This window comes from Parachryseolinea silvisoli, from assembly GCF_021190955.1.
Classification (GTDB): Bacteria; Bacteroidota; Bacteroidia; order Cytophagales; family Cyclobacteriaceae; genus Ohtaekwangia; species Ohtaekwangia silvisoli.
In genome coordinates this window covers 115,344-576,716 of sequence record NZ_JAIOAO010000001.1, presented here as the reverse complement: position 1 = coordinate 576,716, position 461,373 = coordinate 115,344, and the positions used below count along the sequence as shown (strand labels likewise).

General features: G+C 52.1%; 380 protein-coding genes, 2 tRNA genes, 1 other RNA gene, 1 pseudogene and 1 riboswitch (1 of these 385 cut by a window edge). Of the genes and pseudogenes, 188 read left to right on the top strand and 196 right to left on the bottom strand.

What is annotated here, in order from left to right:
• Window positions 1–213 precede the first annotated feature (213 nt).
• The 12 genes from K7P01_RS02425 to K7P01_RS02370 all read right to left on the bottom strand — a co-directional run bounded on the left by K7P01_RS02425 (window position 214) and on the right by K7P01_RS02370 (window position 11,197).
• Window positions 214–2,157, bottom strand: a complete 1,944-nt coding sequence (locus K7P01_RS02425; protein ID WP_267289454.1) for an acetoacetate--CoA ligase — start codon at window positions 2,155–2,157, stop codon at window positions 214–216.
• Between the two features lie 18 nt (window positions 2,158–2,175).
• Complete coding sequence (locus K7P01_RS02420; RefSeq protein ID WP_267289452.1) at window positions 2,176–3,108, bottom strand: bifunctional riboflavin kinase/FAD synthetase; 933 nt, start codon at window positions 3,106–3,108, stop codon at window positions 2,176–2,178.
• 21 nt (window positions 3,109–3,129) lie between these two features.
• Window positions 3,130–3,786 carry a tRNA pseudouridine(55) synthase TruB gene (truB, locus tag K7P01_RS02415; RefSeq protein WP_267289450.1) on the bottom strand — a complete coding sequence of 219 codons (657 nt, stop codon included), beginning with the start codon at window positions 3,784–3,786 and terminating at the stop codon, window positions 3,130–3,132.
• Window positions 3,787–4,578, bottom strand: a complete 792-nt coding sequence (locus K7P01_RS02410) for an undecaprenyl-diphosphate phosphatase (RefSeq protein WP_267289448.1) — start codon at window positions 4,576–4,578, stop codon at window positions 3,787–3,789.
• 18 nt (window positions 4,579–4,596) lie between these two features.
• Window positions 4,597–4,800, bottom strand: a complete 204-nt coding sequence (locus K7P01_RS02405) for a DUF3098 domain-containing protein (RefSeq protein ID WP_267289446.1) — start codon at window positions 4,798–4,800, stop codon at window positions 4,597–4,599.
• Window positions 4,801–4,813: 13 nt separating this feature from the next.
• Window positions 4,814–5,692 (bottom strand): cell division protein FtsX, encoded by an 879-nt coding sequence (locus K7P01_RS02400; protein ID WP_267289444.1) that lies wholly within the window; start codon window positions 5,690–5,692, stop codon window positions 4,814–4,816.
• A 129-nt stretch (window positions 5,693–5,821) separates the two neighbouring features.
• Window positions 5,822–6,724 carry a hypothetical protein gene (locus K7P01_RS02395; protein ID WP_267289442.1) on the bottom strand — a complete coding sequence of 301 codons (903 nt, stop codon included), beginning with the start codon at window positions 6,722–6,724 and terminating at the stop codon, window positions 5,822–5,824.
• Window positions 6,725–6,728: 4 nt separating this feature from the next.
• Window positions 6,729–7,268, bottom strand: coding sequence for an RNA polymerase sigma factor (locus tag K7P01_RS02390; protein ID WP_267289440.1), 540 nt, complete (start codon window positions 7,266–7,268; stop codon window positions 6,729–6,731).
• A 95-nt stretch (window positions 7,269–7,363) separates the two neighbouring features.
• On the bottom strand, window positions 7,364–7,798 hold the full coding sequence (locus tag K7P01_RS02385; protein WP_267289438.1) for a DUF2147 domain-containing protein: 435 nt from the start codon (window positions 7,796–7,798) through the stop codon (window positions 7,364–7,366).
• 83 nt (window positions 7,799–7,881) lie between these two features.
• Window positions 7,882–10,074, bottom strand: a complete 2,193-nt coding sequence (locus tag K7P01_RS02380; protein ID WP_267289436.1) for a sodium-translocating pyrophosphatase — start codon at window positions 10,072–10,074, stop codon at window positions 7,882–7,884.
• 196 nt (window positions 10,075–10,270) lie between these two features.
• Entirely contained in the window at window positions 10,271–10,657 is a 387-nt protein-coding gene (locus K7P01_RS02375; protein WP_267289434.1) for a hypothetical protein, read from the bottom strand.
• 6 nt (window positions 10,658–10,663) lie between these two features.
• Window positions 10,664–11,197, bottom strand: a complete 534-nt coding sequence (locus tag K7P01_RS02370) for an acyl-CoA thioesterase (protein WP_267289432.1) — start codon at window positions 11,195–11,197, stop codon at window positions 10,664–10,666.
• 445 nt (window positions 11,198–11,642) lie between these two features.
• Here K7P01_RS02370 and thrA point away from each other — a divergent pair, with 445 nt between their 5' ends.
• From thrA to thrC, 3 genes are read left to right on the top strand one after another with little or no spacing between them, the layout of a single operon-like run.
• Window positions 11,643–14,090 carry a bifunctional aspartate kinase/homoserine dehydrogenase I gene (thrA, locus tag K7P01_RS02365; protein ID WP_267289430.1) on the top strand — a complete coding sequence of 816 codons (2,448 nt, stop codon included), beginning with the start codon at window positions 11,643–11,645 and terminating at the stop codon, window positions 14,088–14,090.
• A gap of 43 nt (window positions 14,091–14,133) precedes the next feature.
• On the top strand, window positions 14,134–15,060 hold the full coding sequence (locus tag K7P01_RS02360) for a homoserine kinase (RefSeq protein WP_267289428.1): 927 nt from the start codon (window positions 14,134–14,136) through the stop codon (window positions 15,058–15,060).
• A 13-nt stretch (window positions 15,061–15,073) separates the two neighbouring features.
• A complete protein-coding gene (gene thrC, locus K7P01_RS02355) occupies window positions 15,074–16,378 on the top strand; it encodes a threonine synthase (RefSeq protein WP_267289426.1) in 1,305 nt (434 codons plus the stop codon).
• Here the strand turns inward: thrC and K7P01_RS02350 are convergent.
• From K7P01_RS02350 to rnc, 10 genes are all read right to left on the bottom strand, one after another.
• Window positions 16,375–16,794 carry a GtrA family protein gene (locus K7P01_RS02350; RefSeq protein ID WP_267289424.1) on the bottom strand — a complete coding sequence of 140 codons (420 nt, stop codon included), beginning with the start codon at window positions 16,792–16,794 and terminating at the stop codon, window positions 16,375–16,377. The genes thrC and K7P01_RS02350 overlap by 4 nt on opposite strands.
• A gap of 119 nt (window positions 16,795–16,913) precedes the next feature.
• Window positions 16,914–19,151: a CRTAC1 family protein gene (locus tag K7P01_RS02345; protein WP_267289422.1), complete on the bottom strand. Its 2,238-nt coding sequence runs from the start codon at window positions 19,149–19,151 to the stop codon at window positions 16,914–16,916.
• Window positions 19,152–19,244: 93 nt separating this feature from the next.
• A complete protein-coding gene (locus tag K7P01_RS02340; RefSeq protein WP_267289420.1) occupies window positions 19,245–19,787 on the bottom strand; it encodes a hypothetical protein in 543 nt (180 codons plus the stop codon).
• A 140-nt stretch (window positions 19,788–19,927) separates the two neighbouring features.
• A complete protein-coding gene (locus tag K7P01_RS02335; RefSeq protein WP_254084919.1) occupies window positions 19,928–20,101 on the bottom strand; it encodes a hypothetical protein in 174 nt (57 codons plus the stop codon).
• Window positions 20,102–20,217: 116 nt separating this feature from the next.
• Entirely contained in the window at window positions 20,218–20,868 is a 651-nt protein-coding gene (locus tag K7P01_RS02330) for a protein-L-isoaspartate(D-aspartate) O-methyltransferase (protein ID WP_267289417.1), read from the bottom strand.
• A 330-nt stretch (window positions 20,869–21,198) separates the two neighbouring features.
• The gene (locus tag K7P01_RS02325; RefSeq protein ID WP_267289415.1) at window positions 21,199–22,092 is read right to left on the bottom strand and encodes a 3-hydroxybutyryl-CoA dehydrogenase; all 894 of its coding nucleotides are present in this window, start codon (window positions 22,090–22,092) and stop codon (window positions 21,199–21,201) included.
• A gap of 73 nt (window positions 22,093–22,165) precedes the next feature.
• Window positions 22,166–23,620: a POTRA domain-containing protein gene (locus K7P01_RS02320; protein WP_267289413.1), complete on the bottom strand. Its 1,455-nt coding sequence runs from the start codon at window positions 23,618–23,620 to the stop codon at window positions 22,166–22,168.
• A gap of 56 nt (window positions 23,621–23,676) precedes the next feature.
• On the bottom strand, window positions 23,677–24,804 hold the full coding sequence (locus K7P01_RS02315) for a prolipoprotein diacylglyceryl transferase (protein ID WP_267289411.1): 1,128 nt from the start codon (window positions 24,802–24,804) through the stop codon (window positions 23,677–23,679).
• Between the two features lie 61 nt (window positions 24,805–24,865).
• A complete protein-coding gene (nadE, locus tag K7P01_RS02310) occupies window positions 24,866–26,701 on the bottom strand; it encodes an NAD(+) synthase (RefSeq protein WP_267289409.1) in 1,836 nt (611 codons plus the stop codon).
• A gap of 102 nt (window positions 26,702–26,803) precedes the next feature.
• A complete protein-coding gene (rnc, locus tag K7P01_RS02305; RefSeq protein ID WP_267289407.1) occupies window positions 26,804–27,538 on the bottom strand; it encodes a ribonuclease III in 735 nt (244 codons plus the stop codon).
• Window positions 27,539–27,641: 103 nt separating this feature from the next.
• Between rnc and K7P01_RS02300 the strand changes: the two genes are divergently transcribed.
• Window positions 27,642–27,767 (top strand): hypothetical protein, encoded by a 126-nt coding sequence (locus tag K7P01_RS02300; protein WP_267289405.1) that lies wholly within the window; start codon window positions 27,642–27,644, stop codon window positions 27,765–27,767.
• On the opposite strand, the gene fabF (K7P01_RS02295) is transcribed toward K7P01_RS02300, so the two are convergent.
• Both fabF (K7P01_RS02295) and K7P01_RS02290 read right to left on the bottom strand, forming a co-directional pair.
• The gene (fabF, locus tag K7P01_RS02295) at window positions 27,768–29,015 is read right to left on the bottom strand and encodes a beta-ketoacyl-ACP synthase II (protein ID WP_267289403.1); all 1,248 of its coding nucleotides are present in this window, start codon (window positions 29,013–29,015) and stop codon (window positions 27,768–27,770) included.
• Between the two features lie 37 nt (window positions 29,016–29,052).
• Complete coding sequence (locus tag K7P01_RS02290; protein ID WP_025537672.1) at window positions 29,053–29,292, bottom strand: acyl carrier protein; 240 nt, start codon at window positions 29,290–29,292, stop codon at window positions 29,053–29,055.
• A gap of 115 nt (window positions 29,293–29,407) precedes the next feature.
• On the opposite strand from K7P01_RS02290, the gene K7P01_RS02285 reads away from it, so the two are divergent.
• Together K7P01_RS02285 and pyk are read left to right on the top strand one after the other, a co-directional pair.
• On the top strand, window positions 29,408–29,830 hold the full coding sequence (locus tag K7P01_RS02285) for an IPExxxVDY family protein (protein ID WP_267289397.1): 423 nt from the start codon (window positions 29,408–29,410) through the stop codon (window positions 29,828–29,830).
• Between the two features lie 64 nt (window positions 29,831–29,894).
• Window positions 29,895–31,325 (top strand): pyruvate kinase, encoded by a 1,431-nt coding sequence (gene pyk, locus K7P01_RS02280; protein WP_267289395.1) that lies wholly within the window; start codon window positions 29,895–29,897, stop codon window positions 31,323–31,325.
• Between the two features lie 67 nt (window positions 31,326–31,392).
• On the opposite strand, the gene K7P01_RS02275 is transcribed toward pyk, so the two are convergent.
• From K7P01_RS02275 to K7P01_RS02265, 3 genes are read right to left on the bottom strand one after another with little or no spacing between them, the layout of a single operon-like run.
• Window positions 31,393–32,955 carry an NFACT RNA binding domain-containing protein gene (locus K7P01_RS02275; RefSeq protein WP_267289393.1) on the bottom strand — a complete coding sequence of 521 codons (1,563 nt, stop codon included), beginning with the start codon at window positions 32,953–32,955 and terminating at the stop codon, window positions 31,393–31,395.
• Between the two features lie 30 nt (window positions 32,956–32,985).
• Window positions 32,986–33,753, bottom strand: a complete 768-nt coding sequence (locus K7P01_RS02270; protein WP_267289391.1) for an MBL fold metallo-hydrolase — start codon at window positions 33,751–33,753, stop codon at window positions 32,986–32,988.
• Window positions 33,750–34,100: a hypothetical protein gene (locus K7P01_RS02265; RefSeq protein WP_317987601.1), complete on the bottom strand. Its 351-nt coding sequence runs from the start codon at window positions 34,098–34,100 to the stop codon at window positions 33,750–33,752. The genes K7P01_RS02270 and K7P01_RS02265 overlap by 4 nt, the downstream gene beginning before the upstream one ends.
• A gap of 142 nt (window positions 34,101–34,242) precedes the next feature.
• On the opposite strand from K7P01_RS02265, the gene miaA reads away from it, so the two are divergent.
• Both miaA and K7P01_RS02255 read left to right on the top strand, forming a co-directional pair.
• The gene (gene miaA, locus K7P01_RS02260) at window positions 34,243–35,139 is read left to right on the top strand and encodes a tRNA (adenosine(37)-N6)-dimethylallyltransferase MiaA (protein WP_317987610.1); all 897 of its coding nucleotides are present in this window, start codon (window positions 34,243–34,245) and stop codon (window positions 35,137–35,139) included.
• Between the two features lie 26 nt (window positions 35,140–35,165).
• Window positions 35,166–36,494 carry a glycosyltransferase family 4 protein gene (locus tag K7P01_RS02255; RefSeq protein WP_267289387.1) on the top strand — a complete coding sequence of 443 codons (1,329 nt, stop codon included), beginning with the start codon at window positions 35,166–35,168 and terminating at the stop codon, window positions 36,492–36,494.
• Window positions 36,495–36,614: 120 nt separating this feature from the next.
• Here K7P01_RS02255 and K7P01_RS02250 read toward each other — a convergent pair whose 3' ends face one another.
• Entirely contained in the window at window positions 36,615–37,856 is a 1,242-nt protein-coding gene (locus K7P01_RS02250) for an S-adenosylmethionine:tRNA ribosyltransferase-isomerase (protein ID WP_267292358.1), read from the bottom strand.
• Between the two features lie 30 nt (window positions 37,857–37,886).
• Here K7P01_RS02250 and K7P01_RS02245 point away from each other — a divergent pair, with 30 nt between their 5' ends.
• A complete protein-coding gene (locus K7P01_RS02245) occupies window positions 37,887–38,960 on the top strand; it encodes an o-succinylbenzoate synthase (RefSeq protein ID WP_267289385.1) in 1,074 nt (357 codons plus the stop codon).
• Between the two features lie 196 nt (window positions 38,961–39,156).
• On the opposite strand, the gene K7P01_RS02240 is transcribed toward K7P01_RS02245, so the two are convergent.
• The 5 genes from K7P01_RS02240 to K7P01_RS02220 all read right to left on the bottom strand — a co-directional run bounded on the left by K7P01_RS02240 (window position 39,157) and on the right by K7P01_RS02220 (window position 46,862).
• Window positions 39,157–40,308: a sigma-54-dependent transcriptional regulator gene (locus K7P01_RS02240; protein WP_267289383.1), complete on the bottom strand. Its 1,152-nt coding sequence runs from the start codon at window positions 40,306–40,308 to the stop codon at window positions 39,157–39,159.
• A 60-nt stretch (window positions 40,309–40,368) separates the two neighbouring features.
• Window positions 40,369–40,771: RNase P RNA component class A (gene rnpB, locus K7P01_RS02235), an RNA gene on the bottom strand.
• Window positions 40,772–40,860: 89 nt separating this feature from the next.
• Window positions 40,861–41,274: a YbjN domain-containing protein gene (locus tag K7P01_RS02230; protein ID WP_267289381.1), complete on the bottom strand. Its 414-nt coding sequence runs from the start codon at window positions 41,272–41,274 to the stop codon at window positions 40,861–40,863.
• Window positions 41,275–41,374: 100 nt separating this feature from the next.
• Window positions 41,375–42,277, bottom strand: a complete 903-nt coding sequence (locus tag K7P01_RS02225) for a YfiM family protein (RefSeq protein WP_267289379.1) — start codon at window positions 42,275–42,277, stop codon at window positions 41,375–41,377.
• A complete protein-coding gene (locus K7P01_RS02220) occupies window positions 42,246–46,862 on the bottom strand; it encodes a translocation/assembly module TamB domain-containing protein (RefSeq protein WP_267289376.1) in 4,617 nt (1,538 codons plus the stop codon). The genes K7P01_RS02225 and K7P01_RS02220 overlap by 32 nt, the downstream gene beginning before the upstream one ends.
• A 10-nt stretch (window positions 46,863–46,872) precedes the next feature.
• Between K7P01_RS02220 and tsaD the strand changes: the two genes are divergently transcribed.
• From tsaD to fabF (K7P01_RS02160), 12 genes are all read left to right on the top strand, one after another.
• Window positions 46,873–47,883: a tRNA (adenosine(37)-N6)-threonylcarbamoyltransferase complex transferase subunit TsaD gene (tsaD, locus tag K7P01_RS02215; RefSeq protein WP_267292356.1), complete on the top strand. Its 1,011-nt coding sequence runs from the start codon at window positions 46,873–46,875 to the stop codon at window positions 47,881–47,883.
• Between the two features lie 12 nt (window positions 47,884–47,895).
• Entirely contained in the window at window positions 47,896–48,285 is a 390-nt protein-coding gene (locus tag K7P01_RS02210) for a thioesterase family protein (protein WP_267289374.1), read from the top strand.
• Window positions 48,282–48,746 carry an SsrA-binding protein SmpB gene (gene smpB, locus K7P01_RS02205; protein ID WP_267289372.1) on the top strand — a complete coding sequence of 155 codons (465 nt, stop codon included), beginning with the start codon at window positions 48,282–48,284 and terminating at the stop codon, window positions 48,744–48,746. The genes K7P01_RS02210 and smpB overlap by 4 nt, the downstream gene beginning before the upstream one ends.
• A gap of 43 nt (window positions 48,747–48,789) precedes the next feature.
• Window positions 48,790–49,581: a C40 family peptidase gene (locus tag K7P01_RS02200; RefSeq protein ID WP_267289370.1), complete on the top strand. Its 792-nt coding sequence runs from the start codon at window positions 48,790–48,792 to the stop codon at window positions 49,579–49,581.
• 59 nt (window positions 49,582–49,640) lie between these two features.
• Window positions 49,641–50,177, top strand: a complete 537-nt coding sequence (locus K7P01_RS02195; RefSeq protein ID WP_397310567.1) for an HNH endonuclease — start codon at window positions 49,641–49,643, stop codon at window positions 50,175–50,177.
• 97 nt (window positions 50,178–50,274) lie between these two features.
• Entirely contained in the window at window positions 50,275–51,051 is a 777-nt protein-coding gene (locus K7P01_RS02190) for an SDR family NAD(P)-dependent oxidoreductase (RefSeq protein ID WP_267289368.1), read from the top strand.
• Window positions 51,052–51,115: 64 nt separating this feature from the next.
• On the top strand, window positions 51,116–51,961 hold the full coding sequence (locus K7P01_RS02185) for a fumarylacetoacetate hydrolase family protein (protein ID WP_267289366.1): 846 nt from the start codon (window positions 51,116–51,118) through the stop codon (window positions 51,959–51,961).
• Window positions 51,962–51,972: 11 nt separating this feature from the next.
• The gene (locus K7P01_RS02180; protein ID WP_267289364.1) at window positions 51,973–52,797 is read left to right on the top strand and encodes an amidohydrolase family protein; all 825 of its coding nucleotides are present in this window, start codon (window positions 51,973–51,975) and stop codon (window positions 52,795–52,797) included.
• 2 nt (window positions 52,798–52,799) lie between these two features.
• A complete protein-coding gene (locus tag K7P01_RS02175) occupies window positions 52,800–53,573 on the top strand; it encodes an L-fucose dehydrogenase (RefSeq protein WP_267289362.1) in 774 nt (257 codons plus the stop codon).
• Between the two features lie 5 nt (window positions 53,574–53,578).
• Window positions 53,579–53,911, top strand: coding sequence for an L-rhamnose mutarotase (locus tag K7P01_RS02170; protein ID WP_267289360.1), 333 nt, complete (start codon window positions 53,579–53,581; stop codon window positions 53,909–53,911).
• Between the two features lie 94 nt (window positions 53,912–54,005).
• A complete protein-coding gene (locus K7P01_RS02165) occupies window positions 54,006–54,596 on the top strand; it encodes a TetR/AcrR family transcriptional regulator (RefSeq protein WP_267289358.1) in 591 nt (196 codons plus the stop codon).
• Between the two features lie 4 nt (window positions 54,597–54,600).
• Window positions 54,601–55,851, top strand: a complete 1,251-nt coding sequence (gene fabF, locus K7P01_RS02160) for a beta-ketoacyl-ACP synthase II (RefSeq protein WP_267289356.1) — start codon at window positions 54,601–54,603, stop codon at window positions 55,849–55,851.
• Window positions 55,852–55,877: 26 nt separating this feature from the next.
• Here the strand turns inward: fabF (K7P01_RS02160) and K7P01_RS02155 are convergent, their stop codons facing one another.
• Window positions 55,878–58,061, bottom strand: coding sequence for a glycoside hydrolase family 3 protein (locus tag K7P01_RS02155; protein WP_267289353.1), 2,184 nt, complete (start codon window positions 58,059–58,061; stop codon window positions 55,878–55,880).
• Between the two features lie 210 nt (window positions 58,062–58,271).
• Here K7P01_RS02155 and K7P01_RS02150 point away from each other — a divergent pair, with 210 nt between their 5' ends.
• The 4 genes from K7P01_RS02150 to K7P01_RS02135 all read left to right on the top strand — a co-directional run bounded on the left by K7P01_RS02150 (window position 58,272) and on the right by K7P01_RS02135 (window position 65,734).
• A complete protein-coding gene (locus K7P01_RS02150) occupies window positions 58,272–60,746 on the top strand; it encodes a carboxylesterase family protein (RefSeq protein WP_267289351.1) in 2,475 nt (824 codons plus the stop codon).
• 4 nt (window positions 60,747–60,750) lie between these two features.
• Window positions 60,751–62,184, top strand: a complete 1,434-nt coding sequence (locus K7P01_RS02145; RefSeq protein WP_317987600.1) for an alpha-L-fucosidase — start codon at window positions 60,751–60,753, stop codon at window positions 62,182–62,184.
• 172 nt (window positions 62,185–62,356) lie between these two features.
• Window positions 62,357–62,947, top strand: a complete 591-nt coding sequence (locus K7P01_RS02140) for an RNA polymerase sigma factor (protein WP_267292350.1) — start codon at window positions 62,357–62,359, stop codon at window positions 62,945–62,947.
• A gap of 162 nt (window positions 62,948–63,109) precedes the next feature.
• Complete coding sequence (locus K7P01_RS02135) at window positions 63,110–65,734, top strand: glycoside hydrolase family 2 protein (protein WP_267289349.1); 2,625 nt, start codon at window positions 63,110–63,112, stop codon at window positions 65,732–65,734.
• A 273-nt stretch (window positions 65,735–66,007) separates the two neighbouring features.
• On the opposite strand, the gene K7P01_RS02130 is transcribed toward K7P01_RS02135, so the two are convergent.
• The gene (locus K7P01_RS02130) at window positions 66,008–67,360 is read right to left on the bottom strand and encodes a sensor histidine kinase (RefSeq protein ID WP_267289347.1); all 1,353 of its coding nucleotides are present in this window, start codon (window positions 67,358–67,360) and stop codon (window positions 66,008–66,010) included.
• A gap of 52 nt (window positions 67,361–67,412) precedes the next feature.
• The gene (locus tag K7P01_RS02125) at window positions 67,413–68,804 is read right to left on the bottom strand and encodes a sigma-54-dependent transcriptional regulator (RefSeq protein ID WP_267289345.1); all 1,392 of its coding nucleotides are present in this window, start codon (window positions 68,802–68,804) and stop codon (window positions 67,413–67,415) included.
• A 309-nt stretch (window positions 68,805–69,113) separates the two neighbouring features.
• Here K7P01_RS02125 and K7P01_RS02120 point away from each other — a divergent pair, with 309 nt between their 5' ends.
• The 7 genes from K7P01_RS02120 to K7P01_RS02090 all read left to right on the top strand — a co-directional run bounded on the left by K7P01_RS02120 (window position 69,114) and on the right by K7P01_RS02090 (window position 78,437).
• The gene (locus K7P01_RS02120; RefSeq protein ID WP_267289343.1) at window positions 69,114–70,361 is read left to right on the top strand and encodes an efflux RND transporter periplasmic adaptor subunit; all 1,248 of its coding nucleotides are present in this window, start codon (window positions 69,114–69,116) and stop codon (window positions 70,359–70,361) included.
• 105 nt (window positions 70,362–70,466) lie between these two features.
• The gene (locus K7P01_RS02115; RefSeq protein WP_254084882.1) at window positions 70,467–71,156 is read left to right on the top strand and encodes an ABC transporter ATP-binding protein; all 690 of its coding nucleotides are present in this window, start codon (window positions 70,467–70,469) and stop codon (window positions 71,154–71,156) included.
• 200 nt (window positions 71,157–71,356) lie between these two features.
• On the top strand, window positions 71,357–73,732 hold the full coding sequence (locus tag K7P01_RS02110; RefSeq protein ID WP_267289339.1) for an ABC transporter permease: 2,376 nt from the start codon (window positions 71,357–71,359) through the stop codon (window positions 73,730–73,732).
• An 82-nt stretch (window positions 73,733–73,814) separates the two neighbouring features.
• Window positions 73,815–76,220 carry an ABC transporter permease gene (locus K7P01_RS02105; protein ID WP_267289337.1) on the top strand — a complete coding sequence of 802 codons (2,406 nt, stop codon included), beginning with the start codon at window positions 73,815–73,817 and terminating at the stop codon, window positions 76,218–76,220.
• 122 nt (window positions 76,221–76,342) lie between these two features.
• Entirely contained in the window at window positions 76,343–76,621 is a 279-nt protein-coding gene (locus K7P01_RS02100) for a hypothetical protein (protein WP_267289335.1), read from the top strand.
• 87 nt (window positions 76,622–76,708) lie between these two features.
• Window positions 76,709–77,620, top strand: coding sequence for a YitT family protein (locus K7P01_RS02095; RefSeq protein WP_267289333.1), 912 nt, complete (start codon window positions 76,709–76,711; stop codon window positions 77,618–77,620).
• A 4-nt stretch (window positions 77,621–77,624) separates the two neighbouring features.
• A complete protein-coding gene (locus K7P01_RS02090) occupies window positions 77,625–78,437 on the top strand; it encodes an SDR family oxidoreductase (RefSeq protein WP_267289331.1) in 813 nt (270 codons plus the stop codon).
• Between the two features lie 613 nt (window positions 78,438–79,050).
• On the opposite strand, the gene K7P01_RS02085 is transcribed toward K7P01_RS02090, so the two are convergent.
• Complete coding sequence (locus K7P01_RS02085) at window positions 79,051–79,890, bottom strand: alpha/beta fold hydrolase (RefSeq protein ID WP_267289329.1); 840 nt, start codon at window positions 79,888–79,890, stop codon at window positions 79,051–79,053.
• 245 nt (window positions 79,891–80,135) lie between these two features.
• Between K7P01_RS02085 and K7P01_RS02080 the strand changes: the two genes are divergently transcribed.
• Genes K7P01_RS02080 through K7P01_RS02070 form a run of 3 tightly spaced genes read left to right on the top strand, consistent with a single transcriptional unit; the run spans window position 80,136 to window position 84,135 of the window.
• A complete protein-coding gene (locus K7P01_RS02080) occupies window positions 80,136–81,110 on the top strand; it encodes a hypothetical protein (protein WP_267289327.1) in 975 nt (324 codons plus the stop codon).
• Between the two features lie 2 nt (window positions 81,111–81,112).
• The gene (locus K7P01_RS02075; RefSeq protein WP_267289325.1) at window positions 81,113–82,237 is read left to right on the top strand and encodes a S8 family serine peptidase; all 1,125 of its coding nucleotides are present in this window, start codon (window positions 81,113–81,115) and stop codon (window positions 82,235–82,237) included.
• The gene (locus K7P01_RS02070) at window positions 82,234–84,135 is read left to right on the top strand and encodes a hypothetical protein (RefSeq protein ID WP_267289323.1); all 1,902 of its coding nucleotides are present in this window, start codon (window positions 82,234–82,236) and stop codon (window positions 84,133–84,135) included. The genes K7P01_RS02075 and K7P01_RS02070 overlap by 4 nt, the downstream gene beginning before the upstream one ends.
• Window positions 84,136–84,182: 47 nt before the next feature.
• Here the strand turns inward: K7P01_RS02070 and K7P01_RS02065 are convergent, their stop codons facing one another.
• Window positions 84,183–85,628 carry a S1C family serine protease gene (locus tag K7P01_RS02065; protein WP_267289322.1) on the bottom strand — a complete coding sequence of 482 codons (1,446 nt, stop codon included), beginning with the start codon at window positions 85,626–85,628 and terminating at the stop codon, window positions 84,183–84,185.
• Window positions 85,629–85,751: 123 nt separating this feature from the next.
• Between K7P01_RS02065 and K7P01_RS02060 the strand changes: the two genes are divergently transcribed.
• The 3 genes from K7P01_RS02060 to rseP all read left to right on the top strand — a co-directional run bounded on the left by K7P01_RS02060 (window position 85,752) and on the right by rseP (window position 89,895).
• Entirely contained in the window at window positions 85,752–87,257 is a 1,506-nt protein-coding gene (locus K7P01_RS02060; protein WP_267289321.1) for a GH3 auxin-responsive promoter family protein, read from the top strand.
• A gap of 71 nt (window positions 87,258–87,328) precedes the next feature.
• On the top strand, window positions 87,329–88,486 hold the full coding sequence (locus K7P01_RS02055) for a 1-deoxy-D-xylulose-5-phosphate reductoisomerase (RefSeq protein WP_267289320.1): 1,158 nt from the start codon (window positions 87,329–87,331) through the stop codon (window positions 88,484–88,486).
• 74 nt (window positions 88,487–88,560) lie between these two features.
• Complete coding sequence (gene rseP / locus K7P01_RS02050; protein WP_317987599.1) at window positions 88,561–89,895, top strand: RIP metalloprotease RseP; 1,335 nt, start codon at window positions 88,561–88,563, stop codon at window positions 89,893–89,895.
• A 61-nt stretch (window positions 89,896–89,956) separates the two neighbouring features.
• On the opposite strand, the gene K7P01_RS02045 is transcribed toward rseP, so the two are convergent.
• On the bottom strand, window positions 89,957–91,927 hold the full coding sequence (locus tag K7P01_RS02045; RefSeq protein ID WP_267289318.1) for an OmpA family protein: 1,971 nt from the start codon (window positions 91,925–91,927) through the stop codon (window positions 89,957–89,959).
• Window positions 91,928–92,089: 162 nt separating this feature from the next.
• Here K7P01_RS02045 and lon point away from each other — a divergent pair, with 162 nt between their 5' ends.
• The 4 genes from lon to K7P01_RS02025 all read left to right on the top strand — a co-directional run bounded on the left by lon (window position 92,090) and on the right by K7P01_RS02025 (window position 98,095).
• Window positions 92,090–94,549 carry an endopeptidase La gene (lon, locus tag K7P01_RS02040; RefSeq protein ID WP_267289316.1) on the top strand — a complete coding sequence of 820 codons (2,460 nt, stop codon included), beginning with the start codon at window positions 92,090–92,092 and terminating at the stop codon, window positions 94,547–94,549.
• A gap of 67 nt (window positions 94,550–94,616) precedes the next feature.
• Window positions 94,617–95,621, top strand: a complete 1,005-nt coding sequence (porQ, locus tag K7P01_RS02035) for a type IX secretion system protein PorQ (protein WP_267289315.1) — start codon at window positions 94,617–94,619, stop codon at window positions 95,619–95,621.
• A 3-nt stretch (window positions 95,622–95,624) separates the two neighbouring features.
• Window positions 95,625–97,034, top strand: a complete 1,410-nt coding sequence (hslU, locus tag K7P01_RS02030) for an ATP-dependent protease ATPase subunit HslU (protein WP_267289313.1) — start codon at window positions 95,625–95,627, stop codon at window positions 97,032–97,034.
• Window positions 97,034–98,095 carry a DUF4421 domain-containing protein gene (locus K7P01_RS02025; RefSeq protein WP_267289311.1) on the top strand — a complete coding sequence of 354 codons (1,062 nt, stop codon included), beginning with the start codon at window positions 97,034–97,036 and terminating at the stop codon, window positions 98,093–98,095. Before hslU ends, K7P01_RS02025 begins: the two co-directional genes overlap by 1 nt.
• A 4-nt stretch (window positions 98,096–98,099) precedes the next feature.
• On the opposite strand, the gene K7P01_RS02020 is transcribed toward K7P01_RS02025, so the two are convergent.
• Complete coding sequence (locus tag K7P01_RS02020) at window positions 98,100–98,603, bottom strand: SixA phosphatase family protein (protein WP_267289310.1); 504 nt, start codon at window positions 98,601–98,603, stop codon at window positions 98,100–98,102.
• A 52-nt stretch (window positions 98,604–98,655) separates the two neighbouring features.
• Between K7P01_RS02020 and K7P01_RS02015 the strand changes: the two genes are divergently transcribed.
• On the top strand, window positions 98,656–99,582 hold the full coding sequence (locus K7P01_RS02015) for a lysophospholipid acyltransferase family protein (RefSeq protein WP_267289308.1): 927 nt from the start codon (window positions 98,656–98,658) through the stop codon (window positions 99,580–99,582).
• Between the two features lie 12 nt (window positions 99,583–99,594).
• Here the strand turns inward: K7P01_RS02015 and K7P01_RS02010 are convergent, their stop codons facing one another.
• Window positions 99,595–100,095: a dihydrofolate reductase gene (locus tag K7P01_RS02010; RefSeq protein ID WP_267289306.1), complete on the bottom strand. Its 501-nt coding sequence runs from the start codon at window positions 100,093–100,095 to the stop codon at window positions 99,595–99,597.
• Complete coding sequence (gene fmt, locus K7P01_RS02005; protein WP_267289304.1) at window positions 100,092–101,012, bottom strand: methionyl-tRNA formyltransferase; 921 nt, start codon at window positions 101,010–101,012, stop codon at window positions 100,092–100,094. The genes K7P01_RS02010 and fmt overlap by 4 nt, the downstream gene beginning before the upstream one ends.
• A 192-nt stretch (window positions 101,013–101,204) precedes the next feature.
• On the opposite strand from fmt, the gene K7P01_RS02000 reads away from it, so the two are divergent.
• On the top strand, window positions 101,205–101,612 hold the full coding sequence (locus tag K7P01_RS02000; protein ID WP_267289302.1) for a hypothetical protein: 408 nt from the start codon (window positions 101,205–101,207) through the stop codon (window positions 101,610–101,612).
• Here the strand turns inward: K7P01_RS02000 and K7P01_RS01995 are convergent, their stop codons facing one another.
• From K7P01_RS01995 to K7P01_RS01965, 7 genes are all read right to left on the bottom strand, one after another.
• Complete coding sequence (locus K7P01_RS01995; RefSeq protein ID WP_267289300.1) at window positions 101,613–101,903, bottom strand: DUF3817 domain-containing protein; 291 nt, start codon at window positions 101,901–101,903, stop codon at window positions 101,613–101,615.
• A gap of 22 nt (window positions 101,904–101,925) precedes the next feature.
• Window positions 101,926–102,825, bottom strand: a complete 900-nt coding sequence (locus K7P01_RS01990; RefSeq protein WP_267289298.1) for an SDR family oxidoreductase — start codon at window positions 102,823–102,825, stop codon at window positions 101,926–101,928.
• A 3-nt stretch (window positions 102,826–102,828) separates the two neighbouring features.
• The gene (locus tag K7P01_RS01985) at window positions 102,829–103,701 is read right to left on the bottom strand and encodes a peptidylprolyl isomerase (protein WP_267289296.1); all 873 of its coding nucleotides are present in this window, start codon (window positions 103,699–103,701) and stop codon (window positions 102,829–102,831) included.
• Window positions 103,702–103,734: 33 nt separating this feature from the next.
• Entirely contained in the window at window positions 103,735–104,670 is a 936-nt protein-coding gene (gene hemC, locus K7P01_RS01980) for a hydroxymethylbilane synthase (RefSeq protein ID WP_267289294.1), read from the bottom strand.
• A gap of 1 nt (window position 104,671) precedes the next feature.
• The gene (locus K7P01_RS01975) at window positions 104,672–105,796 is read right to left on the bottom strand and encodes a DNA polymerase III subunit (RefSeq protein WP_267289292.1); all 1,125 of its coding nucleotides are present in this window, start codon (window positions 105,794–105,796) and stop codon (window positions 104,672–104,674) included.
• Between the two features lies 1 nt (window position 105,797).
• Window positions 105,798–106,979 carry a GlmU family protein gene (locus K7P01_RS01970; RefSeq protein ID WP_267289290.1) on the bottom strand — a complete coding sequence of 394 codons (1,182 nt, stop codon included), beginning with the start codon at window positions 106,977–106,979 and terminating at the stop codon, window positions 105,798–105,800.
• 149 nt (window positions 106,980–107,128) lie between these two features.
• Window positions 107,129–107,377, bottom strand: a complete 249-nt coding sequence (locus K7P01_RS01965) for a type B 50S ribosomal protein L31 (protein WP_267289288.1) — start codon at window positions 107,375–107,377, stop codon at window positions 107,129–107,131.
• A gap of 255 nt (window positions 107,378–107,632) precedes the next feature.
• On the opposite strand from K7P01_RS01965, the gene K7P01_RS01960 reads away from it, so the two are divergent.
• The 7 genes from K7P01_RS01960 (at window position 107,633) to K7P01_RS01930 (ending at window position 117,885) form a co-directional block, all read left to right on the top strand.
• Window positions 107,633–109,363: a hypothetical protein gene (locus tag K7P01_RS01960; RefSeq protein ID WP_267289286.1), complete on the top strand. Its 1,731-nt coding sequence runs from the start codon at window positions 107,633–107,635 to the stop codon at window positions 109,361–109,363.
• Between the two features lie 8 nt (window positions 109,364–109,371).
• Window positions 109,372–111,216, top strand: a complete 1,845-nt coding sequence (locus tag K7P01_RS01955; protein WP_267289284.1) for an ABC transporter ATP-binding protein — start codon at window positions 109,372–109,374, stop codon at window positions 111,214–111,216.
• A gap of 78 nt (window positions 111,217–111,294) precedes the next feature.
• Window positions 111,295–111,612: a hypothetical protein gene (locus K7P01_RS01950; RefSeq protein ID WP_267289282.1), complete on the top strand. Its 318-nt coding sequence runs from the start codon at window positions 111,295–111,297 to the stop codon at window positions 111,610–111,612.
• A gap of 24 nt (window positions 111,613–111,636) precedes the next feature.
• Entirely contained in the window at window positions 111,637–113,175 is a 1,539-nt protein-coding gene (locus tag K7P01_RS01945; protein WP_267289280.1) for a YifB family Mg chelatase-like AAA ATPase, read from the top strand.
• Window positions 113,176–113,281: 106 nt separating this feature from the next.
• Window positions 113,282–114,244 (top strand): NAD-dependent epimerase/dehydratase family protein, encoded by a 963-nt coding sequence (locus K7P01_RS01940; protein ID WP_267289278.1) that lies wholly within the window; start codon window positions 113,282–113,284, stop codon window positions 114,242–114,244.
• Window positions 114,225–115,370 (top strand): glycosyltransferase, encoded by a 1,146-nt coding sequence (locus tag K7P01_RS01935; protein WP_267289276.1) that lies wholly within the window; start codon window positions 114,225–114,227, stop codon window positions 115,368–115,370. The genes K7P01_RS01940 and K7P01_RS01935 overlap by 20 nt, the downstream gene beginning before the upstream one ends.
• A 121-nt stretch (window positions 115,371–115,491) precedes the next feature.
• Window positions 115,492–117,885: an ABC transporter permease gene (locus K7P01_RS01930; RefSeq protein WP_267289274.1), complete on the top strand. Its 2,394-nt coding sequence runs from the start codon at window positions 115,492–115,494 to the stop codon at window positions 117,883–117,885.
• Window positions 117,886–117,937: 52 nt separating this feature from the next.
• On the opposite strand, the gene K7P01_RS01925 is transcribed toward K7P01_RS01930, so the two are convergent.
• Window positions 117,938–119,503 carry a sensor histidine kinase gene (locus tag K7P01_RS01925; RefSeq protein ID WP_267289272.1) on the bottom strand — a complete coding sequence of 522 codons (1,566 nt, stop codon included), beginning with the start codon at window positions 119,501–119,503 and terminating at the stop codon, window positions 117,938–117,940.
• Between the two features lie 73 nt (window positions 119,504–119,576).
• Window positions 119,577–120,371 (bottom strand): TrmH family RNA methyltransferase, encoded by a 795-nt coding sequence (locus tag K7P01_RS01920; protein WP_267289270.1) that lies wholly within the window; start codon window positions 120,369–120,371, stop codon window positions 119,577–119,579.
• 110 nt (window positions 120,372–120,481) lie between these two features.
• Here K7P01_RS01920 and K7P01_RS01915 point away from each other — a divergent pair, with 110 nt between their 5' ends.
• From K7P01_RS01915 to K7P01_RS01905, 3 genes are all read left to right on the top strand, one after another.
• Window positions 120,482–121,384, top strand: coding sequence for a class I SAM-dependent methyltransferase (locus K7P01_RS01915; RefSeq protein WP_317987598.1), 903 nt, complete (start codon window positions 120,482–120,484; stop codon window positions 121,382–121,384).
• 282 nt (window positions 121,385–121,666) lie between these two features.
• A complete protein-coding gene (typA, locus tag K7P01_RS01910; protein ID WP_267292346.1) occupies window positions 121,667–123,472 on the top strand; it encodes a translational GTPase TypA in 1,806 nt (601 codons plus the stop codon).
• 46 nt (window positions 123,473–123,518) lie between these two features.
• Window positions 123,519–124,322, top strand: a complete 804-nt coding sequence (locus tag K7P01_RS01905; RefSeq protein ID WP_267289268.1) for a tetratricopeptide repeat protein — start codon at window positions 123,519–123,521, stop codon at window positions 124,320–124,322.
• 341 nt (window positions 124,323–124,663) lie between these two features.
• Here K7P01_RS01905 and K7P01_RS01900 read toward each other — a convergent pair whose 3' ends face one another.
• Entirely contained in the window at window positions 124,664–128,104 is a 3,441-nt protein-coding gene (locus tag K7P01_RS01900; RefSeq protein WP_267289266.1) for a methylmalonyl-CoA mutase family protein, read from the bottom strand.
• A gap of 126 nt (window positions 128,105–128,230) precedes the next feature.
• Here K7P01_RS01900 and K7P01_RS01895 point away from each other — a divergent pair, with 126 nt between their 5' ends.
• A complete protein-coding gene (locus tag K7P01_RS01895) occupies window positions 128,231–128,899 on the top strand; it encodes a hypothetical protein (RefSeq protein WP_267289263.1) in 669 nt (222 codons plus the stop codon).
• A 473-nt stretch (window positions 128,900–129,372) separates the two neighbouring features.
• On the opposite strand, the gene K7P01_RS01890 is transcribed toward K7P01_RS01895, so the two are convergent.
• The 6 genes from K7P01_RS01890 to K7P01_RS01865 form a co-directional block, all read right to left on the bottom strand.
• Entirely contained in the window at window positions 129,373–130,800 is a 1,428-nt protein-coding gene (locus K7P01_RS01890; protein ID WP_267289261.1) for an efflux transporter outer membrane subunit, read from the bottom strand.
• A gap of 11 nt (window positions 130,801–130,811) precedes the next feature.
• A complete protein-coding gene (locus K7P01_RS01885) occupies window positions 130,812–133,973 on the bottom strand; it encodes an efflux RND transporter permease subunit (protein WP_267289259.1) in 3,162 nt (1,053 codons plus the stop codon).
• A 102-nt stretch (window positions 133,974–134,075) separates the two neighbouring features.
• Window positions 134,076–135,260, bottom strand: a complete 1,185-nt coding sequence (locus tag K7P01_RS01880) for an efflux RND transporter periplasmic adaptor subunit (protein ID WP_267289257.1) — start codon at window positions 135,258–135,260, stop codon at window positions 134,076–134,078.
• A gap of 322 nt (window positions 135,261–135,582) precedes the next feature.
• The gene (locus K7P01_RS01875; RefSeq protein ID WP_267289255.1) at window positions 135,583–136,452 is read right to left on the bottom strand and encodes a helix-turn-helix domain-containing protein; all 870 of its coding nucleotides are present in this window, start codon (window positions 136,450–136,452) and stop codon (window positions 135,583–135,585) included.
• A gap of 293 nt (window positions 136,453–136,745) precedes the next feature.
• Entirely contained in the window at window positions 136,746–137,393 is a 648-nt protein-coding gene (locus tag K7P01_RS01870; protein WP_267289253.1) for a rhomboid family intramembrane serine protease, read from the bottom strand.
• A gap of 9 nt (window positions 137,394–137,402) precedes the next feature.
• Complete coding sequence (locus tag K7P01_RS01865; RefSeq protein ID WP_267289251.1) at window positions 137,403–137,864, bottom strand: MaoC family dehydratase; 462 nt, start codon at window positions 137,862–137,864, stop codon at window positions 137,403–137,405.
• A gap of 75 nt (window positions 137,865–137,939) precedes the next feature.
• Between K7P01_RS01865 and K7P01_RS01860 the strand changes: the two genes are divergently transcribed.
• From K7P01_RS01860 to K7P01_RS01840, 5 genes are all read left to right on the top strand, one after another.
• Entirely contained in the window at window positions 137,940–138,374 is a 435-nt protein-coding gene (locus K7P01_RS01860) for a hypothetical protein (RefSeq protein ID WP_267289249.1), read from the top strand.
• Between the two features lie 31 nt (window positions 138,375–138,405).
• Window positions 138,406–139,179: a TatD family hydrolase gene (locus tag K7P01_RS01855; RefSeq protein ID WP_267289247.1), complete on the top strand. Its 774-nt coding sequence runs from the start codon at window positions 138,406–138,408 to the stop codon at window positions 139,177–139,179.
• A 46-nt stretch (window positions 139,180–139,225) separates the two neighbouring features.
• Entirely contained in the window at window positions 139,226–140,287 is a 1,062-nt protein-coding gene (locus K7P01_RS01850) for an asparaginase (protein WP_267289245.1), read from the top strand.
• 50 nt (window positions 140,288–140,337) lie between these two features.
• A tRNA-Ser gene (locus tag K7P01_RS01845) sits at window positions 140,338–140,425 on the top strand.
• Window positions 140,426–141,322: 897 nt separating this feature from the next.
• On the top strand, window positions 141,323–142,396 hold the full coding sequence (locus K7P01_RS01840) for a hypothetical protein (protein WP_267289243.1): 1,074 nt from the start codon (window positions 141,323–141,325) through the stop codon (window positions 142,394–142,396).
• Window positions 142,397–142,808: 412 nt separating this feature from the next.
• Here K7P01_RS01840 and K7P01_RS01835 read toward each other — a convergent pair whose 3' ends face one another.
• From K7P01_RS01835 to K7P01_RS01825, 3 genes are all read right to left on the bottom strand, one after another.
• Window positions 142,809–143,630 carry a reverse transcriptase family protein gene (locus K7P01_RS01835; RefSeq protein WP_267289241.1) on the bottom strand — a complete coding sequence of 274 codons (822 nt, stop codon included), beginning with the start codon at window positions 143,628–143,630 and terminating at the stop codon, window positions 142,809–142,811.
• 871 nt (window positions 143,631–144,501) lie between these two features.
• A complete protein-coding gene (locus K7P01_RS01830) occupies window positions 144,502–145,761 on the bottom strand; it encodes a type II toxin-antitoxin system HipA family toxin (protein WP_267289239.1) in 1,260 nt (419 codons plus the stop codon).
• Between the two features lie 12 nt (window positions 145,762–145,773).
• Complete coding sequence (locus tag K7P01_RS01825; protein ID WP_267289237.1) at window positions 145,774–145,992, bottom strand: type II toxin-antitoxin system Y4mF family antitoxin; 219 nt, start codon at window positions 145,990–145,992, stop codon at window positions 145,774–145,776.
• 435 nt (window positions 145,993–146,427) lie between these two features.
• On the opposite strand from K7P01_RS01825, the gene K7P01_RS01820 reads away from it, so the two are divergent.
• Window positions 146,428–147,654 carry a beta propeller repeat protein gene (locus tag K7P01_RS01820; protein WP_267289235.1) on the top strand — a complete coding sequence of 409 codons (1,227 nt, stop codon included), beginning with the start codon at window positions 146,428–146,430 and terminating at the stop codon, window positions 147,652–147,654.
• A 155-nt stretch (window positions 147,655–147,809) separates the two neighbouring features.
• Here the strand turns inward: K7P01_RS01820 and K7P01_RS01815 are convergent, their stop codons facing one another.
• The 3 genes from K7P01_RS01815 to K7P01_RS01805 all read right to left on the bottom strand — a co-directional run bounded on the left by K7P01_RS01815 (window position 147,810) and on the right by K7P01_RS01805 (window position 150,747).
• On the bottom strand, window positions 147,810–148,724 hold the full coding sequence (locus tag K7P01_RS01815; RefSeq protein ID WP_267289233.1) for a helix-turn-helix domain-containing protein: 915 nt from the start codon (window positions 148,722–148,724) through the stop codon (window positions 147,810–147,812).
• 124 nt (window positions 148,725–148,848) lie between these two features.
• Window positions 148,849–149,826, bottom strand: coding sequence for an aldo/keto reductase (locus K7P01_RS01810; protein WP_267289231.1), 978 nt, complete (start codon window positions 149,824–149,826; stop codon window positions 148,849–148,851).
• Window positions 149,827–149,943: 117 nt separating this feature from the next.
• Window positions 149,944–150,747 carry an aldo/keto reductase gene (locus K7P01_RS01805; RefSeq protein ID WP_267289229.1) on the bottom strand — a complete coding sequence of 268 codons (804 nt, stop codon included), beginning with the start codon at window positions 150,745–150,747 and terminating at the stop codon, window positions 149,944–149,946.
• Between the two features lie 320 nt (window positions 150,748–151,067).
• Here K7P01_RS01805 and K7P01_RS01800 point away from each other — a divergent pair, with 320 nt between their 5' ends.
• The 6 genes from K7P01_RS01800 to K7P01_RS01775 all read left to right on the top strand — a co-directional run bounded on the left by K7P01_RS01800 (window position 151,068) and on the right by K7P01_RS01775 (window position 156,434).
• Window positions 151,068–151,886 carry a hypothetical protein gene (locus K7P01_RS01800; protein ID WP_267289227.1) on the top strand — a complete coding sequence of 273 codons (819 nt, stop codon included), beginning with the start codon at window positions 151,068–151,070 and terminating at the stop codon, window positions 151,884–151,886.
• A gap of 244 nt (window positions 151,887–152,130) precedes the next feature.
• Entirely contained in the window at window positions 152,131–152,610 is a 480-nt protein-coding gene (locus tag K7P01_RS01795; protein ID WP_267289225.1) for a DUF2975 domain-containing protein, read from the top strand.
• 3 nt (window positions 152,611–152,613) lie between these two features.
• On the top strand, window positions 152,614–152,814 hold the full coding sequence (locus K7P01_RS01790; RefSeq protein WP_267289223.1) for a helix-turn-helix domain-containing protein: 201 nt from the start codon (window positions 152,614–152,616) through the stop codon (window positions 152,812–152,814).
• A gap of 107 nt (window positions 152,815–152,921) precedes the next feature.
• Window positions 152,922–153,377 carry a MarR family winged helix-turn-helix transcriptional regulator gene (locus K7P01_RS01785; RefSeq protein WP_267289221.1) on the top strand — a complete coding sequence of 152 codons (456 nt, stop codon included), beginning with the start codon at window positions 152,922–152,924 and terminating at the stop codon, window positions 153,375–153,377.
• Window positions 153,378–153,401: 24 nt separating this feature from the next.
• Window positions 153,402–156,023: a phosphoenolpyruvate synthase gene (gene ppsA, locus K7P01_RS01780; protein ID WP_267289219.1), complete on the top strand. Its 2,622-nt coding sequence runs from the start codon at window positions 153,402–153,404 to the stop codon at window positions 156,021–156,023.
• Window positions 156,024–156,434 (top strand): nucleoside deaminase, encoded by a 411-nt coding sequence (locus K7P01_RS01775; protein WP_267289217.1) that lies wholly within the window; start codon window positions 156,024–156,026, stop codon window positions 156,432–156,434.
• 56 nt (window positions 156,435–156,490) lie between these two features.
• On the opposite strand, the gene K7P01_RS01770 is transcribed toward K7P01_RS01775, so the two are convergent.
• Window positions 156,491–157,459, bottom strand: coding sequence for a GlxA family transcriptional regulator (locus K7P01_RS01770; RefSeq protein WP_267289215.1), 969 nt, complete (start codon window positions 157,457–157,459; stop codon window positions 156,491–156,493).
• Window positions 157,460–157,567: 108 nt separating this feature from the next.
• Here K7P01_RS01770 and K7P01_RS01765 point away from each other — a divergent pair, with 108 nt between their 5' ends.
• The 7 genes from K7P01_RS01765 (at window position 157,568) to K7P01_RS01735 (ending at window position 164,551) form a co-directional block, all read left to right on the top strand.
• On the top strand, window positions 157,568–157,900 hold the full coding sequence (locus K7P01_RS01765; protein WP_267289213.1) for a VOC family protein: 333 nt from the start codon (window positions 157,568–157,570) through the stop codon (window positions 157,898–157,900).
• Window positions 157,901–158,003: 103 nt separating this feature from the next.
• Window positions 158,004–158,321 (top strand): hypothetical protein, encoded by a 318-nt coding sequence (locus K7P01_RS01760; protein ID WP_267289211.1) that lies wholly within the window; start codon window positions 158,004–158,006, stop codon window positions 158,319–158,321.
• A gap of 13 nt (window positions 158,322–158,334) precedes the next feature.
• Window positions 158,335–159,249, top strand: a complete 915-nt coding sequence (locus K7P01_RS01755) for a helix-turn-helix domain-containing protein (protein ID WP_267289209.1) — start codon at window positions 158,335–158,337, stop codon at window positions 159,247–159,249.
• A gap of 107 nt (window positions 159,250–159,356) precedes the next feature.
• Complete coding sequence (locus K7P01_RS01750; RefSeq protein ID WP_267289207.1) at window positions 159,357–160,874, top strand: sensor histidine kinase; 1,518 nt, start codon at window positions 159,357–159,359, stop codon at window positions 160,872–160,874.
• The gene (locus tag K7P01_RS01745) at window positions 160,871–161,554 is read left to right on the top strand and encodes a LytR/AlgR family response regulator transcription factor (RefSeq protein WP_317987597.1); all 684 of its coding nucleotides are present in this window, start codon (window positions 160,871–160,873) and stop codon (window positions 161,552–161,554) included. Before K7P01_RS01750 ends, K7P01_RS01745 begins: the two co-directional genes overlap by 4 nt.
• Window positions 161,555–161,714: 160 nt before the next feature.
• Complete coding sequence (locus tag K7P01_RS01740; RefSeq protein ID WP_267289205.1) at window positions 161,715–162,938, top strand: TlpA disulfide reductase family protein; 1,224 nt, start codon at window positions 161,715–161,717, stop codon at window positions 162,936–162,938.
• A gap of 80 nt (window positions 162,939–163,018) precedes the next feature.
• Entirely contained in the window at window positions 163,019–164,551 is a 1,533-nt protein-coding gene (locus tag K7P01_RS01735) for a DUF6600 domain-containing protein (RefSeq protein ID WP_267289203.1), read from the top strand.
• Window positions 164,552–164,674: 123 nt separating this feature from the next.
• Here the strand turns inward: K7P01_RS01735 and K7P01_RS01730 are convergent, their stop codons facing one another.
• Window positions 164,675–165,574: a LysR family transcriptional regulator gene (locus K7P01_RS01730; RefSeq protein WP_267289201.1), complete on the bottom strand. Its 900-nt coding sequence runs from the start codon at window positions 165,572–165,574 to the stop codon at window positions 164,675–164,677.
• Window positions 165,575–165,724: 150 nt separating this feature from the next.
• Here K7P01_RS01730 and K7P01_RS01725 point away from each other — a divergent pair, with 150 nt between their 5' ends.
• Window positions 165,725–166,852, top strand: a complete 1,128-nt coding sequence (locus tag K7P01_RS01725) for an alkene reductase (RefSeq protein WP_267289199.1) — start codon at window positions 165,725–165,727, stop codon at window positions 166,850–166,852.
• Window positions 166,853–167,009: 157 nt separating this feature from the next.
• Here the strand turns inward: K7P01_RS01725 and K7P01_RS01720 are convergent, their stop codons facing one another.
• The 7 genes from K7P01_RS01720 to K7P01_RS01690 all read right to left on the bottom strand — a co-directional run bounded on the left by K7P01_RS01720 (window position 167,010) and on the right by K7P01_RS01690 (window position 174,514).
• Window positions 167,010–168,257 (bottom strand): cystathionine gamma-synthase family protein, encoded by a 1,248-nt coding sequence (locus K7P01_RS01720; protein WP_267289197.1) that lies wholly within the window; start codon window positions 168,255–168,257, stop codon window positions 167,010–167,012.
• Between the two features lie 55 nt (window positions 168,258–168,312).
• Window positions 168,313–169,422, bottom strand: a complete 1,110-nt coding sequence (locus K7P01_RS01715; protein WP_267289195.1) for a polysaccharide deacetylase family protein — start codon at window positions 169,420–169,422, stop codon at window positions 168,313–168,315.
• A complete protein-coding gene (locus K7P01_RS01710; protein WP_267289193.1) occupies window positions 169,379–170,203 on the bottom strand; it encodes a glucosaminidase domain-containing protein in 825 nt (274 codons plus the stop codon). The genes K7P01_RS01715 and K7P01_RS01710 overlap by 44 nt, the downstream gene beginning before the upstream one ends.
• An 85-nt stretch (window positions 170,204–170,288) precedes the next feature.
• Complete coding sequence (pgl, locus tag K7P01_RS01705; protein ID WP_267289191.1) at window positions 170,289–171,029, bottom strand: 6-phosphogluconolactonase; 741 nt, start codon at window positions 171,027–171,029, stop codon at window positions 170,289–170,291.
• A gap of 7 nt (window positions 171,030–171,036) precedes the next feature.
• Complete coding sequence (zwf, locus tag K7P01_RS01700; protein ID WP_267289189.1) at window positions 171,037–172,569, bottom strand: glucose-6-phosphate dehydrogenase; 1,533 nt, start codon at window positions 172,567–172,569, stop codon at window positions 171,037–171,039.
• A 39-nt stretch (window positions 172,570–172,608) separates the two neighbouring features.
• The gene (gene gndA, locus K7P01_RS01695) at window positions 172,609–173,997 is read right to left on the bottom strand and encodes an NADP-dependent phosphogluconate dehydrogenase (protein ID WP_317987609.1); all 1,389 of its coding nucleotides are present in this window, start codon (window positions 173,995–173,997) and stop codon (window positions 172,609–172,611) included.
• 70 nt (window positions 173,998–174,067) lie between these two features.
• On the bottom strand, window positions 174,068–174,514 hold the full coding sequence (locus K7P01_RS01690; RefSeq protein ID WP_267289185.1) for an RpiB/LacA/LacB family sugar-phosphate isomerase: 447 nt from the start codon (window positions 174,512–174,514) through the stop codon (window positions 174,068–174,070).
• Window positions 174,515–174,627: 113 nt separating this feature from the next.
• Between K7P01_RS01690 and bla the strand changes: the two genes are divergently transcribed.
• Together bla and K7P01_RS01680 are read left to right on the top strand one after the other, a co-directional pair.
• Window positions 174,628–175,530 carry a class A beta-lactamase, subclass A2 gene (gene bla, locus K7P01_RS01685; RefSeq protein WP_267289183.1) on the top strand — a complete coding sequence of 301 codons (903 nt, stop codon included), beginning with the start codon at window positions 174,628–174,630 and terminating at the stop codon, window positions 175,528–175,530.
• A gap of 2 nt (window positions 175,531–175,532) precedes the next feature.
• Window positions 175,533–176,507 (top strand): 2-hydroxyacid dehydrogenase, encoded by a 975-nt coding sequence (locus K7P01_RS01680; RefSeq protein WP_267289181.1) that lies wholly within the window; start codon window positions 175,533–175,535, stop codon window positions 176,505–176,507.
• A gap of 55 nt (window positions 176,508–176,562) precedes the next feature.
• On the opposite strand, the gene K7P01_RS01675 is transcribed toward K7P01_RS01680, so the two are convergent.
• On the bottom strand, window positions 176,563–178,851 hold the full coding sequence (locus K7P01_RS01675) for a 7TM diverse intracellular signaling domain-containing protein (RefSeq protein ID WP_267289179.1): 2,289 nt from the start codon (window positions 178,849–178,851) through the stop codon (window positions 176,563–176,565).
• 170 nt (window positions 178,852–179,021) lie between these two features.
• Window positions 179,022–180,344 (bottom strand): HTTM domain-containing protein, encoded by a 1,323-nt coding sequence (locus K7P01_RS01670; RefSeq protein ID WP_267289177.1) that lies wholly within the window; start codon window positions 180,342–180,344, stop codon window positions 179,022–179,024.
• Window positions 180,345–180,974: 630 nt separating this feature from the next.
• Here K7P01_RS01670 and K7P01_RS01665 point away from each other — a divergent pair.
• The 15 genes from K7P01_RS01665 to K7P01_RS01595 all read left to right on the top strand — a co-directional run bounded on the left by K7P01_RS01665 (window position 180,975) and on the right by K7P01_RS01595 (window position 200,332).
• Window positions 180,975–181,577: an RNA polymerase sigma factor gene (locus K7P01_RS01665; protein ID WP_267289175.1), complete on the top strand. Its 603-nt coding sequence runs from the start codon at window positions 180,975–180,977 to the stop codon at window positions 181,575–181,577.
• 252 nt (window positions 181,578–181,829) lie between these two features.
• On the top strand, window positions 181,830–182,867 hold the full coding sequence (locus K7P01_RS01660) for a FecR family protein (protein WP_267289173.1): 1,038 nt from the start codon (window positions 181,830–181,832) through the stop codon (window positions 182,865–182,867).
• Between the two features lie 26 nt (window positions 182,868–182,893).
• Window positions 182,894–186,412 carry a SusC/RagA family TonB-linked outer membrane protein gene (locus K7P01_RS01655; protein ID WP_267289171.1) on the top strand — a complete coding sequence of 1,173 codons (3,519 nt, stop codon included), beginning with the start codon at window positions 182,894–182,896 and terminating at the stop codon, window positions 186,410–186,412.
• A gap of 19 nt (window positions 186,413–186,431) precedes the next feature.
• Window positions 186,432–187,994 (top strand): SusD/RagB family nutrient-binding outer membrane lipoprotein, encoded by a 1,563-nt coding sequence (locus tag K7P01_RS01650; protein WP_267289169.1) that lies wholly within the window; start codon window positions 186,432–186,434, stop codon window positions 187,992–187,994.
• Between the two features lie 189 nt (window positions 187,995–188,183).
• Entirely contained in the window at window positions 188,184–189,413 is a 1,230-nt protein-coding gene (locus K7P01_RS01645; protein WP_267289167.1) for an aminotransferase class V-fold PLP-dependent enzyme, read from the top strand.
• A 53-nt stretch (window positions 189,414–189,466) separates the two neighbouring features.
• A complete protein-coding gene (locus tag K7P01_RS01640; protein WP_254083456.1) occupies window positions 189,467–189,928 on the top strand; it encodes a RidA family protein in 462 nt (153 codons plus the stop codon).
• Between the two features lie 153 nt (window positions 189,929–190,081).
• Window positions 190,082–191,356 carry an amidohydrolase/deacetylase family metallohydrolase gene (locus K7P01_RS01635; protein WP_267289163.1) on the top strand — a complete coding sequence of 425 codons (1,275 nt, stop codon included), beginning with the start codon at window positions 190,082–190,084 and terminating at the stop codon, window positions 191,354–191,356.
• 13 nt (window positions 191,357–191,369) lie between these two features.
• Entirely contained in the window at window positions 191,370–192,299 is a 930-nt protein-coding gene (locus K7P01_RS01630) for an RraA family protein (protein ID WP_267289161.1), read from the top strand.
• 92 nt (window positions 192,300–192,391) lie between these two features.
• Window positions 192,392–193,486, top strand: coding sequence for a bile acid:sodium symporter family protein (locus K7P01_RS01625; RefSeq protein WP_267289159.1), 1,095 nt, complete (start codon window positions 192,392–192,394; stop codon window positions 193,484–193,486).
• A 123-nt stretch (window positions 193,487–193,609) separates the two neighbouring features.
• Window positions 193,610–195,625, top strand: coding sequence for a M13 family metallopeptidase (locus K7P01_RS01620; protein ID WP_267289157.1), 2,016 nt, complete (start codon window positions 193,610–193,612; stop codon window positions 195,623–195,625).
• A gap of 166 nt (window positions 195,626–195,791) precedes the next feature.
• Window positions 195,792–197,033 carry a PQQ-dependent sugar dehydrogenase gene (locus tag K7P01_RS01615; RefSeq protein ID WP_267289155.1) on the top strand — a complete coding sequence of 414 codons (1,242 nt, stop codon included), beginning with the start codon at window positions 195,792–195,794 and terminating at the stop codon, window positions 197,031–197,033.
• Window positions 197,034–197,193: 160 nt separating this feature from the next.
• On the top strand, window positions 197,194–198,042 hold the full coding sequence (locus K7P01_RS01610) for a helix-turn-helix domain-containing protein (RefSeq protein WP_267289153.1): 849 nt from the start codon (window positions 197,194–197,196) through the stop codon (window positions 198,040–198,042).
• Window positions 198,043–198,385: 343 nt separating this feature from the next.
• A complete protein-coding gene (locus K7P01_RS01605; protein WP_267289151.1) occupies window positions 198,386–198,949 on the top strand; it encodes an arylesterase in 564 nt (187 codons plus the stop codon).
• Between the two features lie 104 nt (window positions 198,950–199,053).
• Window positions 199,054–199,269 (top strand): hypothetical protein, encoded by a 216-nt coding sequence (locus K7P01_RS01600; RefSeq protein ID WP_267289149.1) that lies wholly within the window; start codon window positions 199,054–199,056, stop codon window positions 199,267–199,269.
• A 193-nt stretch (window positions 199,270–199,462) separates the two neighbouring features.
• Complete coding sequence (locus K7P01_RS01595; RefSeq protein ID WP_267289147.1) at window positions 199,463–200,332, top strand: SDR family oxidoreductase; 870 nt, start codon at window positions 199,463–199,465, stop codon at window positions 200,330–200,332.
• A 138-nt stretch (window positions 200,333–200,470) separates the two neighbouring features.
• Here K7P01_RS01595 and K7P01_RS01590 read toward each other — a convergent pair whose 3' ends face one another.
• Window positions 200,471–200,959 carry a low affinity iron permease family protein gene (locus K7P01_RS01590; protein ID WP_267289145.1) on the bottom strand — a complete coding sequence of 163 codons (489 nt, stop codon included), beginning with the start codon at window positions 200,957–200,959 and terminating at the stop codon, window positions 200,471–200,473.
• 106 nt (window positions 200,960–201,065) lie between these two features.
• Between K7P01_RS01590 and K7P01_RS01585 the strand changes: the two genes are divergently transcribed.
• Window positions 201,066–202,391, top strand: a complete 1,326-nt coding sequence (locus K7P01_RS01585; protein ID WP_267289143.1) for a cytochrome P450 — start codon at window positions 201,066–201,068, stop codon at window positions 202,389–202,391.
• Between the two features lie 11 nt (window positions 202,392–202,402).
• Here K7P01_RS01585 and K7P01_RS01580 read toward each other — a convergent pair whose 3' ends face one another.
• From K7P01_RS01580 to K7P01_RS01545, 8 genes are all read right to left on the bottom strand, one after another.
• Window positions 202,403–202,612, bottom strand: coding sequence for a helix-turn-helix transcriptional regulator (locus K7P01_RS01580; protein WP_267289141.1), 210 nt, complete (start codon window positions 202,610–202,612; stop codon window positions 202,403–202,405).
• On the bottom strand, window positions 202,609–202,968 hold the full coding sequence (locus K7P01_RS01575; RefSeq protein WP_267289139.1) for a hypothetical protein: 360 nt from the start codon (window positions 202,966–202,968) through the stop codon (window positions 202,609–202,611). The genes K7P01_RS01580 and K7P01_RS01575 overlap by 4 nt, the downstream gene beginning before the upstream one ends.
• Before the next feature lie 235 nt (window positions 202,969–203,203).
• Complete coding sequence (locus K7P01_RS01570) at window positions 203,204–203,605, bottom strand: (R)-mandelonitrile lyase (RefSeq protein ID WP_267289137.1); 402 nt, start codon at window positions 203,603–203,605, stop codon at window positions 203,204–203,206.
• Window positions 203,606–203,647: 42 nt separating this feature from the next.
• A complete protein-coding gene (locus K7P01_RS01565; RefSeq protein ID WP_267289135.1) occupies window positions 203,648–205,810 on the bottom strand; it encodes a molybdopterin cofactor-binding domain-containing protein in 2,163 nt (720 codons plus the stop codon).
• 4 nt (window positions 205,811–205,814) lie between these two features.
• The gene (locus K7P01_RS01560) at window positions 205,815–206,462 is read right to left on the bottom strand and encodes a hypothetical protein (protein ID WP_267289133.1); all 648 of its coding nucleotides are present in this window, start codon (window positions 206,460–206,462) and stop codon (window positions 205,815–205,817) included.
• Window positions 206,459–206,950 (bottom strand): (2Fe-2S)-binding protein, encoded by a 492-nt coding sequence (locus K7P01_RS01555; protein WP_267289131.1) that lies wholly within the window; start codon window positions 206,948–206,950, stop codon window positions 206,459–206,461. The genes K7P01_RS01560 and K7P01_RS01555 overlap by 4 nt, the downstream gene beginning before the upstream one ends.
• A gap of 56 nt (window positions 206,951–207,006) precedes the next feature.
• On the bottom strand, window positions 207,007–207,384 hold the full coding sequence (locus K7P01_RS01550; RefSeq protein ID WP_267289128.1) for a putative quinol monooxygenase: 378 nt from the start codon (window positions 207,382–207,384) through the stop codon (window positions 207,007–207,009).
• 3 nt (window positions 207,385–207,387) lie between these two features.
• Entirely contained in the window at window positions 207,388–208,371 is a 984-nt protein-coding gene (locus K7P01_RS01545; protein ID WP_267289126.1) for an aldo/keto reductase, read from the bottom strand.
• 169 nt (window positions 208,372–208,540) lie between these two features.
• Between K7P01_RS01545 and K7P01_RS01540 the strand changes: the two genes are divergently transcribed.
• Window positions 208,541–209,437: a helix-turn-helix domain-containing protein gene (locus tag K7P01_RS01540; protein WP_267289124.1), complete on the top strand. Its 897-nt coding sequence runs from the start codon at window positions 208,541–208,543 to the stop codon at window positions 209,435–209,437.
• A gap of 28 nt (window positions 209,438–209,465) precedes the next feature.
• On the opposite strand, the gene K7P01_RS01535 is transcribed toward K7P01_RS01540, so the two are convergent.
• The 7 genes from K7P01_RS01535 to uvrA all read right to left on the bottom strand — a co-directional run bounded on the left by K7P01_RS01535 (window position 209,466) and on the right by uvrA (window position 218,937).
• Window positions 209,466–210,368: a hypothetical protein gene (locus tag K7P01_RS01535; protein WP_267289122.1), complete on the bottom strand. Its 903-nt coding sequence runs from the start codon at window positions 210,366–210,368 to the stop codon at window positions 209,466–209,468.
• A 4-nt stretch (window positions 210,369–210,372) separates the two neighbouring features.
• Window positions 210,373–211,311 carry a sterol desaturase family protein gene (locus K7P01_RS01530; RefSeq protein ID WP_267289120.1) on the bottom strand — a complete coding sequence of 313 codons (939 nt, stop codon included), beginning with the start codon at window positions 211,309–211,311 and terminating at the stop codon, window positions 210,373–210,375.
• Window positions 211,312–211,869: 558 nt separating this feature from the next.
• On the bottom strand, window positions 211,870–213,108 hold the full coding sequence (locus K7P01_RS01525; RefSeq protein WP_267289118.1) for an MFS transporter: 1,239 nt from the start codon (window positions 213,106–213,108) through the stop codon (window positions 211,870–211,872).
• 70 nt (window positions 213,109–213,178) lie between these two features.
• Window positions 213,179–214,036 (bottom strand): helix-turn-helix domain-containing protein, encoded by an 858-nt coding sequence (locus K7P01_RS01520; protein WP_267289116.1) that lies wholly within the window; start codon window positions 214,034–214,036, stop codon window positions 213,179–213,181.
• A gap of 84 nt (window positions 214,037–214,120) precedes the next feature.
• Window positions 214,121–214,501 carry a helix-turn-helix domain-containing protein gene (locus tag K7P01_RS01515; protein WP_267289114.1) on the bottom strand — a complete coding sequence of 127 codons (381 nt, stop codon included), beginning with the start codon at window positions 214,499–214,501 and terminating at the stop codon, window positions 214,121–214,123.
• A gap of 133 nt (window positions 214,502–214,634) precedes the next feature.
• Window positions 214,635–216,401 (bottom strand): ABC transporter ATP-binding protein, encoded by a 1,767-nt coding sequence (locus tag K7P01_RS01510; protein ID WP_267289112.1) that lies wholly within the window; start codon window positions 216,399–216,401, stop codon window positions 214,635–214,637.
• Window positions 216,402–216,411: 10 nt separating this feature from the next.
• The gene (gene uvrA / locus K7P01_RS01505) at window positions 216,412–218,937 is read right to left on the bottom strand and encodes an excinuclease ABC subunit UvrA (protein ID WP_267289110.1); all 2,526 of its coding nucleotides are present in this window, start codon (window positions 218,935–218,937) and stop codon (window positions 216,412–216,414) included.
• A 686-nt stretch (window positions 218,938–219,623) separates the two neighbouring features.
• Between uvrA and K7P01_RS01500 the strand changes: the two genes are divergently transcribed.
• The gene (locus tag K7P01_RS01500; RefSeq protein ID WP_267289108.1) at window positions 219,624–224,576 is read left to right on the top strand and encodes a T9SS type B sorting domain-containing protein; all 4,953 of its coding nucleotides are present in this window, start codon (window positions 219,624–219,626) and stop codon (window positions 224,574–224,576) included.
• 14 nt (window positions 224,577–224,590) lie between these two features.
• Complete coding sequence (locus K7P01_RS01495; RefSeq protein ID WP_267289106.1) at window positions 224,591–225,598, top strand: PorP/SprF family type IX secretion system membrane protein; 1,008 nt, start codon at window positions 224,591–224,593, stop codon at window positions 225,596–225,598.
• A 12-nt stretch (window positions 225,599–225,610) separates the two neighbouring features.
• Here K7P01_RS01495 and K7P01_RS01490 read toward each other — a convergent pair whose 3' ends face one another.
• Window positions 225,611–226,075, bottom strand: coding sequence for an Lrp/AsnC family transcriptional regulator (locus K7P01_RS01490; RefSeq protein ID WP_267289104.1), 465 nt, complete (start codon window positions 226,073–226,075; stop codon window positions 225,611–225,613).
• 149 nt (window positions 226,076–226,224) lie between these two features.
• A riboswitch (cobalamin riboswitch) is annotated at window positions 226,225–226,429 on the top strand.
• A 19-nt stretch (window positions 226,430–226,448) separates the two neighbouring features.
• Between K7P01_RS01490 and metE the strand changes: the two genes are divergently transcribed.
• The 3 genes from metE (at window position 226,449) to K7P01_RS01475 (ending at window position 230,401) form a co-directional block, all read left to right on the top strand.
• On the top strand, window positions 226,449–228,749 hold the full coding sequence (metE, locus tag K7P01_RS01485; protein WP_267289102.1) for a 5-methyltetrahydropteroyltriglutamate--homocysteine S-methyltransferase: 2,301 nt from the start codon (window positions 226,449–226,451) through the stop codon (window positions 228,747–228,749).
• Window positions 228,750–228,867: 118 nt separating this feature from the next.
• On the top strand, window positions 228,868–229,827 hold the full coding sequence (locus K7P01_RS01480) for a methylenetetrahydrofolate reductase (protein WP_267289100.1): 960 nt from the start codon (window positions 228,868–228,870) through the stop codon (window positions 229,825–229,827).
• 109 nt (window positions 229,828–229,936) lie between these two features.
• A complete protein-coding gene (locus K7P01_RS01475; RefSeq protein ID WP_267289098.1) occupies window positions 229,937–230,401 on the top strand; it encodes a response regulator in 465 nt (154 codons plus the stop codon).
• 16 nt (window positions 230,402–230,417) lie between these two features.
• Here the strand turns inward: K7P01_RS01475 and K7P01_RS01470 are convergent, their stop codons facing one another.
• Window positions 230,418–231,491 carry a hypothetical protein gene (locus K7P01_RS01470; protein ID WP_267289096.1) on the bottom strand — a complete coding sequence of 358 codons (1,074 nt, stop codon included), beginning with the start codon at window positions 231,489–231,491 and terminating at the stop codon, window positions 230,418–230,420.
• Between the two features lie 222 nt (window positions 231,492–231,713).
• Here K7P01_RS01470 and K7P01_RS01465 point away from each other — a divergent pair, with 222 nt between their 5' ends.
• Complete coding sequence (locus K7P01_RS01465; protein WP_267289094.1) at window positions 231,714–233,786, top strand: PAS domain-containing sensor histidine kinase; 2,073 nt, start codon at window positions 231,714–231,716, stop codon at window positions 233,784–233,786.
• A 13-nt stretch (window positions 233,787–233,799) separates the two neighbouring features.
• On the opposite strand, the gene K7P01_RS01460 is transcribed toward K7P01_RS01465, so the two are convergent.
• The 3 genes from K7P01_RS01460 to K7P01_RS01450 are packed head-to-tail and all read right to left on the bottom strand — an operon-like array spanning window position 233,800 to window position 237,587.
• Complete coding sequence (locus K7P01_RS01460; protein WP_267289092.1) at window positions 233,800–236,037, bottom strand: xanthine dehydrogenase family protein molybdopterin-binding subunit; 2,238 nt, start codon at window positions 236,035–236,037, stop codon at window positions 233,800–233,802.
• Between the two features lie 12 nt (window positions 236,038–236,049).
• Entirely contained in the window at window positions 236,050–237,075 is a 1,026-nt protein-coding gene (locus tag K7P01_RS01455; RefSeq protein ID WP_267289090.1) for an FAD binding domain-containing protein, read from the bottom strand.
• The gene (locus K7P01_RS01450; protein ID WP_267289088.1) at window positions 237,072–237,587 is read right to left on the bottom strand and encodes a (2Fe-2S)-binding protein; all 516 of its coding nucleotides are present in this window, start codon (window positions 237,585–237,587) and stop codon (window positions 237,072–237,074) included. The genes K7P01_RS01455 and K7P01_RS01450 overlap by 4 nt, the downstream gene beginning before the upstream one ends.
• Before the next feature lie 205 nt (window positions 237,588–237,792).
• Here K7P01_RS01450 and K7P01_RS01445 point away from each other — a divergent pair, with 205 nt between their 5' ends.
• Together K7P01_RS01445 and K7P01_RS01440 are read left to right on the top strand one after the other, a co-directional pair.
• The gene (locus K7P01_RS01445; protein ID WP_267289086.1) at window positions 237,793–238,863 is read left to right on the top strand and encodes a sensor histidine kinase; all 1,071 of its coding nucleotides are present in this window, start codon (window positions 237,793–237,795) and stop codon (window positions 238,861–238,863) included.
• A gap of 92 nt (window positions 238,864–238,955) precedes the next feature.
• The gene (locus tag K7P01_RS01440) at window positions 238,956–240,119 is read left to right on the top strand and encodes a PQQ-dependent sugar dehydrogenase (protein ID WP_267289084.1); all 1,164 of its coding nucleotides are present in this window, start codon (window positions 238,956–238,958) and stop codon (window positions 240,117–240,119) included.
• Window positions 240,120–240,188: 69 nt separating this feature from the next.
• Here K7P01_RS01440 and K7P01_RS01435 read toward each other — a convergent pair whose 3' ends face one another.
• Window positions 240,189–240,407 carry a hypothetical protein gene (locus K7P01_RS01435; protein ID WP_267289082.1) on the bottom strand — a complete coding sequence of 73 codons (219 nt, stop codon included), beginning with the start codon at window positions 240,405–240,407 and terminating at the stop codon, window positions 240,189–240,191.
• An 81-nt stretch (window positions 240,408–240,488) separates the two neighbouring features.
• On the bottom strand, window positions 240,489–241,064 hold the full coding sequence (locus K7P01_RS01430) for an alpha-ketoglutarate-dependent dioxygenase AlkB (protein ID WP_267289080.1): 576 nt from the start codon (window positions 241,062–241,064) through the stop codon (window positions 240,489–240,491).
• A 117-nt stretch (window positions 241,065–241,181) separates the two neighbouring features.
• On the opposite strand from K7P01_RS01430, the gene K7P01_RS01425 reads away from it, so the two are divergent.
• Both K7P01_RS01425 and K7P01_RS32035 read left to right on the top strand, forming a co-directional pair.
• Window positions 241,182–241,319: a hypothetical protein gene (locus K7P01_RS01425; RefSeq protein ID WP_267289078.1), complete on the top strand. Its 138-nt coding sequence runs from the start codon at window positions 241,182–241,184 to the stop codon at window positions 241,317–241,319.
• Window positions 241,320–241,525: 206 nt separating this feature from the next.
• Window positions 241,526–241,681 (top strand): hypothetical protein, encoded by a 156-nt coding sequence (locus tag K7P01_RS32035; protein WP_397310507.1) that lies wholly within the window; start codon window positions 241,526–241,528, stop codon window positions 241,679–241,681.
• Window positions 241,682–241,958: 277 nt separating this feature from the next.
• On the opposite strand, the gene K7P01_RS01415 is transcribed toward K7P01_RS32035, so the two are convergent.
• On the bottom strand, window positions 241,959–242,294 hold the full coding sequence (locus K7P01_RS01415; RefSeq protein WP_267289073.1) for a hypothetical protein: 336 nt from the start codon (window positions 242,292–242,294) through the stop codon (window positions 241,959–241,961).
• Window positions 242,295–242,521: 227 nt separating this feature from the next.
• Between K7P01_RS01415 and K7P01_RS01410 the strand changes: the two genes are divergently transcribed.
• Window positions 242,522–242,734, top strand: coding sequence for a hypothetical protein (locus K7P01_RS01410; protein WP_267289071.1), 213 nt, complete (start codon window positions 242,522–242,524; stop codon window positions 242,732–242,734).
• Between the two features lie 65 nt (window positions 242,735–242,799).
• Here K7P01_RS01410 and K7P01_RS01405 read toward each other — a convergent pair whose 3' ends face one another.
• Entirely contained in the window at window positions 242,800–243,726 is a 927-nt protein-coding gene (locus K7P01_RS01405; RefSeq protein WP_267289069.1) for a manganese catalase family protein, read from the bottom strand.
• A 362-nt stretch (window positions 243,727–244,088) separates the two neighbouring features.
• On the opposite strand from K7P01_RS01405, the gene K7P01_RS01400 reads away from it, so the two are divergent.
• Complete coding sequence (locus K7P01_RS01400; protein ID WP_267289067.1) at window positions 244,089–244,919, top strand: polysaccharide deacetylase family protein; 831 nt, start codon at window positions 244,089–244,091, stop codon at window positions 244,917–244,919.
• Window positions 244,920–245,060: 141 nt separating this feature from the next.
• Here K7P01_RS01400 and K7P01_RS01395 read toward each other — a convergent pair whose 3' ends face one another.
• Window positions 245,061–246,635 carry a sensor histidine kinase gene (locus tag K7P01_RS01395; RefSeq protein ID WP_267289065.1) on the bottom strand — a complete coding sequence of 525 codons (1,575 nt, stop codon included), beginning with the start codon at window positions 246,633–246,635 and terminating at the stop codon, window positions 245,061–245,063.
• A gap of 323 nt (window positions 246,636–246,958) precedes the next feature.
• Between K7P01_RS01395 and K7P01_RS01390 the strand changes: the two genes are divergently transcribed.
• Window positions 246,959–250,765, top strand: a complete 3,807-nt coding sequence (locus K7P01_RS01390) for an ATP-binding protein (protein WP_267289063.1) — start codon at window positions 246,959–246,961, stop codon at window positions 250,763–250,765.
• A 1-nt stretch (window position 250,766) separates the two neighbouring features.
• A complete protein-coding gene (locus K7P01_RS01385; RefSeq protein WP_267289061.1) occupies window positions 250,767–251,216 on the top strand; it encodes a response regulator in 450 nt (149 codons plus the stop codon).
• A 56-nt stretch (window positions 251,217–251,272) separates the two neighbouring features.
• Here K7P01_RS01385 and K7P01_RS01380 read toward each other — a convergent pair whose 3' ends face one another.
• On the bottom strand, window positions 251,273–252,073 hold the full coding sequence (locus tag K7P01_RS01380) for a hypothetical protein (protein WP_267289059.1): 801 nt from the start codon (window positions 252,071–252,073) through the stop codon (window positions 251,273–251,275).
• Window positions 252,074–252,466: 393 nt separating this feature from the next.
• Window positions 252,467–252,664, bottom strand: a complete 198-nt coding sequence (locus K7P01_RS01375; RefSeq protein WP_267289057.1) for a hypothetical protein — start codon at window positions 252,662–252,664, stop codon at window positions 252,467–252,469.
• A 215-nt stretch (window positions 252,665–252,879) separates the two neighbouring features.
• Here K7P01_RS01375 and K7P01_RS01370 point away from each other — a divergent pair, with 215 nt between their 5' ends.
• Both K7P01_RS01370 and K7P01_RS01365 read left to right on the top strand, forming a co-directional pair.
• A complete protein-coding gene (locus K7P01_RS01370) occupies window positions 252,880–253,641 on the top strand; it encodes a hypothetical protein (RefSeq protein ID WP_267289055.1) in 762 nt (253 codons plus the stop codon).
• 143 nt (window positions 253,642–253,784) lie between these two features.
• On the top strand, window positions 253,785–254,033 hold the full coding sequence (locus K7P01_RS01365) for a hypothetical protein (RefSeq protein WP_267289053.1): 249 nt from the start codon (window positions 253,785–253,787) through the stop codon (window positions 254,031–254,033).
• A gap of 77 nt (window positions 254,034–254,110) precedes the next feature.
• On the opposite strand, the gene K7P01_RS01360 is transcribed toward K7P01_RS01365, so the two are convergent.
• Together K7P01_RS01360 and K7P01_RS01355 are read right to left on the bottom strand one after the other, a co-directional pair.
• Window positions 254,111–255,094: an NAD(P)H-dependent flavin oxidoreductase gene (locus tag K7P01_RS01360; RefSeq protein WP_267289051.1), complete on the bottom strand. Its 984-nt coding sequence runs from the start codon at window positions 255,092–255,094 to the stop codon at window positions 254,111–254,113.
• Between the two features lie 20 nt (window positions 255,095–255,114).
• Window positions 255,115–256,803, bottom strand: coding sequence for a CotH kinase family protein (locus K7P01_RS01355; RefSeq protein ID WP_267289049.1), 1,689 nt, complete (start codon window positions 256,801–256,803; stop codon window positions 255,115–255,117).
• A gap of 221 nt (window positions 256,804–257,024) precedes the next feature.
• On the opposite strand from K7P01_RS01355, the gene K7P01_RS01350 reads away from it, so the two are divergent.
• Window positions 257,025–257,879, top strand: a complete 855-nt coding sequence (locus K7P01_RS01350) for an AraC family transcriptional regulator (RefSeq protein WP_267289047.1) — start codon at window positions 257,025–257,027, stop codon at window positions 257,877–257,879.
• Window positions 257,880–257,940: 61 nt separating this feature from the next.
• Window positions 257,941–258,930 carry an aldo/keto reductase gene (locus K7P01_RS01345; RefSeq protein WP_267289045.1) on the top strand — a complete coding sequence of 330 codons (990 nt, stop codon included), beginning with the start codon at window positions 257,941–257,943 and terminating at the stop codon, window positions 258,928–258,930.
• Window positions 258,931–259,020: 90 nt separating this feature from the next.
• Here K7P01_RS01345 and K7P01_RS01340 read toward each other — a convergent pair whose 3' ends face one another.
• The 3 genes from K7P01_RS01340 to K7P01_RS01330 all read right to left on the bottom strand — a co-directional run bounded on the left by K7P01_RS01340 (window position 259,021) and on the right by K7P01_RS01330 (window position 261,065).
• Window positions 259,021–259,629 carry a P-loop NTPase family protein gene (locus K7P01_RS01340; RefSeq protein WP_267289043.1) on the bottom strand — a complete coding sequence of 203 codons (609 nt, stop codon included), beginning with the start codon at window positions 259,627–259,629 and terminating at the stop codon, window positions 259,021–259,023.
• Window positions 259,630–259,641: 12 nt separating this feature from the next.
• The gene (locus K7P01_RS01335; RefSeq protein ID WP_267289041.1) at window positions 259,642–260,445 is read right to left on the bottom strand and encodes a hypothetical protein; all 804 of its coding nucleotides are present in this window, start codon (window positions 260,443–260,445) and stop codon (window positions 259,642–259,644) included.
• A gap of 152 nt (window positions 260,446–260,597) precedes the next feature.
• Window positions 260,598–261,065 carry a hypothetical protein gene (locus K7P01_RS01330; RefSeq protein ID WP_267289039.1) on the bottom strand — a complete coding sequence of 156 codons (468 nt, stop codon included), beginning with the start codon at window positions 261,063–261,065 and terminating at the stop codon, window positions 260,598–260,600.
• A gap of 782 nt (window positions 261,066–261,847) precedes the next feature.
• On the opposite strand from K7P01_RS01330, the gene K7P01_RS01325 reads away from it, so the two are divergent.
• From K7P01_RS01325 to K7P01_RS01315, 3 genes are all read left to right on the top strand, one after another.
• Window positions 261,848–262,192 (top strand): hypothetical protein, encoded by a 345-nt coding sequence (locus K7P01_RS01325; protein ID WP_267289037.1) that lies wholly within the window; start codon window positions 261,848–261,850, stop codon window positions 262,190–262,192.
• Window positions 262,193–262,278: 86 nt separating this feature from the next.
• Complete coding sequence (locus K7P01_RS01320) at window positions 262,279–264,636, top strand: TonB-dependent receptor (protein WP_267289035.1); 2,358 nt, start codon at window positions 262,279–262,281, stop codon at window positions 264,634–264,636.
• A 5-nt stretch (window positions 264,637–264,641) separates the two neighbouring features.
• On the top strand, window positions 264,642–266,234 hold the full coding sequence (locus K7P01_RS01315; protein ID WP_267289033.1) for a PepSY domain-containing protein: 1,593 nt from the start codon (window positions 264,642–264,644) through the stop codon (window positions 266,232–266,234).
• Between the two features lie 5 nt (window positions 266,235–266,239).
• On the opposite strand, the gene K7P01_RS01310 is transcribed toward K7P01_RS01315, so the two are convergent.
• Window positions 266,240–267,127, bottom strand: coding sequence for a DNA-processing protein DprA (locus tag K7P01_RS01310; RefSeq protein ID WP_267289031.1), 888 nt, complete (start codon window positions 267,125–267,127; stop codon window positions 266,240–266,242).
• 438 nt (window positions 267,128–267,565) lie between these two features.
• Here K7P01_RS01310 and K7P01_RS01305 point away from each other — a divergent pair, with 438 nt between their 5' ends.
• The 4 genes from K7P01_RS01305 (at window position 267,566) to K7P01_RS01290 (ending at window position 269,959) form a co-directional block, all read left to right on the top strand.
• Window positions 267,566–267,958 (top strand): SPW repeat domain-containing protein, encoded by a 393-nt coding sequence (locus tag K7P01_RS01305; protein ID WP_267289029.1) that lies wholly within the window; start codon window positions 267,566–267,568, stop codon window positions 267,956–267,958.
• A 112-nt stretch (window positions 267,959–268,070) separates the two neighbouring features.
• The gene (locus tag K7P01_RS01300) at window positions 268,071–269,234 is read left to right on the top strand and encodes a zinc-dependent alcohol dehydrogenase (protein ID WP_267289027.1); all 1,164 of its coding nucleotides are present in this window, start codon (window positions 268,071–268,073) and stop codon (window positions 269,232–269,234) included.
• Window positions 269,235–269,246: 12 nt separating this feature from the next.
• Window positions 269,247–269,780 (top strand): hypothetical protein, encoded by a 534-nt coding sequence (locus K7P01_RS01295; RefSeq protein ID WP_267289025.1) that lies wholly within the window; start codon window positions 269,247–269,249, stop codon window positions 269,778–269,780.
• The gene (locus K7P01_RS01290; protein WP_267289023.1) at window positions 269,777–269,959 is read left to right on the top strand and encodes a hypothetical protein; all 183 of its coding nucleotides are present in this window, start codon (window positions 269,777–269,779) and stop codon (window positions 269,957–269,959) included. Before K7P01_RS01295 ends, K7P01_RS01290 begins: the two co-directional genes overlap by 4 nt.
• A gap of 98 nt (window positions 269,960–270,057) precedes the next feature.
• Here the strand turns inward: K7P01_RS01290 and K7P01_RS01285 are convergent, their stop codons facing one another.
• Window positions 270,058–270,594 carry a YciE/YciF ferroxidase family protein gene (locus K7P01_RS01285; protein WP_267289021.1) on the bottom strand — a complete coding sequence of 179 codons (537 nt, stop codon included), beginning with the start codon at window positions 270,592–270,594 and terminating at the stop codon, window positions 270,058–270,060.
• Between the two features lie 219 nt (window positions 270,595–270,813).
• Between K7P01_RS01285 and K7P01_RS01280 the strand changes: the two genes are divergently transcribed.
• From K7P01_RS01280 to K7P01_RS01240, 9 genes are all read left to right on the top strand, one after another.
• Window positions 270,814–271,497, top strand: coding sequence for a DUF2243 domain-containing protein (locus tag K7P01_RS01280; RefSeq protein WP_267289019.1), 684 nt, complete (start codon window positions 270,814–270,816; stop codon window positions 271,495–271,497).
• A gap of 45 nt (window positions 271,498–271,542) precedes the next feature.
• Window positions 271,543–272,208 (top strand): DUF6766 family protein, encoded by a 666-nt coding sequence (locus tag K7P01_RS01275; RefSeq protein ID WP_267289017.1) that lies wholly within the window; start codon window positions 271,543–271,545, stop codon window positions 272,206–272,208.
• 84 nt (window positions 272,209–272,292) lie between these two features.
• Window positions 272,293–273,060, top strand: coding sequence for a hypothetical protein (locus tag K7P01_RS01270; protein ID WP_267289015.1), 768 nt, complete (start codon window positions 272,293–272,295; stop codon window positions 273,058–273,060).
• An 18-nt stretch (window positions 273,061–273,078) separates the two neighbouring features.
• A complete protein-coding gene (locus K7P01_RS01265; RefSeq protein WP_267289013.1) occupies window positions 273,079–274,041 on the top strand; it encodes a TIGR03885 family FMN-dependent LLM class oxidoreductase in 963 nt (320 codons plus the stop codon).
• Window positions 274,042–274,137: 96 nt separating this feature from the next.
• On the top strand, window positions 274,138–274,566 hold the full coding sequence (locus K7P01_RS01260) for a response regulator (RefSeq protein WP_267289011.1): 429 nt from the start codon (window positions 274,138–274,140) through the stop codon (window positions 274,564–274,566).
• A 57-nt stretch (window positions 274,567–274,623) separates the two neighbouring features.
• A complete protein-coding gene (locus K7P01_RS01255; RefSeq protein WP_267289009.1) occupies window positions 274,624–276,534 on the top strand; it encodes a PAS domain-containing sensor histidine kinase in 1,911 nt (636 codons plus the stop codon).
• A 66-nt stretch (window positions 276,535–276,600) separates the two neighbouring features.
• Window positions 276,601–277,086: a DinB family protein gene (locus K7P01_RS01250; RefSeq protein WP_267289007.1), complete on the top strand. Its 486-nt coding sequence runs from the start codon at window positions 276,601–276,603 to the stop codon at window positions 277,084–277,086.
• A gap of 251 nt (window positions 277,087–277,337) precedes the next feature.
• Window positions 277,338–277,682 carry a hypothetical protein gene (locus K7P01_RS01245; protein WP_267289005.1) on the top strand — a complete coding sequence of 115 codons (345 nt, stop codon included), beginning with the start codon at window positions 277,338–277,340 and terminating at the stop codon, window positions 277,680–277,682.
• Window positions 277,683–277,687: 5 nt separating this feature from the next.
• Entirely contained in the window at window positions 277,688–278,698 is a 1,011-nt protein-coding gene (locus K7P01_RS01240) for a type II toxin-antitoxin system antitoxin SocA domain-containing protein (protein ID WP_267289003.1), read from the top strand.
• A gap of 10 nt (window positions 278,699–278,708) precedes the next feature.
• On the opposite strand, the gene K7P01_RS01235 is transcribed toward K7P01_RS01240, so the two are convergent.
• Window positions 278,709–279,626, bottom strand: coding sequence for a bifunctional helix-turn-helix transcriptional regulator/GNAT family N-acetyltransferase (locus K7P01_RS01235; RefSeq protein ID WP_267289001.1), 918 nt, complete (start codon window positions 279,624–279,626; stop codon window positions 278,709–278,711).
• A gap of 318 nt (window positions 279,627–279,944) precedes the next feature.
• Between K7P01_RS01235 and K7P01_RS01230 the strand changes: the two genes are divergently transcribed.
• The 10 genes from K7P01_RS01230 (at window position 279,945) to K7P01_RS01185 (ending at window position 294,519) form a co-directional block, all read left to right on the top strand.
• Entirely contained in the window at window positions 279,945–280,562 is a 618-nt protein-coding gene (locus K7P01_RS01230; protein WP_267288999.1) for a YceI family protein, read from the top strand.
• A 226-nt stretch (window positions 280,563–280,788) separates the two neighbouring features.
• Entirely contained in the window at window positions 280,789–283,890 is a 3,102-nt protein-coding gene (locus tag K7P01_RS01225) for a SusC/RagA family TonB-linked outer membrane protein (RefSeq protein WP_267288997.1), read from the top strand.
• 12 nt (window positions 283,891–283,902) lie between these two features.
• The gene (locus K7P01_RS01220) at window positions 283,903–285,288 is read left to right on the top strand and encodes a RagB/SusD family nutrient uptake outer membrane protein (protein WP_267288995.1); all 1,386 of its coding nucleotides are present in this window, start codon (window positions 283,903–283,905) and stop codon (window positions 285,286–285,288) included.
• A gap of 28 nt (window positions 285,289–285,316) precedes the next feature.
• On the top strand, window positions 285,317–286,714 hold the full coding sequence (locus tag K7P01_RS01215) for a DoxX family protein (RefSeq protein ID WP_267288993.1): 1,398 nt from the start codon (window positions 285,317–285,319) through the stop codon (window positions 286,712–286,714).
• Between the two features lie 12 nt (window positions 286,715–286,726).
• Complete coding sequence (locus K7P01_RS01210) at window positions 286,727–288,331, top strand: hypothetical protein (protein ID WP_267288991.1); 1,605 nt, start codon at window positions 286,727–286,729, stop codon at window positions 288,329–288,331.
• A gap of 17 nt (window positions 288,332–288,348) precedes the next feature.
• The gene (locus K7P01_RS01205; RefSeq protein WP_267288989.1) at window positions 288,349–289,002 is read left to right on the top strand and encodes a c-type cytochrome; all 654 of its coding nucleotides are present in this window, start codon (window positions 288,349–288,351) and stop codon (window positions 289,000–289,002) included.
• Between the two features lie 15 nt (window positions 289,003–289,017).
• Entirely contained in the window at window positions 289,018–290,295 is a 1,278-nt protein-coding gene (soxC, locus tag K7P01_RS01200; RefSeq protein WP_397310490.1) for a sulfite dehydrogenase, read from the top strand.
• Window positions 290,296–290,311: 16 nt separating this feature from the next.
• Window positions 290,312–291,733, top strand: coding sequence for a phytoene desaturase family protein (locus tag K7P01_RS01195; RefSeq protein WP_267288987.1), 1,422 nt, complete (start codon window positions 290,312–290,314; stop codon window positions 291,731–291,733).
• Between the two features lie 32 nt (window positions 291,734–291,765).
• On the top strand, window positions 291,766–293,079 hold the full coding sequence (locus tag K7P01_RS01190; protein ID WP_267288985.1) for a YeiH family protein: 1,314 nt from the start codon (window positions 291,766–291,768) through the stop codon (window positions 293,077–293,079).
• A gap of 120 nt (window positions 293,080–293,199) precedes the next feature.
• On the top strand, window positions 293,200–294,519 hold the full coding sequence (locus K7P01_RS01185) for an MFS transporter (RefSeq protein ID WP_267288983.1): 1,320 nt from the start codon (window positions 293,200–293,202) through the stop codon (window positions 294,517–294,519).
• Between the two features lie 577 nt (window positions 294,520–295,096).
• Here K7P01_RS01185 and K7P01_RS01175 read toward each other — a convergent pair.
• Both K7P01_RS01175 and K7P01_RS01170 read right to left on the bottom strand, forming a co-directional pair.
• Window positions 295,097–295,555, bottom strand: coding sequence for a helix-turn-helix domain-containing protein (locus tag K7P01_RS01175; RefSeq protein WP_267288979.1), 459 nt, complete (start codon window positions 295,553–295,555; stop codon window positions 295,097–295,099).
• A gap of 92 nt (window positions 295,556–295,647) precedes the next feature.
• Window positions 295,648–296,418, bottom strand: coding sequence for an AMP nucleosidase (locus tag K7P01_RS01170; RefSeq protein WP_267288977.1), 771 nt, complete (start codon window positions 296,416–296,418; stop codon window positions 295,648–295,650).
• Between the two features lie 53 nt (window positions 296,419–296,471).
• Here K7P01_RS01170 and K7P01_RS01165 point away from each other — a divergent pair, with 53 nt between their 5' ends.
• Window positions 296,472–296,921 (top strand): type I restriction enzyme HsdR N-terminal domain-containing protein, encoded by a 450-nt coding sequence (locus K7P01_RS01165; RefSeq protein WP_267288975.1) that lies wholly within the window; start codon window positions 296,472–296,474, stop codon window positions 296,919–296,921.
• Here the strand turns inward: K7P01_RS01165 and K7P01_RS01160 are convergent.
• The 6 genes from K7P01_RS01160 to K7P01_RS01135 form a co-directional block, all read right to left on the bottom strand.
• Entirely contained in the window at window positions 296,918–303,157 is a 6,240-nt protein-coding gene (locus K7P01_RS01160) for a T9SS type A sorting domain-containing protein (RefSeq protein WP_267288973.1), read from the bottom strand. The genes K7P01_RS01165 and K7P01_RS01160 overlap by 4 nt on opposite strands.
• Before the next feature lie 82 nt (window positions 303,158–303,239).
• On the bottom strand, window positions 303,240–304,541 hold the full coding sequence (locus K7P01_RS01155) for a hypothetical protein (RefSeq protein ID WP_267288971.1): 1,302 nt from the start codon (window positions 304,539–304,541) through the stop codon (window positions 303,240–303,242).
• Window positions 304,538–305,569 (bottom strand): porin family protein, encoded by a 1,032-nt coding sequence (locus K7P01_RS01150; RefSeq protein ID WP_267288969.1) that lies wholly within the window; start codon window positions 305,567–305,569, stop codon window positions 304,538–304,540. Before K7P01_RS01150 ends, K7P01_RS01155 begins: the two co-directional genes overlap by 4 nt.
• Before the next feature lie 5 nt (window positions 305,570–305,574).
• Window positions 305,575–308,730, bottom strand: coding sequence for an nSTAND1 domain-containing NTPase (locus tag K7P01_RS01145; RefSeq protein WP_267288967.1), 3,156 nt, complete (start codon window positions 308,728–308,730; stop codon window positions 305,575–305,577).
• A 2-nt stretch (window positions 308,731–308,732) separates the two neighbouring features.
• Window positions 308,733–310,169 (bottom strand): DUF4062 domain-containing protein, encoded by a 1,437-nt coding sequence (locus tag K7P01_RS01140; RefSeq protein ID WP_267288965.1) that lies wholly within the window; start codon window positions 310,167–310,169, stop codon window positions 308,733–308,735.
• Between the two features lie 48 nt (window positions 310,170–310,217).
• Window positions 310,218–313,385: a HEAT repeat domain-containing protein gene (locus tag K7P01_RS01135; protein ID WP_267288963.1), complete on the bottom strand. Its 3,168-nt coding sequence runs from the start codon at window positions 313,383–313,385 to the stop codon at window positions 310,218–310,220.
• Between the two features lie 344 nt (window positions 313,386–313,729).
• Here K7P01_RS01135 and K7P01_RS01130 point away from each other — a divergent pair, with 344 nt between their 5' ends.
• Window positions 313,730–316,060, top strand: coding sequence for an OmpA family protein (locus K7P01_RS01130; protein ID WP_267288961.1), 2,331 nt, complete (start codon window positions 313,730–313,732; stop codon window positions 316,058–316,060).
• Window positions 316,061–316,123: 63 nt separating this feature from the next.
• On the opposite strand, the gene K7P01_RS01125 is transcribed toward K7P01_RS01130, so the two are convergent.
• The 3 genes from K7P01_RS01125 to K7P01_RS01115 all read right to left on the bottom strand — a co-directional run bounded on the left by K7P01_RS01125 (window position 316,124) and on the right by K7P01_RS01115 (window position 319,816).
• The gene (locus tag K7P01_RS01125) at window positions 316,124–317,173 is read right to left on the bottom strand and encodes a GNAT family N-acetyltransferase (RefSeq protein WP_267288959.1); all 1,050 of its coding nucleotides are present in this window, start codon (window positions 317,171–317,173) and stop codon (window positions 316,124–316,126) included.
• Entirely contained in the window at window positions 317,173–318,414 is a 1,242-nt protein-coding gene (locus tag K7P01_RS01120; protein WP_267288957.1) for a DUF7033 domain-containing protein, read from the bottom strand. The genes K7P01_RS01125 and K7P01_RS01120 overlap by 1 nt, the downstream gene beginning before the upstream one ends.
• A 343-nt stretch (window positions 318,415–318,757) precedes the next feature.
• The gene (locus tag K7P01_RS01115) at window positions 318,758–319,816 is read right to left on the bottom strand and encodes a c-type cytochrome (RefSeq protein ID WP_267288955.1); all 1,059 of its coding nucleotides are present in this window, start codon (window positions 319,814–319,816) and stop codon (window positions 318,758–318,760) included.
• 104 nt (window positions 319,817–319,920) lie between these two features.
• Here K7P01_RS01115 and K7P01_RS01110 point away from each other — a divergent pair, with 104 nt between their 5' ends.
• Window positions 319,921–321,285, top strand: coding sequence for a neutral/alkaline non-lysosomal ceramidase N-terminal domain-containing protein (locus K7P01_RS01110; RefSeq protein ID WP_267288952.1), 1,365 nt, complete (start codon window positions 319,921–319,923; stop codon window positions 321,283–321,285).
• A 45-nt stretch (window positions 321,286–321,330) separates the two neighbouring features.
• Window positions 321,331–323,805 (top strand): ATP-dependent helicase HrpB, encoded by a 2,475-nt coding sequence (hrpB, locus tag K7P01_RS01105; protein ID WP_267288950.1) that lies wholly within the window; start codon window positions 321,331–321,333, stop codon window positions 323,803–323,805.
• Between the two features lie 84 nt (window positions 323,806–323,889).
• On the opposite strand, the gene K7P01_RS01100 is transcribed toward hrpB, so the two are convergent.
• The 7 genes from K7P01_RS01100 to K7P01_RS01070 all read right to left on the bottom strand — a co-directional run bounded on the left by K7P01_RS01100 (window position 323,890) and on the right by K7P01_RS01070 (window position 334,772).
• Window positions 323,890–326,919, bottom strand: a complete 3,030-nt coding sequence (locus tag K7P01_RS01100) for an efflux RND transporter permease subunit (protein ID WP_267288948.1) — start codon at window positions 326,917–326,919, stop codon at window positions 323,890–323,892.
• 5 nt (window positions 326,920–326,924) lie between these two features.
• Window positions 326,925–327,989, bottom strand: coding sequence for an efflux RND transporter periplasmic adaptor subunit (locus K7P01_RS01095; RefSeq protein ID WP_267288946.1), 1,065 nt, complete (start codon window positions 327,987–327,989; stop codon window positions 326,925–326,927).
• A 29-nt stretch (window positions 327,990–328,018) separates the two neighbouring features.
• Window positions 328,019–329,392: a TolC family protein gene (locus tag K7P01_RS01090; protein WP_267288944.1), complete on the bottom strand. Its 1,374-nt coding sequence runs from the start codon at window positions 329,390–329,392 to the stop codon at window positions 328,019–328,021.
• A 47-nt stretch (window positions 329,393–329,439) separates the two neighbouring features.
• Window positions 329,440–330,063 (bottom strand): TetR/AcrR family transcriptional regulator, encoded by a 624-nt coding sequence (locus K7P01_RS01085; RefSeq protein WP_267288942.1) that lies wholly within the window; start codon window positions 330,061–330,063, stop codon window positions 329,440–329,442.
• Between the two features lie 349 nt (window positions 330,064–330,412).
• Window positions 330,413–331,213 carry a phosphatase PAP2 family protein gene (locus tag K7P01_RS01080; RefSeq protein WP_267288941.1) on the bottom strand — a complete coding sequence of 267 codons (801 nt, stop codon included), beginning with the start codon at window positions 331,211–331,213 and terminating at the stop codon, window positions 330,413–330,415.
• Window positions 331,214–331,511: 298 nt separating this feature from the next.
• Window positions 331,512–333,464 carry a KUP/HAK/KT family potassium transporter gene (locus tag K7P01_RS01075; RefSeq protein WP_267288939.1) on the bottom strand — a complete coding sequence of 651 codons (1,953 nt, stop codon included), beginning with the start codon at window positions 333,462–333,464 and terminating at the stop codon, window positions 331,512–331,514.
• Window positions 333,465–333,467: 3 nt separating this feature from the next.
• On the bottom strand, window positions 333,468–334,772 hold the full coding sequence (locus K7P01_RS01070) for an NAD(P)/FAD-dependent oxidoreductase (protein ID WP_267288937.1): 1,305 nt from the start codon (window positions 334,770–334,772) through the stop codon (window positions 333,468–333,470).
• Window positions 334,773–335,161: 389 nt separating this feature from the next.
• On the opposite strand from K7P01_RS01070, the gene K7P01_RS01065 reads away from it, so the two are divergent.
• Window positions 335,162–335,908: a hypothetical protein gene (locus K7P01_RS01065; protein WP_267288935.1), complete on the top strand. Its 747-nt coding sequence runs from the start codon at window positions 335,162–335,164 to the stop codon at window positions 335,906–335,908.
• Between the two features lie 66 nt (window positions 335,909–335,974).
• On the opposite strand, the gene K7P01_RS01060 is transcribed toward K7P01_RS01065, so the two are convergent.
• From K7P01_RS01060 to K7P01_RS01020, 9 genes are all read right to left on the bottom strand, one after another.
• Complete coding sequence (locus K7P01_RS01060; protein WP_267288933.1) at window positions 335,975–336,661, bottom strand: lycopene cyclase domain-containing protein; 687 nt, start codon at window positions 336,659–336,661, stop codon at window positions 335,975–335,977.
• Window positions 336,662–336,684: 23 nt separating this feature from the next.
• Window positions 336,685–337,179 carry a sterol desaturase family protein gene (locus tag K7P01_RS01055; RefSeq protein ID WP_267288931.1) on the bottom strand — a complete coding sequence of 165 codons (495 nt, stop codon included), beginning with the start codon at window positions 337,177–337,179 and terminating at the stop codon, window positions 336,685–336,687.
• 2 nt (window positions 337,180–337,181) lie between these two features.
• On the bottom strand, window positions 337,182–337,640 hold the full coding sequence (locus K7P01_RS01050) for an SRPBCC family protein (protein WP_267288929.1): 459 nt from the start codon (window positions 337,638–337,640) through the stop codon (window positions 337,182–337,184).
• Window positions 337,637–338,980, bottom strand: a complete 1,344-nt coding sequence (locus tag K7P01_RS01045; protein WP_267288927.1) for a cryptochrome/photolyase family protein — start codon at window positions 338,978–338,980, stop codon at window positions 337,637–337,639. Before K7P01_RS01045 ends, K7P01_RS01050 begins: the two co-directional genes overlap by 4 nt.
• A gap of 14 nt (window positions 338,981–338,994) precedes the next feature.
• Window positions 338,995–339,519 carry an isopentenyl-diphosphate Delta-isomerase gene (gene idi / locus K7P01_RS01040; RefSeq protein WP_267288925.1) on the bottom strand — a complete coding sequence of 175 codons (525 nt, stop codon included), beginning with the start codon at window positions 339,517–339,519 and terminating at the stop codon, window positions 338,995–338,997.
• Complete coding sequence (locus K7P01_RS01035) at window positions 339,519–340,355, bottom strand: phytoene/squalene synthase family protein (protein ID WP_267288923.1); 837 nt, start codon at window positions 340,353–340,355, stop codon at window positions 339,519–339,521. The genes idi and K7P01_RS01035 overlap by 1 nt, the downstream gene beginning before the upstream one ends.
• Before the next feature lie 5 nt (window positions 340,356–340,360).
• Window positions 340,361–341,842: a phytoene desaturase family protein gene (locus K7P01_RS01030; protein ID WP_267288921.1), complete on the bottom strand. Its 1,482-nt coding sequence runs from the start codon at window positions 341,840–341,842 to the stop codon at window positions 340,361–340,363.
• Window positions 341,843–341,845: 3 nt separating this feature from the next.
• Window positions 341,846–342,346 carry an RNA polymerase sigma factor gene (locus tag K7P01_RS01025; protein WP_267288919.1) on the bottom strand — a complete coding sequence of 167 codons (501 nt, stop codon included), beginning with the start codon at window positions 342,344–342,346 and terminating at the stop codon, window positions 341,846–341,848.
• Between the two features lie 232 nt (window positions 342,347–342,578).
• On the bottom strand, window positions 342,579–343,445 hold the full coding sequence (locus K7P01_RS01020; RefSeq protein ID WP_267288917.1) for a MerR family transcriptional regulator: 867 nt from the start codon (window positions 343,443–343,445) through the stop codon (window positions 342,579–342,581).
• A gap of 105 nt (window positions 343,446–343,550) precedes the next feature.
• Between K7P01_RS01020 and K7P01_RS01015 the strand changes: the two genes are divergently transcribed.
• Window positions 343,551–346,007: a ligase-associated DNA damage response DEXH box helicase gene (locus K7P01_RS01015; protein ID WP_267288915.1), complete on the top strand. Its 2,457-nt coding sequence runs from the start codon at window positions 343,551–343,553 to the stop codon at window positions 346,005–346,007.
• 174 nt (window positions 346,008–346,181) lie between these two features.
• Here K7P01_RS01015 and K7P01_RS01010 read toward each other — a convergent pair whose 3' ends face one another.
• Window positions 346,182–346,508, bottom strand: a complete 327-nt coding sequence (locus K7P01_RS01010; protein ID WP_267288913.1) for an RNA recognition motif domain-containing protein — start codon at window positions 346,506–346,508, stop codon at window positions 346,182–346,184.
• 477 nt (window positions 346,509–346,985) lie between these two features.
• Between K7P01_RS01010 and K7P01_RS01005 the strand changes: the two genes are divergently transcribed.
• The 4 genes from K7P01_RS01005 to K7P01_RS00990 all read left to right on the top strand — a co-directional run bounded on the left by K7P01_RS01005 (window position 346,986) and on the right by K7P01_RS00990 (window position 351,851).
• The gene (locus K7P01_RS01005; RefSeq protein ID WP_267288911.1) at window positions 346,986–349,553 is read left to right on the top strand and encodes a family 20 glycosylhydrolase; all 2,568 of its coding nucleotides are present in this window, start codon (window positions 346,986–346,988) and stop codon (window positions 349,551–349,553) included.
• Between the two features lie 12 nt (window positions 349,554–349,565).
• A complete protein-coding gene (locus tag K7P01_RS01000; protein ID WP_267288909.1) occupies window positions 349,566–350,759 on the top strand; it encodes a DUF5009 domain-containing protein in 1,194 nt (397 codons plus the stop codon).
• Window positions 350,760–350,773: 14 nt separating this feature from the next.
• Window positions 350,774–351,349, top strand: a complete 576-nt coding sequence (locus K7P01_RS00995; RefSeq protein WP_267288907.1) for a Crp/Fnr family transcriptional regulator — start codon at window positions 350,774–350,776, stop codon at window positions 351,347–351,349.
• 61 nt (window positions 351,350–351,410) lie between these two features.
• The gene (locus K7P01_RS00990) at window positions 351,411–351,851 is read left to right on the top strand and encodes a carboxymuconolactone decarboxylase family protein (protein ID WP_267288905.1); all 441 of its coding nucleotides are present in this window, start codon (window positions 351,411–351,413) and stop codon (window positions 351,849–351,851) included.
• Window positions 351,852–351,941: 90 nt separating this feature from the next.
• Here K7P01_RS00990 and K7P01_RS00985 read toward each other — a convergent pair whose 3' ends face one another.
• Together K7P01_RS00985 and K7P01_RS00980 are read right to left on the bottom strand one after the other, a co-directional pair.
• Window positions 351,942–352,667: a head GIN domain-containing protein gene (locus tag K7P01_RS00985; protein ID WP_267288903.1), complete on the bottom strand. Its 726-nt coding sequence runs from the start codon at window positions 352,665–352,667 to the stop codon at window positions 351,942–351,944.
• Window positions 352,668–352,948: 281 nt separating this feature from the next.
• Window positions 352,949–353,944, bottom strand: a complete 996-nt coding sequence (locus K7P01_RS00980) for an SMP-30/gluconolactonase/LRE family protein (protein ID WP_267288901.1) — start codon at window positions 353,942–353,944, stop codon at window positions 352,949–352,951.
• A 110-nt stretch (window positions 353,945–354,054) separates the two neighbouring features.
• Between K7P01_RS00980 and K7P01_RS00975 the strand changes: the two genes are divergently transcribed.
• Genes K7P01_RS00975 through K7P01_RS00960 form a run of 4 tightly spaced genes read left to right on the top strand, consistent with a single transcriptional unit; the run spans window position 354,055 to window position 358,239 of the window.
• The gene (locus tag K7P01_RS00975) at window positions 354,055–355,539 is read left to right on the top strand and encodes a lipopolysaccharide biosynthesis protein (RefSeq protein ID WP_267288899.1); all 1,485 of its coding nucleotides are present in this window, start codon (window positions 354,055–354,057) and stop codon (window positions 355,537–355,539) included.
• A 2-nt stretch (window positions 355,540–355,541) separates the two neighbouring features.
• On the top strand, window positions 355,542–357,302 hold the full coding sequence (locus tag K7P01_RS00970; RefSeq protein WP_267288897.1) for an asparagine synthase-related protein: 1,761 nt from the start codon (window positions 355,542–355,544) through the stop codon (window positions 357,300–357,302).
• A gap of 21 nt (window positions 357,303–357,323) precedes the next feature.
• Complete coding sequence (locus K7P01_RS00965; RefSeq protein WP_267288895.1) at window positions 357,324–357,518, top strand: YwbE family protein; 195 nt, start codon at window positions 357,324–357,326, stop codon at window positions 357,516–357,518.
• 10 nt (window positions 357,519–357,528) lie between these two features.
• Window positions 357,529–358,239 (top strand): J domain-containing protein, encoded by a 711-nt coding sequence (locus K7P01_RS00960; RefSeq protein WP_267288893.1) that lies wholly within the window; start codon window positions 357,529–357,531, stop codon window positions 358,237–358,239.
• Between the two features lie 22 nt (window positions 358,240–358,261).
• Here the strand turns inward: K7P01_RS00960 and K7P01_RS00955 are convergent, their stop codons facing one another.
• On the bottom strand, window positions 358,262–359,371 hold the full coding sequence (locus tag K7P01_RS00955; RefSeq protein ID WP_267288891.1) for an AEC family transporter: 1,110 nt from the start codon (window positions 359,369–359,371) through the stop codon (window positions 358,262–358,264).
• A gap of 21 nt (window positions 359,372–359,392) precedes the next feature.
• On the opposite strand from K7P01_RS00955, the gene K7P01_RS00950 reads away from it, so the two are divergent.
• Window positions 359,393–359,527 carry a hypothetical protein gene (locus K7P01_RS00950; protein ID WP_267288889.1) on the top strand — a complete coding sequence of 45 codons (135 nt, stop codon included), beginning with the start codon at window positions 359,393–359,395 and terminating at the stop codon, window positions 359,525–359,527.
• Here the strand turns inward: K7P01_RS00950 and K7P01_RS00945 are convergent.
• The 10 genes from K7P01_RS00945 to cysS form a co-directional block, all read right to left on the bottom strand.
• The gene (locus K7P01_RS00945; RefSeq protein ID WP_267288887.1) at window positions 359,524–360,708 is read right to left on the bottom strand and encodes a pyridoxal phosphate-dependent aminotransferase; all 1,185 of its coding nucleotides are present in this window, start codon (window positions 360,706–360,708) and stop codon (window positions 359,524–359,526) included. The two genes, K7P01_RS00950 and K7P01_RS00945, sit on opposite strands and share 4 nt — an antisense overlap.
• 45 nt (window positions 360,709–360,753) lie before the next feature.
• Entirely contained in the window at window positions 360,754–361,260 is a 507-nt protein-coding gene (locus K7P01_RS00940) for a hypothetical protein (RefSeq protein ID WP_267288885.1), read from the bottom strand.
• Window positions 361,261–361,274: 14 nt separating this feature from the next.
• Window positions 361,275–364,211 carry a TonB-dependent receptor gene (locus K7P01_RS00935; protein ID WP_267288883.1) on the bottom strand — a complete coding sequence of 979 codons (2,937 nt, stop codon included), beginning with the start codon at window positions 364,209–364,211 and terminating at the stop codon, window positions 361,275–361,277.
• Window positions 364,212–365,080: 869 nt separating this feature from the next.
• Complete coding sequence (locus tag K7P01_RS00930) at window positions 365,081–365,713, bottom strand: LuxR C-terminal-related transcriptional regulator (protein WP_267288881.1); 633 nt, start codon at window positions 365,711–365,713, stop codon at window positions 365,081–365,083.
• A gap of 201 nt (window positions 365,714–365,914) precedes the next feature.
• The gene (locus K7P01_RS00925) at window positions 365,915–366,763 is read right to left on the bottom strand and encodes a DUF2911 domain-containing protein (RefSeq protein WP_267288879.1); all 849 of its coding nucleotides are present in this window, start codon (window positions 366,761–366,763) and stop codon (window positions 365,915–365,917) included.
• Between the two features lie 156 nt (window positions 366,764–366,919).
• Complete coding sequence (locus K7P01_RS00920) at window positions 366,920–367,651, bottom strand: FKBP-type peptidyl-prolyl cis-trans isomerase (protein WP_267288877.1); 732 nt, start codon at window positions 367,649–367,651, stop codon at window positions 366,920–366,922.
• An 80-nt stretch (window positions 367,652–367,731) separates the two neighbouring features.
• Window positions 367,732–368,604 carry a DMT family transporter gene (locus K7P01_RS00915; protein ID WP_267288875.1) on the bottom strand — a complete coding sequence of 291 codons (873 nt, stop codon included), beginning with the start codon at window positions 368,602–368,604 and terminating at the stop codon, window positions 367,732–367,734.
• 120 nt (window positions 368,605–368,724) lie between these two features.
• A complete protein-coding gene (locus K7P01_RS00910; protein WP_267288873.1) occupies window positions 368,725–370,188 on the bottom strand; it encodes a Gfo/Idh/MocA family protein in 1,464 nt (487 codons plus the stop codon).
• Between the two features lie 122 nt (window positions 370,189–370,310).
• Complete coding sequence (yidD, locus tag K7P01_RS00905; protein ID WP_267288871.1) at window positions 370,311–370,544, bottom strand: membrane protein insertion efficiency factor YidD; 234 nt, start codon at window positions 370,542–370,544, stop codon at window positions 370,311–370,313.
• 61 nt (window positions 370,545–370,605) lie between these two features.
• Window positions 370,606–372,105, bottom strand: a complete 1,500-nt coding sequence (gene cysS, locus K7P01_RS00900; RefSeq protein ID WP_267288869.1) for a cysteine--tRNA ligase — start codon at window positions 372,103–372,105, stop codon at window positions 370,606–370,608.
• Between the two features lie 514 nt (window positions 372,106–372,619).
• Here cysS and K7P01_RS00895 point away from each other — a divergent pair.
• The 8 genes from K7P01_RS00895 to K7P01_RS00860 all read left to right on the top strand — a co-directional run bounded on the left by K7P01_RS00895 (window position 372,620) and on the right by K7P01_RS00860 (window position 384,861).
• Entirely contained in the window at window positions 372,620–373,930 is a 1,311-nt protein-coding gene (locus tag K7P01_RS00895) for a DUF5018 domain-containing protein (RefSeq protein ID WP_267288867.1), read from the top strand.
• Between the two features lie 18 nt (window positions 373,931–373,948).
• Complete coding sequence (locus K7P01_RS00890; RefSeq protein WP_267288865.1) at window positions 373,949–377,179, top strand: SusC/RagA family TonB-linked outer membrane protein; 3,231 nt, start codon at window positions 373,949–373,951, stop codon at window positions 377,177–377,179.
• 29 nt (window positions 377,180–377,208) lie between these two features.
• Window positions 377,209–379,044: a RagB/SusD family nutrient uptake outer membrane protein gene (locus tag K7P01_RS00885; protein WP_267288863.1), complete on the top strand. Its 1,836-nt coding sequence runs from the start codon at window positions 377,209–377,211 to the stop codon at window positions 379,042–379,044.
• A 79-nt stretch (window positions 379,045–379,123) separates the two neighbouring features.
• On the top strand, window positions 379,124–382,639 hold the full coding sequence (locus K7P01_RS00880) for an FG-GAP-like repeat-containing protein (RefSeq protein ID WP_267288861.1): 3,516 nt from the start codon (window positions 379,124–379,126) through the stop codon (window positions 382,637–382,639).
• 109 nt (window positions 382,640–382,748) lie between these two features.
• Entirely contained in the window at window positions 382,749–383,084 is a 336-nt protein-coding gene (locus tag K7P01_RS00875) for a TM2 domain-containing protein (protein WP_267288859.1), read from the top strand.
• A 25-nt stretch (window positions 383,085–383,109) separates the two neighbouring features.
• Entirely contained in the window at window positions 383,110–383,526 is a 417-nt protein-coding gene (locus K7P01_RS00870) for a DUF2752 domain-containing protein (RefSeq protein ID WP_267288857.1), read from the top strand.
• 2 nt (window positions 383,527–383,528) lie between these two features.
• On the top strand, window positions 383,529–383,960 hold the full coding sequence (locus K7P01_RS00865) for a hypothetical protein (protein WP_267288855.1): 432 nt from the start codon (window positions 383,529–383,531) through the stop codon (window positions 383,958–383,960).
• Window positions 383,961–383,964: 4 nt separating this feature from the next.
• A complete protein-coding gene (locus K7P01_RS00860) occupies window positions 383,965–384,861 on the top strand; it encodes a M48 family metallopeptidase (RefSeq protein WP_267288853.1) in 897 nt (298 codons plus the stop codon).
• Here the strand turns inward: K7P01_RS00860 and K7P01_RS00855 are convergent, their stop codons facing one another.
• Genes K7P01_RS00855 through K7P01_RS00840 form a run of 4 tightly spaced genes read right to left on the bottom strand, consistent with a single transcriptional unit; the run spans window position 384,862 to window position 387,274 of the window.
• Complete coding sequence (locus K7P01_RS00855; protein ID WP_267288851.1) at window positions 384,862–385,818, bottom strand: DUF72 domain-containing protein; 957 nt, start codon at window positions 385,816–385,818, stop codon at window positions 384,862–384,864.
• Between the two features lie 46 nt (window positions 385,819–385,864).
• Window positions 385,865–386,413, bottom strand: a complete 549-nt coding sequence (locus K7P01_RS00850; protein WP_267288849.1) for a DUF1579 domain-containing protein — start codon at window positions 386,411–386,413, stop codon at window positions 385,865–385,867.
• Entirely contained in the window at window positions 386,410–386,703 is a 294-nt protein-coding gene (locus tag K7P01_RS00845) for a winged helix-turn-helix domain-containing protein (RefSeq protein WP_267288847.1), read from the bottom strand. The genes K7P01_RS00850 and K7P01_RS00845 overlap by 4 nt, the downstream gene beginning before the upstream one ends.
• A complete protein-coding gene (locus tag K7P01_RS00840) occupies window positions 386,696–387,274 on the bottom strand; it encodes a hypothetical protein (RefSeq protein WP_267288845.1) in 579 nt (192 codons plus the stop codon). The genes K7P01_RS00845 and K7P01_RS00840 overlap by 8 nt, the downstream gene beginning before the upstream one ends.
• Window positions 387,275–387,363: 89 nt before the next feature.
• Between K7P01_RS00840 and K7P01_RS00835 the strand changes: the two genes are divergently transcribed.
• Window positions 387,364–387,948 carry a riboflavin synthase gene (locus tag K7P01_RS00835; protein WP_267288843.1) on the top strand — a complete coding sequence of 195 codons (585 nt, stop codon included), beginning with the start codon at window positions 387,364–387,366 and terminating at the stop codon, window positions 387,946–387,948.
• A gap of 5 nt (window positions 387,949–387,953) precedes the next feature.
• Here K7P01_RS00835 and K7P01_RS00830 read toward each other — a convergent pair whose 3' ends face one another.
• The 3 genes from K7P01_RS00830 to K7P01_RS00820 form a co-directional block, all read right to left on the bottom strand.
• The gene (locus K7P01_RS00830; protein ID WP_267288841.1) at window positions 387,954–388,538 is read right to left on the bottom strand and encodes a phosphatase PAP2 family protein; all 585 of its coding nucleotides are present in this window, start codon (window positions 388,536–388,538) and stop codon (window positions 387,954–387,956) included.
• Window positions 388,539–388,782: 244 nt separating this feature from the next.
• The gene (locus K7P01_RS00825; protein WP_267288839.1) at window positions 388,783–390,384 is read right to left on the bottom strand and encodes an Ig-like domain-containing protein; all 1,602 of its coding nucleotides are present in this window, start codon (window positions 390,382–390,384) and stop codon (window positions 388,783–388,785) included.
• A gap of 66 nt (window positions 390,385–390,450) precedes the next feature.
• Window positions 390,451–392,436 (bottom strand): sensor histidine kinase, encoded by a 1,986-nt coding sequence (locus tag K7P01_RS00820; RefSeq protein WP_267288837.1) that lies wholly within the window; start codon window positions 392,434–392,436, stop codon window positions 390,451–390,453.
• A 169-nt stretch (window positions 392,437–392,605) separates the two neighbouring features.
• Here K7P01_RS00820 and K7P01_RS00815 point away from each other — a divergent pair, with 169 nt between their 5' ends.
• On the top strand, window positions 392,606–394,090 hold the full coding sequence (locus tag K7P01_RS00815) for a dihydrolipoyl dehydrogenase family protein (RefSeq protein ID WP_267288836.1): 1,485 nt from the start codon (window positions 392,606–392,608) through the stop codon (window positions 394,088–394,090).
• 12 nt (window positions 394,091–394,102) lie between these two features.
• Here the strand turns inward: K7P01_RS00815 and hisIE are convergent, their stop codons facing one another.
• From hisIE to hisG, 8 genes are read right to left on the bottom strand one after another with little or no spacing between them, the layout of a single operon-like run.
• Complete coding sequence (gene hisIE, locus K7P01_RS00810; protein ID WP_267288834.1) at window positions 394,103–394,708, bottom strand: bifunctional phosphoribosyl-AMP cyclohydrolase/phosphoribosyl-ATP diphosphatase HisIE; 606 nt, start codon at window positions 394,706–394,708, stop codon at window positions 394,103–394,105.
• 24 nt (window positions 394,709–394,732) lie between these two features.
• A complete protein-coding gene (gene hisF, locus K7P01_RS00805) occupies window positions 394,733–395,485 on the bottom strand; it encodes an imidazole glycerol phosphate synthase subunit HisF (protein WP_267288832.1) in 753 nt (250 codons plus the stop codon).
• Between the two features lie 2 nt (window positions 395,486–395,487).
• Window positions 395,488–396,201 carry a 1-(5-phosphoribosyl)-5-[(5-phosphoribosylamino)methylideneamino]imidazole-4-carboxamide isomerase gene (gene hisA / locus K7P01_RS00800; RefSeq protein ID WP_267288830.1) on the bottom strand — a complete coding sequence of 238 codons (714 nt, stop codon included), beginning with the start codon at window positions 396,199–396,201 and terminating at the stop codon, window positions 395,488–395,490.
• 13 nt (window positions 396,202–396,214) lie between these two features.
• Window positions 396,215–396,802 carry an imidazole glycerol phosphate synthase subunit HisH gene (gene hisH, locus K7P01_RS00795; protein WP_267288828.1) on the bottom strand — a complete coding sequence of 196 codons (588 nt, stop codon included), beginning with the start codon at window positions 396,800–396,802 and terminating at the stop codon, window positions 396,215–396,217.
• Between the two features lie 21 nt (window positions 396,803–396,823).
• Window positions 396,824–397,939: a bifunctional histidinol-phosphatase/imidazoleglycerol-phosphate dehydratase HisB gene (gene hisB / locus K7P01_RS00790; protein ID WP_267288826.1), complete on the bottom strand. Its 1,116-nt coding sequence runs from the start codon at window positions 397,937–397,939 to the stop codon at window positions 396,824–396,826.
• The gene (gene hisC / locus K7P01_RS00785; protein ID WP_267288824.1) at window positions 397,936–398,985 is read right to left on the bottom strand and encodes a histidinol-phosphate transaminase; all 1,050 of its coding nucleotides are present in this window, start codon (window positions 398,983–398,985) and stop codon (window positions 397,936–397,938) included. Before hisC ends, hisB begins: the two co-directional genes overlap by 4 nt.
• An 8-nt stretch (window positions 398,986–398,993) precedes the next feature.
• Window positions 398,994–400,286 (bottom strand): histidinol dehydrogenase, encoded by a 1,293-nt coding sequence (hisD, locus tag K7P01_RS00780; protein ID WP_267288822.1) that lies wholly within the window; start codon window positions 400,284–400,286, stop codon window positions 398,994–398,996.
• Between the two features lie 19 nt (window positions 400,287–400,305).
• Window positions 400,306–401,166 (bottom strand): ATP phosphoribosyltransferase, encoded by an 861-nt coding sequence (gene hisG, locus K7P01_RS00775; protein WP_267288820.1) that lies wholly within the window; start codon window positions 401,164–401,166, stop codon window positions 400,306–400,308.
• A gap of 360 nt (window positions 401,167–401,526) precedes the next feature.
• On the opposite strand from hisG, the gene K7P01_RS00770 reads away from it, so the two are divergent.
• Window positions 401,527–402,552: a tetratricopeptide repeat protein gene (locus K7P01_RS00770; protein WP_267288818.1), complete on the top strand. Its 1,026-nt coding sequence runs from the start codon at window positions 401,527–401,529 to the stop codon at window positions 402,550–402,552.
• Window positions 402,549–403,187: an NUDIX hydrolase gene (locus tag K7P01_RS00765; RefSeq protein ID WP_267288816.1), complete on the top strand. Its 639-nt coding sequence runs from the start codon at window positions 402,549–402,551 to the stop codon at window positions 403,185–403,187. Before K7P01_RS00770 ends, K7P01_RS00765 begins: the two co-directional genes overlap by 4 nt.
• Window positions 403,188–403,267: 80 nt before the next feature.
• Here the strand turns inward: K7P01_RS00765 and K7P01_RS00760 are convergent, their stop codons facing one another.
• The 4 genes from K7P01_RS00760 to K7P01_RS00745 form a co-directional block, all read right to left on the bottom strand.
• A complete protein-coding gene (locus K7P01_RS00760; RefSeq protein WP_267288814.1) occupies window positions 403,268–403,822 on the bottom strand; it encodes a hypothetical protein in 555 nt (184 codons plus the stop codon).
• 430 nt (window positions 403,823–404,252) lie between these two features.
• Window positions 404,253–405,311, bottom strand: coding sequence for an NAD(P)H-dependent glycerol-3-phosphate dehydrogenase (locus K7P01_RS00755; RefSeq protein ID WP_267288812.1), 1,059 nt, complete (start codon window positions 405,309–405,311; stop codon window positions 404,253–404,255).
• The gene (locus K7P01_RS00750; protein WP_267288810.1) at window positions 405,289–406,983 is read right to left on the bottom strand and encodes a 1-acyl-sn-glycerol-3-phosphate acyltransferase; all 1,695 of its coding nucleotides are present in this window, start codon (window positions 406,981–406,983) and stop codon (window positions 405,289–405,291) included. Before K7P01_RS00750 ends, K7P01_RS00755 begins: the two co-directional genes overlap by 23 nt.
• Before the next feature lie 60 nt (window positions 406,984–407,043).
• Window positions 407,044–407,286 (bottom strand): hypothetical protein, encoded by a 243-nt coding sequence (locus tag K7P01_RS00745; RefSeq protein ID WP_267288808.1) that lies wholly within the window; start codon window positions 407,284–407,286, stop codon window positions 407,044–407,046.
• A gap of 121 nt (window positions 407,287–407,407) precedes the next feature.
• Here K7P01_RS00745 and porX point away from each other — a divergent pair, with 121 nt between their 5' ends.
• From porX to K7P01_RS00730, 3 genes are read left to right on the top strand one after another with little or no spacing between them, the layout of a single operon-like run.
• Window positions 407,408–408,964: a T9SS response regulator signal transducer PorX gene (gene porX, locus K7P01_RS00740; RefSeq protein WP_267288806.1), complete on the top strand. Its 1,557-nt coding sequence runs from the start codon at window positions 407,408–407,410 to the stop codon at window positions 408,962–408,964.
• The gene (gene tsaE / locus K7P01_RS00735) at window positions 408,964–409,425 is read left to right on the top strand and encodes a tRNA (adenosine(37)-N6)-threonylcarbamoyltransferase complex ATPase subunit type 1 TsaE (protein WP_267292340.1); all 462 of its coding nucleotides are present in this window, start codon (window positions 408,964–408,966) and stop codon (window positions 409,423–409,425) included. Before porX ends, tsaE begins: the two co-directional genes overlap by 1 nt.
• Window positions 409,397–410,620, top strand: a complete 1,224-nt coding sequence (locus K7P01_RS00730) for an alanine dehydrogenase (protein WP_267288804.1) — start codon at window positions 409,397–409,399, stop codon at window positions 410,618–410,620. The genes tsaE and K7P01_RS00730 overlap by 29 nt, the downstream gene beginning before the upstream one ends.
• A gap of 74 nt (window positions 410,621–410,694) precedes the next feature.
• Here the strand turns inward: K7P01_RS00730 and K7P01_RS00725 are convergent, their stop codons facing one another.
• Window positions 410,695–411,477 carry a hypothetical protein gene (locus K7P01_RS00725; protein ID WP_267288802.1) on the bottom strand — a complete coding sequence of 261 codons (783 nt, stop codon included), beginning with the start codon at window positions 411,475–411,477 and terminating at the stop codon, window positions 410,695–410,697.
• A 129-nt stretch (window positions 411,478–411,606) separates the two neighbouring features.
• Here K7P01_RS00725 and K7P01_RS00720 point away from each other — a divergent pair, with 129 nt between their 5' ends.
• Window positions 411,607–412,485 carry a bestrophin family protein gene (locus K7P01_RS00720; protein ID WP_267288800.1) on the top strand — a complete coding sequence of 293 codons (879 nt, stop codon included), beginning with the start codon at window positions 411,607–411,609 and terminating at the stop codon, window positions 412,483–412,485.
• A 115-nt stretch (window positions 412,486–412,600) separates the two neighbouring features.
• On the opposite strand, the gene K7P01_RS00715 is transcribed toward K7P01_RS00720, so the two are convergent.
• Entirely contained in the window at window positions 412,601–412,723 is a 123-nt protein-coding gene (locus K7P01_RS00715) for a hypothetical protein (protein WP_267288798.1), read from the bottom strand.
• A gap of 197 nt (window positions 412,724–412,920) precedes the next feature.
• Between K7P01_RS00715 and K7P01_RS00710 the strand changes: the two genes are divergently transcribed.
• The 5 genes from K7P01_RS00710 to hslV all read left to right on the top strand — a co-directional run bounded on the left by K7P01_RS00710 (window position 412,921) and on the right by hslV (window position 421,668).
• Window positions 412,921–415,305 carry a TonB-dependent receptor gene (locus tag K7P01_RS00710; RefSeq protein WP_267288796.1) on the top strand — a complete coding sequence of 795 codons (2,385 nt, stop codon included), beginning with the start codon at window positions 412,921–412,923 and terminating at the stop codon, window positions 415,303–415,305.
• Between the two features lie 14 nt (window positions 415,306–415,319).
• A complete protein-coding gene (locus tag K7P01_RS00705) occupies window positions 415,320–416,192 on the top strand; it encodes a DUF4249 domain-containing protein (protein WP_267288794.1) in 873 nt (290 codons plus the stop codon).
• 103 nt (window positions 416,193–416,295) lie between these two features.
• Window positions 416,296–419,256 carry a hypothetical protein gene (locus tag K7P01_RS00700; protein WP_267288792.1) on the top strand — a complete coding sequence of 987 codons (2,961 nt, stop codon included), beginning with the start codon at window positions 416,296–416,298 and terminating at the stop codon, window positions 419,254–419,256.
• 155 nt (window positions 419,257–419,411) lie between these two features.
• Window positions 419,412–421,058 carry a pyruvate dehydrogenase complex dihydrolipoamide acetyltransferase gene (locus tag K7P01_RS00695; RefSeq protein ID WP_267288790.1) on the top strand — a complete coding sequence of 549 codons (1,647 nt, stop codon included), beginning with the start codon at window positions 419,412–419,414 and terminating at the stop codon, window positions 421,056–421,058.
• A gap of 73 nt (window positions 421,059–421,131) precedes the next feature.
• Window positions 421,132–421,668 carry an ATP-dependent protease subunit HslV gene (hslV, locus tag K7P01_RS00690; protein WP_254084375.1) on the top strand — a complete coding sequence of 179 codons (537 nt, stop codon included), beginning with the start codon at window positions 421,132–421,134 and terminating at the stop codon, window positions 421,666–421,668.
• A gap of 10 nt (window positions 421,669–421,678) precedes the next feature.
• On the opposite strand, the gene K7P01_RS00685 is transcribed toward hslV, so the two are convergent.
• From K7P01_RS00685 to gap, 6 genes are all read right to left on the bottom strand, one after another.
• A complete protein-coding gene (locus tag K7P01_RS00685; RefSeq protein WP_267288787.1) occupies window positions 421,679–422,776 on the bottom strand; it encodes an AI-2E family transporter in 1,098 nt (365 codons plus the stop codon).
• A gap of 8 nt (window positions 422,777–422,784) precedes the next feature.
• Window positions 422,785–423,969, bottom strand: a complete 1,185-nt coding sequence (locus K7P01_RS00680; RefSeq protein ID WP_267288785.1) for an aspartate aminotransferase family protein — start codon at window positions 423,967–423,969, stop codon at window positions 422,785–422,787.
• A 631-nt stretch (window positions 423,970–424,600) separates the two neighbouring features.
• Complete coding sequence (locus tag K7P01_RS00675; RefSeq protein WP_267288783.1) at window positions 424,601–425,086, bottom strand: nuclear transport factor 2 family protein; 486 nt, start codon at window positions 425,084–425,086, stop codon at window positions 424,601–424,603.
• 4 nt (window positions 425,087–425,090) lie between these two features.
• Entirely contained in the window at window positions 425,091–425,531 is a 441-nt protein-coding gene (locus K7P01_RS00670; RefSeq protein WP_267288781.1) for a hypothetical protein, read from the bottom strand.
• Window positions 425,532–425,641: 110 nt separating this feature from the next.
• Window positions 425,642–426,823: a tetratricopeptide repeat protein gene (locus K7P01_RS31985; RefSeq protein ID WP_317987596.1), complete on the bottom strand. Its 1,182-nt coding sequence runs from the start codon at window positions 426,821–426,823 to the stop codon at window positions 425,642–425,644.
• A gap of 167 nt (window positions 426,824–426,990) precedes the next feature.
• Entirely contained in the window at window positions 426,991–427,989 is a 999-nt protein-coding gene (gene gap, locus K7P01_RS00660) for a type I glyceraldehyde-3-phosphate dehydrogenase (RefSeq protein ID WP_267288779.1), read from the bottom strand.
• 186 nt (window positions 427,990–428,175) lie between these two features.
• On the opposite strand from gap, the gene K7P01_RS00655 reads away from it, so the two are divergent.
• Window positions 428,176–428,247: transfer RNA gene (locus K7P01_RS00655), tRNA-Glu, on the top strand.
• A gap of 423 nt (window positions 428,248–428,670) precedes the next feature.
• Here the strand turns inward: K7P01_RS00655 and K7P01_RS00650 are convergent.
• The 3 genes from K7P01_RS00650 to K7P01_RS00640 form a co-directional block, all read right to left on the bottom strand.
• A complete protein-coding gene (locus K7P01_RS00650; RefSeq protein WP_267288777.1) occupies window positions 428,671–429,561 on the bottom strand; it encodes a toxin-antitoxin system YwqK family antitoxin in 891 nt (296 codons plus the stop codon).
• A 289-nt stretch (window positions 429,562–429,850) separates the two neighbouring features.
• Window positions 429,851–430,996 carry a hypothetical protein gene (locus K7P01_RS00645; RefSeq protein WP_267288775.1) on the bottom strand — a complete coding sequence of 382 codons (1,146 nt, stop codon included), beginning with the start codon at window positions 430,994–430,996 and terminating at the stop codon, window positions 429,851–429,853.
• Window positions 430,997–431,443: 447 nt separating this feature from the next.
• Entirely contained in the window at window positions 431,444–431,647 is a 204-nt protein-coding gene (locus tag K7P01_RS00640) for an SDR family oxidoreductase (protein ID WP_317987608.1), read from the bottom strand.
• A 204-nt stretch (window positions 431,648–431,851) separates the two neighbouring features.
• On the opposite strand from K7P01_RS00640, the gene K7P01_RS00635 reads away from it, so the two are divergent.
• The 5 genes from K7P01_RS00635 to K7P01_RS00615 all read left to right on the top strand — a co-directional run bounded on the left by K7P01_RS00635 (window position 431,852) and on the right by K7P01_RS00615 (window position 439,606).
• The gene (locus tag K7P01_RS00635; protein WP_267288773.1) at window positions 431,852–433,840 is read left to right on the top strand and encodes a PAS domain S-box protein; all 1,989 of its coding nucleotides are present in this window, start codon (window positions 431,852–431,854) and stop codon (window positions 433,838–433,840) included.
• A gap of 16 nt (window positions 433,841–433,856) precedes the next feature.
• A complete protein-coding gene (locus K7P01_RS00630) occupies window positions 433,857–434,288 on the top strand; it encodes a response regulator (protein ID WP_267288771.1) in 432 nt (143 codons plus the stop codon).
• A 423-nt stretch (window positions 434,289–434,711) separates the two neighbouring features.
• Window positions 434,712–437,156, top strand: coding sequence for an aminotransferase class I/II-fold pyridoxal phosphate-dependent enzyme (locus K7P01_RS00625; protein ID WP_267288769.1), 2,445 nt, complete (start codon window positions 434,712–434,714; stop codon window positions 437,154–437,156).
• Between the two features lie 4 nt (window positions 437,157–437,160).
• Entirely contained in the window at window positions 437,161–437,577 is a 417-nt protein-coding gene (locus K7P01_RS00620; protein ID WP_267288767.1) for a DUF7793 family protein, read from the top strand.
• Window positions 437,578–437,674: 97 nt separating this feature from the next.
• Window positions 437,675–439,606: a PAS domain-containing hybrid sensor histidine kinase/response regulator gene (locus K7P01_RS00615; protein ID WP_267288765.1), complete on the top strand. Its 1,932-nt coding sequence runs from the start codon at window positions 437,675–437,677 to the stop codon at window positions 439,604–439,606.
• 121 nt (window positions 439,607–439,727) lie between these two features.
• On the opposite strand, the gene K7P01_RS00610 is transcribed toward K7P01_RS00615, so the two are convergent.
• Window positions 439,728–441,590 (bottom strand): transthyretin-like family protein, encoded by a 1,863-nt coding sequence (locus tag K7P01_RS00610; protein WP_267288763.1) that lies wholly within the window; start codon window positions 441,588–441,590, stop codon window positions 439,728–439,730.
• Between the two features lie 296 nt (window positions 441,591–441,886).
• Here K7P01_RS00610 and K7P01_RS00605 point away from each other — a divergent pair, with 296 nt between their 5' ends.
• The gene (locus K7P01_RS00605; RefSeq protein ID WP_317987595.1) at window positions 441,887–444,124 is read left to right on the top strand and encodes a TonB-dependent receptor plug domain-containing protein; all 2,238 of its coding nucleotides are present in this window, start codon (window positions 441,887–441,889) and stop codon (window positions 444,122–444,124) included.
• 27 nt (window positions 444,125–444,151) lie between these two features.
• Here the strand turns inward: K7P01_RS00605 and K7P01_RS00600 are convergent, their stop codons facing one another.
• The 6 genes from K7P01_RS00600 to K7P01_RS00575 all read right to left on the bottom strand — a co-directional run bounded on the left by K7P01_RS00600 (window position 444,152) and on the right by K7P01_RS00575 (window position 450,616).
• The gene (locus tag K7P01_RS00600; protein WP_267288761.1) at window positions 444,152–444,661 is read right to left on the bottom strand and encodes a YfiR family protein; all 510 of its coding nucleotides are present in this window, start codon (window positions 444,659–444,661) and stop codon (window positions 444,152–444,154) included.
• A gap of 13 nt (window positions 444,662–444,674) precedes the next feature.
• Window positions 444,675–445,103 (bottom strand): response regulator, encoded by a 429-nt coding sequence (locus tag K7P01_RS00595; RefSeq protein WP_267288759.1) that lies wholly within the window; start codon window positions 445,101–445,103, stop codon window positions 444,675–444,677.
• Between the two features lie 20 nt (window positions 445,104–445,123).
• Window positions 445,124–446,539: an ATP-binding protein gene (locus K7P01_RS00590; protein WP_267288757.1), complete on the bottom strand. Its 1,416-nt coding sequence runs from the start codon at window positions 446,537–446,539 to the stop codon at window positions 445,124–445,126.
• A gap of 23 nt (window positions 446,540–446,562) precedes the next feature.
• Complete coding sequence (locus K7P01_RS00585) at window positions 446,563–448,944, bottom strand: hybrid sensor histidine kinase/response regulator (protein ID WP_267288755.1); 2,382 nt, start codon at window positions 448,942–448,944, stop codon at window positions 446,563–446,565.
• Window positions 448,931–450,052, bottom strand: coding sequence for a sensor histidine kinase (locus tag K7P01_RS00580; protein WP_267288753.1), 1,122 nt, complete (start codon window positions 450,050–450,052; stop codon window positions 448,931–448,933). Before K7P01_RS00580 ends, K7P01_RS00585 begins: the two co-directional genes overlap by 14 nt.
• Window positions 450,053–450,211: 159 nt before the next feature.
• Entirely contained in the window at window positions 450,212–450,616 is a 405-nt protein-coding gene (locus K7P01_RS00575) for a VOC family protein (protein WP_267288752.1), read from the bottom strand.
• A 392-nt stretch (window positions 450,617–451,008) separates the two neighbouring features.
• Here K7P01_RS00575 and K7P01_RS00570 point away from each other — a divergent pair, with 392 nt between their 5' ends.
• The 3 genes from K7P01_RS00570 to K7P01_RS00560 all read left to right on the top strand — a co-directional run bounded on the left by K7P01_RS00570 (window position 451,009) and on the right by K7P01_RS00560 (window position 453,144).
• Window positions 451,009–451,482, top strand: a complete 474-nt coding sequence (locus K7P01_RS00570) for a hypothetical protein (protein ID WP_267288750.1) — start codon at window positions 451,009–451,011, stop codon at window positions 451,480–451,482.
• 136 nt (window positions 451,483–451,618) lie between these two features.
• Complete coding sequence (locus tag K7P01_RS00565; protein WP_267288748.1) at window positions 451,619–452,518, top strand: hypothetical protein; 900 nt, start codon at window positions 451,619–451,621, stop codon at window positions 452,516–452,518.
• 14 nt (window positions 452,519–452,532) lie between these two features.
• A complete protein-coding gene (locus K7P01_RS00560; RefSeq protein ID WP_267288746.1) occupies window positions 452,533–453,144 on the top strand; it encodes a P-loop NTPase family protein in 612 nt (203 codons plus the stop codon).
• Window positions 453,145–453,199: 55 nt separating this feature from the next.
• On the opposite strand, the gene K7P01_RS00555 is transcribed toward K7P01_RS00560, so the two are convergent.
• The 3 genes from K7P01_RS00555 to K7P01_RS00545 are packed head-to-tail and all read right to left on the bottom strand — an operon-like array spanning window position 453,200 to window position 454,675.
• Window positions 453,200–453,460 (bottom strand): hypothetical protein, encoded by a 261-nt coding sequence (locus K7P01_RS00555; RefSeq protein ID WP_267288744.1) that lies wholly within the window; start codon window positions 453,458–453,460, stop codon window positions 453,200–453,202.
• Between the two features lie 25 nt (window positions 453,461–453,485).
• Window positions 453,486–453,908, bottom strand: coding sequence for a DUF5675 family protein (locus tag K7P01_RS00550; RefSeq protein WP_267288742.1), 423 nt, complete (start codon window positions 453,906–453,908; stop codon window positions 453,486–453,488).
• A 5-nt stretch (window positions 453,909–453,913) separates the two neighbouring features.
• Window positions 453,914–454,675: a hypothetical protein gene (locus K7P01_RS00545; protein ID WP_267288740.1), complete on the bottom strand. Its 762-nt coding sequence runs from the start codon at window positions 454,673–454,675 to the stop codon at window positions 453,914–453,916.
• 240 nt (window positions 454,676–454,915) lie between these two features.
• On the opposite strand from K7P01_RS00545, the gene K7P01_RS00540 reads away from it, so the two are divergent.
• The 3 genes from K7P01_RS00540 (at window position 454,916) to K7P01_RS00530 (ending at window position 457,614) form a co-directional block, all read left to right on the top strand.
• Window positions 454,916–455,116 carry a hypothetical protein gene (locus K7P01_RS00540; RefSeq protein WP_267288738.1) on the top strand — a complete coding sequence of 67 codons (201 nt, stop codon included), beginning with the start codon at window positions 454,916–454,918 and terminating at the stop codon, window positions 455,114–455,116.
• A 370-nt stretch (window positions 455,117–455,486) separates the two neighbouring features.
• Complete coding sequence (locus K7P01_RS00535) at window positions 455,487–456,287, top strand: hypothetical protein (protein ID WP_267288736.1); 801 nt, start codon at window positions 455,487–455,489, stop codon at window positions 456,285–456,287.
• Between the two features lie 142 nt (window positions 456,288–456,429).
• Complete coding sequence (locus K7P01_RS00530) at window positions 456,430–457,614, top strand: ATP-binding protein (RefSeq protein WP_267288734.1); 1,185 nt, start codon at window positions 456,430–456,432, stop codon at window positions 457,612–457,614.
• Between the two features lie 418 nt (window positions 457,615–458,032).
• Here K7P01_RS00530 and K7P01_RS00525 read toward each other — a convergent pair whose 3' ends face one another.
• A complete protein-coding gene (locus K7P01_RS00525) occupies window positions 458,033–458,248 on the bottom strand; it encodes a helix-turn-helix domain-containing protein (protein WP_267288732.1) in 216 nt (71 codons plus the stop codon).
• A 115-nt stretch (window positions 458,249–458,363) separates the two neighbouring features.
• Between K7P01_RS00525 and K7P01_RS00520 the strand changes: the two are divergent.
• Window positions 458,364–458,597 (top strand): annotated as a pseudogene (locus K7P01_RS00520) (fatty acid desaturase); the annotation flags it as partial.
• A gap of 28 nt (window positions 458,598–458,625) precedes the next feature.
• Here the strand turns inward: K7P01_RS00520 and K7P01_RS00515 are convergent.
• The 3 genes from K7P01_RS00515 to K7P01_RS00505 all read right to left on the bottom strand — a co-directional run.
• A complete protein-coding gene (locus tag K7P01_RS00515; protein WP_267288730.1) occupies window positions 458,626–459,102 on the bottom strand; it encodes a response regulator in 477 nt (158 codons plus the stop codon).
• 275 nt (window positions 459,103–459,377) lie between these two features.
• Complete coding sequence (locus tag K7P01_RS00510; RefSeq protein WP_267288728.1) at window positions 459,378–459,788, bottom strand: response regulator; 411 nt, start codon at window positions 459,786–459,788, stop codon at window positions 459,378–459,380.
• On the bottom strand, window positions 459,785–461,373 hold the 3' portion of the coding sequence (locus tag K7P01_RS00505) for a sensor histidine kinase (protein ID WP_267288726.1). 151 nt of this gene lie beyond the right edge of the window; the window shows 1,589 of its 1,740 coding nt (coding positions 152–1,740); the start codon falls outside the window, past its right edge; its stop codon occupies window positions 459,785–459,787. Before K7P01_RS00505 ends, K7P01_RS00510 begins: the two co-directional genes overlap by 4 nt.

Below are 461,373 nucleotides of genomic sequence, written 5' to 3'. Positions count from 1 at the left end.
TAAAATGTTTCCCGGGAAAGGGGAGGATTCACCCAGTCAAAGGCGACTCATCCACATAGATGTCCTACACATGTCCCATAGATGTCCTACGGATGTCCTTACCCTTTAAAGGGGTGGAACATCCATGCGACATCTCAAGGTAAGGGGTGGGTTCAGGGTACTTCAGATAGACATCCGATACCCACTACCCGGGCTGACCGTGGTCTCCGCTGGTCACTGTTTCACCAACCCCAAAAAGAAATCCATGGATGCCGGGTTCTTTAACGAGCCGGTGTTGAGCACCGCCTTCGGATCTTTCCCCTGCAAAATCTTCTTTACGGGTGTTTCTGTTTTTTTACCGCTAATGGTGTACGGCACATCCGGTACGGCGATGATCTCGTCGGGCACATGGCGTGGGCTGTAGTCGCTGCGGATCGCGGTATTGATTTTCTTGCGGATATCGTCCGTGAGAGCAATGCCTTCCTGCATCACCACAAACAGCGGCATCCAAAATTCGCCCCCGGATTTTTCCAGGCAGATCACCAGGCTATCCTTCACTTCCTTCACCTTGTCCACAGCTCGGTATATTTCACTGGTACCGATGCGCACGCCGCCGCGATTCAAGGTAGCGTCGGAGCGACCGTAAATGATCACTCCCTGGCGCGGTGTGAGTTGGATCCAGTCGCCATGGCGCCAGATGCCCGGGAACATTTCGAAGTAGCTTTCGGTATAGCGTTTAAAGTCGGGATCGTTCCAGAAATATACCGGCATGGAAGGCATGGGGCGGGTGATGACCATTTCGCCGACCTCATCCAGTAACGGTTGGCCGTCTTCACTCCACGCTTCCAGGCTGCAGCCCAGCGCGCGGCATTGAATCTCGCCTGCGTATACCGGCAGGGTAGGATTGCCGCCTACAAAGGCGCTGCACACATCGGTGCCGCCGCTCATCGACGCCAGCCAGAGGTCATGCTTCACCGTGCGATAGATCCACTCAAAGCCCTCCGGCGGCAGCGTGCTGCCCGTGGAGCTGACGGAGCGCAAGGTGCTCAGGTCGCCAAGTGCTGCCGGATGTATACCCGCTTTGATACAGGCCAGGATAAAGCCCGCACTGGTACCAAAGTGATGAATGCGCGCCTGGGCAGCAAACTTCCACAATACATTCAGGTCCGGATACCCGGGACTACCGTCATAGAGCACCATGGTGCCACCGGCCAGCAAACTGCCATGGATATAATTCCACATCATCCAGCCCGTGGTGGTATACCAGAAGCAGCGCTCGCCCGGCTTAAAGTCATTGTGAAAGGTACCGTACTTCAGATGCTCCAACAGGATGCCGCCATGCCCCTGCACAATCGCCTTGGGCAGTCCCGTAGTGCCGGACGAATATAAGATCCACAGGGGATGACTAAACGGTACGCGTACAAACTGCAACGGAACGTCTGACGATTTTGTAACGTCTTGCCATAACACAACCGGCTTCGAAAGCGTCAGGGGTGCTGATTGCGAGGAGAGGAGGATCACACACTGCAAGGACGGCAGCGCATGCACAAGCTCTTGTACGACGCTCCGCTTGTCAAAGGTCTTGCCGCCGTACGTATAAGCATCGACGGCTACCAGTATTTTCGGCTCGATCTGTGCAAAGCGGTCAATGACCGCCGGCGTACCAAAGTCGGGTGAGCACGAAGACCATACTGCGCCCAGCCCGCTCGTGGCCAGGAACGCCGCCGAGGCTTCGGGGATGCCGGGCATATAGGCGGCAATGCGATCGCCCGTCGTAATATTTTGTGTGTGAAAGAACTGCTGCAGCGACGCTACCTGCTGGCGCAATGTAGCCCAGGAGGTCTCTTGCAACGGGCCGTCTTCGCGTTGAAAGATAATCGCCGGATGGGCATCGGTGGCCTGGCGAAAGATGTGCTCGGCATAGTTCAGCCGCGTGCCTTCAAACCACTGTGCGCGGGGCATCGTGCCCGTGACCACGTGCTGACAGGAGCCGTCGTGCTGAATGTCGAAATACTCCCACAGGCTTTGCCAGAAGTCGCCGGCGTGTGCCGTTGACCACTGCCAGAGCGCCTCGTAGGTGTCAAAGGAAAGATTGCGTGTGCGGGCCAGCCACTGCGTATAGCGCAGCAGGTTGGATTGCTGTATCGTTTCTTCCGAAGGAATCCACAGGGGTTGCATAGAGGGTGGGGGTATGCGTTACTGTTCTGGCAGCAAGCGCAGGGCATCGATCTTGTCCTGGGCCAGCTGCTGTTTCAACGTGTCAAGGTCCGGGAATTTCTCGTCGCCGCGTATAAACGTATGGAAGCGCAGCGTCAGGCTTTCGCCGTACAGGTCGCCACTAAAATCGAAGAGGTTTACTTCGATGGCGCGCTTCGTGCCGTTTACCGTCGGTCGGTTGCCGATGTACAACATGCCTTTATACAAGGCACGGCCATGCAGTACGGTAACAGCATAGATGCCGTCGGCAGGAATCAATTTATAATGCGTGTCGATGTCGATGTTGGCGGTGGGGTAGCCCAGCTGCCGCCCGATGCGGTCGCCAACGACAACACGACCGGTAAGGCTATACGGCTGCCCCAGCAGGTGCGAGGCAGTTTCCAGATCGCCTTCTTCCAACGCCTTTCTGATCTTGGAAGAGCTCACCGCGACATGGTCGACGTCCTGGCGCGGAATTTCTTCCACGTCAAACCCGTAGCGCGGCGCGTTGAGCTTCAATTGCTCAAAGCTACCTTCGCGGTTGTGGCCAAAGCGATGGTCATAGCCGATTACCAGCTTTTTCGTGCCGATGGTTTGCACCAGGATCTTCTGAATAAACTCTTCGGAGGTAAGCTGCGAGAATTCCTTGGTAAACGGAATGCGCACCAGGTGCTGGATGCCCTGTTGTTTCAGCAGCTCCGCCTTTTCTTCAAAGGTGTTCAGCAGCTTGAGGGAGCGATCTTCGGGGTGCAGCACCAGTCGCGGGTGCGGCCAGAAGGTGATCACCACGGTCTCGCCACCATGTTTCAGGGCCACCTCGCGCAGGCGGTTTAGTATTTTCTGGTGCCCGACGTGTACGCCGTCAAAGGTGCCGCTGGTGACAACGGCATAGTCCAGGCGGGTAAAATCGTCGATTCCATGATAGATCTTCATGCTCCTGAATGGTAGGCAAACCTACTGTATTTCGTCAATATACAGGGCGTTTTCGAGCGTATATTTCCCAATGCGGGTGCGGCAAAGCTCGGCCATGTAGGCACCGACGCCGAGGGTTTCGCCCAGGTCGCGCGCGATGCTGCGAATGTAGGTGCCCTTCGAGCAGACAATGCGGAACGATACTTCGGGCAGGTTTATCGCCGTGATCTCAAACGTACTGATCTCCACCTCGCGCGGTGTCAGCACGACATCTTTCCCCTGGCGGGCAAATTCGTAGGCGCGCTTGCCGCCAATGCGAATGGCGGAATGTGCGGGCGGCAGTTGTTGTATGCGGCCTTCTTGTTTGGCCGCTGCCGCGCGAATCATATCAGGCGTGATGTGGGATATATCCTGGGCTTCACTCACCTCGGTTTCGAGGTCGTATGAAGGCGTGGTCTGACCAATGATAAAACGGCCGGTATATTCTTTCTCCTGGCCCATGAATTCTTCGATCTTCTTGGTCATTTTGCCGGTGCAGATGATGAGCAGGCCGGTAGCCAGGGGGTCGAGCGTGCCGGCATGGCCGATCTTTTTCATCTTGAGCTTGTAGCGCAGCTTGTTGACCACATCAAACGAAGTCCACTCCAGGGGCTTGTTGACGAGTAGTACGCGGCCCTCGCTGTCGGGAGCGTTTTCCATTTAGATAATGGTAAGGCCTACGTTGAGGTAATACAGCACCAGGATGAGGATGCCCAGCACGATGCGGTAATACCCGAAGAGCTTAAAGCCGTAGCGCGTCAGGAAACTGATGAAGGATTTGATGGCGACGATGGCCACGATAAAGGCCACGACGTTACCAACGGCCAGTAAGGTAATTTCGTGCGCGCCAAAGGTGTTGCCCTCCAGGAAGTATTTCAGCATTTTGAGCCCGGTTGCGCCCGCCATGGTCGGTACGGCCAGGAAGAAGGAAAACTCCGCCGCAGTCTTTTTGTTCAGCTTCTGGGCCATGCCGCCGATAATAGTCGCTGCCGAGCGCGATACGCCCGGGATGAGTCCAAAGATCTGAAATGCGCCGACCTTAAAGGCCGTGGGGTAATCGATCTCTTTCGTGCTGTTTTCGTTATTCTTAAAAAGCTTGTCGACAAACAAAAAGAAGATACCACCGATCAGCAACGTATAGCCCACCACGTCCACACGCTCCAGCAGGGCGTCGATATAGTCTTCGACCAACAACCCGACGACGGCCACGGGTAGGAACGCAACCACCAGCTTATAGTAAAAATCAAGGGACTGAAAGAACCGTTTCCAATACAGTACGATGACCGACAGGATCGCGCCCAACTGGATGGCCACCGTAAACATTTTAACAAAAGGATCAGATCCAATGCCCATCAGCGATGAGCCGATGATCATGTGACCGGTAGACGAGATCGGCAGAAATTCCGTAACGCCCTCGATGATGGCGAGAATGATGGCTTGTAGGATAGACATGGACGAAATGTGCTGAGACTATTCGGTAGGTTTGTGAAGGATGGCGTAGATCTCCATGATGAATCCGGCCATCACGACGATCGGGCCCAGCGTCAGTCCCAGGAAGCCGAACCCGTGCTGGCTCTTATCGAGGGCCATAATAATGAAGCCCAATAAAAGCGTTACGACGCCGATGATCATCCATTGATAGTTCTTTTTTCCAAAAGGAAGTTTGCTTTGCATGACGGTTGGTTTATCAGTATAGTTCGTCTAAAGACATTTTCAGGTACCGGTGGATCGAAAAGAACGTGCTGACAACAGCGACGACCATGCCGATGCCGAGCAGCAATGCCAGTAAGAACAGGAAGTGCCGCTGGTTATGCACCAGCATAATATCGGGAAGTTTTTTCTGCGAGTAGTCCGACAGCGCCCACAGCAACGCGCTCGTCAACGCACCGGCCAGAAGGCCATAGCCCGCTGCGCGGAACAGAAAAGGGCGCTGAATAAACCAGCGCTTGGCGCCCACGAGCTGCATGCTGCGAATCAGGAAACGCTGCGAGAACAAAGCAATGCGCAAGGTATTGCTGACGAGCAGGAAGGTTATCACCAGCATGATGACGGCAATCACAATCAGGACGATCGAGATGTTAAAGAAGTTCGTATTGACCGCGTCAAACAGATGCTTTTCGTAGGTTGCCTCCAGGATACCGTTGACGGTTTCCAGGTCTGCCTTGATTTTTTTCAGGTTGGTAGTATCCTGAAACCCGGGCTTGATACCAACGATGAAGGCATCTTTTAAGGGGTTCTCCCCAAGGATCTCTTTGTAGTCGCCGATTTGCGCAACGAGGTCTTTTTCGGCTTCTTCCTTGGAGATGTATTTCAGTGCGGTTTCACCCGAAGCAACATATTCTTTTCCCAGCAGGGTCTTCTCCAGCTGGCTACGCTGGTTTTCGGTCAGCGTGCTTTTGAGGTATACTTTTACATTGAGGTTTTCGCGCACCATCTTCCCGAATTCCTGGGAGTAGATCATGAGGGTGCCAAACAGGCCCAGGGCAAAGAGGGCCAGCGTGATGCTGAACACCACACCGACGGCTGGATAGCCGCCCAATTTCTTCTTTCTTGTTGCTTTCTCCATGCTGTAAGCCCCAAAGTTATGAGAAAATACGAAATACCGTAGTTTCTGTGGGGCCTCCAGGGCCTGTAAAAAACAAGGCCCGCGGGAAGCGGGCCTTGGTCGTAAAGCGTTCGGCGGTACCGGCTGCGGTTACTTGCCGCGGTAGTCGGTCAGTTTCTTGAGCAATACGGGGTCGCTAATGGGCGTCAGCGGCCGGATCTTCTCAGATTCTTCGTTCAGCAGGTAGTAGCTCTCTTTGTAGAAGAGGAATACCGTGCGTTTGTTGTCGCTAAAGAACTCCATGATCTCGTACAGGTTCTTTTCGAATGAGCCGTAGAGGTAGAGCTTACCTTCCTTAAACTGGTAGTGGAAAGTATATTTCTTGTTATTGTTATCAGTGCGCACCTCGATCTTCGCCTTGCCATTCTTCGGCTCGTTCGAAGATTCACGCAGTGAACCATCTTCGTGCGGTGCAGTGTTGCCGGCTTCTTCGCTCGGGTCAAACACGGTAACATTTGGCTTGGCCATGGCCGGCTCTTGCGGCACAGCCGCGGCGGTGTCTTTGGGACGAGCCGTTTTGTTGGTAGCCGGGGCCTGCTCGGTAGGGGCGGGGACAGTCACTGTCTCGTGTTGCTCTGCCGGCGGGGTAGCGGGTGTTTCCGTAGCCGGTGCAGTATCAGGCGTTACAACCGACTCGGGTTGTGTTTCCGTTGCGGGTGATTCCTGTTGGGCAGTCGCAGCGCTGTCGTTGCTCGGCTTCAGGTACAGGTATACACCTGCGCCAATCGCACCGGCCACCAGCAGGCCTGCCAGCGTCTTCGCCAATACAGCTTCGCCGCCAGTAGCAGCAGGAACCGGTATCGCGTTCAACATGGCCTTCAACTGGACCCGGCGGGTCTGGCGGATACCTTCGGCAATGCTTTGTTGCAACGTGTACTCGCGGCTCAATTCAGGATCGGCGCTCAACTGTTGTTCGAAAGCCGCCTTCTCCTCACCCTTCAGTCCGTTCGCAATGTAGCGGTCTAATAATTCCAAATCTCTTTCCAGTGCCATAATTCTAATCCAAAAAGTCCTGCTCAGAGTACTGAGATTTCACTAATTCATCCAATTTCATCTTACACTTGTACTTCTTCGTTTTCGCGGTATCGGTGTTGGCGAATCCCAGCTTGTCGGCAATCTCTTGCATCGACATCTCGTCGAAGTAATAATACATCAGCACTTTCTTACAGGTTTCCCCTAATTGCTCGATGCAGCGTAAAATTATTCTATCACGTTCGGCCGTCTCTGTATCTAACGACACAGCCGTGTCTTTTTCTTCATTCGAGAGGCGTTTTTTTCTATCCAGCTCTTTTCTCCACAGATTCTGACAAATGCTGTAGATATAGGTACTGATCTTGGAGGTCATGACCAGGTTACCTGAGGTGGCTTTTTGCCAGAAGACGATCAGGGCGTCCTGGTAAACATCGCGGGCCTCTTCTTCTGTTCCACTGTTGGTGATGACGAGCTTGGTCATCATCCGGTAGTACTTCTTGTACAGGAACTCGAGAGCTTTCTCGTCGCCTTTGCAAATGCGCTCGAAAATCTCTTTTTCGTCCATGTTTGAGCTCGACCTGTATACCATCGTTTAGCGGGGTTGTAACCTCTGAGGTTGTCTTTTTGTGAATTTTCCGGCGAATGGGCTCTTTAAAGAGGTTAATGCACCCTGTTCCAGGTTTGGGTTCGATAAAATGGCCCCCAGTATCCGCGGACTTTTAAGTCATCTCCATCCAGCCAGATCTTACAGCCATATACCTTGCCGCTTTCAGGGTCGAGAATCTTGCCGTCGGTATATTCGCTATCCGATTTGACCATGTCCTGCATAATTTCCATGCCAACGATCTTCTTCTTATAGCGGGGGTCGTCCTCCGGGCACTCGTCACAGACCGGGTCCGGGTCGTCTTCGGGAGCGCGGACAAGCTTAATAATCCTGCCGTAAACTTTGCCGTCACGCTCATATAGCTCTACAACCGACCGCTCTTTGCCGGTGTTGTCATCGACCGTCTTCCATTTTCCCAGCACAGGCTCTTGCTGGGCCAGGCTGGCGTGCGCCCACAAGAGCAACGTCCATGTCAAAATCCGGAGAGGCATAAGCGGATAGTTTTACCCGTCAAAAATAGAAAAAGCCCCGGCATTCCCGAGGCTTCCCCTAAATTTGATGGCGTTTTTTGCCGTTACTGAGCGCTTTTTTCGGGCGCTACGATGGCGGAAACCACTTCGGTGTTAGCCTTTGCCGGGGTGGCCAGGGCCGCTGCCGAATGATCTTTGTGTGCAATGTGCGGGGCGATGATCAGCGCCACGATCGACGTCAGCTTGATCAGAATGTTCATCGACGGACCTGACGTGTCTTTGAAGGGGTCGCCCACCGTGTCGCCTGTTACAGACGCTTTATGCGGCTCCGATTTTTTGTAATACATCTGGCCGTTGATCTCCACGCCTTTCTCGAACGACTTCTTGGCATTGTCCCACGCGCCGCCTGCGTTAGACTGGAACATACCCATCAGTACACCGGACACGGTCACACCGGCCAGCAGGCCGCCCAACACTTCCGGGCCAAAGGTGAAACCTACGATCACGGGGGCTAGCAGCGCGATGGCACCGGGGGCGATCATTTCGCGGATCGACGCAGCCGTCGAAATGGCCACGCATTTTTCGTATTCAGGCTTGGCTTTGTATTCCATGATGCCCGGAATCTCGCGGAACTGACGGCGCACCTCGTTCACCATGTCCATAGCAGCACGGCCCACGGCCGCGATAGCCAGCGACGAAAAGATGAACGGAATCATACCGCCCACAAACAGGCCCGCCAGCACCGGCGCTTTGTAGATGTCGATGGAAGAAATGCCTGAGATTCCCACGAAAGCAGCAAAGAGCGCCAGCGAGGTAAGAGCAGCAGAAGCAATGGCAAAGCCTTTGCCCGTGGCGGCGGTCGTGTTTCCTACCGCGTCGAGGTTGTCCGTACGGTGACGTACTTCTTCGGGCAGCTGGCTCATTTCAGCGATACCCCCCGCGTTATCAGCAATCGGGCCAAAGGCATCGATCGCGAGCTGCATGGCGGTAGTGGCCATCATACCCGCGGCGGCAATGGCCACGCCGTAGAGACCGGCAAAAGCATATGAGCCCATGATACCGCCGGCCAGTACAAAGATGGGCAGCACGGTGGATTCCATGCCAACCGCCAAACCACCGATGATGTTAGTGGCGTGTCCAGTACCCGATTGTTTGATGATCGATAATACCGGGCGCTTGCCCATGGCGGTATAATACTCGGTGATCACGCTCATCAGCGTGCCCACGACAAGACCAATGATAATAGCAATGAACACATCGGTGGAGGTGAACGTCACACCGCGGTGAACCATTGTTGCCGGCAGCAGGTGCTTCACGGCAAAGAACGACGCAATGGCGGTCATGATGATGGATGACCAGTTGCCAATGTTCAGCGCATTCTGTACGCTGTCGGTCTCTTTCTTGATGCGCACGAACCAGGTGGCCACGATTGAGAAGATCAGGCCCAGACCGGCGATCAGCATCGGCAGCAGGATGGGAGAGAGGCCGCCGAACTTATCCGCCGAGGCATCGATCTCCTGACCCAGCACCATGGTGGCGAGGATCGTGGCAACATACGAACCGAAAAGATCGGCGCCCATACCCGCTACGTCGCCTACGTTATCACCGACGTTGTCGGCAATCGTCGCAGGGTTGCGCACGTCGTCTTCGGGAATGCCGGCTTCTACTTTACCCACGAGGTCGGCGCCTACGTCGGCAGCCTTAGTATAGATACCACCACCCACACGGGCGAAGAGCGCGATCGACTCGGCACCCAGCGAGAAACCCGCGAGCACTTCGATAGCCTTCTTCATTCCGGGGCCTGTGATGGCGGCGCCTTCGGGCACGTACATGTTATACAATACGATGAACAGACCTCCCAGGCCGAGAATGGCGAGACCGGCCACACCAATACCCATGACAGAGCCGCCTGTGAACGACACCTTCAAGGCTTGGGCCAGGCTGGTACGCGCGGCTTGTGTCGTGCGTACGTTGGCTTTGGTGGCGATCTTCATGCCGATGTAGCCCGCGAAGGCTGAGAGGAAGGCACCGATCAGAAAGGAGACGGCAATGAGCGGGCTGGAGTCGGGCACCAGCGTACCGGACCAGGCCAGCAGCAGGGCGGCGATTACCGCGAAGTAAGCCAACACCTTCCACTCGGCGCGGAGGAACGCCATGGCGCCTTGTGCGATGTATCCGGCAAGCTCCTGCATTTTTGCATCGCCGGCGTCTTGTTTGGTTACCCAGGCGGATTTAATGGCCATTACGATCAGGCCGACAATTCCCAGCAGCGGGATGAGAAGTAAAATACTGTTCATATTGGTGTTAAAAATCTGATTGATACATAAAAGCCACCCGGCACACCAGATGGCTTTATACTAAGGATGGCAAAGATAGGAATCAGCCCGAATCTGCCAAATGATCAATACAATCGGTTGTTCCCGAAACGGGAAGGGGGGAAGATGTGCCATTTAACACACTCCGGAAATATCCGGAGGAGGACGTGTTGTGCGGTCAGACGCCGAACATCTGTCGCAGGGCGAGCCAGAGGTTTTTCTTCTTGAGGTCGTCCAGGCGCGGCAGGGCATCGGCCACCACGACCGGCAGACCGTCTTGCGTAAAACTCTCGTACAGGCGGTTGGAGCCTTGCAACGTAGCGCCCAGTGCAATCACCTTCGTGGGCGCATAGGCGGCCAGGTCTGCCATCGTAAAGGCCGTGCGCGTAATGATCTGTACCGTGGCGATGTTAAGCCGCAGGGCTGTGATCATCTTCGTCAGCGTCGTTTGCTCAGCCTCTGTCAGTTTCTCCCACGGGTCTGACACGATGACCAGCACACGCGGTGGGAGGCTATAGAGGTCTTCCTGGTAGAGATATGTTTCGATGGAGGCTGCCTGGCTCATGCGTTCTTAGGATTCTTTGATGTCGAAGATAGATCGTAGCTCGGCGGCTTCAGAAGGTTTCATTCTTCCCGCCAGGATGAGACGCAGCTGGCGGCGGCGCAGCGCTCCTTCGTAGTATTCGGCTTCTTCCGGCGTTTCGGTTACAACCGCGGGTACGTCGGTGGGCTTGCCATCCTTGTCGAGCGCGACAAAGGTAAAATAGGCAGCATTACTTTCAAACTTGTGCGCGGCCGGTATATCTTCGGCATCGACATCGATGCGCACTTCCATCGACGATTGGAATGCGCGTGTCACGCGTGCGCGCAGCGTCACCACGTTGCCCAGGCGAATGGGATGCTTGAACGAGATGTTGTCGACCGATGCCGTGACCACATGGCGGTTGGAATGCTTCTGTGCAGCGATGGCCGAAACGATGTCCATCCAATGCATGAGCCGTCCCCCCATCAGGTTGTTGAAGGTGTTGGTGTCGTTCGGAAGAACAAGCTCTGTCATGCTTACAAAAGACTCGCGCGGAAATTTACTTTTTCGTGTTTCGCTCATGGTGAAAAGATCGCTGCCGGCGCCGGGCAGGCTCCGGTGGTTGTAGTATCGTGTGATGTTTTTTAAGGAAATGATACCCGTACTTTTTCAGGTAATATTTTTATCAGACTCGTTGCATACGATTGCAATGCGCTAATAACCGTTAGTTCGTGCAAAAATCATCAATTTTCTGTAGGAAACAAGGCAAGGGTTTCATTATTTCGGGATATCAAATGACACCGGCGAAACAATATATACTTTCCCCTGGAAGCTTTTTCACAGAAGCTTCTATCGCCATGGCTACCGTTGTGACAACGATTATTACCACTATTATTACCATTACCATCATTACGGGGTAACCCGTATGCATGTATACCTCCGCCCCCATTAGGATTACGTCCACCTCCAGGAAGTGCTACGCGTAATCGGAAAAACAATCACCTCAACAACCAGAAAACACTTTGTCATGAAAATATTGAAGTTCGGTGGCTCATCGGTTGCCACCCCTGCGCGGATACAGTCGGTCATCGAGATCGTCAAGCCGTACCTGCGCGAAGACGTTGCTGTCGTATTTTCCGCCTTTGGCGGTGTTACCGACGTATTGATCCAAATCAGCCGGTTGGCCCTCGAAGGCAACCTGGAATATAAAGCCACCCTTGCTGAAATTGAGCGCCGCCACCTCGATGCCGTACGCGCACTGGTAGGCGTGCAAAAACAAAGCAGCATCCTGGCACAAGTTAAGTTTACCATTAACGAGCTGGAGGACGTGCTGCACGGCGTATACCTCGTGAAAGAACGCACCCCCCGCACCCTCGACTATATCATGAGCTTTGGCGAGCGCCTGTCGGCCTATATCATTGCCGAAGCGTTCAAAGACAGTGGTGTCGCGGCGGAGTTTCTCGACACGCGCCGCGTTGTGCGTACCGACGCTAACTTTGGTTACGCCAAAGTAGACTTCGACACAACCAACACACAGATACGCGAGCACTTCAGCCGCCAGCAGGCGCTGCAGATCATCACCGGATTTATCGGCACCAGCGAAACGGGCGAAACGACAACACTCGGCCGCAGCGGCTCGGATTATACCGCCGCCATCTTTGCCGGTGCCTTGCAAGCATCAGACCTCGAGATCTGGACGGACGTAGACGGCATGATGACGGCTGACCCACGTCTCGTGAAGAAGGCATTCACGGTGCCGCAGATGAGCTATGAAGAAGCGATGGAATTGTCGCACTTTGGCGCAAAAGTGATCTTTCCGGCGACTATGCAGCCGGCCATGGTCAACCGCATTCCCATCTGGATCAAGAACACATTCAACCCGACATTCCAGGGTACTGTTATCCATTCCGAGTCGAAGAATGGGAAAGTGATCAAAGGTATATCGTCCATGAATGCCATCAGCCTGCTCAGCGTTCAGGGGAGTGGTTTACTGGGCGTGGTGGGCGCGTCGGCGCGATTGTTTGCTACACTGGCGCGCGAGCGGGTCAACGTGATCCTGATCAGCCAGGCGTCGTCCGAGCACTCCATCTGCCTCGCGATCGAAAGCCTGTATACCCGTCAGGCCAAATCGGCTATCGAAAAGGAATTTCAATACGAAATACGCAACGAAGAAATCGACGAAGTACACGTGGAGACAGACCTCTCGATCATCGCGGTCGTCGGCGACAATATGAAACAAAGTCCCGGTACCAGCGGGCGCATGTTTAGCGCGCTCGGTAAAAATGGTGTGAACGTCATGGCCATCGCGCAAGGCTCTTCGGAGCGCAATATCTCCGCCGTCGTGCGGCAAGCCGACGTCGCGAAAGCGCTGAACGCATTGCACGAAGCATTCTTCCTGTCGGATCGCAAGCTGCTTAACGTATTCCTCGTGGGCACGGGCCTGATCGGCAAAGCCCTGATCAACATGGTGCAGGAGCAATTTGACAAACTGGCAAAAGAGAATCTACTGGAAATAAACATTATAGCCGTTGCGAACAGCCGCAAGATGCTTTTCCAGGAAGCGGGGTTGCCCCCGGCTACTTGTCTGGACGAGAACGAGGCGAAGGGTGAAACCATGCACATGGAGAAGTTTGTAGAGCAGATGGTATCGCTCAACCTGCCCAACAGCATTTTTGTAGATTGTACCTCCAGTGAAGAGGTGACATCGTTCTACGAAGCGATCCTGTCGGCCAGCATCTCAGTCGTAACACCGAATAAGAAAGCCAACTCAGGTTCGCTCGAAAAATACCAGTCACTGAAACGTACCGCCTTCCGCCGCGGTGTGAAGTTCCTGTATGAAACCAACGTAGGGGCCGGTCTGCCGGTGATCAATACGCTGAATGACTTGCTCCTGAGCGGTGACAAGGTCATCAGCATCGAAGGGGTGCTGAGTGGTACGCTGAACTTTATCTTCAGCTCTTATTCCGCCGGCAAGAAATTTAGCGAAGTGGTGAAAGAAGCCAAAGCGAAAGGATATACCGAGCCTGATCCGCGTGACGACCTCAGCGGCATGGATGTAGCGCGCAAGATTCTGATCCTCTCCCGCGAGGCGGGCCTGCCGTACGAGCTGAGCGACATTACCGTGGAGAACCTGGTACCAGGTGACTGCCGCGAGCAGACTTCCGTGGACGCATTCTTTACCGCACTGGAGAAACATGACAGCGCATTTGAGAAACTGTTGGCCGATGCCACCGGCCGCCGGGAGAAGCTGCGCTACATGGCCGTGTTGAAAGACGGCAAAGTGGCGGTATCACTGGGTACGGTAAACGACACGCATCCGTTCTACTCGTTATCGGGTAGCGACAACATTATCTTGTTGACAACAGAACGTTACCACGAGCGTCCCATGGTAATTCGTGGCCCGGGTGCCGGTGCCGCGGTAACGGCCGCCGGTGTATTTGCCGACGTGATCCGCATCGGCCACTATGCCCGCTAACGATAATAACGAACGATAGCGTATAACAATAAACATCGCATTCATGAAATCTGTAAGAGCATCGGCCCCTGCAACGGTAGCAAACGTTTCGTGCGGCTTCGATATATTCGGCTTTGCTGTAGCCTCGCCCGCCGACGAGGTAGTAGTGACCCTGACCGACAAACCGGGCGTGGTCATTCGCGAGATCTTTGGCGACGACGGTCGCCTTCCGCGGGACGCATCGCGCAACACATCCAGTGTTGCCGTCATCGAATTTTTGAAAGCCATTAAAAGCGAGCAGGGTGCAGAGATCACCCTGTATAAACACCTGGCACTCGGCAGTGGCATGGGGTCCAGCGCAGCCAGCTCGGTGGCTGCCCTCGTGGCCATTAACCACCTGCACGGCGAACCGCTCTCGCGTAAAGAGCTGCTGCCGTTCGCCATGGAGTCGGAGCGCATTGCCTGTGGATCGGCCCATGCCGACAACGTGGCACCTTCGCTGTTGGGTGGCTTTGTATTGATCCGCGGGTATGACCCACTGGATGTGACGAGCATTCCCACACCGGCGGGTTTATTCTGCACCTTAGTACACCCGCATCTCGAATTAAAGACTGAAGATTCGCGCCGCGTGTTAAAGGCCACGATACCAATAAAGGATGCCATCACACAGTGGGGAAACATTGCCGGCCTGGTGGTAGGCCTGATGAAACCGGACTTTGGATTGATCGGTCGATCCTTGAAAGATGTGGTGGCCGAACCGATTCGTTCCGTGTTGATACCGGGCTTTGATCGCATCAAGGAAGAGGCTGTAAAAGCCGGTGCGTTGGGCTGTGGTATCTCGGGCTCCGGACCCACCATCTTTGCATTGTCGACCGACGCCGCCACGGCACAACGGGTGGGGGAGGCCATGCAGGCTCAATTCACGGACTTGAAACTCAAGAGTGACGTATTTGTGTCGGAGATCAACAACGCCGGGGCCAAAATCCTATAAGCCATACCAGACAATGAAATTCTACAGTACGAATAACAAAGCACTACAAGTCGATCTGCGCGACGCCGTAATCCAGGGCCTGGCACCCGACAACGGTCTCTATATGCCCGAACGGATCCCCACGTTACCACCCGACTTCTTTGCCAGGCTTCCGTCCATGTCGTTTGCCGACATGGCCTTTGCCGTGGCCCAAAACCTGGTGGGCGACGACGTGCCCGCCGACGAGCTGCGGCGCATCGTAGACCACACCATTCAGTTTGACGCACCCGTGGTAGAGGTGGATGACCACCTTTATGCTCTCGAGCTTTTCCACGGCCCTACATTGGCCTTTAAAGATTTTGGTGCGCGCTTCATGTCGCAGCTGCTGGGATACTTTGCCCGCAGTCAGAAACAAGAAATTGTTATACTCGTCGCTACATCAGGCGATACCGGCAGCGCGGTGGCCAACGGCTTTCTCGGCGTGCCCGGTACACGGGTAATTGTGTTGTACCCTTCCGGTAAAGTAAGCGACATTCAGGAAAAGCAGTTCACGACCCTGGGCCAGAACATTACGGCCCTGGAAGTAGACGGCACCTTTGATGATTGCCAGCGCCTGGTAAAACAAGCATTCCTCGACGAGGACCTGAAGAAAAAATACTTCCTGACCTCCGCCAACTCGATCAACATCGCACGACTCATACCGCAGTCGTTTTATTACTTCTATGCATACGCACGGGTGCAACACCTCGGCCGGCCCGTGGTGTTCTCGGTACCGAGCGGCAACTTCGGCAACATTACGGGTGGCTTACTGGCGCGGGCGATGGGCCTGCCCATTCACGCCTTCGTCGCGACTACCAACGTAAACGATGTGGTGCCGGCGTATCTCAAAACACAAGTGTTTACACCACGTCCGTCGCAACAGACCATTAGCAATGCCATGGACGTTGGCAACCCGAGCAACTTCCCGCGTATATTGGAGCTCCTGGGGCACGACTACAAAGCACTATCGGCATTGATCAAAGGCTACGCCTTTACCGACGACGAGACCCGCGCGGCGATGCGACTGGTAAAAGCATCATCAGACTATGTGCTGGACCCACACGGCGCCATTGGCTACCTGGGTTTGCAGCACTACCTGGACGAAACGACTGACGAGGTAACGGGCATTTTTCTCGAGACGGCACACCCGGCCAAGTTTAAGGAAGTGGTCGACGAAATACTGGAAGAGCCTATCGCCATACCACCGGCATTGCAAAAGTTCTTGCAGCGTTCCAAACGTAGTGTGCCGATGAAATCGGACTTCGCGTCGCTTAAAACTTATCTGCAGGGAAATCTCTAGTTGCCGGTTTGCTGTGCCACGTCCCGGTTGCGGAAGACGATGTACTTGCGGGTAAAGAAATTCCAGACCACGGCCACAGCAATGGCGAGGGCCTTGGCGATCTTGTCGTCCATCGACACAAATTCGACAAGTGCCCACAGCACGGCCGTGTTCACGGCCAACGCGCCGGCCAGACAAATGGCAAACAGCGTGGCTTCGTAGACCCTGTTGGCCTGTGTGGTAGAGGTGAATACGTATCGCTTGGTGAGGATGTACGTCACGACATTGGTCAGGATAAAGCCCAGCACATTGGCCACGCGATAGTCGGTAATGGTTTTGAATGCAAAGTAGAGAGAGTACTCAAGCACGGCAGAGATACCGCCGACGATTACGAAACGGGTAAACTCTGCTTTGAGCAGTCGACGCAAGGGTTCCATAGTGGCTTTTTCAGAATACGAAACCACAAAGAAACAATTTTAATTTGGGAATACCGATGCCCCGCCCGGACCACCTGCCTGTGAAGAGCAGGTGGTCCTGTGGGTGCCGCGTAGAGTGCTTAGCGGTTATAGGCCAATGATTGCGGTTCGCAGATTCGGTTGGGCAAGGTCCATGTAATGGTTTTCAGGTTTACAGGTTCAACTTTATCGCTTCCTTCCGTAATGCGGATAAACTGGTCGGCGCGCAGGTTGGTGAATTTTTGCACGGTGCCGCTGCCACGCCAGGTGATCTCGAGCTCGTCGATGGTAGTCGCTTGTCCCACGCCGATCTCCCGGCGTAAAGGCGATGCGCCAAAGCTGCCGCCGCTGTTCACGTCACGATAGATGGTACGACGCACGCCGTTTTCCGTACAGGTGATCTTGAGCCGGGAGCCGATCGCATCGCGGTTGGCTTGTGTGCCGGTAAGCAGAATCGTGATCCAGTGGTTGTTACCCTGTCCCGGATTCAGGAAGAACGAATTCTGATAGGCATCGCCGATAAACGCACCGCCCATCTCGATGTGAATATCCTGGTCGCCGTCGTTGTCCATGTCGGCAAACGACACGCCGTGGCCCTTTTGCAAGTGCCCCACGCGGGCCGACGCGGTAACATCCGCGAATTTTTTCCCGCCCAGGTTTTTAAACATTTTGTTCGGCACGAGTGATTGGTAATTAGGATTACCCGAGCCCAGGTACATGTCCAGGTAACCGTCGTTGTCGATGTCGCCGAAGTTGGAGCCCATGGCAAATACGTTGGTGGTTAGGCCCATGGCAGGAGCCACATTGGTAAAGGTTCCGTCGTGGTTGTTGTGATACAGCAGCATCTTTTCAGGGCTGCCGGCGGGAATGCCCAGCTTCTCAGCCGCGGTATAATATGCAAGCGACTGCGAGAAGGTATAATCACAGACAAACACGTCCAGCCAGCCGTCGTTGTCGTAATCGAAGAACCATGTTGGGAAAGTCTTTCCGTGCTCACGGTCAAACCCAGCCTTTGCCGAAACGTCTTCAAACATCACCTCTTTGCCTTGCACGCCCGTATTGCGCAGCAGCTTGCGTACGCCATCCATGCTCGAGAAGAACAAGTCAATCAAACCGTCGTTGTCGAAATCACCCGAAGCGACGGCTTTGACATAAAATCTATAGTCCACCTTCGCCAGGTGAGCTACCTCGCGAAAAGTGCCATTCTGGTTATTGATATACAGCTCGCAGGGATGCTGAACGTTATACCCCTGGTGGTCAGTTTCATTGCCGATAAAGAGGTCCAGCCAGCCATCATTGTTAAAGTCGTTCCAGGTAGCGGTCTGTGTGGGATGAAAGGAGAGCAGACCGGCCTGGGTGGTAACGTCCGAAAAGGTACCATCACCGTTGTTTTTCAGCAGGGAATTGGGCTCTTGCCCGTATTCGCCTTTCCAGGCCCCCCGAAGCACAAGTATGTCGCGAAGGCCGTCATTATTATAGTCGGCCTGAACCATGTTTAAACCGCCTGTAAGGCCCTCCAAACCGGCCTTGTCCGACCAGTCCGCAAACGTGCCGTCGGCATTGTTGTGAAAGTAATGCATTTCTTCGTCCAGTCCCCAGCCTGAGGTGATCAGATCCAGGTAGCCGTCGTTGTCAAAATCTTCTGTAATGCCGCCTCCCGCCATGTTCCGGGTCGCCAGGTTCAGGTCGCCGGCAATATCCTCAAACGCATTCATTCGGTACGTGGTGTCGCCCTCCATGCCGGGTATATAAAATTCAGGCGGCACGCGTTGGGGGTATTCTCCCAATGTCATATAGGCCAGGTTCAGCAGCCAGCGCGACTCCAGGTCCTCCGGGTGCTGCCGCAGCGTTTCTTCATACAAAGGAATGGCTTTGCGCGAACCCGCGATGTCGCGGTGTACACCCAGTCCGCGGATCGGCAGCACGCACGAGGCTGCCGCATGTCCTTCAATACAGTTAGACCGCTCGCCCAGACGCAGGTAGGCAAGAGCCAGGTCTTTACGTATTTTATCTTGTTGGTAAGGGTTGGCATCCTTGAGCAGCGGCTCGAATAATGCTACGGCTTTTTCTTCCTCGCCGATCTCCAGCAGGATGTTGGCCTTCAGGTATTGGCAGTAGGCGATCTGTGCCGGTGTGCTGTGCGGTAGTGCCAACAGCGAGTCCATGAACTCCAGCTTCGCTTCGGGTATATATTGGTTACGCGCACCGAACTGCTCAGTCCGCTTTTTTTTGAGGATGGCCAGCATTTCTTCGTGGCAGGTCGGCTTGTGCTGGCAAGCCGTAACGAGTAGTATAAGCAGCGTGGCCACACGGCACAGCGCAGGGATAAAGGTTTTCATTAGGCGTGTTAAGTTACTGTAAGGATAACAGGTCATCCGGCAACAAAGCCTACACAGGCTGCTGCCGCAGAATAAAGAAGTATAGCAGGTAGATCAGGCCCGTTCGGGCGGAGGGGTTATGACACGTTGCGCCGGCGGGCACCAGCGTGTGGTATAGGCTATAGCGTAACGATGTATTTGTAGTGCGTGCCCGAGGGTTAAAGTCAGAATGGGCGCAAGTGTATAGTCATGGGCCAGGTTGTCTGATAGCTTCGGAGCTTTCAGCGGTGCTGCCAGTGTATGCGTAGGATCGGCAAAACGGGCGAGGAGGGAAGCGGCGCGATGCTCCGCACGATTGGGGAGACAGACAACATAAAGCGTATCGGCTTCGATGTGCTGGCTCACCAGGGTATATAATTGCCCCTCGTACCGCAGCGAACCGCGTAAGCGATGGTCTTCACCCTGTCCCGCCAGCAGGTAGGGCAGGGAAAGTGGGAGCTTAAGGACAACCGTTTCGCGGCTGTCATACGCGCCGGCATCCACGCGCTGATTTAATACATGCGTAGTGTGCAGCCGCAGCAAAGGATAGAGACCATAATAGCCCAGGGCATTAAACAGGAAGAGCAGGAGCAATATAGCGGCTATCGGTCTTTTCATTTGGGGTACCGAATATAACCATTATACTATCAAAAACAAGGCATGAGAGTCCGGATTACTTTTCTACGCTTCTGTTCAAGTCCTCGTAGGCCAATAAGATGTGCTCCCGGCTTTCATTACCGGTATACTCTCTCATATCATCACGCTCCAGTAATAGATAGGGGCTTAACAAAGGTGTAACGATCTTTCAGGTCAGAAATCCGGCCGCCGTTTTGAATGTGTGCCCGAATGGCGTTTTTATCTTCCAGCATTTTCTGGAAGATAGCCGCACCCCTGGAAGTACCTTTGCTAGGTTTGTTGAAGTCGTTTTTCATATGGTTTAGACAACTATTTGTTTTCTTCCATAAACAACAAAAAAAATCTCAGTCTTAAATATGAAAGAATAGAAATGTTTAGTGTTTCCCCAAAAAAGATTCTGAGGCTGGGAAATCTATTTTCCCCAGCCCTGCGCACCCAACAGTGGTACAAATGCAAAGTTGTCGAACTCTTCGCGTATGAGCTTGCCGTCCTTCTTGCAAATGCGTAGCATAAGCTGCCGTGTACGATCGCCAACCGGTATTACAAGGATGCCGCCTTCCTTCAGCTGGCTGGTTAGGGCGTCCGGCACGATCGGCGCGCCGGCTGTAACAATGATCTTATCGAAAGGAGCTTTTACCGGTAAACCCTTTGAACCATCACCATGAAAGAAGTGGGGCTTATAGCCAATGCTTGGTAAAAAGTCGCGCGTGCGCTCAAAAAGCACCCGGTTGTACTCGATCGTATAAACCTTAGCACCGAGCTCCAGCAGAATACAGGCCTGATAACCCGAGCCGGTACCGATTTCCAGCACTTTGTCGCCTGGTTTGATCTCGAGCTTTTCCGATTGAAAGGCAACCGTGTACGGCTGGGAGATCGTCTGACCTTCGCCGATCGGAAACGCTTTGTCCTGGTAGGCATGGTCCAGCAACGCGCTTTCAAAGAAGAAATGTCGCGGCACCTTCCCAATAGCGGACAGAACACGGTCGTCTTTAATGCCCTTTTCTGCCAGTTTTTTTACCAGCTTATTGCGCAATCCCTGGTGCTTATAATTGTCTTCCTTCATGATTTTTCAACAGGATTTCCGCCCTTGTGGATTAAATGTGGATCGATTGTTGATAAGATGTAACGTACTTATAATCAAATATTTAAAGTTTGGTTTTGCATTTTACATGTTCAAAAAACGGCCTAAAAATCGAAATTTATTGGCCCTATCAAAGTTCAAAAAAAACCTTAGGAAAAGTCGCGGCTTTGACCTTACTTTAAATCCTCTCCACACAGTGATAAGCTTTTTGCCATAGCGTTTCACGGTGTCCTGTCTCAAAAAGGGACAGGTGAGCAGTGTAAATAAAGGCCAGCGACGGTTACATCGCTGGCCTTTCACTTTTAGGCCCCTTCAGACCTTTTGGAACCGCGTCGAAGGTTTAAGTTCTTTATTTCCAGTCGTATACATATAAAAGCCCTGCCCCGATTTTACCCCTTTATGCCCAGCCTGGACCATGTTGATCAGCAGGGGGCAAGGAGCATACCGCGGGTTGCCAAAACCGTCGTGCAGCACCCGGAGAATGGATAAGCACACATCCAGCCCGATAAAATCCGCCAGTTGCAGCGGCCCCATCGGATGCGCCATGCCGAGCCGCATTACCGTGTCAATCTCCTCCACGCCCGCGACACCTTCATACAGCGATGCGATCGCCTCGTTGATCATAGGCATTAAGATCCGGTTGGCAACAAAGCCGGGGTAGTCGTTTACTTCTACGGGTGTCTTTTCGAGTTTGCCCGACAGCTCCATGATGGTACGTGTTGTCTCATCACCGGTACTGTAGCCGCGAATTACTTCAACGAGCTTCATCACGGGTACCGGATTCATAAAGTGCATGCCGATCACTTTCTCAGGCCGCCGGGTGGCCGCCGCGATGCGTGTGATCGAAATGGACGATGTATTGGTAGCGAGGATGGTGTGTGCCGGAGCAGCCGCATCCAGGTCTTGAAAGATCTTCAGTTTGAGGTCGATATTTTCGGTAGCAGCTTCGACAACAAGGTCTGCACGTTGCACCCCGGCAGCGATGTCGGTCGACGTTGTGATGCGTGCGAGCGCTTCCACTTTTGTTGCCTCGGCAATCGTGCCTTTCTCGACCTGGCGCCCCAGGTTCTTTTCGACCGTAGCAAGTGCTTTCTTCAACGCCTCGGCAGCAATGTCGATAAGTGTAACGTGGTAACCATGCTGTGCAAAGGCATGTGCAATGCCATTGCCCATAGTGCCGGAACCGATAACTGCAATGTTTTTCATGATGGGTTTTTCGGGTTAATGAGTTGGGCGCAAAGATAGGATTTCACGGCACGTAGAGAAACCGCCGCAAACGCTAGAATTCTTTCTTCAGGTTGAAGAACAAACCACTGACCCCCTCGGCATTATAGGTGTATTCAAAACGAAACACCGTATCGTACGAGCCCACAATGTCGATACCCATGCCGCCACCCGACAGCAGCCTGCCGGTGAGTTGATTGCTGAGCGTATAGTTGTTGTAATTGTGCACATAGCCCACGTCGCCATATGCCTTGAGATATATTGCCAACGGTATGTGCCGGAATTGCGGAATAGGTACTGCCTTCATATGATAGGTGCGTGCGAACAGACGCTTTTTGAAGGTAGTTTTGTTGAGCAAAAAGCGAGGCCCTTCGATCACATATATTTCATAGCCGCGAATCACTTGCTTTTGATATCCCAACGCGCTGTAGTTGTAGTAAGGCAGATCGTCGGGCCGGCTCCAAAAGCCCACGATGTTGTTTGATAAGAAGTAATTCTTACCCATATCAAAAAAGCCCGTCGCCGTTAAGCTCGCTTCAAACTTATCGATGTCGTCGTTCTTCATAATGCCGTTCTGCGTGGCCGCTACGTTCAGGTAATAGCCGCGCAGCGGATAACCAACATAGTCGCGGTGATCGGTGGTGAATTGATATGTGATCGTGCCATACTGCTGCATGCGATTTCCTTCCCCCAGGTAGTTTGGGTTCAGGCTCATAATAGTGTCGTTTATGCTGACGCTTTTATACGATACAGAGAAGCCATGCGACTGGTAAAAGGAGGGACGATAGGTATAGGTCAGTCCACCACTACGCACCGTGCGCAAGACACGTTCGGATTCGAGAAAGACCATCTTGTGGCGCAGTGTCTGATATGCCAGGTTCTTGGCTTGCGCAAAGTCCAGGTCGATCATGAGTCCCTGCCGCTGCTTGCGGTCGATGTAGGGAATGCGGTACGAGAGATTGAACCGGCGCGTAAAGCCGAGCTGCGTAGTAAAGCGTAGCGTTTCGTTGCGGCCCCGCATGTTGTATTGATACAACCGTAAACCATAGTTCACACGGCTGAAGTCGTGATTATAGTTCTGCCACCACTCGTTAAAGTTGCGGTCGGCCAGTTCGAAGATCGGAGAGGGAAATGTATACCATCGCTCGTTCACATCCACAAGCAGGTCGACGTGGTTAGGATCATACTCCAGCGCACGAATCTCGACGGTATTGAACAGCCGGGTGTTGATGAGCTTCTTTTTGTCGAGCTCCAGCATGCTGGGCAATTCCTGGCTGAAGACATAGTCGCCAGGTTTAAGCGACAGTTCGCGCAGTACGATGGGATCGCGCGTAATACGGTTGCCGACAATAAAGATGCGATTGATCCGGAGGAAACGGCCTGCGCTGTCCGGCAACTGCCGGGTGCGGACAGGACGAATCACGGAATCCGCTGCCGGTAAAGCAACCGCATCCTGACGGTCTTTTCCCTGCAGGAAAAGACTAAACAAACCGAAGATAAATGCTAACATTTCGTAGCGCAAAGACACCTGCCCGTACGACAAGTTTAACGCTACTTTTCTAAATATCAGGTGTTTTTCGATTCCTTTTTTCGACTGGTGTAGACCAGAATGATAATTCCGGCAACGACCAGCGGAATACTCAGAATTTGCCCCATGTTAATGGGCAATCTATCCTCGAATGCCTCCTGATTTTCTTTCAGGAACTCGATTACGATCCGCATACCGAAACACCACACCAGGAAGATCCCAAAGATGCGGCCCGTGACCAGATGCTGACGGTGGCGGTTCCAGATGGCGAACAGCACGAGGAACAGGATCACACATGAAATGGCTTCATAGAGCTGCCCCGGGTGACGCGCGATGCCCACGGTGTTAATCTTGGCCACAAAGCCCTCGGCGTCGGGCCTGGCGATCTTATAGTCCAGTCGCAATTGGGGTGTTTCGTCAAAGTATTCGTACAATCGGCCGCTAAGCAGGGGTACGACACGGTCGTTTATCAGTCCCGCCGCCTGGGCTTCAGTCGCTTGCGGCTTGAAGAAAATGTAAATTGTGATAGGCTTGCGGCCGTTCTCGCCGGCGGGCAGCGAGTCGTTCTGCACATACACCATGTCTTTAACGATGTGGTCGGGATCAATCCGGTCGTCCTTCAACGACTCGGTCAGGCGCCCGGTAAATACAATGCCCCAGGGCTTGTCGGTAGGGGTACCGATAATTTCGGAGTTGAAGAAGTTTCCCAGGCGGATCAACGCACCAGTTAACGCCACCAGGATCACAATGCGGTCGAGTATTTGAAAATAGTTCTGCCCTGGCTTGCGCTTGCGGCTGTAGAGCCACAGGGCAAACAGAATACCGATGGCACCGCCGTGGCTGGCAAGGCCTTGCAGACCGGTAAATTTGAATGGGCTGAACTCAAAGGGCAGGAAGATGCTAAGCGGCTCCTGCCAGATGATCTCCGGCTGATAAAACAGCACGTGGCCCAGGCGGGCGCCGAGAATCGTGGCAACGATCATGTAAATGGTCAGCGTGTCGACATCCTTCTCCGGTTTGCCTTCCTTGCGGAACATATAATACAGGATCTGCTGGCTGATCAAAAAGCCCAGCGCGAAGAATAATCCATACCAACGAAGTGCAAATGAACCGACCGAAAAGATCTCGGGATTACCGTTCCAGATAATGTAACTCAGTGTAGCCATGAGGGCAAATATAGTGTTAATTGTCTACAGACCAGAGGTTGCCAGAGGTGGTGCGCAGTTTTTATGCGTGTTCCAGTTCTTGCAATTCGCGGGCAAATCCCGATGATAAGATAGGGAACCGGCACCAGGTGCGCGGGTCTACATTGATCTCGTCGAGATGGAAAGCCGGGGCGATGCGCTCGCGCTTCCATTGGTTGATCGACCACAGGCGAAAGAACTTGGTGATCCAGGCTTTTACCTGCGCCGGTTCGCCGGTGTGTTGCAAGCGATGATACACCTCTACCGGCGACTTCCGCTCCTGAATCGCCCAGCGCTCGATTTCCGCCAGTACGGAATAGGGCATGAGGTCGGCCTCGTCGGTTTGGTAGCGTTCCGGAGGGCGTAGCTCGGCCGTAGGCTGCAGGTTGTTAACCGGCCGCAGGCCGTCGTGTCCTAACGTATCTTGCGCCCACCGCAGCCATTGTAACACAAACACCTTGCTGAGCCCCGCAATAGGCGCCAGGCTGCCGCTGGTGTCACCATCCATGGTGGCATACCCCACGTCGCCCTCGCTGCGATTGGAGGTCGTCAACAGCACGGCGCGGTGTATATTGGCCAGCATCCAGATAATGGGTGAACGCGCGCGCGCCTGCACGTTTTGTAATGTAATATCGTCTTGCTCCCAGGTGAGCGTGCGGCCAATCGCCGCCTCGATCTTCTGCGTATAGGCCACAACCGTATCGTCGATGGTCCAGGAGTGAAATACAGCACCCAACGATTCGGCCAGCAGGCGCGCCGCCTCGAACGTATTCGTGGAAGAGTTACGTGTGCCCTGGTAGGCACAGGTGAGCAGGCGCCCCACCGTTTGTTGCCAGGACGCATCAACCTCGCGCAAACCCAGTAGTTGCGCAAAAGTATCCGGGCCCAATTCAGCGCGGCCGCGCTTTACCATTTCCGCTACAAAGACGGCACAGGCAGAAGAGTCGGCACCACCGCTAAGCGACAGAACAAAACCTTTTGCGCGGCTTTTGCGCGCATAGTCGAAGAGCGCCAATGCTACGGCGCGGGCCAGCTCTTCGTTCCGGTCTTTGGTGTCGGCGGAAGGTATAACTTCGCTCGCCCCCGGCTGACGGAAGTTTACATCGCAGACCAGGATGTTAAAGCGTTGAAAGGAAAATCGTTTATTGACGGCAAGCAGGCGGCCGTGTTGTGCCACGATGATGTCGCCGTCGTAGATCATACGGCCGGCTTCGTTGCCCAGCAGGTTGGTAAAGAGATAAGCGCAGGCAAACAACGATGAGCCCTCTTGTACTACATCGCGTTCGCGCAACATGCTTTTGCCCATGGCGAAGTGACTGGCACTGGGATTTAAGATCAGGTCCACGCCACGGTCGCGCAGCCGGTAGCCAGGCCGAAGATCCTTGCGCCACCCATCTTCACAGATCTCGAAACCCATCTTGATACCGGCTACATCGTAGATCAGGTCGCCCGCCGGAATAGATTCATCACCTCGTTCCAGCGTGACAACTTTATGTGCCGGCCAGGCATCAAACCAACGTGGCTCGTAGTGTACGCCGTCGCGCGCCAGGTTTTGCTTGAACGTGATCCCGAGAATTTTACCGTCGCTGATAACGCAGGCACCATTGTAAGTGATGCCAGCGATACGTACAGGCAAGCCTACACTAACCGTAATATGTGTACAGTACGCGCGTATCCGCAGCACTTCTTCCCAAGCTTTCTCCGCCAGCCAATCGCTGAGAAAAAGGTCTTCACACCCATAGCCGGTAACACTTAATTCAGGCAGGCAGAGTATTGCGACCTGCTGGTGGCGGGCTTCTTCGATGGCATCGATAATGTTCCGGGTGTTGTTGTCCCAGTCCATCGGGACCTGGTTTACGGTAGCGCCGGCTATTTTCATGACGGTAAGATCAAACGCGTTTGTGTGAACTGCGCTGCATTCTACAGACAATTAAATTACCGGTCAAGTTCGCGGAAAGGAGGGAATCGTCGGAAGCGGCGATCAGGGTGTGAGCAAGTCCAGCATTTCACACGTTTTAAAGGCAGCATCCTGCTCGGCCTTCTTCTTGCTGTTGCCGTAGCCCGTACCCTGAGGCTCGTTGTCGACAATCACCTGCGCGGTAAATTCTTTGTGGTTTTTACCCTTCTTCACATTGAGGATCTCGAACCGTACGTCCTTGCCCTCGCGTTGCGCCCACTCGATAATCTTGCTCTTGAAGTTTGAGTTCGAGTTCACGAGCTCCTCCAGGTCGTAGTTGGGTCCGATGAGCTTGTCGATCACAAACTTCTTGGTGCGCAGGTAGCCTTTGTCGAGGTAGATGGCGCCGACAATCGCTTCGAGCGTGTTGCCCAGGATGACCTGTTGCAGGTGCGCGTTCTTTTGGTCGTACTGTACGATGTTGCCCACGCCGATCTTGCGGGCGAGCAGATTGAGTGTCTCGCGGTTTACAATGCGCGAGCGGATTTCCGTCAGGAAGCCCTCCGAGCGGAAGGGAAATTTTTTGAAGAGGAAATCGGCTACGGCAGCGCCAAGAATCGCGTCGCCGAGATACTCGAGACGCTCGTTCGATTCTTTATAACCTTGTCCATTTTCTTTCGCAATAGAGCTGTGAACCGTTGCGAGACGATAAAGTTCAAGATTGGAAGGAGTAAAGCCCGCAATGTTTTGTATTGCGCTGACTAACTTCTTGTCGCTCGTCGTTTTTCCTTTCGGAAGCTTAAGGATTTTCCAGACCAAGGTTTATGTCAGTTCATTTTTGTCCGGATGCTAATGTAGTAAGAATATGCACGATGGTCAATGCTACCGCCGAAGTCCGTGTGGTTGTATACTCGCCAGGCGTATGAATAGACCGATGACCGACGCTACACCGGCAGGTAGTATGCTGTTGGTAAAAAGCCATGCCAATACCAGCTGCACGTGTAACGAGCAGAAAAACTCAGGATATACTGCCGGGAATTTCCAGTGATCAGATCTTCTTGAAAAGCACCGAGAAATTGTGGCCTCCGAAACCGAAGGTATTGCTCAAGGCAATATTCACAGGGCGTTCTTGTGCTTTGTTGAAGGTCATGTTGAGCTTGGGATCAAGCTCCGGATCGTCCTCAAAGTGGTTGATTGTCGGCGGAATGACAGAATGGTTAATCGCCATGATACAAGCAATGCTCTCGATCGCACCGGCGGCGCCGAGCAAGTGGCCGGTCATGGACTTTGTCGAGCTGATGTTCACATTGTATGCGTGCTCGCCGAATACTTTCTGGATGGCGCGAATCTCGCCAATATCGCCCAGGGGGGTCGATGTACCGTGGGTATTGACATAGTCGATCTGATCGGCAGTAATCTCGGCGTCTTCCAGCGCGTTGAGCATTACCTGGATGATGCCGGCCCCATCGGGGTGTGGCGCAGTAATGTGGTAGGCGTCTGACGACATGCCCCCGCCGATCACTTCGGCATAAATCTTAGCACCGCGTTTTTTGGCATGCTCGTATTCTTCCAGGATCAGCGCACCGGCGCCTTCGCCCAGTACAAAGCCATCGCGGTTTTTGTCGTAGGGGCGTGAGGCCGTTTCGGCCGAGTCGTTGCGCTCTGAAAGGGCCTTCAGCGCGTTAAACCCACCGACGCCGGCCTCGCATACGGCCGCTTCCGAGCCACCCGATACAATGATGTCAGCCTTGCCTAAACGCAGGAAGGTGAAGGCATCGTACAGGGCGTTCGTGGAAGAGGCGCATGCGGATACCGTGACATAGTTAGGGCCACGGAAGCCGTATTTAATAGAAATATGACCCGCGCTCAAGTCGGGGATCATTTTTGGAATGAAGAAAGGATTGAAGCGCGGCGTACCGTCGCCCTTCGCATATACCTTTACTTCCTCCTGAAAAGTAAGTAACCCCCCGATACCTGAGCCCCAAATCACCCCAATGCGATTCGGATTGAGCTCAGCCAGCGGGAGGTTGGCATCTTTTATAGCCTCATCTACCGCCACCATAGCATATTGCGTAAAGGGGTCCATCTTGCGGGCCTCCTTCCGGTCTATAAAGTTTGTGACGTCGAAGTTCTTTACTTCGCAGGCAAACTTTGTTTTAAAGAGACTAGCATCAAAGCGCGTAATCGGGGCAGCTCCGCTTTTACCATTCTTTAGTCCATCCCAGAACTCGGGAAGAGTATTGCCGATGGGTGTGAGTGCACCAAGTCCTGTAACGACTACTCGCTTTAATATCATGCTGATTGGGGTGTGGTTGTAGAAAGACTGTTGTCAATTATTTCTTCACGTTTTGCTCCAGGTAAGAAATGGCCTGGCCTACAGTGGAAATATTTTCAGCCTGATCGTCTGGAATAGAGATGTTGAATTCCTTTTCGAACTCCATGATAAGCTCTACAGTATCGAGGGAGTCAGCACCCAGATCATTGGTGAAGCTGGCCTCAGGAGTAACTTCAGATTCCTCAACACCAAGTTTTTCGATGATGATCTGTTTTACTTTTTGTGCAATTTCAGACATGTTTTTAAGGTTTATGATTTAAAAATCTGTGCAAAGAAAGAGATTTGCGTCAATATTGTCAAACTTTTTTGAACTCGCTCCTGGGGGGTAAAAAACAGTACCAATAGTATAAAAAATGAAAAAAAGCAAGCTGGTCATCGACTATGAATATGACTTCGATCTGCTGGGATTGACCACGGCTGCCAAAGGCTACAAGTTGGCCTGGGAGATCAACCAGGCCCTGCACATACAACTCATAAAACAGCCCGATTTAGCCGTTGGCTTCAAAAATAACGACGAACGGAGCTTTTCTTTTTATGCCTTTGAAACCCAGATCAATCGTTTGAAACTGTTCAAAAACCGCCCCTCGGATGGCGATACGGGAAAGTATTTCCTAATCCCTGAATTTCCTCACTTCGATTTTATAATTTTGGCAGCTATGAAAGATCAGTACGCTCATCCGCAGTTGCTGGAGTTGATCAAGTCCATATCCTCCGTGCAGTTCGCTGCATTCATTCCCATGGAAGGCCTGAAGTCTAAATCAAACTTTATCTTTTAATTATCGGATGCACACTGAAGCACTCATAGTACCACCATATCCAGAGAAATATTCCTTTTAACCTATGTTAGAAAAAGTATCGTACAACAAGACTAAAATTGTTGCCACTGTAGGCCCTGCTTCCAACTCAAAAGAAATGCTGCGTGCGTTGGTGAAAGAGGGCGTGGATGTATTCCGCCTCAACTTCTCACACGGTAAGCACGAAGATCACCTCAAGGTGATTCACTTTGTGCGTGAGATTAACAAGGAGATGGGTACGACAGTCTCTTTGCTGCAAGACCTGCAAGGCCCCAAAATCCGCGTCGACGAAATGGAGCCCGGGATTATCATCGAACCGGGACAGGAGCTTACCATTACCACGCGTGACCTGGTGGGCAACCGCGAGCTGGTGAGCACCTCGTACAAGAATCTCCCCAACGACGTAGCAACCGGTGACACGATACTGGTAGACGACGGCAAGATCGAGCTGAAAGTAAAAGAAGTACGCGGTGGAGACGTTATAACAGAGGTTGTCTATGGCGGCCCACTCAAGTCGCGCAAAGGCATCAATCTGCCCTTTACAAAAGTGTCAGCCCCGTCGCTGACTGAAAAAGATTTGAAAGATCTTGAGTTTGGTATTGCCAACGACGTAGACTGGATCGCCCTGTCGTTTGTACGGAAAGCTTCTGATATCCAGCAACTCCGTGAAATTCTTGACGAGCGCAAGTCCTCTGCCCGCATCATTGCCAAGATCGAAAAGCCCGAAGCCCTCAGCAACATCGACGAGATCATTAACCTGACCGACGCCGTAATGGTGGCCCGTGGCGACCTGGGTGTAGAGATCTGGCTGGAAGAAGTACCGATGGTACAAAAGATGCTGGTAGAGAAGTGTAACCGCGTGGGCAAGCCCGTGATCGTCGCTACCCAGATGATGGAAAGCATGATCGAAAACCCACGTCCTACACGTGCGGAAACCAACGACGTGGCCAACGCCGTGATGGATGGTGCTGACGCCGTAATGCTGTCGGCCGAGACCGCTGCGGGTCGATTCCCGATCGAAGTAATCCGCTCCATGGTGCGCACCGTGGCGTCGGTTGAAAAGAGCCCCAACACGTACTACCGCTTCCGCGAAGTGCAAAAAGACTCGGCTACGCATATTCACGACAATTTTGTGTTGGCCGCCTGTAAGCTGGCCAAAGACGTAGGTGCCAAAGCCATTGTCGGTATGACGCAGTCAGGCTATACAGCCTTCAAGTCATCGTCTTACCGTCCGAATGCTAATATCTTTGTGTTTACGTCCAACGCGTCGCTCCTGACCAAAATGAACCTGGTGTGGGGAACACAAGCCTACTTCTACGACAAGGTGAACTCAACCGACGAGACCATTGCCGACGTGGAAGAAGTGTTGAAGCGCGAAGGTCACGTGACCACAGGCGACATCATCATTGTATTGGCCAGCATGCCGATCCAGGAGAAAGCTCGCACCAACACGCTCAAGATCAACATTGTAAAATAATCCGTGACGCAGGGTTGCCTGCCACGAAATATAAAGAGGCTGCCGGATACGGTAGCCTCTTTTCATATCAGGGTGTAGCGTCCAAGCGAGGCACAACCAAAATGACCTCTTCACGTTCTACGACTACTGCTCCGGCAGGATCACCCTTACGCTTGCGTACATACTTGCGCGGTGTGACGATAACAGGGCACAGTGTTTCCGTCTTTCGTTTGGAGTTATACGCCGCCAGTTCTGCGGCGCGCTCGATCACATCTTTGGGAAAGGGTTTGTTTGCCTGGTGTTTAATCAACACGTGCGAACCGGGCACGTCTTTGGCGTGCAGCCAGAGGTCTTCCTTGTAGCCGTACCGTAGCGTGAGCACGTCGTTGCTCTGCGCGTTGCGGCCCACCCAGATTCTAAAGCCCTTGTGCTCGAACTCATGGTAGGGCAGGGGGGCAGCCTGCTTTTCTTTGACGGCAAACAGTGGGTTCTTACCGATCTCGCCGCGCAGGGCCTTCAAGTCGGTTGAAGCCTCGAGCACTTCAATCTCCCGCCTAAGCGTTGCCATTTCTTTTTCTTTGATCTCGAGCGACTGTTGCAGTCGTTGTATTTCGATGTGCTGGTTCTTGGCCTTACGGTAAAAAGCCTCCGCGTTCTTTTGTGGTGACAGGTCCTTTTTTAACTTGATGGTAACCGTGTTCTGATCGTTGTAGAAGTCGGGCAATGTGACGGTTTCCTGTCCGGGATGTAATGTGTGCATATAGGCCATGATCAGATCAGCCCATGTTTTATAATTCGTGTCGCGCTCTACTTCGGCGAGCTTCTCGAAAGTTTTCTGATAATAGTTCTCGCTGCCTTTCAGCTTTTCACGTAAGGAAGCGATAGCCGCTTGCCGCTCGCGTACAAACGCCGCCTGATGCGTGTATGTGTAAAAGAACTCATTAATGGCCTCGAGTGGATTGGTAAACTCGCGCACGACAGCGGGTACAGGTAATAACGAGAGATATACCGTGCCATTAGCCTCGGCAATGCGGTATACCGGCGTATCCAGCAACGCGCGTACATCCTGGATCATTTGCCAACGTACAGCGGGCGGTTGTGTATCGAAACCTTGCCGGGCGAGGTACTTCCAGGTAACTTTTCCAAATGTAAAATAGAGCGCCCCTGGATTGTCCGGGTGTTGTATAAAGGCTTCGTACGACCAATCAATGGTGCGGTCGATTGTCGAAAGGTCCAACCCTTCGTCGGCGGGCAAATTGTTCCGGAAGAGCGCGATCACGGCGTTGTGCTCAAACAACAATACGTTCGAACGGTTGGCGTGCATTTTAAATAATAACGTCAGATTGTTGCTCAGCGTGAGCGCAATGCTGCGTTCATTTTCAATGCACCGTACGGATGCAACGCGTTGGCCGATCAGTATCGGAAAGAGGTCTACACTGTTTTTGCGTGCGCGATGAAAATTCGTGGGGAACGCCAAACATGAAAACGCGGGTTCCAGGCTGGCCTTGATAAAGAAAGGTTCGGTAAGGGTTTCGAACCGAATGATGAGCTCGTCTTTGTTTTGGCTAAAGCACTCCGATATTACCGTACCACGCATGAGCGTGTCGAGGGAATGACTGAGCGGACGGAGAAAGTAATAATTGTTGTGCACCGATGTAGAATAAAAATGACAGGTATCGGCTTACGAACCAATATCCACTTGAAGACCGTCGTAGGCCAGTGCTACCGTAGCAGGCAGCTCGTGCTGGACCGCGCTATGGAGTCCCAGCTTGTGGCTGATGTGCGTCAGGTACGTTTGTCTGGGTGCGATGCGTTGAATCGTTTCCAATGCTTCGCCCAGGTTGAAGTGCGATATATGGTGTTCGCGCTGCAACGCATTCAGTACAAGTACTTCCGTGCCCTGGAGGCGTTCGAAGGTCTCTTCGGGTATATAGTTGGCGTCCGTTATATAGCTGAAGTTGCCGATGCGAAAACCAAACACCGGCATGCGCAAGTGCATGACAGGCAACGGCAGAATAGAGATGCCGTTAACGGTAAAGGCATCTTCATTAATGGGCAGCAGCGTGAGGCGTGGTATCCCGGGGTAAGCCGGGCCGGAAAGAGCGTAGGCATACTCCACGGCAAGCTGGTCGAGCGTAGCCTGTGAGCCGTATACCGGCATGTCCATGTTTTGTAAAAAATTATAAGCCCGTACGTCGTCCAGGCCGGCAGTGTGGTCGCGGTGAGCGTGCGTGAAGAGCACGGCATCGAGGCGCTCGATATACTCACGCAGCATCTGCTGGCGAAAGTCAGGCCCCGTGTCGACCACCAGGCTCTGACCATCGACGGCGATGTGCAGGGCCGTGCGCAAGCGCTTATCACGGTAGTCCAGCGAGCGGCATACGTCACACGTACAGCCGATCACGGGTACACCCTGTGAAGTGCCGGTGCCTAGAAACGTTATTTTCAAGCGGCAGTGGTCTGTTGTTCTCCCTCGGAAGTTTGCGCCTGCGGCTCGCCTTCCGGGGTTTCCTCCGGAGTTGGCTGTGCCTGCGCTTGTGGCAAGTTCAGCTCCTCATGCAGCTTGCGGCTTTTATCGGAGAACTTCGTCGGATCGAGGACTGTATTTTTCAGGATATCGAGCAGGGCGTTGATCTTTCCTTCTGTGGTAAAGAACTTATTCACGATCATGATCTTCTGGTCTTTCAGCACGCAGTAGCCCGACTTGAAATTGCCCTTCTCATAACGCAGGGTATAGTCAGACTCAGTCACCATCTCTTCAACTTTTAGCAGAAACTGGGTTGTGTATTTGATCATCGCGGTTGTTGTCTGTTCCAGGGGGCAAGATAAGCATTTTAAGTCGAAGTGGCGCGCCCGCAGAAGCGCCTGGCCATACACGCGATGGCTTGGTTTTATTGCGTAATTTGCGGGCTTGAAGCAGGAAAACAAGCATCTGATTGTGGTCGCCGGGCCTACTGCCGTCGGAAAAACGGCGGTCGCTATTGCTGTGGCAAAACATTTCCACACCGTGGTGATCTCGGCAGACTCCCGTCAGCTGTTTCGCGAAATGACCATCGGCACCGCCAAGCCCACACCCGAAGAGCAGGCGCAGGTGCGCCATTATTTTGTCGACAGCCACTCGATCGAGACGGCCTGCGACGCCGCCCAATATGGTCGCGACGCACTGGCGCTGATCGACACCCTGTTCCGCGAGCACAATGTACTGGTGCTCTGCGGTGGCTCCGGCCTGTACATCAAAGCCGTGCTGGAAGGATTTGACGACATCCCCGAGGTGCCCGAATCTATCCGGGCCGAGCTCGTAGCGCAATTCGAGACCCAGGGGATCGGCTGGTTACAAGCGCGCATGGAGGAGGAAGACCCCGCATTGCTGGCCACCATCGACCGTCACAACCCCCACCGCCTCATCCGCGCGCTGGAGGTAAAGCGCGGCACGGGTCAGTCCATCGCCGCTTTTCGTACGCAACGGCAACACGCGTTGCCCTTCCACGTACACCGGGTGGGCCTTACATTGCCACGCGAACAGCTCTACGCCCGCATCGACGCCCGTATGGACGCCATGATCGACGCCGGTCTCTTTGAGGAGGCACGAGCATTGTATCCATTCCGCGCACACAACGCGTTGCAGACCGTGGGTTACCAGGAGATTTTCGACTGGATGGATGGCCAATACGACCGCGACGAAGCCATCCGGTTGCTGAAACGCAACTCCCGGCGCTACGCCAAAAGGCAGCTGACATGGTTCCAGCGCGACGAAGCCATGCGTTGGTATAGCCCGTTTGAATTCGACAGTATTCTGCACGATGTAGAACAAGCCATGGCCCCCGCGGCCGTATAAGCAAGAGACGAAGAAGCCCATATACCGTGACCGAAAAGAAAGTACTCATCATTACCTATTACTGGCCTCCGAGCGGAGGCAGTGGTGTACAGCGCTGGCTCAAGCTGGTAAAATACCTGCCGCAATTCGGCTGCAAACCCTATGTGTTCACACCCGAGAACCCGGCCTTTGCCATTCGCGATGAGTCGTTGCTTAAAGACGTGCCGCCCGAAGCCGAGGTGATCAAGCTTCCCATCTGGGAACCGTACGATGCTTTCTTCAAAATGTCGGGCTGGTTTGGCCGCAAGAAATCCGCCAGGCCCACTGACCTCGTGGCATCGGCTGGCCCCAGGTCGCTGTTCCAAAAGATCAGCACATGGGTACGCGGCAACATGCTCATTCCCGACCCACGTATATTTTGGGTGCGCCCCGCCGCGCGCTACCTTCATAAATACCTGAAAGAGCACAACATCCCGACCATCATCACCACCGGCCCGCCGCACAGCATGCACCTGATCGGCCGTCGCCTCAAACGCAAGAACCCCAACCTAACCTGGATCGCCGACTTCCGCGACCCATGGAGTGAATGGGGCCTGCTCGACAGCCTGATGTCCGGAAGCTTCGCCCGTAACCAGCACCGCCGTCTTGAGCGCTGTGTATTGAAAGAAGCTGACAAGGTGATTACCGTCACGCCTTTTTACGTGCGCCAGTTCGAGCACCTCGGCCAGCGCCGCGTGCAATTGCTCACCAACGGTTTTGATACTGACGACTTCCGCGAAGTACAGGTTCGACCGACAGAAAACTTCGTGATCCGACACGTCGGGATCATCAATGAAAAGAATAATCCACGTCCCTTCATGCAAGCCGTGAAGGTGCTGATGGAAGAAGATGCGGTCTTTCGCGAGCGTGTGCGTATCGAGTTTACCGGTGAGGTACATCCGCAGTTTCGGGCGTTTGTTACCGCTGATCCGGTACTGTCCGGTATATCATTATTCATGGGCAACGTGCCACACAAAGAGCTGATGAGCCTTTATGGGCAGTCATCGTTATTGCTCGTCGTGCTAACAGGATATAAAGACGCAGAAGGCTATTTGCCGGGCAAGCTGTTTGAATACCTGGCTACGGGGCTGCCTGTACTGGGCGTTGGTCCTGAGCATGGTGATGCGGCCGTGATGCTGAATGCCACCGGCGCGGGAGCGATGATTGATGACAAAAATCCTGCGGCGATCAAGGCTTTCATTCTGAATGTCTTCCGTCACTGGCAGCAGGGTGAGCTAAAAGCAGCTACAGGCAATGGCCATTTACTGTATTCGCGGAAAGAGCTGGCCCGCAGCGTAGCAGCCATGTTGGAACCTGGAACAGGAAACCATAAATGATGGCTCATGCCTATACCAAAGCTACCACCATACCCATGGCATACCTATACCATACCTATGGTTGACTTATAGTAAGCTTATAGTGACTATAGTAAAATGAAAGTTGCGGAAGGGAACGGTTTACCCATTAGGCAATAACAGCGAACTATCCCCATAGCTTAAAAATCGATATCCATTCCCCAAGGCTTCATCATAAATTCGCTTCCAATCTCCTCCAACCAACGCCGCCACCAGCAGTATAAGCGTCGACCCCGGCTGATGAAAATTCGTCACCAATCCCTTACAAACCCGGAATGTATACCCTGGCATAATATAGATACTTGTATCCCCTGTTAACGTATCCGTCTGCAGCGCATCCATCCGCGCCAGCACACGCTCCAGCGCCACCACAGTAGAAGGTAACGACACATAATCCTGATACGGATCATGCTGCGTAATAACAAACGGCGCCTCTGCGTCGGCCATCAGCCGAACTCCATACCAATACAAACTCTCCAACGTACGCATTGACGTGGTCCCCACCGGCACGATAAACCGCCCCGGCTGCAACAAATTCTCCAGGTTACGACGAGTAACGAGCACTTGCTCGGTGTGCATGGTATGGTCAGCAGCATGCTGAACCTTCACCGGTTGAAAGGTACCCGCGCTGACATGCAACGTGAGGAAGTCAGTTTGAATGCCTTTAGCGCGCATGGCCTCCAGCACGGCAGGAGTGAAGTGCAAGCCAGCCGTTGGTGCCGCAACAGCGCCCGCATGGTGAGCATACACCGTTTGATAGCGATCCCGGTCTGCAGCCTCCGCCGCGCGCTTCAGGTAGGGCGGCAGTGGCATTTCACCCGAGCGTTGAATGATCTCAGCAAAGGCGTAAGGCGTTGCCCACTCAAACGCTACCAACCCTTCTGTACGGTCCAGCAGTCGGGCACGCAAGGGCACGCCGTGTACATCCTTTTCCAGTACAGAGCCCTCGGCCCATTTCTTCAGGTTGCCAATGGTACACTTCCAGGTGCTCGCCCCCTGGGCCGTCATGGCTTCGGCAATCAGCGGCGACGGGGCCACAGGCTGTAGCAGGAATACTTCAATGGTGGCTCCGGTGTCTTTGGTAAAATGCAGCCGCGCAGGGATTACCTTGGTGTCGTTAAAGAACAGCGAGGTGTTGGCGGGCAGGTAGTCGGGTAGGGAAGAGAAGACCTCGTGCTGGATCGACCCGCCCCGGTACAGCAGCAACTTCGATTGGTCGCGTTGCTGTAGCGGGTGGTGCGCGATCCGCTCGGGCGGTAGCGCATACGTATAATCCTGCATGTCGATGGCCTTCATAGGACCAAAGTTACGGCCTACGCCAGATTTGTCCGGGACAATTTTCATCACACCGCGAATTAAATTTATTTTACAGCCATGGCCGTGCACGCAGCATTCACACAGAAAACATTCGAGTTCAATTTCCAGGCGCGTACCTCGCGTGGCCCCATGCGCGACAAGATCTCGTGGTTCATCAAGCTTTGGGACGATGCCGCCCCGGGCGTAGTCGGGCTGGGCGAATGCGGCCCACTCCCGGGCCTCAGCATCGATGCGCGGCCGGACTTTGAAGAAATATTACAAGCTACGCTGCAGAAAGTGATGCAGACCAACACCCTGCAAAACCTGCCGCCAATATGGGTTGAGCAAACAGCGCCCGCAGGCTTTCCGTCCATTACTTTCGGATTGGAGACGGCCCTTCTCGACTGGCAACACGGCGGCCGGCGGGTGATCTTTGATAACGGCTTTGTCCAGGGCCAGTCGATCCCCATCAACGGCCTTATCTGGATGGGTAACCTGGATTTTATGATGCAGCAGATCAACGACAAGATCGCTAAGGGGTTTACATGCATCAAATTGAAAGTAGGAGGGTTAAACTTTGATCGCGAATGCGATGTGCTGCAATATATCCGGCAGCGGTATTTTCGGGAGAACCTGACGATCCGGCTGGATGCCAACGGGGCTTTTAAGCCCGAAGAGGCATTGATGAAGTTGGAAGCGTTGGCAAAATTCAATATACATTCCATCGAGCAGCCCATTAAGCAGGGATCGCCAGAACTGGCGGACATCATTCGTCAGTCGCCAGTGCCGGTAGCATTGGATGAAGAGTTGATTGGTGTGGAGGGAGAAGCGCGTGTAGCCCTGATCGAGCGGTTAAAACCTGCCTATATTATTTTGAAGCCCACCTTGCATGGTGGGCTGTCAGGATGCCGTGCGTGGATCACGGCGGCGGAGCAGCACGGAGTAGGGTGGTGGATTACGTCGGCGTTGGAGTCGAATGTTGGATTGAATGCAATTTGTCAGTTTACAGCTGAATATAGCACGGCGATGAGTATGCCGCAGGGATTAGGGACAGGCGCTATTTATACCGAGAACGTTCCTTCACCGCTAGTGGTGACCCAGGGAGCAATACGATACGATTCTGCCAAAGCCTGGAATGTGTCGGGGGTATAACGTCCGGCCAAGAACAGATCGAAGCGGGAGTTTGACAGAGGTCCAGTACTTGACATCCGGTAATTATCCTGGTCCTTTTAGGACTAGCTTATGTCTAGCATAACACTAGCTTGACTCTAGCTCAAGAGTAGGTCATCCCTGCTTTTGCTGGCATCCAGATGACCAGAACTGCCCGGCAGTCTTAAACTGCCGAGATTTACAGGTAACGCTTCACATCCTCTGCCGTAATCTCATCACCGCCCATAATAACAAGCCGCTCGACCACGTTCCGCAGCTCCCGAATATTCCCCGTCCAGTTATGCGCCTGCAATGCCGTCAACGCTGCCGCATCAAACGACTTCTTTTTTGCCCCATACTCATCAGCAATGTCGTGCAAAAACTTATCCGCCAGCAGCGGTATATCATCTTTACGATCATTCAACGCAGGCACCTTGATAATAATCACACTCAACCGGTGAAAGAGATCTTCCCGAAACCGGTGCTCCTCAATCTCCTTACGCAAATCTTTATTCGTAGCCGCCACCACGCGTACATTCACCGTAATTTCTTTATCCCCACCGACCCGGGTAATCTTACTTTCCTGTAAGGCGCGCAACACTTTCGCTTGCGCCGACAGGCTCATATCACCGATCTCATCCAGGAATAATGTGCCGCCCTCCGCTAGTTCAAACTTTCCAATACGCTGTTTAACAGCCGAAGTGAATGAGCCCTTCTCATGCCCAAACAATTCGCTCTCGATCAGCTCCGATGGAATAGCAGCACAGTTTACTTCGATCAGCGGACCGTCCGCGCGTTTACTCTTTTCATGTACCCAACGCGCCACCAGTTCTTTACCGGCACCGTTAGGGCCGTTGATCAGCACGCGGGCGTCAGTGGGAGCGACCTTCTCGATCATCTCTTTTACCTGGCGGATGGGCTCGGAGTCGCCCACCATATCAAACTTTTTGGAGATCTTCTTGCGCAGGGTTTTGGTCTCTTTGACCAGGTTGGTTTTATCCAGGGCGTTGCGCAGGGTAATTTCCAGGCGCCCCAGGTCAAAGGGCTTCTGCAAAAAGTCGAAAGCGCCTTTCTTAACCGCTTCGACGGCTACGTCGATGGTGCCGTGGGCCGAGATCACAATGAAGTTGGTAGCAATGCCCACCTCCTTTACCTTGTCCAGCACTTCGAGTCCGTCCATTTTGGGCATCTTGATGTCGCACAGACAAAGGTCGAAGCTGCCCTGCTCGAGCTTCTTAAAACCCTCCTGGCCGTCGGCGGCCTCTTGTACGTCGTGCTCTTTCTCTTCGAGTATTTCTTTCAGAACAGCGCGAATGCGCGCATCGTCTTCAATGATCAGAATCTTGGCCATACCTCGTAAAGGTATCGCATAAAAATTAAACCCACCAGACCTCGTCGGTAGGGTGGGTTTAAAAGTGGTAAGCCTGTAAGCCGGGTTCTGTCATCCCTTGCGGGAGTCCTTATCATTTATCTGGGCCTGCCTTCACAGACAGGCTCTATCAGTCTACCCGTTCCGGTGCTGCAGACCGTGAAGCCTACAGCCAAACGGGCCGCTTGATGCCCGGAACCTATTTGACCTTTCAACGCGTAAGGTTTACCCTGCAACGACTGTCGCCAGCCGCCCGGTGAGCTCTTACCTCACCTTTTCACCTTTTCCCGCAAGGATAAATCCCCACGGGTAGTTATTTTCTGTGGCACTGTCTGTTCCTGCGCCGTCACCAGCACAAGACCTTCCCGTTAGGAAGTACGCTGCCCTATGTTGCCCGGACTTTCCTCCCTTTCTGTGACAAAAGAGCGATAAGGCGGCTCACCGCCATAAAGGTACGGCGAAAGCTTGAAAGTAAATAGCATAACAGCCCCAGGGGAATCCCAGGGGTGTTGAAGAATGTCCGAACGACGTTGACTAGTGAATGTCTTTGCCCGTTAGCTTCAGCTCGTAATGGTCCGCGAGCTGTGCTACCTCCTGGATCATCTCTTTCACTTGCTCTTCTGAAACAGTCTCCGACAGGCAGGAAGCTTCTACCTTCACATAACCTTCTTCGAGAATAAACTTGCTGTAGTCGAAGTGCGCGTTTTGCTCCAGCAGCGCCTTGAGGTCGATGTTGGGAGTGAACTCACATACCTTCGAGGTAAAGAGCGCCTGCTCGCGGCCCGATACCGGGCTGGTCTGTGCGCTGGCCAGTACCGTTTGGTAACGGCTGCCATTGATGGGCACAACAATCACGGATTTGGTATGGTCGTAGTCGGTGTATTGGCCGCCGATGTGATCGGCATACTTTTCAACGTACTCCATGAAGCCTGGTAAAGTAGAGATCATATATGGTAGGTTTTAAAGTGGATGGTCTATGAAGTTAAAAAAATGGCTCCTAAAAAGGGCCCGCCACCATGGGATTTATTTAAATGTTATACCGCCTAAGTTAGAAATAAAATGCGTGAAAACGAGTGCCCCGTGCGGAGAATTCGACGGATGGCGCCGGCACCTTGATCATGCCGGCCACGAAAAGCAGCGTGTTCCATACCTTAGACCTCGTTTTAAAGGCCGTCAGGTCAAGGTCCAGCGAAAGATAATATTGCCGATAAGGCGTACCATAGCCGGCCTCCTGGTTCTGCGACGTGCGGGCATAGACCATGCCCTGCGCACCATAGCCCACGGCCAGGTTAAGCCACTTCGGGAAGTGTATGAACTTGTCCACATCCACCGATAACCAATGGGTTTGACCGTTATAATCTTTTAGGATCTCATCCGGCAACCCCTTGCCCAACGTGTTGGGCCGCTGTGGCGCATAGTCCGTGCGGTGGAACGAAAACTTGGGATGTATGCGCACCTCGTTCCAGAGGTAGGACTGGCCCAGGTAGAATGCCGAGCCTGCGGCATCGGCAATCAGGTCGCCAGCAGAGGCACCGTATGCGTCTGAAAAACCATCGAATATTTCTACGGGCACCAGCACGGCAAAGCCCGTCAGCGCACCCCAGAGATCTGCTTTGCGCACGGGTACGCGGCAGGCCTGCAGCGCCCGCGAGGTGCCATAGCTGAAATAAAAGGACGAGTAAAAATGTCCGAGCTTATCGACCTGTTTCCACTCGGCATTATCGTTGAAGAAGCGAAAGGATTGGCGACGCGTATCGGCATACCACAGGTGATTGAGGCCGGCCAGCGTGATGCCATAGGCCGCCGCTCCACCGATGGCCAGGGCACGGAGTCGGGGTTTATTGATCCGTCGGGCAGAGTCCACTTGTGAAAAGCCGCTGACCGAAAACAGGAACAACAGCAGGCACAGACAGCAGCGTTTACTCCGTGCCGGTGGAATCGGTGTCTTCATCTTCTTTGATTGCGTCGCGGTTGCCGTTCTTGCGCTCCTCTTCCTGCTTTTTACGACGCTTGCGTGCCGATTGCCAGAGGTCGCGCAGCTCGTTAAAGCTTTGCGTGTGGATAATACTCGCGCCCGTGGTGATCGCGTTTTGGTTGGTGTTCACCGAGCTCAGCATCGGGTTGACGTTGGTGCGGCTATACATCTTTACGCGCAGCTTGCCGTCGGCGGTAAGCATGTAGTCGACCGTCCAGTCACCCGCTACGCTCGAAGGGTTGGCCTGTGCGTTCGGGTTGGTGCTGTTGGTGGGAGAGCTGGAGGTGTTGTTAAACGTACCGTCACCCGTTACCCGCAGGCGTCCGTTCAGGAACGTATACGACAGCCGCAGCTGGAATGTGTTGAATGTCTCCTGGTCCATGGAGCCAAGGTCTACGTCCACCACCAGGTCTTCGTCCACCTGGCTCATCCAGTGACTTAGTTGGTTAGAGAGCAGCTCGCTCAAGCTGTTTACAACGGATCCGCTGGCGTCAAACGACTCCGGCGGCGAGAAGCGACGCAACACGATCAAACTGAATACCTGGCGCTTAAGTTCCTGCTCGTCCAGCTTGTTTTTGAACGCCGTAAATTCCAGGTCCAGGTTGACTACCCGGCCGCTTTCCGTTTGTACATTCTTGGGTAAATCCTTTGCCGTAATGTCGAAGTTGATCTCGGGCGACATCATCGGGCCATCCAGGCGCAAGGCTACCTGTACGGGGTACTTGCGTTGCAACTGCGGAGAAGTACCAGCCGACTGGTCTGTGCTGGTAATGAGCGGCGCCAGCGATGCCATCTGATTGTAAGAAGCATCGATCTCAACCGTGCCCTGGTACGGATTACCATACCACGTGATCCGGCTGCCTTTCTTCACGGTAAATTCTTTATTGATGATGTCGTAGAGCGTAAAATTATACCACCCTTCGGTGAACTCGAACGGACCAAACATGTTGAACTCACCCTTCGTGTCGAGCTGTAGCTTCAAATCACCATTACCGCGTCCACGAATGATATCGCCGGATTTTTGGTCAAAGATGATCTCGCAGTAGGCATCGGGTGTCACGTCCAGGTTCAGATCCAGGGCGAGCCCCGTCAGGCTGACGCGGTTATTGAAATTGCCTTCGATCTTTTTGGTGAAGGTAGTATCCTTGAAGTTCACGAAGGATATAAACTCTTTCTTGTCGACGGACGATGACGAACCGCTCAGCGGGATATAGATGTGTGTATTCCGCTCGGTGCGTGCCGTCGAGGTGATGCGCAGGTTTGACAGGGGGCCGTTGAAGTTCAGATCACCCGTGGCATAGGCCTGTCCGTAAAACAAGCTATTGTCTTTGTGCGACGTGTTTAGTACCTGGAAGTTGCGGAAGCGCGCGTCCAGGTTGATGGTCATGTCGGAGAAACTGTGGTGGTTAATGGTGCCGTTGAGGCGTGCTTTGTTGCGCAGCACGTCGGCCAGCTCGATGTCTTTAAAGTATAAGGATGTCGGCGTAAGCCCGATGATCCCCGTAAAACGATACATCGTTTTGAGGTAGTTGATCATGATCTGGCCATCGTCTGTACGACCCTCGCCGCGTATAGCAGGATCGTTCAGTGTACCGGTAATCCGGAAGTCGCCGGATACCGTACCTCCAATCTGGCTAAAGATATCACCCAGAAAAGGCTCGGCAATCTTGAGGTCAGCTTTCTCCAGGCGGGCGGACAAATTCAGCGGACTGTCGGACAACCCCGGTGTATAATGGCCCGTCAAATTAACGATGCGGCTTTGTGAGCGGTCAACAAACAAGTTGATGTCAAACCGGCGCGCTGTAGTATCCCAACGATTTTGCGTGGAGATGTCGCCCACCAGAAAATCGTTAATGGTAAAATCCTTTACTCGTAGCGTATTCTGAAATGTAGGTTCCTGGTAGTAATGCGTCACATCCACTTGCGCTTCGGCAATGCCCCGGAATTTCAGGTCAGTCAGTACATCAAGCAGTGCCAGATCAAGATTGTGAATGTTGAGGGAAAGGACTTGGGTAGGATCTTCGGAGATCTTGCCATTCACACGCAGGTACTGCTCGGCGTTCTCCAATGCCAGGTCGTGGAAAGTCCAATCGCTGCCGCGGATGGCCACGTAGTTGTCCGGCATAAACGTCCAGTTGCGCTCGAGAATCTTGACGTCAGAGGGCGCCATGGTTACCATGGTGCTGTCACGCAAGAAATCGACGCCCCCCTTCAGGCGCACATAGTTGTTCTTGCCTTCATGATCGGCATCGAGGCCAAAGTCAATGTGGTTCTTATTCCAGATCGCTTCCGCCAGCAGGTTCTTGGTCTGCAGGTTTTTGCTGAGGATTTGCCGCTCAGAGTTTACCGTAAGCATCGACAGTACGCTGGTACTGTCGGCAATCTTAGAAGTCGTTAGCTCGAGGTCGGTGTTGATAAACACTTTGCCCTGGTACTCCAGTGAGTCAAAGGCCGTATACAGGTTGATGATCGTGGTACGCCCGCTGGTAAAGCGGCCGTCAATATGGGTGTTGCGGGCCAGCGACAAGTTTAAGTTCAGCAGGTCGTTGATCGGCCGGATATCTTTCAGGTCAATCGCGATCTGGGCTTCGTATGATTTAGGCTTGTAGGTCTTTTGCCGGTAATACTCGGCGATCTCGTGTTGGTCGTTCCGGATGTTGAGCGAGACTTCTTTCACCAACGTCTGAATGTCGTAGGAGATGTCAGAGAAGTTATAGTTACCCTTGGCCTCGACATCGGCCAACGAAGATTGTACTTTAAAAGAGCGCGTGCCGTGATCGCGCTGGGCATCCACCAGGATATGATCGAGCTTCAGGTGCTCATGATTGTACTCCAGCATCAGGTCCGTCACATCGGCGGTACCGCGCAACGAGTCAAGCGTTAACCCCTGAATGTCGGCCGCCACGCGTGCGTGCAAGAAGAGTGTGTCGCGTGAGAGGTTAAGCTCGTGTAGGTATGCAGTATCGAGCCGCGCGCGAATGCGGATCTGATTACGACCCTCGCGCAGGTCGATGGAGCCCCGGGCGGTGAGCTCGAGATTAGGATCGTTGATCTCCATCAGCCCGCGAAACAAGCCTGAGGCAAAGCGGGCGTCCGTACGGATGTTGGTATAGTTATACTTGTTGACACCGATGGAGCTCACCCGGCCGTTCAGTTGAAAATCGGCCGTCTTCTGCGTCAGTCCCGAACCGGCAATCTGACCGTCGAGGCTTACCCGTTGGTACATAGCCGTGTCTTCCAGGTACGTACCCAGGTCAAAGTTGATCAGTGACACGCGCCCTTTGTATACCGAGCGATCGATATCTTCCTCATTTACTTTTAAGTTGATGTCGGAGCGGATGGTGCCCAGGCGTCCGGAGAAAGTACCGTTCGCAACAAAGTCGTTCGGGTAGCCCAGGAATTGCCCGTGCATGGCCAGGTCACCCATGGGGCGCAGGCGCGCCAGCGTCTGCTCGTTGAACAGGAAGGCAATGTCGTTTGGATCGAGCGTAGAGTTGCGCAGGTTGAGGATGATAAACGTTTCGTTGATGTTCGGTAGCCCTTCCATCTCCAATGACCCCGTCAACCGCGACCGCCCGATGTCAACTTCCATCTGGGTATACTTGAATTTGTTGACACGGCCGTTAAAAGTGCCACTGACAGTTAACGGCTGCCCCAACTGTTTTACACCGGGGGCGAACAGCTCGAGGTCTTCCGGATCGATGATTGTTTTTGTCAGGTGCGCATGAATCGACACTTCGTCCACAAAATGACTCAATGCGCGGTGCCCCCGGTAGTGGAAGAGCACGGTATCGGAAATCGTGCTTTGTCCCGCCTGCAGGTTAAGGCCCGTGAACTCCATGCCCGCTTGTGAGAGTCGGAAGAAGGTTGAAAGTTGTTTGACGCTGAACTGCGTTTTCTGATCCTGCGCAATCAACGTACGTACATAGAACTCGGTGGTATCACCCAACACCACAAAGCTGTTGAGGTGGCCCTCGTCTACGGCCAGGGAGAAGTGATGGTAGTCAAACCCTTGCTGCACGGTATCGCTGTCCTGGTCAATGTAGGTGAACTGGCTGCGGTTCAGGAACGCTTCGCCAATGTTTACCCGTGGCGTGCGACCCGTACCGCCACCACCGCCACCCGACGAAATCTCGTTGATGCGGTCAATAAAGACGTTAATGTTCAGGTTCCGGGCGGTATCCGATTCCTGGATCATGGTCACAAACACGTGCGCACTGTCGACATAAATGCCGTCGATATTGATATCCTGCTGGTGGAAGAGTTGTAAGAGCTTAAAGTTGATGAGGATCTCCTTGGCCCCGATCATGCGGTTCTGCTCGGTGTCGTAGACGTTAACCCCCGTCAGCTCCAGGCGGTCGAACCAAAGCATGCGAAAGCCTGTTACGGTGGTCGGAAAACCGGTGACTTGTGTAAAATCCTTTAACAGACGTGAAGCAAGCCAGTTTTGAACGGGTGGCATCTGCAAGACCAAAAAGGCGGAGATGAACAGGAACAGAATGGCCGTAACGGAGTAGACAAGTATCTTCCGAATCCTATTTTTGATAACTTGCAGGTTCATGCTTCATCATATGCGTCCCGTTATCCTTGCCATCGAGTCCTCTTGCGATGAGACTTCTGCCTCCGTGATAAGAAACGGCAAGGTACTTAATAATATTATCGCCTCACAGGCGGTACACCAAAAATACGGCGGCGTAGTACCCGAGCTGGCATCGCGTGCGCACCAGCAGAACATCGTGGCGGTAGTGGACGCCGCTTTGGAGGGCGCCGGTACCACCAGAACAGCATTGGATGCCATCGCGTTCACCCGCGGCCCCGGATTAATGGGTGCCCTGCTGGTGGGGGTTTCGTTCGCCAAAGGGCTGGCCATGGGCCTGAAAATACCCCTGATCGAAGTCAACCATATGCAGGCGCACGTCCTGGCTCACTTTATCGACGAGCCCCGTCCGTCCTTTCCGTTTTTGTGCCTGACCGTCAGCGGCGGTCACACCCAAATCGTGCTGGTAAAAGATTACCTTGATATGGAAGTGATCGGCCAAACCCAGGACGACGCCGTGGGCGAAGCCTTTGACAAAGCCGCTAAGATTCTGGGCCTGCCATACCCTGGCGGCCCCCTGATCGACAAATATGCCCAACAGGGCAATCCACGTGCCTATAAATTCTCAGAGACGGTCATGCCAGGCCTGGATTTCTCCTTTAGCGGTATAAAAACTGCTTTTTTATACTTCCTGCGTGATAAAAAGAAAGACAATCCGGCCTTTGTTGAGGAAAACCTGGCCGATATTTGCGCCAGTCTGCAGCATCACCTCGTGTCGATGTTGCTGACGCGTGTAGAGCAGGCCTGTGCCCAGACGGGCATCCGGCAAGTGGCCATTGCCGGGGGCGTATCGGCGAACCAGGGATTGCGGCAGCGGCTGCACGCGCTGGGTGAACAGCGGGGATGGGAAGTGTTTATTCCGGCCTTTCAATACTGTACCGACAACGCCGGCATGATTGCTATGGCGGCCCACTATAAATATCAGCGCGGCCTGTTCGCCCCGCTGGACGTGGCGCCGCTGGCGCGCATGCCGCTGTCGACATAACCGGTCTGAACCATGAAAAACCTATTCACCGAAGGTGATACCCGCGTTTACCGCCACCAGGTGGAGGTCGCCGACCTGGCGGCATTCCCCAACGGCCTGGTGCATGCCGTCTGCTCGACGTTTGCCCTGGCCCGCGACATGGAGTGGACCAGCCGCCTGTTTGTACTGGAAATATGTGACGACGACGAGGAAGGTATCGGTACACACCTAAGCATCGATCACAAATCGCCGGCTTTTCCGGGAGAAGAGATTATCTTTACCGCCCGGATCGAATCGCAACACAACCATGAGCTGTTGTGTACGTTGGAGGCATCCGTGGGCGACCGGCTCATCGCCACCGGGCGCACAGGACAAAAGATCCTGAAGCGCAATAAGATTGGGCAACTATTAAAACAACCATGACGAAACCCAGATTTTCGAACGATATTAACATCAAAAACCGTCAGGCAGGATATGAGTACGAGCTGCTCGACCGTTATGTGGCAGGGATGGTGCTGCGCGGCACAGAGATCAAGTCGATCCGCGAAGGGAAGGTCAACTTGCAGGATGGCTACTGTTATACGAGCCATGGGGAGCTTTTTGTGAAAGGGATTACGATCACACCCTACGCACAGGGAACGCATTACAACCACGAAGCCGGCCGGGAACGGAAGCTGTTGCTGAAGCGTTCCGAGATAAAAAAACTGGAAGGTAAGATGGAAGAGAAAGGCTTGACCGTCGTGCCCACCCGCCTGTTCATCAACGACCGTGGCCTGGCAAAAATAGAGATTGCTGTAGGGCGCGGTAAAAAGCTGCACGACAAACGTGACACCATGCGTGAGCGGGATGCCAAGCGCGAATTAGACCGGCTAAAGCTGAAGTAAGAAGTCCTACTTTTTTATAGTTCAAAGACCCCCGATTGAATTGATGGATTATACAGATTACGGCGTATGCCGGCTTAGTGTAGTGCCGGTGCGTGCCGCAGCAGCCGACACGTCGGCACAAACAACCCAATTGCTATTTGGTGAGCATTACGAAGTGACGGAGCAAACGCGTGACCGCGCGTGGCTGCGGATTCGGATAGCGTATGACCAATATGAAGGGTGGCTCGATGCGCGTCAGCATCACAGTGTGTCGCGCGAGTACTTTGATTATCTCAATCGGACCGAATTTAAGATCACCACCGATCTGACCGCCAGCATTCTGTACAACAAAAGTCCGATTCCCATTTTGATTGGTAGTATAATTCCAATCTCCAGCTCGGAGCTGTTCAAGATGGAAGAACAGTTCGCCTTCAATGGCGATGCTAAAAACCTGGGCCAAAAGCGCGAGCCCGAGTTTCTATACAAAATGGCCTATAAGTATCTGAACGCCCCATATCAGGGGGGAGGCAGAGGCCCGTTCGGCATTGACGCCTCCGGGTTTACACAGATGGTTGCTAAGCTCTGTGGTTATACATTGCTGCGCGATGTGTGGCAACAGGCCAATCAGGGAAGGGCTGTTAAGTCGTTCCAGGAGCGCAAAATGGGCGACTTGTTTTTCTTTAAGGATGCCGAAGGGCGCATTGTCCACACGGGTATTTTTCAGGGAGGTGATAAGATCATCCATGCATCGGGCCGCGTGCGCATCGATGCGTTGACCGAGGCTGGTATAGAGGATTTCGACACCAAACAGCTTACATACGCTTTCGCCCACATCCGGCGAATCCTGCCGGATTAAAGCCCAGAACGGTTTTCCCGCGGTTTTTATCGTCGTTTACTCGTCCTGTAACCGTTGCTTTGTATCGTTCTGGCGAGTATATTACCAGCATGAACAGCCGCGTGCTCGTGCTCAACCAGGACAATAGCCCCCTCATGGTGTGCTCGGTCGAGCGTGCCTTTGTGCTGGTGTTCATGAACAAAAGCGAGCTGGTGCGTACGGCCAACGGGCACAAGTTGCACTCCGTCACGCAGAGCTTCCCCATGCCGTCTGTCATTCGCCTCAACCGCTACGTAAACGCCCCCTACAAGGGCGTTAATCTTACCCGGCAAAATATATTCAAGCGCGATAATCACGAGTGCCAATACTGCGGCACCAAAAGGGAGCTTACCATCGACCACGTCATACCCCGCGCCCGAAAAGGTGCCGACTCATGGACCAACCTGGTGACAGCGTGCAAGCGCTGCAATGCCAAGAAGGGCGACTACATGCCCGAGGAGGCCAACATGGTGTTGCGCAAAAAACCGTATAAGCCGTCCTACGCCATTTTTCTGAAAGACCACCACAACAACTCGTCCGGCGAGTGGGATGCATTCCTCGGACACCACCCCTATTAACAGTACCGCCGGCCGTCAGGGGCATTTGTCCTAAATTTCCCCGGGGAATTATACCGTGTGTTTGGTTCACGCGTTTGCGGTGGCTATACTTGTCGTTATGTTCAACTTACAACAGAAAACGGCCGTCATCACCGGCGGCGGAAGTGGCATCGGTAAAGCCATTGCCACCTTGTTCGCCCGTCAGGGCGCTTCGGTTTATATTCTTGAGCTCAACCAGGACGCCGCCAACGCTGCAGTGAACGATATCATTGCCGCAGGAGGCAAAGCCACCGCCCTTGCCGTCAATGTCGCCGATCAACGCCAGGTGAAAGACGTGCTGGACAAGGTTGCCCAACAGGCCGGCCGCATCGACATGCTGATCAACAGCGCCGGAGTTTCACACATCGGCCGCCTGGATAACACGCCCGAAGAAGATTTCGACCGCGTCTTCCAGGTTAATGTGAAAGGTGTATATAATACCATGCTGGGCGCCATCACCCACATGCGCGCGCAGGGTGGAGGCGTAATCCTCAACCTCGCGTCGATCGCTTCCAGCGTAGGTTTGCCCGACCGCTTTGCATACTCCATGAGCAAAGGTGCCGTCTTAACCATGACACTCTCGGTGGCGAAAGACTACCTGAAGGATAACATCCGTTGCAACTGCATGTCGCCCGCCCGTGTGCATACGGCATTCGTGGATAACTTCCTGGCCAAGAACTATCCGGGCCAGGAGGAGGAGATGTTTGAGAAGCTTTCAAAGACACAACCCATCGGCCGCATGGGCAAGCCCGAGGAGGTAGCAACGCTGGCGTTGTACCTGTGCTCAGATGAGGCTTCGTTTGTGACCGGGTGCGATTACCCGATCGACGGGGGCTTCATACGCCTGAATAACTAAGCATGTAAACATGCCTGGCGGCATGGAAACTGGAATTTGTACTAGCTGTATCGAAATTTATACTATGAAACTATTGCGCTTTGGTGAGCCCGGCACCGAAAAACCGGGAGTACTCGTCGGAAATGACATTGTGGATGTATCGTCGTATGGCGAAGACTTTGGTGAAAAGTTCTTCGGGACCGATGGCATCGCACGGCTGGCCACCTGGCTGCAACAGCATCCCGACCTGCCCAGGGTAAAACAACCCGTGCGTCTCGGGGCACCGTTCGAACGCCCTTCCAAGATCATTTGCATCGGTCTGAACTATTCCGACCACGCAAAAGAAACTGGGGCCGCGCTGCCGAAGGAACCGATCATATTCTTCAAGGCTACCACCGCACTGGTTGGCCCGAACGATACACTCGTAATTCCCAGGAACAGTACGAAGACAGACTGGGAAGTGGAGCTTGCCGTCGTGATCGGTAAAAAAGCAACCTATGTGTCGGCCGAAGAGTCAATGAATTATGTCGCCGGCTATTGCGTACACAACGACTACAGCGAACGCGAATTTCAATTGGAGCGCGGTGGCCAGTGGGTGAAAGGCAAGAGCTGTGATACATTTGCGCCGATGGGGCCCTACATGGTGACCCGCGACGAAATAAAAGACATCAATAATGTAAAGCTGTGGCTCAAGGTTAACGGCAAGACGTACCAGGACGGTACCACCGCCAACATGGTCTTCAACGTGGCATTTCTGGTAAGCTACGTAAGCCAGTTTATGACCCTGCTGCCGGGCGATGTAATCTCGACCGGCACACCGGCAGGGGTAGGGTTGGGCTTCAACCCGCCGATCTACATCAAACCCGGCGACGTCGTCGAGCTTGGCATTGACGGCATGGGCGAACAACGTCAGGTAGCAAAAGCATATTAACTACCGGCCGCATGTTGCTCGATAGCCACCAGCATTTTTGGCAGTACGATCCCGTCCGCGACGCATGGATCACTGACGACATGGGTGTACTCCGTCAGGACTTCCTGCCGGAAAATCTCAAGCCGATACTGGACCAGAATCATGTCAGTGGCTGCGTGGCCGTACAAGCCGACCAGTCGGAAGCCGAGACGCACTTTCTGCTGACGCTGGCCGACCAACATGCGTTTATCCGGGGCGTTGTCGGGTGGGTAGACCTGCGCGACGACGACCTGGAAAACCGGTTGGCATACTTTTCGTCATTCAAAAAACTGAAGGGGTTTCGCCACATTGTACAGGGCGAGCCGACTGGCTTTTTGCGTGACCCGCGATTTATCCGGGGAGTGCGCATGCTGGCGCGGTACAATTATACCTACGACCTGCTGCTCTACCATCATCAGCTGGACGAGGCACTGCACTTTGTGCAGCAAGTGCCCGAGGTAAAGATCGTGGTAGATCACCTGGCTAAGCCGTCTATTCGCACTGGCGAGAAAACACAGTGGGAACTGAACATGGCGGCACTGTCGACATTTGACCACGTTTCGTGCAAGGTGTCGGGCATGGTGACTGAAGCCGACTGGCAACAATGGAAACCTGCGGATTTTTATCCATACCTGGACGAGCTCTTTGAGTCGTTTGGCCCTTCACGGCTGCTCTATGGGTCCGACTGGCCCGTATGTTTGCTGGCGGCTAATTATGAGCAGCAGCTTTTTATAATACAATCGTACCTGGCCAATGCGTCGGCCCGGGAAAAGGAACAGGTGCTCGGCGAAAATGCCGTAAACTTTTACAATCTTTAGTCATGGATCTATTGCTAACAGACAAAGTCATCATCGTCACCGGCGGTGCGAAAGGCATCGGCGAAGGGATTGTCGAAGTCCTGGCCCGGGAGGGCGCGATACCCGTCATTGTGGGTCGCAGCAAAGAAGACAACCAGAAAGTCCTCGACAAGATCGGAGGAAAAGGCCTGCAGGTGGTAGCCGAGCTTACGCGCCCGGAAGATTGTCAGCACGCAGTAGAAGCGGTGCTGGCAACGTATGGTCGTATAGATGGCCTGGTAAACAACGCCGGCGTGAACGACGGCGTGGGGCTGGAACGCGGCTCGTACGAAGCGTTCATAGCCTCCCTGCATAAGAATCTGGTGCATTATTACCTCATGGCGCATCATGCACTGCCCGCGTTAAAAGCATCACGCGGCGCAATTGTTAATATCAGCTCCAAGACGGCCGATACCGGCCAGGGCAATACCTCTGCCTATGCCGCATCCAACGGTGGTCGCAATGCGCTGACGCGCGAATGGGCCGTTGAGCTGCTACCCTATGGCATACGGGTTAATGCCATTGTTGTGGCAGAATGCTATACACCCCTGTACGATGCCTGGGTCAAAACCTTGCCTGATCCGGAAGGGACGTTGAAACGCATCACCGAACGTATACCACTGGGGAAACGCATGACGACTGCAGAGGAGATTGCCAACACGGCAGCCTTTCTGCTTTCGGAGCGATCGAGCCATACCACCGGTCAGTTGCTATATGTCGATGGGGGATACGTACACTTAGACCGGGCGTTGGCCTGACCGTTATGAGAAAGTATTGCCTGACACTCGACCTGCGTGACGATCCCGCCCTGATCGCCGCCTATGAAGACCACCACCGCCACGTGTGGCCGGAGATTGTACAAAGCATTCACGATGCGGGTATTGTACAAATGGAAATATACCGTGTTGCTACGCGGCTTTTTATGATCATGGAAGTATCCGACACATTTTCATTTGAAGCAAAAGCCAAGGCGGATGCTGCTGACCCAGCCGTGCAGCGCTGGGAAAACCTCATGTCCAACTACCAGCAACACCTGTCATTTGCCCCCGCCAACACAAAATGGGTGTTGATGGACCGTATTTTTAAGCTTACGTAACTTTCTTACAATCAATTTGAAACCCGGGAACTGAAGAGCCCGGAATGGCTGTTATTTTGAAAATTGTACCGTTTGGTATAATTTCACGGCCGATATGACCAAAGCTGAGCGGACACGCCAATTTATTATCGAGCAAACAGCTCCGTTGTTTAATAGCAAAGGCTATGACGGCACCACGCTGACCGACCTGATGGATTCCACCGGCTTGTCGAAGGGTGCGCTGTATGGGAACTTCCGCGATAAAGACGAGATCGCGCTCGCGGCGTTTCAATACGCCATCGACACCATGCGCACACGACTGCGCGACGAACTGGAACAAAAAAACACCTATAAGAAACAGCTCATGGCGCTGTTTGATTTCTTTGGTGAGTATGTGTTTAATCCACCGATTGCCGGTGGCTGCCCGCTATTGAACACAGCCGTGGAGGCCGACGACCACCGTGTATCCATGCGCCGCCTGGTAGCGCGCGAATTAGTGGAGACAGTAGAATTTATAGCTTCGCTCATCGAAAAGGGAATCGAGTCCGGCGAATTCAAAAAAGGTACAGACGCACATCAAATGGCCTATGTATTTTTTTGCTCCATCGAAGGAGCCGTCATGTTTGCACGGGCCGAGCGTTCGGAGGAGCCTATGCAGATCGTCATCAAACACTGTAAGAACTTAGTAAAACAAATCAGCAATTAACTTTATGAAGCAACGAAGAGTAGTGGTTACGGGCATGGGCGCGTTAACCCCGCTGGGGAACACTGTGCCTGAATTCTGGAGCAACCTGATTGCGTCCAAGAGCGGCGCCGCCCTCATCACCAGCTTTGATACAACAAAGTTTAAAACCAAGTTCGCGTGCGCGCTGAAGGGGTATGATCCGCTGAACTACTTCGAAAAATCCGAAGTGCGTAAGCTCGACCCCTTTGCGCAATATGCGTTGGCCTCGTCAGAAGAAGCGCTGAAAGATTCGGGGCTCGACCTCGACAAGATCGACAAGACGCGTGTAGGCGTGATCTGGGGCTCCGGCAACGGCGGCTTCTATACCTTCCAACAAGAAATACTGGAATACGGCCGTGGTGACGGTACTCCGCGCATTAACCCGTACTTCATACCGAAAGTGATCGTAGACATCGCCTCCGGATGGATCTCCATCAAGCACGGTTTTATGGGACCAAACTTCACCACCGTGTCGGCCTGTGCTACATCCAACACAGCGATTATCGATGCGATGAACTATATCCGGTGGGGCAAGGCCGACATCTTTGTAACGGGTGGTTCTGAGGCCGCCATCAACGAAGCGGGCATCGGCGGCTTTAGCGCGCTGAAGGCCCTGTCCACGCGCAATGACGACCCCGCCACCGCGTCACGTCCGTTTGACGTCGATCGTGACGGCTTTGTCATGGGCGAGGGCGGCTGCGCACTCATCCTCGAAGAATACGAGCACGCGAAGCAGCGTGGCGCCCGCATCTATGCCGAAGTAGCCGGCGGCGGAATGTCGGCCGATGCGTATCACCTGACGGCCACACACCCCGAAGGCGCCGGTGCCGCACTTGGCATGAAGTGGGCGCTGGAAGATGCCAACCTGACTATTCACGATGTAGACTATCTCAACCCACACGCTACTTCTACACCCCTCGGCGACGAGAGCGAGCTCAAGGCTGTTTCAAAAATGTTTGGTGAGCATACCAGCAAGCTATTGATCAGTGCTACGAAGTCGGCAACAGGTCACTTGTTGGGAGGTGCCGGGGCGATCGAGGCGATCGTGTGCATCAAGGCAATTCAGGAAGGCATTATACCGCCGACGATCAACACCCAGAACATCGATCCAAGCATGCCGCAGGGATTAAACATCGTCCTGGGTAAGAGTGTGAAGGCTACCGTAAATGTGGCCATGAGCAATACCTTTGGCTTTGGCGGTCACAACGCTACGGCAATATTCAAGAAGGTCGATTAATCGACCTTCTTGAACTACTTATATTATTATTTCTTCTTTACTGTAAACGATTGGCGTAGCCGTTCATCTGCCGAATGGCCGCCAATTACTACAGTATAGGTGCCGGGCGTTATTTCCCACTCACCTTTCTTCAGGTTCCATTTCTGCAGGTCGGCCACCGGTATCTTTAAGGTTACATCGTTCTCACCGTTTTGCGCGACGTACGCCCGCGAAAATTGCTTCAGCTCTTTTAACGGCATGCGATCACCCGCAGGGTATTGAATGTAGGCTTGCACGACTTCAGCGCCGCCCTGCTTGCCGGTATTCTTCAAGTGGACGGTCATCGCCACCGTATCCTTACTTTGGTAAGTCGCGGCAGGCTTCTGCTTCCAGCTATAGTCGAAGGACGTATAGCTTAGTCCATAACCAAACGGATACTGCACTTTGCCTGCAAAGTAGCGATAGGTTCTTCCCTTTACATTGTAATCGTCATAGGCTGGCAGGTCCTTAAAAGATTTATAGAACGTAACAGGCAGTCTGCCCGACGGGGATACTTTTCCAAAGAGAACATCGGCAAGCGCATGACCACCCTGTGCGCCCGGATACCAGGCCAATATGATAGCGTCAGCATACGGCTCGAGTGTGGCAATGTCAACGGCGCTACCGGCCGTCACAACAGCAATAATGGGTTTCTTGTGTCGCTTGCGCAAGGCCTTCAGAAAGGCGATATGACTGGCCGGAATGCTCAGGTCTACCCGGTCGCCACCATTCGCCGCCAGGAATGCATCACCTTCTTCGCCCTCCAGCACCGGCGTGAGACCGAGGACGGCGATGGAAATATCGCTACCCTCCGCGTGCCAGAGGCCACCGAAGTGCACACTGTCTACGTCGTTACAACCCATATCATACTGTACCGTCACCGCCGGTCCCGCAGCTTGGGTAATTCCTTCGACAAAGGTGGAGACATCGCCCGAGACACCGTGGTAGTTGGCCAGCAATGCATCCAACGAGGCCGCATTCGGCCCCAGGATCATGATGCTGTTATATTTATTCTTCGGCAACGGCAGTATATTTTTATCGTTCTTCAGCAAGACCATCGATTGCTGAGCCGCGCGGCGTGCCAGGGCTGTGTGGGCCGCGTTGCTGATGCTTTCTGAGCCCAACGAAGTATAGGGCACCTGATTTGGAGCATCGTAGAAGCCAAGCTTAAATTGTGTACGCAGGGCGGGGATCAGAGCGTTGTCTATATCTGATTCGGTAACGAGCTTTTGCTGCAGGGCTTTTTCAAGATCTTTCTGCAACAAACCGGAACAGTCGATGTTTACACCTGCTTTTACCGCAGCGGCTGCTACGTGTGCAGCATCAGGCATTGTTTTGTGGCGCAGGTAAATATCATCAAGGGCACCGCAGTCCGTTACCACATGCCCTTTAAACTTCCACTCGTCGCGCAGGATCTTTTGCAGCAGCGTATTGCCTGTACAGCACGGCTCGTCATTCACACGGTTGTACGCGCACATCACAGATTCCACGCCGGCATCCACCAGGGCATGGAACGCATACAGATAGGTTTCGCGCAGGTCTTTCTCATCGACGCGTGCGTTGAAGGTGTGGCGGTTAGCTTCAGGGCCGCTGTGCACAGCAAAATGTTTGGCACAGGCGGAAGCTTTTAAGTATTGAGAAGAGCTGCCCTGCAGCCCGCGGACAAAGGCCGTGCCCATGCGTGCCGTGAGATAAGGGTCTTCACCATACGTCTCCTGGCCGCGTCCCCAACGCGGGTCGCGGAACAGGTTGATGTTGGGCGACCAGAACGTGAGGCCCATATACTGTATATGCCGGTCTTGCTGCACAGCCAGGTTATACTTGGCACGCGCTTCCGTGGAAATGGCGTCGGCCATGGCGCGTTGCAGAGAATCATTAAACGAGGCCGCCATGCCGATGGCCTGCGGGAATACAGTGGCCTCGCCGGCACGTGCGACGCCGTGCAGCGCTTCGTTCCACCAATTATATACCGGCACACCCAGGCGGGGTACGCCCTGGTTGTTATAACCGAGCAGGTGGATTTTCTCTTCGACGGTCAGCTGGTGCAGCAGGTCGTTTACGCGGCTGTTAAGGTCTTTGCGGGAATCGCGAAAGGCGGGGGTTGGTGTTTGACCAAACATGTGCACACTGGCCAAAAGCAAGAAGGCTGGCAGCAGGGATGTACGAAAGAAAAACAAGCGGGTGTATCGCATGCAGAAAGGTGATTAATGTTGAGAACCCAAATATTGGCGGTAATTTATTGCAAAGACCTACCATCGGGATAATTTTTTTCATAAAGCTCTCCATAATTTTATTGGCAACTTTGTGTTAGATTGGCTCACACACTTCGTTTGCTAGGAGATCATCTGCCGCAAGCTTGCGGTCGTGTATCGTGTAAAACCTACTGTACCTGGTCCATCTTGATGAAAAAACGACTACTTGTCATCTGTTTATGCCTATGCGTGGCAATAGCCCACGCACAAACCCCAGCCGAATACACCTTCCGTGAAGGATTGGCAGCAGACTCGCTGCATCGCTACGGTCGCGAAGCGTTGGTAACCGATCAACTGACACACGCCTGGGTTACCGGACATTTCACAACCCCCGCTGCCACTGACAAAAACATCGAGTGGACACCGATTAAAGCCGACAGCGCCGGACTTTTTAAAGGTCGCGCCATCGTGAACGGTTATTTGTATTTAACGTACGATGCCACCGCTGAACAAACAGCACTGCTACACGTGTCCGGGCACAATATGCTCTTCTTCAACGGCGAGCCGCACGCCGGCGATATATACCGGCTGGGGTGGTTATATGTACCGGTGAAGCTTAAGAAGGGTAAGAACGAATTGCTGATCCGTTGCTCATCGTGGGCCGTGCGCCAGGGTGTATCCGCACGCCTGCTATTTCAGGAGAAAGCCGTGATCCTGCGCACAGACGATGCAACGCTGCCACACATTGTGGTTGGTCAATCCACGGGGCACCTATGGGGCGCTGTTGTAGCCGTGAATGCGTCTGATAACACACTTACCGACCTGCACATCACGGCAACGCTCGAAGGTAAAGAAGTAACCACGCAGCTACCGGCGCTGACACCGTGGAGCATCCGCAAAGTAGGTTTTCGCATAGACCCGGCGGCCGTTCGCGCGAAAGGTCCATACACGTGCACACTGACGATACGGCCGGGCGCTACCGGCCGCGCGCTGGATACGCAAGAGATCAAGATCGATGCAATGCAACCGCAGGATCATTATAGCAAGACCTTCGTCAGTGACATCGACGGCAGCATTCAATACTATAGCGTCACACCACAGCTGGGAGCAAGCACAACTGCGCCGGCATTGTTCTTTTCAGTGCATGGGGCCAGTGTAGAGGCGATCAGCCAGGCGCGGGCATACCGTTCCAAAGATTGGGGTGTGCTGGTAGCACCGACCAACCGTCGCCCGCGCGGCTTTAACTGGGAAGACTGGGGCCGCCTCGACGCGCTGGAAGTACTGGCACAGGCAAAGCAGCAATTTAAGCCCGACCCCAAACGCATTTACCTCACCGGCCACTCCATGGGCGGACACGGCACCTGGTACCTCGGCGCCACGTATCCGGGCAACTGGGCGGCTATTGCTCCTTGTGCCGGATATCCTACGTTGACGGGCTATGGCTCAGCCGACGGTAAGATTCCGACCGAAAGTCGTTCCGCTGCCGAGAAGATGTTGCTGCGCGCCAGCAACCCCAGCGATGTCATTGCCCTCGCCGGCAATTACAAAGGTCTGGGTATATACATTCACCACGGCGACAGCGACAAAGTCGTTTCCGTTGACTACGCCCGTCAGATGCGCCGCCTGCTCGGCGACTTCCACAAAGACTTCAGCTACTATGAATACCCCGGCGGAAGCCACTGGTTTGGCAATGAAAGCGTCGATTGGAATCCCATCTTTGAATACTTCAAATGGCACACGATTCAGCCAGACAGCGCTGTCGATAAACTGGAATTCACAACAGCGAACCCTGCCATCTCTCACTACTATCGCTGGGTGTCCATCGCACAGCAACAACATGTTCTGGGCTATAGCAAAGTAGACCTTGCCCGCGACAAGAAAAAGAAAACCATCACTGGTACGACGGCTAATGTTTCCATCGCGGGTCTTTCCCTGGCCGTGTTCAATACGGGCGATGTAGTCACCATAACGCTGGACGGACAACCTGCGATCTCTTATACCAAAACGGGTGCCGAGTGGGTATACCTCACACGATCCGGCAATGCCTGGCAGGTGTCGGCTAAACCCGATGCGAAGCAAAAAGGGGTGACGCGCAACGGCACCTTCAAAGAGCCATTCAAAAACCGCATGGTGTTTGTGTATAGCACAAAAGGTACAGCGGCCGAGAACGCCTGGTCATATGCCAAAGCACGCTACGATGCGGAAGTATGGTACTACCGTGGCAACGGCGCTGTAGACATCGTCGCCGATCAGGCTTTCCAACCGGCGAAATATCCGGATCGTGGTGTTATTCTCTATGGCAATGCAACGACCAATGCAGCCTGGAACAAACTGCTGAAAAACTGTCCCATTATCCTAACGCGTAATCTTGTCACCATCGATGGCCAGCAATACCGCGGTGATCACTACGGTGCATACTTTATGTGGCCTCGTGCTGACAGCGATGTAGCCTCAGTAGCGGTGATCGGCGGTACGGGTCTGCCGGGTATGTCGGCTACCGAGCCCAACCAATATTTTGCCGGGGGCAGCGGTTTCCCAGACTACACGATCTTGTCTACAGAGATGTTGAAGAGCGGCGCGGCGGGCGTCCTGTCGACCGGATACTATAGCAACGATTGGCGCATAGAGACGGGCGAGCGTACTACAAAGAACGTCAATACCAACACCGATACACCAAAAAAATAATAACATGATGAGACGTCTGATACTGCTGGGACTGGTCGCGTGCATGGCGGCCTTGACCGTACACGGCCAGGACAACCTGCACCGTCAGTCAACTGTCTATGAATGGCCTGCCGACACCCAGGTTCGGCAGAAGCTGGAACACTGGCGCGACCAGAAGTTCGGCATGATCATTCACTGGGGGCTATACGCTGTACCCGGCATCATTGAATCGTGGGAGCTCTGCTCGGAAGATTGGATCTCACGCGATAGCACGATCACCTACGATGCATATAAACAGTGGTACTGGGGGTTAAAGAAGGATTTTAATCCCACACAGTTCAACCCCGACCAGTGGGCACAAGCGGCCAAGGACGCCGGCATGCGCTACGTGGTATTCACCACCAAACACCACGATGGGTTCAACATGTTCGATACGAAACAGACCGACTTTAAGATCACCAACGGTCCCTTCGCAAACCATCCGAAAGCAAACGTAGCGAAGTATGTATTTGAGTCGTTCCGGAAGCAAGGTTTTATGATCGGTGCATATTACTCCAAGCCTGACTGGCACTCGGAGTATTTCTGGTGGCCGCGATATGCAACACCCGATCGCAACGTAAACTACGACATCCGGAAGAACCCCTGGCGGTGGAACAAGTTCAAACAGTTTGCCTACAATCAGGTCAACGAACTGATGCACGACTACGGTTCCATCGACATCTTGTGGCTCGACGGTGGCTGGGTACGGCCGCTGGAAACCGTAAATGACGAAGTGCGTGCGTGGGGCGCGGCAATCCCGCCGTGGAGCCAGGAAATTGATATACCCCGCATCGCGACCATGGCGCGGGCCGCACAACCCGGCCTGCTGATCGTCGATCGCACGGTACATGGGCCCTATGAGAATTATCAGACGCCTGAGCAACATATACCCGCTACCAGGCTCGACCATCCGTGGGAGAGCTGCATCACGCTGGGCGGTGCCTGGGGCCATGTTCCCAACGACCAGTATAAATCAGCAGCCAAAGTCATTCATACCCTTGTAGAAGTGGTAGCCAAAGGAGGAAGTCTTTTACTCGGTGTAGGCCCGACCCCCGAAGGGACGCTGCGGCAAGAACAGATCGACCGCTTGAAAGATATCGGTGCCTGGTTAACCCGCAATGGTGCGGCGATCTACGACACCCGCCCGGCAGTGTATTATCAATCAGACAAAACATTCTTCACAACCAACACCACCGGAAAACTATTTGCCATTTCCTGTCTTTCCGAAGGCACGCCCATGCCGCGCACGGTATCCTGGAAAGGAAATGTACCCCGCAAAGGTACACGCATGACGTTGCTCAGCTCCGGTACCACCGTAAAATGGTCGGTACAGGGCGACATTGTAACGGTGTCAATACCGACGTCTGTTGCCAAAAGCTACACGCCGGCGCTGACCTTTGCCTACGACGCGGACAAGTAGTCGACCCCTCAAGTGTCACTTTCCACCCTTTCAACCGTGATTTACAACGGTTGTAATGGCTCCTTTTGCCTTTTCCCAAAAACTTGCAATTTTATTTCGTAGTACGGTCAAAAAGTTCGATTTTTAAGTCCGTTTGCGTACACGGAGCAACTTTCTGATATACTTGAGAAGGGTGGAAGAGGGCATTTTGAACGACCATAGACGACGGCACAACCAATCCCGGGGGGTCAATGCCCTGCAGGCGGGGGAGGCTACGCTATGGGAGCATTTTAAGCAGGGGGACGAGGGAGCTTACGCGTTGATCTATCGGAGGTATTTTTTCGACCTTTATCAATACGGTAAAAAAATATCGGACGATCAGGACCTGATCAAAGACTGCATTCAGGATTTGTTTGTCAAACTGTGGCACAACCGCGAGAACCTGAATCAGACGACCTCGGTCAAATATTATTTATTCACCTCGCTCAAACATAAGATCCTCGATGTTCTGAAATCAGCCGCCATTCGCTACAAGGCGGCGGAAGATCCACTCGAGCTCGATATGGCCGACGAAAACGCCGGCGATGAGGTATACGACGATCAACGCGAGGATATGCTGCGTGCGCTCAATACCCTGTCACATCATCAACAACAGCTGCTGCACCTGAAATTTAACAAGCAACGTACCAACCAGGAGATTGCTGCCGAACTGGGTATCACGATCCAATCGGTGTACAATGCCGTATTTAAGGCCCTGCGCTCACTCCGAAAACAATTGCATTAGAGACAGGGATAATTATTTTCATTTTTTGGTATTAGGAATAGACGATTCACGCGTCTGGGTTAAAGTGCTGGTGTTCTGCCAGTGCTGGATTAGGTTTGGGATCCTCTCTACCTTCACCTCGAAAAGGGTGGAGGTGAGAGGATTTTTTTAAATTCGTATCGTATGAAATTCCCATCTGTTTTCTTCCTCCTTCTTTTGGTTTTCTGTGCCCCGGCGGCAAATGCACAACGTCTTTACGAACTGGACAAGGCCTGGAAAGCCCGGCGAGCGAGTGAAGTACAGGAAGACGGCACAGCCCTGTCGCGCGCGGCCGGTAATCTAACGGGCTGGATACCGGCACGTGTACCCGGCACTGTACTGACCACCCTGTTGGAAAACGGCCTTGTGCCCGACCCGTTCTACGGCATGAACAACGAACGTATCCCCGACATCTATAAAACCGGCAACGCGCACTATACCTATTGGTTTGTAAACGACTTTACCTATCCGGCCCTCGCCGCCGGCGATCAGGCCTGGTTGCACCTGCGCGGTGTAAACTATCGCTGCGATGTATTTCTCAACGGAGAGAAACTGAATGCCAAACCGCACAACGGCATGTTCCTGCGTCAGGTATATAATATTACAAAAGCACTCCGCCCCGGCGGTGCCAACCGCCTGGCGGTGATTGTACACCCGGCCGATGTAGCGGGCAATCCCAATGGTGGACAAGGCGGCGACGGTACCATTGCAAAAAATGTAGCACACCAATATGTAGCGGGGTGGGACTGGATTCAACCTATCCGCGACCGGAACACCGGCATCTGGGATAAAGTATGGATCGAACAAACTAAGTCAGTCAACATTAAAAATCCGCACGTGGTAACACACGTGCCCGGTAAACGCTTCCCGGAAGGCAACCAGGCACCTGCGCTGATTAACGTTTCTGCTGAGTTGGAGAATCCTACCGCGGCAAAAGTAAAAGGTATGCTCACCTATACGCTCGAGGGCCAGACAGTATCGCAGGTCGTAACAGTGGCTCCACAGCAAACGCTAACCGTCACCCTACCGGTATTGACACTCGGCAACCCGAAGCTCTGGTGGCCCAACGGCTACGGAGCCCAGCACCTGTACACGTCGTCGCTGCAATTCACCGAGCAAGGCAAAGATGTATCCGACGAAGAAAAGATTACGGTCGGTGTGCGGGAAGTGCGTACAGCCTGGAATACCCATACCCGCAGCCGCGAGGCATCGGTAAACGGACAGAAGATCTTTATTAAGGGCGGCAACTGGATCATTTCCGACGCCATGCTCCGTTTCTCGGATGCACGGTATGATGCCGAAATCCGATTCCACCGCGACATGAACCTGAACCTCATTCGTGTGTGGGGTGGCGCGTTGATCGAGCGCCCGGAGTTCTTTGCAGCCTGCGATCGCTATGGTCTGCTCGTCATGCAAGACTTCTGGATGTCGGGGGATTGCAATGGCCGCTGGCTTGACCCCATGAAAACCGAAGACCAATGGACCCGCCGGAACTATCCCGACGACCACAAATTGTTCATTGCCTCTGCCGAAGACCAGATCAAGATGGTGCGCAACCACCCATCACTCGCCATGTGGTGTGGTGGCAATGAGATCACCCCGCCGGCCGACATCCTGAGCGCCCTGCGTGACGACCTGCTGCCACGCCTGGATGGCACACGTTGGTTTGCTGAATATTCCAACACCGACAGCATGTCCTATAACAGCATCGGTGGTAATGGCGACGGCCCTTACGGCATTCAGAACATCCGTACCTTCTGGGAAGACCGCACCTTCCCCTTCAACTCCGAAGTAGGATCGGTAGGGGTAGGCGACGCGGTCTCACTGGAGCGTTTTCTGCCGGAAGCAAACCGCGTAGCGCCCGATGATCCCAACCGGCGCATCGACTCCGTATGGCAATACCACAAATACATCGGCTATGATTCTTCTGTATACCGCTACGGCAAACCGAAAGACATGGTGGACTTCGCCAACAAAGCGCAACTCGTAAACTACGACCAATACCGCGCCCTGATGGAAGGCTTCAGCGCACACATGTGGGATTGGTACACCGGCACGATCATCTGGAAAACACAAAACCCCTGGACCGCGCTGCGTGGCCAGATGTACGACTACTACCTCGATCCCAACGCGTGTCTCTATGGCTTACGCAAAGGCAGCGAGCCGCTGCACGTGATGTGTAACCCGGTAACGGGCATGGTGATGATAGCGAACAATACCTTCGCGGCCTACAACGATCTGATGCTGGTGGTGAAAGCATACGACGCGGCCGGCAAAGAACGTCTGATCACGCAAGTGTTTGTCAGTGTCGAGCCTACCGATGCAAAGAAGTATCTTTCGGTAAAGGGTTATCTGAATCAACCGGGTCAACCGAAGGACGTATTCCTGTCGTTGCAGTTGTTGGATGTGAAAAAGAATGTGGTCAGCGAGAACTTATACTGGATGCCGGATGCTAAAGGATCATATCCGGGATTGAATCAACTGGCCGCCGCGCCGGTAAAAACAACCGTCAAGCGCCTGGGTGCCGGGCAGGTGTCGGTAACGTTGAAGAATCCTGCTGGTAGCGCAGTGGCGTTCTTTAATCGCGTGTCGTTGATTGATTCGAATACGAAGAAACGGCTGCTGCCGGTGTTTTATAGCGACAACTATGTTTCTGTTGTACCCGGGGAGGAGAGGACTATAGTGCTTGACTATACACCGGGCAATGCGCCTGTCGCGGTTACGGTTAGTGGATGGAATGTTTCTGAGCAGATTATTTCGGTAAAGTAGAAACTGTTTGGTAAGTTCAGGGCATAATTAAACAGTTGAAACACGTGAGCAGTAAAAAAGGACAAGTATTTCCATTCGCAATCATAGCAGTCGTTTTAGGATGGACCCTATTTAAACAATTTGATTTTGAGAATTTAAAATTCGAAAAGCCAGCATTGGCAATTGTCTATATATTGACCTTTATAATGTCTGTTTACTTTCTTGTTAAGAACAGTAAAGGAAAATAACAGCCCCAACATCGGTTTGATAGTATGGCGGCTGATGTGTCCTGGATTAAAACTTCAGCGTAAAGATTGTTTGTACGTCCGGTTCGGACTCGGCGGTGATTGAGCCGTTGTGCATTTGCATGATCTGGCGCGATAAGCTCAGGCCGATGCCCGAGCCGGTACGCTTGGTGGTGTAGAATGGCACAAAGATGCGCTCCAACGCTTCCGGGATGATACCCGCGCCGTTGTCGATCACGTCGATCTTGATGGCATTCTCATTGTAATATCCTTTCAGGCTCAGCCGGGGATTTTCGGTTTCGCTCAGCGCTTCGATCGCGTTCTTGAGCAGGTTGATCAATACCTGCTCGATCATTTCCACGTCGGCCTGGATAGTGAGGTATTCCGAGTCGCAGCTACATTCGAACTGTATCTGCGTTTTTCGAAGCTCGGTTTTCATGAGCTGCGATACGTGGTCGAGCAATTCTCGTAGTCGTACCGTGACCAGCTTCGGTTTCGGCAGCGCAGTATATTCGCGGTAAGCGTCGATGAATTTGATCAGGCCCTTGCTGCGGTTAGCGATCGTGCTCAATCCTTCACGCAGGTCGTCAGCACCTTCTTCGTTTAGTACATAGTGACCGTCGCGCGCTTCCATTTCGTGATCGAGTATATCGCTCAGGGTAGAGGTGAGCGACGAGATGGGCGTAATGGAATTCATAATCTCGTGGCGTAGTACCTTTGTCAGGTTTTGCCAGGCTTCGAGCTCTTGCTTTTGTAACTCAGGCTGGATGTTTTGCAACGTGACCAGCTTGATGTCTGTGCCGCGAATGCGCAGCTCGGTGGCCTGCACGGTGAGGTAAAGTTCGTTGCTGCCTTTGTATAGCTCGCTTTTGCCGGACTCTGCGCTGTGGATAGCGTGGTAGAGCCCCGGGTTAATATCGATCAGCTCGCGCAGGTTCTTAATGTTGGTAATGCCCAGAAACTTCTTCGCATTGGCATTGACAAGTTGCACATTGCCCTCGGTGTCGAACGAAAGGATACCCGTACGCACTTGCTGTACAACCGTGTTGAGATACTGCCAGTGCTCTTCTTTCTCGGACCGTGCCTTGCGAAAGGCTTCCAGCACTTCGTTGAAGGCCAGGTTCAGGTCTTTAAAGCTTTTACCCAGTTTATTATCGGAAGCAAACCCCGAGATAAAGTCCGAGTAACGCACCGATTCCAGAAAGCGCGTAAGCTTCCGGTTGGTTTGGCTGACAAACCGAAAGATCTCCACAAGCTGCAACACGATGATCAGCGCCATGAGCATGGCGGCAAACAGCATATTGGGGCGTACGACCATGAACATAAACAAGCCCATGGTGCAACCCAGTAAGATGACCCGTAAGATGACGCGGGTGCGGAAATCTTTAAATCCTAAGTTCAAAGTGTGCGGTTCAGCATTCCAACATTCAATGCGAAGGTAGTGGATTTGCCGATTACAAACCGTATTTCTCTAAGCGGCGGTATAACGATGACCGCGTCAGGCCCAGTTCGGTGGCCGCCTGGGTAATGTTGCCGTTGTATTTCTTCAGCACCTTGCGGATCAGCAGTTTTTCGACCTCCTCCAGGTTGTATTGCTCCAGGCTCAGCTGGCTATCTTCCTTGCCGCCACCCCCACCATTGGAGGAGAAGTTAAAATCTTCGGGTTGAAGCACACTGCTGTTGCTTAGAATGACTGCCCGCTCGATAGAATGTTGCAGCTCGCGGATGTTGCCCGGCCAGTGATGTTTGTGCATGCGCGTCATGGCGGCCTCGCTGATCTTGGTCAGACTCTTTTCGTACTTGGCCGCGTAGTGCTTCAGGAAATGGTTTGCCAGCAGGGGAATGTCTTCAAAACGATCGCGGAGCGAAGGCACTTCGACTTCGATGGTATTGATGCGGTACAGTAAGTCCTGGCGGAAGCGGTTTTCCTTTACCATTTCGTACAGGGGCATGTTGGTGGCGCAGATCAGGCGTATGTTGATGGGCGTTTCCTTATTGGAGCCCACACGGCTCACCTTTCGGTTTTGCAGCACTGTCAGGAGTTTGGCCTGTAGCGGCATAGACAGGTTGCCGATCTCGTCCAGGAACAAGGTGCCGTTGTTGGCCAGCTCAAAGCGGCCGGCACGATCTTCTTTGGCATCCGTAAAGGAGCCCTTCTTATGACCGAACAGCTCGCTTTCAAACAGCGTCTCGGTAATAGAGCCGAGGTCTACCGCCACAAAATTCTCGTGTTGTCGTGCCGAGTTCCGGTGGATGGCGCGGGCCATCACTTCTTTCCCCGTACCGTTTTCACCGAGGATCAAAACGTTCGCATCCGTACGCGCGACCCGGTCGATGGTTTGGAAGATCTTCTGCATGGCCGAGCTCTGGCCAATGATCTCGCTGAAGCGGTCATTGATCTCCTGGTTGATTTCCTGGTTTTTAAACTTGAGCGTTTCAATCACGTCGCGCGATTCACGCAGCCGCATGGCCGAAAATAGCGTGGCCAGCAGCTTTTCATTTTCCCATGGCTTTAGTACAAAGTCGGTCGCTCCGGCTTTGATGGCTTTCACCGCCATCTGGATGTCACCATATGCCGTGATCAGCACGACAACAGACGACGGGTCGATCTGCAGGATGCGTTCCAGCCAATAATAGCCTTCGCTGCCGCTGCTCACGTCCTTGGTAAAGTTCATATCCAGCAAGATCACGTCATAATCTTCGTTGCCCATCAGCGCGGGAATCGCTTCCGGGTTCTTTTCAATGTCAACCTGTGCGAACTGCCGCTTGAGGTACATTTTTGCTGCCTTTAAAAGGTCTTCGTTGTCGTCAACGATCAGAATCTTTCCGTGTTTATTTTCAGCCATGGTGCGAATAACAAGTTGGTTTAAGTCTACCCTTTTGCACAGCGATAACGGCCGGGCGAGGACGGTGACGTCCGGGAACGAACAAAGGCTGTACCGGAATTGGTACAGCCTCCAAATGCGCCAAAAACGTGCTTCTGGGCCTTTTTGGTAATTATCCGGACGTTCGGAACCGGACACACCCGTTCACATGTGAACGTGAATATCGCGTAAACTACCTGGAAAACGGGTTAATTTGGGTTTCTGGCGCTTGGCACGCTTGTTGGCTTTAGGCAGATAACGTTGCCTACGGGCAGCCTTAACTGAACCAGCATGGATAAAAAGATTGTCAAGAAAAAATGGACGTTGAAACGCATCGCGACTTATGGTGGCATCGCTGTGTTCGTACTGTTCATTGGGTACCAGTTCATTTTTGCAGACCGACGCTCGCGTGTGAAGGTGGAAAAAGATAAGATCACGATCTCGAGCGTACAACGGGGTGTGTTCCAGGAGTTCATTCCGCAAACCGGTACCGTAGAGCCGAGCCGCACCGTATATCTCGATGCAGTCGAAGGCGGGACCATCAAACGTGTGGTGGCCGAAAGTGGTGCCATGCTGAAAGCCGGCGACGTAATCCTCGAGCTGAGCAACCTGAACACCGAGTTGTCGGTATTAGGACAGGAGGCACAGCTGAGCGAAAGTATCAACCGTAACCGCGATACCCGCCTGGGCATTACCCGAAACGACCTGGAGCAACGCCAGACGCTGGCATTGATTGATAATATGCTGGCGGTGCTGGAGCCCCAGTACAGACGTGAAAAACAGCTGTTTGAGAAAAAGTTGATCTCGAAGCAGGCATTTGAAAAAACAGAGGCCGACTACCGGTACAATATCGAGCGCCGTCGCATTACCTATGAGGTATACCGGTCCGACTCCGTAGACCGGATTCGCCAGCTGCGGGAGATCAAGATTGCGGAGAACCGCATGAGTCAAAATCTGGAAGGTGTAGGTAAGATCCTGGATAACCTGGTGATCCGCGCCCCCATCGACGGCCAACTGTCGCGGCCGCAGCTCGATGCGGGTCAGAACGTAACACCAGGTCAACGCCTGGGCCAGGTCGACATCCTGGGAAGCTACAAGGTACGGGTGCCCATCGACGAATTGTACCTGCCCCGTATTATGACCGGGCTGAAGGCCACTACTTCCTTTAACAACAAGGATTACGCCCTGGAGATCACGTACGTGTATCCGGGTGTGACGGCCGGCCGGTTTGAAGTAGACATGCACTTTACCGGCGACACGCCTCCGGGCATTCGCCGCGGCCAGTCCCTGCGTCTGCGCATCGAGCTGGGCCAGTCATCCGAACAGCTGCTGCTGCCGGTGGGTGGATTCTACAAAGATACCGGTGGCAACTGGGTATTCGTGCTCGACGGCGAGGATCAGGCCGTACGCCGCGACATCAAGCTGGGGCGCAAGAATACCGAGAATTACGAGGTGCTGGAGGGGTTGAAGCCGGGGGACAGGGTAATTACCTCGTCGTACGAGAACTTTGGCGACAACGAAGTGCTGTTACTGAACTAACAAATAAGCGTAACCATTAAAAAAAATTGAAGTATACATGCAACAGCATGCAACCTATACAGTCAATTCTCCATCTTACAATATAATCCTGAAAATCTCCTAGCCATGATTAAACTCAAGAACCTTGAAAAAGTTTACACCACAGAAGAAGTGGAAACTACCGCGTTGAACAGCATTAACCTGGAAATCAAAGAGGGCGAATTCGTTGCCATCATGGGCCCTTCCGGTTGTGGAAAATCGACGTTGCTCAACATCCTCGGTCTGCTGGACAATCCTTCCGGCGGGGAGTATCATTTTGGCGAGCACGAAGTGGCCAGGTATTCTGAACGCCAGCGTGCGCAGCTTCGCAAAGGTTCGATCGGTTTTGTGTTCCAGAGCTTCAACCTGATCGACGAGCTGACCGTATTCGAAAACGTAGAGTTGCCGCTGTTGTACATGAAGGTGCCGTCGTCTGAACGCAAACAGCGTGTAGAAGAAGTGCTGGAGCGTATGAACATTATGCACCGCCGCAACCACTTCCCGCAACAACTGTCGGGTGGTCAACAGCAGCGTGTGGCTATTTCCCGCGCGATTGTGGCAAAACCCAGAGTAATCCTCGCCGATGAGCCGACCGGTAACCTGGACTCGGCCAACGGCGAAGAAGTAATGAAACTGTTGTCACAGCTGAACGAAGAAGGAACAACGATCGTAATGGTGACTCACTCGCCGTACGACGCGAACTATGCACACCGCATCATCAACCTGTTCGACGGTAAAGTCGTAACAGAGAACATCAAAGAGCACTTCCATATCTAATGGATAACATACCATAGCACTGCCCCACCGGGGCGGTGCTATTATTTACCTGCCGACATAAACATGTGGTTAGGATCGTTATGCCTATCGTGCAGCAGGAGAGGGGGCATGCAGGCAAGTATATTTTTGCCACGGCATGCAACTCCCGACAGGGAGCGGGAGTCTTAGAAAAGCAAATACCGTAAAACACCCCACCATATATGATAAAAAATTATCTGCTCATCACCCTGCGGAGCATGATGAAGAACAAGTTCTTTATCTTCATCAACATCTTTGGACTGGCCATCGGCATAGCCTGTAGCATTGTCGCTTATTTTAATTGGGAGTACGATCATACATTTAATAAAAACCATGTAAACGCGGGCGAGATTTACCGTGTTAGCCCCCTTCGGAAGTTTGACGGGACGACAGAGCTCCATACCGTCGTTAACATTCCATTGGCCAGTGCCATTCGACAAAATATGCCGGATGTAGATCAGGTAACGCGTCTTAACCGCTCGTGGACAAATTTTAAAGTCGACGACAACCTCTTTCCGGGCCGGGTCCGTTACGTCGATCCCGAGTTCTTCAATATGTTCTCCTTTGATTTTATCTATGGTCGGGCCGATGTCCTGAAAGATAAATCGACAGTGCTGATCAGCGAAGAGATGGCTAAAACGCTTTTTGGTAGCGCAGATGTCGTGGGGCGTCAACTTACCCAGGTGGTGCGGGAGCAGCTGAAAGAATTTACAGTAGGGGGCGTGTTTCGGGATCAGCCGGACAACTCCAGCTTTCAAGCGCAGTCGTACATGCATTACGACAATTACTTTGATGATGCAAACGAAGTAACAGAGAACGACTGGCATCATAACACGGTGCTGTTCGTACAGATCAAAGACCCTTCTCGAGTTGGTGTTGTACGTCAGCAGCTGCAACCCTACCGGGAAAACAACAACAAGGTGCGCGAAGATTTTCAAGTCACAGAATATGTGCTTGATCCTTTTGTAGGCATGGCGCAACGCGATGTGCAAAATGAGCGGTGGGCCGACACGCTCCAAAATTCCAACTCCCCCGCGGCAGTCGTTACACCCTCGATCATGGCGGTGTTGATCCTGCTGATCGCTTGCTTCAACATGACCAATACATCGATCGCGATATCTTCGCGCCGGCTGAAAGAGATTGGCATTCGCAAAGTGATGGGTAGCATGCGCGCCCAGCTGATCCTCCAGTTTATTGGCGAGACCCTTTTCATTTGCTTCCTGGCGCTGATCATCGGCATGTTACTGGGGGAGGTGCTGTTATCGGCCTGGAACTCGCTGTGGGTGGAAATGAAGCTCACGTCGCATTATCTCGACGCACCGGGCTTTCTAATCTTTATGATCGGCGTTCTGTTCTTTACCGGCCTGCTGTCAGGCAGTTACCCCGCCTTTTACATCAGTAGCTTTGAGCCCGTCGGCATCCTGAAGGGAAAGCAGAAGTTTGGCGGGACAAATTACTTTACCCGCATACTGCTGTGTCTGCAATATGCCATTTCGCTACTGGCCATCATCGGTTCTTTTGCCTTTTATGAAAACTCCCGCTATCAACGCGACTTCGACCTCGGCTTTGATCAGCAAGGTGTCATGATCGTATACGTAAGCAACGGACAGGAATACGAGACGTTTCATCATGCCATCGTACGAAACAAAGATATTCTGGCCGTGGCCGGTTCCAAGCACAGTGTTTTCTCTTCGCGCTACAGAGACCCTGTAAAACATGAGTCACGTGAGCACGACGTCGACATCATCGACGTCGGCGACGGCTACCTGCAAGCCATGGGACTGACACTCCTGGAAGGACGTGACTTTCAGAAAGACTCCGAGACCGATCGCCGCGAGTCGGTCATCATTACCGAAGAATTTGCTAAGGTCTTTTCCTGGGACAAACCGCTGGGCAAAACAATACTTTGGCATGACACCGTGAAGTTATACGTCGTGGGCGTTGCTAAAAACGTCTACACGGACGGGCTTTGGGATAAAGCGCAGCCGATGATGATCCGCTACACGGCTCCCGAAAACTATACACACGTGATCGTCAGTGCCCCAGTGGAGAAGCTGATCGCCGTCAACGCATCGATGGAACAGGAATGGAAACAGATATTTCCAAACCGCCTATATACCGGACGCTACCTGAACGAGGAAATGAAAGAGTCGTTAACGGTAAATGACAACATCGTCAAAATGTTTGCCTTCCTCGGCCTCGTGGCCATGGGGCTTTCGGTGACAGGGCTTTTTACCCTGGTGTCATTGAACATCATTCGCAAAATGAAGGAGATCGGCGTACGCAAAGTGCTCGGTGCTTCGATCGGCAACATCGCACGTATTATCAATACCGAGTTTATCATTATTCTGCTGATAGCGTCGGTGGCGGGGTGTCTGATGGGGGCGTTTCTCGTCGACATGCTCATGTCAAGCATTTGGAAATATTACCTGCCTGCAGGTTCGTATACATTCTTTATTTCTGTCATACTCATGTTTATGCTGTCGACTTTGGCCATTGGCTACAAAGTATTCAGTGCTGCATCCATGAACCCTGTGTCGACACTGCGTGATGAATAAAAAAGACAACGCATTCGGTAACATGGGGGTGGGGAACGGCGTCAGATAAAGAAAACTCCGCACGATCTTAATTTCATACCGTATGTTTAGAAACTACTTCCTCGTGGCGATCCGGAACATGAACAAACACAAGTTCTTTTCCGCGATCAACATCTTTGGCATGACGACAGGCATTACCGCCTGTATGCTCATCTTCCTGTACATCTCAGACGAGCTGAGCTACGACCGCTTTCATGCCAGGGCGGACCACATGTATCGTGTAAACCTGTTTGGCAAGATCAGCGGCCAGGACATCCATACGTCGACGACATGTCCGCCCATGGCCGCAGCCCTGGTGGCCGAGATACCGGAAGTAGAAGAAGCCACCCGTATTGACGCCTACGGACAATCGTCGATCAAATATGGAGACATTGCCTTCATTGAAGACAAGATGTTTTATGCCGACTCTAATTTCTTTCAATTCTTTAGCTACAAACTGTTGCTTGGAGATGCCAGGACGGCGTTGAAAGAGCCTCGTTCGATCGTCATGACGGAGGACGTTGCGCATAAATACTTTGGTGAAGAGCCAGCGCTGGGCAAGATGGTTGTGATCGGCAATGAAAACGAAACGTTTAAGGTGACGGGCGTCTGCGAAAATGCACCCACCAACTCACACCTGGTCTTTAATGTTCTGCTCTCCGCCAGCTCGGCAGACTTCCTGCGAAAGAGCATGTGGTTGAACAATAGCTTATATACCTATTTGGTGCTGCACAAGGGCGCTTCGATTGAGGCCGTGCAGGCCAAGCTCCGGGGACTGGCCGAACGCCACGTAGGCCCAGAGATGGAACGTTTCTTGGGCAAGACCATGAAACAGCTGGAAGCCGAAGGCGGGGTGTTTGGGTATACGACCATCGCTGTTCCAGACATTCACCTGCGGTCGACCATGCAACATGAGATCGAGCCTGTCGGAAACCTGCTGTATGTATACTTCTTTGGTGGTGTTGGCGCATTCATTATTGTCATCGCCTGTATTAATTTTATGAACCTGTCCACGGCTCGATCCGCCGGCCGGGCGAAAGAAGTAGGACTGCGCAAGACGCTGGGATCCCTGCGCGGGCAACTGGTGCGGCAATTCCTGTCGGAGTCGCTATTGTACAGTGCCGTAGCGGTGATAATGGCCCTGGCCGCATGTTACCTGTTGTTGCCGTCGTTCAATCTGCTGGCAGGAAAGACACTTCAAATGGAATTGCTGTACACCCCAACGTTCATCGCGAGCGCGCTTGCGTTGATTGTGTTGGTGGGGTTTATTGCCGGCAGCTATCCGGCGTTTTATCTAACGTCGTTCAGTCCGGTGGAGGTATTAAAAGGCAAGGTGCGTAGCGGCATGCGCAGCAAGGGAGTCCGTAGCTCGTTGGTTGTGTTCCAATTTGCACTGTCCATCTTCCTGATCATCTTCACCATTGTGGTATATCAGCAGATCACCTTCATGCAGGAGCGTAATCTGGGCATGGACAAACACAACCTGCTGATCATCAACAACGCCTGGAAGCTTGAAAAGAACCAGGTATCTTTTAAAAACACGCTGTTGGAACAAACCGGTATACTAGATGCCAGCTTTACCAACAACAACTTTCCCGGTGTAAACAACACGACTGTCTTTAAAGCATCCGGCAGCGAGCAAGACCACATCATGGGTGTTTATTATGCGGATGTCGATAACCAACGCACCATGCGGTTTGAAATGAAAGAGGGCCGGTTCTTTTCTCCCGATTCACCGGCCGATACCCTGGGCATTGTACTGAATGAAGCGGCAGTGAAAGAGTTTGGATTTGAAAAACCGCTGGAGGAGGAGATTTTGTACAACGATAACGAGGATGGGCTCGAGCGCCTCAAAGTAATCGGTGTGTATAAAGATTTCAATTTCGAGTCATTGCGCGACAAGGTGCGTCCGCTGGCCATTCGCTTTACCCGTACGGCAGGCAGGCTGATGGTGCGGTATGAGGGCGATCCCACCAAAGCCATCGCAACGATTGAAAAGCTTTGGAAGACACAGACCGAAAATGAGCCGATCCAATATTCTTTTATGGATCAGAACTTCGACCGCCTGTTCCGCTCGGAGCAAAGGATGGGGCAGGTGTTTGGCGTGTTCTCGGCATTGGCCATCTTTATTGCCTGTCTCGGCCTGTTTGCGTTGGCCGCCTTTACCGCCGAGCAGCGCACCAAGGAGATCGGTATACGCAAGGCCATGGGCGCCTCTATGCCCAGCCTGATCGTGCTGTTGTCGAAGGAATTCACGCGGCTCGTGTTAATTGCCTTTGTACCGGCGGCGCTGGCCGGTTGGTACATTGCCTCCAACTGGTTACAAGGCTTTGAATATCGCGTAGAGATTAGTCCGCTGATCTTCGTCGGCAGTGGTCTTGCCGCCATCACCATTGCCTGGGTAACAGTAGGCTACCAGTCCATCAAAGCCGCCGGAACCAATCCCGTCAATTCGTTGCGATACGAATAAAAATGCGAATACGACGTTTATTCGACGGTTTTTAGAGCGTAGGAGTGTGGCAATGTTAAGTTTTGGCAAACTGGATAACATTGCCGTAATAAATCCGTAAATTGAAGTTCAACGAATGATTTATGGAGAAGAATAAGACATCGAAAAAGGCTCTTAGAAGCCTCATCGAAGATTCGACACAGGAGGCTTTGAGCCGTTTGGAATTGCCGGAGGCGACCAAGAAAGTGAAAAAGTTGATCGGCCGGAGTGCCAAGAAGTTGGCGGAAGCTTACGCCGAGATTCTAAAACGAGAAGAGAAAAAGAAGAAAAAGGTAGAGAAGTTTATCGACGAAGCGGTAAAAGGCGGCCGCAACAGCACGAAGAAGAACAAGAAAACCAAAGCCGAACACGTAACGGTATAGGACTTTTTCCAAACAATCCTGGTAAAGCCGTCTCAAGAAGTTGAGGCGGCTTTTTTTGTATCTTTCTCGCCCATATCTATCTGACCAATGTCCTCAGCGGAACGCTTAAATGAGTTAAAAGCCCATCGCAACCGGCGCATTTCCACCATCCGTACGGTAAAAGATACACTCTTCATCTCGCTGGGAGTGTTGTCGGCCGGCTTCGGACTAAAAGGTTTTTTACTGCCCAACAACTTCCTCGACGGCGGCGTGATGGGAATCTCCTTGCTGGCAAGCTTGTTGACCAGGATCGATCTGTCCTATCTGGTTGTGCTGCTCAACATTCCCTTTATCATCATCGGCTACACTCAGATATCGAAGAAATTTGCCTTTAAAACACTGGCGGCCATTACGGCGCTCGCCATCTGTCTGGCGTGGATTGAATTCCCGGCCATTACCCACGACCGCCTGCTGATAGCTTTCTTCGGTGGCTTCTTTGTAGGCTGCGGCATCGGCCTTTCCATACGGGGTGGGTCGGTCATCGACGGCACCGAGGTGTTGGCCATTTATACCAGTCGCAAGACAACGCTGACCGTAGGCGATATTATTCTTATCCTGAATATTCTTATATTTTCCGTAGCCGCCTATCTGATCAATATTGAAGTGGCGCTATACGCGATTCTGACATACCTCGTAGCGTCCAAGACTGTCGACTTTGTTGTCCACGGTATTGAGGAATATACCAGCGTGATGATCGTTTCGGAAAAGAGCAGGGAGATCCAGGATGCCATTACTGAAAAGATGGGGCGCGGTGTTACGATCCTGAAAGGGACGAGTGGCTATGGCAAGACCGGTCATCGGGAGAAAGATCTGGATGTGATCTATTCGGTGATCACGCGCCTCGAGCTGCAAAAGCTTAAAACGGAAATTGCCAAGATCGATCCCGGGGCCTTCGTAGTAGAGAACAGTGTAAACGATATTAAAGGAGGCATGATCAAAAAACGGCCTCTGCACGACTAGCATCATGATAGTAAGTATAGTGGGGTGTGGCTGGTTTGGAATGCACTTTGCCAGTGCCTTGGTGGCGAATGGTCATCGAGTAAAAGGTTCTACTACGTCCGAAAGTAAATTGTCGGTATTAGCGGAGCAGGGTATTGAACCGTTTCTGGTACATATCCGGTCAGAGGAGCTGTCGGTGACGCCGTCGTTTTTTCACTGCGATGTATTGGTCATTACCATTCCGCCCCGCGCAAGCGTAACACCGGCCGGCGAGTATCAGGCGACCATAGCCCGGATCGCGGTGCTCGCGAAACAATACAACATCCCGCATGTAATTTTTATAAGCTCCACGGCCGTCTTCAGCGACGTAAATGGTCATGTTCAGGAGGACACCACTCCCGCGCCGGAAAGTGACTCCGGCAAAACACTGTTGTCGGTGGAGCACATGCTGCAAGCTGAAACTGCGTTTACCACAACCATTGTCCGGTTTGGTGGCCTTGTAGGACCGGGGCGTGATCCGGGACGGTTCTTTGCGGGTAAAAAAGACGTGGCGAATGGCCGGGCACCTGTAAACCTGATTCACCAGGAGGATTGTACCGGGCTCTGCCTGGCCATTCTGGAGGCAGAAGCTTTTGGTGGTATAGTGCACGGCTGTGCACCCGACCACCCCTCCCGCCAGGCGTTTTACCGAAAGGCGTCAACACGAGCAGGATTGGAGGAACCGGTATTTGTTGACGAGCTCACATGCTGGAAGATTGTGGAAGGAGCACAATCACAGGCCCGGTTGGCATATCGCTATCGGGTGGGCGATTGGCTTGCCTGGCTGAACCGTCCGTAACTTTCTACCGGATTGTTACGTTTTAATAAAACACTAACTCCGTCCCACATGAACTGGCTTGTACTATTAATTACCGTAGTTGTGACGGCCGGCCTGGTATACGCCCGTCAGTGGATCATTCGGCATCATAAAACGCACCCCGCACTATACCGCCATAGAGGGCCTCTATATGCGCTGGTATGGGTTATTCTGCAGATCGGGGATATAATAGGTTAGTTTTCCATCGGGTAATTTTCCGGCCTCTTCGAGAGGGTACTGGTGTGCGGGAGAATAAGCACATCGATTGAAAACTCATGGTATACGACCGTATGGCCCGGATCAAGCCAAACACATTGAACGATATCGCCTTTGACAGATTCCACTGTCATCAATTTATTTTCGGATGGCAGTTGTACAACATCGCCGACCTTTAAATTCAGCATTCTATTCATATACTTTTGTATTAATTCGGTAGGACATGCATTGCCGTCATTTGACAACTAGTGTGCCGTTTCTGAATGTGATTGTCAATCAGGGAATTGCGTAGCGAACACTTTTCCGGACCATGCAGAATCCGAAAGCAAGGTTTCGGATTCCGAACGCCAATGAAAATAGAAAAAGGTATAGATGCGTGTTACTTCGCCAGGAACGTGTCAATCATCATGACAACAAAATCAGGCAATTTGCTATTCTTATCTACGGCGCAGATCTCACCGATATAATCGCTGTGGCCGCCCGGCAGGATGGCCAGCTCGGCGTGTGGCAGCATACGCGACAATAGCAAAGCATGCTCTGCACGTATTACGTCGGTGTCGCCGTTGATGACCAGCGCCGGTGCGTGGATAGCCTTGATGAGGTCGTCGCTGATATCCTGGAAATGGATCATCCGGGTGGCGTCGCGGGTAAACATCTTTTGCAGCCCCTGCGGGTCGGAGTTCACTTTCCGGTAGGCCTCTTTTAAGGGGGCAGGCATGTGCTCGAGCGTAGCCTGCTGCATACCCTCAAAGAAGCCGGCGGGCATACCGTCGCGTCTATAGAGCGTGGATGCCAGCACCAGTTTATTGACCTGCTTCGGATGCCGGATGGCAACTTGCAAAGCAGTAGTGCCGCCGTTGCTGAATCCCAGGATGTCGGCCTTCTCGATGTGCAGATGTTGCAGGAGCGCAGCGACGTCGTCCGCATCTTGTTCAAAACTGAAAGGCCGGTCGATGTCGGCAGTATGGCCGTGGGCCTGAAACTCGATGGCAATCACCTGGTGTGTCCTGGCCAGGGCCGGCAGGACACGCGCGAAGTTAGATTCAATGGTGGAGCCGCCACCGTGCAACAACACCAGGGGCTTGCCGGTGCCGTGAAGCTCGTAATATAACTTCAGTCCGTTGACGGTGGCATACCGGCCGGCGGTGTTTTGTTGGGCTTGCAAAGCGTTATGCGTCATGATGATGAATAAAATTACAACAAAGGTTTTAGGATACATACAAGCAATGTTTGATGGACCAAACTTAGGGCAAAATACCGCATGCCGGGCGGCGCTCCCGTGCCATTCTACCGGGTAAATCGTGTCATGATGATGACAAATATACAAGCAACTCAAAAAAATAACCCGCAAGACGTTGCAGAATGTCGAACGTTGCTTACTTTAGATACCAGCCCGTCTTTGCTGCCGCTTGAACCAAGGCGGGTGCAAGAACGGGCGCTGTTATTTTAACCATATTCTTCTCTATGAAGTATAGAAATTTTGTATTCCTCGTCGTGCTGTCCCTGGTTTTTTCCGCTACCTATGGGCAACGCGTCACTGAATTTCACAACATGTCGCGTGAAGGTGATCAGCGGCTGTTCCGGCGCGACTACGTGAAGCTGACGGTAGAGCAGCTCGATTCGCTCAAGAAAAAAGCAGGGGAGGAAAAGATTATATTATATATCGACAACGTGCCGTTTGAAGACCTGGTGGCCGAGTTTGCCGACAGCGCCACGGTTATGTTCAAATTTGAAAAGAGCGACAATTCCGATAACCCCGAGGCCAAGGCCTGGGCATTTTTCTACAAGAAACCCCGCAAGTGGATCTTGCAGGATAAAAAGATCAGCATAGGCATCAAAGGTCAGCACGCGGTGCCCTCCACGGCCACGATAGACGTTGTGATCATTCAGTCAACCCAGTATTGGCTTGGTATTTTGCTGATCGCCCTGCTGCTTGCGTTGCTGATTTGGCTTTCGGTCAGCTCGAACTTGTTACGTGATACCAGCAGTACGTCTACCATCCGGCCACCCTACAGTCTGGCACGAACGCAGTTCACCTTCTGGCTCATGCTGATCTCCTCGGCCTATATCTTCCTGTGGATTTCCACCGGTGAAATGCCGGTGCTGACCAACTCGACACTCATTCTGTTGGGCATCAGCGGCGGCACCTCGGTCATCGCCAAGATCATTGACAACAGTCAGTCGTTATACGCCTTGACCGATGATAAAACCGACGGGTTCTTTATCGACATTCTTTCCGACGAGAAGGGCATCAGTGTGCACCGCCTGCAGATGGTGGTGTTCACCCTCATCGTCGGCCTGATATACTGCTACGACGTGATCGTGATTTTTGAAATGCCGGAATTTGACAACAACCTGTTGATGCTGATGGGCATTAGCAGCGGCGCGTATGCCGGCCTGAAGTCGACGGAACACAGTTCTACCACGCCTGTCGGATAACCATGAAGATCGAAGCAAAACGAAACCTGAACATCCGCCAGGGGCCGGACCTAAGCTCGGCGCGTGTAGGTGTATTGCTGGCAGGCCACCAGGTAGAGGTGGAGGGCGCAACCACCGGGCAAAACATCCAGGGTAATTCCCTGTGGTATGTTGACCGGAACCGAAACTATTATTGGGGCGGCGGTGCACGACCCGTCGGAACGATCGATACGATCTTACATGAGTCGCAACCAGCTCCCCCGGCACCGGCCCGGTTCGCCTGGTTTGACATGCTTAAAATCAACGAAATCTGGGATACCTACGGCGAACGTGGGCAGGGCGCGACGATTGCTGTACTGGACACCGGCTACAATGCCACCGTCCCGGAGATTGTAAACGCCATCGGTAGTTCGAAGATCATCCTTACGCCGGAAGCATACCCCGGCATTCCGCTGGTGGAAGAAGACCAAAGCAACGTGGGCCATGGCAGCCGCTGCCTGTCGCTGGCAGGGGCGCGGGCAAATGGCCGCTTTTCACTGGGGGTAGCCCCGGAAAGTAAACTGCTATCTGCCAAAATCAGCATCAACCGGGAGATACGCAACTTCGATTTTATTCTGCAAGGTATACAATGGGCGATCGGGGCGGGCGCCGACATTATCTCCATCAGCTATGCCGCGGAGCTAAGCGATGCCGATAAAAGCCTGTGGGAGGCAAAATACCTCGACATCATAAAAGATAAAAACGTATTGATCTTCGCGGCCGCCGGTAACGCGGGCTCAACCCAACTGCCGGGTGAACGATACCCCGCTTCTTTTAATCAATGTATCTCCGTCGGTGCGGTCGATCTGTCGGGGAACTGGAGCCCGATAACAATCCTGAGTAATAAGACCGTGTTGCACGCGCCGGGTATTGACATCGAATCAATCGGAAAATCGCCAACACCGGATGTACAGTCGGGTACCAGTTATGCGGCCCCGATCATCGCGGGTATTGCAGGGTTAGCCGTGGCCTATCTAAAACGCACCAAAGGCAGCTGGAATGCCGTCGACCTGCATCATAAATTGCAGGTGTCGGCTACCGTGATCGGCAACCAGCCCACAAAAAAACTAGTCAACGGCATCGAATTATTTAAACAGATTGCGATATGAAAAGTTGTATATACCTATGGGGGGTGATGTTAACGCTTCTGGCGCATACCGGCTCTGCGCAACAGACAAGCCTGTATTACAAGGCGATATACCTGGAGGCACAACGCAGTGCTGTAACACACAAGATACCCCTGGACGAACCCACCAAAGACGTACTGCGGGAACTCTATGCGCCTAACACCGCCATCACGGTCGCGCTACTGGATGCCAACCCCTTGTTGAAAGACCAGTTTGAAGATGCGCCCGGTTCAGGGGTGAGTGCCTTGCGGCAGCCTTTGGCCGCCGTCGGTGGCCTGAATGTTACGAACCTGGCCGACGGCCTGGCAAAATTTCTAATCAAGCGATCGAAGGAAGAGTTAAGCGTCGCGTTCTTCCAGGGTTTTAAAGACGACTTGAAGAAGTATCCGGAACTGAAGGTATTGTTTCCGAACACGGCCTCGTTCATTGAAAACATCGAGGCGTACAATTATGCTTCGTTCTTGCAAACCTTACGCGAGGGATTTCAAGCCGACCTGATGTCGTTGCCCACAGGCTTGCGTAACCTGCGTACGCTCACCCCGGCCATGTGCCTCGACGGGAATAAAAAATGCACGGAACGGCTCGCTGCTATCGAGAATTTCTTTGAAAAGAACGAGCTCAGTATATTGTACGTGGCCTCCACCATTGTCATGGACAGTCTCCAGGCAGGCGCAAACATAGCCGACATTCTTCACGCGATAGCAGAAGATGAACAGACGGACAAATTCCAGGACGTATCGAACATATCCAATGCCGTATTGCTGGCGGATATCTTTTCCAGCAGCCTGCGAAGCAAAGATGCCGACCGTGTGTGGGTTACCAGAACTGAGCTGAAAGAGCTAAAGAATGCCAATCGGCTGAAATTGTTCTTTGGCATGATCCTGCAGAAATGTGTTCTCGAAGACATCAGGTTTACGATCAATGGAAACAACGTATCGTTCGCGTCGTTGATTAAAGCCGAGGATGCGCAGCGGTATTATACCTACCTGGAAACAATTGTCAGTGCAGGTACAGAAGTAAACCAGGTGGTAAAAGACATCCGGACCAAAAAAGCTGCAGACGAAAAATTCACTTCGGATAACTACGTACAGTACCTCAACGCTTCCGTCGATGCCGTACAATTGCTGGTCAACTGGGAGCCCTTTAAGATTACCATACCTCCGGCCCAGCTTCAAAATATGACCACCATTCTGAGGTCGGCAATTTCCGTCTATTACAACATTCGCGCGGAGAACTACGCATCAGCCATCAGCAACATCTTCATCATTGTCGATCATACATTGAGCAACAGCTACGAGCACAAGGAGAAGATATTGCGCTACGGCGCCTTTATGGCCTCGATTGTACAAGCTGAAAGCGCTGACCAGGTAGCAGAAGCAATTGAAGCTGTGGCACTTCCTGCCGGCAGCGCGTCAATCAAAAAGAGCGCCGACTGGAATATTTCGCTGAACGCCTATCTGGGTGGTTTCACAGGCCGCGAGTACCTGGCTGAAAAGACGACGGATAGATGGGGAACGACGCGGGGCATTGCGGCGCCTGTTGGCATTGCCGTGAGTCATCGTGTGTACACAGCGTCGGTCACAGCCTTTGTGTCGGTTATAGATATCGGTGCAGTAGCATCGTATCGCCTGGATGACAACAATACAGCCGATCTGCCCGAGCTGAAGCTGCAAAATATATTTGCACCCGGTGCGGGTTTAGTAATCGGCCTTCCACGCTGGCCGGTATCGATCGGATACCTGTGGCAGGCAGGTCCGGCCCTGCGGGAAATTTCGGGCGGTGCAGCAACGATTTCCAGCAGTACGAATCGAAGGCAGTACATTTTCGTGGGGGTAGATATTCCGTTACTGAACTTTTATACGAAGCCACGTAACAAATAAACAACAAAACAAAAGCGCCAGGCAAATAAACCTGGCGCTTGTGATCGTTATCGAATATCGATCGGTATTTCCATCTGCTGCTTGGAGCTGTTGATACCATAGACATAGGCACGCCCACGGTACTTGGCGAAGAACTCACTTACCTCCTCCGGGTCTTTTACACGCTGGCGGTTCAACGCTACAATGGTGAAATTCTCTGGTATACCAATACGCTTTAGTACGCTGGTGTCTTTCATCTTAAACACCTTCACGCCATAGCGTGTGGACTCAAGCTGCGCACCCAGCGATCCATCGTTCAGGATCTTGCGTTTAATAATCTCCGTACTGCCGTTTTGGTTGATGAGCGTGAGCGTAGCCGTATTGACTTTGCTGCTCCGCAGGTATGTAATCGTGATCTTATCACCGGGATTGTGATAGCTCAGCTCTTCTTCAAACTCGCTCTGTGAATTGATGTTGATGGTATCGATGCGCGTAATGATATCTCCCAACTTCAGGCCTGCCTTAATCGCGGGCCCTTCGCGGTCGAGTTGCTCCACGAGTACACCGTTGAATGTTTTTACGTTGGTAGCCAGGTCGTACTTCTTGGCATTTTCATAATTATACTCCACCACGCTGGTTCCCAGAAATGCCTTCTGGGGTGCGCCGTATTTTACCAGGTCATTGAATACCTTCTTGGCAATGTCGATGGGAATTGCGAACGCGTAACCGGTATAAGAACCTGTACGGGAGAGTATGGCCGAATTGATACCGACAAGCTCGCCGGCTTTGTTGACCAGCGCGCCACCCGAGTTACCCGGGTTGATGGCCGCATCGGTCTGAATAAAGGATTCGATCGGGAACTTGTCTTCGAGGATCCCAATGCGGCGGCCTTTCGCACTCACGATACCTGCCGTTACCGTAGAGGAGAGCGTAAACGGGTTTCCCACGGCAATAACCCATTCGCCCACCTGCACGTTCTTGGAACTACCCAGCGTAGCGGCCGGCAGATCATTGCCTTCTGGTTGGATCTTGATCACGGCCAGGTCGGTAGAAGGGTCGGTACCAATGAGTTCGGCCGGATAGGTGCGTTTGTTATAGTTCACCTCGATACGCTCGGCAGTCTCTACAACGTGATTGTTGGTAATGATATACCCATCGGCCGTAAAGATTACACCCGAACCGCTGCTGACCTGGGTGCGGTTGCTGTTGCCCTGGTTAAAGAACCAATCCCAATAGGAGTAGGAGGCACCTTGTGAAATACTATTGATGTATACAACGCTCTGCGTAGCCCTGGCCGCGGCAACGCTAAAGTCTACGTTAGGTATAGCTACCGTTGGCGCTGCGGAAGAGGAGAAGTGATAGGTAAGGGGAGTGTCGTAGCTTTCGGTGGAAGTAAATGCCGTTTCGGCCTCGTGGGTCTGCAAGCCGGGCTTCACCATCAGGGCGTAGAAAGCATAAGAGCCGCCAAATCCGGCCAGGAAAGCTACGATGACAATTTTCAGGACGTTCTTCATAGAAAATTAATATCGGTTTTGTCGTTCGGTACAGATGATATGCGTGTGTAAAAAGTTTCAGCGTGTGGCGCAAAAATACGCATTGTTCATGCGCTTTGGCCAATTTTCTTAGTTTTGCACATTATGGGAATTCGTTCATTTTTCGCACGGCCGCTTGCCGCGTATATTGCCCGTCAGACTAAGAAATGGTCGCTTGCACCGGTTGCCTCACAGCAAAAAGTATTCCGGTACCTGATCGACGAGGCAACGCATACTGCCTTTGGCAAGGACCACGGCTTTGGTACTATCCGTACATACGAGGATTTCAAGAAACAAGTTCCTATACGCGACTATGAGGCCCTGCGGCCGTACGTCGAGCGGGTGGTACACGGTGAGCCCGATGTGCTCTGGAAAGGCAAACCGGCGTACTTCGCCAAGACCTCCGGCACGACCTCGGGCATCAAATATATCCCCATCACCAAAGCGTCGCTCCCCAATCATTTCAACAGTGCCCGCAACGCGGTCCTGAGCTACGTGCACGAAACCGGCAACGCCTCCTTTCTCGATGGCGGGCTGATCTTCCTTTCCGGCAGTCCCGAGCTGGAAGAAAAAGCAGGCATCAAGACCGGTCGGCTTTCGGGTATTTCCAACCACCAGGTGCCCGCATACCTGCGGGGCAACCAGAAACCCAGTTATGAAACAAACTGTATCGACGATTGGGAAGAGAAGCTCGACAAGATCGTCGACGAAACGTTGGCCGCCGACATGCGCCTGATCTCGGGCATTCCGCCGTGGGCACAAATGTATTTCGACCGCATCCAGGCCCGCACCGGCAAAAAGGTAAAAGATATATTCCCCAACTTCTCGGTGTTTGTGTATGGTGGTGTAAACTTTGAACCTTACCGTGCCAAATTATTCGAGGCCATCGGCAAACGAGTAGACTCGATCGAAACATATCCCGCATCGGAAGGATTTATAGCCTACCAGGATTCACAAGCAACAGCCGGCCTGTTGCTGTTGTTAGATACGGGCATCTTCTTTGAATTTATACCCGTAGAAGATTATTTTTCGGAAACGCCTACGCGCCTGAGCATTGGCGAGGTAGAGCTTGGCAAGAACTATGCGTTGATCATCAATAGCAACGCCGGTTTGTGGGGCTACTCCATTGGCGATACCGTCAAGTTTGTATCAAAAGATCCATACCGCATTGTCGTCACCGGCCGCATCAAACATTTTATCTCGGCCTTTGGCGAACACGTCATCGGCGAAGAAGTGGAGCGCGCCATGAAGTATGCGCTGGAAAAATTCCCGGAAGCCGCCCTGGTAGAATTTACGGTAGCCCCGCAAGTAACACCCACCACCGGTTTGCCGCACCACGAGTGGCTGGTAGAGTTTGCACAGCCCCCGAAGGATCTGGAGGCGTTTGCGCAGGCGCTCGACGACCAATTGCGGAACCTGAATGTGTATTACGATGACCTGATCACTGGAAATATCTTGCGTACACTTATTGTTACCCCACTGCAGCGCAGTGCTTTCATCGAATACATGAAGTCGTTGGGAAAATTGGGTGGTCAGAACAAGGTACCCCGCTTGTCAAACGACCGCAACATTGCTGATGTGCTGGGAGAAAAGTTTGTCGCGCGGTCATAAGCAAACTTTGCGTATTTTTGCAGAACGTACCGGCATATGCCTGGTCGTCTGGATCATCAATTTTAGTGCAGTTGAGTAACAAAAAAAATATTGCCATTCTTGGCTCCACCGGCTCTATCGGTACACAGGCCTTGGATGTAATTGCGGCAAATCCCGATGCTTTTCAGGTAGAAGTGCTCACGGCGCAAAACAACGCTGCGCTTCTGATTGAACAAGCCCGGCGGTTTCAACCAAATGCAGTCGTTATCACCAACGAAGACCACTACGAGCTCGTACGTCAGGCCCTTGCGAACGAAGACATTAAGGTCTATGCGGGCGAAAAGGCCCTGGCCGACATTGTGCAGATGGAAACGATCGACCTGGTCATAACTGCACTGGTTGGATATTCCGGACTGCGTCCCACGCTGCGGGCCATCGAGGCCGGCAAAACCATCGCCCTGGCCAACAAAGAAACACTGGTTGTCGCGGGTGACCTGGTCACGCGCCAGGCTCGGGAAAAAGGCGTAAGCATTTACCCGATAGATTCCGAGCATTCGGCTATTTTCCAATGCATGGTGGGCGAGTTCCACAACAAGATCGAAAAGATCATTCTGACAGCGTCTGGCGGGCCCTTCCGGGGCCATCTGCGGCCGCAACTGGGCGCGGTAACCAAAGCACAGGCGCTGAAACACCCCAACTGGACTATGGGGGCGAAGGTTACGATCGATTCCGCATCGCTCATGAACAAAGGCCTGGAAGTGATCGAAGCCAAATGGCTGTTTGGCCTCAGTCCTTCGCAAGTCGAGGTAGTCGTACACCCGCAATCCATCATTCACTCATTCGTGCAGTTCGAAGACGGTTCTATGAAAGCGCAGTTGGGGTTGCCGGACATGCGGTTGCCGATCCAATTTGCGATGACCTACCCACATCGTCTTAAAAGTGACTTTCCACGCTTCGATTTTGCGGCATACCCCTCGCTGACGTTTGAAAAACCCGATACCGAAACTTTTCGTAATCTTGCACTGGCGTTTGATGCCCTGCACCGCGGAGGCAATATGCCTTGTGTGTTGAATGCAGCGAACGAAGTGGCCGTGGCCGGTTTTTTGCGTGAACAGGTAGGTTTTCTGGAAATGTCAGACATTGTTGAACAATGTTTGGCAAAAATGGATTATATAGGTAATCCCTCGTACGAGGATTACGTTACAACCGATAAAGAAACACGCCTGCGTGCGCAGGAATTGTTACGATAAAAAGACCCACACGCACACTGTAATAATTTTAAAAAAGAAAAGACTAACGGATTAAAAGATAACGAATGGATTGGATGATCATGTTAGCTCAGTTACTGCTGAGCTTATCGTTTTTGGTGGCCGTACACGAAATGGGCCACTTGTTGGCAGCCAAGTATTTTGGAATGCGCGTAGAACAATTTTCGATCGGCTTCCCGCCGAAGATATGGTCCTTTACAAAAGGTGAAACAGAATACGCCATCAGTGCGATACCGCTGGGTGGATATGTAAAGATTTCGGGTATGATAGACGAGTCGCTCGATACCGAAAAGATGAAGCAGGACCCGCAGCCGTGGGAGTTTCGCTCCAAGCCGGCCTGGCAGCGTCTCATTGTTATGCTCGGCGGCATCATCGTAAACCTCATCGTAGGCGTATTGATCTTTATCTCCCTGACATTCGTCTTTGGCGATGTCTATATGCTGAAAGACGTCGTAAACAAAAACGGCGGCTTTGATGTAGGCGAAGTCGGCGAAGAAATCGGCTTGCGCACCGGCGACAAGATCGTGAAGATCAACGGTAAAGATTTCTTGTATACCGAGGACATTACCAAACCGCAGACGTTGCTCAGCAATGATGGCTATTATACCGTAGAGCGCGACGGCAAACTGGTTGATATTTCCATTCCCGGAAACTTCATCGAGAAGTTCAACAAGAAAGAAAATGCCATGAACTTCCTGCGGTACCGCGTACCGCCGGTAGTAGGCGAAGTGACGAAAGAATCTATTGCCGAAAAGACTGGACTGAAAGCCGGTGACGTATTTACGGAAGTGAATGGCACGCCCGTAGCATACTTTGACCAGGTATATAAGCTCGTACAGAATAGCAAAAAGTCAAAAGCTGACTCCATCTCCTTCAAAGTGTCTCGCGCCGGCGCTACGCTTGCATTCAAAGAGGCTTTCAAGGGTAAAGAGGGTATCGGCTTCCGCGCCATGGAACCAAAAGATTACCTGGCAGAGGGCCGCGTTGCCAAGAAATATGGTCTTGGAGAGTCTATACCGCTGGGTGCTACCCGCGCCGTACAAACGCTGAAGACACAAGTGACAGCCTTTGGCGCGGTGATTAGCGGAAAGCTGTCACCCCAGAAGTCCCTGTCCGGCCCGATCGGCATCATGCGTGCCTATGGCGGCGAGTGGGACTGGCAACGTTTCTGGTCACTGACCGGCGTATTGTCACTCGTATTGGCTTTTATGAACCTGCTGCCGATCCCGGCGCTTGACGGTGGCCACGTGATGTTCCTCACCTATGAGATCGTTTCGCGTCGCAAGCCTTCTGACAAGTTCCTGGAAAATGCGCAGAAAGTAGGGATGGTATTCCTGCTGGCGCTGATGGTATTTATCTTCGCGAACGACATCGTGAATCTGTTCTCGTAAGCGCTCAACAGATAAGATATTTTAATGCCCCCCGACTAAACCGTCGGGGGGCATTGTTGTTTTATTCCGGTTTGTGGATTTGGAATTCCACCCGGCGGTTCAGGCTGCGATCTGCTTCCGTCTTTTCGTCAACAATAGGCTTCGAGCTTCCGTAGCCATGGGCTTCAATGCGACTGGCATCAATGCCGAACTTGTAGATCAGGTAGGCCTTGATGGCGTCGGCGCGTGCTTGCGACAGCTTCAGGTTTGCAATCTCATTCCCCTGCTTGTCAGTATGGCCGGCAATGCTCAGGTTGAGCATCGGGTGATCGATCATAAAGTTGGCCAGCTTGTTCAGGTCGGGGTGCATGGATTCAAGTATGTCGGCCATGCCATTCTCAAACTCGAGCGATTGAAAAGCAATTTTGCTTTCGATGGGTTCGGTCTCGAGGTTGATCTCCTGATCTCCATCCATGAAGAAAATTTGCTCGATACGGAAGAAGTCGTCACCCTGAATGATGAGCAAATAATTCCGTTTGTTGATCAGGTTAAAATCGAACGAACCGTCGTCACGCAGAAACTTCGGTGCTACTTCCACGCCTTTGTCTAAGTCAATGACGGAGACAATGCCACGGAAAGGTTTCTTCGTTTCCGAGTTGATCAGCTTACCCTTGAGACGTGCCACCGCGTCGGGCTGTGCTTCCATCGGCACCGGGAAAGAGTATAGATCAAGATTGTTCAGGTTGTCCTCAGCCGACTTGGCATAGTACAGATTTTTGGACTCCGAGTCGATTGTAAAGTAATATTCGCTTCCTACGCCGTTCACCAGCGGCCCGATGTTCTTGGGCTCGCCCCACGCGGTGCCGTCGCGATACGCCTTGTAGATGTCGAAGTCACCAAAGTTCAGCGGCTGCCCGTTGGAGCTGAAGTAGAGTACATTGCGCGTATGGTGAAAGAATGGACTTACCTCAAACGCGCGGGTATTGACGATCGGGCCCAGGTTCTGCGCCTTTTGCCAGCGGCCGTCGATGTCGCGCACCGAAACGTAAATATCAGAAAAGCCAAAGCCGCCAATGCGGTCGGACGAAAAGTACAATGTGTCCCCGGAGTGGGAGAGAGAAGGCTGCGAGTCCCATGACGCGCTGTTGATATTCTGTCCCAGGTTTCGGGCTTCGCCCCAGGTGCTGTCTGGCTGTAGGTCGGATACAAAGATGTCGCAGTTGCCGTACGAGTCGGGCGAGTTGCAGCGTGCAAAGTATAAATGCCGGCCGTCGCGGCTTAAGCTGCCCGACCCTTCGTTGTACGGCGTATTGATCTTCTTCAACTCTTCCGAAAAGCCCCACAGGGAGTCGTTCTTGATCGTATAAAACAAGTCTTCGTTATAGGTCTTTTGCAAGGGTGTAACCTTCGAATTTCGCTTGGACGTAAAGAGCATGACGTTGTCGACATTGCCGATCGTCGGGCCGTAATCTTCTTTCTCGGAGTTTACACCATAGCCCATGTTGAGCAGCACACCCTGCGGCGGGCGCAAGGTGTCGATTTCCTTACGAAAGGCCACCAGGTCATAATATTGCTTCAGCGGCACATACAGGTCGGTTTGGTTACGGGTGAGTGTATCGAACTCCTGGCGCACCTGTTTCTCGTCGATGTTCTGTTTGTGGTGTTTGAGTACGAGCTTGTAAAGCAGTACTGCTTCGCCCGGTGGGCCGAGCTTTTCCGAGAGCTTCGCTAAGTCCCAGATGAGTTGCGTCTCGATGCCGAAGTTTTCAATGCCGAAATTTCGTACATAAGCTTTCAGCTCGGCATATTGTTGCGCGTCGTCACCGGCGGCGGCAAGCGCTTTTATTTTGGCAAGTTTTCCTGCATCTTTATAGAAGCGGACCCCATTCACATTGGGAAAAACGAAAATGTCAGATTGGCGGTAGCTTGTCAGGCTATCATTAAGCTGAACGACTCCACCCTTTTTGTATTTCGTTTTAGGCTTTTGAGCCAGGAGCGGAGCGTGAACCAACAGCCAAAAGACTGTAATTAAGGTTAAAAAGTAGGTTTTCACTTAACCTGCGTTTGGTAAAAAACACGCTTACCGGATAAAGTTGACACTATTTTGCTTCTTTTACAACTCTCTTGGCACTACTATTGTCCTTTAGGCGCACATAGCAACCACATAACGAAGCGCACGCACGCCGTGCCAGTTTGACATTTTTCGACTAAGGCAATGTTTAAAGCAAATCCCATACAGCTCGTTCAGGAAGAATCAGATGATCTCATTCAACTGATCAATCCCGAGCAAGATTCCGATATTAAGCCGGAGGACCTTCCGGAAGAGCTCTCGATCCTCCCCATTAAAAACACAGTGTTGTTCCCCGGGGTAGTTATTCCCATCACGGTAGGCCGGCAGAAGTCCATTAAGCTGGTAAAAAAGGCTTACCAGGGAAACCGTATCATTGGCGTGATAGCGCAAAAGAACTCGCAGGCTGAAGAGCCTATCATCGACGACCTTTACCGCACCGGCACCGTAGCCCGCATCATCAAGATGCTGGTGTTGCCCGATGGTAATACGACTATTATCATCCAGGGCAAGAACCGGTTTACCGTCAAAGAATTTGTGCAGGAAGAGCCGTACCTCACGGCCCACATCGCCCTCCAGTCAGAGCCCATACTCAATGCCAACAACAAAGAGTCCAAAGCCCTGGTGCAGTCGCTGAAAGATACTGCCACCAAGATTCTGAAGCTAAATCCGGAGATACCGCAGGAAGCACAGGTAGCACTCGACAACATTTCGAGCATGTCGTTCCTGGTGCACTTCCTGTCGTCTAACCTCAACGCCGATGTAGGCGACAAACAAAAGATACTCGAAACGCAGAATATTACCGACCGCGGCACCCTGCTGCTGCAGTATATGCTGAAAGATGTACAGATGCTGGAGATCAAACACGAGATCCAGAAGAAAGTACATACCGACATCGACCAGCAGCAGCGCGATTACTTCCTGCGCCAGCAGATAAAGGTATTGCAAGACGAGCTGGGCTACGACGGCCCCGACAAAGAAGTAGAGAAGTTCCGTCGCCGTGCGGAGAGCAAACAATGGACGAAACAAGCGGCCGAGCACTTCAACAAAGAGCTGGACAAGCTGCTACGCATAAATCCCATGGCGGCCGAATACCCGGTGGCCATGAACTATGTCGAGTTTATGCTCGACCTGCCCTGGGCCGAATATACCGAGGACGACTTCGACCTGAAGCGCGCCCGCAAGGTACTGGACCACGACCACTTTGGTCTGGAAAAAGTAAAGAACCGTATCCTGGAATACCTGGCTGTGCTCAAGCTCAAGCAAGATATGAAGGGACCGATCTTGTGCCTGTACGGCCCGCCCGGCGTAGGGAAAACTTCGCTGGGGCGTTCTATAGCCAAAGCGTTGCAGCGCAAGTATGTACGCATGTCCCTGGGGGGCGTGCACGACGAGGCCGAGATTCGTGGCCACCGTAAGACCTACGTGGGCGCTATGCCCGGTAAGATCCTGCAGCACATCAAAAAGTCGCAGTCATCAAACCCCGTCTTTGTACTCGACGAGATCGACAAAGTAAAGGCTGACTTCCGCGGCGACCCGTCGTCGGCGTTACTGGAAGTGCTCGACCCCGAGCAGAACAGCACCTTTGGCGACAACTACCTGGAAGTAGATTATGACCTTTCGAAGGTACTCTTCGTCGCCACCGCCAACTCGCTCGATACCATTCACCCCGCCTTGCGCGACCGGATGGAGATCATCGAGATCACTGGCTACACGCAAGAAGAAAAAGTCGAGATTGCTGTCAAACACCTCATCCCCAAACAGCTGAAAGAGCATGGTCTGCGGGCGAGCGACGTAAAGTTCTCGAAAGATGCCATCAACAAAACCATCAATAGCTATACCCGCGAGTCGGGTGTACGCAGCCTGGAGCGCAAGATCGGTACCCTCGTGCGGCATATAGCCAAGTCGGTAGCGATGGAAGAGGAGTATGACAAAGTGATCAGCGACGAGACGGTGCGCAAAGTCCTGGGTGCTGAGATATTTGACGAGGAACTGTACCAGGGCAACGACATCGCGGGGGTGGTAACAGGTTTAGCCTGGACACAGGTGGGCGGAGAGATCCTCTTTGTAGAATCCAGCCTCAGCCGTGGCAAAGGCTCCTTAACGATCTCCGGTCAGTTAGGCGATGTCATGAAAGAATCGGCCGTGGCCGCGCTGTCTTATTTAAAATCCAATGCCGAAGCGCTGCAGATAGACTACCGGTTGTTTCAGCAATACGATCTGCACATACACGTGCCGGCTGGTGCCGTACCCAAAGATGGACCGTCGGCGGGCATCACCATGTTCACTTCCCTGGCGTCGATCTATACACAACGTAAAGTAAAAGCCAAGCTGGCCATGACCGGTGAGATCACGCTCCGGGGCAAGGTATTGCCGGTAGGGGGCATCAAGGAGAAGATCCTGGCCGCCAAGCGTAGTGGTATAAAAGAGATCGTGCTGAGCACAAAAAACCGACGCGACATCGAGGAGATCGAAAAGAATTACCTCAAGGGACTGACATTCCACTACGTCGACAACGTCGAAGAGGTGCTCAAGATCGCGCTCCTCAAAGACCATATTACCGTGCCTATGAAGTTCGTCCTAACCGACCAGAAAGCGACCGCCTGAGCAGAATAGCAGAGCCCTGCCATGATATGACAACATTTTTGCGATATTAGCGGGCAAAGCTTCTGGCGTGGTGAGACGATTGCACCTTCTTTTTTTCTTTTTCTGTACCGTGTCATCCTATGCGCAGATCGGCGGGAAACGCTCGTTCGAGTTTCTGCAGCTACCCGCCAGCGCACGCCAGGCGGCCCTCGGGGGCGTAAACGTGTCCCTGGCGGACCAGGACGTAAACTTCCTTTTTGCCAGCCCCGCACTGGTGTCCGACACCCTGGCGGGCATGGCCTCGGCCTCCTACCAGTTCTATGTGGCCGACGTGGGGCAGGCGACCTTTGCCTATGCCCACAAATTCCGGGGCATTGGCACCCTTTCTTTTGGCGTACAACACCTGCGTTACGGCACCATTCAGAGTTACGACCCGGCAGGCAGTCCCCTGGGCGACTATAAGTCGAGTGAAACGGCCTGGGTGGTGAGCAAAAGTCATCAGGTGGGCCATTTCCGCGTAGGTGCGAACCTGAAGCTGGTGTTTTCTAACCTGGCTGGCTATCGTGCCAGCGCCCTGATGATGGACCTGGGTGGCGTGTTTATCCATCCCCAGCAGGACTTGCGTGTGGGGCTGACGATTCGCAACCTCGGCACAACTTTATCCGAATACACCGACACGGGCAACACCTCTTTGCCGTTTGATGTACAGGTAGGCGCCACCTTTAAACCCGAGCACATGCCCCTGCGTTTTTCGCTTACGGCCTATGCGCTGACGCGCAAAGACGTGACATATTACGATCCGGCCAGTGGCGACGACGAGCCCGGCACATTGGACAAGGTGCTGCGACGGATTAACTTTGGAGCCGAGATCCTTTTCCACCGCAACGTAAACCTGCTGCTGGGCTACAACTACCTGCAACACCAGGAGCTGAAGCTCGAAGAAGGTGGGGGTGGAGCCGGCATCTCGCTGGGCTTTTCTGCCCGGATAAAAGCTTTTGAATTTGTTTTCAGCCGGAGTGGTTATGTCGCTGGAAACGGCGGCTATACACTCACGCTGTCATCGAACGTAGAACGAATGTTGAAGAGACGATAAACTATGATGGAAAAAAAATACCTGACGCCCCAGCAGATCGTGGAGGAGCTCGACAAGTATATCATCGGGCAATACGAAGCTAAGCGCAATGTCGCGATCGCGCTGCGGAACCGCTGGCGTCGCATGAATAGCCGGGCCGACATACAAGGCGAGATCGTGCCCAACAACATTCTCATGATCGGCGCCACAGGCGTCGGCAAGACGGAGATCGCACGCCGTCTGGCCAAGATCGCCGATGCTCCTTTCGTAAAAGTGGAAGCATCGAAGTTTACCGAGGTGGGCTACGTGGGGCGCGATGTAGAAAGCATGGTGCGCGACCTGGTAGAGCAATCTGTCAACATGGTGCGCGCACGCAAGAAAGAAGAAGTAAAAGAGAAAGCAGCCCAGGCAGTAGAAGACACCATACTGGATGCGTTGATTCCACCGCTGCGTTCATCCGGTACGGTGACGAATCGTGCTGCCGGCTTTGGCACCAACGACAACGATCCCCCTGCCAACGACGCAGAGCTGAACGAACGCACACGACATCACTTTCGTGAAAAGATCCGTAATGGTGAGCTGGAAGACCGAAAGATCGAGATCGACATAAAAGGCGGCGGCGGGCAAGGTGTTGGCATGATCGGTGCCGGCATGATGGACGAGGTGTCGATGATGAATTTGCAAGACATGATCAGCGGCATGATGCCGAAGAAAAGCAAGAAGCGCAAGGTGACCGTGGCCGAGGCGCGCACGCTGCTGCTGGAAGAGGAGGCCGCCAAGCTCATCGACATGGACGAAGTAAAAGACGAAGCCATCCGTCGGGCAGAAGAGGCCGGCATCATTTTCATTGACGAGATTGACAAGATTGCATCGGGTTCGCGCAAAGGTGGCGGCGGGAGTGGTCCCGACGTCAGCCGCGAAGGTGTACAACGTGACTTGCTGCCGATCGTAGAAGGCAGCACCGTCAACACCAAACATGGTGTGATCAAAACAGACCATGTGCTGTTCATTGCCGCCGGTGCGTTTCATATCGCAAAACCTTCTGACTTAATACCCGAGCTGCAAGGCCGGTTTCCCATACGTGTAGAGTTGAACAACCTGACGCGCGAAGACTTTGTACAGATCCTGAAAGAGCCGCGCAATGCGCTGACCAAACAATACCAGGCACTGTTCGAGGCGGAACAAGTAATGATTGACTTTACCGACGACGCCATCGAAGAAATTGCCGAAACGGCATTCGTCATCAACGCCGAAGTCGAGAACATCGGCGCCCGTCGCCTGCATACCGTCATGAGCAAATTGCTCAACGAGTTCCTGTTCGACGTGCCCGATAAGATCGGCCCCAATGCCCGCATCACCATTAACGCGGCCATGGTGCGCGAGAAACTGTCCGGCCTGGTAAAAAACAAAGACCTGAGCGAATTTATCCTTTAATGAAAAGCCTTTTCCGGACACTGATGCTGGCCGTGCTTGCACTGCCGGCATTTGCGCAGGACGACGTAACTATACAGCCGGCCTCACAGGGCAGCTATGACTCTGTACGGTCGCAGTATATCCAGTCCTTTCCCGATCATTTCTTTTTATGGCCGGTGCTGAAGCAGCGCCGGCTCGACTTCGAAATGGGCAGTCTGGCCAACAAAGACTATACATTGAAGTATCGCTCGAACAAACCCTATGCCTTTGGCCTGGGGATGTATATATTCGAACTGGGCATCGAGCTCGCGTTCTCGGTACCCCTGGACGAACAAAACAAACGCATCTACGGCGAGTCGGATGCCAGCGATCTGCAGCTCAACATCATCGGTAAGCGGTGGGGCATCGATGCTTTTGTACAGAAGTACCGCGGGTTTTACATCGAAGACCCGAACATGAATATTCCGAGCAATACGCCCTACCCGCAGCGAAGCGACATCACGACGCGCAACACCGGGGTGAGCGTAAATTATACGTTTAACAACAAGAAGTTTTCATTCCGGTCGGCCTATAACTTTGCCGACCGTCAGCTGCGCAGTGCAGGCTCGTTCTTATTGGTAGCCTCGCTCAGCAGCTTTCAGGCATCGGGCGACTCGGCGATTCTGGGCAGTGCCTATGCAGCCGAGTTTAAAGATGACGCCAGGATCAAACGGATGCAGGTCACGACGCTGGGGCTTGCGCCAGGCTATACCTATAGCATCATCTACAAGGGATTCTTTTTGAACGGCACGCTTGCGATCGGCCCGGCGCACAATTGGTTAGGCTCTACGTTGGAAGGAGGCAAAGACCGCAACGACATTCGCTTTAATGCCTACATCACGGCCCGCATCGGCGTCGGCTATAACGGTGATCGTTTCTTTGGCGGCATGGGCTTTAACAGTCAGAACCGCTCGGCCAAGTTTGACGATGTACAGTTGGTTAGCACCAGCGGGACATTTAAAATACTGATAGGCTACCGCTTCCGCGAGTTCGGTATTTTGAAGAAACGTATTTCAGATTTGCCCAAAGAGCTGACCCGATGATCGATCAGTCTTCGCGGCTCTTCGGGTAATCAAAGAAAAGCATTTTGCCTTTACCCCACGAGGCATCTTTCCACGAGTCGATGTTGAGCTGGAAGGCCACCACGCCGCAGGTAGGCATATTGTCGATGTCAAACTCGTCGTCCTGGAAGGAGTTGACAAACTCGGTCAGGCCCGGGTTGTGGCCAAAGAGCATTACCACGTTGTGTTTATCTTTCAGGTCTTGAATGGTCTTCAGGATCACTTCTTCCCCCGCGTGATACAGCTTGGTTTCCTTTTTGATCTTTTCTTTGGGAAAGGCCAGCACCTTGGCCACCCGTTTGGCTGTAGAGCGCGCCCGTTTGGCGGGACTTGTCACCATCAGGTCGGGGTGAATATTCTTTTCAGACAGCCGTTTGCCCATGCGCGGGGCGTCACGCTTGCCGCGCTCGTTCAAAGGGCGATCAAAATCTTCCTGCGACGGGTTGGCCCAGCTGCTTTTCGCATGACGAATGACATACAGTGTTTTCACGACTTAAATTTAGTGCCAAAAATCCTAATCCTAACCCTTATCTTCGCGCCTCATGGCAAGTCTTAAAATAATTCGCCGGAAGATCCGCTACGCAATCGTTTATGGGTTGGTCAGGTTCCTGATCTTTCTCTCAAACCTGATGTCCCGGGTGGCCTGGCTGCGGTTCTGCGGCTTTCTGGGCCGATTGGCCTATCCGTTCGCGGGCCAGACACGCACACGCACACTCCGCCACCTCACCCTGGCGTATGGCAAAGAAAAATCGGCTGCCGAGATTCGCACGCTGTCACGGCGCACCTTTGAGTACCTGGGCAAAAATGCCGGTGAGATGTTGCGGGCCACGGCTTCCATACACACCCTGGCCGACCTCGACAAAATTTTAGTCGTACACGGTTATGAGAATTTTGAGCGCGCACAGGCCAAAGGCAAGGGGGTGATCTTCCTGACCTGCCACATGGGCGCCTTCGATTTGCAGGTTACCGTCATGGCCCTGCGCGGCCTCAATCCCAACATTATCGGCACGCCGTTAAAAGACCCCCGCCTCAATGACCTGTTGTGGGACTACCGCAATAAACACGGCGCCATTGCCATCGAGCGTGGCCGTGAGACTTTCAAAATGATCAAGGTATTGAAGTCGGGAGGATCGTTGGCGTTGCTGATCGACCAGGACACCCGTGTAAAAAGCCGGTTTGTAAACTTCTTTGGTATGCCCGCCGCGACACCGGTAGGAGCGACCGTCCTGGCCCTGAAGACGGGCGCCTCCATCGTGCCTACCTATATCCACCTGGGGAAGGACTGGAAGCAGCACATGCACATCCTGCCGGAGATACCGCTCAATGTCAGCGGCAACGACGAGGCAGACATGGTATACAACACACAAATCCTCACAAACTTCATCGAACAGCAGGTGCGCAGCCATCCCGAGCAATGGGTATGGATGCACGAACGCTGGAAGACCCAGCCCGGCGAAGAGATCGCCTAGTTTCCATCCCGCTTACTGGCGCGCGTAGACGACAAAGTCAAAGCTGTAGGCATGCCGTTCGTCGGCTGCATGCGGCACGCGCGACACTTCCTTCCATTCTTGTTTGTCAAACGCCGGAAAGTAGGTATCGCCGTCAATCACAGCGTGTATCTCGGTGAGGTATAGCAGGTCGGCCTGTGGCAGGGTAGCGTTATAGATTTCGGCACCACCGATGATAAACAGCTCGGGCTCGCCGTTCGCGCGGGCCAGCGCAATGCCCTGGTCAATGGTGTTTACCGTAATACACCCCGGCGCATGAAAGCCTTTTTGGCGCGTCACGACGATGTTGGTACGGTTGGGCAGTGGCTTAAACTTGTCGGGTATCGAGTCGTAGTTCTTGCGTCCCATGATGCAATGATGCCCCCGCGTGGTCTGCATGAAATACTTCATGTCGTCGGGCAGCTGCCAGGGCAGGTCGTTGTTTTTGCCGATAACATGATTCTGCGCATGCGCGGCAATGAGAGATATTTTCATGAGAGTTTATTTCCGCGAAAGAATTCGTCAATTTTCATACTGCGCTTGCCTTCTGGCTGAAGCTCTTCCAGCGCCACCCAACCATCGGCTGTGCGCACATGCAAATAGGTTTTTTGATCGGTGTCATAGGCACCGGGTTGTGCGTCGTGATTCTTCTGGACAATCGACACACGGTATACTTTAAAGGTCTTATCGCCCAGCACGCACCACGCCGCCGGGTAGGGACTCAGGCCGCGTACAAAGTTGCGTACATCGCGCGCGGATTGCGTCCAGTCGATGCGGCAGGTTTCTTTAAAGATCTTGGGCGCGTGTTTGATCTCCACGTCCGCCGGCTGCGGCACGGACGGATAGTTGCCGTCGGCAATGGCGTGCACGGTCTTGAGCACGAGTTGTGCGCCTCGCGCCATCAGGCGCTCGTACAACGTACCGACGTTGTCATCGTCGTGAATAGGTTCTTTCTCCTGGAAGATGACACTGCCGGTATCGATCTCATGCTTGAGGAAAAACGTCGTAACGCCGGTCTCGCGCTCGCCGCGCATAATGGCCCAGTTGATGGGCGCCGCGCCGCGGTACTGGGGCAGGAGAGACGCATGCAGATTGAAGGTGCCAAAGGCGGGCATCGCCCAGACGGCTTCCGGCAACATCCGAAACGCGACGACGATTTGCAGGTTGGCGTTATAGCTGCGCAGCTCGTCCAGGAATTCCGGTGCCTTCAGGTTGGTTGGCTGTAGCACGGGAATGTTATGTTTCAGCGCGCACTCTTTTACAGGCGAGTATACAATCTTTTGTCCGCGGCCCTGCGGTTTGTCGGGGGCGGTTATGACGGCCACCACGTCGAAGTGATTGGCCGCCAGCACGTCGAGGCTGGGCACGGCAAACTCCGGGGTGCCCATAAAAATGATACGAAGCTTTGTCATAAAATGAGAGTCACAAAATCGGGCACAATGTAGCCAGTTTGCAAGTTAACAAATCAACGTATGTGAAACATCATAAAAGATACAGGCAGGGCTAAAAGAAGTCATGAAAAGCCCCCTAACGGCCTCGCCAGGGCCGTTTTTAGAATTGGCCCTAAACTTGCCTTACAACGGTTAGTATCAATTACTACTTATATGAAACAGTTCATGTTTGCTGCCTTCGCCCTGGTTACACTGGCTTCCTGTAATGTCAATGTAGTAGACGAACCCCGCTACGACCCACGCGATCAAGTAGTGGGCTCGTATAGCATGGAGGAGTATTCGGAAACGTATGACGACTATACGTATTACAAGGTATACGTCAACAAAGATGGATATTCCGACGATCGGATCTTTCTCGATAACTTCTACGGTGCCGACCTGCGGGTGCGTGCCTTCTTATATAACAACAAGATCACGATCCCTTACCAGGTCGTCAACGACTACGAGATCGAAGGTGTCGGTACCGTTGACCGCAGTGGCGTGAGCCTGCAGTATTCGGTACGCGACCTGTACGAGAACACTATAACCGACTACTGTCAGACATACGGTGACTACCGCTAATCAGGCTTCGCGAAACAGTTTCTTGTCGGCATAGAAGGTGCCAAACGGAACCAGTGAAGCGATAAAAGCCAACACCGCGCGGGAAAACTTCCAACGCAGCTCCAGGGCTACCTGTAACAGCAAGAATACATAGGCGATGAAGAGCACGCCGTGGGCCATGCCCACCACGCGCACCGGACCGGGGGTATCGGCCATATACTTCAGCGGCATGGCAATGCACAGCAGTACGAGGAAGGAGATGCCTTCTAAGAACGCGACGATGCGCAGACGGCCTAATGCGGTTTTGATCATGATGCTATATCCAGTAGTTATATTACGATGATAATTGGTTCGCCAGGACGGCAATGCCCTCCGGGAAGCTGTGCGGCTCGTAGCCCAGCTCCCGGCGGGCTTTTTCAATGATAAAGCCCGTCTTCGCCGGGCGTTTGGCCGGCTGCGTAAAACGCGTCGAGTCGGTGGGCTGGATGAACGATTTATCCAGTTGAAAATAATCGGCTGTCGCGAGGGCGATTTGATAGGGGCTCAGGAAATCTTTACCAGAAATGTGATAGATGCCCTGCGCGCGTTTAACCGCCGCCAGGTAACAACCCTGCGCCAGGTCTTCGGCCAGCGTCGGGGTGCGCCATTGATCGTTTACGACCTGAATGGTTTTGCCCTGCTCAATACTGTTCTTTACCCACAATACGATGTTGGAACGGCTCATGTCATTGGTAATGCCATAGACCAGTACCGTGCGGAGGATCGCCCAGCCCGATGTTGCATGCTGTTGTATATACTGCTCCGCAGCCAGCTTGCTTTCGCCGTAGTAGTTTATGGGGTGTGGTGTTTCGGTTTCCTCCAGCGGGCCGTGTGATCCGTCGAACACAAAGTCGGTGGAAACGTGCACCAGGTGTATCGCATGGCGATTGCAGGCCTTGACAATATGCTCCACAGCCGTAACGTTGGCGGCCCAGCATTGCGCACGTTCTGTTTCGCACTGATCTACTTGTGTCATGGCGGCGCCATGAATCACCACATCCGGCTTTTCGGCGGCCAACACGCGCTCGACGGCTTCGCCGTCGGTTACGTCCAGCGACACAAAGTGGCCGGCGGTGGGGGGTAATACAGATTTGCCCCGGGCCGTAGCCACCAGGGTAACGCCCGGCGTCTGTTGTAAGAGTACAGTAAGCTTCTGACCCAGCAGGCCGTTTGAGCCGGTAACAAGAATTTTCATGGACTACTTTTTAGCGGACGGCGGGTAGTGATAGCCGTAGAGTTTCTCGATCTTTTTCTTGGACACCTCTTCGACCGTCACCGTCATGCGAATATCTTCCAGCGGACGTTTCGCCTGGTCGACCGATTGCTTGGCAATGGTGTCGATGATGTCCAGGCCTTTGATCACTTTTCCAAAAACAGTATAGGCGCCATCCAGCTGCGGCGCGCCGCCCACGGTGGTATACGCCTTGACTTGTTCGGCAGGTACATCTTTCTCCGTCGCGATGCCGGTTTCTTTTTCTACACGCGGCTTAAGCTTGAGGATAAATTCTTGCGCGCCGCGCAGATCGTTCGCCTGGTAGAACTGACCAATGGAATCATACACGGCTTTGTTGGCTGGATTTTGAAAGAACTGCTGCATGGCCTGGTTGAATTTGGCCGGGTCGATCTTGATCTCTTCTTCTTTCACTTTGGTGCCATGCACAATGTAGAACTGGCTTCCGCTGGACGCTTTGGAAGGGTTCATCTGGTCGCCCAACCGTGCTGCCGATAAGGCGCCTTTCTCGTGGTAATATTTGGGATTGAACTCGGCGTCGATAGTATAGCCCGGTCCGCCCTGGCCCAGCATGGCGCCTTTCGCGGCCTTGCGCGAGTCGGGGTCACCACCCTGGATCATAAAGCCGTCGATCACGCGGTGGAACATCAGGCTGTCAAAGTAATGCTCTTTGGCGAGCTTGATAAAATTCTGTTTGTGCTTGGGCGTCTCGTCGTAGAGAATAGCCACCATGTCGCCGTAACGTGTGTGAAATGTTACGACCTGGTCGCGCTCTTGTGCGCAGCTGGTAAAGATGACGCAATAGAGTAAGGCAATGCCGGCAAAAAAAGTATGCTTCATAACTGTGGGGTATAGATCAGCGATAACAGGGTATCAGTCGTTAAGTAGTTGTTGGCGTATTTCTTTCAGGATTTGCTCGCCGCCGATGTTCAGCACTTCGTTGGCGACCAGCTCGCCCAGCTCTTTGGCCTCTTCCGTCACCGACGAGCGTTTTACTTTAATGACGCGTTGACCGTCGAGTGAAATGAGCCCCGCTTTCAGGGAAATCAGATCGCCCTCGAAGTGCGCATAACCAAAAGCAGGAATGCTACAGCCACCGTGCAGCGTCTTCAGAAAGGCGCGCTCGGCGCGTACGCATACCGCCGTCTCAGGGTGGTTCACCCAGCGATCGAGAATCTCTTTCTTTTCAAACGCCAGCTTCTTGTGACACTCCACGGCAATACAGCCCTGCCCTACGGCAGGCACGAAGTAGCTGGTCGGAATCTTCTCAACGATAAAGTTATCAAAGCCCATGCGGTGCACGCCGGCATAGGCCAGCAACAATGCGTCGCACTCGCCGGCTTGCAGTTTGGCAAAGCGTGTCTGCAGGTTGCCACGAATGGAGACGGCCTGTACGTTGGGGTAGAAGTGCTTCAGGAAGGCTACCCGCCGCGTAGCCGATGTGCCAATGCGCAGCGCCGTGCCGTTGGTTATATCGATCGGGCGGTTGCTGACCAGCACATCGTTCACGGCTTCACGTTCCGTAAAGGCTATCAGCTCCAGCGCATCGGGCAGCTCGGAGGAAAGATCTTTCGCACTGTGCACCGCAATATCGATCGAGCCGTCTAACAGTTTGGCTTCGATCTCTTCGGTAAAGACACCCTTGCTACCGATCTTGGCAATGGAAACATCGAGGATCTTGTCACCGCGCGTTTCGATCGGAACAATCTCGGTGCGATAGCCCGACGGATGAATGAGGGACGCGATGTGCTCGGCTTGCCAGAGGGCCAGCTTGCTACCGCGGGTGCCTATGCGGATGGTTTTATTCATGTTACGGATTAAGCGTTTTGGATAATTTCAGCGACAGGTCCAGGAAGATCATCTTGGCGCTGCCGTTGCGTTCCAGGTGATAGGTGGCATCGTTGAGCAACTTGTAGGAGCCCTCGATTTTCTCCAGCGTCAGTACTTTGCTGAAATCCTGCACGAATTTAAGCTCTTCGCCACGGGTGCGGTTCATCGCGCCGGCACCCGAGATGTGGAGCATCGACTCGCGCATCATATTGATGCTATAGGTCATCATGTTACGCTGGCTGAGCTTGTCCAGTCCGTGGTACGTGTCGGCCATGCCCACCAGCTGGCCATAGCTCTTGCGGAAGCAAGCGCGCATCCAGTCGATAAAGACCGAGGCGTTGTTGTCCTCCGGTGTGTCGATCAGGCGCACCGCCAGGCCCAGGTTGCCTTCGGCCAGCGGCGCCAGCTTATCGGCTTTGGCAGCGTCCACGCCGTGCCGTTCGCGCAGACAGGCGGCGACTTCGTCGTCGTGCAGCAGCGGTACCGTGACGATCTGCGTGCGCGAGATGATGGTAGACAGCAGCCTGTCGGCGGCGTTGGTAACAAGTATAAAGAACGTCTGCGGGGGCGGTTCTTCCAGGATCTTCAGGATGCCGTTGGCAGCCGACGTGTGCATCAGCTCGGGCTGCCAGATGATCATGACCTTATGCGGGCTTTCAAACGGCTTCAGCGACAGGGTCTTGATGATCTCGCGGCTCTCTTCCCGTGAAATGAGCGCCATCTTGTCTTCACCACCATAGAAGTTTGTCCAGTCGTCGAGCGATCCGTAGGATTGCTCTAACAGGAACGACCGCCAGCTTTTTGTGATGTCGGCCCGGAAGCGGTCGTCGTCTTTGTCGTTCTTGACGTTGCTCAGCGGAAAAACAAAGTGTGTATCGGGGTGAATGAACTTGGCGTTCTTGGAGCAAGCGGGGCACACGCCGCAGGAATCATCGTCGCCTTTGTTTTCGCAATGCAGGTACGTGGCATACGCCAGCGCCAGGGGCAGGTTAAGTGCACCGGCGGCCCCCACGAAAAGTTGTGCGTGCGCCGTATGGTTGCTTTTGACAGCGTCGGTAAGAAGTTGTTTGACGTCAGCGAGACCGGGTATATCGGAAAATTTCATGCTACATCTTTTCCCACGCGCGGCTTTGCGCGGTGGTCTCAAAGATATGTCGGAGAATGGCTTTATCCACGTCCCCCAGCGTAACATTTCTTCGGCCCAGCACCCGGTTCGCGGTTTCAAGGGCTTTTGATAAATCGTGTGTCACCATGCCTTCGGCGCCGCCCCAGGCAAACGACGGAATATGGGTCGGCGGAAAGCCGCCACCAAATACATTGGCGCAGACATCCACCACCGTGGCCGTGTTAAACATCGTGTTGATGCCGGCCTTGCTGTGGTCGCCCATCATCAACCCGCAGAACATCAGGTCGGTCTGTTCGGGCCCACCGAGCGCATGGCTCCAGGGCCGAACCTTGTCGTAGTTGTTCTTCATGTTTGAGGCGCTGGTGCCGGCGCCCAGGTTGCACCACTCACCCAGCACGGCGTTGCCGAGGAAGCCGTCGTGGGCCTTGTTGCTATACCCAAAGACCACAACGTTCGACACTTCACCCCCCATTTTAGAATAGGGACCAATAGACGAGTCGCCGCGGATCTTCGCGCCCATGTTGATGTGCGCCCCTTCGCCCAGCGCAAACGAGCCGCGCACCATGGCGCCCTCTTGTATGGCGCTGTCGCGCCCCAGGTAGATGGGGCCGTTTTCGGCATTCAACAGACAGGCGCGCAGGGACACGCCCTCTTCCAGAAAGATGTTTTCCTTCGGGCCGTAGACAATGGTATGGGGATCGGTAATGGGTGCGGAGGTACGGCCGGCGGTGATCAAGGCAAAGTCGAGCTTGATCTGCGCGGCATTCGATGAAAAGATCTTCCAGGTCCGGTCAATGACCGTAACGGGGTGTGTATATTCAATGGTATTCTGCTGGGTGATGGCGTCGGCCGGCTGATTTGCCGCCAGCAGCACATTGTCTTTCACCAGGAAATAGTGAGGAGGCAGAGCCTTGATGGTGTCGACCAGGGTTTGATCCGGGCACACGGCGCCGTTGATGAGCAGGTCCTGTGCGGTGGTATGAAATGGAAATTTCTGTTGCAGGTAGGCATCCGTGCGGAAAGACGCCCTGGTATTTAAGCGACGTTCCCATTTTTCCTGGATTGTCAGGATACCGGTGCGAATGCAGGCTATGGGACGTGTGAAAGTAAAGGGAAGGAGGGCGGTGCGGATCGAGGGATCGTCGAACAAAATCAAATTCATAAGCCAAAAATAGAATATGAAATCAACGCCGCAACATACACCAAATCAGTGTGTGTGTCTGTGTGCGCCCACAGTAAAAAATAAAGTTTAGACAACAAAAAAGCCCTTGGTTACAAGGGCTTTTCTCTCCATTTTAAAGAAGTAAGTTATTATGCTTTCTTCTGATACTTGTTCTTGAATTTCTCTACGCGGCCTGCTGTATCTACGAACAGCTTCTTGCCTGTAAAGAACGGGTGCGAAGCAGAGCTTACTTCGACCTTGATTACAGGGTACTCTTTGCCATCCTCCATTTTAATGGTCTCCTTAGGAGCCTGAGTAGAACGGCTGATAAATTTATGATCGCTGGAAGTATCCCAGAAAACCACTTCTTTGTACTCCGGGTGAATGCCTTTTTTCATATCGATTCGTGCTTTTTGCCTTAAAAGGAGTGCAAAGATAAGGAGCCTGCGCGGATATCCAAACGCTTGCCCAGGTTTTGATTCAGAACTTGTTTTCGGGTATCTTGCAGTCCCGAAATTACCATTTTTTAAGCTAATACCGGCCAGCGATTGAAACATACTCTGCATTACCCCCTTGTCGCCGCCGTTTGCCCGGAATTTCGAAAAAAACCGCTGTCCCTTGAATTTCAATCATTTGCAGATAATTTCACAGGCATGATAAAACGCTACATCCTGTTGGCGATCGGGTGTGTGGCCACCGCCACCGCGGTTGCCCAAAGCTCGTACGCTCCGCTGAATGAAGATTATTACCACACGATAGACCGCTACGAAGTAAAAACCGGCCGCATCCTGCCCCAGCTTTTTACTTCCGTAAAACCCTATAAACGGTCCGCTATCGTTGCCCTGGTCGACACGGTCAACGCCCTGGAGGGATTCCAGTCCCGCGCCGACCGCTTTAATTACGACTATTTGCGAAACGACAGCTGGGAGTGGTCCCACGCCGAAACCGCCGACAGCAAAAAGCCTTTTCTCAAACACTTCTACCGCAAGAAGTCCGACCTCTTTCACGTAGACGAACCCGGGTTCGACCTGCACGTGAACCCCGTACTATACCTGGGCACCGGCCACGACACACAACGCGACGACGCCCTTTTTATCAATACCCGGGGTGTGGAGGTGCGCGGCATGATCGACCGAAAGATTGGTTTTTATACCTACCTCACCGACAACCAGGCCGTGTTGCCCTCCTATGTGTGGCGTCAAATGTCCCTCAACCCCGTCATTCCCCACGAAGGTTTCTGGAAGGAGTTTAAGTCGGGCAAGGGTGTCGACTTCCTGCAAGCCCGCGGCCACATCTCGGTGGACGCCAGCCGCAGCATCAACTTACAAATGGGCTACGACCGCTTCTTTATCGGCAACGGTGTGCGCTCCTTTATCTTCTCCGACTACGCGCCCCCGGTGTCGTTCTTCAAAGCCAACATCAAAGTATGGAAGCTGAACTATCAATACTTCATCAGCGAAATGACAGCCGACGTCAGCGCCAACCTGGGCGGCAGCCGTCAGATAGATCAGGGCTATCCGGATAAATTTGTGACCTTTCACCACCTGAGTATAAACATCGGTAAGAAGCTGAACGTAGGCGTGTTCGAGTCGGTGATCTTCAGCCCCGACGATACCCTGGGAAGCGGTAAATTTGAATGGGCGTATCTCAACCCGATCATCTTCTATCGCGCCATTGAGCAGCAAAACGGCAGCAGCGACAACGTTATACTCGGGATGGACTTTAAGTGGAATGCGGTGCGCAAGCTCTCGTTCTACGGACAGTTTGTACTCGACGAGTTTGTATTGGATCACATCAAATCCGGCGACGGGTGGTGGGCCAACAAGTTTGCCGTGCAGGTGGGTGGAAAATATATCGACGCCTTTGGCGTGCCCAACCTCGATTTGCAAGGGGAAATTAACATTGCGCGCCCGTTCATTTATTCGCACAATACCAACTATGCCAACTATAGTCATTACCAGCAACCTTTGGCCCATCCGTTGGGCTCCAACTTCGAAGAGCTGGTGGGCGTGATCCGGTACCAGCCGTTGCCGCGTCTGAATTTGACAGGCAAGCTGATGGTCACGCGCATAGGGCGCGACTCGACCGACGTCAACTGGGGCAGCGATGAGCAGCAGAACTATAAATACAATTGGGGCAGCGATATCCTGAAGCGGAATACCACCCGCGAGAAGGAGTATGGCAACACCGTTGGGCAGGGTATCAAAAACGACCTGGTGTATGCCAGCTTTATTGCCTCGTGGCAATTCCGGCATAACCTGTTCATTGATCTGAACGTGGTGCTGCGGCAAAGCAAGGCAAACCTGGCCTTTTACAATAATAATACATCCATTACGTCTGTGGCGTTACGCTGGAATATTGCGCGACGTTCATACGAACTTTAACCGATTTCATGAAGACATATTTTCGAATATTGAACTATGCTCCGAATCTGGTACCCCGCATGGTTCAGTTTCTCCTCTATGCTGTGCTGGGGGTGATCTTTGGCGTGTTGAACTACGCCCTGGTCATACCACTACTCGGTACACTATTTAAAGCGGGCACGGGCGCCGCCCCGGTAGTGCCGGTGATGCCGCCCTTTTCGTTTAGCCTGACCTATATAACGGGGGCATTCAACTATCATATCCTCAGCATTGCGCAAGATCATGGTGTTATGGGGGCGTTGCTATTTGTCTGCATCGCTATAGTCGCAAGCATGCTGATTGGAAGTGTCTTCCGGTATATGGAGCGCATGGCCGCCTCTCGCATCAAGGTGGATATTGTTAAGAATATTCGAATGGACATCTTTCGGAATATATCGCAGCTTCACATAGGCTACTTCAGCGACCAGCGCAAAGGCGACCTGATCTCGCGGTTCACCAGCGACGTGGTGGAAGTCGAAAATGCGGCCGTCAACAGCCTCAAATTTGTCCTCAAAGAGCCCATCACCATTATCGTGACGTTTGGAGTATTGTTTTTTATATCTGTCAAGCTAACGCTTTTTACTTTATTGGTATTCCCCATTACGGGTGGTATACTGGCAGAGATCATCAAAAGGCTTAAACGCAAAGCGCAGCAGAGCCAGGAGTCGCAAGGACGCATTGTCAACATTCTTGATGAAGTAATAGGCGGGATGCGTGTCATCAATGCGTTCAACGCACGCTGGTTTGTATTGCGTAAAATCGATGAAGAGACAAGCTACCATCGCAAGGTAAACCTGTCGTTGGCGCGCAAGAACGAGCTTGCCTCGCCGGTGTCGGAGACCATGGGCGTCATGATTATGGCCGGCCTGATGTACTTCGGCGGTACCATTGTACTGGGCGACAATGCTGAGCTTGCCCCAGAGCAGTTTTTAGGCTTTCTCGCCATCTTTGCATCCATTATTCAACCGGCCAAGAACTTTTCAAACGGCATTACCTCCATGCAGAAAGGAACTGTGTCGGCAGAACGCATTTTCCGGATCATCGATACGGAATCGCTCATTCAGAATAAGCCCGATGCGAAAGTACTGGATGAGTTTCGCACCGCGGTAGAGTTTCGTAATGTGAGCTTCACGTATGACCGTGACCCGGTGTTGAAAGACATAAATCTAAAGATCGAAAAGGGAAAGACCATCGCGCTTATCGGTCCCTCTGGAGGGGGTAAGTCGACGTTGGCCGACCTGGTGCCACGTTTTTACGACCCGACAGCGGGCGAAGTGCTGCTGGACGGCCTGTCACTTAAAGACTATGAGCTGGAGTCACTGCGAAAGCAAATGGGTGTGGTGACACAGGAATCGATCTTATTTAATGATACTATCTTTAACAACATAGCCTTCGGCGTGGAAAACGTGCGTGAGGAAGATGTCATCCAGGCCGCCCGTGTGGCCAATGCCCATGATTTTATCATGCAGACACCCGATGGATATCAGACCTCCATTGGCGAGCGCGGCTCGAAGCTGTCCGGCGGCCAGCGCCAGCGCCTGAGCATTGCGCGTGCAGTATTGAAGAACCCGCCTATTCTCATCCTGGACGAAGCCACCTCGGCGCTTGATTCCGAGTCGGAACGGCTGGTACAAGATGCGCTGAACAACCTTATGAAGAACCGTACGTCGATCGTGATTGCCCACCGGCTGAGCACCATTCAGCACGCCGACGAGATTATTGTGATACAAAGTGGTCAGATTGTTGAACGCGGACGCCACGAAACACTACTAAGCCAAAGCGGACTGTATAAAAAACTTATTGAAATTCAATCCATGGACCGGGAGGCCCGTTAGTAGAATTTCATTTTTTCAGTTACCTTTAAGAAGTATATCGTACTAACGAGCGTATTTGGTTTTTAATCGGTGACTCACATGAGTAAGAACAGAGTAATTTTTTATATCATATTTGCACTTTTTCACGTGGGTGCATTCATCTTCACTGTTGTACTCGATGGTAACACCAACCTGCTCTTTAGTATGGTAAGCTGGGTGCCCTACTTTAAGTGGATCACCTTCTTAGGAGTTATTCTTATTATAGCAGACGTTATTTGGTCATGGATTATCAATCGCGATTCACAGCGGGAAAAAGCAGCCCTGATACTGGAGCTGAACACCCTCAAAGCAAAACTTTTCGACCTGCAGGAAGCCTCTTCCAAGAGCGCCGGCAGTCCTTCATCGCAAGCCAAGTAAGGCTTCTTAACCCCCCATACCGCCATGGTTGCTAAGACCTTTGGCGGGGCAGTCTACGGGGTAGACGCACGCACGATCACCATTGAAGTAAACATCGGTCAGGGCCTGCATTTCCATTTAAGTGGTTTGCCCGACAGCGCCGTAAAAGAAAGTCAGCACCGTGTGGAGGCTGCGTTGAAAAGCGGCGGCTACTTCATGCCGCGTAACAAAACCGTTGTAAACCTGGCGCCTGCCGACATTCGCAAAGAAGGGGCTGCCTATGATTTACCCATTGCGCTGGCTGTGCTGCAAGCCTCCGAACAGATCCAAACCGATCAGTTGGAGCGCTATATCATTATGGGTGAGCTCGCCCTCGACGGCACACTGCGGCCCATAAAAGGCGTATTGCCCATCGCCATTCAAGCCCGCAAAGAGAAGTTTACCGGCTTTATACTTCCCGCCGACAATGCACGCGAAGCGGCGATCGTCAACTCCCTCGATGTCCTGCCCGTACGCACACTGCAAGAGGCAATTGACTTTCTGACCGGTAAACTCGTCCTCGAGCCGGTACGCGTGGATACGCGCGAGCTATTTGCCGCCGGCAACAACAGCTATCCCATTGACTTCAAGGATGTGCAGGGGCAAGAAAGTATCAAACGCGCGCTGGAGATCGCGGCGGCCGGTGGCCACAACGTCATCATGATCGGCCCGCCCGGCGCAGGGAAAACCATGCTGGCCAAACGCCTGCCCTCGATCCTGCCACCGCTTACACTGAACGAAGCGCTCGAAACAACGAAAGTACATTCCGTCGTGGGCAAGCTGGGTAAAGATGCTGCCCTGATGACCACGCGGCCATTCCGCAGTCCACACCATACCATTTCGGATATTGCCCTGGTCGGTGGGGGTAGCCACCCGCAGCCAGGTGAGATCTCATTATCCAATCATGGCGTATTGTTCCTCGACGAGCTGCCCGAGTTTAAACGCTCGGTGCTGGAAGTCATGCGCCAGCCGATGGAGGAGGGGCGCGTAACGATCTCGCGCGCCAAAATATCACTTGACTTTCCGGCAAACTTCATGCTCGTAGCGTCGATGAACCCGTGTCCGTGCGGATATTACAACCATCCCGAGAAAGAGTGTGTCTGTGCGCCGGGCGTAGTACAAAAGTATCTCAATCGCGTTAGCGGTCCGTTGTTAGACCGTATAGACCTGCATGTAGAAGTAGTGCCGGTGAGCTTTGACGAGATGATTGGAAACCGCAAGGCCGAAACGAGCGAGCAAATCCGCGAGCGGGTCATCAAGGCCCGCGAAGTGCAGGCCGAGCGTTTCAAAGCGCATGACGACATCTATTGCAACGCCATGATGCCTGCCAATATGGTAAAGGAAATATGCGTGCTGAATGAAGCGGGCCGTAAGCTGCTGAAGACAGCGATGGAGCGGCTGGGTCTTTCGGCGCGGGCGTACGATCGCATTCTGAAAGTAGCCCGTACCATCGCCGACCTGGGTGGCGCAGCGGATATCCGCGTGGAGCACCTGGCGGAGGCCATTCAATACCGTAGCCTGGATCGCGAGGGTTGGGCCGGATAGCGCTTACCGGGGATTTTGGCAGCCGATATTTTACGCTATTTTTGAACCTGTGTCTGCACACAGCAGCATGTGGAACGTGTAAACCCGCAGGAATAGCCGTACGAAAATGCCAACAGGAACGAAGAAGATACTCATACTGGGCGGCCTCGGCTTCATCGGTAAGAACCTGTACAATCGCCTGGTGCAAGACGGCCACGCCGTGACCATTCTGACGGAACGTATACACGACGAATCGGATGGTTTTCTGACGTCGGCTATACGACAGCATATTGTGCAGGGTAGCATCCTGAATCCACAGCTGATGAATAACATCGTGGTGGGGTTTGATGTGATCTTCTCGTTAGCGGGCAGCTCCGGCGCCGCCGATAGCATCCGCGATCCGTACCACGACCTGGATACGAATCTCAAAGGCCACCTCAATATACTCGAAGCGTGTCGGCAGTATAATCCCGGAGCACTGCTGGTGTTTCCCTCCAGCCGCCTGGTGTATGGAAAGCCGCAAGGCAACCCGGTGGATGAGCGCCATCCGTTACAGCCCGAGTCGATCTACGCCATTCACAAGATCACCACGGAGCAATACTACCAGGTATACCAGCGTCTGCATGGCGTTCGCTGTGTGATCTTCCGCATTGCTAATCCGTTTGGTCCGTACCAACGCTTTGGCAGCAACAACTATGGCATTCTCAATTGGTTTATACACAAGGCGCTTGTCGGCGAGCCGATCGAGATCTACGGAGATGGCAGCCAGCAACGCGACTTTATTTACATCAATGACCTGGTGGACGTATTGACTCGTGCGATGGATACGCCAGCTATGGCGGGCAATATCTATAATCTTGGTGCCGGCACCGGCATCTCGCTACGCCAGGCAGTGGAAGTGATCCAACGGTACATTCCGGCGACACAGGTAACGTTCCGACCCTGGCCGGAGATCGCCAGGAAGATTGAAACGGGTGACTATATTGCCGATATCGGGTTTCTGAAATACCATATCGGTTCGGTACCGGGTACCAGTTTTGATGCCGCCATGAAAGAGACTATTGCATTTTATGACAGAAGCAACAAGTGAACCGGTCTGCTGCGCGCACTACGCCTCTACGTATTTACCGCTCACCCAGAACTGGATTTATCGGACGCTGACACACCACCGGCTATACCGCCCGATATTCCTGACGCGCAAGAAGGAGAATCTCAACCTGTTCCCCCTCTCGCCGGTCTATAGTCTCGACGACCGCGGCAAACTGCTGCAATACGCCTCGATCGCTTTCTTCAAGGTGTTTGGCTACTTTGGATTCATGCAGCGCGCCTGTCGTCAAAACCAGGCGCAAATTCTGCATGTACACTTCGGCTACCACGGTGTAAAAATGACGGGTCTGAAGAAGAAGCTGAAGATTCCGATGATCTGTAGCTTTTATGGCGACGATGTTTTTGCCTTCCCCGGGATTCCCGCCAACCACGCACGCTATCAGGAGCTGTTTCGGGATGCCGACAAATTGTTGGTATTAGGTCCTTACATGAAAGCCGAGCTAATACGGTTGGGCTGTCCGGAGCACAAGATCACCATTCACCACCTGGGCATCGACGCTCATACGATTCGTTTTGAAAAACGTATCGTCGCACGAGGCGGTAAGATCCGTTTCCTGATCGCGTCCAGCTTCCTGGAGAAGAAAGGCATCGAGCTGGCTGTACGCGCGTTGGCCGCCCTGCGCACACAATACGACTTCACCCTCGATATTATTGGCGATGGTCCCCTGAAGCCGGTCATTCTTGAAGCGATCGAGACGGGTGGGATAAAAGACCGCGTTACGCTGCATGGCTATAAGCCCTATGCGTATTTCATCGACCTCGCCTACCGTTGTGACGTGCTGATACAGGCCAGCCGCACCGGCAGTAAGAACAACAAAGAAGGCACGCCGATGGCCATTGTCGACGCGATGGCCACCGGCATGGCCATTGTCGCTACCAAACACTCGGATATACCGGAAGTAGCCCACGACGGCGTACACGGCTTTCTGGCCGAAGAAAACGACGTGGACAGCTTGCGCCAATGCCTGGCCCGGCTGTTTGAGCAGGCCGACCGCATCGAGACCTTTAGCGTTGCCGCCCGGGCGCGTGTGGAAGCCGAATTTGATGCTGCGATCCAGACGCAACGGCTGGAAGGCTACTATACGGCGCTGATCAACGCCCCGAGATGACCCACGTTGGGTGGCTGCATCAAGATGGGGTAGGGGGGCGTGTAAAAAGATCGGCAGGTTCGTGTAACTTTTGTAACTTCCGGTCGTCTCCCTATAGTTACCAGTGTAACCCCACGAACCTATGTTTAAAAGTCTGCTCCTCATCGCGCTGCGCAACATGCGCAAAGACAAAGCCTATACCGGCATCAATGTGCTGGGGCTTACGGTCGGTATTACCTGCAGCATGTTCCTGCTGCTGTATATTCTCGATGAGCTGAGCTACGACCGCTACCATCAGGATGCACCGAATATTTACCGCGTCGTCACCCACATTAAGGAAACCGACGACGCCTTCACCTGGGCCGTGGCCCAAATACCGTTTGCCGAAGAGGTTCGCGACAATTATCCCGAAGTAAAGAATGCCGTGCGCTTTTTTGGCACTGGCCGTACCCTATACCGCTACGAAGAAAAAGAGTTCTACGAAGACAAATTCTTCCAGGCCGACTCTACCGCCTTCGACATGTTTACCTACACGTTCCTGGCGGGCGATCCCAACACCGCGCTGGACGAGCCTTTTTCCATCGTACTCACGCGCAGCATCGCGATCAAATACTTTGGCAAAACCGATGTTCTGGGCCAGTCCTTCCAGAACCAGCAGGGAGAGACTTTTAAGGTCACCGCGGTAATGGAAGATGTGCCGCTTAACTCACACTTCATTTTCGACGCATTGATCTCGGCGACCAGCCGTCCGAAAGACGCCGGTGGCAGCTGGGGTAACTTTGGCATCTATACGTATATACAACTGCCGGCAGGATACGACCTGAACAAGATGTACGCCAACCTGGACAAGATCATCAAGGAGAAGGTCGACCCGATCTTTGCCCAGTATGGCATTACCATTCGTTACGAGCTGCAGCGCATCATCGACATTCACTTATATTCCGAGATTCAGGACGAAGCCGAAGCGGGCGGCAGTATGGGCGTGCTCTACATCTTCGGGGCCGTAGCGGTGTTTATGTTGGTCATCGCGTCCATCAACTATATGAACCTGGCCACGGCGCGGTCGGCTAATCGTGCGAAAGAGGTGGGCATCCGCAAGGTTATGGGCTCACCGCGCACGCAGCTGATGGCACAGTTTATCATGGAGTCTGTCGTGATTACCTTCACGTCGTTGATCATCAGCTTGCTGCTGATCTATGCTTTGCTACCGGCCTTCAACGAGCTGGCCACGAAAAGAATGCCTTTTAGCTATGTGCTACAGGCGCCGGTACTGCTGAGCTTGCTGGGCATTGTATTAGTGGTGGGCGTTGGCGGTGGCAGCTATCCTGCCTTTTACCTGTCAAGCTTTAATCCCATCGGAGTATTGAAAGGAAAGTTGTCGGCCAAAGGTGGCAGCGTAATCTTTCGCAAGGTATTGGTCGTGCTGCAGTTTGCCATCTCGATCTTTATGCTCATCAGCACGATGATCGTCTTTGATCAGCTTCAGTATATGCGTACCAAGGACCTGGGCTTTAGCAAAGATCGCGTGGTGCGCATCGCCTTGTCGGATGATGCTCAAATCAAAAAGGCAGAAGTATTGGCCGAACGTCTGCGCCAGACAAAAGGTGTCGAGTGGGCGGGTGCTTCCAACGCAGGCCCCGGCGACGGCATCGGCAAGCTGTTATTAAAGGTAGACGACAGCGAAGGCAAGCTCGTAGAACGTGGCATCAACTTGTACCGCGCCGACTTCGACTTTATCAAGACGATCGGCATGACCGTCGTACAAGGCCGCGACTTCTCGCGTGATGTATCATCCGACACGACCTTTGCCGTGCTGGTAAACGAAGCCATGGTCAAACGCATGGGTTGGAAAGATCCCATTGGCAAGCGCTTTGTTTTTATGGATGAGAAGCCGGTCGAAAAACGCGTAGTGGGTGTTGTGAAAGATTACCACCAAAATTCGCTCTACGGCGTGATCGAGCCGCTGATGATCATGCTGGGGGAAGATGATAACTATCTGCTATTCGTTCGCGTCAAGGAAGGTGAAGATACACGCGAGGCGCTGGCGGCTATTGAAAATACCTGGAATGGCGTATTCTCCAACGTTCCGTTCGAATACGATTTCCTGGATCAGCGGTTTGACTCACAGTATAAATCGGATGAGAAGCGCAGCTATATTTTCACGCTCTTCTCTTTCCTGACGATCGCCATCGCCTGCCTCGGCTTACTCGGCCTGGCGGCATTCACCACGCAGCAACGATACAAAGAGATCGGTATCCGGAAGGTGATTGGCGCAAGCGTGCAGGGGCTGATCATGCTGGTGGCGCGGGAATTCTTTATACTGGTGGGCATTGGTACGATCATCGCCTTTCCCTTCGCATGGTACTTTACAAGCACGTGGTTACAGAAATTTGCGTATCGTATCGAGTTAGGTGGAGAGTGGGCTACGTTTATACTCTCAGCGCTGCTCGCACTTCTTATTACCATGTTGACGGTTGGATATCACGTGCTGCGCGCGGCTTCTTCTAATCCGGTAAACGCGTTAAGAGACGAGTAAGATCTGTGGAGATCCTGGCTGTCAGTAGATGGCCAGGGCCTCCATAAAAAAATCAGAACCGGATGATAAACGTCGTTCCTTTATTTACTTCGCTCTCCGCAATCACCGATCCGCCCATGGCTTCAATCTGCGTCTTCGTCAGAAACAGCCCGACGCCGCGTGCTTCCTTGTTCTCATGGAACGTCTTGTGCAGTCCAAACAACTTGTGGCCAAACTTCTGCATGTCAATTCCCAATCCATTATCACGTACACGCAGCTCCGTCTTACCATCGACAATGCCCGATGAGACATGTATCTCGGGCTTGCGGTCCGGTGAGCGATACTTCACGGCGTTGGTGAGTAAATTTTGAAATATACTTTCCAGGTATGTCTTTGAATATCCGATGGTGGGGACCTGGTTAAAATCAAATGTCACCGTAGCCTCCGATTGGATCAGCTCGCCTTCCAGTGATTGGATCACTTTGTCGAGCATGTCTTTGAACCGAATGTCGGTATATTCTATCTCTGTATTCTTTTTAACCTTTAGCGTCTCCATCAGCTCGTTCATGGTCTCGCTGAGGTTGCCGGCGACGTTCTTGAGCTTTTCGAAGATCATTTTATACTCGTCGATGCTGCTTTGCTCGTTGAGGAGGCCGATCAGGGCTTTGATGTTGCCGATGGGCGAGCGCAGGTTGTGAGAGATGATATGCGCAAACTCGTCGAGGGCACGGTTCTGCTCTTGTAACTCGGAGGCTACTACCTCCAGGTGGTTTTTGGAGCGGATCAATTCATCTTCTGACTTTTTGCGGTCGGTGATATCGATCGCGGAAGCGAAGATGAGCTGGCGGTCTACGTCGGCCGAGGAGCTCCACAGCAGCCAGCGGTAGGAGCCGTCTTTGCAGCGGTAGCGATTTTCGAAAGTATGTAAATTATTGCCGCCACGGATGAAGCGAAGCGCTTCTTGCGTAGGGCCGATGTCATCGCCGTGTATAAAGTCGGTTAGCGGACGTGCTTTTAGCTCCTCCATGGTCCAGCCAAGCCTGTCGGTCCACGCAGGGCTTAGTTTTTTGAAATAACCATCAAAGCCGGTGATGACGTTGAGGTTAATGGTATAATTAAAGACGCGTTCGTTTTCGTCGCTTACCTGGCGGAACTCTTCCTCTACACGCTTTTGCATGGAAATGTCGGTGGCAATGAATGCATAACCTATCCGGTCATTCTTTTCATCCCATAAAGCTGTAACCGATATGGATACAGGAAACATAATTCCATCCTTGCGTACGTAGGTCCACTCGCAGCGCTCGGCGTTCTTTTTTTCTTGCACGCGTGCGATAAATACATCGAAGCCCGGAGCGATAGTTTTGTTTAACTCGTCGGATAGGATCGTGGCGCGGTGTAGTATTTCTTGTGCTTCGTGAAAGGCTAAAATAGAAACGCGGTCGATTACGTTGTCAGCGGAATAACCGAGTAATAGCTCTGCTGCCTGGTTAAAGCTGGTAATCGTGCCGTGTATATCCGTGGAGATCACGGCCAGCTCGGTTGTGCTGATAATAGCTTCCTGCAGCCGATAAGCATGCGCCAGGGCGTTCAGAAACTTATCGTCCGGTAAGGACTTCTCATACAGGGGGAGGGGCTCCATGAAAGGTGGTCTTTCAAATCCCTAAATTACAGAAATGTAGTCGCGATGTATTGCTAACCGTGGAATAATTTGGTTAGAAAGTGAAGCCGCGCTGTCGCCTGGCTTCAAAAACAACAACCGCCGCCGCAGTTGAGACATTCATCGAGTCTATTTTTCCCTGCATGGGAATAATGATGTTGGCGTTGGAATTGTCTACCCATACATCTGATAGCCCCGTGGCCTCAGTGCCCATCACAATGGCGCTTGGTAGTGTAAAGTCTATTTCGTGATAAGGCCGTGATGCTTGCAGGTATGTGCAATAAATAGCGATGTTGTTTTCGCGAAGCCACGCAATCGTCTCTTCCGATGTCGCGGCAGCGATCTGCTTTGTAAACACGCAGCCCACGCTGGAGCGTACGACATTGGGATTATAAAAATCGGTCTGCGGATCGCAAATGATCACGGCATCCACACCCGCTGCATCGGCGGTACGCAAGATGGCGCCGAGGTTGCCGGGCTTTTCGACAGCTTCGACAATTAATAATAAAGGCCGCGCGCTAAGTTGAAGTCCGTCCAGGCCGTGGGGCTTTTGGCGGGCAATGGCAACCAGGCCTCCCGTGCTTTCGCGTACGGCGATCTTTTCAAAGACCTCTGCTGATACCGGTATCAGTAAGGTCTGCGGTTGGGTATAGTGATCAGCTTCGGTGGCGGGAATGATCGCTTCGCAAAAGAATAGCGTGTCCAATACATAGCCGGCGTCGCGGGCCAGGCCAATCTCTTTTTTACCTTCGATGACAAACACGCCTTGCTTGCGCCGCTCGCGTGGTTTTTCCAACGACAACAAATGTTTGACCTTCGGGTTCTGGGTGCTGTTGATCTGTACGTGCATGCGCAGCGGTTAATCCCCAAAGGTATGGACACTTCGGGAATTCCCACGGCACTTTTCGCGGTTTAGCATTAGTTCCGTTACTTTGCCTCCAAAATAAACCGCACGACGCGTTGAATATCAAACTGCACTATCCTTCTTCCTGGCAAGACTATGAGCTGCTGGACTCAGGCGACTTCGAAAAGCTCGAACGTTTTGGCAAGTATATTCTCAGCCGCCCCGAGCCCCAGGCTATATGGAGTAAGTCGCTGTCAGAAGATGAATGGAAGAAACTTGCTCATGGCCGCTTTGTGCGCGAGCAAAAAGACAATTTCCGCTTTTCCGATGATGTGAAAGGCGGTTGGTCGCGCGGTCCGTCGATGCCCGAAAACTGGCAGGTGCAATATCGTTACAATGACCTTACACTCAATCTTCGCCTCGGCCTGACGAGCTTTGGCCACGTAGGTGTTTTTCCGGAACAGGGCAACAACTGGAATTTTATTTATGACACCCTTACGAGTTGGAAAATCGCCAAGCCCCGCGTGTTGAACTTGTTTGCCTACACCGGCGCCGCTTCGGTCGTAGCGCGCACGGCGGGTGCCGACGTGGTACACTGCGATGCGTCACGTCCCGGGATCAACTGGGCCAATCAGAACATGCAGCTGAACAACCAGGACAACATCCGCTGGGTATATGAAGATGCCTTTAAGTTCGTGCGCCGCGAGCTCAAACGCGGTAATAAGTACAATGGCCTGATCATGGACCCGCCGCCGTATGGTCGCGGTCCGGAAGGGGAGAAGTGGACCCTGCAGGAACAATTGAATGAGCTGGTCTATATGAGCAGTCAATTATTAGAAGACGACCATCACTTCTTTATCCTAAGCATGTACGCGGTGGGGCTTTCGCCGATCGTCGGTTTGAACGTTGTAAAAACACACTTTCCGACGGCGGCGCCGGAATACGGCGAGTTTTTCTTAAAATCGAAGCAGGGCAAGGATCTGCCGATGGGGACCTTTTTGCGGTTCCGGTCGGAATAGCGCGCCCATGTATGGGCTTTGATACGGCTTAAGTACGGCTTAAGTAGGGAGTATGTACGGCTTTGATACGAGTATGACCCCTGCTGCATTTTCCGGGGATTCCTATTCAAACGTGTGCGGTAGGCGAAGAATCTTTTGTGATTTACGGGATAGGCCAATAAAAGCGTGGCGGAACACAGGAATGTGAATTCTTCGTAGTCTTTTCGTGAGGCCTTCGACATGTCCTTAAATAACCGTATCTTTGCGCCTCAATTCAAGAAAAACAAGGAATACAACGAATTTATGGACGTTAACAAGATCAGGAACATTGCCATTATCGCCCACGTCGACCACGGTAAGACTACGCTAGTGGACAAACTGCTGATGGCGGGGAAGCTTTTTAAAGACCACGAAACTCCCGGTGAGCTGATCATGGACAGCAATGACCTGGAGCGTGAGCGTGGTATCACGATCTTGGCAAAGAACGTATCCGTACGTTATAAAGACTATAAGATCAACGTAATCGATACCCCGGGTCACAGCGACTTTGGTGGTGAGGTAGAGCGCGTGCTGAACATGGCCGACGGCGTTCTCCTGCTGGTCGATGCATTTGAAGGCCCTATGCCCCAAACCCGCTTCGTGCTGCAAAAAGCCCTGCAACTGGGCCTGAAGCCGATTGTGGTGGTAAATAAAGTAGACAAGAAAAACTGTACGCCCGACGAGGTGCACGAGCAAGTATTCGAGCTCATGTTCCAACTCGATGCTACTGAAAATCAGCTGGACTTCCCGACCTTCTACGGTTCGGCCAAGAACGGCTGGATGAGCACCGACTGGAAAACACCCACCGACAGCATCGTGCCGTTGCTGGATGGTATCATCGAGCACATCCCTGCGCCGAAAATCGGAGAAGGGTTTACACAAATGCTTATTACATCGCTTGAGTATTCGGCCTATACCGGCCGGGTAGCGATTGGCCGCGTACACCGTGGTGGTATCAAAGCCGGGCAGCCGGTTGCGTTGATCAAACGCGAAACCAAAGCCATCGTAAAATCACGCATCAAAGACCTGTATGTCTTTGAAGGATTTGGAAAAGAAAAAGTAGAGGAAGTAAAACCAGGCGAGATTTGCGCCCTGGTAGGTCTGGAAGGATTTGAGATCGGCGATACTGTTGCCGACATCGATAATCCGGAAGCTATGCAGTCGATCAAGATCGACGAGCCTACCATGAGCATGCTCTTTACGATCAACAACTCGCCGTTCTACGGCAAAGAAGGTAAGTACGTAACTTCGCGCCACATCAAGGAAAGACTTGAAAAGGAGCTTGAGAAGAACCTGGCCCTGCGCCTGGGTGAGACCGGTTCTGCCGACTCGTTCATGGTGTTTGGTCGTGGTGTACTTCACTTGTCTGTACTGATCGAAACCATGCGCCGCGAAGGCTATGAGCTTCAGATCGGCCAGCCGCAGGTAATCTTTAAAGAAATCGACGGCGTAAAGAGCGAGCCTATTGAAGAGCTGACAATCGACCTTCCGGAAATTGTTTCGGGCAAGGCCATTGAAACAGTGTCACAGCGTAAAGGTGAAATGACCAATATGGAGCCGAAGGGCGACCGGATGATTCTGAAGTTTACGATCCCGTCACGTGGTATCATCGGTCTGCGTAACTACCTGCTGAACGTAACAGCCGGTGAAGCGATCGTAACACACCGCTTCCTGGAATATCAGCCCTACCGTGGTGAGATCCCGGGCCGTATCAACGGTTCGCTGATCGTGATGGAGCAAGGCGAAGCCATTGCTTACTCGCTCAACAACATGCAGGATCGTGGTAAGTTCTTTATTGAAGCCGGAGAGCCGATCTACGAAGGTCAGGTAGTCGGTGAGAACAACCGCAGCGGTGACCTTGTTATCAACATCACCAAGACCAAGAAGCTTACCAACATGCGCGCGTCGGGTGCCGACGAAAAAATGCGCATTGCGCCGCCGGTTAAATTTTCGCTCGAAGAGGCCCTGGAATATATTCAGTCAGATGAATATGTGGAAGTAACGCCGAAGTCGATTCGCCTGCGTAAAATTTACCTGACGGAAAATGAGCGTAAGCGTTACAGCAAATAACATTCGATTTATAACAATCGCCGGACTCATTACCCTTTCCTGGGTAATGAGTTCTTTTTTTGCCGTTGCCCAACAGCAAGGCCGCACCGCGCTGGAAACAGAAGCGGACACCCTCGCCGCACGCGAAGACTTTGACGGCGCGATAGCACTATACAGCAAAATCTTGCAAAAGTCCAGCTACGCGGACGAGTCCGACTACATCGTGCTGCACAAGCGGGCTTATGCGTATTACAGCGCCGGGCAATTCGACGCAGCATTAACCGACGTGAATCAATACCTCGGTAAATACCCTACCGACAGTCAGGGTAAACTGCTCCGGATGTATGTATACCAGGGCCTGGAAAAATTTGACCTGCTCCTGAAGGACCTGGACGAGTTTGCCGCGGGCCGTCGCGGTGATCCAGCCATCGACCGTTGGCGTACATCAATATTGATAGAAGCGGGTCGTTATGCGGAGGCGCGCACTTCCATTCAAAAAATGCTTCGTCTTCAAGACGATCCCGAAGTACATGCTTATCTCGGTTTGACGTATATGTACGAACAACGTCCGGACAGCGCGAAGATCGTCTTTGATCAGGTTATTGCGAAGGATCCCGCGTACGTACAAACGTACCTGTTTGCCGGTTCGATGTGTATTGACCAGGAGGCGTATGGTCTGGCGCTGAAATATATTGAAGCAGGATTGAAACAGGAACCAGGCAATATTACGTTGTTGTTCTACAAGGGCGTGGCACTGGTTCAAAATGACCAGTTGAGGGAAGGATGTAGCACCCTGACGAAGGCCTTCAACGCCGGTTTTGACGACGCCGTCGACTATTTGAAAGAGTATTGCTATTCTACGAAAGAATAGCACGCCCCCAGCGCTTCCCGCTGCTTCTTTCCACGATCCCCAAGCTTATCTTAGAATTCCCTGACGGGCACCGTCATTTCCCGGGATACTTCCAGTTTCCCCCATAGATGTCCCATAGATGTCCTATACATGTCCTACGGATGTCCTTACTTCCGGGGACCCCAGGTAGAACATCCGTAGGACATGTATAGGATATCCGTGGGAAAAGGGTGTGGCAAACAGGAACCGTCCGGCCATTTCGCGGAACATTTTTCGACATTTTTTTTCGCACGCACGCAAAAAAAACGCCGCACCCTTACGGATGCGGCGGAGAAAAGTATTTCTCGGTTTAGGTATTACGTTTACATATTCCGACGGTACTGCCCGCCGACTTCAAAAAGCGCCTTCGTAATCTGCCCCAGCGAGCAAACTTTACAAGCGTCCATCAGCATTTCGAAGATGTTTTGATTTTGTACCGCCGCCGCCTGCACACGCGCCAGCTGTTCTGTTACACGTTGCTCATGCACACTGTGGAGGTTGCGCAGCATGTTGATCTGATATTCTTTCTCTTCCGCCGTGGCGCGAATTACTTCCCGCGGAATTACGGTTGGCGACCCTTTCGAGCTTAAGAAAGTATTTACACCAATGATCGGGAACTCGCCCGTGTGTTTCAACATCTCGTAGTGCAAGCTCTCTTCCTGAATTTTACCGCGTTGATACATCGTCTCCATGGCGCCCAGCACGCCGCCGCGTTCGGTAATGCGGTCGAATTCTGTGAGTACGGCTTCCTCGACCAGGTCGGTCAGCTCTTCGATAATGAACGAACCTTGCAGGGGGTTTTCGTTCTTGGCCAGGCCCAGCTCTTTGTTGATGATGAGCTGGATGGCCATGGCGCGGCGCACGCTTTCTTCCGTCGGCGTGGTGATGGCTTCGTCGTAGGCGTTTGTATGCAGGGAGTTGCAGTTGTCGTAAATGGCATACAATGCCTGCAGCGTGGTGCGGATGTCGTTGAAGTCGATCTCCTGGGCGTGCAGTGAGCGGCCGGAGGTTTGGATGTGATACTTCAACATCTGCGCGCGGGCATTGGCGCCATATTTATTCTTAAGCGCCTTGGCCCACAGCCGGCGGGCTACACGTCCGATGACGGCATACTCGGGGTCGACGCCATTGCTGAAGAAGAACGACAGGTTCGGGGCGAAGTCGTCGATATCCATGCCGCGGCTGAGGTAGTACTCCACGTATGTAAAACCATTGGCGAGGGTGAAGGCCAGCTGTGTGATGGGGTTGGCGCCGGCTTCTGCGATGTGGTAGCCGGAGATCGATACGGAGTAGAAGTTGCGTACGTTCTGGTCGATGAAATACTGCTGTACGTCGCCCATGAGGCGCAGCGCAAACTCCGTCGAGAAGATACAGGTGTTTTGTGCCTGGTCTTCTTTGAGAATGTCGGCTTGTACCGTGCCGCGCACTTGCGCGAGTGTTTCGGCTTTGATCTTTTGGTAAACATCGGCCGGCAGTACCTGGTCGCCGGTTACGCCCAGCAGCATCAGGCCAAGGCCGTCGTTGCCTTTCGGCAGTGGCCCCTGGTAGGCAGGTTGTTTGCCGGAATGGTTCTTATAGAGGGCGGCGATCTTTTGTTTTACCTCTTCCTCCAGGCCATTCTGTTTGATATATACTTCACATTGCTGGTCGATGGCGGCGTTCATGAAATAGCCCAGCAGCATCGGTGCGGGACCGTTAATGGTCATCGATACCGATGTTTTAGGATCGGCGAGGTTAAAGCCGCTATAGAGTTTTTTGGCGTCGTCCAGGCAGCAGATGCTGACGCCCGAGTTGCCGATCTTGCCGTAGATGTCGGGGCGGTAGTCGGGGTCGTTGCCGTAGAGTGTTACCGAGTCGAATGCCGTCGACAGTCGTTTGGCGGGCATTGCCATGCTCACGTAGTGGAAGCGGCGGTTGGTACGCTCCGGGCCGCCTTCGCCGGCGAACATACGGGTAGGGTCTTCACCTTCGCGTTTGAAGGGATATATACCGGCGGTATACGGAAACTCGCCGGGCACGTTCTCTTGCAGATTCCATTGCAGCAGATCGCCCCAGGCTTCGTAGCGCGGCAGCGCAACTTTTGGGATCTGCACCTGCGATAAAGATTCTGCGTGTGTCTTGATGCCGATCTCTTTGTCGCGCACTTTGAATTTAAACAGCGGGCCTTTATACTGGGCTACGCGCGCGGGCCAGTTTTCGAGCAGCTTCCAGTTGCGCGGATCGAGGTCCAGCCTGAGCTTTTCAAATTGTTCTTCCAGGCCTTTTATCAGGCGGTCTTTGTCTTCGGGGGCCAGCTCGCGCACGGTGTCCATCGACGTACGCAGGGCGTATAACTTCTGTGCGATGGTTGCCTGGCTTTTTACCCAGCTGTCGTAGCTGCGGTTGTTTTCGGAGATTTCGCTCAGGTAGCGGGTGCGGTGTGGCGGGATAACAAAGATTTTCTCCGACATCTCGCGAGTGATCTCGAACGATGATTGCAGGGGTGCTCCGGTCTTTTCAGCGATGGTATCCATCACGTGCTTATAGAGCTGGTTCGTGCCGGGGTCGTTGAATTGCGAGGCGATGGTGCCGAACACGGGCATGCCTTCTGCAGGGCTGTTCCACAGCTGGTGGTTGCGTTGATATTGTTTCTTGACATCGCGCAGGGCGTCGAGCGCGCCGCGTTTGTCGAACTTGTTCAGTGCAATGACGTCGGCAAAGTCGAGCATGTCGATCTTTTCCAACTGCGTGGCGGCGCCGTACTCGGGTGTCATGATATAGAGTGACACGTCGCTGTGGTCAAGTATCTCGGTGTCGCTTTGGCCAATGCCGGAGGTCTCCAGTATAATGAGGTCAAAGCCTGCTGCTTTGAGCGATTGTATGGCTTCTTTCACATAGGCGGACAACGCCAGGTTGCTTTGGCGTGTCGCCAGCGAGCGCATGAATACGCGCGGGTTGTTGATGGCGTTCATCCGGATGCGATCGCCTAAGAGTGCGCCGCCCGTTTTGCGTTTGGAAGGATCGACGGAAATGATGCCGAGCGTCTTGTCTTTAAAGTCGATCAGGAAGCGGCGTACGATCTCGTCTACCATCGATGATTTGCCAGCGCCACCGGTGCCGGTGATGCCCAATACGGGGGCTGTGGATGTGGCGGCCTTTTCGTTTACCTTTTTGAAAACGTCCTGGTGTTTGTCGTAGAAGTTTTCGGCGGCAGAGATCAACCGCGCCAGTGCGGGGTGGTCGGAGGTCGTTAGCTGCGAGATGTCGTTGGAGATGGATTCGCCAGTAGGGTAGTCGCTCTTTTCAACGAGGTCGTTGATCATGCCTTGCAGGCCCATGGCGCGGCCGTCGTCGGGTGTGTAGATGCGGGTGATGCCATAGTCCATCAGCTCGCGGATCTCTTCCGGCAGGATCACGCCGCCACCGCCGCCGAAGATGCGGATGTGGCTTGCGCCCTTCTCTTGTAAGAGGTCATACATGTATTTAAAGTATTCCGTATGCCCACCCTGGTAGCTGGTCATGGCAATGGCATGTGCATCTTCCTGAATGGCGGTGTTCACCACTTCTTCCACGCTGCGGTCGTGCCCCAGGTGAATTACTTCGCAGCCGGTGGTCTGGATGATCCGCCGCATGATGTTGATCGCCGCATCGTGGCCGTCAAAAAGACTGGCCGCTGTGACAATCCGCACTTTATGCTGCGGCTTGTAGGGTTCCTGAACCGTGTGGCCCGCTGCAACAGGCTCTTTTTTTTCAGTTTTACTGGCTGTAATCGTGTCAGAACGCATGAAAAATCGATTGTTAGACACGAAAATACGCAGAAGTGAGCGATTGTACTAACAAGAGTTAGGAAAGCATCTACTTGTACAGAATTCCCGATATTGTGCTTGACAAAACGTATAAATCTCAAAACGATGTTTGGCTTTTTCAAGAAGAAACGGAATGAAACAAAGGAATCCGAAGCGCATCAGAAACCAGAAACGGAGTACAGTTTCAAATGGTATGAGGTGGGAGCGGAAAATCCTTTTAACAAGCGGATTCTGGATATCCGGTCGTTTACATTATCGATGATTGCGACCACTTCTAAAAAGGAAATTGCAGATACGTACAGTGCGTTGCGCGGCTCGCTGGGCGAAGAATACAAAGGTATGTCTGTTCCGAACTCAAAAACAGTTTCTGTCAATTTGAAGTACCCGCACAATGGTGCAGCGTTGGAAGGGATTGTCTTCAAAGCTGACTCCATGGATGTGAAATGGGATATCTATATCTATGATGATATATTTTACTTCACGCGGAGTTGGACCGGCGATCTGGGGTATAAAGTCACGGCGCGAATTCATGCGGATTCTATTGAGTTGCTGCATGTCGAATGTTCCGCGGACGAGGACGACCTGATTGCTATTAACAACGTTCACTTCCTGATTGTAGCACACGCCCTGAGCAAGGTATATCCGCACATGATTCCCAAAGAATTGGTAACAGAAAAGGAGATTGCCTTATATTCCTTTAGTACGTTTGGAAATAAGGCTTGCTATGCGACGTATGAGCCTATTACGGATACGGTTATTACAGTAAAGAAATAGACCGGCGTGGCCATTCTTGCTTAGATATGAAAACCTCAAAGTCGGTATATTTTATCCTATCTCACAAGTTTGTGAATACAAGTCATTTACTATCTTTATAAGACATTATTCCCGGTAGCCTCTGACGCAAACATTGTTAGTAAAACTGTTAAGGAGTTTCATACGTTAAATAAAACAGAGGGGAAATTGACAATGGGACACAGAGAATTGCTTTTGCCGTCTCAGGGTTTTTGCTTAGTTTAAAGTAAATCATGACGAGAATGAAGACGAAAGAAATTATATAAAAAATGACATTTTGACGTCAACTAAGGCCCCTAAAGGGCCTTTTTTATTTTATAATAATCTGATTGTCATGGTGTTGTGTATTTGGTTTGATGTCGTGTCAATCATTTTGGAATGGATAGCCACCAAAAAAAAATCTTCCCGGCGAACCGGGAAGACCCAACACAAAAAAATACATAGAAGAAAGTCTCTTATTGCCAGCCGCCGCCGAGGGATTGGTATAGCTCGACTTGTGCGCTGAGATGTTGGCGTGTAATGGTAGCTTTTTCAAGCTCGGCCTGCAGCGCTCGGCTTTGTGCGGTTACAACTTCCAGGTAGTTGGCCATGCCGCTGCGGAACAGTAGTTGGGCATTCTGCACGGCCTGGTCGAGTGTTTCGACACGGTCATCGGCTACAGTCTGTTGTGTTTGTAGCTTATCAATTTTTACCAGGGCGTTGGTAACCTCGTGAACACCTTGCATAACCGAGCGACGGAATTCAATTGCCCGCTGCTCACGTTCGGTACGGGCAACATCGAGCTGCGTGCGGAGTTGGCGTTTTTGGAAGATCGGCTGCGTGAGGTTACCGGCGAGTATACCGAACAGCGAAGCGGGCGTCTTAAACCAGTTAGAAGCCTCGAATGCGTTTAGCCCGCCCGTCGCGGTAATACTCAAGGCTGGGTACATGGCACCCTGGGCTGCTCCCACGCGCGCATTGGCTGCTACCAGTGCCAGCTCGCTTGAGCGTACATCGGGACGCAGGCGCAGCAAATCTGCGGGTACACCGGTGGCCAGCGAATCTTGTGACAGCAGGCTGTCGAGTGCTGTGCCGCGGGTGACGGCACCCGGCCAGTCGCCGAGTAATAAACGCAGTGCGTTTTCCTGTAGTGTGATGGCCTGCTCCAGCTGCGGCACGAGAAGTGCGGCGGTTTGCTGTTGTGACAAGGCCTGTTGTACCGCCAGCTCCGTGACTTCACCTGCGGTTTTTTGCAGGCGAATCATTTGCACGATGCTGTCACTGAGGTTGGCATTGCGTGTGGCGATCTCCAACTGTGCGTCGAGCATGACCAGGTTGTAGTAGTTGTTGGCCACTGAGGCAACCAATCCGGTCTGCACGGCACGGCGTGCTTCGAAGCTCTGCAGGTAAGTTGCCACGGCAGCTTCCCGTTGGCGGCGGATCTTACCCCACACGTCGATCTCCCATGACAGCGTACCGCCGAGGGTATAATCTTCGAGGTGATGGAGGGGACCGATGGGCGGAGGAACGGAGCCCAATTGTATACCGGTGAAGCTATTGTTCGATGGATTGTTGGTCGATACAGTGCCTTGTGCGTTGAGCGATGGAAGCCAGGCTAGCTTTGCCTGCTTTGCTAAGGCGTGTGAAGCCTCCAATCGCTGGATGGCCAACTGCATGTCGAAGTTGCTGACCAGCGCCTTGTCGATCAGGCCAACCAGGGTCGGGTCTTGAAAGAACACCTTCCATGACAGCAGCGCGGCGCTGCTGTCGCTGGCACCTGTGCCATACTGGGTCGGTGCGTTTAGTTCAGGACGTTTATAGTTCTTCCCGGCAGAGCAGCCCGCTAAAAGGGCTACTGCCAGTCCGAAGGATATACTTGTCGATAGATATTTATTTCTGCGCATGTGCGGAAAGATTATAGCGTTGAGGTCGGTTCTACGGCAGAGGCTTCAGGGCTCTTGCCCGAAACGCGCTCCTGGATGTATTGGAAAATGACGAAGAGTACCGGTACGGCAAAGATGCCGAGGATCACTCCCGTTAACATACCGCCGGCAGCACCTGTGCTGATCGAGCGGTTACCCAATGCGGAAGCACCGGTAGCGCGCATCAGCGGCAGCAGCCCTACGATAAAGGCAAACGAGGTCATGAGGATCGGGCGCAGACGCAGACGTGCTGCTTCCAGCGCCGCGGCCACCAGGTCCATGCCTGCGCGTCGACGTTGTACGGCATACTCCACGATCAGGATGGCGTTCTTCGCCAACAGACCAATGAGCATGATAAGCCCTACCTGTACATAGATGTTGTTTTCGATGCCGAACAGGCGAATGAACAGGAACACACCGAATATACCCAACGGTATCGACAGGATAACCGACAGGGGCAGGATATAGCTTTCATACTGTGCGGCGAGCAGGAAGTATACGAAGATGAGACACAAGGCGAAGATAAAGCCGGCTTGTCCGCCGGAGGCGATCTCTTCTTTGGTCATACCGGCCCACTCGTAACCGAAGCCACGGGGCAGGTACTGTGCGGTCACTTCTTCTACGGCCTTGATGGCATCGCCCGAGCTATAGCCCGGCTTCGGCACGCCGTTGATGGTAACAGCGTTGAACAGGTTGTTACGCGTTACGGTTTCAGGACCATACACACGTTCCAGTCTGATGATGGTGCTTAGCGGCACCATCTCGCCAAAGGAGTTCTTTACAAACATGCCTTTAAGTGACGCAGGATCGTCGCGAAACTCGGTATCGGCCTGCATAATCACGCGGTAGAATTTACCAAAGCGGTTAAAGTCCGACGCGAACGTACTGCCGTAGTATACTTGCAGCGTTTGCAACGCGTCATTGACCGAGACGCCGAGCTGCTTGGCTTTTTTCTCGTCAATGTTCAGCATGAACTGCGGGTTGGCGGTGTTGAACGTTGTAAAGGCAAAGGCAATTTCGGGGCGCTTCATCAGCTCGCCGATCAGGCCTTGCGCCGTTTCGTTCAGGGTATGCAGCGAGCCGCCGGTGCGGTCTTGCAAGATCAGCTCAAAGCCCGAGAGGTTGCTAAAGCCCGGTACGGTCGGCATCATGAAGGTAAAGATGTTGGCTTCGTTGATGGCGCCGAGCTTCTGGTTCACGATGCCCATGATGGCGTTGATGTCTTTGACTTCCCCGCGATCTTTGTGGGGCTTCATCTTTACAAAGCCCACCGCATAGTTCGAGCTGATGGAGTTCGTAATGATGTTAAGGCCTGCCACCGAGAGGTAGTGGTTGGTGGCGTCGAGGTCTTTCATGATTTGTTCGACCTTGTTCACCACTTCCCGCGTACGTTCCAACGACGAGCCGGGAGGCATGGTGATGGAGAATACGAAGAAGCTTTGGTCTTCGTTCGGGATAAAACCGGTGGGAGTCGAGATCAGCATCCAGACGCTCGCCAGTGTAACGATGGCAATGCCACCGAGCGGGATCCATTTACGACGGTTCAGGAAGCTCAGGCTGCGAATATACTTTTCAGTCATCGCGTTGAAGCTGGTATTAAAAGCCTGGAAGAAACGCTTGTGAAGCGGCAGGCTTGCATGCCCCTGGTCGTCATGGTCAACATGTGGCTTTAAGAACAATGCGCACAATGCCGGGCTAAGCGTCAAGGCATTTACCGCCGAGATGATAATGGCGATGGCAAGCGTAAAGGCGAACTGACGATAGAATACACCCGCCGGGCCTTGCATAAAGCCTACCGGTATAAACACCGCGGACATTACCAGGGTAATAGAGACGATCGCACCGGAAATCTCTGTCATGGATTGCAGTGTGGCGGCGCGTGGATGGAGCTTGGTGGTTTGGAGTTTTGCGTGCACGGCTTCTACTACCACAATCGCGTCGTCCACCACGATACCAATGGCGAGTACGAGGGCGAACAGCGTCAGCAGGTTGATGGTAAAACCAAACAACTGCATGAAGAAGAATGTACCGATGATCGCTACCGGCACCGCAATGGCCGGAATGAGTGTCGAGCGGAAGTCTTGCAGGAATATAAATACAACAAGGAATACGAGGACGAACGCCTCGAGAAGAGTAGTTGTAACCTGTTTAATCGATTCGTCCAGGTATTCCTTGGTGCTATAGATCGTAAACACCTGTACGCCTTGCGGAAGGTCGGCTTTCGCTTTTTCCAGCAATGCGTTTACTTCGGTTTGAATGTCGTTGGCATTTGAGCCGGCCGTCTGGAAGATCGCCAGACCGATACCTTGCTTGCCGTTGACGGTCGTGTTTTGGTTATAGGAGAACGAGCCCAGCTCAATGCGTGCCACGTCGCGCAGACGCAAAACGGAACCATCTTCATTGGCGCGCAGAATGATGTCACCATACTGCGAGTCTTTGTTGAACTTGCCACGGTATTTGATCACATATTCAAATGCCTCATGGCTGTTCTCACCCAACCGGCCGGGAGCGGCCTCGAGGTTTTGTTCGCGTACTGCGGCCAGCACTTCTTGTACGGACAGGCCGTATGACGCCAGGCGGTCGGGCTTCAGCCAGATGCGCATGGAATAATCCTTCGAGCCGAACACCATGGCCTGACCGACGCCGTTCACCCGTTGGATCTGGGGAATGAAGTTGATCTTGGCGTAGTTCTGCAAGAATGTTTCGTCGTACAGCGGGTTGTCGCTCATGAGGTTGGCCACCATGATCATGCTGTTCTGTTGCTTTTGCGTGTTGATACCGGCTTGGACTACTTCTGCGGGCAGCAGGCTGGTAGCCTTGGACACGCGGCTTTGCACGTTTACAGCGGCCAGGTCAGGGTTCGTGCCGAGTTTGAAGTATACCGTCAGCGCCATGGTGCCGTCGTTGTTGGACGTGGAGGTCATGTAGGTCATGTCCTCGACGCCGTTTACGGCTTCTTCAATGGGCGTGGCGACGGAACGGGCCACCACTTCTGCGTTGGCGCCGGGGTAGTTTGCCTGCACCTGAATGCTGGGCGGGGCGATGTCGGGGAACTGGGTCACCGGCAGCTGAAGCAGCGAGAGCACCCCCAGCAGCACGAGTATGATTGAGATGACCGTTGCCAGTACCGGTCGTTCGATAAATGTCTTTAACATAAGAAGCGTTATTAAAAGGTACGTATAGGTCCTGCCGGGCCTGCTTCGATGAGAAGCAGGCCCGCTAAGCGGCCGGTTGGCCGGCAGGGTATAACGGTGTGATTAAATAGGTTTTGTTTTCAGCAGACTGTCGAGTGTGATGAGCTGCGGTACGATCTGAGCACCGTCGCGCAGACGGCTCAGGCCCGAGTACACAATCTTTTCGCCCGGCTTCAGCCCTTCGTCTACAAAGTAGTACGTAGCGCTTTGGTCTTTGATACGGATTGGGCGGCTGGCCACCTTGTTGCTGTCGGATACGACAAACACCAGCACCTTGTCCTGTAGCTCGAACGTTGCCTCCTGCGGTACGACCAGTGCTTGCGCATGGTTGCGTGGGATGCTTACGCGGCCGGTGTTACCCGAGCGGAGCAGACCGGCAGCATTGGGGAACGTCGCGCGGAAGGTGATAGCACCCATGGTCTTGTCAAACTGACCTTCGACCGTGCTCACAACACCCTTTTCAGGATATACGGTGTTGTCGGCCAGGATCAGGTTGACGGGCGGCAGGTTCTTTAGCTTCTCTTCCAGCGTGGCGCCCGGCACCTGCTCTTTGAACTGCAGGAAGTCAACTTCGCTCAGCGAGAAGTAAGCATAGATATCCTTTACATCCGACAGGACAGTCAGCGGCAGGTCTTCGCCACGGCCCACGAGGCTGCCGAGTTTGTAGGGGATGTGACCAATGTAACCGCTCACCGGTGCTTTGATCAGCGCGTAGCCGGCGTTGATCTCGGCATTGCCCATCTGGGCGCGGGCCTGGGCCACGCTCGCTTTGGCCGACTCGAGGCTGGCTTGTGCCGTCTGCAGTTGGATTTCCGAGATGACGTTGTTTTTCACCAGTGGCGTCAGGCGGTCAACTTCCAGTTGGGCTTTCGACTCGTTGGCTTGTGCAGCCTTCAGCGATGCCGTGGTGTTGGCTACCTGCTCGCGGTAGGGGCGGTCGTTGATGCGGAACAACGGCTGACCGGCTTTAACGTATTGGCCTTCGTCTATAAAGATTGTCTCCAGGTAGCCTGCTACCTGCGGACGGATCTCGACGTTCACCTTGCCTTCGAGCGTGGCGGCATACTCACGGTGTGTAGTCGTGGCTACGTTGGCGACAGTCAACACGGGCAGGGTGGGGGGCGGCATTTGCATCATGCCACCGTCGTTGCCCGACGACGATGTACAGCTGTTTAATATGGCGACGAGTGCCATGCTCCCGAGCATAGTGACTCCGGTGGTTGCAAGTGGGTTCAATAAACGTTTCATACTTCCTTCTTTTAAATATGTATCAATGTGGTTTCAGGTTCGAGACAAGCTGGCAATGTGCCGGCGGGGTGGCCGGAGGTCATGCAGGCCGGTGTAGCAGAGCAACCGGCGCGGAGAGCATAACGCGCAGGGTATACTACGCTTTCGGATCGGCCGTATGCGGGCGACACGGGAATGCGTGGTGGATCAACATAACCTGACTTACACGTAAAACCTCTGTGGAAGGTTTTATCGGTAGTAGATTATTGTGCATTCTTGCCAGGTTGATCATGAAGCAAAAGTATTACACTTCATGCTAGCAAACATTTACCTAATCATGGCATTAATTGTACTTTTCGCGGATCGTGCGTTGGTATAGATATGGCGTATGGCCCGTGTGTTTTTTAAAGAATCGATTGAAATACGAATCGTCTTCAAACTTTAGCTGCCAGGCAATCTCCTTCATGGAGTAGTTCCCCCAGAATAACAAACGTTTGGCTTCCGTCAAACGCTTCTCATCGATTACCCGTTTGGCTGTCTTGCCCACGGTTGTTTTGATCACTTCGTTAAGATGGCCGGGCGTTACATACAACATGTCGGCGTACTCGGCCACCATTGTCTTCTCACGAAAGTGTGTATCGACCTGATATTTGAATTGACGCACCAGTTTATTCTGTGTGGAATCCATCTGCATCACGGGCACACTGATGCTCTGCAAACGTGCGCAACAGATAATAAAGGCATTTAGAAGATTTCGGATCAGACTATCTCTCTGTGGTTTGTTCGCAGCAAATTCCTCTTCCATCAGGCGCGCATAGACGAGCAGCTCTTCCATGGTCGACGCATCCAGGTCCTGAATTACGTGACCAAACATACATTCCCAGCACGCCATCCATCCCTGCACTTCGCCCATCAGGAATTCTCTATTAAAGGAGATGAACAGCAGTTCGGCATCGTAGGACTTGACATACTGATGCACTTGCTCGGGACTCATGGAGATCAGTGCCGGTGCTTCGATATAATACTTTTCGAAGTCGATGAACTTCTCGATCGCGCCTCTTGTCAGTAAGATGAGTGAATACCCTTCGTTCCGGTGCGGCTCCTGGAAGTCAGAAAAGTCATCATCCGGCTCGCACCGGGAGACGCCAAAGTTGGTACCACCGGAGCAGGTCATGAGATTATAGACAGGAATGATCGTGTCGGTGAGGGTCATGGAAGAGTGAGTATAATGGGCCATCGGATTTCGGTTTCGGGGGACTGAATTCTGTATTACAACGAAACGGGTACTAAAAGTTCGCTCTTTTGGCTGAATTTGTATGGAAAACACGTGGTACCCCATAAAAAACAGCCCCTGTGTGCCGAAACGATGTCACCTATTTTGGGTCATATGCAGGCTGACAGCTGTTCGCTTCGCACAATGTTCACGTACGGTTCATACAGAAACTTGTTACCAAGACAACCATTGTCGGGGAGACCCTTAAGGGTACGGCATTTTTTTATGGCGGACTAGTCGAACATCCGCCAACCCTTGAGCTGCTCGATGAAGTCGGGCACCACGCGCGGGTGCAGCACAATGCAAAAGACCATACCGAACAAGGCACCGTAGAGGTGGGCATCGTGATTGATGTTGTCTTTTGCCTTCTTACCCTGGTACCAGGAAAACACCAGGTATGCGGTGCCCATGATAAAACCCGGGAAGCAGAACGCGAAGTAAATGCAGATTTTTTCTAACGGCAGAAAAATCACGAATGCAAAGATCACCGATGCTACACCACCCGAAGCACCCAAGGCATTATACCTCGGGTTGTCCTGATTTTTAAAGAATGTGGGGATGTCGGATACAACTATACCGAGGAGGTATAATGCCACGAAGTATACATAGCCGAGTGGTCCGAATACAGCCAAAAACACACTTTCCATGGCTGTACCAAAAAAGTACAGGGAAAACATGTTGAAGATAATGTGTATGTGGTCGAGGTGAATAAACCCCGAGGTGATGAACCGGTAGTACTCGCGCCGGTGTTTGACGCGGTACGGGTTCATGATAAGCTTGTTCAGAAAGTCGGGCCGTTCGAACGCGTAGAAGGTCACGATAACGGTCAGGCCGATCAGTACATTGGTAACTGTAAGAAGCGAAGCGAGATTGACGTTCAAGTCAGTAGGCTATTTGAAGTGGTACAGGAAGATGATCGACGCCGTAAAGGCCGGCTTCGGATTGTCTTTGATCTCGAGGGTAGCCAGCAGCTGGGCTTTGGTAATGCCGCGCAGGTCGGCAAGCGACTCGAGTGTTACTTTCAGGCGTACTTCGTTGTCGACGACGACCGGCTGGGCGAACTTCAACTTTTCGATGCCGTAGTTCACCAGCATTTTGACGTTGTTGATCTCGGCGATTTGATCCCACAGGTAGGGGATGATCGACAGGGCCAGGTAGCCATGGGCGATCGGTTTTTTGAACGGGCCTTCTGCCGCCCGCACGGGGTCGGTATGGATCCATTGATGGTCGAGGGTAGCTTCCGCAAATTTATTGATCTGCTCCTGGGTGATCTTCAGATAGTCTGAGTAGCCCAGGTCTTTTCCGATGTGTTGTTCGAATTCCTGGAAGCTGCCAATGACGAGTTTGCTCATACAGTTAGAATAGGATAATGCGAGCGAAAGTAGAGATTTCCGGGAAATAATGCGAAATTTGTTGGATTTGTAAGTATGGCGAGTACCGTAAACAACCCATTTGTCAGGTCGGCGGCCGTGCCGGAGGTACCAGTAAAGCCCAGCCCCGCCGTCGATACAGAAATCCTGGCGGCCATCGCGCCCGAGACGCTGGAGGATTCGTACGTATACGTGCATTGCTATTTTGAGAACGAGTCGGAGGAGATGCTGATCCGCATCTGGCGGACCACTTACCTGGTGGACCGCGACACGGGGTCCCGTTCCAGCCTGGTGCATGCCGAAAATATTTCCTATGCCCCGATGTGGACGGCCATCCCGCGCGTTGGCACGTACAACTTCCTGCTTATCTTTTCGGCCCTGCCCAAGGCGTGTACGATGTTCGACCTGGTGGAGGAGGTACCGCAGCCCGGCGGTTTCCACGTACAAGACATCGCCCGTAACCAGCAGGATGTTTACCACGTCGATATTTAGATCAGCCCACATTTTCCACCCGTAGTATACCATGGATTATTATATAGATACCCACGCACACCTCTATGCCAAAGCCTTCGCCCCGGACCGTACCGACGTGCTGGCGCGTTGTGAAGAAGCAAAGATCGGCCGGGTGTATATGCCCAACATCGATCACACGTCCATAGACGATATGCTTGAATTGGAAAGCCGGTCGGGAGGCCGCTGTCTCTCCATGATGGGGCTGCACCCTTGTTATGTAAAGAAGGACTTTGAGCGTGAGCTGTACATTGTGGAGGAGTGGCTCGCCAAGCGCAAGTTTGTTGCTGTAGGCGAGATCGGTACCGACCTGCATTGGGACAAGACTTTTTGGGAGCAACAAAAAGAGGCCTTCACCATCCAGGTGAACTGGGCTAAAAAATATAACCTACCCATCATCATTCACTGCCGTGAAAGTGTCGACGAGACAATCGAACTTGTAGAGGGCCTCGCCGACGGCAAGCTGACCGGTATATTTCATTGCTTTTCTGGCGACGCGGCCCAGGCCGAGCGCGTCACCAGAATGGGGTTCCTATTAGGCATCGGTGGCGTTGCTACCTATAAGAACGGGGGCCTCGATGCCGTGCTGCCCACTGTCGGGCTGGAGCACCTCGTGTTAGAGACCGATTGTCCTTACCTGGCCCCGGTGCCATACCGGGGTAAGCGCAACGAGCCGTCGTATATACCGCTGGTGGCGCACCGCATGTCGGAGATTATGAAGATACCGGTGGAGCAACTACAGGCCGCCACGACAGCCAATGCGCTGAAGCTTTTCCACCCCGCCTGACAGGCCGAGACGCAAACAACCAAACAACCAGCATACACCACCGCCCATGAATTTAAAAAAGATAAGCATCAACGCTGCCTTGCCGGAGAAGGCGCGTTCCCGGATATTGATCATTTATACCGGGGGGACGTTCGGTATGACCTACGACAAAGACGGCGTGCTGATTCCCTTTGATTTTGCTTCCATTCTCGAACATCTGCCGACACTCAAAAATCTGTCGCTCGAGATCACGGTCGTATCGTTTGAGATGCCGATCGACTCGTCCAACATCAACCCGGGCCACTGGCAAGTGATCGGCGAGGTAATTAAAGACAACTACGACCAGCACGACGGCTTCGTGGTGCTGCACGGCACCGACACGATGGCCTTTACGGCCTCGGCCCTTAGCTTTATGTTGGAAGGCCTGCACAAGCCGGTGATCTTTACCGGCGCCCAGCTGCCGATTTCAGAGCCCCGGTCTGACGCCCGCGAAAATCTCATTACTTCGCTCGACATTGCCTCGGCCCGTCGCAACGGTGAGCCGCTGGTAAACGAGGTCTGCATTTATTTTGACTATGTGCTGCTGCGCGGCAACCGGTCCAAGAAGGTTGAAAGCATGCAGTTCGATGCGTTCAACTCGGGTAACTACCCGCCGCTGGCCAAAGCCGGCGTAAAGATAGACTACAACTTCTCGGCCATGGCCGTTGTGCCGTCGTCGTCGCTGACGTTGCGCAAGTCGTTTGAAACGAATATTTCCATTCTGAAGTTGTTCCCGGGCATCAGCCAGGAGATCGTGCATGCTATTTTGAGCATTCCCGGCCTGAAGGCTGTGGTCATGGAAACCTATGGTTCCGGCAATGCGCCCACGCTGCCCTGGCTGACGGAAGAGCTGAAGCGGGCGATTGAAAACGGCGTAATCATCCTCAACATCTCACAATGCCCGGGTGGCCGGGTACTGCAGGGGCGTTACGAAACGAGCAAAAAGCTGCAACAGATCGGTGTAATCGGCGGTGCCGATATGACCACCGAGGCGGCCGTAACCAAATTGATGCTGCTGATCGGCGAGTACGGCCCCGACCGTGCCCGTGAACTGGTGGGGCTATCCCTGGCCGGAGAATTAACGGCCTGACCTTGGAAAACGCCGGAAATATTGATTTCTTTGCACCCCGTTCAACAAAAGGAGAGATGTCCGAGTGGTTGAAGGAGCACGCCTGGAAAGTGTGTATACCCCCAAAGGGTATCCAGGGTTCGAATCCCTGTCTCTCCGCATAAACAAAGCCTGCAAATTTTAACAGTTTGCAGGCTTTTTTGTGGGTAGTGAAGTGGACATCGAACCTAGTCTTACATCACTTGAAACAATCATTAATTACCAGCCTATAAACAGTCAAGTCTACTGTAATTAGACCCTGTATTAAACATTGCATTATTCCGGGAGTGATTTGACCCGGGTTCTTGGACATGGTTCGAACTTTATGTGCTTGAAATCAAATTGACTATTTTGACATCCAAATGCTGCTGATAGGATTGTTTCAGGGCAGCGGTCACCGTGGTAAAATGCGATTCATTCCAGTTTTATTCAATTTGATTCTTGGCTGTTTGAGCACCGGCTCTTTAGCTCAGTCATTGGAGGATAGAATCACTGATAAACTATGTCAATGCTTTCAGAGCATAAACACGTCTTCAGAAGAGGCCAGCGTTCTCGATACCTTTCAAAAGAGTTGCATTATGCAGACGTTGCGCCAATTCGAGTCCGAAATAAAAGTCTGTTAAAGGGGTAGGCGACGCGATAACAGGCGAAGGTATGTGCTACAACAGGGTCATGGGCCACAGTATTCAGGATAAATTTGGTGAGGAGTCATTCTTACGTATCGATCAGAAGGTAGATAGCTTGTATGCCACTGGAAAGGGTGATCGTGATGTTTCATTTCCAGACGGCCCGAAAGAAATTGATAGGATAATAGCGCAATAATCTGAAAATAAGGCAGTTCGATATTGAATGTGGCTGCGTTTTTTGTACTAGGTGTGCGTGTGTCGTGAATGTGCACCGTTTGTTATCAGTTTCAGATATAGCGGTGTTAGCAGCCATTTTTCGGGACGCTATTGGACTACGAATTTAAAACAATTAAATTTTGACCTCTTGGCCAACGTTTTAAAACAATCTCATATGATTCAAAGGTTTCTTTTTTTGCTTGTATTGCAAGTCCCACTAATTATAGCCAATGCAAAAAATCACTCATGCTTGATTCGCGAGGAGAATTTCAAAGGAGTGAAATACAATTTTGGAATTTCGAAATTTATAGACGCGCGACTCGACCCATCAAAGCCCATAGGTTATATCAGACGGGGATATGGCAAAGAGTATGTTATCAATGACACACTTGAGCACCACCTTAATTCTTTTCTTCATTCGAGACCTGACATCTTTAATTCGAATTCAAAATTTGTTGTAGTTATCAATCAAGTCTCATTAAGGTACATGGTGCTCGGGTCAAGGCAGGAACCTCAGACGGTGACGATAGCATTGGATTACTATTCAGTAAATAATGGGGTCTGTAGTCTCGTGTATCAGCAATATGTTAGTTGGACAGAAAATATGGCCGCGGTTTTTAGTGCGGCCAAAGGAATAAATATGACATTCTCGGAGGCGTTAAAAAGGGGATTTGAGCAATTCGATCTGGAGGTTGGCAAAGTAGGGCAAATATCAAAATGGGATGTGCCGAGCGATTCCTTGTTCAGCAGGAAGACAGCCAAACGTTTACAAGTGCTGGACTGGACAAATGCGAAAGATGGAATTTATTTCAGCCCCAAGGATTTGTATCTCAATAACCCGGCTCATTTAACAAGATGGGAAATGCCTTCTCGGGACTCTCTGTTTATTCGTTGTGCTGAGATAAAATCACCTGACTATAAAATTGACCAAGCGTTTGCCATTGTAAAAGATAAAGCTATTTATATCCTCGATGGAAAGGACGAGGCAAATAATGATATTTACCTACGAGCATACTGTGATGATCAACGTAAACTCTATTTCAATTCGCTTGGGAGACCGATTTCAAATGGTGATGTGGTAAAAAAGGCAGTTGTAGGCGTTGGCGCTCCAATGGCATTTGGTGGAATAGTTGGTGGGGTTGTTAATCATGCCGTTAACACATCGGCTAATAAATCCGCGAAAATATACCGAGTCGATCTGGACTTAGCGACATTTGAATATTCGTATGCAGATGATGAGAAAAAATAAACAGGCGCTATAATTCTTGCCCTATCCGGCGCAATGAGAACGACACTTTCCGGTGTTTGGGGATGTTTCGCCTAATTAGTAATAATTTTCATAGCAATCTGCGCTCCGACCCTGCCAAACCTCATTGCCTCTAGCATTTATTCGATACAACAACCTCAAATCCTCCACCAAAAGGTTCGAGATTTCACCGGTCCTCCCCGCCAATCAAATCAATGCCCCCCGACGAAGGAGGGCATTTTTGTTTTAGGGAGGTCGAGTCCGAGTGTCTCACTCGAGCGAGGCCTTCCTGGAACAAAAATGGGGGTGAGCGCCAGCGAACGGGCATTGATTTGATTGAGGCCCAACCTTCGACGGGATCAGCGTCAGCTAATCCCCTGCACTAACCGAAGCTCGTCTAACGCTAATACGGGAATTACGATCGTAATACTAAATCAATGTAAGCTCGTAGTCCATCTGCTTGAGCTTTTGACTTTGACGAGTCATTTACTGAGTCTTTGTACGCAATAGGTAAGTCCAGATAATTGTTCTTGACAACAACACCTGTAACCACAGGAAACTTAGTCCGATAACGAGTTTTGCTATGAGCAATTTTATATCCGTTACTGTTTAGTAAATCGATGATAAGTGGTATTTTTTCTTTGAAACACTTTCCGGAAGATAAGGTGATGTCATCCATGTAACTAGTAAAGGTGAGATTGTTGGTCGCCGCCAATTTTGCAATTTTATCACCTGTCTTTATCATAACAAGGTTAGCAACCATTGGGGAAGTTGGAGCGCCCTGCGGAAGCTGCCCTTTGTATGTGGTCAATTTAGTTAAAATACTCGCAGTCTCATTTGTAAAACCATTTGATAAAAACATGCCATACACCATCTTGTGACTTATGTAAGGGAAAAAACCACTGATATCCGTTGTAAAGAAGTACTTATTTCCTTGATGCGATTTGGCATTGGTAATATTACTACGACCTTTGGTTGAACCATGAACATAGCTTCGGCTAGGTAGTTTTTGTAAAATACGGACGAGGATTTTTGACTGAACTACCTTTAAAAGTCCAGTGCTTGGATAGAGTACTCGTACCTTATAAAAACCATTTCTCAGTTTTGGCGTTCCGTCGGCTGAATATTTTATTTCTTCTTTTCGGTAATAGTAATCATCAATATTGTTGATGACATCATACAGAGCTGATTCAGAAACCTTTAAGGTATATTTCAAGTGCTTAATGTTTCTTATCATTTTCGTGGAAAGTTTTTATTGATGGAAAGATACTTTTAAGAATAGCACCGGATATTTGTCGTTAGTAAGGTGATAATATTCGGTTCAGTAGCTAGAAAATGAACCCAGCTTTGCTTTGTTGGCCCTAACGTTGTAAAGATATAGTTCCTCATTATTCCATTGAATCATTAAATAGGGGTGTCGTCAGAAGTGTTCAATTCCATCAAAATCCTTAACAGGACTCTAAAAAAATTGACTAGGATTTTCACAGCAAGTCCCTTGCTACGATGAGCAATTTCCTTGCTTTCAATGTTCCCAGTTCGCCGTATGAGATTTAAACACTCATTTAAGGCGATTTTCTCTTCTTTCGAAAACGAAAACCGGTTCTCCCGTAGGAGTCGCTTGATTACTCGTGTGAGTTCATCAAGACTTGGATCTTGTTTGATCATCAAGTAAAGCGGGCTTATGCCCTGCTCCGATGCAAACACCTGCTTTACTTAACTCATAATCGGTCTTCGTTTGTTCACACCCCTATTCTTCTGCTCCTGTGATGAGCAGTTGTCCGGCCTTCCGAACCCAACTGGGTGGCGCAATTTGCGCGTTAACATTTTGAGTATCCACTTAGCAGAAATCCATTCCTTCAAAGAACTACTGATGTAAGATAATGAATATTTAGAGTATTTGTGAAAATGAATTAAATATTCAGTAGACGTAATATTTTATACTTGCATTGATTTAACTGTATATATCCGTAGATGTAGAGTGATGGCCTATTAAAGAGACTCAAAACATCTCTAGGTATTATAAAATAAAGCTGATAGTTAACATAATCGAGATGGATAGCGTTTCCCGAGAATAAGGAATAGATCTGTGGATAGCCAGGTACTTTACTTTAAGCTGAGAATCGTCTCAATACATTATCACAGTGATTGCTAATGAATTGTCGAACTTCGCTTATAATGGGGTGATGTAACTCGATCAGGTCAAGATGTTCTAATACTTTCTTCGCCTGATCTGTCACCTTTTTTTTAACTAGGGATTTCGTGAACTGAATATCGTCGGCCAGCCTTTCGAATTGTCGTGGATCGACTTCGTCGAGTTCATGTGCTTTGCCAATATTCATGGCCATTCTTTTACTTAGATCGGGATACACATATGTGCAAATCAAGTCGTATAAAGGTGCCAGGCGTACTTTTCCAGGTGAGGGCGTCGCAGCATTTGGCATCCGATATAGTAGTGAGAAATTCTTGCCATGAGCGTCATGGTTTCCGATCAAAAAATTAAAAATTATGGCATCGAGTAAATGATTCAAATCCAATACCGGTATACTCGAAACTTTTCTGACTAACTCAAAGCAGTCCTTTATTGATGGTCCCCCCTCAATCTGATACTTTCTTTCCGCAACGATTCCCATGGCCTGACAAAAGTCTTCTTGGTGAATCCGACGTAATTGGCTAAGTACGTCTATTTCCTTAGTTCGGTCATAGCGTTCGATGAGTAAGTAATCAATCTCACCAGCTTTTTTTACTTCGACATTTGCTACGGGAAGGCCTATGCGGGCAGCAAGGGTCATACAAAATGCCTCGTTGAAGGCAATTCCTTTATATTGTTCGATGTCCGGTTTAATGATATGCGAACTAGGTGCGTTCTCTAACGGAAGAAAAAAGTCGTCGTCCATTTTATAGATAGCAATTTTATCTTGTGCACCTGCCAACGAAAGCCTCACACCATTTTCACCGGCCATAAGCGGACGTCGGGGCAAATCCATCAGAATTTTCTCTAATGCTGCTGTAGATAGCGGCTTGTAGTCTTCTGCGGAAGCCAACGCTGCATCCTTCATCGTAAATGTAACTGCACCGGCACATTCACCACCAATTTGTGCCAACATGGCAAAGTCGTTGTTTGTGCTTATGCCTAGATTTTGTGCAATAAGTTTACGTTTAGCGATATCGGGTAACACGCCGGCAAAAAACGGTTTGCATTGTTTTTCCCCGAATTTTCCCTCTTGCAATGGCAAACTCAACGAGAGCGGTATGGCGTTTGCGTTCGCAAGCCATTCGCGTGTGTATTCAAACAATGTCTGACCGTGCTCGTCTTGCGTTAAATGACCTATTAAAATTGTATACAGGTATACGTTAAGTGTTCCAGTCATTAGAAGCGCTTATTATGAAAGTGGTGGAATCAATTGAGCCGTAATGCCGAGTGTCTTTAAAACAGTCAGCACTTTACCCAATTGGCATGTTGGTTTCCCTCCTTCGAGATCGATAATAAACCGTAGGCCGGTTCCGGCGCTGAGTGCTAAGTCTTTTTGGTTGATTCCCAGATTTTTACGCGTATTTTTCACCAGATTTCCGATTGCCTCAGCAGTTAATTCTGTAGTCATATTATTCCCGATCGGTAATATTACCTTTTAAAACGCGAATTATAGAGAAAATGTTACCGATCGGTAATTTTTTCGTCTAAACTTTCGGCTCAAACGAAAATATTCCTGATCGGGAATATTAGCTCATTGCTATGTTCGCTGCTAATACATAAGAGGCCTCAGCCTCCTTTTTCAAACCATTATATGAACAAAATACGCCGCGCGGCCTTTAAATGAACTGTTTTTTGTTAATCACCCGATACAACAACTTCAAATCCGCCACTAACGGGTTCGAGATTTTGCCGGCCCACCCCAAGGGATCAGCGTCAGCCTGAGTGCCATGACGTATATACTAGGCGATCTTCAACAGAGGTGACCAAACTGCGCGGTTACGCGATGGCAGCGTTCCAGGACACCCGGCCGCCTGAAAACGCCAGATTAATCCTATATTCCACCATGAAAAAGTTCGTATTGTCTTGTTTGGCACTCGGGCTAACGGCCGTAGCTGCTCACAGTCAATCCATTACAAGAATCTTACCGAAGACCGGCTATCATCACTGGGAAAAAGTGGAATTTAAAACAGCCCTGAAAGGTTCCGCGGAAACCAGGTGGGGAAAGGAGATCATTACCACCACCGACGGCGGGAAGACCTGGGTCAAAAAAATAGCCACGGGCGTTGAGTCCGCTGAATCGGTCCCCCCATTAAAAAAAATACGATTGGATGGCCGCATGGGCAACTATTTCCTGGCTCGCTCGCCGCTTGGAGATACGGCTTATGTAGGCACAACTGACGATCGTTCCCCCTATATATTGCTGGCTGGCCGTAGCGGAAAATACTGGAAAGTCCTCAATGGCGCCACTTACAATTCCGTGTCCTCCTTTTGGACAGATACCAAATCAATGGTTATAGCCGACAACTATGGAAACATTTTCTTTAGCGATGACAAGGCAAGCACCTTTACCAGGGTAAAATCCGGAAACAGAAATGGCTGGCCGGAGCTCAACGAACACCAGGGAAAGTTGTACTATTTTGATGAGTATCGTGGGGTTGACGTCAGCCACGATTCCGGCAAAACGTGGAAACCACATTCTGATATAAAATATAACGGGCCAGTACAAGGGGCTTATATCGAAAACGATTCTGTGCGTTACATCATTGCAGATAAAACGTTAATGAAGTTGCAGCACGGCACCACGCCAGACACGACCATCGCCACCCTGGATGGTGACAAGTTCATCAAGCTAAAGCAACATGGAACTAAAGCTATAGCCATCACGCAAAGAGGTAACCTATTCACCCTGGAAAATGACAAATGGACAAAGACCATCGTGGACACGACTATCTTTCTTACCGGCGTGGCGTTCGACGGAACCCGTATCGCCATTACCACGGCTAATAACAAGGTGCTCTTTTCTGAGGATGGAAATACATTTAAGACGATGATAACCCCGATTGCAGGGTATAACGCCTACTCCGCTTCCTTTTATAAAAAGTACCTGATCGTCGAACTGCGAGATACACGATCCATGAAAGGCAATGACCTCTGGATCTATGACATGGAGACCAAGAAAGGCGTTACGCGTTCCCTGGATGTTGGGAAATACGAGTATGGAACTATCGGGTTTTACGAAAATTATATCTATGGCACGGGAGGCTCTTTGCATAAAATCGATCTGCCTTGAGAGGTGCCATCGGTATATAGTTGAATAGCATTTACCAGGCCGTCATGTAACGGCAGCAATCTATACCAAGAATATCAGCAATCAGCTAAGGTTGAATATACAACTACAACAATCAATATCCTTCTATTGAAACTTTTAAAACCGCTCTAAAAGTGTTAGTTAAATGATTGCCTGAACTCCAAGGGAGAAAGTTTTGTTTTTGTTTTGAAAAGTTTGCTGAATGACTGTGAATGTTCAAAGCCTAATTCATAAGCAATTTCGCTTATTGATAGACTTGTCGTTGATAATTTTTCTTTGGCTTTTTCTATGATTGCGTTCTGAATGTATTGTTGTGTGTTCAATCCTGTTAATGAACGCAACATATCGCTTAAATAGCGTTGCGATAATTTTAATTTCGTGCTAATATATTTTACGGACGGAAAACCGTTTTTCAAACTGGTTTCTTCTTCAAAATAGTTGTTTAAAAGTTTGTCCAAAGAAGTTATGATGTCGTGATTGATTGCTTTCCTCGTGATAAATTGCCTATTGTAAAAACGATTGCTGTAATTCAATAACAATTCTATTTGCGACACCAAAACATCCTGGCTGAAACTGTCAATGTTATTGTCTAATTCATTGGCTATTGATGTAAATAAGTTGGCTATAATTTCTTTTTCTTTTGCAGATAAAAATAAGGCTTCCGAAACATCGTAAGAGAAAAAGCCATATTGGTTTATTGTATTTCCCAATGTATAATTTCGTATAAAATCAGAATGAAAATACAAAGCTATACCTTCATAGCTTTCTCTGTCTTCTGGTGGAAAAACAATTTGCTTAGGTTTCAGAAATGCTAATCCACCTTCTTCAAAATCATAATATCCTTGTCCGTATTTTATTTGGCCTTTAAATGTAGGCTTAAAAGAAACTTTGTAAAAATCAAGACTTACTTTTTGGCCTCTTGGAAACATTTCAATCAAAACATTATTGTAATCAACCAATGTAACCAATGGGTGCAAAGGCGCAGGAAGTCCCAATTCCCGCGCAAGCTGCGATATACTTTCAATGTGATGTATGTCTGACTTTTGCTGCATTTTTTCTGTTACGAATTTAATCAATTTTGTCTTGACGGAAGAATAGCAATGTCGCCAATTTCAACATCGTTTGGTTAGCTTATTGCATAAATTACAGCCATTTTACTGCTTGCACCTGTAGCGGCTATTTATCTATTTGTTTTTCTAAAACTTCGGGATAGCGGTCACCCACAAGTGTAATTCCATTTACTGTTGTGTTGATCTTTGCAAGTTCATCAGCTGTTAGTACAATATTTGTACTGCCAATGTTTTCCTCTAAACGATGCAATTTTGTAGTCCCCGGTATTGGCGCTATCCAGGGTTTTTGAGCTAAGAGCCAAGCCAGCGCTAATTGTCCGGTCGTAACATTTTTTTGTTTGGCAATCTCAGAAAGTGCGTCCACTAAAACCAGATTGGCTTTGATATTCTCTTCGCTGAAACGCGGAATGACATTTCTACGGTCAACATCCGCTAATTTTGAATTTATTGTACCTGTGAGGAAGCCTTTGCCCAAAGGACTGAACGGAACGAAGCCAATTCTTAACTCTTCTAATGTTGGTATGATCTCATTTTCGGGTTCACGCCAAAACAAAGAGTATTCACTTTGTAATGCTGTTACAGGTTGAATTAAATGCGCTTTGCGAATAGTTTTTGCACTTGCTTCCGACAAACCGAAATATTTTGCTTTACCCTCTTGTATCAAGTCTTTTACTGTACCTGCAACATCTTCTATAGGTACATTGGGGTCAACTCTGTGCTGATAAAGTAGATCAATGTAATCTGTTTTTAATCTTTTTAAGGATGCTTCGACTACTACTCTGATAGTTTCGGGTCTGCTGTCTAAACCTGTTGTGGGTCTAGCATCTTTGCAACCAAATTTTGTTGCTATAACAACGTTTTTCCTATAAGGCTGTAATCCTTCTCCAACAAGTTCTTCATTGGTGTAGGGCCCGTAGGCTTCGGCGGTATCAAAAAATGTGATACCCCTTTCAACTGCGTTGCGCAGTAGTGTTATGGCATCTTTTTTATCAAGACCTTTGCCGTCCAAGAAGTTTAAACCCATACAGCCAAAGCCCAATGCGGAAACTTCTAATCCACTATTCCCTAATTTTCTTTTTTGCATAATTCTTTTTTTAATTGTTTCTAAATCTGAATACATATCAAGTACAAAATTCCTGATTGTAGTTCTATAAAAAGTAGTTGAATTGGTAATTGTTATAGTCAACCTTTCAAAGGTTTTTCAAACGCTATAAATTAGACCACTACCTTTGTCCAACGATTTGATAGTTGCCATGTCACCGGCAGACAACTCAAGGTCAAATACATTAAAATTTTCAGTTATCCTTTTTACGTTTGCTGATTTCGGAATAACCACGACTTCTTTTTGAATTAACCATCGCAGAACCACCTGGGCGATACTCTTATTATATTTTATTGAAAGTGCTTTTAAAAGCTCATTATTAAAAAGATTGTTTTTACCCTGAGCAAAAGGCGCCCACGACTCCAACTGAATGCCCTGAGATTTCATAATTTTCTGCATTTCTGTTTTTTGTGAAAACGGATGTGTTTCCACTTGATTGACTGCGGGTATCACACTATGCTGCTTTACTAAATTCTGAATCTGATTTAGATTGAAATTGCTCACACCTATCGCCCTTATTTTACCTTCTCTATGTAATTCTTCCATTGCTGTCCAGGAAGAATTTACGTCTCCCTGCGGAAGATGAATCAAGTATAGATCAATATAGTCAAGACCTAATTTTTTTAGCGATGCTTCAAAGGCACGCTTTGCTTTTTCGTACCCGATATCTGCTGGAAGAAATTTTGTTGTCACAAAAATTTCTTCTCGTTTGACATTACTTTTTTTAATCGCTCTGCCAACGGATTCCTCATTATAGTATGCCGCAGCCGTGTCTAGCAGTCTGTAGCCAATATTTAAAGCATTTAGCACAGACTGCTCACACTCTAAACCGTCTCGAAGCAAGTAAGTACCAAAACCAAGTAGCGGCATTTTTACTCCGTTGTTTAATGTTACATTTTCCATTATTGCACGGGCTTAAATTTCAAGTACGAAATTCTTGATTGTCGTCCGATGAAATGTATCCGAATTGGTATTTGTTGTAGTCAAATTATTTTCGGGGTAGATCCTGAGCACAGCTTATACCGGGATCGGAAAAGGCAAGAAATCCTACATGCTTTAACATTGGCGACCGCCCTACCATTGCCAGTGTAATTTGCAGCGTTAAAGGCACTGGCGTAGTACCCTCACGTTTAAAAACTTCAGCCTTTGCGTTAAACTTACATACCCCGGTAACTGTGGACGTTTTTTTGATATTATTGTGCTATCGAGACACCTAACCCCGCATGAACTTTAACTATAACGCTTTTATCCTTGGCGCGCTGACCATAACCGCTATCTATGGCAGCAACGTTTTCTATTGTGTGCTATGCCGGCTTTACAACATCAGGATTATGGAGTTTTCGGTTTTCTTTACATCAGGCTTCAGTATTCACCGCGCCAAAGTCGCGGGAATCGATTTTAGTCTGGGGTGGCTCCCTTTAGGCAGTTATATTAAACCCCTGGGTATGGCTGCCAACGCGGAGGAACGCAGCCAGATTGCCCCTGAAGACCAGCCGTATGCTTTCTTTAATAAGCCAGGCTATTTAAGGGTCGTTTTTCTACTGGTTTCCCCGGTCACTATTGTCGTACTTTTTTTGGCTACCTACATCATCGGCATCACAACATCTGCCGTGCCCCCGATGGGCGCATTGTTTAATTATATAATCGATGGAGCACGCGCCATGTTTACAAGCCAGGTCAGTCATGAAGCGTTTGCCGCTCAAACACAGCAGATCCTGCAAGGAAATAGTGCCGTAATGATTGCTTTCCTGATACTGCTCGTTGTTTTCCTTGTCATCAACATTGGCCCCGTGGTGTCCCAAATGCTTCCATCGACCGATGGGGAAGTGACCGGCGCCAGGCGCATCGTGATGATGGTGGCCATGATCGTTTTTATGTGGCTGGCATTGTGGAAGATTCCCATGTTTATATTCTCCTTCTTTTCCTGGCAACAGAATTTCATGTATGTTACCGACTTCCTGCTGGGCCTTCTTATTGCGGGTGTGGCGGCCTACTTTCTGACCATCGCCGCGGTGCGGGTGTTTGCCCGGCAACAGGTATAATCAAAACTGGCGCGCAGCCAGTGCTTGCCGTATAACTATAGTTGCGCGTATGGGGGTATATACCGTTTTTAGGATTGACCCATGATGATCTGAAAATCCATCGCAAACTACCTAAAGTGCCTTATTTCGCCTCAAAAGGCAAAAACAGCTGTTTTTCGATATTATTCGCAATACGATTAATATTTGTTGTTTATCAATAAATATTTATTAAATTTACGGAACGATATTAATCATAAAACAGGCTATGAAAAGAATTTCGACAGGATTTCTTCAGGCGGTCATTGTGCTTATCGGCATCGTGGTGCTTGCCGTTCTGATTCGGCTTCCCTTAACCGAGGGAAGAGCTGTAAACTTAGATTTGTTGAGCATTTACTCGGACCCATTCATTTTATACGGATACGCAACATCAATCGCCTTTTTTGTTGCACTGTATAAGGCGTTCAAATTATTAGCCTACATAGGCCAAAATAAAGTGTTCTCATCAAACTCTGTTGCGGCCTTAAAGAGTATAAAGTATTGTGCAATCGTATTTAGTACTTTAATTGTGATAGCAGGATTATACATAACGTTATCCCATAATAAGGACGATGACCCCGCGGGTTTTCTTGCCATTTGTATTGTGACTACGTTTGCTTCCATCGTAGTGGCAACGGCTGCGGCGATATTTGAAAAAATCTTGCAGAACGCCATCGATATGAAATCTGAAAATGACTTAACCATTTAAGCCATGCCAATCATTGTAAACTTAGACGTGATGATGGCAAAACGAAAAATTTCTCTGAATGAACTTTCCGAAAAAGTTGATTTGACATTATCTAACCTCTCTATCTTAAAGACAGGTAAGGCGAAAGCAATTCGCTTTAGTACCTTAAATGCAATTTGCAAAGCATTAGACTGTCAACCAGGTGACATTTTGGAATACCGGTGACTAAACGCCATGCTCCGAAGTGGCGGCCGAATGATGTTTTCTATTTATTTGGACGCGTTCGATATTTAATTATCTTTGTTACTAAGATAATTAATAAATAAGATATAATGGATAAGGATACCGTACGGCACATCCGAAAGCTGAGCCAACAATATGCCTACATCTCTATTCAGATGCACGAGGCTATTGGGCGTAAGGCGGGGCTTTCCGGTACGGACCATAAGTACCTGGGCTTTTTGATCGAGAAGGGGCAGATGACGGCAGGTGAGCTGGCCACGCTCACGGGCCTCACGACGGGCGCGGTGACGGGGTTAATAGACAGATTTGAAAAGAAGAAACTGGTAAAACGACGATTTGCGGAGGACGACAGGCGGAAAGTTTTCATCGAGCCGAATACAAAAAATATCATGGCGCTTTTTGAACCCCTGTATAAGGAGTTTCGAAGTAATTCCGAGAAATTGATTGCATCCTTCTCGGGTAAAGATCTCAACGTGCTGGAGGCGTATTTCTCCGGGGCCATTAAAATAATGGAGGAGACAGTTAACAAGGTGAATGACCAATAGAATTGAAACGTAAATACTTCAACTATGATCGGAGGACGTTCATTTGTATTAAGTCTTCAGGATTGCGACAGGACTAAGCTTGCTATCGTCGGCGGCAAGGGCGCGAACCTCGGCGAGCTGGCGAAGATCGGAGGGGTGCTCGTACCGGATGGTTTTTGCATCACGACGGCAGCTTTTACACGTGCGCTCGGTGAGAACTCCACAATCAGGGTGTTACTGAATCGATTGTCAACCTTCGGGGCGGCAGACGTGGAGAAGATCCGTGAGGTTAGTGGTGAGATTCGTAGGATTGTTGAAGGTATAGTCATTCCCCGGGATATTTGTGAAGAGGTCACACGCTTCCTTTCAAGGTTTGATGCGAAAGAAGCGTTTGCCGTGCGGTCGAGCGCAACAGCAGAAGATCTGCCGACGGCGTCTTTTGCCGGACAGCAGGACACATATTTAAATGTTATCGGCGTCGAAGCAATCTTACAGCATATTAGCAAATGCTGGGCATCACTATTTACAGCGCGTGCAGTACTATACCGCGTTCAACATGATTTTGATCATCGAAAGGTGCGTTTGTCGGTGGTAGTGCAAAAGATGGTCTTTCCGCAAGTGGCGGGTATCATGTTCACTGCCGACCCCGTTACGGGCAACAGGAAGGTCATATCTATCGACGCCAGTTTTGGCCTCGGGGAGGCGCTGGTCTCAGGTCTTGTAAATGCCGACGTTTATAAAGTACGCGATGGCCAGGTAATCGAGAAAAAAATAAGTGCCAAGAAGCTGGCGATTTATGCGATCAAGGAAGGCGGGACAAAAACGCAAGAGATTGAGGCCGCGAGGCAGAACATGCCAGCCCTTACGGACGGGCAGATTGTGCAGCTGGCACACCTTGGCAGCGGGATTGAACAACACTTTGGCTACCCGCAGGATATCGAGTGGTGTTTGGCCGATGGTAGGATCTATATTGTTCAGAGTAGACCGATCACTACATTATTTCCCATACCCCAAGAGAATGATCGGGAGAATCATGTGTATATATCTGTCGGACATCAGCAAATGATGACAGACGCGATGAAACCCCTGGGACTATCGGTGCGGCAGTTAACCTCTGCCGGGCCCATGGCTATTGCGGGAGGACGGATGTTTGTTGACGTTGCGGCCCGGTTGTCATCACCGGCCACCCGGAAAACGATACTGGAGATGGCCGGCCAATCCGATCCGCTTATAAAAGACGCCCTGATGACCGTTCTTGAGCGGAATGACTTTATAAAATTACTGCCAGGCGATGAGCCAGGTAACGGTGGTCGTGTTCTTTCGATGGCGGGCTTCCGTACGCAACTTAAAAATGATCCGGCCATTGCCGCTGGCCTGGTTGCGCGCAGCCAGGCATCGATAAAAGCCTTACGTGAAAACATCCAATCGAAATCGGGATCGGAGCTGCTTGATCTTATTCTGGAAGATCTCGCGCAGTTAAAGACGAGTCTATTTGATTCGCAGAATATGGCCGCGATTATGGGCGCCATGGATGCTGCCGCCTGGATCAATGAGAAAATGAACGAATGGTTGGGTGAGATAAATGTAGCCGATACGTTGTCGCAGTCTGTGCCGAACAATGTCACCTCGGAAATGGGCCTGGCGCTGCTGGATGTCGCCGATGTGATCCGTCCGTATCCGGCAGTAATTGAATATTTACAACAGGTAAAAGATAAAAACTTTTTAGATGAACTGGTGAACGTCGAGGGTGGTGAGAAGGCTCGGAAGGCGATCGATGCTTACCTTGAGATGTATGGCATGCGGTGTACCGGTGAAATCGATATTACGAGGACGCGGTGGAGTGAAGATCCCAGGATATTGGTTCCTCTGATTCTTAGCAATATTAGAAACTTTGAGCCCCACGCCAGCCAACGGAAATTTGAACAAGGACGGCAGGAAGCGTTAAAAAAAGAAACGGAACTGCTGAATCGGCTTAAACAACTACCGGATGGTGAACAAAAAGCCGAAGAGACAAAACGTATGATCAGCCTGGTTCGGAATTTTGCCGGCTATCGGGAGTATCCTAAATACGATATTGTGAGTCGTTATTTTGTGTACAAGCAGGCCTTGCTGCGGGAAGCGGAAGCTCTTGTGCAAGCGAATGTTATTCACAGCACAGAAGATATAGATTATCTTACATTTGAAGAGCTGCACGAAGTTGTACGCCGTCATGCACTGGATTATCAGATCATAAGGAAGCGGAAAGATGACTACGAACTGTATAAAAAATTGACGCCCCCGCGGGTTATTACGTCAGAGGGTGAAATCATTACAGGTACGTACAAACGCGGGAATCTCCCGACGGGGGCGATTATCGGTCTGGCGGTCTCCTCCGGAATTGTGGAAGGACGAGCACGCGTTATCGTAAAGATGGAAGATGCCGTTTTGGAAGAGGGTGACATTTTAGTTACTCCGTTTACCGACCCTAGCTGGACGCCATTGTTTTTATCAATAAAGGGGCTGATTACTGAAGTGGGCGGATTGATGACTCATGGCGCCGTGATCGCACGCGAATACGGCCTGCCTGCCGTTGTTGGTGTGGAGCGTGCGACTACGCTGATCAGGGACGGACAGAGAATTCGTGTGCACGGTACGGAAGGGTATGTAGAGATTTTAAAAAGCGAGTAAATGAACAACCATCAACACTTTATACAGCGCTGTTATGAACTTGCTGAGCTTGCCGCCCGTGAGAGCGAAAGTCCGGTGGGAAGCGTGATTGTAAAAGACGGCATAATCATCGGCGAAGCGTATGAGAAAAGTCGTCAGCTACAAGATATTACCCGGCACGCCGAAACACTGGCGATACTCGATGCACGGCAACGTGGCGGAAACCTGGAAGGAGCAATCCTGTATACCAATGTGGAGCCTTGTATTCTTTGCTCGTATGTTATACGCCACCATCGCATTGCTGAAGTTGTCTTTGCCAAACACTCCGGCGAGCTCGGCGGGACAGTGGAGCCGTTCAATATATTGACGACGTCGCACGTTAAAACCTGGGGCGCTCCCCCCACGATAATTCCTTTTTCGGACGGGCGTTAGCCAGGTAACGTCATTGCGGATCAAGCGAATATAGCGTACTCCGATGTCGCTGTACACTACGCCGAATACTTCCGGCGATAATCGACAGGCGACAGATCCGTCAGCTTTTTAAAGACCTTCCGGAAAGCGTCAATGTCGCTATATCCCGTTTCGTAGATTATTTCGTTCACCGTTTTGTGACCGGCCTCAAGATGTTTCTTGGCAAATTCAACCTTTACCCGTTGTACATATTCCTGTACGGAGTTGCCCGTGCATTTCCTGAACCGCCGTTCGAAGGTTCTTCTGCCAACGCCTAGTTTGTTGCAGATGGCTTCTACCGTAAATGTTTCGGTAGGATGATTCTCCATAAATTCCTGCGCTTTTAAAACTACTTCGTCTCCGTGTCGTTTCTGGCCGATAAAGATCATGAACGGATTTTGACTCTTTCGCTCGATGTCGATCTCAAACATTTTGGAAGCCAGGATGGCCAGGTCCCGGCCCGCATGCTTTTCTATGATATATAATAGCAGATTCAGGTAAGAATATCCACCGCCACACGTGTAAATTCCGTTCTCGTCCGTAATGATCGTATCGTCAACAACGTGTATATGCGGAAACATCTCCTGGAATTCGTTCCGCGCGGCCCAATGCACGGCGCATTTTTTATTGTCCAATAATCCTGTAGAGGCGAGGTAAAACGAGCCGACACAGAGACAAACAATTTCAGCATGGTTATGTTTGTGCTGCGTGGTGATCCAGGAAGTATATTTTTGATTTACCTCAATGGCTTTCTTAAAATCACCGCAGAGCAGCGGCAATACGATGATGTCGGTCTTCGTGACATCGTGGATGGTTTTATTTGCCGAAACCTGATAAAGTCCATTCCCCAGCTTCGTGTTCTTTGCCAGTGCTACGATTTCGACGTCGTAGAAAGACGGCTTTTGTTGGTAGCGCATAAAGTCGTTTACCCGCGAGAACAGCTGATGACTGCTATCAATACTGGTTAGCGTGGCGTCATACAGTGGGAGGATAGACACGTGTTTCATATCGAAATGTAACAAGGCGGCGTGTCGCAATCAACGGGTAAGATTGTCGTTTTTACACGGCGTTGTGCTGCTCACAGCCTGTATTTTTGTTGTAAAACTAACAGAAAGATGAAGGCAGTCGAGATCGTTATGTTGCCTGTCAAGGACAGGCAACAGGCAAAAGAGTTCTATTTGAGAATGGGTTTTCATGTGCTGGTAGAGGCGCCCGACCCGCACGGTGACGCCTGGATCCAAATGGGCTTCCCCGGTAGCGATACGAGTATTTCGCTGGCGGCGTTTCATGCGATCATTTGCCAAACCGATGACATTGAGAAAGAAATTCAGCAGCTGAAAACCCAAGGTATAGAGACAGGCAAGATAGACAATACACCCTGGGGGCGTTTTGCCTGGCTGAAGGACCCGGATGGGAACAGTTTGTGCTTACACGAGCGTAGTTTATAGGGTAGCCCTGTGGTCGTCATCCCGGCTACAATAATCGTCATTCCGGCTACGCCCAGCTCATTGCGCAGCGGCACCTTTGTGATACAAAAAATCACAATACACCATGCGTCAACAGACCAAAGAGCTTTCCGCGATCGAGATCACGTCGTTCTTGTTACAGGCAGAGTTTTCGATACAAGACTTTATTGAGGTCAATGTACCGATCGATGCCTGGCTAAAAGAACAGCCTGGGTTTATCTCCCGGCACATTGCCCAGGAAACGGATGGCCGTATTTCAGATGTGTTGCTGTGGGGAAGTGTCAAACAGGGTACGCAGGCTATGCACCGATTGATGGACGTCTTTCGCGACTCGCCCATTCACAGCATGATTGACCAGGGCACGGTGTCGTGGAACGTAATGCCCGTGCGGCATCAGATTTAGCTACCTTTGTGCCGTGAAGACCGATCAACCTGTCTTGTTCGAATCCATTGCTGCGCTGCACCGGGCGGTCGGGCAGCCGGCGCCCCTGCATCCGCTGATCAGCATCGTCAATTATGGCGCGGTCGGCGGCGACCTGTCGCACCTGGCGAACGGCATGATCATGAGCTTTTACAAGATTTCTTTCAAGACGCACTTTCGCGGAAGGATACGGTATGGCCAGGGATACTATGACTTCGAGGCGGGCGGTATGTCGTTCATTGCGCCCGGCCAGCTCATTCGCGGCATAGACGAAGAGGCTGACTACGAAGGCATGTCGTTGCACGTGCATCCTGATCTGCTTCGGCCGTATGCGCTGGGTAAGGCCATCCGGAACTACGGTTTCTTTTCGTATACGGCAGCCGAGGCGTTGTATGTGTCAGAAAAAGAGAAGCAGACCATCCTGACGGTTTTTAATCATATTCAGGACGAGCTGAACGAACGTATTGACTCGTTTAGCCAGGACGTGATCGTAAACCAGATCGAGCTGCTGCTGAACTATAGCAATCGGTTCTATAACCGCCAGTTTATCACGCGCAAGGCTGTTAACAGCGATCTCCTCGGCCGGTTTGAGGAGCTTCTGGAGGTATACTTCCGGGATGAAAAGACCCTGATGGCCGGCTTGCCGACCGTGCAATACCTGGCCGACCAGCTCAATCTATCCCCGCGGTACCTGAGCGACCTGCTACGGTCGCTGACCGGCCAGAATACCCAGCAGCACATCCATCATAAGGTGATCGAAAAGGCCAAGGAATACCTGGTGGCCGATCAATTGACCGTGGCCGAGGTAGCGTACCAGCTGGGGTTCGAGCACCCCCAGTCGTTTAATAAGATCTTTAAGAAAAAGACCAGTCAGACGCCCCTCGAATTCCGGCAAGCGTTTAAAGGCTAGCCGTCGGTATTTTTCCATCCCACGAAAACAGGCATTCACCCCATTTGCTTGGCGGACGGAGCCCCCGCCAGTATCTTTCGGGTACGATTGGGAAATATATACACGGCATGTTAGAAAAGATCGATCTGAAACGAATGGAATTCTGGGGCGCCACCGCCCTATACGCGCTTGCACTCATTCTGTTGCTGATGGACGTGTCCGACAGCAACATGGTTCGGGTGTGGACACCCTATCGGAAGTTTTTCGAGCAAAACCACCTGCATTACTCGTATTCCAAAAACTATTTCTTTCCCCAGGTGGCCCGCTTCACGGGTTATTACGGCGCATTCCTGCTTTGGAACTTTGTCATTGTGCCGTGCCTTCTGGTACGGCGGCGAATGGTCTGGGGTATAGTGTTGATAGCGTTTTTACTGGGCGCCCTTTGGTCGTTGCTGATTGTGACCGATACCTGGCTACGGAGTTACCTATTCTACATCAAGTCTGACGACTATGCGTATAACTTGTTCATGAAGCAGGGGTTGGTGACGGCTGTTTGGATTCTGCTTGCACTAGGCGGCTACCTGTTGGCCAAACGGATTATTGCAAATCTACTGGTACACATCGGCCAATTGCCACTTCAGTATCGTACCGTGGCGCAAAACGTATTTCTGGCGCTAATAGTATGGGGAATGGTGGGAGTTGGTATTGTCATGGTCACTACCGTTACGAAGCCGTTTATACTGGCTATGGGCATTATACTGTTCAGCATCCTGCTGTATGGCCTTTCTTTTTCGACGCTTATAGAAGACACTCTCCAGAAAGGACTTTGGGCATATCTGTTGCGGATTGCTGCTATCTGTATCGGCGTAGGCTTGATGCTTTTTGTTATTGTGGGGACGGTTTGGCGGCAACGGGATGCCACGCTGGCCGTGACAGCCAACGGGTTCTTTCAGGTGTTTATATGTGCGCCACTGTATTGGATGCTGTATCAGCGTGGGCTGAACACCCGACGGCAGCTCACCTCGCTCCAAACGGCACTTGGAAGCTCATCGGCCAACCTGGACTTCCTGCGCTCGCAGATCAACCCACACTTCCTGTTCAACGCCCTGAATACACTTTATGGCACGGCGTTGCAAGAATCAGCCGAACGCACGGGCGAGGGTATTCAGCGGCTGGGTGATATGATGCGCTTCATGCTACGGGAGAACACCCAGGAAAAAATACTGTTGGCGCGCGAGATCGAATACCTGCGGAATTACGTGGCGTTGCAGACCCTGCGCATCCAGGCGTCACCGGACATTACTATATCGCAGCATATCGAAGACGACCTTAGCGACCTTCGCATTGCACCCATGCTGCTGATTCCATTTGTTGAGAACGCGTTTAAGCACGGCATCAGCCTGCGTAAGCCTTCGCAGCTGGCCATTTCGTTACAGATTCGCGAGGGCAGGTTGTATTTTGATGTCCGCAATACGGTGCATGAAAAACAAGACCACGACATCGAGGCCGACAAGAACGGCATTGGGCTGGAAAATGTGCGACTGCGGCTGCAATTGCTATACCCGCAAAAGCACGAGCTGGTGGTGCGCCAGACGGCACTTGAGTTCTTTATTCACTTAACCGTTCAATTAACCGAAAAAGTATGATGACTGCCATTGCTGTCGACGACGAGCCCATAGCCCTGGACGTGGTAAAAAGCCTGGCGGCCAAGGTGCCATTCCTGGTGATGCAGGAGTGTTTTACCGATGCCTTTGCAGCCATGGACTACCTGCAACGCAATACCGTGGACTTGTTGTTTCTCGATATCAAGATGCCCGATATAACAGGTATAGATTTTCTCAAAAGCCTGAACAAAATGCCGCTGGTCATTTTTACCACGGCGTATTCCGAGCATGCCGTCGCCAGCTTTGAGCTCGACGCAGTGGATTATTTACTCAAGCCTTTTTCCCTGGCGCGATTTATGAAGGCTTGTAACAAGGCCCATGAGCTCTATGGTTTTCGGAATGCGGGAAATAGTAAAGAGTATATGTTCCTCAAGACCGGCTACGAACAGGTACGCGTTCTGTTTAATGAAATTGAATACCTGGAAGCGGCCGGCAATTATATAACGTTCAAATTGCATGACCGCGAGGTTGTGTCGCGTATGACCATGGTGGAGGTAGAGAATCTGCTACCGACCGGCAAGTTTGTGCGGATACACAGGTCGTTTGTTATCGCCATAGCCAAAATAGAAAAGATCGAGCGACATCAGGTAACCCTGCGCGGCCGTGCACTGCCCGTAGGGGGCGCTTATTTGCCAAACCTGGAAGCGATCAGTAAGCAATAAAGATCTATATAGCTGGCCTCGCGAGACGGCTGTATACACCCCGAATTTTTTATCGGTATGAAACACGTATGAGCTGCCGTGGCAGACTCGTCAGGAAAATATTGCCTGTTGAGTAACGTACGGCGCGTAAATTAAATCTAACACACAAGATAGAGTGATTATGAAAACAATTATAGCGAGTATTTTAATGTTGTGCGTCCATGCTGTTATCGCCCAATATAACGGAAACGAGCGATATACAATAGAGGTTGATGTGAGCAAGGTGTCGACTAAACCCGAAATGGTGTACTTGTGGTATGAAGGTATCGGGAGTGGACGTAATCGTGCATACTACGATAGTGCCGCAGTGATTCATGGTAAGGCGCGATTTAAAGGTACTATTGCGATGTCAGGAGAGGCATACTTAGCGCAAGTATCGCGGGCGGAGCTTCGCGCGGCTAATCGTCTGTTGCCGGATACCAAAGGGGACGTGTTAAAGTTTTACCTTGAGCCGGCCGCGCTGACAATCTACTGTGTGGACTCTCTCAGTAATTACGTTGTTACCGGCGGCCGGTATAGCAAGGATTATCGCCAGTTTAAAAAAATGGAAGATGAATTCCTATTGCGTCGCGACCACTATTATTATCCGGAATTGGAACGCGTGTTCAAGGAAGATTCGGTCGTGTTTAAGAGTCTGCTGCTGACCTACGCCATGGTGGAACTGGATTATTACAATATAACCCTGCGTAACTTTGTGCTCTCGCATCTAAATTCCGTGGTGTCATTACTTGCCTTGCGCGCGATACAATTGAGGAACGGCGATGATCCGCGTCTGAGTGATACCTTGTTAAAGTCGTTGAGTACGTCGGTTGCGCACGCACCGGAGGCGGAAGATATCTGGTTATACCGCGAAGCGCTTGGCAGAACGGCCCTCGGTGCCATGGCGCCGATCTTTAGTCTTCCCGATGATACCGGTGATATGCACGCATTGGAATCCTATCGTGGTAGCTATGTGTTGTTGGAATTCTGGTCGAGCGACTGCGGAATTTGCTGGGAAGAGCACCGCAAACTGAGGCATATCTACGAGCAATTTCGCCATCGAAACTTTACTATACTGGGGGTCTCCCTGGATACCGTGCGTGAACCGTGGTTGGCAGCCATTCACCAGGATGGTATCAGTAGATGGGCTCAGCTTTCCGATCTGAAGGGCTTTAATAGTCGCGTCGCAATGTTATATGGTGTACGTAACATGCGGGAGAGCTATCTGATCGATCCCAGTGGCCATATTGTGGCGAAAAACCTCTGGGGTGATGAGCTTGCCACAAAACTGAAAGAGGTTTTCCGCAGTTGGCAGCTGGAAACGCACACTACACCGTTTTTTGACAAAGCCAGTCGCCGGAATTAACCCGTAAAGCACCGCAATCGAAGTAATGTAAAAAATGGCATAGTTTTTCGTTTAGCATGTAGTACTAACAAACATGAAATATGAAAAAGGTGTGGAATAAATGGATCATGATGATCGCGGCGACCTTTTTCGTGAGCATGCTAAACGTGACAGTCAGTATGGCCCACGATGGAGGCGTTACATTGCAAGTCTTCTATGACGAGCTGCAGCCCTATGGCACCTGGATAGCGTATGAAAACTACGGTTATGTCTGGCGACCGCGCGTCGACCGTGATTTTGTTCCGTATGCTACCAACGGTTATTGGATCAATACAGAGTATGGTAATACATGGGTATCGGATTATGGCTGGGGTTGGGCGCCCTTTCACTACGGGCGCTGGTTTTACGATGATTTTTACGGGTGGATGTGGGCGCCCGATACGGTCTGGGGACCGGCCTGGGTAGCGTGGCGCAGTGGCGGTGGTTATTATGGCTGGGCGCCGCTCATGCCGGGTATAACGGTGAGTGTATCGTATAATTATTATGATCGCATTCCCGACCGCTACTGGAGCTTTGTGCCGTGCCGCTATATAACTTATCGCACGGTTTACCGGCACTGCGTGCCGCGACCGCAGGTGGTAACAATCATTCACCAGACGACAGTAGTAACACATCACTATACGGACAGTCGTCGGCGCACGTACTTTACCGGTCCGTCACGCCGGGAGATCGAGCGCGTGAATAATACCCGCGTGCCGGTGTATGCGGTCAACGATCGCAGCCGTCCGGGCAGGACGGAGATTGAACGCGACCGCGTGAGCTTCTATAAGCCTGAGATTGACAATGACCGGGAGTCACGTGCCCGGGCAATACCCTCGCGAATGGAGCGGAGAGACAGGCGCTCGACGACTGATCTGCGCAATGGTCTGGACGACAATTCTGCTAACCGGCAGTCGGTTGAGGATCGGCGCCGCGAAGTACGCGACCAGCCGGTGCGACGGTCAGAAACAAACCGTGAGGGAGATGCCGGGATCGATGGGCGCACGCGTGAAACTGAAAATGTCCGACGAGGGCAGGAGCAGGAACGTGATCGCAACCAGTCCCTGGAGCGATTGCGTCAACAGCAGGGCCAGCAGCCCCTCGACAAGAACGATTTGAGACAGCCATCGGACAAACCAAACCGCGAGCGTGAGGATGCTCGTCGTCAACAGGAGGCTCGCGAGCGGTTCGACCGGGACGACAATAATCGACGTATGCAGGAAGAGCGTGTACGCGACCAGCAACGTCAACAAGATCAACAGCGGGTTCAGGATCAGCGTCAGCAACAACAGCAGGAGCGTATGCAGGAACGGCAACGTCAGCAGGAGCAACGCGTCCAGGAGCAACAGCGTCAGCAACAACAGCAGGAGCGCATGCAGGATCAGCAACGTCAGCAAGACCAACGTGTGAAAGAACAACAGCGCCAACAGGAGCGTGTGCAGCAGCAACAACGTCAGCAGGAGCAGCGTGTGCAGCAACGTCAGGAGCAACAGCAAATGCGCCAGCAGCGCATGACGCAGCCGGAGCGGCAGGCTCCAAGTCGCTCGGAGTCACCTCGTGAGAGCCGCGGGAATGGTTCCAGACGAAGAGATTAAGCAATCCTATTAAGCAATACCACCTATAATCTCCTCCCGACTTTCTCGGGGGGAGATTTTTTTTCGGACCTCTCCAATGGGGTGTATCCGGGAGGCGGCGTAGTTTTTGCCTGGCCGTCAGCTTTAAAATTCTTCTTTCTCGAAGATTGATTTCACCTGGGCGATTTCCTGCTGATAGATTGTTTTCTTGCGGGTGGCGAAGTATAGGACGTTCTCGATCACTTTCGTGCCGGTTGAAACGATGCGCATCTTGCGGATGGCCACGGCTTCGCGGCACAGAAAGTCGGGTATAACAGAAAATCCTTCATTATCACTCAGGCATCGTACAATCGAGCTGATGTTGGGAACAATGTAGTTGGGCTTAAAATCGGGATGCTCGTTGAAGTTGTTAAACCAAAAACGTTTCAGGTGTTCCATGTCGGCGGCCGTACTATACCAGATTTGCTGCTTCAGCCATTGTTTAGCACCTTCCAGATCTTTCTTTTTTAGTAGTGACTCCAGCGCTGTGGTGCGCGTTTTGTTCCCACAGACGAGTACAATGCGCTCTTTCGAAAACGGTGCATACTCCAGGTTCTTTTGCTGGCCTCTCTGTGGTGTGATGATCAAGTCCAATAATCCCTTGTCGAGGTCTTGCTGCATCTGCGGATACTCGCCGAACTTGATAATCACATTGAAGGGCAGGGAGCTGATGTGCTTCTCCAGCGTAAATTGAAATGTCTCGAAGCACATGCCGATGCCGATCGTCGATCGCTCGGTCTTTGAGCTTTTGTGGAAAAGCTGCTCTGCCGTTTCGAGTTTACTAAGGGGCTCCAGGATAAAGTTATACAATACTTTACCGCGCTCGGTCGGAACCATTTTTTTGGCTGACCGGTCGAAGAGTTTATATCCCGTATACGCTTCCAGCGAGCTAAGATGAAGGCTCACGCCAGGCTGGGAGATGTAGAGCTGTTGGGCTGCGCCGGTAAGCGTGCCGGTGTCGTAGATCGCTTTAAAAGTTCGTAGCCATTCCAGGTTCAGAAGCATAGCCGTACGAGTTATGTGAAAATAGTCTCCAGAAGGTGTATCAGATTTCTGATGCAAACCTACTATTTAAGTTATTGTGATAATAGCACTATCCGGAGGATTTTCGCGTAGTAGAGGAAAAGAAATTAACATCATTTAATAAACATCGCTATGTTATTCCAAGCTTATACGCTTCAAGACCTGAAACTTCAGAACCGCATTGTTATGCCGCCCATGACCCGCTCACGCGCGGCGACGGGCGAAGTGGCCACCGCGTTGATGGCCGAGTACTATGGCCAACGGGCTTCCGCCGGCCTCATTATTTCCGAAGGCACTCAGATAAGCCGGCAAGGGCAGGGTTATGCCTGGACGCCGGGCATTTATACACCCGCTCAAATCGAAGGCTGGAAACAGGTGACCCGCGCCGTGCATGAAAAGGGCGGGTTGATCTTCGCGCAGCTGTGGCACGTCGGGCGTGTGTCGCATACGTCGCTGCAAGAGAATGGCCAGGCGCCGGTGGCGCCGTCGGTTGTGGTGGCCGAGGGTGTTAAAGTATTTGTTGACGCGGAGGGAAAAGGTTCAGCTACGGGTAAAGGTGCGATGGCACAACACTCGACACCACGTGAATTGACGGTGCCGGAGATACACCAGATCGTACAGGATTACGCACAGGCTGCACGCAATGCCATCGCGGCGGGCTTCGATGGCGTCGAGCTGCACGGTGCGAATGGCTACCTCATTGAACAGTTCATGGACTCTCAAACCAACCTGCGCACCGACGAGTATGGCGGCTCGCTAGAAAACCGGCTACGTTTTTTAAAAGAAGTTGTGACAGCCGTGGCCAACGCCGTCGGCCGCGAGCGGGTGGGCGTGCGACAGGCACCGCTGACAACGCTGATGGGCGCTGTGGATGATAACCCTGAAGAAACCTATATCGCCGCCGCCCGCATACTTGACGAACTGGGTGTAGCCTACATTCACATTGCTGAAGCTGATTGGGAAGACGCTCCCGTTATGCCGGTAGCATTTAAAGAGGCTTATCGCAAGGCTTTTCGCGGCACCCTCATCTATGCCGGTAAGTATACCGTGGCGCGCGCCCAGGAGGCGCTGACGAAGGGCTGGGCCGACCTCATCGCCTTTGGCCGTCCGTTCATTGCCAATCCCGACTTGCCACTGCGCCTGGAAAACAACCTGCCGTTGAACGAGGCCGACCGGACTACGTTCTTTGGTGGCGATACACGCGGCTATACCGATTACCCCGTATATGCAACGGCCGACACGCTGGCCGATTGTCAATAGCACAGTTGTTAACAGAAATTTTTATCATGATGCGCCCGGAGTATTTCCAGGCGCATCATCTACAGAGATAATACCATGCGACAGCCCTTGTGTAGTTCAACCGGCCATCCGATAAGCACTGTAAGGTCTGGTAATCTCCGGTCGAAGTTCGCGGTCATTAGGATTTCGAAGCCTCCAACGCCTGGCGGAAGTCTTCCATCAGGTCCTCTGTATCCTCAATCCCAACCGACAAACGTATCATCGTATCCGGTATACCCATTTCGGCACGGCGTTCAGCGCCCAGCTCAAAGAAGATGGTCTGTGCCACGGGTATTGCCAATGTGCGCGTGTCGCCCAGGTTGCTCGACTTGATCACTACCTGCAGACGGTTGAGGAATGCCAGGCAATCAATTTTCTCGTTGACGACAAAGCTCATCAGGCCGCCGTGGCGGTGAAACAGCGATGACGTCAGGGCGTGCTGTGGATGACTGGCCAGTCCGGGGTAATATACTTTGCTGACCAGTGGATGTGCTTCCAGGAAAGTCGCCAGCGTCTTGGCGTTGTGGCAGGCGCGTTCTAAACGCAGGGCCAGGGTTTCGGAACCAACGGAAATGCTGTGCGCAGCCTCCGGTGAAAGCGTACCTCCACCGTCGCGCAGGCCACGCTTGCGGATTTGTGTAATGCCCAGCATGGCCGGTTTGATCTGTGCGCGTAGTATGGGCGTGATGTTCGGAAATTGCTCCCAGTTATACAGACCGGTGTCGGTCACGCTGCCGCCCAGGGCGTTGCCGTGGCCGCCGATATATTTCGTCAGCGAGTTGATAACGAGGCTGGCTTTTACCGACACTGGCTTGAACAGGTACGGTGAGGTCATGGTGTTATCGACCACGTAGATCAGGTTCTTTTTCGAACAGAGCTCGCCGATGTTGGCCAGGTCGGCCACTTGCGTGGCAGGGTTGGCGATGGTTTCTACGAATACCATGCGCGTATTGTCGCGGCAGGCGTCGGCTACGTTCTTAGCGTCGGTGACATCCACAAACGAGATGGCTACCCCCATGTCCATAAAGGTTTGCATGATGCTGCGGGTGTTGCCGAAGAGGTATGAGCTCGCCACGATGTGATCGCCGGCTTTGATCAGCGCCAGTACCGTGGCAGTGATGGCGGCCATGCCGGTTGAAAAGCTCACGGTGGCCATGCCACCTTCCATCTGTGTTACCTTGTGCTCGAGGGCTGTTGTCGTGGGGTTGCCCTGACGTGAGTATGCATACCCTTTGGTCTTGTTTTGAAAGACATCTACCAGACCTTGTACATCTTCATACCCCCAGGTAACAGCGGTATGGATCGGCTGGTGCAGCGAGCCGAATTCAGGCTTTAAGAGGCGGTCGGAGTGAAGCAGAGTGGTGGTAAATCCCTTGGGCTTGCTCATGGCACGTTTGTTTGAAATGCGGCAAAGATAAAAGCATTTCGCTATTCCCCCAGCCTTACTTCACCTTCGTGTTGATCCACAGGTGGCTGTACCAGTACCAACCACCTTTTTTTCCAGGGGCGGTGAGCGTGTACAGTGTCCGGCGTCTTCCTGCAATGTCAGCGCCGGCTTGCAACGAAACTGTCACCAGGCCCGTGGTATCTTGTTTGGTAATGCGACACGAACATGGGCTGCCCTGGGCAAAGCATTGCAGGCGCCTGGCCTGGATCTCGTCGCCTTTGAAGGTAAGCGTCAAGGCAGGACGTTTATCGGGCAAGGGCATTGGCGCGAAGGGCGTCGTCACGTCCAGCGCACGCATCACAGCTTTCTCGGCAAACCTGGCGGGAGCAGAATAGGCTTCGGCCATTGGAAACCGCGGACACATAAACACGTCGGTGCCATTGTATAAAACGCCCGAGAGTTGCGCCGCCGCGGCTTTAAAACCGGCATCTTTTACGATCTGCTTCATCTTGTCGTCGAACTCCCCATACGGGTACGAGAAGACGATAGGCTTTTTGTTGAGATGCTTTTCAATGATGTCCTGGCTTTGAATAATCTCTTTTCGGAAGGTCTCGTAGCGGGAGTCAGCGCTTTGGTTGAGGAAGTAGTCGTGCGAGTGGGTATGATTGCCGATTTCGACACCACTGGCCAGCGTCGTTTTGAGTTCGTCCCAGTCCATGAAGTCGCCACCGCCTACTGTTTTGGTATTGATGAACAGCGTGGCGGGCATTTTATACTTCTTGAGCAGGGGCAGACCGTGGCGGAAGAAGCTGGCATACCCATCGTCGATGGTAATGACCGCGGTCTTTTGTGGCGGTGCCTCTGATTGTAAATAGTCGATGGCGTCGGAAAAGTTAAGCACCTGAAACTTGTTCTTTGCCAGGTATGCCAGGTGTGCTTCGAAATCTTTCACGGATACGTTGGTGGTGGGATAGCGCCCATCGCCCACGCGGTGGTATATAAAGCAGACGATGTCTTTGCGGGGCCCGCCTCCTGGTTTTTCGGCGGTACTGGTACACGCCAGCAGCACAAGGAGAAATGACAGGTAGAACAGCGGTCCCGGTATCCGGGAGGCCACGGGGTTAGTCCGGGAAAAGGTAGGCCGGGTCCAGCTGGTACGTATCATATTGCGTGAGGTTGTTGGCAATGATCATCTTCTTAAGCTGTTGCGTATAGGCCGACCTGCGTTCGGAATAATACTTTAGATGGGGGAGAAGCTCAAACGGGTCTTGCGTGTGCTGCATGGCTTCGCGCAGCCCGCGATAGGAGCGGGACCGTGCCAGGACCTCGAAGTAGTGGGCGATGGACTGCGCCATGTCATCGTACGCACGCACATATACCTGCCTGGTCTTTCGCTTGCGTGAGGCAGCCATGCGCGGCTCTTTGGCGTTAAAAGACCAGATGCCAAACAGGTTCCGTGCTTGCAGAAAAAAACGCGATTGGCCCCAGCCGCTCTCCACGGCGGTCTGCGCCAGGATTACACTGTTGGGCAGCGTCACCATGCGGCCAGGCAGGTCTGTCAGGCCCACGGCACGGTAGCGTCGGCGCATGTCGTAATAAAAGGCGCTGTCGCTGGCTGTCCAGTAGCGCTTCCGCTGTAAAATATAGATTTTCTCGCGGTTCTGCTCGATCTGGTATTTGGCCACCAGAATGGATGGCAATACGGTAGCGATGAAAGTCCGCTTTGCTTCCCGGCTGGGTAGCTTTGCCAGTCCTGATACATTGGTGTACAGAAACGGTTTTACCAGGCTGCCGGTCAAAGCAGCAACTTCTTTCAGCGATTGGAGCTGAATCGTTTCCGTGCGTACGTGAAAGGTCTTGTTACGGCCGGTGTTGTGGGCAATGATCAGGATGATCAAAATAGAACCCAGGAAGGCCGCCCAGTTTCTGCGTAGCTGTTGCGCCATGCCGTAAAAATAACGAAGCCCGGGGCGTACAGCAAGTCGTCACCCCGGGCCTGTCAGAAATATCGGCATAGCCGCCAGATAGGCGTTAATTGCGCTTTTTCAGGTCAACAGACAGGTTTGCGGCTGCAGGTTCGTCCAAAAACCACACGATTTCGCCCTTTTCTGGGTGAATGAGCTGAGCCGGGTATTCATCAATGTTCCGGGCATCCTCCAAAATATGGTGTATTGCTTCGGCTTTGCCACCGCCGTACACCAAAAAGGCAATGATTGCCCCCCGGTTGATCACCGGGGCCGTCAGTGTAATGCGGTTCATTTTTACTTCGTCGATGTAGAGGCCTTTTACAAGCGCTTCCTTTTCGTGGAGTACCGACGTGTGAGGGAAGAGCGACGCTGTATGTGAATTGTCGCCGAGACCCAGCAGGATAAAATCAAAGCAGATGGGTTTCTCGACAAAGTAGCCGCGAATGTCCTGCTCGTAGCCTTCTGCTGCCGCGTCTACTGCGAGGTCGGTGTTCATGCGAAATACCTGACCGGGGGTGATGTTCAGCGGTGTAAACAGCATCTCTTGCGCCATGCGGTAGTTGCTGTCAGCATGCGTGGCGGGCACGTAACGCTCGTCGCCAAAGAAGAAAAAAATCCTGGTCCAGTCGATCTTCGACCGGTATGCGTCCGAGGCCAGCAAGGTATATAATTTCTTAGGAGAGCTGCCCCCTGAAAGTACAAAGGAGAAACGGCCGTGCTTGTGAATAGCCTGTTTGGCGCTGTCGACGATGAAGTCGGCCAGTGCTGTCAGCAGCGTATCGGTGTTGTCAAAGATGCGGAGCATAATAGGTTTACTTCTTGGAGTTTTTGAGGGGTAAAGTAAACCAATGGAAACCGTCTTTGGCAATGAGTGACTCGGCGGTTTCAGGGCCCCATGAATCCACCGGGTAGTTCGGGAAGCTGATGCTTTTCTTACCGCCCCAAGCATTGAGGATCGGCATGACCAAATCCCATGCAGCCTCTACCTGGTCGCCGCGCATAAACAACGTCTGGTCTCCCAGCATGGTGTCGAGCAGCAGCGTCTCGTAGGCTTCGGGTGTGTCTCCGGTATAGGTACCGTTGTAGTCAAAGATCATGTCCACCGGGTTCAGTGTCATGTCCAGGCCGGGACGTTTTGCTTGTATCTGCAGACGCACGCTCATCTCGGGTTGAATGCTGATGATAAGGCGATTCTGTTGCCATCCCTCGATCGCTTCCGACGGGAAGATGAGGTGCGGCACATCTTTAAATTGGATCATGATCACCGATGATGACTGGTGCATGCGCTTACCGGTACGCAGATAGAAAGGCACGCCGTGCCAACGCCAGTTGTCGATGTGGAACTTGATGGCGGCAAATGTCTCCGTATTGGAGTCTGGCGCAACACCGGGCTCTTCGCGATAACCAGGAAGTTCTTTGCCTTCCATCCAGCCTTTGCTATACTGGCCGCGTACTGCGTTCCTTTTGACATCTTCGGCGGTGAACTTACGCATGGAGTGCAGCACGTCCACTTTTTTATTGCGTACCTCGTCGGCCTGGAAGCTTGTAGGAGGTTCCATTGCCACCAAGCAAAGAAGCTGCAAAATGTGGTTTTGGATCATGTCGCGCAGTGCGCCGGATTCGTCGTAATAGCCTCCGCGACCACCCACACCCAGTTGCTCTGACACGGAGATTTGTATGTGATCGATATAACTCCGGTTCCACAGCGGCTCGAAGATCGAGTTAGAGAAGCGCAATGCCAGAATGTTTTGCACAGTCTCTTTCCCCAGGTAGTGGTCAATGCGGTAGATCTGTTGTTCCGAGAATACGCCGCCCAGCAATTGATTCAGCTGGCGTGCCGACTCCAGGTCGTGGCCGAAAGGCTTCTCGATCACAATGCGTGCCTTCTCGGGGTTGGTGGCGAGCTTGAACTTCGAAATGTTTTCCGCAATCGTGCTGAAGAAGCGCGGAGCCACGGCGAGGTAATACACCACGTTGGGCTCTCCGCCGCAGATTTTGCCGAACTCGGCAATGCGGTCGGACTGTTCCTGGTACGTCTGCGGATTGTTGATGTCCGATACCTGGAAGAAAATGTGTTTGGCAAACTCATCCCACGTTTCCGGGGGAGCCTGCGCTGCCCGTTTGCGCGAGAATTGTTTGAGGTCTTTCAACAGCACGTCGCGGAAAGCGTCGTTACTATACTGTGTCCGGCCCATGGCCACGATCTGGAAATGCGTGGGCATCCGACCGTCGATATACAAATTGTATAGCGCCGGCACAAGCTTGCGCGAGGTAAGGTCCCCGGTACCACCGAAGAGGAAGAAAATCGTGGGCGTTGATTTAATGGCGTCGGTTGCTGCACTCATGTAGTAAAGGCAAAAATGGTTACGTCGTGATAAGATCGATTACTTTTTGGTCCATTGCGTGTGGAATACGCCTTCTTTGCCGATCAGCTCATACGTATGCGCACCGAAGAAATCGCGTTGCGCCTGAATGAGATTTGAAGGCATGTGCTCGCTGCGCAGCGCATCAAAGTAGCTGAGCGACGCGGCAAAGGCTGGCACGGAAATGCCCGTGGCCGTGGCGGTTGAAACCACCTGGCGCATGCCCGGCAGCGCACCTTTCATCTGTGCGGCAATGTCAGCATCCAGTAACAGGTGGGGCAGGGTATTATCTTTCTTATAGGCATTGTGGATGGATTGCAGGAAGGTTGAGCGTATGATACAACCCCCACGCCAGATCAATGCGATGTTTGCCAGCTGCAGGTTGTAGCCATACTCTTTCGACGCCTGCGACAGCAGGTGCATGCCCTGTGCGTAGGCAATCACGGTTGTGAAATACAGCGCTTCTTCCAACGCCTGTACAAATTTAGCCTGGTCAACCGAAAGCTTCAGGCCGTTGTCGGCGTACAGCTTCGCCGCCTGCGTGCGGATGGCTTTGTATTTAGACAGGTCCCGCATGGACACCGCTGTATCGATGGCCGTGATCGGCAGTTGCAGATCCATCGCTACCTGCGAGGTCCACTTGCCGGTGCCTTTCGACTTAGCTTCGTCTTTAATGCTATCCAGCAACAGTTGGCTGCTGCCGGGTTCTTTGTAGGCAAAGATGTCGCGGGTGATCTCGACCAGGAACGACTGCAGGCGTCCTTCATTCCATCCGCGGAAGGTGTCGTGCATTTGCTGACCCGTCAGGCCCAGGCCTTTGCGCATGACTTCGTAGGTCTCGGCAATAAGCTGCATGATGGCATACTCGATACCGTTGTGTACCGTCTTTACAAAGTTGCCGGAAGAACCGGGACCGATATACGTCACACACGGTTCGCCGTTGACTTTGGCTGCAATGGCTTCAAAGATGGGCTGTACGACTTTGTAAGCGTTCGGGTCACCACCCGGCATCATGCTCGGGCCGTTGCGTGCGCCTTCTTCACCTCCTGAAACGCCCATGCCAAAAAAGTGCAGGCCTTTGGCCTCCAATTCTTCGGCGCGGCGGTTGGTATCCATAAAATGCGAGTTGCCACCGTCAATGATCAGGTCGCCTTTATCCAGCAGGGGCGTGATCTCGGCAATGGCGCTATCGACGATCTTGCCGGCCGGCACGAGCAGCATGACCGCGCGCGGCTTGCTGAGGCTGCTGATAAACTCCTGAAGCGATGTAAATCCCTTTACTTCTCCCTTCACCTTCTCCTTACTAAGCGCCTCTACTTTCGAAGCATCCTTATCGTATCCGGCCACTTTAAAACTGTGGTCGGCCATATTCAACAGCAGGTTACGACCCATAACGCCTAAACCTACCATTCCTAAAACATATTGATCGCCTTGCATTTTTGGTTGCTGATTATATTGTGCAGTAATACTAAATATTATGTTATTCTTTTTCGAGTCGGTGTACTTTGTCCAGCCGGCGTTGGTGCCGCTCGGCACCAATGTAGTTTGCTTTTAAAAACGCCAGGATGAGCTCCTTGGCCATTTCGTTGCCGGTGACACGCCCACCCAGGCAGAGCAGGTTCATGTCGTCGTCTTCTACACCCTGGTGGGCGGAAAAATAGTCGTGCACGAGGGCAGCCCGTACACCGGTCACTTTATTGGCGGCGATGGAGGCGCCTACGCCGCTGCCACACACGGCAATGCCCCGGACCACTTCGCCGGCGGCGACAGCCCGTGCCAGTGGCACGACCATGTCGGGATAATCATCGGTGGGATCGAGTCCGAATGCACCAAAATCCTGAACGTCATAGTGCTGGGTGCGGAGAAAGGAAGCAAGGACCTCTTTCAGTTCAAAACCTCCATGGTCTGCGGCTATTCCTATTTTCATGGTGTATTAAAATATAAATATCGATGCTCATTTGTTCATAAAAAAATTGATCGCTCAAAATCCTGTGAGCCAACCGTTCCTTGTTGTTACATTTGACAGAACCTGTTAACCGTATGCGTCTTAAAGCCACCACCACCGCCGTTCTCTTTTTTCTGCTAACGTTCGTTGTTCATGGACAAACAGACATCTTGCGAAAAAAGATCCGATCCCTTGTCGAGGCTCGCCAGGCAAACGTTGGCGTAGCCATCGTCGGCCCTTTCGGGCACGATACACTTACCTTGCATGGCCAGCAACATTACCCCATGCAAAGCACCTATAAGTTCCCGTTGGCGCTGGCGGTCTTTCACCAGATTGATCATGGGCAATTGCGTCTTGACCAAAAGGTACACCTGACAAAGGCCGATATGTTGCCTACGTATAGCCCGTTGCGCGAGCAATACCCCGAAGGCGACGTAGATGTCACGGTCCAGGAGCTGTTGAAATATACTGTCACCTATAGCGACAACAACGCATGCGACATCCTGTTCCGCCTGATCGGCGGTACAGTGGTGGCCGATCGCTACATCCATACCCTGGGTATTGCCGACATCGCTATTGTCGCCACGGAGGAAGAGATGAGCCGCGCGTGGGATGTACAATATACCAACTGGACCACGCCCGTGGCCATGGCACGATTGTTAACCGAATGCTACGAAGGAAAACACCTGGCCGCCGGCAGTCGCGCGGTGCTGTGGAAGATGATGCTAGAGACGGTGCCGGGAGCCAACCGCCTGAAGGGCCAACTGCCTGCCGGCACGGCGGTGGGGCATCGCACGGGTACATCCAACACCAACGAGCAAGGCGTCACCGCCGCCGTCAATGACGTGGGCGTGGTGGTATTGCCTGATGGCCGCACCTATACCATCGCCGTATTTGTGTCCGACTCGCACGAAAAACCGGCAGTAAACGAAAAGATCATTGCCGATATTAGCAAGGCAACCTGGGATCATTTCCTATCGTCATCGAAAAGAAAATAGCCATGAACGTTTTTATCACACGCAAGATACCGGAAGCCGGCCTGCAGTTGCTGCGCGAAGCGTCTATACAGATAACCGAGTGGACCGAAAAACGCGATCTGACGGCCGCCGAGCTGGTCGAACGTTGCCAGGACCACCAGGCGCTGCTCAGTGCCGGCCACAACAAGATCGGTGCGGAGTTTTTGGAAGCTTGCGCACACCTCAAAGTAGTATCCCTGCACTCGGTGGGCTATGACAACGTCGACGTTGCGGCAGCCACGCGGCTCAAAATACCCATTGGTAATACGCCCGGCGTGTTGAGCGGTGCCACCGCTGACACTGCCTTTCTGCTCATGGCCGCCGTCGCGCGCAAGGCGCTCTACATGCACAAAAAGATACTTCGGGGAGGTTGGGGCTTTTCAGATCCTACGGCCGACCTGGGGGTAGACCTGAATGGCAAGACGCTCGGTATTTGGGGCCTTGGCAAGATCGGCTATGAAATGGCACGTCGTGCTCAGGCTGTATACGGTATGCGCATTGTGTACCACAATCGCGGCCACAACGAGGAGGCCGAGCGCAACCTTGGTGCGGTGCGTGTTTCGTTTGATGAGCTGCTTGCGCAAAGCGACGTGCTGTCGGTACATACGTCGCTCACCCCCGAGACGGCCGGCACATTTAATGCCCGTACTTTCCGGCGCATGAAGCCCACCGCCATATTTATCAACACCGCGCGCGGGGGCATACACCACGAGCCTGACCTGATTGCTGCCTTGCAGCAAGGTATGCTCTGGGGCGCCGGACTCGATGTGACCAACCCCGAGCCGATGGCTGCCGACAGCCCGCTGCTGTCGATGGAAAACGTCGCCGTGCTGCCGCACATTGGTTCCGCCACGCAGGAAACCCGTAGTGCCATGGCTATCCTTGCTGCGCGTAATGTTATTGCCGGCTTGCGCGGCGAGCGGCTGCCGACCGTCGTAAATCCTGAAGTATATACCTGAGAACAGGACGATACAACAATACACGACAAACAGTCATGCTACGTCATGCCACCGGTTATCCCGGCTTTGCGTTGGGCACAATACCCGAGGCCCTGACAAGCGCGGTCGGCACCGGCCGTGATGCAGGCGGTACGGGTACATTATCAAATACAATTGTAAACTCGCTTCCTTTCTGTGGTGTGCTTTGCATGGAAATGTGTGCACCGATAGCTTCTACCTGCGTCTTAACCAAATAAAGTCCGATGCCGCGTCCTTCACCATCGCGGTGGAAGCGTTGGTACAAATGAAAGAGCTTGTCGCCATGTCTTTGAATGTCGAGCCCCAGTCCGTTATCTTTCACCATCAGGTGCACGACGCCCTCGACTACCGTGGTGCGAATGCTGATCACCGGTATGCGGTCGGGATGTCGGTACTTAATGGCGTTGCTGATGAGGTTGTATAGAATACTTTCAATGTAGGGCGAGATAGTATACAAGGCATCGGCGGCGGAGAGATCCTGCGTGATGCGCGCGTGATTCGTATTGATCTCTTCCTTGAGGCTCATACAGGCGCTCGCCAATCGCACCGTCAGGCTTACCGTTTCGAACTGTTTGTCCTTGCCGTTTCGTATTTCCAGGATGTTAGACAGGTCATGAATGACGGTATCCAGTTCTTTGCCCGACTCGGCCACCTTCTGTAAGACCACCTCCACTTCGTTACCGTGTGGATCAACGAGCTTGGCCAGGTTTGTTAATCCTAGCAGGCGGGCTACGGGCGATCGCAGATTATGCGCAACGATAAAGGCGAATTGTTCGAGTTGTTTGTTTTGGTCCAGCAGTTCGGTATTCGTGACCAGGAGCTCTTCTGTGCGCGCGCTGATTTGTTTTTCAAGCTCCTCTGTATGGTGCTGAAGCAGGTCGTGTTGTTTTTCTACTGTCTTACGTGCGTCATGCAGCGCCTGATTGTTTTGTTGCAGCTCCTGGTTCTGCAATTCGATCTGTTCCTGCTGGGTCGTGAGCTCTTCTACCTGCGATGAGATTTCTTCATTTTGTGCGGCAATTTCTTCATTTTGCGAAATGAGCTCCTGTGTGCGTTCCACCACGAGTCTCTCTAACTCTATGTTCTGCCGCTTCATTACATTCAGCATTTCGGCCTGTGCTTGCTCCTTTTGCTGCTTCAGCAAGTCAATTTTGCCGGCTAGGCCAAATGCCAGCAAAACGCTTTGGCCTATTGCTCCGATCATAAATGAGCTGCGTGTATAAAAGCCTGGCGGCAGAACGCCATTTATGTATAAGAGAAACACAAGCACGGCTGTCAGGAAGAAGGACAGTGCAGCAATGAAAATACCGGCCTGCGGGTATTGTTGCCTGTATGCCTTCACGCCCATCGCCACCAGGTACGGCGTTACCAACAGTGCGACGAGCTGCATCACAGCATTACCAATAAGTGGTGCACCCATAAGGAATAGTACCCCGGACAAGGCCAATAATATATAGAATACACGTAAGCCCCGGTGAAGACGCGGCATATAGGTAGCAGATTGCAGAAAGCTACTGGAGAATAACAGGATCAGGAAACTGGAGATGCCACCAAACAACATCGGGTATTGGTTTATCCACGGCGTCTCCGGCCACAGATATTCAAATCCGGAGCCTATGTAAAGAATGTCGATAAAGACCAGCACCGAAAACAGGTGCAGCGCATAGTATAGATAGCAGCGTTCGTGTACAATGAAGTACGTGATGAGGCACGAGAATGTCATGATGACCAACAACCCACACAGAAAGCCAAAGGAGAGATTCCGCGCGCGCTGCGCGTCCAATATACCTTTGAAGCTGCTGATGGTCATCGGCACATCCAGGTTTACGTCGGTCTTAATGCGAAGATAGAATGTGTGCTGCGTGCTGTCGCCTGCACCCGCGAGACGATATAAAAAATAGTTGTTTTTGATCGGGCGGGCGCTCATGGGGTGAAGCAGGCCAAACGTATGGCCTTCGTAGCCGCCGTTGGCCGTTGGAGCAAAGAGTTGGACATGTTGCAGGCCGGGCTCCGCGATTTCCAGCACGCAAGCCGACGGCGTGTGATTCACCACAGTAAAACGAAGCCAGATGGCCGCGCGCGTAGTACCAAAGTGAGGCCACGAAGTTTCCGATCGTTGAAATTGCCGGGCTACCGGCCCGGTGCGAACATCTTCAAGACTCAGCGCCGTACTTTCGTCTTTATAATAGTACACAGAGCGTCCAATGGGGATTACTGTTTCGTCGTCGCGAAAATGAACGATCTTCTGTGCTGTGCTTTCACGAAAATTGATAATAAGCACCAACAGCAAAAGCAGGGATCGCAGGAGAACGGTGATTGCAGCCATACAGTGTGTGTTGATGAATACGGACCAGAAACGCTTCTATGAAGCATCATGATTAATATAAAAAAATATTCCGTATGAATACAACTTGTGATGCGCACAGTGATATAACTACGTATATTCCTATACGTACTACCTTGTAGTGATAAAGGCTATAATGACACGTCTTTTGATTAATCGAGAATCCAGGGCGAGCGTTGGAAGGGATCCCAGGATATCGTAGCAAAATCTGCCTTCGGATCCACGAACGATTTTAATGGGCCGCCGTTCAGGCTTACTTTGGATTGTGCATACAGCGCCACATCCGTGTAGCCTTTCGACCGCAGGTCACGTAGAATAATTTGCGCAGCCTGCCAGATCATGTCTGGGCTGCGCGAGATCGCGCGGATCTGCAGAGTCGTGAAATAGTCACGCAGTTGTACAGGAATTGTTTGGCCGTCTGCCCTTCGTGCTTCAAAGGACAAATGCCCACTCTTCGTGCGCAACATCATGTGCCATGCCATGCGATGGCCTTCTTCCGTCCAGAATACAGAGCCTGGGAAAAGCAAATGCCGCAAAGGCAACAACAGCTGCACCGCGAAGTATAACACCAACGCAGCAGTAACAATGTTTTTATAACGGGGGGTATAGACCTTAGAGACGGGTTGAACAAGCTCCTTCTTCCGGAAGAAAATCTTGCGTATCGTTTCTGGTGGGAAGAAGAAGATGGTAAGTGCAATCATGAGGTATGGGAAGCCGCCGATCTGAAAGGTGATCGAGTTGAAAACGTTGAAGATGATGCAAAGCACAAACCCGAGCACCCGCGTACGGCGCCACAACAGCAGGGGGGTAATAAGCAGGTCGAAGAAGATACCACCGTAAATGATAAAGGTTCGGAACCATGCCTGACCAAAGAGCGGCCCGAGCACGGGGTAGTGTGCCTTGGCATCAAACCAAATGGCAATCGGCTTTCCTGCCAGCCAGTCGGGATATAGCTTGGCCAGCGATGCATAGGTAAATACGAGCGCTACTTGCAAACAAAAGATCAACACGCACCACCGGGGGCAGGTATGCTGCAAGATCGCCGGGTTACGACGCACATCCAGTGAGCGATACCGGTGGGCCGGTACGACGGCCAGAAAGACCCCCAGCAGGATCAACAGATAATAGTGATTATTATAATGCACCTTCTGCATCAGGTAGCATCCCCACCACAGAAAGGCAAAGGCGATGGTGGCAACCCGGTAATAAAACCCCAGCATGATACAGAGGCCGGCCACGGCGATCAAACCATAGTAGCTATATACGGCAGTGGGGGAGGGTAACGTCAGCCATTCAAAACCTATAAACGGCAAGGCATGCTGGGGGGCCACAAACGTTTCGTGTATCCAGCCGGTGGCAAAGGCACCCACCACCTCCAGGAAAATCAGTAGGCCAAAAAATATACGGAATAAAACCAGCCCGCTGTTGTCGACCCGCTCAAAGAGATAGCGGTGTATACTTGCTAATGACATCATCAGTAAAAATCTGACGGCAATTTAGGATGAAGCGTGAGAAGCTACATGTGATGCAGCCCTTTATAAGTAGAAAAGCCGCCGGAATGGTCCATTAAACAGGATAAAAGCACATTAATACCCGGAAAAATCCGGTAAAAAGGGAAAGGAACAGACTGTGGGAGGTTTTACACAGTGGCGCCGTGATCGCGGAATATTGTTGGGGACTGTTAAAATTAATTGTGATAAATTTTTTGATATGATCAAAAAGTATCAATTTGGTAGTGCTTAATAACTGTTGGCCTTAGCGCCTCAGCTACTAAACGACCTGAGCTAAGTGAGAAAGATCATGATGACGAGGCGGCTCAAGACGATCGAACAAAACCGGAAGACGCGCCGGTGATTGTGCAAAGCCTCTTCATTTTAAGTTTTAAGTGAGATGTCGCAGGACAGCTAAAGATTACCCCTTGTTTGATTGCGATGATCAGGGTTATGGTGTAAAGTACCGTTCTTGATGCAGCGTAATTGAAACACGTACTTCGCCTTACGGGACGAAGTAACAGGACAAGATACCGACGAGCTGTACAGTAGTGTATAGTGTATGTATAGATTTACGTGTGGGGTGGATGAATTAGTTACTTATCAGGTTTTCGAATGCACGCTGAACAGGAACAAAGTATTTGGAACGCATTTAAACGTGGAGAATGGCATGCGTATAGCCGCCTCTACGAGGAGTACTACCGCCGGTTGAATAACTATGGTTATAAATTCACCCGTGACGTCGCACTGATCGAAGATACCATACAGGATCTTTTCGTGAAGTTGTGGACCAATCGCGAAACGCTCAGTACGCCGCCCTCGGTTAAGAATTATTTATATAAGGCGTTGCGCCATTCGCTGTTCAGAAAGCTGAAAACCCGGTCCAAGCTCTCGTTTTCGGCTGCTGACGACTATGATTATACGTTTGAAGTTTCGTATGACCACCAGTTGATCTTACGCGAAGAGCAACAGCATATGCAGGACATGATTAAAGAGGTCGTCAGTAAGCTGCCGCCTCGCCAGCAGGAAATAGTGTACCTGCGGTTTTATGAAGGACTATCGTATGAAGAAGTTGGCGAAGTCATGTCGATACATATAAACTCAGTCTATAAACTGTGGTACAAAGCCCTTGACAACCTGAAAGATACGCTGCACTATTTGGTTTGCCTTCTCTGGTGCCTATGCTTGCCGAAACCTGATCCGGCAGTTTTATCATAGCCACCGCAAACCCTCGCAGCACCCGCACACACGCTCACACCCGAAGTTAATCAACCCCGAACCCATCCGAAATGGTCCCGATTTCCGGGATCAACAACCTTTTACTGTGTTTAGTGAAATGCGATCGACTAATATTTAATTAGGCTGTCGCATGTAAGAACTTTAATAAGTTTCTGCAATTCTGTCGTTTCGCAAGGGATAATTTGCCGAACGAATAGCGTAGTAGGGCTTGTAAGAAACTGCTGGGAGCAAATGGAGGAATACGAAAAGTACACGTTATCGGATTTTCTGGAAGATGACTCGTTTGTGCGTTGGGCGACCAATGCCGAGCCGGAGGCTAACGTGTTTTGGAAGGAAGTGATCAAAATCTATCCTGAGAAGGAGGCGATTATGACGCAGGCGGTGGAGATAATTACAGCGTACCGCAGCCAGGACACTTTTACCAACGAAATGGGCCGTCAGCAGCTGTGGAACCGGATTCAAGCTGAAATTACGCGCGAAGAGGAGCCGGCAGCAACACGCGTTAAAAGTATGCCGCTCTATATGAAAGTGGCAGCAGCGGCTTCGTTGCTGGTCGCCGCCACGGCTGTATACTGGTTCTTCGCTGATCATCGTGAAAGTGTACATACCGCCTATAATGAGGTAACAAAGGTCGTGCTGCCCGATCACTCCGTGGTGACACTAAACGGCAACTCGACACTATATTATAAGGACAACTGGACTGACGGGACACTTCGTGAAGTGTGGCTCGAAGGGGAGGCCTTCTTCAATGTAAAGCATATCAATAAAGACACGTTGAACATTCGAGAGGGGGAACGCTTTTTGGTGCATGGTCGCGATGTAGAGATCGAAGTATTGGGTACTTCTTTTAATGTACGTGACCAGGCTGAAAAGACGGACGTAACACTTATTACCGGTAAGGTAAAGGTTGTGTTAGCCAGCCTGTCAAAAGATACCGTGACAGACGTAATTATGTTACCCGGCGACTATGCCGAATTTGCCAACCAAAACCTGATCGCCAAGAAGAAAATAGAGAAACCGCAGCAATCCATCGCGTGGATCAACCAGGACTTTGTATTCACCGACGCGTTGCTGAAAGACATCGTGAAGACACTTGTTCAATATCATGGCTATAAAGTAGACGTGAAAGACGACAAGTTGCTGAACTTAAAGATCGAAGGCGAGATCAGTGTATCCAGTATTCCCGAGCTGCTGGCGACCATCTCCGCAACGCTTGACCTGGATGTAGAACAGAAATCAGAAAAACATATCGTGCTATCGAAAAAATAAATACGACCTTACCTAAATCTTAAATTATGAAACATTTTAACTCCAGCTTACTGGCTAAGGGTACGCTACTGATGTACATGGTGGGAGCCTCCGTCCCCGCCAGCTTTGCACAGCAGTTTGCTTCTACTGCAAGCGCGCGAGCGCTGCGGGGTATGCAGGTCAACTCAGACCCAGGGTTTGTAGATGACCAGCAGGTTAGCCTGAAAGAAGCATTGAATGACTTAAAAAAACGTTACAATATCCGCTTTGCATACCGCGCAGGTCTGCTAGAGGGCAAGACCGTTTCTGCCGCGCTGTTGTCAGAAAATCTGACGCCGGAAGAGACGTTGGAGAAAATGCTTGATCACTGCAAGCTTCAGTTCAAGAAGATCAATAAAAAGCAGTTCAGCATCTTTGCCGGAGAAGAACCGGCCACACCATTCGAAAACGCGCAGCCGGTAGCGGCTACTGCATTAGCAGCGGTAACGACAACTGCCGTAGCGCCTAACTTCACGCTTACCGGTACCGTTATCTCCGGCGATGATAACACGACCATGCCGGGCGTAAACGTTGTTGTAAAAGGCACCACCATTGGTACTACTACTGACGGCAACGGTAAATATACACTGTCCGTACCCGATGAAGGCGGGGTGCTGGTATTATCGTTCATCGGCTATGCCACACAGGAGGTCCCCTTCACCTCGGCGCAGACGGTTGTGGACGTCACCATGCAGGTGGAATTATCCACCCTTGGTGAAGTGGTCGTAACGGCCCTTGGTATTGAGAAAGATAAAAATGCCCTGGGATATTCTGTAACCGAAGTAAAAGGCGAGGAGTTCACACAAGCCCGCGAAGTAAACGTGGCCAATTCGTTGAGTGGTAAGATCGCCGGTCTGAATGTCACCGGTGCTTCCACTGGACCTGGTGGTTCCAGCCGTGTTCTGATCCGTGGTAACGGATCACTCACAGGTAACAGTCAGCCGCTGTATGTAATTAACGGTATGCCGATCGACAACTCTGTACCTGGAGGTTCAACGTCACCTAACGGTGCTAACGGTAACCTGGCAACGAACATCGATCGTGGTGATGGTATTGCCGCGATCAATCCCGATGATATTGAATCCATCACGGTACTGAAAGGCGGTACGGCTGGCGCCCTCTACGGCTCACGTGGTTCCAACGGTGTTATCCTTATCACAACAAAGAAAGGGACGGCCCGCAAAGGCATTGGTGTAGAATATAACTCGACCTATACTCTCGACCGCGTGGCAGTATTCCCCGATTGGCAATATGAATATGGCCAGGGTGAAGGCGGTGTCATGCCTACTACCCAGGCAGAAGCCATTAGCAGTGGCCGCCGCTCGTTTGGCGCCCGCATTGACGGTAATACCAACTACGTGGCTGCAGATGGCAAGAATCACCCATATTCAGCACAGAAGGACAACCTGAAGAATTTCTACGAAACCGGTAAGACATTCACGAACACCCTAGCTTTCTCAGGGGGTAACGAAGCAATCCTCTATCGATTGTCGCTTTCCGATCTCGATTCGAAGAGCATCTTGCCCAATACGAAATATAACCGTAAAACAGCCAACCTGAACCTTAGCGGTAAGTTAAGCGATAAACTGCGGGTAGAGGCTGTCGCACAATATACACGTGAAGTAGGCCAGAATCGTCCTAACGCGGGCGACGCGCTGGGCAACCCCAACTGGACTCCCTACGAGGTAGCGAACACTGTAGACGTACGTTGGCTCGATCCAGGTTATGACGCGAACAACAACGAACTGGCATGGAACGATGCACCCATCGCTACTAACGGATATTTTGTTATCAACAAAGTAAAGGAAAACGATGATAAAAACCGTTTCATCGGCCAGGCATCGGTATCCTATGATATCCTCAAGAATTTGACTGCGAAGGCTATTATTACACGGGACTTCTATTCGTACGATTTTAAGCACATCCTGCCTACCGGTACGCTGTACCAGCTGAGGGGACAATATACCGGCATGGAAGCGGAGGTATCAGAAACCAACTCGATGGTGACGCTGAGCTATAAGGCCCAGCTCAGCGAAAGCATTGGCATGTCCTTGCTGGGTGGTTTCAATACCCGTCGCGCTGTAGAAAAGCGTTTAGACATGAGAGGCACCGAATTTACACAACCCTACTTTTATGCCTTCACCAACCTGAACCAGTCGTCAGTAATACCGTTTGATGGCCGCTCAGAAACGAACTCGGTGTTTGGATCCATCGATTTGGACTATAAGGGTTACCTCTTCCTAACGGCCACCACACGCCAGGATTGGTTCTCGACGCTCAGCCCAAAGGACAACGGCATCTTTTATCCCAGCGTTGGTGCGAGCTTCGTATTGTCGGACGCGATCACAATGCCGACCGCATTTAATCTCGTGAAGTTCCGCGCTTCGTGGGCGCAAGTGGGTGGTGGTTCCCCTGATCCATATCAGATCAACCTGACCTATAGCGCAGTACCGAGCAGCACTGTACCGTTGCAGAACGTGACAGAAGCACAGCTAGGTGTCAAGAACATCACTAACGCACAGCTCAAGCCGTTCACGTCTACTACTACAGAAGTTGGCTTCAATGTGCAAATCCTCGACAACCGCCTCGGCTTCGACGTGGCGTTATACGATCGCCGTTCTACAGACGACATCGTATCGGTGCCTGTCTCCCTGGCCACGGGTTATAATAACGCTGTGCTGAACTCCGGCGAGTTGAGCAACCGCGGTATTGAAGTGTTGGTCAACGCCACCCCCGCAAAAGTTGGCGCCTTTACCTGGGATATGAGCTATAACTTTGCCTACAACAAGAGCGAAGTGTTGAAACTCGCCGACGGTATTCAAACGCTGCAAATTGGTGCGTCAGCGAACGGTAACGCAACCATCCGCAATAATGTCGGCCAACCTTATGGCGGCATCTACGGCTACCGTATGCTCCGCAACGCACAAGGTGTGCCAATCTTCGATATGACTGCCAACCTACCCGGCCAGACGGATATCAACCAAAAGCTTGGCAACGGTGTACCACCTATTACGATGGGTTTGACCAACGATTTCCGTTACAAGAACTTCAGCCTGAACGTACTGCTCGACGGTAAATTCGGTCACGACGTCTTCTCGGTAACAGAAGTATATGCCGCACGTCTGGGGCTCCATAAAATGACCCTGGAAGGTCGTGAAAATGGCCTGGTGCTCAAAGGCGTTACACCTGAAGGTACCCCGCACGAACGGACCATTGCAGTAGCCAACCTGCGTTCGCAATACTATAACAGCGTGAACCGGTATACAGAAATGTTTGTACACGATGCCAGCTTTGTTAAACTGCGCCAAGTAATCCTGTCATACCGCCTGCCGGTAGAGAAATTGAAGTTCGTTAAGATACAGTCGGCGACCTTGTCGCTGGTAGGCCGCAACCTGGCGATCCTGTATAAGAAGACGGATAACTTCGATCCTGAGCAAAGTTTGACTAACGGCGCTGCGCAAGGCATCGAATCGATCGGCTTGCCCCGCACCCGGTCTTATGGCGTCAACCTGATCGTTAAGTTCTAATCGTAAAATTCCACGACAAATGAAAATATTCATCAAAAAATACGCTTCACTGCTGCTTTTGCCTGGCATGCTGCTGGTAAACGCTTGCGACGATTTTGGCGATGTGAATGTCAATCCCAACGCTATTTCGACGCCCACACCGGATTATATCTTCAGCAAATCACTTTATGACGGTACAGCGGTCCTGGCTAATCACGCTTCTCTGTTGCTGGGGAACATGCAATACACGACCAGCTACAACGACGTAGCGGGCTTTGGTTCGAAATATGTGGCGGCGCAGCAACTGCGCTCGGCGTCGGTATTCACCGACAGCTATCCGAACCAGATTAACGAGATCACCGAAGTGATCAATGCCGTGCAAGATGAGCCGGCAAATGTCAACAAGCTGTCGATCGCCCGGATCTGGCGTGTGTTCTGCTACTCCCGTCTCACGGATTTGTACGGTGACATTCCGTATATTCAAGGTGCACAAGGATATATTCAAGGTATATATCAACCTGTGTATACGCCCCAATCGGAAATCTATGCCGACATGCTTAAGGAACTGCAGGAGGCTACTGCCGCCCTGAACACAAGCGACGTTTCGTTTGGCGCGGCCGACGTGATCTACGGCGGTAACACCGACCAGTGGAAAAAGTTTGGTTACTCGTTGATGTTGCGCCTCGGCATGCATTTGACCGAGGTGTCGAACAGCATGGCCGAGGAGTGGGTGAAACGTGCCATCGCCGGCGGTGTGATTATGCAAGATGCCGATATCGCTGCGATACGGAACTATAACGCCACCGGTCAGACCATTACGCGAAATCCGATTGCCTATAGCCTGTTCCAAAGCGACTATATCGCAGCCAACGGCAAAACCAATCCGGAGGGGGGTAAGTATCAGGAGACTTTTATCGATTCGCTAAAGGCTAATGACGACCCGCGTCTGCCAATCCTTTCGATCGTGTGGGTGGGCGGCACGCCGAACAATGATCCAGACATTCAGCAGGGCATGGCCGATGATATCAACGGCTCTGCGCCCGCGAACTTCGGCGATCTGTCTGAGCCTAATCCTGCTACGGTACTTTTGCAGTCCGGTTTGCAGTTGATATTCACTACGCAGGAGGTTAACTTCCTGTTGGCAGAAGCTGCCCTGCGTGGCTGGTATAGCGGCACGCCGGCCGACCTTTATGAAGACGGTATACGCGCCGGCATGCGCCAGTGGCAGATCGCTGTCGGTGCCGCAGGCGCCATTGGCTCACAAGATGTAGATGATTATGTTGACGCACATCCGCTGGTAACGACCGGCGATATGGACTCTCAACTGGAACAAATCTATACGCAGTTTTGGATGGGTGCCTTCCCCGACGCAACCGAAGTGTATAACGTCTATCGCCGCCTGGGTTATCCGGCGCTTACGCCGAATACTTACGGCGGCAATGCCACCGGCAACAAACTGATCCGGCGGTTTATGTATCCCACTTCTGAGCAGACCCTGAACACGACCTCCTATAGTGAGGCGGTGCAGCGTCAAATCAGCGAGAACGGTTGGGTTACAGATAACCTGAACGGCCACGTGTGGTGGGATGTTAACGGACGGTGATAACACCTAAAAATAAAGGCCGGTGTGCACACACGCACACCGGCCCTTTTATATCCAACCTGCCTTACCATTTATATACCCATCATACCGCTACAAGCTTTTATATTTTCTCCACCTGCCCTAACCGCTATCTTTCGATAACGCACCGGAAGCCTAACCTATAAGACACCCATAACACCCTAAGTATACATGCTGAACCGTAGAGAACTCCTTCGCCGCCTTTCTTCTTTTCCCGTGATCGGTGGCATCGTAGGCAGCGTCGCACCTTTTTCCGTGCTGGCCGCGCCTGCGCAAAAGACCCCACCGAAACGTGACGTATTTAAAGAGCTGGGCGTACGTACCTTCATCAATGCCGCAGGTACGTATACTGCAATGACCGGTTCGCTGATGCGCGATGAAGTGATGGACGCCATCAATTTCGCTTCCAAAGAATTTTGCATGCTGGACGAAGTACAAGACAAAGTTGGTGAGAAGCTCGCCAAGCTTGTACACTCCGAGGCCGTGGTTGTAACCTCCGGCGCGTTCTCCGGCATGACCCTGGGCCTGGCCGGCGTCCTCACCGGCATGGATGTAAAGAAAGTAGAGCAACTGCCGCACCTGGAGTACACCGGCATGAAGTCGGAAGTGATCATCCAGAAGGCGCACGATATTGTTTATAACCACGCCCTGACCAATACAGGGTGCAAGATCGTTTGGGTAGAGACTGCCGAAGACGTGGCCAAAGCCGTGAACGAACGCACGGCACTTATGCACTTCCTGCACATACAATCGGACCTCGGCAAGATCCAGCACGAAGAATGGGTGGCGCTGGGTAAAAAATATAATGTTCCCACCTCCATCGACATTGCCGCCGACGTACCGCCTGTATCAAACCTCTGGCGTTTCAATGACCTCGGCTTTAGCTTTGTTGTGATCTCCGGGGGAAAAGCCATTCGCGGCCCGCAAAGCGCGGGGTTGCTGATGGGGAAAAAAGAAATTATTGCCGCTGCGCGATTGCATATGCCGCCACGGGGCTTTAACATTGGCCGCGGATTTAAGATCAACAAAGAAGAGATCTTGGGTATGTATGTAGCCATCGACACCTATATCAAGGCCGACCATGACAAAGAATGGAAAGAGTGGGAGGCAGGTATCGCGCATATTCAGAGCGCGGTCAAAGGCGTCTCTGGCGTAACAACGGAAGTAAAGGTGCCGGAGCTAGGCAATCACACGCCGACACTGCACATCACCTGGAACGAGTCGGTAAAGATCACGAGTACCAAGCTCAAAGAAAACCTGCGCAACGCCAGCCCGTCGATTGAGATTGCCGGCGGCAGCGAGGCCAACAGTGTATCGGTGACGGTGTTTATGTTGAAGCCCGGACAGGAGAAGATCGTGGCGACACGCTTGAAGGAAGAGCTAAGCAAAGCAGTGGCATAAATGAGATTGAAGACACCCCAAAAATAATTGTTTCACTATTTGTATAAACAGCCATGAAAGAACAAAGAAGATCGATCCTGAAGAAAATCTTTACATCCGCTGCCGGCGTCGTAGGTCTCGGCATGGTAGCGAACGCGAAGAGCGACGCCACACCGGAGAAAGAGGTATTCAATGTCGTGAAGGATGATCAGGATGTACCGTTGTTTTCCGGTTCTACCAAGTTCGGTAACCTGGTGTTTGTGGCAGGCAAAGGCGCCCACTTCGATGGCGATATCACTGCCCACACCCTCCACGTGCTTGACGAACTGGAGAAAGAGCTTGTCAAAGCAGGTTCTTCAATGAAAAAAGTACTGAAGGTAAGTGTGTTCCTGCACGACCTGAATGACTACAAAGCTATGAACGAGGCCTATAAAGGCAAGTTCGGTGACAAGCCCCCCGTACGTACGACGGTCGCCGTATACGGTGGCGTACCGGGCGACTCGCTCGTGGAGATGGATTGCATCGCCTATATTTAATGGATAACGCTGCCGGCACCACCGGCAGCGCCTTCTTACACAGGAAGCGCATCAGGGCTGACCGGGATAAATAAATCGATCAGACGTTATTGTAATGCCTGCAGTAAAGAAAAAATACCAGACACCCAACACCCGAAACGGACCTTACGCTATATGTATGTAACTCGTAAACTGTATCTCCTTTGCCTGCTCCTGCTGTGTGCCGGTGCGGCCCTGGCCCAGGAGTACACCCTGCTGCTGAAAGGCGGCCACGTAGTCGACGCCAAAAACAACATCGATGATGTCATGGACGTCGCCATCAAAGACGACAAGATCGCGCTCGTCGCTAAAAATATAGACCCCAAAAAAGCTACCCTGGTGGTCGATGCCAAAGGCCTGTATGTAACGCCTGGCTTGATCGACATACATTCACACAACTTCTTCGGCACACAACCCGACCACTACCTGAGCGACGGCTTCGAGGCGCTTCCGCCCGACGGCTTTACGTTCCGTGTCGGTGTAACGACGGTCGTGGATGCCGGTGGTGCCGGTTGGAAAACGTTCAGCACCTTCAAACGCCAGACTATCGAGCATTCGAAAACACGTGTGCTGTCGTTCCTCAACATCGTCGGCGAAGGCATGCGCGGTGGCCCGTACGAGCAGAACCTGGCTGACATGGACAGCCGCATGACCGCCATGGTCGTACGTCAGAACAGCGAGATCGTCGGCGTTAAAGTAGCACATTTCTCGGGCACTGAGTGGGACCCGGTCGATCGTGCCGTAGAGGCCGGCAAGATTGCCAACGTGCCCGTCATGATCGATTTCGGTGGCCATGTGCCGCCGCTGCCCCTGCGCGACCTGCTGCTGACGCACCTGCGTCCCGGCGACATCTTCACCCATACCTATGCTCGTCTCACAGGTCGTGGCCCGGTCATGGACGACCAGGGCAATCCCTTTCCATATGTGCAGGAAGCCATCAAGCGCGGCATTGTCTTCGACGTAGGCCACGGAGGCGGCAGCTTTATGTTCTCACAGGCTATACCGGCCATCAAGCAAGGATTCTATCCCACCACCATCAGCACGGACATTCACACCGCCAGCATGAATGCGGGTATGAAAGATCAGCTCAATGTCATGTCAAAGTTTGTCAACCTGGGCATGCCGCTGCAAGCCGTGTTCAAAGCTTCTACGTGGTCGCCGGCATCGGTCATTCATCGCGATGACCTGGGTCATCTTACCGCCGGTGCGGTAGCGGACGTAGCCGTATTCAGCATGCTGACGGGCAAGTATGGATTTGTCGACTCGAAAGGATATAAATTGGAAGGGACAAAGAAGCTGGAGTGCGAGCTGACGCTGCGCGCAGGCGAGATCGTATACGACCTGAACGGTATATCAAAACCGTCGTGGACGACCGACCCCAATGCGGCCGCCTTCGCCAACAAGAAATAATGCCACTGCTCACATGAAAAAAAAGAACGTGATACTGGGCCTGCTGTTCGTGGCGGGAGCTTTTACTGCCTCTGTGCAGGCTCAAACAATACCGAAAGAGGAGCTCATCTTTCTTACATCGGAATGGAAAGGGGAGCGGTTTCCTGATGGCCGCCCCCGCATTCCCGATGAGCTCGTGGCCCGCGCCAAAAACGTGTCTATCGAAGAAGCCTGGCTCGTGCTGCGCAACGAAGGCTATACCTCGCAGTTTGAGGGTAACTTTAAAGTATTGAACAGCAGCCAACCCATGGCCGGGCGCGCCTACACGGCGATGTTTATGCCCAGCCGCCCGGACGTAGAGAAGAATATTAAAGACCGCGGCAAAAAAGACGGACGCATCGGCAACACCAACTCCTGGCCCATCGACAAACTTTCGAAAGGTGACATCTATGTGGCCGATGGATTTGGCAAGATTGAAGCAGGCACGCTGATCGGTGACAACCTCGGTAACTCGATCTATGCCAAGTCGGGTAACGGCGTGGTATTTAACAGCTCCGCCCGCGATCCCGAAGGCCTCGCGAGAATCAAAGGCTTTAATGCCTGGGTGCGCGAGTGGGATCCGACCTTCCTCGAAAACTCGGTGTTGATGGGGCTCAACACGCCCATTCGCATCGGCAAGGTAATGGTGCTGCCGGGCGACCTGGTACTGGCGCGCGACGAAGGTGTAATTTTTATACCCGCTCACCTGGCTCAGAAGGTTGTCGTGACAGCCGAGTTCCTGCAGCTGCGTGACAAGTTTGCTTTTGACATGCTGCGCGAGCAGAAGTTCACCCCCGGTGAGATCGACAACCAATGGACAGACAAGGTGAAAGAAGCTTTTCTGCAATGGCTCGATAAGCACCCGAACGAGATTCCCATGAAACGAGCCGAGCTCGACGAGTATATGAAAAACAGAACGTGGTAGACATCCAGGGTCTGTAGTTCATGGTTCACGGAGGTTTGGCCGGGAGCTGTGGGCTACGGACCGTGGAGGTCTTTTTCCTGACCTGAACAACCATGACAAAACACAAGCTCTTACTATATGCCGCGGCTGCGTTCCTGATAGCGGCGGTTTCCCTGGTCCTCGCGGACCAGATACCCGCCTCGGGTATCCTATTTGTCCTGTTCTTTCTGTCGCTGGCTATCGGTGTCCGTGGCTACGAAGCATTGAAGGGGTTCTCCTACACCATCATGATTCTGGCGGCCGTGACGACGTCTATGTACTTTCCGCAGTACTTCATCTCAGTCAACGGTTTCCGGCTCGACAATCTCTTTACACCGCTGCTGCAGATCATTATGTTCGGCATGGGCACAGAAATGAGCGTTAAAGACTTTGTGGGGGTTGTCAAAATGCCCAAAGGCGTAATTATCGGCACGGTGAATCACTTCACTATCATGCCGCTTTTGGGCTTTACACTCGCAAACGTTTTCGACTTTCCGCCCGAGATTGCGGCCGGCGTGATTCTGATTGGTTGCTCGCCCTGTGGCATGGCCTCTAATGTCATTTCGTATCTGGCAAAAGCCAACCTGGCCCTGTCTATTACTCTCACCACGGTTTCTACCTTTCTCGCGCCGATCCTTATGCCACTGCTCATGAAGCTGCTGGCCGGACAGTTCGTGGAAATAGAGGTCACCAAGATGATGTGGGACATCACAAAGATCGTCATCCTACCGGTTGTGGCGGGTTTGCTTTTCAACCGCTTTTTCCGGGGCAAGACAGCGTGGCTGGACAAAGCCATGCCGTTGGTGTCTATGGCCGGTATTGCCTTTATCATTCTCATCATTACGGCGAACGGCCGCGACAACCTTATGGCTATAGGTTTGTTGCTGATCGTGTCATCGCTGATTCACAATACCATGGGTTACCTGCTGGGTTACTGGTCTGCGCGTCTCTTTCGGATGAACGAACAGGACTGTCGCACCATCGCCATCGAAGTAGGAATGCAAAACGGAGGCCTGGCCTCGGGCATTGCCAAAGAAATGGGAAAAGCCGCGACGGTAGGCCTGGCACCCGCCATCTTCGGTCCGCTCATGAACGTTACCGGCTCCATCCTTGCATCGTGGTGGCATCGTAAACCCATTGAAGACAAAAAGGCCGTAGTAACGGCATAACAGGATATACCGTGGCACGATTTGCATTATGACACGGGATTTTTGATTGAGGTTAAGGAAAAAGGCACCGGCGACGGTGCTTTTTTTTTGAATATATTTGCGCATTATCGCAACCTACAAACCATGAAAAAACTCGTTTACTTTTCACTCGCGTTACTGGTCGCCGGCGCCTGTAAGCAAAAAGCTCAGGAGCCAAAACATATCATCATTACCGGTATAGACTCCGGAAAGAAACCTGGTGACGACTTTTTTATGTATGTCAACGGCATCTGGTATGACACGGCGCAGATCCCCGCCGGTCAAACCGGCGTAGGTTCATATTCTTTTTTGAACTTCCCGCAGCGCATACGCCTGAAAGGCATTCTGGATAGCGTTGCCAACAGCAACAATCCCGCCGGAAGCATCGAACAGAAAGTGGGCGACTTCTATGCCTCCGGTATGGACACCGTCACGATCAACAAGCGCGGCTATGACCCGATCAAGCCCTTGCTGGGGCGCATCGACGCGCTGACCGACGTGCCCTCGTTGCTGAAGCTGGTGGCCGAAGAACAAACGGTGGGCACGGGTTCCATCATTGGCTTTAGTGTAGGCCCAGATGATAAAAAGAGCACAGTCAATATTCTGCAGCTCTATCAAACCGGTATAGGCCTACCAGAGCGGGATTATTATTTCCAGAAAGACTCGGCAACACTCGCGATTCAAAAAGCTTATAAAGCATACCTCGCCCAATTATTTCAGCTGACAGGAAGCGACGTTGTGACGGCGGAGAAAAATGCATCCGCGGCCTACGAGGTGGAAAAACAGTTGGCAGGTGCGCACAGAACGAACATTGAGCTCAGAGACGTGAAGGTGAACTACAATAAGTTGGCCGTGGCAGATATAGCAAAGAAACATCCCAATCTTCAGTGGACAACATTGTTGAACGATCTCGGGGTGAACGTTGACTCGGTTAACATGGGCCAGCCTCCTTACTATGATAAGCTGAACGCGATGTTGAAGTCAGTCTCCATCAACGACTGGAAGGCATATCTGAAGGCCAATGCCCTCACCAGCTACGCAGGCTTATTGAGCCGGCCTTTTGCCGATGCCACTTTTGCGTATACAAAAGTGCTGACAGGACAAGCCGTTAAGAAAACACGCGCGGAAGAAATGACGCAAGCCGTAGATCAGTCGCTGGGAGAAGCGCTGGCACAGCTGTATGTAAAGAAGTACTTTCCCGAAGCCGCCAAGAAACGTATGGCGGTGTTGATCGGTAATCTCAAGACAGCCTTTGAAGCACGTATCAATAAGCTGGATTGGATGAGCGACTCCACCAAGGCTAAGGCAAAAGAGAAATTATATGCCTTTACGGAAAAGATCGGATACCCCGATAAATGGAGAGACTACTCCAACGTAGAGGTGAAGAGAGATACATATTTTGAAAACTGCTTATCCGCTAATAAAAATGAATACCGCTATGCTGTTGCGAAAGTCGGACATCCGGTTGATAGAACGGAATGGTATACCACTCCGCCAACGGTCACGGCATACAACAATCCGCCATTGAATGAAATCGTCTTTCCGGCAGGTATTTTACAGACTCCCTATTTTGATTTGAGTGCGGATGATGCGTTGAACTATGGCGGCATTGGTATGGTGATCGGCCACGAAATCACACACTCGTTCGACGACCAGGGAGCGCAATTTGATAAAGAAGGCAACGTAAAAAACTGGTGGGCAAAAGCGGACTATGAAAAGTTTAAAGCCAAAACCCAACAGGTAATTGATCAATATAATTCATTTACAGTACTCGACTCAGTACATATAAAAGGTGCACTGACAGTAGGAGAGAACACCGCAGACATTGCCGGTGTCGCGATCGCATACGATGCCTTTAAATTGACTGAACAAGGTAAAGACACGACGAAACTGGATGGTTTTACACCGGACCAACGTTTCTTTATTTCTGTAGCAAGAATCTGGCGTGTGAAAACTACCGCCCCATTTTTACGCATGTATGTAAACACGAATCCACACTCGCCCGCTAAGTGGCGCGTAAATGGGCCACTCATGAATTTTACACCGTTCTACAACGCATTTAATGTACAGCCGGGCGATAAAATGTATAAGCCCGAGAATGAACGGATAACGGTCTGGTAGTCAAACTTTAGAACCTTTCAGCCCTTTCTGTCTTACAGAGAGGGCTTTTTTTTGTTTATGTGGCACGTATTCCCATGTGTAGATTTTGTTCATTCATCGCAGGGAATCCCCCTAAGAACGGTATGGTTTTTTATCCGTGAGAAAACATAACGTAATTGATCACCGTATGAAAATCAAAAATTATCTTTTTATACTGGCCGCCATGTCGGCTATAGTGTTGAGCTGTTCGGACGATGATGATGGAGACGGCAACGGTAACCAAACCGGACCACCAGTAGAGACTCTTCCAGCCAATACAGACTACGAACCTGCGTTCGAAGGTCAAACGCGGATTGATGGCGTGATCACCACTACTGATTATGAATCACGCGTCGTTACCTCCAATCTGGAAGCCCCCTGGGGCGTCACCAGCCTGCCCGACGGACGTTTGTTGATAACCGAGAAGGAAGGTAACATGCGCATTGTTACCACTACTGGTACTGTAAGCAGTGCCATCACTGGCATCCCGGCGGTTAACGCTGCAGGGCAGGGAGGGTTGTTAGGACTATGTATCGATCCGCAGTTTGCCTCTAACAGAATGGTATATTGGGCCTTCTCAGAAAACGTAGGGGGTGGTACACTTACTGCAGTAGCAAAAGGCCGGCTGGCCGATGACGAGAAGAGCATTGAAAATGCAACCGTAATATACCGCGCTAACCCTGCATACCCGAGCGATTTGCACTATGGTGGCCGCGTGATATTCGATCGTTCAGGCAACTTGTTTATAAGTACCGGCGAGCGTTCTGTTCTGCCGACACGGCCGTTGGCACAATCGGTAGAAGCGGCTCTGGGAAAGATCATCCGCATCACGACAGACGGTCAACCCGCGTCTGGCAATCCGACATTCAGTGGCAATGGAGCACTACCCGAGCTATATAGTATCGGACATCGAAACCCGCAGGGCATCGCGCTGCATCCTGAAACCGGTGATTTGTGGCAGGCTGAACACGGACCCCGTGGTGGCGACGAGTTGAACCGCGTACGCGCGGGTGCCAACTACGGCTGGCCTACGATCACCTATGGTATAGAGTATAGCGGCGAAACCATTGGTGACGGCATCCAGCAAAAAGACGGCATGGAACAGCCTGTATACTACTGGGATCCCGTGATATCGCCCAGCGGCATCACGTTCTACAAAGGCGATCGCGTACCGGAATGGAAGAACAATCTCTTCCTTAGCTCATTGAGCGGGAAGCATATTATTCGTCTGGTAATTGACGACAATCGGGTTGTAGGCGAAGAAAGGCTGCTGGCATCCGAAGGGCAACGCTTCCGCGACATCACCCAGGGTACTGATAATGCGTTGTACGCTGTCACAGACGAAGGCAGACTCTATCGGATCGATAGAAAGACAGATGCTAAGGACTAAGCATCAATTTAACACAACATCATGAACCAGCCAGGCTACCACCTGGCTGGTTTTTTTGCATCGCAAAGCCCGGTAAATCCAGCCATCAAATGCTTTAAGTTGATGGCTTGGTCGGAGTTTCTTAATTTCGTAGCCGGGAGCGGCGTCCAACATTCTGACTATGCAGCAACAACAACAGGCGGGGGAAAAGGAGCGGGAAGATTTGTTCATATACAACTATGTATCCGAAAAGCAGGTTGGTAGAAATAAAATATTTCTTCAACACAATCTAATTACGCTATTGGAGCAGGGCGAAAAAGTAGTGCATTACGCTAACAACGCCACCATAATTAAAGACACGCAATTTGCATTGCTTTCTGCTGGAAATTGTTTGATGACAGAAAAGCTTCCTGTTGACAATCACTATCGCAGCACCATGCTGTTTTTCGACAATACGGCGTTGACGAAGTTCTTTGTGAAATATGCGGCGATCATTGACAAGCTCGCGTCCACCGCGGATAAATATGAAAAGCCGTTCCTCGTTTTCGGGAAAGATGCGTTCGTCAGAAACTACATAGCATCTCTCCAATTCATTCACCCCCAGACTTCTTTTTCAGACAAGCGGGTAGAACTAAAATTTGAAGAGCTCATGCTTTACCTGGTCGAGAAATATCCGGGTGAAATGCGCTCGTTTCAGGCCCGAACCCGGAAAGAATACTCGGACCTGGAAGTGAGAAAAGCGGTAGAACAGAATATTACCAGTAACCTTACATTGGAAGAGCTGGCTTTTTTGTGTAGCACAAGCGTCTCGACGTTTAAACGAAGGTTTCTGAAGCTCTACAATGTCCCGCCGCGCCAATACTTTCTGATGCGCAAGATGGAAATAGCAACATCGTTGTTATTACAAAATGAAAACCCCAGCGAAGTCTTTTACAAAGTAGGTTTTGAAAACCACTCGAGTTTTTCACAATCGTTCAAACAAGTATACGGCGTCAGCCCGAAACAATATCAGCAGCAAAAATTGAGCTGATTCCGGGCCACTGCCCGATCGTCCATTCCCGCGTCCACTACCTTGTTGAGAAGTGATGCCGGACGCCTGTCAGAAAAACAACCTGCCCGATGGGGCGAAGGTGGGTTAAGCCGTGAATGAAGACGCCAGTGTAGTGCTCACGGGGTGTTATGCTTGAATATGAATGCCTTTGCAAAGGCTTCTTTGCCCGTGTATTCCAGACAATCGGTGTAAACGTCCCACTTTTCCCCGCGGTAGGGCGCGCAGGCGCGATAATTAGATTTGCGATAACCAGCCAGCAGCTGTATTTTTCGACTCGGATAGGAGCACCAATACAATCACGGTGTACCTGGAGGGAGATGTTATGAGAAGAATTGTATTTTTTGGAGATAGTCTGACGGCCGGCCACGGTTTGCAAAACCCGTCGGTCGAGTCTTATCCAGCATTGATCAAAGACAAGCTGCAGCAAGAGAATCTTCTCTATGAAGTGATCAACGCGGGCATTAGTGGCGATACGTCGTCTGGTGGGCTCAGCCGGTTAGACTACTGGATCAGCCAGCCCGTCGACGTGTTTATACTGGAACTCGGCATCAACGACATTCTGCGCGGCTTGCCGCTATCGTCCATTCATCGTAACCTCGACACCTTGTTACAGAAAGTCCGCAGGAAGCACCCGCAGTGCAAAATCATTGTCATGGGCATGGAAGTGCCCGGCTATGCCAACGTGGCCCGGCTGGAGGAATTTACCTCCATTTACCGCCGGCTCGCAGAAGCACATAATGCCACGCTGGTGCCCTTCTTCCTGGAAGGTGTGGCGGGTATAAAACAGATGAACCAAAACGACGGCCTGCATCCATCAAAGAAAGGCTACGACGTCATTGCCACGAAGGTATGGCCGGTAATACGCGGCGTATTGGAAACAGCTTGATAGAGAGCAACCGTTCGCGTCGAGGTCATATGCACAGGCTTCGCCAGCTATAGCACGCCGCAGGCATGGAAATTTACGCCATATACAAAATAACAAGTAACGCTATGGCAAAGACAGCGAAAAAAACAGCAAAGAAAGCTGGTAAGACAGCCAGGCCAGCTGCAAAAAAAACGGCTAAGAAAACCGCTAAAAAGGCATCGGCTAAACCCGGGCCGAAAGACCGCGAGTACGTAAATAAAAAGCAAAAATACGAGGTCGCGTACGAACCCAGCCGAAAGACACCGGCGAAGAAGTTCGGTTCATCGAAAAGCACGAAGTAAAAAAAGAACGGCGGCCAGATGGTCGCCGTTCTTTTTTAGAGCACACGCTGTGGATTGTAAAAACGCTTGTTTCAAAGGATCTCACGGTAAGGGAATGTTTTTGCCCACGCTATTTATAACGGACCGGATCATGCCGGCGACCCGGGGAGGAATAATAATTTAGCCTATGCTGGCAGTATCAACGCTTATAGTTATGGAAACGACTCACGTAAAAATGCCTAAGAACATTCCGCCGCAGCACCAGGAGCAGCAGCCCGGCATAGAAGCCGAAATGATACCAGCACCCGTATACGATAACGACGATCCCGGTCTCGGCCGGCTCAACGGCAAAGTAGCCATCATCACGGGAGGCGATAGCGGCATTGGCCGCGCCGTCGCAGTGCAATTTGCCAAGGAAGGTGCTGATGTAGCCATCGCGTACCTCGACGAGAATTTGGACGCTGCAGAGACCGCAGAGGCTATGCGCAAATATGGCAAAGAAGCCTTGCTCATTGCCGCAGACGTCTCCAAAGAAAGCGAATGTAAATTGATCGTCGAAGAAACGATAAACCGCTTTGGAAAAATTGACATTGTCGTCAATAATGCTGCCGTGCAGTACGAGCAGAAGAGTGTCGAAGACATTTCAGCCGACCAGCTCGAACACACCTTCAAGGTAAACATCTTCGCGCACTTCCACCTTTGTAAGTACGCGCTGCCACACCTGAAGCCCGGTAGTGTTATCATCAATACTGCCTCCATCACCGCGTACCGCGGCAATCCCTCACTAATCGATTACTCGTCCACCAAAGGAGCCATCGTAGCGTTCACGCGCAGTCTCTCGCAAGCCGTGGCCGATCGTGGTATACGCGTAAACGCGGTAGCGCCCGGTCCCGTTTGGACGCCCCTCATCCCCGCATCGTTCGACGAAGAGAAAGTTGCTAAATTTGGTAAGGACACGACCTTAAAGCGCCCGGCCCAACCGATCGAGATCGCGCCCTGTTACGTCTTTCTGGCGTCCAAGGAAAGCGCCTTTATCACAGGCCAGGTACTTCATCCCAATGGAGGTACTGTCGTCAATACTTAGTGCAGAGGGTGGAAGCCCTTCCCGTGACCTTCTGGCTATACAATAAAAAGAGGCGTCGCTGCGCAATTGTTGACAAAAAGCAACAGTAGCCGATTGTGTGTGTAACACGATCTTCAGGGTCTCCCTGGTTCTGTACAATTAACAGTTTTCGAGATCCTGCTCGAGATGCTTTTTGAAGTTATGTGCAGCGGCGGCCTCGTCGATCGAGTGGGACTGTTGCAGGCTTTCTTCCTGCTTAGAGTATTGGCTCAGATACGCGTAATACTTTTTAATCACCTTCAATTCATCCTCGGTCATATTCTCCACATTCACGAGACGGTTACTGGCGTGCTTGTGCGCCGCCACGAGCTCGTTCAGCTTTAATTGAATTGCCAGCGAGTCTTTGTTTTGTGATTTCTGAATAATAAACACCATCAAAAAGGTAATGATCGTCGTGCCGGTATTGATCACCAGCTGCCATTCCTCCGAGAAGTTAAACACCGGCCCTGTAAGAGCCCAGGCAAGCACTAAGGTCACAGCGATAATAAAGGCCGGTGTACTTCCGGTCGCATGTGTTACAGCGCTCGCAAATCGTTCGAAAAAGCCCGCACGCGGTGGACTGGGGATAATAGGTTGATCCGTTTTCATGACTAAAGTCGTTATCTGTTTCTTACTTTAATACCTAAAATTCAGGCCAACCCCGAGGTGGGCTTTGATGCCTCGAGTACGTATCTTCGCAGGCAGAACAGTCCGCATGGCAACAACAACGAATACAACAGTCCTGCACCCTGGCTACGGTTTTTTACGATCGTTGGTGCGGACGTACAAGTCCGCCAGGAAGCCCATCGAGACCATGCAGGAAAGCATGGCACGGTTCCAGGGAACCTACGCTGTGAACCTCGGCATGATGCGGGTAATCGCCACACAGGACCCCGGACTAATCGAGCACGTGCTCAAGAACAACCATCGTAATTATCAAAAATCTTCCATACAAACAGACTACCTGGGCCGCTTCCTGGGCCGCGGGTTACTAACCGCCAACGGAGACTATTGGCTCAAGCAGCGGCGCCTGATTCAGCCTGGTTTCCATATGGATAAGATCCAGGCACTGTATGCCATCATGGAAAATACCGTCAGCCGTTTTCTGACCAACTTTCCGGTAGGCACGATAGATATATACCCGCTCATGCACCGCCTGGCGTTTGATATGGTGATTGACACACTCTTTAACGTCGACGTGCCGGCGGAAAAACGTACGCAGCTCGGAAACTTCATCAGTGAGGTTCAGGAGTTTGTCATCAAAGATGTACGCCAGCCCTATAACCGCTGGTGGTTTCGCCTCTCGGGGGAAATGGGCGCGAACCTCAAAAAAGCCGAAGGTGCCCGCGAAGTGATCCGGTTTCTGATTCGTCAGCGCACCGCCAGCAACACGAAGCACAATGACCTGCTGGACATGCTGCTGGACGCCCGCTATGAGGATAACGGTGAGCCTATGACCGAAATCCAGGTCATCGATGAGATTCTCATCCTGCTCATTGCCGGCCATGAGACGACTGCCAATGCACTGTCATGGTCGCTATACTTACTCGCCCACAACCGGGAAGAGCTATTGAACCTCCGCAACGCGACCGCCGGGCTCACCCTTCACGAAGTCGCCGTGAATCCTGCCTTGTCAGCCGTTATCAAGGAGAGCATGCGACTATATCCGCCTGCCTGGATCAGTGATCGCGTAGCGCTGGAAGATGATGTTTACAACAATTATGTCATTCCGAAAGGAACGGTCGTTGTATCATTTTACTATGGGCTTCACCGCGACCCTAAACATTGGCACGCGGCACAGACATTTCTGCCCGCACGTTTTTTAGGCGAAGGAGAAAAGAGCACGAAGAAAATATTTTACCCCTTCGGGGCTGGCCCGAGGCTCTGCATCGGCAACAACTTCGCAATGGCGGAGATGTGTATATTTCTGCAAGCCTTCTTAAAACAATATGATGTTCATCCCGGCAACGCTGCGCCGGTGATTCGTCCGCTTGTTACCCTACGGCCCGACCGGGTTGAGCTTCGCATACAGAACGTATAGCATCCGGCACGCTAGTTTTTCCAATCGGACTCCTCGAGCAGAAATAATGAATCGGTCGAAATCTCTAAAACCTTCGCGATCTTGAGGGCCAGCACAGCCGATGGAGTGAACCGTTGCAGTTCAATAGAATTGATGGTCTGACGGGATACCTGCACACGGTCTGCCAGTTCCGCTTGGGTGATATTGTGTCGGGCGCGTTCCACTTTGATCAGGTTCTTCATGCCCGTTGTTTCAGAACATAGAACATACCCGTTGTCAATAGTAACGCAAGGCAGAGAAACTCGTGCGCGGACAGCGAGCGGAAAAGATACGTAACGGCAAGCGTCAGGAAGTAGGCTGTCAGTACGCCCCAGGTAAGCGACCGGAATTTTATCTGATGCACCCGTTCATCGTCGTACTTCTCTTTTGAGAAGAAAATAAATACCAAACCAAGAGAAGCGATCTGAAATGCTGGAGCAAACGAGACAAAGTCGTGTTGATGCAGGGTTTTGTAGATAAAACCGCTAAAAGCGAAGAGAAAGAGTCCCACGCCCAGCAATTTGACGGCTGGATGATACGGAAACAGGGTTTTGATCATAGTCTTGTTTGTTTGACCAAATGTAAAGTTTACTTTACATAAAGACAAGTAGACAGTTCTTTTTTAGTCTCCGGCTTAACGTACAGTCCATCAAAAACGTTTGGAGGTATACGATTAGCGAGGCAAAAACTGCCTATTTACACGGATGACCGTGCCTTATCTCTGTCCCTTAGCACAGACTAAACTCGGGCTAAACTCGGGCTATACTCGGACTCAACACGGAGACATCCTCGCTTTACCTTCCGCCGCTATAGTGCTCGTCTGTCACCTTCTCCATCCAATCCACAACCTTTCCGTTAACACTTTCTTGAATCGCAATGTGGGTCATTCCATTCGTTGCCGTGGCACCATGCCAGTGCTTCTCGTTCGGTTCAAACCACACGACATCGCCCGGATATATCGTTTCGACAGGTCCGCCTTCGCGCTGCACCCAGCCGCAACCGGCCGTTACGATCAACGTTTGGCCCAACGGATGCGTATGCCATGCTGTCCGTGCGCCCGGCTCGAACGTAACGCTTGCTGCCGCTGCGCGCCTGGCTGCATTCGGATCAAACAACGAGTCAATTCTGACCGACCCGGTAAACCAATCTTCCGGTCCCTTGCCCGAAGGTTTAGAACCTACTTTTGTAATCTGCATAAAGTACTATAGTTGATCAATTGAAACGAGTGTCAGCCGCGATTATGACGAAACGGTGTTCAGATCAAACGGCAACTTCCGAATGCGTTTTCCCGTCAGATCAAAGATAGCATTCGTCAGCGCTGGTGCAAATGCCGGCAACCCGGGCTCACCCACACCGCCTGCGTCGGCATCATTCTCCATGATGTATACTTCGATCGGTGGTATATCGTATATGCGCGGCATCGGGTAAGCATAAAAGTTCTTCTGAACGGTCAGTCCGTCCTCGAACCTGATCTCATGCATCGTCGCAGCGCCCAGCGCCATCACAATAGATCCTTCCACCTGCGCTTTGATCGTATCCGGATTCACATACCAGCCACAATCCATGACCGCCCACACACGGTCAATCTTCACGCCACCCGATGGCTGCTTCGATACTTTTACAACCTGACCCACCGTGCTGTTAAAACACTCGGTGATCGCCACGCCAAAGCCGTCTCCCTTCTTGCGTTTCTTCCATCCTGAAACTTCTTGCATGCGATCGATGAGCTTTTGCGCACGTTCGTCTTTCAAGTAACTCCTTCTGAACTCCAGCGGATCTTTCCCTGCGGCCACGGCCAGCTCGTCCAGGAAGCTCTCGTACGCAAAGCCGTTCGTAGACGCATACACCGATCGCCACCACATCGTGGGAATGGGTGTCTCGAACGGTATATCCTGTATGCTAAGATTTTTTATCGAGTCGAAGTACGGTTTCAGCAGACCTTCCGACGTGCTGCGGTTCGGCTTGTCCTTCGGTCCACCACGCCAATGGTCGTTGTTTTGCCCTGCCATCTTTACTTTGAAGGCGCTTATTTCACCATTGGTAACAACGCCTTCGCACCGGTAGGAGATGCCCGGACGGTAAGGTCCCTGGGTCATGTCGTCTTCCCGTGTCCAGACTACTTGCACCGGTGCACCGATCACTTTCGAGATTACCACCGCTTCATGCGGATAATCCATAAACGCCTTCCGGCCAAAGCCGCCACCCAGGAAGGTCATGTTCACGATGACGTTCTCACGCGGCAAATTCATCTCCTTGCTGATGTAATCCTGTACCCAATCCGGTGCTTGAATAGGCCCCCAGATCTCGACTTTGTCACCCTGCCAGTGCGCCACGCAATTCAACGGCTCCATACACGCATGCTGCTGGTATGGCGTCTGGTATACCACATCGATCTTATCAGAAGCGCCATTCAAAATAGCGTTGACATCACCTTGTGTCTTGAACGATAGGCCTTCGTTGTTTTTCAATTCGTCGGCCTGCCGGCGAAAGATCTGTTCGGTATTTTGATGCTCAAAGCCTGTATCATCCCATGTGACACGCAATGCCTTCCTGCCCTGCATGGCCTGCCAGGCTGAGTCAGCCACTACAGCCACACCTTCTCGGTAGGTACTGAACACACCCATCCGCACTTTCACAACACGTTTCACACCGGGCACCTTCAGCGCATCCGTATCGTCAACGCTTTTCACCACGCCACGCAGACGCGGGTTACGCTCGACCACGGCGTACAACATGCCGGGAATCTCTTTGTCCAAACCAAAGATCGCGGTGCCATTGGTCTTCATCCGCGTATCCTGCCGCCGAAGCGGCTTCCCGATAAGTTTATACTCCGACCGCTTCTTTAGTGTTACCTGCTCAGGTGCCTGAAGTTTAGAAGCGTCAAGAACCAATTCGCCGTAATGGTACTTCCGTTTCGAAGGTTTATGAAACACATGACCGCTTTCAGCATAACACTCCGCGCGGGATACCTTCCACCGATTCGCTGCAGCTTCCATCAGCATCTCACGCGCGGTCGCACTAAGTTTCAACAGATTCTTATACGTGGTGCGCACAGACGAGCTTCCACCCGTTACCTGGTTGCCATATTTTTTGTTATCACCTTTTGCAAAGACGATGTTCACCTCGTCCAGGTTTACCTCCAGCTCTTCGGCAATGATCTGTGGTATCGCCTGGTAAACACCTTGTCCCATTTCCGCACGATGGCTGAAGATGGTCACCTTACCGGAAGTATCAATGTGGATCCACGCGTTCAGCTCAACGCCAAAGCCCTCGGCCTCTGTCGTCTTGACGATCGTTGCCTCCTTTCCGGCAGACGGCACATAAAACCCCAGGGAGAGCATAGCGCCTCCCATAGCAGACAGTTTAAGGAAGTTTCTTCGTGAAATTGTGCTCGTTTCCATCGTATTATTTTTTAGGAGCGTAGGCGCCGTTTTCAATCCAGGTTATCCAGGCCTTCTTAAATTCCGCGTAGGGTAGAGGCGGCGTTGTACGCCCTTCGCCCGGATGCCATCCGGCAATGACGAGCGTATCGTTTACGTGTTCCAGCAATTTCCGGAGGTCCTTGTGCCCGTTTTGTTCGGGATCGACAAGTTGTCTGGCCAGTTGGCGAGGCGTCTTTCCCTGAAAGACCATCTTCATATCGGCCGGGGGCAAATGCCAGTTGGGATTACCCGGCGGCGTGTGTAGTCCGGGAGTGTTGGCCGGCTGGTGGCAGTTGGCGCATTTCATGGCGGATATACCCTTGCCATCCTTACCACGTGTAGGCTGCATGATGTGCAAATGGCTGTCGTCACCTTGCAGCGGCACATCGCCGGAGGGGTGACAATTCATGCACCGCGGACTCATGAGCACTTTATAGACGCTCGCAAATGCCTTTATAGACGCTGCGCTGTCTTTCTTTATAACCGGGTTATCATCGGGCGTAAGCTCCCTCGGTTTTTTACCACCCGTGAAGTCGGGCGCCATGGCAACCAACAGGCCCAGACCAAACACCAGTGTGCACGCCGTCAGCCAGAAGCGATTGCCGGTATAGCGTTTGTTTCCCCCGTTCATAGATCGGTACCGTTTCGTTTACCGCCTGAGCGAAGCATTTCCGCCGCCCGGTGAATAGCCTTTCGAATCCGTGGGTACGTTCCACAGCGGCAGATGTTGCCGCCCATAGCCCGGTCGATATCCTGATCCGTGGGATTTGGATTCTCCCGCAAGAGCACCGCCGCCGACATGATTTGTCCGGAATGACAATAGCCACACTGGGGCACATCAATCTCCTGCCAGGCTACCTGCAGCGGATGATCGTTGTTTTCGGACAGTCCTTCGATCGTCACTACCTTTTGCCCCTCCGCCCGTGTCACCCGCGTCACACACGACCGCACAGCCTCGCCGTTCAGGTGCAGAACACATGCTCCGCACTGCGCCACTCCGCAGCCATACTTGGTGCCTTTAAGCCGCGCGACGTCGCGTATAGCCCACAACAGTGGCATTTGTGGATCGACCTCCAGTGTTTGATCCTTGCCGTTTATTTTACAAGAAACAGTCGCCATAAGCATGTTGGTTTGAATTGGGATTAAACAGATCCTTCTATAAAAATTCGTTCCAGTTAATATATCTTCATGGCTGGTAGCAAGGGTATACCCTCGATGAGCTCCAGCGACTTTACCATTTCTTTTGTGCCGTTTTTGTATTTAAGAAAATGTGGTGTTTTGATGTGACTCCTATACGCTTCCGGGGTTGCATATATTTCCAGAATAGTGATGTGCGTTGGCCTTGCCTTTTCAGCAATCGCATAGAGCGTCAAAACACCGGGTTCCTTCTTAATCGAAGTCTCAATCTCTTCTTTTAAGTATGTATTGTATATTTCTAATTGAGTGGAGTCGATCACCAATTTTGCCAGGCGAACCATTTGCTTGTTCTCTCCCTGGCCATACGAGTGGGTGATGATTATCAAATTGAATAGCAGAAATAATATCGGCTTCATCCGTTAACGCCCCACCATTTGTTGCAGTTGCTGCGGATAGCGAGCGCCCTGCACGTTGACTTGTGAAAACATGTTCTCGATCCCGCGCAGATCGTCTGCCGTCAGCGTGAGCTGTTCCGCCTTTAGATTTTCTTCCAGCCGGTGAAGTTTGGTTGTACCCGGGATGGGCACGATCCAGGGTTTCTGCGCCAGCACCCATGCGAGTGCCACCTGTGCCGGTGTTGCATTCTTCTTTTTTGCAAACTCAGCGATCTTGTCGACAACAATCTGGTTCGCTTTTCGATTCTCTTCATCAAAGCGCGGCACGATGTTACGAAAGTCGTTCTTATCGAACTTTGTATTTTCATTGATTGCCCCAGTGAGGAACCCTTTCCCCAGTGGGCTGAACGGCACAAAGCCGATACCCAACTCTTCCAGCGTCGGCAAGATCTCCTGTTCCGGTTCACGCCACCACAATGAATATTCACTTTGAAGTGCCGTTACAGGCTGCACCGCGTGTGCTTTACGAATGCTCTGCGCGCCGGCTTCCGACAGGCCGAAGTACTTCACCTTTCCCTCAGCAATAAGCTCTTTTACGGCTCCGGCGACCTCTTCCATCGGCACGTTCGGATCAACGCGATGTTGGTAGAACAGATCGATCCGGTCTGTCCGCAGCCGCTTCAGCGAGGCATCGGCCACAGCCCTGATCGTGGCAGGACGGCTGTCCACGCCGGCACTGGACACACCGCCTTTGAATCCAAATTTTGTGGCCAGTATCACTTGTTCACGGAATGGCGCCACGGCGTCGCCCAACAGTTCCTCGTTAACGAAAGGCCCATAGGCCTCTGCGGAGTCGAAGAAATTCACGCCCCGCTCAAACGCCGCACGGATGAGATTAATCCCGTCCTGTTTATTCACAGCCGGGCCGTAACCAAAGCTAAGTCCCATACAGCCGAGGCCAATGGCGGACACTTCTAAACCACTTTTTCCCAGTTTTCGCTGCGTCATAGTATTACGGGTTAAATATTCGATTTTGCTACTGTACAAAGTTGTTGACATACGGTCGGCCGCGATGTATACAAATTACTGGTTTACCTACCAATTCCACTGATGGAAGGCCTTTTTGTGCGGAATCCGTCCTGGAACACCGTACTTTTGAACTGGAAAAGGAGGAGATATGGAAGAGATCCTAAAATTTGATACCATCGGCCAGTACAATGCCTTCAACCGGAATGAAACACTGCACCCTTTGGTAAGTATCGTAGATCTTTCGAAGGCAGCGCCCCGCCAGCTACGGCGGTTGAGCTATGGTTTTTATGTCGTTTTTTTGAAAGAGATAAAATGCGGCGACTTGCGCTATGGATGCAGCCACTACGATTATGAAGAAGGCACCCTCATCTTCCTCGCACCCGGTCAGGTGATCGGTTCGAATGGCGACGAATATTACCAGCCACAGGGACGTGCGTTAGTGTTCCATCCAGACCTCATCCACGGCACCCCGCTCGGTCGTCACATGAACGACTACACCTTCTTTTCGTATGCCGTAAACGAAGCGCTGCACCTGTCAGAGCGCGAGCGACAGACCATACTTGATTGCTTTTCCAAAATTCAATTTGAGCTGGAACACGCCGTGGATAAGCACAGCAAAAAACTTATTGTAAACAACGTCGAGCTCTTTCTTAATTACTGCGTGCGGTTCTACGATCGCCAGTTTGTTACACGCGACAATACGCACAAAGGCATTCTCGAGCGGTTCGAAACGCTACTCAACCATTATTTTTCATCCGACAAGCCTCAAACGGTAGGCCTACCCACCGTTGCGTACTGCGCGAACGAGCTGAACCTTTCTGCCAATTATTTTGGCGACCTGATAAAAAAGGAAACGGGCAAGTCCGCGCACGACTTCATTCAAATGAAACTGATCGATGTAGCCAAAGAGAAAATATTCGACGCACAAAAGTCCGTGGCCGAAATAGCCTACGAGCTGGGATTTAAGTATCCACAGCACTTCACCCGTGTTTTCAAACAACATGTAGGTATGACACCATTGGAATATCGGACGGCCGATAATTAAAATGATGATAAAGATAAACTGCGGTTGATTATTCCTGCGCTGCCAGTCTGACTAGTGCAATAATGCCCCGGCCGTGATTCCCACCTTCGCTGGATAGGTAGAGCTCGCTGGATTTAGAAAAGCACAGGCCTTCAGGTTGTGGGAACAGTTTCGTATCCAGTGGATATTGCTTCTTTATCTTTCCCAGTTTATCGGCAACAAGCAGGGTCGATAATGGCCCATTCAAAATATACAGTTCACGGGTCGACGGATGCATGGCGATTTCTGAAGGCTTAAACTTCCGGTCCTTCTTCTTGCCTTTGCTCTTAACATCCGGGGTAGTGATGTCGCCCGGTTCTTCGATCGTGAGGACAGGGGTGGGCGACATAGTATTTGTCTTCAGATCGAACGCGTATACCTCCTTACCGGGTGCGTCGGCATTAACCATGTTCTTCTCCTTCACGCCAATCAGCAGCCGGCTGGCCGTGGCGTCGTAAAACATCGATTCGGTGTCGTTCTCGACGGTCAGCGGCAGATCAAAAGTTTCCACAACAGGTTCTGCCTTCGTGCCCGGGGTAATTTTATACAAATGACCATCCGCCCGCAGTGCGTAAAACGTGTTGCCCACATGCACCAGGCTTTCAAAATCGCCCTTTCCCGTAAAAACAATTTTTTGTTCTATCGCCTTCGAGTTGAGATTATAAATATAGATCGTACCGGCATTGTCCTGTATGCAGGCCATCCGTTGCTCGTCTATCAAAACATTCGCCGATATTTCTACAAGCTCTTGCGGCAACTCCCAAACTTTGATGATCGTCACGTCGCTTGCATTCATCGTGGTAACGTACAATTCGTCTGCGCGTGAATTTGTCGCCCGGGGCGATAACCGTTCACAGGAAAATATAAAGATCACGGCAACCGCCGCCATCAGATTTCGAATTTGCCTTGTCATTCTTTCAGTGTTCCGTATTCTTTTCTTCTGTGATGTGTAACAATCCGTTCTTTCGCCGCTTGTATGTATCGATGTCCGACGGATTACCAAAAATATAAAACAAAACCTCCCGCCATCCATCTGCCTGCCTTACATCCCTGATAATGTCGTAGTATTCGTGGAAATTGATGTGGATCGGATCATGTTTATGATCAATGTTGTGGGTGATGCCGTAGATCGGCCGCTCTGTTTCCTCCTGAAACGTTCCGAAGATGCGGTCCCAAATAATAAAGGTAGCGCCGTAATTCTTGTTGATGTATTTCTCCTGAGAGCCATGATGAACCCGGTGATTGGAAGGCGTGGCAAAAATATACTCGATGATCCAGGGCATCTTCTTGATGTACTCCGTATGTACCCAGAATTGAAAAAGTACCGCCACCTGGTTGGTAACAAAAAGGATAATGGGATGAAAGCCCAGCAGGGCAACGGGTAAAAAGAAGATGATCTTGAAATATTGCACCCAGCTTAGCCGAAAGGACACCGTCAGGTTATAATGTTCACCGGTATGGTGGGCAACGTGCGTCGCCCAGAAAAACCGTAGCCGGTGGGAAACGTTGTGCGCCCAATAACTGCAGAAATCGAACAGGATGTAACATGGGATGAAGGTCCACCAGTGGAAGGACATGCGCCAGGGTATCAGGTTGTAAATAGCGATGAAAATCCACAGGAGAAACACTTTTAGCACCAGTCCAATCGCGACATTACCCAGCCCCACCAACGTCGAACCGATAGTTTCCGATCGGCTGTAGAGCTTTTTATTCTGCCACCGCGATATAAAGTACTCCAGCAAGACAAAAAAGAACATAAACGGCGCCGCCCAAACAATAATATTGGGCACTCCTTGCTCAATGGTCTCCAGGGAATTTAATGAGATTTTTTCTGCTCCAAAGAAGGTTTCAAACATGCACGTAAACCGTAAAAAGGTAATAAATAATCAAAAACAAGTGTAGCAAGGCACAACGATTTCATACCACGAAATGTCCGCGGGCGATATTGCCTGAAAACTTGTCGTTTCAGAAGCGGCTTACAGGGTATAGTCTCCTACGTGAAATTATTATGCCTGTGGAGGCAGTGATGAGATTTCACCGATGGTTGAGACAAATACGGGGTTTATCAGAAGCCCATATCGCCCATTCCATGCGCATTCCTGGCCAATCGTTGGTAAAGCTATCAAATAATGTCTTCTTTTCATGATTGGCATGGAGATTCCTTGTTGATCAGGTTTTCTGGCCTTATCTATTACGAAGACGCCAATTGGGCCCCAGCAGTTGCATGGACCTGTTAGATACTGTACAATATTGCTAGTCAACCATTAGGCCCGCATCGGTTAGTACCCCATGAATGTTTTTTGCGTCCACTGGGGAGAGGTAATGTTTCCATCATCACCGGCGCGCAGGAGTACCGGGTAGATGGCGATGATGCCGTAGCGGGCGGGCGAGTACCTCCCAGTCAAGTGTATAGATCACGCGGGCTTACGGGTTTTATAAAACGACAGGATCAGCAACGCAACCAAACAACTGGCACCGCCAAAGAGATAGATCGACGGATAGTTCCACCAGGCAGCCAGCAGACCGGCAACGGGGCCTGCAATACTTAACGAAAGATCAAAGAAAGCAGAGTAAGCCGCCAGGGCCGTACCCCGCATCTGCGGGGCTACCCGTTGAATGGCAAGCACGCCCAACGCCGGAAATACCAGTGAAAAACCCATGCCGGTAAGCGCACACCCGACGACTGCGAGCAGGGGACTGGAGGATACCCCGATCAGCAACTGTCCCACCATTTCCACGACTAACGATACAAACGCCACCGTATACCCGCCGAATTTGTCTGGAAATGACGCAAAGAATATGCGGGTTAGAACATAAAATCCGCCAAAGCAAATAAATCCCCAAGACGCATGCTCCCAGTGCTGAGCAGCAAACAATAAGGAGATAAAGGACGCGATACAGGCAAATCCGATCGATGCAAATGCTAACGCGAGTCCCTGGTTTGCTACCAACCCAATAACTTTATAAAAGGGCGTTCGGATATGGTTAACGTCCACGGCGAGGTGGGGTAGATTGCGTGTGGCCACCAGGCTTACCAATGCAAGAATGGTAATTGCTGCCAGCGCCGTGAACACACTGCCCGTGGTGGTGAACCAAAGGCTTAATGGTGCACCGATCGCAATGCCTGCGTACATGGCAATGCCGTTCCAGGTCATCACTTTGCCGGCATTTTCCCGGCCCACCAACCCTATTGCCCAGGTCAATGAAGCGGTAACGACCATGCTCTCAGAAATGCCGTGGAGTATGCGACCCACCACAAGCAACGTTAACGCTACTATACCACTGCCGCCTGGCAAAGTAGCAAGGACATACAGCACTCCGGCGGCCAATAGCAATAACGCGCCAAGTTGTTTACTTCTATGAGGCCCGCGAACATCGGTAATCTTACCCGCATACGCTCGTGTTAGCAGGGTAGCCAGTGCTTGCAAGCCAATAACGAGTCCGACCGCGAGGCTTCCATAGTGTAAATCGTTTTTGATAAAAGAGGGTAAGGCCCCCAGCGCTATGCCGATGGCGAGATATGCGGCAAACACCGTTAATAAGATCGGCCGAATAACCTTTGCAAAGGAAAGTGACTGATTTGTTGCGGCAAGGGCATCTTCTACTCCGCTACCGCCGCTGGTAGAGAAAGTATTTTTGTTTTTCGCTGACATATGCGCCGAGTGATTATGATTAAATCTCAGCGCAAAATTCTACAATAGGAGTGGGGTAGACGATAGCCGCTCAATGGCTATGATTGGACAAATAATGGTTGGCTCGGAAGTCCGTTGCCGTCACGCCGGTGTTCTTTTTGAAAAAGCGCGAAAAATATGCGTGATCCGCATAGCCCAGATCAAAAGCGATTTGTTTGACATCCAGCGTTGTATAGCGCAGCATGCGCTTAGCCTCCAACAGTACTTCCTGCTGGATCCAATAGCTTGCCGGAAAACCCGTGATGTCTTTCACGATTTCATTCAGATAAAGCGGTGTGATATTTAGAAGCGTGGCATATTTTTGCACCTGCTTTTTTTCTATACAGTGTATCTTCACCAGTCTCTTGAACTTAATAACTGTAAAATGCTTCTGTCCGCCGATAAGATGGGTGGTGTGTTGTGCTTCGGCGATAGTAGAAGCGATCATCCCCGACAGCGTATCGGCCAGCGATTTTGACAAACGCTCCCGGAACAAGGGTGACTCCCGACGGAGCATTTCCTCTAACAATAGCGTTGTATTAAAAATCGCATTGTTTCGTTTGAGGGATATAGATTGGGCGGAATTCAAATAAGCGTCAAAGATCTCACGGTAAGCATTGTCGATCAATTCCGGTGCGACAAAAACAAACCATCCCTTTGCACGTTGATACGTTAGATAGCGATGTACCTGTCCGGGTGCAACATAACAAAGCGAAGCATCCTGTAGCACCACCTTCTGGAAGTCCAGCTCCCACACAAAGCGACCTTGTTGTTGAATAATAAACATATAATGATCGTCGCGATGAGAATCCCGCACGTTATCGGTCAGGCTGCTAAAAGGCGCTATGTCTACACCTGTGTTTTCCAGTTCACCTCGGTGCAGTGCGATAGCTTCTTTTTTCTTCGGCATGGATGGCTTCTTTGTCGTAAAGATAGAAGGAGAAGCGCTTACCAGGAAATTATGCCGGAGGGCATACCGCGCCGCGGAGACTCGCTAGTCAGCATAGTCCGCCAGCGTGGTCGCCAGCAATTCTTTCAGCTGCTCATAAGAGGAAGCTTTATAGGTGATGGATGATGCGCCTAACGCCAGTAACTCGTTGGCTTCAGTAGGACTCACGCTGCCGGTGTGAATAACTATCTTTGTACGTTTTGAGTCGAGGACTTTCTTGAGCGCAGGCAGGCACTCCTGGCTGCTGATCGGAAAGATGTGTCCATCCAGGAAAATGACATCGAGTGTGGGCAACCCTTGCAGCACCTGTTCGATGTCGACGCAATCGTTTCGGGAATAACAGTTCGAATGTGGAAACATTTCGTGGAACGCCTCGCAGAATATTGCGATATCGTCCGGATCATCGTCAATTACCAATATGTTCATAGGTGGAGCCCTTGGAGGCACTTCTTACCAAACAGATAGTAAAAGATCGGTCCCGGTATATGTGGTATCACATCCGTTGCAAACTGTATGTGGAACACGTATTCTCAACGCGCATTGAGCCGCAATACCTCATTTATTCTTGTGGCTCGGTTTTGAGGCTCCGGCGCTCGCCGACCTGCTGCCGCCACATCGAGTAATATAATCCCTTCTGTGCCAGCAGCACGTCGTGTGAACCGGTCTCGGCAATCTTTCCTTTCTCCAGCACAAAGATGGTGTCTGCGTGCATGATCGTCGACAGACGGTGAGCAATGAGGATGGTCATTTGGTCCTGGTTCCGGGAGATGCTGCGAATGGTTTTCGTAATGTCTTCCTCTGTCAACGAATCCAGTGCCGACGTGGCCTCATCGAAGATCAGCAGCCGTGGATCCCGCAACAGAGCCCGCGCAATAGACAACCGTTGTTTCTCACCGCCCGAGAGCTTCATGCCGCCTTCGCCCAACATGGTATGAATGCCATGCGAGGCTTTGGCGATGAGGTTCGTGGCCGATGCCTGGCCCAACGCATCGTGTATCTCCGCGTCGGTGGCGGTGGGTTTAACAAAGAGCAGGTTGTCGCGTATGGTGCCCGCGTAGAGTTGCGTATCTTGCGTCACGAACCCGATCTGCCGCCGCAGCGGGTTATACCGGATCTGCGTGGAGAGTATGTCGTTGAATTGAATCGTGCCCCTGTCGGGTATGTATAATCCTACCAGCAGCTTCACGAGCGTGGATTTACCCGCGCCGGAGGGGCCGACAAACGCAATGGTCTGACCCGTGTGGATGGAAAAGGAAATCGAGTCGATCGAGTTGTAGGTAGCCGTTTTATGCCGGAACACCACATCCGTAAACTTCAGGCTAGCAAGCGGCCCCAGCTCAATGGAAGGATCGGGACGTTGCTCGATAGGCCGGTGCATCAGCCTGTCGAAATTTTTTAAAGACGCGTCCGCCTCCCGGTACAGCAGAATGAGGTTGCCAAGTTCTTGTAACGGTGTAAAGATAGCGGTGGAAATAAACTGCATGGCAATGAGCTCGCCTGTGGTCAGCACGTTGCGAAAGATGAGCCACAGCAAAATAAACAGGATGGACTGCTTGAGCAGCGTTAAGAGGTTTCCTTGCAGAAAGGAAAGCACGCTTACCTTCCGGGCCTTGAGCATCTCCAATTGAAAGATGGCCAGGGTCTGTTCGTTTAGACGCCGGATTTCAGCAAAGGTTAGTCCAAGACTTTTAACCAATTCGATGTTGCGCAAGCTTTCGGTAATAACGCCGGCCTGCTTATCGGCCTGCCGGTTGATGGACCGTTGTATGCCCTTGATCTTTTTCGACACCAACCCTGTAAGCGATCCCAGTAGCACCACGCCGATAAAGAACACGGGTACCAGCAACCAGTTCTTGTGCAAACTGTACCAAATCAAAAAGGCAACGCCCACCAGGGAGGCAAACAACACGTTGATAAAGGCGTTGATAAAACGTTCCGAATCGGTCTTTACCTTTTGCAATAGCGACAGCGTGGTGCCACTGCGGCTTTCCTCAAATTCCTGAAACGACAACCGCAGCGTTTGTTTCAAACCGTCGTTAAAGATATTCATCCCAAATTGTGCCACCGCCTTTCGCGTGCAGTATTCTTGTGCCGCTTTGGCCAAACGCGAGCAAACAGCAACCCCAAACGCTATGACCAGCCAGTAAAGCACACTGCTCACCAGCTGCGACTCCGTTAGGTGCATGTGGTTGGTGGCATAATCATCTATAATCTTACCGAAGATCAACGGGTCCAGTAACCCCAGGAGCTGCGCCGCCGCCGCCAGCGCGAGCGAAATAAAAACCAGTTTACTATGGGGACGTAGATATTTCCAAAGAATCTTCATGCTTGATCGTTTACTTCATTTCCTGCGCCAGGTACGGCGCGGTTCGGCTACTCCGCGTACGGGCTACCGCGGCGGGTGTCCCTGCTACAACCAACCGTCCACCTTCGTCGCCCGCTCCGGGGCCAATATCAATAACCCAGTCGCTGCTGGCCACCACGTGCATATCGTGCTCGACAACGATCACCGTGTTACCTGCATCTACTAATCTATTCAGCTGCTTCATCAACTTGCGCACATCGCTGGGATGGAGCCCGGTGGTGGGCTCATCCAGTATATACAGGCTCTGTCCACGTTGCGCACGTTGCAGCTCCGTGGCAAGTTTAATACGCTGTGCCTCGCCTCCCGAAAGCTCCGTTGCCGACTGGCCTAACCGCAGATAGCCGAGCCCCACTTCGCGTACAGCGTTCAGCGCACGTTGAATGGTAGGCTCCTCATCAAAAAAGCTCCACGCTTCGTCCACAGTCATGCCCAGCACCTCGGCAATGTTCTTGTCTTTGTATTGTACCTCCAGCGTTTTGGCATTATACCGCGCGCCCTGGCACACAGGGCAAGGAGCATACACGCTTGGCAGGAACAATAGCTCCACCGTCACAAATCCTTCGCCCTCGCAGTTCTCACAGCGGCCCTTCGCCACGTTGAACGAAAACCGGCCTACGTCATACTTGCGGGCCCGGGACATCTTCGTGGCAGCAAACAGCTTTCGTACATGATCAAACAGACCGGTATATGTTGCCAGGTTCGACCGTGGCGTGCGCCCGATCGGCTTCTGGTCCACCACCACCAGTCGCTTGATGTGTTCCATGCCACCCGTGATTTTTCCATTCAGCGTCATCACCGGTGCATCCGCCAGCGGGTCGGCCTCGTCTTCTTCCTCTGGCAGCGCCTGTCCCAGATGCGTCGACACCAGCCCTACCAGCGCCTGGCTCACCAGGCTCGACTTACCCGATCCCGATATACCGGTTACGCTGGTGAAGACGCCCAGCGGAAACGTTGCTTCCAGCCCGGTCAGGTTGTTAATCGTGACGTTTTTCAGTGTCAGCCACCCGCGGGGCTCCCGTTGCGTCTGGCCGGAATACGTTTCATTTCCTTCAAAAAGATATTGTCGTGTTATAGATGCTTTGACACTGGCAAGCCCTTTCAGCGGACCGCTATATAAAACCTCTCCGCCAGCTTCGCCCGCCGCCGGACCAACATCCACGATCCAATCCGCATGTCGCACTACATCCAGCTCGTGCTCCACCACAAAGATGGAATTGCCGGCCGCCTTTAATCTGTCCAGCGCACGCAGCAAAGCCTCGGTATCGGCCGGATGCAAACCGGCACTCGGTTCGTCCAGCACGTAGACCACGCCGAACAAGTTAGAGTGTACCTGTGTGGCCAGGCGCAGGCGCTGCAGCTCGCCGGGCGAGAGAGTAGGCGTACTGCGGTCGAGTGTAAGATAGCCCAATCCCAGGTCCAGTAGCACATGCAGACGCGACACGAGATCGTGCGCGATGCGCTGCGACACAATTTGTTTTTCAGGGTGCTCACTCCTGGCATCGGGCGTCTGCACAGCAAACGGCTGCAGCAAGCCCGCCAGTTGCGTCATGGGCAGCGCTGCCATCTCGGCAATATCGAGGCCGGCAAATTTCACCGATAACGCTTCCTTTCGTAGTTTCTTACCGTGGCACTCCGGACATAGCTTGCTCGTCATGAACTGACTCACACGCCGCTTCATCAGCTGGCTTTGCGTGGTGGCGAACGTCGTCATCACATACTTGCGCGCGCCGGTGAACGTGCCCATATAGCTGGGCTCCATCTTCGCCTTCAGCGCCTGCTTCACCTCGCGCGGCGTCAACCCGGCATATACCGGCACCGTGGGCTGCTCCTCGGTGAAAAGGATCCAATCGCGGTCTTTCTTCGGCAGGTCGCGCCAGGGTTTGTCCACGTCATAGCCCATGGTCGTCAGAATGTCGCGCAGGTTTTGTCCTTGCCAGGCAGTGGGCCAGGCGGCAATGGCACGCTCCCGTATCGTCAGCGAATCGTCGGGCACCATCGTCTTCTCGGTTACATCGTACATGCGCCCCAACCCATGGCATGTCGGGCAGGCACCTTCCGGTGTATTTGTAGAGAACGACTCCGCATACAGTATCGATTGGCCTTTGGGGTAGTGGCCTGCCCGGGAGTACAACATTCGGAACAGGTTTGACAACGTCGTAACACTTCCCACCGACGATCGTGTAGACGGCGCACCCCGCTGCTGTTGCAACGCCACCGCCGGTGGCAATCCCGTGATGTCCTCAACCTTCGGCACCGACATCTGGTGAAACAACCGCCGCGCATACGGCGAGACCGACTCCAGGTACCGCCGCTGCGCCTCGGCATACAAAGTGCCAAAGGCCAGCGAAGATTTACCGGAGCCCGAAACACCGGTAAACACCACCAGCTGGTTGCGCGGTATTTTCAGAGACACATGTTTGAGGTTGTGCTCGCTCGCACCGCTTACTTCAATGTAGCCCGATGCATCAGTAAGATGGTGAGGAATATTTTCAGTCATAATCGATGTTAAAAATACACGTCTTCCGGCAAAATGTAAGGTTTCAGGAAACTTTGTCTGACACGATAGGGCATGCGGATATTGAAGGTGCCACTACAGATAAGTCATGCCACTCCAACATAAGCTGCATCCCCCCACTGCGGGCACTCTTTTTTCGACACTCTGCTCGCATCATTCACTAACTAATAACATACCGTGATGGGGAAAGATGAAAAAGGGCATTAAAAAATTCCTGAAGAGGACCAGGGTACTACTGACGTGGCTGGTTGTGTCGGGGCAGGTGTCCTGCCAGCCGGTGTTTTATGCACGGAGAAGGCCAGGCAACTGTTATAATCGGGGAAGAAAATATAGCAGTCTTCGGCAATCGACTGGAGAATAGTTTGCACAAAGGGGCTACAGACATCAGTCGTCATCGGCTGGCCGTAACGTAATGTGGAGAATGTGCTTCAATGTAGGCCAATAGTTGAGATAGTGAGAGATCTTTTATGGACACGGCCATGCAGCTACTCCATGTCATGCCGTAGTCGATAAGTGTCAAAAGCGACGAGCATACCGGACGTTGGACACCCGCCGCATGATTTCATTCTATACACTTATACCCGGCAGGGATATCCGCTCGTATATTTTTAAAAAACGTCGGTACTAATTAACTTATCATAGCAACACTACACCGTTACTAAACGATCATGCAAGAGTTTCGTAAAAAAATATCCGTTCTGCTCTTTTTTACAGCCCTGCTTTTATCGGGCAGCCACGTGTATTCACAATGCATCGGTTTGCCTGCGGTGGCTGCCCTGGGCAGTAACAAAGTTCCGGCAGCACTGTGCGCTCCTGTCAGTGCCAATCTCATTTATACTATACAGTTTGCTTCGCCGGTGCCGGCAGGGCAGCTGGAATTAGTGTACGACTGGGGAGACGGGAGTCCTTCCGAAGTTGTAACATTGACAGCGGGCTCGCGGCTCTATTACCAGGAGCGGACGCACGACTTTCCGCGCGAGAGTGGTTGTGAGTACGTTGTTACGATGACGATCCGCTACAACGGTGCCGCCTGCTCCAATACCCGGCAAATTCAGAAAATATCGTCCTGGCGTACGGATGCCTTTAACGGCGGCGACATTGGTTTGATTTCGCCGGTAACAAACACGGCTGAGCATCTTGTGTGCGAAGGGAGCGACCTTCGTATTGCATTTGACGACCGCAGCGTGTTCAACTGCAACTCCCAATATGTCCAGCTTCCACCGGATGCGATCGAGTCGCCAAACGTGGAAGACCGGTGGCGGCAGATTATTTATAACGGGCCGGTGGTGGGAAATAAAATACCAAACGTATCGGTTAATGGAACACCGGTGACATCTGCGAGTGGCGCGGATATTATATCTAATTATGCTGATACACGGGGCACGCTGTACTTGGCATCGCCCGTGCGGGTCGACGATCCGAGAAGGTCACCATCGCTTGAAATTACTGCGCCGGGTGGCTTCGGTGCTGGATTTGCAAAGCCAGGAGACGTCTTTACAATCATCTTGCGCTATTGGAATTTCTGCAACCCATACGATGACCCCAATATACCGGGGCCTCCCGCGGATCGTGTAAACGGCGATCATCAACCCATCCAACGAACGTCCACTATCAGGGTCATTGCTCCACCGGCTGCGCCGGTTACGTCGAGCGAGGTTGTCTGTAACGGGATTACTCCGAAAGCATTTTCTGTTACGGGCGTTCCCCTGGCGAATACAATCCGGTGGTACGAGAATATACCAGGGCCCGACCGTCCGGGAGCGTTGCTGGGCACGAGCAGAACCCTCCTGGTCACGGCGCACCCGGCGTGGGTTTCGAACACAACGGCAGGGGTATATAAGGTATGGGCCAGTCAGCAACCAACTACGGGTGTCGTCACATGTGAAAGCTCGAAAACGATGGTGACTCGCACCATACGCGAGCGGCTCGAAGTAGGCGCGCCTATACAAGCAGTTCCCACGGATATCTGTAACAGTGGCACATTGTCGGTAGCGCTTCCGCCGGCGCCAGTGTTGCCTACGGGCGGCGCGACAAAATACACGTGGGTGGGGTCCGATGGTGTCAATTTGTTGCCGGGTGCGACATCCACTGCGATGTTTGCAGTCGACGTTACAGATTTTCAGGGACAATTGTCTGTCGACCGCGCGATTACAGTTTCGGAGTCCTATTCCAGCGCTCCGGCATGTGCTGTAAATAAGAAATACTTTTTCAAAGTGCATAAAGCGCCGGTCGGCGGAGTGGTGTCGCTGGCGGAAGACGTATGTGAGGGAAGTGCAGTGGACACGCTTTCACTGTCGGAAGCAGTAGGAGTGATCAAGCGATGGGAGGTCAGGAAAGATCTCGCCTCGTTTATACCATTCACAGGAGTCTCCGGCGACAACTACATTGTACCCGGCATTCTTACCCCCGGTACATACACGTTCCGGGCCGTCGTTGGAAACGGAAGCTGTGCCGAGCTATACAGCACCACGAGTACAGTACAGGTTTTTGCTCTACCGACACCGGTATATGCAGGGTCCGACCAGTTCCATTGCTCATCACTGGTTTCGGACCCTTTGGATGCCACCGTCCCGAGTGTGGGCGTCGGACGCTGGTCGTATATTGCCAGCGTGCCGGCGAATCTCCCTGCGCCGCAGTTTAGCAACGTCAATGCCCCTAATGCTACCATCTCGATTTTACGCGAGAACGCCGGCGCGTATACATTGCGTTGGACTGTAACGAACGACATCTGCCAGCGGTATGATGATGTCATTGTCGATTTTGGAACCACGCCCTCGGATGCCCTGGCCGGTCCGGATCAGGCGCTATGCGGGAAGGAGACCACCCTTTCCGGCAACGCGCCACAAAAAGGCGTAGGCCGATGGACCCTGGTGAGCGGCCCGCAAAACTGCCAGGACAATAATAGCTGCCATGTGACAATCGAAGATCCCTTATCACCAACATCGTCCATCAGACTGTCAAGTGAAAGCGGCTATGGCGTATATACCGTGCGATGGTCTATCAGCAGCGGTGGCAATAACTGTTTCCTGAAGACCGACGATGTTACTATACGGTTCGATCGGCCCATAGGCGTTGCGGCAAATGATACAGACGTAATCTGTATAGACCCCGAAGGGCTGCTCCCGATCGCTCTTTCCGGTACCGTGGAAGGTAACGCAGGCACCGCGTACTGGGCCAATGTAAACGGCCATGGAAATGTCTCGGGCAGCAGTGCATCGTCCGGAACGATCACCGCTTCGTATACTCCGACCCTCGATGACTATACATCGGGCACCCCGATTCGTGTCAAGCTGGTGGCCGTTCCGTTGCCTACGAGCGTATGTCCCTCCATCGAGCGCGCCATTACCATTCAAATAGACCGAACACCAGTGGCAAACGCCGGTGCGGACATTCCCTTCGTTTGCTCCGCCGAGGTTGAACTCCGCGCCGACGCGCCCATGTATGGAGCCGCGGGCCGCTGGAGCACAAACAATACGGGAGTCCTTTTTGCCGATGAGACAGATCCTTATACCGCGGTGACACAATTGCCTGCTCCGCCATCCCGGGTCCTGTTTACGTGGACGGTAACAAGCGCAAGCGGGCGCTGCGTGTCGAAGCCCTCCACCATGGAGGTGGGCCGCGTTGCCCTCCCCGATGTGCGGGATGCCACCGTACAGCCGTGTGAGATATTCAATGGTACCACGCAAATCGATTTATCGCTATCCGAAAACTCCGTCACAACGTTGCCTGCCGCGCAACGGGAGATCAGCTGGTACAGAGGCACCGGCATGATCCCTGTGAATTCCGGCACGATTCAGTCGGGGGTTACAGACGGTGAGCTCTTTTTTGCGCAAGTGGAGGATACAGGGACGGGCTGTTCGGCTCAGGCGAAGCTTACCGTCCGCGTGCTGCCGGCGCCGAAGGTAATGGACGGTCTTGTGGCGCTTTGCGACGAAACGGCCGGAGCTGTCACAGTTTCGGGTGTCGACCTGTCAGCAGCAAAGTTTAGAGACGCCGTTACGGAAGAGTCGGATATAACAATCAAATGGTATGCGTCCCTGGCGGAGGCACAACAGAACATTAACGCGATCGATACGGATATCGACGTCACACGGCGAAGAGATATTTACGCACGGATAACAAAGAATATGTCGCCTTTCTGTTTCAGTGTGGCGAAAGTGGTGATCGTTGTGAATCCCGTACCGGCTGTAAGCGCGATCTTTGGTCGCGAATCTGTTTGCCAGGGACATTCCGCAACGCCGGAGGGTGAGCTGCCGTTCGAAACCTACCAGGTTACACCTATTCCCGGGGCAACGTACCATTGGGAGGTGCCGGAAGGCGTGAATGGATTTCGGGTATTTGGTGGCGGGGAGGAGAGTGATTTTTACCTGCTCCTGCAATTTCCGAACGTACTCACGGGCACGATAAAAGTAACGCCGGAATTAAACGGCTGTATGGGGGCTGCCGTAGAGAAACCAATCCGTGTCGATGCAGCGCCCGTAAAGCCTGCGATCGTCGGGGCGCCGGAAGTATATGAGAACGCGCGAGGTATTCCCTATTCCGTGAATCCTAACAATTACCCGTCGTCGATATATAATTGGGAGATCAGGCGGCGGTCCGATAACTCTTCTGGTGGCGCGTATATTGTAGAGGGGCAGGCCACCGGCAATATTCTGGTGAACGTACTGACGGAAGACATTATCCTTTCGGTGCGGGAAAATAACGCGATGTGTGCGAGTGAAACCGCCAGCATGGTCATCACTGTGAAGGAGCTTCCTCCGCCGGAGGATTTGCTTGCGTCCTTTAACGCTACCCCGATGGCATCCTGCTTTCCAGCGACAATTGTGGCGCAGAACTTGTCGACGGGAGCAGACACGTACAGTTGGACATTATACGGTGAAGGGGGTGTTGCCGCGACCTCCAATCTGATAAATCCTCAATTTACCGTTTCAAGTCCCGGCACCTACCGGCTTCAGTTGACCGCTACACACTCCGCCACAGGGGAGTCGGATCAGGTGCAGGTTTCAGATATCAGGGTTCTGGATGTTCCCTATGCTGCCTTCACGGTAAATAACAACGTCATCTATGCTCCGGATACGGAGTTAAAGCTTTTGAACTTCTCTTCCCGGGCCGATACGTACCAGTGGTCTTTCGGCGATGGAGAAACGTCGTCGCTCTTTGAACCTACGCACACCTATCAGCAGGAAGGTGCATACTTCATTATGCTGCAGGCCGGAATAGACCACGGTCATCAGGACGTAGATGGTGATGGTAGTATGGACGGGTCGTTGATTTGCTATGATACGGCAACGACGCAAGTGGCGGTACGCGAGGGTGGATATATACAAATTCCGAATGCGTTCACCCCGAATGAAAATGGACCGACTGGTGGCCAGCCCTCCGGCGAAGGGATCAACGATGTTTTCCGGCCGATCGTAAAGGGGGTGAGAACGTATAGAATGCAGATCTTCAATCGCTGGGGAACGAAGGTATTCGAAACGGAGGACCCCGAGGTGGGCTGGGACGGTTACAACGCGGCGGGTGAGCTGATGCACGCCGGTGTCTATGTATATAAAATTGAAATGACGTTGTCCAATGGTGAGCAGGATACCCGGATGGGAGACGTTGGATTGATTCATTAACATTTTAATGTGCCATGAGAAGAATATTCTTAACGTTGATTTTCCTCCTTGCCGGGGGCAGTGCCTTTGCCCAGGATCCTCTGTTCTCCCAATATTATCAGGCTCCGCTATTTCTGAATCCTGGCTTTACCGGCCTGACCGCGCGGCAACGATTTGTCGTGAACCACCGCCTTCAATGGCCGGGCCTTCCTCAGGCATTCTCCACCTACGCGGTGTCTTACGATGCATACCTGCCAAGAATTGCAAGCGGTGTAGGGATAATGATAAGCTCCGATAAAATGGGCTCTATGAACTGGCGATCGAATGCCGTTCATCTCCTGTATTCATACAAGGTACGGGTCAATGAGGCGCTGATCTTTTCTCCCGGAATTTCCTTCGGCTATGGAAGCAACGGGCTTGATCGCTCGAAGTTGAGAATGGGGGATGTGCTGCAGTACGGCGGCGCTACGATGGATCCGGCAGTAAACAGGTTGACCAACTCCCAATACATGGATTTTGGCTCGGGCTTTCTATTATACACCAAAAAAGTCTGGCTTGGCGCGGCAGTCTCTCATCTTAACAGGCCGCAGTTGTCGCCGCTGGGAGAAAACGACCGGCTCAGTATGAGGACGACCGTCCACGCCGGTATTAGAATGACACTGACCAGAACCAGTGCGGCGCGAGAGCTATACCTTACCCCTTCGTTTATTTACCGCCTCCAGGGGAAAACATTCTCTCAGTTCGATGCGGGAGTCAATTTTCACACAGACCCCATTTCGCTCGGCGTCTGGTACCGCGGTAAACCGTTGACCAAGAATGTAACAAACGCAGTAGACCAGGATGCGCTTATTCTTTTTCTGGGCCTGCATATACGGAATCTGACAGCCGGGTACAGCTACGATTTTACAATTTCGTCGCTTGGCGCGGGTACCGGTGGCGCACATGAGTTTTCGCTCGTGTATGAACTACCGGCGAAGAAGAAGCTTAACAAGAACAAACTTATTCCATGTCCGGCCTTCTACAATGACACCCGATTTAGATAAAAAAGAAGTCCGCTATAGATTGATGTTATACGAATTTTTATTCTCGGACATCACGAAGGTGCTATGCGTACTGCCAATACTTTTTACCGAGCCCAATTTGTTGAACACAAAATCCTGGTAGTGTTTCATATCCTTCGCATAGACTTTCAGCAGGAAGTCAAAATCGCCCGAAATATTATAACACTCGACAACCTCCTTCAGCCGCAGAATGTCTGAGACAAACTGGTGGCCGATGCTTTTGTCATGTTGCTTCAGCTTGATGTTACAAAAGACAATCAACCCATAGTTAAGCTTTTCAGCGTCGATCAGGGCGATGTATTTTTTAATATAGCCATTCGCCTCCAACCTTTTTACCCGCTCAAAGACCGGCGACGGCGATAGATTCACCTTCGCGGCCAACTCTTTCATCGTCACATTAGAATCTGCTCCCAGGAGTTTTAATAGTTGAATGTCTGTATCGTCGAGTGTTTCTTCCATAGAATAATTTCCTTTTCAGGGGTCGGATACGATGTGTCTAAAGAAAAATATTTTTAATAGTGCCTCAAATGTAGATTATTATGCCGAATTGATGCCTGTTTTGAAGTGATTAAAACCAAATTAATAGATTTGTTCAGAATTTAGCACTGCTACACATCCACCGGAATGGTTTTCGATGAAGATCGAAATGAAAAGGGAACCGTGTGAGAATCACGGGCTGTCGCGCAACTGTAAGTGACGTAATAAAATTTTCCGCTGCTAATGTCCACTGCGCTTACGATCGCTATCGGGAGCTTGGGAAGGACGGCGGAGAATGTTACAAGCCAGGAGACCTGCCTTTACCGGATATTATTCATTTAACCATTTTAACAAAATGCTAACGCAAAACCTGGGCTACCCGCGTATTGGTGGCCAACGACAACTGAAAAAAGCGAATGAACAGTATTGGGCCGGCAAGATCGATCTCAACGAATTGACACAGGTTGCCCGCAAGATCAAGGAAGAGAACTGGCAAACCCAATTAGCCGCCGGCATCGATCTCATTCCTTGCAACGATTTTAGTTATTACGACCAGGTGCTGGACACGAGCTTGCTGCTGGGTGTCATTCCCCCGCGTTATGCACCGCTGGTGTCGAAGGCAACCGGCAACGGCGAAATGGACCTGTATTTTGCCATGGCCCGCGGGTATCAAAAAGAAGGATTAGACCTCACGGCCATGGAGATGACCAAATGGCTGGATACCAACTACCACTATATTGTGCCGGAATTCACGGCCGCACAAGAGTTCAAGATCCTGTCGGAAAAGGTATTCAGTGAGTATACCAGTGCCAAAGAGCTGCTCGGTCAGAAAGCGAAGCCCGTGTTGCTGGGGCCTGTAAGTTACCTGCTGCTGGGGAAAGAAAAAGAGCCGGGATTTGAGCGGGTAGACCTGATCAAAAAACTGGTACCGGTATATGTTGAAATCATCAACCGCCTGCGACAGCTCGGGGCAGCATGGATTCAGTTAGACGAACCTTGCCTCGCACTGGATCTTTCCAAAAAAGAAAAAGAAGCATTTGACTTTGCCTACCGTCGCATAGCCAGCCAGGTAAGCGGTATTAAAATATTGGTGGCAACGTATTTCGAAGCGCTGGCGGACAACACGCAGCTGGCCGTGAACCTTCCGATCGACGCGCTGCACATCGATTTGGTGCGCGCCCCCGAGCAACTGGAAGAGGTACTCACATGGATTCCGGAGCAACTACAACTTTCCGTCGGGGTGATAGATGGTCGCAACGTCTGGAAGAACGACTACGAAAAATCCTTGAGCTTGATCAACAAGGCCGTTCAAAAACTAGGAGCCGATAGAGTAATCATTGCACCTTCCTGTTCGCTCCTGCATAGCCCAATCGACCTCGACCTGGAGACGGCGCTTGATCCGGAGATTAAAAACTGGATGGCCTTTGCCAGGCAAAAACTGAGCGAAGTCAGCGCATTGAAGCAGATAGCCGAAGGAAACAAAGATTTGCTTCAAGCCAATCAAAAAGCCATCGAGAGCCGCCGCGTGTCGCAAAAAGTGCACAAGCCGGCCGTGAAGAACCGCGTCAACGCCATCACCGAAGGCAATGCGACTCGTAAAAGCGCGTTCCCGGTACGCCAGGAACTGCAGCGCCAACGTTTTAGCCTGCCTGCATTTCCGACCACGACCATCGGTTCATTCCCGCAGACAGACGATATCCGCCAGCTGCGTGCCAGGCTCAAGAGCGGTGAGCTCACCGTCGCGCAATACGAAAAGTTTATCGAGCAAGCGACCATCGATGCAATCCGCTGGCAGGAACAACTGGGCATCGACGTACTGGTGCATGGTGAGTTCGAGCGTAACGACATGGTGGAGTATTTCGGCGAGCAGCTTGATGGATTTCTGTTTACCAAAAACGGTTGGGTACAAAGCTATGGCAGCCGCTGTGTGAAGCCGCCGGTGATCTATGGCGACGTAAGCCGTCCGAAAGACATGACTGTGCGCTGGAGTACATTTGCAGCGGCCCAAACGGATAAGCCGATGAAAGGTATGTTGACGGGTCCTGTCACCATCCTTCAATGGTCCTTTGTGCGTGACGATCAGCCCCGCGAGCAAACCACGAATCAGATTGCGTTGGCCATCCGCGACGAGGTGTTGGCGTTAGAGAAAGCCGGCATTGGCATCATTCAGATCGACGAGGCGGCTATCCGCGAAGGCCTGCCGTTGCGTAAAGGCAAGCGCGCGCAGTACCTGGGTTGGGCTGTAAAAGCCTTCCGGATCACGGCAAGCGGCGTGGAAGATAAGACGCAAATTCACACGCACATGTGCTATAGCGAGTTCAATGACATCATCGAGCACATCGCCGCGATGGATGCCGATGTGATCACTATCGAGACCTCCCGCTCGCAGATGGAGCTGCTCCAGGCGTTCGCCCACTTTAAGTATCCGAATGAAATCGGCCCCGGCGTATACGACATTCACTCGCCGCGTGTGCCAACCACGGAGGAGATGGCCTCGCTGCTGGTCAAAGCCGCCGGCTTGCTGCCGGCACAACACTTGTGGGTGAACCCCGACTGTGGTCTGAAGACCCGTAAGTGGCCGGAAACAAAAGCCGCCCTGGAGAACATGGTAGCGGCCGCCCGGCACGCACGGGAGACAATCCAGGTAGAAGCATAATCCGACGTATAAACTGCGGGCGACATCGCCCGCAGTTTTCTATATATACCGGGCCGTTCCGTAGGTTAAAAATCGGATAATGAATATCATTGTATAATTTTCAAGGCTAACAGTAGTTATGTTTTTAGACAAGATCAAGTCCCGCGAGTCGGGGATCCTGACATACGGGATTACGCCTCCAAAAGTTGGAACAGCTCCCGAGCGGATTGCACAGATCGCCCAAAAGACAATGGCCAGGCTCATGCCACTGGACATCGATGCACTGATCGTGTACGACGTACAAGACGAATCAGCACGCACGGCAGTCGAGAGACCCTTTCCTTTTTTTCAGGCGCAGGACCCGTTCGAGTTCGCCAGTCAATACCTTCAGGACCTGAAAGTTCCGAAGATCATCTATCGCCCCGCCGCCAAATTTTCGAAAGACGAGTTATCGCACTGGCTGGAGGATCTTCATAAGCATACGTTCTATCCTGTATTCGTCGGCGTGCCTGCGCCGGACTATCCCGTGAAAACAAGCTTGCCGGAGGCCTACAAGATCTGGAGCAAGCACAAAGCAACGTCCGTCATAGGTGCCGTAACAATACCTGAAAGACACGCCGTATTGAAAGATGAAGACAAACGCATTCTCGATAAAGCAGGCTGCGGCGTATCGTACTTCATATCGCAGTGCGTCTTCAATGTGGCGTATGCCAAACAAGTGATAGAAGATTTGGAGCATACCTGCAAAACGGAACGTGCGACGTTCCCGACCATTATTTTTACGCTCACCGTCTGTGGATCGGAAAAGACATTGGACTTTATGGAGTGGCTGGGTATTCACGTGCCGGATGATCTGAAACAAGACTTCAGAGCAGCAGAAAGTATGCTTGAAAAATCGGTTCAGGTCTGTTTGGATATTGCTTCCGAGCTGACGGCGCTTTGCGCAGCCCGCGCCATTCCTTTTGGATTCAATATCGAAAGCGTTGCCATCCGAACGGACGAGATCGAAGCTTCCATCTATATGGTGAATAAAATTGCCGAGATGCTGGAGACCAATGCTGTTCGAAAGGTTACAGTGGCACAATCGTCTGTAGCATAAAAAACAGATTCGAATCCATAACATTGCCGACCACGGGCCGGGGCGGCATAGCAATTTGTTGCCACTTTATTAGCATTATTTAACTGTTATCGGCAACTTATAGCATACTATGTCAGACCCCGGAAAATTCCGGCCCTCACAGGCCAAAAAGCATGATTTCATAAACATCACGGCGCCGATCCTGCTGGTAGATGACGACGAAGACGATCATGCGATTTTTAAAGAAATCTGCGTCGAGTTAGGTGTCGGCGATTGGATCCACGTTTTTCATACTGGATTTGAGCTGCTCGATTTTCTCAAAAACGAAAGCGTATCCCCGTTTATCATTTTTTGCGACATCAATATGCCGCAGCTCGATGGCCTGCAACTTCGCGCCTTAATTAACCAGGACGAACACTTGCGCCTCAAAAGCATTCCCTTTATATTCTTTTCCACGTCTGCCTCCGAGAGCCAGGTGAAGCTGGCCTACGATTTAACCGTGCAAGGCTTCTTCCTGAAAGGCAATACCTACGAAGAAACGAAAAACAGGTTCGAGCGCATTCTGCATTACTGGAATGACTGCCAGCACCCCTAAGTAGTGACCTGCTTATTTAATTGCAACCGTCGTATTCGTATACGGCCGTGCTGCTGGAACTTTCCACGCCGTTCTTATCAAAACTCTTTCCGGTAGCGCTTACCGGTAGGCCACTGGCGTTATAGTCATAAGCGGTTACCGAGGATGCGCGCACCTCCCAGCCTGTACCGGCGGCATCGCCGTCATAATAGGTCCCCCGCACAGCATTGTTTTCCCTCACCACTTCCGAATAACTGCTGGGGATTATCGGATGGCCTTTCGGCCGCGCGCTTCGGTTGATATAAGGTGATTGACGCGTGTCGTATTCCGTCACGTCGGCGGAGCTTGTTTTTCCGTCGATGTAGCGCTCCCGGCGTGTTACCTGCCCGTTGTCGTCGTACTCGTACCGGTACTCTTCCGTATAGCTGGCGTGCGGTTCGATCCATTTTAAAAGCCGCCCATCGCTGTCGTATTCAAAGAAAGGATGGGTCTCCACACCCTTGGCGTCCACGTGTGTAACCTTTACCAGTTTTTTTCCAATGTATTCGAACTTCGTAACGTCGTTGGTGGAAAGGCTTGTGAATTGTATCAGGTTGCCATCGCTGTCATACTCATACACGTATGTACTGGTTTGCTTACCGCCGGTATAGGTACTTTCGCTGATCGACTTGATCAGGCGGCCATTCTCATAGGTGTACCGGGTATCACTGTTATTGATACTCGTAGACTTGTCGCGTTCCGTCCGGGTCGACTGGTTCACGGTACGCAACAAAAAGCCCGCCTCATCATATTCTCTGCTGATTGTGCCGGCATAAGTCGAAGTGGTTCCATCGCTGTACGTGTAGTCATAGGAAGTGGTGCTGCCGGTCTCGTTTCCCTTGTCATCGTACGTGGTCCCCAACTTTCCGACCGTGGTCGACGTCACCGTTTCACTTTCCCGTCCGTTGCTCGTAGTAGTCATCAGCACAAGTCTGCAGCCTGACGCTTGCGTTGGCCCGGCATCGTCATCCTTACAGGAACCGGCCGCCAGCAGCAGCACCGTCAGTATTGAAAAAGCACGTCTCCAGACAGCATAATAAGAAATATATAACGTGTGGGCATTGGTTTTCATACAAAGCAGGGTTTTTACAAAAGTAAGCCCCGGCGGCTGCACTGTCTATGACCTTTTCGGGTACTCCGCTACGGACGAGGTGCACGGCGCCTGGAGGGCCATCACGCACGCGCTCGATCCACGTTGTACACTTCCGGTGGTGACCAGTGTCAATCCAAACTTTATTTGTTGGCACAGGAATTTACGATGCTGCAAAACCCGTAAATTTCGGTCTGACGCTCTATGGAAAGTCCTACAAACTTGCCCCCCGCGCCTGATGGCGACGGCGGTATTCAGCTCCCTGAAGTATCCAAACCACTTTTTACGGAACCATTCGATAAAAAGCAAGCCGAAGAGCTGCTGCTCAGCCATGCCGCGACGGTCGCCGACTTGCGCTTTATGAACGAACGGTTCCAGTATGCGTCCATGGCCACACACGACGTCGTTTGGGACTGGAACCTGCTGAATAATACGATCTGGTGGAGCGATACTTTCCAAACCGCGTTCGGGTACACTGCCGAAGAAATAAAGGAAACAGTAGACCTTTGGTATGATCTGATCCACCCGGAAGACCGCGACCGCGTGGTCAGCAGCATCCACCAGGTAATCGACTCAGGCGAGGCTAATTGGACGGCGGAATACCGTTTCAGGAAAGCCGACGGAACATACGCCACGCTACACGATCGCGGCTATGTACGGCACGATGCCGGAAAGCGGCCGGTACGCATGGTGGGATCCATGCGCGATGTTACCAAAGCAAAACATGACGAAGAGCGGCTTAAACAGCAAACCGAGCGATTGCGCCTGGCGATCGAATCGGCCGAACTGGGCACGTGGGACTTCGATCCCCAAACCGGCGTCCTGGTTTGGGACGCACGTTGCAAAGAGCTGTTCGGCTTATCGCCGGAAGCATATGTCGATTGGCAAGTTTTTCTAAACGCCTTACACCCGAACGACCGTGACCGCGTTGCTAAAATCAACAGTGATGCGATGGCCGACGGCTCCGACGGCTACTATGACTGCGAGTACCGCACCATCGGTGTAGAAGATCACAAGCTGCGCTGGATTCGTGCGAAAGGCCGCTCGCATTTCGATACCAACGGTAAAGCACAACGCTACATCGGCACGGTACTCGACATTACCCATCGAAAAACCCACGAACAAAAACTGATCGAGCAGGAGCGTTTATTCCGGCTACTGGTAACCTCCATTCCTCAGATCGTCTGGACGATCGACACCGCTGGAAAGACGGACTTTATTTCTCAGCGCTGGGAAGATTATACCGGGGTGTCAATACAAGATGCCGCGCCCGACTTTGCCAGCCTGATCCACCCAGACGACGTAGAAGCTGTTGTAAACAATTGGCTGGTCAGCGTGCAAGAGGGTACACCCTGGACCGGTGAGTACCGCCTGCGCAATAATCGCACAGGGCAGTACCGGTGGTTTTCCGGTGCCATAGCGCCGTTGAAAGACGAGCACGGCGCCATCACCAAGTGGATAGGTTCCGCCGGCGATATTCATGACCAGAAACTAATCGAGCAGGAGCTTGAACGGCGGGTTCAGGATCGTACCGACAAGCTGGCCGAGACCAATGCCCAACTACAGCAATCAAACCGCGAGCTCGAGCAGTTCGCGTACGTGGCGTCACACGATCTGCAGGAACCGTTGCGAAAAGTGACTGTATACCTCGGCCTTCTCAAGACAAACCTAACTGCCCCGGTAGATGCGAAGGCCGACTCATATTTTCAAAAGATTGAAAAGTCAACCGCGCGGATGCGCACCCTCATCAAAAACCTGCTCGAATATTCCAGGCTCGACAAAGATCAAACGGTGTTTGAAGATGTTGACATGAACAAGATCATGGCTGACATCTCGGTTGATTTCGAAGTAGCCCTTGCTCAAAAATCGATCACCGTCACGGTGGATAATTTACCCGTTGTTCGTGGCGTGCCGCACCAATTGAATCAACTGTTTTACAACCTGATCGGCAATGCGGTCAAATTTTCAAAGTCAGAGCCCGGGAGCGCTATACATATTGCTTCTGAATATATTGAACCCGGGAGCAGCAACGAACAAGCAGGTTCTGGCCGGTACCACCGAATCTCAGTAGCGGACAACGGCATAGGCTTCGATCAACAATACGCCATGAAAATGTTCGAGATCTTCCAGCGGCTCACCACCGTAAAATCAGTCGGCGGTCACGGCATCGGCCTGGCGATCTGTCAGAAGATTGTCAACCACCACGGCGGCAAAATCTGGGCCACCGGAATTGAGGGCGTCGGCGCGACGTTCTTTGTACAGCTACCGGCATTGTAACGGACGCTGTTTATTACATCAATGATTCAAAATGGATGGGGAACGAGTTTATTCGTTTCCCCGTCGCGTGAAAGATTGCGTTGGCGATGGCGGGCGGCATGCCGACCAGGCCAATCTCGCCGACGCCCTTCGTACCCAGTGGATTCACGATATCATCCTTCTCGTCAACAAAGATCACATCAAGGTCATGAATATCGGCATGCACCGGGATATGATATTCGGCTAAGTTGGGATTGACATATTTACCATACCGGTGATCAGGAATCGTCTCCTCCCGCAGCGCTTTGCTGATACTCCAAATCATACCGCCTAAAATCTGGCTTCGCGCCGTCTTCGGATTGATGATGGTTCCTGCGGCTACTGCCGTGACGGCGCGGGTGACATTCACAACGCCCAGTTCTTCATCCACTTCCACTTCCACAAACGCCGCGCTGTGCACAGCCCGGCTATATTTCTTCAATTTCAAGGGATTAGGCACCGAGAGCTTTGTAGCAGCGATCGAACGGCCCTGATTTTTTTGAATAACGTCTTTCAACGAAACACCGGTGGACGGATTCGCGATCAACGTGATCTGACCGTTTACGAATGCCACGTCGTCGAGCGTCGCGTGGCTCAGGGGAGATCCTTCGATGGTGCGCGCTTTCTTCAGGATCTTTTCTTTTAAGGCTTTGCAGGCCAGTTTGATGGCCGAGCCTATAGTCGATACCGTCCATGAAGCGCCCTGGATAGGGGCGAGCGGCATTTTGCTGTCGCCATAGTGAAAAGATACTTCGTCAATCGGTAAGCCAAATTCGTCCGCGGCGATCTGGGTCATGACCGTTAACGTTCCTGTTCCGATGTCGGTAATGGCACTGGAAACGACAAGCCTTCCATCCTTATCGAGTATAGCCTTCGCGCGCGCCGGTGCGGTCATCGCTTCCCAAATGCCGGTAGCCATTCCGTACCCTACGAGTCGATTTCCCCGCCGCATGCTCCGCGGCGCGGGCGAACGCTTATGCCAGCCAAAGCGTTCGGCTCCCTGCGCGAAGCATTCCTTCAGCTCTTTGCTGGAATACGGCCGGCCTACACTAACATCGGTGTTGGCGTAATTTATATATCGGAATTCCAGCGGGTCGATGCCCGCGTTGTATGCCAGCTCGTCGATGGTGCTCTCAATCGCGTGCATACCGGTGCTGCCGCCTGGCGCACGCATGTCCAAAGGCGAATAGACGTCCAGGGGCACGAGCTTATAGTCGGTGTGAACGTTCTGTGCGGGGTAAAGCATGTTTGACCAGTTTACCACCACTTCGGTATAGTCCTCGAATTGGGAAGTTTCCGCCACGGCCTCGTGGCCGAGCGCGATGATCAAACCGTCCGTCGTTGAGCCGAACATCGTGTTTTGAATCGTCGGCGGCCGGTGACCAAACGTGAACATCTGGCTGCGGTCCAACGTGACGCGTACTGAGCGCTTCAGCATCAAGGCCGCCATGGCGGCAAAGAATAACTGATATTGCGGCCGTAGCCCGGACCCGAAGGCCCCGCCGACATACGGTGATATTACACGCACGTCTTTATAATGCAGCCCGAAAATGTTCGCCACATAAAGCTGACTGTTGACCGTGCCCTGCGTCTTGTCATAAATCGTAAGCGTGTTGTCGCCCTCATAGACTACGGTAGACGCAAATAATTCAATCGGGTTATGGTGCTCCGTGCCATGATGAAAAGTCCCGCTCGCTTTGATGGCGGCGTGTTCGAATGCTGTCACAAAGTCGCCGCGGTCTTTCGGCGGCGGCGGTTTCAGTGAGGTGGCCAATCCAACTTTTGGCGGACGCGCGCTTTCCATGTTTTCCCCCAGATTGGTGCGAAATTCTTCCGCCTGGTAGTCAACGCGAAGATGAAACGCAGCATAACGTGCCATCTCAAATGTCTCTGCCACAATCATGGCTATAGGCTGTCCGTTAAACTTCACCTCATTGTCATACAACGGCTTAAAAACTTTGCCGGGCGGAGCATCCATGTCCGCATACTTTAAGTCCAACCAGGGTAATGACAACCTGTTCTCATGCGAAATGACCGTTACGACACCGGGTAGGTTCAATACATCGTCGGCGTGTATGTGGAGAATTTTTCCTTTTGTAATGGTGGCATTGACGATATAACCATATAGCATGCCGTCGACAGGATAGTCGCCTGCATACCGGGCCGCGCCGGTTACTTTTTCTTTTGCTTCAAGCCGGCTGATGGGTTTGCCAACCGATGGATGAATTGCCATGCTGTTAGATTTTTAAGGTTCGAGTGAGGGTTGCGCGCCAGGTCGTTGTGAGGCAGGATTCAGCGCCATCATGCCGTTGCGAATGATAGCACGTTTTGCGAGCTCGATTTTAAAGGTATTGAAACCATACCCCACCGCCCCCGCGAGAATGATGTCGGCTGCCCCGGCAAAAGCTTCCCGCGTTGGCTCTTTCCCAACCAGGAATTGTTCCGCCTCCGCAATGCGCCACGGCTTATGCGCCACGCCCCCCAGCGCAATCCGTGCCACAGCGATGACGCCGTTATCTAACGTTAGACCGGTAGCCACTGATACCAGGGCAAACGCAAATGAATTCCGGTCGCGGAGCTTCAGGTATGAATGGTATTCGGGGAAGCCTTCCGGGGGAAGTTCTATACCCACGATGATCTCGCCGATCTGAAGATTGTTGTCGATCTCGGGCGTTTCTCCCGGTAGCCGGTGGAAATCGTGGAAGGGAATCCGCCGTTCACCGTATGGCCCCTGCGTGACGACGGTAGCGTCCAACGCAGCAAGGGCCACGCACATATCGGAAGGGAACACCGCGATGCAATGTCGGCTGGTTCCCAGGATAGCCATGTTCCGGTTGTACCCTTGTATTGCCGGGCATCCCGAGCCCGGCTCCCGCTTGTTACAGGGCGATGAAGCGTCATAAAAATAGTAGCACCGCGTGCGCTGTAGCAAGTTGCCACCGTTAGTGGCCATGTTTCGAATTTGAGGCGAGGCGCCGGCAAGAATAGCCCTGGAGAGTAGGGGATAGCGTTGCTCTACTAACGGGTGATACGCCGTGTCGGCATTGCTCACAAACGCTCCAAGCCATAGTCCCCCCTGTTCGGTGGAGCTGATAGTTCGATTCTCATCGATGTGATGAATATCAATTAAAGTACCGGCGCTTTCCAGTTTATACTTCATTAAATCAATGAGGTTGGTGCCGCCGGCCAGATAGCGCGCATGATCATTTCCTTCGCGGAGCGCTCTTGCCTCCGACACACTGCCGACTTTGACATAGGAAAAGTTATTCATGCTTGGTTTTGTTTAACGTCCATGATGGCATTCACAATTCCTATGGAAGCTCCGCACCGGCAGAGGTTGCCGCTCATAAGCTCTTTCACCTCTTCCAGCGTATTGGCTTTACCCTCCTGGAGCAGTCCGACCGCGCTACAAAGCTGCCCCGGCGTACAGTAGCCACATTGGAAGGCGTCATGCTCGATAAATGCCTCTTGCAATGGATGCAGGTTGTCGCCCTGCGCCAGCCCTTCCACGGTGGTAATGCTGGCCCCATCATTGGCCACCGTGAGGGTCAGGCAGCTCACAATGCGTTTGCCGTTGCAGAGTACCGTACACGCACCGCATTGTCCATGATCACATCCTTTCTTTGTTCCGGTAAGGTGAAGTTGCTCTCGTAACGTATCGAGTAAGCTCACCCAGGGAAGCACGGAAACGACGCAGTCAATGCCGTTAACCGTTAGGGAGACGTCCATAACCGATCCATTCCCAGCTACCGCCGCGGCGGTCGATTGATCCAGTAATTCCATAAGCGCGAAAAGGTGTTTTATTATAGCCCTCTATTTTCATGCCCGCACCAATTACGAAGCACACACCACGATTGGCCTTCACATTCGTGGCCCTTGTGATACCAACGAATAACTCCGGATATTTCCTTACGTATAGAACACAGCGCGCAGGTGGCAGGCGCGCGTCAGGAATGCTTTTTTATTTTGTCACGTATAAAAACAATGCATGACGGAGTTTTCGCTGGACATCATCGCACGCATCGGCGAGTTGTCGCCTGACGGATATATTGTATACGACTATAAAAGCAACATCGTCGAATACTCGAATGCGGTATTTTCGCGCATGGCGGATCAAGAAGCACGCTCGGGTTACTCTCTTTTGTTGCTGCGCCATTTGGTGGCAGAAGATGATGAATTCATAAATGCCTGTATTCGGCAATTTATACGGGAGAACGTCCTTTCAAACATCGAGCTCCGGCTATGCGATAACCGGTATGTTGCAGTGGATGCATATATATTTTCCGATCACCAGTTGATGTTGATCGTCAGGGATGTAACGAAATTAAAAGAATTTCTCAACTATGTATCCGATTTCGGCGCCCGCAAAGATGCCATTCTCGACATGGTATCCCACAACCTGAGCGGGCCGCTGCATATGACCAACAATCTGCTAAACGCGTTGGATCAAACGACCGAAAAGCAACAGTACGACACCATCGCGCAGCATTCACAGCTCATCCGCCAGAACACGCAGCACTGCATAGAAATTATAAACTCTTTTCTCAAGGAAGAGCATTTAGCGTCAGCACGCATTTTTGTGGAATCGGTCCGCTTTGATGTAGTACAGAAAATCAATGTGGTGATTGAACGAATTTCGGCCTTCGATAAAGAAAAGCAGATCGTGCTGGAGTCGGCCCAGGATTCGCTCTTTGTTACGTTGGATGACGTGAAATTCTTCCAGGTAGTGCATAATGTCCTTTCCAACGCCGTGAAATTCACACCTGCCGGTGGCGTCGTGCGTGTCGTTGTCGATTCGTCGGACGATACTTTCACCGTGTCCGTAGAGGACAACGGTGTTGGTATTCCCGAGCATCTGCAGCCGCACATTTTCGAACGGAATACCGCTGCAAGCCGGCCCGGACTGAAGGGCGAAAGATCCATCGGCATGGGACTCTATATTGTCAAAGAGCTTGTCATACTGATGGGCGGCAGCGTCGCACTATCAAGCAAAGAAAATGTTGGAACGTCCGTGGTGATGACGCTTCCCAAAGCACGGTTCGGCGCGGTACGTCATTGATGTTGGGAAATAATTTCCCGCCACTTCGCGGGACATATATAGTAAATCGCCTGGAACAATATTTGTCACGTTGTCAACATACCCTTAATACTATGAATCAACTTAGAAGACCCTTCCAAACGTCGCTGGCAACATTAGCCTGGATCTCTATTTTCATTGGAACATTCCTCGTTGCCTGTGAGGACGATGACGATGACGTTCCGGGAAGAGAAGGTACAACCTTCGTCGATAATCTTGACACACCCTGGGAACTGGCCTTTGCGCCGGATGGACGACTGTTTCTAACCGAGCGGCCAGGTACCATAACAGTAGTGGAAAACGGTGAAAAGAAAGCCTGGTTGAAACTCGACTCTGTAGTACAGGAAGTCGGCGAGTCCGGGCTTCTGGGCCTGACACTCGACCCCGACTTTGCCACCAACCAGTATGTCTATTTCGGTTACACCTATGCCGCGAGCAAAGGCCCGCTTCAACTTGTAAATAAGCTCGTACGCTACAGAGAGGATGCCGCAACGAAGCAGCCCGTATTTGACAAAGTGCTCCTGGATGGGATTCCCGGAAACTATATTCATAACAGCGGTGGACTGGAGTTTGGCCCGGATGGCATGCTGTATTGGGGCATGGGGGAAAGGTATGAGCCTGCACTGGCGCAAGATCTCAGCGAGTTGGTGGGCAAGATTCTACGTCTTACACGCGACGGCGCCGTTCCGCAGGATAATCCTTTTGAGGGATCCTATATATTTTCGTACGGGCATCGGAATCCTCAAGGGCTCGCGTTCCAACCGCAGACAGGCGACCTATGGTCGACCGAACATGGTCCTTCCGATGAGCAAGGCTGTTGCCAGGACGAAATAAACCGTGTCCTTCCCGGAAGAAATTATGGATGGCCCGTAATCCGCGGCAGCCAGCAGCGGGCGGGTATGGAAACACCCGTGTATCACAGTGGTGATACGACGACGTGGGCGCCGACCGGTGGCATTTTTATCAAACAGGGCGACTGGAAAGATTCCTTTGTGTTTACAGGTTTACGCGGCCAGGCCCTCTACCGCGCGGTCTTTGATCCAAACGATCCCGCAAAAATATCCAACGTCGAGCGTTATCTTTATACAAAACTCGGCCGCCTGCGGAACGTTGCCGAGGGCCCGGATGGCAAACTCTACATCGCTATCAGCAATCAGGACGGCCGTGGAGATGTGTTGTCGCTCGATGATCGTATTGTTGTCTACAGTCAGGCAGAACTGGAAGCGAACAAGGACTAGTCGGGTATAAACTGGGATAGCGCTAAAATGTAGTTAACACTATCGATAGCGTAGCGTCTCTTGTATTCGCTACGCTGTCGGCTCGGTTATAACACAACCGGCAGCCTTCATATCTGTTCTGAAAACAGAAACGGTCTCATTTTTTATAACTCGGTCCTTCGAATCGACAAGATATCCCTGATACTTTTTATCGTCTGGGTCGGTGGCGAATGTCAGACAGTCCTCGCTCTTGATAGCGTACCGACGGTTGTTCTGGTCGACAAAGATCATATAAGAAGTCATGCTCATAATCATAGATTTAGACGCACGTCAAGCCGATAAAAAATCGAGCCATCAGCGAGGAAATTCAAGTCATCCGTTGTACGCAGCCTAACTGGTATAGTACATAAGTGTACGAAGTGTTATCGAATACCGGGTAGTTTTGACTGGCGCTATACTGTGCTGCCAGTCCGATCGGGCAGGTCCATCGATTACGTAAAGCGACCGGCGCGCCACGGGCAATGAAATGACGGATTTCCTGGTCTGTTTTGCTTTGTCATGTGGCCGGAACTTAAAGATACAATCTTCCAGTAATGAAATTCCGATAATGGTTTTGAATGGAGGGGCATCGCGATGCCAGTTTATAACCGCTCCGGGCGGATACTCGGTCAGTAACAGCTCTGCCATGTCCACCGCGTTTATACCCAGGAAGGCTGCCGTCTGGAGAAGCAACGGCTCGAAAAACATAGGTATATCTTTTCCCTTTGACAGACGGCGATTGTCGAAACTATAGTCATAACCGAAGCTTTCAGTTTTTCGGTTTGCCTCAAATCCCTGAAAAACCATAGGCTTCAAGGTAATACTACGTATGTGCTGCAACAACGCGGCTTCTTCGTCCATGGAGAGGAAGTCCGCCACGTACCGAAACCCCTGCGGCACCGGCAGTGTGTCAGGAAAAAGATCCATACACCAGGTAGCAAAAATGCGTGCCAACGTGCTGGTTATTGACGTGCAAAGAAGCAAGGTATGGCCCGGCCCGCCGCAGTAATATTTGACGATGATCGTTGCTGCGACTAAACGTTAATGAAAGCGCGTATGGAACGTTGCGATATCAATCTCCTGATTGAAAGAACGCTGCACCTTCAGTGGGATGGAGCGGTCGACAAGGAAGACGAAATCCCCGGCGCTGCCGCGGTTGAGATCCTGAAACTAAAAAGGTGATGATGGACGAATTTATAGGTTCCCCGTGATGATTGAGCTCCTTGAAAAACGAATGAATGAAAATGACGGATAAACGAGATGGTATTCGCACGAAGCGCTTATCCCACGAGCGGCAGCACGAATGTTGCACGCCCGGGGATCATAGCACTACGGAGGGTCTTTGGTGAACGCGAGCTTGCACGATCCTACGCTGTTTCCGTTTTATCGTGACCGCCGACTTTAACGAGCTTATTGTAAATGCCGAAGAGGAGGAAGGGCGCAACCCACTGGCCAACGAAAAGCGCCAGGTGATTTTTTCCGGCGATCTTAAGGCCGAGCGATACCGCCATGGCGCCTACGGAGGTCCAAAGGTAGGCGTCTGAAGGTACCTTGGCAGTTTGTTCCTCTATCATCGTGGCAACAGGCCCTTCTTTGTGTTTACTGCGACGATCCGTCCGCTGAGTGGTTAGCAATTCTGATTCCATGGTGTTAAAATTAAATTGTTAGAAATGGCTTTACGTGGTCATTCGCTTCCGTCACAAAGCGGGAGCGTAGACCCACAGGCGATTACTCTAAATTCATACCGATGGATAGTTGAAACGTATTGTCGCGACCGACGGGGAAGTATAGGGTTAAAATAAGAATCATCGTCTACACTGCTCACAGAATGCGGTCTTTAAACCGCATGTTGAACGCTCGCATGAATATTTCAAAGTTTTCCAGTTTACTTCGCATTCGCACATCTTTGTCGTACGATGTTTGCGCGGCAATGGTTCCGTAAAAATGCGTTCGGATTGACAGCAGCAAATGGTGAAAGAAGATTAGACGTTTGTATTCCGGGTTGTTGCTCACATCCATTTCGTCCGTACCCAGCATGCTGTAGCCCGATCGACAGTAGGCGATACATTCTTCGACCTGCTCGATGAGCAGATCAATGTTGACGTTCTCCTCTTTCAGGAGCTTTACAAACTTTGGAAAGTGATGTGAGATACTCATAAGCAAATCCTGTCGTGGAATAATACACCGGTATGTGAGATCGAACTGGAGAATTGTTCGGCGAAATCGTAAAAAAAGGTGCCATCAGTGTATAAAGGTAAGTGTGTTCCGGGTTTTCCCGGAGTAAATTATAATGGTTTGCGCAGTCATTGCTGCGAAGTACAACGAGGGATCTATGCAGCGGACAGGCACTATTTTTTTCGCGCGATCCCGAAAAAGGAGGAACTATGAAAGCGACAAAGAGAAGTAGCACACCCATGGACCCATCGGATCCGCCACGCGTCGGTACGGGACCCCAGTCCCGTGAAAAACGAAGCGGAGAAACGTCTGAAAATTCAGGAGCGGGAACCGGCGAGAATATCTCTACGAATACACAGACGCAAAAAGATCAAAAGCAACTGGGTGACGAAAGCGCGATCAGCGACGAAACGACAATTTGATATGAGTGGCCTGCTGAAATGCCGATATGAAAAAAAGAAAGCGGGGGAGCCCGCTTTCCTTGTGTTTATTTATGACCGTTCTTCTTGATCTTTGTCTTCAGCTCGGTCAGCGCGTCGGCCATCTCCTGCAGCTCGGGGTCGAGGCCGGGTGAAAACTCTTCCGGCCGTTCGGGGGCTTCCGGAATCGGATAGGATTCGCGCGGCTCTTTAAGCGTGGTCAGCTCGGTGCCATCGTTTGCCGGCGCAGTCCCGGTGTAGATCTGTTCCATCAGCGAGCTATCCAGGCGGAAAGTATACTGCTCGCGGTTGATACCGGCATCGATCAGCTTTTTCACTTCCGGATATTTCGACGAGTCGAACTTAGGGATCGGTAACGCCTTGCCCCAATCGACGCCTAGCGTTTCAAGTGCTTTGGCAAAGGCCATTTCATGCGCTTCGTCACGTGCAATCAGGAAGGACACCGTGGCACGTAATGTTTTGTTGCTGGACATTTCATAGATGCGGCACTTTTGCAGGCGGCCGGTAGACTCTAACACAAGGTTATCCAGCAGATCCAGCACCAGGTTGCCATTACAATGAACGTATGATCCACTCCAGGGATTGCCGGCAGCGTCTACAGGGAGCGAGCCTTGTGCGCCGACAATAAAATGATGCGGGTTCTGCTGCTCTTTCGCCATTTCCATCACGGGATCACCACCCTTGCCAGGTGTTTCGAACTTCTTGCCGTGATACTCGGGAGCACCATCGAGCAAACGTGATATAGTTTTTGAAATCAGCTCTACGTGGCTGATCTCTTCAATGCCAATGCCCTGGATCAGGTCAAGGTACGGCTTGGCGTTGCCTCTGAAATTAAAGCTTTGAAAGAGATATTGCATCATGGTGCGCATCTCTCCGAACTGACCTCCCAGGCCTTCTTGTAAGGCGTTGGCCGCGGATGGATCTGGTTCGTCGTCTACAATCGGGTTGATAAGGTTTTGAACATGATAGAACATAGCATTGTATATTTTAGTGTACTGACATATGTCTTTAATCGTGCCCGATGTTTTAAAGCGACTAACGCTTAGTACTCGGCAACGGTTTCCTCAATGTGCGCGGAAGATTACACGTGTTGTTGACTTCTTGCTGGGGAAGATCATGCGCGAATACGGCCTTCCACGTGTTATGGTATATATGAACGAGAGGCTACTAGGGATTACCCGGACTGTTGGGGTTGAAAAGTGCCGGTCAATCAATTTGTGAAATCTTCGGGATGATTTATACCCCTTTTGGGTAGTTATAGCAAATTACCGCAGGTTCCGCTAGGCCGATATCCCCGTTGTTGCTATATTTCTCGTGATCATTTCACGACACTTTAATGCCATTCTTCAAGAATACTCTCATTATAACGGCCACAGTTATTCAACTATCGACCACCGCCGTCGCCCAAATACCGTCGAGCGCCACAGAGAAAGCTCCGGCCGCCATGATCTGCCTGACGTATGATGATGCCCTGCCATCTCAACTGAAAAACGTGATCCCGCAGCTGAACGCGCTCAAGCTGAAAGCTACATTCTTCATCAATTCAATACCTGGAAGCTCCGACCAGCTCGGCCATGGCTCGCCGTCGCTGATTGCCTGGAAGGCTGCCGCGGCTGAAGGGCATGAGTTGGCCAATCACACATTGTTTCATCCATGCCCGCAGAAACTCGGTTGGGAAAAAGACGTTTCGCTGGAAACATACACGCTCGAAATGCTCCTGTCAGAAATAAAAACGATGCATGCCTATCTGGACGCAATAACAGGTAAAAAGGAAAAAAGAAGCTTCGCGTATCCATGCAACGAAACTACCTTGAACGGTGTCGATTACACCGCCGCCCTCCGCAAGCTGGGGATAGTGTCCTATGGACGCGCTGGCGGCGACCAGCAAAGCATTATCACGGACGTTAAACACACAGACGACTTAAAGATGCCCAGCTGGCATGTCCTGGAGGGCACTTCCGGCGAAGCAATGATTGCGTTTGTCGAAAAGACGATCCGGTCGAACGGCCTCGGAATCTTTCAATTTCACGACGTGGGCGGCGCGCTATTCAACGTATCGAGGGAAGCCCACCAAAACTTACTCGACTATCTGCACGACAATGCACATCGGGTCCGCGTGCTCACATTCTCTGACGCCGTTACGGAAATGAAGAGGATAATCAAATAGCCAGGCCAACGGCAATGTCCGTCACGATTGCTTTACTTTCCATTTTGATTGTGCTTCTGGTTACTGGGTACCTGATCTTCTTCAACGTAATCCCAGTCATAACATGGGCGTGATTGCCAAAACCGAAGAACTACTCGCTCCTCAAATTCCTGGCAGAATCTTCAAGCGCGGCACGCCATCCTGCGCCATGCTGGGAAGCAATATATGAAACACAGCGCCTTGCCCAAGCTCGCTTTCAGACCAGATATAGCCGTCATGCGATTCGACTACCTTTCGCACAATCGACAGCCCAATGCCTGACCCGCGGTATTGCTCAGACGAATGAAGCCTGGTAAATACCATAAAGATCCTGTCGGCATCTTTTTGGTCGAAGCCAATGCCGTTGTCGGTGACCTTGATGTGATGAAATACTTTTTCATAATCGCTTGCCGCACAATACCCCTGGAACTCGCCGCCGGTAGCCAGGGTGGACATTAGGGAGATCGACGGCGCTACGGTCTTCTTGCTATACTTCAATGAATTGCCGATTAAATTTTGAAACAATTGATGCATCTGGCGCTTGCTTGCGAGGACTATAGGTAATGCATGGATATCGATCGTTGCGCTTCTCGTTTCAATTTCCAGTTCCAGGTCCTCCAGCACTGTCTGAAGAACCGTGTTTAAATCAACCTGTTCTTTTTGCGATGTTCCTTTTGCGGCTTGTGAGTAGTCCAGCAAATCTTCGATTAAGTTCTGCATCCGCCGTTGCGCATTTTCGAGACGCTCGAATAATTGTAGCTGAATTTCATTCAACTGCGACCGCATCCCTTCTTTTAAGCGATCGAGATAGAATTGTGATTTGCGAAGTGGCTCGCGTAAGTCGTGTGACGCAGCATAAGCAAACTGTTCAAGGTTTGCGTTGGAATACTGCAGTTCCTCGAGTGTCTTTTCAAGTTTTAATGTTCTGCCTGTTACGAGCGCGTCGAGCCGCTGTTCGGTATCTTTTTGGTCAGTTATGTCGGTGCCGGTGCCATACCAGCTTATCAGGTTTCCATTTTCGATCACCGGCACGCCACGTGTCAGGATCCATTTGTAGTCACCCTCTTTTGTCCTGTAGCGAGCTTCCATGGCGTAGGTGGTATGGCGAGCCAACGCATGGTGCCAGGCATCCACACATCTATCCAGATCGTCCGGATGCAACGCGCTCGTCCACCCAAAACCGTGCGTTTCTTCCGGGGTAAGGCCCGTGGTGCGGTACCACAGCTCATTACAAAAGTCGATGAGGCCTTGCGCGTCTGCTGTCCAGACGATCACCGGCATAGAGTTGGCAAGTTCCTTCCATCTCTTTTCTCCACGCTGTGCGGATTGCTTTGCAACAACTTTCTCTGTCACATCGTACCCCACAGCGATGACGCCCGTTATTTCACCGGCTTCATAAAACGGCTGATAGATGAAGTCGAAATAGTAGGTGTCAACCGCATCGCGCCGTTCAAATTGAATGGGGTACTCACTGGCGCTGAAGGGAGTGCCGGTCCGCCGAACGTTGTCTAAAAGATGGCGGAAACCCTGTCTTTCCAGCTCGGGAAACACCGTGAAAAGGGACTTGCCGAACACCGTTGCGTCCACTTTCCAGACTTTCAATAATGCTTCGTTTGCGAATTCTAACACATACTCCTCACCCCGCACAAAACCGATCACGACTGGTGCCTGATCAAAGATTTTATAAATGCTTTCCATGTTGAATTCCTCTTCGTGCTCTACGTGATTGTTACAGATGCCGGGTTACACGATCGACTGGCATTTATGTCAAACTACCTTCCGGCTTTCTTACAATCCTGAACAATTTGCAGAACGGATTCTCCCTGTTTTATCTTTCAGATGTCGATTTCGGCTGGAAAATAGTATGCCATGCCCCAAAAGTACCGCCGTTGTGTCGATATCCCACCGGTCCATCCGAAGACTTTCCGGGAGCAGTTCCGCGCCATCAGGGATCCGTTGTATTTAAAGCATTTATTGGCCATCTTCCCGCATTCATATGTCACGCTCTTACGGTAAACTGCATGGACTCTCCAACTCCGGCTAAGCTAAATGTTACCCCCGAATTTTTGGCCGGCGGGGGTGAAATGGGCCAGCGCATTCGTGAATATAACTGGGCAAACACCCCACTCGGCCCGGTTGAATCATGGCCACAAAATCTTCGTACCTGCGTGCGCATTATGCTCACTTCCCGTCAGCCTATCTGGATCGGTTGGGGAAAGGAACTGATCAAACTTTACAACGATCCCTATAAGGATATCGTCCGGGGTAAACATCCCTGGGCGCTCGGCGTGCCGGCGTCTGAAGTTTGGAGAGACATCTGGAAGGACATCGGGCCGATGCTCAGGCAGGTGATGGAAGAAGATGAAGGGACGTACGTTGAATGCCAGCTGTTGATCATGGAACGTAACGGGTACCCCGAGGAGACCTATTATACATTCTCCTATACGCCCATTCCCGGCGATCAGGGTGGCACGGCGGGCATGATCTGTGCCAATACCGACGACACGGAGCGTATAATAGGCGAACGTCAGCTGGCAACGTTGACCCTGCTGGCAAAGAACCTGGCGGATTGCGGTTCGGCCGCGGAAGTCATTTCGAACAGCATTAAAACCTTCGAGCAGAATCCCCACGACTTTCCCTTTGCACTGTTCCGCACGGTGTCTAACGACAGCGCAACGCTGGCCGGATCCACAAACCTGGGTGAAGCGGCTTCCCTTGTGCAAGCGGAGGTCGACCTGCGTGCTGATCATGATATTGCGAACACGTTGCGCCACGCCCTGGGTACACGGCAGTTGCAACTATTCGAAGGCGTTACACAGAAGGTGGGCTCTCTGCCCCGGGGCGCCTGGGCCGTGAGCCCTGAAAAATTAATAGTCCTTCCGATCGCACAACCCGCTGCGCAGGTCCCCTACGGACTGCTGATCGTCGGGCTGAACCCTTATCGTCTGCTCGACGAAAAGTACCGCGGCTTTTTTATGCTGGTGGCCGACCAGATCGCCAGTAGCTTCGCCAATGTTCACTCACTCATCCAGGAACGAAAAAGGGCTGAAGCACTCGCTGAGCTGGACAGGGCCAAGACGACATTCTTCGCCAACATCAGTCACGAGTTTCGCACCCCGCTCACGTTATTACTGGCGCCCGTAGAGGATGCCTTGGGCGACCCCAATCTCGATCCCGAAAACAAAGCGAGAATGGACGTGGCGTATCGGAACGCGCTTCGCATGCAGAAGCTCGTGAATACGCTGCTCGAATTCTCACGCATCGAAGCGGGCCGGGTGGAAGGTAAATTCCGGCTGGTCGATATCGCTGCGCTCACGACGGACCTGGCCAGTACGTTCCGGTCAGCGGTCGAGCGCGCCGGCATGCAGCTGAACGTGGTGTGCCGCCCGGTAACGGACCCGGTATATGTCGATCCGGACATGTGGGAGCGCATTGTTCTTAATCTGGTATCGAACGCGTTCAAATACAGCAAGCAAGGCGACATTACCGTCTCTGTCGGTCAGCGCGGCGATGCTGTCGAAGTATCCGTGGCCGATACGGGCATTGGCATACCGGCCGGGCAGCTGGATAAAATATTCAGCCGGTTCCACCGTGTGGATAATCCAGGAGGCCGCAGCGAGGAGGGATCCGGCATCGGTCTTGCCATGGTGAAGGAGCTGGTCAAACTACATTTCGGTAAGATCACTGTAACCAGTGTGCCGGGTGAGGGCTCTGTGTTTACAGTGTCCATCCCCGTCGGAACGGGTCACTTGAACAGTGAGCAAATTGAAGCGTCATCCAACCCAGGCGATCTTTTCAAGCACTCCACGGCGTTTGTTGAAGAGGCGCTGAAATGGCTCCCTGCTGAATCGTCACGCGAGCGCCAACCGAACCACCGCAGTGGAACGCAGGAAGACAGAAGCAAAGTACTGCTGGCCGACGACAACGCCGATATGCGCGGTTACCTGGCGCGGCTCCTATCCGAGCAGTTCGAAGTAATAACGGCAGCGGACGGCGAAGATGCTTTGCGGAAAGTCCTCGAATTCCGGCCTGACCTGGTGCTCTCGGATATCATGATGCCGCGGCTGGACGGATTCGGACTGCTGAAAAAAGTACGCAGCCACCCCGAAGTTAAAAATACACCGCTGATCTTTTTGTCGGCACGTGCGGGTGAAGAGGCAAAGGTAGAGGGACTCGATGCCGGTGCGGATGATTACCTGGTCAAGCCGTTCTCTGCGCGTGAGCTGATGGTACGGGTGAGCAATCATATTCGTATTAACCAGGTCCGGCGTGAAACCGAGCTGCAGTTTTACCGGCTTTTCCTGGAGGCACCCGCCATCATAAACGTGTTCAGAGGTAAGGATTTTCGGTACGAATTGTTTCATCCGAAGAACAAGGAAATTTTCGGCGATGTCGACTTCACGGGCATGGCCCTGTTGGATGCCCTTCCCGAGCTGAAAGATCAGCCGATCATGCAGCAGCTCAACGAAGTCTATAATGAGGGGAGAACCATCTATGAAAATGAAAGGCACGTGACATTCGCGGGTCACGGCGGACCGCCCAGAGAGTGCTACTTCAACTATATTTATCAGCCATGGTACGACCTGAAAGGCAACATCCAGGGTGTGCTGAATTTCGCCATCGACGTCACCGAGCAGGTTCGGACGAGAAAGATGATCGAGGACAGCGAACGACAATTCCGCCTGGTGCTAACGGGCTCGCCTAGTATATTCCTGTTTCTGCAGGGCCGCGAGATGCGCATTACGTTTGTGAACGAGCCGCTGCTGGCCTCCTGGGGAAAAACGGATGAGATCGTGGGAAAAACGTTACTGGAGGTGCTGCCCGAGATGGCCGGTCAACCGTTTCCCCGCCTCCTCGATGAGGTGTTCACTACGGGCAATGCCTACCACGGGAAAGAAGAGAAAGCTGTTATATATAAAGATGGCGTTGCCCACGAAGTGTATTATAACTATTTGTACCAACCCATCCAGGAGCCCAACGGCCCGGTTACTGGCGTGAACGTCATGGCGACCGACATTACGGCGCAGGTCATTGCCCGCCGGGAAATTGAAGACAGCGAGCGAAAATACCGTGCTCTGTCAGAGCATCTTGAAGCGATTGTGGAAGAAAGAACCGTCGAGCTGCGCCGATCGAATGACGACCTTCAGCAGTTTGCGCACGTTGCCAGCCACGACCTCAAGGAGCCGGTGCGGAAGATGACGACGTTCATCAACCGGCTCGATGACGAATATGGCGAGTCGTTGCCCGAATCAGGCAAAATATACCTCGACAAAATGCGCAGGGCATCGACGCGGATGTACGATATGATCGACGGTGTTTTGAAATACTCCTCGGTCAATGAGGGCGGGCAGGAAATAGAGTCAGTCGATCTGAATGACATTATCACCAGCATTGAAGCCGACCTGGAACTATTGTTCCAGCGGAAGCACGCCGTCCTTGAGAAGGGTAACTTGCCGGTCATCGACGGTGCGCGGATTCTCGTGTACCAGCTGTTCTACAACCTAATCAACAACGCGCTAAAGTTCTCAAAAAGCGAGCCACGCATCGTCGTTTCCGCGAAAGTCAATGGAAGCGCCGCCACGCCTACGGCGGAGGTAACGGTACAAGACAATGGAATCGGCTTCAGCCAGGTGTACGCTGAAAAGATCTTCGACGCTTTCTCGCGGTTGCATCCCAAAGACCGGTACGAGGGGACGGGTCTGGGATTGGCACTATGTAAAAAAATAGTCGAACGTCACCATGGAACCATCCGTGGAACCAGTGAAGAAAATAAGGGAAGCGCTTTTATCGTAACGTTGCCCATCAAACAGCGAAACACTATATTATAATATGTCTAAAGCTACTAAGATTCTCCTCGCGGACGATGATAGAGACGATCGCGAAATTTTTTCCGATACATTGGCCTCGGTCGACGCCAACGTGGTATACGAAGGTGTCGAAGACGGCGGGGAGGCTATCGAAGCGCTCTCGGATGACGCGAATAGACCCAATATAATTTTTCTCGATATTAATATGCCGGTCATGAATGGATGGGATGTGCTGAGAAAACTGAAGGGCGACAGTACGTATGATGATATCCCGGTAATTATATATTCGACATCATCCGGCGAAAAAGAAAAAAGAACCGCGTTCGATTTAGGCGCGCTTTGTTTTGTTACAAAACCGGATAGTGTGAAGTTGATAAAAGCCATGCTGGAGATCGTGATCTCGAAGGTGAAAAGCAACGACGTTTCGCCCCAATTGTGCAGGGAGATTCAACGTTTACTCAGACAAGCCTGATTTACACCTGCGTTCTCAGACCTATGGAACGTCGCTCAAAAAAGTAGTTTTATCCATCACATTGCTCCCAAAATTTTGGCGGCGCCCATGTAGTCCAGCAATTCGACTTTGTCGTTTGCGTAGAGCGCGCCAAAGCGCACAGCAATCGAGAGCACGAGTGTATACGAGTCGTCGGGTGGCGTCATGTTCGCGGTTAACTCCAGCGTAATGGGCGGTGCCCCGCTTTTAGCCGGATACCACGGGCTGGATACCGACACCGGCGTGTACATGCCATCAAACCATGCGGGTGGGCCATAGGCTGCACGGGCCTCGTTATAAAGGATGTCGGGTACGATGCCCAGCACAGCCGTGACGCAAAAGAAAGGCTGCTGATTAGCCGGATTGAAATTAGTACCGCGAATCAGCTCGGGCAGCTCAATGTGCGCCGAGCGCGTTTCCCGCGCGATAGACCAGCGTACCGTGGCAGGCATGATGGTGTCATAGGTGTTTTGTTTGTTTAAGGGAAAGCCTTGCAACAGGCTCGGAACGGAAGACAACCTCAACGCACGCTTGCCCAGCGCGCCTTCCGTATCCTGTCCCTTAACATGTTTTAATATGCTATTCAGTCGCGCGGTAATGTTGTAGTTTGATACGGTGCGGTTGGCGCCGAGCATAAAACGTATATATTTTCCCAGCGCGGCGCTGCCACCGAACTCCTGCCGATGCAGGCGGTTAAGCGCATAGGCTTTTGCGTTGTTGACCGTTTCTTTTTTGGGCCCGCCTTTTCGGCGCAGAATAATTTTGTCTGAGCCTTTTATTTTATAGGCGCTAAAATCGCCGAGGCTGCCGGTAAAGGTGATGTCTTTCAGAAATGCCATATTGTTATTTAAAAATTGGTTGCAAAGTTCTGCGCCCAGGCCGGACCGTGCCAGTTTCCTTTCGCCTGGCCATACGCCCTGCCTATGGATGTCCCATGGATGTTCCAACCCTTTAAAGGGTAAGGACATCCGTAGTACATCTATGGGACATCTATAGGACATCCGTTTGGATCACCCGAAGTATACTGGGAGTAGGTGGCTACTTTTTGGAAACTTCTTCGCCATTGCCGGCCCCCGATAGTCCGCGTTGTAAACTAACGGAAAAATGTTTCAAAAAGATGTGTTGGCAACCTGTCAGAAATGATACTACATGTGGTTTCCAGGTGTACCGGAGGTGAACCGGTCGTGACAGGAAAGGATTTTCAGCTATATATCACGGTGTGACGCTGCGCGCTAGTTACTCAGATGGCGTATGACCTCGTCTTCCGAGATCCTGGCATGCTGACAGTATTCCTGGACGGTGATAGGCTGGCCGGGTGCTTTGCCTATCTCCAGGCGAATCCGGGCAATCATCGTTCGTGCCTGGCGTTCACTTTTGCCGGTCAGACGCGCGACATCTTTCGAGTATAACATGATCCGGTCGAATTTCATATTCAAATATACGCATATATACTATTTAAGATACATCCACTGCAACGCGTTGCGGAAGTTTTATACCATTTCCGGAAGTTTTAGGAAGTTTCGGCTATCCGCGGAAGTGTCGCTTTCATAATCAAGCTATACATCGCTTTTTTGTGCTGTTGTTGCAACGACGGCTTAACCGAAGTGTGCCAGACACAACGGATCAATAATCATGAATAGTATATATGGCAAGACAAGATGGAGTGCTTTTATTGAAAGGCGAACTGGGTGGTTTGTCTTTTTACAAAACCGCGCAAGATGGATACCTGGCGCGTCAAAAGGGTGGCGTGGACGCAAAGCGTATTCGCACAGAAGCGAGCTTTGCCCGTACCCGGGAGAACGGCGCCGAGTTCGGTCGCGCCGGCCAGGCGGGGCGGCTGCTGCGCACAGCGTTTCGCGCGTTGGTGCGAAACTCTTCCGATAGCCGGGTCGTCAGCCGCCTCACGCAAAAGTTCGCGGAGGTGATCCACGCCGATACCACGAGCTTGCGCGGCGCGCGGAACGTCGTGGACGGCGACATGAGCAAGTTGCAAGGCTTCGAGTTTAACATCGACGGTAAGCTTCGGCAGACGTTGCTGGCGCAGTATAGCGTGCAGGTGGATCGTGCCGCAGGATCGGTCACGATCAACGTGCCGCAGTTTGTGCCGGCCGAGCTGATCGCTGCACCGGTAGGCGCTACAAACTTCCACCTGGTGGCGAGCGTGTCGGCGCTGGACTTTGCCGGCGACCGCTATATCAGCGTGGTTGCCGAGAGCGAGGAGACCCTGACGACGCTGGAAGTGCCCGTGGCGATCAACCTGCCGTCGCAAGTGGCTGCCGGTGGTGTGAACCCGTTGGTGGTGGTACTGGGCATCGAGTTCTCGCAGGTATGTAACGGCGCCATGTACGCGCTCAACGACGGCGCGTTCAACGCACTGGCTGTTGTCGCGGTTGATGCAGAAGCGTAAGTATAATGGAGCTGGAGCTGTTCAGGACCTATTACCCTGACGGAACCAATGGGGAGATTCGACACGTAGGCCTATTGATATGCCACACGATCGAGCTCCCCTGGCTCCGATATTGTAGTAACATGTATAACCAATAAAGCAACATGAACATAGTAGACAGAGTAAAAGCGCCCACGCCCAAGTTCTTCCGTGTGCTGCGCGCGGTCGGGCTGTCGCTGGTGGCCGCCAGTGGAGCGATCATTGCCGCACCCGTGGCGGTGCCGGCGGTGCTCGTGACCGTGGCGGGATATCTCACCGTAGCGGGTACGGTGTTGACAGCAGTGAGTCAAACGGCAGTGGAGAAAGAGGAAGGTGCGCCGGCGCCAGACGACGGTCCGGAGGAGAATGTATAGTCGGATGAGTAGTTAGGTAAGGGCCCCGTGAAGGGGCCCTCTTTTTTGCTTGCAGGAGTGCCCCACAGAGACTGGCGTTAGCGAGGCGGCACGTTCGGCGCCGCATTCGAAACTTCATCAAATTGTCGTGTGACCGTATTGATAATGTCAGCGATCGGCTGTACACGCTTTACGTGCTCAATGGCCGGGCCGGCACACCACACTGTTTTATAGGTAGCTCCGAACGCAGCTTTTTCAACCGCTTTCATCCCACGGAAAGCAATGAGCATTTTAGCATACTTCTTTAAGGTCTTGTTGCTATTGAGGATTAACTCCAAAAGATTAGCTTTTGTACCGAGCTGTTGCACGTAGGGTGTGTTGATGACCGTGAGCGGTGAGCCGGAGAGCTTCGTAGTCATGACAATGTCTTTTTCTCCATAATCGATCATCGCCTGTTTGTATTCCGGTGTGATATCCGATTCTTCGCAAGCGATAAAAATAGTTCCGATCGATGCTCCCGCTGCACCCCAGTCGAGCACTTGTTTAAGATCTTTCCCTGTCGCAACGCCCCCCGCAGAAATTATGGGAATGCTGCAGTTGTTCTTTAATAGGGTAACAAGTTCATAAGGTGAAATTGAGCCGGCATGTCCTCCTGCCCGGTTGTTTACCGCAATCAACGCGTCTGCACCCATCGCCTCAACTTTTTTCGCGTATTTCAAGTCAACAACATCACAAAAGACTTTTATTCCCAACGGCTTGCATTGCTCAATCACTTCCTGGGGGCTACCCAGGGAAGTTATAATGAAATCAATTTTTAACTCCAGCAACGTTTTGAGTTGTGATTTATACTTAAGATTGGATTGGTTTACGATGAGATTCACACCAAACGGTTTATCGGATGCTTGCCGGATCGCACGAATGGCGGCTCTAAGCTCCTCGTCCGTTCTATAATTAAGCGCCGGAAACGCCGCCGTTATGCCACTTTGCAATGCGGCAATAATCATTCGAGTGTTCGAGATGAGGAACATCGGTGCTAAAATGATCGGATACCGGATTCCCAGCAGTTTGTCAAGGGTTGTCATTTGCCAAATATAGGAAAGCCTTAGTTAGGTCCTTTTATGACACGACGAATAACCGTGCTGCGATCGTGGGATGTACCGGCTTTGAAGTAATATACGCCATCGCCCATGCCAGCGGGGTTAAATACAGCAAGATGGGTGCCCGGGGTAACATGATCCTGTTCAATACGCGCGACGCGCTGGCCGAGCGAATTGAAGAGCTCCAGGGTAACCTGGCAGGGACTACTTACCGCATACTCCAGCTTCAACTCGCTGGTAAAGGGATTAGGGTATGCCCGCAGGGAAAAACTCTTCTCTCTAGCTTCCTCGCCTATCGCTGTCACGACATTGGGCATGTTGGCGTCCAGCCAGGAAGTGCGCTGACGCACCCAGTCTTTCAGCCAGTCAACTTCTTGCTGGTACGTATCTCCCACATAGAAGTTAGGCCAGATCTTCACGCCCAATACAGGCCACTTTGCGAAATTGCGCCCCACGGCTTCATCGTCGAGTACATTGGCAACAGAATCGATATAGCTGTGTATAGCCGATGTACTGAAAACACCGGCGCGCAACTCCTCCCATCGCAGGGCGAGGCGTTCCCTGAAATTCGGATCCATCAGCAGACGCTTCCACCAGAATGGAACGAGAAATCCGTCATCGCTGCAAACGCTGTTGAAATTGTACATCCATCCCGATACCGGTGCTCCCTGGCAATAGTCGGCGTTACCAAAGGCAAGATTAAAATCCCATACAGGGCCCATAACCATCTTACCTCCTTTGGAATCCTTATCCTTGTACATGAACGTACTCAGCCTGTATCCATCTACATTCTTACTGAGTTCGTTTATGATCAGGAAATCGACAAAAGAATTGACGTCGATGTACCTTGCATAACCATTCGTCTCGTCCTGATAGGTGCTGCCATTTAACGTAGTTTCAAAATTCCGGATAAACGTTTGAATATACTGCCGCTGCTCACTCACGATCTCATCGTATTCAGGGTATTCGTACTGGAAAGAAACAGACTGGTTACCACTGCGGTTTGGCGGAGCAATCTGCGAGGAGAAACCATTTCCGCTGTCGCCCGTGTATTTATCGATCTTTAGAATATAACCGCCGGTAAGATCGTCGCCGCTAATCTCTTCCGGGTCGAGCTTGCTGATATCCACGCGGTTCTTGTCGCGCTTGATCTTTTCCGTCAGCATGTAAATTCCCATGTACACGTTCTCTTTTGCAGGAACTCCCTCGATAACAACATTTTTTTTCATCACCAACTCGCAAAAGCGTGTCCGCGCCGCATAACGCCCGAGGTCGCGGCCGAGCTTATAGGCTAATGCATCGCGCATTAAACTTTTGTCGTTGTACGTGGCGACAAGCGCCCAGTCCTCTTCTGCAGGCATGCCCAGCAAGGACGAGCTGACGCCTTCACCAGAATCATCGCGCAACTCCAGACCATACGGTTTCTTTGGAAAGTTCTGGGAGGTGGAGCCGCGAAGCTCGATGCCGATCTTGCCGACATATCCATTAAAGGCATCGCTCATGTTATTACGTTGTCCCGGGCCGTTATCAATAATGCCCAGATCGGCCGTGATCTTGGGGTCATCGAGAATAGCCTGGCCGTGGGTATCAATAACCAGAATAGGAAGATTGGAAGAGGTAAAATCAACCTGTCCGTATACGGAAAAACCAAAAAGACAGGAGGCATACGTTAGAAAGCGTAAATAACAAAGCATAGGCAGTAAATTGAATTCAGTACAATGTAGGCTTTTGTCGCCATCTTTTAGCATGCTGCAGGTTGCCACGCTTCTTTTCAAAATGTTCAAAATCTTTTACCATTGCCAAGCCACGTCAAAAAATTTGATAACCTTCGCAGCGAGTTTAGAGAATCAAACTTCGGAATGCCCCGCGATAACCGGTGCTAAATTCATACCTTGGTAACCCCTATACGGAAAGTATGGAGCATTTTCTGGACCGCTTTAAGCAAAACCGTAAGCTGGCTATCCGCATGGTGTCGCCGGGCTTTGGGCACCTGTCGTCGCAGGTGGTGTCTGCGTTTGGTGCCACGCACCGGAATGCACATTACTTCTTTCTCCTGATGCTGCAGGGTAGTGCGCGACATGTGATCGACCTGCAGCCATACGATGTTGGAAGCAACGAATTGCTTTTTATCCTGCCGAACCAGCTTCATGAGCTGCCCAAGGAGAAAAGGGGAGGAGACTATTTTAAGATCGGGTTTGATGAGAATTGTCTTTCGCTATTGCCCCGGCAATATCCTTTCCTGGTCAACCCGCTAAACAGTCAAAAGATTCACCTCGCACCCGCCGCCGTCGCCAGGCTTAAACCGATCGCGGAGATCTTGCTCGGTTTATTAAGCACGATGGACGGCGACCCCGAGCTGATCGTGGCACATTTGAACAGCCTGTTAACCGAGATCAACGCCGCGTATTTCGCCGCCGACAAAAGCCCTGTCGACAACAGGCTGTCCAAGTACATTGCGTTTAAAGTCTTCGTTGAAAATAACCTGACCGATCATCCGAAGGTGGAGGCCATCGCGGAAGAGCTTGCGCTCAATCCGAACAGCTTATATACTATCGTAAAACACTATTCCGGTCAATCGCCGAAAGAATTCATGACCCATCGCCTGATCCTCGAGGCCCGGCGCCGGTTATATTATGGTGAAAGCACTTCGGTCAAAGAGCTTGCGTTTGAGCTCGGCTTCAGCGATCCCGATTATTTCTCGCGCTTATTTAAAAAGGTCACGGGCCAGACCGTGGCGGCCTTCTTTCAGGATTTGTCCAGCAACGAATAGATTTTGTCCGGCGCTTCTGTGACGGTTCTGTCAACCTTTGGGGCATGAAAAACTCGAAGCTATGAACAGAACAATGGGAACAAACGGACCATCAGTATCCGCGGTAGGATTAGGCTGTATGGGCATGTCCGGTGCGTACGGCCAATCGGACGAACAAGAAGCCATCGCCACACTGGAGCGGGCCCTGGAACTGGGCCATAATTTTTTAGATACTGCCGACTACTACGCCATCGGCCACAATGAAGAACTGATTGGCCGGGTCATTCAGGGTAAACGCGACAAAGCATTCCTCTCCGTCAAAACGGGACAGCTTGTGACCGCAGCGCCCAACGGCGGTATGGCGCCGGGTCCGGTGCATACACATCCCGACTATCTTCGCCATACCGTATTCTACAGCCTCCGCCGGCTGAAGACAGATTATATAGATCTATACACACCGGCGAGAGTCGATCCGAAGATTCCCATCGAAGAGGCCATTGGCGCCCTGGCGGATCTTGTGCAGAAAGGGGTCATCCGGTATATAGGTCTCTCGGAAGCTTCGGCTGAATCGATCCGGAAGGCTGCCGCGGTGCATCCCATTGCCGCCCTGCAAATTGAATACTCGCTGTGGAGCCGTGACATCGAAGCGGACGTATTGCCGACACTTCGTGCGCTGGGTATCGGTCTGGTGGCCTATGCGCCGCTGAGCCGTGGCTTCTTAAGCGGTGATTTCCAGAAGCCGGAAGACATTAAAGATAGCCGGGTGAACATGCCGCGTTTTCAGGGCGACAATTTTTACAAGAACCTGGAGCTGGTGAACCAGGTAAAAAACATGGCTGCTGAGAAAGGCTGCACACCCGCGCAGCTGGCGATTGCCTGGGTACTGGCGCAAGGGGACGATGTCATCACCATTCCCGGCTCGAAACGGATCGAACACCTGGAAGAGAACATTGCTTCTGAAAATATACTGTTAAGCAAAGAGGACTTACAACGCCTGGCGGCGATCATGCCGGTAGGGGTGGTCTCCGGGACGCGATATCCGGAGAGATTCCTGGGTGCGTTGAATCGGTAATTGTTCAAGCGCAAGTGGGGAAAGGTATAAAAAAGAGAGGCTGCTCCACAGGAGACAGCCTCTGCTGGTTTACGACGGGCTAATGTCGTGTTAGCGCTTATCGGGCGTCTCGGGGGAGAACGTAAACAGGTTGAATTGCTGGCGGAAGCGCGAGCGTATACGGTCACCGTAGGCGGCTTCCAGGTCGTTTGCGTGGTAGTTGGTGGTGATGTGTGTGATCATGCCTTGCGCGACGTAAAGCTCGTGGCGGCTTAGCATGATTTCGCCGAGTACATTGCATTCATTGCCAAAGTATTTCAGGTTGCGTTCCGAGCCGAGGTCGTCGAAGCAATAGATCTTGGGGCGGTCGCGGTAGTAGGACAAGCGGCTATACCGTTGAATGACGGTATAGCCTTCTTCCATGAACTCGAAGCCGATATCGCGGCAGCCACGCATGATGAAGTTGCGCTCGGGACCTGGAATGTACGTCATCAGCGTCATAAGGGCAGTCTTGCCGCAGCCGACCGGTCCCGACAACAGGAGGCCTTTGTCCAGGTCGATTTCGAGTCGGCTGGCTTGTTTTTCGTACTTCAGGAAATAGATTAGCAACTTATAGATCAGGCGATGGTCTACAGCGTGCAGGCGGAATTTTGGACCATAAAGCTCCTGGCCTCGTTTCTCAAGAAAGCTCAGGCACCAGGTGAAGTCGGAGGATGACATCGGTGTAGCGTGTTAGAGTTTGATATTATAGTTTTTTGTAACGCCGGGTGTACCGGGTGTTTGCAGTGATCCGGGTGTAGGGCCGCCAGGTTGTAGGGCCTTAAAGCGGCGGGAATTGCGAAGCCACGCTTCGGCAGTGGAGTGCCAGTTTTTTACGGGCAGGTTATTGCCCTTGACCCAGTCGACGGCATTGTAGTGGTGGAAAAAATGCGCCGCTTCGCTTTCGGTGGAGTTGATAGAAAGAAAAAATGCGATAACCTCTTCCAGGCTTTCCGGTGTTCCCCGGCCAGCCTTTGTTTTTGCATTTCGAACATTCTCTTGTTCTATCTTATCTTCTGTGGGTGTGGCTGTGTTTACACCGTTTGTATTATTTGCATTGTTTATATTGTTTGTTATATAAGGTCCCACCTCCGGTACAGGCGCGGTACCGCCGCCGTTACCACTTTTGACAGGTCGCGGCTCACTGCCCTTACCACTTTTGACACGACGTTGAACATTGGCGGCAACCACCTCGAGCGGATACACCTCCACCATGCTGGTCACGTTCGAGCTGGATGATGGTAAATAGCGGAAATAACCCCAGCGACTGAGCTCATGCATGCAACGCACGAACGTATTTTTCGAACCGACCCTGGCGACTTTCATGATCTCCTCGCGGATAATGGAGACCGGATTGTTCCAGCGCATCTCATTCCAGTGAAGGAATATTGCCTCATAGATCGCCACGTGACTCTGGCGGATTTCTTTGTCCCGATAGAATTCCCGGCGTATACCAAGGTAGTGATGAATGAAATTGGTTTCTGATGTGTCAAACATATTGGATTAATTAGGTTTACCGTAAATGAAATAAACATTCGCATGCAGCGATAGGTCAGAGATGGGTAGAGTTGGGTAGAAAAGGGGAGGTTTCCCTCCCCGGCTTTCTGCAGCGTTCGCGGGCAATCGTTATATACCTCAGTATTGTGATACTACTCTGTCAGGCGATTTACCTTTATGTAATCGATTATTTGCGTACAGAGCGTCAGTACTTTGCGGAATGCGGCCGCTGTCGGATAGCGGAACGCCCGCAACAGGCTTTCAGGCTCGAGGCTGTCCAGGCCGAGCGTCGATACCCCGGGCGCTATACGGCGGCATAGATCTGCACCGCTTTTGAACGCCATGATGTCCAGCGCGGCGGCTACATGCAGCAGCGCTCCAAGTGCAGCCCGCGTGACGCGCAGGCTGATCGCAGGCCGTGTGTGGGCCTTGCCCAGTTTCGCGGGTGGCATGGGCCTCGGTGGCGCCTCCTGGTAAAATTCCTGCACCAGGGTAGCGACGGCATCGCTGAGGTGCTCGGGTGAAAGTTGTTTCGGCGCCACCGATGCCCGAAGGGTTTGTACAGCGTGCCGCAGGATGCGGCGCACGTCATCAGGTACTGCATGCTGCAGTGGTTCCATAAGAAAATAGGATTTAACGTTGGGAACTATATCGTTCCCGTATGGCAATAGAACAGCTTCCCGTGCAGATGCCACCTGCAGGAGAAAGGAGGGAGTTATTAAGACTGTGATGATAGGTTTCTACCCACGTGTACTGCGATACGCAGCAAGGGAAATATGCTGGTTGCTCAGGGCATTCACGGGGGTAACAAGTAGAACGAACATAATGGTCATCGTTAATAGTGCATGTATATAAAAATGAAGCATGCATCTTTTGTACTTCAAAACGGGTTATCCAGGCGGAGGGTTGTAAGAATGGGATATATTTATTTTCAGTTTGTTGAAACATATTTATAGTATACCGGATATTTCCGGTGTGTATATAGTACGCTATACCTGTTGTTCGTTCAGGTGCTTGCCTGCACCCCGAGGAGATTGAGACTATCGCCGGTGCGTGCCTCGAATTGTTACGCCCCTTCGGGGCTTGTGTATGATCTATATTGTCTATTCTCCAGGCCTACGCTGGGCGCTTCAGCCTGGGCTGTTGTGTTCCGCCGCTTCGGGGCTGGCTGTACTTATTTAAATACCTTTACATAAGCCAATAGAAATTATCAGCAAACTATACTAATACGCTTGCTTTTTATGACAGGCCCTGGCGGGCGGGCGAGGTGATCGCAAGCCTTGGTGTTGATGGCCAATTACCTGTAGGACAGTGCCTTGCATTTGTCATTTGATCGTCTGGTTTCCGCCGCTATCTTTGCGGCATGTTTAGGAAAGGGATGGTAATGCTGATTTTGACGTGCATGATGCTGCATTGTGCGAGTCGCGTCGGTTTCCTCTCTTACCTGCATCAGCAACGTCATGCGATCGCTTTTGCCCTGGGCCTGATTACGGAAGTGCCCATTGCAATGTGTAGCAGTGATTACGATTTTAGTGACGACCTGTCCATACACGTTTCCGACCCTGACGATGCCGCCCGGCAAACCCTGCCGATGGCATTTGAAATTAACCTGTTCTGTGTTGCGGTAGAGATGCCTGACTTTGCTGCAAAAAAAGTCGGTAACAACGCCGCCCATATCTCCCGTTGGAGCAGCCCATTACAGGGGTGCCTCCGGTCTATCTTTCATCCGCCCGCCATCCTGGCATAAGCTCCAAGCGCTATTCGCTTGACTCCTTCCGTGCGTTGATGCGGAAGCGACCTTATGTATTTCATTTTCATTTATGCACAGGATTCATGAATCGAACATTTTATACCCTTTTAGGGCTCTGCCTTTTTAGTATATCGGCCTTCGGCCAAAACGTTATTCGCGGAAAAATTTACGATGCTGAGACCAAAGAGCCCAGCATTGGTGCTACAGTACAGTTGGCAGGCAATGCACAGGTAGGCACCTTTACCAATGCCGCGGGGCAATTTGAATTGACGAGCAGAGAAGAGTCGCCCCTCGTCAGAATCTCCATGGTGGGTTATGAAACGCAGGAGGTACGCGCGGGTGATGCGCCGCTCACAGTTGCCCTGATGCCCAACGCCCAGGAGATGCAAAGTGTGGTGGTGACAGCCAACCGCGAGGCTACCCTTCGCACCGAAACCCCCATTGCTATTTCCAGGCTGTCGCCGAAGCTGTTGGACGAGACCAAACCCACCCACCTGGTGGAAGCGCTCAACAAAGTGCCGGGTGTGCTGATGGTGAACTATAACAACGAGCAACACGCCATGGCCATACGACAGCCGATGACCACCAACGGTTATTTTCTGTACCTGGAAGACGGTGTGCCGATCCGGCCGCTGGGCGTATTTAACCACAATGCGTTGCTGGAGATCAACCAGTTTGCGCTGAGCTCCGTGGAGGTGATTAAAGGCCCGGCCTCTTCTATCTACGGCGCGGAGGCCATTGGCGGCGCCGTCAATTTCATCATGCAGCGCCCCACGGCCGTACCCACGGCAAAGGTGGGTATCCAATTTGACAACTTCGGTTACCGCCGCCTGCAGGTAAGCGCCGGGGCCCGCACCGGTAAATTTGGTTTCTATATCGCGGGTATGCGCAGTGAACAGACCGATTCGTGGATGGCCAACTCGGACTATGACAAGACGACGGTGAATGCGCGCCTGGAATATCACTTCACGTCCCGCACACGCCTGATCGGAAACTTTATTTATGGCAATTACTTCTCGAATACCGCCGGTAGCGTGGACAGCGTGGCCTTCTTCAGCCGCCAGTATGTGAGTACCACGGACTTTACGTATCGGAAGTCCGACGCCAACCGTTCGCGGCTCACCCTGGAGCACGATTGGCATAGTGGCTCGAAGACCTTTGTCACCCTCTTTAACCGCAACAATGAGCATGGTCAAAACCCGTCGTATGGCATTCGCTGGAACCCGACGCCGAGTGCGACTAACGACCCGACAAAAGCGCGCGGTGAGATTAATTCCAACAACTTCAAGAGCTACGGTATACTGGCCCAGCACAGCCAGCAGTTTTCCTTCCTGGACGCGCGGCTGATCGCCGGCGGTATGTACGACTACTCACCCAATGACTATTGGTCGTACCAGATCGACCTGAATGCGCAGCTGCGTGCCGACGGCAAGTCAGTGGAGCACTATACCCTTGCGCAGGAGCGCCCGGACATTCAGCTCGCCGACTACGAGGCGAAGATCCGGAATGCCGCCGGCTATGTGCAATACGATTTTTCGCCGATTAAAAATCTGCGATTCTCGGCGGGCGCACGGTACGACCGTATGTCTTTTACGTACGACAACTACCTGGAGCGGTCCGATGGCAGCAAGTCGTATAGCAAAATGACACCGAAAATAGGACTGACCTACGAGCTCGCGAAAGACAAAGGGGTATATGCCAATTACTCGCAGGGCTTTTCGCCCCCCGCGTTGACGTCCATCTTCCGTCGCAAGGCCAATACAGAGCCTGCCGAGTTCTATTATAACCTGAAGCCCGCGCAGTTTCAAAACTTCGAGGTAGGCGGCTGGGCTGCATGGTGGGAGAACAAGGTATACTTGGATGTGGCGCTGTATCAAATGAACGGCACCAACGAGTTGCTGAGCATTCGCCAGCCCGACAACTCGACCGACTATCAATCCGCCGGCAAGACGTTGCACCGCGGCGTGGAGCTGGGCCTTACGGTGAAGCCGACCCAACAGTTTTTCTTCCGCTTCGGCGGGACCACTGCGCTGCACCGGTTTGACGATTTCCAGATCAGCACGCGGTCGACCGACCAGTACCAGAACCTGGACGGTTTCGATATGCCCACGGCGCCCCGGTGGAGCTGGAACACGGAATTTTATTATTATCCGACGTTTGTTAAAAACCTCCGTACGTCAATCGAGTGGCAGCACGTCGGCAGCTATTATCAAAATCAGATCAATACGGTGCGATATGATGCGTTCGACGTTGTCAATTATCGCATTGGCTACCAATGGAAGGGCATCGAGGTATATAGCAACGTACTGAACATTGGCGATGTGCTGTATTCACCCAGCGCCAGCCGCGGCAATAATGCGACCGACCGCACAACCTATACGCCGGCGCCGCCGCGTACGTTTGTGTTTGGCATTCAATACAATTTTACCGGTAAAAAATAAGGGCGATGGAAAACAAATCAATGGCCACTTTTCAACAGGCAGACACCGGGGCCAATACATCCGGGGCATCCGCCACGGCAGGGAATCTAACCACCACGCTTCGGCGTAAAATCTATGCATGGCATCGCACGATCGGCCTGGTGACGATCATACCCGTCATATTCTGGTGCCTTTCGGGATTGATGCACCCGTTCCTGTCGCATTGGTTCAAGCCGACGATCGCACGCGAAGTTATGATGCCGAAGACGCTCGACAAGGCGCAGATCACACTGTCCCTGCAAGAGGTGCTGACGCGGAACAAGGTCGCCGACTTCAAGAACTTTCGCATGGTCGCTTTCAATGGCCAAACCTTTTATCAAGTAAAGGGCATTGACGGCTACCTGCGGTATTACAGCGCGGCCACCGGCGAGCTGCTCCAGGACGGTGATAAGAAATACGCCGAGTTTATGGCGCGCTATTTCCTGGACGATCAACAGAGCGCCATCACCTCGGTCACGCAGCAAAAGGAGTTTAACCAGCAGTACAAATATGTGAACCGCTACCTGCCGGTTTGGAAAGTAAGCTTTGACCGGCCGGACGGTATGGATGTATATATCGAAACTGCTTCGAGCCGGTTAGGTACTTTTAATACGACCTCGCGCAAGGCATTTCTGTGGGTATTCGATAATTTTCATAATTGGGCCTTCATCGGCAACATTACGAATAACACGTTGCGCATTACGATCATGGTGGCGTTGCTGGGAGTGATCCTGGCGTCGGCGGTCACCGGCATTGTGATCTATGGCTTGTTCTGGAGGCGATTTAAAAAACTTAGCAGCGCGACCGAGAAGAAGGGCATTCGGAAGTATCACCGGCAGATTGGGGTCGCGACAGCTTTCATTACACTGACGTTTACGTTCAGCGGTGCGTTTCACGCTACCCGTAAGCTCGAACCAAATGTATTGCCCGAGATGGCATACGAGCCGGCCATCCTGACACGCGAGTTGACGACGGTATCGCTGGCACTGGATGTTGACTGGGAACGGCTGCACAACCTTTCCATCGTACGAAAAAGTAAACACGATTACTTTCAGGCGTTTTATTTGCCCAATGACGATGAACCCGCGCAAACAGTATACATTGATGCTGTCGATGGGATGGTATGGCAGAACGGGGATATCGCCTATGCTAAATTTCTAGGCAAGAAGTTCCTCGCCGTGCTGAGCCACGCCACGAACATGACGGCGGCGTGTTGTGAAGAAATGGGAGATGTGCAAAGTTCGGGCGTGGATCAGGATGCTACGCTCTTAAAAGCGGAGATCGTTCCGAAGTTTGAAAGCCGGGAGTATGGATTTGTTTTCAAGCGGCTCCCGGTCGTGCGCTTGCAATATGATACGCCTGATGACCATGCTTTGTATATTGAGACAGCGACATCGCGGCTCGCGGCGAGTATTGGCGCTACGGATCGTATAGAGGGCTATTCGTTTGCTATATTTCATAAGTTCTTGCTGATGGATTGGGCCGGGAAGAATGTGCGGGATATTATGATGCTGCTGTCTGCTTTCGGGGTGTTGACGGTATCGGTGCTGGGGGTGTTGGTTTTTTTGAGAAAGGCATAGTGTCACTATAATTGAAGTGCCTTTCGAATATCAGTATAGCTTCTAACCACGATCGCGCCCATCGCCTCGAACTGTTTCGGCCAGCGAAGCGAATCGTCGGAGACGCTACTCTCTAACACAAACAACTTCCGTTTCTGATATAGCGCCGCGCGCCCCAGTCCAAGCGTGCCCGACATATCGCCCGCTTCGACAATGATGGAGGCTTCGCTCAGCGCAGCGCTCACCTTGTTTCGCTCCGGGAAGAATTTACTATTCTGCTTATAATCCTGCTGGCTGTGGAGCCAATAGGGCACTGGGCTGATGAGCAGGTGTTGCTGTGCAATGGTTTCTTGCAACGCAGCATGTTCCGCAGGATACGCGTGGTTAACCGGGGTGCCAATGACCCCCACGGTGTGTCCATTATTCTCCAACGCGATGCGGTGAGCCGCCGCATCGATGCCGGCAGCAAGGCCGGAAACGATCGTGATGCCGTCGTGGACGAGCTGCGTAACGAGCTTCGCCGTACGCGCAAGGCCTTCTGGTGTGGGGTGTCGGGTGCCGACGACGGTGACCATTCGCGTTTGTAGTAAGCGCACGTCGCCGCGGTAATACAGTAGCTCGACCGGATGCTCGGCGTCGCGCAGGCGCGTGGGATAATCGGGCGTGCCGTAAAGCAGCACGCCGGGTCGCTGCGACGGGAGCTTAAGTGTGGCGAGCCTTTCGGCATATCGCGCGATCTCCTGTGGATCGACGAGCGATGAAGGTGACTGGCCGGGGTACCGGGCAAAGAAGGCTGCCAGCCTGGCCATGGTCATTTGCGGCCGGGCCCACAAGGCTTCGTACGCAGCCATCTCGCGCAACAGATCGCGCGTGTTAAAGGGGCTGGCACTATCGTCATGAAGGGTTAGCTGCATGGCTGGAATACCACGCGTGATGGTGGAAGTTCAGGGCGTTACAATTTTCATTGCAAAAAATTATGCCATGGGAGGTCTGGTCGCTACTCTCGTGTAGGGCGAGGTATATTTAGGGATAGCACCGGCATTTGAAAGATGTCATCGGACGCCAGTATACCCAGATGTTCCCGGCGGCGAAGGGTGGGCGTAGGGTACTACCCGGAAAAGATTACCCCAATTGTCTGTGGACATTCATCGACACGCAGTGCAGGACGCTGCTCCCATTTCCTCGGGGAAAACCAGGAAAGATTTCTGACTACGCTGTAACCTCCGGCATTACACTGATGTAAACATCCTTTACGGCCGGGTAAAACTGGTCTGTTGCGTTAGTTGCGAGCGCTTTTCGCTGGGGACATCCCCGGGCATTGCTTTTGTTCATAAGCACAAAACTACATGCGTATGAAAATAATACCGACACGCGTCCACGGAGTATTAGATTATCTCGTGGGCGCATTCCTGGTGCTGACACCCTGGGTCTTTGGATTCTGGCGCAATGGTGCCGAGAGCTGGGTGCCGATCTCGCTCGGGGCCGCCGCCATTGTCTATAGTTTGCTGACGAACTATGAGCTGGGTCCGGTGAAGCTGTTGTCGATGCGTACACATCTGTGGTTGGACCTGGCCTCGGGTGTATTCCTGACGCTATCGCCGTGGATCTTTGGATTTAGCGATTATGTATATGTGCCGCACGTCGTGCTCGGTTTGATGGAGATTGCTGTATCGATCATGACCGATCCCAACCCGTACGCGAATGCGGCGCGGGGACACGCGACGGCCCATTCGCGCGCTCACTAAGATTATACTTGTTCTGATCATTTTCTGATCATTCGTTCACCTGCCGGCAGCCATAAGGCTGGACCGCCGGCTTTATACGATTTATTTTTATACACTAACCCTCTGATTAAATATGCTGGCAATGAATTATCGCGGGCCCTTTCGAGTGCGTGCCGATCGCAACAGGCCCTATCCTGAAATTATGCACCCGCGGGACGCCATTGTGCGGGTAACGCGTTCGTGCATCTGTGGGTCGGATCTACACTTGTACCACGGATTGGTCCCCGACACCCGTGTAGGTAGTACGTTCGGTCATGAGTTTACAGGCATTGTAGAGGAGGTCGGCGAGGAGATCACTACATTAAAGGTGGGCGATCATGTCCTTGTTCCTTTTAATATCGCCTGTGGCACATGCTCTTTTTGCCAACAAGGTTTGTATGGCAACTGCCACGAGTCTAATCCCGAAGCCACTGCGGTGGGCGGCATTTTTGGGTATTCGCACACTGCCGGTGGCTACGATGGTGGGCAGGCCGAATATGTACGTGTGCCATATGCCGACGTGGGGCCAACGATTATACCGGCAGGTATGGACCTGGACGATGCCGTGCTGCTTACGGACGTCGTGCCTACCGGCTATCAGGCTGCCGAGATGGGCGGTATACAGAAAGGCGATACGGTGGTGGTATTCGGCGCCGGGCCGATTGGCATTATGGCGGCGCGGTGCGCATGGCTGTTCGGCGCACAGCGCGTCATCATTATCGACCATATTGAATACCGGCTGGAGTTTGCGCGGCAATATGCAAAATGCGAGGCCTATAACTTCCGCTCTATCGGCGATCCGGTGTTTTTCCTAAAAAAAGCAACGGACTACTATGGTGCTGATGTTTGTATCGATGCTGTGGGATGTGAAGCAGCGGGTAGCGCGATGCAAACCTTTACTGGCCGGAAAACGCTGCTGCAAGCGGGTTCAGCGACGGCGCTGCACTGGGCCATCAACGCAGTGAAGAAGGGTGGTATAGTGTCTATCGTGGGTGTGTACGGGCCTACCTGGAACCTGGTGCCGATCGGCAACGTGGTAAACAAAGGCATTACGATCCGAGCGAACCAGGCGTCAGTCAAAAGATTATTGCCGAAGCTGGTGGATCATGTGATGGCCGGGCGCCTGAATCCCAAGGAGCTGATTACACACCGTGTTCCGCTAGAGGAGGTATCGGATGCCTACCACATCTTCTCGCAGAAGCTCGACAACTGTATAAAAACAATTCTCATTCCACCGCGCGCCGAGGCGGCCGCATAACCTATGTGATAAATGAAAACCGAAATAACACCAACGCCTATTCACCCTGCGCCGGGCGCAGGGACAGACCTGCCAGGCTGGGGCATCGACGCCGACCCGACCAACAATCCCACGCACCCGATGAAGCATTATACGGGCGCAGACCACGACAGGCTCAACTATCCGCGCGCGCTGCAACAGACGCGCACGGTGGAAGTGCTGCAGTCTAACGAGCGGCCTACACTAACGCGGGTCTTCGGCACCGCCGTGCCGCCGAGCGGCGTCAGCGGCATGCTGCGCCGGTATGCTTTCCGGTTCAGTGAGGGGAGTGCAGGTCACTGGCTCACGCTGATTTTAGCCGACCGGATTAATGCCATGGAGGGAATTGCCGACGACCTGCGGCACGGCACGGTGCCCAATATCTTTGCCGAGCGCGGTTGGAACGCCGCCTGGAAACATGATCGCAAGAATGTGATCAAAAGGGTGGCGATTGGCGCGGCTATTACCGCGGCCGTGGTAACTTTTGCTGTGATGCACAAGGCCGGAAAGAAAAAATTGAGTATATGAGCAAAACGATAACGATCAGCAAGCGGACGGGATGGATTATGACTGGAGTAGCTATACTAGTCGTCATCATTCTGTGGATCGCCACTGCACGGGACGGGCACAGCCTGTTGAACCCGGACCAACCCGGCACAACGGAGCCGACACCCTACGACAGCCGTGAGAACGGCGAAAAGCAGTAGCTTCTGCAAAATATAAAAAAAACAGCCCATCGTATGGATGGGCTGTTAGCTACCACAAGGAAACAACGGGCAAACACAAAACAAACGGCTCGGATTGGCTATTCTGCCGGTTCCCAAGCCGCTTCGTTGTTGACGTTTGAAACCGCTACTTCGGTGAGCAGCATATCTGCCTTTTTCTCTTCTTCCAAAGTGCTTTCGAGGATTGCAACGGCTTCGTCCAATTGCAGGGTTTGTGCAAATGTGCGCAACGTGCCGTAAGAAGAAATCTCGTAATGCTCTACTTTTTGTGTAGAGGCAATGATCGCAGCGTCGCGCATCGCACCTTCTTCCGCTTCGCCCATTACTTCCTCGGCTTCTTTCAGCAAACCTTCCATCGCTTCGCATTTTTTGGCGCGTGGCGTTTTATCGAGCAATTCGAAGATGCGCTCGACGCGGGTCACCTGTTCTTCCGTTTCCGCCAGGTGGTCCTGGAGGGCTGTCACGAGCTCCTGCGACGTAGCGTTCTTGGCCATTTTAGGAAGGGCTTTTAGCAATGCCTTCTCGACCCAGTAAATATCGCGGAGTTCTTGTTCGAAGAGTTTGCCCAGCTTCGAGGACATCTCCTCCGATATGGCGGTTTTTTCTGACTTTTTCATGTTGGTACTATGTTGGTTTAGCTGTATCCATACAAATACAGGTCCCGTGCGCTACGGTGCTAAAAATGTGTTCGTCGGCGTATAGACGTCCACATAATGTAGAGCACAGGCAACATGGGCATTAAGTTTTACTAGTTGGGACTGTGCGTCGTAGGGCTGCGTATATAAGTATATATCCGGAAATACCCCTACGTGAAACTAATTGATGAGAAAATAAGTATGAATACAGACGTGTATACCGAGGGTGAAACGATTTGTTGCGTGACGTGTAACAAAGCGCTGCAGGCGGATCTTTGGAGTAATGGGTTTTTTCAATACCTGGCGATTCTGCTGGTTATAGTGGTGCTGCTGGCACTGGTCGTGTTGTCCATAGGGTATGTATACCGACTGCGACCTGGTAGGTACCGCGCCATGCTAAACCCGGCACCGCTTGTCACGGCGGCGCTGGTGCTCGGCATCGGCATGGGCGGTTTTGTCGATGGTATCGTGTTCCATCAGCTATTGCAGTGGCACCAGATGTTGTCGGCTAAGCTGCCACCTGATTCAGTGACCGCGAAAAGCGTGAATATGTTTTGGGATGGTGTCTTCCACCTGCTCATGCTGGTGGACGTAGGTGTTGGCATCGTGCTGTTATGGTGGGTGGGACGGCGCCGCGAGGCAGACAAGTCCGGGTGGCTGCTCGCAGGTGGTATGCTGGCGGGCTGGGGGATATTTAATATAGTGGAAGGGTTGATAGACCATCAGCTGGTGGGCTTGCATAACGTGCGCGAGGCAGCGGCATCGCCGGAAACCTGGAACCTTGGTTTTTTGATCGTCTCGGTGCTGATGCTAGCCGTGGGCGTCAGCATGATGCGCCACCGTGGCGTTAAGCCCGCCGCCTACAGTACTGACAGTATCCATTAACGTGGCAGGGCATGGTTTTAGTTCCTGTCAATTATATCAGATTACATGATGGATAAGCATTCCTTCTTTTACCGCAACAGTTTGACGATTGTGCTGGTTGTATTTTTTCTCGCCTGCATCTTCGGGCAGATATTAACGGGATGGCACGAGCACAACGACGAGCTTCAGGAGTATGGCGTCTCCGCACTGTCGTTATCACAATACCTGCTGACCGGCCACTTTTATCAAACAACCTTCGAGAATTGGGAGAGCGAGTTTTTGCAAATGGCGATGTACGTCGTGCTGACAATTTTCCTGCGGCAGCGCGGCTCGAGCGAGTCGAAGTCGATGGAGGAAGAAGAGGAGGTAGACCGCGAGCCAGACCCCACGCGTCCGGACGCGCCATGGCCGGTACGAAAAGGCGGAATCTATTTAGCCATTTATAAACACTCCCTGTCGCTGGCGTTTGTGCTGTTATTTCTGTTGAGCTTTGTGCTGCATGCCTACGGCAGCTTGAAGAACTTTAATGAAGAGCAACAGCTACAGGGCAAGTCCGTTGTGAGCCTGTCAGAATTTATGGGAGAGACGCGGTTCTGGTTTGAATCGTTTCAAAACTGGCAGAGCGAATTTGTGGCCGTGATCTCGATTGTGGTGCTGTCGATCTTCTTGCGGCAACACGGTTCGCCGGAGTCCAAGCCCGTCGATGCCCCGGACAGCGAAACCGGAGAATAATTTCCGTATAAACCCGTAGACATCGGCCACGTGGCTGGCATAGTCTTTTCGAGTGTATGACAGATGCCAATATTGGAGGAGTCTATGAATGCAAGCAGCAACAACCGGATGTTACAGAGCGTGCACTCCTTACCGAAGCCTGTGTATTATTGCTTGTCGGAAGACAGGCTGGAAACACTCTCGCTGTACCGGTATACGACACAAGAATTTATCGACCTGTTTTTCGATACCGGACGGCTACGGCTCAATAGCCTTCGGATATACCGTGCAGAACGAAAGCCCGATCATAAGCTGAATGTGGAAGTGGAAGACCGGCAGGAGGGAAAAGCGCTAATCGTGACGGACTCGCCACACGCCGACGAAAAAGATTTCTCGCATGGCTTTCTCAACCTGAGTACGTCGCTCACGTGTTCCGACGAATTGCGGCGAACGTTCGAGCGGGCTGCCGGCGGTAAAAAGAAGTATGGGATGTTTGCGATACAAAAGCCGATTCTCTTTGGGCAAGCGATTGCAGAGCGCATCCATGCGCGCTACCCGTTGCAACATATACTGGCCGGGAAATGCGACTATGCCGAACGGCGCGATAAGCTGTTGGAAACACATGACCCGGACTTTCTGCCCGACGTGCTCGGTGATCTGGAAGATAAAGAGCTTCTTTCCTATTTGTCGACGCCGAACGATTACAAAGGGGGCTCCGTACAAGATGTGGTGAAGGTGTTTTTTCTAAAAGAGAAGCAGCTCGAACACCAGTCTGAATTTCGTTACCTGTGGAAAAGTGAAGCACTGGCCGTACGCGACTACCTCGACATCGAGGTGCCGGAAGCTGTTCAATATTGTCGCCTTGTTCGTTAACCCTTTTACCCCTAAAAGATGATTGCATACCACGCATCGCATGAACAATTTTCGCCGCGCGAATTACTGCGGTTTGCCAAACTGGCCGAGCGCGCCGGCTTTGAGGCTATACATTCTTCCGATCATTTTCATCCCTGGAGCGAGCGGCAGGGGCAAAGCGGTTTTTCCTTTGCCTGGCTGGGCGCGGCCATGCAGGCGACGCATGTACCATTCGGGATGATTTGCGCGCCGGGCCCCCGGTATCACCCCACGCTTATCGCGCAGGCGTGTGGCACGTTGCAGCAAATGTTTCCGCGGCGGCTGTGGGTAACGCTGGGCAGCGGCGAAGCGTTGAATGAAGTGATTACGGGCAGTAGCTGGCCGGATAAACAGACAAGGAACGAACGCCTGCTGGAGGCCGCCAGCATTATCCGCAGGTTGTTTACGGGAGAAGAAGTATCCCACGAGGGGCATTTTGTCACGCATAAAGCTAAGCTGTACTCACTGCCCGGCACGCCGCCGGCGTTGCTCGGTGCGGCGTTGTCGCCCGAGACGGCCGCGCTTCACGGCCGCTGGGCTGACGGTCTGCTCACGACCGGACATGATCCGGCGGCGGTAGGCAAGATCGTTCAGGCATTCCGTGACAACGGCGGTGCCGGCAAACCTATATACCTGAAATTTCAGTTGTCGTACGCACGTGACAAGGCCGTGGCTGAAGACGAGGCGTATGACCAGTGGCGCAACAATGTGCTGCCGCGCGAGATGCTGGCCACGCTGCAGTACGTTTCTGATTTCGACGTCGCCGGCCAGGCCGTGACCCGTGAGGATCTCCGCCAGCGGCTGCCGATTTCCGACGACCCGGCATTCTTCCTGGCACGGATCAATGAATATCAGAACGTAGGCTGTGATCATATTATTCTGCACAACGTGAATCGCCGCCAGGAGGAATTTATGAAGGATTTTGGTCACGTAGTCCTAAAAGCCAACCTGCAAGTGACGTAAATTGCGCGTATGGTATAACGATTGCCGCGTGACCGGCTATCATGTTTTCTGGGTGTTGGCAAATAGAACCACTATATTTGCAAGACAACGCACCCTATGCCCCTACATACTATTTGGCTGGTCGATGATGATACAGACGACTGCATGTTGTTTGAAGACGCCATTGCGGAACTCGGCGTTGCGCTTTCAGTTGTGTGTGTAGCCGACGGTGCGGATTTGTTAAACAAATTGCGACGGGCCACGCGCCCGCCCGATCTTGTATTTCTCGACGTCAACATGCCGATAAAAAATGGGATGGACTGTTTAGCCGAAATCAAACGCGACGAGCAATTTATCCGGCTGCCTGTGGTGATGTGGTCCACGTCCGGGCAAGCTGATATTGTTGAAAAAGCGTATCGACTGGGTGCAAGATTGTTTATGAAAAAGCCAAATAGCTTCAACAATTTGAAGTCGTTATTGCACGGTATTTTGCAGTTGGATTTCCAGCTGCACGGATCGCTGGAAGACTTTGTTGTGGGGAAATAAAACCTCATGCTCCTTGCGGGGCATATTGGTGTGAAAGCGTACTTTTACTCTTTCGCTATGGTAGTTATTCAAACAGACTTTCTTAACGCGATCCCTTTTCCGGTGATGTACGTTGACCGGGAGTTTCGTTTTCAATCCTCGAACAACGCTTTCAACGCATGGATCGGTCAGGAATATAAGGTTACACCCGGGCAACCGCTGTCCGTCATTTTTGGTGAGCAGTTCTTTGACCGCGTTCGGTTTACTGTGATGGCTACGGGTCAAACGGGAGAGGCGTTTCCCTATCGCCTGCGGCGGGATGGCACCTATAGCCCGGTGGAAGTTTTTGTTACGGCCGATGTGCATGAACAGGACGAAGTAAAAGGCTATACACTCGTCATTCAGGATGTGTCGCATCGCCGTCAACGTGAGCGTCATTTGCAGGATTATGTAGACACGGCGCCCATTGGGCTGCATTGGGTCAACGCGGAAGGTATCATTATTTGGGCGAACCAGGCCGAGCTCGATATGCTGGGCTATCGTGCCGATGAATATATAGGGCGCCACATCGGCGAGTTTCATGCCACACAGGAAGGCGCGACAGAGATACTGCGCCGTCTGGCGGCGAACGATGTGCTGCAGCAATACGAGGCGGCCATGGTGCACCGGGACGGATCGATTCGCGACGTGCTAATCAGCTCGAGCGTGCTGTGGGAGAACGGCAAGTTTGTGCATACGCGCTGCTTTACACAAGACATTACCGGCCACCGGCCGCCACTAGAAAACATGGCCTTTCAACGAGGGCTGGAACGCCTCGTGGCGGAGCGTACGCGTGAGCTGTCGATACGAAACCAGGAGCTGAAAGCCAGCGAAGAACGGTATCATCGCATGATCGAAGAGGTCGAAGACTATGCTATTCTTTTATTGAGCCCGGAAGGAATTATTGAGAACTGGAACAAAGGCGCCGAAAAGATCAAAGGCTATACCGCCGAAGAGGCCATTGGCCGCAGCTTCCGGATGTTTTATGTTGCGGCTGACCAGGAGCGGAAGTTACCCGACCGTTTACTGCAGGAGGCGATATTGAAAGGCAAGGCAACGCACGAAGGATATCGCGTGCGAAAGGATGGAACGATGTTCTGGGGAAGTATCCTGATCACCACGTTGCACGACGACGACGGCCGCGTGATCGGCTTTTCAAAAGTTACCCGCGACCTGAGTGAGCGAAAGAAAGCACAGGATGCCATCCAACGCAAGAACGAAGAGCTGGAGAAGATGAACCAGGAGCTGTCGTCGTTTGCCTATGTATCGAGTCACGACTTGCAGGAGCCGCTGCGCAAGATCAGGGCCTTCTCGTCGCGCATACTGGAACTCGACTATGACCGGTTGTCGGAGAAGGGGCGTGATCATTTCGAGCGGATACAGCGCTCTGCCGAGCGCATGCAGGCGCTGATCGAAGACCTGCTGAGCTATTCGCGCACCAGTACTTCCGATCGCATACCGGAGGAGATCAACCTGCAGACTGCGGTAACGCACGTGATAGACGAACTGGCCGAGCGCATCGAAGAGAAGCGGGCCACCATAGCGTACGACGACCTGCCAGTGATCAAAGGCATCCCCTTCCAGATACACCAGCTGCTGGTGAACCTGATCAGCAACGCCCTGAAATTCTCCAAGCTCCAGGAGCAGGAGCTGCCGCGTATTGAAATTCGCGCCACGCTGGTACCCGGCTCGCTGATGCGGTTTGCCAAAGTGGATGCTACCCGGCAATACCACTGCATCGCGGTGGCCGACAATGGCATAGGCTTCGAACCGGAATTCCGCAAAAAGATATTTGACATCTTTCAACGACTGCACCACCGCGACCGATATGAAGGCACGGGAGTAGGACTGGCGATCTGTCGCCGCATAGCCGAGAACCACGAAGGGTTTATCGAAGCCCAGGGCGTGCCGGGCCAGGGCGCTGTATTCCAGGTATATATACCCGTCTGATAGAGGATTTTCCGCTCGGTCGAACTTTAGCCTGCCGGCAGGTGTTGACCGTGAAAATCAATATGTATGGAAACCACCGCTACAGACACACGCTTCATCATCAACCTGTCATTAAGTGCCTGGGAAACACAACTGGAACGCTTCGACAAGCACCTCGAAAAACTGACCGACCAACAACTGGAATCTGAAATCGCCCCTGGCCGCAACCGCGGCGTATACATCCTGGGACACCTGACAGCCGTCAACGACGGTTTCTTTCCCTTGTTCGGGCTCGGCGAAAAAATCCATCCTCAACTACAAGACCTTTTCATTCGCACACCGGATCGCACCGTACCCATCCCAACAACGGCCGAACTTCGTCAGTACTGGCATGACGTCAATGCAAAGCTTACGCCGGCACTGCGCAACCTGACACCGGAAGAGTGGCTGAGCAAGCATACTTCGGTATCAGCGGAGGATTTTGCCAAGGAGCCGCACCGGAACAAGCTGAATGTATTATTAAACAGGACATCACACCAGGCGTATCATTACGGGCAGATTGTGTTGTTGTAGGAAATTAAAATAAAGAGATTAAAGCCATTGGAACACTTCGTTCCGGGAAAAGTATTGCAGGTTGGACGGGTGTTCAACCTGTTGTTTTTGTATCGGTACCAGCCGCTGCCGACATCGATCCAAAGCGTTGATTCTCAATAATGTGTTAACCTAATTAGTTGAATAAATAAAAAAATGTTCGGTAATTTGTAATTAATTAGTTGTGTTTTGTATATTTGAGGTGTCAAGTTACCAGTAATCGTATACATGCTATGACAACGTTATCTGAAGTAGACGCCTTTCTGAGGGCGTTTAAAACCAAAATGGAAATATTTACGATAATCTATCTGGACAGGGAGAAAAACAGGCAGGCGCTTCTTGCGTTGGAAATTATGCCAGGAACCCGGGATAAGATACTGAAAGAACTAACCGCTGAAAATTATTACTGGGGGCCGACGAAAGATTATAACAGCGGGCCCGACCTATGGGAGTTTGGGGTAAAATTCAAAGAGGAAGAAGTATACATTAAGATTACGATGGGGGCCATGGGTAAACCGGTTATTTGTATTTCATTTCATTGTGCCGAAAGAGTTATTGAATACAGATTTAAGAAATGATGATCATGAAAAGTCCATTTACAGATGGAGAGGCCACTCTCCACTATGAGAAAAAGAATATTGAATTTCGGAAAGACGTGTTTTCGGCTATTCAATTTTACTATGCGTGTAACGATACCGGCGAAGAATTTACTACGACTGATTTGGATGAGATCAATATAAGCCAGGTCTATAACCAGTATCGTGAGAAATATTGCGTGCCGTTTCCTGATGAAATTAGAGAGATTCGGGAGCAATATGAAATTTCTGCGGCAAAGATGTCGGAGATATTGGGCTTTGGTGCGAACAGCTATCGGCAATATGAAGCAGGCGATATCCCTACGGTAGCCAGCGGGCGTTTAATATTGGCAGCGAAAGATCCCGAGGAATTCAAGAAATTTCTGGATGCCAGCAGGACCATAATAGGGGACAAGGAATATGAGCGATTTACGCATCGTGTAGATAAATTGATTAAAGTGAGGCTGGAAAATCCCTGGGACGATCTATTTACAGAACATATTTTTAACAACGCCAGACCAACAGAATATACAGGCTTCCGTAAGCCTTCGCTCGAGCGTATTGCCATGATCATCGCGTTTTTTTCGGAACATGTCAATCGTCTGTGGAAGACGAAATTGAATAAGCTTTTGTTCTATAGCGACTTTTTGCACTATAAACGTTCGGGATATTCTATAAGTGGTATTAGCTATCGGGCCATCCCCTTAGGGCCAGTACCCTCTGAGTACGAGAAGCTTTATATAAAGTTAAACGACGATAAGTTTGCAAACATTGAACTTATTGAATTTAATGACGGCAACTATGGCGAAGCTATTTGCGCTGTCGGTAAATTTGATAGCTCCCTTTTTTCAAAAGGAGAACTGGAGACGCTGCAGGCCGTTGTGCGGAAATTTGGCAAGTTCAATACTAAACAGATTGTAGAGATTAGCCACCAGGAGAAAGCGTGGGTCGAGAATGAGCCTAACCGCGGCTTCATTAGCTATCAGAAATATGCGTTCGAATTGAATGCCATGGAATAAAAAGTACTCGCTACAACACTGCCTCCATCTGGATATTACATCGCTCATAAGGCGATGGCACGCCAGTAATTTTCTGAAAGCCGAGCTTATGATATAACTGAATTGCCGGCTTTAAAATCGTATTGCTTTCGAGGTATAACTTCGTTGCGCCCAATGCGCGGGCTTTTTCAAATACCGCTTGTCCCAACAACCAGCCTATGTGACGGCCTTGCATCTCCGGGGCTACGGCCATCTTGGCGAGCTCGAATGTAGTGGCGTTCATGGGGATAAGCGCACAGGCGCCTACCGGAGTATCGCCATAGAGCGCAATGAAGATGTGGCCTCCTTTATCGAGTATGTATTCCTGTGGATGATCGAGGGACTTATAGTCGGCCTCTTCCATTTTGAAATACGTCGTGATCCACTGCTCGTTTAATTTTCGAAACGCTTGTTGATACTGTGGGGTATAATCGACGATTGTGACACGGTTGCCTTCGCGGGCGTGCCGCGCTTCCTGTACGCGGCGGAGCAGACTCTTTTGCGCGAGCAGGAATTCCCACTCTTCTATGGCCTTCCATAAGTTATGCTGTGTTTCTTCCAGCGCTTTTTCCACCGCCGCATTTACATCGTCATACTGGGCCTGGATTTTCTCTTGAATCTGCTGACCTTGCGGCGACAGCGTAATGAAGTTCTTGCGGCCGTCTTCTTTGCCTTTCTTTTCTTTTACATAGCCGTGCTGCACCATTTCCTGAACGATCTTGCTGACGGAAGGGTGGGAGTGACCGATCTCCTGGGCGATCTCGGTTATCGTGCGTGGGCCGCCTTCGGATAGCGCGTAGAACACCGGAAACCACTTGGGCTGCATCTCAATATTATACAGTCGATAGACGTCGGCCGCCTCTTCGGTGATCATTTCACTCAGTCGGCGAAGACGGCTTCCTAAAGCCATTTTGCCGGTTTTGTTGTAGAATTCCATGGTGTGTTAATTACGTAACCAATTACGTAATTAACTACATATGGCGCCAGTGTTTTTATGACATTTTGCGTAAAATAGTTGTAATCCATGCAGGAAAGGCCGTGTCCGTGCTATCCACATACAGTAATTAACCCTTCGGCCGCAGGATTCTGCCACTGATAATTAAATTATCTATCTATTCTATAGACTTATGGTGTGTGAAAGGAAAATTATAATACCTTTGCCGCATACGCTGTGAATGATCAAGCATTCAGAGCACTATATAAAGAACCTATTCAACTGCTAACCGCTATGAAACTAAAAACAATCGCTACACCCGTGTGCTGGATCCTGGGGCTGCTGGCACTATCGGCTTTTTTGGAAAAGCCCGCGGAAGAAAAATTTGTGGTAGACACGCAAGCCAGCTCCCTGGTGTGGACGGCCAGGAAAGTGACCGGGTCGCATACCGGTGCCGTGAAGGTCGGCGCTGGTGAGCTGGCGCTGGAAGGTAAGACGCTCAAACGCGGTAACTTTGATATCGACTTGTCGTCTATCACCGTGACCGATATTACCGACGCGCAGTCAAATGCCAAGTTGGTAGGACACTTGAAAGGCGAAGACTTCTTCTCGGTGAATGCTTTTCCGAAAGCCAGTTTTGTATTGTCATCGGCTACGCCGCAGGCGGGTACCACGTACCTGGTAAAGGGCAAGCTGACGATCAAAGGCATCACCAATGATATTGAGTTTCCGGCCTCTATCGTGAAAGACGGCAAGAAGCTAACGGCCACGGCCAAGATCGTGGTGGACCGTACGAAGTATGACATTCGTTACCGGTCGACTAACTTTTTTGAGAACCTGGGCGACAAAGCCATTGAAAACGAATTTACACTCGACATTAAACTGGTAGCAGCTGCTCACAAAGGAGTTTAGATAAAAAGGGGAAAGAGGGATTCGTCGCTCTGGAAAAGTTTAGAATCTCCTTTCTCCCCATATCTGACCCGGCACATACAGGAAGTATAGCAAGATCATCAGGCTAAGGTAGTCAATTTAGTTGAGACCCTAAAGACCTCATTTTGTGGTCTTTCCCACCCTGATGTATCCTGCTCTGGCATTGCCATGCCCGCTGGACCACTACATCCAAGTTTCAACTCTACCTATGAATTCTACTTTACGAACACGTACCGCTTTTTATCATCTTACCCGGCATCTATATGCTGTGTTGTTGCTGGTGGCCGGCGTGCTGCTGGCTGTGCCGGGCTATGGACAAGATGGCAATATTACCATTAGCGGTAAAGTAACTGCCGACGATACACCAGACGGTATACCGGGCGTAAACATCGTCGTGAAAGGATCTAATACAGGCGCCATTACGGACGCCTCCGGTTCCTATACTATTTCTGCACCGACATCGGCCACGCTGGTTTTTTCGAGCATCGGTTATACGACGACCGAAGTGGCTGTAAACGGTCGCACCGCCCTGACGGTGGCGTTGACGACCGACATTAACACGCTGTCGGAGATTGTGATCGTGGGTTATGATACCCGCGAGCGCAAGGACCTGGTGGGTTCTATTTCCAAAGTAGACCCTGCTGCAACGAAAGCTATTCCTGCGGGCAGTTTTGACGCGCAGCTGCAAGGCAAGATTTCCGGCGTGCAGATCGCCAGCAATACCGGCGTGCCGGGGGAAGCGGTGAGCGTACGCATTCGCGGCGTGACCTCGATCAATGCCGACGTTGACCCGCTGTACATTGTCGACGGGGTGTTTGTCAACAGCAACAGTCTTCAGAAGATCAACACCGGTGGTAAAGCTACATCGCCCATTTCCGACATCAATCCCGCCGACATCGAAAGCGTGGAAGTATTAAAAGACGCGTCGGCTACGGCATTGTATGGCTCACGTGCCGCGAACGGTGTAATCGTAGTTACCACCAAACGTGGCAACTATGAGCAAAAGCCTACCATCAACTTCAATGCCTCGCATGGTTGGGCCAGGGCTGCGAAGCTGTGGGACCTGACCACAGGCCCGGAGCATGCGCAGCTGGTAAACGAATTTTATATCAATGCCTATAAAGATGCGGAAGCGGCCGGCAATACGGCCGACATGACCAAGTATAAAACGGTACCGTTCCGGGCTCTCGACGATCGCCCGGGTGATACGCCGGCAGCGCGCGGCTTGCCCGAAGATCAAAAGACTTACGACCGCTTGAGCGAGCTGTTCCGTACTGCGCACCTGCAGAATTACGATCTGTCGCTTTCCGGTGGTACGAAGGCAACCCGGTATTATATCGGCGCAGGGTTCAACGAGCAGGAAGCGATCATTCGCCCCATTACGTTCGAGCGCGCCAGCTTTAAAGTAAACCTCGATCAGCGTGTAAATGATAAAGTGCTGGTAGGACTGAGCAATACCTTTACCCGTACATACCGCAACCAGGCCCGCGCCGGTGATGGTCCGCAGGGTGGCTTGTTGCAGTCAGCACTACACACGCCTACCTATATTTCACCGTACGACGCCAACGGCGTGCTGGTGGCCGGTGGGAACTTTGACAACCTGACGCTGCTGCTGGACAACTACGATGTGAACTCCCGCAGCCTGCGCTATGTCGGCAACCTGTTTGTAGAAGCCGAGCTGCTGCCGGAACTGAAATTCCGCACCAGCTTTGGCGCCGACTATAACAACTACGAAGAGTCTGAATACTGGAATACGTTTACGACGGTAGGGGGTAAAACCGGCCTGGCTACGTCGGGGATAAGCCAAAACACGACGTTGCTCAACGAACAGGTATTGACGTACCGCCATACGTTTGGCAGCGCGCATACCGTCGGCGTGCTGGTAGGAAATACGTTGCAGAGCGATGCCACGACGCGTACCTATGCGGAAGGGTCGGGCTTTGCCAACAACTCCGTGAAGCTCATCTCGCAAGCGGCTACCGTGAAAGGTGCGCAGAGTTGGACCAAGAGCACGCTGGTATCGTTCTTTACCCGCCTGGATTATAACTACGCCGACAAATACCTGTTGGACGTGAGCTTCCGTGCGGACGGCTCATCACGCTTTGGTGCAAACAACCGCTGGGGTTATTTCCCATCGGTAGGTGCGGCCTGGCGTATTAAAGAAGAAGGCTTCCTGCAAGATGTGGAGACGATCTCCGACCTGAAGCTGCGCGCAAGCTTCGGTATTTCAGGTAATCAGAACATCGGTGACTTCGCCTGGCAAGGGCAATGGGCGGCAGGTGCGTCGTACAACAGCAACCCCGGTATAGCGCCGTCGCAGCTGGCCAACCCGAATTTGAAGTGGGAGGAGACGCGCCAGTTGAATGTGGGCCTGGACCTGGCCTTGCTGGATCGTCGCCTGACTTTCGAGTTCAACGCGTATGACAAATATACTTCTGACGGCCTGCTGAAGCGGAACATTCCCTCGAAGACCGGCTTTACATCGATCTGGGATAATGCCATTGAGGTGAGCAACCGCGGCTTCGAGCTTGGCGTTACGACGGTGAACCTGCGTAAGACAGACCTGACATGGACCACGTCGCTGAACGTTTCGCGTAATGTCAACAACATTGAGAAGCTGGAGACGCCGCTGCGGTTCGGCAGCCGCGACCTGATCTTGCAAAAGGAAGGCTCGCCGCTGTATTCGTTCTGGGTATATAAACAAGACCATGTCGATCCGCAAACCGGTGACGTAGTGTACCAGGATGTAGACGGCAAGGCGGGTATTACCGTAGACGACCGCCAGCTGATTGGAAGCATCTGGCCGAAATACTTCGGCGGTATTACCAATGAAGTGACGTATAAAGGCTTTGACCTGAATGCCTTCTTTGCATTCTCGTACGGCAATAAGGTATATAATCTCAATAAATTCTTTGGAGAGGGTGGCGGTGCACGCGACGCAAGTCGTGTGATCTTTGCCAGTAACCTGGCGCGGTGGCAGCAGCCAGGTGACATCACGGATGTGCCGCGACCGCAGGTTACGAACGTCAACAACTACCGCGATGGTGGAAGTCGATGGTTGGAAGACGGTTCGTACCTGCGGCTGCGTTCCCTCACGCTGGGCTACACGCTGCCCGCGTCGATCACGGAGCGGCTGAAGCTGGAGAAACTGCGCATCTATGCGGTGGGCACCAACCTGTGGCTGCTGACCGACTACACCGGCCTGGACCCAGAGTCGAGCGCCAGCAGTAGCCAGAATGAACCAGGCCTCGACCTGGGCACACCGCCGCAGCCGCGCGGTTTTCAAATCGGCATCGATCTCAGACTCTAATCACGCGCATTTATGAAAACAATTCGTATATACCTGGGCCTTCTGTTAACGCTTCTTCTTGTGGCGTCGTGCAGCGACTACCTGGACGTTCGGCCGAAGGAGACCATTCCCGATACCAACCCTATTTTTGACAAGACCTCGGCCGAGCAAGCGGTGCGGGCGATGTACAATAAATTTTATTACGGTGCTGCCTCATATACTGATAATGGTACGAGCAGTGGTGGCAGCCCATCATTTGAAGCGATCGGATATCTGTCGGGTGGCAACGTAAAGTGGACGGGCTCGCAGTCGCAGATCGGCGAATTTGAAAAGCACCGGGTAAACGCCGAGAACTCGACGGTGAGCAGTACGTGGACGAATATATATCGTGTGGTAAACCTGGCCAACAATGTGCTGGCCAAAGTGCCATTAATTACGGGCGACCCTACATTGACGGATGCGCTACGCGATCAATATCTGGGCGAGGCCTACTTCGTTCGCGCGATAGCCTACTTTGATCTGGCGAGGGTGTGGGGTGGCGTGCCGATCATTACCAAGCCTACAGAAGTGGCGACCGACAACATCGGCATTGGACGCGGTTCGGTAGAAGAAGCGTATGCGCAGGTGTTAAGCGACCTGGAAGCTGCCGAGCCATTGCTGCCCGAAACAACCGACCGCTACCGGGCTACCCGCAAGACCGTATGGGCGCTGCGCGCGCGGTACCATTTGTACCAGCGCGAGTGGGCACTCGCAGAAGGTTATGCCGATAAACTGATTGCCGACGAGGCCAACTATAAACTGGTTGGTCCCTATAACTCCTTCTTTTTCCCGGCCACGGTGCGGGGTTCGGTGGAGTCGGTATTCGAAATCTTCTTTAATGGTACTACGGAAATAAACAACCATTTTTCCTCGTGGCAGATCCAGGCAAATGGTGGCACGCGTCAGTGGGCACCCAGCGACGAGATTGTAGAGTTGTTGAATGACCCGACCATCGGCGGTAACCGCAATACGTTGATCGCGAAAGATGGTTCCGGTAACTGGTATAACAATCTATACTACCGCAAGCCCGGATCCGACCCGGCCTTTGTGATTCGCATTGCCGAGCTATACCTCATTCGCGCGGAGGCCCGCGCGGAGCAAGATAAGCTGGTCGACGCTGTGAAGGACCTCGATGCCGTGCGGATACGTGCGGGACTGGCCGGCAGCACCGCGACGACGCAAGAGGAGATCCTGGACGCTATCGACCTGGAGCGCCGCGTGGAGTTTGCGTTCGAGCATCACCGCTGGTTTGACCTGGTGCGTACCGATCGCGCTGCGGATGTATTGAGCATTACCGATAAAGGACGCTACGTCATGCCGATACCGGCGGCGGAGCGCCTGGTGGACAAGACCCTGGATCAATACGCCCCTTATAATTAGACAACCCATACCTTAACCGCCGATCGTTATGAATGTGGTAGAAACCCCCGTCGCGCCCGTACACCGGGACAAGGCCTACGCCGCTTCGCCTGTGGTGAAGCCGGCCGGCCAGCAAGAGCAGGCGCAGGCCTGGAAAGGTTGGGAGAAGACGATCTTCCGCTTCTTCTTTGTGTACTTCCTGATTCAGATCGTACCCCTTGACTGGAAGTATTTCCGCGACTTGTTTGCGCCCGATGGCGCACTCCTGTCGCTGCGCGATATATTTTATGCGGCCCGCTATACGCCGCGTTTCTTTGGCGACGTGCCTGTCCTGGCGGACTGGGGCGTGGCGGCGGCCCTGGCGATCGCTGCGACGGCGCTCTGGAGCTATTGGGACCGCGAGCGTAAGGAGTATAACAATCTTTACTACGCGCTGCGCGTGGTGCTGCGCTACCGCCTGGCCTTTGGACTGCTGGCCTATGCGCTGATAAAGGTTTATCCGATGCAAATGCCGCTGCCTTCGGTAGGCAATCTCAATACGCACTACGGCGACATCAGCGCCTGGAAGATCTTCTCGATGAGCACGGGCATTGTGCCCGGCTATCAGTCGTTCCTCGGCCTGGTCGAAGCGGGCGCCGCGCTGCTGTTGTTATACCGCAAGACGGCCTCCATCGGAGCGTTTATTGTACTGCCGTTTACGGGCAATGTGCTGATGTCGAACCTGGCGTACGAAGGTGGCGAGTTTGTATATAGCTTGCTGCTGATCACATTTGCAGCGTTCCTGCTGGCGTACGATGTGCCGCGCCTCTTACGGCTTACATCGTTCGAACAACCTACGGAGCCGGACCGCTACAAACCGGTATTTCAGCCGGGCTGGCAACAGTATGGGCGCTGGTCGCTGAAGGTGCTATTTGTAGCGTTTGCAGGTTGGTATGGCTATCAAAGCTTGCAAACATACCGGCAGGGTGGCTATCAATTTCCCCAAGCTCCCGGGTTGGCGCATGCCGCAGGTCTTTACGACGTACATACGTTCCGTCTCAACGGCCAGGAGATACCGCCCAGCGCTACCGATGCACAACGCTGGCGCGATGTGGCCTTTGAGAAATGGGCGACGCTTAGCATCCGCACCAACCAACTGACGCCGCTGGTGACCGCCGGCACCGAGGAAATATTCGCAAACGACGACGCCCGGAACTATGAATATGCCGGCACGACGGGCCGTCATTACCTGCGCTATGAGGCCGATACGGTGAATCAGGTATTAACCTTTCGCGCTGGCGACAAACCCCTGACGTTGCGCTACACGCGCCCCGATGCCGCGACCATTACGCTGGCCGGTGTGACTGCGGAAAGGGACTCGGTATACATCGAGCTACACAAGATCAATAAAAAATACCTGCTGGACGAAGCGGCCAAAGCCGGTCGTCGCAGAGGATTAAAACTATAAACCACGGCAGCCATGCCCTTACGCACGACCGCATACCGCCCCTGGAAGGAATACGAAAAGTTTGCCTTCCGCGTAGCATTTATATTCTTCATCAGCCTGAGCATTCCCAACAACCCAGAGTGGTATAAACATGTGTGGTCCATTGACTGGACCAACCTGCACTACCGCGACCTGTATGACATAGCGCGGTTTGGCTCGGGGTTGAACTTCTTTGGTAACGAGATTTTTGGCAGCCCGCTGGCCGGTTATGCCAACTGGATTACAACGTTTTTGGTATCGCTTGGCCTCGGTGCCGTGTGGACGGTGATCGACCGCATCCGCAAGAAGCCGGAAGATTACAACGTGTTATACTACTGGCTGCGCGCCATTGTACGTTACCGCGCGGGGATCGGTATTATTGGTTTCGGCTTTACGAAGCTGCTGCCCGTGCAGATGCCTTACCCCTCGACGGCATTGCTCAACACCGACTTCGGCGACTTTACCGCGCAAAAGATATACTGGCTTTCGATCGGCATTGTGCCGTGGTACCAGGTCTTTGCGGGTATTGTAGAAGTAGCCGCCGGTACGTTGCTATTCTTTCGCAAGACAACGCTACTGGGAGCTGCCTTGCTGTTCGGTGCGCTGGGCGATATTGTCTATGTGAACTTCGCCTATGATGGCGGCGTGCACGTTTACAGCTCGTACTTTGTGTTGCTGGCGGGCTTCCTGCTGGTGCACTATATCCCGGCATTATACCGCCTGCTGATCCTGGAACAACCGGCCCGGCTGGTGACATTTTACCCGGCGTTCGCAAAGCCGTGGCAGCAAGGCGCACGTGTTGGGATCAAGTCGCTGACGATCGTGCTGTTCCTGGTGGTGCTCTTTTATCTTCAGTTGGTAAACTTCTGGTATGATCCATACAAGCAGCCCTCTACAAAAGGTGTCACGGCGCTGCGCGGATATTACAACGTGACGGAGTTTCGTGTGAACAACCAGGCGCTGGCCTACCATCCGCTCGACTCGCTGCGGTGGTCGGAGGTGACCCTCGAAAACTGGACGACCCTGACCTTTAAAGTAAACAAACCCACTGACCTAGACTTGTCGAACGGTGGCGGTGACCCGCAACGCGATATCAACCGCACCTTTGAGCTGGCCGGTGTAGGCGGCGGACGCCGTGCGTTCCATTATTATGCCGATACGGTGGACCAGGTATTATACCTACAGGACAAATATAAAGCGATACCCGACCGGCGTAACGTTACCGCGGGTGCAGGCGGCGACGGTGGTGACCCCGATGCGACACGCCTGGCAAAAAAGAAAAAGCCTGAAGTCAAAAAAGAAGGTATCTATGCCGACAATTGGATTAGTCCGCAAGCATGGACACACATTGGTGACGAGAACTCAAAGATCAATGCCCGGGCGGCTTCAACCCGTCGTGACCGGGAGTTTGCCAAGGAGAGAGGAAAATATGACGACCGTAAACGCATGGTGCTGCACTACGAAGTAGAACGCGGCGGGGCGCGGGTGATTCTGCGGGGCGTCGATGAAAAACAAGATTCAGTGTATGTCGTGCTGGACCGGCAGGACAAACAATACGCACTGTCGGGCAGTACGCTGTCGGCGGGCGACTATCAATAATCAGTAAGGGAGTTGGCATGCGTTCTTTATTTGGGTTAGGTACGGTGCCAGCTCCGCTTATTGCTGGTCGAAACAGACCAACAATCTTTCAGGCAGGTGGGCGACGAGCGCTATACGTGGTGGTGTTAGCGTTCGCGCTTACCTCCTGTTTTTTTCGTAACAACGAGGTCACGACAGGAGAAAGCGCCTGGCCGGCAACGTCGGGGTTGGGGCGGGTAGCCACGGCGGCGGAGATCGCGACGTTGGATATCGATGTTCGCCCGGATGGGCAAGGCCTTCCTCCGGGCTCTGGAACGGTACGCGAGGGGCAATTGCTATACCAGCAAAAATGTGCGCGTTGTCATGGACGCACCGGTGTAGAGGGACCTTACAGCGCATTGGTCTCTATCCCGAGTGATACTACCCGCAAAGGCAAACAGGAAAAAACCGTTGGCAATTACTGGCCCTACGCCAGCACACTGTACGATTATATACGTCGCGCCATGCCGTACGACAGCTCCGGATCGCTTACGCCGGAACAAGTATATAGCCTGACGGCATTTCTGCTACATGCTAACGACATTATCGATTCTACCACTGTACTAACCAATCAAAACCTGCCGCAGGTGGTGATGCCCGCGCGGGAAATGTTTGTGACCGACGACCGCAAAGGCGGCCCGGAGATACGGTAACGCGAGGAAGAGCTTATGGAGAAAGACAAAGAAGAGATACAGCATTACGCAACAACGCCGGTACGTACCCGTACTACGATGAAACGGCGTGCGTGGCTGGGTGGGGCCGCTACGGCGGCCGTTGTATTGGTGCAGACCGCATTTGGCAAACGAATGCAGGCGGCTGTGACCCACGCGGAGAAGAGCATTCAGGATACTACAAAAAAGCTCGGTACGCCACCCGGTGTATTGGGTACGCGCTCGCCGTTCGAGGTACCGCGCAAAAAGCCGTCTGATACATCGTCGCGTACGCCGCTACAAGATCTTTACGGTATGATTACGCCGTCTGACTTGCACTTTGAACGCAACCACGGCGGTGTGCCGCAGATAGACCCGGAGCGCCACGAGCTGATGATACACGGCATGGTGGAGAAGCCAATGATCTTTACGATGGCGGAACTGAAACGCTTTCCATCGGTATCGCGCATTTGTTTTGTCGAGTGTTCGGGGAATTTTCGCGGTGGCAACGAGACGCTTACACCGCAGGAGATCTGCGGCCTGACGAGTCAAAGTGAGTGGACAGGCGTCATGCTGTCGACGTTGTTTCGCGAAGTGGGTGTGAAATCTACGGCCAGCTGGTTTCTGGCCGAAGGGGCTGACGCGGCCGTGATGACACGCAGTGTGTTGGTGAGCAAGGGCTGGGAAGATGCCATGATCGTTTATGCGCAGAACGGCGAGGCGATCCGGCCTGAGCAAGGATATCCGCTGCGGCTGTTGTTGCCGGGTTGGGAGGGAAACACCAGTGTCAAGTGGCTGCGTCGCCTCGAGCTCTCAGACCAGCCGTTTATGACGCGCGAGGAGACATCCAAGTACACCGAGTCCATTGGCGACGGCAAGGTGCGGCAGTTTAGTTTTGTGATGGATGCCCGTTCGATCATTACGTTTCCGGCGTACCCGGCGCATGTGGAGAAAGGGTGGATCGAAATCCGCGGTCTGGCCTGGAGTGGGCGGGGCAAAATTCAGGCGGTGGAGGTGAGCACCGACGCCGGCAAAACCTGGGCGCCCGCGCGCTTGCAGGACCCGGTGCTGGATAAGGCGCACACCCCATTCCGCTATATATGGCAATGGAATGGTGAAGAGACTGAAATTATGAGTCGCGCAATCGATGAAACCGGTTATATTCAGCCTACTTTTCGTCAGCTTTCGGACGCCCGTGGGGGGAGCAAGGGGGGCTATCACTTTAATCCCATCACGGCGTGGCGCGTCAAGCGTACCGGTGAGGTACTGCTACAGCCGGAAGCGGGGAGAAAGTGACCAAATATGCAACGACGTGGGTAAAACAGAATATGATGCGATCGTGGTTGGGTCGGGACCTAATGGTCTGGCCGCTGCGATCACCTTGCAGCAAGCGGGATGCTCTGTGTTGCTGATAGAAGGAAAAGACACTTTGGGCGGAGGCATGCGCTCGGAAGCACTGACCCTGCCGGGCTTTACGCACGACGTATGCTCGGCCATACACCCGCTCGCCATCGCGTCGCCGTTCTTTAGCAAGCTGCCGCTGGAGAAGCACGGCCTGCGCTATATCCTGCCCGACATTGCTGCTGCCCATCCGTTGGAAGACGGCAGCGAAGCCTTTCTCGATATGTCACTCGATGTAACGGCCCGTGCATTACGCCGCGATGAGCAAGCGTATCGTCATCTGATCAAACCAGTAGTAGACACGTGGCCGTACATGGCCGAAGACGTACTGGGACCGCTTTCTATACCGCGTCACCCGATGGCGATGGCGCGGTTTGGCATTCACGCGTTGCGTTCGGCGAAGGCGATTTCCCGTCGCTTCGCCACGCCGCAAGGCAAAGGCCTTTGGGCCGGCATGGCAGCCCACGGTATACAGCCGCTCAGTAACCTCTCTTCTGCGGCCATCGGGTTGGTGCTGATGGCCAACGCGCATTTGAAGGGATGGCCCGTGCCCGTCGGTGGATCACAATCCATTGCCAACGCGCTGGTTTCGTACTTTAAATCGCTCGGAGGGGCCATTCAGACGGGTTTCTTTGTGCGCAGCCTGCGCGACCTGCCGGCGTCGAAGGCTGTACTGCTGGATGTTACACCACGCCAGCTGTTGCAGATCGCAGGCCATACATTCTCGTCATTATATACCTGGCAGTTACAACGCTACCGGTATGGTATGGGCGTCTTTAAGATCGATTGGGCCCTGAATGGTCCGGTGCCTTTTACGGCGCCGGCGTGCCGCATTGCAGGCACAGTGCACCTGGGCAATACCTTTGACGAGATTGCCCAGTCAGAATATGAGACGTCTACCGGCCGCCATGCAGACAAACCGTTCGTACTGCTGGCGCAGCAGAGTGTATTTGATCCGACACGCGCTCCGGCCGGGCATCATACTGCCTGGGCATATTGCCACGTGCCCCACGGCTCGACACGGGATATGACCGAGGCCATTGAAAAACAGGTAGAGCGTTTTGCCCCCGGTTTCCGTGATCGCATTATTGCGCGGCACACGATGAACACCGTGCAGATGCATGAGCACAACCCTAACTATATCGGTGGTGACATCAACGGTGGAGTGATCGATCTCGGGCAGCTCTTTACGCGACCTGCATTGCGCTTGTCGCCGTACCGTACTTCTGCCAAAGGCATCTACATCTGCTCGTCCTCTACGCCGCCCGGTGGCGGTGTACATGGCATGTGCGGCTTTCATGCGGCGCGGCGCGCGCTAAGTGATATTTTCTAGACATACATTTTTTTATTCGATAACCACCTGGTATGAGCAACACAACAACCGCCAAAGCAAGAACCCCGCTACACGAAGATTGGGCCGTCGTGGTCCTTGGCTTCCTGATCATTTTCATCAGCTTCTTTTACCTCGTGCCCGCGCCGGCGTATGGCTGGAAAGATGGCGCCAGTCTGCGCGATACCGTGCTGACGGGGGCCAACCTCGGGGCAATACTTGTGCAGTTTGTTTTTGTATTTGCTGTGGGCTTGTTGGGTGCCTGGCTTACCGGGAAGTCGCTGCGCGCATTTGTGAAAGTGTTTCCGGTGATCGCGGTACTGACGATACTCGCCCTGGTGATCGCCGGCAACAGCGGCATCAAAGGACTGGGGCTGGAAGCCGTGATCTTTAGCCTCTCGATAGGCTTGCTGGTGAGCAACACCCTTGACCTGCCGGAATGGTTTCGGTCTGCACTGACGGCAGAAATGTTTGTGAAGATCGGCCTCGTACTGCTAGGCACATCCGTGATCTTTACCGACATCCTCAAAGCCGGCTCCCTCGGCCTCATTCAAGCCTTGCTGGTCGTGGTATCGGTGTGGTATTTTGCCTTTTGGGTATGTAGAAAGTTTAAGCTCGATGATGAGCTGACCATGATGCTGTCAAGCGCGGTGTCGATCTGTGGTGTATCGGCCGCCATCGCGACGGCGGGGGCCATCAAGGGTGATACCAAGAAACTTTCGTATATCATTTCGCTGGTGCTGATTACGGCCATTCCCATGATGATCTTTATGCCATACATCGCCCGTTACTTCGACTTTCCGGAAGCGGTTACAGGTGCCTGGCTCGGTGGCAGCATCGATACAACGGGGGCGGTAGTGGCATCGGGCACGCTGGTGGGAGAGACGGCGCTCAAGATCAGTACCATTGTGAAGTTCTCGCAAAACGTACTGTTGGGATTGGCGGCCTTCGCCATCAGTGTTTATTGGACGTATACCAACAAGGGTAAAACCCAGGACGCTGTGAAGCAGCCTACGCTGGCCGTGATCTGGGAGCGCTTCCCGAAGTTCGTGCTTGGCTTCCTGGCAGCGTCGCTGCTGTTTACGTTGTTGTCTCCTACGGTAACCGAAGCAGGTACCGTACGGGCCGGCTGGCTTCCGGAAGATCAATTAAAAAGTCTGAGCGCCAGCCTCAAAAGTGTGCAACTGTTATGGTTCGTGCTGGCCTTTACGAGTATTGGTCTGGAAACCAAATTCTCGGACCTCTTCAACGCCGAGAGCCGCAAACCACTGTATGCGTTTCTGATTGCGCAGCTGTTTAATATCATCGTGACATTGATTATAGCATTCCTCCTTTTCAGCAATACGTAACGCTCTTCCGCAGCGGCTGCACACGTTGGAAATGATGATAAAACTGTATATTTGCGGGATTGCCCCCGGGGCGATCCTGCGTTTGTCCGTCGTCATTTCCCGCTTAAACTTTGATTGCCCATGAATGGCATAACCGCCACCGCCGCGCTGAATAACCCCCGCACTGTACGGGCCTGGTACATGTTTGACTGGGCGAACTCGGTGTATTCACTGATTATTATTACGGCCATCTTTCCGATCTATTACAAAGAGGTGGCCGTTTCCAGTGGAACGGATCAGGTGAACTTCCTGGGCTTTACGCTGCAGAACTCGGTGTTATATTCGTACGCACTCTCGTTCTCATTCCTGGTAGTCGCTGCGATCCTGCCATTGCTCTCCGGTGTAGCGGATTATACCGGCAAGAAAAAGGTCTTCATGAAGATCTTTGTTTGGTTGGGCAGCTTGTCGTGTATGGGGTTATACCTTTTTGACGACGTGTCGTGGTTGAACTGGGGTATTATCTGTTCCATCCTGGCCAGCATTGGTTACTCGGGCAGCCTGGTGTTTTACGATGCCTTCCTGCCGGAGATCGTTACCCGCGACCGTTACGATGCCACCAGCGCGAATGGCTATTCGATGGGTTATATCGGCAGCGTGTTATTGATGGTGATCTGCACGGTGCTGATTCTGGGATTTGACACTTTTGGTTTTGATAGTGAAGGCGCGGCTACGCGCTTTTCGTTTTTATTGGTAGGCGTATGGTGGGTCGGCTTCTCGATGATCCCATTTGCCCTGCTGCCTGAGAATGCGTCAGCGCGCAAGCTGGAAGGTAGTGGTAGCGTCTGGACGAAGGGTTATCAGGAGATTCGCAAAGTATGGCGCAGCTTGCGTGAACAGCCGGACCTTAAGCGGTACCTGGTAGCATTTTTCTTTTATAACGGCGGTGTACAAACCGTGATGTATCTGGCCACGTTGTTCGGTACCGATGTGTTACACCTGGGAACCACCAGCTTAATTGCAACAGTGGTCATCATTCAATTGGTGGGCATCCTGGGAGCGTGGTTATTCGCCCGTCTCTCGCAAGCCAAAGGCAATCGTTATTCGCTTACGGTCATGATCATAATTTGGATCGGCATCTGTATCAGCGCATATTTCATCACGACCGAATATCAGTTTTATGCATTGGCCTTTGTTGTCGGCATGGTCATGGGCGGTATCCAGTCGCTGTCACGTGCTACATACTCTAAGCTAATTCCTGACAACACCATCGATCATGCTTCATACTTCAGCTTCTACGACGTAACGTATAACCTGGCCATCGTGTTTGGTACATTCTCCTACGGATTTATCGATCACCTGACAGGGAGCATGCGGTATAGTGCGCTGGCATTGGCGCTGTATTTTATTGTTGGAGGGGGTGTTTTGTTTATGGTGAAGACGAAGGTGATTCGTAAGGCCTAGCAGGCAAATCGTTATAACAATGCGAGTAACTTTTTGCAAGTCATCGGTAGACCGCATTTCTCTAGTGAAGCCAATACCTGTAGGTAGGTCTTTGGAGGATTTTTTAAGAAAGATACCTGTTGCTTAAACGCCTTGATTGATTCTACGGGAGTTAGATCAATTACGTTCGTGATAAAAATATCCGGGTGTTGAGCCTCGATATCAAATTCTCGAAGATAGTTATTCGGAAAATCCTTTGTATTCGAGGTAATGATGAGCTCTGCTTGACACCGGACAGCTGCCGCGAGAATGTGCCGGTCGTTGGGGTCGGGTAAAGTAAAGGAGGATACAAGCGCTTCGTATCGTTCCACGTTAGCATCGGGAAACGCCGTGTTCATGCTGTTCACTGTCTTTTGTAATTGTGCTACAGTAATGTCGGGACGATTTTGTACTAGATTTCGGATCCACTCGTGCTGAATGGTATCGGTCCACTTCGGTTTATACAGCTCAACGGCCGCGAGGTGTAACAGCAAGTCTCTTACAGGCGCGGGGTAGAGAACACAAGCATCGAGGATAACAGTAAAACGGGGGGAATGGATCATTCGTAACCTAAGCTCAAATCTTGAGCCTGCCGAGCCAGATGTTTAAGGCTTGCAGTTCGCTGATCCTTTTGATTGGCCTCATAGGCGACCAGATCTTCTAATAAGATCCTTCGGTGGCTGCCTACTTTTTTATAGGGGATCAGACCTTGCTCTAATAATTTTACAACGTGAGGCCTCGATACATTCAGCATGTCAGCCGCTTGCTGCGTACTGACTTCTGCTTCAGATGGAATGAGTGTAATGGATTTTCCTTCGGCCATGTTAGAAAGAATGTCAAACAGCAATTCAAGCGCTTTACCCGGAACAGTCACAAACTCGTTACTTTCCTGAATCTTGATCTTTACGACGTTTGGCTTCTTTTTCAAGAAGGCTGCTGCTGTAGAGTTCAAGGCAGAAATTGACTTGGTTGCAATTTCCTGATCTTTCCGTGTCGTCCGCTGAATTACCGTCTCCATATTTGCCCTTCGTTGCTTCTAAGATAATAAACGAAATAAACGAAACAAAGGTTCATTTTTTGGTTATTATAATATCCTGATTATCAATATAATTAATACCGCAAATGTTTTACCGTCATGCCATTATTGATCAGCTGTCGCAGCGAATCAATGCCGATGCGGAGGTGACGCTCGACGTAGTTTTGGGTGACGCTCAGGTCGCTCACTTCGGTCTTGACGCCTTCGGGCACCATGGGTTGGTCGGATACAAGGAGAAGGGCGCCGGCGGGTATCTTGTTGTAGAAGGCCGTGGAGAAGATGGTGGCCGTTTCCATATCGATGGCTTGCGCGCGAATCTTGCGCAGGTATTCTTTAAACTCTTCGTCCCATTCCCACACGCGGCGGTTGGTAGTATACACGGTGCCGGTCCAGTAGTCTTGTTTGTGGTCGCGGATGGTGGTTGAAATAGCTTTCTGTAGTGCGAAGGAGGGGAGCGCCGGTACTTCGGCGGGGAAGTAGTCGTTGGAGGTACCTTCGCCGCGGATCGCTGCGATGGGCAGGATCAGGTCACCTATGTGGTTCTTGGTCTTGAGGCCGCCGCACTTACCCAGGAAAAGTGCCCCCTTGGGTTTGATCGCGCTGAGGCAGTCGATAATCGTCGCGGCATTGGGACTGCCCATACCAAAGTTGATGATCGTAATACCTTCGGCGGTGGCGCTGCGCATGGCGCGGTCCTGGCCGATGATGGGCACATTATGCCATTCGGCAAACATGCGCACGTAGTTATCGAAGTTGGTCAGCAGTATATATTCACCAAACTGGTTGAGTGCCTGCCCGGTGTAACGGGGCAGCCAGTTTTCCACGATGTCCTGTTTCGTCTTCATGCCTCTAAGGTACCAAAAGTTTATGTGCTAAAACTGCCTATCTTCGCCCCTGGATGTACGACCTCAACCTTCCGCCCTTTGAGCACCAGGTCAAGAAAGCAGATGATCGTTATTGGATCTTCGATGTGCTGCGAAAGAAGTACCTGGTATTGACCCCTGAAGAGTGGGTGCGGCAGCATTTTGTGCACCATCTGTTGCGCGACCTGGCATATCCGCGTGCATTGATTCGCGTGGAGGGCGGGTTGTCGTATAACCAGTTGTCCAAGCGTTCGGACATTGTCGTATTCGACCGCCAGGGAGCACCCTGGATGGTGATCGAATGTAAGGCCCCTACCCAACCGATCAATCAGAATACTGTACACCAGGCATCGACGTATAATGCCACGCTACGGGCTCCCTACCTGGTGGTAACGAATGGCCTAAGTCATTATTATTTTCAAGTAGACTGGCAGGAAAACAAGACGGAGCGCCTGTCATCCCTGCCAGCCTATACGCCGCTTTAGTGTGTGATCACCAGTTTGCGGTGCATCACGCTACCTTCTGCCGAACGGACCTGTAAGATGTACACGCCGTCGGGGAAGCTTGCGGTAGAAATGGTCTTACGTTTATCGCCGCGTTGGAAGACCTGTTGGTATACGGTGCGGCCAAATCCATCCACCAGACTTACGGGGAGTTCCTGCGCAGCCTTCACCGGCAGGTCGATGTTTACCTCGCCGCGGGCAGGGTTGGGATATATACGTACCTGATCGCCAAAAGCAGGCTCGTTGGCTGTAACAAAATCGGGCTCGGCTGTAGCATCGATCACCTTCGCCTGAAATACTTCTTTGTTTCCGCCTTCAATGCTTTGCACGAACACGACCACGGCACCCTCGCCGCTGGTCAGCAGGTCGCGGTTGCGCCAGACCACTTCGTCGAGGACGATGGTTTGCATAGGAGCGAGGTCTTGCGTGAGGCGAATACCGGCTGCTGTCGGCAGCATTTCCTTCGCTACATAGTGGAACTCGGCGTTGCCGCTGGCACCCAGGTAGGCAGGGTCAGTAATGGTCTTTTCAACGACGGTGGTGAAAACGTTCACGCCGGCCGTGGGCAGTATCTGGCTCGTGGCGTTGGTGATCGAAGTCTTGATCTTGACTACTTCGCCTTCTTTGACCATCGTTACATCCAAACGGATAGGCGACGGTGTCAGGATACGTTCATTGTATAGGGCTTCCAGTGCTGGTGTGGTGTTCACCACGTTACCGTCGAGGCTAAAGGTAGGCGAGGTGGTAATACCATAGAAAGCAGCGCGTGCATTGTTGATCTCTGCGTTGAGCGCGTTCAGCGGGTCGCTGCCCGGAAATGCCGTGTGGAACTGGATCTTGGCGATCTCCGGAGAGTTTTGCGAGAAGGCGTTGAATAGCGCATTGTGTGCCGTGCCGTTGGCAGCGGCCGACGAGTTGGTAAAGTTTTCGATCAGTACGGTACGGGTACGTTCGCCGATAAAGATGTTGTCAAAAGCAAATCCTTCACGACGCGGGGCGTTGCTGGCAAAGGCGATACGGAAGACGACGTTGGGTTCACCGATGAGGTTGTCGAGCTTGAACGTGGCGGTCTTCCAGTCGCCATAGATACCGGTCCAGCCCAGATCGTTGGAAGGCTGGTTACCGGGGCGGCTGGAGATACCACTTTCATCATACCAGTTCACGCCCTGGCCAATCTGGCCTACAACCTGCCACTGCGCTTCGTTCTCGATGTTGCCGCTGGTGTTGTATTGCAGCACCGCGCCGTCGTTGCCGGCAGGAGTGTCAGACCAGATGTCGAACGAGATGATCGGCTTCTGTGCCTGCGAGAAATCGAAGCATCGGCTCATGACCCATGACTGCTCGCCGGCATTGCTATTACCGGTTAGGTTGGTGTCCCAGGCACTACCCTGGCCGTTGGCGGAAGCATCCTTGTTTACCGTAGCGCCGGCCGGCTGGCCGTGTGCCCACGACGAACGTATGCCACCGGCAATCCAGCCATCAGCGGTAGCGTTGAAATCCTGCGTGTACGCATTGGTTTCGGTCACGGCACCAAAAGAAGGTACCAGGTATACGGGTTTCTGGATCGTATCCTTACACGATGCTGTGGTGGTGATGATCAATCGCACGGTGTCGGTCCCCACGGAGGTATAATTTACGTTCGATAGTTTGCCCGTGCCGGGAGCATTGACGGCGCCGACAATGAGCTGATTATGTTTGGAGAAGTTCCAATCATACGACTGGATATTCGCTTCGGAGATGTTGCTGGTACCCGCCAGGAACTCTGTATCCGAGCCACCGGAAGGATCGACGCAGACGTTACGCCAGGCGAAGGCACCGTCGGGGTTCGGGTTGATCGTGATCGGGATCTGCGGCGGCGTGACGATACAGCCGTCGGAGGTGACCATGGTGAATTGCGCCAGGAAGTTACCGATACCGTTGAAGATGTGGTTCGGGCTGAAATACGTGCCGGTGGTCTTGCCCGTGTTGGTGCCTGCAGGAATCGCGCCGCTACCTGCAACCAGGGAAGCACCGTCGCCGAAGATCCAGCTGGTGGAGGCAATGGTGGCGGTAGCGCTGGCGGGAACGATGGCCGAATTGTTGGTAATGCTTACCGGGAATCCGTCGCAGGCGGTGCCGATGGTATAGCTGGGAGCAATGGTGGGCAGTACTGTCAGCGCCAGGTCTTTGGTATTGGAGCACAAGGTTGTAGGATTCTGATAGACCAGGTGTAATGTATAGTTATTAGGTGACAGCAGCGACGCATTGAGCTGTACGGTACCAGCGGTAGCATTAGGAATGAGTGCCGAGTTGATGCCGGTGCCAGACCACGTGCCGTTTTGAGCCGCCGCCCCGTTGTCAGTGGCCTGAAAAGTTTGCGAGCCGCCGGTCACACAGATTTTGGTCGGATCACCCGTGGTCGACAAGATGTCGAGGTTCGGCAGCGGTTTTATCGTAACGCCTACCTTTGTTTTTGCGCCTTCGCAGCCGGCTACTGTTTGGGTAACCGTGAAGCCGTATGGTCCGGCCACGGTATTGTTAATGTCAAGATCTGCTGCGGATGGGCTGCTGCCGGAGTGTGTTAACACGCTGTTGGCGTCGTACCACTTTACGGCCGTACCGGTCACCTGTAACTCGCTGCTGGGGATATTCTGGAACTGGCAATACTCGCGGCTGAAGTCCGAACCGGGGGCAGCCGGACTGGCCTTCACCTCGACTGTCAGGGACCGTGGAGCTTGTGTACTTTCGCAACCATTGATACTCTGCGTAACATAGAACGTCGCGGTACCGGCGATCAGGTTGCTTACCGGAGGCACAAACGAGTTGCCGGCACCCACGACGGTTGTCGGGGGATTGTTGGAATACCAAACGTATGAAGTCTGCGGCACGGTGGCCGCCGTGAAGGAGCCAATAGTACCACCCTGGCAAACCTCAATGGAGGTGCCGGGAGTAATGTTGCCCGAGGGCACGATCGGCGGGCGCAAGCTTACTTTGATCTGCTGCGCCGCGGAGGTATTCTGACAACCTGTACTAGGGTCGCGATAGGTATAGGTCATGTCGAACGTCACCGGCGTAGAGGCCGTAACGCCTGTCACAGACGCTGGGTTGAACGACCACACACGGGGTGTACCTGAAGACGTCACCGAGGTGACGGCGGTGCCGGTAGCATTGAAAAAGTCGTCGGAAGGGTTGTCGCCGTTCGCGGGAGCACCCGTCAGGACGACAGGCGCTTCGTTCGAACAGAACTCCGTCTTGGGGATAAAGAAATTTACAGCCGGTGCCTGTTTGATCGGAACAAGCTGCCACTCCGGGAAAGTTGATACACCGTTCGATACGACAAATCCGATCCAGATACCGTATGTGCCGTATATCGAGGCTGTAGAAGCATAGATGGGTTGGTACACAGCTTGCTTCGGGTCGAAGATATTGCTGGCAGGCACCGCCATGTCGGTTTGTCCGACGGAAGGATTAAAATATACAAACTTTTGAAACGTATAGCCCGCGCCATACTGGCTTGTGATATACGAAGCGCTTACGCTCAGCGTAGGAGATGCGTCTGCGTTATTGCAATACTCCACGTCGAGGTTGTTGATATTCGTGACATATACCTCGAAGTCCTCGGTATGTATAAATTCGCATTGCTGCGCAGTAGCGTCTTTATATGTATACGTGATGGTGTAGGTATCGGCCGACAGCGTGGAAGGGTTAAAGCGGTATTCACCGCTGGTGAATGTCACACCCGGGCCGCTGAATACGCCACCTGCAGGTTGGCCGATCAGCCGTACAGCATTGGAACTCTTGCTGAAGCGTTTTTGGGTCGGCGCCACAGGCACTTCCCCCGTGAGCGCAGCAACTGTAAACGTAAAGGGCGACGGCGCCGTGCCGGAGACGGCAGTGACAGAACCATGAGGTTTGGCGTCGCTCACCTGGTTGCCCGCAATGTTGGCGGTACCACCGAGACGGGTAATATTGCCAGAGGCGGCTGATGTGCCGGTATAGCGGACTTTCAATCCCGTGATTGTAATTGTCGAGAGCTTATCCGTCCCGCCAACGGTATAGCTAAACTCCACCACGTTGGTGGCAGGGTAGCTCAGATTGGAAGGATTCGAGATATCGGCATTGCCTGCCGGGGTGATGGTCGGCTTGGTTGTGACAGTCTGATCGAAGACAAAGCCCGGCGGCAGAGCCAGTGATACAGTACCGGAGTTGGCGAAGTCGGTCACATCGGTTTCCGTGATCACAATATTGCCAAGCGGCTGGGCGATGCCGCCAAAGCACAGATTTAGCGTAGCAGGAGGTGTAACCGTAACACCGGCGCTGCTGATCGTGACATTCCCCGAAATATCGCTTAGGTCCGGGTCGGGATTGTAGGCGTCGTCAATTACTTTGAGCGTATACGTGCCGGCAATGTTGAAGTATATATTCGACCAGGTATAAATACCGTTGGACAGGGTCGGATGAAGATCGGTGCCGCCAGGCTGGATCGTTCCCGTGCCGCCGGTCACTTCCAGGTCTATCTGCTTATTGTAATCGACATCCAGGTTATTATAAGGGTTACCGTCTACAGCACGTACTGTGAGGTTGAATGTCTGGCCGGTACTTAGTGCTGCGCCCGGGAGCGCGGCATAGAGGAACTTGGAAGCCACGACGTTGATCTTGTTATCCGTTGACGGCGAAGAAGCAGCCCCGCCGCCGTTGGCCGCGGCAAATCGCGACGTAGGTGTGCTCGTGACGGTGGTGACTCCTGTAACAGTGAAGTGGATGGTTTGATTGTCGGTTACAGAATTCTGAAACGTGGCCCGGATTGAAATGCTCGCATTGCCGTTGTCGTTTACCGTAATGGGAGTGGTGGGCGTGAACGTAACGGAACCGCCCGCGTTCTGTTCGGTGCCGGAGATTTCCGTGGCGCCATTGTACAGCGCTACGCGACGCAGGTTGGCAACATTGGTGATGCTGAAGGTAATGCTTTCTACGATGGTCGGCTTGTCGTCAGCATCGTTGTTAGAAGCACCCCCGTCACGGATCTGGAAGGTTCCCAGCGCGAGGCTGTTACTTCCGTCGTTGGTCATATTGCCTGACTGATAACTTCGGTAAGCGATGGTGGAGGTCGTGGTACCGGCTGTAAAGGCAACGGTCGAGATGCTGGAAAGCGTCACGTCGTCGTCGGTAATGAAGGTGCCGCCGCGGTAATTATAGGTTTGTGAGTTTGTACCATTCCAATTGTAAGGTACTACGGCATAGTAATAACGCGTATTTGCAGTAAGGCCCGTGTTGGAATAGGTCGTTGTGCTGGTGTTGGTAATGGTGGTCACCAGCGTGGCGCCGTTCAGGTTTAGTGAGCCTGGAGCAATGCCGTCCTGGATGCTGGCCGCGGTCGGGGCGGAACCTGTGGTGCGCAAAATGATATATCCCGCTGCGTCGGTAATCGTGCTGGCAGCAGGGAAGGTTAGTGTGATCTCGGTAGGGCTCTGTGCTTCGGCAATAACCGTCGGATGCGAAGCCGGCGCCGTAGAGTAGGTATAGAATGAAGCCTCGGATGACAGCGTGGTGCCGACGGCATTCGTCGCATAGGCGGCATAGTATATCCGTACACCCGACGGCAGGCTGCTCCGGTTATCCGTGAAGGTGCCGGTGCCAGTACCGCCTTCGGCCAGTTTGTTGTCACCTATCGTTACGCCCGTGCCGGTTTTCCATACCGTACCACGCTCCGTGATGTTGTTCGGAGAAGTACCTATTTCACCGCCGAGGTCGGCGCTGTTAACGGTAATATTGGTGGCCGCCGTGGTAGAAACCATAACGGGTGCTTTGGTTGAGCCGGTAGTCGATGGCGGTGTCGCCCCTGTTTTATAGTCGGGGTTGGGCGTGCCGGTGGTTGTGTAGGGGTATATAACAAACGTAAAGGTCTCGTCGGTGGGCAGACCGTTAAAGGTGAACGTATTTGCTCCCACGGAATGCGCCACATGCTCAAAGCCGACCCCGTCGCCATAATTCGAGTCGTTGGCCGACAGCGTACCGTCTGATGGCGCCGTGATCGTGCCCGACGAGGTTTTGACATACACCACGTAGTTTGTGGGCAGCGTGCCGGTAACGGACCCTGTCCAGTCAATCCGTATGGATGTGCTGCTGAGTGTTGTGGCCGTTAATGCCGTGGGGTAGTTGGTAGGTTCTTGCGCCAGGGCAGGCAGACCGGCCAGGACAAGCAGCACCGTAAAATACCTTCTCAGAGTAGCGTGATACATGCGTTAAACAATAAAAGATTTATACTGAAACTATAGCGTCAAGATGATGGCTGCTCCCGCGGCTGTCCGCCGGAGCAGGGTATTATTTTGTTAGTTCTCCGTTTTCGTCGGTCTTGATAATAAAGATCGAAGACAAACCCGATACTTCATTGGAACCGCAGAGGAGCAAGCCGCCATCCGATGTCTCGCGGATGCTACTCACCGTCTCGTTGCCCGTGCCGCCCAGGATTTTATTCCAAACCACATTGCCAAATGCGTCGATCTTTACCAGGAATATATCTTTTCCACCTTTACCGCGTCCAGGCGTGGTCAGCATAGAACCTGCCAATACAAAACCACCGTCGCGTGTCGCGGTCAGGGCGTCGCCCGTGTCTTCGCTTTGCGAGTCGCCTTCGGTTACCGTCGCATTTTCAGCCGACAAAATGCCGTCGAAGTAACGCTGGCTGCCCGGAATAATACCGCCTGTCTGCGTCACCCGTACAAAGAACATATTCGCGTTGGCGCCGGCGGGCGTGGCATAGGTGCCGATCACGCCAAAGCCCGATGCCGCAGAGGATGCCGGTTGCAAGTCATGGGCATAAAGCTGCTGTTCGGTTTGTTCACCGAACTGGGCGAAATTCTCAAATGTGGAATTCTCTTGAATATAGGGAATGCCCAGAAAAGACCGCGAGAAGTTTTGGTTTTCACGCAGCAGCGCGGTAGCCCAAATGATCTTGCCCGAGGGCGCGATGTGTACCGCGCGGGTATTGACATAATCGCGTTCCAGTACATCGTATGTCCGTGTCCACACGGTGTCCAGTCCCTGTGGCTCCAGCACTACCAGGTACGGGTTTTCGGTCGTTGTAGCGCCTGCTTTACGCAGCGTGCCCAATACCACGATCTGGCCCTGTGCGTTCAACGTCAGGGCGCCACCGTGTATATCGGTCATGTTTGTAGCGTTCTTGCGGTCGGCAATGACAAGCTTTTTCACGATGTTTCCGTTTACGTCCAGCTTGAACAAGCGGGCGGAGTATACAACCAGATCGAACACGGAGACGTCTCCCGACTCCAGGTTTGACTTTATACTGTCGCCGATAACGTAGTAACCATCAGTGGTCACCTTCAGGTCACTGATCGAGCCACCCGCCAGGATCACGTCGTCGGCTACCCGTTGGCCCTGGCCGTCGGTGCGGATGATGTAGCCGTTTTGGGTGCCGTTGGCCAGCAATTCGTTTCCGACAATAATATAACCATCGGCAAGAGGCTCTGCCTGCACGCCATACAGGTTGTGTGGCGCTTCATAAAAGTGGATGAAGGTGCTGCGGTCGGAGGGCGAAGCATCCTCAATGTTGTTGCAACCCCAGCAGTATAGTCCAAGCCCGCAGAGAATAATGCGTAACCTCATTTTCGTTTGTTCAGTTTTTTGGGGTTGAAGATGTTGTATACATACCCTGCCGTGATGGACAAAGAGTTTAGCTTATAGACGCTGTCGGCATAGCCGTATTCAAACGGCAAGCTGCTGTCGACAGCAAAAGCGGTCTTTTCAGAATTCACCTTGGTGATACCATAAACAAACCGGACTTCTGTAACGACAAAGCCACTGCCCAGCGGAAAGTGTGCGCCCGCTGTAGCCACAGCGCTGACGTTGAATTTTTCCCGTTGCGGCTTCATGTCAAACGATTTGTCTTCGATAAACTGGAAGCCCTGGCGGGTACGGTTGCCACTTAGGGAAGCATTGACGAGGTACGCGGCCTCTACACCCAGGCCGACGTAGGGCATGAAAGACTTGCGTGTTATTTGATACCGCAGGATTACGGGCAACGTGATCCAGGTTTGTTTTTCCTCGGCGGTCGTGGTAAAGGCCGTGTCGGTAAAGCTCAGGTGGTTGGTATACTCGAAGTTGCGTTGTGCGAGACCAAGCTCCGGGTTCAACACCAGGTTGCTGCTCAGCGGGATTTCGCCCGACACGTGCACCTGAAAGCCGATCTTGCGGTTGTATTTGCTTTCGCCGTCGTTGGCCTCTACAGCGGTCACCACGTTTGGCGAACTGGCGTTAACCCCCAGCTTGCCCCCGATGCGATAGATGGGGTGGGTGCGGAATGTATTATAGAGGGCAATAAACTCCGCGGGGTCCGTGCCCGGATTGATCTTGAAGTAATGGTCGGTGCGCAGCAGGTTGAGCATGGCCTCATCGGCCTTCTGCGGCTCTTCCAGGTATATATACGACAGGCAAAGCAGCTTGTATGCTTCTACTTTTTCTTGTTGCGAGAACCCACCGGCAAGACACTTGGCGAGCAGCGCGGGAATTTCATGCAGGCGGCCTTGCTCATACGTCGAGCGCGCAAGCCGCAAGGTCTGGGAGCAAGATACCAGCTGGGAATACCCTTCCAGCGAAATCAGCACCAGGAAAATGAGAGGTAAAAGTCTTTTCATCGGCATTAGTCATTGTTGGGTGGCAGGGCAGCGCAGGTTGACTCATAGGGAAGGTCATCCCCCACGAAGATTTCCCATTCGTCTTTGTTGATGTTGCGCCGTACGCGTCCGCAGAGAATGTCGGCCATCACCGGTATTTTGGTGGGCCACGCATGGATGGTATGCTCGACGCCCTTCACGGTCTCCACCGAGCTGTGAATGCTGGCGAGCAGCTGCTCGTCGTCGGGCGTAAAGGCCACGCTCCATACCCAGTCGCTGTGGTCGCTTAGCACAATGGGCTGCTCCTTGAGGCGGTTCAGGTTCCAGAGGCGCACGGTTTTGTCTTTGCTGGCAGTAGCCAGGAAGTTGCCGCCGTGGTTGAAGCGAATCTCGGCGATCTCCGACGTGTGACCGGACAGCACGCGAATAACCATATCGCTTAGGTAATCAAAGATCTTCACGATACCCGTGTTGTCACCCAACACGATGCGGCGCCCTTCCGGTGCAAAAGCAACCGACGAGAGGTGTACTCCCAGTTCTTTTACTTCTACTGGAGCGTAATTATTCCGCGTATCCCATAAGAACAGGCTGCCGTTGTCGCCGGCGCCTGCCAACTGGGTACCGTCGGCGCTCAGGTCGATAGCGTTGATCTTCACGGTAGGAGTAATGACTTCACGACTGGTGCTCAGATCGCTGTAGCGGATGCTCTTACCCGAGTTATCACGTGCATAGAAGCCTTTACCATCGGGTGTGAAGCGCAGATTCTCGATCGCATACGTATAACCGTCGATACGTTTAGGAGCCGCCCCCATATTCTCGAGGTCGTAGAGCTCAACAAAGTTGCGTGATTCGCTGAGCGTGTTCAGCCCTGCTGCCACCAGCCAACGGCCATCGTGGCTAATGTCGATGGTATAATACTGGTAGTTGGTTTGTTTCACCAACATCTCCGACTTCCATTGGTTGCCTTGCTCTGTCCAGCGGATAATCTTGCCGTCGCTACCCGCCGAAAACAGGTTGTTGCCTTTCGGGGATGCCATCAGGGCACGGGCGGCCCCGCGTTCGTGTGCTTCCAGGCTCTTGGTTAACGGATGATCCTGCTTCTTCAGCGCGGCATACAAGCCGTTGTAGATATCGTTGTCGTAGATATACCCTTCATGCTCGGAGTTGAATTTATAAGCCTGCTGGGCGATGAGCGCCTGCTGCTCGATGTCGTTCAGTTCTTTTGACTTCACCGCCATGGCCTTGGCCTGGGCGATGTAACGCTGGCGCATGGCTTCCTTCGCGTTTTGGATCGCGATCAGCTCTTGCTCCTTGGCAAACTTCTCGTTGGTCTGTGCGCGCATGGCGTTGAGACGGGCCTCTTCGGCATTCTTGCGGGCTTCGGCGGCGTTGCGTTTGGCGAGCTCAGCGTTTTCTATAGCGGCGCGTTCGGCTTGCTGGGCGAGCTCGCGTTGCTGTGCTTCTGCTTCTTTCGCGGCGAGGGCCGCAGCGGTAGCCTTCTCAGCTTCGAGACGTTTTTCGTCGGCCACTTTCTCGGCCGCCTTGGCGGCTGCTTCAGCCTTTTTAGCCTCTAAGGCATTTAGTTCTGCCTGTTGGCGTTGCTTGTCGGCCTCGGATTTCTGCACGAAGGCATACATCAGGAACAATAGACAAATCACCACGGCGGTGGCCATGATCAGCGCCAGGATACGCGCGCGTTTGAGCTTGCGTTTCTGCTCGAGCTCTTTGATGCGCTGTTCGGTTTCCCACTCCTTCCGGGAATACTCCAGGAAGATCATGGTGCGCTCAAAGGCCGGGTTATAACGCTGACCCCACACGAGCGTGGGCTTGTGTTTGGCTTGCCAGTTCAGTGCTAACTGGAGATCCGGCGGACGCCACAGACCGGCTTTGCCTACCTGGTGCATGGCCGCCGCTTCCGCGAGGCGCGTATACATTTGCACGGCCTCGGCTTCGTCGTCCACCCAGTTCTTGAGGCGCACCCAGATGCGCATCAAGCTTTCGTGCGAGATATCGACCATGGACTTCGACGAGATCGCTGCGCCTGCGGCGGGCGTCAGCAGCGAACGGCCTGCTTCGCGGAAGCGATCGATCACGGCAATGACATCTTCTTCCTGTACGTCGGAGATCGCCGCGATTTCGTGCAACTTCGTGGGGCGACGGATACCAAAGTTCTCACCACGCTTTTCCGTGATGGCTTTGAACATCATTTCGCAGATGCGTTTCTGATCTTCGGTAAGCTCGTCGTAAGCTTCGTTGGCGTGTTGGGAGAGGGCCTCGGACATGGTGCCGATGGCCTCGTAGTGTTTGAGGTCTACCGCTTCTTCGTCAAAGTCGCGGTACCGGGACCAGTAGGTCCACGTACGCATGAGCGCGTGTTGCAGAATGGGCAGTTGATCGGGGTTGTCACCCAGGTCGTTGAGCAACTGCTGCACTAAGCGCGGGGCGATCGCCGCGCCACCCACGGCCACAGGACCTTCGATGGCCTTGCGTTTTTGGTCGCGGGTAAGTTGGGGGATAAGGTAGTGACTATCGTTGATCTTACGCGTAAGCTCCGGGAATTGTGCGCAATCGCCAATGAAGTCTGAGCGCATGGTAATGGCTACATAAACCGGTGCATCCGGATAATTCACGGCCTCCATCAGCAGGTTGACAAACGCCAGTGTCTCGTTGACCGAGTTGGCGTCAAGGCCTTCCTTAAAGCGGAACAGCTCTTCAAACTGATCGACCAGGATGAGGTAGTTGACGTCAGTATCCTTGCGGGTTTGCTCGATCGCTTCCACCAGGCCCAGGGAACTGCTGCGAAGCAGCGTAGAAAAGATGGTACGCTTGATGCGTTTCTCTTCTACCTCAGCTTTCTGATACTCGCGATTGTTCTTCAGCAAAGCTTCTGCAAGGTTGTCGATCGGGCCGGCGCCGGGACGGGTAACAACCACTTCCCAGTTCGGGCTGGCATCGGTCAGAAAGCCGCCGTAGAGGATGGGCATGACGCCGCAATATATAAATGACGACTTACCGCTACCGCTGGGGCCGATCACGCCAACGAAGCGGTTCTTCGAAAGCTTGAGCAGCACCTCGTCGCTCTGGCCCTCGCGGCCAAAGAACAAGTGGCTCTCTTCGATCTTAAACGGACGCAGCCCGGGGAACGGGTTGGCCGTTAAACTGTCTTCTGCTACAGCGTGCATGATCAGGCGTTAAATTCAAGTAAAAAGTTCTTCAGGGACTCCAGCGGCCGTTGCGCATCTTCTTCTATTACCTGCAGGTTCTGACTCTTAAAACCAGCAGGATCGAGTGTAGCGCCGGGCGCTGTGACAATGGCCTTGGCCACGATGGGCTTACGGCGACCAAAACCAGGAGCCTTCAACAGATCCAGGGCTTTCATGCGTACCCATTGCTCGTTTACCTTCCCCTGATAAATAATGGCGCCGTCGAGGTTGCACAGGTGGTCGATGTGCTGCTGGCGCAGGTCCAGCAGGTCGCCTTCAAAAGACGGTACCAGTACTTCAAAGCCAGACTGTCTAATGACATCAATGAGCGGCTTCGCCTCGCGGTGGTCTACTTTGTCGTGCATGAAGTAGATCGAGCGGCCGCCGGTCTCGGCAAACACACGCTTGCCACCGGCTTCTTCCAGCTCTTCCCGCATGATGTTCTTAAAGTCTTCGAGCGGAGTTTGTAATATTTCGGCGCCTTCCTGCGCTTCGACGTCGCGCTTGATGGTATCGATAAATCCTTTTTGTTTTTCGCTGGCGTGAGTCAGGTGTGGCGAGATCCAGATCAGCCGCGTGAAGGCCTGGGTATGTTCTTTGGTTTGCAGGCTTTTTTCCGCTGCCAGTTTATTCTGAATGTCTACCAGCGAGCGATCGGAACCTTCGGGTATTTCGCCATAGGCGTTGCCGATCAAATGGATCGAAAGCGCGGACTCGTTCAGGTCACGGCGCACCAGGCGTTCGAGCTCCTGCATGTTGCCTGGCAGTGTCTGGTTGGGCAATACTGTATAGCCGTGTCGCTGTAACTCGCGTTTAATGATATTACGCTGCACCGAAAGGTCGTGGGCCGTTTCGGCCAGGTAAATGGTTTTTCGTTTGAACAGCACTTTGCCACCGCTAGCAGAAGCTGTATTACGCAGGCGCAGTAATGTTTCGTATATGTCGTAGGCCAGGTCGACCATCTTCATCCAGTACTGACGCTCCGCTTCGGTGCTGAAGTAATCAGTATACTCGCGAATTTCGCCGGAGTCGGGGTCCAACTGGTACATTTCATAGCCCAGCAACTCGCGCAGTCGTGGCGGTTGTTCCTGTACGTTGAGGGGCGTCTTGAATACTTTGAAAACACGGCCGCGGGCCTCGGCGCCTGACTGTTTGAAGATTGCTTCGATGTGATCCAGGCAACCGCCGGACTGGATAAAATCCTGGGAGAGCAGCGCTACCCACACGGCAGCGTTGTCGATGCTGGCACGCAATGACGATTCGCTCTTTATTTCTACGTTCGGTTTTTCGCCCAGCACCTGGGTTAACATTAGTTCCAGGAACTTGCGGAACTGCGTTACCCAGCCCGGCTCGCCAGAGCGAAGAGGTTCATTATCGCGGTCTGCATAGACAATCAATACGTCAATGTCGAAGGCCATGGTCTTTTGGTAAGGATATGGTATAGAGGATGCGTTAGGGTAGTTATTTTATTCGATTGGTGCGGGTTGTTCTTCTTTCAGATTTTTGATAAGTCCCTGCACCAGTTCGTGGTGGTTGGCCATGACGAAATAAAAGTCCATGGCATTTATCCGGAAAGCGACGGCTCGTCCGGGCGCAACGGCTTCGGATGCCTTTACGGTGGTGTCGCTAAAAAGTTCGCCGCGAATGTCTCCTTTCTTGAGCCGTGCTACCGTCTCGCCGGCATTGCGCAATACGATCTCTCCGTGTGCCATGATCAGGATCGGCGCATTGTGGTCTTCACTGTTCAGGCGAATGCGTTCGCCCGCGTCGAAGTCCAGCGGCATGATCTTGTCGGCCAGGTCGGCCAACAGTGAACCATGGATGGAATGGAAGGCCGGGATTTGTTTGATGAACATGACCTTCTCGATCCAGAGGAAAAATCCATCGTTGAGGCCGTCCAGCAACCGATTGTTCTCGATCGAAGAGTCAATGAATCTTTTGTCGCGGTCGGGCAGACGTTCGAGGATGGCCTGGTAGGCTTGCACATCTTTGTGGTAGATCACCCACGCAGCAGTCTCTTGCAATAGCCGATCTGTATTGAACATCTGAGCCACCAGGCCGCGGCTAATGCGGAATTCCGGCAGGAACGCGGAGGCGTGAATGGCACAAGCTTTCGTCCAGCGGTTGTTGAGGTTAAAGTCGCGGTTCAGGATATAGTTGATAACCTGTACCGGGTTGTAGCTTTCACGGGGAAAGTATAGCTGCAGGGCTTTGAGCTTAACCGGCGTGCGCGAGTCGTCCAGCAGTGGGAGTAACTTGGGTTTCAGCCCGGCGTCGATGAAGAGGTCGAGCAACTCCATGGCGAAGGCGATGTTATCGGGGTCGTTGGTCTCGATATTGTCCCGCACCAGTTGTACCGACTGTGGGTCGTATAAGATCGAGAGCAGCATATAGAGCTGGTCGTAGCTCTCGGCCACCTCTTCCTCCAGGGCTTCGCGCAGGTATTGGAAAGTGTCGGTCTCCGGCAGCTCGTGCAGGGCCGCCATGTTCCAGATGGCTTTGCTCATTTCGGTCTCCAGCAGGTTGATCACGTCGCGCGACTCGCGACCTTTCGCCTGGTAATTAATAAACCGCAGGGAGAACAGGATTTGCTTGACGATGCGTTTGTCTGGGTAGTCGGCTTTGCTCCACAGCAGCTCCAGCGCATGGCGCCCGCCGATGCGGCCCATGATCTGCACGATGCGCAGCATGACAAGGTCGCTCTGGCCAGACTTGTGAAATGCCGCCTCGAGTGCGGGCAGCACGGGCTCACCGGCTTCCTGTAGGGCAGCGGTGGCATGGTGGCTATACCATGGCGAGCCTAACAGCTCGATCAGGATCGGCCAGGTCTCCTGGCGTTTTACTTTACGCGCAGTGTAGAGCGCCTCGTAGCGCACCCGTGGATCGGCGTCACGCAGCAGCTCGAGTAATACGAAGATCGTCTTGGGACCGATCAGCTTGCGCAGCAGCTTGGCCGCAAGGAGCCGGTCGGACTGGCGCACCGACTTACTCAGGCGAAGTAATTTTTCCGGCGCGATGGATAGCACGTCGCCGTCTTCCAGCTCGCCGTATGCCTTTTCGGCCAGGGTGCGGATCTCACTCTTTTCTATTTCGGCGGTAAGCCCCAGCAACTGGATCTTCTCCTGCGCGAACTTGCGTACGGCCGCTGACGGTGGCCGTTCGGCCAGCCGGGTAATGGTACTTTCAAATACTGCTGGCTCTAACTTCTCCATCAGTGTCAGGCCGTAGAGTACTTTATCTTCTGTGGTGCTGTTGACTTCTTTCTCCAACACCGTACTGAGGTTATACTCTTTTTCGTTTTGGCGTGCGTTGCTACCCTTGCTGCGTACGAGGGCATTTTGCAAGGTGTGTCGGTAGCTGGCGTGCATGCGGTTGGAGACGAAAAACCAGAAGGCCAGCAGCGGCACCGTAAACAGGGTGATGTATAACAGGTCGAAGATTTCAACCCGGTTGATCAGCAAGATCAACGCACCCGCCAGCAAGCTGGCGAAGGCGGTCACGAGACCTTCGATCTTGGTTTGCACGTCAATGCGGATGTGACTTTCGATCGGCAGCAGGTATAATTTAAACGTGGGGTTGTCGAGCGAATCTTTCAGGGAGCGGATCAGCAACTTACTGATGGCGATGATCAGGAAGAACACCACAAACAAGTTGTCCTCTGGCGAATAGCCAAAGATTGTACCCAGGATCAAGGCTGCCACAGTAAACAGACCGATGAGCACCGGTGTTACCAGGAGGGAAATGCGCATGCCGTATTCGCGGATGATGCGATCCGTGGCGATGGTCTGGAACAAGAAACCGAAGATTACGATCGTCATCTCAAAGGAAGAGATGAAGCTCGCCAGACGACTTTCGTCCATGTACAATGTCGTAACGTTCAGGAACGAATAGTCCACGAAGTTTGCCGCCAGCATTGACACCACCACAAACAACGACATGTAAAGGATATACCGGTTCTGAATAAAATCACCAATGACGAGCTTCTTGTAGACTATCTTCTCTTCCGCAAACGTACGCCGTTTGTTTAACCATTGAATGGATAGGTATAGGAATGAACCCGTAAAGGCGAGGATGCTGACCAGGGCTATGGTATAGAGATTTTCGGTGTCGGCGTTTTCAGCCTGTAGGTACTGCGTGATCGAGAAAAAGGCGATAAAAGAGGCGATCATAGCACCCATGTCCACGGTACCGATGAGGCGCTTGGATTGTCGCAGGTTAAAAGCGCGGCCGAACGCACCCCAGAAGATAAGGTAAATGATGAAAGAAAAAGGTGCCAGTACGGTAAAACCGAAGAAGTAAATGCTCTCTGAGTCTTTGAACGCTGACTCGCCAAATTCGATGAAGGCGGTCAGGATAATAATAGTCGTCAGGCTGATGGCGGCCAGCAGCTGGAAAGGAATGCGGTTCTGGAAAAAGTTGTATAACGCAGTGGCTGCCAGTGCGAAAGCACCGGAAACAACCAGGGCCACGGGGAGCTCGCGCTGCTCATCAAAGTACTTTAGAAACAGCGTCTGGGATGCCACGCTGAAAGTTGCCAGGAACATGCCCATGAAGAAGCTCATGACCAGAAGGAGGGCCACCCGGCTACCCTCACCATACTCAACATCCAGAAAACGCAGTATTTGTGCCTTCATGCCAATTCGACGGATAGCCATAAAAATCGGAATATTCCAGGGAATATCCTACCAAAGGAGACCATGTAGTACTTTTTTAGTACCTCTACAAGGCATTAGTTCCGAAGTTCTTAACTTTGTAACCTCAAGTGATACTTTATATCTGAGTTTACAACCGGATTTTTCCCCACTTTTCGTCGAATGGTTATCGACCGGGTGGTTTTGCGTCAGAAGGGACTGACGGTTGGGGAAGCAGCATGCATGTAGGTTTACCTTTCAAAACGACGAATCTGTGGCATGCTGTGTGCTTAAAATAATCCATATTCTTTAGTAGTATTGAAAACCAAAATAGAACCTAGTTCCTTATGACCAAGAAGTGTATTTATCTGTTGCTTTGCATATTTTTTGCAACAGGATCCTTGTTTGCGCAAAGCAACAAATCGCTGGCGGAAGCCGAGCGCTATTTCGGAATCAAGAGCTATGACGCCGCGTTGCCCAAATACCTGGAGGCCATCCAGGCGGGTGAAAAAGATCCCCTGGTACACTACCGGGCCGGCGTTTGCTATCAGAAGTCTCCTGAGCTGACCGAGCAGATCAAAGCTATTCCGTACTTCGAGTACGCCGTCGTCAATGGAAAGAACGTACCCACCACGTTGCACTACGACCTGGGCGACCTGTACCTGAAGGACGAGAACGTACCCAAGGCTCTCGAGAGCTTTACCACGTTCCGCAAACTGAGCAACAAAGCCGACAAAAAAGCGATCACGCTGGCCGACGATGCCATTCGCACGTGCTCCAACGCGATGGCCCTCATGTCGGTGCCGCGCGACTTTAAAGTGAACTACTTCAACTCGATGATCAACACCAAGTACACGGAGTACAACCCCGTGGTGTCGGCCGACGAAAGCGTCATGGCATATACTGCCCTGCGCCCGAACACGGGCAAGACGCGCACCGGCGACAAGTTCATCGAAGAGCTATATATATCGTACAACAACAACGGCACCTGGACGGAACCGCAGCAAATCCCGCTGGCCCACGAGTACAACGTCGGTACGGGCGGTATCTCGGCCGACGGCCAGAAGATGATTGTCTTCATGGGCGGCGCTACCGATCCGGGGGGCCTGTATCAAATAGCCAAGACCGGCGATGCCTGGTCAAAGCCGGCATTGCTGACGCCAAACCTGAACACTCCCAAGTACCTGGAGTCTACCGCCAGCATCACGCCCGACGGTAAGACCATTTACTTCGCCAGCGACCGCCTCGGCGGGCAGGGTGGATTGGATATCTACAAAACAACCTTGTTGGCCAACGGCAGCTGGAGCGCGCCGGCAAACCTGGGCGTCCCTGTAAACACCAAGGCCGACGAAGATGCCCCCTTTATTCACCCCGATCAGAAGACGCTGTTCTTTACCTCCAACGGTCACAACTCCATGGGCGGACGCGACATCTTTATGTCTAAGCTTGTAGGAGAAAAATGGTCGTCGCCCGAGAACATGGGCTACCCGGTAAACACCACAGCCAACGACAACTACTTTACGTTGATTGCCGACGGTACCCGCGCATACTTCTCGTCTGACCGCAAAGGCGGTCATGGGGGCCAGGATATTTATTACCTCGATATGCCCGCATCTTCCGCGGACATTCCGCTGACCATGATCAAGGGTAAGATCCTCAATGCCGAAACCGGCAAGCCTATGCCGACCAAAATCTACCTGATCGACAACAGCACCGGCAAGAAGCTCGACTTTGTATACGATCCCGATCCGAAAACAGGTAATTACCTGGTGATCCTGCCGCCGTCGAAGAACTACGACATGGTAATCGAATCGGAAGGCTTCCTGCCCTATACATTGAACATCAACATTCCGAACCAGACATACTTCTACGAGCTGTACCAGATGATCAACCTGCGTACGATCAAACAATTCGATGTAGTCGTAGGGCAGGAAGTGGAAGTAAAAAATGCTTTCTATGATACCGACCAGGACGTGAAGGCCGACCTGCGCAAAACGCACGAAGCGAAACTGGTACAAGGCGGCAACGTCGACGTATACGATATGATGCTCGACCTGATGGCGTCGGGCGACAAAGAAGGTATTGCTTACCTGACCGACCTGATCCAGATGAAGAATCCGATCGAGGATGTAAACTTTAATGAAAAGGAAAACTCCCGCATCGAAGTAGCATCACGCACATACTATTACGACGAAAGCGACGAGAGCAAGTTCGAGCAGAAGAAGATCGACGGCAAGACCATTTTCTCACTGCCAACCTTCAGCTTCTCGGAAGAGGCCAAAAAATTGAAGGAGCAAGGCTCTAAAAAGTCGACATTCGACAAAACATCGCTGACTAAGTTCGTGAAGATTTACTTTGACGCGGGCAAGAGTGATCTGAAACCTCAGTATAGCGCGCAGCTTGACGCACTCCTGACCGAGCTCAGCAAGTTCCCCGACCTGGGGGTTGAGATCTCTGGTTTCGCGTCGGCGGAGGGTAGCGAAGAGCTGAATCGCGAGATTTCTAATAAGCGCGCGATCGCGGTGTTGGATTACTTCAACCACAAGGGTGTTGTACGCCGTCGCATCGTAGCGAAGGGATATGGTGCGACGCAGGCGGCGGCTACGGCTTCGAAAGAGGAGGGGAGACGGGTGGAAGTGCGCGTGGTGGATTTGAATGCTTCAGTGGAGAAGAAGTAATCCATGTCTACTGACATTGAGAGCCCTGGTAAACACCGGGGCTTTTTTATTCATAAAAATAGCTTAAAGATTCCCTTGCGTAAACAACCGGTTGATCAATAACTGCGACGGCTGTATCCGTTCCTGATCATCGAGAGACTTCCATACAAAGTAGCTGCCGCGTTTCAGGTAGGTGAATCCGGCTTCCGACAGTTGTCGCCCCTGTGCTTTCAGTACATCGTTTGAGCTAAAGTTAAAGGTGCGAATCAGCGGTACACCTTGTTTGTGCAGAATGTCTACCAGACTGCGGATGCCGCTATGTTGAGGGCTTTTGACAGGAGCGAAGATCTGCTCAATATACCCTACATTTGGACGGCTGTTCACCAGTGCATCAAAGTTACCTAAGACTGACTGATAGCTGCGGTAGTGGTTGCCGAAAGGGTTGTGGCCCAGGCGCCAGGTGAGGTAAGCCGTGGTCTCGTGCAGGGTGAAGAGGTCCTGGCCGGCATAATGTCTTTGGAAGGCTTTGTCCTTGTCGGATAGTGGAGTTTCCGTCAATGTCAGGTGATCACCGAACAGGCGTTTCAAACCTTTGAACCACGACAGGTAGCTCAGGCCCAGGATCTTTATTTTGTCGAGTGTTTTATTCTGCTCGTTCAGGCTTTTCAAATAGCGGTAGGCTGCCAACGGCTGCAACACCAGCAAGGCTTGCTCGGTCGCGAAAGGTATGGCGAAGCCGATGCGCTCAAAGGCCTTTTTAGCAGGGGTGAAGCCCCAGATATAGCGGATGCCGGCATGGCGACAGGCTTCGAACAACAGGTCGTACATGCGTTCGAAAATCTTTTGTCCGCGATAGGCCGGGTCCACCAGGGTATCTTCCGACTTGGCGCTTAACACACGTTCGCCTCGGCCGTTGATCAGCTCGACGGGAATGGCACACTGAATGCCGACAACCTTTACAATATCGGTTACACTGTCGTCGATCGCCACGACGTAGATAGCCTTGCCAAACGGACCTTCTAAAAACTCCCACCGAAAGTTTACCAGGGGGCGGTTCGTTTGGTAGATAGCATTAAAGAAGTTATTGGCTAACTGAATCTCGTCGTCACGAAGTAAGCGTATCGTAATGGCCATTAGTGAATCGAATACTGGTTGATGATCTCCTGTTGGGAGATCGTTGTAAACTTATTGTCGCGAATATAAGCGAGTATTTTCTTGTATAGGTCCAGGTAGCCCTTAAACTTATAGTTTGTAAAGAAGTTATTGTGCCAAAGCACGGAAAGCAAGCAGTTTTCCCGGTGCTGGTCGAAAAAGTCCAGGATGTCTTTTTCAGCCTCTGCCGGTGTGAATTTCTTGTATTGGTAGTATGTGCGGTCCATGACATGCAAGGGTACCTCTACAAAGGAAAAAGGCTTTTGGGTCTGGAAGTTATAGGGGTTGAAGGGTAGGCCGTAATTGTTCCGGAATCCCACCTCTTCGGCAAAGCCGACGCTGGCGTCAAGTTTTAGTCCCGCAGCTTCGATGTCGTGGTAAGCCTGGGGGAGGTGGAACTTGAGGTAGTGGTAGCGGTTGGACACTGCGTCGTGCCGGTACTTTTGCAGCTCCTGGGCGAGCGATTCGTCGGAGATGCTTTTATGCAGGCCGCTCTCCGATCCTCCTGCCGTCACCGCCTGGAACTGACGTTGCATGCGTGTCGAGTGAAACGTATAATCGGCATTCAACCCACCGCGGTTTACGATCCAGAAGAATACTGACCGGCAGTCGTACAGGCTTTCAAGCTTTACAATCTGGTCGATGTTGAGCCAGTCGGGCCGGGCCATCGCGACACGCATGAGGATTGCCAGGAATTGATCGATTCGACCTTTCTTCAACACGTTAAATCCATCTTCGATCACGGCGCGGTGCACCAGGTCGATGTCGTGTGACAGCATAAAGTGTGTCTTCTCCCGCCGGGGTGCGATGCCGGCGGCTTTCGAGATAGTATCAAAGCATGTTTGTACGATATTTTTTCGCGCTACGCCCAGGCGGTGCTGGTAACTGTTGGCATATTGGAAGCGGCCCAGCGAGTCGGGTTGTGGGTCGTTATATTCCTGGAGGGTATTGATTAAGTAAAATGCTGTGCGCAGTACGTCAGGTTGGCCATCCACGCCGAGGAGCATACACGCCGGGCTGAGCGCAGCCTGGCGAAAGTCGTCGGGTTGAAAGCCACCACTGATGCGGAAGGTGACGTCGGCCGAGGTCCCAATGGTTAGCGCGCCGTCGGGTGTTGGGGAGAACGTTATGGCGGCACCGGTATGTTTTGACCAGATTTTCAGGATGTATGATATCGGGGCTTGGTAGACTGCAACTTCGGGATATAGATAAAACTTGACCATAGGGTGAATTTGGGCAAAAGATACCAATATCTGACGAACCACAAGGGCCGTTGGTAAACTGGGAGGGCGTACGCGAATGTTGATCAGGCCACCGGAGAAACATGTTGCCTCGTTTTACGTATGAAGGGGAATGTATGATGGTTTTGAAGAGCTCGGTTGGACAATCGTTTACGCACTTATTTCAATAGCATTCGGATGGCTGTGTGTCTATATTTTATGGCTCGTACGGAAGAAAAAAATATCGTTTGATAGCTTGTGTCATAAGTATGGTGAGCTATTTGCAACATTTGGGCTTCCTGCACTATTCGTACTGTATATACTAATCCGCGATAGCATAAGGTAGCTATTTCTTGCGCCATAGCGATCTAAGTGTACGGAAGGCAAAGCCAGTGCCGATAATGGCTACAATCGTCAATATAGTAAAGATAGTGATCAACACCCACGACAGGCCCTGCAAGGAAAAAGCAGGACCTGTTTTTTTATCTGCCACCTCGCCCGTGGGTTCTGCCTCCGCGGACACAACTGGGTTCTGCGCGCGTTGCTCCGGCGCCACCGTGGGAACCTCGGTTGTGGAGGAGAATGCGATGTAGTTCAGGATGTCTGTAATGTCATCTTCGGTCAGAAATTCCATCGGGACCATCACCCGTTTATGATACCGGTCAAAGAGCTCCTGTGCGTAGGGATCACCACCACGAATTACCTTTTGTGAATTCTGAATAAATGGTATAAGCCACTCCCGGGGCAGGCGTTTCGAGACGCTGCCGAGCGCCGGGGCATACCGGCCTTCGTAGTGAATGAAATGGCACGATGAACATTGGTCGCGAAACAACATACGACCGCGCAGGATGCTGCTGTCGCTCTTGACGGTGATCCGGTCGTGTACCGGTGTCTCGTCTACCTGCACGAGCGACTCACGCTCGATATACACCAGAATGGATTGGATGTCCTGCTGCGACAGCATGGGAAAGGTTGGCATGACCTGGTTATTAAACGCATCCATCATATGCCGGGCATAGGGATCGCCGCTGTTGATCACTTCTTCGGAGTTACGGATGAAGCGCAGGAGCCAGGCCTGGCTTCGTTTCTTCGTAATGCTGGCGAGCATCGGGCCAACAACTTCGCGGTGCACGCTGTGACAGGCGCTGCAATGCCGGCGGAACAGCTGCTCGCCGTGTTGTAAGATCTGTGTGGAATCATCCTGCGTGGGCGAGGTAAAGCCATACCCCGCGGATAGCATACAGGTCAGAATCACTACCAGCATTGCGCGCCGGGATGGGGAGCCAGATGCACAGGCGGCGACGAAGGCGTTGAAGAAAAGTAACACCGCACGGGCCACCTGTAACAAGCCAAAGTGGCGCCGCTGTGGGAATAATGAATCAAATGCCACGGGTAATCTGTTCATAAGCTGTGTCAATGCTGGAAGCTATACTCCATACAGGGAAAAATTGTACCCGCACATCGATCCAGGCTGTGCCCGGTAGGTTGAAAACCGTATCTTGGGGAGTCATGATCATCCGGAAAATCCTGCGCTACGCCGGCATCACCCTGGCCGTCCTCCTGGGCATCGTCCTCATATTCCTCGTCATTACCATTGTGCCGCTTAGCCGGACCCCGGTGCGGGAGCAGCCTGCGTATAAGACCATGATGCAACGGTTGGACAGTGTGCAGCCCCTGGTGTCCGAACAGACGAAGGGCTTCGCCGTGGGATTTGCGAAGGTGAATATGACACCGGAGACTCCCATAGCACTGGCCGGCTACGGCAACCGTATGGGCAAAGTATATAGCAGCGTACGGGATTCTATCTACGTCCGCACGATCGTAATCGACAACGGCACAGCCCGTGTTGCCATCGTTAGCGCCGACCTGCTGATCATTCCGCCAACAGTCACAGCGTTGTTACAGCAGCAGTTGCCAGACATCGGCTTCCACATCAACAATACGTATCTCGGGTCCACCCATACGCACAACAGCATTGGTAACTGGGGCGAAGGGGCGACCGGCATTCTCTTTGGGAGCTATGAGGACACCGTCGTCCAATTCATTGCGCATAAGATCAAACAGTCCATTCAAAAAGCATCCGCCAACCTGGTACCCGCGCAGCTGCGTACGGCAGAGATTCCGGTGCGACACGCTGTGCTGAACCGGCTGGCAAAGGGCGGCGCGGTGGACTCGCTGCTGCGGGTAGTGGAAGTGCGCCGTGCAGACAGTACCCGCTTGTTACTCATGAGCTTTACCGCGCATGCCACGTGCCTGTTCTCGAAAGACCTGGCGCTGTCGCGCGACTATCCAGGTGAACTGGTAGACCAGATGGAAAAGTCGGGCTACACGTTTGTCATGTATATGGCAGGCGCCGTAGGCAGTCATAAAGCGGCGGCCCCGGAGTATGGTGAGCCGTGCATCGACTGGATGGCCACGACGTTAAAAGATACTTTCCAGGCTCATCGAGACGACCTGCAGCCCCTGGCGGACACAACGCTCGGCATGTACCGTGTGCAGCTGGCGTTGCCCCGGCCGAACGCCAAGGTGTTGGAAGATTGGGGCGTGCGCCCATGGTTTTTCCGCGCGGCGTTTGGCGAATACCCTGTGTACCTCACAACCCTGCGGATGGGCAACCTCATCATGCTGGGCACGCCCTGTGACTACTCGGGTGAGCTGACCAGACCCCTCGACTCGCTGGCGGCAGTGCGCGGCCAACATGCGATGGTCACCAGCTTCAATGGCGGTTACATCGGCTACATCACCAACGACCGCTACTACGATAGAGATCACTACGAAACCCGCCTTATGAACTGGTACGGCCCCGGCAGTGGCGCGTATGTTACCTACTGCCTGTATCGTCTGCTGGACCAGACATCGCCGCCGATTGAGTAGTGGCTATCGGACTTCCCGTGCGTGTGCATTACCTTTGCTGCCCTGATGCAGTATCCGGTTCTTGAGACACTTCCGGCCCTTCGTACAAGGCTTGCCGAATCTAACATTGCTATTCTTCAGGCGCCCCCGGGCGCCGGTAAGTCCACTGTGCTGCCCCTGGAGTTGCTGGATGAGCCCTGGCTGCAGGGCAAAAAGATCATTATGCTGGAGCCACGCCGCCTGGCGGCACGGTCCGTGGCGCAGCGCATGGCCAGCCTGCGCGGGGAAAGTGTAGCGGATACTGTCGGCTACCGCGTACGGTTCGAAACCCGCATAGGCAAACAGACGCGTATCGAAGTCGTGACCGAAGGGATTCTGACGCGGATGTTGCAAACCGACAACAGCCTGGAAGAAGTCGGCCTGTTGATCTTTGATGAATTCCACGAACGCAGCTTACACGCAGATCTGGCGCTGGCCCTGGCGTTGCAGGCGCAACAGTTGTTGCGCGACGACCTGCGCATCCTCATCATGTCGGCGACGCTCGATGGTGACTATCTTTCGGCCTTGCTCAAAGCGCCGATCATTACTTCTACCGGACGGCAGTACCCCGTAGCCATTCGCTATGCCCTGGACGACGAGTTTGTGCCCATTGCTACCCGCATGGCGAAAGCCATCCGCCGCGCACTGCGCGATGAGGAGGGGGATATACTGGCCTTTCTGCCTGGCGCGGGCGAGATCAACCGTGTACAGTCACTGCTGGAAGAGGAAGGTGTAAATGCGAGCCTGCACCCACTCTATGGTGATCTCCCCTTTCAGAAACAACAAGAGGCCATTCTGCCGCACCCTGCGGGCAGGCGCAAAATCGTCATCGCAACGTCGATCGCTGAAACGTCACTGACTATTGAGGGCATTCGTATTGTGATCGACTGCGGGTTGGCGCGGGTACCGAAGTTTGATCCGCGTAGCGGCCTGACGCGCCTCGATACTGTACGTGTTACCAAAGATGCGGCCGACCAGCGCGCCGGTCGTGCCGGGCGTCTGAATGCCGGCACGTGCTATAGACTGTGGACGGAGTCGATTCAAGCGACCCTCGTCGCAAACCGTACGCCCGAGATATTGGAAGCCGACCTCGCACCCCTCGTACTGGAGCTGAGCCAATGGGGTGTGCGCGACATGCGAGACCTAACGTGGGCCACCGTACCGCCCGCCGGCACGGTAAACCAGGCGAAGGAGCTGCTACAAGCGCTGGGCGCGACAAACGAAGGGATTATTACCAGCCGTGGGCGGGAGATGTTGAAATTACCGACGCATCCGCGCATAGCCCACTTGTTACTGGAAGCCGTAGCGGATAAGCAAGTGGGCCTGGCGGCCGATATCGCCGCGCTGATGGAAGAGCGTGACCCGCTTCCCAAAGAGGCAGGCGCCGACCTCGCGTTGCGTATAGAGGCTCTGCGCAAATGGCGCAAAGGAGAAAAGTCTTTCGCCGACCGCGGCATACTGGAGCGTGTGGAGAAACTCGCAGCCAACTGGCGCCGGATGCTAAAGGTCGAGGAAGACAATATCATTCCGAAAGATGAAACGATTGGCCGGCTGTTGCTGGCGGCGTATCCCGAACGTGTTGCCCAACAGCAAGGCAAGAATAGCGAGCGCTACAAACTGGCCAACGGCCGCGTCGCCAAGCTGGCAGACCACGACCCGCTGCATCGCGAGACGTGGTTGTGTGTGGCGCAGCTGGATGCCGGCAGCGGCGAAGGCAAAATCTTTCTCGCAACGGCTGTCAACCCCGCCGATCTGGTCGCCCAGGCACGCGCGCAGGAAGTAGTGCGTTGGGACGACGAGCGCAAAGCCGTGGTCGGCAACCTCGAAAAACGCGTAGGCACCTTGTTGCTGGAGAGCAAACCATTGGCCCAGGTGTCCGATGAAAGCCGCGTGGCCGTCATCTGCCACTATATACGCGACAAGGGTTTGAAAGCCATCGGCTGGGACGAAGCGCAGCAAGCCTGGCAGGCCCGCGTCATGAGCCTGAAACAGTGGCGCCCCGAAGAAGCGTGGCCGGATGTGCAGGAGGAGGCTTTACTTGAAACTCTCGAGGTGTGGCTTGCGCCATTTCTGACGGGCCTGTCGCGCCTGAGTGAATTGCAACGACTGAACTGGCACGATATACTTCCCTCGCTGTTACCCTGGGAGCTTGGCAGCCGACTGGATACGTTGGCGCCTGTACGGATACAAGTGCCCAGTGGGTCGATGATTCAGTTACAGTATTTTGTCGACGGGCGTTTCCCGGTGATCGAAGTACGCTTGCAGGAGATGTTTGGGTTATTGGAAACACCTTCGATTAATGAAGGACGTACGAAGGTGCTGTTGCATTTGCTTTCACCCGGCTATAAACCTGTGCAGGTAACACAAGACCTGAAGAGCTTCTGGCAGACTACATACCACGAGGTACGGAAAGAGTTACGCATGCGCTACCCACGTCACCATTGGCCGGAAGATCCCTGGACGGCGGAGGCTGTGCGGGGAGCGAAGCGTAGAACGTCTTGAGAGGTTGTAAGAACAACGAAGCCCTGGAGAATAAAAAGGCCCCGGTTGTGACCGAGGCCTTTGCATTTTTATATAGGCTACAAATTATATTCTGGGAGGAATAAGCTTATATACTACTGGCGTCACAATCCGCGATAGCAGTGTCGAGCTAATCAACCCACCAATCAATACCACCGCCAGCGGTGAGATTAATGGATTAACCGACAACGCAATCGGCATCAAACCACCAATGGCCGTCAGTGACGTCAACACAATCGGCAAGAATCTCACTTCACCCGCTTCACGAATCGCATCCTCTACCGACTTACCTTGCTGACGCAACTGGTTGGTGAAGTCCACAAGTAAGATCGAGTTCTTAACTTCCACACCGGCGAGTGCGATCAATCCGATGATCGCTACGAAAGAAAGCGTGTTGCCTGTAACCAGCAATCCTACAACCGCCCCCACAATCCCGAGAGGAATCACGCTCAATACAATCAACAGACTCTTAAACGTCTTGAACATCAATAGCAGCACTGCCACGAAGAGGAATACCGTTACGATAATGATCGTACCCAATCCTCCGAACGATTCCTGGCTGGCCTCTACGTCACCGCCCATGCGGTAGGTGTAGCCGGCAGGCAGCTTCATGTGCTCCATCTTGTCCACGACTTCGGTAATGACCCGGTCGTTGAGATAACCTTTTTCGACGAATGAAGAGACTGCCACGATGCGGATTTTGTCATAGTGGTCGATGCTGATCGGGGATGTCTCCAGCTTCAGCTCGGCAATCTGGGCGAGTGGTATCGCGGCACCGGCCCGGTTGTTGACGAAGAGGTTGTCAAGAGACCCAAGTGTGGCACGTTCTTGTTTGGGCGTGGTCACGACGATGTCGTAGTCTTCGCCCTCGCTGTCGGAGAAGCTGCCCAGGTTCAGGCCCGCGACGGCCAGACGTACGGTACGATCAATGTCGACGGTGTTGATACCCGCCATGCGCGACTTCTCCTGGTTGATGTCCACGCGGATGTTGCTCATCAGGTTGCTGACGGGGTTGTTCACGTAGATGGTACCCGGCGTTTGTTTCAGCATGGCTTCTACACGGCCGGCCAGTGCACGGAGCGTATCGAGGTTGTCTCCAAAGAGTCGTACTTCGACAGGAGCCAATACAGGCGGGCCTTGTTCAAAGTTCTTGACTTCGATTTTCGCGCCGGGGTAGTATTTGAACTTCTCGCGCAGCGAATTGATGATGGCCATCTTCGTATCAACCGAAGCATGCTCGTCCAGTTGAACGAATGTCTGCGAGAAGTCGGTACGTTCATTTTCCTGAATCACGTTGTAGTATACGCGTGGGTTGCCACGGCCTACGTTGGTGGCGAAGTATTTTACTTCGGGTATGGTGTCCAGGGTTCCTTCTACGTAGTGTGCTACAGAGTCGGTTTGTTCCAGGCTGGTTTGCAGTGGTGTAATGGTGTTGATCAGGAACTGCGGTTTTTCCGACGATGGGAAGATGCTAAAGCCGATCACGGAAAAGAGCTGCAGCGAACCGAAGAAGATTACTCCCGCGATGATGAGCGTAGTGACAGGGTTCTTCAGCGCTTTGTCCAACAGACGCGCATAGCTACCCGAGATAAGACGCTGTAATGCCTTCATGAAAATATTATCACCGGTGTGGTTCTTGAGCAAGCGGCTCGACAGAAAGGGAATTACCGTCAGCGATACGATCATAGAGGCAAAGACACCAAAGATTACGGCCAGGGGTAGACCCCGGATAAAATCTCCGGAGGCTTCGGGAAGAAATACCAGGGGCAGGAAGGCGATGATCAGGGTAGCGGTACAGCCCATTACGGCGAGGCCTATTTGACTGGTGCCTTTAATGGTGGCATCCAGGCGCGAGTGCCCTTCGCGCATCCAGCGCTCGATATTCTCTACGACTACAATGCTGTCGTCCACCAACAGGCCCAACGCCACCACTAAGCCTACAATGCTAAGCTGGTTCAGACTGATGCCAAAGAGGTTCAGCATCACCAGTCCAATGGCCAGTGACAATGGAATCGAGATCATTACCACGATGGCGGCACGCCAGCCCAACGGCAACAGCGTGATCGATACCAGCAGAATGGCGATCAGGAAGTCTATGCCCAGGCCACTCAGGCGTTTGTTGACGTTGTCGGCCTGGTCGAAGTTTTGAACCATGGCAATGTTGTTGGGCAAGGTCTTGGCGAACTTGTCCAATACGGGCGCATAAATTTCTTTGGTACTGGAGATGTTAAAGCCGGGCTTTTGTGCCGCGACGACAAATACGCTTCGGTGGCCGTTCAGGCGTGTACTGTGATTACTCTCTTCAAAGGTGAGGTAGGCATCGGCTACATCGCGCAGCAGGATGTTGTGACCGTTGGCGGTGAACACAATGGTGTTTTTAATCTCTTCCAGGGAAGTATAGTTGCCACTGGTCTTAATATTAATCGATTTCGAGCCGGCGACGACACTACCACCCGGTATATTGGCCATTTCACTTTGAATGCTGCCGGTAATAGCCTCCAGCGGAATATTCATCTGTGCGATCTTTTCCAACCGCAGGTCCACGCGCACGATCTGTTCGGGAAGGCCGTGGATCTCCACGTTCTTCAACGGCGATAACCGCTCCAGCTCGTCTTGCAGATTTTCAGCATATTCTTTCATGCGGCTGCGCGAGGCATTGTCCGATACGAGGGCTACTTGCACGACGTTTACATCGGAGGGCTGGAACTTCATGATGTCGATGCTATAGATGTCGCGGGGTAATTCCTGGCGTAGGCTCCCAATCTCGCGTACCATTTCCTGATACTTGTCATCGGGGTCGGTTTCGTATTTGTAGATCACGTTCACCACGGCCAGGCCGTCTTTAATGGTCGTCTTGATCTTCTTGATATCGTCCAGCTCGTGGATGCGTTCTTCCATCGGATCGACCACCAGCTCTTCCATATCCTTAGGGCTGGTGCCGGGGTATACTACGACGACAGAGAACTGCGGAGATTCGGTTTCCGGGTCTTCTCCCCGGGGCATGGTCAGCAGCGTGGTGATGCCCACGGCAGCGGCCATTAAGAACATGATCAGCGTAAACTGATAATTCTTGACAGCATATTCAGAGATCTTCATACAGCTTATTGTATAATGGTGATGGGAGAGTTGTCGGACAGGTATGCGCTACCCGAGATGATCAGTTTGCCGGCATCTTCCAGTCCGCCGCGAATGTTGATGTGCTGGCCGTCAAAGGAGGCAACCGTAACGCGTTGCTTATGCGCCGTTTTATCGTCGCGGGTAACAAAAACGAATCCTTCGTCGCCGCTGGCATCGAGCACACTTTCATAGGGCACCGACCAGAAGGTATTGGTTTGCGCAGATTGGATCTTCGCCGAGCCAAACATGCCTGTGGCCAGGCGGGCTTTGGTAGCGTCCAGACGAAGCTCTACGGTAAAGGTCCCGGTCTGACGATCTACAGTTTCAGACTTCCGGGAAATCACAGCGGGGAATGACTGATCTGGAAACGCATCGATAGAGATCGCAGCTTTTTCTCCAACCTTCAGCAGCGCCCATTGTTTATCGCTCACACTTACTTTCAGAACCCAGTTACCATTGGCCGTAACGTTACACTGCAGAGCCCGTTCGCCTGCGCCCACCACCTGGCCGGGATTGATAAACTTGCTGAGCACATAGCCATTGCCGGCAGCCCGTATTTCCGCGTGGCTCTTGTTAAAGCGGGCGGCAGCAAGCTGCTCGCGTGCTACGTCCAGGGCGGTCTGGGAGTTCTGCCATTGCTCCAGCGTAGCGACACTGTCGTGGTACAGATGGCTGGTGCGTTCGTAGTCGCGTTGCGCTTTCTCAAAGCCGTGGCGTGCCTGCGCTACTGTAGCGTCGATCTCGGTTTGGTCGAGTGTTGCCAGGAGCTGTCCCTTTTTGACGGCGTCACCTTCTTTGACCAGCACGCGGCTGACCACGCCCCCGATCTTAAAGCCCAGAATGGATTCGTCTTCGGTGCTGAGCTGTCCAGAGGCAATGACGGCGGCAGCGGAAGAGCTTTTCTCCAGCGCCATGACTTTCACAGGCACGGCCTCGGAGCGGGACGGAATGCTGCGGGTGTTTCCCTTGCTGTCAGAGCAAGCCTGCACCGCGGCCAGGATGGCGATGAACGCCAGGGAAGAAAGGAAGGATGTATGGATACGTTTCATAATGCGTATGTTGAGGTCGTTAGAATCGGTTAGTTTGAAGTGAGGGTATAGGAAGCTGTTTCACGCTCCAGTCGTGCCACGGCGCGCAGTACGTCAAAGGTGCGCAGGTTGAGCTGCAGGGCGGAGGCCGTCAACTGGTTACGGGCGTCGAGAAACTCGATCAGGCTGTTGACACCTTGTTGGTATCCTTTTTCGATCAGTGTAAAGTAGCTTTGGGCCGAGCGTTGTTGCTGGTGCGCTGCCTGCAGGTTTTGTGTGGCCGTCTGTAAGTCGTTTTGAGCAATTGACGTGGCAAGCTCCAGCTGGCGTGTTGTATTGTTCAGCTCCAGCTCTGTTTTTTGCAGCTCGTGTTTATATTGGCGAATGGTATAGTTGTTGCGAAAGCCCTGAAAGAGTGGCAAAGAAAGTTGTACGCCCACCAGGTAGTAGCGCGAGTCGTTGTTAAACTCCCAATGTGTAGCCTGCGAGCCAAGGTCCAGGAATGCGCTAAGCTTCGGCACGCGGTTGAGACGGGTCATGCGAATCTGCGATTGATTGATAGACCGTGCCGTGCGCAGCATGGAAAGCTCTTCGCGTGCGGCAGCATCGTGCTCCACCGAGTCGGGCAGCGGAACACTCATCACGGCTGTGTCTACGGTGACCGTACTTTCAAGGGATTTGTTCAATAGGAAGTTGAAATAGCGACGAGCATTCTCCGCTGTATTGTTAGCGCTGTTCAAGTCGGCGCGCAGGCGGTCGGCTTCACTGCGTGACCGCAGCAGGTTGGCGGGAAGGCCCTTGCCGTTGCGTGTTAGCGATTCATTTATTTCTACATTCTTATTTACCAGCACCAGGCCGCTTTCGTAAATCTTTACCGCCTCGATCGCTGCCAGGTAATCATAGTACGAACGTTTGATGTCGAACACCAACTGGCGTTTATAGGCGTCGACTTCAAATTGTTTGAGCACAACCTGGTCGTGTTGAATGGCGCGGTTCATATACAAGTCGGTGTTTATCAACGGGAGGGATGTGCGCACTTTGGCGTCGTAGAAGTCATGGGGGAAGAAGTTCTGGCTGACGTTCTGCACTTGAGGAAAGGCGTCACTACCGGTAAGCTGGTTAAGCGATGAGTAAACGGGATTGAGCAGATCACCGATCGGGATGTCGATGCTCCGGCCGCCTTTGCCCGACGTATAGTCGCCTTGCAGGGTGACCGACGGCAGGAAGTAGCTGTGGGCAATGCGCAGGGAGTTTTCGGCTTGTAGCAACGAAATATTCCGCTGTTGAAGCACAATGTTGCTGCGCAGTCCCTCGGCCACGTAGGTGTCGAGTACCGGCTGAGCGTACACACCGGCCGGAAGAAGGGCTACCAGCAGCGGGAGCCAGCGATTCCGGAGGGCCTTGAAGGGTGTTGAGATGTTCATCGGTTATTTAGTTTACACTGTTAAGTCGTAAGACAAATTTTTTTAGTCTAGCGGGGTGGATTCATTTTTTCCAGAATATGCAGTACCTGGGCGGTAGCCTTGGCGACAATATTTTCATGCGTAGCGTCACTAAGTACTTTGCTGCATCGGCCACGGATCTCGAGGCTGCAAATGCCGTGCACCATCGACCAGACGGTGTAGGAGAGGACCTCGGTGTCCATACCCTCGAAATACCCGATCGCCTGGCAGTCGCGGATTGTCTGAAGCAGGAAACCAAAGGCCATGTCGCCTTCCGTCCATTCCTCTTTCTGTAAGGCGTTCATCGGGGCGGGCATGGTAAACATCAAGTCGTAGAACTCGGTATTTTCCATGGCAAAGGTGGTATAGACCTTCGCCAGGGCCTTCAGGCGCTCGAAAGGGTTAGAAACGTGCTCCAGTGGCCGTATGAACTGCCGCAGGAGCGCAAAGCCTTCCTGGTGCAGGGCATAAAAGACATCGTCCTTGTCCTTAAAATAGAGGTAGATGGTTGTCGGGGAGTATTCGATCTTGTCCGCAATGTTGCGGATAGAGGTTTGCTCATAGCCTTGCTCCAGAAACAACATGCGCGCCGCGTCCAGGATCTTAGCCCGTAACTCGATTTTCTGACGTTCTTTTCTTTCGGCGATGGACATATTGTTCAGTGGTTACTTACTTAACGGTGTAAAGTTAATTATAGTTGCAAAGAAAACCAAGAAAGTTTCCTTCGCTGGCAGATCGCTGTTCACCCCCGTGTTTTGGGGTGAATGACAGGCCAGAGCGGCAAAGATGCTCAGAAGAACGGAGAGAAACGGTGGCTTTTATGGAAAATGACAGTTTATGGGGTGAATGGTAGGTGCGAAGTACCACCCCGGTAGCTGTGAATTTTTCGGGAGCTGGCGAGTACCTGCGCCAGATTTGAGCGCGGCCTCTGCCCGGAATTGTTGGCCGGGAAAGAAAAAAGCCACCCAATGGGATGGCTTTCGTAATCCTTTATTGAAAATCCTAGAGCTTCATTCCGACGTACACCCCGGGGCCGTTTGAATACACTGGCAGCACGGTCAGGTTGCTGTTCTTATTCTTCCACTTGTACTGGTGCGTGAGATACGCCAGGTTTGTAGATAAGATACCAATACCGGCACCGGCCAGCACATCTGACACCCAGTGGCGGTTGTTCAAAATGCGCATGGCACCTACCGTAGTGGCCATACTATATGCGCCGATCTTGTACCAAACGCTTTGGTCGCCATATTCCTTGGCCAGGAAAGTGGCCGTGGCAAACGCCTGGGCGGTGTGGCCCGACGGGAAGGAGAAGTTATTGCTGTCGTCCGGACGCGACACGTTGGTCACTTTCTTGAAGGAGAATGTCAGGGCGGCCATGATCATTTCTGATTTTGCAAGCAGCAGCGTGCGGTTGCGAAAGTCGTGTTTGCCTTTTACGCCGGCAGCGTTCAAACCATACACGACCAAAATCGGAGCGTGCATGAGATAGTTGTCGACTGTGCTGTGGAAGTTGGGCATGTGCTCGTTCCGTTCCTCGCGCACCTGGTACCGGTTAATGACGTCGCGGCGGACGGTGGAGTATACGCCCAAACCGATCAGGATCGTGGGCACGCGCGCAGCCTGCCACAGCGCAAGGCCTTTGCTGGGCGCTACCGGTTCGGCCGCTACGGCCTTCTCTTGCATAAATAGGTCAATCTTTGCCGGAGCAGTGGGCTTGGTACGGGCAGCAAAGTGCTGATTGTACTGAGCCTTCGCCAGCGGGCAGGCCAAACACAGGAGGAGTACTGCAGGGGTTAGTTTCATGCGCATTTATTGTTGGCAAAACGTATACCAAAGATACGTTATTGCAGACTATGGTTACGATTGTAATTCCTACCCAAAAGGTACAAGGGTTGGTAAATCCCAGCTTCCTCTCTGCACGCGTCAATTCCCCTATAACTCCCTAATATACAATATTCTACTGTGCTCAACGCCATGGCGGGAGCAGATTTTTGTCATCGTGAAATATTGTGTTAATGGGGTGAAAAACAAGCCAGCCGGTGCATTGGTTCCCATGCCCGGCTGGTTTTCGAAAACGTTTGTGGTACTATGGCTTTCCTGCTTAATCCTCGCGATCCCGCTTGATCTTGACGCGCGCCTGCGGTCCGACCTGGATCGGCACGCGCTCCAGTTCTAAGTTGGCCGCCTCGATGCCGTACAATTCTTCGGTAGACAAGCTGTATTCTTTCAGCAGGCGATACCCCTGAATGATCAACCGGTCAAAGCTCGAGATCTCACTGTCGGACGACGCCCACGAGTGTAAGATGATAAATTTAAAGTCGGCCATCATGCTGTACTTGTGCAGCGATGGATAGGGGCTGGTGAGATCTATTTCACCCGCGTCGGCCATTTCGTGAATGATCTTATTAAACAACAGATTCACGCGGTGATCGGTCTTGAACCCAAGCTTGATCCGCACAAAGAAGCACTTGCGCGGAATGATCGTATCGACCACGTACTTGCTGGTGAACGGATTGTCTACCGTATCGACGTGCACAAACCAGAATACATCGGCACGCTTCGGGCGCTTCTTGAAGATGGAGTAGATAATGTTGGAGTCGATGTAGCGCTTGCTGTCGGCCATGGCCAGGTATACAAGGTTGGTTGCTTCTTTCGGCACCGTGTTATCAGCTTGCAGATCTTGCAGCATGCCCACGTAGTGTTTTAAGTCGACAAACTCGGTATGCCGGTCGCGCAATCGGCGCGCGTGCAGCAGTACATACATCATAAGAAAGAACAGGAAGGCAATGCTAAACGCAAACCAACCTCCATGGTGGAACTTGTCCAGGTTGGAAAAGAGGAACATGCCTTCCAGCGAAAAGAAGATCACCGCCATGATGGCTGAACGTACTTTCGATTTTTTGGTGGTAATAAAATAAAACACCAGCAGGGAGGTTGTCATCAGCATGTTGATGGTGATGGCAAGCCCATAGGCTCCTTCCATCCGTGACGACTCGCGGAAGATGAGCACCACGCCTATACAACCCACCAGCAAGATCCAGTTGATCGCCGGTACATAGATCTGGCCTTTCACCTGGCTGGGGTAGCGCACGCGGGTGGCCGGCCACAGCTTCAGCTTCATGGCTTCGTTCACCAGGGTGAACGTGCCCGAGATCAACGCCTGGCTGGCGATGATGGCCGCCAGGGTGGCGATGATGATGCCGAAGATCAGGAAGTCGCGCGGAATGATTGCATAAAAGGGAATCTGCTCGCCCAGTACAGTGCCCTGGTGGTCGAGCAGCCAGGCACCCTGGCCGAAGTAGTTACAGAGCAATGCCACCTTCACGATCGTCCAGCCTACACGGATGTTGGCTTTACCGCAGTGGCCCAGGTCGGAGTAGAGCGCCTCGGCCCCCGTCGTACAAAGGAACACAGCGCCCAGCAGCCAGAAGCCGTTGGGATATTCCGCTATGAGGTGATAGGCGTAGTACGGGTTCAGCGCCTGGAAGATCTGCGGGTGATCGTAAAACTGCATGATGCCGAACACGGCGATCGTACAGAACCAAACCGTCATGATCGGGCCAAAGATCTTGCCCACCACGCTGGTACCAAACTGTTGGAAGACAAACAGGGCTGCCAGGATCACGATCACAATCGTGACCGTGGGAATTTCAGGGTTGAGGATGCGCAAGCCTTCAATGGCCGAGGACACCGAGATGGCGGGTGTAATAAACCCGTCGGCAATCAGCGTACAACAACCGATGATGGCTGGATAGATCACCCACCCGGCTTTATACCGGCGCACCAATGCGTAGAGGGCGAATATTCCACCTTCACCTTTGTTATCGGCGTTCAGCGCCAGGTATACATATTTGATCGTCGTGACCAGCGTCAATGTCCAGAATACGCAGGACAGCCCACCGAAGATCAGGTCCTGATCGATGGTTTGTGTGCCGACAATGGCCTTGAATACGTATAACGGTGAGGTACCAATGTCGCCATAAATGATGCCCAACGAGACCAGTACGCCGCCAACGGATAATGGCGTCAGGTGTTTATCAGATGAATTAGCCATATACTATTGTACGCCGTCTTTGGGACGGGCGATAATCAAGCGGTTACTCTTGTCGTACGAGAAGTAGCTCATCAGCCAGCTCAGCAAGACAAAGAATTTGTTCTTAAAGCCGATGATGGAGATGAGGTGAATAAACATCCAAACCATCCAGGCCGGGAATCCTTTGAGCTTCACTTTGCCCAAATCGGCCACAGCCCGGTTGCGCCCGATGGTGGCCATGGACCCCAGGTCTTTGTACTTGAATGGTTTGAGCGGCTTGTTACTAATCAGCCGGCGCAGGTTTGCGGCCAGCAGCCGTCCTTGTTGAATGGCCGGCTGCGCCATTTGCGGGTGGCCATTGGGAAAACCCGCGTCGCCGGTCATGATAGCCGCATCGCCAATGGCGAAGATGTTCTCATAGCCCTTTACCCGGTTGTATTCGTCTACAGTAATACGCGCCGCACGTCCCAGCGACGAAGCGGCAATGCCTTGCACGGGCTGGCCTTTCACACCCGCTGCCCAGATCATGGTACGTGTAATGAGCCGCTCGCCGGTATTGAACATGGTCTCGTGACCATCGTACGACTTTACAGCGCAGTTGAGGTGTACTTTTACACCCATGTGCTGTAAATACTCCAGCGCCTTTTTAGAAGCAGCCTCCGACATACCGTTCAGCAGTTTGGGGGTAGCTTCTACCAGGTGGATGTCCATCTGGCTCATTTCCAGTTCGGGATAGTCTTTGGGGAAGACGTGGTTCTTCAGCTCGCTCAGTGCGCCCGCCAGTTCAACACCGGTCGGCCCGCCGCCAACGATCACGATATCCATCAGGCTATTGACCAGCTCCGGGTCGTCGGTCAGCAGGGCTGTTTCGAAGTTGCGTATGATGAGGTTCCGAAGCTTGATCGAGTCGACGATCGTCTTCATGGGCATGGCGTGCTCTTCGACGTCCTTCATGCCGTAGTAGTTGGTGGTGGCACCGTTGGCCAGTACCAGGTAATCGTATTTTATACTGCCGATCGAAGTTTCAATAGTATTTTCTTCCGGTTTTAACTGAGTTACTTCTCCTAACCGGAAGTAAAAGTCGCGTTGAGGACCAAAGCGCTTACGAAACGGAAACACGATCGAGCTTGACTCGAGTCCCGAGGTGGCTACCTGGTATAGCAGAGGTTGAAAGCAGTGGTGATTATACTTGTCGAACAGTACGGTTTGCGCTTTGAAACCTTTGAGGCCTTTCACGACTTCCAGCCCGCCAAAGCCGCCACCGATGACGATAATACGAGGTTTGCCCTCATCGACAATACGGGTACGAGTGTTTATCAGTTTGGGCATGTGTGTATCCGGAAAAGTGTATATGTCTAAACCGCTATTATTTTCCTAAAATCTCACATTTCCCTCTGCCCATCTGGTGAGAACGCATCCATGGGGGAGAGGGGTAATGCCGGCCGCCCGGAACAATCGCGTGACAACGTAAAAAAATATGCCACCGCGTATTGCCGAAAGTGCTTTGTTACCCCCACTGGTTGCAAAACGGTGGCAAATGTAATCCCTTCCGGGAAGGGTAAAAAGAAAAACCCGGTAATGTTGCGGCGGATACACCGCGGCTACAGGTCGCCGCTAATGGCAATTCGGCGTATAACAAAAATAATTTGTGGTAGTGCAACCGTTTGACAGCAAAATCAACTGTACTTTTGCTCTATAACCTCTAAAATCAACGAGTTATGACTAGAAATTTAGTTTTTGCATTGCCGCTTGCCGCCCTTGTTTTTGGGTGTGATACAAAAGAGAAGGATCAACTGCGTACTCAGGTGGATTCTCTGAAAGTAGAACTTGAGACCAGCCAGAAAATGGCCAATACCCTGACCGAAGTAGGTGTGCTGATGGATTCCATCGATGCCAGCCGCCAACTGCTTCGTGTAAACATGGTAGAAGGCACTACCTACGACGATTATACATCGCGTATGAAAGACATCAACGGCTATGTGCGTGACACACAAAAGAAGATCGACGACCTGGAAAAAACGGTAACGGCTTCTAACTCCAAGAACAATGCAAATGCTAAGCTTCTGAGAAAACTGAAGGCAGACCTGGAAAACAAAACCCAGGAGATCGTACAACTGCAAGAGCAAGTGGAAAAATACCGCAGCGAAAACCAGAACCTGATCTCTACCGTGAGCATGCAGGAAGCCGAGCTGTCGGACAAGGCGTCACAAATCGAAGCAAAAACACAAGAGCTCGCGCTGATCGAAGCCCGCGTGCAGGAGCTGATGATCCAAAGCAAAATGACCGAAGCCGACGCATACTTTGCCCGTGCCCAGGCCGTGGAAGAAGCTGCTAACCGCACCAAGCTGGCTCCCCGCAAGAAGAAAGAAACTTTGAAAGAGGCTGTCGAGCTGTACAAAAAAGCGCTGTCGATGGGCAAGAACGAAGCGCAGGAAAAAATCACCGAGCTGGAAAAGAAGATCTAGTCTCTTACCAGTTGATAATAAAAAAGCCCTCTGTGCAGACAGGGGGCTTTTTTTATTGCGCTATTGTTACCGTTGGCGCAGCCACTCGAAAATGGAGACGTTCATCAGGATCATCAGCATACCATAAAACAGATCCTCCAACGGAATGGTACCCATGCGAATGCCCAGGTTGTGCGCATCATTATACCACACCACTTCGCCTTCAATAAAGGAACCCGTCAGAACGCCATTGACCAAAAAGAACGGAATCAGGATTACCGCAAAGGCCAGGTAAAAACGGCCCATATACCGCGGGCGCAACTTTAACAGTTGGAATGCCAGGAAAAGCCCCAGGCCCACGAATGTCATGCCGGTATACAGTTTCTCGAGGTGATACATGCCGATGACCAGCATGGCGATGATCAGCGCGCTGGAAATCAGCTCCTGGTGCGGAAAGAGATGGTCGCGCTCAACCAGGTGTGTCAGCGCGAAGTAGGTAAACACAGAGGCATACGGTATACAAATAAAGAACAGGATCTCTTCGAGTGGTAAAGAGCCCACCATAATGCCCGTCAGGTATTGGGGATTGAAGCCCCAGATGCCCGCCTGGGTAAAGGCCTCGTCCCACACCAGGAAGAGAATGGCGGGGATCAGAATGGCAGGCCATAGATATTTCCATTGCCGGTAAAACGGTGCCGGCCGGTAAAAGCTGAACAGGAACGGAAACGCAAGCGAAAGCAGGTCGAGCAGTAAGTAAAGATAGTGCGGGTTCAAAATGATTTTAATAGGGGTGTTAATTATTGCGTCTCCCGGCGTTCTTTCTTAAACTCAAATTTCCCGGGCTCGTATTTCGGGGGAGCATATAAAAAGCCGAAGGCTTCGCAGTCTTCTTTGGTATGCCGGGCGTGGTGTACGTAGTGGGCATGGATCATCCGTTGCAGGTAGCGGCTGCGTTTGGCCGGCCGCCAACGCAGGCGTTGGTGGACGATGATGTCGTGGAAGATAAAGTAAAAGATGCCGTAACACAGGATGCCGAGCCCCACCGCGATCAGGTATGGATTGTACGTTACCAGGGTTGCGTAATAAAACAAACCGATGGAAGGAAGGCTGAAGACTACGGCAAACCAGTCGTTGCGTTCGAGCGCGTGGTCGTGTACGGTGTGGTGCGAGCGGTGCCAGATCCACAAAAAACCATGCATGATGTACTTGTGGGTAAACCACGCGACGAACTCCCAGAACAAAAACGTTCCGATCACGATCAGCGCACACAATATGATGGTCAGGGTATCCATTGTTATGCAAAATGCCGGTTCAGCACCTGGCGGCGGTAATCAAAAATAGTACTTAGCTGCCGCTTCACAAACAGCCAATGGGCGAATCGGCCCAGAATTCCAAAGGGAAGGGCATAGTGCACCTCGTCCGTCATTTCTACGCCACTCGGTACCGCGCGAAAGGTATGCTGATGATGCCACAGCGCATAGGGACCAAAACGTTGCTCGTCTACAAAAAAGTCAGGCTCCTGCACGTGGGTGATTTCCGTTAGCCAGTCGGTGGTCATGCCGGGCAGCACGCTGATCTTGTAGCGTATCAGCTGTCCGGCATACATTTTCTCCGAGCCGGATATATGCTGTATGCGGATGTTAAGCTTGCCGGGTGTAAGGATCGCCAGGTTACGCGGCGAAGAAAAGAAGTCCCAGGCTTCGGGCAACGTAATGGGTACTACCTGTACCTGCTTTATAGAATAAATTTTCATGATGCTGATCCCAATCCTTTTTTATAGGTATTCAACGCACGCTGGCGCGCCAGGGCGTGCTCGACCACGGGCCGGGCATACGCGTCGGTCTGGTATTCGGGTACCCACTTTTTGATGTAGGCATGGTCCGGGTCAAATTTCTTTGTTTGCAATTCTGGATTAAATACCCGGAAGTACGGTGCTGCATCGCAGCCGGAGCCCGCCGCCCACTGCCAGCCGCCATTGTTGGAGGCGAGGTCGTAGTCGAGCAGCTTTCGACCGAAGTACGCTTCGCCCCAGCGCCAGTCGATCAGCAAGTGTTTGGTCAGAAAACTGGCCGTGATCATGCGCACGCGGTTATGCATAAAGCCCGTGGTGTTGAGCTCGCGCATGCCCGCGTCGACAATGGGGTAGCCTGTCTGTCCAGTACACCAACGCTCAAACTCCACCGGATCGTTGCGCCAGGCAATGCGATCGTACTTTGGCTTAAAGGATTGGGTTCGCACCTGCGGGAAATGCCACAAGATCATGGCATAGAACTCACGCCAGATAAGCTCATTCAGCCACACCTGGTTCTTCTGCTGCGCCACCTGGCACAGCTTGCGAATACTGACTGTGCCGAAGCGCAGGTGTACACTCAAACGTGTGGTACCCTGTATCGCGGGGAAGTCGCGCTGACGGTCATACTTTTCAATGATGGCGGTACGAATCACCCGTTCCGGAAAGGATGCTCCCGTGCTGCGAAAGCCCAGGACTTCCAGCGCAGGGAAAGGCTGGGGTTTGATCTTCTTAAAGTTGCCCGTATATTTTTCCACGGGATAACGCTTCAGGTAGAATGGCGTGAGCATGGCCTTCCACTTGCGGCTATAGGGTGTAAAGACCGTATAAGGTTTGCCATCGTCTTTGACCACTTCATCCTTGTCGAAGATCACCTGGTCTTTGTAGGTGTAAAATGGAATGTCTTTTTTTTCGAGCAGTGCGTGAATAGCACCATCACGCGCGCGGGCGTATGGCTCGTAATCATGGTTTGTATAGACCGCCCGTGGGTGCAGCGACTGGTACAGTGTTACCGGGTTGCCGTACAAAATGACAAGGGATGTGCCGAGCTCTTCCAGCTCTTTTTTTAACCCGGTCAGGGTTTGATAAATAAACTCTATGCGTCGGTCTTCGGGCTCTTCCAGCCTTTCAAGTATCACGGTGTCGAAAATAAATACCGGTACGACGTGTTTGTTGTCGCGCAGGGCGTGGTATAGCCCGGCGTTGTCAGACAGACGCAGATCGCGGCGAAACCAGAAGATGGTGGTGTCGTTGTCGATGGTGCCGGCCGCGGTAGCAGAAAAAGGGGAGGTCTTTTTTTTCAAAGTTTAGCGCTTGGTCAGGATGTGTGACTGACACTCCGGATTTCCAGACCTTGTTCTACGATCAGCTTGAACCAGTACGTATAGTCTGCAGGGTGCAGCCGCATATCTTCCCGCAGTAAGACCAGGTCCATGTATTTCCAGTCGGCTACTTCGTCGCGATTGATGGCGGGCTCGCCATCGTAAAAACCCGTATACACATGATCGTATTCATGCTCGATCAGGTCGTGGTCCAGCGTGGCGCGGTAGATGAACTTGTAAGCAAATGTCGGTTGCAGATCGACGCCCATTTCCTGGTATAACTTGCGGCGGGTGGCGGCTTCCATCGTTTCGCCAGGCAGTGGGTGGCTGCAGCAGGTGTTGGTCCATAAGCCACCGCTGTGATATTTGCCCAGGGCGCGTTGCTGCAGCAGTATTTCTCCTTTGGAATTAAAAAGTAAAATGGAGAAGGCACGGTGCAGAACGCCCGTACGGTGCGCCTCCATTTTTTCCATGGTTCCGATGGCTTCGTCTTGCTCATTTACCAATATCACATGTTCCATCAGATCAAATTCAGTTGATGCTTTACATACGAGTACGCCAACAGCCGGGCCTTGTGCCGGTTTCGAATGCGGATGCGGCTTTTCATCACCAGCGCCGACGGCGTGTTGCGTATCTTCCGAAAGAGGGCAAGGTAATATACGTACGCGACATATACACCCAACCGTGCGGAACGTGGCAGTTTTTTGATGCCGAGGTACGCCGCGTGGAAGTCGTCGGCGATGCTGGCTTCAATGGTTGCCTTGCACGTGTCGTTAAAGCTGTGCAAGTCAATGCCTGGAAAATATGAGCGCCCCATGCCGCTAAAGTCGGCCTGCAGGTCGCGCAGGAAGTTGATTTTCTGAAAGGCTGCGCCCAGCCGCATGGCGGAAGGCTTCAGCTGCTGGTACAGCGCGTCGTTGTGCTGGCAAAATACCCGCAGGCACATCAATCCCACCACCTCGGCCGAACCCAGAATATATTCCTGGAACTTCTCTGGCGTGTAATCTACATGCGTCAGGTCCATTTCCATGCTGTGGAGGAATTGGTCGATCAGCTCCCGGTCAATCTGGTACTGCCGAACAGCATGCTGAAAGCTGTTCAGGATAGGATTCAGGCTGATGCCTTCGTCGATGGCGCGATACGTCTCTTCGCGAAAGCGCGCCAGCAACGTGACTTTGTCATAGTCCTGAAAGGAGTCGACAATCTCGTCGGCAAAGCGCACAAATCCATAGATGGAATAGATCGGGTCGCGCAGCCCTTTGCCCAGGCACAGAATGCCCAGCGAGAACGAGGTACTATAAGCCTTTGTTGTCAGCCGGCTGCACCGGATCGAAACATGATCAAAGAGCTGCTTCATAACAATTAATGTACAAATTCCTGATGGGTTTTAATAAGCTCACGCGCGGCCACCTGGCCTGATATCAGGGCGGGTGGCACACCCGGGCCCGGTACTGTAAGCTGGCCTGTATAAAACAAGTTACGCACCTTTTTGTTTCGCATGGAAGGCTTCAGGTTTGCCGTCTGCCACAAGGTATTGGCGAGACCATAAGCATTTCCCTTAAACGCATTGTAGTCCTGTATAAAATCCTGGTGGGCATAGCTGCGTTGGTAAACAATATGCTCACGCACGGATTGTCCCGTGAGCTGTTCGAGGCGTGTCAGCACGCGCTGCAGGTAGTGCTCGCGGATCGAGGCTGTGTCCGTCAGACCCGGGGCGACGGGAATCAGTATAAAAAGGTTCTCGCAGCCGGCGGGCGCTGTCGTGGGGTCTGTCTGCGACGTGCAGGAAACATAGAACTGCGGCGCTGACGGCCACTGCGGCCGGTCGTAGATCTCGGCGGCGTGCAGGCGAAAGTCTTCGTCAAAGAACAGCGTGTGGTGCAGCAGCCCCCGGAGCTTTTTGTCGATGCCGAGAAAGTATATCAGGCTCGACGGCGCCAGCACGCGCTTTTTCCAATAGGCCTCGCTATACTGCCGGTGTGACGGGGGCAACAGGTGTTGTTCCACATGGTGGTAATCGGCGCCGGCGACGATATAGTCGAATGCCTGGAATTCGCCGTGCACGACTACGCCGGTGGCTTCCGACCCTTCCACCACTAGCTTTTCTACCGGGCTGTTGAAGGCGAAACGCACGCCCAGCTCGCGGGCCAGCGCGGTCATGCCTTCAATGATGCGATACATGCCGCCCTGCGGGTACCAGGTGCCCAACGCCATGTCGGCATAGTTCATGAGACTATATAGCGCGGGAATCTTTTCTGGCGATGCGCCCAGGAAAAGCACCGGAAACTCCAGTAGCTGTATAAGCCGCGGGTTACGAAAGAACTTTCGGATGTATGCCGAAATAGATTGGAATACGTGCAGGCGAAAGGTATTTTTTATCACGTCTGCCCGCAACAGCTCGCGCACCGACAGGCCGGGTTGGTATACCAGGTCGCGCATGCCAATGTTGTATTTAAACTTGCCTTCTTCTAAAAAGCGCAGCAAGTGCCTGCTGCTGCCGGGCTCCACCCGCTCAAACATATCGCACAGGGCTTCTACACCCGCGGGTACGTCGAGTACATCGCCGGCGGCATACACAATGCGGTAGGAGGGATCGAGTCTCTCGAGCGTGTAGTAGTCAGCGGTTTTTTTGCCAAACTCACCAAAGAACTGGTCGAATACATCGGGCATCCAATACCAGCTTGGGCCCATATCAAACGTAAAGCCATCGGCCTGAAACACGCTGGCGCGTCCACCGGGTTGGGCGTTCTTTTCGAAAACCGTTACCTCAAAGCCGTCACGGGCCAGGAAACACGCTGCTGACAACCCGGCAAAACCGGAACCGATCACTGCTACACGCTCCATCGTTTAGTACCCCGGCAATCTTTTCTGAATTTCTTTACGCGCCTGGAAGATGCGGTTCTTCACTGTGCCGATGGGAATGCCCAGTTGCTCGGCAATCTCGTGGTAGTGATACCCGGTGGTATACATCTTAAACGGCATCAGCAGGTCGTTTTTAATGGCGTGCACGTTGCGCCAGATTTCCTGGAACTGCATACGCTCCTGCGGCCGCGCAAAGGTGTGTTCTTCCTCTACGTTGAGGAAATATAACTCCTTGGTGCCATCGTGCCTGGTGCGCTCGCGCTTTGTGCGGCGGTAGTTGTTAATGAACGTATTCCGCATGATGGTAAAGAGCCATCCATTCAGGTTTGTATCGTCGCGGAACTTGTCGCGGTATAACAGAGCCTTGAGCATTGTGTCCTGCACCAGATCATGTGATTCCTCACGGTCACGGGTGAATCGGCGCGTAAACATTTGCAGCGTAGGCCGCAAACGGGCAATCTGATAGGTGAATTCAACAGCGGTCATGGTCTTTTTTGTTTAAGTAACACCTAATTTATATCAACAAATATAAAGAAAGACCGACTTTAAGCAATGTTTTGTTTAGTTTTTTGTTTTAAAAACTAAACAAAGTGAATTGAGCATATGATGGCAAAGCAGACGGTAGGCGCCTGTAGCATCTATAATTTACACAGGAAAAGACCATTCCCGCCTACGTAAATCAGGGTATTTTCCGGCTTCCGGTGTGTTTTAAGTATGCTTAGAAGAAGTGTTGGAGCTCGGTGGGTGTGGTAAACGTCTGCACATTGCCCACCTTCTCGCCGTGAAACCGGGTGGTTTGCACACCCGATGCCAGCACAGTAGCGTTCGGGAAGTCGGCCGAGAGTTTTTTGAAATACGCTTCGAGGCTGCCCGTCAGCGGGCTGGTAATAATAGTGATCAGTATACCGGGCTTGTGTATCTCCACGATCTTGACCAGGTCTTCATAGGGCACGTTCTGGCCCAGATAGTAGGTGCGATAACCCGCCTTGCGGGCCAGGAAGTTATAGAACAACAGGCCCAGCTCGTGCATCTCGCCTTCGGGCAGATACAACAACGCCTTGTGCGTTCCCTTGGGGGGAAGGGTCAGGCCATCGATGGCGACAATGATCTTCTGACGGATGAGGTTCGAGATAAAATGTTCGTGCGCCGGCGTGATGTTCTGTGTCTGCCAGAGGATGCCGATCTTTTCGAGGAAGGGATAGATGATGTCAGCGATGGTCTTCTCAAAACCGTAGCGTAAAATGAGTGTGTTCAGATTCTTTTCAAAGATCTCTTCTTCCAGGCCGATCATGGCCAGCACCAGTTGATCGATGTGCACCGCGGCATCATTATGCAGCTCGCTGATCTCAAGCACCTTGCGGTTTATCTCATCCATGCTCATGTCGGCAATGCGCGAGATCTTGATGCCGTTGTTGTTGAGCAGCGAAACGTTGATCAGCTTCTTGAGGTCGTCGTCCGAGTAAAACCGAATGTTGGTGGTGGTGCGGGCTGGCGCAATTATTTTATGACGTTTCTCCCAGATACGGATTGTGTGCGCTTTGATGCCGGAGAGCTTTTCAAGTTCCTTGATTGAATATTTACCCATAACCGCTGATTACCGTTCTAAAAACCACGGAAGCCCAAAAATGTTTCTTTTATCTGTCATTATCTGCGCGATGTTCTATATTCCTGATCCCAACCCTGGTTTGGTATGTCGGTGGAGGTTTTAAAAATAGCAAAAGACTGGTTTTCCGCGCAGGGCTGGCGCCCTTTTCCTTTTCAGGAAGAGTCGTGGCAGGCGTACCTGGATGGTAGTAGTGGTCTGGTCAATGCGCCCACTGGCAGCGGCAAGACCTATTCGCTCCTGATGCCGGTCATGCTGGAGTATATACGCAATCATCCCGATGATTATAAGACGCGCCGCAATAACGGACTGCAAGCCATTTGGATCACGCCCATCCGCGCACTGTCCAAAGAGATCGAGCTATCGGCCCGCCGCCTGATCGACGGGCTGGAGCTGCCCTGGCGCATCGGCGTGCGCTCCGGCGACACGTCCACCAAAGACCGCGCCGCACAACGCAGCAAACCACCCGAGCTCCTGATCACGACACCCGAAAGCCTGCACTTGTTGCTGGCGTCGAAGGGCTATGCTGATTTCTTCAAAGAATTGAAGGTATTAGTCGCCGATGAATGGCACGAGCTGATGGGCAGTAAACGCGGTGTACAGGTAGAGCTGGCCCTGTCACGGCTCAAGACGGTCGTGCCGGCACTCAAGGTATGGGGCATCTCGGCGACGATCGGTAACATGGACGAAGCCTTGCAGGCACTGCTTGGTAATTATTACCACCAGCGTCCCTATAGCGTGATCCGCGCCGACATTCATAAAAAAATCGAAGTGATCTCGGTCATGCCCGACACGCTGGAGCGCATGCCGTGGGCGGGTCACCTGGGGATAGTATTGTTGGAGAAGGTAATTGAGATCGTACGCAACAGTAAGACGACGCTCATCTTTACCAATACGCGGTCATTTGCCGAGATCTGGTATCAAAAGATGCTCGACAAAGCGCCCGAGCTTTCGGGCCTCATGGCCATGCACCACGGTTCGATCAGCCAGGAGTTGCGCAACTGGGTAGAAGAGCAACTGCACCTGGGCAAGCTCAAGGCAGTAGTCTGTACCTCCAGCCTCGACCTGGGCGTGGACTTTCGTCCCGTGGAGACAGTCGTGCAGGTCGGTGGGCCGAAAGGTGTTGCGCGCTTCCTGCAGCGTGCCGGCCGCAGCGGTCACCAGCCCGGCGCGGTAAGCCGTATATACTTTGTACCGACGCACTCGCTGGAGCTTATCGAAGCAGCCGCGATACGCGAAGCGATCGTCCGCAAGGTAGTCGAAGACCGGCTGCCCTATATCCGTTCGTTTGATGTGTTGATGCAATACCTGGTGACACTCGCCGTGTCAGATGGTTTTGAGGCCGACACCACGCTGGCCGAAATACGCGGCACCTTTAGCTTTGCCAGCGTGACCGACGACGAGTGGCTCTGGATGCTGAACTTCCTCACCCATGGCGGCGACTCCTTGCAGGCGTATGATGAATATCGCAAGGTTGTATTGCAAAACGGTATATACCGCGTCGAGAACAGGGCCATTGCGATGCGCCATCGATTGTCGATCGGTACGATCGTGAGCGACAGCTCCATGCACGTCAAGTTTTTGTCGGGCAAATACCTGGGCACAATCGAAGAGTACTTTATAACACGCATGAGTCCCGGCGATGTATTTTGGTTTGCGGGCCGCAACCTGGAACTGGTACGTGTCAAGGACATGGTGGCGCAGGTGCGCAAGTCTAACAAAAAGTCCGGTCGGGTGCCGTCGTGGCAGGGGGGACGTATGCCGCTGTCGTCGCAGATGAGCGAGCTGATACGCAACAAGCTCGATGAAGTTGTGCGCGGTGTGGAGCACGACGAAGAGTTAAAATTCTTAAAGCCGCTGTTCGACCTGCAACGTCAGCGCTCACACTTGCCCGGTGCGGGTGATTTTCTGGTAGAGTACTTTGAGAGTGATGAAGGGTATCACGTGATCATGTACCCCTTCGAAGGCCGGTTTGTGCACGAAGGTATCGCCGCCCTGGTGGCGTATCGCATTGCCCAGATTCAGCCCATCACTTTTTCGATTGCCATGAACGACTATGGCTTCGAGCTATTGTCAGATCAGCCCATTCCGATCGAAGAAGCCCTCGAGACCGATGTACTCGGTACGACCGACCTGCTCAAAGACATTCAGGCCAGTGTCAACGCCACGGAAATGGCCCGCCGCAAGTTTCGCGACATCGCCGCCATTTCAGGATTGGTGTTCAAAGGCTACCCGGGCAAGCCGGTAAAGGACCGCCACCTGCAGTCATCGTCGCAGTTGTTCTTTAACGTCTTTCACGACTACGAGGGGCACAACCTACTCTTACGGCAGGCGTATGAAGAAGTGATGGACTTTCAGTTGGAGGAGGCGCGCCTGCGCCGGGCGCTGGACCGCATTGCGCGACAAAAGATCATGATCACCTATCCACCGAAACCAACGCCGTTCGCGTTCCCCATCATGGTAGACCGCATGCGTGAAAAGCTGACGACCGAGAAGATCGAAGACCGCATCCGCAAGATGGTAGTGGAATACGACGAATCGTGATGCACGACATGTACCTTCGTGAAGAAATATGTAGGAAAACTATGAGCCGAGTGGCTTCTTTGAGTTATAGTGTATTAATAACAGTTAATAATGACGTAACGTAATTGTCAGGGGGCGCTTAAACAAAAATGTCCTGACGGGGAGCCAGGACATTGTTTGTATTTCCATTGGGGATTAATAGTCATTTCTGCGGTTATAACCACCGCCACCACCGCCACCGCTTCTGTAGCCGCCACCACCGCCACTGCGGGGAGCATCGGTCTTCGGTCTTGCTTCGTTTACAACCAGGGTTTTGCCGAGGAAGTTGAATCCGTTAAGGCTAGTGATAGCCTGACGACCTGCAGACTCATCCGCCATTTCGATAAAACCGAAACCACGGCTGCGCTGCGTTACTTTGTCCATGATAATCTTGGCAGAAGAAACTTCGCCATACTCTTCGAATAATCCCTTCAATTCCTGCTCGGACGCCTTAAAAGGGATGTTGGCAACGTAAATGTTCATTGTTGAAAAATAGTAAATGAGAAATTAGTTTGTGTGAACTGGCAAACTTAACCTGCAAACTACATAGAGGGGTTTTAAGTAAGCGTGACAATTAACATATGCAAGGTAAGGATTTTTTTGAATTTTCAAATTTTGCCACTTTTCCTCGTTTCCAGCTCAAAAACGCAGCTTTTTCGGTGTTTCGGACAATTCTGGTGCCTTGTTGATACCCATTATTCCGCCTTTTTTACCGTCGGCGGAATAGACCTTGGAAGATATAAATCACGTTTTTCAAACCGTTGCGCCGGACGCGCCAAAAGCAGCAAATACATCGTTCCCCCTACACGACAGACGTCGTCCGGAACCACGTAAGCCCACCACAGTGCACCTCACCGTGTGTTCCGGCAAAAGCACGATAATGCTTGCAGACACATGCGCACACGATAGTTTGATAGAATACAATTCCGCATATTCGCCGACCTAACCGAATAACCCAATATGACACGAACATTTTTGGCTGCCTGGCTGTTGGTCCTGGCCCTGGCAGTACCCACCGTGGCAGCGCCAGGCTTTGATGCCCGGTACCTGCAGGTGCGCTGGGAGATTGTCGAAAACAACTACCAGGGCAAAACCCAATTCCTCTCGGCCTTCACGTTCACCAACACCGGCAAGACAGATTTACCCAGGGAGGGGTGGACGCTCTATTTCAACTTTATCCGTACCCCCATCGCCGGCACCACCACGGGTGGGGTAAACGTCGAGCGCCTGAATGGCGACTTGTTCCGCCTCACGCCGCAAGCCGACTTTGCCGGCTTACCCGCCGGTAAATCCGTTCGCGTAGAATTCGTGGCACACGACTGGGTGATCAATTATACCGATGCGCCCGCCGGATTATACCTGGTCTGGCAGGATGCACCTGCCGTGGGTGTGCCGGTAACAAACTATACCGTTCTGCCGTCCACCGAGCCGCGCCAGTACAACCGCTTTGAAGCCGACAAGATCGGACTCATCACACCACAGGTGCTATACGAACAAAACAAGCTATACCACGACGTACCCGCGCAACAACAAGTGCCCATTTTCCCGACGCCCGTGTCCTACCGCGGCGGCCCGGGTACCTTTATTCTCACGCCGCAAGTACCCATCCAGGCCGATGCGGCTTTTAAACGCGAAGCCAGCTACCTGGCCGGCGAGCTGACCACCTTGCTGGGCAAACGCCCGCTCTTGTCAGCAGCCTCCGGGGGTGCCGCCAAGATCGTATTGCAACAGAAGGCTATGCCCGAAGAGGCCTATACCCTGGAAGTAAAGGCAGAGGGGATTATCATCACGGCAGGTTCCGCCAAAGGTATATTCTATGGTATACAGTCGTTGAAGACCCTGATACCGCCAACGGCGTGGGCCGCACCCGCGAATGTCATTCGCATTCCGGAAACGACAGTACAAGACGCTCCGCGCTTTGGACACCGTGCTTTCTTTATCGATGTCTGCCGCAACTTCCAGGAGAAGAAAGAAATCCTCAAGCTGCTCGACCTGATGGCGCTGTACAAACTTAACGTGTTGCACTTTCACCTGACGGAAGACGAAGGGTGGCGTTTGGAAATACCCGGCTTGCCGGAGCTGACCGAGATCGGCGCACGCCGCGGGCACACCGTAACGGGCGAAGATTACCTGCAGCCATCCTTTGGCTCCGGCCCGGATGTGAACGGCCGGATAGGGTCGGGCCATTATACTCGCGCGGACTATATCGAGATTCTGAAGTATGCCACCGAGCGGCATATCGAAGTGATTCCCGAGTTGGAAACACCGGGCCATGCGCGCGCTGCCGTGGTCGCGATGAACGTTCGCCACAAGCGCTTACAACAGGAGGGAAGACGCGAAGAGGCCGCCCGCTACCTGCTGAGCGATCCGGAAGACGCTTCCGAATACCATTCGGTGCAGGGCTGGACGGACAACGTCATTAACGTGGCCATGCCGTCCACCTATACATTCCTCGAAAAAGTGACCGACGAGTTGGTTGCCATGTATAAAGAAGCCGGTGCACCGCTCAAAACGGTTCACTACGGCGGTGACGAAGTGCCCGCGGGTGTGTGGGAGAAGTCTCCCGCCGTGAAGAAGCTCATGGCGGCCGAGCCCGCGATCAAAACAACCAGCGACCTGTGGTATTACTTCTATGGTAAAGTAAGCCGAATGGCCGCCAGCAAGGGTTTGTATATGTATGGCTGGGAAGAGATCGCCATGCGCAAAACACAACTTGACGGCAACCCGCATGCTATACCCAACCCCGACTTTGTGCAGAAGGGCTTTCAGGTAGATGTTTGGAACAATTCCATAGGCTGGGGCTCGGAAGATCTGGCTTATCGCCTCGCCAACGCCGGCTATAAGGTCGTGCTATCGTGCGTGAGCAATATGTACTTCGACATGTCGGTATATAAAGCCTTTGACGAGCCCGGATATTACTGGGGCGCGTTTGTGGATGTCGATAAGCTCTTCTACTTTATTCCATACGACTATTTCAAGAATACCAAAGAAGACCGTCTGGGCAATCCGTTGGATCGTTCGATCTTTATTGGTAAAGAACGGCTGACGGACTATGGTAAGTCAAACATCGTCGGTATTCAGGGACTGATCTGGTCCGAGACCGTGCGTGGTCCGGAGCAGTTGGAATATAAAATACTGCCGAAGATGCTGGGCCTGGCGGAACGCGCCTGGGCCGCAGACCCGGCGTGGGCTACGGAGAAAGATCCGGCCCGCAGCGAGGCGCTGTACGCGGACGCCTGGTCGTCCTTTGCGACAACCGTCGGCAGCCGTGAGTTGCCACGCCTGGATTATTATGCCGGTGGTTTCCAATACCGCATACCTTCGCCCGGGGCGACTGTGGTCGACGGTAAGGTGGTGTTGAACCAACAACTGCCGGGCTTTACACTGCGCTATACCACGGACGGCACCGAGCCAACAGTAAAGAGCCAGGCCTATACGGCACCCATTGCCGTCAAAGGCGACATTAAAATAAAAGCATTCAACACCCGCGGTCGTGCGGGAAAGACCAGTACTGTTAAGAACCCCTAAACCGATAGCCCCATGCAAAACTCCCTAACAACCCAACGCGTGTTATCGATCGATGCCTTTCGCGGCATTACGATCCTGGTCATGATCTTTGTCAACGAGCTGGCCGGTGTACAGGGCATACCGGCCTGGATGAAACACGTGCCGGCGACAGCCGATGCCATGACGTTTGTCGACGTGGTGTTTCCGGCCTTCCTGTTTATTGTCGGAATGTCCATTCCCTTCGCTATTGCCAGTCGCCGGGCCAAAGGCGACAGCGTGGGTCAGCTAAACGCCCACATACTCTTCCGCACCCTGGGCCTGCTGGTCCTGGGCTTCTTTATGGTCAACGCCGAAGGCGGCTATAACGAAGCGGCCATGGCGATACCGCTGGCCCTGTGGTCGCTGTTGTTTTACGTGGGCGTGATCCTGATTTGGAATGTTTATACTTCCCTGAGCAAGCCGGTTGTCTATACGCTCCGGGCGACGGGTGCCGTATTGCTGCTGGTGCTGGCGTGGCTGTACCGTGGTGGCGAAGACGGCACGGGCTCGATGACACCACAGTGGTGGGGAATCCTTGGCCTTATCGGCTGGGCGTACCTGGTAGCCTGCCTGTGGTACCAGCTCGTGCGCGGTAAGCTGGCCGGAATCTGCGCCGGAATCTTGCTGTGTTTAGGACTGTATATACTGGGGAAAGCTGGAGTCGTAAGCGAGGTACCTGTACTGGGTTGGATTGTCGGCCAGATGGGACACGCCATCCATACAGCGATCGTGCTTTGCGGTATTACAGCATCGCTCATATTCTTTGACCGCAAGCATGCCCATACCAACGACCGCCGGTTGCTGGAAGTGCTTGCTTTTGCACTTATCCTGGTGGCGGCGGCCTTTCTGGCGCGACCCTACTATAAAATCTCGAAGATCTTTGCGACGCCTTCCTGGGCTTTCTACAGCGCGGCGATCTGCTGTGTCATCTTCACATTCCTGTATTGGCTCATCGATCTGAAGCACGTCAGTCGCTGGACGGCCTTTTTTAAACCCGCGGCCTCCAACCCCTTGCTGACGTATATCATACCGTTTATCTTGTACGCCATGTTGCGCCTGTTCCATACGCACTTTCCCGGCTTCCTGTACGAAGGGGTGGTCGGCATTGTGTGGTCCATGGTGTTTGCGGTGGCCGTCATGGCCCTCGTGATCGGGTTGAATAAGCTCAGGATCAGGTTGCAGCTGTAGTCAACGTAGTGGCTATGCAATCCGCCTTACAACAACATATTCAAAAGTTTGTCAGTATCCCGGAGGAAGACATGTCCGGGATACTGGCATACTTCACGCCGATGCACCTCCGAAAGAAGGAGAACTTGTTGGTGGAAGGTAACGTCTGTCACTCGAATTATTTCGTGGTGAAAGGCTACCTGCGCATGTTTTATATCAATGACAAGGGCGACGAGAAGACAATCCAGTTTGCCCTGGAGAACTGGTGGATGGCCGACTACGATTCGTTCTCCCACCAAAAGCCCGGCCTGTTTTCCATTCAGGCCGTCGAGCGTGCCGAGGTATTGGCCTTGCATTACCAGGCGCAGGAAAAAATGCTGCAACAATACCCGTTACTCGAGCGCTACTTTCGTCTCATGCACCAGCGTGCTCACGCGGCCTCGCAGCAGCGCATTCGCGGGCAGTATAACTTGTCCCGCGAAGACCAGTACCTGAACTTTGCCCGGCGATACCCGGAGTTCGTGCAACGGGTGCCCCAATATCTGTTGGCATCCTTCCTGGGCTTTACACCCGAATATCTGAGCGAAATCCGCGCAAAGAAACGATCTTAAACCTGTTTAAGAATTCCCATCGGGTGGCCCGATACCTTTGATCCATCAAATCACAACAGCTATGGAACAAAGAGTAAAAATCGCCGAAGCATTTCCCGAAGGCCAAAAAGGCATGATAGGCCTTGTCACCGCCTTAAGCAAAATCAACCTGACGCCGATCCAGAAAGAGCTGATCAAAATCCGCGCGTCTCAAATCAACGGCTGCAGCTACTGCCTCGACATGCACACTCGGGATGCCCTGAAACTGGGAGAGACCCAACAACGCCTCTTCGTCCTCAGCGCCTGGCGCGAGACGGACCTCTTTACAGCGGAAGAGAAAGCGCTCCTGGCATTGATCGAGGAGGTTACGCTCATTCACCAGAAAGGGGTGACGGATGAGACCTATAAAGGTGCTGAGAAGTTCTTTAGCGCGGAGACAATTGCGCAGATTATTATGGCGATTGTATTGATCAACGCGTGGAATAGGATTGCGATTAGTACGCATATGCCGATCCCACGGTAGGGGAGGGCAGTGTGGGTGTGAGGGTGAGTGTGAGAGCGAGGAAGGAAACAGTGTATCGGTATTCACTCTCGCGCTCACACTCACGCTGTACTAATAAGCCCGGTCCACCGTGCCCGATCCATAGATCTTCTTGGTAGCGGTCTTCGTGTTTCCTTTGTGTTTGATGCTGCCGCTGCCTTGAATGGTTGCGTCGAGGTTGCTGGCCACATTCAGCTCAGCGGTACCGCTGCCGGTAACTTTAGCCTTCGCAGTTTCCAGCGGGCAGGCAAAGCCTTTAATAGCGCCGGAGCCGCTTACGGAAGCATCGATCGAAGTAGCATAGCCCTTCAACGTCAATACGCCCGAGCCGCTCACTTCAGCTTTTACCGTGTTGCCTTTGATATCGACGTCCATCGCGCCGTTGCCGTTTACCCCGAGCGTTACGTAGTCCGCGGCGATCGAGTTTTCAGAGATTATCTTGCCGCCACCGTTCACCTGCAGGTCGTTGATGCTTTTTACGCTGACGTACAGCTTCATGGTAGGGTTTAATTTGATGTCGTCGATCTTGGCCCACAGGCTTTTGTTCGGCGACTCGGGCTTGCGCTCGATGTTGATCATGAGGATGCCGTTTTCTACTTTGATATCGCTCACCGAAAAAATCTCGGTCAGGGCTTCTACAGTAACCTCCTGCTTGTTGGTTTGCTTCAGGTAAACGGTGTAATTGGAGTTTACATAGATGCCCTTGAACTCAGGCAGTTCCAGGACCTTTTTGGTAGTTTGAGCAAACGTCACGACGGCCAGTAAAAAGGCTACGGAGAGAGCAAGTGTCTTTTTCATACAGAATTTGATCATTGAAATGTTCTGGGGTTAAATAACGATCCCCCCGTTGAAATTATAAAATCATCCTGACGATTAAAAGCGTCATTGATCGCCGGATTCGCCGTCGATTGTGGCAAACAGCCACAAACCTTACCTCCCTTTGCGGAATATGGCCTTGAATATCAGGATAAAAGCAATCCCGCCGATGCACATAATAAGCAGTACTTCAGGGGTTATTTGGTTGACAGCATGCATCCGGAAAAGCGGTTTTAAGATCTGGTAAAGTGCAGGGCTTGCCCTTAGTCACGCAAATGTACGCGTACCACGTGCATATCCGCCGTCATAAACAGGGTTTTCTCATCAGCCGTCAGGGCGCAGTTCGATACCGGCACCGGCATTTTGATCTTGCCCAGTATCTTGCCTGCGCTGTTAAAGATCCAGAGTCCGCCCGGACCGCTGGCGAAGATATTACCCTGCTTGTCTACCTTCAGGCCGTCGGGCAGTCCCTGTTCGGACTCCGCTGCTTTCGTGGCATCATAGAAGACCCGGGCATTTACGATCGAGTCGTTGTCGGCAATGTCGAACGCGTACCAGATGGCTTTCTTCGAGTCGGAGTTGGCGACGATGAACGTCTTGCCGCCGGGCAGAAAGGCAATGCCGTTCGGACGCGTAAGCGAGTCTACCGCGACCGTGGTCTTGCCATGCGACACGCGGTAGACGCCATTGATAGGTGTCTCTTTCGCGCTGTCCTGGTCGGACTGGGTAAGCAGGCCGTAGGGCGGGTCCGTGAAGTATAGGTCGCCGTTCGGGCGATAGACGGCGTCGTTGGGACTATTGAGCTTTTTGCCGCCGAGGGTGTCAGACAGGGTAACAAAGTTAGGTTGCGGGTTGTTAAGCGGCGCGGCCATCATCGCTACGCGGCGGTCGCCGTGCTGGCAGAGTACCAGTTTTCCATCCAGGCTAAGCGTTAGGCCGTTGGAGCCCATCTCGCCACCGCGGGGTGTCTCGCCGGTATAGCCGGAGGGTGTAAGGTACACCGATACACCCTTTCCTTCCGACCACTGGTGAATGGTGTTTTTGGGCACGTCCGAGAAGATCAGTGTCTTGGTCTCTTCCAGCCAGAGGGGGCCTTCGCTCCACTCAAAGCCCGAGGCGATCACCTCTGGCTGTGTGCCCCGTTGTACAATGGCGTCCAGGGCTGGGTCAAGGCGTTCTACGGTGCCAATGGGACCGGTTTCTTTGGAAGTACAAGCTGCCAGGAGAAGAAACATAGCGGATAGGGTTACGTATTTCATACAGGCTAAGGTTAGGCATCAAACGATTGTACTGGTAAAGTAAGCCCGATCGGGATATCCTCCAAGAGGGAGGCAGGTTTTTTGCGCCGGGGCGTGATCTTCGGGGGTTTGTGCTTACTTTTGCCCGCTATACCAGTGGCACCGTGCGCGTCAGCAAAGGCTTTATTAAGAATTCGTTTATTTATACCGTGGCCGGCGCGCTGCCCATGGCCAGTGCGCTAATTCTCGTGCCGTTTTACCTTCGGTACTTGCCCGGCGAACTGTACGGCGTGGGAATGACCTGCCTGGCGTTTTCGGTACTGGTGCAGATCCTCGCGTCGTATAGCTTTGATACTTCGTTGTATGTAACCTATCATGAGCTTAAGCACGACCGCGACCGTCTGAGCACCTATGTCAGTTCAGCGTTTATTTTTATGCTGCTGCTGGGTGTCGCGCTGACGGTATTTTTTGCGCTGAGTGGTGAATTCATTTTTACGTATTTCATTAAGGACAAAGATCTTTCATTTTATCCCTACGGATTGATCTCCGTGGGAATCGGTGTGTTTCAGGCAATCTTCAAAGTGCACAGCAACCTGCTGCAAACGCGCGAGAAGTCAGAGACATACCTGTGGGCCAATGTCATCAATTTTACGATCATCGCCGCGGCGTCGATCGCCGGCATGGTACTTTTTCCAAATACCCTGGTCGGTCCGTTAGGCGGACGGCTGCTGGCGGGTGTACTAATGACCTTATGGGTGCTCTTTCGCGTATTCGGCGCATATGGATGGCACTTCAAAAGCCCCTGGCAGCAGACGTCGGCCCGGTTTAATGCCCTGGCGTTTGTATACCAGGTCCTACAGTGGGTGATCAACTATTTCGACCGGCTGATGATCGCCGCCTATTTCACCTTTTCGATGGTGGCGACGTATGACTTTGCCATCAAGTGCCTGGTGCCGGTGGAGCTCATGCTCAACGGACTAAACAGTACCATTGGTCCTAAGGTAGTAAAGCGCATGAATGAGCAGACGGTCAAGACTGCTACCCAGGAAATTAATCGTTATTACTATGGCCTGGTGTCGGTTGTATTGCTGATACTATGCCTGTCCATCGCTTTTATTCCCTCCATATTAGCATTGTTTGTCAAGAAGGATAGTTATGCCGGCGAGGCCCTGCAGTATATACCGTACATTGCCGTGGTCTTTATCTTCCGGGCCATGCGCCTGTATTTTGTCACGCCGTATACAGTCTTAAAAAAGATGGGTACGCTCACCGTCATTAATATTTTTGTCTCGGCATTGAAGATCGGCCTGATGGTCGTGCTCATTACCCGGTGGCAGTTATACGGTGTCGTGGTATCGGCGGTATTAGCCTATGCGTTCGAGCTGGTGCTGCTGTGGATTAATTTAAAGGACGACTATGCCATGCGCTTCAATGCCTTTAAATTGTTCATTGCACCACTGCTGATGTTTGCCGTCATCGTGGTGGGCGAGCCATTGTTGGGTGTACATTATCCTTTACCCGTGCACCTGGGCTATGGTGTACTGTGTGTCGGGTTGTTGTACGTAGCGTACCGCAACGAAGTAAAACTGATTGACCCATTTAAAATACTAAAATAACGATGGCCGGATTTGTAGGCGCCTGTAGTCGTGCATTGTCAGTTACCGAAGCTTCTGTCGCCCGCGCGGCACAAATGACTGTATATTCCCCGAAGGCTACTGAGGCTCCTGTCTACAGTGACCGTGCGCTGATCGTACACCGGTCGTTCTTTGGCTTTTTAGAAACCACGCGAAACCATGCGCAAGCCGGTGGCCTGCACGTTTGGGTTGACGGTGAGATCTATAACCAGTCCGAACTGGCAACGGCCCCCGGCGAAGTATTTGCCGACACGCTCTTGCAGCACTATCGCGACGGCCGCCTGGAGCAATTACTGGCCCGCGTAGATGGTGTATACATCGCCTTGTTGTACGATACTGACCGCCGGCAACTGCACATCCTGGTTGATCGCTACGGCCTGCGCCCGTTCTATCTGTACCACGGCCAGGGCCACCTGCTCTTTGGGGCGGAAGTAAAATGTTTCCTCGAGCTCGAACCCTTTACACCCCGCATACGCCGTGACGTGGTCGACAGTTTTATGCACCTGGAGCATTTCCTGGGCGACACAACCTGGTTCGAAGGTGTATGGGTAGCCGCGCCGTCCACGTGGTACACCTACTCGCTGGACGACGACAGCCTGCGTCAGAAACGGTACTGGACCTGGGCCGCGATGAAGCCCCGTACCCTGACGCTGGATGAAGCCGCCGAAGAAATGGGCATGCTGCTGGACCAGGCCAACAAGTCACGCGCGATTCACGACGGCTATACCGTCGGCGTAGCATTGAGTGGCGGCATGGACTCCCGCGCCATCCTGGCCGCGGTGCACGAACAGAAGCCACCCACCTATACCTTTGGCATTGAAGGCAGCGCGGATGTGGCGGTAGCCAAACAGGTTGTTGCCGTGGCCGGCGTTACACATGTGGCCTACGATACGCATGTCGACCACTGGCTGGAGCAACGCTTCAGCGGCATCTGGAAGACCGACGGCATGTTTAACGTGTACCACATGCACTATTCGCACCTCATGGACAAGATCGCTGCCGTGATGGATGTGAACCTGAGCGGCTTCCTCGGCGATGCCGTGATCGGTGGTACCTATCTTAGCAAAAAAGGCAAGACCTTCCTGAGTCAGCGCATTAATCCGGAAGTCGCCAGACATTATTATGGTCCCTACTATACCCAGTGTGACCTGAACGACTCCTTCTTCGATCTCGACAAAGTCGATCCCTACCTGTTCTACAACCGCGGCCGCCGTATGATCGGCATGGGTGCCGAGGAGGCCGCCAAGATCATACCACAGCGCGTGCCGTTTATGGACAACAAGCTGATGGAGCTGTCATACGCCTTACCCGACGAGTACCGCGTTAACAGCCGCGTATACTACCGCGCCCTGTTGCGCAAATACCCGGCGTTCTACAAGACCATACCCAACGCTTCGTCCGGCCTGCCGCTCATGGAGCACCCCACACTGGCGTACACGCTGCGCAAGAAGTACAACAAGCTGGTATATGCGGTAAAATACAAGCTGGGCATTCCGACGTCCTACACGGATGTATACAATTGGATCAAGGTACCCGAAACGGCCGCGGCAATCCGCCGGCTACTCGATCCCAAAACAGCATTGTATGCTCAGTACACGTCGGATAATTACGTAACGAAGTTTCTGGAGCCACACGTGCAGGGCAAACATAACTATATGAAACAGGTCATGGGGGCCGTGACGGTGGAGATCTGGCTACAGCAGGTATTCAACAAAAAATACCGGCGGTACGAAGCGAAGCACTAAAACAACCTCAACAAGCACGCCATGAACGGAACCATCCGCGCCAACATCAAACCCGGCAGCCACGTCAAGATCGTCCTCAAGAAAGACCAGCGGACGGGCACCCTCACCGAAGGCATCGTCAAAGACCTGCTGACATCCGCTCCCAAACACCACCGCGGCATCAAAGTACGCCTGCAAGACGGTCAGATCGGCCGCGTACAGGAGATTTTAGAATAAGCTGATTAACATGTCCACGCCGCCCATCCATTCCGTGCATGCTTCCGAGCTCCCTGCCGATGGCCTGGAACAGGAGGTGCTGCGTTTGGAGGCGGCGTTGCAACAGGCGGAGGCTACGCTCAACGCCTTTGAACAAACCGTACGTGCGCGGCTCGGCGAGCAGATACGGCAAATGCGCGCATTGACGGATGTGTATAAAGCACAAAAGGCTGCCAAGAAAGAAAAGCGGCGGGAGCAGAAGCGGCGAGGAAAGAATTATCAGGAACCGCAGGGTTTATTGAGGACGAGGAGGGAAGAGGAGGAGTTGAATAGCGACGACCCTGCCGAGTTGAAGCGGTTGTACCGCGAGGCGATTGTACAGGTACATCCGGATAAATTTCCAGCGGCAAGTGAAGCGGAGGGGAAGCAGGCGGCTGCATTGACCACGCATCTGAACGAATTGTATGAACGCGGAGATCTGGAAGCGCTTCGCGATTTTCATGAGCATATTCTTGGAGAACATCCGCTGCGGCATACGGCCTATGTGGCGGGAAACGCCACACGTAATTTCTTACTGCGGAAAAAGGAACAGCTGAACGCTGCGTTAGCGGAATTGCTTCAATCGCAGAGCTATCAGCTGGCGGTTACGCCCGATCGCGATGCGCTTATGGATGCGCTGCGCGAGCAGTTTGAGCAGAAGATTGTGCAGCTTAAGAAGCGGACGAGGCAAGAAAAATTATAGTGTAACCCTTTACTTGTTCCATTCACGACGCCGTCATATTCTCCCGGCGTTCCTCCTGATATACCTGCGACAGCCGCGTCGACACGACCGTCGTCACTACGGCCAGCACCAGCAGCACCCCCGAGCAAATAAATATATTCGTCGTCCCGGCAAAGAAATCACCCGAAGCATAGATCGCGAGAATCTGAATGACCGAAAACGGCATCGAGCACGCCAGCACGTTCATCGCGAAGTCCTGATCGAATGTCTTGACGGCATTGTTCGCCTCCAGCTTACTCACGGCCGCCATGTGCGCACACGGCCAGAAACTACAGGCACTCTGCGGAAACACCACAATCAACAGAATAGTCGGTACGTCACTCACGGGAAAAAGAACCAGCAACGCACCGCTGATCAGGTACGCTATACCCGACCGAAAGAACAGAAATGAAAAGATCGTGCGCACCTGTTCCCAGGTGAGCCGCATAGACATGCCGATGAACAAAAGCACCAGCGGCGTCATCATGACACTCAGCCGGTCAACGCTCAATCGAATAAACTCCGGAAAGGCGTTATAGCCAAGCCCCAGCCCTAACATCAACAATGCCGTTACAATCACGATGTTCACCGGCTCGTTCACGAGGGAGAGTAGCAGGTCTTTCACTTTGCTGCGGCCGTTGGCGGTATGATGTTTATTATTCTCATAGTACCACTTCATGGCGATGGTATACGAGATGATGAGTACAAAGACCTTGTTCCCGACGTCGGCTAAGGCGGCCATCGCCAAGGGCCCCTGCCCGCTATATTCCATGATGAACGGAAAACAGGAAAGCCCCGGCGCCAGGGAGGGTATGAGCATGATGAGTGTGCGATATTGATTCACCGGGATGTTGAATACCGGCCGCAGGGGCAACTTATCAATGAGCAAGTGCATGATGATATTGAAGCCCAGCGAGAGAATGGGAATGATGATCAGGTCGGATTTAAAATCGATCTGAAGCAAGGCGATAAAAATGGTGGCCGGCAGGGCCAGGCTTAAGATCAATATTTTGATTCCGTCGCGCTGCTCTTTGCTCCTGATCTTGTTTCGGAACAGGTAGCCGATGAGAATAAGCAGCAGTAACGAAATAGTCTTGGTGGTGGCAGAGCTCATGCGTAAAATCTTCTCAAACGAATGGTGATAAAAATAATGATCCGGGTGAGCGCGTATCTGCGCTCCCTGGACGGAGCGGCGGCTATTACCGCCGCCCCTTTTCAGGAGACGATCCTCTCCGGTTGGATTGTACTCCGGCCGTACAGCGTTTGTTAGCTGACGATTTCGTTTAGCGTCTTGACAAAGAGTTTGAGCTCATCCATCGTACCAATGCTCACGCGCCCGTAGGGCTTACCATGAATATCATAGCCACGGATGCCCACGCCCTTTGCCAGCATACCGTCCATCATTTGCTTGACGGGCATTTGCAGCGGGAACAACACAAAGCTGGTATACGAAGGGATGGGATTGAGCCCGGCTTTCTTTAGTTCCTGGAAGACATACTCGCGGTTCTTTTTAGTATTGGTGCGTGTGAACATTTGGAATTCGGTATCCTGCATGCTGGCCAACGCGCCTTCGAGCGACGTTACGCTGATGCCCATTTCGGTACGAACAAGGTCCTGGATCATCTTCACCCGCTCGGGCTTGGCGATCATGTAGCCAATGCGCAGGCCGGCCATGCCATGGATCTTGGAGAACGTGCGGCTGATGATCACATCGTGGCCTTCTTTTACCAGGCTCACCGCGGTTTGAGATTCCGGTGCGTCGAGCAGCTCGAGGTAGGCTTCGTCGATAAAGATCGGCGCCTTCGAGGCTACCTGGCGGCAGAAGGTTTGGATCTCGGCGATCGGTGTGAGTGTACCCGTCGGGTTGTTGGGATTGCAGATGTAGACCAGTTTGGTCTGTGCATCGACAGCGCCGGCCATGGACGTCAGGTCGTGTGCATAGTCGGCCCGCAGCGGTACATTCTTCCAGGTGGCCCCGATCGAGGTGGCGGTGTTGACCAGTGACATATAGGAGGGGTCGGCAGAAATGACGTTGCCACCGTTCCGGCAAAGCGCAAAGGCCACTTTCTCCAGTACATCGGTGGACCCCGGTGCGAGCAGAATGTTCTCTTTGGCGACGCCTTCTTTTTCCGCCACGATCTCAATCATCTTCAGGCAGCTGCTGTATACATAGCGGTTGCCTTTGGTAGCGGCCAGGCTGATGGCGGCAACGGCTTTCTTGGAAGGACCCCATGGATTCTCGTTGGCCAGCAAACGGGCCTTGAGATTTTCCATGTCGGGTGGCGCTACGTGATATTGCTCCAGCAGATGATAATTCCCTTTGACCGGTGTCATACCAAAGGCGGGCTTTGCCAGGAGCGACTCGGAGAGCGCCATGCCTGTAAAGATTCCGCCGGCCGTTACCGTGCTGCGTTTCAACCATGCTCTTCTGCTAATACCGGGTGTTGTCATGTTCTGTTTTTTTAGGTGGATTTAGGATGTCATGTTCAGAGAAAGTTACTCGCCTACTGCGACCGGCGCTGCGTTCACGCCGACATCGCCGGTGGCGACTACGTCATCACCCAATAGCACACTCACGTGTGCATCGTAGGTGTCGAGGGAATCAAAGAATTCTTTATCGCTTATTATATAGAATTTCGATGTACTGAACGATCCGGTGGCACCGTCGATGTCGTACAGCGGCTCGAGCTTGGTGGCAGATGCTTCTGCCACGGCACCATCGAATATAGCGGAAGGGTACAACGTGCCCTCTTCTGTATTATTGAGCGAGAGCTGCACAAGTGTATTGCCGGCATTATCCTGCCAGAAAACAACCCGGCCACTTACCTCGCTGCCGGGAGCGGCATCGATTGTATAGGCCTTATAGGTAGAAACAGCGCCACCGCCTGGGGCGACATTCATTTCCGGCTCGAGCTCTTCCTGCTCGCACGAAGTAATCAGGGTAATGATCAGGCAGAGACCAAGCAGGATCAGGATAGATTGTTTTATATAGATGGGTTTCATAGTGAGTATACACATTAGAAGTTGAACATGATACGACCATAATAATACGCCCCGCTGGATCCTTGCTGATTGTTGGAATACAGGTAGAATCCTCTGTTCTCCGCACGCATAATATCGGGATAAGTATCGAGTATATTATTACCGCCTATGGATAATTTGATATTGGGGTTGACATCGTAGCTAACGCTGAGGTCAAATATAGTTTGCGCCGAAAACGTTTGATCCCAGTAATTTCCCGCACCGTCGCCTTCGATCGAAAGCTCGGTAACTTTTCCAAAATATGTTCCGCGTAACATCGTGGAAAGTTTGCCGACGCGATAGTTGATCGATCCGATCAGCTTGGTGCGCGGCGTGCCCGTTTCGAATTGCCCCATCACCTGGCGGTTCAGGTATTTTTCTACCAGCTCCTCGTCGGTCAGGTTGTCGACATCCAGGTCTATAATTTTACGTTTGGTAATCTCATTCTTGCTGAAGATGGATGCCAGGCTGACCGTGATCTGCGAGGTGCCTGTCAGGCTGGTGGTATAGGCTCCTACCATCTCGAGGCCTTTCGAGCGTACATTGGCACCATTGACGAAGAACTGCGCTTCGCTGCCGACGCCGATTACCTCTTCATAATTGTGACCTACTTCGGTTGCATTGAACGTATTGGTACGGAAGACCCGGTCGCGTACATCGATCTGGTAAGCATCGATGGTAAGCTCAAGCCCCAGAATGGGCTGATATGTCAGGCCGGCGCCATAGCTGGTCGAACGTTCCTCTGATAGTTCCTTGATGCCAATGGCCCGCGCGGCGGTACTATTCGTAGGGAAGGTGGTGTTGTCGACTGGCTGCGGAACACCGTTTGCATCGGGCAGGAAAGCTGTTGCCGTATGGGTATAGTTCAATTCTTGTAAAGACGGCGCGCGGAAGCCGGAAGAGGCCGAAGCCCGGATGGCAAGGTTCTTCATCACCGTATACCGTGCGGCGATCTTGCCGGTCACGACACTACCGAAGTCAGAGTAATTTTCGACGCGCGTAGCACCGGCGATCAGCAGGTCTTCCGTCAGGTCTAATTCAGCGTCAACGTAGGCCGCCAGCATGGTGCGGTATTCATCGCGCTCATTCTTGGGACCGAAGCCGGCAAAGCACTGGCAGTTGGAAGCAAAATTCTTCACCACGACCTCGTCGCCGCGTCGTACCCACAACGGGTCACCGTTGGCGTCGACGATCGGTTCACCTTTTTCATTTTCCAATGGCTTGCCGTCGGCACCCACCAGGTAGCCGTCTTCCGTGATCTTCAATACACCGGCATCTCCAAACGTGTAGCTTTCTTCCTGGCCGTGGATGATCTTATAGTTCTCCACGCGCATCTCCGCACCAAAGGCGATGTTGAGGCCGTTGGCGACTTCTTTGAAGTTATGCGAAAAGTCGAGGTTGGTGGAGTTCTGCGTAAACTGGTGTGTGCCCAGGTTCATTTCCACGGGCGAGTTCGAGCCGATTGAGGCGTTGAACGTATTCACCATGCCGATGCGCATCTTGTTGCGGCCAAAGGTGTTGCTGAAGTCCATGTTGAAGAGTCCTGCTTTGCTGCGAATGCCGACCGTGTTGGAGAAGTCGCTGGTGTTTGAGGTCATCTGTGGCCGGAAGCCGTTCGGGTAGAGCAGATAGTTAAAACGATCTGTTTGTGCCGGTCGCCGGAAGTAACAGGAGTATCCTTCCAGGAATTTATAGGACAGACCGCCAAAGGTATAGAAGGTAGTATTGGGGCCGATGGTATATTCGGAGTTATAGAATAAGCTGCCGAGTGTAATGGCCGGCATACCGGCATAGACTGCATAATCTTCAAAAGACAGTCCACGCGCGCCCATCAGTCCCTCTTGTGTCTGAAGCGTGGCGGCCAGTGATTCATTGCCCGAGGCCTGGGCGGCAATGAGCTCGGGGTTGGTAATGATGGGGTTGCCAGTTTTATCCGTGCGCGTATTGTTCAGGTAGGAGCCATCGTATACCTCCCAGTCGTTTACGAACGGCCGCAGCGTGGCGCGGCGTTGGGTGATCTCACCCGACAGGTTGATGAACCCTTTCGGCCCGAGTGAAAAGCCGTAATTGGCGGTGAGCTGATAATTATATCCATCCGGATCTCCTTTGTTGGTGAGCGGACCGGCATCACCACCCGAGTTCAGGTAGCCACCACCCGTAAAGCTGCCGGTAAGCTTGTCGGTGCCTTTCTTTAACACGATGTTAATTACACCGGCCACTGCGTCAGAGCCATACTGTGCAGCCGCGCCGTCGCGCAAGATCTCGACCTTCTCAATAGCCGAGGCTGGTATGGTCATTAAGTCGACCGAGGTAGAAGGACTGCCGACGGCGGTCGACGTAATCAGCAAGGCCGACGTATGACGACGCTTGCCGTTCACGAGCACCAGCGTTTGGTTGGGAGCGAGGTTGCGCAGCTGCGCGGGGTCGACGTGTGAGTCGAGGTCACCTCCCTGCGAACGGACGGCGTTAAAGCTCGGGGCCAGGATCGCCAGCATCTGACCCAGGTCGATCTGGGGGAGCTCACCCATGATATCCTGGATCGGAATCACATCGACCGGCACTGGTGTTTCCAGCACGGTACGCCCCACGCTCCGAGTGCCTGTTACCACGATTTCGGTAAGCTCGTTCATCGACTCTTCCATGGGGGCATCAAGAGTAGAACCTGTTCCCACCGGCAGCTCTTTTGACTTCAGGCCGATAAAAGAAAAAACCAGTACATCTTCCGGCGTAGCCTCGAGTGTATAGAGCCCCTGCGCATCGGTCAGTGTGCCTTTGCCGGCGCTTCCCTTGATGATGACACTCACCCCGGGCAAGGGCGTACCGTCGGTGGAATATACTTTACCGGTAATGGTCTTCGTCTGCGCAAAGCCTGGAAGGGCTGCGACCGACAGCAGGAGTGTGCATAAAAGGGGTATAAATAATTTCATCTTCATGTTGGGGTTGGTATACTTTTAAAACAATAGGGTCTCGCTTCGCCACACGCGGGCGAATGCTCCGTACAAAAAAGAAAATAGATGGCATCAGGGTGCCGTACAGGCAACCGATACACCGGACAAACAATGAGGATCAGTTAGATTTTAAACTGCAATTGCCTGCTCAGAGGCGAAGAGGATGAAAAGTAGGTTTCATATAGATCATCGATTTAGGTTTCAGGATAGTTTTTTTGCTATAGTAAGGTAATACTGACCCTATGAATGAATCAATCCGCATTTTTACCTAGGCGGCGCTGGAAAAAATACGGAGGTCTGTATCAGTACTGCGAAGCGAAACGGCGATTCACTTTTTTTCGATCGTTAGCAGTAAAATCCCGTGATAAAAGACCGTTGCGACGAATACGGAGATGGGTTGATGAAATGTTGAAAGGAAGGTGTGCAGAAGCGCTGGCAAAGAGGGCCGGTCGCCGGTAAAAGGGAGTGTTAGCAGGCTCATCGTGTGAGATGAGGGCGCGATATCTCCGCCCTTTAGCACGGGCTTATATCGGACTATACTCGGGCTATACACGGACTCAACACGGAGACATCCTCGCTTTTGGCCGTTATTTCTGCGGTAATTTTTGACTTGAATTTGGCGTGGGGTTAGGAAAGGGAGTGGAGCGCAAGGGGACGGGCGGCGGAGTGCAGGGGATGTTTGTAAGGGAACAGGGAGACATGACCGAGTCATGTCTCAGCCCTTTAGCACTGGCTTATGTCTGACTCAACGCTGGCTATACACTGACTCAACTCTGAGACATCGTCGCTTTTGGCGGTATTCTGCGGTAATTTTTGACGTGAATGTGAACTTTGCCGGCGCGAAGGCCCCGCTACTATAATCGAATCTTCTGCTCAGCGATGCGCGTGATCAGCTCCGTCGTGTTCTTGAGATTGAATTTGCCCAGGATGTTGGCGCGGTGCGTGTCGATGGTACGGGGACTGACCTCCAACAAGGCGGCGATCTCTTTACTGGAGTAACCTTCCATGATATACCGGATGATCTCTTTCTCTTTGCTGGTCAGGAACGGATGCCCGCGATAGTTTTTCTTGGCCAGGTTGCCGATCAGGAGGTTGGAGACTTCGCGTGAAAAGAACTTCTCGCCCTCCAATACCCGGTTTATTCCCAGCAGCAATTCGTCCGCCTCGGAGTCTTTATGGATGTATCCATCGATGCCGGTCTCCACGGCATTCAGAATATGAAACTCTTCTTTGTGAAAGGTCAGAATAATGACCTTAATGTCCTGGCGCAGGTGTTTGATGTGGGTGGCGACATCTTCTCCTTCCCCTTCGCGGTTCAGGGATATATCGATGATGACCAGGTCGGCGTCCAGGGTGGGAATGAGCGGTCGCACGGTATGAAAACTTTTGAAATCACCCACAAGCTCAAACCGCGCATCCTGTTTCAAGAGCGCCACCAGACCGATTCTGGAAAGGGCATTCTGATCGACAACGACTATCTTTACCATGTTATGTTAAATATAATTTATTAACACAAGGAAGAAAAGATGCCGTTGGTGCCGATAAGTTTACCGGCATGACCACAATCGTTTGAATAGTTTAACGCAGTGCGCTGGTGCGTTAAAAAATCTTTAAAAGTTTTATCGTATCGTTAAACGGTGCCGCTATACTTTGCAGATATACCTGAATTATGGGGTATATAGCTGCGCTTACCGTATTTGTCTCAATTCTTCCTCAAATAGTCCAATTGTCCGTTCCCAACCTTCCGGCTTTGCCTCTCGCAAAAAGGTTATGGCCTCCTTTACGGTCTTCTGCGCTTCCACCGGCTTTCCCTGACGAATATAGATATCCATCTTCAGCCGGTACAACCATGGGCTTTTCTTTATCGCCAGTGCCCGATCCACCACTCGCAGCTGCCGTGGCACGTCTTTATTATAATGCAGCGCCCAATATTCCGCCGCCTGCCCCAGCAAATCAGCATTGTCGGGAGATTGTTTCAAGGCAGCCTCTAACCGGGCGGTGGCCACACTATCACTGTGCGTCAACAGGCTGAAACGGATCTGTGTATTTTCCCAGGCCAATATCAGCTCGGCATCGTACCGTGCTACATCCAGCATCAAGCTCAGCGACTCATAATAGCGCGAAGTCTTCTCGGGTTTGACCTCAAAGCGATGGACTTCTGTTGTTGTACGATAATCGTCTGGCCGCCCGTAGACCTTTGTTGTGTCGGCGTTGAGGATAACGGCCCAGTGATTGGTATTGGGGATTGTCAATAGCGCATACGCGCCCGGCGGTATATCCCGTCCGCCGATTGTTACGGGTGCATCGAATTGCACGATGGTGCAGCGGCCGGCTCCGGTACGCCATACCTTGCCGTAGGGAACGAGGCCGCCGAAGATCGTACGGCCACGGGCTGCGGGACGGCCGTAGCGCAGGTCCATGCGGGTATAGCCCACGTGTTGTGAGAACGAAGCTTCGGGGCTGGGGTCGGGGAGTTCTACCTGGGCGGAGGCCATGTGGCAGAGTATAATCAGGCAGAGGGTATAGAGCGATTTCATGGGTGTTTAGTTTATGTGGGCTAATATCGACTGATTCACAAACCGATGTCGTTAATGAGATGTTAACGGTGAGGCTGCTCCCCAAAACAAAAAGCCACTGCTGGTTTTACCGGCAGTGGCTTTTTCATCGCCGTCAGGCGACAGAGGCTATAACTCTTAATTTACTTTGATCAGCTCGACTTCAAACACAAGCGTGGCAAACGGAGGGATTTGTCCGCCGGCACCGCGCTCGCCGTAGGCCAGGTCGGAGGGGATATATAGTTCCCATTTGTCGCCTTCGTGCATCAGTTGCAGGGCTTCGGTCCAGCCGCCGATTACGTCGCTTACGCCAAACGAGGCGGGTTCGCCGCGCTCGACGGAGCTATCGAATACCGTGCCGTCCAGCAGTTTGCCGGTGTAGTGTACCGTAACGTTGGAGGTGGCGACGGGGGCTTTGCCTTTGCCGGCTGTTATGACTTTGTATTGCAGGCCGCTGGCGGTTGTTACTACGCCGGGCTTGGTTTTGTTGCCTTCGAGAAAGGATTGGCCTTCGGCCTTCAGAACAGCCGTTTTCCGTTCCATGGCCGCCTGCATGTATTCTTGTACGATCGTCAACGATTCTTGTTTCTCGATCTTCAGCGCCTTGCCTTGAAATACATCACGGAAGGCGATGTTGATCGCTTCGACGTCGAGGGAGTCCGCACCCTGTGTCTTGATGTTGGTGGCCATGAGCACGCCCAGGCCGTAGCTGGCTTTCTTATGCTTGTCGGTCAGTTCAACATCTTTAGGCTTCTTCAGCTCGGTAATTTCAGCTTTCAGCTTGGTCACTTCGGCCTGAAGCTCTTTTTTAGATTGGGCATGCACGACAGTTCCGGTCAAGACAGCGGCACAGAGAACGAGTACTTTCATAGATACTTTTTTATTAAACCGCAAAGAAAAGCAAATATTGTCAAATGTGGAGCCGAAAGCGGCAAGATGTAGCCTGAGAACTACTGCTGCTGTTTTTGCTGGCCCAGGTACAAGGCCAATAGCACCAGCGCGGTGCCCACAAGTGTAAAGATTGTCAGGGGCTCGTGCAATAGAACGGCAGCATACAGAAAGCCAAAGACCGGGCAGAGGTACAGCCACAGCGACGCCCGCACGGCGTCGGTTTTCAGCAGCCGCAGCCAGAGCTGCACCGCCCCGATCGAAACCGGTACAATAAGCCAGGCAAGCGAAAGCCAGACGGTGAGGTCAAACTGGCTGGGCACCTTGTGCAGCAACCAGGCAAACGGGGCGATCAGGATACCACCGAGGAGCACTTGCCAGGCATTGATCGTGGTGCGGGAGAGCTGCCAGCCCACGCCGGCATAATAGACCGAACCGTATGAATAGGCCACCATGCTGGCGGCCAGCAACAGCATGCCTGTGGTCGTGGCCTGGCTGTCGCGCAGGAGGGGATAGGCGGCCACGATGACGCCCGCTACACCCAGCGCGATGCTCAGCCATTCGACACCCTTCACGCGGCGCTTCATGAGCAATGCCGACATAATGCTGATGAATAAAGGATTGAGCGCGATGGCCAGCGTGGTAATGCCCGGCGTGACATACTGCAGGGCCACGACAAAAAGGCCCAGGTACAGCGTTGTATTTAAGGCTCCGAAAATGGTCAGCTGTTTCCACTCCTTGCCTATGGGCAGGCGGCTTTTCCCGACCAGGTAAACATACCCCAGCAGCATGATGCCCGCCAATAGAAAGCGCAGGGTGAAGAACACGAGCGGCTCCGCGCCTCTCAGGCCAAACTTGCCGGCCACCGAGGCCGACGCCCATAGCATAGAGAATAGTAATCCGGTGAGAATATAACGACGATCTGATGTATCCATGCTGCAAAAGCCCCGCGGCGTCCGAATCGATAATGCGCGCGCAAGGTAAAACAAAAAGTCCCGCCGGAAAACCTTCCGGCGGGACGCTCCTATAGATTAGTCGCCTTGGGGGCAGCGCTTTTACGCGCCCAGTTTCCAGCCCTGGCGGTATTCGCGTTTCACAAACTGGTTGGCCGCGTCGAAGTTGGTGATCTTCATGTTGGCGCCATCCCAGAGCAATTTGATGTTACGGCCCGGGAAGTCGAACTGATCGGGTTTATCGGCCTTCGGCACGCGCACGTCAAAGCTGCGAATGGCCAGGTTGCCCATGAGCACAGTCTCGGTCAGCGGACCGGCGATCTCAAATGGCGAGCTCACTTCCATCTTGCCATAACCGGCCAGACAGGCTTCCACCCACTGTGCATAGTGTCCTTCGGCGCCGCCGGGTACACGTTTGATGGTCACCGGTGTTTTGTCTTCTTTGTTCTTCGCGGTAGGCAGCAGCTTCGGGTCTGCACCGTACGTGCCGCACATCATCTTGCCTTTGCTGCCGATGAAGATTACGCCGTTGCCACCGTCGCCCATGACTTCGTTCGGCCCCAGTTCCTCGGGGCGTTCGGGTTGAATACCACCGTCCATCCAATGCATTTTCACCGACGGCTTGCCGTTCTTGCCGGGGAATGTCAATACGGTGTATGACGACGGCGGACAGCTGTCGGGGAAATAGCCGCGTTTAAATTCATCGACGTAGACGCTGCCTACGCTGGCCGTTACGTCGGTGGGATATTGCAGTCCGAGTACACGGAAGGGAGGTTCCACAATGTGGCAACCCATGTCGCCGAGGGCGCCTGTGCCGTAATCCCACCAGCCGCGCCAGTTGAAGGGCACGAGCTTTTCAACGTACTCCTTATACGGCGCTGTACCGAGCCACAGATCCCAGTCGAGGTCTGCGGGCACGGCCGTTTTTTTATCCGACCAGGCAATGCCTTGTGGCCACACGGGGCGGTTGGTCCAGCAGTATACTTCGTTGACTTCACCGATCAGACCGGCCTGGTACCATTCCATCAGCTTGCGCACGCCGTCGCCGGAAGAGCCCTGGTTGCCCATCTGGGTTACCACTTTATACTTCTTGGCTGCTTCGGTCAACATACGGGCTTCGTAGATGTCGTGCGTGAGCGGCTTCTGTACATATACGTGCTTGCCCAACTGCATGGCCGCCATGGCTTGCACGGCGTGGTTGTGGTCGGGTGTAGATACCGACACGGCATCGATATGCTTGTGCTCTTTGTCGAGCATCTTGCGGAAATCTTTATAGTATACGGCCTTCGGGAAAGCCTTCACCGAGTTGGCGGCACGGCTGTCGTGTACGTCGCACAAGTAGGCGATCTCGGCCTTGCCGCTCTTGGCGAAGCTGGAGATATCGCTCTGCCCTTTGCCGCCCACGCCGATACCGGCGATGTAGAGCTTGTCGCTGGGGGCGCGAAAGCCTTGTCCACCCAACACAAAACGGGGAACAATGGTAAAGGCGGCGGCCGTTATACCGGCTGTCTTGATAAAGCTTCTCCGCGATATAGCGGACGGGGGCGTTGACTTTTTCAGGGGCATGGTAATATCGTGATGGTTGTTTACAAAAAGAATTAACAGAACGATGATACGCCAAAAAGAGGAGGGAGGCAAATTGAATTTGACCAACGGTACGCGCGACGGGCTGTAATGCCGGCGAAGGCTTACTGTGCTTCGTGGTTTTTCCGGGGCACCGGATCATACCCACTCGTGCCCCATGGATGGCACCGCGCGATACGACGCAACCCCAGCCACAGGCCTTTGAACACACCCCACTCGCGAATAGCCTCGATGGCATACTGCGAGCATGTCGGCGTATGCCGGCAGTTCGATCCCAACAACGGCGAGATGAAGAGCTGGTAGAACCGTATGGGTAATATAAAAAGCTTACGCAGCATGACTTTAAAAAAAAGAGAAGGCACAGCGGTAGCGCCAGGCGCACGCCGCGGTGCCGCTATATTATTCCAGTGTGTAGCCCATCTCGCCATCCTTGCCGTCCATCAGCTGGACGCCCAGCTTTTTGAGGTCGTCGCGGATACGGTCTGACAGTGCATAGTTACGATCTTCGCGCGCCTTCTTGCGCAGGTCGATCAATACGTGTATGATGCCTTTCAGCAGCTCGTGGTCGTGCTCCTGCTCTTCGCGCAGGCCGAGCACGTCTTCCATCATGCCGGTGTAGGTGTTCTTAAAGTGCAGGAAGCTTTCTTCCGACAGACTCTTGAGTGACAGGTTGCCCGACTTCATGTCGTTGATGCGCGAGGCCATTTCAAACAATACAGCCAGTGTCTTGGCCGTGTTGAAGTCGTCGCTCATGTTTGTGTAGCAATCTGCTACTAACTTGTCCAGGTCGCTGCTGCCCGTCACGGCGCCACCGCCCGGGTGGTTCATCTTTTTGATGATGCCCAGCGCATTGGATAATTTCTTAAAGCCTTTCTCGGCGGCGTTCAAGGCTTCGTTCGAGAAGTCCAGGGTGCTGGAGTAATGCGACTGCAGCATAAAGAACCGCACGGTCATCGGGCCGAAGCCACGTTCCAGCATCGGGTGGTCGCCCGTAAACAGCTGACGCGGCAGGAACGAGTTGCCGAGCGACTTGCTCATCTTCTGTCCGTTTACCGTCAGCATGTTGGAATGCAACCAGTAATTGGCCGGGGCTTTGCCGTGGGCGCCTACTGCCTGCGCGATCTCGCACTCGTGGTGGGGGAACTTGAGGTCCATGCCACCGCCGTGGATGTCGAACGTCTCACCCAGGTACTTCGTGCTCATGACGGTACATTCGATGTGCCAGCCGGGAAACCCTTCGCCCCACGGCGAGGGCCAGCGCATGATGTGATACGGCGACGCTTTTTTCCACAGGGCAAAGTCGATCTTGTTTCGCTTCTCGTCCTGGCTGTCGAGCTTGCGGCCGCTCTCCATGAGATCTTCAATCACGCGGCCCGACAAGATGCCGTAGTGATTGTTTTTATCGTAGGCCAATACATCAAAGTATACCGAGCCGTTTACTTCGTAAGCAAGACCCAGGTCGATCAGCTTTTGGGTGATCTGAATCTGCTCGACAATGTGTCCGGTAGCGGAAGGCTCGATGCTGGGCGGCAGGATATTAAACTGGCGCGATACTTCGTGAAAGCCTTCGGTATAGTGTTTCACCACTTCCATGGGCTCCAGTTGCTCCAGGCGGGCTTTCTTCGAGATCTTGTCTTCGCCTTCGTCGGCGTCGTTTTCCAGGTGGCCCACGTCGGTGATATTGCGTACATAACGTACTTTATAGCCGAGGTGGCGAAAATAACGGGACACCAGATCAAAGGTCAGGAAGGTGCGCACGTTGCCCAGGTGCACGTCGTTGTACACGGTGGGACCACACACATACATGCCGACGTGGCCGGGATTAACAGGAGTGAAAAGTTCTTTTTTACCTCCCAGGGAATTCGATAGGTGGACGGGGTATTTATCGTAAAGCTCCATAACTAAAAATCGGCCGAAAATACTTATTTAATATGTAGGTGCCCAATCTGGACATTTGCGGACAGTTATCCCTTACGTTTGCGGTATTATTTTGTTGGGAAGCCATTTCTATAGCAAAACGGTATACCGCCGTAAGGGGCATCCGTGCGTTCTTTCGGCAAAAAGGAACGACGTTCAGACATGTTCGCGTGCACATTCAACATGTTGTCGGCAACGTCCCTGCCAAACCATTCACACGACACGCAGAACAAACGTTTTAACATGCTTATTTCTTAATCATGGATTTTATCCCGATTTGGTTCAATAGTTTCATAGAAAACGCTTGCACAACGGTCTTCACAAACGGAATCGGAAACGTTTGTGGCAACGTTTACTAAAGTATTTTTTCGGCTTTTTAGTTACATGAGTGGCGGAATATTTACATTCGGGTTAGTATGATTTCCAAAACAAAATTCTGAATGGAGTTTTGAAACGAAATTTTCACCCTAAATCAATTAACCCAAACGTAAACCTTATGATGAAAAGATTTACCCCTTTTCTGTTTGCCTGTGCCGTGGCGTTACTGCTGGTCAGGTGCGACGACGACGAGGCATCTTCTCCTCCGAAGTCCTCCTTCACGGTGGACAAAACTTCTGGCCTGGCCAACGATACCGAGTTCACATTCGTAGTGGACCAGGTAAGTGCAAGCGACATTTCTCTCCTGCCGTACGGTACCGAACGCCCCAATTTGGGGGGTATTCGCATTACTAATTTTAAGGACGGGAAAGCGACCGTAACCTTTAAATATGAAGAAGTCGGAACGTTTGAGGCTGTCGTGGTGACCAACAATCACACCGCCGACGGAGAAAGTGTCAAATCGACATTTTCGGAGTCCAAGACTGTGACGATTACCAGCGATCGGAAAGAAATCTCTGACTTCACCTTTGAGAAGAGCACAAGCTCGGTGATCGACCAGGGTGCCCGCACCATTACCGTTGTTGTACCGTACGGCACGGATGTAACGGCGCTGAAAGCGAAGTTTTCGGTAAGCCCCTTCACGACCGTGACCGTGGGCAGCACAGCACAAACCAGCGATGGTACGGCAAACAACTTCACGAACCCGGTTGTCTATACTGTCAAATCGAACGATGGCACTTCGGTGAATTATACCGTGACGGTAAACGTCACACCGGTTGAGCAGACCTTTGAGCTTAAAGGCGCTACCGGTAAAGTTCTGGCGGGTGATCTCAAAGACAAGGTGTTTACCGGTGCGGTGGATAATGACAATCACACGATTGTACTCTATGGTCCTGCCGGGACATCTGCCACGGCGTTCGACAAGATTTCCCTGAACTATGAGATGGCAGGCAAATTTGCGTACCTCAAGTTCGATAACAAGAGGCTCAAGCAGGACACGGAGTTCGATCTGAACCCTGCTGCGGCTACAGTAGAAGCCTATTCGCAAGATTCACTGGGCGCCGGAGGTACACAGGACTATAAGGTATATGGCACGGATGCACCGAAATTAAACTTCTCATTCCCCGACCTCGTGCCCTCTGTCGCCGGTACGGTTGATGGGTTTACCACTACGCTGAAGGTACTGAAGATCGCCGGCACTGCGTTTTCTACAGACGCGTGGATCGAGGAACAGCCTGCTGGCGTCACCGCTTCGGTGAACGACCTCGAGTACCAGGATGCTAACGGCAACTGGGTACCCTTCTCGCCGGGTGACGAAGTAGACTACACCAAGAACGTAAACTTCAGGCTGCCTGTAACAGATAGCCGCCTGGACGGTGGTGTCACGTACTGGGCTATGTACAAAGTCAGTGTTCTTTACCTCCAATAACCCAAACCTGAGCGAACGATGAAAAATCTATATACATTATGGTTGCGCGTTACCCTGGTAATTGGGTTGATGACCGCCGCCAGCGCACTCTACGCGCAGAAGTCGGTGTCCGGAACGGTCCTGGACGAGGCCGGCTCCCCGATACCCGGGGTGAGCATTCTTGAAAAAGGTACGACCAACGGTACCACCACGGATACCGAGGGCAAGTATAATTTGACAGTGCGCGGGGAAAATCCGGTGCTGACATTTTCTTTTATCGGTTATCGAACACAAGAAGTGTCGGTGGATAACCGCACATCGATAGCCATCTCCATGGACCCGGATGTGGCCTCCCTCGAGGAAGTCGTGGTCACAGGGTATACCACGGAACGGAAGCAGGACATCGTCGCGGCGGTTTCGACACTGTCGAATAAAAATACGACGGCGATTCCGATCCCGAACGTTGAGCAAGCCATCCAGGGGCGCGTTGCCGGTGTGCAAGTAATCACCTCGGGTCAGCCCGGTGCTACGAGCCAGGTGCGTATCCGCGGGTATGGTTCGTTTACGAACAACACGCCGCTGTATATCGTGGACGGTGTTCCCACCTTCAACGTCGACAACCTGAATCCGAATGACATCGAGTCTACTACAGTACTGAAAGATGCAGGTGCGGCTTCTATTTATGGTGCGCGTGCTGCGTCGGGTGTCATTGTATATACTACGAAGCATGGTAAGCCTGACGGCACCATCAAAGTAACCTACGACATGAGCGTTGGTATGAACTTCCCGGGCGAGGGCATCGAGCTGCTGAATCCACAGCAAACTGCCAATAAGACATGGGAAGCTTTCCGCAATGCCGGCCAGGAGGCCAAGCACCCGCAATATGGTGATGGCGCTACCCCCGTGCTGCCGGATTACATCAACGTAGGTGTGCAAGACGACAAAGGTAACTGGTCTGTGGCCGCGGGTGTGAGCGAAGGCGATCCGCGTATCCAAAATGCCCGTGACAACTATAACGTAGACTTCGACAAAGGTTCTATCGTACAAGTGGTCCGTGCGAACAAAGGCGGCACTGACTGGTATGATGAAATGACGCGTGTGGCGCCCGTTACACGGCACTCGTTGGGACTGTCGGGCGGCAACGAACGCAGCCACTACTATATGGGTCTTGGCTACTACAACCAACAAGGTATTGCCATCAACCAGTACCTGAAGCGTTATACAGCTCGTTTTAACTCAGAGTTCAAGCCGGCGTCTATCGTACGCATCGGCGAGAACCTGCAAGTGACCTACCGCGATAACCCGCAGATCGGTGATCCGCAAAGCGAGAACCAGCTGAACATGGCGTATCGTATGAACCCGATCATTCCAGTATACGATGAGTATGGTGGATGGGCCGGCACGGCTGCACCTGGTTTGAATAACCCGGCTAACCCGGTGGCCAGCTTGAAGCGCCTGAGCAAAGATTACAACCAGCAAACCGCCTGGGGCCTGTTCGGCAATGCTTATGCCGAAGTGGATGTCCTGAAGAACTTGACAGTACGTACATCGTTTGGTGGTTCGCTTGCCAGCGGCTATGCCATGCAGTTTGGTTACCGCACGTATGAGAACTCTGAAAACAATGGTGCTTACTCCATCAACGAAGCCGGCTTCTACGGTGCCAACTGGATCTGGACAAATACGATCAATTATAGCCTGAAACTGAGCGACCACAGCTTTAAAGCCCTCGTAGGGTATGAAGCCATTAAGGATCCGGCCCGTGGTCGGTTCATCAATGGTGTAGGTCTGAACCCGTTCAGCATCGACCCGAATTACATCAGCATTTCCAACTCGTCGTCTACTGGCCGTCAGGTAAACAGCGGTCCGCAAGGCACGTCACGCACACTGGTGTCTGAGTTCGGTAAACTGGACTACAACTTCCAAGAGAAATACTATGCCAGCTTCACGCTGCGTCACGACGGTTCGTCGGCCTTCGGTAGCGAAAAGCGCTTCGGCTACTTTCCGTCCATTACCGGTGCATGGCGTATTTCGCAAGAGAACTTTATGCAGGGGATCACAATTGTCGACGACTTGAAACTGCGCGGTGGCTGGGGTATCATGGGGAACCAGAACATCAACCCGACCAACCAGTATACATTGTACGGCGGCAACCCGTCGGTGGGATATGACATCAACGGTGCGAACAGCTCGGTATCGCCGGGTATCGTGCCCTTGCAGATCGGTAACCCTTCCGGTAAGTGGGAGAAAAACATTACCACCAACGTGGGTATCGATGCAACCTTCATGAAAGGTACTCTCGAGGTCGTGTTGGACGTATGGCGCAAGAAAACAGAAGACCTGTTGTATAACCCGGCCTTCGCTGCGACCGGCGGCGTGTTCTCGCAATATCCCTTTGTGAACGTGGGTAGTATCGACAACCGTGGTGTGGATCTGCAGATCATCAAACGCCACCGCGTAAGCCAGGACCTGGACTTCGTGGTAGAAGGCAACATCGGCTTTATCCACAACGAGATCAAAACCATTGCCGACGGTCTCGACTTCTTTGATAACGGCACGTACCGTAACCTGACCTTCGTGCGCAACGCGGTAGGACAGAGCTTGTCGTCTTTCTATGGGTATAAAACGGTAGGATTTTTCCAGTCTGCTGAAGACGTGGCAGCCTCACCGAAACAGGATGGCGCCGCCCCGGGTCGCTTCAAGTTTGCGGACGTCAACGGTGATAACCGCATCGATCCCAACGACCGGGTATATATGGGTACGCCGATTCCTAAATTCACCTACGGTCTGAACCTCATGGCAAACTACAAGGCCTTCACGATCGAAGCGTTCTTCTATGGTAAGGCGGGGAATGACATCGTAAACTTCTCGAAGTGGTTTACCGATTTCTATCCTTCCTTCTCGGGTGCTGCCATTGGTGCCCGCACCATGGATTCGTGGACACCGGAGAACAGGGGTGCCGAAACGCCGATTTTCGAAAACGTATCGAACTTCAGCACCAACACCCAGGCCAACTCCTGGTATGTGGAAAGCGGTGCGTACATGCGTATGAAGAACCTGCAGGTGACCTACAACGTGCCGCTGCCATTACTCGATCGCGCGGGCATCAAACAACTGAAGGTTTACTTACAGGCCGTGAACCTGTTTACCATCACCAAGTATCAGGGCAAAGATCCTGAGATCGCTTCCAGCGTTGATACCACCCTGGGGATCGACGTCGGTAACTACCCGGCTACACGGATCTATTCTCTCGGTGTTAACCTTGGGTTTTAATTGACAGACGACTTTAACAGAAATTCCATATGAATAAGAATATAATCATCAAGACGATTGCCTGGATGTTTCCGGTTGCGCTCATGGTTGCCTATTCGTGCGAGGATAGCTTCCTGGAGCAGCCGCAAAAAGGTGCGTTGGGCGATGAACTGGTCATCACCAAGAAGGGTGCCGAGCAAAGCCTGATCGGTGCCTATGCTGCCCTGAAGGGCAATCAGGGTAACTACAACGGTTCCAACACCGGCTGGGTGTTCGGCAGTATCGTCGGTGGCGACGCCCACAAGGGGTCTGATGCCGGTGACCAGTCGGACATCAACTCGATTGCAAACTTTACGGCGACGTCGACCAACAGCTACTTCAATGCGAAGTGGATCACGAACTACGACGGTATCAACCGCGCGAACTCGACGATCAAGATCCTCGACAAACTGGAGCCGAGCGATATTTCGGACGCTGACAAAACCACGCTGCGTGCCGAGGCCCGCTTCCTGCGTGGCTTCTTTCACTTCGAGGTAAAGAAGATGTGGAACATGGTGCCGTATGTAGACGAGAAGATCGACTACCTGCTGGGTAACTTCAAAGTGCCTAACGACCGCGACATCTGGGCCGACATCGAAGCGGACTTTAAGTTCGGCTACGATAACCTGGCCGGCAGCGGCATGGCCGCAGGCCGCGCGAACAAATGGGCTGCCGGTGCTTTTCTGGCGAAGGCCTATATCTTCCAACGTAAGTTTGCCGAAGCGAAGACGGTACTGGATGCCATCATTGCCGAAGGTACGACACCCGGCGGCGCCCGCTACGGCCTGATGGATCGGTTCCACGATAACTTCGAAATGAAGAATGACAACAACAAGGAATCTGTATTCGCCTACCAGGCGTCCATCAACGACGGATCCGGTGGTAACAATGCGAACTTCGACGAGATTCTGAACTGGCCCTACAACAACGGCCCGGGTGGCTGCTGCGGTTTCTTCCAGCCTTCGTTCGAACTGGCTAACTCGTATCGTACGGACGGTACCGGCTTGCCGCTGCTCGACCGCTCATACAACAGCTCCGGCGAGCAATTGAGAGACGACATGGGCATTGCGGTAGACGACCCCGGGTTTACACCGGATGCCGGCAACCTCGATCCCCGCATTGACTGGACAATCGGTCGTCGCGGTATACCCTACCTCGACTGGGGTACACACCCCGGGTCTTCGTGGGTACGTCTGCAATCCAACGGTGGGCCGTATTCGCCTAAGAAACATGCTTATGCCAAAGCTGACGAGTCGTCTGTTACCGACGGCAGCTCGTGGACGAAAGGTCTGACCGGTATCAACGTGCAATTCATCCGTTATGCTCAGGTACTATTGTGGGCCGCCGAAGCTGAAGCCGAGCTGGTAAAAGCCGGTACTGGCGGTAGCCTGGAGAAAGCACGGGAGTATGTAAATATGGTCCGCGCCAGAGCCGCCAACCCGGCGGGATTTGTGAAGGCCAGCGTACAGGACGGGAAGAGCGACTGGGACGCCTACCTGGATGCCACGGTAGCCTCGCAGCCTGCTGCGAAATATGTTGTTGCCGAATATCCTTCGTTCCCTGATGCCACGTACGCGCTTCGCGCTATTCACTTTGAGCACAAGCTTGAATTCGGGATGGAAGGCCACCGCTTCTTTGACCTGGTACGCTGGGACGAGACGACCAGCGCCGGCGGTAACCCGGTAAACTTGCAAGCCTACCTGGACTATGAAGGTACACGTCTGGGCATCTACAAAGGCGTTACATTCGTCCGTGGCAAGCACGACTACTATCCGCTGCCGCAAAACCAGATCGATCTCGAGCAGACGGGTGGCGTTTCGGCACTGAATCAGAACCCGGGATATTAAGAACGCGATAATATTTTTAAGAAAGGCAAGACCAGTCTATATTGGTCTTGCCTTTTTATTAGCCTGACCCTGTATCTCCATGTACAAAGCATCTTTATTTCCGTTCGCACTGTTGGTCGTCCTGACATGCTCGTGCGACAAACCTTCCACGACGCTTTTCCGGCGGCTGTCTGCCGACAAGACCGGTATAGATTTCGAGAATACTATACAAGAAAGCGATTCCTTCAATATCCTTACACAAGAGTATATCTACAATGGCGGCGGAGTAGGAGTAGCCGACTTTAACAACGACGGGCTGCAAGACATTTTTTTCGCGGGCAATGCCGTGCCCAACCGATTGTACCTGAATCGGGGCAATCTTGCGTTTGAAGATGTGACGGCCACGGCGAATGTAACGATACCCGGCCGGTGGAACTCGGGTGTGGCGATAGCCGACGTCAATCAGGATGGCAAGATGGATATCTACGTTTGTGCGACCATGAAGCCCGACTCGGCCGACCGTAAGAACATGTTGTTTATCAACAAGGGACTGAACGAACAAGGCCTGCCGGTCTTTGCCGACGAAGCGGAAGCATACGGTGTTACCGACGGAGGTTACAGCGTAACCGCTGCTTTTCTGGATTACGATCGCGACAGTGATCTCGACCTGTTTGTCCTGATCAACCAGCGCATGGATCATCTGCCCACAAACTACCGGCCCAAAATTGCCGATGGCACGGCACTCAACAACGACCGTCTCTATCGCAACAATGGCAACGGCACCTTTACGGACGTATCCGTCACCGCGGGGATCACCCTGGAAGGCTTTGGCCTGGGCCTCTCGGTTGCCGATCTAAACCTCGATGGTTGGCCGGATCTCTATATTTCAAACGACTACTTGTCGAACGATGTATTGTACATGAACCAGCGCGACGGCACCTTCCGTAACAAAATTGCCGAATACGTAGGCCATCAGAGTCAATTCTCGATGGGCAACGATGCCGGTGACATCAACAATGACGGCCGGCCCGACATCATTACGGTCGACATGCTGCCCGAAAACAACGATCGTAAAAAGACCACCATCAGCAATAAATCGTACCTCAACTATATCCACAACGAAAAGTATGGCTACGAGTACCAGTATGTGCGTAACATGCTGCACCTGAACAACGGGTTTGAGAAAGGTATCAAGTTCAGCGAGATCGGTCAGATGGCTGGGGTGTACCAGACGGAGTGGAGCTGGTCACCCTTGTTCGCCGACATCGATAACGACGGGTATAAAGACCTGCTCGTCACCAACGGTTTCCCCAAAGACGTAACCGACAAGGATTTTTCAAATTACCGTAACGACGTGGGGAAAGTGGCCAGCGCTGCACAGCTCATTGACTCGATTCCAGTAGTACGTATACCGAACTACGCCTTTCGCAATAATGGTGATTTGACTTTTACGGATGCCACCAAAGCATGGGGCCTTGACGTGCCGTCGTTTTCCAACGGTGCCGCGTATGCGGACTTCGACAACGATGGTGACCTGGATTATGTCGTCAGCGATATCAATGAAGCTGCCTTGTTTTTTGAAAATACATTATATACTCCGGACAGTGATGCACCGCCCGCGAGCAACTTTCTGCGGGTACGTTTCCCGCAAGGCGTGATGGCGGTGGGTGCCAAGGTGTGGTTGCGCGACGGCAATCGCACGCAGTACCAGGAGTATTATCCTTCGCGTGGGTTCTTGTCTACGGTGGAGCCGACGCTACACTTTGGCCTGGGCGCTTCCCGCCAGGCTGATACGGTGTGGATTGCATGGCCCGACGGCACGTTGCAACAGTTGGTCCAGGTGCCGGCAAACCAGGTGCTGGATGTTACCGCCCAAGCGAACGCCCCGACAGCGCCCCGGCCGGCCTGGATGGACCGCGTAGCCGCGCCGTTACTGGCCGCCGCGCCGGACAAGGTTGCGTACCGGCACGAGGAGGAAGACAAGATTGACTTTAACCTGCAGCGCACCTTGCCCCATAAGTTCTCACAGGCAGGCCCCGCGTTGTGTAGTGGCGACATAAACGGCGATGGCCTCGACGATGTGGTCATCGGCGCCTCGGCCAACCAGGAACCGGCCGTATTTATTCAAAAGAAAGACGGCACCTTTCAACGGGTACCCCAGGCGCTCCGCTCCAACGACAAACAACGCGAAATGGCCGGAATGCTGCTGTTCGACGCTGACCTTGACGGCGACCTCGACTTGTACGTATCCGCGGGAAGTGTCGAAAATGCTGCGGCCGAACGGTATCGCCACAGTGTATACATCAATAATGGCAAAGGGCAGTTTACCGAGGACGCCGATAGGCTTCCCGTGATACAAGCCAGCAGCTCGTGCGTACGGGCGGCGGACTATGACGCCGACGGCGATCTCGACCTGTTTGTCGGCGGGCGCGTGATTCCCGGCAGCTATCCGTTATCACCCGACAGCTACCTGTTGCAGAACCAGGGCGGCCGGTTTACCGATGTGACGGAATCAGTGGCCCCTGCGTTGCGCCGGGTGGGCATGGTCACGGATGCGCTCTGGTCGGATATCGACAACGATGGCCGTGTAGACCTGGTGGTGGCCGGCGAGTTTATGCCGATCACCTTTTTCCGGAACCAATCGGGCATGTTGCAACGCATCGAACAGACGGGGGTTGAAACATCGGTAGGGTGGTGGAACAGCCTGGTAGCGGGCGACTTTGATGAGGATGGCGACACCGATTATCTGGCCGGCAACCTGGGCGAGAACAATGGCTTTCAGGTAACGAAAGAGTATCCGCTGCGCCTTACGGCCAAGGATGTCGATGGCAATGGCAGCATTGACCCGGTGCTGGCGTGCTATATGAAAACGTCTATGACAGACGATACCAAACGCCTGTTTCCCGTGCATTTCTGGGATGAGATCAACTCGCAGAGCCCGAAGTTCCGGAACAAGTATGCGCGCTATAAACAGTACAGCAAGGTCACCATGCAGAATTTGCTTTCACCCGAAGAGTTGAAAGACGTTGTCGTGCTGGAGGCAAACCAGCTGCGCTCGGCGTATATCGAAAATGGGGGCGGGGGGCGGTTTACCCTACATGCGTTGCCCATGGCGGTGCAGGTAGCCCCTGTCAACGGCATGGTGACAACCGACGTCAATCGCGATGGCCACCAGGATGTGCTGCTTGTCGGCAATGATTATGGCAATGAGGTGTTTGCCGGCCGGTATGATGCCTTTACCGGGCTGGTGCTGCTGGGCGATGGAAAAGGGGCCTTTCGCGTAGTGCCGTCCGAACAAAGTGGCTTCTATGTACCCGGCGATGCCAAGGCATTGGTGCGGGTACCGATGCCGAAAGGTGAGCTGTTTCTGGCATCACAAAACCGAGACAGCCTGAAAGTGTTTCAGGTACCTGTACAGGGCGAAACCCGGCATATTACGCCGGGGCCACTGGACTGCAGGCTGGAGGTGGTATATACCGACGGCCGCAAGCAACGGGTGGAATTGTTCTATGGGGCGGGCTATCTGTCGCAGTCGTCGCGACAGATCACACTGTCCGGTAATGTACGCGAGGCCACACTGTATACCTTCGGTGGGGTAGGGCATAAGGCCCTGTGATGGTGAAAAAACTGTAAAGTGGCCACATTTCTGTCATGTTCATTGACTTATTTGCGGTAATGGATATCTTTCACAAAAATTCACTGTTCTAACCTTTCCACAATTATCTATGGATTCATCAAAGATTGACATGTACCTGATGACGAACGCCAAGTTCTTCGATGGTAACAAGATTCCCCTGATCCGCGAGCGCCTCCTGGCGTTGGACGAAAGCCGTTTTGCTCAATTGCACGCTATAAATCTGAAAGACCCCACTACTATCCTGATTGTCTCTATTCTGGCCGGTAGCCTTGGTATCGATCGTTTTATGATCGGTGACACAGGTCTTGGCATTGCAAAGCTCCTGACCTGCGGTGGCCTGGGCATCTGGACCATTGTTGACTGGTTCATGATCCAGGCACGCACGCGCGAAATAAATTTCGAGCGTCTGCTGCAAGTGGTATAAACCATCTTTAACAGAATCCGATCGTATGGCACTGAGTAACCGTAGTGTTTATGGCTTGATCGTATTCTTGACTGGGGCCGGGTATGCCTGGTTGGGGTATCATCTCTTCGGAGGCGATGACCACGCCCACGTTACGCTGTGTGTGTTCAAACACATGACAGGCGTACCGTGTCCTTCGTGTGGCATTACCCGGTCCCTTCTTTCCCTCCTGCATGGCAATATCCAGGAAGCGTTGTGGATCAATCCCCTCGGCCTTGTGGCCGCCATTCTGTTGATAGTGCTGCCGGCCTGGGCGTTGTATGACGGCGTACAGCGCAAGCGTACGTTACCCGGGGCCTACCATTGGGCGGAGCTCCAACTGCAGCAACAGAAGTTATTGTACATACCCCTCATTGCCCTTGTCCTCGTGAACTGGGGCTGGAACATCCTTAAAGATCTTTAACCATGGCACAAGTATCGGAATTTGCATACCGGCCCGATGACTACGAAAGTGAAAAAGCATCGAACAGCTACCTCATGTCTGTCGTGGCGGTAATCGCCGGGTTGCCACTGCCCATTATCAACCTACTGGCTACACTATTCTTTTATTTTGGCAACCGCAAGGGCACGTTTTTCGTGCGCTGGCATTGCACGCAAGCGCTGCTCTCACAAGCCACGGTGCTGTGCATGAACAGTGCCGGCTTTGCCTGGACCATGTCTATTATTTTCGGCGATGTCACGTTAACCAATCCCTACATTGCTTACATGATCACCGTGGTATTGTTTAACATCAGCGAGTTTATCGCTACCGTATATGCCGCCATTGTTACCCGCAAGGGACAACACGTGTCATTTTGGTTCTTTGGTCCGTTAACCGCTCTCATCTGTAAAGACTGATATCATGGAAAAAGTACTGATCCAGTTTGCTGTACTGGTCATCTCCTTCTTCGGCCTGTGGTTTCTCCTCAGCCGTATTGAGTTTATCAACCGCGACCGGGTAGATAAGTTCGCGGCGGAAAGCGAACAAAAGCTCGGCGAAATCATTCTCGAAAGTATCACCCTGACCAGCGAAGAGGTCCACAACAAAAAGCTTCAGGCGGTGCTGGATTCCATCAAGACGCGCCTGTGCGAGGGCAAACACTTAGACTGCAGCAAGATCAAGGTGCACCTGGTGCGCAACAGCGAAGTCAACGCCTTTGCGTTGCCGGACGATCACCTGGTGGTCTTCACCGGTTTGCTGGAGTATGCAGAAAAGCCGGAGGAAGTAGCGGGTGTTATGGCCCACGAGATTGGCCACATCGAAAAGAACCACGTTATGAAAAAACTCACCAAAGATATCGGCCTCTCCATGCTTTTCGCTATCGCCGGAGGTGAAGCCGGTGGTGAGATTGCCCGCGAAACTGCCAGGATGCTCTCGTCCACGGCCTTTGATCGTGATAAAGAACGCGAAGCAGATGCCTTCGCGGTAGAAACGCTGGCAGCGGCCAACATCGATCCCCAGCATCTCAGCAACTTCTTCTTCCGCCTTGCGCGCAAGCACGATATGCCCGAAGAGCTGGTCTGGATCAGCACGCACCCCGACACCGACGAACGTGCAGGCGAGATCATCAAGTTGAAGAAAAACTATACTCTGGAGCCTGAACCTATTCTCGGTACCGACTGGAAGGAGATTCAACGCCTGGTATCCAGCTATGAGGAAGATGAAAACGAGGATGATCTGCGTGGCTATGACTCCGAAGCGGACTCCGTAGTAGATATGACCGAAGAAGTCGGCGCGGATACGACTGTGGTACAATAATCAGAATTTTCGCGAAGGTCTTCGCCCGGTGGGGGCACTCATCGGCGGAAGATCGAACAACGTACTTTGCTGGGGAATAAACGCCGGCTCCCGTACGTTTGTGCCACAATGTTTGTTTAGCTCTGCGATGAAGTATTTGATCAGCTCGGGCGAATGAAGCTCGTCGTGCTGGTGCATGAAGAAGTATATCTTCTGAATGCCGTGGCCCATCCACTGTTTGATGCGCTGTACCCATGCGTCGATGCGCGTATAGTCTGTGGGGTGCAGGCCGTTGCCTACAAACCGGATAAAAGCCTCTGGCGTCGTCAGCCGCATGTGCACACAATCGCGTCGTCCCGAGGCATCGGAAATAACGGAGCCGTAATGATTGTGCGTTAACATTTCAAAGACGGACTTGAACGCCTGCGGGTCGCTGAACCAACCCGTGTTTCTGAATTCTACAAAGACGTCGAGGTCGCGCGGGAGCGCTTTTAAAAATGCTTCGAGGGTATCCTGCGTCTGCGGTCCCATGCTGGGGTGCGGCATCAGGAAGATAGGGCCCAGGTTGTTTTGAAACCCTGCTATACCTTCCAGGAAGCGATCGGTTAGCTCCTGTACATCTTTTAGTCGTTTCCCATGGGTGATGTCTTCCGTGAACTTGGGGCAGAACTTAAAATCAGGTCCTACCTTCTCGCGCCAGCTATTGGTTTGGCTTACTGTCGGCATCCGATAAAACGTGGCGTTCATTTCAATGCAGTTGAAATGGCGTGCGTAGTGTTCCAGAAAGTCCGACTCCCGCGTGCCGGGTGGGTAGACCTTACCGACCCAGTCTTTGCGTCCCCACTTGGCACACCCGACAAAGATTTCCGGCCTGGCGTGGTTCGTTGCCTGCAGTATAGCCGTGGTCCCGGCAGGGTCTGCCGGGAGTGTGAAGTCAATTGCGTCGAGTGTGTTCGGATCTACCTTTCCAAATTCCATGATGTGTATAAAACGTGCTACTGGTAAAAGTAGCACATTCGGAATACTAATCGACCCGCGTCAGGTTCATTTCCATAAAGGGGAACCAGGTGGCGCCGTCGGCCGAGAACTCGCCCGTTTCGTGCCACGTTTTTTTAACCGGGTCGATCGTGATGGCATACCGGGTCTTGCCGCGGTTGGGAATATCAAAGCCCCATTGAAAGGCATTGTCGCCGGTCGGCTTCACCCAGGCGTCGGTGCCGCGACCATCCTTCAGGTATGTTTTGAATTTATACTCCTGGGTGTTCAGGTCATACGACAATACACCAAAAGCATGGTGTACGACGGTCTCTTGTTTGGTAGTAGGATTGACGGCTTTGCCAACACCTTCCACAACAATGATGGCGCCTTCGAGCTTCATTTCCACATGCTCGTCCACGTGCGCGGTACGGGCCGGGCCATTGTCCATCTTCATCGAGCTTTCGCCTTGCCAGCGGCCGATCCAGGCAGCAAAAGGTTTGAGCTTGCCGGTATTGGCGGCGTCTTGTGCGGGCAGTGTGCGGCTGAAGAGCATGTGCAGGGCCAGCATCAGGAGGAGGATCAACGTGTTTTTCATGAGGGGTTATGGTTTAAGTATTGTTTGAGGTCGTTTACATATTGTTCAAAGGCTGCTATACCTTTCGGTGTAATGCGACAGGTCGTTAAGGGCTTTTTGCCACGAAAGGTTTTTTCGAGGACTATATATTCTGCCTCGGCCAGCTTGTCGAGCTGTACACTGAGGTTGCCGGCTGTGCTGCTGGTCTTTTCTTTCAGGAAAGTAAACTCTGCCGACTCCAGGCTCATGAGCAGTGACATCACGGCCAGGCGCAACTGCGCGTGTAAAAGCGGGTCGAGTTCCTTAAACATTCTTCAGTTTATTGCGCAGCAGATACCCGGGCACGAGATAACCCGATACAATGGCGACAAGGCCCACGATGTGTTGCCACGAGGCCGGCAGCAGGAAGCTGGCAATGCCACACAGCCAGAAACAAACGCCGCCCCAGATCAACGGCTTGAAACGCAAGATCACGCCGGAGACACTTGTCGGCAGTGCACACACCAATAGAATGACGGCATTAAGCTGAAAATTGATCTTATACCCAAAGGCGACCAGTGTAAAAATGCAGATGCCAAAGCTGGTCCAGAGCGCCCAGGTGATATGGTCTAAATGCGACACGGAGCGGGCGGTGCGACCTTGTTGCCGCGACTTGTAAACGGTGATGATCCAGGCCGGAATGGTGAGCAGCCAGACCAGGTACGGCCGACGATAGTCCATCATGAGAAGCACATACGCACTGGCGTGGGATAGGGCTACTACCCAGCCCCAAAGTAAAAAGTAGTAACTGCTTTGTTGCACATTGCGCTGGGCCTGACGGATCATGCTCGTGATCAGGTCGAGGCTCTCCTGGGGGGTCATGGGTTGAGCGGTAGGTTCCATTGTGTTTGAATATGACTCAAACATAAAGTAGTTTATTTTATAAACCAAAATTATTTATCAGAAAGGGCCAAAAAACGCTAATTTGGGGCATGTTTACAGGAATCATTGAAGCCGCCGGTCGCGTGGAGGCGGTGCAGCAGGAGGGGAGCAACCGCCGTTTTACCATTCATAGTGCGCTAAGCCGGGAATTAAAGATTGACCAGAGTGTTTCGCACAACGGCGTATGCCTGACGGTTGTCGAAACCGGCCCGGACGGGTACCAGGTAGTAGCCATCGATGAAACTTTGCAAAAATCCAACCTGGGGGCTTTGAAGCCGGGCGGCGTCGTGAACCTGGAACGCTGCATGTTGAGCAACGGGCGGTTTGACGGGCACGTTGTACAGGGCCATGTTGACCAGACAGGGATCGTCACACGCATTACCGAAAAGGATGGCAGTTGGTTATTCGACTTTGAGTACGATCCCGGTGTGGGCAATGTAACGGTTGAGAAGGGGTCTATCGCCGTGAATGGCGTGAGCCTTACCTGTTTTAACAGCCGCGACAATGGCTTTACCGTAGCGATCATTCCGTATACCTACGAGCACACCAATTTCCATCAGTTAAAGACGGGCGATACGGTGAACCTCGAGTTCGACATTATCGGCAAGTATGTGAAGCGGTTGTTAGGCAAGTAGTGCCCTCAGACTGCCGAGGTGGGGCGCCGGCCGTGAATGGCTTTCCTGAGGCCTCTGGACGTCCCGCTGCCGGCATATGCAGCCAGCATGCCGATCAGCGCGCCTACGATGACATCGCCGGGATAATGCACGCCGAGATAGATCCGGGTATAGGCGACGATCGCTGCCCAGGGCAATAACACCCACGTCCACTTCCAGACCCGGCGATACTGCAGGATAAAGAACATGGCCAGGCCAAACGTGTTGCCGGCGTGGCTGGAGGCAAAACCATACTGTCCACCACGGTAGCCATCAACAATGTGTACGAGTCCGTCGAGGGAGGGCTCGTGTGAAGGGCGAAACCGGCCGACGATGGGTTTTAACAGGCTGCTGCAAACCTGGTCGGCCAGCAGGATGGTGATGATAATGCCGACCACGGGAACCCAGCTTTCGCGGCCGTGTCGCCGTATAATAAATACCAGCAAACATAGGTATAGCGGCACCCACGTCAGGCGATGTGACAATACCGTCATGACTGGGTCCAGCCAGGGTGTATGCTGGCCGTTGAGGTATAAAAAGAATGCTTTATCCCATTCGACGAGTTGCTCCATGGGGGTAAATGTAAAAAAGCCAGGGCTTTATACCATGGCTTTTTGTGTTAATGGGCGTTGATATATTGCTTTTTGCCCTGGCACGTCCCGGTTGATGTGTATGCGGCCTTCTAAAGCCGGAAGAAGGCTGCGGTCGTACCGTTTGTACGCGGCGCCGAAGTTTTCGGGAGTAGTAGGTACAATATAAAAATAAAAAAGCCACAGTGTTGGTCCGTGGCTTTTATACTGTTGGTAGTCGTGTCTTTTACTTGCCGGCTGGTTGGCGTCCGGCGCCGCCGGCCCAGAGGAGGTATTTCTTGTATGCACGGTGGCTGATGGCCCCCGGTTCGTCCCAGCCTTCCAGGCCGTAGGCTGACGCACGGATATAGGCCAGCCAGCTTTCGTATCCCTCCATGTCGCTAAAGTCTACTGCGGTAACAGTCGAACGGTTTAAGATATAGTTGTGCGACATAAAGCCCGAAACGGCAAAGGGAATTTCCGGCAGTTTGATGTCTTGCTCACCGGGCGCCGCCCAGATGGTCCAACCTTGTGTATCGCTCGATAAAGTGAGTACATAGGTGTCGACGCCTTCGCCGGCGACTGAGCCGGTGAAGTAGGCTCCGTCAGCGGTCAGGTCGGCGTTGCATTCGAGCTTGTCCAGGGTCGGCAATCCGCGCTGGTTGTTATAATAATATTCGCCCTCACCGGTTTCGTAGAAATAGGTGTGGAAATATTCCGGGAAGGCGTTGCCGGGATAGTTAAACTTCAATTCGTGGTTGGCGCAATAGGCGAGACTGATCGGATGCATTTCGCGGGGACGCGCCGGGTTGCCGATGCCGTAAATCCGTACAACGCCGGTGGCAAAGTCGGATTGTACGGTTTGTTCGATGGTCGGTTGCACGACGGCCGCCAGGTTGACGCCTACGCTCGTACCACCGGTTACGTTGGGGTATACGGCGTAGTGCGTGGGATAGGCGACGCCGGTCTCCGGGCGTATAGCCTGGCGGGTGATCAGGAGCTTACTGCTTGCGCTGTACAGGTCCACGGCGAGGGCGCTTTCACTTGAAAATTCACGTTCAGCGTGGGCTACGGAAAGTCCATACGTCGTGCCCGGAGCGCTATTCGTAAAGTTGAACGTTACCTTGCCGGTGTAGTGATTGAGATAGTCCTGAAAGTTGTGGTCGCTGACACCGGTGGTGACCCACGTGCCGCGGTTCACGCGGGTGAAGGTCCGGGCATTGGCGTATCCGCTCAGGTAGGTTACTTCGGTGATGGAGAACTCGCTTCCGTCAAAGTCGGGCGCTCTTAGCTCGATCGCTTCGCCGGCCGTCTCATATTCGCGGACGGTGATGATCCTGCCGTCGTTGTCGGAAAGAAAGATAAAACCCCGACGGTTCGGGTTGACCGTGAAATAGTCATCGGGAACGTGTGTCGCGACCAGTATGTTTTGCACGATCACGGTCATCGATACTTCATGCTCATTGCCGGCTTTGTCTAGTGCGCGGACGGTGATGTCGTGTGCGCCTTCTGCGAGAGGCTGGGTGTCTACATCTGCTTCGAAGGTTGCTTCGGTGCGGGTGGTGAGCAGGGTGTTATCTACTTTGATTTCGACCTTATCCACGGCCTGGTTGTCGGAAGCGGATACGTTGAGGGTAACGACATTCCAGACGACTTCGCCGTCGGTGATGCCTGTCAGGTTTACCGTAGGCGCTTCGGTATCTTCTGCGGGATCGTCATCATCATCCGAACGGTTTTCGGTGTTTTCGGGGGCGGTATCGTCGTCGCTGCAGGAAACGGTCGCGGCGGCGATAAACAGGGTCAGGGCTACAGAACACATCCGTAGCGGAAAGAAATTACGGCTAAGCATGGTATGGTTGGAATAAGATTAAAGTGTTTGTTGCTAATACGAAATATTGGCTATAAAGTTATTGGTTTATCTTCTACTGTTGGCGTTTTTGAGTGCCAGATCCTCATTCTCTTGTTCCAGCCAGGCCGTGGCTTCCTGAAATGTGCGGAAATGCCGGCTAATGATGTTCAGTGTCAGCAGCTGTTCAGCGATGCGGCGTATATATTGCTGGACGTGTTCGTCTTCGGCGTCGTGCTGGATCGTGGCAATGCGCCGCAGGCCGTTGCGCGTGGCTTCGGGCAGAATGCTGTCGAGCATCCATTGTAGCTCATTGTCTTCAATATGACCCTGCCGCGAGATATCAGCAATATAGTTGGGCGAGTTATAGGTCTTGACGAAATCGAGGCACTTGCGATACGCATGGCGATACTGTTCGCCGGTAACGGGTCCGGACCAAATAACGCCTGTCGCATTCAAACGGGCATCAAAGAAAATCTCGGCATAGGACTCTTTGTACAGGATCTGGCGCTCGACGTCGTCGGGCTTGCGCAGGTATACTTTGAACGTCGTGAACCGATTCAATTCGCTTTCCACGTCTACGGTGCCGCCCAGCGCTTCCGCTTGCAGCTTTACCAGGTACAGGCCAAGGCCTTTGCCTTCGGTGTGAAAGTGGAAGCGTTTGTAAAGTTTAAAGATGTTGTCTTTGTGTTGCTTCAGGTCCATGCCCATACCGTTGTCGCGGACTTCCAGTACGGTATAGCGATCGCTTTCACGGGCGCTGACCTCGATGACCGGCGGCCGCTCTGGCGAGCGGTATTTAATAGCATTGCTCAACAGGTTATATAAAATACTATGCACCATCGGCTTTACGGAGTAAATATGGGGGCATGCCGTAAAGTTTGTACGGATCTCGATGTTATGCTGGTGAACATCCTTTTGCAATAGCTGTACCGTGTCGTGTACTTCGTTCTGTAAAATTATCTTCTGGCGGATCTTGAAGATGTCGTGACGAATGTCGATGATCTTCGTGAGGTCCTTTATAATGGTGTCCAGATTTTCGGCGGCAATGCGAATGTGCTGCATCACCTCGGCATCTTCGGGTTGGAATTTCTCGGGTGCCACCAGGTCTACCAGCCCCAGCAGACTGGCGACCGGGCCGCGCAGGTTGTGTGACACTGTATAGGAGAACTGCCGCAGCTCATTGTTATGTTTGATCAGCTCGCTGTTCGTGTCGGTTAGATCTTTATTTTTGGCCAGGAGCTCTGTCGAAAGCAATTGGTTTTTGGAGAATAGCCGTTCTTTTTGCTCCTGGATGATATCGTACGCGTTGACGAGATCTTTTTGATTGTTCTGCAACACGTCGCTCTGGGCCTGTAGCTCGGCGCTTTGGGCTTCGATCTCGGCATTCTTTTCGGTCAGCAATTCGTTGGCCTGGTGCAGCTCTTCGATCAGGTCCAGACTGCGCTGCTCGTTTTTCTCGGAGACCCATTTCAGAAAAGCCAGCGCGCTGATGAGGATGCAATACGAGATGAAGATTACAATGTTGGTAAAGTAATACATCTCGATGGCCATATAGGGCTTGTTGTAGCCTACACCAAAAGCAGAGTGTAGCGGATCAAACAACATCAGAATGCTGAGGCCGGCCATGGCACAGCCGATGAGATATTTTTTCTCACGGATGGAAAAGAATATCCACGGAAAGGAGCAGGTGCCCAGGACGATAAACCGGAACGTAAAATAATCGAGCTCCTCCTGGTTGGCGTAATAAATTTGTTTGGAGTAAATAGACAACGCTGTGATGAGACTGGGAATCAGCAGGCAGATCCATACACGGCTGCTGTGCGTGTGGCCCAGTGCGTTTAATAATATGCTGACGCAGGCCAACAAACCTACACAGGGAATGGCGATCGTAACAAAGTTCCAGTCAAACCAGATGTAGTAGAATACAAATAGTATCAGGCTCAAACCCAGCAGGCTCAGGCTAATGGCGTTGGAAAGAATAACCCCGCGCTTGTCCGCAGCCGTGCCGACAAATTTTTGCCCTACGTATAATACGGGATGGATGAGACTCATGCGGCGTGGGGCCTGGTGGGGTTAGAGACCAAATCTAAGAATAAATGTAGATAAGTGCGTGCGGGGTTTTTCACGGTATTTAAGAAGATTGATTTTTAGGTAAATCCCGTTTTGAACCCGCGGGGTAAACCGTATCTTGTGTACAAATCATTGTCTTTTTTGGTTTTTTATGGAAAAATATGACCTGGTTGTTATCGGGGCAGGACCTTCTGGCTATGCGGCGGCTATGCGTGCATTGGATTTTAAGAAGAAAGTACTGCTGATCGAGAAAAACAACGTCGGCGGTGCGGGTGTTACCAACGGTGCCCTATCGTCTAAAACCTGGTGGGAGCTTTCCCGCGAAACGGCCTCTTTCCGCAAGAACCTGCGGCGGTTTAATCTCGAGGCCCCCAGCATCAACTATAAGGAGACACAAGCGGAGGTCGTGCGCGCCGTGGGTGAACGCATGGGTATGCTGGAAGAGCACTTACACCTGATACAAGACTCACACTATGCAGGGCTGCTCTCGTTTAAGAAAGGCGTTGCGCGTCTGTTGAGTCAAAACGAGGTGGAGATTAGTCACGCCCTGTTTGGTCACGAGGTGGTTTGGACAGACAACATCATCCTGGCGACGGGTAGCCGTCCGCGTTACCTGCCCGAATTGCCGATCGACGAGAAGTATGTCATGACCAGCGAAGGCGTGGAGGCGATGGATGACTTTCCGGAGAGCATGGTGATTGTCGGTGCGGGTGTTATTGGTTGCGAGTATGCTACCATCTTCTCTGGTTTCGGTCAGACCAAAGTACACCTGATTGACAAAGGCGATCGTATTCTGCCGTTTGAAGACGAAGACGTCGTGCGCGTGATCGAGCGCAACATGGAAAACAGCGGCGTATTGATACACCGTAATTCGCGGCTGATACGCATGGAAGTGAAACACGAACGTGTCGAATACGAGCTGGAATATGACGATGGCAGCAAAGCGGTGTTCAACGTCGCGAAGGCATTGGTCGCGGTAGGGCGGGTGCCCAACTACGAAGACCTGTGGGAGGACAGTGTCAATATCACCATCTCAAAACGTGGCATTGAAGACAACGATACACAAACCAATATTTCCAATATCTATGCCGTGGGCGACATTACGGCCGACATCTCGTTGGTGAACGTGGGCGAGCTGGAAGGACGGTACGCTGTTGAGAAAATCTTTGGCAGTCCTGACCGCAAGCTGTTGTATGAAAATATCAGTACGATCATGTTCCTCAATCCCGAGGTGGCCGGTGTGGGACTAAATGAAACACAAGCACGCGAACGTGATATCGACTACAGAGTAGCGACGCTGGACTATAGCTGTATTCCGCGTGCTATTGCCAAGCGCAATACACAAGGCTTTATCAAACTGTTGGTAACGAATGACGAGCACATGAAGATACTCGGCATGAAAGTGATCGGCAATCAGGCCTCCAGCGCTATTCAGGCCGTGGCGTTGCTGATCTCTATGGATAAAGGCATTGAAGAGCTGGCAGAATGTGTACACCCGCACCCGTCCATTACAGAGGGTATACAGGAATGTGTGCGCATGCTGCTGGGCAAGTCGCTGTTCAAACCCGATGCGCTCAAAGGCCGGCTTTCATGCCGCACGTATTCCGCCGGCGAGTATGCTGACATCCGGTTCTGAGCCGGTATCGTTTTACTTTTGATGTCTTTTTTTCAGTATGTCCAATACGTCGTCCAGCGTATAGCCTTTTGCCGCGAGCAGTACCAGGTAATGGTATAGCAGGTCGGAAGCTTCGCCGAGGAATAAGTCTTTGTTATTGTCCTTGGCTTCGATGATGAGCTCGACGGCTTCTTCACCCACCTTTTGCGCTACTTTGTTAATGCCGAGATCGAGCAGACTGTTGGTATAGGAGCCTTTGCGTGGGTTGGCCTTGCGGTCGTGTATGATGGCTTCGAGCGTATGCACGTCGAAGGGATGATCGTTAGTCTCCTGAAAGCACGTGTCGGCGCCCGTGTGGCAGGTAGGACCTTTGGGAGAGGCTTTGATCAATACCGTGTCCTGATCGCAGTCGACGAGGATTTCGTCGAGCTCTAGAAAATTGCCCGATGTTTCGCCTTTGGTCCAGAGCCGTTGTTTGCTGCGGCTGAAGAAGGTCACGCGTTTGTCGCGCACGGTTTTGTCGTAGGCCTCCTGGTTCATGAAGCCAAGCATGAGCACGCGCCGGGTGCGGGTATCCTGTACGATGCACGGCACGAGGCCGTCGAGCTTGGTAAAGTTTATAGTAGGTTGTGTTGCCATGGTGTTGTAACGATCATGATGAGATTACCGGATGCTGATGCCACGTTGACGCAGATACCCTTTGAGGTCGGGAAGTTTTACTTCGCCGAAGTGAAAGATACTGGCCGCCAGGGCAGCATCGGCCTGCCCGAGTATAAAGGTATCCATAAAATGTTCTGCTGCACCGGCGCCGCCCGAAGCAATGACCGGTATTTGCAGAAGCGTATGCAGTTTACTTAATGCGTCGTTGGCAAAGCCGGCCTTGGTGCCATCGTGGTCCATGCTGGTGAAGAGAATCTCGCCGGCGCCGCGCTCCTGGCCCTCTTTGGCCCAGGTGAATAGCTTTTTATCGGTGGCGTTCTTGCCACCGTGTGTATGCACAACCCATGCGTTGTCAACTTTGCGGGCATCGATGGCCAGTACAATGCACTGGGCACCAAAGGCACGCGACAGCTCGTCGATCAGCCCGGGGTTGCGCACCGCGGCCGAGTTGACACTTACTTTGTCTGCGCCGGCTTCGAGCAGTGGCGCGACGTCGGCCACACTGCTGATGCCACCCCCTACTGTAAACGGAATGTTGATGTGCCGGGCGATGTCGCGCACCAGCGAAGCGAACGTCTTGCGTTGCTCGTTGGTGGCAGAGATGTCGAGAAACACCAGCTCGTCGGCGCCCTCCTGGGCATACCGCGCGCCGAGCTCTACCGGGTCGCCCGCATCGCGGATGTTGACGAAGTTGACACCTTTTACAGTGCGGCCGTCTTTGATGTCGAGGCAGGGTATAATACGTTTCGTAAGCACGGTCAGATCGTAGTTAATTCTTGTAAGGTAATTCTTCCTTCGTAAATGGCTTTGCCGACAATGACGCCGTCGACACCAATTTGCTTAAGCTGTCGGAGGTCTTCCACACAGCTCACACCGCCGCTGGCAATCAAGGCCAACTGCGGAAAGTTGAGGAGCAGTCTTTTGTAAAGCTCCAGGTTGGGGCCGCTTAGCATACCGTCTGTGCGGATGTCGGTACACGTTACATATTCGATACCAAACTGCACGTAGTTGCGTAGGAACTGTGTGATGTTGATCGGCGCATTTTCCTGCCAGCCTGCAATGGCGATGCGTTCGTCTTTTACATCGGCGCTCAGGATGATGCGTTCTGCACCGAAGGTCTCAATCCATGCAGCGACTTTCTCAGGTTCTTTTACCGCGATACTGCCCAGGTTTACCTGGTGTATGCCCAAGGCAAAGAGGTCGTTTACTTCGCGGTCGGTTTTGATGCCGCCGCCGAAGTCAATTTGCAACGACGTCTTGCTGGTAAGCATTTCGGCTACTTCCCAGTTGATGACCTTGCCGGCCTTGGCGCCGTCGAGGTCCACCAGGTGTAAGTATTGCAGTCCGGCATCTTCAAAGGCGCGTGCGGCGTCGAGCGGGTTTTCGTGGTATATCTTCTTTTGCGCATAGTCGCCCTGTGTCAGGCGTACGCACTTTCCGTCAATGATGTCGATCGCAGGTATAATTCTCACGGAGTAGGAGGGGTTAGACGTTCAAAAAGCTCTGGAGTACCAGTACGCCGGCTTCGGCCGATTTTTCGGGGTGAAACTGCACCGCATAGAAGTTGTCGCGGTGCATGGCCGCGCTGAACGGTACGGTATACTCCGTCAGGCTACTGGTGTGTGCATTGACCGGAACGTAGTAGCTGTGCACGAAGTAGGCGAACTTGTTTTCCAGCGCCGGGTCCAGCCAGCTGTTGGCGGTCAATGTCAGGTTGTTCCAGCCCATGTGGGGTACTTTCTTGTCGGGCTGCGGCTCGAAGCGCTTCACGGTCTCGTCGAAGATGCCCAGGCAGGGCGTGTCATTCTCTTCGGAGTGTTTGCACAAGAGTTGCATGCCCAGGCAAATGCCGAGCACCGGTTGGCGCAAGCTGCGAATGACCGCGTCGAGCTTTTTGTCGTGCAGGTAACGCATGGTGGTGCTGGCTTCGCCTACACCCGGAAAGATTACCTTGTCGGCCTGCTGGATGGCCTCGGCCTGGTCGGTGATGGTAAAGTCTACACCGAGTCGCTCGAGGGCAAAGGACACAGACTGGATATTGCCGGCGTTGTATTTAATGATAACAAGCTTCATAATTCGGGGCCTGCGTTTTTATTACAGTGTTCCTTTTGTAGAAGGCAATTGGTCGCCTTCTTTTTTAATCGCCATGCGAATGGCTTTTGCAAAAGCCTTAAAGATGGCTTCGATCTTATGGTGCTCATTGGTGCCTTCCACGCGGACATTCAGGTTGCTTTTCGAGGTATCGGAAAACGACTTGAAGAAGTGGTGGAACATTTCCGTGGGCATCTCGCCGATCTTCTCCCGCTTGAACTCAGCATCCCACACCATCCAGGGGCGACCGCCGAAGTCGATGGCCACTTGCGCCAGGCAGTCGTCCATCGGCAGGCAGAAGCCATAGCGACCTATGCCACGCTTGTCGCCGAGGGCTTGCAGGAAAGCTTCACCCAGGGCGAGGGCGGTGTCTTCAATGGTGTGATGCTCGTCGATGTGCAGGTCGCCCTTCACACGGATCTCGAGGTCGATGTTGCCGTGGCGGGCGAGCTGGTCGAGCATATGGTCGAAGAAGCCGAGGCCGGTATGAATGGACGACTTGCCACTGCCGTCGAGGTTGATGACAATGTCGATGTCGGTTTCCTTTGTCGTACGCTTTACGGTAGCCTTGCGTGGCGGCGCCGTCAGGAGTGTGTGGATGTCTTTCCAGTGCGTGGTGACGAGCGCGCAGTGGGGCGTGAGGCCCTGGCTGTCGAGCTTGTCTTGCAGGCTGCCATTGTTTAACAGGATGCCCTTTGCACCCAGGTTACGCGCGAGCTCGACGTCGGTGGCGCGGTCGCCGATGACGTAGGAGTTGGCCAGGTCGTATTCGCCCGTCAGGAACTCCGTTAGCAGCCCTGTACCGGGCTTGCGTGTAGGTTTGTTCTCCCGCGCAAAGCTGCGGTCGATAAAGATCTTGGGGAAGACGATCTGCTCGTTGGCGAACGTCTGCAGCATGCGATTGTGCGCCGGCCAGAAAGTGTCTTCGGGAAAGCTGTCCGTACCGAGGCCGTCCTGGTTGGTGACCATCACCAGCTCGTAGTTACCTTCGGCGGCAATTTTGCCGAGCCAGGTAAATACACCGGGGTAATATTCCAGCTTCTCCAGCGAGTCGATTTGCTCATCGGGTGGTTCGAGTATCAGCGTGCCGTCGCGGTCTATAAACAATACTTTTTTCATAATTCTTCCAGGGCGTTGAGGAGGCGTTCGTTTTCTTCGGGAGTGCCGATGGTTATGCGCAGGCAGTTATAGCACAGTACTACGCGTGAGCGATCACGGACGATGATCTTCTGATCCAACAGGTATTTATAGGTTGCCGGGGCATCTTGTACACGCACCAGCACAAAGTTGCTGTCGGTCGGGAATACCTTTTCGGTAATGCGCAGTTTCTCCAAAGCTTTGATCACTTTAGTGCGCTGCTGCACGATCTGCTTCACCCAATCTTCCATCACATGCCGGTTCTCGAGTGCATCGAGCGCAAGCTCTTGCGTGCGGATGTTTACGTTATAGGGGTACTTGATCTTGTTGAGGACGTTTATGATTGCTTCTGAAGCGAACGCCATACCGAGGCGCAGACCCGCCAGTCCCCAGGCTTTGGAGAATGTTTGCAGTACGACCAGGTTGGGATATTTGTCCAGCTCTTGCAGAAAGCTTTTGCCTTTGGCAAAGTCGATATAGGCTTCGTCGATTACGACCAATCCATAAAACCGCTTTAACACTTCGAGGATCTTGTCGCGGCTCAACAGATTCCCTGTGGGGTTGTTGGGACTGCAGAGGAAGATCACCTTGGTGGTGGCGTCGAATGTTTTGGGAAAAGCTTCGAGGTCGAGGTCGAAGTCCGGGGTGAGCAGTACCTGTTGTACATTCACGGCGTTTACTTCGGCGCACACCGAGTACATGCCGTAGGTGGGCTCCGTGATGAGGATCGAATCCTGGTTGGGCTCGCAGAAGGCGCGAATGATGAGGTCGATGGCTTCATCGCTGCCGTTGCCCAGGAAGATTTGCTCGGGGCGTACTTCTTTAACGGTCGCCAGCTCGTCCTTTACGCGCCGTTGCAACGGGTCGGGATACCGGTTGTACGGCGACTGGTAGGGATTTTCGTTGGCATCCAGGTATATATCGGCTTCGCCTTTAAACTCGTCGCGCGCCGATGAATAGGGCTTCATGGTGAGAATGTTCTTCCGCACCAGGGTGTTGATATCGGGAAATGTTTTTTTCTTACTCATACCGTAGGTCAGGGGTTGGTGGCCAGCTTGTCAAGGCGTACGCGGATGGCCATTTTGTGTGCTTCCAGCTGCTCAGCTTCGGCCATGAGCTCCACCACCGGGCCGAGCGCACGGATGCCGGCAGGGCTTACTTCCTGGAAGGTGATATACTTCATAAAGCTTTCCAGCGACACGCCGGCAAAGGCGCGTGCAAAGCCGTTGGTCGGCAGGGTGTGGTTGGTGCCCGAAGCATAGTCGCCCATAGCTTCCGGGGTATAATTGCCGATGAACACCGAGCCTGCATTGATCACGGCGTCGGCGACTGCGTCGGCCTGTGCGATGTTGAGAATAAGGTGTTCGGGCGCATAGGTGTTGACGAAGTCCAGGGCCTGGTGGCGATCGGACAAGATCACGACGCGGCTGTTGGCAAGTGCCTTGCGGGCGATGTCGCGACGGGGCAGTTGTTCCAGTTGTTTGGCAATCTCGGCCTCGATCGGTGCGAGCAGGCGTGCGTCGTTCAGTACGAGCATTACCTGACTGTCTTCGCCGTGTTCGGCTTGTGAAAGCAGGTCGGCGGCAACAAACGCCGCCTCGGCTGTTTCGTCGGCCAGGACCAATACTTCAGAAGGGCCCGCGGGCATGTCGATGGCCAGTCCTTCTTCTTGCACCAGCTGCTTGGCCTTCGTAACGTACTGGTTACCGGGGCCAAAGATCTTATATACTTTCGGTACACTGGCTGTGCCGTAGGCCATGGCGGCAATGGCTTGTGCGCCACCCACTTTGCAGATGCGTGTAATACCGACGTGCGCGGCGGCAAAAAGTATGGCGGGATTGATGGCGCCGGTCTTGTCGGGTGGTGAGCAAAGCACTACTTCGCGGCAGCCTGCCAGGCGCGCGGGTATACCGAGCATCAGCACCGTCGAGAAGAGTGGTGCCGAGCCTCCCGGGATATAGATGCCCACCTTGTCGATGGCGACGCCTTTGCGCCAGCAGCGTACACCGGGTGTGGTCTCTACTTTCAGTATGTCGCGTCGTTGGGCGGCATGGAACTTTTCAATGTTCGCGGCCGCGGTGCGGATGGCATCTTTCAGGGCTTCGGGCAGCGTACGGCTGGCGGCCTCTATTTCGGCGGCACCGACACGGAGGGTCTGCAGCTGGACTTTGTCGTATTGTGCGGTGAGCTCCAGCAATGCTTCGTCGCCGGATTTCCGGACACGGTTCAAGACATTGCGCACAGAGCTTTCCAGGAACTCGAGCTCGAGCTGTGGACGCTGACAGAGGTCGGCCCAGGTGTCGGGTGTCGGGTTGGTGTATGTCTTCATAGTGTGTTGGTGCGACAGGTTATACAATCATCTTTTCGATCGGCACAACCAGGATGCCCTCGGCGCCAAACTCGCGCAGCAGGTCGATCCGTTCCCAGAAATCATTTTCGTCTACGACGGAATGCAGCGAGCTCCAGCCTGTGCGTGTCAGTGGAATGATGGTGGGGCTTTTCATGCCGGGTATCACGCTGGTGATCTTTTCGATCGCCTCGTTGGGGCAATTCAGCAGTATATATTTACTGTTCTTGGCTTTTTTTACTGCCTCGATGCGGAACAGCAGTTTGTCGAGGATCTTTTGTTTTTCGGGCGACAGCGTGGGGCTGGCGATGATGACGGCTTCTGACTGCATAACGATCTCTACCTCTTGCAGGCCGTTGCTGAGCAGCGTACTGCCGGTGCTGACGATGTCGCAGATGGCGTCGGCGAGCCCGATGCCCGGTGCAATTTCTACTGAACCGCTGATTTCATGAATGCCGGCCTGGACGTTGTGTTTCGCCAGAAAGTCTTTGACGATGTTGGGGTAGGAGGTGGCGATGTTTTTTCCTTGCAGCCACTGTACGCCGGTATAATTTTCGCCGCGGGGGACGGCCATGGACAAACGGCATTTAGAGAAGTCCAGGCGTTTGATCAGTTGGTTGTCTTTCTTCTTTTCAGCAAACACATTCTCGCCGACGATGCCGATGTCGGCCACCTGGTCTTCGACATATTGCGGGATGTCGTCGTCGCGGAGAAAGAGTACTTCTACCGGGAAATTACGGGCCTGCGTTTTCAGCTGGTCTTTGCCGTTGCTGATGGAGAGGCCACTCTCCTTGAGCAGCTCCAGTGAGCCTTCCTGCAGGCGTCCGGATTTTTGAATGGCGATTCGAAGTAGGGTGTTCATACGTGTTAGTAAATAAAAAAAGGCTTGTCACATCGTGACAAGCCTTGTACATTTTATATTCTTTAAAGAATCATCAATAGGCTATGCCACGCACCGTGAGTACATGATGGTGGTGGTGAAAGCCGATGGTGATTTTGTTAATCATAGTAATTGTCCTGCGAATAACATGAATAGAGTTGACAAGTCAAAGCCGTCGCGTAAATTTTTTGATCCTTACGAGTGTTGTTTGCGTATACAGCGTTGTATGAAGGGTTTCCTACTGCTTGTTAGTGCAACCCTGACAACGTTTGTAGACTAAAGTTTACGGATTTTGATGTAACATTGGCGGCTGCTACAAAGGGCAGTCTATAAGGAGAGATGATGAGACAGTTTGTTTGGTGTGTTTGGGGAGTATGGCTGCTGGCGGCCTGCAGCGACAGCCGCGAGACGCGTATGCAGCGACATTTGATCCAGGGTAACGAGATGGTGCGGTTGCAGAACATGGAAGAAGCCGAGCGCTATTTTCGCGAAGCCATTAAACTGGACTCGTGTTATGCCGACGCCTGGAACAACCTGGGCAGTCTCTACTACCAGCAACGAAAATATACCGAAGCGCTGGACAGCTATGATGAAGCACTGCGGTGTCGTCCAGGATACTGGGAAGCATACCTGAATCGCGCCAATGCGGCGTATGAAGTGCATGAATATTACCGTGCGCTGGAGGACCTGTCGCATGTCGAGCAGGTAAAGCCTGACACCGTAGCACTGCACATTGTAAGAGGATTGACGTACACCAAGCTCCGGAAGTTTGATGACGCGATGAAGTCGTTCCGGCGCGCGCGTGCGCTGGATCCGCGGGACGTAGAGATACAAGTGAACCTCGGTACGTTGTATTATTATAAGAAACAATACGACAGTGCCAACCAGATCTTTAACGCGGTGCTGGCGGTCAAGCCGGCGGAAGCCAATGTCTTTAACGCACAAGCAATGGTGGCGGCCGACCAGGGGCATTATGAAGAAGCTAAGGGATTGGTGGAGAAGGCACTGCGCCTGAAGGCCGACGATGCTTATTTCCTCAACAACCGCGGCTATATATTATTAATGACGGGGGACCTCGAGGCAGGTCGTGCGGACATTGATGCCAGCATAGGAATAGATCCCTATAACGGCTGGGCCTATCGCAACAAAGGCATTTACTTCTTGCTTAGGAAACAGCCCGCCGATGCGTTGCGGCTGCTGGAGCGGGCTGTTAAAGCCGACCCCTTTATAGAGAAGGTGCACTATTACCTGGGCGAAGCCTATCATCAACAGGCCAACACTGGGGCGGCCTGCAAAGAATATCAGCAGGCAGCTGAACGTGGTGAGCTGCCGGGTGGCAGGCTGCCGGATTACTGTAAAACGAAATGAACTTCGATCACTTTTTGAGCGACCTTCGTACGCGGCTACAGCTACCGTTGCCGGGCCACGCCGCACACGACCTGATGCGGGCCGAGCCCATCGGCAAATGGCGCCCCAAGCTGGACCATAGCACGCCGCCAAGGCCGGGTGCTGTGTTGATCCTGTTATATCCGGAGGCGGGTATCGTGAAGTTTCCCCTGATCAGGCGGGCTACCTATGCCGGCGCCCACAGCGGCCAGATTAGCTTGCCCGGCGGCAAGGCGGAGGCCGGCGAGACGGTAGTGGAAACAGCACTGCGCGAAGCGGAGGAGGAGATAGGCCTGGACCGCAGCCAGGCGGAGGTGCTGGGCGTACTGACGGAGTTCTTTGTCATCGCCAGCAACTTTACCGTGACACCCATTGTCGCCGCCATGCGCGGTCCGATTGTGTTCAGGCCCGATCCGCATGAGACGGCGGGGATAATTTATGGGGACTTGTTTGACTTGCTACGCGAGGAAGCTGTGCTGAAAAAAGAGATCCTGGCCGCCGGGCAGTATCGCATGATGGCGCCGCATTTCGAGGTCGAAGGAGAGGTTGTGTGGGGAGCGACGGCGATGATGTTGAATGAGCTGCGGGTTATTTTGAAAGACGTTAGTAGGGATTAAAAGAAATATGCAGACGGTGACGCCTTTCGGCACACCATCTGCATATAATCATTAACCTATTCCTAATCCTAATATCTAAATTAGCGGGCGTTTGCCGGCATAGTAGTCTTAAAGGTGATCTTGCGCGTTTCCTCGGCCAAGAGATCTTTCAGATTGTCCTCTTCGTCAGAAGTCTTGGCCTTCATTCGTGGGGCGTCAACTTTCTCAGCAAACAGGTCGGAGAAGAACCAGATGGAACCGGCCAGCATGGAGCTGATCAGTACGCTGGTAGCCATGCCTGACAGCGGCAATTGCCAGGCTTTATAATACAACAGGTTGGTTAACAATGATCCGATAGCATAGATCTTCGAATACAACAGGTTGGTTAACAATGATCCGATAGCATAGATCTTCGATGGAAGACGTTTGCCGTTCAGGATAAACATCAGGATCGCTGACTCGATGGCAATCGCGAAAACGAAGGCATGTGCCCAGTTGGGGGCCGTAATTCTTTCGCCATTCACTTCGAAGCTTAGATCAAACACTCTCACAGTTTCAAAGAGGTGCATCGTGTGCACTACCTGCGATGTAATGACCGCCAACAAGGTCAAAAACACGAAGGCCTCGGATCGTAAAAACTCAACCGTTTTTTTCATGGTAGTAGTTAGATAAAGTATAGGTTTTTGGGTTCACTCACTTCTTAATACAAGATTAACAGCATTTCTCGGGGTGGTATAATGACTCTATAAAGGCAACATGCAGATGTAAGTTTAGTCGCCGAAAATGAAGGATTTGGTGAGTAGAATAGCCGCACTTCTGCGTGTGCCGTCGCCTAACACGTTCGTTTTGCCGGCGAATGACAGTACCGGTGTTATATTGACGTTTAACGGGGGGAGATGCGGTGCCAAAGGCCTGAAATGTTCATCGGGTTATTGATGAATATACCGCTAAAAAGCGTGATTGTCTCTTCGGGTATTACACAAACCTGGGTAAATGATCCGCTTTTCCGACCCGTTAGTTCGCCACGGGCCGGAAAAGTAAGGTGTAAGAAAGTCTCACATTTAGCGACACATTTTTTTGGATGGTTTAGATGAAGTCGATGTCGACGTTCAGCGGGTAGCGCATGAGATAACGCAGGGCTTGGTGCACGGTCAGGTCTTCAAACAGCACCTGGTACAGCGTGTTGGTGATGGGGGCCCGCACTTTATAGTAGTCGGCGCATTTCTTCACAATGCGAATGGTATTGATACCTTCAGCCACTTCGTCGGTCGTAGCCAGAATCTCTTGCAGCGTTTCACCCTTGGCCAGGCGCGAGCCGATGGTAAAGTTACGGCTCAACGAGCTGTTGCAGGTGGTGACCAGGTCGCCTACGCCGGCGACGCCCAGGAAGGCTTTGGTATTGCCGCCAAGGGCACGGCCCAGGTAGATCATTTCGACCATGCCGCGGCTGATGAGCAAGCCCTTGGCATTCTCGCCATAGCCCAGGCCACTGAGGGCACCGGCCGCGATAGCGATAATGTTCTTTAATACACCGGCAAGCTCGACACCGACAGTGTCGTTGTTGCCATATACCTGGAACTGCTCGTTGCGCAGCATACGCTTGCCCAGCGAGATCACCTCGTTAAAGTGACTGGCAATAACGGTTGCTGCCGGGTGGCCTGCCGCCAATTCTTTTGAGAGGTTCGGCCCTGCCAGGCAGCCGACCCGCACGGCTACGCTTTCTTCCATAATCACTTCGCTCATGGTCTTTACATGGCTGCGGTTGAGCTTGGCGGTGTTCTCAATGGTCTGGCCTTCGGGCAGCGTCAGGTCGAAGCCTTTGGTGCCGTGGATCAGGATGTGGTACGGGTGCAGGTGCGGCGACAGCTGACGTATAACCGAGCGGAAGTGCTGCGACGGTACAATGGGAAAGATCACGTCGCACGTGTTGGCAATCTCCGGCAGGTCGCTGGTGGCGCGCACGTTGGCGAGCATCGTGTGCCCGCGGTTTTCGCGACGGGTGTTGATGTGCTCCACCGCCTTTGGGTCGCGGGCATAGAGCAGCACCTGGCGGTGTTGTGCCAACAGGTTGGCGACCACACTACCAAAGTTGCCGGCGCCAATAACGCCCACCGGTTTATCGTCAGATAAACTTTTCGAGGTCATAGCCAACAAGCCGGTTGTGATAGTAATAAAGTGTGTTAAAGTCTTTCGTAATGACGTTACCCTCTTTGTTAAGCAAGAGCGGCCGCTTCAAATGGAAGATGCCGACATTGTCGAGGCCGTGACGGATTACCAGGTCGATATCGCCTTTCAGGTGCGTGGCGTGGTATACTTTGCCTTCCTCCTTCAGGGTATAAATCTGTTTGCGCACGCGCTTACACGCCTCGCGGAATTCTTCATAGGGTATAACCTGGTCTTCTTCCGGCAAACGCAGCAAGCCGAACAAATCCAGCTTGGCGTGCATCTTCTGCCACATCTCAAAGGCTACGAACGCGACCAGGTGGCTGGCAAACACGCGGTTGATGCGGTGATACTCCGACACGATCTTTTGACTGAGCATGCGGGTATATTCGTCTTCGCGTTGTTTGTCGATCGTGATCTGGTTGTCGCTGACGAAGTAGTCGCGCGTGTCGATTATGCGGCCCTGCGCGTCGAGGCTGTTGCCGTTGTCGTCTACGTAGTTACCAATGATGTCGACGCCGCGGCCAATGGAAACGGAAATGTTGGAGCCTTTGGTGAAGAACTTGAAGAGGAACTGCAGCAGTTGCCAGCTGCCGTACTTGTCTTGCTCGGGCAAGTACCGCTCCTGGCCTTTTACCGACAGGTAATCGTCCACCAGGTCGGGGGCTTCGAGTACGAAGTGGTAGTTCAGCGTGACGGGTACGATAAAGATCTTGCGGACTTCTTCGCCAGGAGGCGTATCCATGTAGAGCATGCGTTGCGCCTCAATGGTAGAGCTTAGCAAACCCAGCTTGAGCTGTTTTTCGATCATGCCCGACCGCGAGCGGGTACCGCCCGGGAAGAAGATGCTGTGCGCGCCTTTCTGGATGGCGAGCGTGGAGTACAGCTTGAGCGTTTCCAGGTAGGGCAGGTTCTTTTTCCGCCGGTCTACCTTGTAGGCCCCCAGGCTGTTCATGAAGTATGCAAAAATCTTGATGTTAAACAGGTTCAGTCCGGCGCCATAGATGAAAGCGGGCAGACCGAGCGAGTGAATCACCCAGCCGATGAGGATAGAGTCCAGGTTGCTGAAGTGCGTGGGCACCATAATGACCGTGCCTTTGGAGGCCAGGTTGCGCAGGTGTTTGGCTTTGCCGACAATGTGAATCTTGTCGCGCAGCGTGTAGCGGTTGCGGAAGAAGGCACCGAATTTTTTGACACGTGCGCCATTCAACAGACGTGCGAACCAGAACTTGACGATCTCACGGGTGACTTTATACGAGCTGGCTTTGAAGTTGCCGGCAATTTCGTTGGCATAGCGCATCACGATGCGGCGCATCAGCTCTTCAGCCTTGGGCTGTGCTTCTTCAGACGGTTTGGCGTCCAGGCCGACGAGTTCGTCTTTAATAGCTGCCCAGAAGGCGGGCTCATCTACAGGGTCTACGCGCCAGCGGTTGCGCTTCATGCGCTGCTGCTCGCGGTATACGGTAGTCTGGAGCTCGTCGAGCAGCTGTTTGGTGGTAGGACGCAATTCCTTGATCTGGGCGAGAGACTTTTGGGCTACGCTTTCGATAAATTCCTTGCGGTTCTTGCTCAACTGGTACACCGGCCAATCGGGTATATCCTCCAGGATGGGCTTGTATTTCTTATTCTTATTTTTCTTTTCTACGACTTCCATCGGGGGTGCAAAATAAGTGAAAAGTTCGAGTTGTAGATACCCCGGGGGGAGGGGATGGTTTTAGCTGATGGCCTGTAGCCGGGTACGGAAACTCGTGTTCATGGCGTCAAAACGGACCAATGTTTCTTGTATAAAGGCCTCATCTACCAGGGTATACAGGTCCGATTCTTGTAAGATGTCATATTCGGCGACCTTGAACGTTTGCTCCAAAAGGCCGCTTTCGAACTTGATCAGGTACCGGTTATTCCAGGAAAAGAGGGTGATTTTGCAATCAGGGTGTGGAATTTCGCCTACTACACGCATGGGTCTTGCTGGTGTTTTACAGTATAAGGGCTCCGGGCCCGATTGTTTCCGTTTTAACGATAAACCTAAAACTTTGAAACCCGAACTTCAAAGTAAATGTTAAATTGGAAAAAAATATGCCATGCAAAGATACAGCATTTTGTGGGCGGACGATGAGATTGACTTGTTGAAACCGCATATCCTTTTCTTAGAACAGCGTGGCTACGACATTACCCCGGTCAACAACGCTACCGACGCCGTAGAGAAGTGTGATGAGAAGCATTTTGACGTGGTGTTCCTGGACGAACACATGCCGGGAATGTCGGGCTTAGAAGCCCTTGCCCAGATAAAAACCAATAAGCCCAACCTGCCCGTGGTGATGATCACCAAGAACGAGGAAGAGCATATCATGGAGGAAGCGATCGGCTCCAAGATTGCCGATTATCTCATAAAACCCCTGAATCCCAGTCAGATACTGCTATCGGTCAAAAAGATCCTGGACAACAAACGCCTGGTGATCGAAAAGACCAACCTGAACTACCAACAGGAATTTCGAAAGATCAGCATGGCTTTTATGGATGACATGAACCACGAGCAGTGGGCAGACATCTATAAAAAACTGGTGCACTGGGAGCTGCAAATGGACCAGCCCGACAACCAGGAAATGGGTGACGTGCTGGACATGCAGAAGACCGAAGCCAACGCCAATTTTGCCCGGTTTATCATCCGCAATTATGAATCCTGGCTGAACGACGCCAAAGCGGAGAAGCCGGTCATGTCGCACCAGCTGATGAAGCGTAAGGTCTTCCCCGAACTGGGCAGCAAGCCTGTGTTTATGGTGTTGATCGACAATTTGCGCATAGACCAATGGAAAGTGATCGAGCCGGTCATTGCCGAGTACTTTAATATTGAAAAGGAAGAAAATTATTATTCGATCCTGCCTACGACTACCGGGTATGCCCGAAATGCCATCTTTTCAGGCCAGATGCCCTCGGAGATGGCCAAGACCCATCCCGACCTGTGGGTAGGCGACGACGAAGAGGAGGGTAAGAATAATTTTGAGCAGGAGTTCCTGACCAAGCAACTGCGCCGGAACAACCTGAATATCAAGACATCTTATCACAAGATCAAAAACATGGAGGAGGGCCGCAGCCTGGCCGATACCGTCAACAATCTCTTTCAGAACGATTTGAATGTGATTGTGTACAACTTCGTGGATATGCTCTCGCATGCCCGTACGGACATGGCCATGATCCGCGAGCTGGCACCCGATGAGTCTGCGTACCGTTCTATTACCAAGTCATGGTTACTACATTCGCCACTGCTCGACATTCTTAAAAAGATTTCCGAGCGCGACGTGAAGGTGGTCATTACGACCGACCACGGCACGATCCGCGTGAAGCGGCCGTTTAAGATCATTGGCGACCGCACGGTGAACACGAATTTGCGCTATAAACAAGGCAAGAACCTTGGGTTTGAAGGCGACAAGGTGATGCACGTCACCAAGCCGGACAAGCTGTTCCTGCCGAAATTGAATGTTTCTACATCGTATGTCTTTGCCACGGAAGACCAGTTCTTTGCGTACCCCAACAACTATAATTATTACGTTAATTTCTATAAAGACACCTTCCAGCACGGGGGGATAAGCCTGGAAGAGATGATCATTCCTGTAATTTTCTTAACTTCGAAGAATGTGTGATGACCGGAGAAGGGGGTAGGGTTTACCGCCATGTAGACCGGGAAGCATTGAAAGACGTGGGAGCAGAGATTGCCCGACATATGAAGCAGGTGCCGGTTTGGCTGTTTTATGGCGAAATGGGGGCTGGGAAGACGACTCTCATTAAAGAGGTATGCCGGGCGTTGGGGGTCGTGGATGCGATGAGTAGTCCAAGCTTTTCGATCGTCAACGAATATGCCGCGGGTGGAGTGGAAAAGGTCTTCCATTTTGACTTTTACAGAATTCGAAGTGAAGCAGAAGCTTTTGACATTGGCGCGGAAGAATACTTCTATTCGGGCTATCCCTGTTTGGTGGAGTGGCCCGAGAAGATTCCCGGCCTGATACCCATGCAATTTGCCTCCGTAACCCTCTCTATCGACGACGAAACACAACGTACTATAGCGATTTCTATACATGACCGAGAAGAAAAAAACGGGCTTTGAGGCGCTGGCCAAGAGTAGCCTGGTTCCGCAAGAGCAAACGCTGGAAGTTCGGAAACGCAGACACGCGTTTTTTATTGGCCTGCCCAAAGAGATCTCCTTACAAGAGAACCGTATTAGCTTGACCCCCGACGCGGTGGCATTGTTGGTCAACAACGGGCACGATGTATGGGTGGAGACCAAAGCCGGCCTGGGCTCGAAGTTTACCGACAAACAGTATAGCGATGCCGGGGCGAAGATCGTCTACTCGCCGCAGGAAGTATACCAGGCCGACGTCATTCTCAAGATCGAGCCGCCAACACAAGAAGAGATCGAGCTGATGCACGCGGGCCAGACCCTGATCTCGGCATTGCAGCTCGGACACCTACGGGCAGAAAGCCTGCAAGGTCTGCTGAAAAAGAAAGTAACGGCGCTGGCGTACGAGTTCATTGAAGACAAAGTAGGCGGCATGCCCATCATTCGCGCGATGAGCGAGATTGCGGGCAGCACAGTGCTGTTGATCGCCTCCGAATACCTCAGTACCAATAACAACGGCAAAGGTATTATCCTCGGGGGCATTACCGGTGTGCCACCGACAAAAGTAGTGATCATCGGTGCGGGCACGGTGGCCGAATACGCCGCACGGGCAGCCCTGGGGCTCGGCGCGGAAGTACAGATCTACGACAACCATCTCTACAAACTGCGGCGCATCAAGCACCTGCTGGGCCAGCAAGTATATACTTCGACCATTGATACGTATACGTTAGGCGACGCCCTCAAGACAGCCGACGTAGTGATTGGCGCGTTGCGGGCTGAGAAAGGTCGTGCACGCCAGGTCATAACCGAAGAGATGGTAACCCGCATGAAACCCGATTCGCTTATTATCGATCTGAGTATCGATCAGGGCGGTTGCATAGAGACATCCGAGATCACTACGCTGAGCAAGCCGGTATTCCGCAAGCACGACGTAATCCACTACTGCGTTCCAAACGTGGCCTCGCGGGTAGCCCACACGGCGACCAACGCGCTGAGCAATATCTTTACGCCAACCATTTTGCGGGCGGCGGAAGAGGGCGGTGTAGAGGCCATGATCTTTTCGCATAAGTGGTTTATGAAAGGTGTATATACCTACAAAGGCGGCTTAACGAATGAAAACGTAGCCCGCAAGTTCGGGTTGAAGTATAAGAACATCGAGCTGCTGATGGCAGCACGATTTTAAGTCACTGCAGAGCTGTAAAAACAAGAAGGGTGCCTCACAGGAGGCACACTTCTTGTTTTTGGCTAGCCAGTACGTTATTCCAGATCTTTCAGCGCGCTGTTCAGGGCGTCCTGCAGGTCGGGCTGTGTAACGGACGACTTCAGGCCGCTGGTGAGGAAGTTGGGTACCTTTTCGCCGCGGGCGATCTTGTTTTTGATCTCCGTGATCATTTCGAGGGCGCTTTCTTTGCCTTCGAACGCTTCGTAGGTCTTTACCTTGTCCTCCAGGACATCCCAGGAGTTGATCTTTTTTACTGCCTCCACGCGGGTGGCTACGGCCTTTTCACGTGCTTGCGTGCGCTGCTCGATGCACTGGTTGTATTCGTCGATGATCACGTCCAGGTCTTTCTTGGACAGCATGCCGTTTTCGACTTTGGCCGATACTTCTTCACAATCGTTGAGGAAGCGGGTCATGATCTTCTTAAAGCTCAGGTTGGGTATTTCGGTGCTCTCGCCGTCTTTTTTCACCAGGAAGCGGCCGTCGTACGAAGTCTGGTTTTCCAGCTGAAAGGCGTACAGGGTGGCGTAGCCGTCTTTCACCACCTTCATAAAGGTGTAGCCCTGGGGGCCTTTTACGGGGCGATACGTGTCACCTTTGAAGGTGTAGTATTTCACTTGCAGCAGGGGGACGGTGGTCTTCTTTTTGTCGACGCCGGTCACCTGTATTTTTTTGTCCGGGCCAAAGGCCAGGGGTTTGAGGGTACCCGTAAGGGTTTCGCCTTTGATGGTCACGACCTGGTCGCCCTGGCCGGACGAAAACAGGTACGAAAGCATCAGCAGGAAAAAAAGCACGAGGTGGATAATACCAAATTTGTTCATGTGATAGGTTGTTCTGACTTCGAAAGATATAACGATTTCGGCAAATTACTATTGCCTGGGGGAGGCTGCCCGGCGTTGCAAAAAAACATTTCTTAAACGTTATTGCGGCCGCAAAGACGACACGCTGTTATGGTCAATTATAACCCAAAAACCTGGTTAAAGCTTATTACGCATTCGTATAGCCGGCATGTGCTGAAGACTATGCTGCCCGCCCTGCTGTTCATGGCGGGCTTTACGGCCTTGGTGTGCTACGCCATTTTGGACCATTTCGACCTGAAAGCCAGCCAGTTCCCCGGTACGCCGGCGGTGCACTCGCTGCTGGGGATTGTGCTGGGCTTGTTCCTGGTGTTCCGCACCAACTCGGCCTACGACCGCTGGTGGGAGGGCCGCCGCATGTGGGGTGGGATCGTAAACAGCACCCGCAACCTGGCACTGAAACTCAATGCCTACCTGCCAAAAGAACAGCACGACGAGCGGACGTGGTTTGCCAAGATGATCGCCAACTTCGTATTTGCCATGAAAGAGCACCTGCGGCAGGGGGTGCAGTTTTCCGAGCTGGAGGATGTCGACGACCGGCTGATCGCAGAACTGAAGAAGTTCAAGCATAAACCCAACGGCATCTCGGCGATGTTATATACGCGCGTAAACGCGTTATATAAAAGCAACAAGATCTCAGGCGAACATATCATTAACCTCGACAAAGAGCTCAAAGACCTTACCGATATGATGGGCGCTTGCGAGCGTATCAAGAACACGCCGATACCGTACTCGTACTCGATGTTCATCAAGAAGTTTATTTTTATTTACCTCTTCACCTTGCCCTTTGGTTTTGTAACAATATTGGGGTATGTCACTATTCCCACCGTGATGTTGATATCGTATGTCTTGCTGAGCGTGGAGTTGATTGCTGAAGAGATTGAAGATCCTTTTGGACGTGATGTCAACGATCTGCCTACCGATGAGCTGGCCAAGCGTATACGGGATAACGTACGGGAAATACTGGTATAATCTTTTTAATATGGTCGAGCGCTGACGTGTCCTGTAATGGGGGACATCTGCATGCGTGATTTAGCTGTTCCAACGTGCAATGAAGTGCTGTATACGCGTTGACACAGTTTGTGTATCAGAAAACTGTACTAATGATAAAATACAAGATGATCATCAGGATAAGCGAGGCGTACATAATAAGGTCTACCCGCACATAGGGTTTGTATTGCCGATACAGATCGCGAAGCTTTCTAAACATGACTACAATCGATTGTTTTACGTGTTTATGATAGGTCGGTGTAAAAATACCGATAATTGTGGTGTATTGTCGGGCAACAAATCCTTTCTTTTTCCGTCTTAGTACTTTCCCGTCCGTAATCCTGAATAAAAAATTCCGACTGACGTAGGGGGCAATCAGGGATTGATTGTCTAACGCTTAACAAACCTTAATAACACATGATCCGATTTTTGATTGTCACGATGTTACTCTTTTTAAATGTTGCTGCATGGTCGCAGGGGGGGAAGGCCACGCTAAATGGATACCTGAAGGATGGGGCGAATGGTGAGATGTTGATTGGTGTATCTGTTTATATCCCCCAATTGAAGGCAGGAACCACCACCAATGCGTATGGTTTCTACTCCATCACCGTACCGGCCGGTACGTATGATGTGGTGTATAGCTTTATCGGGTATAATACCCAGACAGTATCTATTACGTTGAGCGGCGACGTATCGCGCAGCATTGAGATGGCGGGCGAGTCTACCATGATGCAAGAGGTAGAGATCTCGGGCGATCGTGTAGACGCCAACGTCGTGGGCATTCAGATGAGTAAGAACACGCTTAACCTCAGTCAGGTCCGCAAGCTGCCGGCGCTGTTCGGCGAAGTGGACATTCTGAAGAGTGTGCAGATGCTGCCGGGTGTTATTTCTGCGGGTGAAGGTACTTCAGCATTCTTTGTACGTGGCGGTGGTGGCGACCAGAACCTGATCCTGATGGACGAAGCGCCGATCTATGACGCCTCGCACTTAGGTGGCCTGGTATCGGTTTTTAATGCCGACGTAATTAAAGATTCAGAATTATATAAGGGTGGTATCCCTGCACGCTTCGGTGGACGCTTGTCGTCGATCCTGGAGGTGCGTACGATCGACGGTAACAACAAGAATTTTCAGGTGCAAGGTGGCCTGGGTACACTGGCCAGCCGGTTGTCGGTACAAGGCCCTATCAAACAAGACAAAGCATCGTTCCTGCTATCGGGTCGTATATCCAATATCGGCGGATACCTGAAGGCCGCCGGTGAAGACAACGGAGTGACCTTCTATGACCTGAACGGTAAAGTAAACTGGAAGGCCAACGACAAGAACCGTTTCTTTATATCCGGCTACATGGGCCGCGATAAGATCACCTTTGACGGTGGCGACGCGGGCTTCGGTTGGGGTAACGCTACCGCTACCTTCCGCTGGAACCACTTGTTCAATGAGCGTCTGTTCTCCAACACATCGTTGATCGCGAGCCGCTTTGACTACTCCCTGGAAATCAATGACCCCGCGCAGGGCTTTAAATGGACGTCGGATCTGACCGAGGTAAGCTTGAAAAATGACCTGAGCTACTTCATCAATACAAACAATGAGCTGACCTTTGGGTATCACCTGACAAGCCGCCGTTTTCAACCGGCACGCATCGTGCCCAGCTCGGATGGATCGCTGTTCAAACGCACCGAGTTCCAGAAGATGTATGCGCTTGATCACGCCCTGTTTATCAGCAATGAGCAGCGGGTGAACGATCAGATCTCGCTGGAATACGGCGTACGCCTCTCTATCTTCCAGAATGTTGGCCCGGGCAAAGTATACCGGTATGAAGACCCGAAGGCTGCTGACAACCCGGTTCGCAGCGACTCGTCGGAATATAACCGCTGGGAGACGATCAAAGCCTATATCAACCTGGAGCCCCGCTTAGGCGTACGGTACGCACTGTCGGAAAACCAATCGATCAAGGCTTCCTACAACCGCATGGTGCAAAACACACACCAGATGGCCGCCGGTACCGTGCCGCTGCCGTTCAACAACTGGGCACCGAGCGGTCCCTACCTGAAACCGCAGATGGCCGACCAGGTGGCCATAGGGTACTTCCAGAATTTTAATGACAATATGTATGAGGGGTCGATAGAAGCGTATTATAAAGACGTAAACAATGTGACCGATTTTGCCGACAACGCAGAAATATTACTGAACGAAGACCTGTCGACAGAATACCGCCAGGGCGATTCATGGGCCTACGGTGCCGAATTCATGCTCAACAAAAAGAAAGGTAAACTTACCGGTATGGTGTCGTATACATGGTCGAAGGTAATGCGTAAGATCGATGGCGTGAACCAACAGACAGACGAAAACGGCAATGCGTATGGCAAGACGTACGCAGCCGGCTACGACCGTCGCAATGTGTTGAACATCATCGGTGCGTACGACTACAACGACAAGTGGACTTTCGGCGCCAGCTTTACCTACAGCACCGGTCGCCCGGTCACGCTTCCATCCGGTAAATACGAGATCGATGGGTATATGCCCAACACCATCTCCGAACGTAACGGCTATCGTATGCCCGACTTCCACCACTTGGACCTGTCGGCTACGCTCAACCCGCGCAAGAATGCCGGCCGCCGGTTTAAAGGACAGTGGGTATTCTCGGTCTACAACGTGTATAGCCGCAAGAACGCCTTCACGATCTACACCCGCACCAAGCGTGACGACGATGGTAATGTGATCGGCGATGGCACTCAGAAGGAAGCGCGCATGATCTACCTGTTCCCAATTCTTCCGTCCGTAACCTATAACATCAAATTCTAATCGCAGTTATCTATATGAACAAGTATATAAAACAAACGGCACTCCTGGCGCTCTCGGCACTGTTGATGACAGCCTGTGATGAAGAGTATATCATGGACGACCTGCAAACCGAATCGACCGTGGTCATCGAAGGCCTGGTAACGAACTTACCGGGACGGCAGTTCGTAAAGGTGAGCCGCTCGGGCGACTTTTACGCCTCCGGCAAGACCGAGCGCATTACCAACGCCACCGTACAGGTAACGGACAATGCCGGTAACACCTTTCTTTATGCGCACAACCCCAACGGTCACGCAGACTCTGTAGGGTATTATAAGCCTACCGTGCCGTTTGTCGGACAAGTAGGCCGCACCTACAACCTGACGGTACAAGCCGACGGCGAGACCTTTATCGCGAGCGACGAGATGTTTCACATCAATCCCATCGAGGAGCTCGAATTCCGCGTAGATGACGACCAGGTGGACGAGCCGGAAGACGAAGACTTCCCGAATCGTATCTACGAAGTGCTGATGACCGTAGAGGAACCGCAGGAAACCCGCGACTACTACCTGTTCCGGACGTATCGCAACGGTGAGCGTATCTGGGCAGAGAGCTCGGAAGAGGATCCGGAGATTTATGTAACAGACGACGTACTGGTCGGTGGTGAGATCAACGACATCGCCATCCCGGGATACTTTGAGAACGGCGAAGTGGCAGGAGCCGAGATCTATAGCCTCAGCCGCCCGGTGTTTATCTACTACCGCGACCTGAGCAAGATCCTGGCCAACGACGGTGGTATGTTCGACCCGCCGCCGGCAAACCCCCGCTCGAATATTTCCAACAATGCGTACGGTGTGTTCCAGGCCAGCGCGATCTCGTACGACGAGATTCGGGTAGAGGCAGCGGAATAAACCAACCTCATCTTAATCTTAACCCGGCCGGTGGATAAATACCCCGGCCGGGTTTGCTTTTGTAGCAGGGGAGTTTCATCTTTCATACGGAAATACATTCCGGATGAAGAAGATACTCCCTTTTTTTGTTGCGTTGTGCTGCTGTGGCGGAGTATACGCCCAGGCAGTACTGGAAAATAATCCTACGGGACTGCGCTGGTACCAGGTCAACACACCCCACTTCCGTGTCTTGTTCCCAGAGGGCTTTGATGCCCAGGGCATACGCATGGCCAACACGCTGGAACACCTTCACACGCCAGAGGCTAAGTCGCTTGGTACGAAGCCTCGTAAGATCTCGGTGGTGTTGCAAAACCAGTCATCTGTTTCCAACGGCTTTGTGTCGCAGTTCCCCCGGCGGTCGGAGTTTTATACCATGCCGCCGCAAGACTATAACTTTGTCGGCACCAACGACTGGCTGAACCTGCTGGCCTCGCACGAGTACCGGCACATCGTTCAATATCAACATGCCACACGCGGCTTTAACCGGCTGTTCTATTATCTGTTTGGCAACCCGACACTGGCGGGCATGGCCCAGGTGTCGGCGCCGCAATGGTTTTGGGAGGGTGATGCGGTAGCGACAGAAACGGCCTTCACACCGAGCGGCCGCGGTAAGATTCCCAACTTCAACCTGGTGTTTCGTACCAACCTGCAAGAGGGCCGAACCTTTAACTATCACAAACAATACCTGCGCTCGTTCAAACACAACATCCCCAATCACTATGTGTTGGGGTATAACATGATCAGCTACTTGCGGCGCAAGACCAACGACCCCGAGATTTGGGGCAAGATCACGGCGCGGTCGTGGAGTGTGCCGTTCATTCCCTTTGCTTTTTCGAATGCTATCAAGAATAAAACGGGAATGTATGTTACCGATCTTTTCCGGGAGATGGCAGACAGTTACCGGAAGGAGTGGGAAGCCGAGGTTGCCTCGTTAACGCTGACGCCCTTTGAACGCATTCACGGCCGCCCATCGCGCACGTATACCGACTATGCCTATCCACAGCCGCAAGAAGACGGCAGCGTGCTGGTAATGAAAAGTGGTAACAGCCACATTGCCCAGTTTGTAAGGCTAAAGGGCGACGAAGAAGAGAAGGTCTTCACGCCGGGCTTTGTCAACGACGCGGGTATGCTTTCCACGGCGTATGATGCCGTGGTATGGACTGAATATGGATATGACCCGCGGTGGCGTGCACGGAACTATTCGCAGATCAAGCTGTATGATTGGAACCGGCATCAACGGCGTGTGATCGGCAGTAAGCACGAGCGTTACGGCGTCGCAGCGTTGTCGCCCAAGGGTGACCGCATCGTTACGATACGCTCAGCCAACGACTACCAGGTGAGCATCGTCATCCTGGAGATCTTTACCGGCAAGCCGCTGCACGAATTCCCGAATCCCGAGAACTACTTCTATGCCATGCCGCGCTGGTCGGCCGATGGCCAATACCTGTATGTGGTCAAAACCACGCGCGCCGGCAAAACCCTTTGCCGCATCGACGCGGAGACAGGAGCCTCCGAAGACCTGCTGCCCATCCGCCAGGAAAACCTGGGCCACCCTGTGCCTATGGGCCAATACCTGCTCTTCAATTCGCCGGTAAGCGGCATTGATAATATATATGCCCTCGACCTGCGTGACGGCAAACGCTACCAGGTGACGTCGAGCCGGTACGGTGCGTACAATCCTGCTATATCGCGCGACAGCGCTACCCTGTATTACAACGAGCAATCGCGCGATGGACTGGATGTCGTCAAGACGCCGTTTACGCCGGCAGCGTGGAAACCGTTCGAAGAAAAAGCCACCAAACAAGTATACCAGGTGCTGGTGGAGCAGGAGGGACATCCCGGGCTACTCGACAGCGTGCCCACCACGGCACTGCCTGTTAAGCGCTACGCGCGCTGGAAGGGCGTCGTCAATCCCTATGCGTGGGGCCTGAACGTCACGAACGATCTGACCCGTATCCAGGCGGGCATTGCCTCACAGGATATTTTGAGCACGACGTCTATTTCGGCGGGGTATGCGTATGACATCAACGAGCGCACGGGTTTCTGGCAAGCCGGCGTGAGCTACCAGGGATTGTATCCCATCATTGACCTTAACTTTCAACGCGGCGATCGCAATGATGACGAGCGCGCCTTCGGTAATGACATCGAGTTTGACTGGACAGAGACAACCGTCGAAGGTGGGTTGACGCTTCCGTTGTTGCTCACCCGCTCCAAGTATAGTCAGCAGCTTTCAATCGGCGGCGCCGTGGGCATCACCAAAGTGTCGTCGTTCGAGAATACCATTTCCCGTCAGGGGGAAGTTCTTTACAAAGGGCCTGCGCGCGCCGTGCCTGCGTTTGATACCCTGCTGTATGTCTACAAAGATCAGCTAAGCAATGGCGACCTGCTGTACAACCGGTTCAGCCTCACCTACAGCCGGCTGTTAAAAACGAGCTATCGTGATTTTAATTATCGCTGGGGGCAGACACTCGCGGCGGAGCTCTACAACACGCCGGGGGGCGGCGATTTTGAGGGACGGCTCTGGGCGGTGCGCGGCGCACTCTATTTCCCCGGCATCGGGCGGCACCACTACCTGTACGCGCGCGCAGCCTACCAGGAAAGCCAGGAAGGGATTAATACAGAACTATATACCTTCCGCAACCGCATTGCCAAACCGCGTGGCTATAGCTACCCCAACAACGAGAAGTTTACGACCCTGTCGGTGAACTACGCGCTTCCGTTGTGGTACCCCGACATTGCGTTGGGGCCGATCCTGAACATCCAACGGATCAAGCTCAACCTGTTTTACGATTACGGCGAGGGCACCGGCATGGAATACTACTACAACCCCGACTCCGGGCGGGTGTACCGGCCTCTGACCGATGCGACGTATGAATCGGTGGGCGTGGAGACAACCTTCGATTTTAATTTCATGCGTTTCCTGCCCCGATTTGAGCTCGGTTTCCGCACAACGTACCGGAAGGCCAACATTTACAACACTTCGGGCACGGTGCTGGAATTTATTATCGGGTCAATTGGGTTTTAAGGGCAGGTACACACGTTTTCTCCGTCCATCCAAACATTTGTATTACAATGTTGAAAATAGCGGTTTATACCCTATTTTTGGAAGCGAAAATTTGAAAAAGTCCTTCTGCAAAGGTTTGCAAAAGGCAGTAGAAACTCTAAAATCTATAATCGAACATGGCAGAAATAGTACGCATGCCTAAGATGAGCGATACCATGACCGAGGGTGTGGTAGCGAAGTGGCATAAGAAAGTGGGGGATACCGTGAAGTCCGGAGAGTTGATGGCCGAGATCGAAACAGACAAGGCTACGATGGACTATGAGTCCTTCAACAACGGTACTGTACTGTACCTTGGCGTGCAGGAGGGACAGGCGGTGAAGGTGAACGACGTTCTGGCCATTGTAGGAAATAAAGGAGAAGATTATTCAGCACTGCTGTCGGGCGCATCGAACGCCGCGGCATCGGGTGGTGGCCAGGCAAGCGCTCCCGCCGCTGCGGAGGCACCGAAGGCTGCCGCTGCCCCGGCTGCGAAAGTCGATACATCCGGCATCAAAGCAGAGATCGTACGCATGCCGAAAATGAGCGATACCATGACCGACGGTGTGATCGCTTCCTGGAGCAAGAAAGTAGGGGACAGCGTGAAGTCCGGTGAGCTGCTCGCGGAGATCGAGACCGACAAGGCGACCATGGAGTACGAATCGTACAACACGGGCACGCTGCTGTACATTGGTGCGGATGCCGGTAAGGCAGTGCCTGTGAACGGCGTGCTGGCGATCATTGGCGAGAAAGGTGCTGACTGGGAAACCCTGCTGAAAGCAGAACAGGCAGGTGCATCGGGTGGTGCTGCTCCTGCGGCACCGGCTGCTGAGCAAAAGGCTGCTGCTCCGACGGCGGCCCCTGCGGCGGAGGAAGCTTCTGCTGACCATGGTTCGAATGGCAGAATTAAAGCTTCGCCCCTGGCGAAGAAAATGGCAAAAGACAAAGGTTACGACATCGCGAAGATCCAAGGTTCCGGCGACCACGGGCGTATTACCCGCCGCGACGTAGAAGACTATAAACCTTCGGCTGCGCCGGCAACAGCCCCTGCCAAAGGTGCTGACAAGGCTGCTCCCGCGATCGTACTGCCGCGTGTAGTAGGCGAAGAAAGCTTCGAAGAGCTGCCCGTGTCGCAGATGCGTAAGACAATCGCCAAGCGTTTGTCCGACAGTCTGTTCACGGCGCCGCATTTCTACCTCACCATGGAGATCAACATGGACAAGGCCATCGAAGCACGCAAGAGCATCAACGAGATCAGCCCTGTCAAAGTATCGTTTAACGATATGGTGATCAAGGCCGCCGCGGCCGCCCTGCGTCAGCACCCTGACGTGAACAGCAGCTGGAGAGGCGACAAGATCCGCCGCAATCATCACATCCACATCGGTGTGGCCGTAGCGGTAAAAGACGGTCTGCTGGTACCGGTGATCCGCTTTGCCGACAACAAGTCGTTGTCGCATATCGGCACCGAAGTGAAAGAACTGGCGCAAAAGGCACACGACAAAAAACTGCAACCGTCCGAGTGGGAAGGTAGCACGTTTACGATCTCCAACCTGGGTATGTTCGGCATCGACGAATTTACCGCCATCATCAACACGCCGGATGCCTGCATCATGGCCGTGGGTGGCATCAAGGAGACAGCGATCGTGAAGAACGGCCAGCTGGTCATCGGCAACATCATGAAGGTGACACTGTCGTGCGACCACCGCGTGGTCGATGGCGCGGTAGGCTCGGCCTTCCTGAAGACCTTCAAAGGCCTCCTGGAAGATCCGGTCCGCATTCTGATCTAAGCAACACAACAATCTTTATACTCCCTCTCCGTGCTACGGAGGGGGATTTTATTTTTACGGTATCACAGCAACCATGGAAAAAATTCATGCAACGACCATCCTGGCCGTACAACACAACGGACAGGTAGCCATCGGTGGCGACGGCCAGGCGACGATGGGAAATTATATAGCCAAGAGCAATGTGCGGAAGATCCGCAAGTTACAAGACGGCAAAATCCTCGCGGGGTTTGCAGGGTCTACGGCAGATGCGTTCACCCTCATCGAACGGTTTGAAGAGAAGCTCAACGCCCACGGCGGCAACATGAAGCGTGCGGCCATCGAGCTGGCCAAGGACTGGCGCATGGACCGTTACCTGCGCCGGTTGGAGGCCATGCTGATTACCGTGAACAAAGACGAGCTGCTGGTGCTGTCGGGCACGGGCGACGTACTGGAACCCGACCACCAGGTCGCTGCTATCGGGTCGGGCTCGATGTACGCGCAGTCGGCAGCATTGGCGCTTAAAAAGCATGCTACCCATTTGACGGCCGAAGAGATCGTACGCGAAAGCCTCAACATTGCGGCCGATATCTGTATCTATACCAACCACAACCTGGTGATCGAAAAACTCTGACGCGTAGTCGTTAGGAGGGTGAAACGGTAGAGGGATCTTCCGGCGATGGTTGTTCGGGGTCGGGGGGAAGCTCTTTTTGAGTTGGCGTATCTTCCAGTAAGATCACAAACGGCTTCAGATGATGGCTATACGTCAGCAGGATCTTGACCAGGCCGATGCCCGGCACGGCCAGGATCATGCCTGCAATGCCCAACACTTTGCCGCCAATGAGCAAGGCGATGATCGCCGCCAGCGCATTAATGCTGACCTTCGAGCCGGTAATACGCGGTGTGATAAAATTACCTTCCAGAAACTGCACAATCGTAAACACAATGATCACCCCGATGGCGTACCAGGCGCTGTCTTTCGTGATCAGGGCCATCACGATGGGAAAGACGGCACCGATGATGATGCCGACGTAAGGGATGATGGTGAGAACACCGGAAAGTATGCCAAAGAAGATGGCGTGATCAATGCCCACGATCAGCAAGCCGATGGTATTCAGCGCGGCGATGATCATCGTGACCAGGAACAACCCGGATATATATCCCTGAATAACGCGCTCCACATCTTTTTTCCATCCGAGCTCCCGACCCGGCAGCAACGCGAGGAAGAATGCCTGGAATTTGTCACGGTAGATCAGCAACAGGAAAATATAAATCGGAATCTGCACGAGCGCCGAAAGCACGTTGGTGGTGGATAGCACAATGGCGGCCAGGAATGTGCTCACGGTGCTCATGGCATCGGCTACCATTTTGTTTTGGTCCACGGTGCTGATGCCGAACTCGCGCAATGTACTGCTGGTCTGGTTTATAAAGGCCTCGAGCTTGGTTTGCAAGTTTGGCAGGTCGGCCACCAGGCCCATGATTTGTCCCACCATCAGCCAGATCAAAAGCCCCAGCACGACAATGGTCATGAGCAATACGAGCGAGATGGCCAGCGTCGGTGCGACCCTGCGGGCCTCAAGCCGTTTGACAAGCGGCTGCATTACCACGGAGATGATACCCGCAAATGCGAAGGGTATAATGACGTCGGCAGCCCACACCATCGCGACCAGCGTAAGGGCAATGACAACGAAAAGCTTATAGATATAGTCGAGGCGGTCGAACGGGCGTTGAGGGTCGTGCATGCCCGAAGTTACGGATTCCCGATGGCCTGCAAAATGGCGCTGCACGATTCTTTAATTTCCGCTTCCGTAATGGTAAGCGGCGGCGCAATGCGAAAGCTATAGGGGTGCGACAGAAACCAGTAGGTAATTACACCGATCTCTTTGCCGCGCAGTACGATCTCCGATACGCGTTCGGCGGAGTCGAAGTCGATAGCGAACATCAACCCGATGCGCCGTACTTCGCGAATGGCCGGATGCACCAGTAACTGTTCGAACAGCTGGCCCTTGGCCTCGACAGCGGCGAGGAGGTTTTCCTGCTCGATCACCTCCAGCGTAGCCAGCGCGGCGGCACAGCAGACGGGGTTGCCGCCGAAGGTGGTGATATGGCCCAGCATGGGGTCGTGGGTGAGGCATTGCATAATCTCGCGCGAGGAGATAAAGGCGCCGATCGGCAGCCCGCCGCCAAAGGCCTTGGCTGTGGTGAGGATGTCCGGCACGATGCCAAAGTGCTCGAAGGCAAAGAGCTTGCCCGTACGGCCCATGCCGCATTGGATCTCGTCCAGAATGAGCAAGGCGCCCGTCTCGTTGCATCGCTTGCGCAGGGCCTGCATGTAGGCCCTGTCGGGCACACGCACGCCAGCGTCGCCCTGAATAGTCTCTACAATGACACACGCGGTGCGTTCGGTAATATGGGCCAGGTCTTCCATCACATTAAAATGGATGAATGACACATCCGGCAGGAGGGGGCGGAAAGCCTGTTTCTTAACCTCGTTGCCCGAAACACTCATGGACCCATGAGTGCTGCCGTGATAGGACTTCCGGAAGGATACGATCTCCGTACGGCCTGTGTAACGTTTGGCTAGTTTCAAGGCTCCCTCGTTGGCCTCGGTGCCCGAATTGACAAAATAGCTACAGTTCAGGCTGGGGGGAAGCAACGACGCCAGCTTTGCCGCCAACCGGTTTGGTGCCGCCTGAATAAACTCACCGTACACCATGACGTGTAAATGTTTATCAACCTGGTCCTTAATAGCCTTCACAACGGCCGGATGGCGATGACCGATGTTGCTCACGCCAATACCCGCGATCAGATCCGTGTAGCGTTTGCCGTCAGGCGAATAGAGATAAATGCCTTCAGCACGTTCTACGCTGATGAGGTAAGGAGCATCGGTAGTCTGGGCCATATTCCCCAGGAAGATCTTCGGGTCAAAATCCATGGCGCAAAAGTAGAAAAAGTATCGTGTCCGTCGTGTCGCCAGCGCATCTGGCGCAAGTCTTCCGACCGAAGGGAGGGCGTTCCGATAGCTATCGGAATGTGCCCAGTATGGGGGCAGTCTCCCGACTGCCAAACGGTAACGTAGTAACCCGTGGCCCTCGCAACCCACCGCCGCCAAAACCGACCCCCTGAACGCTCTCACGCTTCACACTCACACTGTTTATTTATTTCAGGGTGGTCGATCGACGACCGACTACCTGAAAAAAATAAAACCCCGGCGGCGGGGTTCTTAGAAACTAAAAGATAAACCTTAAAAAATGGAATCGGTTATATTAAAAAATGGTCTTTTATTAAGCTGCGTTCACGGACACTGATATCACCATTCCGATCAGGATAGCGGCTACCAGTACTAAAACCTGTTTTAAGCGCGAGGAGACCCTTGCATTGGCAATGTCCCTGCTGAAATCAAGATTCTTCATGTATGGCATACCAAGGGTTAATTGATTGTGATTGATGATTCAAAATTCGTCAAAAACACCCCCTGATTGCCACCGAAAGATCGGTGAAACCATACATTGGTAGCTTTGTTTACTGATTGGCAACTAGCCCCCTGCGATGAAAACGAGTTGTGATTACTGTTTTCGTTGAAGCGTAGATTTTTGGACCAGGCCGATGAAATCCTTTATAAGTGCATTGGGAACGGTAACAGAAAGGTGGTACTGCTCGATCTTCCACCCTGCCTTTGTTTTATGAAGCATGCCGGAACCGCGGCACACACCCATCCAGGTTGTTAAAAGTTCGGAAAACCATACATAGCTTCCGTCGGCTGTTACGTGCACATCGCGATCGTACGGAATAAATTCCCACGCCCGGCCCAGATCGAAGTATGGCCTGGCGAATTTTATAAACTCGGTTTTGGTCCACCGTTCGGTAGCGTCCGTACCGATGTAGATGCTGTTTTCGCTCATGCTGCCGAAGAATGCGTCGGCGCGGGCTTCGGTAGCCGCGCAATGCCATTGATCCAGAAACGCATGAATGTCGGCATGCTCGCCTTGTGCCAGCAGGCGGGGCGTTGCAAACAACACTGTCAACGCTAAAAGGATCGTATGGCGGGGCATGGCGTTAAATCTCGTACAGTTTCAGAAAGTCCAGTACTTCCTGGCGCACGTTGCGTTCATTCTTGTCGTCGTAGGTAGCCGTGGCAATGGACTTGAACAGGTCGCTTACCACGGATGCGCGGAAGCCGAGCTGCTCGGCATAGATGGTCGCTACTTCCAGCTCCACATCTTCCACTACTTCGTCGAGGTAGATCATGTATACCAGGTGATAAATGGCTTCCAGCTTAGACACTTTGTCGCCGGGGTCTGCGAATTGCAGGTGCGTGAGATCGATGTTGGCCTTGGTCAGGTCCTCCGGGTTCAGGTGCAGCTGAAAGCCCCATTTGAGCAGGCAGCGGAGAAAGCGGCTCTCAATCTTGGACTGTCCGAGGAACAGCGCCAGGATATTGAAATAGCTATTCTTTACCGATAAAAGGTGTTCTCGATCAAGATATTGGATTTTCATAGGGGTCTTTAAGGGTTTCCCGCCAGGTGCGAGGTTTGAAAGATCGTAAAAAACGTTTGTTGTGAAGTATGCGGGCCGGGATTTTTCTTTAAAAATCCATGCCTTGTCGCTCAGAGACTGCAGTGTTTACGGATCAGGGTCCGGAGGGCAGGGTCGTCCAGCTTCCGGGCAGGACGCAGATCATCGCACAGGGTAGGCCAATGGCCGCCGGCCTGGCCGGCTTCTACCAGCAGCCTATAGGGATCGGATCGCATGGGGCGGAGGTAGCTGGCCCAGTTGCAGTCGTTGCGTACCTCGTCGTATTTTTTCAACCGCAGGTGTGTACGGGCGCGGGCTTCGAAAATGTTGTAATAAATGTCAGGCGCGTCCGCGGGATCCATGGCGAACATAAATGCCTCGCCGTACACTTCACTGAGGTTCTCCTTGAACAGCCGCTTGCCGAGGTCGAGGTATTGCAGGGCCTGTTCCGGTTCTTCCAGCTTCTCCAGGTGGATCATGCCGATGCGGTAGACCAGCTCGAGGTTGCGCGGTTGTTGATTGTGCAAGTGCTTTAACGCTTGAAGCGACTCCCGGAAGTTGCCCAGGTAATATTGGCATAAGGCCAGGCGCTCGAGGGTTTGAAACTCGACGGGATTCTGATGGTTCTTCAGTACGAGGTAGTATGACACGGCCGCGGCGAAGTCCTGCTTTTCATATTCGGCCTCAGCCAGTTTATCCAGCGCACCCGTGAGGCTGTCGTGGGCAAACAGAAAGCGATAATCGAAGGGGTCTTTGTCTTTCAGCACACGTACCAACGCAAAGGCCTCGTTAAACTTGCCGGTGGCGAAGAGGGTGTTGACCTTCTGGAGCTGAACGCTGTTCTCACGCCACCGCGCCAGCCGCTTTTGTTCCATGAAGTAATATGCCGTGTGGACCACGGCGAAGCAGAAGCCGGCAATGACAATAAAGACCAGGAAGGCCAGGCCTTGTATGCGGAAGTATTCCTTGCCAAGGGTATATTCTTTCTGACGGGCCTGCTGCCACTGACGATAGCGGCGCATGTTACGGTCGCGAAGCGTCTCGGCGTGTGGTAGCGGAACCGGGTCGTAGAAGCGGTGATCATAGCGTGCTTTTTTGAGCGGGTCGGAGAGTACGTGGTAGGCTTCGTTGATCTGCTTGAAGATCTCCTCCGCATTTTTATCACCCGCGTTCCGGTCGGGGTGGTACTGCATGGCCAGACGCTTATAGGCCATCCGGATTTCGGTGGCGTCGGCGGACACACTTACACCTAGTACTTCGTAGTAATTGGCCATTGCATACAGTCGGGTGCTCTACTTCCTATAACGGATTTTGAGGGTGTTTTTGACGTGGAGGAAAGCGTTTTTTTTGAGTTTTTTAGGGGAAGAGGCCTGTATCGGGGCTAAAAAAAGAAACCCCGGCGTTACGGCCGGGGTTTCACTGGGATATTGAATGCGATCGCTTAGATCTTAGCAAGCTCTTGAACGAGGTCGATCAGCTTGTTTGAATAACCCCACTCGTTGTCGTACCACGATACAACTTTTACGAAGTTGTCATTCAGGGCGATACCGGCTTTGGCATCGAAGATAGACGTGCGTGCGTCACCCAGGAAGTCTTGTGAAACAACATCGTCTTCGGTGTAACCGAGGATGCCTTTCAGCTCGCCTTCAGACGCTTCTTTCATCGCAGTTTTGATTTGCTCGTAAGAAGCGGGTTTTTCGAGGCGTACAACCAGATCGACAACCGATACGTCGGCTACCGGCACGCGGAACGACATACCGGTCAGTTTACCTTTCAGCTCAGGGATTACCAGCGATACAGCTTTAGCAGCACCTGTAGAAGAAGGGATGATGTTTTGGTACGCGCCACGACCACCTCTCCAGTCTTTTGCAGACGGGCCGTCGACAGTCTTCTGCGTAGCCGTAACAGCGTGCACAGTGGTCATCAGACCCTCGACAATACCGAATTTATCGTTGAGGACTTTGGCCAGCGGTGCCAGACAGTTGGTTGTACACGAAGCGTTCGATACGATCGTGTGCTGGGCAGTGAGTTTTTTATGGTTAACACCCATAACGAAGGTCGGGGTGTCGTCTTTTGCAGGAGCAGAGAAAACAACTTTCTTAGCACCGGCGGCGATGTGCTTTTGGCCATCAGCTTGGGTGAGGAACAGACCAGTAGATTCGATTACGATTTCAGCACCGATCTCAGACCACTTCAGGTTGGAAGGATCTTTCTCCGCTGTAACACGGATTTTCTTTCCGTTTACCACGAGGTTGCCATCTTTTACTTCTACCGTGCCGTCGAATTTGCCGTGGGTAGAATCATACTTCAGCATGTACGCCATGTAGTCTGGCTCCACGAGGTCGTTGATGCCAACGATCTCAATATCCTTACGATTAATAGCAGCTCTGAAAGCCAGGCGACCAATACGGCCGAAACCGTTAATACCTACTTTAGTCATTGTTCTGTTGTTTTGTTAAAATTTCGGAAGCCAAAAATAAAAGACCTGTTACCGAAAACCTATGAAATAAAATTGTGTTTTACATTTTTTTTTGTGCACCGGTTTGCAAATCAAAATCACAACCCTATCTTTGCACACCTTTTGAGAGAAACCCCAAAAGGCCACACACAAAACACTACCCAATACGGTCCGTTCGTCTAGGGGTTAGGACACCAGATTTTCATTCTGGTAACACGGGTTCGATTCCCGTACGGACTACAAAAAACAGAGCGAGTGTGAGAGCGGAAGCGAACATACTCGCTCTGTTTTTTTCTTCGCTCTCACACTGACACTCACGCTAATATCTTGCAGTAGGTCCATCCTAAGGCCTGAGTTAAAAAAAGCTCAGGTTTTTTTGTGTCTGTACCTTTCGACCACTCCGAAAGTAGCAGTGCGTTTCAGTTTGTTATGTCAGGTTTTTACTTCTGTTCCGTCAGGTATATAAGGATATTGATGCGGGTATAGTTCCTGTAACGAAAGTATATTCACGAAGCCATTCGTGACGACAAGCAAGCATTGTTTGCGTGTGGAGGTTGGGTGGGAGAGACGTAGTGCTATCGATTGCAGTACCGTATTTTAGATGAGCGAGAACATTGCAACTAAATACACCCGATAGTTTAGCGATATCGGATATGGATCCAACTATTGTTCCACGCCATTTACGATGGTAGAGACCTCCCGTATGCTGCCATCGTCATTATAATAGATGATGGTACCGTTCCCCTCGCGTAACGTACCGGCGTTTCGACGTTCGCCTTTCTCCGTGAAGTTGGAAACTACCTCCCAGGAAAGGCCATTTTTGTTTACCTCTTCGATCCAAAGTTGTCCATTCGGGTAAAAATATTTCCTGATACCGTCAAACTTGTCGTCTTTAAAGTTCACTTCTTCCATCACCTTACCGTCCTCATAATACTCGCGCGCGATGCCATCGCGAACGCCATGTCGGATGGTTATTGTTTTTTTTATTTTCCCATCCGGATAAAAATGATGTTCTACATATTCACGTGCGCTTCCTAGAAATTCCTTTTCATCCAGAATTTCTCCATGAATACCATATTCACGCAAAATGCCCTTCAAGCTGTCATTTTCATATGTTTGTAGCGACGCCAGTGTGCCACGTAGTGTATACAGCCGCCACGCACCGTTAAGCCGGTTGTTTTTATATTGCTGCTCCCAGATTTTGTAACGGTGTTGATGATTGAGGCTATCAATTACATACACATTAAACTGTCCCTCCTTTTTACCATTTTTCCAGGTGCCTTCAAAACACAACAAAAAACGACCTGAAATCTTTATGAGCCTGGCATTGTCATCATCAATATCGCGTAAAGTCGTAGTTGCCTCAATATAGGATATCGCTTTCCCATCTTTTTCGGCAACAGTTTTCCCGTTCCTCCGGGTGGTGTTTAAATCTTTAAAGGCTCCATCGTTTGAGGTTATAAGCGATTTAGCAGTATACCGAGGTTGTTGTGCTGTAACCGATGTGGTGATGAGCGCGAGCAAAATTGCTCCTCCTCTGATTGTATTGTTCATTCGTCAGTTCCTAAATAGGTGTGCGCAAATTAGCGGGCAAAGTTGAAATTTGGTGCCCCTGGTTTCAGAGAAATAAATTAATTGTATTGATTTTTTCAATCGGCCCTGCTGAATGTGGCTCGATGCAAAAAAATGGTAAACAATTTGGTCGGACAATAGCAACGGGCAGTCAACTTTAAGATCTTATCGGTGAGTCCATCTTTCGGCCTCAGTGGAGGGTGACGAGCCTCTGAAAAAAGAAAAAGAGGATGCCTGAGCAGCCTCTTTTCTTTTGCGGTTATTGCGTGCGTTATAACGTGTAGTTCGGAATGAACGCCAGGGAGTTGTACTGGTTTTCATTGTTTTCGCCTAACGTAGTCACATAGGTAACAGTAGCGGAAGCAATATTGATCTTCACGAAGTAGGTCTTCTTAAATTCCGCACTATACAATGTGCCATACACCTCGCCTGTCGGGCTTTTCGCCATCGTTCTCAAATAAATGTAGTCCCCGGAAAAATCGTCAGAAAAACCTGCCAGGCTCATTGTCACCGATTCGCCCACAAACACACCTGCGTTTGTTACCCGGTCAATGATCACTTCACCTTCGTTGGCGTTCTCGCCGTTGGCAATCTGGAATTCGCCAGCAGTGGCATCGTAGAGCATACCCAGGGCACAGCAAATATCGGCTTCTGCGGTTTTTGTAGAGCGGCCGCCGTCGGTGCCAAATTTCACTACGCCATTTCCGTCTCCATTGAAATCACCAATGGCAATCAGGCTATCGTCCGCGGCAACAGCCCAGTTCACGACGGCGTCCCAAACTTCTGCACCGTTCGCACCGTCGTTCTCGTTGATTCGCGTAGCGGCTTTCGTCGATGGGTTGATCGTGTACAGGTATCCACCCTTATCGGTGTTGAGGCTGGCATAATACAGGCCTTTTTTATAATGGTAAACAAATCCTCTTACACCGGTAAGGGCTGCGTCGGCGTACATTGGCGTAAACGATTCTGTCAATGCACCGGTGGTCGTATTTACAGCGAAAAATTTGCCATTCGCGCGATGGCTGGTGACCAGTGTCATTTTGTCCGTTACGCTTACCTGCACCGCGATGTTTGTACTGGCAACAAATTCGGCTACACCACTTTCAGCGACCGTGGGGGCTGGTGAAGATCCTGTCCAATCGATGTCAAAATCATCTGTCGTCAAATCCGTCGTGCCATTGTTCAGTTTCACGAGCACGTGGACGTCCTTTCCGATGTTGGTAGGTACGGTAGTGCTGTAATTTGCTCCATTGTCTATGGAGTACAGCAGACGCAAATCGCCACCCATGGTGTACGCATCGCCATCGATGTCCGTTGTCGGAATGTTAAAGGTAGGCTTGTCGTCATCGCTGCAGGACGAAAAATTAAATGCTGCGGTGGCAAGAGCTGCAAAAAAGAGGAGTCTGGTTTTTTTCATAAAATAAATTGTTAGTAGTCTTTCCGTTAAAGTGTCTTATAGATGTTTACAGATTTTTCTAAAATGGGTTGATTCGACGCGCTGGTGAAATCCTCTGAAGGTACTGAAATACGTTGGATTACTTTTTTGTTACCTCCTTTTGTAACGTGTCATCTATACGTTTGCATGGAGCCCCTACAACAACCAGTATTAAAAAAGATTAGGATTGGGCACATCGGTACGGCGAAGCGCAATTGCGCATATGCTTCGTGGGCAAAGAGAAAAGGTTACCGAAGCGGAAACGTTGTTCATTCGAATCCCCCCGACAGAAGTAACCACCAGCGAATTGAAAACACTACACTGAACACTTTATTTTTCTTATCCCTTGCAATGCAAGTGACCTTCTTGGTCGATCTAATTGTCTTTCTTAGTTCTCTGTGTCGTAAAACAGTTTGATCGGATATTTTTTTAATCGAGAGCTTGTAGTATGTGATTGTAGGTTGTCGAAGATAACTTCGAATCTATCAAAATTGTTTTCGTATATCCCCCCATGCCACCCGAAACGGAAATTTGCTCTCCTGTAATCCACGCGGCATCATCGGAAGCAAGAAATACGGTAGCCTTCGCAATATCTTCGGGCTGACCTCTACGACCAAGCGGTGTATTGCTAATAAACGTTCAAGCGTTCGCATGTTGGTGGACTTTTTTGTTGTGTTCTAAAAAAAAATGAGTACATTATTATTGCCCGTTCCTTACCATGCGGACTAATACTCGTTCCGTTGTCCCACTGTTGTTTGTATAGGTCGCTAACGTTCATTCTAAGCACTATTCGTGTAGCGTACCGCTTCCTTTGAGAATTTTTAAAAAGTGTAAAAAATGGATCAGATATTGTTCTTTTTTGAGAAGCTATTTGATAGTTCTGATTGGCCGCCGCGTTGGCATTGTGGGCGTTGGACTGAATTTCACGGCTGGCTTTATCTTATAAGCGACCTGTTGATTTGGTCTGCCTATTTCTCAATTCCATTAGTAATCATCAAGTACATCACACGAAAGAATGATACCCAGTTTTTGAAATTGTACATTTTGTTTGCAGCGTTCATATTAGCCTGCGGCGCTACACATTTCTTAGATGCAGTAGCCTTTTGGCAACCCTATTATCGTCTCAGTGCCCTGGTACGGTTTATAACGGCGCTGTTAAGTTGGACGACAGTCTATTACTTAATAAAATTTCTCCCCATCGCATTCTCTTTGCGTTCACAGAATGAGCTACAAATTGAAATAACACGAAGAATGAAAGTAGAGGAGGAAATGAGGAACCTAAATGTTATGCTGGAACAGCTTGTTGATGCGCGAACATTAGAGTTGCAGAAAAGCCTTAAAATGATTTCCGATTACAAATACGCGCTGGATGAATCATCCATCGTAACGATTACCGATCAACAAGGGACAATCAAATACGCAAATGAGAATTTTTGCAAAATAGCAAAATACAATAGTGGAGAGTTGGTAGGACAGAATCACCGCATTATTAATTCGGGGCATCACTCAGCGGAGTTCATAAGAGGTCTTTGGGTAACGATTTCGGAGGGAAAAATATGGAGAGGTGATTTTAAGAATAAAGCAAAGGATGGTACGATTTATTGGGTAGATACAACCATCATTCCGTTTCTGAATGATGAACGGAAGCCGTATCAGCACATCGCCATCCAGTCGGATATTACGGGGCGCGAAACAGGAGTGGAAGCGCTCCGGCGAAGCGAGATGCGCTTTCGAAAGATATTTGATTCGAAGATAATCGGGTTCCTGTTTTGTGATTCAAAAGGGAATATTATTGAAGCGAATGATTTTTTTCTTGACATGATTGGCTATACAAGAGAGGACCTTGCGGAAGGCCGCGTGCATTGGGTAAATATGACACCTCCGGAATATGCTTATCTTGATCAAATTGCATTGAAACAAATTGAGTTGACCGGTACGTCTCAGCCGTTTGAAAAGGAATATATACGAAAAGATGGAAGCCGAATCCCCGTGCTCCTTTGTGCGGCGTCGATCGATGGTAATAATACAGACAAAAGCGTCGCCTATATCATGGATATTACCGAGCGGAAAAAAGCGGAAGAAGAAATATACCGTTTAAATGAAACGCTTGAAATGAAGGTGAAAGACCGTACCATCCAGCTGGAGTTTGCAAACAAAGAGTTGGAAGCATTTTCGTATTCCGTTGCGCACGATCTGCGGGCACCCCTCCGGGCTATTCATGGGTACACAAATATTCTGTTGTCAGAGTATTCAAAAGACTTTGATGAAGAAGGGAAAGAAATGATGAATTCTGTTTTGAACAACTCAAAAAAAATGGGGCAGCTTATTGATGCGTTACTGGACTTTTCAAAAATGGGCAAGAAAGAACTTCAGGCAAGCTTCGTTGACATGACTCAGATCGCAGGTGCAGCGCTCCAGGAGTTGAAAAACTCGTTACTATCGGTTACAGCTAAAATTACAGTTCACCCGTTATTGCCCGTGCGGGCTGACGAAAACCTGATCCGCCAGGTGTTTTTAAACTTACTCTCCAATGCAATAAAATACTCTGGATTGACAGCCAATCCTGAAATTGAGATCAATTCCTATTATGAAGAAACAGAAGTTGTTTATTGCATTAAAGATAATGGTGTTGGGTTCGATATGAAATATTCCGACAAGCTCTTTGGCGTGTTTGAACGCTTGCACAAGGGTGCTGAGTTTGAGGGTACCGGTGTGGGACTCGCGCTCGTCAAACGAATTATCGCGCGGCATGGCGGCAGGGTCTGGGCCAACGCTGAAATGGGGAAAGGAGCGACATTTTATTTCTCATTACATAAATCCATGTAGGAAAAATCTAAGCAATATGACGGAGTCTGTAGCAGAAATTTTATTGGTTGAAGACAACGAAGATGATGCCAGGCTGGCGATCCGGGCATTAAGAAACCAAAGTTTCGCCAATAAATTGCTCCATCTCAACGACGGCGTTGAAGCTCTTGACTTTCTCTTTGCGACTGGCACTTTTGAGGGCCGCAATGTCCTGCACACGCCCAAAGTTGTGTTGCTGGATTTAAAGATGCCCAGAATAAACGGATTGGAAGTACTGGAGCGAATAAAATCAGACGAACGAACGAAGATTATTCCGGTTGTTATACTAACGTCGTCTTCGGAGGACCCTGATATACGAAGAGCCTATGAATTGGGCGCTAATAGCTATATTGTTAAGCCCGTTGAATTTGATAATTTCGTGAAAGCAATATCAGAGTTAGGCCTATACTGGATGCTCTTGAATAAATAACAGGTTGTTCGTGATCGAACTTATCAAAAATCCGTAAAGCGGACAGCAGCAGCTTTTCGATCATTATTTGGGAAGCTCAACTGCGAAGATGTAAGCGCCAATCCATAAAATACACTTCTTGTTTGATCTGTAGCCGGCTGCTGTATTTATAGGATAGTTGCAGAAACTATATGCAAAAGCTGGATTAGCGCGATGTACAAATCAATTGTGTGATATGGACAGTTATCCAGGCAACGACAAGTAGTTGCCTGGATAACAGAATACACTTCTTTCCTGTAAATAAAAGTAGCAAAGCCGCGGTACTTTTCCGTTATTCCATAACACAATCAAAAGAGGACAGGAAGTGTTGTTTTGCGAGAAAAGCCCTCAAGTATCCTGTAATATCAACACTTAAAAAACATTGTTAATTAAACGGATCCGTATATGCCGCGAAGCACAAATAAATTTATCAATACTATTGACGAGTGTTTAACCAACGGCGTCAGGAGCGGAATATTCCAGGTAGCTACTGAAGATGGGAGCTTGAATGGAAGGCAGGTGACTATTGCGGGAAGGCAGGTGGTGAACTTCGGATCGTGCAGCTACCTGGGCCTGGAAATGGATGACCGGCTGAAGCAAGGGGCCATTGATGCGACCCTTCGCTATGGCACACAATATTCTTCTTCGCGTGCTTATTCGTCCTGTCACCTCTATGAGGAATTGGAGTCGCTGTTCTACAAAATCTTTAATAATAACACCGCTATACTGGCGGCCACAACAACACTTGCCCACGTGGCGGCAATTCCTATTCTTGTGCAAAATGACGATCTTGTTATTCTGGATCACCAGGTGCATGGTAGTGTTCAACTCGCGGCGCAGCTTGCCAAAGCCCAGGGAACCCGGGTAGAGATGATCAAGCACAACCGCATGGATATGCTGGAGTCCCTGATCGCAGAAAACCCTAATAAATATAATCGCATCTGGTACATGGCGGATGGGCTTTATTCCATGTATGGAGATTTTGCGCCCCTGAAGGACATTGTGTACCTCATGGAAAAGTATCACAATTTTCATTTATACATCGACGACGCACACGGCATGAGTTGGAAGGGAAACAACGGCAACGGCTACGTGCTCAGCGAAATTCCACTGCATCCGAAAATGGTACTAACGACTTCGCTGGCTAAGGGGTTTGGAACCGGGGGCGGTATTACCGTCATGTCAGACAAAGAGATGATGCGCAAGATCCTGACGTGTGGAAGCTCGTACACCTTTTCCGGTCCGGTACAGCCTCCCATGCTGGGCGCTTCTGTGGCCAGCGCTAAAATTCACTTAACTGAAGAAATCTACACGCTTCAAAACAGGTTGAAGCATAAAATAGACCTAACCAAAGCTACTATCGATCAATATGATCTTCCGTTGGTATTTCCTTCCGATTCACCCATTTTTTATCTTGCCCTCGGTCTTCCCCGCACCGGCTATAACATGGTAAAACGGTTGCTGAAAGAGGGCTACTTTACCAACATAGGTATTTTCCCTGGCGTGCCTGTTAATTGTACCGGACTGCGGTTGCCGATTACCAACGGACATACGGACGAGGATATTAAAAATTTACTGGAGATATTTCACTACCATTTTCCAAAGGTCCTCGAAGAAGAGGGCATTACGGTGGATAAGCTAAGTACCAGCTTCAAAACGCCGCTCACGCAAACTAAAAAGCATTTCACCAGCGCGCCATCGGTCGATAAACAAGATACATTTCATGTTCAGCATGAGACAACGATCAAAAAGGTGGATCCGGAAGTATGGAACAAATTGTTGGGCGAATGTAATTATGATTGGGAAGGTTGCCGCTTTATGGAAGAAACATTCCGTAACAATGAAGAGGCTGAAAATAACTGGCAGCTGCATTACCTCATCATCAAAGACTTGTCTGACAAGGTAGTCCTGGCTACTCTCTTTACCGAATTAATCTGCAAAGATGATATGATCGCCCCATCGTCAGTGTCAGAGCAGGTCGAAGAGGTACGAAAAAAAGACAAGTATTATCTTACGTCAAAGGTAATTATGATGGGATCACTGATCACCGAGGGAGATCATTTGTTTCTGGATCGTAGTCACCCCTTGTGGAAGACGGCGTTACTGGAAATGCTCCGCATCATGAATGAGGTGAAACAGCGATCGGGCGCCAGCATGCTTCAACTCCGGGATTTATATAGCAAGGACAGTGAAATGGCCGATTTTTTAATTCAGGAAGGTTTTATTAAAGTAGAAATGCCGGAGACACATAGTGTACCTGATTTAAACACATGGCACACTGAAGAGGAATTCATGAAGCGACTATCCGGCCCTAATCGCTGGCACTTCCGAAGAAAAATTCTGGATAACAAGCATTTCTTTAACGTCACCGTGTTGGCAGGCGAGCAAAAGCAACAGGAAGGCCGGATCGACGAATGGTACGGCTTATATTCAAACGTCAAAGGTAAAAGCCTTGCTATTAATACGTATGGATTACCCCGTAGATATTTTGAAAATATCGCCCGTCATCCGTCGTGGGAAGTTATCCAGTTGAAATTAAAACCCGAATACGCCGCGAACGAGCCGGTCGTCGCGTTAGGATTCTGTTATCGGTCGGCACAGAATAACTATGCCATTGTTTTGGTAGGATTAAACTATGAGTACGTTGTTAGTCACGGTAGCTACCGGCAGACATTATACCAGTCGATTTTGCGGGCAAATGCATTGGCGTGCGGCCGTCACTACATGGGCATGGATGCCGCCATAGAGAAACAACGTTTTGGTGTAGATGTTGTTTCTAAAAGTGTTTACATTCAGGCTGACGATAATTTTAACCTGGAATTATTAGCAACCGTGTATTCTAAAAAATAAAGGTATGGAACGGCATAACCTCAAAGAGTATAAAACGACGTCTTTTTGGATGAACGGCGTAGATGAGGAGATCATCTTCTGGAATTATGCGCCGGCGCTGGAAATGGATATCACGATCGCCCGGGAGTTAGTTCGGGATCGCCTGGCATACACCCATGGGAGATCCGTATATGCCCTGATAGACGTGACCAATTTAAAGACGACTACGAAAGAAGCGCGCGATTTTATGAATAGTAAAGACGGTGGTCTGAAGGGGCTTTTAGGGGGAGCTTTCCTATCCAATAACGTAGTGGCAACACTTCTGGTGAATCTTTATCTGAAAGTGAACACTCCTGCTATTCCTGCCCGGTTCTTTACCAATAGGCAAGATGCTTTGAATTGGTTGCTTAAAATAAAAATGGAAAACGCTGTGCTTAAATAACGCTACAGAAATGCGCGAGGGATTTCAGTAGGTGTCGTCGGTGGCAGGACTGACTGAAGTAGAGGATCAAAAACGAATACTTTTAATGCTACGGTAAATGGCAAAGATGAAGGATGATGCTCAGACTGGAACCATAGCTGTTGATATCCAGTTGCTGCAGAAAGTATTGGAATTAAGCGAGGCGATGGCGAATGGGGATTTTTCAAAACGCATTGTTATTGATTTTGACGATAGTCCGTTGGCGAAAATTGCGGCCCACCTCAATGAGTGGGCGGACCAGGTACAGTTGAACAGTGTAGAAAAGACGCACGAGCAAACCGTCAATAGTTTCATCGAAGTGATCAGCTCGTTTGCCAACCATGATTTCACACAAAAACTTTCGATATCAGAAAACGGCACCGTCATGGACGCCATTGCTACCGGTATAAATATCCTGGGCGAAGAATTACAGCAAACTACTGCCTCAAAACTGGAACTGGAAACTGAGCGGAACAAGCTTAATGAGGCACAATCCATTGCCAAGGTGGGTAGCTGGGAGCTGGATGGTTCGTTATTGACGTTAAAAGCGTCTCATGAGGCGTACCGGATTTTGGGCTTAACCAAAAATGATACCGCTAACCTGTTTGACGCATTCAGAAAGAAGGTACATAAGGATTACTTGCCGAAGCTCAACCACCTGATCCGGTCCGCTATTGAAAAAAAGGAGGATTTTGTGTTAGAGATGAAGATCGTTCAGGATGACCAAAGCGTAAAAGATGTTCTTTGCATTGGCGAAGCGCTCGCGGACGAAACTAACGCTGTCGTTAATTTGAAGGGAACAATTCAGGACATTTCAGAACGTAAGCAGATCGAGCAATCCCTACAGGAAGCGAAGGAGTTTGCCGAAGAGGCAAACAACTCCAAAAGTAAGTTTCTGGCAAACATGAGTCACGAAATACGCACGCCGCTGAATGGCATACTGGGGCTCACACAAATTATGCTGGGAGAGCAAATTTCCGATGAGCATCGCGGCTACCTGGAAGTTGTTCATGAATCCGGCAAGAGCCTGGCGCGCTTAGTGAACGACATTCTCGATCTGAGCAAGATTGAAAACAAGAAGCTTCAGTTAGAGAGCATCACGTTTGATTTTCATAAAACAATTTCTGCCACTGTTAATTCGTATAAATTTCTTGCCGATCAAAAGGGACTTACACTATCCTGTCACATCGATCCGTTAATTCCGGCAGAAGTAATCGGAGACCCTACACGCGTATCACAGGTACTGACAAACCTGATTAGCAATGCCATCAAATTTACGGAGGAAGGAAGTATAGATATCCGATTGGCACTTCATGCGCGCAAATCGGCGGAATTAGTCATCCACGGTACGGTTACCGACACCGGCTTCGGCATACCGAAGGAAAAATTGGACCTGATCTTCCAGAGCTTCACCCAGGCAGATGATAGCATCACGCGGAAGTATGGCGGCACCGGGCTTGGGCTAAGTATCGTGAAGAACCTGCTGGCGCAGATGAAAGGAAGTGTTTCCGTGGAGAGTCCGGCAGACCCGGTACGGAATACAGGTTCAATATTCCGTTTTTCATTAACCTTGAATGTGCCCGGTAGATTGCCAAGTGAAACGCAAACGACAAATACTCAAAAGAAATTAGCCTTTAAAAACCCGGTCACGATCCTGGTGGTAGATGATAATCCGATGAATTTATTAGTGGCAAAGAAGATGTTAAAAAAATTCGGTGCCGAGGTTACGATCACCCAAAGCGGATTCGACGCAATCGATTTGGTTAAAAGAACGCAATTCAATCTGGTACTCATGGATATCCAAATGCCGGGGATCAACGGATATGAAACAACGGCCGAAATGCGCAGACTGAATTTCACGATGCCCATACTTGCCCTATCGGCCAACGGCTATGAAGATGACATACGACAAAGTCTGGCTTCGGGAATGAACTATCACATCACAAAACCCTATACGGAACAGCATTTTTTTGAAACCGTAAATAAGTATATCGAGAGCGATGCCACGTGATTTTTTAACAACAGCACGGCAACCCGCGGTCTACAGAAAACAGAGCGAGTGTAAGCGCTAACAGATTCGTTCTGTTTTTTGTAGCGCCCGCACTCGCCCTTAGACCTGCTCTCAATGAAACCTAATTCTTACAGAAGGATAACCAATCTTCAATATTACCATGCTGGTTCTCTCCATTGGTAAGTTTCAATTCAACCGAAAAGATGACCGTGTATGCACATTTGTCTAAAGTGCTAACCGGTACCAGGGCAGGGTTGTGTAATTCTGTAGCCGTTCCAAAGGTTTCGGGTACCGAGTTTACCGGAGAAATATTTTGAATCGAGTACGGTCCCCCGGGCCCATAGAGCGTAAGGCTTACGGCTCCCATGTTGGGATTGGCGGCCGTATAGTTTACGTGAAGCGCGTCCGTGATCGGTGTACATCCGGTACCTCCGCCGCCACCGATCATTTCCTGAATATCAATACACGCGACACCTCGCTCATTTGAGGTTTGGGGCATCCATGAGCCAAACTGCGGAACGTTTTGATAAATAGTGTTGAACATTGCTACCGGGTTGGAAACCCCCGCCGTTACTTCAGAAGCGGCGTTGCCTACCGCACGTTTTCTCATACGTATTTTGAAAAAACGATTTTGCTGAAGAGCAGCAAGGGTAGTGGTAGATTGCCCCTGAACGAGTCCAGCCATATTTACTATTCCACCATTCAGCGTATCGGTATTCAGGCTCAGCAATTCGCCATTAATGTTGGGCGCAAAATTGGAAGCCTGGGGTACTGCTATCCAGCCACTGCCATCGACACCTCCGCTCACATTACCCACTTTGTATGGCGTAATGCTGATAGGATTCATCGGGTCGCCGGTAAACGTGAAGAATGTCCCGATTTCCGCTTCACACATTTGAGATGCCGTTACTTTTTTCCATACACCGATTTCCGGTCCGCCGGGGCCGTTCGTCTCGATGGTATCGAAGCTATATTCCATCGCAGCGCCATTTAATTTTTGGGTGAGGCTACCGCGCAATTTAATACAGCTGAAAAAAGCCTGCCCGGCCGGAGTTTTTCCAGTGGCCAGTGCAATCACATTGGGGTTTCCGCTGGCTACGAGCTCGTTGATGAAGTGATTTCCATTATTACCGATCTTGGTAAAGGAAGCCGGAATACCGGTGGGCGGAACAATTATTTCTTTCAGACAAAGCTCTACACAGAGACAATAACCAACATTTTTTCGACGGTTAGCAGAAGTCTCACCCTGTATTGCTGAGCCGTTGTATTCGTACTTGAAATACACATCCGGCCCGCTTTGGAATGTGAACGGATTACCCTTGTCCGTTTCCACATTTATCCAGGGCGACAAGAACGTTTGTTTGAAATCACGCGACGTATAATCAATTCTGAAGTGCCCGTTAACGTCTGTGACAGCGCTGCCCAGGTTGTCATCCGTTAAGAAGTCCGCGTCCCAGGCGGTTACTTTAACGCCGGGTATAGGCGTCTTTGTACCGCATACATACATGTGCCCGCAAATTACCCAGGCGTCAAAATAGTGACCACGAATATGACACCACCATTTTGCTGCGATACAATACCTCCATTGGAAATAGTAATTATCCGTTTCTCTTTCGAGCCGCCATTGCGCAAAGATCGTAGTAAGATGAAACTGCAGCGGCTCTTTTATGGATTTCTTGTTGCCAGGTACCTGTCCACACACAAAATCAATATCAAAGGATGTGGTCTTGCCATATTTTTCATCCAGGGTAAATTGATAATCTCCATTTTCATCGGTCTTTGTGGTCGCAATCAGCAAACTTTTTCTGGCTGCTTTTTCTTCCTTTTCTACCAGGTGAAATGTTTCTTTCGTGTCGGCAACGGTGGTTTCTACTATCCTTTCTTTTTGCCAGGGCAGATAGAGCAATACTTCCACGCCGGCTAACGATTCTGAACAATCGTCACACAAATGACCACAAAGGTGTCCTTTAATGATGTACTTCATAAAATTTAGAGGGTTTGTTTTTGACTACTTTTTTTTGGTAAACAAAAAAAGCCCATCATGACAGCTCGTTTTGCGACTGCCATGATGGGCTTTAATTAGAATGAAATTATAAGCATTGTACGGAATGCCTGGATTTTAGTTTCATTCTTTAAGAATACAAGACCCTGCGCGGGCATCCCTGATTTTTACAAATCAGCAATTCCCTGATAAGACGCTACCGCTCAAAAAGGTATTTTACATGCGTATCGTCACGGGATAAAACCGCTTCATGTTAAAATAACCCCCAAACGACAGTAATGATCCGGAAATTTCTCACGGCCACAGGTTGCATCTTCTTCCTCACGTCAGCTGTTGCCCAGGAGCCCCAGTCATCGGATACACTAAAGCTTGACAAGCTGCTGGATTTATCTTTCGAAGACCTCATGAACGTGACCGTTGTCACGCCCACCCGTAATAGTCAGAAACAGGAACAGGCGCCGGCTACTGTATTAGTGATCACAAAAGATCTTATCGAACTGAGAGGCTACCGGAACCTCGCAGAGGTGCTCAACGATCTGCCCGACTTTTTGGTAAAAGATAAGTCCGACCCGCAGTTTTACAACCCCGTGGGCATACGGGGCATTTCCAGACAGGATTATTTTACGATTTTGATAGACGGAGTACGAATTTCGTCCCCTACGAACGAGCCGCTCCCAGTTCTTGAAAACTATCCTATCTACCTGGCGAAACAAATCGAAGTAGTGTACGGACCCGGGTCGGCTCTGTATGGAGCGGATGCTATGGGGGGTGTTATCAATATCATTACACGGAAGGCCGGTGAAGAAAATGAGCTGACGGCAACGGCCATAGGCGGAACACAGGGTTATAGCAACACTTCTTTAGTTCTTAACAGAAATTTGAAGAACGGCCTGAAGTTTTGCATAGCCGGACTGTATTCGTATGATGCCCAGCCTGATTTTTCGAAAAGCTATCCGGATTATTTTCGTATGGGCTCACACGAGACTGGCGTATTCAACACCGCGTTGGGCCCAATGACTCCCCGCCCTGGTACGGTGAATCCTGAGTTCGCGGCTCCCCTGAAGGCCTACAATGTGTATTCATCCATCGAAAAGGGTGGTTTTTCCCTGATGCTCCTGCATCACTATGTGGCTGTGCCCACGTCAACAACGCTCAGCCCGGACGACGCGGTGTTTAACCGTAACGTTTTTTACGGCCATGGCGTGACCACGGCAAGTGCGAACTATACGACTGAAACCGGCGATTTAAAGTCTGTCAGCACACTCACCGCCAGCTTTTATGAAGTAAACCCCAAATCGAACTTCCGTAATCTTTATGGGGGGATGGAGCATGGCTATAAGTATAGCACCGGCTCCATGCAAAAAATTGAGCAGCAACTTATTTATGCTTTTTCTGAAAAAATCGGTCTTACGGGGGGTGCGACGTATGAGATTTTTCAGTCTCTTCCTAAAACACCGGAGCTACAGTATCCGGTAAACCGAAGCCGGGCAAGAAGCGGTGTTCTGCTTAATTCCGTTTATGACGGTAATCCCGGCATTGAGGCCAAATTCTTTCCACTTATATATACCAATGTGGGGTCGTATGTCCAGCTTCAGTATAATCCGGTAAAGAAGATGTCCTTTACCCTCGGCGGCCGGTATGATTACAATTCAAGATTCGGCGCAACGGTTAACCCACGCATTGGAGCGGTTTTTCAACCGTTTCAAAAAACGACAATCAAGGTGCTCTATGGCACTGCCTATTTGGCGCCATCGCCGATGGTGACATATGAATCCTATGGGTCGTTTTATTCTACCGATTCGGGGGCCACATACCGCTCCAGGCACTGGCATCTGCCCAACCCAAATCTAAAGCCAATCACTTCGCATACCGTGGAGGTAAGTGTAAATCAAAAAATCGGTAAAGATGTTAGTATCACACTTACGGCATACAATACAACGATCCGTAACATCATTCAGAATGTTGCCGACGAGGGAAATACCAATTTATACGGCAACAAATTTTTGGGCTGGGAGGTGGACTACATTGAAGTTCCCATGAACAAAAGCTCACAACATAATTATGGCGGAAACCTGCGGGTCAACGCTACCTTTACTGTCGGCCGGACCAGGCTGATGGCCTATTCGTCGTTAAGTTATCTGGAAGGGGTGGAGTCGAACCTTGCGTCCTCCGCAAATGACGTAGAGCAGCCGGCCATCACTCCGTGGCAGTACAGATTGGGCATAGACGGAAAGTATAAGCTGGTTAATTTTTCTGTCCGTCTGTTACAGTCCGGCCGCCAGCGCATGAATCAACTCCGTCCTCAGGATGAGGAAAAGCGGGAAACTGCGGCTGGGTATTCGTTGGTAAATATATCGGCAGGATATACGCATAAGGGGTACGTCACAATTTTTATGAGTATCCAAAATGCTTTGAACCAACGGTATGTCGCTACACTGCCCCGGGATTTGGACGCGGAGGGAAGTTTTCAAAACCTCCTTCGCGCAACGATTGGTGTTCGGGCGAAGCTTGAGTGACAAAACGCACGAGTTCTTTCATGGAGGCTACAGGAGGATCGCCAGCTTCAGCAATCCTTCGCTGGCTTCAAGTCCCGCAGCTTTCAGCACAGCTTTCCGGAGCTTGAAGCGAAGCCTGTCGTCTTCGACGATGAAGCTGATGCAGGCCCCGTGTTTGATCAGATCGTCTTCTGATACGATCAGTACGTTTTTTCCGGCGACCGCCAGTTTCAGATCGGTTATAGCGCCGGAGTTAGATGCAGGCAGGTATACAATACGACAGGCTGCAGCTTCTTCGAGCGTGCTCATGGCGCGAATCTCGATCTCGCGACCGCCCACCTTTTTTCCTTTCAACGTGTTCTGCAGCGCATCCAGGATGTCGGTTTCCCCCGCGACACCAATCACGAAGGTGGTAGCGGTGCCGGGCCATTTGATATATTTCGCAAAATTAAAAATATAAGCCGCCTGCAACTCGCCGTAGGAAGACGTCTGCCCGCTGGCATTCACGCTGCCGACCAGGAGTATAAACGAAGAAATATATTTTAATCTGCGACGCATGCACGGGAAGTGTCTACAGTTGCGGCATCTCACATAAATGCCAGTAGTGATTTAGGATGGACACGGCACTGATAAATCCCTCGAACGACAATGGTTTCAGAATATAGCCGGCCACGTTCAGGTCATACGCCGCGATCTTATCGCTCTCTTCATTGGACGTGGTCATTACAAAAACGCTGACGGATCTGAGCTCGGAGATTTTTCGCAACTCACGGAGAAATTCGATGCCTCCCATCTTTGGCATGTTGATGTCGAGCAGGATCACCCTGGGCGAGGGGATGATCATCGACGGGTTTTTACCTTGTAGCGCGTCCAGTGCTTCGATGCCATTCCGGGTGATAAAAAGCGGGTTGTTGATGTTGTTTTTTCTGAACGCGCGCTGGACGTTCATGATGTCCACCTCGTCGTCTTCTACAAGGAGTATGTTCACTAGGCTTGTCATATCGTAATGGTTAAAGGGGGTCATGATCGAACTTTTTTTAGGTGCGCTGCGGGCCACGTAAAGCTGAAGGCGGCCCCCTTGTTCTCTTCTGACTGTACGGTTACGGTGCCGCCCATGTCCTCGACACTTTTTTTTATAATAGACAGACCGACGCCGGTACCCTCCACCGTGTCGCGCGATTGAAGGGTCTGAAAGATCTCGAATACTTTTTGATGATACGCGGGCGCGATTCCTACGCCGTTGTCTTCCACGGTAAAGCGGTAAAAGCCAGGGATCTTCGACGAAGAGATGCTGATGCGGCCCTGCTCTTTGTCGTTGTATTTGATCGCGTTCGAAAGAAGATTAATAAAGACCTGCTGCAGGAGATATTTCTTGGTGTTCAACACGGGCATCCCTTTTTGAATGGTGACCTGCACATGCGCCGGCGGGTTCAGGAGGTCAATGGTGTCTTTGAGCATCGCATGAACGTCTACCGGTTCCGTTGGTACGTTGATCCTGCCGATCTTGGAATACTGCAGCAGTCCATTGATAAGCGCCTCCAGCCGGAATACGCGCCCGCGTAGAATCTGCATGTTTTTTTTGGATTCTTCCGACATCGACTCGCGCATGTCTTCTTCGATCCATTCGGATAATTTGAAGATTGCCCGAAGCGGCGCCTTGAGGTCATGCGAGACGACGTAGCTGAACTGGTTCAGCTCGTCATTTTGCTTTTTGAGTTGCTCGGAATGGCGGACCAGGTCCTTTCTCGAGTGCTCCAACCGTTCGAGCATGGCGTTGAACGCGCGCCCCAGTTTGCCCACTTCGTCGTTACTGTTTACCGTTACGCGCACATTTTCGGCGCCACTGGAGATGGTTTTTACCGTGGCATCCAGTTCAAGGATGTTGCCGCTGATCATGTTGCTGACGGCAAAGGAGAAGACGACACCAGAGATGAAAAGCCCCAGACTGAAATAGAGGGTGGTACGTTTTAACCGACCGATGGTATTCCGCAATTGAGTCAATGAATACCCGATCGTTAGCATCCCGAAGGTACTCTTTTGATAGAGAATCTTTGTTTTGTAGAAAAGCGTGCCGTTGATTTCCACCGGCTTCTCGCGGAGAGGAATTTTCGACACGTCGATCTTTTCGGTTCCGGGCGCGCTGAAAGAAGCGATGCTGTTCCCGGTAGTATCAAGCACCGTAATGTAGACGATGGCACTGTCTTGATGAGCCCATTCGAGGGCTTCGGAGACGGCGACAAAATCGGTTTCTCCCATGCCGATGCCGACGCCGATCGCGAACATATTAATCACACTTTGGATTTTCGAATCGATAGCCTTCATAGCGGCCCGTTCCTGCTGGTGAGGATAGTAGCTATATATAAACAACGACACCATGGCAATCAGCATCGTTTGCCCCAGGATGATCTTGGTCCGTATGGAGAGGTTGTTGAGCATTTTCCGTCCGTGTAGTTGGCCCGCTAACCCGTTCGGCGGAGCCCGCGTGTGACAGCTTCGTTGATAGCCGATATCAGGGATATGATCGTGTTGACCAGTTTGATAACTTTTGTCATTTCCGGCCCGGGGTCGGTCATTTTCAATAGCGTTGAGATTTCGTCCAATGCTTTGTCAAGCGCCGCCATACTCAATATCCCGTAGGAGTATCGTATCTGATGGCAGATGAACCGGATCGCTTCGAAGTTCTGACTTTTCGTATACCCTTTCAACTTCTCAACAAAGGCGGGTGTTTGCCGGTTGTACTCCAACACAAGCTCGTCGATGAAGACGTCGTTGTCTCCGGCGAGCTCGTGAAGCGCACTCAGGTCGATCTTGTGATGGGGAAGTGCGTCGTTCCGTTTGAAGGGGACGACCCTCGTGGGGGAAGGTTGAACGAACTTTAAAAGCTTCAGATAGAGATCGTCCGCCTTAAAGGGTTTGGAAATGTAATCGTTCATGCCGACGGCGAGACACTTGGCGACGTCAGATCCGAACGCGTGGGCAGTCATGGCGATAATGGGTACCTCCGAGACAGGAGGCTGTAACTGGGTGCGAACATGCCGCGTAGTTTCAAAACCGTCCATCTCCGGCATTTGAATATCCATGAGGATTACCTCATACTGTTTCATTTTAATCCGTTCCAGCGCCTGCAGGCCGTTGGATGCAATGTCGACGTTGCAGCCTGCTTTTTGAAGGACCTTCCGCGCCAGCATCTGGTTGAGTGGGTTATCTTCGACGACAAGAATCTCTGCCCCGATCAACTGTTCGAGTGATTCTACGGCGGGTGATGTCCGCAGAGGCGACGACTGATGCTGCTTATTCTCCTGGGTGACCTCCTCGCAGGGAAGATGCACGGTAAACGTCGACCCGTGACCATCGGTGCTGCTGAGGGAGATCTTTCCATCTTGTAGCTCCACCAGATTTTTAACAATGGCTAGTCCGAGTCCGGTCCCACCATACTTTTTCGTGGTATCACTGGAAGCCTGCACGAAACTTTCGAAGATGGTAGCATGCTTATCGGCAGGAATTCCAATGCCGGTGTCTCGAACCTTGAACTCGAGGATGCATTGGTGTTTCTTCGGGGCACTGGAGTTTATTTCCAATGTAACGCCTCCCTTCTCGGTGAACTTGATCCCGTTGGAGATTAGGTTGGTCAATATCTGGTTGAGGCGTACAGGATCTCCTTTTATCGTCGTCGGTACCGGGTGGTGGACGATACTTGTCAGACTGATGCCTTTCTCGAGCGCTTTGGGACGCAATAGTCCGACGATCCCGTTCACGAGCTCCCGTATATTGAACACACTTTTTTCGAGGGTCGTCTTCCCGGACTGTATCTTTGAAAGGTCGAGGATATCATTGATAATGACCAATAGATTCTCACCGGAAAAGTGGATCGCATCGATGTAGCTTTTTTGCTCCGCAGTAAGGGGCGTTTCGAATAGCAGCCGCGTGAACCCGAGAATGGCGTTCATGGGTGTCCTGATCTCGTGGCTCATGTTTGCCAGAAAGATCTCTTTTACTTTCATGGAGTTTTCGGCGAGCTCACGCGCCCGCATCATCTCCTGCTCGAAGAGTTTCCGGTCTGTAATATCCTGAAAGGTGCCCATCATCTTCTCCAGCGCGCCGGTGGAATCCGGTATGTACCGTCCCTGCGCATGCGCGTATTTAACCCCTGACGGAGGATTGATCCGGACATCCATATTATAGGGTTTCCCTTCCAGCGCGCCTCTCCACGCCGCATCAACCTTTTCTCTTTCGTCGGGATGTACCACCGCCAGGTACATCTCGAAGGTCATCGGTGTTTGAGGGTCGAGCTCCAGGATATTGTATATTTCGGGCGATACATAGAAGGAGTTTTTTTTGGCATCAAACTCCCAGCTACCGATTTTAGCGAGTTCCTGGGCTTCTGCCAGGCGGGCCTCGCTTATTCGCAATGCGCAGTAAGCCTCTTCCCGTTCGCGCATCATGCTGTTCAGGCGAAACATGTTTCGCAGCACCTGGCTGATCGATTGACCGTCGATTTCGTTCTTGACGATATAATCCGAGGCGCCTGCCTTCATCAGTTCTACGGCAATGCTCTCGTTGCCCTGGGAAGTGATCATCACGATGGGTGTCACAATTCCCTCGTCCCGGATCTTCTTCAGAAAGCGCAAACCAGTATCGCCCGGCAGCAGGTAATCGAGGAAGATGCAGTCGAAGGCGTTTAGCAAGCTGATGTCAGCGATGCTGAGCGCGTCGGAATACTCGGTCAGCTCATACTCAAACCCGCTGGCTTTCAGGGCCCGTTTCAGCTGACGCTTGTCCACCTCGTCATCATCGATAACCAGCAGTTTTACAAAATGCTCCGGAGCATCAGGATTTTTCATGGTTACTTTTTTCAGGAGTTGTTTTCGGCCAGTTGAAAATGAACTTGCTTCCTTTTCCTACGGTAGACACCACGTTGATCTTACCGCCGACGGCGGCAAGGATGCGTTTTACAATCGTCAACCCAATGCCGGTGCTTTCATATTTGTCACGCGCCTGCAGCGTTTGGAAGATCACAAAGATCGTTTCATGATATTCGGGGGAAATACCGGGGCCGTTGTCTTCCACCCAAAACTCAAAATAACTTTCTTTTTCCGTGAACCCGACAGACACTACGCCGGCTTCCTGATCATTGTACTTGATGGCGTTGCTGATCAGGTTTGAAAAAACCTGGTGCAGTAAAATCCGCGGCGTTTCAATACACGGCATGGGCCCCGTGATGTCCACCCGGATGTGCGGTGGTGGTGATAACAGCTCTATAACATCTTCTAATAATGTTGCGACATCCACCGTTTGGAAAGGGACGTTTTCCCGGCCCACTTTCGAATACTGTAAAATGCCGTTGATGAGCGCCTCCATTCTTTTAACACGTCCCCGTAATGTTGCCAGATTATCCTTATTCTCCCCAGACAAAGAAGACCCCAGGTCATCCTCCAGCCATGACGACAGGTTACTGATAGCCCGCAACGGTGCCTTTAGATCGTGGGATACGATATACGCGAACTGATCCAGCTCCTTGTTGTTTTTCTCCAATGAATTGGTGTACTCAGCAATCATTTCAATGTTTTTCCGTTGCTCGGATACGTCCCGCAACAGCACGATCTTGAGCAGTTTTCCGCTTTCGTTGTCGCGGATCACGGTGATGGAGTATGAGGCAATGAAGATGCGCCCATCTTCTCGGATAAACTGATCCTCCCACTTGTCCGAGTGCCCTTCCTCCTGAAAGAAGGGAGCCTTTAGATCAGCATCCTTCGACGAGGCGTACAGCTCCCGGACGTTTTTCCGCAGCAGGGATTCCCCGTCGGAATATCCGAATATGTCGGCTGCAGCCTGGTTGGCAATTTCGATCTCGTCGGAAGCATTAAGGACCAGCAGCGCTTCCTGCATGACCTTTATCAGCGATCCGATGAGAAGTTTCGAATACAAAACTTCCGGTGGAAAAAATGTCATACGGTACGGCCTGTCGCGTCTGTTTCAAAAGGTAAAAATGTAGCTTATAACGCTTTATTTATTAAGGGAAATCCTGATTTTGAATAAATCAGGACATGCGCGGCGATCAGAGAAAAGTGTACAAATCGATCTTATTAGCCTGTAGGCACGCCAAAAGTTTCAGAACGTTACTTGCTGATCGGCAAAAGGTTCGTTGTCGCTGGGGTCAGTTCCGAATCGCAGTATATGCCCGTCGGGATCTTCGACCTGCATTTCGTAGGCCCATGAAAAGTTAGTGGGAGGGAGCTTAATCCTGACGTTGTTGGCTTGCAGCGTTTGGTGCAGTGTGAAGATATTGCCGTCAAAACCAATCCAGACCCAGGTACCGCATGAACCCTGCCCATTCTGGCAGAGATATATACCGGTTTTGTCGCGGTGAATGAGGGTGAATTGATCGGTGCCCCAGTCGGCGTTGCTGAATCCCAGTACACGGGTGTAGAAGCCTACGCTGCGCGGTATGTCTTGCACGTTGAGAATGGGCGCTATATTCTCAATCCGAAAGCCGGGGGGACCGTGTAATTCCATGGTTTTATGGATTTTCGTTCACCGCAATATCAGGTATATAAATGTACCGTATTTTTAAGGTATACAGAAAAAGGTTTCAACAATATCGTGATTAAAAATACCGAATTTTACAACATTCCTGCCCATACCGCGTTTTGGTGTATGTATAATGACGACAGCTTTTCCTGCCGGATATACCCGATGATGCAATTTTTTAACCGATTGACTAACGATATGTACGTTCACACTGCCATGCTCCGTTATGGCCCGCCGGGCCATCGTTCGCTTCGAGGTGTTCCACCTGTCCGGTAGCAGACACTAAAACCAAAAAAAAGTTTCTCTCCTGATCTGTGCTTTGGGTAGCACAGAACAGCGGTCTATTGCCCAATACTTTTTAATTAACCTTTACTGCTATGCAATCAGTCGATGACACTGCATTCAAATCCTTGCGCCCCATGCTGCGCAACCTTGTTCAAAAAGTTCATGGCCACGCCGGCCAGCGCGACCCATCCGATCAGGAGATCGCCGACGCCATCGGGCCGCTGCTGTACGGACATATTGTTAACGTACCGGGCGATGTTCAACGTGATCTCTTACGTGTCGTCGTGAACGAGTCCATACAGACCCTGGGTTGGTTTCTGGGCATTGCCCGTAACCTGGGGATCATTACGTTCCGAAACGCCACAGACCTGTGCGGTCGTATCGTGGCAAATGTCAGCACGATCGGTGCCCCCCATCCATCCCGTAAGGGATTGCTCAAGGCTGTTCGTGAGTCGCGTGCAAAAAACTTCTACGAGGATCCTGCCGCGCAACGGAAGGTACGTGACATTTGCATACGTATAATCGAGTATATCGATAATCAGGAAATGGATCGTCGAAAAATTTAATATACGTAGGTACAAAATAGTGTTTTTACACGAAAATTAAAGCGGGGGTAGTTTGACTACCCCCTTGCTACCCCCGATCTACCCCTACCGTTGTATATAATTATTTACTTCATTAGCCGAAACTAATCAAACTTATATGTCTGACGTAAATTTCATCAAACATTCGGTGGCCTTCGCGCGCCACATTCCAATCGACGATCGCCTCACCCCGTATCACATCAGCATGTATTATGCCTACTTCCACCTGTGGAACGACGAGCGATTTGACAACCCGTTCAGGATGTACCGCAACGACGTCATGGACCTGTCAGCCATCGGGTCGACAACCACCTTTCGCAAGTGCCTGAATGATCTCAATCGATGGGAGTACCTGCTTTATTTGCCGTCACAAAGCAAGCATCGTCCCAGCAAAATTCAAATGCACCGGCTCGACATTGCCAACCCCAAACCTTTTGTTTTATGGGAGCAGCTAAATGTCAAAAGAGATTCCAGTACTGACAGGAATCGAACCAAACGTGATCCCGATGCTGATCAAAACAGAAGCAAAAGTGGTTCGGAGGCCGATCAGAATCAGAACAAAAGTGACCCCGGTAGTGGTGCGATAGATGATTCGCAAGTAATCGCATTTAATACAAACAGTATAAACTCTCCAAACGATATTCAAACGAGAGAGCGTGAGAGCGCACACGCACCCGCGGACGATTTGGATAAGATTACTCTTCAGCCTCCGGCCGCTGAAAAAAAAAGCAGCCCGGGGGGCGGGGGCGTGCCCGGAAACCTGGAAGAGGTTACGGCGTATTTTGTTTCGCAGGGCTCCACGGCGCTCGAAGCGAGAAAATTCTACTATTACCACGAGGCCGTTGGTTGGAAGGTCCGCGGTCAACTGATGGAGAACTGGCACGCGGCTGTTCAAAAATGGCTTTTGAACGACGCCAGTCTGGCAACCAAAACCAGCAACAGACCAACGCCCGGTTCTTTGCAAACACCCGGCGCCCGCGACGGTAAGAAGAAGATAGACTATGATAAGCCCATGTAATAACCACCAGCACGATGACACCCTCAGACTTCGAATGGTGCCTGTCCTTTCTCGCCAAACACGGCAAGAAACAGTTCGGCCCCGACTTTCAGATTTACGATATTGATCGGCCGTTGATCTATAAACTGCTGATCTATTTTCTCCGGGATGAACAGGAGGCAGCCCGCCTTGACATTGACCTGAACAAAGGCATTTTGCTTTCCGGTCCCGTAGGCTGCGGCAAGACTTCGCTGATGACACTGATGACCTCTATCCCTGGTCCCGAGCGCAACTTCATTCTGAGAAGCAGCCGCAGCGTCAGCTTCGAATTCATGGAAGAAGGCTATGCCATCATCCAGCGGTATAGCAGCTTGTCGTATCACGCCAATAAACCGAAGACCTACTGCTTCGACGACCTCGGTTCCGAGCGCAACCTGAAATACTTTGGCAATGAGTGCAACGTCATGGGCGAAATAATCTTAAGCCGCTACGACTTGTTCATCAACCAGGGTATGCTCACGCACATGACGTCCAACCTTGGTCCCGATGAGCTGGAGGAGTGCTACGGCGATCGCGTCCGGTCGCGACTACGCAGACAAGTGAACAAGCTTACCTTCTCTCCCGAAACCGTCGACAAACGCCGTTAACCGACAGGAGCCCGTCCGTTAAACGAGAGAGGCCTCCCGAAGGAGGCCTCTTACTTTACTCACCCTCAGACCACGCGTGGTCCTGTTCGTCATCCGACGCCGCACCTTTTTCTTCTGTCTCCACCGCCGTTTGACTCACCGCCGTCAGTACACCCCCTGCTACCGTGAGATATCCGGCCACTGTCACCAGCGCCGCCGGAAGAGCAATCGGCGCGGCCACAATCGCACCACTCGCCGCGAACAACGATAACCCAATGATACGCAGTACGCGGAAAAACTTCGGCGTAGGCGCTTTTACTCTCTCTACAATGTTCATACTTGTTTTTTTAATGTTACATGTTTTACAGTACCGTTACCCGCCCCGTCGATGTTTTCGAGATCGTGAGATATACTTCTTCTCCTTTATCAATCGCATCGAGCACCAGGTCTTTCAATCGCTCATTCGCCAGCCGTGACTGGCGACCACTCCCGGGACCGGTAAGCTCCAGCACCGGCGCAATACAACCCTGCAGCTCCGTCTTCGCGTGGTTCGCGGGATGGATCAGGATGCAGCTTCTGCCGGGCACTTCCACGACCAGCAGGTGCAGTCCACGTTTGGCTGTCAGACGCTTGCGTAGTTTATACCGTCCTTCGGGAATACAGGATACGTTCCGCCTGTTCTGGAGCCAGGGGAGCTCGATCGTATAGCATAGGAGAATACCAGCCAATCGAATCTCCCCATTGGTTCCGTCAGGGTAATACATCCTGAACAGTTCCAGCTCCATTACCACTAGCCCTCCGCATCGACCGCCACCACAGCCAGCGCGTTATACGCACCGTCGTTGATCGCATACATCGCACCGTTCACCACTTGCGAAAACTCGATGCCCAATACCACGACTAACGGGCTTGTGGTACCGACGGCCACCTCCAGCGGCAGGTTGATCGTCACCGGCTGTTCCAATCCCGTGATGTTCTCTTCACTCTCGGCCACTTCGCTGTTATAACGATCGGCGGCAAAGTCGAGCTCCGACACGCTGGCCACGAGACGAAAGTTCGTCGCGCCGATGGGTGCAGCGATCAGCTCGGCCGGCACAAACTGCGGCACGTTGATCGTTACCAATCCCGTCGCCCGGTTCACGTCCACGCTGTACTGCGCCAGCAATGTCTGCCGCAGCTTACCATCGATGTTGAACTCAAAGCCCTGCAGCAGGCTCATGTCACCATCCACCACGTTGCGTGCGCCGCGCGCGCTGGTAGTGTCGGCATGGATCACCTCGGTAAACTTCTGCGTCAGGCGCGATACTGTGCGGCTATCGGACGAGTTTAACAGCAGCGCACGAAACGCCGTGCGCAACAACCGCCCTGCCTGACCGGCACGCCCGAACTCCGAGCCATTCTCACGCGTACGGGCAAAGGCCGCTTCGGTGCGGATCCGCTTTGCATCCACGCCGCCTTTCTGCCGGGCCAGGTGACCATCCTTCGCGGTCTTGTAGAACGACAGGCCACCCAATTGGCCCTTCAATAAAATCACTCCATCTTGTCTTGCCATATATACTATTATTTTGTTTTGTAATCCGTCGTGTCAGGCACACCCCGGTTAAGCCGTCGTTGCAACAACAGCACAAAAGAGAGAAGTATATACGAGCCGTGAAAGACACGCGTCCGCGGATGGCCGTTATTTCCTAATTCGTCATGTTATGTCCTGTTTCGTCCTAAAACGTCCTAAAATGTCCGCGAATGACCGCCGGTATTTTTTAGTATGTAATCTATATACTTGTATATTTGGAAAATGAAAATCGACCGGATCGTTATTTATTCAAAAGACATTGCGCGCCTGACCGGTAAGAGCGAGCGCCGTGCGCGGGCAAGCATGGCGAAACTGCGTGCCTGGCTTGGCAAAGCCCCTGGCCAGCCCGTTACGGTACAGGAGTATTGCCGCTATGCCGGCGTCTCGGAAGACGAAGTGTTGCGCGCCATGGCAAATTTTTAATATTTTCTTTCGGATCATCTTCCGATCACATCTATAGCACACACAGATCACATGTTGACCACATGTTGAATCAGATTTGATACCCTGAAAAGAAATGTTTTGCGTTGTTTTATAGCGACAACCGTAGGGGATGGATGTTCGTGGCTGATCGGAACAGTGTCTTTGCAAAGGCCTTCAAAGACGACCTTCCTTCGAGTCTGCCACAGGGTTCTTCCATAGATGTTCCACACATGAACCACGGATGATCTACTGCTTTATAGCGTAGAACATCCCTGGATCAAGGGAATATCCCGGTCGTTGCAAGCATGACGCTGACGGGCATCATGCGGCATTTTTTAAGAAAATTTTTCAAACCTTAAAAACAACATGTATGGCATTTCTCAGAGACATTACGTTTACCGGCAAGTTGGGCGATCTGACCGCCTACAAAATGAAAGGCACGGACAAGATCATTCTTCGCCGCACAGGCGGCCCGTCGAAAGACACGATTAATAATTCACCGGGCTATGCCCTCAACCGTCTGCACCGCCAGGAATTTGGCGCAGGCGTCATGCTGGGCAAAAACATCCGGTTTATGCTGGGGGCGCTTCGCTCCGTCGCGAACTACAACATCACCGCCAAAATCAACAGCTTACTCAAACATGTAAAACAAAAAGACACCGAAGGGCCACTGGGCGAGCGTGCGTTCAGGTTGACCTCCATGCCCACACTGCTGCAAGGGTTGCCCTTAAACAAACGGAGTACATTTGATACCATGCTGTTTACGGCGATCACCTGGTCGCTTTCACGCCAAACACGCTCCGCCCACGTGGAAATTTCCGAGCTGGTGCGCGGCCTGAATTTCTTCCCGCCGCATCAGCATCCCTATTTTTGTATTACCGCGGTGTTAGGTATCGTGCCGGATATTCTGTATCAGGAATCTAAAGCCGCTTACGCTCCGCCGGACTGGTTTGACGGCATGTACGCGCCGGTGCAAGTGTCCAGTCCCTGGTACCCCGCTCAAAACGGCGCGCCGCCGATCACGCTGGACCTAAGCACAGACCTGGTGCCTGCGGACGAGTCCTATACCGTGATGCTCTCGATCGGCGTCCGGTTCGGGCTGCTACTGGAAGACAACAAGGTGCAGTTATTGGATCATATGGGGGGTGCGAAGATATTGGCGTTGAAGTAATGAAAAGGGTAGGGGTGGCTTTCCGCGCGCGTTGTGGAAAGCCATACCTTTTATAAGCCCGCCTAAAAAATGCACTGCATGAATAGCAGTTTGCTCAGACTATTGAGTAAATTTACTCAGCTTATTAAGTAAATTGTAAAATATGTTTGAACGCCCTTATATTGAGCAACTTACAAAGAGGATGCTGGAACCCAGAAGCTTCATTCAAGTGCTTATGGGCCCTCGTCAAGTGGGCAAAAGCACGCTCACGGGCCAGGTTTTAACAAAACTAAACGTACCGCACCTGTTTGCAGCGGCGGATTCTGTCGCTAATTCAGGGGAGGTATGGCTGGAGCAACAATGGGAAATGGCTCGTTTCCAACTCAGATCTTCAGAAGCTTCTGAATTCATTCTGGCCGTTGATGAAATCCAGAAGATCACCAACTGGAGCGAGATCGTTAAGAAGCTATGGGATGAGGACACGCGATCAAAGCAAAACATAAAGGTTATCTTATTGGGATCCTCCCGCTTGCTCTTGCAACAAGGACTGACGGAGTCACTCGCCGGGAGATTTGAGACTACTTATCTTGGTCACTGGTCCTTCGCCGAGATGGAGACGGCGTTTGGGGTGACTGCCGAGGAATACGTTTGGTTTGGCGGCTATCCGGGAGCCGCTGCTTTGACGGCTGACGAAGAGCGATGGAAGAAATACGTAAACGACGCGCTCATTGAAACAAGCATTTCAAAGGATATCCTCATGCTTACCCGTGTCGATAAGCCGGCATTATTGCGTAAGCTTTTCGAATTGGGATGTTTGTATTCGGGGCAAATATTGTCGTATACTAAAATTGTAGGGCAGTTGCAGGACGCTGGTAACACAACAACATTGGCGCATTATCTGCAGTTGCTGGATACCGCTGGGTTGCTAGCTGGAATAGAAAAGTATACGGGTGAACAACTACGACAGCGATCATCGAGCCCGAAATTTCAGGTACATAACACTGCATTGCTAACGGCACAGCAGGGCGCTTCACTTGGAGAAGTTAACAATAAACCTGACGTATGGGGGCGCTGGGTAGAAGCCGCTATTGGGGCACATCTGGTGAACCATCAATTAAGTGAAGGCTATACTGTGCACTATTGGCGTCATAGAAATGATGAGATTGATTTTGTACTGGAGAAGAGAGGAAAGATTGTCGGTATCGAGGTGAAAAGTGGGGCGATACAGAAGGCGCCAGGAATGGAAGCGTTTAAAAAGCAACACGAACCAGATAAAGTTTTATTAGTTGGAAATAGCGGAGTTCCATGGCAGGAGTTTTTAAAAATATCGCCTGCCCAGCTTTTTTAACTCAGGATCATTTTAGCATCCCCGGATTTCTTAAATTGAAAGCAGGAACGAAAGAAGAACCTGGAAATTCGCCAAATCGAACTGCGGAGTGATTGCGTTGATTCGGTCATATAGGGTCGAGTGTGACCGCTCCGTACTCCCCAATGTGTACACGAGAACATCGCTCAAATCGTGGACCAGTGGTAATTTGAGCAAACTAATACTATAACCTACGCAGTTGAATGATCTAATATACCGATGAATACGCCTCGGTTGAAGAACTACCGGTGCCTATCGTTAGCTTTAAACGTCTTTCTTCTCTTATGTAATCTATTAATATCATCCGGTTTCCTAACGACGCGTCATTTTTTAAATAGAATGTATCGACTACCCACCTAAATGATCAACTCTTAGCGGCAATTACTGGTATAGTCCTTACCTAAGCCTGAAGGCTTAAATGCCCACAAACATATTCAAGAAGGTGGCCTGGATCAACCCCAATGGCCCGAGCTATCAACCACACCTCATCAGCCCGCAAGATCACGTCGGTATTGGTGGTAATATCAGTCATGCGCTGGTTTGTAATTCCAGTTCTTCTGGCGATTTCAGCTTTAATTACTGCCTTTTGGTTAAGGAATTCTCCGAGTTTAGTCATCAAGCGTTAAGCATGTTTAAAAATTTTGTCAGCTCTTCTAATTTGTGAAGCATCTTGGGCGACATTCTGTCCCTTACTATGGCTGCCTTAAACTCAATAACAAGGTAAGTGGTTCTCCTGGTATGTTGGTGGGCTTAACTTCCAGATAGAGCACCACCTTTTTCCTACTATTTGTCATGTCCATTATAACAAGATCGCCTCCATCGTAAAATCGACGGCACTCGAGTTCGGTTTACCGTACAAGAGCTCAAGGACCTTTTTTCAAGCTTTAGTTGGCCATGCCCGAATATTGAGGCAGCTCGGGGCCAGGCCTACCCTGATTCCAGTGCATATGAATACACATGTTTGAATGAAGGCTCCATGTTCCAACAGGGAGATCAGGAGGTGAAATCATTTGGCGCTGCACATCGCCGCCAGTATTCCATAATTGCCCGAATCGTTAATTCTAATTCTGACATCGAGTTTTGCTTTACGAAAAATCCCTGTACAGACTGGCTGTAGGCATCGATTACCGCCTTTTGACTTGACGCAGTAGTGAAAAACAAATAGGGAATACATTTATTACTCAGGTTAGAATCGGTTTTTAGCTTTTCCCTGAGAGCAAATCCATTGAGTTTGGGCATATTAATATCGGACAGTATCAGGAATGGGGCGTCTTTGCAACTGTAGATATGATCAAGTGCCTCCTGGCCGTCCCGAAAGAATAAGATTTTATTAGGATAATTTAATTTCTCAAAGACCTCCGTTAGAAAATCCTGGTCGTCAGAATCGTCCTCTATAACTATTATAGGGCCGCTTTTGTTGATTATTTTGACTTTCTCAAGTTCTTGCATACTGATGTCTAAATCGGTCATTGTTTATTCCGTTATACCGCATCAATCAATAACTGGTAGAATGTGGTGAACCCAATTGCAATTACGCGATTTATTGGATCACGCGCAATGGAAAAGCAGTGAATGACGCATATCATCATGGTCGTCATCGGCAAGGAGCATTCGAATTGGATGTAGGGTGGTAATCATTATCAGGTGCTAACAGGGAGAGTATTTGCCCAGATATGTATTATTGCCGTTGTATTTTTATTTATTGTAAGGGTGCCCTTCGAGAGTATACAGGAGCATACGCCTGGTTAAGGACATGGTAGCGTGAAATACTTTCCGCAGATAAAGGCCATTTTCTCTTGCGTCAGTGGTTTGGTAATAAAATCCGTTACATTGCTAAATGTTTTGGATTTCGCCACATCATCCTCGTTGTCGGAGGTTGTCAGCATGATAATAATAGACTGACATTGCAGTTCCTTATCCAGTTTGCTGTAACGCTCCAGAAATTCCCATCCGTTCATTTCCGGCATATTAATATCCAGGAAAATAAGATCCGCATGATATGACGTCATGGATGTTAAATGTGATAATGCTTCCTCGCCGGATTCTTTCGTGGTAACAACGCTGGCACTGTTGATCTTCCGGATGGCTCTTTCATGAATGAAGTTGTCGTCGGGGTTGTCGTCGATCAGCATGATGGACGTAAGCGTTCTATTCATTTTGTCAGGATTGGTACGTCAAAATAAAAGGTTGTTCCTTTTCCTAATGTTGATTCAATGCTGATGTCTCCTCCGTGCAGCTGAATGATTTTTTTGCAATTTGCCAGCCCTATGCCGCTGCCTTCATAGGTTTTGGAAGTGTGCAGTCGTTGAAAGATATCAAACACACGATCAAAAGAATTAGCGGCAATGCCGATCCCATTATCCCGTATGGAGAACCGCCAGCGATCTTTGATCTGTTCCGCGCCGATTTCGATTTTCGGTTTCGCATGTTTTTTCATGAACTTGATCGCGTTTGTAATAAGATTTTGGAACACCTGGCGCATTTCCACTTCGTACAGATTCAATACGGGCAGGGGAGATATACAGATAGTAGCATCCGATTTTTCTATGACGGTAGCCAGGTCGTCCAGTACGTCGGCAACCAAATCGTTGCAATCCACGCTAACAAGAACTTTGTTGTGACCCAACCTGGAAAATGCCAGCAGGGATTTTATAAGCATACTCATCCTTTCTGTAGCCCGCGTAACAGATTTGATGTACTGCCGCGCCTTATCATCCAGCAGCGGCAGATAATCGGTTTCGAAAACGTCCATATAATTAGCGACGGTTCGCAACGGCTCCTGCAGATCATGCGACGCGACATAGGCAAATTGCTCAAGCTCTTTGTTGTGCTTTATCAGCATTACCTCCTGGGCTTTCCGTTCCGTGATGTCAATAATGGATACAAGGATCTTTTTTCCCTTTACAGTTTCGATAGGATTTAATCCAATCTCCACCTGGATCTCCGTTCCACTTTTACTGAGAGCATATAGCTCGTGGTCTGCGCCCACAGAACGTGTTTGTGGCGCGTTGAAAAACATGGCCCTATGGTGGGAATACTGATCCCGAAACCTTTCGGGCATCAACATCTCCGCCTTGTTCCCGATCAGCTCATCACGGTCGTATTCAAAGAGCTTTTCAGTTTGATTATTGACAAGTGTAATCAGACCCTTCACATTAATAACGACTATCGCATTTGGCGAGGACTCTACCACTTGCCGGAATTGTTCCTCGGCCATGGCAAGTTCGTGATTCGTAATAATGAGCTCCGTAGCCCGTTTTTCCTTTTCCCGGTTTTGGTACGCCAGTTCTGTGTTGGCAACGCTCAGCTCAGCCGCTCGCTTTTCTTTCTCCGCATTTTGATAGGCTAGCTCAATATTGGCAATAACCAGATCGGCTGCTCGTTTTTCTTTTTCGGCATTTTGAATGACAAGCTCCTGATTGGCGATAATTAACTCGGCAGCGCGTTTTTCCTTCTCTCCATTTTGGTAGGCGAGCTCCGTATTCGCAATGACTAATTCTGCGGCACGTTTCTCTTTCTCTGTATTTTGAAAGGCCAGCTCCCGGTTGGCGATAATCAGCTCGGCCGCCCGATGCTCCTTTTCCTGATTCTGAATGACAAGTTCCTGGTTTGCCAAAATCAATTCGGCAGCCCGGTCTTCTTTTTCTTTATTTTGAAAAAGTAGCTCCCGGTTAGCGACGATCAGTTCGGCGGCACGCTTTTCCTTTTCGCCGTTTTGGAAAATAAGCTCCGTGTTCGCAA

Bases quoted from the DNA above. Each gene is read 5' to 3' on its own strand.
- K7P01_RS02105 (WP_267289337.1), top strand. From the start codon at position 73,815: ATGTTTAGAAACTACTTCCTCGTGGCGATCCGGAACATGAACAAACAC.
- K7P01_RS01445 (WP_267289086.1), top strand. From the start codon at position 237,793: ATGACGGAGTTTTCGCTGGACATCATCGCACGCATCGGCGAGTTGTCG.
- K7P01_RS01785 (WP_267289221.1), top strand. From the start codon at position 152,922: ATGGATAAGGATACCGTACGGCACATCCGAAAGCTGAGCCAACAATAT.
- K7P01_RS02340 (WP_267289420.1), bottom strand. From the start codon at position 19,787: ATGAAAAGACCGATAGCCGCTATATTGCTCCTGCTCTTCCTGTTTAAT.
- K7P01_RS01525 (WP_267289118.1), bottom strand. From the start codon at position 213,108: ATGTCAGCGAAAAACAAAAATACTTTCTCTACCAGCGGCGGTAGCGGA.
- K7P01_RS01455 (WP_267289090.1), bottom strand. From the start codon at position 237,075: ATGAATAACTTTTCCTATGTCAAAGTCGGCAGTGTGTCGGAGGCAAGA.
- K7P01_RS01160 (WP_267288973.1), bottom strand. From the start codon at position 303,157: ATGTATCACGCTACTCTGAGAAGGTATTTTACGGTGCTGCTTGTCCTG.
- K7P01_RS01720 (WP_267289197.1), bottom strand. From the start codon at position 168,257: ATGAGCAAGCCCAAGGGATTTACCACCACTCTGCTTCACTCCGACCGC.
- K7P01_RS01145 (WP_267288967.1), bottom strand. From the start codon at position 308,730: ATGCACGCTGTAGCAGAAGACAGTTTAACGGCCAACCCGTTCCCCGGG.
- K7P01_RS00550 (WP_267288742.1), bottom strand. From the start codon at position 453,908: ATGGAGCTGGAACTGTTCAGGATGTATTACCCTGACGGAACCAATGGG.
- K7P01_RS00965 (WP_267288895.1), top strand. From the start codon at position 357,324: ATGAACGGAACCATCCGCGCCAACATCAAACCCGGCAGCCACGTCAAG.
- K7P01_RS01070 (WP_267288937.1), bottom strand. From the start codon at position 334,772: ATGCCCAAACTGATAAACACTCGTACCCGTATTGTCGATGAGGGCAAA.
- K7P01_RS01475 (WP_267289098.1), top strand. From the start codon at position 229,937: ATGTCAGACCCCGGAAAATTCCGGCCCTCACAGGCCAAAAAGCATGAT.
- hisB (WP_267288826.1), bottom strand. From the start codon at position 397,939: ATGAAAAAAGTATTGTTTATAGACCGCGACGGCACGCTGATACTCGAA.
- tsaD (WP_267292356.1), top strand. From the start codon at position 46,873: ATGCGTCCCGTTATCCTTGCCATCGAGTCCTCTTGCGATGAGACTTCT.
- K7P01_RS01965 (WP_267289288.1), bottom strand. From the start codon at position 107,377: ATGAAAAAAGGCATTCACCCGGAGTACAAAGAAGTGGTTTTCTGGGAT.
- K7P01_RS01750 (WP_267289207.1), top strand. From the start codon at position 159,357: ATGTTAGAAAAGATCGATCTGAAACGAATGGAATTCTGGGGCGCCACC.
- K7P01_RS01570 (WP_267289137.1), bottom strand. From the start codon at position 203,605: ATGCAGATTACAAAAGTAGGTTCTAAACCTTCGGGCAAGGGACCGGAA.
- K7P01_RS00915 (WP_267288875.1), bottom strand. From the start codon at position 368,604: ATGGATACATCAGATCGTCGTTATATTCTCACCGGATTACTATTCTCT.
- K7P01_RS01400 (WP_267289067.1), top strand. From the start codon at position 244,089: ATGCCATTCTTCAAGAATACTCTCATTATAACGGCCACAGTTATTCAA.
- K7P01_RS01000 (WP_267288909.1), top strand. From the start codon at position 349,566: ATGCAAAACTCCCTAACAACCCAACGCGTGTTATCGATCGATGCCTTT.
- K7P01_RS01110 (WP_267288952.1), top strand. From the start codon at position 319,921: ATGATCATCCGGAAAATCCTGCGCTACGCCGGCATCACCCTGGCCGTC.
- K7P01_RS02210 (WP_267289374.1), top strand. From the start codon at position 47,896: ATGAAAAACCTATTCACCGAAGGTGATACCCGCGTTTACCGCCACCAG.
- hslU (WP_267289313.1), top strand. From the start codon at position 95,625: ATGATGGAAAAAAAATACCTGACGCCCCAGCAGATCGTGGAGGAGCTC.
- K7P01_RS01680 (WP_267289181.1), top strand. From the start codon at position 175,533: ATGAACGTTTTTATCACACGCAAGATACCGGAAGCCGGCCTGCAGTTG.
- K7P01_RS00580 (WP_267288753.1), bottom strand. From the start codon at position 450,052: ATGACATTTTTTCCACCGGAAGTTTTGTATTCGAAACTTCTCATCGGA.
- K7P01_RS01290 (WP_267289023.1), top strand. From the start codon at position 269,777: ATGAGCAAAACGATAACGATCAGCAAGCGGACGGGATGGATTATGACT.
- K7P01_RS01245 (WP_267289005.1), top strand. From the start codon at position 277,338: ATGACAACGTTATCTGAAGTAGACGCCTTTCTGAGGGCGTTTAAAACC.
- K7P01_RS01450 (WP_267289088.1), bottom strand. From the start codon at position 237,587: ATGGAATTACTGGATCAATCGACCGCCGCGGCGGTAGCTGGGAATGGA.
- K7P01_RS00605 (WP_317987595.1), top strand. From the start codon at position 441,887: ATGATCCGGAAATTTCTCACGGCCACAGGTTGCATCTTCTTCCTCACG.
- K7P01_RS01095 (WP_267288946.1), bottom strand. From the start codon at position 327,989: ATGAAACGTATCCATACATCCTTCCTTTCTTCCCTGGCGTTCATCGCC.
- K7P01_RS01175 (WP_267288979.1), bottom strand. From the start codon at position 295,555: ATGGAGACGGTAATTCAGCGGACGACACGGAAAGATCAGGAAATTGCA.
- K7P01_RS01590 (WP_267289145.1), bottom strand. From the start codon at position 200,959: ATGAAAACGGATCAACCTATTATCCCCAGTCCACCGCGTGCGGGCTTT.
- K7P01_RS01495 (WP_267289106.1), top strand. From the start codon at position 224,591: ATGAGAAGAATATTCTTAACGTTGATTTTCCTCCTTGCCGGGGGCAGT.
- K7P01_RS01365 (WP_267289053.1), top strand. From the start codon at position 253,785: ATGAACATAGTAGACAGAGTAAAAGCGCCCACGCCCAAGTTCTTCCGT.
- K7P01_RS01955 (WP_267289284.1), top strand. From the start codon at position 109,372: ATGAAGACATATTTTCGAATATTGAACTATGCTCCGAATCTGGTACCC.
- K7P01_RS01020 (WP_267288917.1), bottom strand. From the start codon at position 343,445: ATGGGTAAATATTCAATCAAGGAACTTGAAAAGCTCTCCGGCATCAAA.
- K7P01_RS01530 (WP_267289120.1), bottom strand. From the start codon at position 211,311: ATGTTTGAAACCTTCTTTGGAGCAGAAAAAATCTCATTAAATTCCCTG.
- K7P01_RS01850 (WP_267289245.1), top strand. From the start codon at position 139,226: ATGAATTTAAAAAAGATAAGCATCAACGCTGCCTTGCCGGAGAAGGCG.
- K7P01_RS01055 (WP_267288931.1), bottom strand. From the start codon at position 337,179: ATGGATACCCTGACCATCATATTGTGTGCGCTGATCGTGATCGGAACG.
- K7P01_RS02175 (WP_267289362.1), top strand. From the start codon at position 52,800: ATGGATCTATTGCTAACAGACAAAGTCATCATCGTCACCGGCGGTGCG.
- truB (WP_267289450.1), bottom strand. From the start codon at position 3,786: ATGGAAAACGCTCCCGACAGCGAGGGCCGCGTACTACTCGTCAACAAG.
- K7P01_RS02200 (WP_267289370.1), top strand. From the start codon at position 48,790: ATGGATTATACAGATTACGGCGTATGCCGGCTTAGTGTAGTGCCGGTG.
- soxC (WP_397310490.1), top strand. From the start codon at position 289,018: ATGGAGAAAGACAAAGAAGAGATACAGCATTACGCAACAACGCCGGTA.
- K7P01_RS01385 (WP_267289061.1), top strand. From the start codon at position 250,767: ATGTCTAAAGCTACTAAGATTCTCCTCGCGGACGATGATAGAGACGAT.
- K7P01_RS00930 (WP_267288881.1), bottom strand. From the start codon at position 365,713: ATGGTAAAGATAGTCGTTGTCGATCAGAATGCCCTTTCCAGAATCGGT.
- K7P01_RS01435 (WP_267289082.1), bottom strand. From the start codon at position 240,407: ATGAGCATGACTTCTTATATGATCTTTGTCGACCAGAACAACCGTCGG.
- K7P01_RS01800 (WP_267289227.1), top strand. From the start codon at position 151,068: ATGAACTTTAACTATAACGCTTTTATCCTTGGCGCGCTGACCATAACC.
- K7P01_RS00710 (WP_267288796.1), top strand. From the start codon at position 412,921: ATGATCCGATTTTTGATTGTCACGATGTTACTCTTTTTAAATGTTGCT.
- K7P01_RS02400 (WP_267289444.1), bottom strand. From the start codon at position 5,692: ATGGAGAAAGCAACAAGAAAGAAGAAATTGGGCGGCTATCCAGCCGTC.
- K7P01_RS01275 (WP_267289017.1), top strand. From the start codon at position 271,543: ATGATGGATAAGCATTCCTTCTTTTACCGCAACAGTTTGACGATTGTG.
- K7P01_RS02370 (WP_267289432.1), bottom strand. From the start codon at position 11,197: ATGAGCGAAACACGAAAAAGTAAATTTCCGCGCGAGTCTTTTGTAAGC.
- K7P01_RS00940 (WP_267288885.1), bottom strand. From the start codon at position 361,260: ATGAAACCCATCTATATAAAACAATCTATCCTGATCCTGCTTGGTCTC.
- hisIE (WP_267288834.1), bottom strand. From the start codon at position 394,708: ATGGCAACACAACCTACTATAAACTTTACCAAGCTCGACGGCCTCGTG.
- K7P01_RS01170 (WP_267288977.1), bottom strand. From the start codon at position 296,418: ATGAAGACGAAACAGGACATCGTGGAAAACTGGCTGCCCCGTTACACC.
- K7P01_RS01220 (WP_267288995.1), top strand. From the start codon at position 283,903: ATGAAAACAATTCGTATATACCTGGGCCTTCTGTTAACGCTTCTTCTT.
- K7P01_RS00630 (WP_267288771.1), top strand. From the start codon at position 433,857: ATGACGGAGTCTGTAGCAGAAATTTTATTGGTTGAAGACAACGAAGAT.
- porX (WP_267288806.1), top strand. From the start codon at position 407,408: ATGCAAAGATACAGCATTTTGTGGGCGGACGATGAGATTGACTTGTTG.
- K7P01_RS00875 (WP_267288859.1), top strand. From the start codon at position 382,749: ATGGATTCATCAAAGATTGACATGTACCTGATGACGAACGCCAAGTTC.
- K7P01_RS01725 (WP_267289199.1), top strand. From the start codon at position 165,725: ATGTTATTCCAAGCTTATACGCTTCAAGACCTGAAACTTCAGAACCGC.
- K7P01_RS02240 (WP_267289383.1), bottom strand. From the start codon at position 40,308: ATGGCCAAGATTCTGATCATTGAAGACGATGCGCGCATTCGCGCTGTT.
- K7P01_RS00535 (WP_267288736.1), top strand. From the start codon at position 455,487: ATGGCATTTCTCAGAGACATTACGTTTACCGGCAAGTTGGGCGATCTG.
- K7P01_RS01065 (WP_267288935.1), top strand. From the start codon at position 335,162: ATGACTAGAAATTTAGTTTTTGCATTGCCGCTTGCCGCCCTTGTTTTT.
- K7P01_RS01900 (WP_267289266.1), bottom strand. From the start codon at position 128,104: ATGCGTTCTGACACGATTACAGCCAGTAAAACTGAAAAAAAAGAGCCT.
- K7P01_RS02410 (WP_267289448.1), bottom strand. From the start codon at position 4,578: ATGTCTATCCTACAAGCCATCATTCTCGCCATCATCGAGGGCGTTACG.
- K7P01_RS01265 (WP_267289013.1), top strand. From the start codon at position 273,079: ATGATTGCATACCACGCATCGCATGAACAATTTTCGCCGCGCGAATTA.
- K7P01_RS01115 (WP_267288955.1), bottom strand. From the start codon at position 319,816: ATGAACAGATTACCCGTGGCATTTGATTCATTATTCCCACAGCGGCGC.
- K7P01_RS01820 (WP_267289235.1), top strand. From the start codon at position 146,428: ATGAAAAAGTTCGTATTGTCTTGTTTGGCACTCGGGCTAACGGCCGTA.
- lon (WP_267289316.1), top strand. From the start codon at position 92,090: ATGTTTAAAGCAAATCCCATACAGCTCGTTCAGGAAGAATCAGATGAT.
- yidD (WP_267288871.1), bottom strand. From the start codon at position 370,544: ATGCTGCGTAAGCTTTTTATATTACCCATACGGTTCTACCAGCTCTTC.
- idi (WP_267288925.1), bottom strand. From the start codon at position 339,519: ATGGAACATGTGATATTGGTAAATGAGCAAGACGAAGCCATCGGAACC.
- K7P01_RS00920 (WP_267288877.1), bottom strand. From the start codon at position 367,651: ATGAAAGTACTCGTTCTCTGTGCCGCTGTCTTGACCGGAACTGTCGTG.
- K7P01_RS02390 (WP_267289440.1), bottom strand. From the start codon at position 7,268: ATGGACGAAAAAGAGATTTTCGAGCGCATTTGCAAAGGCGACGAGAAA.
- K7P01_RS01920 (WP_267289270.1), bottom strand. From the start codon at position 120,371: ATGCACGTACAGATCAACAGCACCCAGAACCCGAAGGTCAAACATTTG.
- K7P01_RS01575 (WP_267289139.1), bottom strand. From the start codon at position 202,968: ATGATCAAAACCCTGTTTCCGTATCATCCAGCCGTCAAATTGCTGGGC.
- K7P01_RS01940 (WP_267289278.1), top strand. From the start codon at position 113,282: ATGCCAACAGGAACGAAGAAGATACTCATACTGGGCGGCCTCGGCTTC.
- K7P01_RS00825 (WP_267288839.1), bottom strand. From the start codon at position 390,384: ATGCTTAGCCGTAATTTCTTTCCGCTACGGATGTGTTCTGTAGCCCTG.
- K7P01_RS01650 (WP_267289169.1), top strand. From the start codon at position 186,432: ATGAAAATATTCATCAAAAAATACGCTTCACTGCTGCTTTTGCCTGGC.
- K7P01_RS01010 (WP_267288913.1), bottom strand. From the start codon at position 346,508: ATGAACATTTACGTTGCCAACATCCCTTTTAAGGCGTCCGAGCAGGAA.
- K7P01_RS01740 (WP_267289205.1), top strand. From the start codon at position 161,715: ATGAAAACAATTATAGCGAGTATTTTAATGTTGTGCGTCCATGCTGTT.
- K7P01_RS02320 (WP_267289413.1), bottom strand. From the start codon at position 23,620: ATGTTAGCATTTATCTTCGGTTTGTTTAGTCTTTTCCTGCAGGGAAAA.
- K7P01_RS01655 (WP_267289171.1), top strand. From the start codon at position 182,894: ATGAAACATTTTAACTCCAGCTTACTGGCTAAGGGTACGCTACTGATG.
- smpB (WP_267289372.1), top strand. From the start codon at position 48,282: ATGACGAAACCCAGATTTTCGAACGATATTAACATCAAAAACCGTCAG.
- K7P01_RS01925 (WP_267289272.1), bottom strand. From the start codon at position 119,503: ATGGAGCCCCTCCCCCTGTATGAGAAGTCCTTACCGGACGATAAGTTT.
- pgl (WP_267289191.1), bottom strand. From the start codon at position 171,029: ATGCTCCGCATCTTTGACAACACCGATACGCTGCTGACAGCACTGGCC.
- K7P01_RS01715 (WP_267289195.1), bottom strand. From the start codon at position 169,422: ATGATACGTACCAGCTGGACCCGGCCTACCTTTTCCCGGACTAACCCC.
- K7P01_RS01425 (WP_267289078.1), top strand. From the start codon at position 241,182: ATGAAAGCGCGTATGGAACGTTGCGATATCAATCTCCTGATTGAAAGA.
- K7P01_RS00565 (WP_267288748.1), top strand. From the start codon at position 451,619: ATGTCTGACGTAAATTTCATCAAACATTCGGTGGCCTTCGCGCGCCAC.
- K7P01_RS02250 (WP_267292358.1), bottom strand. From the start codon at position 37,856: ATGAAAATTGTCCCGGACAAATCTGGCGTAGGCCGTAACTTTGGTCCT.
- K7P01_RS01380 (WP_267289059.1), bottom strand. From the start codon at position 252,073: ATGGCATTTCTGAAAGACATCACCTTTACCGGCAGCCTCGGCGATTTT.
- K7P01_RS01950 (WP_267289282.1), top strand. From the start codon at position 111,295: ATGAGTAAGAACAGAGTAATTTTTTATATCATATTTGCACTTTTTCAC.
- K7P01_RS02145 (WP_317987600.1), top strand. From the start codon at position 60,751: ATGATGAGACGTCTGATACTGCTGGGACTGGTCGCGTGCATGGCGGCC.
- K7P01_RS01360 (WP_267289051.1), bottom strand. From the start codon at position 255,094: ATGACAACCCTTGACAAACTGCTGGGAATCCGGTATCCGATCATTTTA.
- bla (WP_267289183.1), top strand. From the start codon at position 174,628: ATGCGTCTTAAAGCCACCACCACCGCCGTTCTCTTTTTTCTGCTAACG.
- K7P01_RS00720 (WP_267288800.1), top strand. From the start codon at position 411,607: ATGGTCAATTATAACCCAAAAACCTGGTTAAAGCTTATTACGCATTCG.
- K7P01_RS01865 (WP_267289251.1), bottom strand. From the start codon at position 137,864: ATGAGCAAACTCGTCATTGGCAGCTTCCAGGAATTCGAACAACACATC.
- K7P01_RS01775 (WP_267289217.1), top strand. From the start codon at position 156,024: ATGAACAACCATCAACACTTTATACAGCGCTGTTATGAACTTGCTGAG.
- K7P01_RS02125 (WP_267289345.1), bottom strand. From the start codon at position 68,804: ATGGCTGAAAATAAACACGGAAAGATTCTGATCGTTGACGACAACGAA.
- K7P01_RS01550 (WP_267289128.1), bottom strand. From the start codon at position 207,384: ATGAAGCCGATATTATTTCTGCTATTCAATTTGATAATCATCACCCAC.
- K7P01_RS01005 (WP_267288911.1), top strand. From the start codon at position 346,986: ATGACACGAACATTTTTGGCTGCCTGGCTGTTGGTCCTGGCCCTGGCA.
- K7P01_RS02335 (WP_254084919.1), bottom strand. From the start codon at position 20,101: ATGAAAAACGACTTCAACAAACCTAGCAAAGGTACTTCCAGGGGTGCG.
- K7P01_RS01025 (WP_267288919.1), bottom strand. From the start codon at position 342,346: ATGACCGCTGTTGAATTCACCTATCAGATTGCCCGTTTGCGGCCTACG.
- K7P01_RS01610 (WP_267289153.1), top strand. From the start codon at position 197,194: ATGCAGCAACAACAACAGGCGGGGGAAAAGGAGCGGGAAGATTTGTTC.
- K7P01_RS01960 (WP_267289286.1), top strand. From the start codon at position 107,633: ATGATAAAACGCTACATCCTGTTGGCGATCGGGTGTGTGGCCACCGCC.
- K7P01_RS01075 (WP_267288939.1), bottom strand. From the start codon at position 333,464: ATGGCTAATTCATCTGATAAACACCTGACGCCATTATCCGTTGGCGGC.
- K7P01_RS00925 (WP_267288879.1), bottom strand. From the start codon at position 366,763: ATGAAATCGCTCTATACCCTCTGCCTGATTATACTCTGCCACATGGCC.
- K7P01_RS00545 (WP_267288740.1), bottom strand. From the start codon at position 454,675: ATGGCAAGACAAGATGGAGTGATTTTATTGAAGGGCCAATTGGGTGGC.
- tsaE (WP_267292340.1), top strand. From the start codon at position 408,964: ATGACCGGAGAAGGGGGTAGGGTTTACCGCCATGTAGACCGGGAAGCA.
- K7P01_RS01315 (WP_267289033.1), top strand. From the start codon at position 264,642: ATGGAAAACAAATCAATGGCCACTTTTCAACAGGCAGACACCGGGGCC.
- K7P01_RS01345 (WP_267289045.1), top strand. From the start codon at position 257,941: ATGAACAGAACAATGGGAACAAACGGACCATCAGTATCCGCGGTAGGA.
- K7P01_RS00620 (WP_267288767.1), top strand. From the start codon at position 437,161: ATGGAACGGCATAACCTCAAAGAGTATAAAACGACGTCTTTTTGGATG.
- K7P01_RS01510 (WP_267289112.1), bottom strand. From the start codon at position 216,401: ATGAAGATTCTTTGGAAATATCTACGTCCCCATAGTAAACTGGTTTTT.
- K7P01_RS02170 (WP_267289360.1), top strand. From the start codon at position 53,579: ATGAGAAAGTATTGCCTGACACTCGACCTGCGTGACGATCCCGCCCTG.
- K7P01_RS01995 (WP_267289300.1), bottom strand. From the start codon at position 101,903: ATGATCAAAACCGCATTAGGCCGTCTGCGCATCGTCGCGTTCTTAGAA.
- K7P01_RS01670 (WP_267289177.1), bottom strand. From the start codon at position 180,344: ATGATGTCATTAGCAAGTATACACCGCTATCTCTTTGAGCGGGTCGAC.
- K7P01_RS02110 (WP_267289339.1), top strand. From the start codon at position 71,357: ATGATAAAAAATTATCTGCTCATCACCCTGCGGAGCATGATGAAGAAC.
- K7P01_RS00515 (WP_267288730.1), bottom strand. From the start codon at position 459,102: ATGACCGATTTAGACATCAGTATGCAAGAACTTGAGAAAGTCAAAATA.
- K7P01_RS01490 (WP_267289104.1), bottom strand. From the start codon at position 226,075: ATGGAAGAAACACTCGACGATACAGACATTCAACTATTAAAACTCCTG.
- K7P01_RS02315 (WP_267289411.1), bottom strand. From the start codon at position 24,804: ATGGCTACACTGAGTTACATTATCTGGAACGGTAATCCCGAGATCTTT.
- K7P01_RS01100 (WP_267288948.1), bottom strand. From the start codon at position 326,919: ATGAAGATCTCTGAATATGCTGTCAAGAATTATCAGTTTACGCTGATC.
- K7P01_RS01860 (WP_267289249.1), top strand. From the start codon at position 137,940: ATGGCGAGTACCGTAAACAACCCATTTGTCAGGTCGGCGGCCGTGCCG.
- K7P01_RS01905 (WP_267289268.1), top strand. From the start codon at position 123,519: ATGAGTTCTTTTTTTGCCGTTGCCCAACAGCAAGGCCGCACCGCGCTG.
- K7P01_RS02420 (WP_267289452.1), bottom strand. From the start codon at position 3,108: ATGAAGATCTATCATGGAATCGACGATTTTACCCGCCTGGACTATGCC.
- typA (WP_267292346.1), top strand. From the start codon at position 121,667: ATGGACGTTAACAAGATCAGGAACATTGCCATTATCGCCCACGTCGAC.
- K7P01_RS00650 (WP_267288777.1), bottom strand. From the start codon at position 429,561: ATGAACAATACAATCAGAGGAGGAGCAATTTTGCTCGCGCTCATCACC.
- K7P01_RS00685 (WP_267288787.1), bottom strand. From the start codon at position 422,776: ATGCACGACCCTCAACGCCCGTTCGACCGCCTCGACTATATCTATAAG.
- cysS (WP_267288869.1), bottom strand. From the start codon at position 372,105: ATGGAGCTTTACGATAAATACCCCGTCCACCTATCGAATTCCCTGGGA.
- K7P01_RS01335 (WP_267289041.1), bottom strand. From the start codon at position 260,445: ATGTTTGACACATCAGAAACCAATTTCATTCATCACTACCTTGGTATA.
- K7P01_RS01745 (WP_317987597.1), top strand. From the start codon at position 160,871: ATGATGACTGCCATTGCTGTCGACGACGAGCCCATAGCCCTGGACGTG.
- K7P01_RS00610 (WP_267288763.1), bottom strand. From the start codon at position 441,590: ATGAAGTACATCATTAAAGGACACCTTTGTGGTCATTTGTGTGACGAT.
- K7P01_RS01790 (WP_267289223.1), top strand. From the start codon at position 152,614: ATGCCAATCATTGTAAACTTAGACGTGATGATGGCAAAACGAAAAATT.
- K7P01_RS01305 (WP_267289029.1), top strand. From the start codon at position 267,566: ATGAAAATAATACCGACACGCGTCCACGGAGTATTAGATTATCTCGTG.
- K7P01_RS02060 (WP_267289321.1), top strand. From the start codon at position 85,752: ATGGGAATTCGTTCATTTTTCGCACGGCCGCTTGCCGCGTATATTGCC.
- K7P01_RS00700 (WP_267288792.1), top strand. From the start codon at position 416,296: ATGAAGAAGATACTCCCTTTTTTTGTTGCGTTGTGCTGCTGTGGCGGA.
- K7P01_RS00680 (WP_267288785.1), bottom strand. From the start codon at position 423,969: ATGGATTTTGACCCGAAGATCTTCCTGGGGAATATGGCCCAGACTACC.
- K7P01_RS01520 (WP_267289116.1), bottom strand. From the start codon at position 214,036: ATGCCGAAGAAAAAAGAAGCTATCGCACTGCACCGAGGTGAACTGGAA.
- K7P01_RS02290 (WP_025537672.1), bottom strand. From the start codon at position 29,292: ATGTCTGAAATTGCACAAAAAGTAAAACAGATCATCATCGAAAAACTT.
- K7P01_RS01165 (WP_267288975.1), top strand. From the start codon at position 296,472: ATGTACGACCTCAACCTTCCGCCCTTTGAGCACCAGGTCAAGAAAGCA.
- K7P01_RS00855 (WP_267288851.1), bottom strand. From the start codon at position 385,818: ATGGAATTTGGAAAGGTAGATCCGAACACACTCGACGCAATTGACTTC.
- K7P01_RS01930 (WP_267289274.1), top strand. From the start codon at position 115,492: ATGTTTAAAAGTCTGCTCCTCATCGCGCTGCGCAACATGCGCAAAGAC.
- K7P01_RS01635 (WP_267289163.1), top strand. From the start codon at position 190,082: ATGTATGTAACTCGTAAACTGTATCTCCTTTGCCTGCTCCTGCTGTGT.
- K7P01_RS01615 (WP_267289155.1), top strand. From the start codon at position 195,792: ATGAAAATCAAAAATTATCTTTTTATACTGGCCGCCATGTCGGCTATA.
- thrA (WP_267289430.1), top strand. From the start codon at position 11,643: ATGAAAATATTGAAGTTCGGTGGCTCATCGGTTGCCACCCCTGCGCGG.
- K7P01_RS02360 (WP_267289428.1), top strand. From the start codon at position 14,134: ATGAAATCTGTAAGAGCATCGGCCCCTGCAACGGTAGCAAACGTTTCG.
- K7P01_RS01310 (WP_267289031.1), bottom strand. From the start codon at position 267,127: ATGCAGCTAACCCTTCATGACGATAGTGCCAGCCCCTTTAACACGCGC.
- thrC (WP_267289426.1), top strand. From the start codon at position 15,074: ATGAAATTCTACAGTACGAATAACAAAGCACTACAAGTCGATCTGCGC.
- K7P01_RS00755 (WP_267288812.1), bottom strand. From the start codon at position 405,311: ATGACCTCGAAAAGTTTATCTGACGATAAACCGGTGGGCGTTATTGGC.
- K7P01_RS01340 (WP_267289043.1), bottom strand. From the start codon at position 259,629: ATGTCATCCTCCGACTTCACCTGGTGCCTGAGCTTTCTTGAGAAACGA.
- K7P01_RS01640 (WP_254083456.1), top strand. From the start codon at position 189,467: ATGAAAGAACAAAGAAGATCGATCCTGAAGAAAATCTTTACATCCGCT.
- K7P01_RS01090 (WP_267288944.1), bottom strand. From the start codon at position 329,392: ATGAACATCTCAACACCCTTCAAGGCCCTCCGGAATCGCTGGCTCCCG.
- K7P01_RS02025 (WP_267289311.1), top strand. From the start codon at position 97,034: ATGAAAAGCCTTTTCCGGACACTGATGCTGGCCGTGCTTGCACTGCCG.
- hrpB (WP_267288950.1), top strand. From the start codon at position 321,331: ATGCAGTATCCGGTTCTTGAGACACTTCCGGCCCTTCGTACAAGGCTT.
- K7P01_RS01500 (WP_267289108.1), top strand. From the start codon at position 219,624: ATGCAAGAGTTTCGTAAAAAAATATCCGTTCTGCTCTTTTTTACAGCC.
- K7P01_RS01660 (WP_267289173.1), top strand. From the start codon at position 181,830: ATGGAGGAATACGAAAAGTACACGTTATCGGATTTTCTGGAAGATGAC.
- gap (WP_267288779.1), bottom strand. From the start codon at position 427,989: ATGACTAAAGTAGGTATTAACGGTTTCGGCCGTATTGGTCGCCTGGCT.
- K7P01_RS01440 (WP_267289084.1), top strand. From the start codon at position 238,956: ATGAATCAACTTAGAAGACCCTTCCAAACGTCGCTGGCAACATTAGCC.
- K7P01_RS01805 (WP_267289229.1), bottom strand. From the start codon at position 150,747: ATGGAAAATGTAACATTAAACAACGGAGTAAAAATGCCGCTACTTGGT.
- K7P01_RS01480 (WP_267289100.1), top strand. From the start codon at position 228,868: ATGTTTTTAGACAAGATCAAGTCCCGCGAGTCGGGGATCCTGACATAC.
- K7P01_RS00970 (WP_267288897.1), top strand. From the start codon at position 355,542: ATGGCCGGATTTGTAGGCGCCTGTAGTCGTGCATTGTCAGTTACCGAA.
- K7P01_RS00585 (WP_267288755.1), bottom strand. From the start codon at position 448,944: ATGAAAAATCCTGATGCTCCGGAGCATTTTGTAAAACTGCTGGTTATC.
- K7P01_RS01320 (WP_267289035.1), top strand. From the start codon at position 262,279: ATGAATCGAACATTTTATACCCTTTTAGGGCTCTGCCTTTTTAGTATA.
- K7P01_RS02285 (WP_267289397.1), top strand. From the start codon at position 29,408: ATGAAAAAAAGCAAGCTGGTCATCGACTATGAATATGACTTCGATCTG.
- K7P01_RS01735 (WP_267289203.1), top strand. From the start codon at position 163,019: ATGAAAAAGGTGTGGAATAAATGGATCATGATGATCGCGGCGACCTTT.
- K7P01_RS00770 (WP_267288818.1), top strand. From the start codon at position 401,527: ATGAGACAGTTTGTTTGGTGTGTTTGGGGAGTATGGCTGCTGGCGGCC.
- K7P01_RS01795 (WP_267289225.1), top strand. From the start codon at position 152,131: ATGAAAAGAATTTCGACAGGATTTCTTCAGGCGGTCATTGTGCTTATC.
- hemC (WP_267289294.1), bottom strand. From the start codon at position 104,670: ATGAATAAAACCATCCGCATAGGCACCCGCGGTAGCAAGCTGGCCCTC.
- K7P01_RS00955 (WP_267288891.1), bottom strand. From the start codon at position 359,371: ATGAGCTCTGCCACCACCAAGACTATTTCGTTACTGCTGCTTATTCTC.
- K7P01_RS00860 (WP_267288853.1), top strand. From the start codon at position 383,965: ATGGAAAAAGTACTGATCCAGTTTGCTGTACTGGTCATCTCCTTCTTC.
- K7P01_RS01645 (WP_267289167.1), top strand. From the start codon at position 188,184: ATGCTGAACCGTAGAGAACTCCTTCGCCGCCTTTCTTCTTTTCCCGTG.
- K7P01_RS00990 (WP_267288905.1), top strand. From the start codon at position 351,411: ATGGAACAAAGAGTAAAAATCGCCGAAGCATTTCCCGAAGGCCAAAAA.
- K7P01_RS01155 (WP_267288971.1), bottom strand. From the start codon at position 304,541: ATGAGGTTACGCATTATTCTCTGCGGGCTTGGACTATACTGCTGGGGT.
- K7P01_RS02085 (WP_267289329.1), bottom strand. From the start codon at position 79,890: ATGTATCCTAAAACCTTTGTTGTAATTTTATTCATCATCATGACGCAT.
- K7P01_RS01405 (WP_267289069.1), bottom strand. From the start codon at position 243,726: ATGTTCTATCATGTTCAAAACCTTATCAACCCGATTGTAGACGACGAA.
- K7P01_RS02190 (WP_267289368.1), top strand. From the start codon at position 50,275: ATGTTCAACTTACAACAGAAAACGGCCGTCATCACCGGCGGCGGAAGT.
- K7P01_RS00705 (WP_267288794.1), top strand. From the start codon at position 415,320: ATGAACAAGTATATAAAACAAACGGCACTCCTGGCGCTCTCGGCACTG.
- K7P01_RS01710 (WP_267289193.1), bottom strand. From the start codon at position 170,203: ATGGCGCAACAGCTACGCAGAAACTGGGCGGCCTTCCTGGGTTCTATT.
- K7P01_RS01355 (WP_267289049.1), bottom strand. From the start codon at position 256,803: ATGCTTTGTTATTTACGCTTTCTAACGTATGCCTCCTGTCTTTTTGGT.
- metE (WP_267289102.1), top strand. From the start codon at position 226,449: ATGCTAACGCAAAACCTGGGCTACCCGCGTATTGGTGGCCAACGACAA.
- K7P01_RS01835 (WP_267289241.1), bottom strand. From the start codon at position 143,630: ATGATAAGAAACATTAAGCACTTGAAATATACCTTAAAGGTTTCTGAA.
- K7P01_RS00880 (WP_267288861.1), top strand. From the start codon at position 379,124: ATGTACAAAGCATCTTTATTTCCGTTCGCACTGTTGGTCGTCCTGACA.
- K7P01_RS01140 (WP_267288965.1), bottom strand. From the start codon at position 310,169: ATGGCCTTCGACATTGACGTATTGATTGTCTATGCAGACCGCGATAAT.
- K7P01_RS01250 (WP_267289007.1), top strand. From the start codon at position 276,601: ATGGAAACCACCGCTACAGACACACGCTTCATCATCAACCTGTCATTA.
- K7P01_RS01215 (WP_267288993.1), top strand. From the start codon at position 285,317: ATGAATGTGGTAGAAACCCCCGTCGCGCCCGTACACCGGGACAAGGCC.
- hisD (WP_267288822.1), bottom strand. From the start codon at position 400,286: ATGAAGACATACACCAACCCGACACCCGACACCTGGGCCGACCTCTGT.
- fabF (WP_267289403.1), bottom strand. From the start codon at position 29,015: ATGATATTAAAGCGAGTAGTCGTTACAGGACTTGGTGCACTCACACCC.
- K7P01_RS00995 (WP_267288907.1), top strand. From the start codon at position 350,774: ATGCAATCCGCCTTACAACAACATATTCAAAAGTTTGTCAGTATCCCG.
- K7P01_RS02425 (WP_267289454.1), bottom strand. From the start codon at position 2,157: ATGCAACCCCTGTGGATTCCTTCGGAAGAAACGATACAGCAATCCAAC.
- K7P01_RS00725 (WP_267288802.1), bottom strand. From the start codon at position 411,477: ATGAACAAATTTGGTATTATCCACCTCGTGCTTTTTTTCCTGCTGATG.
- K7P01_RS01235 (WP_267289001.1), bottom strand. From the start codon at position 279,626: ATGGCTTTAGGAAGCCGTCTTCGCCGACTGAGTGAAATGATCACCGAA.
- K7P01_RS00615 (WP_267288765.1), top strand. From the start codon at position 437,675: ATGGCAAAGATGAAGGATGATGCTCAGACTGGAACCATAGCTGTTGAT.
- K7P01_RS01330 (WP_267289039.1), bottom strand. From the start codon at position 261,065: ATGGAACCACTGCAGCATGCAGTACCTGATGACGTGCGCCGCATCCTG.
- K7P01_RS01130 (WP_267288961.1), top strand. From the start codon at position 313,730: ATGACCAAGAAGTGTATTTATCTGTTGCTTTGCATATTTTTTGCAACA.
- K7P01_RS00830 (WP_267288841.1), bottom strand. From the start codon at position 388,538: ATGGAGCAACTCGTCGAATGGGATAAAGCATTCTTTTTATACCTCAAC.
- K7P01_RS02185 (WP_267289366.1), top strand. From the start codon at position 51,116: ATGAAACTATTGCGCTTTGGTGAGCCCGGCACCGAAAAACCGGGAGTA.
- K7P01_RS00840 (WP_267288845.1), bottom strand. From the start codon at position 387,274: ATGGAACCTACCGCTCAACCCATGACCCCCCAGGAGAGCCTCGACCTG.
- K7P01_RS02350 (WP_267289424.1), bottom strand. From the start codon at position 16,794: ATGGAACCCTTGCGTCGACTGCTCAAAGCAGAGTTTACCCGTTTCGTA.
- K7P01_RS00530 (WP_267288734.1), top strand. From the start codon at position 456,430: ATGTTTGAACGCCCTTATATTGAGCAACTTACAAAGAGGATGCTGGAA.
- K7P01_RS00910 (WP_267288873.1), bottom strand. From the start codon at position 370,188: ATGCCCCTGAAAAAGTCAACGCCCCCGTCCGCTATATCGCGGAGAAGC.
- fmt (WP_267289304.1), bottom strand. From the start codon at position 101,012: ATGACAAAGCTTCGTATCATTTTTATGGGCACCCCGGAGTTTGCCGTG.
- K7P01_RS01205 (WP_267288989.1), top strand. From the start codon at position 288,349: ATGCGTTCTTTATTTGGGTTAGGTACGGTGCCAGCTCCGCTTATTGCT.
- K7P01_RS00850 (WP_267288849.1), bottom strand. From the start codon at position 386,413: ATGAAAAACACGTTGATCCTCCTCCTGATGCTGGCCCTGCACATGCTC.
- K7P01_RS02405 (WP_267289446.1), bottom strand. From the start codon at position 4,800: ATGCAAAGCAAACTTCCTTTTGGAAAAAAGAACTATCAATGGATGATC.
- K7P01_RS01085 (WP_267288942.1), bottom strand. From the start codon at position 330,063: ATGTCCATCGCCGAAAGAAAAGAACGTCAGAAAATCGAGTTACGGGCT.
- K7P01_RS01120 (WP_267288957.1), bottom strand. From the start codon at position 318,414: ATGGTCAAGTTTTATCTATATCCCGAAGTTGCAGTCTACCAAGCCCCG.
- K7P01_RS01535 (WP_267289122.1), bottom strand. From the start codon at position 210,368: ATGACAAGGCAAATTCGAAATCTGATGGCGGCGGTTGCCGTGATCTTT.
- K7P01_RS01970 (WP_267289290.1), bottom strand. From the start codon at position 106,979: ATGAATTTGATTTTGTTCGACGATCCCTCGATCCGCACCGCCCTCCTT.
- K7P01_RS01270 (WP_267289015.1), top strand. From the start codon at position 272,293: ATGAATGCAAGCAGCAACAACCGGATGTTACAGAGCGTGCACTCCTTA.
- K7P01_RS02015 (WP_267289308.1), top strand. From the start codon at position 98,656: ATGGCAAGTCTTAAAATAATTCGCCGGAAGATCCGCTACGCAATCGTT.
- K7P01_RS01150 (WP_267288969.1), bottom strand. From the start codon at position 305,569: ATGAAAAGACTTTTACCTCTCATTTTCCTGGTGCTGATTTCGCTGGAA.
- K7P01_RS02300 (WP_267289405.1), top strand. From the start codon at position 27,642: ATGAATAGACCGATGACCGACGCTACACCGGCAGGTAGTATGCTGTTG.
- K7P01_RS00555 (WP_267288744.1), bottom strand. From the start codon at position 453,460: ATGAACATTGTAGAGAGAGTAAAAGCGCCTACGCCGAAGTTTTTCCGC.
- K7P01_RS00675 (WP_267288783.1), bottom strand. From the start codon at position 425,086: ATGCCCCGCCATACGATCCTTTTAGCGTTGACAGTGTTGTTTGCAACG.
- K7P01_RS02225 (WP_267289379.1), bottom strand. From the start codon at position 42,277: ATGAAGACACCGATTCCACCGGCACGGAGTAAACGCTGCTGTCTGTGC.
- K7P01_RS00845 (WP_267288847.1), bottom strand. From the start codon at position 386,703: ATGTTTAAGGAACTCGACCCGCTTTTACACGCGCAGTTGCGCCTGGCC.
- K7P01_RS01325 (WP_267289037.1), top strand. From the start codon at position 261,848: ATGATGCTGCATTGTGCGAGTCGCGTCGGTTTCCTCTCTTACCTGCAT.
- K7P01_RS01430 (WP_267289080.1), bottom strand. From the start codon at position 241,064: ATGGATCTTTTTCCTGACACACTGCCGGTGCCGCAGGGGTTTCGGTAC.
- K7P01_RS01600 (WP_267289149.1), top strand. From the start codon at position 199,054: ATGGCAAAGACAGCGAAAAAAACAGCAAAGAAAGCTGGTAAGACAGCC.
- K7P01_RS01765 (WP_267289213.1), top strand. From the start codon at position 157,568: ATGAAGGCAGTCGAGATCGTTATGTTGCCTGTCAAGGACAGGCAACAG.
- K7P01_RS01295 (WP_267289025.1), top strand. From the start codon at position 269,247: ATGAAAACCGAAATAACACCAACGCCTATTCACCCTGCGCCGGGCGCA.
- K7P01_RS02065 (WP_267289322.1), bottom strand. From the start codon at position 85,628: ATGAAGAACGTCCTGAAAATTGTCATCGTAGCTTTCCTGGCCGGATTT.
- K7P01_RS02380 (WP_267289436.1), bottom strand. From the start codon at position 10,074: ATGAACAGTATTTTACTTCTCATCCCGCTGCTGGGAATTGTCGGCCTG.
- K7P01_RS00525 (WP_267288732.1), bottom strand. From the start codon at position 458,248: ATGACTAAACTCGGAGAATTCCTTAACCAAAAGGCAGTAATTAAAGCT.
- K7P01_RS00540 (WP_267288738.1), top strand. From the start codon at position 454,916: ATGAAAATCGACCGGATCGTTATTTATTCAAAAGACATTGCGCGCCTG.
- K7P01_RS00895 (WP_267288867.1), top strand. From the start codon at position 372,620: ATGATGAAAAGATTTACCCCTTTTCTGTTTGCCTGTGCCGTGGCGTTA.
- K7P01_RS00945 (WP_267288887.1), bottom strand. From the start codon at position 360,708: ATGACAACACCCGGTATTAGCAGAAGAGCATGGTTGAAACGCAGCACG.
- K7P01_RS01395 (WP_267289065.1), bottom strand. From the start codon at position 246,635: ATGGAAAGCATTTATAAAATCTTTGATCAGGCACCAGTCGTGATCGGT.
- K7P01_RS00695 (WP_267288790.1), top strand. From the start codon at position 419,412: ATGGCAGAAATAGTACGCATGCCTAAGATGAGCGATACCATGACCGAG.
- K7P01_RS00570 (WP_267288750.1), top strand. From the start codon at position 451,009: ATGCAATCAGTCGATGACACTGCATTCAAATCCTTGCGCCCCATGCTG.
- K7P01_RS01080 (WP_267288941.1), bottom strand. From the start codon at position 331,213: ATGAAACTAACCCCTGCAGTACTCCTCCTGTGTTTGGCCTGCCCGCTG.
- K7P01_RS01035 (WP_267288923.1), bottom strand. From the start codon at position 340,355: ATGAAGCAGCTCTTTGATCATGTTTCGATCCGGTGCAGCCGGCTGACA.
- K7P01_RS02090 (WP_267289331.1), top strand. From the start codon at position 77,625: ATGATAGTAAGTATAGTGGGGTGTGGCTGGTTTGGAATGCACTTTGCC.
- K7P01_RS00715 (WP_267288798.1), bottom strand. From the start codon at position 412,723: ATGTTTAGAAAGCTTCGCGATCTGTATCGGCAATACAAACCCTATGTG.
- K7P01_RS01840 (WP_267289243.1), top strand. From the start codon at position 141,323: ATGATTCAAAGGTTTCTTTTTTTGCTTGTATTGCAAGTCCCACTAATT.
- K7P01_RS01875 (WP_267289255.1), bottom strand. From the start codon at position 136,452: ATGACCCTCACCGACACGATCATTCCTGTCTATAATCTCATGACCTGC.
- K7P01_RS00870 (WP_267288857.1), top strand. From the start codon at position 383,110: ATGGCACTGAGTAACCGTAGTGTTTATGGCTTGATCGTATTCTTGACT.
- K7P01_RS01260 (WP_267289011.1), top strand. From the start codon at position 274,138: ATGCCCCTACATACTATTTGGCTGGTCGATGATGATACAGACGACTGC.
- K7P01_RS02245 (WP_267289385.1), top strand. From the start codon at position 37,887: ATGGCCGTGCACGCAGCATTCACACAGAAAACATTCGAGTTCAATTTC.
- K7P01_RS02220 (WP_267289376.1), bottom strand. From the start codon at position 46,862: ATGAACCTGCAAGTTATCAAAAATAGGATTCGGAAGATACTTGTCTAC.
- K7P01_RS01515 (WP_267289114.1), bottom strand. From the start codon at position 214,501: ATGAACATATTGGTAATTGACGATGATCCGGACGATATCGCAATATTC.
- K7P01_RS02010 (WP_267289306.1), bottom strand. From the start codon at position 100,095: ATGAAAATATCTCTCATTGCCGCGCATGCGCAGAATCATGTTATCGGC.
- K7P01_RS00985 (WP_267288903.1), bottom strand. From the start codon at position 352,667: ATGAAAAAGACACTTGCTCTCTCCGTAGCCTTTTTACTGGCCGTCGTG.
- K7P01_RS01555 (WP_267289131.1), bottom strand. From the start codon at position 206,950: ATGGCGACTGTTTCTTGTAAAATAAACGGCAAGGATCAAACACTGGAG.
- K7P01_RS01880 (WP_267289257.1), bottom strand. From the start codon at position 135,260: ATGAAACGTTTATTGAACCCACTTGCAACCACCGGAGTCACTATGCTC.
- K7P01_RS01585 (WP_267289143.1), top strand. From the start codon at position 201,066: ATGGCAACAACAACGAATACAACAGTCCTGCACCCTGGCTACGGTTTT.
- K7P01_RS01565 (WP_267289135.1), bottom strand. From the start codon at position 205,810: ATGGAAACGAGCACAATTTCACGAAGAAACTTCCTTAAACTGTCTGCT.
- K7P01_RS01465 (WP_267289094.1), top strand. From the start codon at position 231,714: ATGGAAAGTCCTACAAACTTGCCCCCCGCGCCTGATGGCGACGGCGGT.
- K7P01_RS00670 (WP_267288781.1), bottom strand. From the start codon at position 425,531: ATGAAAATCCAATATCTTGATCGAGAACACCTTTTATCGGTAAAGAAT.
- K7P01_RS01545 (WP_267289126.1), bottom strand. From the start codon at position 208,371: ATGACGCAGCGAAAACTGGGAAAAAGTGGTTTAGAAGTGTCCGCCATT.
- K7P01_RS01830 (WP_267289239.1), bottom strand. From the start codon at position 145,761: ATGACTGGAACACTTAACGTATACCTGTATACAATTTTAATAGGTCAT.
- K7P01_RS02180 (WP_267289364.1), top strand. From the start codon at position 51,973: ATGTTGCTCGATAGCCACCAGCATTTTTGGCAGTACGATCCCGTCCGC.
- K7P01_RS01630 (WP_267289161.1), top strand. From the start codon at position 191,370: ATGAAAAAAAAGAACGTGATACTGGGCCTGCTGTTCGTGGCGGGAGCT.
- K7P01_RS00510 (WP_267288728.1), bottom strand. From the start codon at position 459,788: ATGAATAGAACGCTTACGTCCATCATGCTGATCGACGACAACCCCGAC.
- K7P01_RS00730 (WP_267288804.1), top strand. From the start codon at position 409,397: ATGACCGAGAAGAAAAAAACGGGCTTTGAGGCGCTGGCCAAGAGTAGC.
- gndA (WP_317987609.1), bottom strand. From the start codon at position 173,997: ATGGTAGGTTTAGGCGTTATGGGTCGTAACCTGCTGTTGAATATGGCC.
- zwf (WP_267289189.1), bottom strand. From the start codon at position 172,569: ATGAGTGCAGCAACCGACGCCATTAAATCAACGCCCACGATTTTCTTC.
- K7P01_RS01185 (WP_267288983.1), top strand. From the start codon at position 293,200: ATGAATGGCATAACCGCCACCGCCGCGCTGAATAACCCCCGCACTGTA.
- K7P01_RS01240 (WP_267289003.1), top strand. From the start codon at position 277,688: ATGAAAAGTCCATTTACAGATGGAGAGGCCACTCTCCACTATGAGAAA.
- K7P01_RS00760 (WP_267288814.1), bottom strand. From the start codon at position 403,822: ATGAAAAAAACGGTTGAGTTTTTACGATCCGAGGCCTTCGTGTTTTTG.
- K7P01_RS00960 (WP_267288893.1), top strand. From the start codon at position 357,529: ATGTCCACGCCGCCCATCCATTCCGTGCATGCTTCCGAGCTCCCTGCC.
- K7P01_RS01030 (WP_267288921.1), bottom strand. From the start codon at position 341,842: ATGGAGCGTGTAGCAGTGATCGGTTCCGGTTTTGCCGGGTTGTCAGCA.
- K7P01_RS01410 (WP_267289071.1), top strand. From the start codon at position 242,522: ATGAAAGCGACAAAGAGAAGTAGCACACCCATGGACCCATCGGATCCG.
- K7P01_RS00590 (WP_267288757.1), bottom strand. From the start codon at position 446,539: ATGCTCAACAACCTCTCCATACGGACCAAGATCATCCTGGGGCAAACG.
- K7P01_RS02095 (WP_267289333.1), top strand. From the start codon at position 76,709: ATGTCCTCAGCGGAACGCTTAAATGAGTTAAAAGCCCATCGCAACCGG.
- K7P01_RS01675 (WP_267289179.1), bottom strand. From the start codon at position 178,851: ATGGCTGCAATCACCGTTCTCCTGCGATCCCTGCTTTTGCTGTTGGTG.
- K7P01_RS00950 (WP_267288889.1), top strand. From the start codon at position 359,393: ATGGTGATAAAAATAATGATCCGGGTGAGCGCGTATCTGCGCTCCCTG.
- K7P01_RS01760 (WP_267289211.1), top strand. From the start codon at position 158,004: ATGCGTCAACAGACCAAAGAGCTTTCCGCGATCGAGATCACGTCGTTC.
- K7P01_RS01810 (WP_267289231.1), bottom strand. From the start codon at position 149,826: ATGCAAAAAAGAAAATTAGGGAATAGTGGATTAGAAGTTTCCGCATTG.
- K7P01_RS02165 (WP_267289358.1), top strand. From the start codon at position 54,006: ATGACCAAAGCTGAGCGGACACGCCAATTTATTATCGAGCAAACAGCT.
- K7P01_RS01595 (WP_267289147.1), top strand. From the start codon at position 199,463: ATGGAAACGACTCACGTAAAAATGCCTAAGAACATTCCGCCGCAGCAC.
- hisH (WP_267288828.1), bottom strand. From the start codon at position 396,802: ATGAAGCTTGTTATCATTAAATACAACGCCGGCAATATCCAGTCTGTG.
- K7P01_RS01370 (WP_267289055.1), top strand. From the start codon at position 252,880: ATGGCAAGACAAGATGGAGTGCTTTTATTGAAAGGCGAACTGGGTGGT.
- K7P01_RS31985 (WP_317987596.1), bottom strand. From the start codon at position 426,823: ATGGCCAATTACTACGAAGTACTAGGTGTAAGTGTGTCCGCCGACGCC.
- K7P01_RS01895 (WP_267289263.1), top strand. From the start codon at position 128,231: ATGTTTGGCTTTTTCAAGAAGAAACGGAATGAAACAAAGGAATCCGAA.
- K7P01_RS00595 (WP_267288759.1), bottom strand. From the start codon at position 445,103: ATGACAAGCCTAGTGAACATACTCCTTGTAGAAGACGACGAGGTGGAC.
- K7P01_RS00890 (WP_267288865.1), top strand. From the start codon at position 373,949: ATGAAAAATCTATATACATTATGGTTGCGCGTTACCCTGGTAATTGGG.
- K7P01_RS02385 (WP_267289438.1), bottom strand. From the start codon at position 7,798: ATGCCTCTCCGGATTTTGACATGGACGTTGCTCTTGTGGGCGCACGCC.
- K7P01_RS00645 (WP_267288775.1), bottom strand. From the start codon at position 430,996: ATGAAAAAAACCAGACTCCTCTTTTTTGCAGCTCTTGCCACCGCAGCA.
- K7P01_RS01470 (WP_267289096.1), bottom strand. From the start codon at position 231,491: ATGAAAACCAATGCCCACACGTTATATATTTCTTATTATGCTGTCTGG.
- K7P01_RS01815 (WP_267289233.1), bottom strand. From the start codon at position 148,724: ATGCAGCAAAAGTCAGACATACATCACATTGAAAGTATATCGCAGCTT.
- K7P01_RS01975 (WP_267289292.1), bottom strand. From the start codon at position 105,796: ATGAAATTTTCCGATATACCCGGTCTCGCTGACGTCAAACAACTTCTT.
- rseP (WP_317987599.1), top strand. From the start codon at position 88,561: ATGATCATGTTAGCTCAGTTACTGCTGAGCTTATCGTTTTTGGTGGCC.
- K7P01_RS00750 (WP_267288810.1), bottom strand. From the start codon at position 406,983: ATGGAAGTCGTAGAAAAGAAAAATAAGAATAAGAAATACAAGCCCATC.
- K7P01_RS00980 (WP_267288901.1), bottom strand. From the start codon at position 353,944: ATGAAATACGTAACCCTATCCGCTATGTTTCTTCTCCTGGCAGCTTGT.
- K7P01_RS01190 (WP_267288985.1), top strand. From the start codon at position 291,766: ATGAGCAACACAACAACCGCCAAAGCAAGAACCCCGCTACACGAAGAT.
- K7P01_RS00745 (WP_267288808.1), bottom strand. From the start codon at position 407,286: ATGCGTGTAGTAGGCGAAATTCCACACCCTGATTGCAAAATCACCCTC.
- K7P01_RS01210 (WP_267288991.1), top strand. From the start codon at position 286,727: ATGCCCTTACGCACGACCGCATACCGCCCCTGGAAGGAATACGAAAAG.
- ppsA (WP_267289219.1), top strand. From the start codon at position 153,402: ATGATCGGAGGACGTTCATTTGTATTAAGTCTTCAGGATTGCGACAGG.
- nadE (WP_267289409.1), bottom strand. From the start codon at position 26,701: ATGAAAATAGCCGGCGCTACCGTAAACCAGGTCCCGATGGACTGGGAC.
- K7P01_RS01690 (WP_267289185.1), bottom strand. From the start codon at position 174,514: ATGAAAATAGGAATAGCCGCAGACCATGGAGGTTTTGAACTGAAAGAG.
- K7P01_RS01350 (WP_267289047.1), top strand. From the start codon at position 257,025: ATGGAGCATTTTCTGGACCGCTTTAAGCAAAACCGTAAGCTGGCTATC.
- K7P01_RS01125 (WP_267288959.1), bottom strand. From the start codon at position 317,173: ATGGCCATTACGATACGCTTACTTCGTGACGACGAGATTCAGTTAGCC.
- K7P01_RS00835 (WP_267288843.1), top strand. From the start codon at position 387,364: ATGTTTACAGGAATCATTGAAGCCGCCGGTCGCGTGGAGGCGGTGCAG.
- K7P01_RS01285 (WP_267289021.1), bottom strand. From the start codon at position 270,594: ATGAAAAAGTCAGAAAAAACCGCCATATCGGAGGAGATGTCCTCGAAG.
- K7P01_RS00635 (WP_267288773.1), top strand. From the start codon at position 431,852: ATGGATCAGATATTGTTCTTTTTTGAGAAGCTATTTGATAGTTCTGAT.
- hisG (WP_267288820.1), bottom strand. From the start codon at position 401,166: ATGAACACCCTACTTCGAATCGCCATTCAAAAATCCGGACGCCTGCAG.
- K7P01_RS00865 (WP_267288855.1), top strand. From the start codon at position 383,529: ATGGCACAAGTATCGGAATTTGCATACCGGCCCGATGACTACGAAAGT.
- K7P01_RS01665 (WP_267289175.1), top strand. From the start codon at position 180,975: ATGCACGCTGAACAGGAACAAAGTATTTGGAACGCATTTAAACGTGGA.
- K7P01_RS00935 (WP_267288883.1), bottom strand. From the start codon at position 364,211: ATGAAGATGAAATTATTTATACCCCTTTTATGCACACTCCTGCTGTCG.
- K7P01_RS01255 (WP_267289009.1), top strand. From the start codon at position 274,624: ATGGTAGTTATTCAAACAGACTTTCTTAACGCGATCCCTTTTCCGGTG.
- K7P01_RS02000 (WP_267289302.1), top strand. From the start codon at position 101,205: ATGAAACAGTTCATGTTTGCTGCCTTCGCCCTGGTTACACTGGCTTCC.
- fabF (WP_267289356.1), top strand. From the start codon at position 54,601: ATGAAGCAACGAAGAGTAGTGGTTACGGGCATGGGCGCGTTAACCCCG.
- K7P01_RS01015 (WP_267288915.1), top strand. From the start codon at position 343,551: ATGTCGGTGGAGGTTTTAAAAATAGCAAAAGACTGGTTTTCCGCGCAG.
- K7P01_RS01620 (WP_267289157.1), top strand. From the start codon at position 193,610: ATGAAAAAACTCGTTTACTTTTCACTCGCGTTACTGGTCGCCGGCGCC.
- K7P01_RS01225 (WP_267288997.1), top strand. From the start codon at position 280,789: ATGAATTCTACTTTACGAACACGTACCGCTTTTTATCATCTTACCCGG.
- K7P01_RS01825 (WP_267289237.1), bottom strand. From the start codon at position 145,992: ATGACTACAGAATTAACTGCTGAGGCAATCGGAAATCTGGTGAAAAAT.
- K7P01_RS01985 (WP_267289296.1), bottom strand. From the start codon at position 103,701: ATGAAGCATACTTTTTTTGCCGGCATTGCCTTACTCTATTGCGTCATC.
- hslV (WP_254084375.1), top strand. From the start codon at position 421,132: ATGGAAAAAATTCATGCAACGACCATCCTGGCCGTACAACACAACGGA.
- K7P01_RS01375 (WP_267289057.1), bottom strand. From the start codon at position 252,664: ATGAAATTCGACCGGATCATGTTATACTCGAAAGATGTCGCGCGTCTG.
- K7P01_RS01135 (WP_267288963.1), bottom strand. From the start codon at position 313,385: ATGAAGGCACAAATACTGCGTTTTCTGGATGTTGAGTATGGTGAGGGT.
- K7P01_RS01885 (WP_267289259.1), bottom strand. From the start codon at position 133,973: ATGTTAAAGACATTTATCGAACGACCGGTACTGGCAACGGTCATCTCA.
- K7P01_RS00575 (WP_267288752.1), bottom strand. From the start codon at position 450,616: ATGGAATTACACGGTCCCCCCGGCTTTCGGATTGAGAATATAGCGCCC.
- K7P01_RS01280 (WP_267289019.1), top strand. From the start codon at position 270,814: ATGAATACAGACGTGTATACCGAGGGTGAAACGATTTGTTGCGTGACG.
- K7P01_RS01935 (WP_267289276.1), top strand. From the start codon at position 114,225: ATGACAGAAGCAACAAGTGAACCGGTCTGCTGCGCGCACTACGCCTCT.
- K7P01_RS02150 (WP_267289351.1), top strand. From the start codon at position 58,272: ATGAAAAAACGACTACTTGTCATCTGTTTATGCCTATGCGTGGCAATA.
- K7P01_RS01625 (WP_267289159.1), top strand. From the start codon at position 192,392: ATGACAAAACACAAGCTCTTACTATATGCCGCGGCTGCGTTCCTGATA.
- K7P01_RS02155 (WP_267289353.1), bottom strand. From the start codon at position 58,061: ATGCGATACACCCGCTTGTTTTTCTTTCGTACATCCCTGCTGCCAGCC.
- K7P01_RS02080 (WP_267289327.1), top strand. From the start codon at position 80,136: ATGAAGTATAGAAATTTTGTATTCCTCGTCGTGCTGTCCCTGGTTTTT.
- K7P01_RS02070 (WP_267289323.1), top strand. From the start codon at position 82,234: ATGAAAAGTTGTATATACCTATGGGGGGTGATGTTAACGCTTCTGGCG.
- K7P01_RS02230 (WP_267289381.1), bottom strand. From the start codon at position 41,274: ATGATCTCTACTTTACCAGGCTTCATGGAGTACGTTGAAAAGTATGCC.
- K7P01_RS00765 (WP_267288816.1), top strand. From the start codon at position 402,549: ATGAACTTCGATCACTTTTTGAGCGACCTTCGTACGCGGCTACAGCTA.
- K7P01_RS01855 (WP_267289247.1), top strand. From the start codon at position 138,406: ATGGATTATTATATAGATACCCACGCACACCTCTATGCCAAAGCCTTC.
- K7P01_RS01730 (WP_267289201.1), bottom strand. From the start codon at position 165,574: ATGCTTCTGAACCTGGAATGGCTACGAACTTTTAAAGCGATCTACGAC.
- K7P01_RS00560 (WP_267288746.1), top strand. From the start codon at position 452,533: ATGACACCCTCAGACTTCGAATGGTGCCTGTCCTTTCTCGCCAAACAC.
- K7P01_RS01230 (WP_267288999.1), top strand. From the start codon at position 279,945: ATGAAACTAAAAACAATCGCTACACCCGTGTGCTGGATCCTGGGGCTG.
- pyk (WP_267289395.1), top strand. From the start codon at position 29,895: ATGTTAGAAAAAGTATCGTACAACAAGACTAAAATTGTTGCCACTGTA.
- K7P01_RS02120 (WP_267289343.1), top strand. From the start codon at position 69,114: ATGGATAAAAAGATTGTCAAGAAAAAATGGACGTTGAAACGCATCGCG.
- K7P01_RS00820 (WP_267288837.1), bottom strand. From the start codon at position 392,436: ATGAGTCTCATCCATCCCGTATTATACGTAGGGCAAAAATTTGTCGGC.
- K7P01_RS01560 (WP_267289133.1), bottom strand. From the start codon at position 206,462: ATGAACGGGGGAAACAAACGCTATACCGGCAATCGCTTCTGGCTGACG.
- K7P01_RS00815 (WP_267288836.1), top strand. From the start codon at position 392,606: ATGGAAAAATATGACCTGGTTGTTATCGGGGCAGGACCTTCTGGCTAT.
- K7P01_RS01890 (WP_267289261.1), bottom strand. From the start codon at position 130,800: ATGCGCAGAAATAAATATCTATCGACAAGTATATCCTTCGGACTGGCA.
- K7P01_RS02115 (WP_254084882.1), top strand. From the start codon at position 70,467: ATGATTAAACTCAAGAACCTTGAAAAAGTTTACACCACAGAAGAAGTG.
- K7P01_RS01415 (WP_267289073.1), bottom strand. From the start codon at position 242,294: ATGAGTATCTCACATCACTTTCCAAAGTTTGTAAAGCTCCTGAAAGAG.
- K7P01_RS02075 (WP_267289325.1), top strand. From the start codon at position 81,113: ATGAAGATCGAAGCAAAACGAAACCTGAACATCCGCCAGGGGCCGGAC.
- K7P01_RS01050 (WP_267288929.1), bottom strand. From the start codon at position 337,640: ATGAAAATTTATTCTATAAAGCAGGTACAGGTAGTACCCATTACGTTG.
- K7P01_RS00625 (WP_267288769.1), top strand. From the start codon at position 434,712: ATGCCGCGAAGCACAAATAAATTTATCAATACTATTGACGAGTGTTTA.
- K7P01_RS02345 (WP_267289422.1), bottom strand. From the start codon at position 19,151: ATGAAAACCTTTATCCCTGCGCTGTGCCGTGTGGCCACGCTGCTTATA.
- K7P01_RS01580 (WP_267289141.1), bottom strand. From the start codon at position 202,612: ATGAAGAACCTGATCAAAGTGGAACGCGCCCGACACAATATCACCCAA.
- K7P01_RS01945 (WP_267289280.1), top strand. From the start codon at position 111,637: ATGGTTGCTAAGACCTTTGGCGGGGCAGTCTACGGGGTAGACGCACGC.
- K7P01_RS01990 (WP_267289298.1), bottom strand. From the start codon at position 102,825: ATGAAAATTCTTGTTACCGGCTCAAACGGCCTGCTGGGTCAGAAGCTT.
- K7P01_RS02100 (WP_267289335.1), top strand. From the start codon at position 76,343: ATGGAGAAGAATAAGACATCGAAAAAGGCTCTTAGAAGCCTCATCGAA.
- K7P01_RS01390 (WP_267289063.1), top strand. From the start codon at position 246,959: ATGGACTCTCCAACTCCGGCTAAGCTAAATGTTACCCCCGAATTTTTG.
- K7P01_RS02265 (WP_317987601.1), bottom strand. From the start codon at position 34,100: ATGATCAAATACACAACCCAGTTTCTGCTAAAAGTTGAAGAGATGGTG.
- uvrA (WP_267289110.1), bottom strand. From the start codon at position 218,937: ATGACTGAAAATATTCCTCACCATCTTACTGATGCATCGGGCTACATT.
- K7P01_RS00885 (WP_267288863.1), top strand. From the start codon at position 377,209: ATGAATAAGAATATAATCATCAAGACGATTGCCTGGATGTTTCCGGTT.
- K7P01_RS02135 (WP_267289349.1), top strand. From the start codon at position 63,110: ATGAAATTCCCATCTGTTTTCTTCCTCCTTCTTTTGGTTTTCTGTGCC.
- K7P01_RS01300 (WP_267289027.1), top strand. From the start codon at position 268,071: ATGCTGGCAATGAATTATCGCGGGCCCTTTCGAGTGCGTGCCGATCGC.
- K7P01_RS02330 (WP_267289417.1), bottom strand. From the start codon at position 20,868: ATGAAGGAAGACAATTATAAGCACCAGGGATTGCGCAATAAGCTGGTA.
- K7P01_RS02395 (WP_267289442.1), bottom strand. From the start codon at position 6,724: ATGGCACTGGAAAGAGATTTGGAATTATTAGACCGCTACATTGCGAAC.
- K7P01_RS01460 (WP_267289092.1), bottom strand. From the start codon at position 236,037: ATGGCAATTCATCCATCGGTTGGCAAACCCATCAGCCGGCTTGAAGCA.
- K7P01_RS01770 (WP_267289215.1), bottom strand. From the start codon at position 157,459: ATGAAACACGTGTCTATCCTCCCACTGTATGACGCCACGCTAACCAGT.
- K7P01_RS02375 (WP_267289434.1), bottom strand. From the start codon at position 10,657: ATGAGCCAGGCAGCCTCCATCGAAACATATCTCTACCAGGAAGACCTC.
- K7P01_RS00600 (WP_267288761.1), bottom strand. From the start codon at position 444,661: ATGCGTCGCAGATTAAAATATATTTCTTCGTTTATACTCCTGGTCGGC.
- K7P01_RS01605 (WP_267289151.1), top strand. From the start codon at position 198,386: ATGAGAAGAATTGTATTTTTTGGAGATAGTCTGACGGCCGGCCACGGT.
- hisC (WP_267288824.1), bottom strand. From the start codon at position 398,985: ATGAGTAAGAAAAAAACATTTCCCGATATCAACACCCTGGTGCGGAAG.
- K7P01_RS01540 (WP_267289124.1), top strand. From the start codon at position 208,541: ATGGAAGAGATCCTAAAATTTGATACCATCGGCCAGTACAATGCCTTC.
- K7P01_RS02325 (WP_267289415.1), bottom strand. From the start codon at position 22,092: ATGAAAAACATTGCAGTTATCGGTTCCGGCACTATGGGCAATGGCATT.